Here is a 461,373-nt window from a genome sequence, read left to right on the forward strand (position 1 = left end):
AAACGAGAAGATCCGAAGCTTCATCACTTGAGTGTCACCAGGTATGCGGTTACGTCGTGAATATCTTTGTCGGTGTAGGTCGGAAGCAGGTTGCGGTGAGCCTCCAATGGATCATGCACCTCGACTTTGGTCTGCGGCGTCCGGCGGATGCTTTGCAGCGTGCCGTCCTGTAGCTTCACCGTCACCAGGAAGTCATCGACATGAATCGCTGTCCCCTCAACGGCCGGTTTGCCCGGTTCCTGCACCGTGGCGGTGATCACCGGAACAGGCACTCCGAAGTGGTTGCCGCGGATCCATGCCGATTGCAACGTCTTCGGGCTGGAGATCTTCTTGCCGATGCCCTTCATATCGCCCTCGGCAGAGTGGCAGCGGGTGCACTTTGCTTCAAAGTAATGCTGGCCGCTGGCAGCGTCGCCAACCAGGATATTTGGCGACCGCAGAGCATCCCCCGGTGCGCGTCCCTGGCTGCCGATCTCGCTTAGGATGCTGCGAACATAGGCTGCGACCGCAGCGACATCGTCCTTCTCCGTCAGGATGCGGTGATTTGTGAGTCCTGCCTTTTCACCACGGATAATAGGTTCAAGGGACTCACCGTGCATGTCCACAAGAGCGTCTTGAGAGCGAAGGATATTGGGTCCAACGTTCTCCTTACCGCGCAGGTCCGCGCTATGGCAGCTCTCACAGTGCTTTTCGTATAGCACCTTGCCTGCGGCGACGACCTGAGGAGGGTCGACCGGGCGCATAGGCGCTTCGTTGAACTTCGACGTCTCAATATGCTGCGCCACGCTGTACAGCGTGATCCCTGCAGGGATGAGCAGCAAGATCGCCGCAGCGATGCGGCGGGACGAACTACGGCTCCTGTTGCTTTCAGGCATGAAGAGGTCCTATGTGCGAGGTTAAAACGGTGCAAGGTTGAAGCGGTGCAGGCTGAAGCGGGCCGCTTCAGCCTTGCTGAGCCATGTACGTTTGTGATCAGCGTTTTGACAGATCGCGGATCCAGATGTCTTTGAACTGCATGTTACCTTCGCCGCCGGCATGCAGCTGCAGCGCGATACGGCCATCGGGAGCGCCGGGCTTAGGATCAGTGAAGTCCACCATAGGCACGCCGTTCAAACGTGACCGGTAGCGGTTGCCAACTACTTCCACCAGGTAATCGTTCCACTCGCCGTGGCGGACGACACCTTCATTCTCAGGCGCAGGCCAGACGACCCATCCGCGGCCATCTTCAGCGTAGACGCCGGCGGTGTGGTGCATCATGGTGCAGTCGATCTCAAACTGCATGCCCTGCGTGGTGTCGACAGAGTTAGGTTTGAAACCGGTATGGAAGAAGACTCCACTGTTACCATCGCCGACACACTTGAAGCGTAACGAAAGCTGGAAGTCTTTGTAGTCCTTATCGGTCTCCAGGTAACCGTAGGCTTTGGTCAGTCCCTTGCCGTGTAGCACACCATCGTCTTCCACCGTCCAGCTCTCAGCGCCGACGGGAACCCAGCCGGTGAGGTCTTTTCCATTGAAGAGCTGAATCCAGTCGTTGCCCGGAGTTTTGGGCTTGGCTTGCTGAGCATCCACACGCCCCATATGAGTGACCGTAAGAAGTGTCACTGCGGCGGTACAGGCAGCGCCTGCGAGGAAGAAGAGACGACGGGTAGGTACAAGGCGGGTAAGAAAAGACAAGCCTGCAGACTTCTTCTGGATCATTTCGCCGACGAACTCCTGCGCAAGTGAGATTGCCCCACATGATACTTGCTCAACGTATCGATAGAGAAGTCAATCGATTGCGGAAGACCGATTCGCTCATTTTTTCTGCGCGTTAGACGGGTAGAAACGTTTATATCGTCTCGAATCCTGTTGAGGATGCGCGACATCTAAGCGGAACGAGGGAGACAGATATGGCATCGATCGCGAAGACCTTCCGCCTGGGCGGAGACCTGGAAATTACCCGCCTGGGTTACGGCGCAATGCGTATTGTGGGCAAGGGCGTGTGGGGAGAGCCTGCAGACCGCGAGGCGATGAAGGCGGTGTTGCGCCGGGCGGTAGAGCTGGGCGTGAATTTTATCGATACGGCTGACAGCTATGGGCCCACCATCAGTGAAGAGCTTATCGGCCAGGCCCTGGCTCCGTATAAGCCGGGTGTCGTGATCGCGACCAAATCTGGGCTTGCCCGGACGGGACCGGATGTATGGGTACCGCTTGGACGCCCGGAGTACCTGATCCAGCAGGTTGAGCTGAGCCTGCGGCGCCTTAAGCTGCAGCAGATCGATCTGTGGCAGCTCCACCGTATCGATCCAAAGGTCCCGGTAGAGGAGTCGCTGGGCGCGGTCAAGAAGCTGCAGGAGCAGGGAAAGATCCGTCATGTTGGCTTGAGTGAGGTTTCGGTCGAGCAGATTAAGCAGGCGCGCAAGGTCATTGAGATCGTCAGTGTGCAGAATCTCTACAACATCGCCGACCGCAAGAGTGAAGCCGTGCTGGAGTATTGCCACAACGAAGGTCTGGCTTTTATTCCATGGTTCCCGGTGGCGGCAGGTAAGCTGACTCAGCCGGGAGGCAAGCTCGACGTTTTTGCACAGCGCCACGGCATTACGCTCTCGCAGCTTTCGATCGCATGGCTGCTGCACCGCTCACCAGTCATCCTGCCGATTCCCGGAACGAGCTCTGTCCAACATCTGGAAGAGAATATGAAAGCCGCAGACGTGCAACTGAGCGATGCGGAATGGCGTGAAGTAGAAGCCATTGCGGGGCAGCGATAAAATAAGAGGGTACTGACGAGAACAAAGGGCGCCGCTTTTGGACGGTGGCGCTTTTGTTTACGCGCCTGTAATGTTGGCGCCGCCTTACCTTCATGGAGACTTAAGCCGCAATCGTCACTTTGGTTTAAGAACGACCAAATACCGGGTAGTCTCTTCACTAAGACTATCCAGGCCGGAATGGATGCCACGACGAATGATGCGGAGAGTGTTTTCGCTGCTTCCTGCAGTACTGTTGTTTCTATTGTGTGTGGTCGCCAAAGCCCAGGCTCCTAACGAGAGTGGGGCGACCATCGATACCGGGGTCCCGCTTCGCATCCAGATCCGAAAGACCATACCGCTCGCTCGTGGAACTGTTGTCGAGGGCTTTCTGGTTGCGCCCGTCTATGTACGGGAAAGGCTGGTCTTACCCGAGGGAACCCGCGTTACCGGCACCGTCCAGGATTTCGCTCCTACTGCTTTCAAGATTCGCCTGCAGGCCAGGCTCGACGGAGATCTGACTCCTCTGCATGAGCCGATCGTGCATTTTCAGTCGCTCGACCTGGATGGCAGAGAGGTCGCGATCGATGCGGTGGCGACTGTTTCGACTGCACAGCCCATCCGGTTTACTACGGCGCAGAAGCGTCCGTCATTGATGAAACAGGCCAGTGGCTATGTTCGTGGACAGATCAACGACACGAAGGATGCCGTCTTTGGCCCGGGACGTTCCGACCGTGCCCTGCAGCTTCTGTTCAGCCAGTTGCCGTACCACCCGCAACGGATCTGGTCTGGAACCAGGTTTGTTGCGGACCTTAGCCGGCCCCTGATGATTCCCATGCCGGCTGCCGAATCGCCGGAACTGTCTTCGTCCGCGATTGGCCCGGAAGGAATTTCGGTGACAGCCAGGCTGTCTGAGCGGTTGAGCTCAGAGACGGCGAGGAAGGGTGACACGGTGCACGCTATTGTCACTGTGCCTGTCTTCGATGACGCAAAGCATCTCATCCTTGCGGAAGGAGACTCGCTGGATGGGACGGTACTGCAGTCAAAGCACTCGCGAAGCTTCGGCAGGAACGGGCAATTGCGTTTTGTCTTTCAAACATTGAAGCCGCTCAACCGGGAAGCAAAGCCCGTCTCGGCGGTTATTAGTGGAGTAGACGGCTCCAAGTCGGACAATCTTTCTATCGACAATGAGGGGGGCGTTAAGGCGTCGGCCGACAAGAATCGTTTTCTGGCACCCGCGCTGCTGGGGGTGCTGGCGGTCGCTGGACATGATCGCGACCGGGATGGAAATGGATTAGGAAGACAAACCGTTGCCGCGAATGGTTTCGGTGTTGTTGCCCGCATCGTCGCGCTGACCGTTAACGATCGCAATGTCGCTACCGGTTTCGGAGCGTACGCTTTTGCGAAGTCGATTTACTTCCGGTTTCTCTCCCAAGGACATCCGGTCGAGTTCCCCAAAAATACACAGGTGGAGCTGAAGGTGATCAGCCACCAATAGAGCATTTTCCCTGTAGGTGCAGAGTAGGGCTTCCGTATCATTCAGGGACGTCCTCATCTGTAGGGACATACCAGGGAACATCCTTCAAAAGAAAGAGACTCGGATAACGGGAGATCAGGTGGCTCAGCATGGCTTTTGCAATATGCCCACTATGCTCCACCTCTTTTTGCCACTCCACATTGGCTAGACCTTCATCGGAGGTTGCCGGCCAACGGGCTGTACGAATTGCGAGTACAAGGCTCGACGCAATCAAGAGTGCCGGACCAAGCTTTTGAGCGTCTACTTCTTTACGAATCCCTCCTACCCGTGCACTAGTGGAAGTCATGTGATCGAACCTCCAGTGACAGGTCGTTCAGTGTTCGTATCCGAGTAGCTTTGACGTGAATCACGCCATCCTGGTTTTGGAGCAGACCTTCGACAAGAATGAACTTGCTTCGCGTGACAATAAGACGTTCTCTCTCGAAGAGATCGGGTGTCACAATCACATTGGCGATACCGGTCTCATCTTCCATCGACAGAAAGACGAACCCATGTGCTGTGCCCGGGCGTTGGCGCGCAATGACGCAGCCTGCAGCCTTTACGAAATCTCCATGTCGGTAGTGCCTGAGTTCTTCGGCGGAAAGAATACTGCGACGATGGAGTTCCTGCCGCTGGCAAGCCATCGGATGCTGGCCGACCGTTAGGCCGGTGCCCGCATAATCTGCCACCAGCCTCTCTTCTGTTGTCATCTTGTTGAGCGGAGAGGAAGGATTTTCCTCTCGTAGCGCAGATACCTGCGAAAGCAGGGGACCTTCCGGCCGTCCCGCACGTTCTACTTGCCACAGAGCATCCCGCCTATGCTGCACCCCGTCAAGAACATTCAGCGCTCCCACACTCGAGAGAAGGGTCAGTTCTTTACGGTTGATTGTCGCCATGCGTGTCACAAAATCATCGATAGAACGAAATAAGCCGTGTCCTTCACGTTCTGTGACGAGCGCATCGGCTGTCTGCTTTCTGAATCCTTTTGCATACCCAAGTCCCAGGCGCAAGGACAAGGTCCCATCTTCTTCATGTTCAATGGTGCAGGCCCATTGCGATCGTTGAACGTCGATGTGTTTTACACGTAGTCCATGTCGTTGTGCGTCTTTCACCAGAACAGCCGGCATGTAAAAGCCCATCGGCTGGCAATTGAGGATGGCACAGGTAAACGCAGCCAGATATTTGACCTTGAAATAAGCAGATGCATACGCGATCAGAGCGAAGCTGGCCGCATGAGATTCGGGGAATCCATATAAGGCGAACGAGCTGATGTGTTGAACAATATCGTCTTGCGTCTTTGCGTCAATGCCATTAGCCGCCATGCCCGCCCGTAACCGGCCTTCGAGGTTCTTCATGCGTTCCCACGATCGCCGCATCCCGACAGCACGGCGTAACTCCTCGGCTTCAGCCCCCGTGAAGTTGGCGACGACCATGGCCATACGCAAAAGTTGTTCCTGAAAGAGTGGGACACCCAGTGTCCGCTTGAGCGTCGACTCCAGCAAGGGATGCGGATAGCTGACCGGTTCCTGCTTCTGCCGTCTCCTCATATACGGATGCATCATCTTTCCGACAATCGGTCCGGGGCGGATAATGGCAACCTGCACAACAAGGTCATAGAACTTCTCCGGATTGTTGCGGGGCAGTGATGCCATTTGTGCACGGCTTTCTACTTGAAACATTCCCACCGTGTCTGCACGCCGCAGCGTACGATACACCTCGTCATCTTCCGGAAGTTGTGCCAGATCCACCGGCTCGCCATAGTGTTCTGGAATCAGCTCGAGGCAGTCTTTCAAAACGGCCATCATGCCCAGCCCGAGCAGATCCACCTTGATAATGCCAAGATCGGCGCAGTCTTCCTTGTCCCATTGCACAACGGTTCGGCCAGGCATTGAGGCGCGTTCCAGCGGGACAACGTGATCCAGTTGTCCCTGGCAAATTACCATCCCACCCGAATGTTGCCCCAGGTGACGCGGCAAGTCCTGAATCCTCATACAGAGTTCCAGATATTTTGCGATCCGGGGATGACAGAGATCGAACCCCGCATTTCGGAAGGAATGCGCCATCGTGTCCGTGGGGCCCTTCCATTCAAAGTTCGCCACAATGGAAGAGAGCCGCTGAAGCGACTCCGCATCGAATCCCAACGCCTTTCCAACCTCGCGTGTGGCGGACTTACCGCGATACGTGATGACATTCGCTGTCATCGCTGCGCCAAGCTCGCCATATCGGCGATAGATATATTGAATCGCCTCTTCGCGCTTTTCCTCCGATGGCAGATCCAGATCGATGTCGGGCCACTCACCGCGGCTTTCGGAGAGAAACCGCTCAAAAAGCAGCTCCATGCCGACCGGGTCGATGGCTGTGATCTCAAGGGCATAGCAGACGGCGGAGTTCGCCGCGCTGCCGCGTCCCTGGATCAGAATGTCATTACGTTTACAGAACCGGATGATGTCCCAGACGATAAGAAAGTAGCCGGCGAAACCAAGCTTCGCAATAAGCTTCAATTCATGGTCTACCTGTTTCTTTGCCCGCTCCAATAGAGCGGCATTTCGCTTCGGACCATAACGACAGATCACTCCTTCGTCGACCCGCTTGCGAAGAAAGCTGTCCATTGTTTCACCTTCAGGAACCGGATAGCGAGGGAACTCATAGCCAAGGTCTGAAAGCTGGAAGGTCAAGCGCGAGGACAACTCAAGTGTGTTCTCGATTGCCCCCGGGATATCCCGGAACAAAGTCGACATCTGCTTCGCATCACGAATATAACGTTGGCTGTTGATGGAAAGCAGACGGCCTGCCCGGTCTAGTTCCGTATGGTTGCGAATCGCTGTAAACAGGTCCAGGATCTCCCGATCCTGTTTGGTCGCGTACCGTACTCCATTCGTCGCAAGAAGAGGAAGCTTCAGCGACTGCGCGATGCGAATGGCGGCCTGGTTACGCCACTCTTCCTCGCGTTCACCATGGCGTTGCAACTCTACGTAGACGTTCTTTTGCCCGAAGATGTGAATCAGTCTCTCGACGAGATCTCGGCCTGCTTCTTCTCCTCCTCGCTGTAAGGCTGAAGCCAGCGGTCCCTCATCCCCACCCGTAAGACATATAAGACCGGCGGCATGCTCTTCCAGATCCGATAGCGTAGCCATGCCTTCCTGTTTCTTCTTCTCACGCATTTTGAATCGTGTGATGAGCTGGCAGAGGTTCTGATAACCCTGGCGTGTCTCGCACAACAGAGGCAGACGCGCCGGCTCTGAACGATGCTGATGTGGCAGCCAGGTTGGGGGTGCGAGCCGCTGTCCGAAGGCGGCCGATGCGATCTCGGCTCCGACATGCGCATGGATATGGTTCTCGCTGGCGATCTTATGAAAGCGAGCCGATCCATAGAATCCGTTTCTATCGAGTAACGCTATTGCCGGCATATCTACTTCAAAGGCGCGCTTCGCCATTGCCTCCGGCGAAGATCCGCCTTCGAGGAAAGAAAATGCGCTTGCGGCATGGAGTTCTACATAACCGCTAGTCATAAAGCCCTACAAGAAGCCAGGATTTGTGAATAAGATCCTGGAGCACGCAGCCGTACAGCATTGATTCGTCATCGCCTCGTGCAATCAGATCCCATTGCTCCTGCCGCCAGGTCTGCTCATTCCACCATTCGCCGCCTGCAAGCCACGGCCCATAGGCATTCCGAACTGTATAGCGATGTCCTCGAAAGAAAAATCCTGATGGTCTTCCGGACTCGAGTGTGATGGTTAGTTGTTCCGGTGGGCATACGCGCCGAAGGCAGCCGTATGCCGTGCGGGAGATCTGCGTGGTGGCGTTGCCTGAGGGAATAACGAACGGCTCCATATGGAAACCGGGTGAAGTGTGCGTGTCATCGAGTACGGCGCGGCCGATGTTGTTATCGCCGACTAATGCCGTAATGCGCGCGAGCGTGACATCCAGCCGGCCGGGTTCAGGAAGCTGTGGAGAGAACAACCCAAGTTGGACTTTGCTGGTAGCTCCCGGCTCGGCGCGAAGACAGACTTTATCGATGGGAGCATTCGCAGGATGAGCTTCAAGATCGAGATGAAGCAGCTTCAACCACAGATGTTTATCGTTGGTAGGAATGCGAGGAGATACTGTGCGGCAGTGTGTTCTACCTCCTTCCAGATGAAGCTCAATCGTCACCGATGCGAGTGCGTAGACACGCATGGCGGCGCGGACGATGAGTTGTTCCAACATGATGGCTACACCGAAAAGCAGGGATTCAAGGTTGTCGAGTGGATAGTCCAGCTCCGCTGTTTCTTCAAGTACAAACGGGATATCGATAGGCTGGAAGAGATGAGGCAAGGTTCCGGTAGCCATCTGTTGCAGGCGTTTGCCATCCTGTCCCAGGCGGGCAATGAGATCTGTCTGGGGTAAGCCTGCCAACATGCCAAGCGTACGGATGCCCCATCGAGACAATGTCTCGGCATGCACTTCTGAGATGCCCAGGACGGATAAGGGAAGGGAAGCCAATGCCGCTGATTCTTGAGCGGTTGGGACGACAACGATAGCTGTCCTGGCAGGAAGCCCCTTTGCAAGCAGCATGCTCGTATGGAAGTTTCCGCTTACCGCCACCTGGGCAGAGATACCAAGCAATGCCACGCGCTGCCGCAAGGACCTGGCAAGAACTTCAGGCGGACCAAAGAGTGCTTCGGTTCCGGTGATGTCCAGGCAGCAGAGAAAGACATTCTCCTCTTCCTGTAGTTCAACGCGCGGAGAGTAGGTCCCTGCACACTCCAGAAGCGCGGTCTTCGACGCCGCTTCGGCAGATCTGGAACGGGACAGCATTGTTATGTTTCCGAAGGTATCCACTTCAACCTTCGTCATTCCTCGTTGCACACCCAACAACCGCGCTCTGGTGTTTAACGAGCACACCGTTTCGGCTGGCGGCTCGCCGTCCAGAACCACACACGGCTTCTCGCGCAGCTCCGGACGCAGACGTAGTAATGCCTGAGCAGAGAATTCCTTCACCAGCAGGCAGGCATACAACTCGCCGGAGTTCATTGTGCACCTGCCCATGAAGTTCGGCTCTGCCAGGAAGCCATACGAGCCGTTTGCGGTGGTTTGCGCATCGACACGACATTGTTTGCCGGTTGCGGGAAGCGTTGACGCAATACCTCGATGCGCGGCCGCATCCCGCTGAATACTGTGCGGGCTTCAAGGATCGGTTCGGCATCCAGCAAGCGCAGTTGCAGCTCCGATCCACTCTTCGCGCATGGATACTGGGTCAGCAACAGAATGCAGGCTTGCGTCTTTTCCGCAGCAACACGATAGCGATGCCACGTCGATAGCTCAATACGTGCCACGTATTGCGGCGCGATACCTGCGAGATCGAGAACAATGGCGCTGAAACCTCCAGTCTGCAAAAGCAGATCAGTGGTGCGAAGAGCGCGCTCAATCGCGTCGTAATGCCTGGCACGGCGCTTTCTATACGTGATGGGGTTTGCCGGCACAGATTCGCCTAGAGCCGAACGGTTTGTCTTTGCCTCAGTGATCTCCACAGGTTCGGGCAATGGAGCTTTTTCCGTGAAAAGCCCGGCCATTGCTTGGGAGAGTCCGCGGGCCTCGGTTCTTGGATGAGGACCAAATCCTCCACCATGCAGTCCTTTTTTCGGAGAGCCAGGGATGAAATACTTCGGCGGCAACGTTACAGACTTTGCGGTCTTCGTAGAGGTGTCTGCAACGTCAGCACAGCGGACCCATAGCAGGCGTCCTAAGTCCACTCCGATGGCAGCAGCAGAGGCAGGATGAAAGGCATTCGCCGAGTCGACCCAGGCGCACACCTTATTTGCCTCTGTCAACTGCGCAAGGAACGAGAGAGCCACTGAAGTTCGTCCGCTACATTCAGCTCCGACCAGTTCCGTCAAAGCTCCCAGGGGAAATCCTCCTCCCGACAACTCATCTAACTCAGCCAGGCCCGTGGGTATCTGGGGCCGGATAAGCCTGGGAGCCGGCGTCAAAGCAGAGGGAATCTTCCGTGCTAGAGCTGACTCAACCTGCAGTCGGATTGTGGAGGCGAGCGGCATAATGTTTCGCCTTATATTCGCCCTTGCCGGCTGTGGAAGGCAAGCGGAATAAATTCAGGAATGTGGCCGTGGTTGCTATCTATCTCAAAGCAAATAAGATGTTTATCAGGCAAGTTGAGACTGCAATTGTCGGCTTCAGAACTGACTTTGCAGTCGGTTTGATTTCGCAGCAGAAACAGACAAAGCCTAATACCTGGTAGAGAGGAAACATGCGCTCTGGTGGAAAGCCAACTCGAAGACCGACGAGATCATCCGGGATCGATCAACTGTCTATACAGCAAGCTAAAAAGAGACTTCTTCGGGACGCATCACGCCCGGAGGAGCAGCGCGACCGCGCGTTTCGGCTGATGATTCTTTCTATTCCGCCTGGCAAGGTCAGCACCTATGGCAGAGTCGCCGCGGCGGCTGGCTATCCACGCTACCATCGTGCCGTGGCTCGGCTTCTACGTACAGATCCGCCAGATGATCTGCCGTGGCATCGCGTGCTTGGCGCCGGAGGCGCAATCAAGCTGCATGGAGAAGCCGCACGGGAGCAGCGCTCGCGCCTAAAGCTGGAAGGCGTCCGCTTCCTCGGAGAGAAGGTGGATATGGAACGGCATGAACACACCTTCAAACCCTGGGAGGTCTACGAGTGAGCCTTCGGCATTCGCTCTAGATGTGGAGCCTCAGGAGGTTATTCCTGTTCAAGCCGGAGCGTGCAGCGGCGTTTTCATTGCGGAAAACGCCCATAGATGCGGAAGCCCTACTCTACACCTACAGGGAAAAACGCTCTAACCTATCCATTAGTAATTCTTTCTCTCTGCTGTTTTGTGTCATGTCGATTGCGCGCTGGATCTCTTCACGGGCCTCGGTGAATCTGCCCAGCTTGAGAAGCAGATCGCCACGAATACTTGGAAGCAGGTGATAGCCGGCTAACGCAGGTTCAGCAGAGAGTGTATCCAGTTCGGCCAGTCCGGCGGCTGGTCCTCGTTCCATCCCGACAGCCACCGCCCGATTCAGCGCCACAATTGGGGAGGGACTGATCTGGAGTAGCGCGTCATAGAGGAGGACGATCTGCTCCCAATTGGTTTCCTGGGGAGTGCGGGCGCGTGCATGACAGGCGGCGATCGCCGCCTGCAGCGCGTAGTTTCCGGCGCCACCTCCTAACTTCTTCGCTTGATCGAGTGCCGTTATTCCTCGTCTGATCTGCGCGTAGTCCCAGAGAGATCGATCTTGTTCCAGCAAGAGAATCGCTTGCCCATCCCGTCCTCTGCGCGCAGCGGTACGTGATGCCTGCAGTTCCATGAGCGCCAGAAGACCATGGACCTCAGACTCCCCGGGCAGAAGTTCCACGAGTATTCGCCCTAACCGTAATGCGTCGTCACAGAGTGCGACCCGCATCCATTCCTCGCCTGAGGTTGCCGTATATCCCTCATTGAAGATCAGGTAGACGACCGAAAGTACGGACTCAACTCTTCTGCGCAGCTCATCTCCACGCGGAGTCTCAAAGGGAACGTGGGCTTCGGAGAGAGTCCTCTTGGCGCGAAAGATCCGCTGGCCCAGGGTCTTTTCCGGCACCAGGAAAGCCCGGGCAATCTCGACTGTGGTGAGTCCGCAGATCAGCCGCAACGTAAGTGCGACTCGTCCTTCAATCGCGAGGACCGGATGGCAGGCAGTAAAGATGAGGCGCAGGACATCGTCGTCGATGACCTGGTCCAGGGCGATGTCCAATGCTTCGGATAGCCGTTGTTGTTGGAATTCAACTTCCCGAGCGATCTCTCCGTGTTTCTGGTCGAGCATTTGTCCGCGGCGTAAATAGTCGATGGCGCGCCGTTTGGCCGCCGTCATCAGCCATGCCGCCGGCTTTTCCGGGATACCTTCTTCCGGCCATTGCTCGAGAGCTGCGACAAGCGCGTCCTGCGCCAGCTCCTCTGCAAGGCCGACGTCGCGGGTGACGCGGGCAATCCCCGCGATAAGGCGGGTGGATTCGATCTTCCACACCGCCTCAATCGTCTGGTGGATGTTGCTCATGCTTTGACGGCCGAGGTCTTCGTCAGATTCTCGAAGCCTTCTGCAGCTTTCTGAACGTCCTCGGGAAAATCGCTCATCTCTTGAATCTGACGCACTTCAATGATCTCGTTGTTTCCCATCGGCGCGCGCCTGGCCCATTCAATCGCTTCCTCCCGCGACCGTACCTGAATGATCCAGTATCCCCCGATGACCTCTTTGGCCTCGGCGAAAGGTCCATCTGTAACCGTAGCTTTGCCGCCGGTGTAGGAAATACGTGCCCCGGTCGAAGGGGGCAGGAGTCCATCGAGCGCAAGCAGTACGCCAGCCTTCTGCAGACTCCTGTTGTACTCCATCATCTTGGCCACTGCTTCAGCGCTTGGGATTGTGCCTGGAGGCGCACTTTCATAGCCTTTGGGGATCACGATCATCATGAAACGCATAGCTTTTCTCCTGTTATCGATTCCAACCAAATTGGTCGTTCTATATCTAAACGTCGAACCGGGAGTGCCGATTTCTACTACGCAACAATAAAAATCCTGGTTCTTTTTGCGCGTCCGGCGTTCCCGGCTGCTGGACAGCGAGATCCCCCGTAAACGGCAAAAATACGGTTCCATTTTGGGTCCGCAACCAAAGTCTGACAGCCGGACCCGCCGTTGGCAGCACTGATTCGGGCTACGGTTTAAGTACCGGTGCGGACCACCAAAATCCGCACCCATCCAGCGGCTATTGCGATTTGCCTCGTTTAGGAATGTTCAGATGGGTAAGCCCTCATCTTCCCCCCATACGTCGTTCGGCCCCCCGCCTGTAGTGGATTACGCTGTCAGTGGCCTTGTCACGGTTGCGGCAAAAGTATTTTCATCGCTGTTCATGTCTCTGTTCTTCGTTATGAGGATTCCGGCGATGCTTTCTGCCCGGTTGCGGGGAGAGAAGCCCGAGCCTGCAAAGAGCGACAAGCGTCCTGAAGTCGTCTGTATTTCGCAGGAGCGCTTTCCCGGTTGGGTTGTCTACCAGTCAAAGGAAAGCTTCGCGGCGTCAAAGTACACCGAAAAACGTATCGCTGCAAAGATTTCCAGGTAGATCTCTACCGCACTGAATCTTTAGCGACGCGCAACGCTATTGCGCGCTGGATGATTGTAGGTCGCCAGAAATGTTCCCGACGCTGCTCGGACTACCGCATAAGATAGCCCCGCTACGGTCCGCTTTTGCCACTCTACGGTAGCTCCGTTGAGCGAGATGGCAGTCAGGTCACCGCTGGAGGAGTGGATCGGTAGCATTGCTTCGATGCCATTTCCGCCGATGCCCACGTCGATCGAAAAAGAAAGCTGATTATTCGACCATTTGATGTCCCGAAACCGGGAAGCATTCCGTCCGTCGAGCCATTTCAATAGCTGTGAGGCGGTAATGATCGGGACATGATGTTTTTGAGCCGACGCGATGATGGCGTCGGCGCCGGGAGACTTTACATCGTCGTTATGCATATTGGCGGTGAATACGCCGAAGTATTCCGAGCTTCCCAGGGCATTCGAGAGGAGCGTATCAATCGTGAAGGGATAGCTCTGTTTTGACTCGTCTGTCATCTGCGTCGGAGCCTGATAGACGTCGATCAAGCTCCCATCGCGCCGGGCAAAACGCATCGGTAACCCAGAGCCGGTAAATAATCCCGGTGTATCTTTGACCCATTTCGCGGGCCAGTAGTAGTAGTTCGTATCGAGCCGGATCTTGTGGTCGAACTCAACCTGCGGTTGCGTATCGTAATCGCCCCAGGCAATGCAATCGGTTCGGTTGCTGACAGGTGGCGGAACTCCGGGATACTTTATCGCAAAACCCGCGAGTTGCTGCGAGTAAAGCGCATCGGCAAATTCGCGATTTACCCGTCGTCTTTCAACGCCATCACTGTCTCGCGCCTCTTTTGCCGGCCAATCAGTGCACGCTGTGTAAACGTGCAATCCGATCTCAAACCCCTGTTTCACGAAGGCCGCGGCTTGTTCGGAAGAAATCGATCCGACAAAAATATGCGAGGTGCCACGGATGCATTCCCAGTTTTCGAGCGAACAGCCGCTTGGGCTTCTATCTTGATAGATACGGAAGCGGCCTGCAGTTCCTCCATGCCCATGATCGTCACCGGTCATAACGATAGCGGCCTTGAGGCCGCGCGGCAGATACCAGAAGTGCGGAAGAGGTTTTTTGCTCGAACTGAAGCTGATGATCAGGTTGGCCAATAGCCGTTGCTGGATGTCCGCTTGTGGAATCGCAATTGCATTCCGATCCACCCAATCTGGGTGGGGATCCTTTTCATTTGCTCCATAAAACAGATCATCTGAGCGTATCGGCGGGATTCCATCTCGTTCATTCCCCGACCACTCGGGATTGCCCTGGCGTGTATAGACAATGGACTTTGCCAGATCGTAGCTGAAGACGATGACCTTGCCGGCGCCAAACGTTACGGCGCTGACAGCAGGGAATTGAGTCGCGGTCTGGGCGTCCGTATGCAACGTGGCAAATGTGGTTGCGTTATCCGCGATCAACCGATCGGCATCGCCATGAAACTGAATCGCCTGCTGAATCATTCCGGCGCCCACCGGGGTCTTCGAGTTGATCCTCAGGTAACCGCCATGCTGAACTTGCCTGTCAGCTTCGGAAGTCGGCAGGCTGAATCCAAAACTCTGGGCCAGCTTGCGAGGGGGCCGCATTGCGATCACGGTTCCGCCACTCCGCACCCAGTCGACTATCATCCGGATTTTGCCATCATCGACAGGTATTTCACCGACAAGCACAAGGTCATGTCTCGCGAGTTCCTGGGCAGAAAGCTGCTCGATATCTTCAGCATCAAACTCATTCAACCCCTCATTGCGAAGGATCTCGGCATAGTACTGGCTGAAACCATTTGTCTTACTCGTGACAAGCAGAATAGGGCCACCGGGGCCTTGTGCCGGCGATTCGGCGGCCTCAATACCGATCGTGAATCGCCATTTCATGTCTTCCGCGAGCGGATGACTGTGTTGATCGAAGATGCCTTGCTGGCCTCCACGCAGTGTCACTTCGTATGTGGAACCCTGCTGCAGGGCGGACATAGGCTGGAGGACAGCCTCATGAGTGGCATCATCGTAAGCGACTGTCGCTGGAACCACCTTGCCCTGTTCATCTCGCAAGGTGAAGGTGGTTGGAATGATCGTTTCAGGCGACATTTCCTTGTTAAAGGTCAACGTGATTGGCGTCTTCGGCTCGACGCCTACTTCTCCGGCGTAAGGGCTGACAATGTCGACTCGTGGTCCGATGGAGAAACCGCGGAGCAGCGGCACGACCGAGCCAAAACATATCACTGAGAAAAGGATAGCTGCAGTAATTGCGAAGCTTCCCCTGATCTTGAGAGCAGAACTCACAGCCCACCTCGCCGTTCACGTTCCTAGCCAAGACAAAAATATGTGTTGCAGCTGGCGCACTAGTGTATGCAATCCGTAAGCCGAACCGCTAATGTTTCCATAAATTATTCATTTCGAATGGTTTATTGGCAATGAGGTGAAAAAACGAGTCCGGGCGTCATTGAGCATAGCAAGACAATGCATACCGTCGAGCCTGCAGGTGAATACGATAGTTGCCACTAGCCAGCAGGATGTATACGTCAAAATTCTGGACGGCTAATCAATCGTCAGTTCACGACTCGCCCATCTTTCATGTTCGAATGGTCGCGCAACCATCGAGTCGCGGCATTGACGTCTTCGTTGGAGAGCTATGGCTTTACTGCGTTGATAACCAGAGGAAGCCATGAAGAGGCAAAAGTAGCAGAGGCAGTTCGGAGAAGGCTTTCTCTGCGCTACCAGCCACGCCGCCTCAAGCTCCAATGCAGGGCTGGTGCTCTGTAATAAATCAGTGCCCGAAACGCGGTGAGACAAAGCGTGACTGCTGCGACTCCGACGAGCGGCTCCCAAAGCCGGTTTCGCCAGGAGTGGAAGTCCTGCGCACACAGAGTGGCCACGACTCCGAATATCGCGCTTGCGAAGCTCAGCGCAATCTTCTTCAGCGTACGACTGACATACGTTTCCACGTACAAGAGAATAGCGCAAGACTAGCAACGGTTGAATTCGGCTCGGGCAGGCGGGCACCTTGCCATCGTCTGACATGAATCACGACACGCTCATATGCTGGAGGAGGCTGGGTTCTGCATAGCCTTATTCAAGATCATGCTGGCTACTTCGCCAGGATGTTCTATTTCTTTGTCCCATCTCCTGGAGAGCAATGAGCGCCCGGAACGGCTGTTCGGATGGCGAGCACAAGGCTAGCGGCGACCACGAGGGACGAACCTAGCCACTCGAAGTCGATTTGCTTACGGGCTAGTTGCGTAAATTGTTGAAGGGAAGTATGGCGGAGAGACAGGGATTCGAACCCTGGATACCTTGCGGTATACACGCTTTCCAAGCGTGCGCCTTCAGCCACTCGGCCATCTCTCCGTTGCGGGGATGCAACATCTCTGAAGGTATCACATCCTGTGTCTCCTTACATCGGCGGCTGTGCCAGAACGCTCTCATAGAAGCGTTCATAAAGAGGAATGACGTTGGAGCTGCAGAACAGCTTCTGGGCGGTTTGCCTGGCCGCGTGGGACATCTCCGTCAGCTGGTCCTTATGAGTTAATAGATTGATTGCGGCGGCAGCCATGCCGTCCGTGTCTCCTACCGGGAAGAGCATGCCGGTGACGCCGTCGTCGATCAGTTCCGGCACGCCGCCGACGCGAGTCGCGATCGCCGGGACGCTACAGGCCATCGCTTCCAGGGCAGCCAGGCCGAAGGACTCCATCTCGGAGGGCATCAGCATCAGGTCAGCCAGGGACAGCAGATCTTCCACGCTGTTCTGCTTGCCGAGGAAGTGGATGCGGTTCTTGATACCGTAGCTGACAGCAAGCCGCTCGGCCTCACTGGTGTCGGGCCCATCGCCGATCAGCATCAGGCGAGCCGGTAGCTGCCTTGTGATCTTGGCGAAGGTGTGGACGACGTCGGTAGCCCGCTTCACCGGACGGAAGTTTGAGAGATGGACGAACAGAGCTTCGTCCGGAGCAGCATATTTCTGCCGGTCACGTTCGTAGACGTCGGGACGGCGCATATAGACATCGCAGTTGACGAAGTTGCGGATCACTTCGATATCGCGCGTGATCGAGAAGGCGCGTTCCGTCTCTTCTTTCAGATACTGCGAGATCGACGTAATGCCGTCAGATTGCTCGATGCCGAACTTGGTGATTGGCAGAAAGGAGTGATCCTGTCCAACGAGCGTGATATCGGTACCGTGCAGCGTCGTGATGAACGGCAACCTGATTCCGCGCGCAGCCAGCATCTGCCGCGCCAGCAGCGCACAGACCGAATGCGGAATGGCATAGTGCACATGCAACAGATCGAGCTGGTAGAACTCCGCTACCTCCGCCATACGCGTTGCCAGCGCCAGATCATACGGAGGGAACTGAAAGAGCGGATAGTTGGTGACTGGAACCTCGTGATAACGGATATTGGTCTCACGGTCGGTCAGGCGGAAGGGCTCCGCGTAGGTGATGAAATGAATCTCGTGTCCACGGGCGGCGAGTTCAATGCCAAGCTCCGTCGCGACGACGCCGCTGCCGCCGTAGGTGGGATAACAGGTAATGCCGATCTTCATGAACGACTCGTTTCCTTACTGGACGGCGATCTTGCCGAAGTGTGTGAGTTCGATGTCCGGGCGAAGGGTTTGGATGCGGGGAAGTATGGCCATAAGACCATGCAACTCTTCCTCGCGCGATGCCTGCAAGCGCGTGCGCTGCGAAGCAAGAATGCTGTCACGATAGCCGGGGTGACAGGCGATCTCCCAGACACCCGGCGGCATAGCCTTCATCCAGGCTTCGATCATGAGAGCATTCACCCTGCCCGTAGCCGCGACGCCAATGCAGCCATCAGGAGCGAAGATATGGTTCTGTTGGGTTTGCCTGCGAAAGCGGGAGAGGAAGCGTGCGCGCAGGCCGCGCACTTCAAGCGCCCGTAAGGCATCGGCTTGTGAGGCTTGCAGGCTCCACGGCTGTTCGAAAGAGTTTCGGACTCTATAGACGCCGCACACCTTCGCCGCCGCCAGTACCGGACGCAGGACAGAGGGAAACATGTGCGTGTGTTTGTGCGTGTCGACGTGGGTGACGGTGATGCCGGCGTCCTGCAGTCTGCGGATCTGGGCGGTCGCCTCGCGCTCGATCTCTTCCTCCCGCGCCTTGCCCGCAGCCAGGGCCCACACAAAGCTGCCGAGGGTCGGACGAAAGCTGCGGCCATCGGGACCAAGCAAGGAAGCAACCTCACCCGGCGGCAACATCGGCTGACCGTCTAGAAGAACAATGTGGCACCCCACGCCAAGGTTCGGGCGTTGCTTTGCGATGGAGACAGCCTCATCGAAAGCCACACCGCCGGCCATAAGGGTTGCGGAGGTCAATGCGCCGGCGTCATGCAGCTCGGCGACGGCACGGCAGATTCCAGGCGCCTGACCGAAGTCGTCGGCGTTGATGATCAGTTGCGGCATCAAGGCTGAGTGTAGCCGTTACTGCGGTGTCTTGCTGAGCCGCCGGTAGTAGTCCGCAACAGCATTCTGGTAGGCGGGCGCTGCTGACTTCGGTTTGGGACTGCGTACCTGCCCCTGATCGAGTGCTCCATCCTGACGTAACCGCAGCTCCAGCTTGTCGGCCTGTGCCAGAACCTCGGCGCTCATGTTCTCCACCATCTGCGGATTGCCCGGGAAGCGCCGTGGATCGAGGTTCTGCATCTGTCGCTGTAGATCTTCGATATCCTTCTTCGCCTGCGGATCGTTGCCCGCAGCCTGACGCAGGTTGTTGAGATCGCGAATGCCCTGCGAGATGATCTGCTGCATATCCGCCGGGTTATTTGGATTGCCGGGGTCACCAGCGCGGCGTGAGCGGTCGAACTGGTTATTGCCGGTATTCATATTGCCCCAAACGGTGCCATTGTCGTAGCCGCCACCGCGGTTTACGGTGTTACCCAGATCAGTGCTCAGACCACCACCTGCAGCTTCGGCTCGTCCACCGCCACCACTGTTGCCGGTCATCTGCTGTCCACCACCGCGCTGATTGCCGCCTTGCTGCCCTCCCGATTGTTGACCGTTTCCGGCCTGCTGCCCTTGTTGCCCTTGCCCCTGTTGTCCCTGTCCTGGCTGTCCTTGCCCGTTGCGGCTGCCGTTCTGACCGTTGGGTTGGCCATTTTGTCCCCGCTGCTGGTTATTACCGGGCTGTTGACCGTTGCCACGGTTGAGGGATTCGATACGGCTGCGGAAGCGGTCCAGCGCACTGAGAGCCGCTGTCTGATCGCCGGAGCTCTGGCGCTGCTGCCGGGCATCGTTCCCGCTGCCAATACCATTTGCGGCCTGGCGAACCTGCTGGTTCAGCTTGTCCATGCCGGCACGAATACCTTCTTCAGTACCGTTCGATTCAGGATTGATGCCGCGGCGCAGCCAATCGGCTGTGCGTTGGACACGGTTATCCAGGCCATCCTGATCGGCGGCATTGAGCGCATCGCGCAACTTACCGGAGACACCGGGCTGTGTCGGTGCAAGTTGGCGAGCTGTGCTGCGCAGATTGTTCTGCAGCCGTGAGAAGTCTTCAGAAAGCTTCTGGCGATCGTCAGCAATACGGTTCCGCGCAGTGGCGCGGTCAACCATCTCCTGCATTGTGGTTGCCGGGCCTTTCCGGTTCTGCTCGTCGACAAACTGACGGATGCGGTCAGCCTGGTTGCGTTCTTCTTTCGCGATGCGATCGGCCTCCTGCGAAAGGCCATCGAGTTTACCGCTGGCCTGCTGCTGTTGCGCGCCTCCCATAAGACCGGTTGCCTGGCGGAGAGACTCCGCGGCTCGACGTGCTGCCTCATTGGCCGCCTGCTGCGAGTTCGATTGACCAGCCTGTGGGCTGGCGGCACGCTTCATCTCATCATTGGCGCGGCGTAGACGGTCGAGCGCCTGCTGCACGCGGGGATCATCCCCACGTTGATTGCCGGGTTGGCTTCCTGAAGAGCCTGATGCCGAAGCAGACCGGGAGCCTGATTGCGATCCAGACTGGGAACCGGATTGAGAGGAACCCGATTGCGAACCGGACTGGCTTCCTTGCTGGCCAGACTGCTGCCCATTCTGCTGGCCCTGCTGTCCGTTCTGATTCTGGGCGAGCTGCTCCATCTGCTTCTGCAGTTGTTCGGCCTCGCGGCGCAGCATCTCCTGCTGCCAACGCTCCTGGAAGCTCTGTTGTGGATTATTGCGCTGCTGCTGTGCCAGCTCCTCCTGGCGCCGCGCCAGGGCATCGAGCTTCTGCAGCGCGTCGTCGATCTTCTTCTCTTTCTCTTCCTGCGGAGACCCGGTCTGCGCGCTCTCGTACTGGTTCTTTGCAGTATCGAGCTCGAGGTCGAGCAGCGTGGCCAGGTCGCGTCCCATGGACCCACCGCCACCACCGCCTCCTCCACCACGCTGGCCAAAGGCGACCTGGATCTGGCGGAAAGTAGCTTCCGCGCGCAGCAGATACTGCAACGCCTTCTGCTCATTGCCGATGGCATCCTTCCACTGCATCTGGCGCAGCTTATCGGTCGCGGGAATCATGGCCTTTGAAGCTTCCTGCATGTCCTTCTCAAAGGAGTTGAAGCTCTCATTCATTGCCGTCATATCGCGGCTGTCCAGGCGGCTGGAGAGCGCATCGACCTGCTGACGCAGTTTGCTCTGCACATCCGATAGAAACTTCGCCTGGTCCTCACCGGACTTCCGCGTGGCCGCCTTGTCGTTCTGCTGCTTCCACGTCTGCGCAATCAGCTCTTTCTCGCGGCGGGAGATCTCGCCCTGGTCCTGTCTTCCTCCACCGCCACCACCGCCTCCTCCTCCGCCGGCCTGCGATTGCGAGAACTCGCGCTCAAATGGATCGGCCTGGATAAAGCTGATCTCGGTCTTTGATTCAGCATGTCCGTCGCGGGCCGTAGCGTAGAGGCTGATGACGTCGCCCGGCTGCATCTTGAAGCTCTCAAGACTCAACATCTGCGAACCATCTGCCTGACGCAGCCCTGGAGCTTTCAACATCGGAACCGTCTGCTCTGCGCCGCCGTTAACGGAGTAGTGCAGCGCCATCGCATTCAAGCCAAACTCCGCCGAGCCTTTCACCTTCACCGTGACCTCTTCAATCGGACTGGCGCGGTAGTCGTTCGAAGGCTTCTCGATGGCAATGGTCGGGGGCTCAGCCTTGTTGGTTGCGACGAAGTAGTCCTCTGTCAGACGCACCGGCTGGCCTTGGTCGATACCGGCAATGTGATAAGCGCCGTCCTTCTGCATCTTCAGAGTGGTGGTGTAGGTATTGCCCTGGCCGCCACTGAGCTTCAGGGTCGTGCCGTCGTCCAGCGCGAGAAGCCCATCACGAAGTGGACGGTCCGTGTGGATTTCTAGCTCGGCTTCGGTGCCTTCAATCGCGCGCAGATCGCCGCCGTGATCGTCGACCTGCGGCTTCATGCCGGTCCATTTTGGATAGTTGTAGGTCACCTTGATGGCGGTGATCTGCGGCATATCTACGACACGCAGAGTGTAGTGAGTACTGGTCAATGGCCCCGCGCTGACGTAGTACTCCACGTTCTCAGGCAGGGCGGTGAAGAGGAACTGAAAACCGGGAGCTCCTTCCAGCGGTCTCATTGGCACAGGTTCCCAACGCCCTGCACTCTGATAGCGGGCAAAGAGCTGTACCTTGTCGGTCTGCACACCGGTGATCTGTGCGGTGACGAGCTGGTCGGTATTGCGGCGCAAGGCAGCGTTGCCTGGAGTTACGCGGATGTCATAGAGCGGTGGAACGTCTTTCTTCGGTCCAGTCCAGAGAAGCGAAGCGCCGTATCCGAGGTACCCAGGGCCTGCGACGATCATCCATAGCAGGATGCCGAGTGAAACCACCCCTCCAGCCATCAATGCGTAAAAGGTGCGCTGCGGCACCAGGTCGTGTGGACTGGCAGTTTCAGCGACGGCCAGCGTGTCTCCTGCAAGCAGTTCGAGGAATGGCCCTGACTGCGTCTCCTGCCGCTCCGAGAAGGTGAGCAAGCGGTCATCGAAGGCAGGGAAGGCGCGTTCCACCTGTTTCACACTGGCCGCGCGTGTGTGCCGGAGCAGCGGGATGACCAATGCGATGGTCGCGGCGAGGATGATCGCCAGCAACATGGCCAGACGTGTCAGGGTAAGGCTGCGCAACGGAAAGGCGTAGGCATTCAGGATCAGGACGGCGACGACAGTCACGATCAGTGCGGTGGCCGCAATGACGGCCGAACCGCGCAGGGTAGCTGCCAGCCGAAGCCGGCGTTCGACACTGTCGATGTAGGCGTTGAGCTGTTGTTGACGGCTCATGCTTCCTCCCTTTGCGTACCCAGGTACTGCCCGGCCACGATGGACTCCGCCAGAGCCACCAGGAAGAGGACGAGCATAGCGTACCACCATAAGCTGACGCGTACGGTGTCATTTTGCGCGGCGCCGGCGGTGCTGCCGCCATTGCCGTTGGCGCTGCCCGCCCAGAGCTGTTGCACATCGGGCGGAAGGATTTCGAGGTTACTCTCACGTGTGTCGGCATTTACGCCAATCAAGCCGTCGCGTCCGTTCGCAAACCGCACCTGGTAGAAGCCGGCAGAGCTAAGCCGCAGCGTCTGCGCGGTCGCCGCCTCGGCCAGGGTCAGCGGGCGGTGGCCGTCGGGCGCGATGACGTCCACGCTTGCTCCCGGGCCGCTTCCAGTCGTTACCGAGCGTAGAGGAACGAATTCGTCCACCAGCCGGGCTCCGCTTAGACGCTCCGTGCCGGAGAGATAGCGGGTCGCCAGATCGAGAAAGGGGACAAAGGCCGGCGAGAGCGGAAGATCGTTGGTCAGGTTATCGAAGCCCGAAGCCAGGACGAGGACATGTCCCTCGCCTAGCTGCTTGTCCATAAGCAACGGCGTCCCGTCCGTCAGCTTCGCGATGACGCGCATACCGTTTGTGTCGACATTGGCAGCGAACGAGAAGCGTGCGTCGTTCCAGCCGGTCGTCTCACGCAGTGCCGCGTGCGTGCGATCAAGATCGCCCACGCCCATGGGATCGCCTTCGCGGGTGTAGAGGTGCGGCTGCCCGGTACTAGCGCCAAGCAGAGGAAGCTTGCCCTGGCGGCCGGCATTTGTGCCAATGGCCATCAGCACGTTCCCGCCGCCCTGAACATACTTTTTCAGTGCATTCTCGAAGGCGATCGGCAGGGAAGGCACATCCGACAAAATGACGTAAGCGTACTTCGTCGGATCGGATTCTGTGACGGTATCGGAGCTCATCGGCTGCAACAGATAGGCTCCCTGGCTGGCTGCGGCGATAGCGGCACTCACATACAACGGTGAGCGTGTATCGTTCGCCGGACGGACCAGGAGGATATGCTCAGGATCACTGTGGCGCACGGCGAAGCGCCACTGATCATCCGACGGAAGTGCATCGCTACCTTCGATCGCTACAGCACAGCGGCTCAGGCCGTAGGGAACATCGAGACCAGTGAACTCAACAGTAGCCGTGCCATTCTCTGGGAGATTCACCGTCTTCGTGGTGATGGTCTTGCCGTCGATAACTAAGGAGACCTTCTTTACCGCGGCTTTACTGTTGTAGCCGGCAACAACCGCGCGAACGCGAGCGCCCTTCGTATCGGCTATCTGCGAAGGAGCGTCCACGCTCACCACGGTGAAGTTCTCTTCGGTGCGATTGGTAGTGGGATGCAGGATAAGTTTTGTACTCTCCGGCAGCACCATCTCGGCGAAGTTGCCGGGAACGCTGGACCGTTGCATATCGCTGAAGAGATGTAGATCGATGGGCGTATGGTTTGCCTCATCCAGCGCACGCACGCTGCGGCCAAGATCGCCGAAGTTGGAGCGCCCATCACCTGGCTGCAGTCCGTTGATCGCTGAGCGCAGCGTTTCATTATCTTCGATCGGTTGCGTCAATGCTTCGAGCTGGCCACCCAGAGCCATCACCTGCGCCTTCTGCCCCGGATGCCGTCCACTCAGGGTGTTGAGCGCCTGTTGTTTTGCTTCGGTAAAGCGCGTCTCGCTTCGCATGCTGAGCGAACGGTCGACGACCAGCAGCAGTAGGCGGTCATGCGCTTTGGAAGCTGGTCTGCGAATGAATGGCGAGGCGAAGGCCAACGCGAGCAGCAGTACAATCAGGGCGCGGAGTGAGAAGAGCAGCAGGTACTTCAGGCGCTGGTGCTTGGTGGAGCTCTGCGTGCCGCGTTCGAAGAACATCAGAGAGCTGAAGGGAAGCGGAATGGACTTGTGGCGGCGCAGCAGATGCACGTAGACCGGCAGGCCTATGGCAAGTGCTCCGGCAAGAAACCATGGCGCAAGGAATCCCATCAGGCGGCCACCGCCTTTCTCAGCGAGAGGTATGCCTGCAATGTGGCATCCAACGGCTGATCGGTAACCAGAAGGCGGTAATCCATACCCGCTGCGCGCGCACGTGCCTCAATGGCCGCAAGATGCGCCTGCAGCCGACGGCGATATTCATTCTTCGCGTAGTCGGGAATGACCTCCATCACCTGACCAGTCTCCATGTCTTCCAACACAGATGGCCCACGGAGCTCCGGTTTGATCTCTTTCGGATCGAGTACCTGGAAGAGTGTGACTTCGCTGCCGTGATAGCGGAGCGGTTCAATCGCTTCCACCATCTCTTCCGGATCTCCGAAGAAGTCGGAGAAGACCATCACCATGCCGCGCCGTCGCAGCAGTTCATGGGCGTAGCGCATCGGATTGGCAAAGTTCGTCCGTGCCGCAGGCTCCGCGCGATCCAGAGCCGCCAGCACGCGGTAGAGTTGCCCCTGTCGCGTCGAAGGTCTGACAGACTCTCGAATATCGTTATCAAAGACCACAATACCGGCCGCATCCCGCTGGTATTTGATGGCCATGTACATCAGCGCCGCAGCGGCATAGCGCGCGTAGTTCATCTTGTTGACGGCGTGCGAGGCGTACTTCATGGAGTTACTGGCGTCCAGAAGTACGGTCACCTGGCTGTTGGTCTCGCCACGGTAACGCTTCAGATAAGTGCGCTCAGTGCGTGCAAAAAGATTCCAGTCGATGTGGCGCGGATCCTCTCCCGGAGTGTAGGCGCGATACTCGGCAAACTCCTGGCTGAAGCCGAAGTCGGCAGACCGGTGCAGACCGGCGACAAAGCCGTCCACGACCGTACGCGCCAGCAATTCAAGATTGCCGATACTTGCCAGAATCGCGGGATCGAGGAATCGTTGCATCAGATTTCCTTCGGCGCTGGAAGATGGGCGATCAGACGACGCAGAATCTCATCGGTGTCAATGCGTTCGCTCTCAGCATGGAAGTTGAGCAGGATGCGGTGACGGAGCACCGGTATGGCCAGCGCCTTCAGATCGTCGTAGGTGACGTGGTAGCGCTTATGCGCCAGGGCTCGTGCTTTGGCCGCTAACACCAGGAACTGTGCCGCGCGGACACTGCCTCCGTAGTTGACGTACTTTTTCACAAAGTCAGGCGCGTTGTCGCTCTTGAAGCGAGTCGCTCGCACCAGGCTGACCGCCCACCTGGCCAGTGACTCCGCAATCGGTACCATGCGGACGAGCTGTTGCAGATCCAGAAGCTCGTCCGCCGAGGTGACGGCATCGATCGTTGGATTCAAGGTCGCGGTAGTCATGTCGACGACCTTCACTTCATCGTCGGCCGAGAGATAGTCCAGCACAGTATTGAAGAGGAAGCGGTCAAGCTGCGCTTCGGGTAGGGGATACGTGCCTTCCAGTTCAATCGGGTTCTGCGTAGCAAGCACAAAGAAGGGAGAAGGCAGCGGATAGACGTGCCCGCGTACCGTGCAGGATCGTTCCTGCATCGCTTCGAGCAACGCTGCCTGGGTCTTTGGCGGAGTGCGGTTGATCTCGTCAGCCAGCACGATGTTGCCGAAGATCGGCCCCGGGACAAAGGTCCAGGTACGATGCCCGCTCGCCGGATCCTCTTCGATAATGTCCGTTCCGGTAATGTCTGACGGCATGAGGTCCGGCGTGAATTGAATGCGTTTGAACGAGAGTCCCAGGGCTTCCGCTATGGCCCTCACTGTCAGAGTTTTCGCCGTGCCTGGCATACCGGTAAGAAGGCAGTGGCCACCGACAAAGAGGGCGGTGAGAATCTGGTCCAGAACCTCATCTTGTCCGACGATCAGCTTGCGGACCTGCGTCAGAATGCCATCGCGCACGGCGTGGAATCGCTGTATCCGCTGTTCGAGCTCTACTGCATCCAGGTTGTTGAGTGCGGTCTCCATCCAGTCCCTCGTCTTCAGTTGGTCTTTGGCTGCGCCGCTGCGCCGCCGTTGTGCAGTTGCAGTAATAATGTCTGTGCCGGACGATAGCCGGGTGCCGCTTCCAGAGCAGCAAGAACAGCCTCTTCCGCCTTGGCCCGGTCACCCTTCGCCATATATGCCTGGGCCAGGTTGTATTGCGCACCCGCGGTGTCGAGCGGATGCAGGGCGACAACGGCGCTATATTCCCGCACGGCTCCGTCGTAGTTCTTCAGCTCGAGAAAGAGCGTTCCAAGCCTGCGATGTAGCTCTTCGTCACCCGTGGGATAGACGTAGTTCAGGCGATCGAGCGTCGCGGCTGCCGCCACCTTATCTCCGGCCCCTTCTTCCAGCGTAGCCAGTTGTTTCAGCGTGGCAGGTTCGTGCCCACCCATCTTTTCGTACTCCACCAGAACTTTGGTGGCGGCCTGTTTGTTGCCGCCGGCTAGCTGAGCATCGGCAATCATCTGGTAAGCATTTGCATCGCCAATGTACTGGGGATAAAGAGCCTTCGCTTTCTCTCCATTTGCAAGAACGAAAGCATAGTCCTTCGACTTTGCATGTTGTGCAAGCTCGGTAAGCTGCTTGCGCCACGGATCGAAGTTCTTCACGACATCGCCCAACTGCTTGTCGAGCCAGGCCATGTAGTCCTTATCGAACTGCTCCGCAGAGATACCAAGGGTCGTCTGGATAACCTCCGGCGTAGGCGTCAGCTTCGCATAGGCGTGCACGATCTCAAGCAGCTTGCCTTCGCCCCAGCGCTCACCGATGTAGTCGCAGATGCTTCCGCCCTGGAAGTAGCTCACAATCACCTGCGCTGGGTACTGAGGGTAGATAAAGCCGCGATCCAGCTCTGCAACCGGCAGCAGCTTCTTATCGCGGATCGCGATCAGTATCTCCGGCGTCACGCGGTCACCCCACTCCGGTGAAGCCTGTGTCTCTTCATGAACAGCAAGTCCTTCTGTGAACCAGCGCGGTACACGATGATTCGTGGCGGAGAGGACGTACACATGACTAAGCTCGTGCCGAAGCGTACTGGCCCAGTGAAACTCACCAGGCTTGCGGCCGGATGGACTGTCCATGGCGACCACCTGACCAAAGGTCACACCCAGAGCTCCTAGCCCGGGCATTCCCATGGTCCTCACCGCAAAGTCTTCATGGTCCGGATAGACCTCGAGCTGCACCGGTCCCTTCAACTTCATCTGATACTTCTTCTCGTAGGCCGCCATGGCACGATGCAGCTCGGCAGAGAAGTAGGGTTGCAGCAGTTCTGCTTCCTTCTTGTTGAGCTTCAGAATGGTGGTGTCGTCGGTAAAGGTCTGGAAGTTCTTGTAGCTGTCCAGCAGCCGCAGACTGTTGACGGTGGCGGCATCGCGGTATCCGTTGTCGTAAGCAAGCTGCAGCTCCTTCTCCGGCTCATCCTGCTGGCCAAGCCTCATCAGGTTGATGCCGAGCTGCGCGTGCGCCGACCATAACCCAGGTTGAACCTCCACGGCTTTACGGTAGTAGGTCACGCCGTCGTTATAACGGCGATTCTGTACCAGGTGATAGCCGATGCGAGCGTATCCTTCGCCATACTTCGGGTTAATCGCGGTGATCTTTGCCAGCCATGCATCAGGGGGACGGTCGTTCAGCAAGTCGATGGCTGCATGGATCGCCATGGCGTCCAGGGCGTCAGGTGCGAGGGTTATGGCCTGATCGGCTTCTTTGCTCGCTGTATCAAAGTCGGAGTTTTCGAAGGCCATATCGGCCGCCAACTCACGGCTCTCCGCCGATTTAGGATCGAGCGTCAGTGCCTTCGCAATGTACTGTGGCGCGCGCCCGTCGAAGCCATCGGCGCTGACAAGTGCCAGCCCATAGAACGCAGGCGCGTAGTTTGGATCCTTGGCCAGGGCTTCGTTGAAAAGATTGACGGCTTCAGGGTTATTGAAGCGTTCATGGAAGAGAAGGCCCCAACGGACACGCACGGCTGCGCCGCTGCTTGGCGAGGCGACTGCCTCGCGGAACTCGGCGTTGGCCTGCTGGTAGTTCTCCAGACCCCAGAAGCCCTCGGCACGCAATGCAGGATCATTCGTATGCGTGAGCTGGGTATAACACGCCGTAGCATCTTTGCCGTGTTTCTCCAGACCACGACATTCCTGCCAAGTCGCAGCATGCGACGAAAGCGTGAGCGCGAGCGTAAGCAGGAGGTATCTCATTTCTCCATCTCCTGCTGAACCTTGGCCAGATCCAGCAAGGCAGCGGTGAGAGCTTGCTTGTACTCGCCGGGTTCCATGGCTGCTTTCTCATACTTCAACTGATCGATCTTGCGCTCCAGCTCTTCTTTCTTTGTCAGCAGTGCCTGATGTGCCGGATCGTTGGCAATGGCCGCATTGCCTCCATCCAGGCGCAGTACTGTGAGGGTTGAGAGCAGCGCACCCTCACGGGAACCTTGTGTGATGGTGCGGACCGCTTCTCCCTTGCCGGTATCTTCAAAGACGGGATGTTCTGTGGCCAGGCGTTTCTGCGAGCTGTAGAACTCTGCGGTCTTGCGATCCGCATAGACAAATGCCTCCATTGCGGAGACACTGCCGCTCTTATCGGTATCGGCGGCAGGGTCTTGCATTGCCTGCAGCCAATAGCGCGCAAAGGCGGTGGCATTTTTCTCTGTGCCGGTCTTGGTTGCCGTAATCACGGCACGGCCCTGACGTTGCAACGCAACGACGGATCCTCCGCTGGCGCTGGTCGTATTCACGACGAGCTGTCGCTTTACAGGGATCTTGTCGAGGAGAGTGGCGAGCTCTGTCGCCGAGAGGTCGGGACCGACGAGGTTGAACTTGTACTCTTCGCCATCGAACGATCCGTGACCGATAAGGATAAGTACCAGATCATCCTCGGGCTTCGCGTTGCGCGCCACATCATTCAGTACATCCGTTAACTTTGCCCGGGTTGCATCGTTGCCAGTCAACGTAACGACATGGGCAGCAGCTGCACCGTGGTAGACCTTGTCGAGATCTTTGGCGTTGGCAGTGAAGCGCTGTTCGTAGTCAGGCTCGCCGCCCAGGCCCGCAACCGTAATGTAGTAGACGGCGGCATGGCAGCGAAGGCTCGCAACTGCGAGCAGCAGGCCAAGAACCATGCGCTTCATACCACACCCCACTTTCTGCGTAGCAGCCACTGTGCGCTGACAAGCCCTAGCAGCAGGAGGTAGTTGATGGGCATATCCCAAAGAGGCTTGGTGTCACGAACTGAGATGCCGGCCTCAGAATAGGAGATGTCACGCGGCAGGGTGTTGAGCTCCGAGGGCCGCCAATAACGGCCTCCAGTGCTATTTGCTAAACGCTCCAGAAGTTCGCGGTTCTGCTCCGTGTGGAAGTTCTCCGCAACGCCATCCTTTCGTTCAAGCGTGACGATGTCAGAACCGAGAACCTCTCCCGCGCGCGATCCTGTAACCTCCATTGCGTAAGAGCCGGGTTTATCCGCGGTCCATTCCGTGCGGAAGCTTCCGGCCTCACCAGGAACAGCCGCCAGCTGCACCATGGACGACGTGCCGTCCGGGCCAACGATGCGGGCCATTACATCGGCATCGGGAGCTGGCTGATACTGCTTGTCACGCACGGTAGCAGAGAGAACGACGTGTCCCTCATCCAGCAGAGTCTGCACAGGAACGCTTGCCGTCACAGGTCCTGGCGACTCGGCCGCGACATAACGCAATAGCTGTCTCCAGAACTGATCGTGCGATCCGTCGCCCACCGGCATACTCATCTGCCAGCGCCACGTACCGGCGGTAGCCATCAACGCCGTACGTCCACGGCCATATGGCTGCGTGATGAGCATCGGCATCTTGCGGTGTGTATCACTCATCTCCAGAAGCACCGTAGCTCCTGGCTTGGGCGAGCCGGCATCCTGGTAGTCGGCGGTGTAGGGAAGCTTCTTCCATCGCGCAACATTGACCGCTGCGTCGTCGGCTAGACGTGTCACTGGAGACTCCGCGCCGACCTGGGTCAGCAGCGGATAGGCGGGGTCGCGATGGAAGGTCTCTTTCGTCTTCGGTAGAAAGGTGGGAATAAGGTCCGAAGCTCCAGAACTGTTCCAACCGCCATCCGCGAGAGAAAAGCGGCCGCCTAGAAAGAGCACTCCACCGCCGCGGCGATCGACAAACTCGCGCAGTAGCTCCTGTTGTGAGGGCGTGAAGTATCCGCTCTCAACCGAACCAATAATGATGCCAGAGTAGCCGAAGAGGTCCTCCGGCCGCGTTGGAAAGCCTTCCGCAAGCTCGCTCGGATCGCTGATGCCCTGGCGATAGATCTTGTTTTCCGTCGTCCGCAGCATGGAGACCATCTGCAACTGCGGATCATCCTCTGAGGCGCGGCGGATGAACTTAAACTCCCAACGCGGCTCACCTTCCACGAACAGAATCCTGCGTTTATCGCCGCTGACGTTCACCATGCGGCTGAGACTGTTGTTGATGACGTTTGGTTCGCCTGGCATCGGCGAAAGAGAAAACTCAAAGCTCTTCGCACCCGCATCGCCGGCATCGAAATAGAGCGTGTCGGTGCGCGTCTCACCATTCGCCGGCAAAACAATCTCATGCCCGGCGAGCGCCTTGCCGCTCTCGCGTACGGTCAACATCGCCTTCTGCCCTGAAAATCCGCGCTGATGAAACCGGACTGTCGCCACCATGCGCGACGATGCCAGGGCGCGGGCGGCGACGCTCACGCCTTCCATCTCCACATCGTGGTCGGCGGTCTCACTGCCGAAGCCGATGGTATGCACCGGAAGGTGCCGGTTACGAAGAGCATCGAGCGCAGCAATGTCGACACCGCCTCCGCCTTCGTCACTGCCGGAGGAATTCTCCGCACCGTCACTCATCAGCACAACTGCGCCGATCGGCAGGTCCTGTGTCTGAGTGAGGAACTGCCGCAAGCCGTCACTGAGGTGCGTGGATCGTCCGGCGGACTGCAGCTTATCCGGGCTGTCGACCTCGCCCACCGAAGCACCGATGTGATAGAGCCGGGTCTGAAAACGCTGCTTCAGGCCATCCAGAACGCCATTCTTCAGGGCGGTTACTGCAGCCTGTTCACGCCTCTGCTGATTGCCCGCGTCATTCTGCGCCATGCTGTGTGAGTCATCTACCAGAATGGCGATGATGTTCTGCTGGGAACGCAGCTCAGCAACGTTGAGTGCCGGCTCCCACAGCAGGAGCAGAAGTAACGTCAACATTGCGGCCTGCAAGACCCAGATCACGGCAGATCTCCATGACTTCAACTTCGGCGCCACTGTATTCCAGCGGAACCAGATCAACCCAGCCAGACCCAGGGCGCCCAGGACAATGGCGAGCACTAGTATCCAGCCTGGCCATGAGCTGAGCAGGATCAGGCGTCCGCGGGCGAAGGCCGTGTAGGGATACTTGAAGAAGAACTCGAACATGTGCCGCGAAGCCTGGTGTCCTGCCTATGGTTTTGTTGATCAATGCGTCATGCCATACACGATGTAATTCAGACCGACACGAAATGCTTGTGCGGCAAACTTTTCCGGGTATTCGGGGTCGTCAGCCCACTCCCATGCATCGCCCAGATGCATGTTGTGACAGATAGCAACCATGATGCGCCCTTTGTCGTCACGGATGGCGCGCCACTTCGGGGTGAAGCCATCTTTCTCATACGTTCTGTGAGTGCGGATGTAGATTTCGCCCGGAACCTGGATACGGTCGTCCATGTCATACAAAACATGGAAGATCTCGTCCCCGCTCTGCAGGTCTTCTACCGGGCGGTCTGGAAGGACCTGGCGCATGCCTTCCATGAAGTCCTCCCAGTCCTGGGTTCCGTGGAAGTCGTCGACCATCAGAAATCCACCTTTGTTGAGGTAGTCGCGCAGGCGCTTCGCCTCGGCATCGGAGAAGGTCCAGGCCTGCACCTGCACGGCGTAGACCCAGGGGTATTCGAAGATGGTGTCTGAATCCAGGTCGACGACCTGTTCGTAGGGACGGCCTTCGATACGCGTAAGACGCTTCATCGCTACCAGAAGCTGCCGATCAGCCTTCGGATAGTCGCGGGACCAGGCGGCGCGTCCCCATCCCCAGCCGTATCCGTTACCGCCGGCGCGGGAGGTATAGGCGAGGCGCGACCAGACGAACTCGGCCTTCTGAGCCTGGCGCTGTTCCGAGTCATCAAACCCGAAGTAGGCAGTCCGCTGGTAAGCCCGAACAACCGAGCAGCAGGCAAGGGCGACGGCGGCAACTGCGGTAGCGGCAAGCAGCTTCATCGTGCGACCTCCTGAGAAGGTACTCAGTCTACGTGCGTATAAGGCTTGCAGGATAGACGAAGCGACTCAAGGAGTTGTTTCCACGAAAGTTTCGTCTTTTTTCCATGTATTGCGTCTTACCGGTATGCCGGCAACTGCTTGCCTGAGAAATTCTTACCGTGAGACCATCACCTTCACGCGAGGCCCCAGGTGAAACGGCGAGATTTTTTACGTTCCGGCGCCATGGCGCTGGCTGCTCCCGGTCTGCGAGATACGGGCCTGTATGGCCTGTCCCAGATGGGGCAGATGGCAATGCCTCCCCAGGGACAACCGTCCGCCGTACCCATGGCAGGACCACCTGCCGATATTACCCTCCGTATTGAACCGGTGACTGTGGAACTCGCACCGGATCGCATTCTGTCGACGATTGGATATAACGGTACCTCTCCTGGGCCGATCCTTCGTATGAAGGAGGGCAAACCTGTCACGGTTGACGTCATCAATCGGACGGATACTCCCGAACTCGTCCACTGGCATGGCTTTCTGATCTCGCCGGAGACGGACGGTGTCGAGGAGCAGGGAGCTCGTCCCATTCCGCCGCAGGGAACGCGCCGCCTGCAATTTACGCCAGCCCTTGGCGGTTCGCGGTGGTACCACACCCACGCTATGGCTGAATCTGACTTGCATAAGGGCGCCTACACCGGGCAGTTCGGCTTCGTGTACGTCGATCCGGCATCGGGTGACCCGGGTCATTATGACCAGGAACACTTTCTTGCCCTCCGCGACTGGGAGCCGTTCTTCTCCTCGACCATGGAAGATGATGACGATGAAGACGGCAAGCCGGCGCTTCAACCGGAAAAGCCAACCCGCGACCTGCCAGGCTCGCCAGGGCTAGAGGTCAGTTCCATGACCTACTCCATTAATGACAAGTCGTTAGGAGCAGGCCACCCCATCCGGGTAAAACAAGGCGACCGGGTGCTCTTCCATCTCCTGAATGCCTCGGCGATCGAGAACCGGCGTATCGCCTTCGCTGGCCACAAATTCCGGATCATTGCGATGGATGGCAATCCCGTCCCCACGCCAGTGGAGGTGGATGCAATCTTCCTGGGAGCCGGGGAACGTGTCTGTGCTGTTGTGGAGATGAACAATCCGGGTGTGTGGATACTCGGCGCGACGAATGACATGATCCGCAACGCCGGCCTCGGCATCATCGTGGAGTACGCTAACCAGCACAAAAAGGCGGTCTGGGCCAAGCCAGGGCCTGCAAGCTGGGACTACACCATCTTTGGTAAGCCGGGAGCACCGGCACAGAAGCCGGACGCAGTGATCGACATGGTCTTCGAGAAGATGCCGTCAGGCATGGGAAAGTTCAATGCCTGGCTCATCAACGGCAAGCCATATCCACACGAGCGTGAGTTTGTTTTGGAGCAGGGCAAGCGCTACCGCCTCATCTATCGCAATCGCACCGATGATGCCCATCCAATGCACCTGCATCGTCATCAGACGGAACTCGTAGAGATCAACGGGAAATGGACCCACGGTCTGATCAAAGACACGGTGGTAGTGCCGTATTTTGGCCGCGCCTCCGTAGATTTTGTCGCCGATCAGCCGGGGCTGACTCTGTTCCACTGCCATATCCAGAACCATATGGATTACGGCTTCAAAGCTCTTTTCCGTTACGCCTAAGCTTTTGCAGGAATGCAACCAACTCACCCATGGAAGCCATCTTTGGCGTCCATGAGAGACGGAACGGAACGCAAAACTCCAGAAGGTTTACACCTCGTAGGGCGCCCCCCGGAAGCAGGTGTCAGTTCCAGCATCATGAAGACACTCGGCCTCGTGGTTCTCGTCATTCTGGTATCCATGGCGATCTGGTGGTTCTATCGCAACTAGGGTGTCAGTGATGACTGGTGTCAGTCATCGGATGACACGCCCGCAGGAGATGAACTCAGCGGTCTTCTCGTGAAGAGTAAAAGAAAACCTCCCGCAGTCTTTCTCCCGTCGTAGACGACCGTAAAGGAGGACGACATGCCAGAGAAAGCAACAACCGAACGGGCAAAGAACGATCTTCGTGAAGGAAAGTCTCCTTCAACCGCCGCTGGAGAATTTGTGCATGAGGAGATCGAGCATATTCGCGAAGGGAAACACGGTGCACGATCGCCGCAGCAGGCCATCGCCATCGGTCTCAGCAAAGCACGCAGAGCTGGAATTCCGCTTCCTCCTCCAGGAAAAGGACAAGCGAAGGAGAGCACCCGCAGATCCGCTGAGAGAGCGTACGAAAAAGGCCAGGAGGGAGCCGAACCGGCTTCTCCTAAACGATCTCGGACCAGGGAGCGGGTACTTCAGCGCGAATCGCACAGGTCCGTAACACGCGGAGCTCTCTCAAAGCAGGCAAAAACAGCTTCGAGCAAACGGACCTCAAAGAGCCGGCATGAGGCAGCGATGAAGGCTGTAGCTACAAAGGGTAAGGATGGCCTTCGTAGCGCAGCTCGCAAGGCTGCGCGGACTCGCAGCAAGAAGGGATAGCCCTAGTGTCGAGGCAGACGGACTGGCTCTAGTGTCCTAAGTCTAAAGTTGTCATCAAAAATGTTGTCATCCCGAACATTCGGGGTCCCCGGCGAACTTGTTCGCTGGGGTGATTCGTGAACGATCTGCTTTTTCAACGCTTCGGATGGCAAGGCTTCATAACTTATGTCGCGAACTTTAGATTCACCACGCTAGAAGGTCTCGGGGGGAAGTCCTGCGCACCAGCGTTTCCAGGCTGCGCGAAGTTTCTCCACGAGCACACCTGCAACTTGGTCATGTTGCCGCAACGCGCTATTCGCGAACATGGAAGGCAGTTCATGCCGTAATTGATTCAGTACGTGCAGGTTTTGCGTCCACGAGACGGCCTTCTGCACAAATTCATCCTGGTCGTGCGCAATGAACTCTGGAATACCTACATGAGATGCAATCGATGTCCCCACCCGGCCGGAGACGAGTTCGCTGCAGAGGGTAAGAGTCGGTATTCCCATGCACAGGGCATGGCTGGTGGTTGTGCTGCCGTTATATGGGAAGGTGTCAAGGCAGAGATCGGCCATCCTATACTGTTCCAGTTGTTCCAGCACAGATCGCGCATGCAGGAAGAGCAGGCGCTCCTGCGATATACCTTCAGCGATGAACCATGCCTTTACCGTCTCCGGAGGAGCCCCATTGGACATGGTTGCAAGGATCATCCGCGAACTCGGTACTGCCTTTAGGATCCTGGCCCACAATGCGATGTGAGGCTGGTTCAGCTTGTTGATACGTGCCAGGCAGCAGAAGTTGAAGTATCCGTTGGTCAGTGCGGGAAGTTCGTTTCGTTCAGGCGCTGGTTCATACGGTGCGAACGTCGTGGTAGCAGGTAGATAAAGAATTTTCTCGGAGAACTGCGACTGTTCGACGGAGGTGATCAGGTTCGCATCGCCAATAAAGTAGTCCATGGCGTCCAGCCCCGTCGTCGCTAGATAGCCAATCCAGCTCATCTGAAGCGGCGCGGGTTTGCGCGCGAAGGTCAGCATGCGATTGTCACCGCTATGACCGGAGAGGTCGAAGAGAACGTCGATAACGTCGGCGCGTATAGCGCGTGCAAGCGCCTCATCTGAGGCGGTAGCGGCTCCACGCCAGTAATCGAACAATTCCTTGTACTGCTCTGTAACTGGGTCGTACTGCCGGCTGACGTTGTAGGCATAGAGCTGCAGGTCTGTATGCTGCGTAAGCCGCTCGAGCGCAGGCATCAGGTAGCGGACAACCGGATGATTGCGCAGGTCGCCCGAGACAAAGCCTACCCGCAGAGTTCGGTCGGGCTCACGCGTGTTGAAATAGTTTCCCCATTGAGACTTCAACGGCGTTTCAAAACGTTCTGCGTAAATACGGTGTTCCGCCAGGATTGCAGCGGAAGTGCAGTTATCCCGTAGAGAAAGCGTGAACAGCAGATTGCTGTGCCCTTGGGCCAGATTGGGATCCAGCCGGATAGCATGGCGCAGCAGCATCTCTGTCTCGGCGACAAATCCATGGTGCCCCATCAGCTCTCCCAGGTTAACGAAGGGAGGGGCAAAGGTTGAGTCGAGTTCAATGGCTCGCCGGTAATAAGCCTCTGCCTCAGGATAGCGGTGTTGTTTGCTTAGAAGTTGTCCGTAGTTATTCAGCAGGCGTACTTCCTGCGGCATGACTCGAACGGCGAATTGATAGTGCGGCTCGGCTTCCTCCAACTGCTCGCGCATGTTAAGGATATTCGCCAGGTTTACATGCGTCAGGCCGTGATCAGGATCCATGGTCAATACAAAACGCAACCTGGTCTCTGCTGCCGTCAGGTTACCCATCTCAAGCAGTGTGACGCCCAGATTGTAAAAAGGCTCAATGGAGTCCTGATGCAACGCAATTGCCCGCTCGTAATGGCGGATCGCCTCGCCATGGCGGCTGGCGCCCTTCAATGCATTGCCATAATTGTTCTGATACTGCCAATCGTCATGTAGATTTACAGGCGCCTGCTGATAGAGCGCAATGGCTGTGTTCAGATCACCGCGGGTAGCAATGGTGGCGGCAAGGATCTTCCAGGCAAGAGGGTGCTGTGGGTCGCGCGCATTCAAATTGCGAGCCAGTGCTTCAGCCTCTGCTAAACGGCCTTGAACGAAATACTGTTCCAGCGCCAGCAGCTCCTGGGGGGAGATCGCGCCAAAGTTAATAAGCCCTTGGGAAGAACGGGGTTGTGCGCCGGCAAAAGCGGATTTCAAAAGGGGAGTCCTCCGTGGATTCGTGCCCATGGACTGCCCCACAGCATGGACAGGGAGAGTCAAGACTGTATGTAGCAATGCCATGGCCATCGCCGGGGCACACTTCGTTGGAAGGCTCTTATCTTGAACCGAAGGGTTCTCTAATCTTCAAGAGGCCATGCAAGCTATTGATTTATAGGCACATAATGCGGACATCCTCTACCCGTTGGACCCCATGGCTCGGTTGGGAGAAGCGGTCATGATTTCACTCGTAAATTTGTTTTTTCATGTATGGTTTTCGTGTTGATTCATCGGAGGAAATCTGTGAGGGAAGTACGACCGCTGCGCCAAATCATCCATATCCTGGGTCTTCTGTTTCTGATCCTTGCTTCGTGTCCCATGGCAGGGGCCGCTGAGGATGACCCGGAAAAGGGATCGCTGAATAAGCCGGACAGGCTGGAATGGTTTCGCGACCAGGGTTTCGGTCTCTTTATTCACTGGAGTGTCGACAGCCAACTTGGCGTGGTGATCAGCCACTCGCTGGTTGGGGCCTCGCCTGAGTACACGGATCGCTTTTTCAACGAGCTGCCGAAGACCTTTGACCCGGATCGTTTTCAACCGAAGGACTGGGCTCGCCTCGCGCATCTGGCAGGTATTCGCTACATGATGTTCACTACCAAACATCATTCGGGCTTCACGATGTTTGATAGCAAAACGACACCATTCGGTGTCATGCATACACCCTTTCATCGCGATATCACGCGAGAGGTCTTTGACGCCTTTCGTTCTGAGGGCATCTCGACCGGCGTTTACTTCTCTCCGGATGATTTCTGGTGGCTGCACCAGAACGGTAAGACCATCCGCCGTTCCGTGCCAGATGTGCAACCGAGGAATAACCCGGGACTGATGCAGTACGACCAGAGTCAGCTCAAAGAGCTGTTGACCAACTATGGCAAGGTCGACGAACTTTTTCTCGATGGTGAAGCCGCCGGCCTGCGGGATCTTGCATGGAAGCTCGATCCCAACATCATCGTGACGCGCGGCGCCATCAAAACTCCCGAACTGACTGTTCCTGGTATGCCGCTTCCTGGACCGTGGGAGACCTGCATGACGATGGGAACCGCCTGGCAGTATCAGCCTCAGAACGAACACTACAAATCAGGCGGAGAGCTGATTCGCCTGCTGGTACAGACACGCGCCAAAGGAGGCAACTTCCTGCTGAACGTCGGGCCGAAACCGAATGGTGAGCTTCCGATCGAAGAAGAGGAGCGTCTCCGTGAAATGGCTCTCTGGATGTTCGTGAACTCCGACGCGATCTATGCCGTGCGTCCCTGGGTCATTACCAACGAAGGCGATGTCTGGTTTACCAAAAAGAAAGACAACAGCGCGCTCTATGCCGTCGTTGAATCTAACACGCCATGGCCCCGTGCTACATGGAAGGAATTCACGCTTCATTCCGTTCGAGCGACCGACAAGACAGAGGTGAGTGTCCTCGGACAGAGTGACGAGGTCGTGGAGTATCACGCCGAAATTACTCCGAAATCGACATGGCATCAGGAGAAAGACGGACTCCATGTGCGAGTGCTGCAGGCACAACGGCTGCAGGATAATTTTCGCTGGCCAAATCCGGCCGTGATCAGAATTACAAACGTCGAGCCTGCTCTTAAGCCACCGCAGGTGCAGACAACCGGCTCAGTCGTGGGCACGTCGGGAGAAGAAACACTCGAAGGATCTGTCCTCGATATGGGTGACCAACCGTCTCTCGAAGTCACCTTCGAATATCGACCGGTCTCGGGAGAAGATGTGAATTCACGGACGGCTGCCTGGACCGCAACCCCGACGCAGACGATCTCCAAACCAGGAGCATTTACAGCAAACCTCAAGGGACTGGATCCCAAGGGCGCGTATGAGTTCCGTGCCGTGATTCATCACCCGCTGCTGCCGCTCTATGGCGCAGAGCTGAAGATGAAGCGATAGGCGAAAACGTAATAAAGCCTGCCCGGGAAGTTCTCCGGACAGGCTTTTTGCTTCAAAGCCGCATGTTCTTAGAACTGGAACTTGCCGGCGAATTGAAGAATACGCTGTGCATTTCCAAACGCTACGCTGCTGATGGTTCCAAAGGTTGGCTGAGTGGTAACCGTTGCTGCTGGTGTGCCAAGCACCGGATGGTTCAGGACATTGAAGGCTTCAGCATCGAGCTTGAAGGAGAGGTTCTCGTGAATGGGGAAGATTCGGTGGATCGAGGTGTCCAGTCCCCAGGATTCCTGCCCCTGAAGAAAGTTACGGGGAGCATTTCCAAGAGTTCCAATAGCGGGTGTTTTGAAGGCGCAGGGATTGAACCATTGCGCCCGTGTGCGGGTGGGACCTGCTGGCGGTGAGCACAATGGGTTGCTGTCGACCGGGCCAGGCTTATAAGGGTCACCGACAAGGTCGGCGCGTTCATAGGTGGCGCCATTCCCAGTATTGGCAATGTCGCCTGCAGCGGTAACGTTGAAGTTCTGTCCGGAGCGGGCGGAGATGATGGCATTCACCTGCCAGTTGCCAACGACGTAGTCGCCTATCGTGTTTCCGGTAGAGAACCGCTTGTTCTTCCCGAAGGGAAGCTCATAAACGACATTCGCGGCAAGAATCTGAGGGATGTTGAAACCTGCAGGTCCTCGGCTGCCGCGCGGATTGTATGGATCTTCCGGGACTCCATTTTCGACGCCGAAGTACCCGTCACTGCCCTCATTCAGGGTCTTGCTCCATGTATAGGCGACGGTGTATCCAAGTCCGTTGCTGAAGTGTCGCAGAAACGATGCCTGCAATGCATTGTAGGAAGCGTTTGCCCCCGAGTGATCCCACGACTTCTGCGGAACGGTGTAGGGAAACGGTTGGCCTGTGTTGGTTCCGCGTGCAGAGAAGGAGATGCAGGTTGAACAAGGAGTTCCGGTGTTGTAGTAACCGCCGATATCAAGGCGGTGTGACGAAGACCCAACGTAGTTGAGCGAGAAGACGGTGTGAGCTCCGAACTGCTGCTCAATACCGAAGTTGTACTGCTCAGAGTATGGATTCTCCCACTGCGGATCGACCATGTAGTTTACGTTCGACGAGCCGAAGGGAGTTGCCGCAGGAAGATTGCCGGAGTTGGCTGCAAACGGATCTTGAGCCGAGGTGTAGACAGTTCCAGGGGTATTGGTTCCGTTGATCTGCAGTGTGCCGGTATCGGGCCATGATCCCTGGTAGTTCTGGGTCATTTGAATGATGGCTGCCCAGTTGTCATAGGTCATACCAAAGCCTCCGCGGATAGACATCTTATCGTTGACGCGAAACGCGAAACCGATGCGGGGAGAGATATTGTCTTTGCTGCCGTGGAGAATCTTTCCTCCGGCAGCAACGCGGACGTGCGCGGGCAGCGTAGCGCTGGGAAGGCAGGGCGCATGCTTGCGGTCACTGCACAGCGGTGGCAGCTTCTGGATGATGTAGTCACCGGTATTGAAGTCGAAGTCTCCCGTTTCAGGCGAGCCTTGCAGACCGATGGACTCATCGGTGCCGAAGGCGGGAATGACGCTGCGGTCGTAACGAACACCAATGTTCAGCGTGAATGTGTGAGTGATCTTCCAACTGTCCTGGAGATAGATGTTGGCGATACCTCCAGGGCGCTCGGTAAGAAAGACGTTACGTTTGTTTTCAGAGTTCGGATAGTCGAGAAGGAAGTCCGCCAGACCAAAACCTGACTGGGCCGCAATCTGTGCCGAAGTGATGTTCACGGGCGATCCGGGGTTAGCTCCAGGCTTTCCCGGAGTATTGCCAAAGTTACCTGTGGAAGCTCCGGTAAAGGTAACCGTTCCCTGGCGTAGCTGTGCCGTGTAGTTGACTTGGTCCCATCCGCCGCCCGCTTGTAGCTGATGATTGCCCATGGTGTGCATCACACTGCCCAGCCATTCATGAATGCTGGAAAGGTTTTTGGAGGGGCTGTTGACCTCTCCACCAGAGAAGCCGTTGGTAACGGTCTGGGTTACAAGCAGAGTTGCACCGCCGACAAATGAGTTGCACATATCGCCTGAGCAGCCATAAGTCTTCCAGAGATTGCGATCATTGAATTGCGTGACAGTGGTGTTCCCGACATGTGTGCGACCGTATTGAACCTGCATGCTGGTCGCGGGGCTGAAGACATGCATCCAGCTTGCACCATACTGTTCAGCGGGAATATCTGTTGAAGTGAAGAGCGTGGGAAGCGTGCTGGGCGATTCCTGGTTCCACTGTATGCCGGAATAGCGGAAGAAGATGAAATCCTTGGTGCCGAGGTGTTGATCGATGCGACCTGTGTAGTTGTAGACCTTCTGGCGGGTCGGCTCGGTGATCTGATAGTTGTACTGAGTCGGAGCGATTCCCGGGATGACAATCGGCGTAGCGTTTCCGAAGACAGCCTTGACGAAGGCCAGCGAATAGCCGTTCATCTTTGCCGCGGGAATCTGGTTGCCCAGGAACGCCGGGCGATAGGGAACCGGTGCGTTGTTGCCAACAGTCGGATCGTAAAGTTGGCACGGGGATACCTGCGCTTGTGTATCGCTGGCGGAACAGGTTCCACCCTTGTTCACGCCGGTGGAGGCGCTGGAGAAATCGCCGTTGAGCTGTGCCTGCGTGGGAATCAGGATATTGGTCGATCCGGCCTTGGAGTAAAGCGTTCCTTCCATGCCAACCAGAAAGAACGTTTTATCGCGGCCGTCATAAAGCCATGGGATGCGAATAGGACCGCCGACCTGGCCTCCAAAGGTATTTAGGTGATACGACGGCGGAGCGGAGATGTAGGGTTTGGCATCAAAGCTGTTATTGCGGATGAACTCCCAGGCAGAACCATGAAGGCTGTTCGTTCCTGACTTCGTGACGATGTTCACCACGCCGCCAAGAGAACCGCCATAAACGGCATCGTTGTGAGAGTTGATCTTGAACTCCTGGATGGTGTCGATAATGGGCGGGACTGCATAGGTGTTGTACCAGGCTTGGTTATCGTTCATCCCGTCCACGAGATAGATAGTGGAGCGGTTTCCGGCTCCGTTGATGGATGGAAAGGAATAGCTCGTCGTTCCCACTGCGGTGACCGCGGTGTTGCTCGCGCTATTGTTTTGGCCGGTGCTGACGGGAGTTACTCCCGGTGTCAGTGTAAGAAGTTGCGTAAAGTTGCGGCCATTGAGCGGAAGGTTATTGACGGCTTTTTCGTCGATCACGGTGCCAAGCTGCGCGGTTGAACTCTCTACCTGCGCTCCGGTCGCCTCGACGGTAATGGTGTCGGTCACGCTTCCGGTTCGAAGCTCGGTATTGATGGTCACCGCCTGGGCGACACCTACGTCAAAAGCCGCCACCGTCTGCGTCTGAAACGATGCGGCGGTGAAGGTGAGGGTGTAGCGAGCGGGCGGAATCGCCGTGAAGACATAGGCGCCTGAATCGTTGGTCACACTCTCACGGAGAACGTTTGTCTCAACGTTCCTCAGAACGACTCGGGCGCCTGGCAATGACGCGCCGGTGGGGTCGGTGACGTTTCCGTTCACCGAGGAGGAAGAGCTTTGCGCCCTGGCAAGGGCGGCGCTGATGAGAAGGATGGCTCCGCAAAATGCTGCCAAAAGTCTCTTGCGGGGTGATGTGCGTCGGCTCAGTGCTGCAATGGCTTGCATAGGCATGCCTCGCTACCTGGGAATCGATCTGCTTTGAAGCGGGGCGAATCCTACAAAGCTGTTAAAAAGCCTGTCAAGGAAATTTTTTACTGATGGTGAAAAGTTTTCACTGATTAAAACGTTTGAATGGGAGAGAGACGCCACAAACGTGAAAGAGCCCGGCGGATAGCCGGGCTCTGAGACATCAGATATTTCCGCTACTTCTTACGCGCTATGACCTTCAGGTACTGGTTTTTCACCAGCGTGTGGATATCGGACTCAACAGCAACATTCGCGTCCGACCACAGTGTCACCAGGTCGCTATAAAGCGCTTCCTGTCCCGCTCCGTCCAGCTTGCTGAAAGCCACCTTGGTTGGACCAAAATAATTCCGGAAGAAGTCGACCGCGCCAGCCGGGCTTACCCGCATGTCGAAGTCGATGGGGACAAGTTCAGTCTCAATATCGGTGAAGTAAGGCTCCAGGCGTGACTTCACCGTAGCCTTATCGCCCCACATGACAGGCGGCAGAACTCCCGGAGGAGGTGGCACATGCTTTGTTGCGGTCCTGAACATCGCACCAGTAAAACCTTCGGGGTTCCAGTTGCCCATTGCCAACAGGCCACCAGGTTTCAGAACACGTGCCGATTCTAAGGCAACCAGCTCAGGCCGCGGAGCGAACATCGATCCGAACATCGTGGTCACCGCATCGAAGCTGGCGTCGGGATAGGGAAGCGCCTCGGCATCGCCTTCATCGAAGGCAATCGTCAGGTCTTCCGCGGCCGCACGTTCACGGGCCTGCTCTAGCAAATTGGTCGCGATATCAACGCCGGTAACCATACATCCGCGGCGCGCCAGGGGAATAGCCGTGTTGCCGGTGCCGCAGGCAACGTCAAGTACCTTACTGCCGGCAGGGATCGCGAGCCGGGAGATAAAGTCCTCTGCGCCGCCGGAAATGGTTTTGGCAACAAGACCAAAATCCCCGGCCATCCAGGTAGAGCGCATGGAAGCTTTGATTTGTTCAATGCTTGGGGCTGACATTGGTCACCTCGTACACGACATTGGGGCCGGCGAACTGGACGCAGCATTCCGGGAACAAGTTTCATGCAAGACGGAACGCCGGGTCGCAGCAGGGATGCTACCAGAAGAGAGAGGGAGGAGTCTCACATACAGAACCGCTATCGCGCGGTTACTCGGCCCTCGATGCTGAGGGAATCACGCCAACTCTAATTTCTTAGATTTATGGCGGGGACGACGGGGCTCGAACCCGCGACCTCTGCCGTGACAGGGCAGCGCTCTAACCAACTGAGCTACGTCCCCAGCTTGCTTCTACTGCAAGTTGGATGGGATTCAGACTTGAGCATCATGCAGGCGCAGACAGCTCTCATCCTAGTGGCCGGCTCTGGACTGGACTCCCACAGGAGGAACCGCCATCAACCAACGACAAGATTGAGTGTAACAGAAGATGGGCGGCTTGTGTCTATCTGATGGCAAAGATTCGAGATGGCTGTGGAAAGAAGGAGATAGCAGGCACACTCACGCTGCCGGAGCTACGCTTCCGAGCCATGCCGAGAGCAGCAGAATGGCCAGCATTAGCACCGCCTCCATCCGCAAGGTGGAGCTGAGCTGGTGCATGGTTTGGTCGGTGGGAGGCTGTTGGAGGATACGCCGGTTTGTCGCTCCAAGAGCGAGTGCTGCCAGAACGAACAACAGCTTGATGCCGAGCAATAACGCCCATCGCGTATGCAGGGCGCCCTGGATGTCGGCGTCGACTCCGAGCCAGGTGTTCCAGATGCCGCTCACGACAATGAACACGATCGCTGTCGCCGACTGCAGGGAGAGCCGCTCGCCGTTTGCATGTTGCAGCTGCGTCTCTCGAAGCGAAGGAAGAAGCCTGGCCGACACCATGACGCCGCCCGCCCACACACCTGTTGCGGCCAAATGAACCCACTGTGCCAGTTCGCGCAGGGAGTAATTTCCGTCAGACGCAGCGTGACCGGATGCTGATCGGAACAGGGAGAGCGCAAAGAGAGATGCTGCGATCAGCGTAAACCGTAACCGTCGAGGTGAGGGAATCAGTGCGGCCGCCGCAGTCGCTACTGCAGCAATGGCCTGTGGCAGTAGAATCCATCCGGCGTGGGTCGAGAGCACATCGCGGAACTGGGGCGTGAGTTCGGCGAAGCTGGCAGCCCCCGTCATACCGGCCGTTAATACAACCAGCTGTACCGGTTGTACGGCTGCCATCAGCAAGGCAGCCAGTCCGATTAACAGAAAGAGCTTCCTGTCATACACGGCAGGAAGCGTCTTCCAGGTAAATGCGGCGAGGGCCCCCAGACTAAGGCTGAAGGCCACATCGGCTATTCCGTTTGCCAGAACATGCAGCGCCAGCAGCTGTCCTTCAGAAAGCACGTCTACTTCACCGTGAACTTGTACTCACCTTGCATTTTATGTCCATCGGGAGCAACGGAAACCCAATGCACCAGGTAATCGCCAGGTGTCAGCTTGGGCACCTCAAGCGTGAGTGTCTTGGGATCTCCCGCAACGCCCGCCGACTTCTCTGTACCGACCGTCGCGCCCTTCTCGTCCGTCAGCGCTAGCGAGCTGAACTTTGCTTCGACAGGCTCCGAGAAAGTAACAACGACCTTCGCAGGAGCGGGACCCGCGGAGTCGGCTGCGGGCAGCATCACTTTAGGATGGGCATGGGCCATGGCCACTGGGACGCAGGCTGTTACCGTCATTGCGAGACCAAGAACACATGTTTTCAGATTCACGACTGATATCTCTCCCTTTTAGAGCATTTTCTCTGTTGCTGTGTATCCCGAAAATGGCGTACAGCGGCGTTTTTATTGCGGAAAACCCCATAGATGCGGAGTCCCTACACTAGACCTACAGGGACAACGCTCTAGCTGGCAAGCATAGTGAATTCGGCGATGTAGAGCTGGTTGCCCGCGCCGCGGAACTGCAGCCAGAGCTTATAGGTTCCGGCTTCCTTAATGGCGACGTGCAGCATAAGCTCTCCCGGAGATGAGGCGGAATCTGGCATCTCCGGTGTTGGTTTAGACATATCCATGTCGCCGTCCATCGCCATTGGATGAACATGAACGTAACTCAGATCCCTGTCACTCAGAAAGACCGCATGTGCCGGAACTCCGAGGTACGGATGAAGGTCCTTCGCCGGCTTACCGTCTTTCAGGATCTCGACGTCGATCATCTCCATCCGCCCGGCATGCAGCCGGACTGTGGAAAGGTCTACCTCGTACGGACCAACCTGGACTCCCATGCCCGTCGACGGAAGCTTGCGAGAGGCGGACGCAGTCTGGCCGATGGGCAGTTCAAACCGGAAGACCTGGTGATTCAGCTTATTGGGCTCTCCATCGGCGTACACGTGATAAAGCGCGGCACGCGGAAACTTCTGCGTGATCAGAAAGTGGCCGGTAGGTGAGAGCTGCGGATGAATGTGCAGAAAGGTCTTGAAGTCGTCGCTGACAAGAACGACATGAAGCTTCTGCGTCATCTCCACCTGATATTGCTTGATCGGCATCTGCGACTTCGGTGGTGTCATCCAGAAGTCGAGCTTCTGCTCAAGTGGGCTGCCTGCGGAGGTCGCTTTCAGATATCCGTCCGTCTGTGCGACTTCGCCCTGCAGGGCTGAAACGCCCTTCAGCGTCTCCGCTCGCGACGGAGCGGAACAGACTGCCAGACTAAGAAGAAATGCGACAACAGTGACTCTCATACAAACCCCGGAAAGGATGAATGGATCGGCGCTGCAATGTAAATCTGTTGCCCGGGCTGGGCGTTGTGAGCGAGGTACACGGCAGAACTTACCGTGATTTTGCTGTGACTATAGCGCAGAAACCATCTGCTTACAAATTGGCACCGCAACTCATCGAGTGATTGAAAAACCTACTCTCTTGATAGAAGAACTTTCCTTGACACGATTTCTCCTCTGACCATAGGCTTGCTTCATCAAGAGACAGCTCTGCTACTGCTATTTTTCCATGCCATCTTCCTTTCTCGCATGGCAGGCACAGGTGTAATTCGCCCGGGTTTTCAAGAAGAATTCCAGGCTTAGATAGCCGGATCAACCCTTTAGAAGTCCGTAGTTCCGTCGTACACGCTCCAGAACGATAACGATTTTCACTTGCGTCGCTGCGAGGCAGGCGCACTTCTATTTGCATTCAGGGAGTTTTCGAAGATCATGCGATCCAGGTTGATGGCTGTGTGTTTGATCGGTCTGCTGGTAGGACCGATAGCGTGCAACAAGAAAGAAACCAAGACGTCGTCGGCGACCGGCAAGCCAAAACTAGGAATCAATCCGAATGGCACTGGTAACGCTGGGCCCGATGAGAGCAAAGCGCCGCCCGAGTTGAAGAAGGTATTCGATTACATCGACGCTCATATCGACGAGCATGTCGAGAACCTGCAGAAATGGATTCAGCAGCCTTCCATCTCGAATTCCGGCGAAGGTATTCCGGAATCGGCTGAGATGGTGAAGGGCTTCTTCGATAAGCTCGGCTGCCAGACCACCCGCGTGATCGATGTAGGCATTACCGAGTACGGCTCTCCGGGAAACCCGGTCGTGTATGCCAAGTGCGACGAGGGCGCGCCGAAGACGGTTGCGATCTATTGGCAGTACGACACCATGCCGGTCACACAGCCCGACCTATGGGTTGCACCTCCGTTTGAAGGCCGCATTATTCCTGGGAAGGATGCCGGTCTGCCGAATATTCCGCGTGTCATGATCGGCCGCGGAGCCACCAACTCAAAGGGGCCTGAGATGGCTCAGCTGAACGCTCTGATGGCGTACAAGCAGGTCAACGGCAAGCTGCCCGTGAACCTGATCTTTATCGCCGAGGGTGATGAAGAGCGCATGGATATCGGTCTGCGCAAGTTCTTCCAGGATCACTCCGATCTGCTGAAGGAAGCGGATGCACTGTATGCCGGCGGCCCCTCCGAGGGCTGCGTCTATGTGGAGCTCACCACCAGCGGCACCAAGTGGGGCCGCGGCCCGACAGTCAGCGATGTGCACGGCGTGATGAAGCGTACAACCGACTCACCGGCATGGCGCCACATCCATATGCTGGCTTCGCTCACCTCGTTTGATGGCAACACGCCTCTGATCCAGGGCTTCTTTGACAACATGGAGAAGCCGACCCCGGCGCAGATGGACGAGCTCAAGAAGCGCGCCGCGAATACAAACCTGGAGCAGATGGCAAAGAACCAAGGCGTTGCCCGCTATATGTCTGACGATCCGGTCGAAGTTCTGAAGGATGGCCGCTTTGGCACCAGCTTCAACCTCGACGGTATCTGGGGCGGCAATATGTACGCCGGAGGCGCAGGCGCTATTCTGCCCAACAAGATCACCTCGAAGCATAACTTCCGTTATGTGCCGAAGATGAACGGCCCGGATCTGATCAAGAAGCTTCGCGCCCAGCTGGATAAGAATGGCTATAAGGACGTAGAGATCAAACTCATCGGCGATGTGCCTTGGTCGCGCGGATCGTCGTCGGACACCGATATCTCCAACGCGCATAAGAAGGCAGGCGAATTGCTCGGTGTCACCGCCGATCGCAATGGCCCGTTCATGATGGCATCGCACTACAACTTCCTCGGTGAAGACAAGCCCCTGGGTGTTTCGCAGGCGGAAGCGACCGGCGGCTACTGGCCCTCGTACCTCTTCGCCGATGGAGAGGTCGGCCAGAAGGTCGGCAGCATCTCCATTCCGATGGGTATGGGCGCTCGCGGTGGACAGGGGGGACGCGCTCACGCCGCCAACGAGTACTATGCGGTTGAAGGTTCCAAGTGGGATAACGGTATGGCTGGAGCCGAGAAACTGGTCGCGGCCAGTATGTACTACTACTCTCAGATCACGACGGTTCCACCGAAGCCGAAGACCTCCGCGGCCTCGAAGTAAGTCTCAACCAACGTAACGACCTCCAGCAGCGTCTTTCGTGGCGCTGCTGGAGGCCCATACACAGAAAGAGACATCGTCATGACCCCTGTGATTTCCGTTCGTAACCTGACGAAGACCTATCACGTCGGCGAGCATCAGGTCCATGCTTTGCGCTCGATCTCGCTGGATGTCTATCCGGGCGAGTTCGTTTCCGTGATTGGACCTTCCGGTTCCGGTAAGTCGACGCTGATGCATATCCTCGGTTGTCTCGATCAGCCGACCAGCGGGCAATACTTTCTCGATGGCCGAGATGTCTCCCGTCTGAGCGATGACGAGATCTCACTCGTCCGGAATAGGCAGATTGGTTTTGTCTTTCAGGGATTCAATCTGCTTACCCGGACCTCGGCTTTGGAAAACGTAGAGCTCCCGTTGCTGTATGGGACAGGGAATGTCTCCGCGGCAGAACGCCGGAAGCGAGCTATGGCCGCACTGGAATCTGTGGGGCTGGAATCGCGTTGGGACCACCATACTAATCAGCTTTCAGGCGGGCAGCAGCAGCGTGTCGCTATTGCGCGCGCGCTCCTCAATAATCCATCTATCCTGCTGGCCGATGAGCCCACCGGCAACCTCGACAGTAAAACATCGATCGAAGTGATGGAGATCTTCCAGTCGCTGCAGCGTGAGCGGGGCATCACCATCGTGCTTATCACTCACGAACTGGACGTAGCCGCCTACGGCTCTCGCATCATGACCTTTAAAGATGGCAACATTCTTTCAGACGTAGCGAATGACAGCCGGCGCCACGCCAGCGGAGAACTGGAGAACCTTCCGGTCCCTGTAGAAGGAGTGCTGTAGTGGTTTTCCCCAACGCGCTCGTGATTGCGTGGAAGGCGCTGCGCCGCAACCGGATGCAGACTGCCTTGACTATGTTGGGCATGACCATCGGTGTGGCCACTGTGCTGACGATGATCGCCCTTGGCAGCGGAGCACAAAAGGCAATTCAGGATCAGGTCAAGGCAGCCGGTATGAATATGCTGCTGGTCACCGCAGGGAACTACCAGGCCCAGCGGGAGCGGCCGCCGGATGATGCAATCGAGATGGGGCGTCTCCACAATCCAGAGACCGGAATGAAGCCACATCTTCAGTTTGCGATGTTCCATCCGGAAGACGATCCGTTTGCAGTGCACGACCATCCGACCTCGCGCCAGCGTCTTGGTGACTCCGAGGCAGGCCTGGGAGCGGCAGCAACGCTGACGCTCGATGACGCGGAAGCTGTCCGCAAGATCAAAGGCGTACAGTACGCGGTCGAGGGCGTCCACGAAAACGTGCATGTCTCCAGCGGCGATACGCGCTGGTTTACTCGCGTGCATGGCGATGGCAGTGCGCTACCGGAGATCCGCAGGTCCTGGAAGTTCACACATGGCGGATTCTTCAGCGCAAGGCAGCAGCGGAATAAGGAACAGGTGGTCGTTCTGGGGAGCATCGTCGCGGAGAAGCTCTTTGGAGATAAAAGTCCTGTCGGCGAAACAGTTACCTTGTGGAAGCAGCCGTTCAAGGTCGTAGGCGTGGTCACCAGCGCGAACTGGATGGTGACTCCTGAAGCTGGGGATGACCAGTTTGATGCGGTCTATATCCCGGTAACGACCATGCAAAGTCTGCTGAATCTCTCCAAGCTCAATGACATTACGGTGACGACCGAATCCACTGGAGATGTGACGCGCGTCGCCAAGACGATTACAACCGTATTGCGCTCGCGTCACGGCATCGATACCAGTCATCCCGACGACTTCACGGTGACCAGCCAGGCAAGTAAAGCTCTCCTCAAAGGCGGCCTTCGTCCGGACGTGGCGCAGGCTGTCACCGGAAATGTCGGTGGTCTGGAAAAGGTTACGCTTGATCAGCTTGGAAAAACGCTCGACAAGTCCAGTAAGACGATGACCGCCTTGCTGGCCAGCATCGCGACGGTGTCGTTGATTGTTGGCGGCATCGGCATCATGAACATCATGATGCTCTCGGTCACGGAGCGCACCCGCGAGATAGGCATTCGCCGTGCGGTCGGTGCACGTGAGAAGGAAGTATTGATGCAGTTTATCTATGAGTCAGTCACGCTCAGCGTCGTTGGTGGCCTGCTGGGCATTTTGATAGGAGTCGTTGCTGCCATCTCGATCTCGCACGTTGTGCAATGGTCAACCAGCATCTCACCGCTTTCGATTGTGCTGTCGTTCGGCATCTCCGCGGCTGTCGGCATCTTCTTCGGCTACTATCCCGCTCGGGAAGCATCGCGTGTCGCACCTTTGACGTCGTTGAGGTTTGAGTAATGGTAATCAGGAAAAGCTTCAAGATTGCGGTCAAGGCTCTCAAGACCAATAAGCTGCGTACCGGCCTTGCCATGTTGGGGATGACGATCGGTGTCGCCGCTGTGCTGACCATGTTCGCTCTTGGTACCGGAGCGCAGCAGTCTGTCTCCAAGGATGTAAAGTCCGCCGGCACGACCCTCATCAACGTACGTGCGGGCAACTTTACGCGCGGTGGAGAAGAGTCCAAAATCGCATCCGGCCTTGGTTCAGCGACAACGCTGATCGCTGACGACGCAGAGGCTATCCGCTCGCAGGTGCAGGGCGTCGGTTATGTCTCTCCCTTGACACGTATGCGAGGGTGGGTTGCCTACGGCAGCGACAAGACCTATACCCAGGTCTATGGCGTCGGCGTGGACTACGCCGAGATGTATGACTGGAACTTTGAAAAAGGGAAGTTCTTCAAGAAGGGCGCCGTGGATGATGCCGAGAATGTAGTTGTCATCGGCGCCACCTTGCGGGATAACCTCTTTGCCGATGCCAATCCCATTGGGGAAGAGATCGAGATCCACGGTGAAAAGTTCAAGGTGAAGGGAGTCTTCTCCACCAGCGACGAAGAGCAGTCGCAGATGGCCATCATTCCCTATACCAAGCTACAGAAGATGCTTGGCATCAACTATCTATCGAACATCATGGTGTCGGCGGAAGAGGCTGGCAAGGCTTCCGATGTCGCCAAAGATATCGTTCCCTTGCTGCGTTCGCGTCACAGGCTGGAATCGGCTCCCAAATCCTCAACCTCTGCCGGTCTGGGTCTGGGTGGGCTACAAGGCGCTGCGATGAGCGGAACGCCAGATGACTTCACCGTCAAGACACAGGCCTCGGAAGCCCTGACCAAGGGGCTGAATACCTCGGTCGCGGCCTTCATCCTCGCCAATATGCCGCAGATGGACCAGGTGAACATGCAGGAGATGTCCGGCACCCTGAACCGTGCCGGGCAGACAATGACAGCTCTGCTGGCGGCGATCGCTACCATCTCACTGATTGTCGGCGGCATCGGCATCATGAACATCATGCTCGTCTCGGTCACGGAACGGACACGCGAGATCGGGATTCGCCGCGCTGTCGGGGCGCGCTCCTACGACGTGCTGATGCAATTCCTCGTCGAAGCCATTACCCTTGGCCTGGCGGGGGGCATCCTTGGAATCATTCTTGGATTTCTTGCCTCGTTCACCATCACGCGAACGCTGCAGTGGGATGCCACGGTATCCTCAACTGCCGTTGCCCTGGCATTTGGCATCGCTGCAGCCACTGGCGTCTTCTTCGGCTTTTATCCGGCTCGCCGCGCCTCGAAACTGAATCCGATTGATGCCCTGCGCTTCGAGTAAGACGGCATGACAGACCTCTCCTCGCTCCGCAAGAGCACGGCCATTGCCTGGCGATCGCTGCAGCGCAATAAGCTGCAGACGATTCTTACGATGGTCGGCATGACGATCGGCGTAGCCACGGTGCTGACCATGATTGCCCTGGGCAGCGGAGCACAGGCTGCAATTCAGGATCAGGTTCGCGCCGCTGGCATGAACGTGATCGTCGTTAGCGCCGGAAACTACAAGATGCAGCAGCAGTGGACGAGCCAGGGCGAGGCTGAGGAACCGGCCGCCTACGTTCCAGGCCGTTATCGTGCCCGATTTCGCACGATGACGTGGCAGCCATCGTCTCCTGCCATGCTGATGAGGGTCTACCAGCCGGGGACGAATCCGCAACAGGATATCGCTCATGGTGGCGAGAACGCCGCAGGGCTCGGAGCTTCTGACAAGCTCAGCCTTTCCGATGCGGATGCAATCGCCGATCTGAGTGGTGTTCAGTTCGTTTCGCCTGGAGTTACAGAGAACGTAGTCGTCAAAGCCGGTGATGCTACCTGGTACACACACATCCATGGAGAAGGGAAGGATTTGCCTTCGATCCGGAGAGCATGGATCTTTCCGAAGGGACGGTTCTTCTCAAAGAGTGAGATCGCAAATGCTGCGAACGCTATCGTAGTTGGAAGTATGGTGGCGGAGAAGCTCTTCGGGAGCGTGAATCCAGTAGGTAAGGATGTCACGATCCGGGGCGGAAGTTTTCGTGTTGTCGGAGTCGTAGATAGCGGTAGCTGGATGGTGCCGGCAGCGGTCGGTGACGATCAGTTCGATGCCGTCTATATGCCGGTAACGACAGGGCAGAACCTGCTTGGTAAGCGGAGGCTCGACTCAATCACGGTATCCACGGTCTCTACCGGCGACGTCACACGGGTAACGAAAAACATTGCCACCCTCCTTCGGCAGCGTCATAGATTGGCGCACGAAGATCCGGATGACTTCATTGTCTCCAGCCAGGCTCGCAAATCGCTGGCGCGTGGAGGCATGCGAACCGATATCGCGCGTGCCATCACAGGAAATGTCACCAATCTCGACAAGGTGACGCTGGAACAGTTGGGGAAGACCCTCGATCGGGCCAGCCGTACCATGACGGCGCTGCTGGCAAGTATCGCTTCGGTTTCGTTGATCGTCGGCGGTATCGGCATCATGAACATCATGCTGCTCTCCGTGACCGAGCGCACCAAGGAGATCGGCATCCGGCGAGCAGTGGGCGCACGGTCGAATGAGGTAATGCTGCAGTTCCTGATGGAAGCGGTGACACTGAGTCTTACAGGAGGAGCACTCGGCATTCTGTTTGGAGTGCTGGCCTCTGGCTCCATTACCAGGGTGGTTGCGTGGTCGACCAGTATCTCCCCGCTCGCGATTCTGGTTTCGTTCGGCGTCTCCGCAGCCGTGGGTATCCTGTTCGGATACTACCCCGCGCGAGAAGCCTCACGCGTGACACCAATGACATCGCTTCGTTACGAGTAAGAGATCTCTAAGCTGCCGGGTGCCCGCCCTCGCAACGCTAGGGTGGGTAATGGATGCCGCAATCTTCCAACAAAGATTTGTCTCCAACAGGAAAACTCGCGGAGTTGAACCTCCGCGAGTTTTCCTGTTTTTCGTATCACTTTGCTGGTTTGGTCAGAGTCGGGTACTTGACGCCAAGTTGATCGAGGTAAGTGGGATACTTCGACGCATCGTAGTAGTACTTCTGCATCTCTGCCCGATACTTCTCCATCGTGGCCTTGTTCATAAAAGTTGCGGGCTTGTCCTCCGGCCGAACAAGAGACTTGTACTTTACCGTTTTGGTCTGGACGTTGATGAAGTAGTCTTTTGCCGCAGCTATAAGCTCAGGTTTGGTCATCAGGTCATAGAGAGTCATCGCCTGCACTTTGGCGCCGGCAACGACGCCTTTGTGTGCGATAGGCGTTGCCATAGCGATGGCGTTAGCCCAGTTATGTCCGGGAAGGCCGGGAATATTGGCTGGATACGAGAGAACGATGGTCGGCACGTTCCATGAGATATCACCGATATCGTCGGACGGGCCGCTTTCTGAACTCGCCGTGGGCGACGGTGGGCGCGGTGTACGTAGCTCGGTGTCCAGACCGCTCTCCTGAGCTCCGATTTCGTGCTGTAGCGCTTTCGCCAGTGCCTGGTCATCGGCAGACCATACCGGTAACCCGATCTGTGTCGCATTGGCATTCAGATCCTCGGCCATCGGTTTGTTGTAGTGTCCTGGCCATGCGGAGCCGAGGATGGTTTCGTCCCATGTGGTCTGCGTCATCAGGGCTGCGCCCTGGGCCATGCGGTCGCCATCTGACCAAAGGCCCTTGATGTGGTCATAGTCGAGCTCGCGGAAGTAATACCAGACAGCGGCCGACTGCGGAACGACATTAGGCTGGTCGCCGCCATTGGTGATGACGTAGTGCGAGCGCTGCTGAGGGCGGAGATGCTCACGGTGGAAGTTCCAGCCAGCATCCATAAGCTCAACAGCATCAAGGGCAGACTTGCCCCGCCATGGAGCGGCCGCCGCATGGGCTGACTCTCCATGGAAGTTGTACTGAAGTGAGATCAGTCCGGTCTGTCCGCCCTCACCCCAGCGAGCACCCAGGTTGGTGCCGACGTGAGCAAAGAGAACAGCGTCAACATCCTTAAAGTAGCCGTCACGGACGTAATAGGCTTTTGCGCCGAGAAGCTCTTCCGCAACCCCCGGCCAGATTTTGATGGTGCCGGAGAGGTGGTTCTTCTCCATCTGTTCCTTAACCGCAAGCGCCGCGAGGATGTTGAGCGGAACGCCGGAGTTATGGCCCTCACCGTGTCCTGGAGCTCCCGGAATCAGTGGTTCATGCCAGGCAACGCCGGGCTTCTGTGATGCCTGTGGGATGCAGTCAATATCGGAACCGAGAGCGATCACCGGCTTACCGGAACCCCAGCTTGCCATCCACGCCGTTGGAATACCGGCGATGCCGCGTTCGACTTTGAATCCATTCTTCTCAAGGATCTCGGTCAAGTACTTCGATGTCTCGAACTCCTGAAACCCAAGCTCGCCATAGGAGAAGACGGTATCGACCATCACCTGCGCCAACTTCGCCTTCTTATCGACATGTTGAGCAAGGGCTGTCTTCTCCGGGGTTAAAGAGTTCTGGCCGGGGCTGATGCCCGCGGCCAGAAAGGTAAGAATTGCCGGACTGCTAAGTTTGAACTTCACGTCTACGTTCTCCGTGTAGGGTGTGGTTGCGCGGCTAGTACAGGATACGCAGGCTGAACTGCAGATCGCGTGGTGTATATGCCTGAGTAAGGGCGCCGAATCCGGTTGCGCCAAACTGCAAGCCAGTTGTCAGCGGGTTGAAGAAGTTGGGATGATTCAACAGATTAAAGGACTCGGCACGGAACTGTCCTCTTAGATGCTCAAGGATCGGGAACTCTCGGGAGAGAGTCAGATCTAATTGGGTGAACTTCGGGCCTACGACAATATTACGGCCGGCATTTCCAAAGCGGGTTGTCGGCGCAAGGGAGAATGCTGCGGTGTTGAACCACTGCGCGACAGTCTTCGGACCTGCGTTCGGGTCCTGTCCTGCCACAATATTGGGACGATCAGCGTTCCCGAAAGAGCGGCTGTTGTTGGTGGAGCTGTTGGTGATGGTGAACGGACGTCCTGTCTGGAACTGGAAGATACCAGACACCTGCCATCCACCAGCAATCGCGCCGCTTACGCCGGAGTTGAGCCACTTCTTACCCTTGCCGAACGGGAGCTGAGCAACCGGACTGAAGACAAGGCGGTGAGCTACATTGAAGTCGGATACTGCGCGCTCGGCCCTCAGGTTGTAGATGTTCTGCGGTGCACCGGAAGAGGTGGATCCGGAACCGATGCCACCGCCGCCATCGATAGACTTACCCCATGTGTATGACAGGATGAACGTCACGCCGTTCGCATAGGACTGTTTCAGACTGTTCTGCCATGAGTGGAATTCAGAGTTGGAACGCGTGTCCTGGCTTGAGACCGTTGAGAAGTTCGCGAAAGGACGCATCGTCTGCGTCGTGGTCGCGCCTTGTGCCAGATTGTTTACGTTGATCTGGTTGAGGTTGATGCTGAGAGGAAGCTTGGTGCCCTTTGAGCCGAAGTAAGTGGTTTCAAAGACCATGCTCTTGGCAAATGACTGCTGGAGACCAAAGCTCCATTCGTTGATATACGGTGTCCGATAGTTCGCGTTTACTGAGAGCGGCGAGAGTGATGGGGAGCAGGATGTCTGCGTACCGGTGGCGCAGGAGGTAGCGGCTCCTGCGAACGGAGCGTCCAGCGAAATCGTATTAATCGAGCTGGCGGTGCTTGACGTCGAGGTCGAGGTTCCGATGATGCGATAAGGATACTGAGTACCAAAGTTCAGGAACTGGTTGTAGAGAAGCGGGGTGTTGTAAAAAGCCCCAAACGCTCCCTTGACGACGGTCTTGTCGCCAGAAAACGGCTGCCACGAAAAACCGAGTCGCGGTGCCCAGTTGTTCCAGTCGTAGTTATAGAGATGCTTGAAGGCGCCGTTACGTGAGTCCGTAAAGGTTTGACTGGCGATGTCGAAACGCGAGACTGTGCCATTCGGCGTATAGACCGGAGTATCCATCTCCCAGCGCAAACCGACATTGAGGGTGAGTTTCGGAGTAATGCGGTAGTCGTCCTGCACGAAGACATGGTTCCCAAAGAAGTTCAGGTAGACCACAGGTGCAGTCGTACCGATGGTAGACGTGTAGCTCAGACCGAGAAGAAGATCCGCCATGGAGTCTCCCACGGAACCAAGGTGGCTTCCGCCGTTCGCCGATACGATATTCGCATCATTGACAGAGAATGCACCACGACCGGACGAAGTGAGGAGGTTGATGGAGCGGGCCAGCAACAGATCGATACCTGCCTTGACCGTATGCTTGCCATGGGTCCAGCTGATGGCGTCTACGATCTGGTAGTGACTGTCCCAGCGGTTTTGGGGCAGGTTGGTGGCGCCGCCGATGGTGGCGAAACCGGAGATGGCGGTATTCGGAAGGCCGCTATTGTTCGCATAACCAGCCTGAGTGAAGTACGGTCCTCCCGGAAGTCCCGAATACGATGACCCAATCGCGGTGTTGTCTTCCTGAATACGAGGCTGCTGCAAACGTTGATAGCCTGCGCGGAACTCATTCAACAGGCTCGGTGTGAGTATGCGAGTGTAGGTCAGGTTGATCAGCGTTGAGATCTGGTTGGTGTAGCAGCCGAACTTCGGTACGACGTAAGAAGAGCAGAGCGAGTTGGATGGCTCGAAGGCTGGATCCTTGAAGATATTGAAGCTGCCGCTCAGTCCGTCCTTTTCCGTCAGCTTGTGATCCACACGGATGGTGTACTCATCCATGTTTTCGGAGCGGGTCTCCTGGAAGTTGTAGTTGTTGGTCGGATAGCTTCCTAGCGCAGTTGCGAGGGACGGCGTGGGAAAGCCCAGCTTTGCGATCGCCTGGCCTGCTGCGGCTCCTGTGGAGCCCCACTGACCGCGCTGCGTGCCCGAGAGCAATGTCGTCAGGTTATAGCAGCCGGTACCGCAATTTGCGGCGAGAGCTGTGCCGGTACGCGGGTTATACAGAGTCTTGCCGACGTTGAATACACCGTTCAACATGTCCGCGGTCGGTACCGTAGCGACGGCAGTCACCGCCTGGCGGATACGCTGGCCTTCATAACCAAAGAAGAAAAAGGTGTGATCCTTCCAGATGGGACCGCCAATGGTTCCGCCAAAGGTGTTCTGCTTGTACGACGGTTTCTTCGCGCCAGCCTGGGTAAAGTAGGGCTTCGCGTCGGTGATCTCATTCCGGATGAACTCATATGCCGATCCGTGGAAGGCATTGGTGCCGGACTTGGAGATGACGACGACCTGTCCACCGGCCATGCGGCCGTACTCCGCCGGATACACACCAGTAAGCAGGCGGAACTCCTGAATGGTTTCTACGGATGGACGGTAGGAGGGCTGCGCTACGCCCATGTCATTGTTGAAGATTCCGTTGAAGGTGAACTGATTCGAGATCTCAGAGGCGCCGGCGATGTTGATACCACCGCGGAAGCCGAGCGTCGAATTCTGTGCGGGCTGATAGGCAGCGGGCGAGAGCAGTGCTAGCGAATAGAACTGGCGGTTCGCCAGGGGCAGCTCTACGACCTGTTTGTTATCGACGAGGGTTCCGTTTGAGGAGCTTTGCGTCTGCAGCAGCGGTTCCGCGGCCTCTACGTTGACGGTGTCATTGACGCCGCCGACCGTGAGAGAGATGGGGAGTTCCGGGGTATCGCCGACGTTCAGCGTAAGCCCCGTCAGGGTCTTGGTGCTGAATCCGTTCATCGTCGTCGTGACTTCATAAGAACCGGGTTGAAGGTTCGTGACGGTGTAGAGTCCGTTTGGATCGGTGATAGTTGTACGGACGGCGCCGGTACCAGTATTTTTCACGGTCACGGTAGCGCCTGAGATCGTTGCGCCCTGAGAGTCTTCTACGTGTCCCGTCAGCGTCGCATTGACTGTCTGCGCCGACGCGGACTGCAGGAACGTAACTGCAAACAGCAACAACAACGACAGGGAGATAGAGATAGACGGGTAGCGTCTACGTCCAAGTGACGACATGCAATGCCTCCAGAATGTGTTAAACGTGCAGCAGAGTGGCTGTGGGATGGTTCGTTTTCTGGTTACGGACGACTCGTGCGACTACAGGAAAAGCCAGCAGTACTTCGCAGATACAGAAGTCAAACGACGAGAGACACTACGCCGGGTACGCCGAAAAGAGAAAAGAATGCGGCCAGATGCGCCTCGGCGTTCTTGCAAACAGCTATTTAGACTTTTCTGTAATGTCCCGGATGAACTATCTATAACAAAGGTTTACACAACCGTAAAATTCGACTTTCCTATCACGTGATAGCTAAATTCAAAAAATCCCGTAACCCCTTTTGGGTCATGCTGCTGTTAGGTCTGACATGGCAGAACAACGGCTGCCGGTCTGCCGGGCACAACACAGAACCGGCGGAACAGTACCTCAAACTTGCCGTCTCGCTCAGCGAACGAGATCCCGATTTTCTCGATTTCTATACGGGGCCCGAACCGTTGGCGCGGGCCGCGAAAACTCCCCTCCCATCACTGGAGCAGATCGAGCAGAATGCGAAGCACCTGCAGACACGGCTTCCCAACAGCGGGTTAGGCGCCGAGCGCATTGCTTTCCTGAATCAACAGCTCAACGCCATGAATCAGCGTGTACGCCAGCTACGCGGTGCGATAGCTGGATTCGATGAAGAGAGTCGGAATTATTTTGGAGTCGTAGCGCCTCCGGATACCGATGCCGCACAGAGGGCAAAGGTGCGATCCGAAATCGCGGTCCTGATCGGCCCCGGAGCGAAAGCATATAGCGCCTACGAGGCGGCGTTTGTCGTACCGGCGAAGCAGGTTCCAGTAGTCTTCGAGGCGGCTTTGAAGGTCTGCCGTGAACGGACACTGGCACGTATCCCGATGCCGGCAGGGGAGCATATTGACGTGACCTATGTTGTCAATAAGCCCTGGGCGGGCTTCAGCCGCTATCTGGGCAATGCCCATAGCCAGATTCAGGTCAATCTTGGATTTCCGCAGACGCTCGATCGACTGCTTGACCTTGCCTGCCATGAGGGGTATCCCGGCCATCATGTCTTCAACACGCTACGTGAAGAAGCTCTGGTGAAGCAGCGTCATCAACAGGAATGGGCGGTGCAGCCTACTTTTTCTCCACAATCGTTCGTCAGTGAAGCCGCAGCCAGCTATGCGCCCCAGATGGTGCTGGACGACGCAGCGCGGGTACAGATCGAGCGTGATGTTTTGTTTCCCATCGCCGGTCTGCCACAGCGCGACATCAAGCGCTACATCCGCGTCGAAGAGCTTATAGCGATGCTGCATACCGGTGAGCCGGAGATCGCTCGCGAATATCTGGACGGCCGTTTGGAATTTGCCCGCGCGCTGTCGCGATTGGAAGAAGAGTTGCTGATGGAGCATGGAGAGACCATGCTGACCTACCTGAACGAATACCGCAGTTATATGCTCACGTACACGGTCGGTCTGGACAGGGTAGCGAAGTACGTCAACGCCGCAGGTCCGGAGAATCGCTGGCAGCGCTATACCGCTCTTATGACCTCTTCCGTAACCAGTCTTCCTGAGTAAGTGCGCTTGACCGCAAGTGTGAAACGGCCTTAGAGTCTACCCAACCGGCACTCAACCTGGCCGACCTGCTTACCGAGGACAATCGAATATGTTTCTGAAGCGCACGCCGTTGTGTCTTTTGGCATCCCTTGTTGTCTTTACGGGATGCAGCAAGAAGAACTCCAGTACTCCAACTTCTGCGAGTAAGCCGAAGCTCGGTATCCGGGCTCAGGCTGATGAGACAGTTCGTCCCGATCTAAGCAAGACGCCGTCGGAACTGAAGAAGGTTTACGACTATATCGATGCCAACATCGATGATCACGTGCTCGACTTCCAGCACTGGATTCAGCAACCCTCGATCTCAAACTCGGGCGAAGGTATTCCTGAATCGGCCGAGATGGTCAAAGGTATGTTCGACAAACTGGGATGCCAGAGCACCCGCGTCTACGATGTCGGCATCACGGAATACGGATCACCGGGTAATCCGGTGGTCTACGCAAAATGCGATGAAGGCGCCCCCAAAACGCTGGTCATCTACTGGATGTACGACACGATGCCGGTGACGCAGCCGGACCTGTGGGTGGCTCCTCCGTTTGAAGGCCGCCTGGTCGACGGAAAGACTGCCGGTATCGATCCATCGTTCAAGAAGGTCTTGATCGGCCGCGGCGCGGTGAACTCCAAAGGGCCGCAGCTGGCGCAGCTTGAAGCCTTCATGTCGATGAAGAAGGTACTGGGCAAGCTCCCCGTCAACCTGATCTTCGTCGCGGAAGGCGATGAAGAGCGCATGGATATTGGCCTGCGTAAGTTCATGAAAGACCATCCGGATCTCTTCAAGGGCTCTGACGCGATGCTGCGCTTCGCCGGCCAGAGTGCGGGTGGAGGAGCCAACATCTCCGGGGGCTCAGAGGGGTGCGTCTATGTGGAACTGACGACCAGCGGAAAGAGCTGGGGCCGCGGACCGACTGTGTCTGACATCCACGGATCATACAAGCGCTCCGTCGACTCTCCGGCGTGGCGCCACATCAAGATGCTCGGGTCCTTGATCTCCGACGACGGCAACACGCCGAAGATCGACGGGTTCTTCGAGAACATGCAACCGCTCACCAACCAGGAGACCGATTTGCTAAAGGGCTCCGCCGGAAAGATGAATGTGAAGTCCGCCGCTGACAACCTCGGCGTGGCGAGGTTTATCTCCGACGATCCCTTCACGATTCAGAAGATGTCGCGCTACGGCACCAGCTTCAATCTCGATGGCATCTGGGGCGGCAATATGTATGCTGGCGGCGCCGGCGCGATCTTGCCGAACAAGATCACCTCGAAGCACAACTTCCGCTACATCCCGAACATGAAGGGAACCGATATCGTGAAGAAGCTTCGCGCGCAACTCGACAAGAACGGCTACAAAGATGTCGAGGTCAAGCTGATCGGTGATGTGCCCTGGGCGAAGATGAGCTACGACTCCGATATTGCCAAAGCCATTATGCAGACCTTCGATGAGTTCGGCATCAACTATCAGAAGCCCCTGGAGCAGGAGACCATCCTTGGCGGTTACTGGCCTGCCTACTTGTTTTCCAATCAGGAGGTCGGCGATCGCGTTGTCGATGTGAAGATGCCGATCGCGGCTGGTGGCGCTGGCATGGGAGGCCGCGCCCATGCCGCCAACGAGTACTACATCATCGAAGGCTCCGGAAAGGTCTATGGCCTTGCCGGTGCAGAGAAGTCGGTTGCCGCAACAATCTGGCACTTTGCCAATACGCCGAAAGGGAAGTGACGATGATCCCACGTTCAAAGATGATGTCTTTGAGCGTGGGATCATTCAATGGTTTGAGCCACGCATGGCTCAGGTGCCTTTGTGTGTATCGGTGTGCTACCGTAGCTCCCGAGGTTCCTCATGGGATTTGCACGCTCTCTGTTTTCGCTCACCGCAACCTTTATCCTTGGAGCATCAGCCTTCGCAGCAATCGGACCGCAGGTCAAAACGGCCAGTGGCGTTGTTGAAGGAGAACCAACAACAGACGGCAAGGTCATGTCCTACAAAGGCATTCCTTTTGCGGCTCCTCCGGTAGGGAAACTGCGTTGGGCGCCGCCTGCGCCTGTTGAGCCATGGACCGGTGTACGCTCCGCGCACGACTTCGGATATCACTGCGTGCAATCCGCCAGTTATGCAGACATGGCTTTTCACGATCCGGGTGCGTCGGAAGATTGCCTGACCCTCAATGTATGGACTCCCGCTGCCTCTGAGACCAGCAAGCTGCCGGTCATGGTGTGGATCTATGGTGGGGGCTTCTCGGGCGGCAGTACATCGGAACGCCGGCAGGACGGCCAGTATCTTGCCCATCGCAACGTCGTTGTTGTCTCCATGAACTACCGGCTCGGCATCTTCGGCTTCTTCGTGCATCCGGAACTGACGGCGGAGTCTCCGAATCATGCTTCAGGGAACTACGGTCTTCTGGACCAGGCATCAGCCATCCAGTGGGTGAAGCAGAATATCGCAGCGTTTGGTGGAGACCCCTCGAACATCACCATCTTTGGTGAATCGGCAGGCTCGATGTCTGTCAGCGCGCAGATGGCCTCACCACTCTCAAAAGATCTTATTCAGAAAGCAATCGGCGAGAGCGGAAGCGTGATGACCACCGGCACCTTCCCGATCGAGAGCCGTGAGCAACGGGAGAAGACGGACTCCGCCTTCGCACTTACGACCTATGGCACGGCGAAGCTTGCGGAACTGCGGCGTATTCCCACAGAAGACATCATTCGCCCCATCATGGCAACGAGGCCCGGACCTTCTTTCCGCCCGGTCGTCGATGGGTACTTCTTCCCGAAGCCTCCGGCGGAGATCTATGCCGCGGGAGAGCAAGCCCATATTCCACTGCTCGCAGGATGGAATGCGGATGAGGCTCGTGGAGGGGTGGTTGGTGGAAACAATCGCTTCAGCGCCGAAGGTTTCGCTGCACAGGCGAATCGTGAGTTCCCAACACAGTCTGCGGAGTTCCTGAAGCTCTACAGCACTGCAACTCCTGAAGACGCAGTGGCGTCTGCCTCCGACTACGCCGGCGACCGCTTCATCGCCTACTCGACTTGGAAATGGCTGGAAGCGCACACGACTACCGGAACGAAACCGGTCTATCGCTATAAGTTTGCTCTACCGAATCCGGGTGACCGTTACCACACGCCTGCGGTAGGCGCGTTTCACTCTGACGATATTGAGTATGTCTTCGGGACACTGGACTCCCGTCTGGAGGTTGTTGTGCGCCCCGAAGATCGCAAGCTCTCAGAGCAGATGCAGGACTACTGGACAAACTTTGCGCGCACCGGCGATCCCAATGGAGCAGGATTGCCAAAGTGGCCCGTATACGGCCCGAGCCAGTGGCAGGTGATGGTTCTGGATAAGAACTCAGCAGCGAAGGCCGATTCGCATCGTGACCGCTATCTGTTCCTCGATAACGTATGGAGTAAAGCGCAGCCTGCGGCCAGACCGCAATGATGGATGAAGGAATGTAAAGACGAGGCAGTCATCCACACAAATTTGCGATAAACTTATGGAGGAATGGGCGGATAGCTCAGTTGGTTAGAGCGCCTGCCTTACAAGCAGGATGTCGGGGGTTCGAGTCCCTCTCTGCCCACCATTCCCCAACAATCGATTGCAGCCAAGACGAAAGTCTTCCGTATTGAGGTGCGCTCCAGCTAAGATGCTGGGAACGTCACGTACGGACGACCCCAAGCTTGCAACGATTCCGCCTTACACGTCACCAGAGCGCTTCGAACAAAACACCGCGACAGATCAATCTGTCGCTGGTCTTCAATCTTGTCCGCACACGCCAACCCGTCTCCAGAGCCGAACTCTCGCGTCTCTCCGGTCTGCAGCGCAGTACGGTCTCGCTGATCGTAGAAGAACTGATCTCGGGTGGGTGGATCATTGAAGGCGAAGTCGGCCGCTTGCCTCGTGGGCGACGTCCAACCTTCCTTCAGGTGAATGACAAACGCGCTGTCCTGGCACTCGATATTCATCCGGCACAGACAACGCTCGGTATCGTCGATCTTGGCGGCCGGGTGATTTCGCAGAGCATTGTCCCACTCCCCGATGACTCCAAGCTGGCGATGAACGCCATCATCAAGGCCGTCAAACGCATGGTAGATACACATCCGGAACGCGCCCTGGACGGCATCGGCATCTGTGTCCCGGGCCGTGCTGACCTTGATCAGCAGAAGCTGATCTTTGCTCCGAACCTCCATTGGCCGGTGCTGGCTGTTAAGCAGCGCATCGAGCGAGCCACGGGGCTGCGCGTTGAGATGGACAATGTCGCTAACGCATGCGCTCTCTCCGAGGTCTGGTTTGGAGAAAGCGATGGGATGCACGATCTTGTCGTTGTGAACGTTGCAGAGGGAATCGGCACAGGCATCTTCGCCAACGGTCGGCTTCTCCGCGGTGAGGCTGGTATGGCCGGCGAGTTCGGTCATGTGCAGATGGAAGAGGGCGGACCGGCATGTGCCTGCGGTAGCCATGGCTGCTGGGAAGTCACCGCTTCTAACCGTGCAGCACTGCGCTATTACGAGCAGCAGGGAGGCGGCAGCCGTCTTGCTGCCTTCGATACCCTGTTGCATCTGGCGCAGATCGGAGAAGAGCACGCCGTTGCCGCCATCCAGACAATGGCCCGCTGCCTCGGCAGGGGGCTGCGCATGATAGCCTCAGGCCTTGCGCCAAGCGAGATCGTGATCGTTGGTGATATCACCACGGTCTGGCAACTGGTCTCACCGGTTATCGAAGAAGAGATGCGGCGGAATGCTTTCCACAGCGGTCCCAGGCTTCGTCCGGCATTCGAGGGAAGTCTGGCGCGTCTGCGTAGCGCCGTGGCTCTCGTAATGAATGACCGTGCGTTGTAGGGTATTTATTTGACGGTCACAGCCCCATCGACATCCACAACCAGCGTTCCCTGCTCAATCAGCATGGAGTGAATCTTCAAGCGCTCCAACGCCAGCATATATCCGGTTGAGGTGCCTGATTTTGTCAGCGCCTGGCGCAACAGATCGGCGGCATTGACCTTCATGTTCTGCGGCAACTTGCGGCTAAGAAAGGGAACCAGAAGAAAGCCCAACTCCTTTGAGGTGCTGAGCTGGTCGATGTGAGTATCGCGGAAGCCGATGGTCTCACCTTCGGCCTCCGGCAGCATGGATACATCGGCATCCGTCGTCAATCCCACACCGATACAAGCGCCGCGCAACCCAGCGCCAACGCGGGACCTTGTGTGGACGGTGACGATGATGCGGTCATCTTTGAAGCTGACGTGGGGTTTTTCAGCATAGACGTAGCAGGCTGAAGCAGCATCGCCGCGCAGATAGTAGCGGCCATCGGGTGTATTGAATAACTGTTGTTTTAGGGTGCGCTCCAATGCATCGGCTGAGATCTTCAGCTCAATGGCATGAGCGCTTACCGCCATTGCCAGCAGGAAGAGAACAACGATCCGTCGCTTCACTCTTCAAGACTATCGTGCCCAAACGCAGATCGGGAGAACCGAAGGCTCTCTCGATCGTAAATCTTCCGGAAACGGGTCTTATCTCGATCCGAGCGTCGACACTGTGTTATCAGAGGCTGTAGCCGGGGTCTCCTGATGTGGTCCGAGGCCCAGCTTGATCAACGCGCGAGAGTCCGGAACCAGCTTGGTCTGCCAGCCATTGTCAGATTGCAGCTTCTGCATTGCGGCTTCCGTTGAAGAATCCCAGTGGCCGCTCGGGTCGCCATTCAGGTAACCCGCCTTGATCAGGGCCTGTTGGATTTCGGCGGCCCGGTTGTCAGCAATGCCACGCTGGCCAGGCTTGAACGTGGTATGCCGTATCGTTCCCGGCTTGCTTGATTTCTTCTGGACATGTGGAGCCGTTGGACCCCGCCGTGAACGCATCATCGCGTGGGATGGGACAACGGTAACGACTGCAAGCGTAACGATAAATAAGACTTGGGAAATACGCATCATTCCAACACCTGCAACGCCTGGTATCAGGCGATTTTCCAATTCTGTCTGACCTTGATTTGCTTTCAAGGTTACTGACAAAGTAAACCCTCGGCAACAGAAAAAGAAGCGGCGCAAAGGGCGGATTTCCCGTTTTGCGCCGCTGTGTTCTGCGAGTGGATTGCAGGCTACGGCAGGGTACCGCCCACGTAATTGTTGCCGCCAGTCGGAGAGTTCGGCGTACGAACCAGGAAGGCCACATCATCGCCCGACTTCAGGCTCTTGATGGCTGCCTGGAAGCTGGCCATATCGGTTACCGGCTTGCGGTTAATCTCAACGATTATCTGTCCACGACCCAGTCCGATCTCGTCTGCAAACGATCCCGGCTTCAGGGCGGAAACGACAACTCCACCTTTGATGCCGAGCTTAGTTGCCAAGTTGTTCGGCAGAGCACTGACGGTCAGGCCCAGCTTATCGGCAGAGACATCAGAAGATTGAGCCTCTTGTGAGTCGTCCTGCCCATTGCCATTGAGATCGGCGAAGATCTTCGAGCGGTCGCCAATAGAAACCGTTGTCGAGGCGGCCTTCCCATCGCGCAGATAGCCCAGCTTGACTGTCGATCCCGGGCGGCGGGCTGCGATGTCGTTCACCAGGTCATCGCCGTCCTTGATCTTCCGGCCGTCGATCGACTCGATCACGTCACCCGGCTGCAGGCCGGCCTTCTCCGCCGGTCCGCCCTTGCTGACAGTGCTGACAATGACGCCAGAACCGTACATGCGGGCGACCGCCGAGGGGATGTTCGACTGGAAGCTGATTCCGATCGATCCACGGGTCACCTTATGTTCCGGTCCGATGAGCATGTTGTAGACATTGACCACGGTGTTCGCCGGCATGGCGAAGCCGACACCCTGGGAACCCATCGACTGCGTGTAGATCGCGGTATTGATGCCGACGACAGCGCCCGTCATATCCACCAGCGGACCACCGGAGTTACCCGGGTTGATGGCCGCATCGGTCTGAATGAAGCGCTGAAACTGATTTTGCGCAAAACCGCTCTGCGAGGGTTCGTTAATCTGACGGCCCTTTGCGGAGATGATACCGGCCGATACCGTCTGCGACAGACCGAACGGGCTGCCGATCGCCAGCACCCAGTCGCCGACCTGTGCGCCTTCGCTGTTTCCGAGCTTGATGGTCGGAAGGGGAGTCGTAGCGTCGATCTTGATGACCGCGATATCGGTGTCCTTATCCGTGCCAATCACCTTGGCCGGACGTCCCGGCTCGCTCTCCGAATCGGTCGATAGCTTGACGAAGATCTTGTCGGCTTTCTCCACCACGTGATTATTGGTGATGATGTAGCCCTTCGAATCGACGATAAAGCCGGAGCCCAGAGCTCTGCGCTCGCCGCCCGCGCCATCATCGTCATCGTCATCACCACCGCCAGGATTTCCGCCGAAGAACCGGTTAAAGAAGTCCTGCATATCCTGCTGATCCTGACTGCCATTACCGGTACCACGACGACGGCGTTGGGCAGCCTGCTTCGGCAGGCTCTCGGTGTTGATATTGACCACCGCGGGTCCAACCATCTTGGCAATCTTCGCAAAGCCATTGCCCACGCTCTGGGGCTCAGGAATACGCAGAGGCGTCGCGTCGGAGGACTCCTGAGCTTCTTTGCCATGAACCTTTGCGGTCAGAACCGAGCCGGCCACAATGCCGACCGACAGCGTTGCAAGCAACGCGAAGGTCGAAGTCAGACGACGGGCCTGAATCCGTTCCCACAGTGACATCTTTTTCTCCATGTAGTGTTGTTTCCCTCAAAAAAGCACGCGCGCGAAAGCCACCACGCAATACGCCAGTATATCGCCGAAAATGGGCATTTTTGGTGCCTCGCGCCATTCACAGGTTTAGACGCTGATTAACCCGAAAGGCGTTTTGTGCAATTCGAACGAGTGGTCTGGCCACGTTACCTGGCTGCATCCAGCAAAATCAACAAAACACGGCGCAACGCCAGCTCTCGCCCAGCGGGATCAAACCACTCACCGTGAGTATGGATTCCCCCGGCGATTCCACCGGCGCCTACCGCAATCGCCTCCCGCCCCAGGGCCAACGGGACGTTCGCGTCGGTCGAACCGATGCGGAGCTCCGTCCGCAGACGCAGGTGGCGGTCGACCGCGTGGATGGTCTCGAGCAGGGCGGCCTCTTTGGAAAGGGCTCCTGCAGGGCGGTCGCCGATGGTCGCCACCTGAAGGCTCAGTCTGCGGTCGCCGGCGTCGTCATTTGCTTCCAGAACAGCATCTTCAAGCGCCCGATGGACCTGGACCTCCAAAGAGATCAGTTGGTCGATATCGACAGAGCGCAGATCAATGAGGCAGCTCGCACGCTCAGGAACGGAGGTGACGGACATTCCGCCCTCAATACGCCCGATATTCCAGGTGGTGCGCGGCTGGCGCGGAAGTTCGATTCGCTCCATTGCAGCGATCGCCTTGCTCAGCACGACAATCGGGTTGGGAGCCCCTGCCTCTGTCCAGGAGTGCCCGCCCGGACCGGTAACGGTGGCCTGAAGTCTGCGGCTGCCGATGGCTCCGACGACCACATTCTCAGTCCCTGCTCCTTCCAGGCAGATGGTGGAGCGGATGCGTCCGGCATACTCAGAACGAAAGAAGAGGTGACGCATGCCGCGCAGATTTCCTTCCGCTTCCTCCCCGACATTGGCTGCAAACAGGATGGTGTGCCCCGGTATAAGCTGTGCTGCCTTCATGGCAGCGGCTACCGCCAGAAGGCCTGTGAGTCCGGCGACGTTGTCCGCAGCGCCCGGAGCATAGACCCGCCCCTCCTCCAGCCGCGGCTCCGGCAGCATTTCATCGGGAAAGATGGTATCCAGGTGAGCCGAAAGCATGGTGATCGGCCCATTCCGGACCTTTCCCGGGAGCTCTCCCAGGACATTTCCTTCGGCATCGATCTGAATCTGCTCCAGGCCAAGTTCGGCAAACCGGTCCCGGACCCACGCGGCCCGCTGCTCTTCCTTATAAGGAGGAGCAGGAATTCGCAGCATCTCCATCTGCCAGGCAAGCAGTCGCTGTTCCTGAAGATGCAGCCACTGAAAGGCGGCGTGGACGCCACGCAGACCTGCCAGTTCTGTAATCCTCTGGTTTGCGCGCATCAATATTGCACCTCAACCAGGAAGAGGCCTCTCGCTGGGGCCGTCGGTCCCGAGATCGATCGGTTGCGGGCTGCCAGAATCTCAGGCATCTGCGATGCTGACATCCGCCCGCACCCCATCTCAACGAAGGTGCCAACCAGGTTCCGGACCATGTGGTGCAGAAAGCCATTTCCGTTGACCCGGTAGATCAGGAGGTCGCCTTCACGCCTCCACTCCGAAGTGGAGATGGTTCGCACCATCGTCGGCGGAGTGGCGCCCTGGCGAACGGAGACATCCGGATCGTTCGCGGCAAACGAACTGAAGTCCATCTCACCAATTACGGTTGTGGCTGCCTGCTGCATCGGACCAATATCCAGCGGCCAGCGGCAGTCCCATACATATCGGGCGAGGAGGGGAGAGCAGATGCGCTCATGGCGTGTCCCGGCATCGCGCCGGACGAAGATGCGGTACTCATAGGTCTTACCGCACGCCGAATGTCGCGCGTGGAAATCTTGCGGCATGACCTCTGCCTGGGTCACTCGCACACTCGTGGGTAGAGCCCGGTTCAAAGCCCGCAGCAGGTTCTGTTGGGGAATGCCCGCTTCCAGATCGAAGGTCGCTACCTGACCCAGGGCGTGCACACCGGCATCGGTTCTACCGGAACCCTGCGGCAGAACCTCTTCTCCTGTGACCTTCCGGATGGCTTCGGAGAGCAGCCCCTGAACGGTCCGCAACCCCGGCTGTACCTGCCAGCCATGAAAGTCGCCGCCGTCGTAACTCAGGGTCAGCTTCCAGGTGTTCCGGGAAAAGGCCATCTTTGCACGGTAACATGCTGACGCATGTGTCACTTGCTATACTCGTCGCTATCCGCCAAAGGCCATGTCCGTCGCTTCCAACGAACTCCACGGAACCTACAGGAACCTGTTTACGTATCAGCCCCTGAACCAGTCGTGGAATGATTTCAATGATTTCGTAACCGGAAGCCACTCTGAAACATCTGTCACTTTGTATCCGTACAACACTTACACCGAGAAAAGGGAATAGCAGTACCACCCTCTCGCCAACCCGGAACTGCGACCCGAAAAACTAAGGCAGACCGGCGACCCTAAACGATCGCATTAGCTGGAGAGCGCAACGTGAATTTGAGACATCTGCAAGCCACAGCGAGCATTGCTTTGCTCCTGATGGGACCCGCAGCACAGTACGCTGCCGCACAGCAGCAGCAGACCGTCCCCGGAGGCGGAACGCCCGCGCAGGCACAGGCCAACGCCACTCTTCCGGCGGTACCGGAGCCGAAGCTTACGGAGCCCTTTAACCTGCGCGATACCGCCCGGGACTATTCCAAGCCCAAGAGCCACCTTTTCAAGCCCTGGGATCCTTATACCCCCATCAACGTCGGGGAGCCTCGTCTCGGCAACACGCCGCGGCTCGAGCAGCTTCTGCGCGATGGCAAAATGTACCTTTCTCTCTCCGATGCCGTCATGCTGGCGCTGGAGAATAACTATGACATCGCCATCTTCCGCCTGAATCTCGATATCGCGGACACGGATATTCTGCGCGCCCGCGCCGGCTCTACGTTGCGCGGCGTCTCTTCCGGTCTGGTATCGAATACGCTCGGCGGAACAACGACAACCATCACAGGGGGCGGCGGTCCTGGCGGTACCAGCACCGCGGCTGGAGCTGCCGGTGCAGGCGCCTCAGGCCTGGTGCTTACCACCAACGGCGCCGGTCCAACGCCGCAGGCGCTGGACCCGGTGCTGACCGGCACGCTGCAGTTTGAGCGCGCACGGACTCCACAGACGACCAACTTCATCACCGGAACGTTCTCGCTGAACCAAGCGACGGATAGCTACAACTTCGGCTACTCGCAAGGCTTCATCACGGGCACTCAGGCGACCATAAGCTTCAACAACTCACGCACCAGCAACAACAGTAGCCGTAGCGTATTCAGTCCACAGCTCCAGTCCACCTTCCAGCTCCGTCTGCAGCAGCACCTGTTGCAGGGCTTCGGACCGGGTGTGAATGGGCGGTTCATCGTGCAGGCGAAGAACAACCGTCGCATTGTGGACTCTGCGTTTCGCCAGCAGCTCATCTCGACCGTAACGCAGATTGAGAGCATCTACTGGGCTCTGGTTTCGGCGTATGAGGATGTGCAGGCAAAGACCCGTGCGCTTGATCAATCGACAAAGCTCGCATCCGATAATCGCAAGCAGCTTGAGATCGGCACCCTGGCTCCTCTCGATGTTGTGAACTCTGACTCTGCTGTTTCGACGGATAAGCAGGCTCTAATCACATCGCAGTCGAACCTTGAGTATCAGCAGTTGCTGATCAAGCAAGCCATCGCCCGCAATACCAATGATCCTCAGGTTGCCGCGGCTCCTGTGATTCCTACCGATCGCGTCAGTCTCGACCGTCTTCCGGAAGAGGATGTGCAGATTGAAGACCTGGTGAAGCAGGCCTACGTCAACAATCCGCAGATCGAACAGGCCATGCTGGCCATGAAAAATAACGAGATCTCGATCAAGGCACTGAAGAACGGTCTACTGCCGACGGTGGATGTCTTCGGGTTCTACGGAGCCGCTGCAATCGGCGGCGCGTGGAACCCGGTCTGCGCCGGTGGTGCGCAGACCGGATGCCAGGGCCTCGCGCAGCGTGGCTACGGCGGTACATTCTCGGATCTGTTCAACTCCACAAACCCAGATAAAGCTGTTGGCCTCTCGGTCAACATTCCGATCCGCAACCGGGTCGCCCAGGCTGACCAGGCGCGTTCCCAGATGGAACTTCGCCAGTCGCAAATGCGTCTGCAGCAGCTCTACACGCAGATTCGTATGCTGGTTACCAACGCGCAGTTCGCACTCACCAATGACCGTGCGGCGGTTGTGGCTGCCCAGGCTGCCCGTGACTTCCAGGCACAGTCGCTGGACTCCGAGGAGAAGAAGTACCGCCTCGGGGCTTCGACCACGGCTAACGTTCTCCAGCAGGAGCGTAACCTCGCTACTGCAGAGAACAGCCTGATCTCGTCGACGGCAGCCTATGCCCGTGACCGTGCCTCTCTCTATCAGTTGCTGGCGAATACGCTGGACCGTTACGGAATCTCGATTACGGATGCTGCGACCGGCACCATGAACCAGGCTCCGGTAATCCCCGGACTGACGGCTCCGAAGGCCCCGGAACCGCCCAAGCCGCTCACTCCGCAGTAGTCCATCAGCAGCGCATAACCAGAAGCCCAGCTTGACGGCTGGGCTTCTTCATTAAATAAGAGAGGGCCGCCCCGGCGCGAGGCGGCCCGCAGAGGGTTCAACATCCAAAGAGCGCTCCACGAATCTCCGTAATCAATCCCCAACAGGATTCGTAAGCGTTCCCAGTTGCATGGAAGCGTACGCCCGATCGTTGCAATGGTTGTCACACTCGTGTCACTTTCACCACGCCGAAAGACTTGCAAAGCGGAACAAGGATTTCGCAAACCAACTATCCTAGAATCGATGTCTCACGAGCCAAACGCCCTCGCCGCTGCCTCCTCCGCTTATCTTCGTTCCGCCATCAACCAGCCGGTTCGGTGGCATGAGTGGAGCCCCGCAGCCTTTGCGCTCGCTGTGGAACAAAACAAGCCGATCCTTCTCGACATCGGCGCGGTATGGTGCCACTGGTGCCATGTAATGGATCGTGAGTCGTATGAGAACGATCAGACTGCCGCGGTCATCAATGAGCACTACATCGCCATCAAGGTCGACCGGGATGAGCGTCCCGATGTGGATGCCCGCTACCAGGCGGCTATCTCTGCGATCAGCGGGCAGGGAGGCTGGCCATTAACCGCCTTCCTTACACCCGATGGCAGGCCCTTCTTTGGCGGCACCTACTTTCCTCCGCAGGATCAGTTCGGCAGGCCTGGATTTCAGCACGTTCTCCTCACCATGGCCTCCGCCTTCCAGCAGAAGCGCGATGAGGTAGACGACTCGGCCGCTTCGGTCATGGCGGCGATTGAGCACAATGAGACCTTCTCCGGGCGGTCCTCTCGCATTACACCGGAGCTGACTGCCAAGCTCACCTCCGCCATTACAGACATGTACGACCAGCGCTACGGCGGCTTTGGGTCCCAGCCAAAGTTTCCGCATTCGACCGCGATCGATCTACTACTGGACAGCGCGCTTCGTCCTGGCGCCGACGAGAAAATCGCCGCATCGGCGCTCGGTACGCTTAGCGCCATGTCAAGAGGCGGGATCTATGACCATCTCGCCGGCGGCTTCCATCGTTATTCGGTCGATGAGCAGTGGATCGTTCCGCACTTCGAGAAAATGCTCTACGATAACGCCGGCCTGCTGGCGAACTACGCCCATGCCTTCCAGAGTTTTGCGGAACCTGATGCTGCCCGTGTTGCGCGCGAGACCATCGTGTGGGTCGATACCTGGCTCTCTGACCGCGAACGTGGTGGTTTCTACGCCTCCCAGGATGCCGATATCAACCTGGATGACGACGGCGACTACTTTACCTGGACGCTGGACGAAGCCCGCTCTGTCCTCACCGCCGAAGAGCTGAAGGTCGCAGCTCCGTTCTACGACATTGGCGATGTGGGCGATATGCACCACAACCCGGCGAAAAACGTGCTCCATGTAAAGCATCTGTTGGGCCAAGTGGCGCAACGGGCGGGAGTGCCGCTGGAGCAGGCAACATCGCTCCTGCGTTCCGCAAAGCAGAAGTTATATGCAGCCCGGTTGCAGCGCCCAACGCCTTATATTGACCGGACAATCTATACCGGCTGGAACGGCATGATGATCTCGGCCTACATTGCGGCCGGCAGGGCGCTGGCGATTCCGGCGGTGACTGCCTTCGCGCTGAAATCACTGGATCGTATTCTGGCAGAGGCTTGGAATCCCGGAGTGGGACTGTCACATGTGGTCGCCTATGCTGACGGCACATCCGCGCCGAAGCCTGTTCCCTCGACCCTGGACGACTACGCCTTTCTGGCGACATCCTGCCTGGATGCATGGGAATGCAGCGGAAACCTGAAGTATTACCTTGGAGCAAAAAGCCTCGCGGAGTATGTCGTCGCGAACTTCTGGGACGTGACGGGGCTTGGGTTCTTTGATACACCACTCACTGACGAACCGGCGCTCGGGGCGCTTTCAGCCCAGCGGAAGCCGTTGCAGGATGCTCCGGCCCCGGCGGCAAACCCAACCGTGGCTTCGTTGCTGGTGCGGCTCGAAGAGCTCTCCGGGAAACAGGAGTACCGGGATATGGCCTTTGATACGTTGGAGACCTTCGGCGGTATTGTGGAGCACTTCGGCCTCTATGCCGCCAGCTATGGCTTGGCTCTTCAGCGCCTGGTCCAGCCGGCTGCGCAGGTAGTAATCCTGGGAGACGATGACGCCGCGAAAATGCTGGAGGCTGCGGCGCTGACCCGTTACTCCGTTTCCAAGAGCGTCATCCGCCTCTCGTACGCGCAGCTTTCCGCGCTCCCGGAGACTCTGGCAGAGACGATTCCCAACCTGCCCGGCATCGAGTCCGGGAAGAGCGTCGCGATTGTCTGTGCGGCTAAAACATGCCATCCGCCTGTTACTGATCCGGAGAGCCTTCTGGAGCTTTTGAACCGATCGCTACTGCCCGCCTCCCGGTAACACTGTCGTCGGCGCCGAGGGAAGCGTGGGGTCCTGCGCGTTGATGATGACGGTGCTGGAAGGAATACCGAGCCGGATCTGGTTCTTCTCGAAGCCAAGTAGAATTCGCCGCCGCAACTCGCGCAGCACGCCATCCTTCTGGTTGGCCCGCACCTTGGTATTTACCAGGTACATGACCTCATTGCCGTTAATCTTGTCCACTCCCAGGACCTTCGGATCTTCAATCGTCACCTGGGCGAAGGCGGTGTCTTTGCGGACTTCCATTGCCAGTTGGCCCAGCAATTCCACGACTCTGTCGGGATTTTCGCTGGCATCGACGCTTACGTGCAGCGAAGCGACGGAGTAGTCGCGCGACAGGTTCTGGACCGTCGTGATCTGTGAGTTGGGAATGATGTTTTGGGTTCCGTCGCCGTCACGCAGGATGGTGCAGCGCAAGCTCATATCTTCGACTGTTCCGGTAAGCCCAGCCATCTTAACTGAATCGCCGACATTGAACTGGTCTTCCATCAGGATGAAGATTCCGTTCAGCATGTCTTTGAAGATCGACTGCGCGCCGAAAGAGATGCCGAGTCCGACGACTCCGACAGACGCCAGCAGCGGCTTCAGGTCGATATCGAAGATCGGCAAAATCTGCAGCAGCACGTAGAAGCCTATGGCGGTGTACGCCGTAGTCCTCAGTACGGAGGACATGGTGCGCAACTGCGAGGCGCGTTGCGAGTTGCCCACCTGCCGGTCAGCCATGCGCCGCATACGTCTAACAAAGAAGAGGGTGATGCGCTGCAGGATGAAGCCGAAGATCAAAATGAACGCGACCTTCGGCAGATCGTGATGGACGAAATCACTTGCCTGCTCATGCCAGTTGCGTCCTATCTGCAGGGTACGAACTTCTTGCGGGGCGAAGATCGAAAGGTGCATCATAAGCTTCTATTTCATCACGGCGGTTTCGAAGGGGGTTCCCATGAAAGTCACGCGTATTCTGCTTCTCAGTCTGCTTATGACGGCCGCAGTGGCCCAGCAGGGCGGCAATACCGGTGGCTCGCGCGGAGCCCGGCCTGGGCCACCGACGACGATACCGGATGTCACGATGGGAGCGCCGGATGACCGCCCAGGCACCTTCGACGCGACCATGGAGAATCAGCGGGCCAAGATGCGTAACGAAGACCGGCAGAAACGGCTGGTGGAAGACACGCAGAAGCTGCTGACGCTGGCCAATCAGTTGAAGGAAGAGGTAGACAAGTCCAGCAAAGACACCATGTCGATCACCGTCATCAAGAAGGCTGAGGAGATCGAGAAGCTGGCTAAGTCGGTCAAGGAGCGGATGAAGGGGTAACAGCGCTCCCAAGTTGGCGACTAGGACACCGCGAGCAGGCAAGCAAAGAGATACATGATCGTAAACAGGAGTCCGCGGCGCATCAAAGTCCTTCGAAAACGGCGTATCGACCCTCAGGGGGAGTCATCGGCAATCGTAGGATTTGCAATAGGGGCAAAGGGTTACAATCGAGAAGCAGAATACGATGCCTCGCAACGCCGCAGCAGCTACGACCCCGAAGCAGGCCGCCGATTACGGTGGCCTGAGCGCCGAGCAACTCGTCGAGTTCTACCGGTATATGTATCTGTCGCGGCGCATTGACGACCGCGAAATTCTGCTGAAACGACAACAGAAAATCTTCTTCCAGATCTCCTGCGCCGGCCATGAGGCCCTGCAGGTCGCGGCCGGTTTTGCCCTGAAGCCCGGCTACGATTGGTTTGTGCCGTACTACCGCGACCGTGCCATCAGCCTGGTGCTGGGGCAGACCGCGGAGGATCAGCTCCTGCAGGCGGTCGGCGCTGCAACCGATCCCCAAAGTGGGGGACGGCAGATGCCCTCCCACTGGACCAGCAAAAAGCTCCATATCGTCAGCCCATCGTCCGCAACCGCGACCCAGTGCCTGCACGCGGTCGGCATAGCAGAGGCGGGGCGATACTTCAGCAATCATCCGGAAGCGGCAGCAAAGGTTGACGGAGACTACCGTCAGTTTAAGGATGTCGTTTTTTATAACGACGAGGTTGCTTATACCTCGATCGGCGAAGGTTCCACCTCGCAGGGCGAGTTCTGGGAGGCGCTGAATACAGCTTCGAATAACAAGCTTCCGGTGTTGTTTCTGGTGGAAGACAACGGCTACGCCATCTCCACGCCGGTCGAATGCAATACGCCGGGCGGAAATATCTCGCATCTGGTAGCGAACTTCCCGAACTTCTTCTTTGCAGAGATCGATGGCACCGACGCTGTTGCCAGCTATCGTGCTTTGGCTGAGGCTGTGGCCTGGTGCCGCAGCGGCAAAGGGCCGGCGCTGGTGCATGGCCATGTGATTCGGCCATATTCCCACTCACTCTCGGACGACGAACGTCTCTACCGTACCGCGGCGGAGCTCGAGGCCGACGCTCTTCGCGATCCCATCTCGAAGATGCAGGCATTCCTGATCCAGGAGGGGATTCTGGACCAGGAGGGTGTTGCTGCGCTGGAGAAGGTCGTCGACGAAGAGGTGCAGCGTGCGGCGGACGCCGCTCTGGCTGCTCCGCTGCCGTCGGGAGATTCGATCCTGGTCCACCAGTACTCCGAAGACCTGGATCCCAGATCTCCGGCCTTTGCCACGGAGCCACGGCAGACCGACGCTTCCGAACGAACCATGGCCGACCTGATCAATCTCTGCCTGCACGACGAGATGCGGCACGACGAACGCATTGTCGTCTTCGGCGAGGATGTGGCCGATGCCAGTCGCGAAGACGGGCTGCGGAGCGGAGAACTCAAGGGGAAGGGCGGAGTCTTCAAGCTGACTTACGGCCTGCAAAAGGCGTTTGGTGGCGACCGCTGCTTCAACTCTCCGCTCGCCGAGGCCAATATTGTCGGTCGAGGGATTGGAATGGCGGTCCGGGGCCTGAAGCCCGTGGTTGAGATCCAGTTCTTCGACTACATCTGGCCGGCGGTTCACCAGATGCGCAACGAGCTGAGCGTGATGCGCTGGCGCTCGAACGGCGCCTACTCTGCGCCGATGGTCATCCGCTGCCCGATCGGGGGATATCTGACTGGTGGTTCGATCTATCATTCCCAGTCGGGTGAGAGCATCTTTACCCATACTCCCGGGGTTCGCGTGGTGATGCCGTCCAACGCCCTCGACGCCAACGGCCTGTTGCGCACTGCCATCCGCTGCGATGACCCCGTGCTCTTTTTGGAGCATAAGCGGCTCTATCGCGAGGCCTATGGCCGCGCTTCCAATCCGGGGCCGGATTACATGGTTCCGTTCGGCAAGGCGAAGATCGTGAAGCCGGGCAAGCATCTTACCGTCGTCACCTACGGCGCTGTTGTGCCGCGTTCGCTCCAGGCCGTACAGAAGCTGGAGCGGGAGAAGGGAATCAGCGTTGAGGTAATCGACCTGCGCTCCCTGTCGCCCTACGACTGGGAGGCCATCGCCGAATCGGTCCGGAAGACCAACCGCGTCCTGGTCGCTCACGAGGACATGATCAGTTGGGGCTACGGCGCAGAGATCGCAGCCCGCATCGCTGACGAGCTCTTCCACGATCTGGATGCGCCTGTCCGCCGTGTGGCTGGAATGGATACCTTTGTCGCCTATCAGCCGGTGCTGGAAGACATCATCCTGCCCCAGCCGGAGAAGATTTACGCCGCGATGAAAGATCTGGTTGAGTTTTAGGCGAGCCTTAGTTATTTCGGTAAAAAGTCGTTTCAAACGGCAACTTGTGGGATAGATTGGGTTTCTTCCCCCACAGGTGCTGCCATGTTTCGCTCCGACTCTGCCTTCCGTACACTCTGTTCCGCCGCACTATGTGGCGTGTTGCTCTGCCAGCCTTTGCTGGCGGAGAGATCGGTTTCCAATAAAGCGAAAACTGCGGGCACTATCGCCGCGCAGGACCGCGCACGTTATGCCCTGAGCCGGTTTACCTTCGGCCCTCGTCCAGGCGAGATCGAAGCCGTGGAAAAAACCGGCCTGGATCGGTGGTTTGACCAGCAACTCCATCCGGAAAAACTGGATGACACAGCAATGCTGATTCGGCTGGACCAATATCCAGCCATGAAGCTGTCTACAGCGGAATTGATGCGGCGCTTTCCGAGTCCGCAGATGATTCGCGTCATGGATCGGACCGGCGCATCTCTCCCCAGCGATCCCATCGAACGGGCGATCTACCGCAGCCAGATCGAGCAGTACAGACTACGGACGGCAGCGCAAGAGAAGGGACAGAGTCCTGATGCGATGCAGCCGCAGAACGAGATGGCTGCAGGCGAAGACAATCCCAGCAAACGGGAAGCACGGCTGCAGGCTGCAGGCATTGCTCCTGGGCAGCCGCAGCGCCTGGTGAAGGAGCTTGTAGCTCTTTCGCCGCAGGAGCGCTTCCAGAAGATTCTCGCGATGAACACGAGTGATCTGATGGCGCTCCGCATCGCCGGCCCGCAGCGTCTTTCTTCACTGGTGGAGGGCATGACGCCAGAGCAGAAGGAGACACTGGCGGCACTTGGCGGAACGCCGCGGCTTGTCGGGGCAGAGCTGATGGAGCAACGGCTCATCCGTGAGATCTACTCGACCCATCAGGTCGAAGAGGTCATGACGAACTTCTGGATGAATCACTTCAATGTGTACGTCCGCAAGAACGCGCAGGAGCCGTACTACCTTCCGAGCTATGAGCGCGATGTGATTCGTCCACGCGCATTGGGGAACTTCGAGGACTTGCTGGTAGCCGTAGCTAGAAGTCCTGCCATGCTGGTCTATCTCGACAACTTCCAGAGCACTGGCCCCAACTCTGTCGCGGCTAGCCAGGGAGGCTTTCAGCGGACAGCGGCGCAACAAAACGCTCCGCGTGGGCTGAATGAAAACTACGCGCGAGAGCTGATGGAACTGCACACGCTGGGAGTGAATGGCGGATATACGCAGAAAGACGTCACCGAAGTAGCAAAGGTTTTTACTGGATGGACGCTCGATCCGGGCTTCCGGTCGAAACAGCTCCGCAGTGGTGTCTTCGGCCGGGGACGTGGGCAGCAGGCAGCGCAACAGGTCGGTATGAGCATCGCATCCGCCAATAGTTTTGCTTTTCTTGAACGCCGGCACGAGCCTGGCTCGAAGACCGTGATGGGTGTCACCATCAAGGAGAATGGAGAGAAAGAGGGGCTCGAGGTGCTGCACATGCTGGCAAACAGCCCGGCAACCGCACACTTCATCAGTCAGAAACTCGCGGAGCGCTTTGTCAGCGACCATCCGGATCCAGGATTGGTCGAGAAGATGGCAGCCAGCTTCACTCGCTCCCATGGAGAGATCAAGTCTGTACTGAAGACGATGTTCGATGCGCCTGAATTCTGGGCGAAATCGAACGAAGGCGCCAAATTCAAAACTCCGGAAGAGTTCCTGGTGAGCGCCGTTCGTGCAACCGGCGCCGAGGTAAGTAATCCGCTGCCTTTGGTTCAGGCCATGAACTCGCTTGGTATGCCGCTCTACGGAGCGCAGCCGCCAACGGGTTACAAGTGGGACCAGGAGACATGGTTGAACACCGCAGCCCTGGTCAACCGTATGAACTTTGGCATCCGGCTTGGGCACAGCCTGCCGGGGGTGGCTGTCGGCGATCCATCGGGAGAGCAGCAATCAGAAGAGGCGAAGGAACAGGCGCTGGAGAAGGCCCTCCTGGGGAGGGCGGCCGGTGAGGGGACGCGTAAGACAGTCCTTGCTCAGTTCCGCAATCCTGAGCTGCAGGCCCAGGCTGAAAAGAGTCTTGCCGCTACTGAGGAAGAGGCGCAGAACAACGGAATGGCGCCGGCGGGCGTGCCTTCGCGCCGCTCCCGTGCTGGAGCTACAGTCTCCATTCTGGATGACCAAACTGCGAATATGATTGGTCTCCTGATTGGATCGCCTGAGTTCCAGAGGAGATAGGAAGAATCTTCTGCCCGGCGAGAGAAATACTCCGGATACGGGTCAAAAACTAACGTAGAGAGGTTCTGGCGATGCGGATAACAAGGCGTGGATTCGTGAAGGGTGGCGCATTGGCGCTGGTCGGTACGTCGACGATCCCAAGTTTTTTGACGCGTTCTGTGATGGCAGAGGTTACAACCGCGTCGGCGAACAAGAAGAAGCTCGTCGTGCTCTTCCAGCGTGGCGCAGCGGATGGTTTGAATATCGTTGTGCCATATCGCGAGAAGAACTACTACACGATGCGTCCGTCGCTTGCTATCAAGCCGGAACAGATTCTGGATCTGGATGGCTTCTTCGGCCTGCATCCATCGATGGCGTCCTTCAAGCCGCTTTATGAGCAGGGACATCTCGCAATCGTGCATGCAACGGGATCGCCCGATATGACACGGTCTCACTTTGATGCTCAGGACTTCATGGAGAGCGGTACGCCAGGCCTGAAGGCCACGGCCGATGGTTGGCTGAATCGGGCATTGCAGGAGGAGAAGCTGCGTGAGGAATCTCCTTTCCGTGCTGTTGCTTTAGGCGGTCAGGTTCCGCGTACGCTGCAGGGCAAGCTGCCTGCAATCGCCATCAGTAATCTGCAGGACTTCTCCGTCGGTGGACGCGGTCCCAATCCATCTCCTATGTCGAATGCGTTTCAACAGATGTACGCCGACAGTGTCGACGCTGTACTGCATGGCACGGGGCAGGAGACCTTCGAAGCTGTTCGCATGTTGAAGTCGGCAGATCCGGCGCACTACACGCCTGCAAATGGAGCAGCATACCCAAATACACCCTTCGGTAACAGCATGAAGCAGATTGCACAGTTACTGAAGGCAAATCTCGGCGTCGAAGCAGCATTCGCGGATATCGGTGATTGGGACACGCATCAGAATCAGGGGAATGTGAATGGACGCCTTGCGAATCGTCTCAAAGAGTTTTCTGATTCGATTGCTGCCTTCTGGAAGGACATGGGCGACGATACCGAGAACATCACGCTGGTTACGATGTCTGAATTCGGGCGCACGGCGCGCCAGAATGGCACAGGCGGCACGGATCATGGTCACGGCAATGTAATGTTCGTTCTCGGCGGAAACGTAAAGGGCGGTAAGGTCTATGGCAGATGGCCCGGTCTTGAAAACGAGCAGTTGAATGAGGGCCGTGATCTGGCGGTGACCACGGACTTCCGTCGCGTTCTGGGTGAGGCAGCGTACAAAACGCTGGGAGCGAAAGATCTGAAGCTCGTTTTCCCAAATGCGAACGTGCAATCGCAACAGTTCTTAAACTTTTTGTGAGTCTTAGTCGTTAACTGGGATATCACATGTGTGTGAGACAACTTTTTCGGATCACAAGCGTCTGATGAAGTGTTGTCAATCAACACAGTCTGGGTTACCGACTACGACCTAGGCTTCCATAATCCGCACCATCACTCCCTCCCATTTGGGGCTCCCAGAGTATCGGGGGCCCTCACTTCTTAAGGACACAGTGATATGTCATGGAGAAGAGCGCTTCTGCTCACAGAACGTCTGAGTCTAATTAGTCCAGACCGATGCGATGATCCGTTGCCATAACGCCGGGACCATACGTAGCCAGCATCAGAGCAATCACAAGGCAGGAGAGAGCGTACTGCGAGCCTGCAAAGCCTTTGTGGATCGTCACCAGGCCAATCGCGAAGCCCATGTTGATTGCAGCGAGAATCGCCCAGAAACGAGTGAGAAGTCCAAGGATCAGGCACAGCCCGCCGACGAACTCCGTGATAGCTGAGACATAGCCAAGCCAATACGGCATGCCGAGCGAATGCACAAAGGCTGCGTGATGGTTCATGGCAGAGAGCGCAGGTGCTCCATGCGATGGAATCACCTTGCCCCATCCCCAATACATCAGGCCAATGCCCAGCGTGAGACGGAGCAGAAGAGCGGCGGTCGGTTGCAGGCCATCGAGCCATTTACTCATGTGGTTAGTTAACCTCTCTTTGCGTACACCTGTCAGTGTGAAAACAACAGAAGGGAACCCGGTTCGTTAGCATGGAGTGGAGAGGTTGTTTATGTCGCAGTGGGTCAGATTGTGTTCGATCAGGGAAGCGCCGGAGGAAGGCAAAGCGATGCAGGTGACGACAGCCAATGGCGTCGATGTCTGCTTGGCGAGGTTGGACGGCGAACTGCGCGCTCTGGACAACTGGTGCCCGCACCGGCGTGGCCCTCTGGGGGAAGGCTGGGTCGAAGGTGGAGCGATCGTGTGCCCGTGGCATGCCTGGGCCTTCGACCTGAAGACAGGCGTAGCTCATCCGCCCGAGCGGGCAAGCGTGGAAGCTCTCGCTCTAAAGACGGAAGGTGACGATCTGCTTGTTGATCTTGCGTGAATGCAACGCAGCTAGAACGTCGTTTCACCAGGAATAGCGGTTTTCCTCTGGAAAATGCAGGGTCCCGAGCATCTTCGGGCTCCATGCTTTTTAGGCGGGGGAAAAGCTGATAAAATCGATTGAATCCACTCCTTGGAGAGGCGATGCAAGCCATCCTGGCGCTCGAAGACGGGCGCATCTTTCGCGGCAAGGGCTTCGGCGCGAAGGCCGAATGCTACGGAGAGGTCGTTTTCAATACATCGCTGACCGGATATCAGGAGATCTTTACCGATCCCTCGTATGCCGGGCAGATCGTTGTCTTGACGAACCCGCAAATCGGGAACTACGGCACCACGCCCAGCGACGCAGAAGCGTCGCGTCCTTACATTGAGGGCCTGGTTGTTCGTGAGTTTTCTCCTATCAGTTCCAACTGGCGTTCCACGCAGGTCACCGATGAATACCTGGAACGCTATAACGTACCTGTCATCTCCGATATCGATACGCGCGCCGTGGTTCGCCATCTGCGCACCAACGGTGTCATGCGCGGCGTTGTCTCGACGCTGGAGACGGATCCGGACAAGCTCATTGCCAAAGCACGTGCCATCAAAAAGATGGATGGTACGGATCTGGCTTCAGTAGTCACGACCAAGTCTGTCTACGAGTTTGATGCCGACGATCCACGCAACCAGGCCGGCGATCCATTGCTGCCGCAGGCGCGCGATGCCAAAGGCGAGCTCCTGCACGTGGTGGCGTATGACTTCGGCATCAAGCAGAACATCCTGCGTATGCTCACGCGCGAAGGCTGTCGTGTGACGGTGGTTCCGGCGACTACACCTGCGGAAGAGGTGCTGGCGATGAATCCAGACGGTGTCTTCTTCTCGAATGGCCCCGGAGACCCGGAGCCGCTGAACTACGCCATCGAGAATGCGCAGAAGCTCAAGGGCAAGACGCCGATGTTCGGTATCTGCCTTGGGCACCAGATCTTCGGTCTGGCGCTGGGCGGCAAGACCTACAAGCTGAAGTTCGGTCATCATGGCGGCAATCATCCGATCATGAACAAAGAGACCAGCAAGGTCGAGATCACCGCGCAGAATCACAACTTCAATGTCGACCCGGCAAGTCTGCCCGCCGACGTTGCCGTAACTCACGTGAATCTGAACGACGATACGCTTGCCGGCCTGAAGCACAAGACCGATCCGATGTTCAGCGTGCAGTATCACCCGGAAGCAAGCCCCGGGCCGCACGACTCGCATTATCTCTTCCAGGACTTCCGCAAGATGATGGAGGAGTGGAAGAAGTGATTCGGAGCCTGACAAAGACGGCGGTGGTGTTCTTTCTAGCCTCCGCCGTTTTTGCAGGCGGAAAGTCGAGATCACTTTTCTGCGTTCCGGTCTCACCGGCAGCGCGGGGCTCCTGGGTCGCCAAAGCTGAACTGGCGCTGGATACGGGCCTCAAAACAGTTCACTACTACAGAGCTCGTGCAATCACCGGGGAGCAGGTGCTCGAGCTAACGAATAACCCCGAAGAAAAAGGCCGCTGCGAGAACGAACTGGATGCGGCCACACGTTGGTTGACAGCGCAGGCAGTGCCCTGCGCTGTCAAGCTGAGTTAGGAAGAGAGACGCAATGCCACGCAGGAATGACATCGCGAAGATTCTGGTGATCGGCTCAGGTCCGATCGTGATTGGCCAGTCGGCTGAGTTCGACTACTCCGGCACCCAGGCGTGCAAGGCCCTGAAGGCCGAGGGCTACGAGGTGGTGCTGGTGAATTCCAATCCAGCCTCCATCATGACGGACCCGGAGGTTGCCGACCGCACCTACATCGAACCACTGAGCTTCAACTATCTGGAAGAGATTCTGAGGTTGGAGAGCGAGCTGCTTGCCGAGAACGGCAAGGCAGGGAAGTTCGCTGTACTGCCGACCGTAGGCGGACAGACAGCCTTGAACCTCGCCGTCGATCTCGCTGATGCCGGCGTTCTGGATCGCTACAACGTCGAGCTGATCGGCGCCAAGCTAGATGCCATCAAGAAGGCCGAAGACCGTCTCCTGTTCAAGGATGCGATGAACAAGATCGGTCTGGACATGCCGCGTTCCGCGCTCGTCAACAACCTGCGGGACGGTCTCGAGTTCACCGCAAAAATTGGCTTCCCGGCAGTGATCCGCCCTTCGTTCACGCTCGGTGGCTCCGGCGGCGGTATTGCCTATAACCGCGAAGAGCTGATGGAGATTCTGTCCCGCGGTCTCGATCTTTCTCCTGTCCACGAGTGCCTTATCGAAGAGAGCGTTCTTGGATGGAAGGAATATGAGCTTGAGGTCGTGCGTGATCTCAAGGACAACTGCATTATCATCTGCTCCATCGAGAACTTTGATCCGATGGGTGTGCACACGGGCGACTCCATCACCGTTGCCCCTGCGCAGACGCTGACCGACCGCGAGTATCAGGTCATGCGTGATGCGGCCATCAAGGTTATCCGTGAGATCGGCGTCGAGACCGGCGGCAGCAACGTGCAGTTCGCGGTCAATCCGCAGAATGGCCGCATGACTGTCATCGAGATGAACCCACGCGTCTCGCGTTCGTCCGCCCTTGCTTCCAAGGCGACAGGCTTCCCGATTGCAAAGATCGCCGCACGCCTGGCGGTTGGCTACACCCTCGACGAGATCAAGAACGACATCACCAAAGCGACGCCTGCCTGCTTCGAGCCCACCATCGACTACGTCGTGGTGAAGTTCCCGAAGTGGCAGTTCGAGAAGTTCCCCGGTGCGGAAGAAGGTCTTGGACCGCAGATGAAGTCGGTCGGCGAGGTCATGGCCATCGGCCGTACTTTCAAAGAGGCCATGTTCAAAGCCGTCCGCTCGTTGGAGACAGGCAAGAAGGCCACCGCTACGGATATTGAACCGCGCCGCCTGACGCAGCGCCTGGTTACGCCTCACCCTGACCGCTTCAACTACATTCGCTATGCCTTCGAGAAGGGCATGAGCGTGCGCGAAGTCGCTCGCCTGACTGGCATGGATCCCTGGTTCCTCTACCAGGTCAAACAGGTGGTGGACGAGATCACCGCTGTGAGTCAGAAGCCGGCAGCAGAAATCACCGCGGACGAGTTGCGCACGGCGAAGCGCATGGGCATCTCCGACGAGCGCCTTGCCGCAGGCTGGGGGCTTGAGGGACGTGCCGGCGCGATCGAGGTGATGAACCTTCGCAAGAAGCTGGGCGTTACTCCGGTCTACAAGCTGGTGGATACCTGCGCCGCCGAGTTTGAGAGCTTTACGCCGTACTTCTACTCCTGCTTCGATGAGGAAGATGAAGCAACGCCGACGGCAAAGAAGAAGGTCATCATCCTTGGTTCCGGGCCGAACCGCATCGGGCAGGGCATTGAGTTCGACTACTGCTGCTGCCACGCTGCCTTTGCCTTGAAGGACGACGGTTACGAGACCATCATGGTGAACTGCAATCCTGAGACAGTTTCGACCGACTACGATACGGCAGATCGCCTCTACTTCGAGCCGTTGACCTACGAGGACGTCCTGGCTGTCTACGAACACGAGGCGGCAAACGGGGCTGAAGTAGGCATGATCGTTCAGTTTGGCGGTCAGACTCCGCTGAACCTGGCGCTGCCGCTGAAGGCTGCCGGCGTACCGATCATTGGTACTTCTCCCGAGTCCATCGATCTCGCCGAAGACCGCAAGCGCTTCGGTAAGCTGATCGAAGAGCTGGGAATTCCCCAGCCGCAAGGCGCGATGGCAACCTCGGTACAGGAGGCGCTCGAAGGCGCTAATCGCGTCGGTTATCCGGTGCTGGTGCGTCCCTCCTACGTTCTTGGTGGACGCGCCATGGTCATCGCTTACGACGACGATGCCATCGTGAAGTACATGAGTACTGCGATCGAGTACTCGCAGGAGCGCCCGGTTCTGATCGACCACTTCCTCGAAGACGCTACTGAAGTCGACGTCGACGCTCTCTGCGACGGCAAGGACGTGATCATCGCCGGCATCATGCAGCACATCGAAGAGGCCGGCATTCACTCCGGTGACTCCTCCTGCGTTCTGCCGGCGGTCGATATCGCTCCGGAGGTTCTGGACACGATCCGGGCTTACACGCGGAAGCTCGCTCTGTCACTGAACGTTGTTGGTCTGGTGAACATCCAGTTCGCGATCCAGTACGGCAAGGTCTACGTGATCGAGGTCAACCCGCGCGCTTCGCGTACAGTGCCGTATGTCTCCAAGGCGACCGGCATCCCGCTTGCGAAGATTGCGTCGCGCCTGATGATCGGCAAGACACTGAAGGAGCTGCTGCCCGAGCAGCTCGCCAGCGGCAAGGACCTTGGAACCGGAAGCCACTACTTCGTGAAGAGCCCGGTCTTCCCCTGGGGCAAGTTCCCGGGTGTAGACACGGTGCTTGGACCGGAGATGAAGTCCACAGGCGAAGTCATGGGTGTGGCCGACAACTTCGGCGAAGCATTCGCTAAGGCACAGCTCTCGGCCGGACAGGTGTTGCCGAAGAAGGGCAACGTCTTCCTGAGCGTAAACGATCACGATAAGTCCCAGGTGGTCGGCCTTGCACGTCAGTTCCGGGAGATGGGCTTCCACATTGTGGCAACCCATGGAACGGCCGATGTGCTGGAAGACGCCGGTCTGCAGGTAGAGCGCGTCTATAAGGTCAAGGAAGGCCGCCCCAATGTCGTGGACTACATCAAGGGTGATCGTATCCAGCTCATCGTGAACACGCCACGCGGGCAGGATACCTTCTTTGATGAAAAGGCGATCCGTCGCGCCGCAGTCCTGGCCCGTATCCCAACCATCACCACGATTGCCGCGGCACGTGCTGCGGCAGAGGGAATCGCTTCCCTCCAGGGTGGTTCGGTCAACGTCAACGCGCTGCAGGCGCTGCACGCAGAGCGCGAAGCCGTACAGGCATAACCCAACCTGACTTCATGAAAAAGGGGCGTGAGCACAAGCTCACGCCCCTTTTTTGTTTTGCAGAAAAATCAGGCCTCTTCTTTCGGAAGAGCGAAGCTCGCACCGATCGAGTAGGAGATCATCGATAGGGGGATCCAGCTACCGACGGCGAAGCCATATCCGCCCATCAGGCCGCTTGGGTTGGAGATATCGAAGAAGGTCCGGTAGAGCTTCTCCAGTGCTCCGCAGCCATCGCACAGACCAGGCCCGGTAGGAAGATCCAGAACATAGACGCACAGAATCGAAAACATCAGCAAGCCGGCGATCCAGATGTAGCGTGCGACTTCGTTCTTCGTCACCTTTGCGGTCGCAAAGCCGGTGATGATGGCGGCCAGAAAGATAACGGCTGTACAGAGCAGCTTCGGTTGAGTTGCATTTGGATCGGGCTTTGACAGCCCAAAAACACTGACCACCACAACAACCACAAGAAACGCCAGGAATGTATGCGTTGCGAACCAGAGGGCCTCAAACCCCAGGTCCGTCGCAGACTTCCCCCCTACATCTTCGATGTCCTCTGCCATGCCGCGAGCTTCCGTCTCCCGAAATGATCTATTTGGCTTCCATACACGGTACGACATTGAGGGAAGCGATGGAAATAGCCTTTCGTGGTATTGCTCTTGATGCCGTTAACCGGTACAAAGCGCATTAAAATAAAAGTCATGCTGCTCGATGGATTGCATATCCCTGCCACAACTCCGTTTTATTCCGATGGCCGTGTATACCTGCGTAAGCTGGAGCACAATGTAGCGCGCTATTCCATGACTCCTGCTGCCGGCATCGCGATTCTTGCCGGGCCGGGCGAAGCGGAGATGCTGGATGACACAGAGACCCGGGATGTGCTGGCTGCAGCCGTGGGCGCCGCTGCTCCCGAGAAAGTCCTTTGGGCTGGCGTTAGCCGCCCTGGTGTAGCTGCCACACTGGATCTGATCCATTACGCGGCAGGCCTTGGTTACGACGTGGCTCTGGTTCGCGTTCCTGCGGTTGAGGCGTCTGTGTACTTCAGGGCCGTCGCAGATGCCAGCGGGCTTCCTGTCGTAATCTTCGATCCAGAATCAGCACTCACCGCGGAAGAGGTTTCCCGGCTGTCGCTCCATGCCAGGATCTTAGGCATTGTGAGTGGAAGCAGCGATATCGCTGCGGTGATTGTTGCGTCGGCCAAAGCTCCACGTCGCGATGTCGTGGTCACTCCGGTATTCTCGGCCGTAACAGGGCGGATGCAGGCAACCAAGAGTACGGAAGCTGCAACCTTTGTGAGCGCCGGCAGCCTGGCGGATGGGGGCGCTGCCGTCGCGGTTGCTCCGCCGAAGCCGTCACTCAAGACACGCACGCGCAACGTAGGCTTCCAGGTCCTTTCCTCCTCAGATGCCGGCATGGTCGATGCACTGGCCGCAAGAGCGCAGGGACTATTAACGACCTTTACGGCCAGCGCGCCGCAGGCATGTCATGAGGTCTACGCCGCGTGGAAAGACGGCGACCCCAAACTGGCTGCCGAGAAACAGGCCCGCATTGCTGCGCCTGCTGCTGAGATTGTTGGGGGATTGGGAATCGCGGGTGTGAAGTATGCCGCGGAGCTGACTGGATATTACGGCGGTAAGCCGCGTCTGCCACGTCTGCCGCTCACCGCTGACCAGCGGGAAGAGGTAGAGCGCCGGATGTACGGAATCCGCAGCTAGCGGCTGGCCTTCAGTCCGTTCAGCTTTGCCTTGGCCTGGTTCGCCTCAGGCGTGCCAGGGTAACGGGCAATCAGCGCACGCAACTCGCGAGCTCCGGCAGCCTCCTGTCGTGTGGCGATCAATGCGTAGCCCTTATGCAGGTGAGAGAGAGCAGTCTTGTTGTTGCCTGGATACTGCTCCAGCACCTTGTCATAGAACTTGATCGCGGTAGGGAACTTCCCGGCGCGATAGTCGATCTCGCCCAGGTAGAAGTTCGCATTCCCAGCCAGGGCGTTATCCGGGTAATACTGGATAACCCGGCTGAACTCGGCTGACGCCAAAGCATACTTGGCTGCGACGTAGTCCCCATATGCGGTCTGGTAGAGATCAGCCACGGGTGGCGCTGCGTCGGCCACAGGCTGGGCGGCCGGAGTGTCCGTAGGCTGTGTCTGAGTCATTGGCGTTCCGGGGGCGGGCTTACCCTTCCGCGAAGGAACCACCGGCGCCGGAGGCGTGTATGGGGTCATATCGGGTGCCGGATTCGTTCCCGCAGGCGCCGCGGTATTTCCACCGGAAGGTACGCCGTTATCCAGCTTCGCATTGATGGACTGCTGCTGATTCTGGACATCCGTCAGCGACTTTTCCATGCGGCCGAGACGAGCCTTCAATTCATCCAGGGCGTCGTTCAGGGCCTGCACCTGGCTGTTGATCTGGTCAGATTTGCCGCTCTGGGCTTCGGCGCTGGCGGTCACCTGCTTGTGCAGTCCATCCACGGTGACAGACATACGGTTGACGGAGTCGGCTGTCTGCTGCACCAGGTCCCGCAGGACTCCCATGCGCTCGTCATTGGCCTGCTGCAGCCGTGCAACGGCGTCCTGCAACGCCTGTACCTGGGTCTGCAGTTGCACCATGTCTTTATTCACGGCGAAGGCTGGGGGGACGAAAAGAGAGCAGGTCAGCAGGGCTACAGGTGCAAGACGTGTAAGCTTCATGACGGTTTCCTCAAACGCTTTTGACGCGGAAAAGGCGCTTGCCGCGAGCAAGCGCCTCTCCGGGTTGTTGATCCAGTCTACGACGGCCAGCCTAGCGGTCCAGCGAGAACTGCGCACGGCGGTTCTGCTGCCAGCACGACTCGGTCTGCTCGGTGCAGAACTGCTTTTCCTTGCCGTAGCTGATGACGCGCATCCGCGATGGCGCAATACCGGCATTGACCAGCGCGGTCTTGGCGGCATTGGCGCGATTTTCGCCCAGGGCGAGGTTGTACTCAGCCGAACCACGCTCATCGCAGTAGCCGCCGATCACGACCTTGATCGCCGGGTGGGCGGCCAGGTAGCTGGCAGAAGTAGTGATGGAAGACTGCGCCTCGGTGCGGACATCGTAGCTGTCGTAGTCGAAGAAGATGTCCTGGACATTCCGCGCAAACTCGGCATCCGAACCCATATCCGCGTTGCCCGTGGGCGCGCTCGGGGTCTCCGGAACGCGTACGGTTACGCGGACGTTGGCCTCAGCCGAACCACTGTCGCCACGAGCAACCAGATGGAAGTTCGTGGAGCTCGACGGAGTTACGGTCTGGGTTCCGTTCACGTTGACCGCACCGATTCCGTCAATCGACACGGAGGTAGCGTTCGTTGTACGCCAGTTCAGCACGACCGACTGACCAAGATCGATGGCCAGCGGTTCAGCCGAAATGGTGGCTGTCGGAGCAGGCGTAGCCGGGACTTCCGGAGCGGTATAAGGTGGGGGGGCAGAAGCCTTCTTATGGCAGCCAGCAGCGCCGAAAGCCAGCGCGATCGCCAGGACAGTCATCTTGCGGAGTGCGGGTACGTTCATCGGAAATCTTTCCTCCTGCCTCGGCGCGTTCGAATCGGCCGGGTCCTACACTTTGTTTTGATTCAAAACTGTTGGTAAGTTGCTGCAAAGCAAATAGAAAAAACAGGTGCCAGCCGAGGTTACTTCCAACTCCAGTTTGGCATGTCATTACCGCCGTTTGTAGTCAGGCGGCGTTTCTGTGTTCCGTCAGCCAGCATGCTCCAGATTTCCATCTTGCCGCTGGCGGTACTGGCATAAACGATATGGCGTCCATCAGGCGACCACGACGGGAAGTCGCAGCGGCCGCTATCATGCGTCACTTGAACCCAGCGGTAGGAGCCGCCGGCGCCAGGTGCGACCTCCTGCACATAAATGTCCTGTCCTCCTGGAGCGCCAGGTCCGTATTTCCGGTTCCACGCAAAAGTAAGGAATTGCCCGTTCGGCGACCATGACGGAGAAGTCGCGTATCCGATGTCCGTCAGGCGAGTCACACCGGCTCCATCGGCGTCCATGATGTAGACCTGGGGTAGACCGCTGCGCCCACTGATCCAGGCGATCTGGGCATTTGTCCGGGGGTTCCACACCGGCGAGACATCTGGACCACGGAAGGAGGTCAGACGATGCGCTCCGTTACCATTGGCGTCCGTCTCCCAGATCTCCGGGTCACCGGTGCGTGAACTCGAGAAGGCGAGGCTATTGCCTGTTGAAGCCCAGGCGGGTGAAAGATTGGTTCCGCCAAAGCTGGGGAAGTTCACGACACGTCCCAGAACCAGCGAATACATCCGAATTCCCCAGCCATCTTTGCCAAGAGAGGAGAAGGCGATACGGGTGCCGTCAGGCGAGATGCGGGGCGACAGGGAAACCGTGCCCAGATGCGTGATCTGGTGCTGGTTTGAGCCGTCGTAATCCATCATCCAGATCTCTTTCGTTCCACCGGCCTGGTGAACGTAAACGATCTTGGTCTCCGCGATTCCGGGGATACCGCCGCCAAGACGGAAGATAATCTCGTCGGCGAAGCGGTGTGCGATCTGCCGGGCCGAGTCATCGGTGGCGTCTTCGCTGTACTGCTTGGCCAGGACCTGAGGATACTGGACGTTCTTGGTGTCAAAGAGCCATCCGTTGACGACCAGCTTGCCGGACTGCACGGTAGCCGAACCGAAGGCGACCATGGCGGCGCTGACCGGAGCGGGCGACCACTGCTGCACGTTCATCTCGCTGGGAGCTCCAGGCATCGCCTGGGGCATCAGACTCTTCGAGACTAGGTCGAAGATGCCGGCATTGGAGAGATCGGCATAGAAGACCGAATCGAAGGTGTGTTTCAGCGCAGCGGAATCGCCCGATCCCTGTTTGAAATCGGCGGCGGCGATGCGGATTTTATCGACGCCGGTGCTGGTCTCGGTCTTGAACCAGTCCTGGGCGTGGGCGGGGACCACCGTTGTGACGACTGCGGCCACGAACGCTAGAAGAACGTTGAACTTACGCGACGGACTTTGCATTCTCATCCTATGGTATGACGGAACTTAATCCGGTTTGATGCGGTAATCCTCAATGGGGCTGGTAATGAAAGGTGTACTCCACCGTAATGTGGTCGCCCGCGGGCAGGGGTCCGAAGCCGTCCACACGTTCCAGGGCGTGCAAAGCTGAGGCGTCGAGCGACGGTGAGCCCGAGCGTTGTCCCATGCGGACGTTGGTTGGGGTACCGTCCCGCAAGATATCGAAGATGATGGTGACGCTGCGTCCCACTGAGGTGACGGGATCAGCCTCTCGCGTGAACCAGTTCTGCGCTACAGTGCGGTTCACGACATTAACGTAATAGGCATAGCGGGCACCGAAAGCAGAATCCTGAACAGCAACGGACGCGGTTCCATTGGTCACCTGCATGGTCGACTGCTGAATCCGGATACCTGATGTCTCACCGGTTTGCGCCACATTTGGCTTTGGTGGCGGCATTGGTTGCGGATGTTTTGGAGGAGCAGGCGTGTCCTGCTGAGCGACCTTAGGCGGCTTTGGCGGCTGTTTCACCGGAATCGGAATCTCATCCGGCTTCGGCGGTGCAACAGTCTGCGGTGTAGGCTCTTTCGGCGCCGGACTAGGCGCGTCCGATGTCAGCACCTGATCTTTGTCGAAGCGCTGCGTCGAAGGCAGAGGAATCGCCGTGACCATCGTCGCCTGAATCGCTCCTGCCTGAGCCGTGGCCGCACCCCAGTTCGATCCGCGATGGACCAGGAAGCCCGCAGCGACGACGCCGCCAAGTACAAGAGCATGCACAATCACCGACCCGGCGAGATTACCGCCGAGTGCGTCTGGCTCTGTCCATGTGTGATCGTTCGGCATGGTCTACTTCTCGATCGGTTGGGTCACGATGCTGATGTTGGTAATCCCTGCCCGTTTCACGGCGTCCATCACCGAGGCGAAGGCGCCAAAGGGAACACGTTCGTCTGCGCGCAGGTAGATGATCTTCTTCGCAGGGTTAGCTGATCCGTTGCGAAGAAGTGTGGGAAGGTCGTTGATGTTAACCTGCTTGTCCTGCAGAAAGACGATCTGATCTTTGTTGATCGTTACGACCTGCCGCTCCTCAGTGACCTGGTTGACGGAGCGGGTCTTAGGCACAGCGACATCGATCCCAGACTGCAGTACCGGTGCGGTCAGCATGAAGATGAGCAGCAGCACCAGCACGACGTCAATCAACGGCGTCATGTTGATCTCTGCGAGGGAGGTTTGCGTTCTACCGCCGTTGGAGAAGGCCATATCGCTCTCTCCTTAGTACTGCCGCACCCGGCGCTCTTCCACCTGAGGAGCAGCGGGCTGAGACATGGCGGCGTTCTCGATCGCTGAGAGAAGCTCGCGTGCGAAATCATCCATGCGCGAACCGAACTCCCGCAGACGGGCAGTGAACTGGTTGTAGCCGATAACGGCCGGAATTGCGACGACCAGACCGGCAGCGGTCGTAATCAGAGCCTCAGAGATACCGGGCGCCACGGCGCGCAGTGTCGCCGCACCCTGAGTGCCAAGGCCGTGGAAGGCATCGATGATACCCATCACCGTTCCGAACAGACCAACGAAGGGGGCGATGGCAGCAATGGTTGCCAGCCATGTCAGCCGCGACTCCATGCGGGTCAGTGCCTCAGAAGAAGCGGTCTGTGCCGCACGCTCCAGGGCCACAGGGTTCCGCGGAAGTCCACGGCCGCCGGTCTGACGCTGGTACTCTTCGTTGATCTCGGTAAAGACAATAACGAGGGGCGAGGGCTTGAACTGTTCGGCTACCGTGGCAATCTCGCTAAGACGCTGAGATTTGCGAAAGGCGCGGACAAAGCGCTGAGACTGTGTCTGGGCGCGGCGGAAGCTAGACCATTTCGCGAGGATAATGGCCCAGGAAAAGACACTCGCGAAGGTCAGCAGCACCAGCACAGCCAAAGCGACCGGACCGGAGTTGTGGAGCATCTCGAGCAGCGCGGAACCGCCGGCTCCCGTGGGAGGAAGCGGTGCGGCCTGCTGATCGGCGGTCTCCTGCATGCGCAGGAGAAAAGAGGCTAGGAGATGTACGTGGGTCATCGTCATCACAAAATGCTTATTCTCAGTGTAAACGCGCAAATTGGGCAGAAGTTGGATGAGGTTCCCAGTTTGGTGCATGCGTTTGTTATGCTCAGGCTGCCATGCTGTTGGAATTACGAGCCGAAAACTATGCCGTAATGGACCACGCCGTGGCCGGATTCGGTCCCGGCCTGAATCTTCTGACCGGCGAAACCGGCGCCGGCAAGTCCATTCTGATTGATGCGCTTGCGCTGCTGATGGGCGGTAAAGCGTCCAGTGACGTCGTCCGTCACGGCGCCGACAAAGCAGTGGTGAGCTGTGTCTTTGAGACCACACCCGGAGCGGAAGTGCTTCTTGAGGAAAACGGAATCGACATCGAGTCCGACGAGATTCTGCTTCGCCGAGAGATTGCCCTGAACGGCAAAGGACGCGTCTGGGTGAATAACCAGCCCGCAACCGTCGCCGTACTGCGGCAGCTTGCACCGGAACTCGCCCTGATCCATGCCCAGAGCGACACGCTGGCAGCCTTTGACCAGGCGCAGCAACGCGGGCTTCTCGACCGCTATTTGGGAGAAGGCGGCTCCGTCTTTTCTGACGTAAGCGCTGCCTATGCGACCTGGAATGAGGCCAGCTCGCGCCTTCGCGAGCTGGAAGGAGACGAGCAGGACCGCTTGCGGTCGGCCGATCTCTGGAGCTTTCAGGCGAAGGAGATCGAGGAAGCCGGCCTCACCAGCCCCGACGAGGACACCGCTCTTGAGACCGAAAAACGTGTTCTGGCGAACTCCGAGAAGCTTTACTCCTGCGCCATGACCGCGCTCGATCTCCTGTATGAAGGAGAAGGAGCGGCCGCGTCGAAACTAGGAGCGGCGCTTCGCCAGGTTGAGGAACTCGCCCGGTTTGATAGCAGGTTCGCCGACTCGGCGCAGCAGCTCGCAGGCGCCAAGGCGTCTGTTGAAGATGTTGGAGCGCTGGTGCGCGACTACGCCGAAGGAATCAATGCCTCTCCCCAGCGCCTGGAGGAGATTGAGGATCGCCTGGCTCATCTCGATCGGCTGAAGCGTAAGTACGGCCGCACGCTGGCTGAAGTCATCGCACACGGGCAGGAAGTCACCCGCAAGCTGGGTGAGATCGAAAACCGGGACGAGCTCGTCAAGCAGGTCCGCAAGCAGTTGGAGGCGGCAGCCTTGGAGTATCGTCTCGTCGCGGGACGGCTGACGGCCGAACGCAAGAGCGCCGCTGCTCGCCTGGAGAAGGTTGCTGAGAAGCAGATCAACGATCTCGCCATGAAGGTCCGCTTCGAGGTAAAGGTCACCTGGGAAGAAGACGAGGGCGCGTGGACGGTGCACGGCTGGGACAATATCTCGTTCCTTATCGCGACCAACGTGGGGGCGCCTCTGGCTCCATTGACAGAGATCGCCTCCGGCGGCGAGATGTCGCGTGTCATGCTGGCGCTGAAGGTATCGGTCGAGGACGGTGTCAGCAAGCTGCGTAAGAAGACGCCGTTGCCGCGCACATTGATCTTTGACGAAATCGATATCGGCATCGGTGGACGAGCAGCCGAGGCCGTGGGACGCAAGCTCAAGCAGCTCAGCAAAGGCCAGCAGGTACTCTGCATTACGCACCTGCCTCAGATCGCGGCCTTCGCCGATACACACCTGGTGATTGAGAAGACGGTGAAGGCAGGCAAGACTCGCACCGGCGTACGGGAGACAAGCAGGGAAGAGCGCGTGGACGAGATTGCCCGCATGCTGAGTGGCGCCACCATTACCGATGCCAGCCGCAAGAATGCCGAGCAGATGATCGGCGAAGCCGAAGTTGCAGAATCTGTGTGAGGAGCGATAAAGGATCGATGCGAACGCTGAAGTGGATCGGGTTGGTGCTGCTGTTAGTTGCCGTCGTTATCCTTGGCGGGCTGGAGATCGCTCACTGGAGTTTGCCGAACTCCAATACGCAGCAGGCGAAGTTTGACGCCATTGTTGTGCTGGGCACGCCTTCGAAGGATGATGGAACCCCTTCACCGGAGCAGAGAGAACGAGTGCTTGAAGGTGTCAGGCAGTGGAAGGCAGGCATTGCTCCGGTCATCATTATGACTGGCGGGGCGGCACACAATCGCTTTGTTGAGGCCCACTCAATGGCTGTTTATGCCGAGCAGCAGGGCGTTCCGGAATCTGCCGTAATCGAAGAGGGCAAGGCACAGAATACGGTTCAGAATATCTATTACTCGAACGAGATCATGAAGCAGCATGGCTGGCACTCGGCGGAGGTGGTCAGCTCAAAGAGCCATCTGCCGCGCGCAGGCATGATCCTGTCGCATTTCCCGCTGGAATGGAAGACAGACGGCTCCGCTAAGCCGGCCGAGGACGGCTGGTGGCGTGAAGCTGTCTTTGAGTTCAATGAAGCGCAGTACTGCTGGACACTCCGCCGCAAGGGTTTCCCGAAGTCGAAGTTCCTGCCCCAGTAACTTCGCTCGGGCGATGGCTTTCCCAACTGCGTAGGATTCTGGTCGGGTAGAGAAGCCGATTTCTCCGCTTCGCTGCGAATTGACAAAGCAGAATAACCCATCCCAATGAAGTTGGCCTCGAACCAGGTTCGGTACCGCCTTTTCAACATCCTGCAGCCACTGCCAAAGCTCACTAGAATTAACCCATGGCAGCCGAGTTCACCCACCTTCACCTGCACACCGACTACTCGCTTCTGGACGGCGCATGTGACGTCGATAAACTAGCCTCTCACCTGGCGAAACTAGGCCAGAAGGCTGCCGCCATGACCGACCATGGCAACATCTACGGCGCGGTGCACTTCGCTGCCGCCATGGAGAAGAAGGGCATCAAGCCCATCATCGGCTGTGAGCTCTACCTGTCGAAGACTGCGGACCACCGCGAACTCGCTGACGGCTATAACCACTTCCTGGTGATCGCCGAAAACGAAGAAGGTTACCGAAATCTTGTTCGTCTTACCAGTGAAGCAGCCCTGCATGGCTTCTATCGGAAGCCGCGTGTCAGCAAGGAATTTCTGTCAAAGCACACCGAGGGCCTGATTGCCTTCTCCGGATGCCTCGCCGGTGAACTGAACCAGCACCTGATGGCAGGTAAGTACGATGAGGCCAAGCGCACAGCCGGCATGTTTGAGGAGATGTTCGGGAAGGGGAATTTCTTTCTTGAGATCCAGGATCACGGTCTCGAACCGGACAAACCCGTCTGCGAAGCGCTGTTCAAGCTCGAAAAAGAACTCAATATCCCGTTGATCGCTACCAACGATAGCCATTATGTGGCCGACGATGACAGCCGTGCCCACGAGATCCTGCTATGCGTCCAGACCGCCGGATCCATCAATGATCCCAATCGCTTTCGATTCGATACCAACGAGTTCTACATCAAGAGCGCCGAGGAGATGCACCGGCTCTTCAAGCATGCGCCCGAGGTCTGCACCAGGACGATGCAGTTTGTCGATCGCTGCAACGTGAAGCTCAACAAGGTCAAAAATCCCTTCCCGGAGTTCGTCGTGCCGGAAGGCGCGACCATTGACAGCTACTTCGAGCAGGTCTGTCGCGAGGGCTTCCAGAAGCGCAAGGAAACAGCCATCCGCCATCTGCAGGAGCGCGGCCTGCTGCGTAAGACCATCACGGAATACGAAGAGCGCCTGAACCGCGAGATCGACTGTATCAAGCAGATGAAGTTCCCCGGCTACTTCCTCATCGTGTGGGACTTCATCAAGTACGCCCGCGAGCGCGATATCCCTGTCGGTCCAGGCCGTGGATCCGCTGCCGGTTCACTGGTGGCGTACTGCATGGAGATCACGGACGTCGATCCGCTGCAGAACGAGCTGCTCTTCGAGCGCTTCCTGAATCCTGAGCGTATCTCCATGCCTGATATCGACATCGACTTCTGCATGAACCGCCGCGGCGAAGTCATCGAGCACGTCACGCGCAAATACGGACGCGATCAGGTAGCGCAGATCATCACCTTCAACACCATGGCCGCGAAGGCCGCGATCAAGGACGTCGGTCGCGCGATTGACATGCCATATGGCGAAGTCGATCGGGTCGCAAAGCTGATTCCGGCAACCATTGGCATCACCATTGAGCAGGCGCTCAAGGACTCACCTCCACTGGCGCAGGCTTATGAGGATCCGAAGATCCGTGAGTTGATCGATACAGCGATGAGGCTGGAAGGCCTGGTGCGCGGAGCCGGTGTACACGCCGCCGGTGTCGTGATCGCGCCGACCAAGCTTACCGAACTCGTTCCTGTTACACGCGCCAAGAACGACGATATCGTTACTGCCTACGACATGAAGGCCGTCGAGAAGATGGGTCTTCTCAAGATGGACTTCCTCGGTCTGACGACACTCACGGTTATCGACGACTGTCTGAAACTGATCAAGTCCAACCGGGGTGTTGATGTCGAGATGGCCAAGGTGCCGCTCGACGATGAGAAGACCTACGAACAGGTCTTTCACCGGGCACTGACCTCCGGCGTCTTCCAGTTTGAATCCGGCGGCATGCGCGACGTACTGCGCCGCTATAAGCCCACCTCCGTGGAAGACCTTACCGCTCTCAACGCGCTTTACCGTCCCGGTCCGATCCAGGGCGGCATGATCGATGACTTCATCGAGCGCAAGTGGGGACGCCGTGCTGTTGAATACACCTTCCCGGAGTTGGAACCCATCCTGAGAGAGACGCTTGGCGTCATCGTCTATCAGGAGCAGGTTATGCAGATCAGCTCTGCCATCGGCGGTTACTCGCTCGGCGGCGCTGACCTGTTGCGCCGCGCCATGGGTAAGAAAGACCCGGCTGAGATGGCCAAGCAGCGCAGCATCTTCATGACCGGCGCGGTAGAACGCAAGTTTAACAAGGACAAAGCCGGCCAGCTCTTTGACCTGATGGAGCAGTTCGCCGGTTACGGCTTCAATAAGTCGCACTCTGCCGCTTACGCTCTGCTGGCCTATCACACGGCTTATTTGAAGACCCACTATCCGGTGGAGTTCATGGCTGCGCTTCTGACCTCGGAAACGTCCAAACCAGAGAACGTGGTGAAGTACATCCAGGAGTGCCGCGAAATGGGAATCACGGTACTGCCGCCGGATGTGCAGATCTCCGCGGCGAACTTCACCCCGGTCGGCGACGCGATCCGCTTCGGCCTGGCTGCGATCAAGAACGTCGGCGGCAATGCGATCGAATCGATTCAGCAGGCCCGTACCGTGCTGCAGTCGGAAGGAAAGGCTGGCTTCGCGTCGATCTGGGAGTTCTGCGAGAAGGTCGACCTGCGGCTGATGAATAAGCGCGTGCTGGAGTCGTTGCTCAAAGCCGGCGCGATGGACAGCTTCGGTTCACGTGCCCGCGTGATGGCGGCGCTGGATAGGGCGATCGAGCGCGCACAGAAGTCTCAGCGCGATGCCGAGACAGGGCAGCATGGTCTCTTCGGCATCTTCGATGCAGAGCCTGACGTCGCGAAGAAGGCAGATGATGACCTGCCCAAGGTCCCCGACTGGGATGAACATACGCGCCTGCAGAATGAGAAAGAGGTGCTAGGCTTCTTCGTCTCCGGTCACCCGATGGACAAGTATCGCGAGAAGCTGCGCAACCTCAAGGTGGTGGACACAGCCACCGCCTGTGAGATGAAGCCGGAGCCCCAGGTCTTCCGCCGGGGCCAGGACAATAGCGCCAATGAGATTCAAATCGCCGGTGTCATTACCGGGCTGAAGGTGGCCAAGTCCAAGCGTTCCGGTGAGATGTATGCCTCCGCGGCGCTCGAAGACCAGACCGGAAAGATCGACATCATCGCCTTTCCCAAGGACTACGAGAAGCTGGCCGAGAAGCTGAAGATCGACGTTCCAGTGCTTATGCGTGGAACGCTACGTGGTGAAGAGGACTCAGCGCCAAAGCTCTCCGTCACCTCGATCCAGGCGCTGGAAGATGTGAAGATCAAGCTGCCGGCAGCGCTCCGCGTGAAGGTGCCTTTGCATCATCCGGATGCAGCATTGCTGGAGAAGCTACTTGCTCTCTTCCAGGGGACGCCCGGACCGGGAAAGGTGCTGCTCGACCTGGAGGAACCGGGGCAGTTCTGCGCCGTCCTGGAGCCACAGGGACTCTCCGTCGCCGCGGACAAGCTCTTCATCGACCAGGTCGAGGAGCTCGTAGGCCAGGGCGCCGTCCGCGTCATCGACTAAAAACAATCGGCATAAATGCCGGGATCCTGTTTCATATTGGGTGGGGTCTTTGCTTTCGAGGCTGGATGGCGGAAGGAGTCGAACCTCCGACCGAATGATTCGTAGTCATTCGCTCTATCCCGCTAAATTACCAGGCCCCGGCCGTATCGCTCTTCTTGTTCTTCGGCGGTGGCAGCATGTGAATCTCCGCGGGAGCATCGCGGTTTACCTGTAAGACACCACCGTTCTCGTGCAGTTCAGTGACATGCATGACCGTGCGACGCTTCCATTGGGGATCGCCTGGTTTTTCATCTTTGCCACTCTGGTGGGTGAAGTAGAAGAGCCATGCGCGGCCCGCAGCGTCGACCACAACATCCGGATGCTGCCCCTGCGCATCGTCCGTGGGCTTTGCTCCATGGCTTTGCAGCAGGTTCTCCGGCTGCCGCTCCCAGCTTGTCAGGTCACTGGAATGGAATACACCGAGACCATTCCAGGCATCCTGAATCAACCAGTACGTCCCTTTCCAACCAAAGACCACTGGTCCTTCTCCGCGTGTCTTTACGGCGATTCCTGCCGGGCTCCAGTGCTCCAGATCGGTGGAGTCGCTCATATAGATTTTGGAACCATCGCGCTCATTCTTGTACCAGAGACGCCACGCGCCATCCGGCTTGCGGAAGAGGCAGGCATCGATGACGCGATCCGATCCGAGCTCAAGCTTGCCAATCTCTTTCCAGTGGAGAAGATCGGTGCTGGTGAGGTGTTCGATATACCGGGGAGCATTCCAGTCGCTGAAGGTTCCGGGAACGACGGTAAGAAACATGTGATACGTGCCCTTTACCTGGATCACCTCAGGAGCCCACAACGTGTAATCGGGTTTCTCGGCGGGAATATCCGCCTCGGAGAGATACTTCCAGTGCGCTCCTCCATCGCGGGACTCCGCAATACCGATCCGCGTGCCGTGCACCCAGCGCACGCCGGTGCTGTCTTCGATATCGGCGCGCCGGTTGGTGTATAGCATCCACCATGCCTTGCGCTGCGTATTCCAGATCACGACCGGATCGGCGGCTCCATCATGGACCGGGTCGCGGTACAGAGGTACCGTCGCCGCAGGGGACTGCTGCGCCTTTGTATGGGGAGCGAGGAAGAGTTCCGGCAGTAGAAACAGGCAGCAGAGCAATCGCTTCATGGGGTGATACTTCACGGGTGCCGCCTTCTCCGTCAAGCTGTTAGTTTGTCTGCATGCCTCTCAAACGGATCGCCCTGCTCTCTCTGTTTGCTGTTGCATCATCCCTGCCGACTGCCGCCGCGCAAACCTCCGCGTTTCAGACGAAGCTTCGCACTCTGAGCGAGGAGTTCTGGACGTGGCGAGCCACGGAGCAGCCCTTCACCAACGACGACATTCCTCGCATCGAACGCGCGGAACCGTTTGTCGTTCATTGGGCGCCAGGCGATGTCACACAGTACAAGGCGAAGGTCGATGCGTTTGAGAAGCAGTGGCGCGCCCTTTCCGCAGCGGGGGAACCGGTTGCCGACCAGGTGGACTACCGCTTGCTTGGCTCCGCTATTGCACGGGTGCACTGGGAGTTGACGGTTTTCCCGATGTGGAAGGAGAACCCGTTCTTCTACGTCGATCAGAGCCTCGGTTCGGTCTATGCCGCGCTTCTGCCGAAGCCACCGATTACGCCGGCGCGCGAGGAGATCATTCTCTCCCGCATGGAGCGCATGCCCTACACGCTGGAGGAAGGGAAGAAGAACCTCACAGATATTCGCGCGCCTTACGTTCGAGCGACGATCTCTGAACTCAAAGATATCGAAGCTCAAATGCAGCAGGTTCACGATGGGCTGATGCCCGTCTTCTCCGATGCGAACAAACCGCGCTTCGAAAAGGCAGAGGCTGCCGCGGTAAAGGCGCTGATGGGGTATCGCGAGTGGGTGGGCACACGCGGGAAGTCTACATTGCCGGAGAAGACTGCGGTGGGGCGGGAAGGCTACATCTGGTTCCTCCGCAACGTGGCGCTGATGAAGTACACGCCGGAAGACCTGTTGCGCATGGGCCGCCAGGAGTGGGAGCGTTCCGTAAGCTTTGAAACTCTCGCGCGAGCCGCGAGTACGGGTGTCCCCGATGTCCCGTTCTATGGAACGACCGAACAGCAGATGGATGCGGAGAAAGCGAACGAACTCGCCATCCGGAAGTACATGGTCACGCACGGTGTCCTCTCCGATCCTGCCGAGGTCAGGCACTATTACTACCTTCCGATTCCTCCATACATCGCGGCACTCAGCTTCATGGGCGTGACCGACGATCTCACCGGACCGTCGCGGCTCGGGGAAGACGGCACCAGCTACAAGGGAACTCCGCGCACAACGACAAACTTCTGGGGCGCGATCACCGGACGGGATACTCGGCCGCTGACGTTGCACGAAGGTTCGCCGGGACACTACTTCCAGATGGCCTGGAGCTGGCATCACCCCGACCCGATCCGGCGGCACTATTACGACTCGGAGTCGAACGAGGGCATCGGCTTCTATGCCGAGGAGATGGCGCTGGAAGCCGGTCTCTTCGACGACTCGCCGCATATGAAGGAGGCCATCTACGGCATGATGCGCCTGCGGGCGCTGCGTGTGGAGGTCGACGTCAAGCTGGCCCTCGGAGAGTTCACACTGGAGCAGGCCGCCGACTATCTAACGAAGGTTGTCCCCATGGACCGCGGTACGGCGACCAGCGAGGCAGTCATGTTTGCCTCGACACCTGGACAAGCGATTACCTACCAGATCGGCAAGCTCGATATCCAGCGGCTGATGACCGATGCCCGCCAGAAGCAGGAAGAGAGCTTCAAGCTGCAGCGGTTCCATGACTTCATCTGGCTGAACGGCAATCTTCCGTTTTCGCTGATGCGGTGGGAGATGCTCGATGACTCCAGCGATGTACCTCCTGTTGCGCCGTCCTTTCTGGAGGCGAAACGAAACTCGCGGGCGATATAGGCAGTCCAACGAGTATGGCTACCGACCGCCAATTAGCGTACGCTCTGCTTCGCATCGCCTTCGGTGTCAATTTTGCGGGTCATGGATTCATTCGGATCCACTCCGGCGTCGCTGCCTTTGCTGCTAATACCGCACAGCGTCTTGCGAATGCTCCGTTGCCGCATGACCTGGTACTCGCTCTTGGTTACGTCATCCCATTCGCGGAGGCTGCCCTTGGATTGGCTTTGATCTTCGGCATCTTTACCCGCCTTGCTCTGATCTGCGGATCGCTCTTCATGATGATGCTCACCGCTGGTACTACCGCCAATCAGCAATGGGATGTGGCGAGCCAGCAGTTGCTGTATCTTCTCGTCTTTTTCATGTTGCTGCACTTCCGCAGCGATAACTGGCTTGCGCTCGACCAGCTTCGATACAATCGAACCTGATGGCAGATTTTGAGGCAGCAAAGCCCGCCGTGGCAGAGACGTCTGAAGCCTGGCGAAGGACTGAGATGGCGCGGCATCCCCAGCGCCCATACCCGATGGACTTTATCCAGGCACTCTTTACCGACTTCAGCGAGATCCACGGAGACCGTGCCTTTGGCGATGACCCCGCCATGGCAGCCGGTATGGCCCGTTTCCACGGGGAAGAGGTCATGGTCATCTGCAACTTGAAGGGCCGCACTCTGAAGGAGCGCATGTTGCGCAAGTTCGGCAGTCCGGACCCTGAGGGATACCGCAAGGCACTGCGCGCCATGAAACTGGCCGAGAAGTTCGGCCGTCCGGTCTTTACCTTTATCGACCTGGCCGGTGCAAATCCAGGCCTCGGCGCGGAAGAACGCGGACAGGCAGAGGCCATCGCCCGCAATCTGATCGAGATGGCGCGTCTGCGTGTGCCGATCTTAGCCACTATCACGGGTGAGGGAGGCTCCGGCGGGGCTCTCGCGCTGGCTGTGGCCGATCGGGTACTGATGCTCGAGAACGCCATGTACTCGGTGATCTCTCCCGAGGCTGGCGCATCCATCATGTGGAAGGATGCCGCCAAAAAACAGAAGGCGGCGGAGGCGCTGAAGTACACAGCAGAGGATGTGAAGCGGCTGGGTTGCGTGGATGAGATTGTTGCAGAGCCGGAGGGTGGCTCGCAGAACGATCCCGCCTATTCGGTCTCCCTTCTGAACGATCGTCTGGAGGCCAATCTTGGCCATCTCCGTACGCTCAGCGTCGACGACTTGCTGGCCCAGCGCTACAGCAAGTTCCGCAACATGGCCCAGTTCTTTGAGGTAGCCTCCTAAGCTCCGTTTGCCACGATGACTTTGCAGACCCAGGACCGTATACGTGGCTCGGGCGGGCTCTTTGGAGGCCAGACTCGGGGCAGTGCAGCCGTGCGCTTTGTCTTTGGCACCGTCTGGGTCTTTGCCTCCCAGATCATTGCCGTGATGGCGACGTCGAACATCGATACTTCGGCGCATGAACTGTTTTTCCGGACATTCTGGCTGGCCCTGCTTCTGCTCGGCTTCTGGGGAATGGGACGTGCTCTTGATGGGCAGGAAAGTCCTATCAAGTCCATGGGACTTATACGACGAGAAGGATTTGCTAAAGAGCTTGCCCTGGGAGTCGCTACAGGCTGGGGACTGATCACGGTTCTGGTGCTGCCGATCATGCTCTCCGGCAGGCTCGATCTCAGCTTCTGGTGGAGCGCCCGGTCCATCCTGCTCACGGTGAACAACCTGATCGTGCTCGCGGTCGCTGCCCTGGTTGAAGAGGTCGCCTTCCGCGGCTATGCTTTTCAACGACTTCGCGATGCCGTTGGACCAACGGTCGCTACCTTGTTGCTCGCAGCCGTCTTTGGCCTGGTTCATCTGAACAACCCGCACGGAGGCTGGCCGGCGGTCTTTGTCACCATGCTGGCGGGCATCATGCTATCGGTGGCATATCTGCAGACACGCAGCCTCTGGATGACTTGGGGACTGCACTTCGGCTGGAATGCCAGCATGGGGGTTCTCTTCGGTCTACCAGTGAGTGGTCTGGACTTCTCGAGCGTAGTGCAGGCTCGTCCCGGCCTTCCGGTCTGGTTGACGGGAGGTCTTTACGGTCCGGAAGCATCAGTGCTCGCGCCATTTGTCGTTCTGGCTGGCATCGCCGTTGTTGTGCGGGTAACCCGCGATCTCCATTGGAAATATGGGTTTGATCCGGTCGTTGCCGGCGGGTACCCGATGGCCGCTCCGCCTCCGCCGCAGCATGCTGCCATGGAGGCCGAAGCGGCTCAAAAACAAGCAGCGCTCATCCAGATCATGCCGGCTTCTGCACCCTTGCAGACGGCACCTCGGCCTACCGAACAATCAGATTTCCCATCTGGGGAAAAATGACAAAACCCTGACTTGCCAAGCCCCTCAGGGAAGGCGCAAGATGCTGGTAACTTGAGGTGATACCTCCATGGCATCGCGGGCTCAGTTTTGGGTGGTAGCAGCTTCGCTGGCCGCCCTCTGGCTGCCGGCGGCACGAGGGCAAGTTTTTGTTGTTGGCAAAAACACAGCCACCGACGGCATGGTCACCGAATTTCATCCCACAAGGGTCGAGCTGCCATCTCAGCCTCTGACAGAGCGAGGCAGGCGAGATTTGTTGCGCATGCTCGAAGCGGAACAGGGTTTCGCCCACCGGGCTTTGCCGATGGGTGGTCAGGGACTGACCCTGCAGGCCAATGGCACGCTCTCTCCAGACTCTGACGCTATCCGTGATGCTCTTTATAAGAAGGGCATCTCCGCACAGGCCGGAGACCGGGTCGTCGTGACGAATCTGCACTTCGAGAAAGATCGCCTCATCATCGATCTGGACGGCGGCCCCTTCAAGAAGCACCGCTGGCTCTCGCATGTGCAGTTTAACGACAACAACGTCGTCGCTCCGGAAGACCAGCCGACAGGCTCACGGGTCACGCTTGTCTTCGAAAAATTCATCCCTGACCTAACCTCTGCCGAGATCAAAAGCCTGCTTGAACCGGTCATCGACTTTGGTGTGAAGACCAGTGAAGAGGCTTACGCCAATACCTTGCCGGAGCCGCTGAAGCTCGCCGTCGCCGACCATCGCGTTCTGGTCGGTATGAATCACCGGATGGTGCTGGCGGCGCTGGGACAGCCGGTAATGAAGGTGAGAGAGAAGATCGATGACGCGAGCGGCAACAAGTACGAGGAGTGGATCTACGGCCGCACACCGCAGACGATTCGCTTTGTCCGCTTTGTCGGTGACCGCGTCGTGTTGATCAAGGTCGCGGAGTTGGGAAAGCCGATCGAGGTGCACGACAAGGACGAGATGGCCGGCTACATCAATCCGGATGCTGTTCGGACCGTTGCCCTGGGTGACGCCAAGCCGGATGAAGAGGGAAGCGGCAAACAGGCGCCTCCTCCTTCGCTGCGGCGTGAAGGAGAACAGCAGACTGCACCCGGCTCTCCGTCGCTGGTGCAGTTACCTCCGGACAAGAAGGATCAACAGGGCAAGCCTGAGCAACAGCTCCAGTCCAACTTGAGGTAAGATAGAAACGATCGCTCGCCCGAGCGGGTTCCTTTTCCAACGCACAATGCGGGATTGGGGCAGGATACAAGCAGATAGCGATTTCTCGTGTCTGCGATGGGGCGAACGATGAGACATTTTCTTCGTGGCCTGGCCCGAAGACGAAGGAGCTACCATGGCAAAGATTGCCAAGACTGCAGATCGTAAGAAGGTGATGGACACCTCCAAGAGCACGGATTGCCCGAAGTGCTCCAAGCCCACGCGCATCGTGAAGCGCGTCAAAGACCGTGAGCGCAACGTTCCCGGTGGCGTCTATATCTCCTGCTCTGCGTGCGACTTCTACGAGAAGCTCTAAGCAACGCTTGAGGTTTGAAACACAAACCCGGCTTTCTGCCGGGTTTTGTTGTTTAACGCTGCAGCGCCGGCAATGCGGAGTCAATCTCGTCCAGGATGGAACGGACCGCTGCAGCCGGATCAGGCGCTTGCGTGATCGGGCGGCCGACGACCAGCCTGCTTGCGCCGGAACGGATGGCTGATGCTGGTGTAACAACCCGCCGCTGATCTCCAACCTCTGAGGTGGCAGGGCGGATTCCTGGGACAATCAGCAGTGGTTCATCGCCGATGGTCTCGCGAAGCAACGCAATCTCTTCGCCTGAACAGACCAGACCATCCACACCGGCATCGATAGCCATCTTCCCCAGGAGAGCGACCTGCTCGGCCGGTGTACGGGTGACCCCAGTCGCCGCAAGTTGGCTGCGGTCCATGCTGGTGAGCACGGTAACTGCCAGCAGTTTGGGAGCGCCAGGAATCTTCGCCGCGGCATTCGCTGCGGCTTCAAGCATCTGGGGGCCGCCGGAGGCGTGCAGGGTCAACAGGCCGACACCCAAGCCGGAGACGGAACGAACGGCTCCTGCCACGGTATTGGGAATGTCATGGAGCTTCAGGTCGAGGAAGATGTTGAGCTTGCGCTGCAGGAGGGAATCAACGACAGAACGCCCTTCGGCGAGGTAGAGCTCCAGTCCGACCTTGACCCAGTAGATGAGGCCGTTAAGAGCCTCGACCGCCGGGAGCGCTGTGGACTGAGTGGGATAATCCAGCGCGAGGATGAGGCGGTCGAGGGACTGAATCTGTGGAGAGCTCATGCTCTCGATTTTAGCGGGAGGCCAGTAACAACGGCTGTACTGACGCTGTCTGGGCCACCAGAGCACGAACCTGGTCCGGATTGCTGCCGTTTACCGGATCAATGCGAACCTTGCCAAGGCCGGCTATCCCAAGTCTGCGGGCAGCGGCGTAGGAAAGGTCGACGATCCGATCCTCCAGCAGAGGACCCCGGTCGTTCACGCGAACAAAGATCGATTTCTTCGTTTTGAGGTTCGTAATGCGCGCCCAGCTTCCCAAGGGAAGCGTACGGTGGGCACAGGTCAGGCCGTGCATGTCGAAACTCTCGCCGTTGGCAGTTGTCTTTCCCTGGAACTCGGAACCATACCAGGAGGCTTTGCCAATCTGATACCAGGGCTTCTTGGAAGTCACCTTACGGGTCTTGCTGTCGTTCGGCGCCTTGTTGAGATCGCGAGGGAGATCCGTCGGAACGTCGGTCGGAGCGGCCGATGTAGCTGTTGCTGAAACACCCAAACCGAAGGCCACAACTCCTGTCAGCAAGCGTGGAATACGGTTCAGTAGCCGGGAAGAAAATTGTTCTTGCATACGTTCTGACTCCACTGTTATTTTCGAGTTTCCGGAAACGCTAAGTCAAACAAACCCAGATACTTACCTTCATTTATCGACTTGCCCCCAGGGCCTCGCCGTGATATAGAAAAACGGAGGTCGCAGGGGCTTCTGCGGTATTTCTGGGGCCCAATGCTACATTGCATCCTGAAAGAGGGATGCTTCCCGTACCAACTTCAGTTGGCTGGGGGCGACCTTTCCACAGATTTATTTCGCCTTTTACCGTGGGAGAAGCAACGCTGAAACCCTTCAAAAACCTTCTTGCGATCGCCGGGTACGACCCCTCATCCGGAGCGGGCATCACAGCAGACCTTGCCGTTTTTGCCGCCCATGGCTTCTTTGGAACAAGCGCCATCACCGCGTTGACCGTCCAGTCCACTACCGGAGTCGCGTCCGTTCATCCCGTCGAACAGACGCTCCTCGCCGACACGCTGCACGTTCTTGATGAGGATCTGCCACCCGCCGGCGTCAAGCTCGGTATGTTGGGCTCAGAGGCGGTCGTGGAGGTAGTCGCAGAGTATCTTCAGCGACTTACCTGTCCGGTAGTCCTGGATACGGTCCTTCGATCCAGCTCGGGCAAAGCCTTGCTGAGCCCGGAGGCCATGCCCGCGTTCCGAGGCCTTCTGCAGCAGGTCGACTGGGTAACGCCGAATGTCGATGAGCTATCGCTTCTAACCGGTATGCCGGTCGCTACGCCCCGGGAGATCGAGAGTGCCGCCCTTGCATTGGGACAACAGTACGGGGTCGGTGTCATTGCGACCGGCGGCCATCTGGACACGCCGGACGATTATGTTCTGCCGCCCGGCGACACGGCAGGGGATTGGCTTACCGGGGTGCATATCGCCACCCTCGCAACTCACGGCACCGGCTGCGCCTTCTCAAGCGCCTTCCTGTGTGGCCTGGTGAAAGGGCAACTACCAGTAGAAGCTGCCGGAGCGGCTAAGGAGTACGTCCGGCAGGGAATGCTGCGGGCCACGGCAATTGGACACGGGAAAGGGCCGCTGAACCTCCTGTGGCCGCTGACTGAGAAGCTATAGCAGGATTTAGGGTAGAACTTAGAGATATGCCGTTGCTGATTACGCTCAATGGAAAGAGCAAAGAGTTTCCGGATTTGAATGAGGGCGCGTCCGTTGGAGATTTAGTCAGCGCCTCAGGGCTCAAGGGGGATCGCGTCGCCGTGGAGCTCAATGAAGAGATCGTTTCGCGCCGCAGCTGGGAAGAAACCTTTCTGAAGAGCAATGACAAGGTCGAAATCGTCCACTTCGTGGGCGGCGGCGCCTCATAGACTAGAGCATTTTCCTGTTGCCGGGTATCCCGGGAGAAACGCCCATAGATGCACAAACCCTGCAATACACCCACAGGGAAAATGCTCTAGCCAATTCCCAGCTTCTGCCGAAGCTCCGCAATACTCTCATTCCGCTGCTGAAAGTGGCGTACGACTGTTCCGTAGGAGACGTCGCGAGAGACCCGCTGTTTGTCCGGGCAGACGATCGTGGCCCCATCCGCTGTGAAGCGGCGATAGGCGGCCTGTGTTTCCATGTTGGTGATGCCCGATTCCGCGATCTGATGGTTGAGGGCGAGTTGGTCATCCAGTTCCAGAATCACCTGATCGGCGAAGCGCTTCATAAATGCCAGGGTGGCTGTTGTGGGGTGGAAGACCATGAAACCACAGCAAAGGATGAATCCCTGCTTGCGGGCCACATCCATGGGGATGGAAAAGTCTTCCTGGGCAACAATGTCGGCCTGTGGCAGGGTGGCAAGCATTGTGTCCAGATCAGCAACCGCGACCGCATCGATATCCATTGAGTAGACTGCATGCCCGCGCTCGAGCAACGTCCTCAGAATCAACGAGCGCAGCACCCACAGCAGATGGCGGCTGTGAGGATTGATCTTGCCTTTGGTATCGAAGAGGAAGTAGGAGGAGATGTCGAGAACGCGGCAACATTCCAACCGCGAAGCTACCTCGACCGCTTTGCTGTCGAGAGCAATCACCAGAAAACGCTGGTCGACGTACTTCAGCGCCTGTTCCTTCCAGAGCTCGAACATCTCCAGATAGTGACCGCTGAGCGTAATAATCGTTACGCGGCTGCCGGATCCAAGCGCGAGCGCCTCGATCTGCCGATGAAGGGTATCGGAAACCGTCCCATCAAGGACCTGGGTAAGGTACCGGTGCATTGTCTCGGCGACTACGGTGGCGTGCCCCTGGTCGCGTTGGGCGATCTTTTGCAACAGGTCTCTCCCCAAAGACGGGTTGCCAAGCCGCATAGCCATTTCGGCGATCTCGAGATCGATCGCTGCGTCTTTGCCGAAGTCACGCTTCAGTAGCCGTTCAAAGAGCGCCTGGGATGTGCCGCTCTTCCTGGAGAGCAGAAGAGCATAGGAGAGCCTGCCGCGGTCGAAGGCAGCAAGCGACGGAAGCGGACCGGCGTAAACCAGGCTAGCCACCGTCATGGTCCACCACCCCATCCGGGCACACAGGCGGCTGCTTCCAAGAAATAGACGCGTCAACATGGGTGTTTTCTTTTCAGGCGGAGCGAGTCTTGAGAAAGCGGTTTCTGAGCCGTTGCTGAAGGATGTCTTTCAATTCACCGATCCCGAAGTAGGCGTAAGCGGCAGCGGCAAACAGCAGAACGGTAGCGAAGGAGAAGCCTACAACCGCCGGTAGCGACCAGTTGACTTCGAGCTTGGATGGGTAGAACGACAGGGCGAACGCGACGCTCATAAAGATGGCCAGCCGGGTAATCGGCTGCAGGCTGACCTTGTATTCGGCGGGGAAGATGTCTTCGTTGAAACGGACGACAGCGTAGGTCTGGATGATCTCCCAAATCAGCCAGCAGAGAATGAAGCCCGTAAGGCTGTACATCCTCATGATCGGGAGGGACACTCCCAACATAATGAGATAGCCGAGCACGCTGAAGACGGCGAAGCGCTCGTGTTTGTTCGAGGACGATTGGAACTGGGTCTTGTGTTCCTTGATTCCAAGCACCGCCGACACGATGGCCATCAGGAAACAGAGCTTGGGGTCGTACAGGTTCCGTTTGTGCAGCCAGACGGTAAAGAGGAATGGGCACATCAGGAAGCTTCCGATGGTGACGATCGGCGTCAGAAAGAGGACCACGCGCTCTGAGAGATCGTAGAGTTTATGCAGGGCATTCCAGTCACGCTTGCCGAAGAGCATGGTGATGTCTTGAGAGATGGTGGAGCTGGCAATCGAGAGGATCTGCCGAGCCATCTGGAAGACCACGCGCACCAGGGCGAAGACGGCCACTGCCGCCGGGCCAAGCGTGCGCTGGATAATGATGATGGGACCCTGCCAGGTAAGGAAGCCTGCCATGGCGATCAACAGAAAGTGGCCGCTGGGTTTGATGATCGCCCGGACATGCTCCATGCTTCCGTACCGCAGTGACGGCAGGAGGATGGGTGCATTCCGCCGCATATCGATCATCACCAGGATCAGGAAGATGAAGAAAGCACCCAGCTGCGCCCCGGCAACGGCCGGGAACGAACCGTGCATCTTCACGGTCAATGCAATACATAAGATGGAGAACAATCGCTGCGCACTGGCCCAGTAGTTTCCTCGGTGCAGCTGGCCCACGACCATGTAGCTGTTGGTCATCAGGCTGAACAGCATGTTCAGGGCGATCTGCAGGATTAGCAGGTATAGCGCCAGAGCGTTCTGGAACGGGTTTTCGATCTTCAGGTTCAGATACGACGAGATCGGCAGAACAAAGACGATCAGGCCGGCGATGGCAAAAAGTGTAAAGAACCCAACCAGCAGTCGCAGAGCCGCACCCTGGACATTCTTGGCGCCCTCGATGTCGCCGCTGTTGTACAGGATCGACATCTGGTTGTTGGAGTAGTTCTGGATACCGTAGTTGAGGGTGCCGAGGTAGCTGACGGCGGCGCTGAGCGCAATCCATTCGCCGTAGACCATGATGCCGTTGGAATAGGACCGGAGAAACAGCGGCGGCACGATGAGCTGCGAGATGATCGTGACACCTTGACCTAGAAAGTTCGTGAAGAGCGTCTTAAAGATTCGGCGCAGATTCATAGAAAGCGAGTGCTGTAAGGTCCTTTAGGCTGATGCTGGAAGAGGAAGGTCGAAAGAAGAACCGTATTTTCCGCATCCTAGCACAGCAATATTGCGGTTCTTTGTAAGCCACAGAAAAGAAAGACGATCTGGACAAGAGGGTGAAATAGAGGCAGGTTGAAGAACGCCACCGCCGACTCTACAGAATATGTGTTATCAGACGTAAAAAATGTAGGCGGCTATGGCAACGCTTACGTCTCCGACAATGCCGCTGCCTCATGGGCGTGCATGGCTGGCATCCTGAGAGTCACTCTGGTCCCCCTGCCTGGACGGCTGTTGGTCTCCATGGAGGCCGAATCGCCGTACAGTACCTCCAGACGTTCGCGGACGTTCTTCATGCCAATTCCGGTCCCTGGGCGAACCAGGCCGCTCACTGGTGACGGCGCGTTGTTCTCCGGAGCCATCCCGATGCCGTCGTCTTCCACTTCGATCAGGAGCTGCTCGCCATCCAGCTTGCTGCGAAGCGTGACCGTACCGCCGGTAATCCGAGGCTCCAGACCATGCTTGATGCTGTTCTCGATCAACGGCTGCAGAATCATGCTGGGTACGACGAGATGCTCCGTCTCCGGGCTGATCTCCTTTGCAACATGCAGCTTCTCGCCAAACCGGACGACTTCAATCCGGAGATAGTCGTCTGTAAACGCCAACTCCTCTGAGAATGGGACGAACGCTTCTCGGTCCTTCAGGAGGACCCGCAGGATATTCGCCAGCTTGACCACCATCTCCCGTGCCAGCTCCGGCTTGAACCGGACCAGCGAGGCGATGGAGTTCAAGGTATTAAAGAGAAAGTGCGGATTGATCTGCCGCTGCAGCGCGTCCAGGCGGGCTTCCAGAAGCAGGCGGGTCTGCTCCTCCAGCTTTCGCTCGATGCGGACCGCATTCCAGATCTTCAGCGGAATTCCCACGACTACGGGCGAACAGGCGCAAAGAGCTAGTTCTACAAGCCATTTATTCGAGTGAAGCGAGAAGAATCGCCTGGGAAATACTGTGGCTAAACCACTTGCACCCAACTCGAGAACCGCAATCAGAAGCAGCAAAAGCAGTTGCCGGTCCAGATGGGGTCGGCTGAGGTTTCGGCGGACCCAACGGTAGAGGCTGAGGTCGATAAGAGGTGTGAACGACCAGACGTCTTCCAGGCTGGTAAACGAGCGAAATCCTCCGGCAAAGCTCCCAACCAGCATATTCACCGGAAGCGCCAGGTATTCATGATGGAGCAAGGCAGGAATGGCCAGGAAGATGCCGCCAAGGGTCGCGGGGCCGGCGCCAAGGACAAGCCCCAGCAGAATTACGGCTTCGAAGCTGATATCGGCCGCTAGAAAATTGGGAACGATGCTTCGCAGCCAGACCCCCAGCATCAGGGGGGTGCAGATAAGCGCCAGCAGAATAAGGGTTTGCCGCCGGGTGCGATGGTGCGACAGCAACAGATCTTTGAAGAGGCTGGACCGTGAGAGCGAACTGGAGACCGCTGCAGCAACACCCAGCTTTACCAGGAGCGTGATCAGAATCAGCTTGGGGTCGGTGGGATGCATAGGTCTTCCTTACTTTAGAGCTTTTTCCCTGTTGCCGGGCATCCCCGAAGGGGCGTGCGGCGGTGTTTTCATCGCGGCGAACGCCCATAGATGAGGAAGCCCTGCATTACCTCCACAGGAAAACGCTCCAGCGGGCTTTTACGAGATGATGACAACTCCTCCGAAGCCAAAGCCACACCAAATTCATCTAAGTTAACGGAACTATAATCAACACAATGCCCTTTGAACGAGTTAGTAAAGTAGCTGAAGCCGATCTACCCACCCGTTGGGGCCAGTTTCGGATTCACGGTTTTGAGGGCGTAGTCGCCAATCCAGAGCCGTGCAACGAAGCTTTGCCCGTGCCTGCGAAACGGATTGAGGGTGTGGTTGCGCTGGTCCATGGCGATGTCTTCTCTGCCCCTCCCCTCGTGCGGGTGCACTCGCAGTGCCTGACTGGAGATGTCTTCCATTCCCTTCGTTGCGATTGCCGTCTCCAGCTGGAGTTGGCGATGAGCATGATCATCGAGGCGGGAGCCGGCATCCTGATCTATGAACAACAGGAAGGCCGCGGCATCGGTCTGATGGCCAAGTTGCGTGCCTATGCTCTGCAGGATCAGGGGCTGGATACGGTCGAAGCGAACGAGGAGCTGGGCTTCAAAGCAGATTGCCGCGACTTCGAGTTGCCGGCCGAGGCCCTGAAGCTACTTGGCATCACTTCCGTGAAGCTAATCACCAATAATCCGGAAAAAGTGGCTGCTCTGGAAGCTGGCGGAATCACAGTCGTTGAACGCATCTCGGCCGAAGTGGAACCCGAGGCGACCTTCGAAAAATACCTTCAGGTAAAGCGCGAGAAGATGGGGCATCTGCTTCCCAGCATCTAGGGGGGCTATCTGCGGCTGCTCTGTCTGCCCTGCCACCACCAACTGTGTCTTGAGATGCTAGACTTCCGTGGTTCCGGTAGACACACCTATGTTTTGGACTCCAACGCAGGGGTCTGTTTCGTGCGCGAAACCACGGGAGAAGTAGATTTTGAATCGCCAACTGCGATTCAGTCTTTCTGCCGAAGCCCAATGATGACCTTGGCGGTAGTAATCGCCTGCCCGACGTGACGTTGCGTGTGATCGGCGATGTGGACCAGCAGGCCACCCAGGGTCACGGGAAGTCTGTGGCGCCCGACGTAGCGAAGTTCTCCAAAGCCTGAAGTCATCGCGAGAACACGGTCACGAGATGTGGCTAGCGCACCTCCGAGCTCCGCGAAAATCTCTTCGGGAGTTCCCTGCGGATCTGCTTCAGAGCGAAGCAGGATCAGTTGTATTTCGGTCAGCGAACCACCTTCGGCGTAGGTCAGCAGGCGATCGAGCGACCGCGCGATGTGACGAAGCTGGAACGCGACCGAAGGCAGATGATGCGGCCGCGCGTGCAGCTCATCCTGAGAGAGGTCCTTAGACCACCGATAGAGATCTTCCTCTGCAAGATCAAGGGCGTGCAGCACCGCCCGGCGAATGGGTTCGATTTCGGTGCGGCTGCCGCGGAGCCAGGGTTCAACCATCACAGCCCCTTCCTTTGGCGGAACTCTTGCACGACTTCGGCAACATCCCGATGATTCCCGTCAATCTCGTGGTTCAGCGTTTGCATCTCTTCTGCGGATATCTTTCCAGCGAGCTGTTGCAGAGCTGCCGCGAGCCCCGGGTGACGCTGCAGTGCATCCTCGCGGACAAGCGGCACTGCTTCATAGGGAGGAAAGTAACGCTTATCATCCTGCAACACGACCAGGCCCAGCGCACGGATAGGCCCATCGGTCGAGTTGCCGGAGACGATATCCACCTGGTGGCTGGCGAGAGCGCGATATAGCAGACCGAGATCCATGACCCGCGGAGGACCATTGAAACGGAGCTGATAGGTCTGCTGCAGTCCTGGCAACCCATCCGGCCGCGATTCAAATTCGTAGCCGGTACCAAGCTTCCACTGTGGGGCAAACTCGGCGGCCTGGGAGAGCGTCTGTACGCCCAGACGAATGGCATCATCCTTCCGCAGCACCATGGCAAATGTGTCTTCGAAGCCTAGCGGCTGTGCGACGGTGACATGATGCTGTTTGGCATATATGGTTCGAATGGTAGCGAGCACGCGTGCTGGATCGCGGTCCAGCGGTTGTTTGAGCACAGCAGTCAATGCAGTCCCGGTGTACTCCGGATAAAGATCGATCCGTCCCTGTACCAGCGCCTGATGCGCGATGTAGCTGCCTGCAAGATAGAAACGGCGATCGACACGCTCGTGGGTGGTGCTTTCGATCTGCTGCGCCAGCAGCTCTCCAAGAATGACCTGCTCCGTAAAGTTCTTGCAACCAACCACGATGCGTGATGCGCGTGGAGGGGCACACGCTACAAGACCAAGCAGAGCCAACACCGGCAGCACAAGGAACCTGCGGCTCATGCGCGTTTCACCGTCAGCTTCTTTTCCGCGAATCCAAGTGCTGCATCCGCTAGTAACGCCAGCAGGGCTGCCGGGAGCGCCCCGGCGAGAACCAGGCTGTTATCCACCGAAGCAACGCCACGGAAGATCAGTTCGCCAAGACCGCCAGCGCCGATGGCTGCTGCAATGGTCGCGACACCGACGCAGGTCACGGTGGCGGTCCGCAGGCCTGCGAGGATGACTGACGCCGAGAGCGGCAGCTCCACCTTGAGGAGTCGCTGTCGAGCCGTCATACCGAGTGCGGTAGCAATGTCGGTCAGCGTCGGATCGATACTGCGAATTCCGGCATAGGTATTCCGAAGGATTGGCAGCAAGGCATATCCAGTGAGCGCCAGGATGGCCAGGCGAGCTGCATTTTCTCCAAGCCACGGCACCGGCAGAAGAAGACCGAACAGTGCGAGAGATGGCACGGTCTGCAGCACGTTGGCAAAGCCGATGATGGGTCTGGCCAGCTTCGGCCTGCGGGAGAGCACGATGCCAAGGGGCAGCCCGATAAGCGTCGCCAGCAGCATCGCAAACAATGTAAGCCACAAGTGCTCAAAGGTCAGCCGGGCCATCTCATACCCGTGGGCTCGGAGGAAACCGCTCATACCATCGGCTCCTCATGGTTGCGGTGATTGTGCCGGACAGCGCGGATGTACTGTCGTACATGGGGATCGCTGGAGGGCATCACTTTGTTTGAAGGAAGGTCCGCGACGACGCGCCCGCCTTCCAGGAAGATCACCCGCTGCGCTAGATAAAGAGCCTCTTCCAGGTCGTGCGTTACCAGCAGGACTGTTTTGTGGAGACGTTCGATCAACGACGCCATCATCTCCTGCATCTCCACCCGGGTCACGGGATCCAAAGCTCCGAAGGGCTCATCCATCAACAGAATTGGCGGATCGGCGGCCAGAGCCCGGGCGAGCCCTACACGCTGCCGCTGACCTCCGGAGAGCTGCCAGGGATAACGGCGGGCGAAGCTCGTTCCTTCGAGGCCCACCATGGGCAACAGTTCAGCGACACGCGTAGCGATCTGTGTCTTCGACTGACCCGCCATCTCTAGAGGAAGACCGACATTGCGCTCGATCGTCATATGCGGGAAGAGGCCGGTCTCCTGAATGACGTAGCCGATGCCGCGGCGGAGCGAGGTACAGTCCTGGGACGCGACAGGTTTCCCCATCACGCGCGCCTCTCCGGCGGTAGGACTCGCCATGGCATTCACCATGCGCAGAAGGGTGGTTTTGCCGCTGCCAGAGCGGCCAAGGAACGCAGTCGTGCTTCCCTGCTCCACGGCGAGATGAATGCCGCTCAAAATGGAACGGCCGCCGGAGAGTACGAGCGACAACGCATCGAACTCAACAGCGGCCATGGCCATAAAAGGGCCTCTCCTGAATGCCGGGAACTTCAGGCCTCTGCGGCAGGCGCAGAATCGTCGTTATTGCCGCTCTTCACGCGGACAACGGTGACCTTCGAGAACCCTTCCTTGAAGCTTGGCGGTCTCAGACGTTCAGCCATCTTCTTCATGACGTCGTCGGAAACGCTACGCTCACGTTTGCGATTGCGCTCCATGCAGATCTCGAGCGGCACATCGAAGTACACGGCATGCACCTCATAGCCGAAGCTCTTCGCCATCTTGATCCATTGGCGACGTTCATGCGCTGAGAGATTGGTGGCATCGACGTAATTCCATGGCATCTTGGCGATCAGCCGGGCCCGCAGCAGCGACCGCAGGGTGGAAAAGACCAGCCCTTGATAACGCTGCTCGGTGATGTCATCAAACAAAATACTGCGAAGCATATCGCTCGAAAGCGGGGTTACGCCACGGCGCTTGTACCAGGTGGTCTTCCCGCTTCCAGGAAGGCCGATGGTCAGCACCACATAGCCGCGTGGCTGTCGCGGAGATGCCGTCGAGGGTTCGTCAGGCTGAGATGCCGGCGACTCAGCAGGCTGAGTCTCGACTTCTACCTTTCCTTCGGCAACGGCTTCAGGGCCGGCCTCAAGCGCCTCTGCTACAGCTGAGACCTCGCTAGCCGCGACAACGTCGGGTGGAGGTTCAGCCGCAGCCTGTTGGGCAGCCGGTTCATCAGGATAAGCGGGACGCAACGGAGCCGGCTGGTCGGCAGGTAACTCCTGACCGATCTTGCCAGTGGACTCCGAATTGTTGGGCCCGCGGCGGGAACGTCTTCTCATCTTTTCGCGCATCCATTCGCGCATATGTTTCTGCTTGTAACACAGTGACTTGCCAGCCGCAAACTTCTCCCTCTCCAGAGGTATTCGGCTGGGTAATGGGAGGCCATAGTTTTGGCTAATGGTCAGTCCACCCACTATTTGCGGCGGCCTTTCCCATGCTGGTAGCATCGGTCTTTAGATGTGCGTTGCCGCCAACCAGCGGCCTCAAAAACGCGAAATGCTACCCGTTTCAACCTCTGAATTGGAATAAGGAGCCAACTGCATATGGCAGTGAAGGTAGGAATCAACGGCTTCGGCCGCATCGGCCGCAATGTCTTCCGCACCGCAATCAATAACCCTGAAATTGAGTTTGTCGCCGTTAACGACCTGACCAGCCCGGCGACGCTGGCACACCTGTTGAAGTACGACTCCATCCTGGGCAACCTGCCGAACGACATCTCGGCCGGTGCAGACTACATCCAGGTGGATGGCAAGAAGATCAAGGTTTATGCTGAGCGCGATCCTGCCAAGCTTCCCTGGGCCGAAGTAGGCGCCCAGATCGTCGTCGAGTCGACCGGCCACTTTACCGACGCCACCAAGGCAAAGGCTCACCTCGGCGAGACCGTCAAGAAGGTCATCATCTCCGCTCCTGCCACCAACGAGGACATCACGCTCGTGCTGGGTGTAAACCAGGAGAAGTACGATCCTGCCAAGCACAACGTCCTGTCCAACGCGTCGTGCACCACGAACTGCCTTGCTCCCGTGGTGAAGGTGCTGCATGAGAGCTTCGGCATCGTCAACGGCATCATGACGACGGTCCATAGCTACACCAACGACCAGGTGATCCTGGACTTCCCACACAAGGACCTGCGCCGCGCCCGCGCCGCTGCCATTAACCTGATCCCAAGCTCGACCGGCGCCGCCAAGGCCCTGAAGCTCGTGATCCCGGAGATGGCCGGCAAGCTGGACGGCTTCGCAATCCGAGTCCCAACCCCGAACGTCTCGGTTGTTGACCTGACCTTCGTCGCCGAAAAGCCGGTGACCATTGAAACCGTCAATGCAGCGATCAAGGCCGCTTCGGAAGGCCCGTTGAAGGGCATCCTCGGCTACACCACGGAAGAATTGGTCTCCTCTGACTTCAAGGGTGATAACCGCTCCTCGATCTTCGACTCGGCCCTGACCAAGGTCATTGGCAATACGGTGAAGATCATTAGCTGGTACGACAACGAGTGGGGCTACTCCTCACGCGTGAAGGACCTGATCCTCTTCCTCGAGCAGAAGGGGCTCTAACGCACGTGGCCCCGCTTGAGGTCATCCTGAAGCGATTCGAGACGCCGGACGAGATCCGAATCTTCGAAAAAGGCAGGTTTGAGGTGGTGCGGCTAGGTGGCATGTCCATCGGCCGCGCTACCTATGAACCAGGATGGAAGTGGAGCGAACACGTGGGTAAGCCCTCGGGTCAGACCAGTTGCCACGTAGAGCATGTCGGCATGGTGGTCTCCGGCCAGGCAACCGCAGCCATGGATGATGGCAATGTCATCGTCATGAAGCCGGGGGACCTCTTCTACATCGCTCCGGGACACGATAGCTGGGTAGTAGGCGAAGAGCCGTACGTATCGTTACACTTTCTTGGCGCCGATAATTACGCACAAAAACAGGAGCCGTAAGTGACACGCACGAATATTGCAGGCACTTCTCCCTATGAGCCGATCATCGGCTTCTCCCGCGCGGTCAAGGTCGGTGGGCACGTCCATGTCTCCGGTACCGGACCGGTAGGCGCTGACAAGGAAGACGTAGCCGCTCAGACCCGTAAGACCCTCGAAATTATTCAGACCGCCCTGGAGAAAGCAGGCGCCCGCCTGGAGCATGTGGTGCGCACCAGGATGTTCCTGACCCATACGGCGGATTGGGAAGAGGTGGGCCGCGTGCATGGCGAGTTCTTCGGCAGCATTCGGCCGGCGGCGACGATGGTGGTCGTCAAGGAACTGCTCAATCCCGACTGGCGTATCGAAATCGAAGCCGACGCATTCATCACAGACTAGTTTTCAGACAGGACACCAGACAGTATGGCCAAGCTCTCCATCCGCGATCTCGATTTGGACAACAAGCGTCTCTTCATCCGCGTGGACTTTAATGTTCCGCTGGCGGACGGAGGACACTCGATCACCGACGACACCCGTATCCGTGAGACCCTTCCCACGATCGAATATGCCATCCGCCACCATGCAAAGGTCATTCTGGCGGCGCATCTTGGCCGTCCCAAAGGCAAGGTAAATCCTGAGATGAGTCTGCGCCCGGTCGTCGACCGCTTGCGCCAGTTGCTGGATCATGCACTGGGTGAGCAGGTCAACGTTGCCTTCTCTCCGGATTGTGTTGGTGAAGTCGCAGAAGAGCTGACGCGTCAGCTTGAGAGCGGGCAGGTGCTCCTGCTCGAGAACCTGCGCTTCCATGCCGAAGAGGAGAAGAACGATCCCGCCTTCGCAAAGAAGCTGGCCAGGCTGGCCGACGTCTATGTGAATGACGCTTTTGGCGCTGCCCACCGCGCCCATGCCTCAACCGAGGGAATTACGCATTACGTACAGCAGTCCGCCGCGGGTCTCCTGATGGAGAAGGAGCTTAACTATCTCGGCAAGGCTCTGCACAACCCCGATAAGCCATTTGCGGCGATCATTGGAGGCGCCAAAGTCTCCGACAAGATTGACGTGATCGAAAGCTTACTCGATAAGGTCGACACCTTGTTGATCGGCGGAGGCATGGCCTACACCTTCCTCAATGCCAAGGGCCAGAAGACGGGTAAGAGCCTGGTGGAAGCCGATAAGATCGACGTCGCCAAGGCCGCCATGGACAAGGCAGCCGCCAAAGGGGTGAAACTCCTGCTGCCGGTCGATCATGTTCTGGCTGACAAGTTCGATGCCAAGGCGAAGACACAGATCTTCGACGGTGAGGGCGACTTCCCTGCCGACTGGATGGCGCTGGATATCGGTCCGAAATCGATTGAACTGTTCAAGCACGTCGTTACCGATGCACGCACGATCGTCTGGAATGGACCGATGGGAGTCTTCGAGATGCCGGCCTTCGCCAAGGGCACCATGGCGATTGCTCGCGCCGTAGCGGCGAATCACGACGCCACCAGCATCGTGGGCGGAGGCGACTCAGTAGCCGCGGTTCATGCGGCCGAGGTCACAGAAAGGATCACGCACGTCTCCACCGGCGGCGGAGCCAGCCTGGAGTTCCTCGAAGGCAAGAAGCTGCCTGGCGTGGAAGCGCTGACGAACAAATAGCCACGTAATGCGAATTCTGTTGATCGCGATCACCACAGCTATTTCAGCGGCGCTGGGTGGCTGTGTGGTCGCGCTCGGCACGCTGATTACGGGAGCAGTCCACTCCTACGAATCATCGAGGAATATCGCCGGAGTAACGGCGAGCGCGAACCCCGCTGCTGTCGTCGGAGGTACGCTCATCGGAGCATTGGCCGGCTATCTGCTAGCGCGTGCTTTCTTTTCTCGCGGGGAATAGTTCTCCTAGTTGGAAGCAATTCTGCATGAATAACGCTCAGCGACGCATTGGATTGCTGCTTGCTCACTCCGGGATGGTTCGGCAAAACCCATTCTCAGTTCGATAAAATGGTTGGCCATGCGTAAAAAACTGATCGCTGCCAACTGGAAGATGTACAAAACTCCTTCCGAAGCGCTGACCTTTGTCGAGGCCTTCCTGCCGCTCGTGGCTGGACATACCCGCGACGAGATCGTGCTCTTCCCTTCCATCACATCGCTTGCGACAGTTATCAACCGTGTCCGCGGCACCAATGTCGCGGCCGGCGCGCAAAGCATGCACTGGGCCAATGAGGGTGCTTATACTGGCCACACCTCGCCCGTCATGTTGACCACGCTTGGCGCGACTCACGTGCTCATCGGGCACTCCGAGAACCGTCAGTACGATAACGAAACCGACGAGCGCATCAACCTGAAGGTGAAAGCGGCGATCTCTCACGGTCTGATACCGCTGCTCTGCATCGGCGAGCAGCTCGATGAACGCGAGTCTGGCAAGACAGAAGATGTTCTCGCCAGCCAGTTGGCCGGAGCGCTTGCCGGCTTTCCGAAAGAGCATGCAGACAAGCTGGTTATCGCGTATGAGCCGGTATGGGCCATCGGCACAGGCCTGACCGCAACACCTGAGATCGCTGAAGAGACGCACGTCATCGTTCGCAACCACATGGCACAGCATCTGGGCGACGTTGCGAACGACATCCGCATTCTTTACGGTGGCTCCGTCAAACCGGAAAACTCGAAGTCGCTTCTCGAACAGCCCAATATTGATGGAGCCCTTGTCGGCGGCGCCAGCCTGAAGCCGGACTCCTTCGCTGCCATCGCGCAGTACTAAGTCGGAGCCTCCCATACACCGGTGAGCATTTCCCGGTGAATGGGGCTCAACAGAACTTCCCCTTCGACAGCCGGAAAACTGCCCCACAGAACGCGGCATCAGAGTTCGCGAGGGGGGCGGGCTTATGTCAAATACATCGGATGTACTGGTGGAACGGCTGATCGCCTGGGGCGTGGACACGATTTTCGGTCTTCCCGGCGATGGCATCAATGGAGTTTTCGAAGCGTTGCGGCAGCGGAAAGACCGCATCCGGTTTATCCATGTGCGGCACGAAGAATCGGCAGCCTTTGCCGCATGCGCCTATGCCAAGTTCACTGGCAGACTGGGCGTCTGCATCGCCACCTCCGGCCCAGGCGGAATTCATCTACTCAACGGTCTTTATGACGCCAAGATGGACCATGCCCCGGTCCTTGCGATCACGGGATTGCAGCACGCAGATTTGCTGGGAACCTTTGCTCAGCAGGACGTCGCGCTGGATAAGCTCTTTATCGATGTCTGCGAGTACAACGAGCGGGTCATGAACGGCGCGCATATCGAAGGCCTGACCGACCTTGCGATCCGAACGGCGCTGGCCAGACGAGGTGTCGCGCATCTCACCCTGCCGGTCGATGTCCAAACACAACCGGTCAGGCAAGGGCGGTCTGACCGGAATCCTCCGCATCACTCAACCGCAACACCAACCTTTGACGCACACCTTCCCTCCCAGGTCGACCTGCAGCATGCGGCCGACATTCTGAACCGCGGCAAGCGGATCGCTATCCTTGCCGGCCAGGGGGCACTGCATGCGACTGATGAACTCGAGCGTATGGCGGCAGTTCTGGGAGCTCCCATCATCAAATCGCTGCTCGGCAAGGCTGCGGTTCCGGATGATAGTCCTTACACCACAGGTGGCATTGGCTTGTTGGGAACGGAGCCGTCGCAGACCGCACTCGAAGACTGCGACACGCTGCTGATGGTGGGTACGTCCTTCCCCTACATTGAGTTCCTGCCGAAGCCTGGCGATGCAAAGTGCGTCCAGATCGACTGCGACCCGCAGCGCATCAGTCTGCGATATCCAGCCGACGTCGGCATCGTGGGAGACACCCGGGTATGTTTGAAGGCCCTGCTGCCGATGTTGAAGAAGCATGACGATCGCTTCCTGCGGAGCGCCCAGAAGGGTAAGCAGAAATGGGCAGAGCTGATCGAGAAGCAAGGAACCCATCTCGATAAACCGATGAAGCCGCAAGTCGTCGGCTGGGAACTGGGCAAGCGAATTCCCGCGAACGCGATTATTACCTCGGACTCAGGAACGATTACGACCTGGTGGGCGCGTTATGTCCCCGCTCTCCGCGGGCAGAAGCATAGCTGCAGCGGTAATCTCGCCAGCATGGCTTGCGGCCTTCCCTATGCAATCGCAGCCGCTGTCGCGTATCCGGATCGGCCGGTCTACTGCATCATCGGCGACGGCGGCCTGTCCATGCTGATGGGTGAACTGATCACCATCGCGGCGTACAAGCTGAATATCAAGATCATCGTCATCAAGAACAACACTCTCGGCCAGATCAAATGGGAACAGATGGTGTTTCTGGGTAACCCCGAGTACGCCTGTGATCTTTTCCCCGCTGACTTTGCCACTATTGCGCGAGGCTGCGGCATCCCCTCACGGACGATCGAGGACCCGGCACGCTGCGGCGCAGACCTGGAGCTGGCGCTGCAACGGCAAGGCGCTGCTTTGGTGGAAGCAGTGGTCGATCCCTTTACGCCGCCAATGCCGGCAAAGGTCAAGCCATCCCAGGCGGCCAAGCTGGCAGAGTCGCTGATGCGGGGAGAACCGAACCGCGGGAAGATCGCTCTGACAGCTGTCTCCGATGCAGTTCGCGAACTGGTCTAACCACCCACGCTGTCGCTCCCATCTACAGAAAGCAGGCTCACTCAGGGCCTGCTTTTTTGTTGCCAGAGACATGAGGCGGTGCATATGATTTCGCCTTCTGTAGATTTATGAATCGTCTCAAATATCTGCCGAAAACGGCTCCACATTTCTGAGATTTTCACGAAGGTCGAGGACGTATGCGTATGAAACGATCGAGCGTTACGCTGTTGGGCGGCGCATTGTTTCTCCTTTGCTCCGCCGGATGGGCGGTGAACTTCCTGACAGAGGGTGTCGATAACGGCCGGACAGGCTGGCTACAAGGCGACAAGTCGTTCACGCCACAGAACGTGAAGGGCATGAAGCTGCTTTGGAAGACCAAACTGGACAGCACGCCACGCGAGATGCACAACCTGTTCGCTCCTCTACTGCTGGAGAACGTGGAGACTCCTTCCGGGAAGAAGGAAGTCGCCGTCGTTGCCGGCGTGACGGACGATCTTTTCGGTCTGGATGGAAAGACCGGTGACCAGCTCTGGCATGTGCACTACGACACCACTTTCACGCCGGTTCCGGGCGCCCGTGGGGGAGGCACCTTGTGTCCGGGAGGACAGACTGCGGTTCCAGTGGCTACACCCGGAGATAAACCAGGCGACTATACCGTCTATGCGGTCAGCTGGGATGGACGCCTGCGCACCATCAACGCTGCCGACGGCAAGGACATCGTGCCTCCGGCAAAGTTCCTGCCTCCCAATGGCAAGCCCTATGCGCTGAATTTGTTGGACGGTGTGATCTATACAAGCGTCTCGCAGGGCTGTGGCGGGCTGACCTTCGCCAGTTACGCCTATAACCTGAAGACCAAAGTGACGAGCGTCTTCTATCCCAGCGGCGGTGGCCTGTGGGGACGTCGTGGCGTGGGGCTGAGCCCAGATGGCATCAGTTACATGGGCACGGGCGACGGAGAGTGGGATGTCGAGAATGGCCACCTTGGGAACGGCATCATCGGCGTCAAGCTGAACAAGAGCGAAGACCTGGAGCTGGTGGATTACTTCGCGCCCAAGAATGCGGACTGGATGTGGAAGCGCGACCTCGACGTCAACGTCAGTCCCGTAGCAATCGATTACAAGGGCAAGCATCTGCTCCTTGGCAGCAGTAAGGAGTGCCGCGTCTGGCTGCTCGACCGCGACAACTTTGGAGGCGACGATCACCGCCAGGTATTGGCCGATACTCCTCTGCTGTGCAACGTCGAAGCAAACTTTGCCGGCGAAGGTGTCTGGGGAGCACTGAGCACGTGGCAGGACGCTCAGGGTACGTGGTGGCTGGCGGTTCCCTTCTATGGTCCAGTTGCTCCTAAATTTCATGCGCCGGTGGAATACGGGCGGCCGAAACATGGCGGTATCGCGACTTTCAAGATCACAGAGAAGGACGGCAAGTGGTCGCTTGTGCCTGTATGGATGAGCGAGGATATGGATCTCGCCGAAGAGGCCATCATCGCGAACGGAGTCATGCTGGCATATGCCAGCGGCGAGGATGCGCGCCAGTCACTTCCCGATGCGGCCTGGAATGAACCCAAGATCACGACCTCAGGCTTCGGGCCCTTGCTTGGCTCGCCGGATCGCATCAAAGGATCGCGCCATGCAACGTTGTATGCGCTCGACGCAGCTACCGGAAAGGCGCTGTGGTCGAGCGGAGAGCAGATCTCGAATTGGAACCACTTTACCGGGATCTCGGCAGCGAATGGCCGCGTATACATCCCCACCTTTGATGGCAACCTGTACTGCTTTGGAGTGGCCCAATGAAGACCTGCAAACAGCTCTCCTGGATGATGAGTGTCCTGCTGACGGCCGGGGCCGCACAAGCCCAGATCGGCCGCGGAGGTCCGGAGTGGACGACTGGCGGCGCTGATGCGCAGCGTGATTCGTTTCTCAAGTACGACAGCTACATCAGCCCGGCATCGATGGCGAAACCGGGCTTTGTATTTTTGTGGAAGCAGAAGCTTAGCGCGGCAACGTCTGCCAGGCTGAGTCAGGCCGTGGTGATGCAGACCTTTATCGGATATCGCGGATTCAAACAGCTCGCGTTCATGTCTGCCGGAGGCAACAGTATCTATGCGCTCGACTACGATCTCGGCCGTCCTTATTGGGAGGTCAGCTTTCCCATTGTCGGCGGGGCCACCGCGTGTACAACGGCAGGTGTAAGCTCACCGGGACGCAACACGCCTTTAGCTCCAGGTGCTCCGGGACGCGGACTTGGGGGATCACGGCCGGCATATCACAGCTCGAAGGGCAAACCGGGCGAGGGATACCCTGCGGATGCTGTCGGCCCAGGCTTTGGAGCTCCGCCGCCTTCGACCTCGTCTCGTACAGGAACCAGCGCCGCCTCTGCCGCTCCGGCGATACCGGCGAGCATTATGGCGCCGGGTGGGGCCTTCGGAAGGCCTCTTCCGGTCTATTTCATCACCTCCGACGGTATGCTGCATGGCCTGGGGCAGTCGAATGGGAAGGAAGTCGAAAAACCGATCCCATTTCTTCCTGCAGGCAGCCGGGCATCCGATGTCGCTCTGGTAAACGGAGTGGTCTATGCGGCCTCTCTGCAGGGCTGCGCGGGAGCGAACCAGGTCTTTGCCCTCGATACAGAGAGCAAAGCCGTTCAAAGTTGGAAAGCAGATGGAGAGCTTCCAGCGGCGCCGGCGCTTTCATCCAAAGGCAAGCTGTATGTGACTGCAGGAAAGTCACTGGTACAACTGGAGCCGAAATCTCTGGAGGCGAAGGTGTTATCCACACAGACGTCGTCTTTCGTAACTGGAGCCATGCTCTTCAAGCTGAAGGATAAGGAGGTCGCTGCTGCCGGCACGACTGACAGCAAGATCGCCATATTCGATACAGCGACCGGCGACCTGCTGGGAATGGCAGACGTGCAAGGCAAGCCTACGGCGCTTGCCACCTACGACGATGCCGCCGGCGCACGCTGGTTGCTGGTGACGGACAAAGATGCCGCCAAAGGCACGGTGCAGGCGTTGAAGCTAACACTCGATGGCGACAAAATAAGCGTCTCCACGGGATGGAGCTCGCCGGACCTCGACGCACCGGCTCAGCCTGCAATCATCAACGGAGTGGTCTTTGCACTGTCGAAGGGAAAGGCTGGGAAGCCGGCCACGCTGTACGCCCTGGATGGAACGACAGGAAAGAAGCTGTGGGATAGCGGTACGTCGGTAGCGTCTTATGTCACAACCAGCGGCCTCTCTGCCAGCAATGGACAGGTGTACTTCGGCACAGCGGACAACACGCTATATGCCTTCGGCTTCCCACAGGAGCGGCAATAGGCACTTCAAATAAGGAAGGGCCGGCAATCGCCGGCCCGTTACTCGACATTGTCGCAGCTCAGGCGACGTGATTTTCGAGGGTTCCAATGCCATCAATCGTGATGCGGATTCCATCGCCCGATTCCAACGTGAAGTTGTCCGGTGGCACCACGCCCGTGCCCGTCATCAGGAACACACCGTCCGGGAAGCTGCACTCACGGAAGAGATACCCGGCAAGCTCTTTCAACTCACGTTTCATCTCCGCCATCGAGGTTTCTCCTGTGAAGAGGGCCTGTCCGCCACGGAGGATCGAGATCGAAATTCTGGTGGACTTCGCAATTGGCTCCGTCGCCAGCAGGATGCACGGTCCCAGAGCGCAGGCGCCGTCGTAGTTCTTCGCCTGCGGCAGATAGAGAGGGTTCTGACCTTCGATATCGCGTGAGCTCATATCGTTGCCGATGGTGTAGCCCGCAATCTCACCTTTGGGAGTCAGCAGCATGACGAGCTCCGGCTCTGGCACCGACCATGTGGCATCGCGGCGAATACGCACCGCACTGCCCGAACCAACAGCGCGCTTCCCTGCGGATTTGAAAAAGAGCTCCGGGCGCTCAGCATGGTAGACGCGATCGTAAAAGTCACCACCACCTGCATCCTTCGACTCCTCCATGCGCGCGCTGCGGCTGCGATAGTAGGTCACGCCAGAGGCCCAGACCTCCTGGCTCTCCACCGGAGCCAGCACCGTCAATCCATCGAGTGAAGCGCGCCCTCCACTCTGCGTAGCCGCCTTGGCACGCTGTTGCAATTCGGGGGAGGTTAGTAGTTCATCCCAGCTGGTTGCCGCTACTGAATAAAACGTCTGATCTACCTCAACGAAAGCCCCGGCCGACGTGCGATAAAGTCTCATTGCCTTCTCCTGTTATCCCTGCAGCTTTTGCAGGATTGCATCAACGTCATAGACACAGCCGCCCCACACACCACCGCTGGCCTGCACCAGTGCCGCCCACAGACGCGTGTCGGAAGGTAGACCTGGATGCTGTGCAAGATCAGGCCGGGGTGAGCGCGCCGCAAGCCGCCTTGCTCCCTCTTCCGGGGTGAAGCATTCGTCTCCTTCACCGATCAGGTTCACGGAGCCGTGAAGTTGTTTGCGATCGATCACGATCTCGATCGTGTCGCCGTCCCGCAACTTGCCAACCGGGCCGCCTGCAAGCGCCTCCGGAGATACGTGGCCGATGCATGCCCCCGTCGATACGCCGCTGAATCGTGCATCCGTAATCACGGCGACATGGCGGCAGTACTGCAGATTCTTGAGCGCTGAGGTGATCTGATAGATCTCCTGCATGCCCGCTCCTTTGGGGCCGCTACAGATCAACGCCATCACATCGCCTTCGCCGATGTTTCCCTGCTTGATGGCGGCTATCGCAGCTTCTTCTGTCAGGAAGACTCTCGCAGGACCTGTATGGCGATACACACCATCGGCATCGATCAACGCCGGATCGATCGAGGTGCTCTTGATCACGCTTCCATCCGGTGTGAGGTTGCCGGAGGGGAAACAGACAGTCGATGTGAGCCCGGTAGAACGTGCCCGGTCAGGCGACATGATCACGTCGTCGGCATCGACTCCATCCAGATCGCGCAGGCGCTGCTTCAGAATGCGCCTGCGATCGCTCTGTTCCCACCATTCCAGGTTTTCGCCAAGAGTTGTACCGCTCGCCGTCATCGCGGTGAGATCGAGCAGGCCGGCGTTCCGCAGCTGCAGCATCACCTCTGGGACACCACCTGCCAGAAAAACCTGAACCGTGGCGAAGTTTCTGGGGCCATTGGGTAAAGCATCAACCAGGCGAGGAACGCTGCGGTTCGTATGCGTCCAGTCCTCAACGGTTGGGCGGCGAAGCCCTGCGGAGTAGGCAACGGCCGGAATATGCAGCAGCAGGTTGGTGGATCCTCCAATCGCGGCATGAACTACCATTGCGTTGCGGATGGCAGCGTCAGTCAGCACATCGCGTGTGCCGATGCCGTGCGCCGTCATCCGCAGCATGGCCCGCGCGCTGCGTGTGGCGGCATCGAGCCAGATATCCTGACCCGAGGGAGCAAGCGCAGTGTGCGGCAGGCTGAGCCCCATCGCTTCGGCAACCGCCTGTGAGGTCGCGGCTGTACCGAGAAACTGGCATCCGCCTCCCGGTGAGGCACAGGCCCGACAACCCATCTCTGCGGCATACTCCAGCGTGATCTGATGCTGGGAATAGCGTGCCCCGATGGTCTGTACTTTGCCGGCGTCTTCGCCATTCTCGGGCAGAAGTGTGACTCCACCTGGAATCAGAACACTGGGATAGGTTCCAGAAGACGCGAGCGCCATCATCATTGCCGGCAGCCCCTTGTCGCAGGTAGCCACACCAAGCACACCACGACGTGTTGGCAATGAGCGCATCAGGCGGCGCAGCACGACGGCCGCATCGTTCCGATACGGCAGCGAATCCATCATGCCGTCGGTTCCCTGGGTCCTGCCATCGCAGGGGTCGGTGCATGCACCGGCAAAGGGCGTAGCGTGTAGGTTTCTTAGCTCACGGGCGGCCTCTGTCACCAGCAGGCCCACCTCCCAGTGGCCGGTATGAAAGCCAAGCGCAATGGGCGTCCCGTCCGCCGCGCGCACGCCGCCGTGCGTGCTCAGGATGAGATATTCAGGATCATTCAGCCGCCCGGGCTCCCAGCCCATGCCGGCATTCTGGGACAGGCCGAAGAGATTGCCCGATGGCTGCCGCACCAGCATTTCCGGCGTTATCGGCAGCGCTCCCTCAGGACCGCGCGAGTGCGTCTTCACTGCCTGAAGCAGCGACAGATCGCTGTTGAGAATCGTTTCTATCCCGATCGCTTCAGACATACAAACCGTGACACATGTGTGGAGTGCCGATAAAGTTCGACCCACAAAGAAATGTACAGCAAGCGGCCAGACTCTGGCGACCCCGGTGCTTGAATCACTCAAAGTATCTCAGTTTTGAAGGTGTTAGCCACCGCAGACAAGAAGATGACATTCGACCAACAATTTGGCGAATCCGCCACTTCATACTGATCTTCGACGCAACCCGCAATGAGTCTACCGATCGCCCAACTTGGATTTGAAACAGCCGCACCTCTTCAGGACGGTCATCTGGTACACGGCCCGGAGCTGCACATCCGCCGGCGTTTCAACTGTCTTGGCTTTGCCATCGATCTCACCACGAATCATCCTGAAGTGGAGAGAGCAGCCGCCGAAAGCTGGAGCTCGTCTGCTGCCATCTTTGCCGATGACCCGATTCATATTGCGGTGACCGTCGTAGAGAACGGAGATACCATCTGCCCTCCGGCGCCTGTCTTTCGCTCACTCGGACATGTCGGCATGCATATTGCAGACTCTTCCAATGTGCTGCTTTCAGATATGGAGACAGGCGATTCGCAGATCTGTATCTCGACAGCGGCGTTAACATCGCGTTCGTATCTGCGCTATTTTTTTCTGGAAGCTGCGGCTCTGACAATGATTTCGACACGCTACTGTGTTCCCATCCATGCAGCCTGCGTTTCTACGCAAGACCACGGAGTCCTGCTGTGCGGCGAATCCGCGGCGGGAAAATCCTCCTTCGCGTATGCCTGCGCCCGCTCCGGTTGGCGTTACACCTCCGACGATGCCTCCTATCTCCTGTTGCAGCAATCGCCTTCCACCATTGTCGGCAACTGCAATCAATTTCGTTTTCGTCCAGGTGCCCGTGAACTTTTTCCGGAACTGCGTCATTGTGAGATCACCCCGCGGGCAGCCGGAAAACCGTCGATGGAAGTGCCGGTAACGCAGCTCAAGGGCATCAGAACCCAGCCACGAACTTCGGTAGCCCTCCTTGTTTTTCTCGACCGGGTAGCTTACGGTCCTCCGGCGATTCTTCCCCTTCCCTCCGGCCACGCCCGTTCCTTTATCAGGCAGCACTGGTCCGGCATACGCGAACCGCAGCATACGGCAGTAGATCGGCTGTTACGGGAGGCGCCGGTTATCCGACTCACCTACAGCTTGTTCGCAGATGCCATCCATCACCTTGAGCAGTATCTGCATAGCCTGCGTTGAGCCGAAATGACTTAGTCCGGTCTCCCCCTTGTCACAAGATTGTCACTTTGCTACCTTTTTGGCGGACGTGGGGTTTTTCAGAGTGACAATTACCCCATGCTTCAGATGGGAACTCAAGAATTGACTCAGCCCCCCGTTGTGATGCCGACTCGCACGCATATCCTGGTTGTCGAAGATGATCCGCGTATGCAAAAGGTCCTCCACAGGACCTTCCGTGAGCTTGGATATAGCGTGACAGTCTGTGGTGATGGCAAGACGGGCCTCGACGCCTTCCACAGCATTCGGCCATCAGCCGTCATCCTGGACCTTGTCTTACCCAACATCACTGGACGAGATCTCTGCAAGACGATGAAGGCGGAACGCCCGGAGACACCGATCATCGTTGTCTCTGCCATCAATGAAGTCGCGGACAAGGTTCTTCTCCTGGAATTGGGTGCGGATGATTACGTCACCAAACCCTTCTCTCCAAGGGAGCTGACGGCCAGGCTACAGGTTGCGCTTCGCCGCCAGCAGAAGCCAAGTACAGTCACTACCTATACCTTTGGGGATTGCACCATTGATTTTGCTCGCATGACCGCTCACCGCGCGGGCCAGCCTGTCACACTGACAGCCCACGAATTCAAGCTTTTGAAGTACTTTGTCGAACATGCGGAACGTGTGCTCAGCCGCGAGGAGCTGCTGAACGAAGTGTGGGGGTACAATTCGTATCCAACGACGCGGACCGTCGACAATCAGCTTCTAAAACTTCGCCAGAAACTCGAAGTCAATTTTGCGGAGCCCCAACATTTTCAGACGGTCTACGGCGCAGGGTATAAATTCGTACCGTAGGTCTGAGATTGAAAATGTTAACGAAAGACACGCCAGGCATTCGTACCCGCGTCCTTCTGCTTGCCTCGCTGGTCCTCGTCATTGCGGGATCGACCTCCGCAAGTCTCCTCATTATTCGCGGCCGTCTCCAACAACACGCCCAGGCGGCATTTTCGGCTGATCTTTATCGCTCTGTCGACCTCTTCCAGAAGCTGCAAACGCAAAAGCTGCTCAGCCTGCGCAGAGCCAATGCGCTGATTGCCGATCTTCCCAGCCTGAAGGCGCTGATGACAACCCGGCATCAGCAGACAGTGGCCGATGGCTCAGTCCCGTTCTGGAAGGTGAGCGGCAATGACCTGTTCGCACTTGCGGACCGGGACGGCAACATTTTGGCCCTCAATACCCACCAGACCTCAGCACAACTGCTACCTGCTCTGCAGCAGAAATTTTCAGATCCATCGCAGCATCTTCTGCTTGCGGGTTCCGATCTTTACGAATACGCAACGACGCCGATCTACTTTGGCGATCAGGCGACAGGAACGCTTCTTGGCTACGTCATCAGCGGTTATGCAATCGACCACGAGCTTCTGCAGGATGTAGCCAGTAGCGCCGGCTCCGACGCCGCGGTCTTCCACGGCTCTCAGCTCATCGCCAGCAGCCTGCCGGATGCGCGAGCTACCAGAATCTCTGGCGCGCTGCAGACCATCATTGGAGCATCTGCTCCGGTTCCGGCGGTTCTGAACGGTGAACGCTATCTGGCGATCACGAAAGACTTCGATTCCAGCGAGAATGCACCGCTGCGGCTTGTCATGCTGAAGTCATTTGCGCAGACGGACGCCGCCGAAAAACAGATCAATCGTCTGGTGGCACTGGCGGGAGCCATTGCCCTCGCCGGTGGCACCATCTTGATGCTCCTGCTGTCGCGCATGCTTACCAGTCCCATTGAGCGACTCACCTCGGGTGTTCGTGCCTTCGGCACTGGAAATGACACCTATGCCTTACCCTCCAACGGGACACAGGAGGTCCGCTTTCTAAGCAAGACCTTTGCGCAGATGCGCGAGCAGATACAGACGACCAACTCCAAGCTACTGGAGGCTGAGCGACTGGCCACGATCGGCCGCATGGCTGCATCCATCTCCCATGACCTGAGACATTACCTTGCAGCCGTTTACGCCAACGCGGAGTTTCTGGCATCCCCGAATCTATCGGAGGCAGAGAGAAACGAGCTTTATGAAGAGATCCGGCTCGCTGTCCAGGGCACCACGGAGATGCTGGACTCGCTGCTCATCTTCGGCCGCACCGGCAATGCCCTGCTGCGAACAACGGCATCGGTGGAGGTGATTGCAGAACGTGCGATCACTCTGGTCAAATCGCACCCTGACTCTGATGGAGTCACCGTCACCTTTATCAATAACGCGACGGACACCACCGCGGCCGTGGATGGCCGCCAGATCGAACGCGCTCTATACAACCTGTTGCTCAATGCCTGCCAGTCAGCAAGGCAGAGCCCTACGACGCGCAGTGTCTCTCTTACGCTGACAGCGACTCCGCAAACCGTCACGGCTAGCATTGTCGACTCCGGCCCCGGCGTCCCGGCAAGCATCCGCGACAATCTCTTCGCACCTTTTGTGAGCGAAGGGCGTCAGAAGGGTACAGGCCTGGGACTTACCCTGGCATGGACCGTTGCGCGAGAACACGAGGGCGAGGTGCGACTTGTGGACGGACGTGCCGGTTCAACGACGTTCCTTTTTTCGATTTCTCGCACCCTGCACTCTGCCGACGGAGCCTCACCTGCACGGCATGGGGTATTGACCCTATGACGCGCGAAACCCTCAAACTGCTGAGCATGATCCTGGTTTTCGCGCTGCTGTCATCTACGAGCGGGGCGCAATCTCCTGCGCCTGGAAACCCTTCTCAAGCGCAGGAGACGCCGGAGCAAAAAATCACTCGTCTTTCAATGACCATCACGCAGGTACAGTCGCAGGTGGAGGAATATCAGAAGCAGCTTCAGGAGATGCAGCGACAGCTCGCGGAACTGAAGCAACAGCTTGCCGCATCAGGGGCTCCTGCAACTTCAGGCGGGACACCACCCTCTCAGCCTGCTGCAACGCCAACCCTCGAAGAGCGTGTTGACGCACTGGAATCTGCGGTCGCCACCCACGATTCGTTGAAGGTTGAGTCCGAATCGAAATATCCGGTCTCAGTCACCGGCCTGGTGCTCTTCAATACTTTTGTTAACACACACCGTGTCGACGTTCCGGCCACTCCGACCTACGCCCTGCGAGGTGGTGGAACCACTGGCTTTACCATGCGTCAGACGGTACTTGGCATCGATGCACGCGGGCCGCATCTCTTTGGCGCGACCAGCCGAGCTCAGATCCGGACAGACTTTTTTGGCTCCGCTACAAATTCCGAATACTCCGCGGGAGGTCTTATCCGTCTTCGCACCGCCCGGGCTTCCCTGGACTGGAAGAATACCGAGGCATTCTTCTCGTACGATCGGACGATACTTGTTCCCGATGCACCAACCTCTTTGGCCTCGGTAGCCGTTCCCGCGCTCTCGTGGTCTGGAAATCTGTGGACATGGAATCCGCAGGTTGGCGTTAGCCAGTCGATCCCTCTATCGCCGACGTCGAAGCTCACGCTACAGACGGCTTTTATCGACGTTGGTGATCCACTGCTGCCCTCGGCTACTAGCGGGTCGGCTTCTACACTGGCAGAGCGAAGCAGATGGCCGGGTGTTCAGTTCCGCGCCGGCAGCAGCTTTGGCCCGGCCGACCGCGAAACGCGGTTCGGACTTGGCGGTTACTTCAGCCCGCATCGCGCCGCCGATGGAAGTCGGTTCGATGCGTGGGCGGCTACGGCCGATCTCCATCTTCCTCTTGGGAAGTACCTTCTGCTTACCTCGAATGCCTACCGTGGGCAGGCATTGGGCGGACTTGGCGGTGGTGGCTATGCCGACTTCATCTATCGTGATTACGAAGGGGCCACTGCACTTCGGCCAATCGACGATGTCGGTGGGTGGGCTCAGCTTGCCATCAAGACCGGCCGTTTTGAAACCAACCTTGCCTATGGCCTCGATAACCCCTTCAGTAAGCAGATCCGCTCCCGGACGGCCAGTTCGTCGGCTCCCTCATATTCCGGGCTGACACGCAACAGCACAGTCATGCTGAATACGATCTACAGCCCGAATGCCTACCTGCAATTCTCACTCGAGTACAAACGGCTGCAATCAACTTTCCCAAGCCGCGACCGCTATGCAAGCGACGCAATTGGACTCTCAGGGGCTTATCGATTCTGATGACTATCGGCGCCATTCTTCGCAACATCGCAGCCGTCTGCCTTGTCGCATACACATTGCCCTCCGCTCAGGCATCAGAGGCAACCGCGCGGTTGCGCCTTACAGACGCAGCGTCAGCGAAACGACCGGCAAAGCTTCCTCCAGCCGTGCTTTGGCTCAAACCACTAAGCTTCACACCGCCTCCGTTCCCTGCCGGACCCAACCCGGTCATGCTTCAGAAGAACAAAACTTTCTCGCCTCATCTTGTAGTAGTTCCTGTAGGCGGGAACGTGACCTTCCCCAACGCAGACCCGTTCTTTCACAACGTCTTCTCGCTCTTCGATGGCAAGCGATTTGACCTGGGCCTCTACGAAGCGAACTCGAGCCGCTCGGTTAACTTCTCTCGCGAAGGTATCTCATACATCTTCTGCAATATCCATCCGGAGATGTCGGCAGTCGTTATCTCACTCAGCACGCCATACTATGGCATCGCCGATGCCGGCGGGCAGTTTCGTCTTATAGGACTCCCTGAAGGAGAGTATGAGATGCGTGTGTGGGTAGAAGGCGAACGCCAGCCGACACTCGACCGCTACACCAGGCGCGTCCACATCGCCGCGGAGAACGTCAACCTCGGCGATATTGCGATTGAACACCCTCAACCCACACAGCATCTGAACAAGTTCGGTCAGCCTTATGGCCCGTCAGATCATGAGATCTACTAGAGCATTTTTCCTGTAGGTGTAGCGCAGGGCTTGTGCATCTATGGGCGTTTCCTCAATGAAAACGCCGCTGCCCGCTCCTCCCGGGATACCCAGCAACAGGAAGAATGCTCTAATTCGTAGCCACGTCGGCAGAGTGGAAGCTTACGGATTGAAGAAGCGCAGCAAAGCCTCTTCATCCTTCTTGCTGAGCGATGCCCGCACCCGCATGTGCCTCACGATCGTTCCAGAGATTCGCGGCGAAAAACCCTGTGGCGCGTTGTGACAACGCGAGCAGTTCTGCTGAAAGACAAGTTCCCCTGCGCTGGGCGTACGCTTTGGTTTCGGCTTGGCGGGGGTGGCGGGCGGCTGCTGCTGCGCAAAGCACGGCAAAGCAATGGCAAGCAGGAAGGCCAGGATTCCATTTCGTCTGGTGTGCATTACTTCTTCCCCTTCCATGCCGGGAATAAAAACCGGTAAGTCATATTCGCCGCCCAGATGTTCTTGTCACCGGCAGTTGAAAATTGCCGTGAATAGCTTGCCCGCAACCGGACCTCGTGCGGAAGGTTGTAGGCGAGTCCGAAGTCTGCCAACCGCGTATTCACACCTGGCAGGCCATCCGAGGAATCGGGTTTATTGCGGAAGGTCTGCTGCATCCGAAAAGCCGGCTGAAAGCGGCCTACCCAACTGTTCTCTCCGCCCCAGAAGATTGGCCGCATTTCAGCTTCGAACCAGTATCCGGAGGAGTGTGCCCCATGCGCATACTCTGACCGGAACCGGACTCCGGTATTCGCAGGCTCCCACCAGAGATGAACTCCCTGAAAGTTGGCCTGTTGCCCCTGAAGCAGCCGGCCGTACGACGTACCAAGCTCCAACCGCTGCTTCGGAAGATAGACAGAGACACGCCCGCCCGAGGACCGCTGCGCGAGGAACTGTTCATTCCCGCTCCGGGCCGAGAAATACGCAGCGTAGTCGATGGAGAAAGAAGAGCGGGAGACTGCAGAGCCGCGCACCATGCCACCCGTGCCCGAGCTGGCCATGGTTCCAAGCGGAAGAATCAGCGGGCCATTTTGAAAATTGCCGATCCAGATGGGTGTCAGCCTCTCGTTATACGTACCAAACGGGGTTAGATAGCTGCCCGCTACAACCGTGAGATGAGGAGAAACAAGGAAGTCTCCCTGGAGATAGGTCAGCGCGGCATAGTGTGACGTGTCGTAGCCATGTCCATTCGCGGTGAACGACTCCAGAATAGTCGCCCTGGTTTCAACCAGCACATGATCGCCGAGAGGCACAGCGGCGAGCGGAGAGATGACCGGAAAGTAGCTGTTCTGGCCGCCATTCCGGCTGACGAACATGCCCCCGCCTCCCGAAATAATAGGCGTCGTCTGTGCCAGCAGCGCTATCCCGGGAAACAACGCCGACAGGACGAGATAACAAAGCACCCTATGGATGGGTATCCAACGCTTCACACTTTGCATGAGGCCGACGATACCGAGACACGTTCCCGAATGTGTCCCGGGTTCGTCGCCGCTTTGTCAAAGCATTGTCACCATGGCACCCAACATTTCCCTGACAATCACCTGACAGACACATGACAACACTGTTTTAGCGGCTAACTAGAGTCAACGAATCGAAGGATCCCCGTTGTGGATGATCTTTCACTGACGATCGTTGCAGGAGCCGATAGCCGATGAAATTTAAGTGGATCCTTCTTACTTCTTTCACACTGATGTCTGCGCTCTCATTCCGCCCGATTCACGCGGGCACTGAGCCGCACCGTATCGAAATTTCAGCAAAGCGCTTTGAGTTTTCTCCGTCAGAGATCACGGTCAAAAAGGGTGAACCGGTCGAACTCGTAATTCAAAGCAGTGATGTCACTCACGGGCTCCAGTTTGCCGACCTGGATCAGAAGGTCCAGATCAACAAAGGGACCCCCGCAACACTTTCATTTACTCCCGAAAAGGTCGGTGATTTCACCGGTCAGTGCTTCATCTTTTGTGGGACCGGCCACGGCCAGATGGCTCTTACGCTCCACGTCGTTGAGTAGGGTTCGACAAATGCAAGTTCCGCGCACGTCCGTACGACCACCGACCAGACGACATGACCGTCTGCGGCAGGCTGTAATGGATTTTTTTTGCTCCAACAGCATCGATCATCTGCAAGGCCTCAATCCCTCGGCGACGGAATGGTGTCGCCTGCTGCAATGGCTACACGTGAGCGGGCTTGCACTCTACTTTTTTGATCGCCTTACATCCCTGCAATTGTCAGACCGTCTGCCACCTGCCATTCACGAGGAACTGGAACAGGCATTTACGGACAATACCCTGCGCTCAAGGGCATTTCTCGAAGAGACTCTACGACTCAATCGCGCGTTCCAGGATGAGGGCGTTCTGTACGCCAACCTGAAGGGCATCACGTTGTGTCCTTTCTCGGTCCCTCGCATGGAGTTGCGCTCTCAGCTAGACCTCGACTTTCTCGTCGATCCCGCCTGTGCCGAACGCGCTCACGCAATCCTCGAACGATGCGGATATCGCCTGCACGCTGTAAGCGGCAAGAGTATGGAGTTCAAGACGCCTGGGCGTTCCAATCCCAGGCTAAGCGACCTCTACAAAGTTACGCCCCACCGGTCGGTCGAGTTGCACGTGGAGCCGGAAGGTTCGCCGCGCCTCCATCGAGTGGAGTGGATACGACGAGAAGGACTCTCCATGCCCTCGCTATCACCGGTCGATCACTATCTCAGTCAGGCGCTCCACCTGTTTAAACACATCCGCGGAGAATTTACACGGCTCTCCTGGTTTCTTGAATTCAGACATCATACGGAGGCACGTAAGGCAGATAGCATTTTCTGGAACGACTTCCTCTCACTCCTGCAGGACGATAAGAAGACGGCCCTTGGGTACGGCATTGCGGCGACAACCTCCCAGGAACTCCTGGACAGATTTGTTCCCTCGCACGTGTCTGCCGTCACCGAGCCCCTGCTCTCCATGGCAACACGGTACTGGATCACGCGCTACAGCCGCACTGCCCTGCTTACCGATTTTCCTGGAAGCAAGCTGTACCTGCTTCTTGAAGAAGAACTGACCAGGAAAGAAGCCTTCGCAGGGCGTTCGGTACAAGCAGCACTGCTTCCGCGCCGGCTTCCCCCAGGCATCAACTGCAAACCCGAACAGGATTCCCTGTCCGCCAAGCTGTATCGGTTGCGGCAGCAGGTTCCCTATGTCTTTTTTCGTCTTCGCTTTCATCTGGTTGAAGGAGCGCGTTACCTCATGGCGTCTATGCAATGGCGGCAGTTTCTTTCAGGGAGTGCGCAATGAAACGGCTCGTCCTTATCTGCTGCTGCATCTTAGGGCTATTCACGCGTCTGCCGGCACAGACACTCTCCTCTTCCGGCACGGACGACACACAGACAGCGCAGCAGGAGAGCACGCGTCCCCAATCTCTGACAGACACCAATACTCAGGAGGGCTCCGCCTCCTATCTCGAAGTAGTGCGGGTTCTACAGGACAATCCCGATGCGATGATCGAGGTCAAGACGGTCATTGCCGAATACCTGACGCAACAGGGCAATCCCACCCAGCCGGACTCGATCTCAGACCAGGCTCTCTATACGCGCCTGCAGACCAATGCGGAGCTCCGTAACAACGTCATCACCTTTCTTCGCTCCCGCGGCTATCTCTCCGATGCTGAAGCACCTGGCACGACCTCTCCCACCGACCCAGGTCAGCGCAGCCTGAGACCGTCCACCGACAGCATGACTGATAGTACAGATCTACTGTCCAGCAGCACTGCGTCACGAAAGATGCCGAAAGAAGCCGTTACACCAAAGGAGACTCGGGAGCGGCAAGAGGATCCGAGCACGCGTGAGCGAGTGCTTCATCGAGATACGCCGTATAACCTGGCATCGCTCCGCGACCTCTACACGCAGATTCCGCAACCCTCACGCTCACTCAAGCGCTTCGGTTCCGAGGTCTTTCTCCGTAGAAACAGCCAGAACGCACCGACTACGCCCGACATCGCAGCCGATGTGCCCCTTGGCCCAGAGTATGTGTTGGGAGTAGGAGATAGCCTGACCATCGCTCTCTGGGGCAGCGTTTCTCAAAACCTTCAACGTACCATCGATCGCGAAGGCAAAATTGTCCTGCCCGAAGCCGGTGCAATCGAAGTCGCTGGGATCTCCCTGGAGAAGGCAAAGCTTCTTGTGGCGGACCGGCTGCGGACACAGTTTCGCGACATTCAAGTCGAGCTCTCGGTCGCGCGTCCGCGGAACATCCGCATCTATGTCGTCGGTGATGTACAGCGGCCCGGAGCCTACGAGCTGACCTCCGTCTCCTCGCCACTCAGCGCACTCTATGCCGCCGGTGGCCCCACAGCAGTCGGGTCGCTGCGGATACTGCGGCACTATCGCGGCACCCGCCTTCTGGATGAAATCGACCTCTACGATTTCATGCTGCATGGCGTCCGCTCTGAGATCAGGATGCAGTCCGGCGACACGCTACTCGTTCCTCCCTCCGGACCCCAGGTCTGGATCGACGGAGCGATCAAACGTCCTGCCATCTACGAATTGAAAGGAAATACAGCAGTCTCCACTCTTGTAGAAGATGCCGGTGGGCCTGCCCCATCAGCGGAGACGGGGCAGATTCGAATTGAACGAATCACGCCCGATCATCAGCGGGAAACCGTCGCGTATGATCTGCGCACCTCGCAAGAGAAACCGGTCTATCTTCGGGATGGGGATCATCTCTTCGTTGGCAGTGTTCTTCCATACAGCAGCAAAGTCATCTACGCGGAGGGACATCTCGTTCGGCCGGGGCGCACGGCGTATCACGATGGCATGCGCATTACAGACGTCCTGCACAGTTATCAAGACCTGCTGCCGGAACCAGCGGACCGGGGCGAGATTGTGCGCCTCCAGGCTCCTGATCTGCGGCCAACGACAATCGAGTTCAGCGTCTCGGAGGCGCTTGCAGGCAACGTCGATCTCACCCTGCAGCCATTCGATACGATAAGGGTCTTTGGACGATATGAGGCCGATGCTCCCCGCGTAACCATCGCCGGAGAGGTGTTGCGTCCAGGTATCTATCCGCTCTCCGAAGGGATGACCGCGGCGGACCTGGTACGCACTGCGGGCGGCTTCAAGCGCGATGCCCTGCTGGAAGCTGCTGACCTTACCAGTTATCAGATCGCGAATGGGAACCGCGTCGTCAGTCAGCGTTCTTCGATCCCCATCGGAGCCGCGGTCGCAACGCGAAAGAGCTCCTCCGATGTTGTACTTCGTCCCGGAGATGTGCTGACCATCCATCAGATCGCCGGCTGGAACGATATCGCTGCCTCCATCACGGTGGAAGGTGAGGTCTCCTATCCGGGTTCTTACGGAATCCAACAGGGAGAACGGCTCAGCTCCATTCTGAAGAGAGCCGGAGGCTTCCGCGAGACAGCCTACCCAGCTGGAGCCATCCTCATTCGTGAAGAGGTTCGAGTCCTTGAAGAGAAGACTCGCCAGGAACTGATCCGTCAGATCGAGACAAGCTCTTCTGCTGCCCGGCTCGCACCTGCGGTCTCTGCCAACGATCAGTCTTCAACACTGCAGATTATTCAAGCGCAACAGGAGCAGGTGCTGAACCGGTTGAAGACCCAACCGGCGGTCGGCCGCCTTGTCATACACATATCCAGCGACATCGCCTCATGGGAAGGAACCCCGGCGGATATCGAGGTACGCGCGGGTGACGTCATCCGGATTCCGAAGCGGCCTGGCTTTGTGCTTGTGAATGGGCAGGTCTATAACGCCACAGCGATCACCTTTGCTGAAGGTAAATCCGCCGGGTGGTATCTCCGCCGCGCAGGCGGAGTCACCGAGGTTGCAAATGAGAAGCAAATTTTCATCATTCGCGCCAATGGCTCTGTCGTCGGACGCGACAGCGGCTTCCTGCCGCGCAGTGTGCTGTCTACCAAGCTCAACCCTGGCGATGTGGTCGTCGTCCCACAGAAGATCCTTGGGGCGTCTCTTTTCTGGAGAAATCTCCTGACAACGGCACAGCTGGCCTCCTCCATTGCGATCACCGCTGCTGTGGCAGGTGTGCTATGAGCGAGACTCCGGTCTGGGTTCACAACGGTGGGATCCTATGGCGGCATCGGCGGTTGCTGGTGCGTGTTTTTCTCATCGCCGCGGCCTGCTCTCTCACGCTGGCATTTGTGATCCCGAAGCGCTACTCATCTACGGCGATGATCATGCCGCCGGCGAATACAAACTCCAGCTCGGTCATGATCGCAGCTCTGGCGGGGCGGGCTCTCGGAGGCGGCTCCAACAATAGCTTCAGTAGTCTCGCCGGAAGCTTACTCGGCACAGGAAACACGACAGCACTGTACATCGACCTCATCAAGAGCGGCACGATCAGCGATCACCTCATTGAACGCTTCGAGCTCCAAAAGGTCTATGACAAACGTTATCGCATCGACACGGCCAAGAAGCTTGCGCGGCGCACTTCTGTCGCTGAGGACAAAAAGAGCGGTGTTATCACGATCACGGTAGAAGATAGTGACCGGGTTCGCGCTCGCGATCTGGCTCAGGGATACCTCGACGAACTGAACCTTCTTCTCACGCATACCGCGACCACTTCGGCACACCAGGAACGAGTCTTCATCGAGCGGCGGCTACAGACCGCACATACGGACTTAATCCGCGCGCAAAAGGAACTGAGCAACTTCTCAACCTCACATACAACCATCGATATCAAGGAGCAGACGCGAGCCATGGTTGATGCGATGGCGCGCGTCCAGGCGGAGCTGATCGCCGAACAGTCAAGTCTGAGTTCTCTTCGCCAGATCTATGGCGATCAGAACATCCGGGTCAAATCTGCCGAGTCGCGTATTGGAAGCCTTCAGCAAAGGCTAAATTCCATTGCCGGACCATCCAACTCCGGTGTGGACGTTCCAGTATCGAACGATCAGCCGTATCCTGCACTTCGCAGCCTGCCACAGCTGGCAGTTCCCTATGCCGAGCTGTATCGCAACCTTCGTATCCAGGAGACCTTATTCGAACTGCTTACGCAGCAGTACGAGCTATCGCGCATTGAAGAGGCTAAGGACGTTCCGGTCGTTAGTGTCATCGACACGCCTGGTATTGCAGAAAAGAAGTCATTCCCTCCCCGCACATTGCTCACTCTCGCTCTCACCGTGATGAGCCTTTTGATTACCGCGGCCTTTCTCCTCATTCGAGATCGCTGGGAACAAATACCGGCAGAGACACCACAGAAGATCTTCCTGCAACAGATAGCGGCCTCTGGAAACCGCGTCCTTCATCGAATCCCAGGAGTACGCAGATGAAACGGCATCTGGCCAATGCGGCGTACGGCGTCATCGACTATCTTGCGTTTCCATTGGGAATGCTGATTGTCGCGCCCGTCGTGCTGCATCACCTCGGAGCCGCGTCGTATGGCCTTTGGACCCTAGTTACCAGTGTTGTCACGATTGGCAGCGTTGCCGCTTCGGGCTTCGGTGATGCCAATATTCAGAGGGTGAGCCGCTGGCTTGAACAAGACGATCCCGTCGCCATCAGGCGCACCGTCCGCAACTCCTTGAGCATCCATCTCGTTCTTGGATGTCTGCTGGCAACCATTCTGCTTGCGTTTGCCAGTACAGCTGCAGCACGCTTCACGCTGGTTACACCTGAGTTGAACCACCAATGTTTCCTCAGCCTTTGCCTTGCGGCGCTGATCGTACTTGCAAGGGCGCTGGAAACAGTGTGCGTCAGCACACAGCGCGCCTTTCTGCGATACGCCGCCAGCATCCGAATCAGCCTGTGCGCCCGCGTTCTTACGCTCGTAGCCGCCGCATTTCTGAGTATCCTGCATGCGTCGATCGTCTCGATCGTAGCCGCAACGGCTCTCATCACCGCGGTAGCAACAGCATGGCAGTTTTATGAACTGGCGAAGCTAATGCACGTGCGCTGGATCGCTCCTGCATTTCATCCGGATGTACTCAGAGACCTCTTCAGGTTCGGAATCTATAGCTGGCTTCAAGCCGTATCGGCCGTCATCTTCGTCCAGATAGATCGCATCTTCCTGGGCATGCATCTCGGCATGCAGGCTGTCGCAGCGTATGCCCTGTGTCTTCAGCTATCGCAGCCTCTCTATGGAATCGCCGCCGCTGGTCTTCATTTTCTCTTCCCTCACTTCGCATCGGGCGCCGGCACCAGGCACGATCAAGGGAGACAGGTTCTCATTGCCACTCTTTGCAACGTCGTCCTGGTAACGATCGGAGCAGCAATTCTTGTGACGTTTGGGCGTCCGCTGTTGCGTATATGGGCTTCGAGCGCGATCGCGGAAGCCTCAGCCGGTGTCCTCCCGCTCGCCGTCATCAGCACAGCGTTTGCCGGCATGGGCGTCACGGCCACATATACCTTGCTCGCCCATGACCATTCCCGGACGGTAATGCTCTTCAACGTTATTGGCGGAGCCGTCTCTATCTGCCTGATGCCTTACCTGCTTTCGCGTTTTGGCATCGTCGGTCTTGCAGCCGCGAGGCTTCCTTATGGTGTCGCCAACCTGCTGCTCTATCTCCCGCTCTTCTCAGTGCTTACGGCACGTAACCTCCCGGTTGCTGCCTATGAGGAGGTGCGATGATGCCGGCCGAAACTCTTGCATATCCTGTCTCGCGCACATCCACGTATCTCTTTCCCGCGTCCGTCGGCTTCTACTTTGCGGCGCGGCTGGCTCTCTCGTACCTCTTCTTTCAGGCGGAACCGCGGACAGGCGCCATCGCAGGCCTTGCTCTGAATCTTGCCTTCCTTGTCGGCTCACTCTTCTATCTCTTCGGCGGCCATGCGCACACCGTGCCTGTCACGACGCCTTTCCGTTGGGCTCTCTGCTTTCTGACAGTCTCTCTGGTCAGCCTTAGCTGGAGCGTGACCGTCTCGATTCCGATTGCGGCGGGTTACTGGAGTGGCATGGCCGCCGATGTCGCCATCGTCTGGATGATCCTGCGTTACCAGCCGCTCACGGACGCCGGCGAGTCTCTCATGAGGGGCTACGTGTGGGGTGCATGTTTCATTGCGATCGTGACATGGTTTTCGCCTACCATGCAGGATCTGCGTCCCGGTGATGACGAGTACTTCAGCCCCAATGCCATCGGCTTCATCTGCGTCTTAGGCGTGTACTTCTCCCAATACCTCAACCGCGCGGCACGAGGCTGGAGATTTGCTCCTGTCTTTCTCTCTATTACTTTGATGCGAACTCTAAGCAAGAGCACCATTGTCGCTTTCTGCATCGCTCAGGCTTATCTCCTGCTGCGTGACCGTACCGTATCAGCCGCCACCCGCAGAACTGCGATCCTGGGCGCCATCGTCATCTTCGCTCTCTTCTGGCCCCTTATCAGCAGCTACTACGTCGTCTATACGAATGCAGGCAATCAGGCCGAAACGCTTACCGGACGCGTTGGAATATGGGGCTTCGTTCTCCTACGCGCTTTGGAGAGCCCATGGATCGGACACGGCTTCCACGGATTTCGGAACGTGATTCCGGCGTTTGGCGACTTCGAGGCATGGCACGCCCATAACGAAGTGATCCAGCAGTTTTATACCTACGGCGTTCTCGGCCTGGTTATGTTCGTCGGCGTCTACACCAGCTTCTACCGGCATATCCGCCGGGCAAGCTCTCAGGTACGGACACTGTTCCAAAGCCTGCTGTTCTTCATTCTGATCCGGGGCCTTGCCGATACCGATCGCTTCGAGCTCTCTCTGCCGATGTGGGCCATCCTGCTCATAAGCACTTTGGTCTATGTGCCTGCACTTCAGGACGGGGTGACAGCATGAATCTGCTACTCGCACTCGTCTCCGCCTCGGAATATATCTCCGGCATTCAGCGCCATGCCCTCGACCTCGCGCAGGGCCTTGCGCTTCATTCCGACATCGACTCTCTCCACGTTGTCGCCTCACCCTGGCAGGAGGAACTGCTTCGCGCTTATCTGCCGGCCTCTCCGCGATTGCAAATTCACTTTGCCAGGATCGGCATGTCACCGATCGAGAGAAACGTTTGGTACTACACGCAACTCCCTCGACTTGCGAAGACATTACGGGCAGACGTGGTCCATCTCGCATATCCGATGCCGGTCAGAAGATCGCGCGACCATGCGACGATCGTCACACTGCACGATCTCTATCCGATCGATTCGCCGCAAAATTTCACATGGCCTCATGTCCTGGTGAATCGTGCGGTCCTGACGCAGTGCCTTCACGCGGCGGACGCTATCGGGTGCGTCTCACACAGCACCCTGGATCGGCTGACGCAGTACAACTCCCGAATAGCAGCGGGCAAAGCGCGAGTCATTCACAATATTGTCGAACCGCACGACGCTGCCCAGCCGACGCCACGCTCAGGGCATCCATTCGTTCTGTGTATTGCACAACACCGCCACAATAAAAACATCCCGCTCGCACTTTCTGTATTTCACTCTCTCCTTTACCGGAATATCGTTTCCCCACTGACTCGATTCGTACTTGTCGGGATACAGGGACCGGAATCTACGGCCATTCGAGCGTGGATCAATACCCTTGGTCTTGTCGATCATGTCGACTTTTGCGCAGGCATCAGCGATGCAGAACTGAACGCTCTGTATACCAGCTGTGAGTGCGTGCTGGCTCCCTCCCTGACCGAGGGGTTTGGGCTGCCTGTCGTTGAAGCACTGCAGCGCGGCGCACGTGTCGTCTGTTCCGACATCCCTGCCTTTCGTGAGATGGCCGACGGCCTTTGCACCTTTGTGCGGCTGTCAAGCCATGGCAAGGAAGACTTTATCAACGCCGCGGCCGCGGCGCTGAAATTACCCAGGCCCGCACCATCCATCTTTCCTGAGCTCTCTGGTGAGACGATCGCCGCCAAATGGGTCAACCTCTACCAACAGGTAATCGCTGCCAAGGCGACGCGGTACCTGGCGACTCGTGGCGCCGATGTCGTTGAGAAAGGAACGCACCTCTCATGACTCACCAGAAAAAAGTAAATGTTCTTGGAGTTTCTATTGATCCCGCAAACATGGAACAGGCGGCAGGAGCGATTCGCCAGCTTCTGGATCAGGGACAGAAGGGCTTTATCTGCATGGTCGGCGTACACGGTGTGATGGAAGCGCAACGAGACCCCGATCTCGCGGCAATCTATGACGCAGCTACTCTGATGCTTCCCGATGGCATGCCCACTGTGTGGGTCGGTCATTGGCAAGGTTTTGGCGAGATGCGCAGGGTCACCGGCCCCGATCTCATGCTCGAGATCTTTCGCCGGCCTGAGTTTTCCGGTGTTCGGCACTACCTGTACGGCGGAAAATCCGGTATTGCCGAAGAACTGAAGCAAGCGCTTACACGGCGATTTCCTCATGCGCAGATCGTCGGGCACTATACCCCGCCCTTTCGCGATCTGAATGTGCAGGAATGGGAGTTCGTGCGTGCGGAAGTACAACAGCTCAAGCCCGACATCATCTGGGTCGGCATCAGTACGCCGCGGCAGGAGAAGTTTATGTATCACGCCCTCGCAGGACTCGATACGACCCTCATGTTCGGAGTCGGCGCAGCCTTTGACTATCACACCGGCCGCATCAAAGATGCCCCGGAATGGGTAAAGACGATAGGAATGCAGTGGCTGCATCGTCTTATCCAGGACCCAAGGCGACTGATGGCCAGATACCTTCGCAACAACCCCGCATTTGTCGGAAAGATCATCCTTCAACTCCTGAGAGGTACGTCTCCGGAGATACAGCGACCAACCATAGCTCAGCAGCCAGAGTACAAATTGGCAGTCAAGGCAGTGAAACATTCCAGACGATAATTGACTGGCATAAGAAAAAGGAGAGGCAGTCGGCCTCTCCTTTCTTTTTTGGGTTGACAGCTGCTTAGAACAGAATGCGAGCACCAAGCTGCATCTGCCGTGGAGGAAACGCCGAGGAGATGGTGCCGAAGTTGCTGTTGCTCGTGTTCAGGTTAAGGCCGTTGAAGTTCGTGCGGTTCAGAACGTTGAACATATCTACCTGAGCCTTCAGGCGGACGCGTTCGGTGATCGGAAACACCTTGGAGAGCGTAGAGTCAAGTTGAGCGAGGCCAGGTCCAACGACGCCACCGACTGGAGCGTTCCCGTAGTGATTGGCTTGGTTTTTAGCCGTTTGAACATAGGCTTTGGCGGAGTCATTGCAACCTTCCGGAGCGCTTTTCGGGGCACCGTTGTTGAGGTAACCGCAGATGCCGGCATGCTGGTTATAAACGCGCACTCCAGGAACGTAATCGGCACGGACAGTACCAAGCTGAATTGTCGAGGTCTGCTGGATGGTGTAGTAAGCTCCGCTCTGTAGCCGCGCTACCCCACTAAGCTGCCAGCCGCCTGCCGCTGTTCGCATCAGGAACGACCTTCCTTGCAACTCAGGGGCCTGAATGACGAAGCTAGCGACAAAGGCATGACGCCGGTCATTCGACAGTGGACCGTAGTTGTAGGCCAGATTCTGCCAATTCTCTAGCGTGATGTTGTTGCCGGCGGAGTCTCCAAGAGCCTTGGAGAAGGTATAGGCAAGCGTCGTCGTGACAATACCCTTACGCTTGGAAGCAAAGACCTGCAACGCGTTGTAGTTGTAATTGGAGTCGAAGCGATTGGAGCTTATCGAGTTAAAGCCCTTGTAGGGATTCAATGAGGCAATGGATATAGGCGCCGTCGCCGGAGGAGCTGGGTTTTGATTTGTGTACGCACTCATCACATCGGGAATGTTGATGTTGGGCTGCCGCAGTTGGTGGCGGGAGACGCTACCAACGTAATTGGCTTCAAAGAGAACCGCCCACGGAAGCTGACGCTGGATGCCCAGACTGTACTGCCATGTGTAAGGATTTTTGTTTTTGGGATCCACTGCATTGATCGTCGCCTGCAGACCAGTGTTGGACGCTGAAAGCGATGTCAGCGTAGCCAGGTTTCCGTTCGTAAACTGCGTGTTCTGCAGGAATGGAGCAAGATTGAGCTGGCTGAAGACCAGGTTGCCCTGCGGGCGGTAGAAGAACAGTCCTACTCCGCCACGAATCGAAGTTTTATCATTTGCCGCGTACGCGAAGCCAAAGCGAGGGCCAACGGCGCCGTTCATCTTATAGAAACCACGGGGCGCTCCCGCAGGAATCTGGGAGAAGAGCGCGGTGTTGACGTTCGGTACGCGCTTCTGCTGATCTGCAGGTACACCGTCTCCTACCCGAATAAGGCCGTTATAGGGATTGCCAACACCGGGATTCACAATGGATCCGCCTGGACTTACGGTAACCGCATTCGCCGGGTTGTACACCGCAGGATCGAAGTTCGTCATGTTGTTGCCCTGAGCATAGAAGGGCTGCAACCACTGGAAACGGACTCCATACTCCAGGCTCAGCCTGCGGGTCGCTCTCCACTGATCCTGGACAAACCACTCGATCTGGTTGAAGCGGAAGTGCCCGACCGGATCAGCACTCGCCTCTGAGTAGTTCTGAAAGTTCCCCAGGAATGCATCGGCAAGCGAGTAGCAGGTCGTGTTTGCGTTGGTTTGGCGGCAGTTGGTTGACGCAGCAGACGATGTAGCGTTCTGACTGAAACCTACGGTGCCGGTATAGTTTGAGCGGCCGTTCTGATCGACACGATCGCGAATATAGGCGAAACCGAACTTCATGTTGTGGTCGCCCTTCACGTAGGTGATAGTGTCCGCAACCTGAATATCAGTGGACGGCGAAAGGAGAGAAAAGTTTGGTCCCTGGAAGCCGGCGAAGTTGGAGATATTGATGATCGGAATTCCGTTCGGATACGGCCCAACTCCCGGATAGAGCTTTTGGTACTGGAAGCCGAAGGTCTCACGTTTCCAGTTGTTGCCGTACGGAGGAATACGCTGTGCGGCCCAGCTCGCATTTGCCTGTGCCTGATTGATCAGATTAGGACGGATAGTCCAGGTCTCACTCAGCAGATAGCTTTGTCCAGGCCGGTTACGCTGGGTAGGCGTAGTGTTGAGAATGCCGGTGTTTGAGAACGTGCCGTAAGGGTCTATCAGAGTGTTCTTGTCATGGATCCACCGGCCAAAGAGCGAATGACTCTGGTTGATGACGTAGTCAAAGCGAACGAGATCCTGATGAAAATCCAGAGGATTCGACGGGGCAAGCGTAAGGTTATTGGCCTGGAGCGAATCGCGATAGCTTAGGCCACCCGCGATGATCGTCTTGTATATACTGCCGATCGCTTTTCCATCCGTGCTCATCTGGCTGGCAATATTGTTGAACGGGATCGGGTTCGCCGTACCTGGATAGTACAACTGGCCATAGGTGTTGGTCGGCGCGGAGCATACACCAGCACCGTTAAACGAACCACCGGCGGATGTGCAAAGCGCCGAGAAATCACCGTTCAACATTGCCGTCGTCGGTACGTTGAAGGTGGTGGCCACAGCCTGTGCCCGCAGGCGCTTCCACTCCTCACCCACAAAGAAGAAGAGTTTGTTCTTGATGATCGGGCCGCCAATAAAGAATCCGAAGTCGTTATAGATCAACTGGGTCTTCTTCTTGGCGATATAGTTGGTCGCATCCAGATAGTTGTTCCTGGCAAATTCAAAGACACCGCCATGGAACGCGTTTGTACCGCTCTTCGTCACGATATTGAAGGTGGGTCCCTGGGTTCGCCCATATTCAGCCGAAGAGTTCGATGTGTTGATCTTTACCTCTCCAATGAAGTCAGGGCCGACGTTGTTCATCAGCGAACCATTGGAACCGGCTACCTGGTTGTAAGCTCCGTCTACAGTCAGATTGTTCGAGTCGGAACGGTTACCGTTAATGGTCTGATTGTTCGAAGCCAGAGAGGTCGTGACCGAGAAGATGTCCGGATTCGTGACCACAGCGCCCGGCACCAGCGTCAGCAATTGGGTGTAGTTCCGTCCGTTCAGAGCCAGGTTTTCTACCTGCTTTGAATCGATCACACGCGCCAGTTCACCTGAAGTGGTATTAAGCGCCTCAATTGCGCCTCCCTGAACCTCTACAACCTCCGTCGTGCCGCCAAGGGAAAGGCTGAAGTTCGAGGTCAGCTTTGCGTCCGCTGAGATGCTCATGCTGCTCTGCTGTACCGTCTTGAAGCCCTCATGGGAGACAGCGAGTGTATAGATGCCGATCGGGAGATTGGTAACAATGTAGCTGCCGTCCTGATCGCTCTGGATGGTGCGGGTATTTCCTGTGTTCTGTTCCGTAATTTTGATGGTTGCTCCCGGCAGGCTGGCGCCGCTCACATCGGTGACTGAGCCGCTGATCTGCCCGAAGCTGGTCTGTGCCTCCATGCGTCCGCTGGCTGAAAACACCAACAGAAGCAACACGCACGTGGCCATGCTGTATAGGAATTTCTGCATCTGTAACCTCCAAAGCCGCCGTTCTTCCCGGTCAGCCAAAATCACTGCGGTTTAACTTGAAGCACTCAAAATCTGTAGTTCTGAGGCCGCCCGAGATTTTGTTGCATCTTTGGAAGAATTGTCAAACGGTAAGAATGCAGGCCGCTTTAATCCAGAAAATGAATAAAAGCGTCCCTCACAGGAGTGAGGGACGCCAATCGTTTGTTTCCGGTTGGAAAGAAGTTACTCCGGTTTCACAGCCGGGTCTTCGGTATACGTCTTCACCACCAGGGGAACGCTCATCTTCTTCTCCATCTTTTCCGAGAAGAGCCCCTTGCGGTTGTACCCATCCTGTAGCTTGGGGATGTTGCGGGTAGACGAACGGAAATCCATCAGGACCCATGGCGTCACCCCTCGCATCTGTGGAATCTTTCGGATCATCGCGAACTGGTGCTGCAGCACGTTAACCTGCTGCTCTTCCGTCCAACGGTCATGGGGACCACCATGATTCCCGAACTTGGCCTCCGCCCCGAACTCAGACATGATGAAAGGCTTCTGTGGAAGTATCCAGGTCTTGCGGTCGGCATCTTCGGCAGTTCCCTCATACCAGCCGATGTATTGGTTCTGGCCGACGACATCCAGTGCATCCATCAGCGGATCCTCCTGCATGATGCGATCCTCACTCACCCTGGGACCGATCAGCGCTGACGTGATCAGGCGGGTTTGATCCTCATGCCGAGCCTCGTTGGCAAGCGCAGTGAGAAATCTGGTGCGGTCGGCATTATTGGGCGTTTCATTCGAAACCGACCAGAAGATGATCGCGGCCTTGTTCCGGTCGCGGCGGATCATCTCATGCAGCATCACAACGGCCTTGTCGTAGACCTCCTGCTTGCTGAACGAGATTCTCTGCCACAACGGAATCTCAGACCACACCATAAGCCCTTCACGATCTGCCTGCCGCACCATCCGTTCGTCATGCGGATAATGGGCAAGCCGCACAAAATTGGCGTGGATCTGGTGAAGCATGCTGAAGACGTTTTTTACATCTTCATCGGTGTTCGTACGTCCCCCGCGAATGGGGGCTTCCGCATGCATATTGGCGCCCTGCAGGGCGATCGCCTTGCCATTCAAGAGAATGCGCGTGCCGTCGACGCGGATGTCGCGAAAGCCGATGTCGTCAGTGAGTGCGTCAGTCCCTGCCTGCAGTTCGACCTTGTAAAGCTTCGGCGAACCAGGACTCCAGAGCTGCAGCCCGTTGACCTTCACCTCGAACATCGCTTTCCCATTGCCGTCTGTGACCGCTGTCGTTGAGGCATTGGCTTCAGGAATCCGAACGGTGACGCTTCTTCCCTCTCCTGCACCTTCCACATGAACATAACCGCTCACGGTGTTGGCATCGGCTGCGGAAAAGGACGCTCCACGCTTTAGATGAACGTCATAGTCGTCGATAAACTCCGACGGCACCGTAACCAGCGATACGTCCCGTGTGATGCCGCCGTAGTTGAACCAGTCATAGTTGACGCTGGGAATATCGTCCTGATGCCTTGTGGAATCCACGGCAATCACAACAAAATTATTACCGGGTTTAAGTAATGAAGTGGCATCGCAGTCGTAGGGCGTAAAGCCGCCTTCGTGATTGCAGAGACGTTTTCCATTGACCCATACAACCGAGCGGTAGTTTGCCGCGCCCACGTGGAAAAAGGTACGTGTAGCAGGCGTCGGCTGGAACTGGAAATCCCGCTGGAACCATACCACTCCTTCGAAATGAAAGAGCGTCGGGTCCTGCGTATTCCAATCACCAGGAATCTTCATTGTGGGCGCAGTGCTGAAGTCGTATTCGGAGTTATGTGGCCCGCTGCTGATGTTCGGATGGGTATTGAGTGCATACCCGTTATCGCGGATGTTGCCCTTCTCGTCATAAAGCTCTCGTGCCGGTGGCTGCTCAACCAGATAGTGCCAGGGCCCATTCAGAGAGATCGACTTTCTATGATCGACGCCTACCAGCAATGTCCGGAGCGGTGTCTGTGCCACGAGCATCGATCCAGTTGCAGAAACAGCGAACGCCATTACCAAGGCAAAGTGAGTCATCCTGCATGTCAGGTCTTTCATTCTTCTCCCTTTATTTAAGCGTTGCCCATCCCGACTTCAGATCGGGCAACAGGTCTTTGATGGTTTCGCGGCGGCAGTATCAGGGGAAACTCCAGCGGAGGAGAAGTCTACAGAGGTGCTACGAGATTTGTCTCCTTCAGCGCCGAAGCTATCTCAATCGAACCGCGAAGGAAACACACCGCTGGGCGCAAGTCACCCTACAACCAGGACATCATCAATAGGAACACTTCCGTAACATTTTTGTGATGACCCTGGTTCCGGCGATTTTCTACTACATTCCCTCCTCCAGCCGATAGACCGTACATGGATTTCTAAGAGGAAACGCCGATGCCAGACCTCACGATAAAACAAAAGCTCCTCAGCGCAGTAGGAGCATTGACTGTACTTTCTATCTCCCTTGCAGTTACCTCCATCTACCGCACCACAGCCTTCGGCAGCACGATTCACCATCTTGGCGTGGACGAAGGCAATCAATCCTATCTTGCGGGCTTGGCCGATGCGTCGGGTTCCGAAATGGTCGCTACCCAACGTGGTGTGATGGTAGAAGCCGCCACTGGAAACTGGGCAATGGCCGAAAAGCGAAAGACCCAGTTCACGGAACAGGAAACAATTCTCCGTAAGGCACTCAAAGATCTGCGTGCGGGCGGCGTGTCTGCGCGTGGAACGATCGCCATTAATAAGATCGAGGCCTCGCTCGAACGCCTGGATCCGATTTATGCCCGCTTTATCTCTGCCATCGACGCTCATGACGTTTCCCGTGCTACTGAAATCAATATGGGTGAACTGGGAGCGGCAATTCAGGATCTGGACGATCTCACCACCGAAACCATCGCCTTTGAGCGGGAGACCGTGGGAGAGGCGAACACCCTGGCGCAGAATGAGGTTTTATCTGCGATGCGTGTCTCATGGATTCTTCTGATCGTCGTTCTGGCTGTATCGTGCGTCATTGTCCGTATCGTCATCAACCTCGAACGTCAACTGCGGAAGAATGTAATTGAGCTCAACCAGGGTTCTGAGCAGATTGCGACGGCTGCCGAACAGATCGCTTCCAGCAGCCAGGTCCTGGCGCGCGAGAGCTCAAATCAGGCCGCGATGATTGAAGAGACATCTTCCTCTTCGGCGGAGATCTCGTCGATGGCCAAACGCAATGCAGATAACGCCCGCGTGACAACCGGGATTGTCGGCAACGCGGTGATGACCGCACAGCAGAGCAGAATCGCCGTAGATGAGTGCGTACAGTCGATCATGGCCATCGATGACAGCTCTGGCAAAATCGCCAAGATCATTGATGTTATCGACAAAATTTCCTTCCAGACCAACATCCTTGCCTTGAACGCCGCAGTGGAGGCTGCGCGTGCCGGCAATGCGGGGTCGGGCTTTGCTGTCGTCGCGGAAGAGGTGCGAAACCTCGCTCAGCGTTCTGCAGAAGCTGCTAAAGAGACCTCAGCGCTTATTGGAACCGCTCTGGCCAATGCCGCGGACGGTCGTGAGAAGATCCGGTCGGTGGTCTCATCGGAAGAACATCTAGAATCCGCCTTCGGAGAGATCAAGACCCTGGTCGAAAATATCGGCGGTAGCTCATCGGAACAGTTGGCGGGTGTCCAGCAGATTGCTCAAGCCATCTCCCGTATGGAGCAGACCACGCAAACCAGCGCGGCCAATGCGGAAGAATCAGCTGCAGCAGCTCAGCAACTTCACGCACAATCGGATGCCCTGCGGTTACTGGCTGCTCGCCTGGGACAGATGGTTGGCTTCGGACACGAAGTCAAGCAGCAGCGGCCCGTGGCTGTTCGTTCCATCGCCGCTCGTCCCGCCACCGCTCATATGATCTAACGATTCCCTTCTTCGCAAGAGATCGCTCACGCGCTGTCACATGCAACAGCTGAGCCACCCGATCATGGGTGGTTCGGAGTTTCCTCACGAACACCGTGGTCCGATGGTTACGATTTCGGAGGGACGTAGTGGAAGCGGATCAGGTAGATATTTTGTCCTTTACCGTGCTGGGCAACTTTAAGCAGGTCGATGATCCCCAGGAATCCTGACTGCCGTGCGAGCTGCGGGGTGATATCAGGCAAGCCGATGGGTTCAATCGAGTCGACCTCGATATGACCTTCTTCCATCCTGTAACGGCTGCCGGCAGTAACCCGTGGACCAATCCAGAAACGGATGGTCGTGGTAATTTCTCCAGTCCGAATTCGTTCTCGCAGGCGCCTGGTGAAGGTCATTGGCAAATCCAAGATAACGAGACCCAGCGTAAACCAATAAGATACTTAGAATCAATTAGATGAATGAACGAATCACCCTGCGGGCTCTATCCGTAGGCTGGGCCTGCAGGCACGCCCGAAAACGCGACCTATGGTAACCTTTTAACGATGAAGTTTGCCGGTCAGAACCGTGTATGTTGTTCCACCTGTATGGTGCACACACATCCGCGTGTCTTCTGGCTGAGCGCGATTCCTGAATAACCTGTTCGGTTTCAGTAATCGAGGTTGATCGTACCCACCACCAGAAGACCTGGTTGGTGGGTTTTGTTTTTTCAGCGAAAGAGAGAAGGTTAGACGTGAATGTTCCAGAGATTCAAGCCGAAGAGTTGAAGCAGCGCCTCGATCAGGGGGACAAGCTCTTCCTTTTAGATGTCCGCGACGAATACGAATATGAGATCTCCAACATCGGGGGCCACCTCATCCCTCTGCCCGAACTGGCGAAGCGCCTGGATGAGCTGAGCGCAGATGAAGAGATCGTCGCAGTGTGCAAGCATGGCCCGCGCGGTGTAAAAGCGGCAGAGTACCTCCGGCAGCATGGGTTCAAGAAAGTATCAAACCTGCGCGGTGGCATTCACGCCTGGTCTGATCGCGTGGACCGCAAGGTTCGCAAATACTAAAAGCCACGGTCCAGGTCTATCAGCTTTCTTTTTTATGCGTCGGCTGATAGGCTTCCGCTACAATCTGGTCGCACTCGACACCCTGTGCAAGGAGTCTTTCCCGTGGCAGACACAACGATCCGGACTTCGCTCGGCGAACAAGCAGCATATCAATTAGCCAACGTAACCAAGACCGCACCGATCTATGGCGCGGTAACACCAAGATGGTTGGTTCGCCTGCTGGACTGGAAGCCGCTGGAGTCTGGCATCTTCCGCCGCAACCGGGTTGTCGAAGAGAAGCCGATCGATGTGCTCTGCGGTCATGTTGACGAATCCGAAATTCCGGAAACCTACGCTGAGTACGAAGAGACGCCTCGCGAGTATCGGCTGAGCAGCATCAATGCTCTGGTCAACGTACAGACACGTACTAGCGATCTTTTCAGCACGCCCTACGACCAGGTGCGCGAACAGCTCCGCGTCACGATCGAAGGCGTAAAGGAGCGCCAAGAAAACGAGCTGCTGAACAATGCCGACTATGGCCTGCTGAATAACATCGTTGACTCTCAGAAAATCTCAACGCGCAAAGGCTCTCCCACCCCGGATGACCTTGATGAGCTTCTGACAAAGGTCTGGAAAGAGCCTTCCTTCTTCCTGACGCATCCCCGAGCGATTGCTGCCTTCGGCCGTGAGTGCACCCGGCGCGGCGTTCCCCCTCCGACCGTAACGCTGTTCGGTACGCCCTTTCTGACGTGGCGTGGTGTTCCCATCATTCCCACCGATAAGATCCGCGTATCCGGCAAGACGTCGAAGACCCAGATCCTGCTGGTTCGTTCAGGCGAACGCAAACAGGGCGTGGTTGGCCTCTTCCAGCCCGGACTTACCGGAGAGCAGAGTCCCGGACTTTCGGTACGGTTTACGGGAATCGATAAGCGCGGCCTGGCCTCTTATCTGATCTCACTTTATTGCGCAGCTTCGGTTCTGGCTGACGATGCGATCGCGTCTCTGGAGAACGTCGAGGTAGGCAACTACCATGAGTACAAGTGATCCGAAATCGCTGGTACTGAATGACGAGAGAGGCCTGGGCGAAGCCCCGGCTCTTCCTGATAGAGGATCGTTCCCAGCCGGAGTGCCGGACCCCGCTGTTCTTGCCCGCATGGCGAACGAGTTGTTCACGGCGCTTCCCTCGTCTCTCGAGGTACCGCAACACCCCTCAGCCATCGATCCACCGGCGAGCGTGCCGGTAACTGCGCCTGCCTTTCAACCCGAAGTTCAGTTGCCTTCGGACAAACACCTTCCGACTCTACCCGCCAGTATTGGCCCAGCACAGGTTGCTCCCGTCTCTGCTCCCTACCAGGCAGGACCTCCCGCCGTTCCCGGCGTCGTGGGCACGGCGACAGATGCCGGCTCGAGCGGTGGAGCAATTCCTCCTTCGCCGACGTTTTCGTTCCTGCAAGATGCTCGTCCCATCTTTAGCGACAGGCCAGCCTATGCTGCATCTCCGGAGCTTGGTTATTCGGCAAGCGTTCCGGCGACTCCGCAGGTAGCACCTCCATCTTCCAGTCCTCCTCAAGGGCGTATCGGCACGGTCGAAGACAGCCTGCCCAGAACGGCAATCGAGCCGCAATCGCCATCGATGAGCATGATCCCGATGCCGCCGCTGACGGAGTACGCGCCGGCCCCTCCCTTTTCGTTTCTCGAGGAGCTCCGGCCGCTGTTTTCGTATCCGCCGTCCATTCCGGGGCCGGCTCCCGCAGGAACGAGTTTGATCGAGGGGACTCCCTTCGATCTTCAGCTTCCCAATGATCTTCTCCGCGCGCAGGACATCAGCCAGCTTGCGGATCAGGATCTATTGCGTCGCTTCAATACGGCAAGACCGCTTGAGCCGGCCGATGCTGTCGTCCTGTATGAACCAGCGGGTATCGAACGGGATGTGCCCCGCGAGCTGGATCTTTCGAAGTATCCCTTCGATGCGGAAGCCATCAAGAGAGACTTCCCCATCCTGCGGGAACGCGTCAATGGCCGTCCGCTTGTCTGGCTGGACAACGCCGCTACAACCCAGAAGCCGCAGAGTGTCATCGACCGACTGAAGTACTTCTACGAACACGAGAACTCCAACGTGCACCGCGCCGCCCATGAGCTTGCAGCGCGAGCGACAGATGCCTATGAGTCAGCGCGGGAGAAAGTACGTCGCTTCGTCAATGCATCGTCGACGCAGGAGATCGTCTTTGTGCGCGGCGCCACCGAGGGCATCAACCTGATTGCCCAGAGCTGGGGCCGCCGCAATGTGCGTAAGGACGATGAGATTGTCATCACCTGGCTCGAACATCATGCCAACATCGTTCCATGGCAGATGCTCTGCTCCGAGACCGGAGCCAAACTTCGCGTTGCCCCCGTCGACGACAGCGGGCAGGTTCTTCTGGACGAGTATGAGAAGCTATTGGGTCCAAAGACCCGCATGGTTTCAATGACACAGGTCTCGAATGCTCTGGGTGTTGTTACTCCGGCGGAGAAGATGATCGAGATTGCCCATCGCTATGGAGCGAGGGTTCTGCTTGACGGCGCGCAATCTGTCTCGCACATGCGCGTCGATGTGCAGTCGCTCGACTGTGACTTCTTCGTCTTTTCAGGACATAAGGTCTTTGGCCCTACCGGAATCGGCGTCGTCTACGGCAAGCCCGAAGTCCTGGAAGGAATGCCGCCATGGCAGGGTGGCGGAAACATGATCCAGGACGTCACCTTCGAGAAGACGCGCTTCCATGCCCCGCCGCAGCGCTTCGAGGCAGGCACAGGCAATATTGCGGACGCTGTCGGCCTGGGTGCAGCCATCGATTATCTGGACCGGGTCGGAATGCCGAATGTCTCCCGTCACGAGCATGAACTGTTAGTGCAGGCCACCAAGGAGCTGTTGAAAGTCCCCGGCCTCCACATCATCGGTACTGCGAAGGAGAAGGCGGGAGTTCTGTCGTTTGTGCTGGACGGATTCCGGACCGAAGACGTGGGATCGTACCTCAATAAGAATGGGATTGCTGTCCGCTCCGGACATCATTGCGCCCAACCAATCCTGCGACGTTTCGGCCAGGAAAGCTCCGTTCGCGCATCGCTGGCGTTGTACAACACGCATGAGGACATCGATAAGCTGGTCACAGCGATCTGGGATCTGCGCCTCGGCCGCACGTCCATCGCTTGATTCTTTACGACGCCTATCTCCGAACCGTCGGCGCGTGCCACAAGTGCAGGCGCAGTTTTCTCATGAGCTCATCGTAGGGCTCTTCGCCCATCCAACGATGGGCGCCCTTCGTGGCGAGAACGATTTTGTTTTCGCTGCCTTCGGGACTCGCCACCAGCACGCGATCCTCAAAGCTTCGCCGAATGTATTCGATCGCAGCCTCACTCTCCGGCCCGCACAGGTTCACAACCAGCACACCGTCCTGGGTCAAGGCGCGGTGGCAATCGTTGTAGAACGTCTGTGAACAAAGCTGTGGCGACTGTCCGTAGATATCGAATCCATCAACAAGCAGCACCTCGATCCTTCCTGGTGCTCGAGCGACAACATAGTCCGCGCCGTCTTCATAAATGACACGGAATCGATGATCGTCCGGTGGAATATGGAACCGCTCTCTCAGGGCAATGACCTGCGGATCGATTTCGATGACGGTAATGTCCGCGGCAGGCATTTCGCGGTAACACCATTTCGGAATCGATCCTCCACCGAGCCCGATCATCACGATGTACGTCGGATTTCGATGGCAGAGCATGAAATCGATCATCGTGCGGGTGTACGGAAGCGCCAGGAAGACTGGGTCGTCTACGAGCATCTCACTCTGGATCTCACCAATCTGAAACTGCAGTGACACACGATTTCCATCGCGATGGACAATCGGCTCCATCCCGTCAGGTCTGCGACGTTGGCTCCGGAAAGCGTGATCGAGATAAGCACTATCCATTTTGTTGGCCTATGTTCCATTCAACTTCATCGAGAAGCCACAGGCAAACGCCGCATCCTGGAGGCATCTGATCAGATTCCTGGGACGAAGGCTTGACGGCGAGCCGGACGGGCGTTAGTCGAGCGCGCTGGGCTTCTTAGGTGCCGCTGCGAACGCGTCGTACGCGGTCCCCCTTTAGGAAGAGACCGGCACCTGACTTTACTTTTACCTTGAGTACTTAAGCGTAGCGGCTGGGGTTACTTCGAGGGGTTCCTGGTGAATTGTCCTATTGTGGCAGTTCCCGGAGAGGCGCTACTCTTCTGAACAGATCCCTTTATATAAGCCTGTTTATCCGATGCGTTCCGGACCAGCAAGTCAGTTTAAGTCTGCTCAACATGCAGCGCCACAAGGTGCTGCGCAGCCGGCATCCTCGTTAATCTCCCGACTCGAACGGGCCCTGCCTCTCCTCTTTTTGCTGCTTGCAACCGGGATGGCCCTGGTTTCGCATCATGTTTTACCGTCGTTTGCTGGTCTGCCCGCGATGCTCTTCATCGGTTCCGTGATCGGTACCGCCCTCTGCAGCAATACCCGATGGGTCATCGCTACCATTGCGATCGGGGCGGTAGCGCTGAATGTGGTCTTTCCCATTGCTTCTCGCAATCTGCCCGTTTCTCTTTTGCTGATTATTCGGACGACTGGGTTCACCCTGATCGCTGGTTCTCTTGCATACCTCGCCACAAAAGCGCGCATCTCTCTTATGGGAGACCACCGCACGGCAAAATCGATCGCGCAGGTTTTACGGGAACGGGAGAATGCATGGACGGTCACGGAGCTGTCCGCGTTATTTCAGATCCCCTACCGGGAGTTCTATGAACTTGTTGACCGGGGAGAACTCGAAGCATTCGGCCCGATCGGGGCTCTGCGCATCTGCCCGCGAGAGATCGAGCGTTGGTACCAATCGACTATCCGCAAAAGCGTGCCTGGTACCGCTCCAGAAATTCCTTAAGAGCTACCTTTGAAAAATGGAATCTGCGTGCGGCGAGAGGGAGAGGTTCCCTCTCGCCGTATATGTTAGTGCTCTAGAAGGTATAGCGAAGGCTGGCTTGCATCGATCGTTGGCCTGTCTTGCTGGTTACCCTTCCGAAGGTGCTGCTCGTGGGGTTTACATCGGGTGCGGATAGGTTTGGATGATTCGGGAAGTTGAAGGCCTCAAAGCGGAAGGTGAAGAACTGCTCCTTGTACGTGATGAAGCGCTTCTGCAGGCCCGCATTGAAGTTCTCGACTCCGGGAGCCCGCAGAATATTGCGATTGTGCTGCGAGGTGAACGTACCGGAAGCCGGCGCGACGAACGCCTTGGGATTGAACCAGAAGTTCTGGTCAGAGGTGCCCGCGGAGAACATACCGGCGGCGCCGCTACTCACGCCCGGAGCGGTGGAGTAGAACTGTGCCCCTCCGCCCGTGCCTACTCCGGCGATGTCGGTTGAAGTCGTCACCGATAGAGGAACTCCGGTCTGAAAGTTGTAGATCTGTGTGATCTGCCATCCACCCAGCACCTCGCGAGCAAGCGCGTTATGGCCATGGAACGGAATCTCCGCGATGGCGTTGATGGTTACAGCGTTCTTGATGTCGTAGTCTGCGGTGCCACACAAATACTTGGGGTCCCGTAGATTCGGCAGGAAGTTCTTCTGAAATGATCCGCAGTCAGTAGCATGGGCCAGTGTGTATGCTGCTCCGAAACTCAGCCCGTGCTGGAAGCGCCGATTCAGGTCAACCTGGAAGCCGCTGTAGGCAGAGCCTGATCCCTGCGTAACGACTGTGATCGGTCCGTAACCGGCGTATGGACGATAGGAGTTGATATTCAGTTTTGCCGCTGCGGCTGCCGTTACAGAGCCGACGGGCGCCTGGTTCAGGTTTGCCTGGAACTGGCCATGCAGACCACGGCGCCCCACATAGGCCACTCCAAGTACGGTGTTGAAGGGTAATTGCCGTTCGACCGACAGATTCCAGACATAAGCCTCAGGCTGCGGTGAACTGCGGTCAATGCGACCTGAGATATTGGGAAAGGAGCCTGTCGCACCGCCACCCGGGTTATCAACACTTCCTCCGCTGATACCTGCGTACTGCTGCAGCGGAGGCGCACCGCCCTCGAATACACCGTCGGACACACCCTGGCGGCTCATATATCGTCCAAAGCCGGCGCGAATGACGGTCTTTGAGTCGACGGCGTAAGCCAAGCCGAGACGCGGCTGGAAAGTGGTGTAGTGCACGTCAATGTAGCCGCGGGGCAGGTTGTGAAACAAACGATCTGCCGTGCCAGTGTTTGCAAGCGGCACGTGCTTCTTTGCGCTATCAGTAAAGCCAGAGCCGAAGAGCACTGTTCCATTCAGAGGATCGCCGCTTCCCGGAATAGGATTGCCTTTGCTGTCGATCTTCACGGCGTTCGCAGCGGAATAGAATGCCGGATCAAACGTGCCGATGTTGTTCCAAAGGCTGTAAAACGGCCGGACAATGGAATAACGCATGCCATAGTCAACGTGAAGCTTCGAGGTAAGTTTCCATGAGTCCTGGGCGAAGAACTCATACATATTTGCACGGTATGGAGTCTCGGCACGTGGACCCACTTCTGCATAGCTCTGAAAGATACCCAGCGCAGCATCGGCCGTATCCAGTCCGGTTCCAGCAGGGTTGGCGCTCGAAAATTCAAACTTTCCGTTTTGATTGTTCGTCTGTCCCGGAACACTGTTCTGTCCGGAGATCTGGTCATTATCGTTCTGCCCGGCACGCTCATACAGAGCGCCTGCACGGAGTGTGTGATTGCCGATGATGCGCGTGAAGGTGTCGGCATAATCGAACACCATTCCCTGCGAGTGAGAAGGATAGGCACTGCCATCCAGCGTGGTGATGGCGCTGCTGTCAAACTGAACCGTCGGAATCTTGTTGGGGAGATCCTTACCTGCCGGGAAGAGGAACGGATAGTTGATTCCGTACTTCGTACGATCGTAGAGACCGGTGCTTGTATCGATGGACAGACGATCTGCGCCATGTGCAGCCGTTACAAGGACCTCGTTGATGGTGTTTGCGTTCAAGGTGTGAACCCAGTCCAGCGAACCGGTCTGATTCGGGCGATTGAAGATACGAGGTACAAGATCGTACGTCGCTGAGAAGGGGTTGTTCTCGTAGTAGTAGAAGTGCGTCAGACGGAACCGGATGTAATCCTTCTCGGTGGGAATGATGTCGAGGTTGCCACTGTCAATCTGCTGCGTCTGCGGATGCTTGGCAATCTGCAGCAGATTCTGAGTACCGACAAGGAACCCTGGTGTCGGAACCGGAAACGCTGTCAGCAAGCCAACACCATTAGGACTGAGCCGCGCCTTAGGAATGATGTTTCCCGGAAAACACGCCGGACCGCCACTCTTGGCGTCGCAAACACCCGCCGCCTGGGGATCACGGATATGTGTCGCTACGGACGAGAAATCACCATTCCTGAAGGCTGGATTGGGAACCGTAACCGGTGAGGTATTCGTAGCCGGATAATGTACAAACGCCTCCGAGTAGAGGAAGAAGACCTTCCCCTTGGGCAGGAGATGCGGAATGTACGCGGGGCCATTCACGCTGAAGCCGAACTGGTTATAGGTGAAGGGAGCGACGTAGTTCGACTTCACACTCTGAGGCAAAGTCGGATCAAAATTAGCGGACGCATGATTCCGAACCCAGGTGTTGGCGTTCAATATGGGGTTCTGAAGATACTCGTAGAGGCTGCCGTGAAAACGATCCGTGCCGGCATGCGTGATGATACGAACCTGACCGCCAACAGAGCGGCCATATTCAGCCGGGTAGTTTGAGGCCAGTACCTGAACCTCCTGCACGTTTTCCAGATCGACGACGCCGACGGAGTCACCGCTAGCGCGGACACGAACTGCTACAGCGCCATCGTAGGTGACGAGGTTGTCGCGTTCACGAGCGCCGTTGATATTCAACCCACCGAGGCCGGTGCTGAACTGAAAGTTCGATACATTTCCGCTCGTGCTCGTGACGCCTGCTTTCAAGAGAGCAAGAGTGATCGGATTGCGACCGCTCAGAGGAAGCATCTCAGCCTGCTTGGCGGTAATAACCCGGCCCAGGACCGTGCTGTCGGTCTGGATGCTGTTCTCCTGCGCATTCACCTGCACTGTTTCGGTTGTAGCCGCATTCGGTAAGGTCAGGTTTGCTGTGGTCGCGACCGCCGGATCCAGATTGTTTCCGTGGCTTGTCACTGTTCCAAATGTTGCTGCCTGAACCTGAATCGTGTAACGCCCCGGAGAGAGGCTGGGAATAGTGTAGTAGCCTGACTCGTTTGTCCTCGTTCGATGTTCGACGCCAGTCGCTTCATCGGTGACAGTGACCATGGCCCCTCGAACCACCGCACCTGAGGGATCGGTAATCGTTCCCGAGATGCCCGAGAGATCAGATTGTGCAAACAGGTGTACGACAGAGAACAGAACTGCACACAACATCACCATTGTCATGCGGAGCGTCTTTCGCTTCTGTCGAAGACGGGCTGACCAGGGTTTCATCGCTTCCAGACCTCAAAGGAGATATTTCCCAGACGGATGCCTGATTGAACCGATACGTCCGATCAAACGGTGGGATTGCCTCGATGATCCCTGTGGCTCAGAGACGTCACAAGGGGGACAAAACCGTGTAAAGCCTTCCGATCGAGTGGCGACGATGCGAGGTCAGCATTTTGGTGTTCCATGTTTACGGGATTTTCATAGGAAACAATCGATTTTCACCCCCCTATCGAGCACGGAATGGCGACGTGTACGCTCACTTCCATCCACGTTTGGAGAGTACCGTTCGGTATGGCGTTAACCTTCGGTTCATTGAGGAGCGTTATGCTCGGTCATTGAAACGATTCTTTGACGATGCGCACGCTGCAGCCCCCTACGAATACCGCTGCGGACATAGCGATGCTCGGCTCGCGGAACCGGGTTGAAGTCGAAATCCAGACACACGACGACGATCCCCGCTGGCAGCTCGCATGCCGCATTGCTGCCAGTGGCAGCCTGGGACGATCCCGCCTGCTCTCTCGCTTCCTGCTCTTCATCGTGGACCGGCATATCCGGAATCGCACTGATGAGGTAACGGAACAGCAGATTGGCATCCTGGTGTTCGACCGGAAGGCAGGCTATGACTCAAACGAAGACAACATCGTTCGAAGCTACGCCCGCAATCTTCGTCGTCGTATCGACGACTACTATGCCAAAGAAGGCAAAGACGAGTCTTTGCGTTTAGATATACCCAGAGGAGGCTATCTTCCGTACTTCACGGATCGGTCTCTTCAGGAAGGAGAGCCTCAAGCGTTGGCGCCGGCTGAGGATACGGACCTACCAGCGGCTCTTCCCGAAGCAGAGCCTCTTCCGCAGGAAAATCTCCAGGTTTCACACGATCCTTCTGATGTTGCCAGCCAACCAGTCAGATCAAGTCTTTTATGGGTGCTCGGGACCGTAGCGGCCTTATGTCTCGGCTTGATCGTCGGTCTTGCTATTCCCAGGCGCCGCCCGCTATTTCCCGGAAAAGACAGCGTCACGACATCATCAGCAAGTGCGGAATCCGCCAGTTTCTGGCGTCAGGTCTTCCCTTCCAATGAGGAGACATACGTCGTCCCCTCTGACGATGGACTTGTCATCATGCAGCGCCTCACGGAGCGCCCGGTTCCGCTCGCAAGCTATATCAACGGCGACTATCGGAAACCGAAACAATCCAGTGATAACACCGCCGATGCCGAGCTTCTGAAGCTGGGCGCACGACGTTATACCAGCGTGGTCGACCTCGATTTCGTCTCACATCTGTCTCAATTAGAGGAAGTCAGCGCCGCCCGAATGGTGGTGCGATACGCTCGGGACCTGCGCATGGACGATCTTCGTACCGGAAACGCAGTACTCATCGGATCGATTGAGTCGAACCCGTGGATTCAGCTCTTCGCGTCACAGATGAACTTCCGGCAGGTCATCAATACTGATCCGTCGAAGCCTTCGGGGCTGCTCAATACACATCCTCAACCGGGAGAGCGCGAACTCTACGGCACTCCGGGAAAAGACCACACCTACGGTTTGATTGCCTTTATGCCCAACCTCACTTCGACCGGTCATGTACTCATCGTAGGTGGGCTCAATACAGCGGGCACACAGGCTGCAACAACATTTCTGCTCACACCTGCGCTTATGGCCTCGGCACTCGCGCAGGCGCGCGATGCGAACGGGCATCTCCACTCTTTTGAACTTCTCATCGAAGCGAATAGCTTTGCGGCGAATGCCTCCGCTCCGCAACTGGTAGCCGAACGAATCTATAAGAGCTAGGAAAGCCGACGGCTTCACTTCTCGGAAACCGCCGGCTCGAAGTACGTCCTACCTCTAGAAATTCGGATTGAAGTTGAAATACAGCGGATTCGTGAGCCCTACCATGGAGCCGCTGCCCTCGGTCGATTTCGGAACCTGCGGATACGGAGTCGAAGGCCCCTCTACTTCCACCCTGTAATAAGTCCTTTCAATCGCAGGGGGAGCATCTTCAAACCCGGCGGTGGCCGACTTTCCTGTGATCTGAATGTCTTTGTACTTGTTTCCATTCTTGATCACATGCACGGTATAGACGCCATCAGGCGCAGTGTTTCCGGTCAGGCGAACATTGAACTTCACCGTCTTGCCGGCAGCTTTGACGTTGTCTCCCATCATCATGTCCGGCTGCCCGTTACCGTCGGTGTCCGCATAAAACTCTACTCGCGGCGCATACGGGTTCGCACTGACAGAGACACGTCCACTGTTCAGCGCATCAATCACGCCCTGTGGTGTCTTATCTTTCACAAAGATCCAGGTCGTTGGTGTCCCGATGTAATTCCATGCAGCCTGTGGAGTGTTCTTCGTCGCCTGTTCCGGTGTCGGAGCGGCTCCATGATGCGCATCGCTACCGCCTCTTCCTGTCAGCTTGCGGCCGGACGACAGCATATCGTCCCAGATCATGATGGCATTGGCATTCTTCGGCCAGATGGATGAATTCCAGACCTCGATGGAATCGACCATGTCATAGGAGTATCCGAAATGGTCTTTGCCGCTGGGGTGGTTTGCAGAGAGGTGGATTCCAAGCTCCTTTTTTACCGCGCCGACAACGACGTCACGTTGATCGCGGACGTCATAGAAACGCTGGTGGTCGTACGGTACCGCTGAGATTGTGTTCCCGTGGCCTCGAGTCGTCGTCCACTCCGCGCAATAGAGCAGGATCAGTTTCTCAGACTTGAAATCAGGATCGGTCCAGGTATTGTGTGCCACGTCGCCCAGTACATGGTTATCGTGGTCTGTGATACAGGCATATCCCATCCCAACCGACTCCGAATAGGAGATGATCTTCGCCACCGAATTATTACTGGACTCCTTGCTGTGTGAAGAGTGGACGTGAAGGTCTCCCTTGAGCCAGGTGCCATCGGTCAGGCTGGCTGCTGGCGGCAGATTGTTGAGCTCAGTAGGCGCCCAGGGGTTCACATGAGAGGACTGCGGGAAGGACGCAGTCACCAGCGCAGGGGCCAGTAAGAGAGACAGGGTCAGACGGCGGACATACATGATGGGAATCCCTTCAGTAGGAAGTGTCTGCATTGTTGTTGTTCGACACAGCCGGCAGAAGGGGTATAGAAGTGGCCAAAGGCTACCGTACCCGGGATCAACATATAGAATGAGGAACTTAGAACGGCACCTCAGGGGAGAGTCTTGCGTTTTTACACGGGGCCATCCACTCTCGCAGTGGACACACGCATGTGAAAACTCAGTTACTTCTGCGTGGACGCAGCAACATGCCGCGGAATGCCCCAATAAACAAATGTTCCAAAGCGGGTAGATGTTATGACATCGATCGCTCCGTCATGATTCAGGTCGACAGCGAGTACGTCCGAGCCAACACCGCTGTGCGTATCGATCAACTCAGGAACCAGCTCTGCTCCACCGGCAGCCTTGGGGTTTCGGACGGTCTTATACCAGTACAGCACCGGAGCCCCTCTCGGGTCAGGATCGATATTTGTATCGAGGTGGGAGAAGTAGCGCTTCCCTGCGATAAAGTCCGGTATCCCATCGCCATCAACATCCGCATACGATGTGCCGTGCAGCTCCGAGAACGCTACTCCGCCGGCGTTTTTGGCAGACTGATCATTCATGACCATGTGCTCGGTAAAACTGATCTTGCCCGCGCTGTCCCGCTTCTGCTCGTACCAGGCGAGCCCCCAGCCATGCGCATTGAGTGAGGTCACAACATCGTTCTTTCCGTCACCGTTCACGTCATAGACTGCCATCACGCTGCCGCCCATCAGGCCTCGGCCGAACTGCGCGAAAGCGGCGGGATGATAGGTCCACGGACCTGAGTCAGCCCCGGCAGCCGGCTGCTCCCACCATCCGTAAGGGTTTAAGACATCGATCCGTCCGTCGCCATTGATGTCACCAACACCAATTCCATGAGCGACTCCATAACCGGCATCGGAGATGTCATGCACGATCCATTTCTCCGTAGGCTTGGCAGGATCGGGCTTAGCATAACGGACGTGTCCGGCTCCGCTGTAGACCAGCTCCGGCTTGCCATCTCCGTCGATATCTCGCAGTAACGCGATCTCGCTTTGCACCCCTGTGCCTACCGCATACTTCTGCCAGCGGCGGTGCTCACCCTTTGGGTTGATGTAGAGCTGTGCTCCAGGGCCGCCGCCAAAGTTTACGGTCAGAACATCGGGCCAGCCGTCTCCGTCGAAATCTGCGGCAAACTCCATCGTCGAATCGCTCGCAAACTCAGTCAAGGGATTGGAGGGGAATGCGTAGTAAATCTCCCGGGACTTCCGATAGTCCGGACCATAGTAGATGTACGGTCCGGAGACGACATCGAGCACACCATCTTTGTTGAAGTCCGCGGCGGCTGTTCCCCACGAGTAATAGAAGTCGCTCAGCCTCTGCTTTCGGAAGTGTGGACCGACCTTCTCCTCATCCCGCACCTTCACTGACATATCCATATAAGCGACGTTGCGAAACTGAACGGCACCCTTACCGCCGGCATACAAAGCTACAGGCCCATAGCCGCCGTCTTCGACCATCGCCCCCTGCTGGCGGCCATCATTGAGAAAAGATCGAACCGTATTGGCATCAAAGAAGATCTCCACCGAGTTCCACTCGTGAGGTCGAAGAGAGGTATCGGCAGGTTTAAGAGGAAGATCGACGCTGGGGCTCTGCGGCCGGGGCCGGTTGTCGCTCTGCAATTGAGAAGGAGAAGGGGGAGGAGTCAGCCGAGCCAGCACACCGCCGCGCGGCAGCTTCTCCTGCTTCACCATCTTTCCATTGGAGTCGATCGCCACCGCGTAGGTATTTAGCGTTGAATCATCGAGCGATACGTAGACACCTTTCATCCCGCCATCTGACGTCTTCTCCGCGCGCAATAACACTCCAGTCTCACAACTGTCTTCACAACGGAACTCCGTGTAGAAGCTGACGTCCTGGTACGAATTGTCCAGTACGAGCCAGCCTCCGCCGTTTCCTGCCGGCTTTCCCGTAATCGTGCCGGTATCAGCGCTCCAGCTCGCCTGACCTACTTTGTTCCAACCCTTAGCCGTCGGTCCCGTAAATCGCACATCGGGTGTGAAAGAAGGTCCAGACGCAAGCGCGCTCACCGCCGTCAACAATACGTTCAGCAAAACCGGACCTTTTCTCACCGCACACTCCTTGGGCATGCAACCTATTATTATTCACTTGCGTAATACGCAAGATATATTGCGATACGTGCGACCTAACTATAGGGTAGCGACCGCGGATCGTCAACGATGCTGCGTCCCTGGTAGCCCCTGCATCGGCAGCGTCTCCGCTTGCCATTCTCCGTTGTCGGAAGGGTCTATGCTGAAGGCGCGGATTCTAAGGCAGTCGCCAGAAGCGATATTTCCAGACTCACCTCTTTTTGGAAATTATCTTGACATTATTTTCGTATTTTCGAAACAATGCGCCTACCGGGGTCCTTGAGAATGTCCACCACAGCACCAGAGATGATTGGAGAATCGCCCGAAGCCCTGGTCATCCTGGCGGACGATCTCACCGGTGCAGCCGACGCAGCGGTCGCATTTACGCGAACCTGCTCCGACGTCAGAGTAGATATGAACGGGCTTGTCCCCCGCCCTGGCTCAGTGGTCGCCTGGAGCTCCGATACGCGAGATATGGAGCCGGCTCAACTCAAGGAGCGTATCCAGACTGTCTTACGTGACCTGCCCACATCCACGATCTTCTTTAAGAAGGTGGATTCTGTCTTTCGCGGGAATACCTTTGCAGAGATCCGTGAGGTTCTTTCTACAAGGGACTACGATCTAGCGGTTCTCGCCCCGGCGTATCCACAGATGGGCAGGCGGGTAGAAAAAGGGATCCTGCAAATCGATGACGTCACAGGCTCCCAGTCGCTGAACCTTGCCCAGGAGTTGCCCGAAACTTCTCTTCTGCTTGCAGGCCTCCCCTCGGATGAGATCGTGGCCCATTTCAAAACCGTTTTAGATCAAGGGCGGCGAGTTCTTTTATGTGACGCACACAAGCAGGAGCATCTGGAGACTGTGGCACGCGCGGCACAGTCGTTACAAATACGTGTCCTATGGATCGGTTCTGGAGGGCTCGCCCATGCCCTTGCCACAGCATCTTCCGCGGTCACGCCCCCGCTCCCAGTGCAACGAAGGCCCGCAGGGATCGCATGCTATTTCGTCGGCAGTGATCATCCCGTTACGCTCAGGCAAACAGCTCGGCTTGAGTCTGGTTGTAAGCCGGGCAGTTTCTTCCTCAAAAAGGTCCTTAGAGGTCATACTCGCGAGTCCGAGATTCAAAGCGCGTTGGCGGAAAACGGAAAACCTCCCATCGGAGCGCTTGTCATGACCGGTGGCGACACTGCCCGTCTTGTTTGCCATGTTCTCGGCATCTCGGCAATTCGCCTGCTTCGAGAGTTTGTGCCCGGCGTTCCCTTGGGAGTGGCAATCGGCGGAGCCTATGACGGCACTCCTCTTCTATTGAAGAGTGGCGGATTTGGGTCAGATAACCTGCTGTGCGACGTACAGGCGGAGTTTTCAAACCAGGAGGCATATTTTTGAGCATCGGAGCAATCCGCCCACGGCTTGCCATCACACTTGGAGATCCTGCCGGAGTGGGCGCGGAAGTTACGTTGAAAGCCTTGCAGGACAGCAAGATTACTTCCCTTGCGCACTTCGTCATTCTTGGCGATATGCCAGCGGTAAAAGTTGCGGAAGAGTGCACAGGCGTTCGTCTCACGGACCTTCCGGTTGAATTCCTCGACTGCGGCACGCTGCCTGCTTCCGAACGAGTGGAGCCTGGCGCCTTACGAGCGAAATACGGTGCGGCCGCGATGCGGTATGTCCACGACGCCACGCTGATGTGCCTTCGTGGCGAGGCGGATGCTATGGTGACTGCACCTCTCAATAAAGAAGCTGTTACCCTCAACGGCCTCCACTTTTCCGGACACACGGAATATATTGCCGAACTCTGCAACAACACAGACTCACGAATGTTGCTTGCGGGAGAAAAGCTTAGCGTCGTACATGTCTCGACTCATATCAGCTTGCGGGAAGCCACAAACCTCAGCACGCCGCGAATTACCCGCACCATTGAACTGGGATACGAGGCGATGCGCCTGCTTGGCAAGGCAAAGCCACGTATCGCGGTCTGTGGCCTGAATCCGCATGCCGGCGAGCATGGACTGTTTGGAAACGAGGATCAGGCATTTATCGCTCCCGCGGTGGCGGCATGTCAGGCACGGGGCTGGGACGTCGAAGGTCCGGTTGCACCAGACACCATCTTCTACCGGGCAGCTAGAGGGTCGCATGATCTTATCGTCGCGATGTATCACGATCAGGGGCATATTCCGATGAAGCTTCTCGACTTCGAGACCACCGTCAATATGTCGCTCGGCATCCCTATTATTCGTACCTCGGTCGACCACGGCACAGCCTTTGACATTGCCGGCAAAAACCTTGCAGGAGCGGCCAATATGAAGGCTGCTATCCGTATGGCAGCAACTATGGCACGTACACGCATACTGCAACCGCAAACGGTCTAACGCCCTTCTTGATATGCATACGATTGATCTCATCGTTCTCGCGCTTTACATCATCGGCCTGATCGGCATCGGCATCCGTTTTGCGCGCAAGCAGCACACGACCGATGACTATTTCGTCGCGGGTCGTTCCATACCCGGCTGGGCCATGGGGCTATCGTTACTCGCCACCATCATTACCAGTGTGACCTTTATCGCCTATCCGGGCTCTTCCTATGCCGGAGACTGGTCCCTGATGGTGCCCAATATCCTGTTCGTTGGCGTTCTGCTGCTTATCGGGTCCATCATTGTTCCCTTCTTTCGCCATGTCGTCCATATGAGCGCCTATGAGTACTTCGGCGCTCGCTTTGGCAGGCTTGTACGGCTGTACTCTTCAGCCGCATTTGCAGTGGGACATTTCTCGAAGATGGGCTTTGTGTTTTATCTTCTCGCGCTTACGCTCAGCAGGATGACAGGATGGTCGCTTACTACCATCATCCTGCTTACTGCTCTCATTACGATCTTCTATACACTGCTTGGCGGGGTAGAGGCCGTGGTTTGGGCTGATGTCGTACAGGGCTTTGTGCTTTGGGCGGGAATCCTTGTCTCCCTTGGCTTCCTGCTTTGGCTGCCACATCAAGGCCCCCACGCAGTACTGGCAGACGCCTGGAACCACGGAAAAATCAGCCTGGGAAGCACGGCACTTCGTTTCGACAAGCCGACGATCATCGTGCTGGTGATCTACGGTTTCTTTTTCTATCTGCAGAAGTACACGGCAGACCAGACCGTTGTGCAACGCTATCTCATCGCCAAAAGTGATCGCAGTGCGTTGCGAGGAATCGTTCTGGGAGCAGTCCTCTGCTTGCCGGTGTGGGCATCGTTCATGCTTATCGGCAGCCTGCTGTGGAGCTTCTATCGGCTGACCGGAGAGGCACTGCCTAAAAGCATTACCAAGGCGGACCAGATCTTTCCGCACTTTCTGGTCACGCATCTTCCTGCCGGCTTGTCAGGGTTGTTTATCGCCGCCCTGGTGGGTTCGGCAATGGCGATGCTCGCCTCTGATATGAACTGCCTCTCGGTCATCACCGTAGAAGATTTCTATCGATTTATCCGGCCCCATGCCAGAGATCGAGAGCTGCTGCGCGCGGGCCGGATCATTGTTATGTTGAGCGGATTGGCAGCAGCGGCCGTCGCACTCAAACTGGCCGCCAGCCAGGGCGGGGCTCTTCAGCTCTACTACACCATCACCGCCATCGTCGCAGGCGGACTGGCCGGACTGTTTCTACTGGCTTTTCTTGTGCCTCGAGCTACCCGAACAGGAGCCATCACCGGTTTGGTTGCCAGCCTTATCTTTACAACCTGGGGTGTCCTGACGGAAGGTGGCAAGATATTGGATCTTGGAAGATGGAACTTCACCTGGCATGACTACATGCTTGGCGCCATTGGCCACGTCATTGTGCTTGTCGTAGGTGTGTCGGCGAGTTATCTTCTGCCAGGTAAACCGGTTGCAACGAATCTCACATGGAGTGGATGGCGCAACCGCATTCACTCACAACAATCGGTACATGCCTTAGATGTAGTTTCTCCCACGGAGGAGTGCGGATGACTCGCCTTGACCAGAAAATCAATCAAACCGGTAGTAAGCCATTGCTGGGAGTTGCCCTCTACTCGTACGACCCCATCTTCCTCGAGATCGCGGCCCATATGGGATTCCAGGTCGTATGGATCGAGATGGAACATGCAGCTATCAGCTTCGCCGAAGCAGCCGATCTCTGCCGCATGGCCGCGGGTACAGGAATGCTGACAATGATCCGCATCCCCGACGCCCGTCGAGAAAGCGTTCTCAAAGCCGCGGAGTGCGGTCCCGACATGATCGACATCCCGATGGCGGATTCTCCGGAAGACGTCGCGGAGCTTGTCCGCTATGCGCGGTTTGCCCCCATCGGTGCGCGTGGTTTCTTTAGCGTCTCCCGCGCACTGAAGTATGGCATCGTCGACGACGTTCCTGAAGAGCAACAGAGACTTAACACCGAGCTCGCACTACTCGCTCAGATTGAAACCGTAGAAGCGGTTGCGCGCGTGGAAGAAATTGCTGCAATTCCAGGCGTTGAGATCTTCATCGGACCTGCAGACCTCGCAGCCAGCCTCGGCATTCCCGGTCAGACCGGACATCCTCGTCTCCTCGAAGCCGCGGAGCAGATTATCCGCGTTGCTCGCAAACATGACAAACGAGTGATCACGGCCTGCGGCACCGCCGATTTCGCGCACTGGGTCCGCCTCGGTGTAGATCTACTGTTCTGCACGAATAACGTTGTGGCGCTGAAAGCCGGAACACAACTTGCATTGAACGAAGCGAACAAAGCGATCGCCGCCGTAAACCATGAGCGTAACGAGGTGTCCACTTATTGAAATGCCGATGCGCATTCTTACCTCCCTACAGCCGCACCGCATTGTTTTTGGTTGTGGATGCCTGACCGATGCCCTGGAATATATCGCCTCTCTGCCAGAGGTACGAATACACCTGGTATCCTCTCCCTCCCAGCGGACGACGATCGCATCCATGCAACACATTCTGGACGAAAAGGGCTTCAACGTTACGGTGGACGATACCATCTCCGCCGAGCCGACGCAGGCGGCCTTCGCTAATGCCCTGAACAAGGCTAGGCAAGCCAACCCCACATGCATCGTCGGGCTTGGCGGAGGAAGCCCTCTGGACGTAGCAAAGTTATTGGCTGCGTTCCTGCACAACGATCAGGAGGTCGAGGATACGTTCGGAATCAACCTTCTCCAGGGACGTAACTGTCATCTGATATGCATTCCCACTACGGCAGGCACAGGCAGTGAGGTCAGCCCTAACGCGATTCTTCTCGATGAAACGGCACGTCTGAAAAAGGGTGTCATCAGTCCCTATCTCGTCCCCGACGCTACCTTCATTGACCCCGAACTTACGCGCTCGCTTCCGCCCCAGGTAACTGCCTTCACGGGCATGGACGCGCTGACACATTGCATCGAAGCGTATACCAACAGATTTGCGCATCCGCTTGTCGACCTGTACGCGCTCGAAGGTATCCGGCTCTGCGCGACCTTCCTCGCCCGGGCGGTGGCGAATGGCAATGACATCGAAGCTCGTGAAGGGATGGCCCGAGCCAGCCTCTACGGTGGCCTCTGCCTGGGTCCGGTCAACACTGCCGCCGTGCATGCCCTTGCTTATCCTCTGGGCGGTGAGTTCCATGTGCCGCACGGACTGTCGAATGCCGTTTTGTTACCCGCGGTCTTCCGCTTCAACTGCGAGGCCTCGCCAGATCGTCATGCCGCCGTCGCCCTTGCCCTTGGTGTGCAACAGCATGCGAGCGTATCTGAAACTGCCCAGGCGGGAGCAAAGGCTCTTGCTGCACTTTCGCGGTTGTGCGGGCTGGATTGCGATCTGCGGAGGTATGGCGTAGTAAGCGAAACAGTTCCCCGCATGGCTGAAATGGCGATGACCGTCACCAGATTGCTGCGCAATAATCCTCGCGAAGTGACACATGCAGACGCGGAAAAGCTTTATCGTGAGAGCCTGAATTTATAACTTGGCGGTTCCCGCCCGATACCTTCCCGGACAGGATCAATTGAAAATAAAAGATCTAAATCGAAAACACCAAGCTTAACCTACAATGATGCTCGGGAAGCATTTCAGAACGACCAGGGAAAACAATGAAAAAGGCCAAAGCACCTAGCGCCACGACTGCAAAGAAATCGGTACGTCGCCGTGTCCCGAAGTGGGCGCTACAGAGCAGCGACTCCGGCACTGGGGACGACGCCTACTATCTGCGATCAATTGGCCGGGCGCTTGACGTTCTAAATTGCTTTGACGGTCAGACCCCTCTCTCGTTGAAGGAAATCAGCGGCCGGACAAAGCAGCCCGAATCCAGCCTTTTCCGGGTTTTAAGGACGCTTGAGAGTCGCGAGTATCTCGTGCAGGATCGTGATGGGACATACCAGCTGGCGCCGCGCTTAATCTTTGGATGGTTGGTTCGTGCCGCCGATCACGTAAAGGAAGTTGCACGCCCTGAACTTGAGTGGCTGGCAAACCACTTCAACGAAACCGCAAGCCTCGCCTTTTTGTTCGACGATCGGATCCATGTACTCGATTGCCTGGAGACCTTTCACGAGATCCGTATGACAAACAAGAAAGGCCGCGTTCTGCCACCCCATTGTTCGGCGATGGGGAAGGTCATCACCGCCTTCCAGGAGAGGCCGGCTGCGGATCAGATGCTTGAAGTGTATGGACTAAACCCGCGCACAGAGCACACGATCATTGACAGAAAGCGTCTTTACGCCGAGTTTGAAGGGATACGAAAGACGGGCATTGGGTGCGATCGTGAAGAATCGATCCGCGGCGGAATCTGCTTTGCGGCCGCGATCCAGCCAAAAGATAAACCTGTCGTGGCGGCCATCAGCCTTTCCACACCCTCGATAAGAATGGACAAGGCTCGAGAGGCCGAGATTCAGTCCGCACTTCTGGAAGCTGCAAAGAAGATCGCCGCAAAGTTATAGGCTCGATTGCATCGGAGATTAGTCCCCCGAAATGCCCTCCTAAAGAGAGCGTTTCGGGGGACTCGATGTTTGCTTAGAAGACCAATCGAAGTGCTACCTGAATCGTCCGCGGTAAGTTGGCTTGTGATGTGATGGTGCCGAAGGCTGAACTCGTGGGCGTCAGATTCGGACCACTGAAGTTTGGGTGATTGAGGGCATTGAATGCATCGGCGCGAAGCTGAGCACTCAATCGCTCGGTGATCCGATTGGACTTGATCAGGCTCATATCAAACGCATTGATACCGTCCTGCCGTGCATGCGCTACCTGGGTTGGCAATGTACGAATATGCGTTCCCGTGACTGGCTGCGCGCTGCTCGTACGATTGAACTGATTTACGTCGAATGCCGCATTCACGTTGTGCGGGCTCACCTTCAGATCGTTAAGGCCTCCCGTGCCTGAGTAGATGATGTCGCTCCACGTGAGAGGAGCTCCCTGGGGCTGATAGGTGTAGATCCCACTAACATTCCATCCGCTGATGGCGTAATTGACCACTGGCACAGGTACGCGGTACGCCCGCTTCTCACCGAACGGCAACTCCCACGTCGTACTGACGACAAGATGCTGTGGGCGATCATCGGAGGAGATCCGTTTTTCCGGCATGATGTCCTGCGGGTTTAGATAACTGACACGTTCTAGCCGCTTGGACCACGAGTAGTTCACAAGATAGCGAACTCCATGTGACAAACGCTTCTCCACACGTGCTTCGAATTCATGGAAGATGGCGCTTCCCGCGGGCTCCGACGCCTGGGTCACACCCGTGAAGTGCGGATACGGGAGCAGAAGCTGCTGGCGCTGCACCGTATTTCCATTCAAGGTTGTGCCCGGAAGGAGTCCACGAAATGGATTCGAGACGTTCGCCTGCAGAAAGGAGATGACGTTGCTGTCGCGTGCTTGCCCGACATTGAGGTAACTCGCAGGGATAAAGTCGATGTTGCGGCTCACCCCAAGATGCACCGCGTGCGAACCTACATAGCCAAACTCGATCAACGTGGAACCAAACTGCTTCTGTACATCCAGATTCCAGCGTTCGTTGTAAGAAGGCAAAACCTGAGAGCGTGGGAAGCTGATTGTCTGCCCCAGATTGCTCGCGAGTCCTAAAGAAGAGCCGGGCGGCTGGAGGATACTTCCGCCAGGAAATGGATCAGAGAGCGTTGCCGAAGGACTGAGATACCCATTGCTTGTAACCAGCATCTGGGTCGTCTGGTTGAATCCAGTCGCGATCGGGTCGACACGTCCCACGCTGTCAAAGAAGATGCCGAAGCCGCCTCGAACGCTCATATCCTTCATTGGCGTATACGCAAAACCAAGGCGTGGAGAAAATCCCGTGGAGGGAGTGGTGTAAAAGTTGCGACGGTTGTCATCCGCATAGACCAAACCTCCAACCAGCTTTGGGAACGTGACTCCACTTACCGGGCTGGCAGCAAAATTTGCCTGAGCCGCAGCATTGATTGGGCTGGTGGCGCCTGTATCAAAACCCCTCACAGCCTCATTATGCTTCTCGGTCGTGGCCAGATCGCGCTCGTAGCGCAGCCCTAAATTCAATGTCAGGTTTGGGATCAGCTTCCAGTTGTCCTGAAAGAAAATCGCGTAGTATTTTGCCTGCGAGACCTGACGATCATTGACATCGATACTGCCTGCAGTTGGAAGCCCGAGTAGCATCGAAGCCAACTCCTGTCCCAGCACTCCGGCTGCCGAATTATTGAATGGACCATTCGTCCAACCTTGTCCGCCTTGTAACCCAAAGTTGAAACTGCCTTTCGGGTTGCCATAGCGGAAACTGGAAACCTTGTAGATGCGCCAGTCACCGCCGAAGTCCGTCGTATGCTTGCCAAAGGTACGGTTCATCAGGGAGAAGACCTGGAAGCTGTCGAACGGAATATAGTCACCTTTCGAATATCCGAAGTCGGTAAACTTCGTTCCTGCGGTGACAGGAATGGCCGGCACGGTTGCGGCGTTCGCCAGGTACTGCGGGAACCCTAACGAGGCGGGATCTACTGAAGCCAGCGGACGAGACTCAATATTCCTCGTCCAGTTCACTCGGTTCTCCCACACCGTTTTCGAGTTGAAGGTGTGCACATCGTCAACCGTCGATCCCCAGTTCGGCTGAATCAGAGTGCTACCGGTAGCCACGTTATTAAATGCGTTTCCGGAGGTGTGATACCTGTCGTTGTGGCGGAAGCCATACCAGATCTTGTTCTTTTGGGAGATCATGTAGTCGATGCGAGACATCTCACTGTCGAATCGGTCACGGTTGTCTCCGGCAAAGTAATAGTTATTAGTGCCGTCTGCATTCCCTGGAATATTGGGCGCAGGAAACAGGTTGACGAGCTTTACGCCCACCGGATTCAGCCGCGACGCTGGGATGACGTTGTTCGCAAAAACCGTGCGCGAGACCTGCGATCCGCTGACCTTGCCGGATGCTGGATCGAAGATCCGGTATTCGTTCTTCGGAGTGGTAAGCGGAAGCAGGGCTGAAAAGTCACCGTTCTTCTCCGCGGCGGTCGGAACCGTCACATACGTAGGGTTCGGCTGATTCTGCGTGATTCCCTCGAACGCAAAGAAGAGGAAGAGTTTGTTATGGCCATCGTAAAGATGAGGTATCACGATCGGCAGACCGATGGTCCCACCAAACTGGTTGAAATGAGTCACCGGTTTCGGCTGCTGCGGCGTAGTGTGCTTGGAAAACCATGGCGTGTCATTCAGGTAAGAATTCTGCAGGAACTCATATGCCGTACCGTGGATCTGATTGGTACCAGACTTCGTGACCTGATTCACCGTTCCACCCGAGGTGTGGCCATACGCAGCGTCCGCTTGAAAGGTTTCAACCTTCACCTCCTCCACAGCGTCCATCGGAGGGCTGAAAGCGATGGTTCCATCCGCACCGCCATCGGGCGTGCCATCCATCAACAACTCATTCTTCTTGGAAGCGCCTCCGCCCAGTGCGACGGACGATGGACCGGAGTTGTCGTAAGGATGATTGAATTGCGGATTGCCGGTGGAGATGGCGCCATAGGCAAGTTGCCCAAGGATCAAAGGAGTACGGCCATTCACCGGCATGTTCTCGATATCTTCTCGATTCAGGACCTGCCCGGTAGAAGCGACCGTTGTCTCAAGTAGAGGACTGTCTGCCTGGACCGAAATCGTCTCTGACGTCTCTCCGACTGTCATCACAACATCCGCGCTGAGGTGCTCATTTGCGGCTACAACGGCGTTGGTTTGGATGGTGCTTTTGAAGCCGGATGCGGTCACCGTAATCGTGTAGGTTCCGGGAGCGAGAGATGGCAAGGTGAACAATCCCTCGGCGTTCGATTTCGTCGTGTAGATCGCGCCAGTAGCGTTTTCGCGCGCTTCGACATTCGCTTGTGGAATAACGGCGCCGACAGGATCGGTTACGCGCCCCTCAACGGTACCGCGAGATATCTGCCCCTGAAGAAACTCAGCGGCCACCAGATACAACACCAGCACGCCTAAGATTCGCTGCGCTTTATTCATCTTGTTTCCCCTTCGGTGGAAGAGAATTCTGTGAGCGTTTTACATTTGTCAAGATTTTTGAAAATTAATCGCCATCACTATCGAATAAGCGGGGAGGTTTTGCGAGCTATCGACCAAGAGTCCCTTTATTTATTGACATTTTTCGAGGAATATCGATCTATTCGAATATGAAAATTATCGACCACAATCGTCGTCATTCCGCTATTTGGAATCGAGTACTAAAGAGCAACAGCACAGGCCGAGCCACAATGTTGGTGTCATCTATTCCCTGAGATTTTGGCGTGTGATTTGATTTTCAGGCCGTGACCGAGTCTATAGGTTCACAGTAGCGTCAAGACTCAAGCTCTGCGGGCGCGAGACTCGCCTTGGAGTTAATTTCCAATATCAGTCTTTATTTGCATTTTCTAGGGACACTCCGATACAGTCATCTCCGATTCCAGGAGACGACCGTGAACCCGCGACATATCAGGACGACCGTTCTTTTTCTATCCACAACACTCTCGTTGCCACTTATGGCGCAGAAGGATGGAACACTGGCGCGCATGCAGGGCGAAGCGCCAAAGCTGACGGCCGATGGCGTTCCTGCAACGGTAGCGGTTCAGCCTGGAACGTTCCGCATGGGCTCCGATGCTGCACCACTTGCACCCGCTGTCATCAAGAACTTCGGTGTCATGTCCACTCGCCCTAAGCACGGCGATTATGACGAATTACCGGCGCATAAGGTCCGCATCAGCAAGGGATTCCGCATCGGTGTAACGCAGGTCTCCCCGGAGGAATTTGCAAAGTTCGATCCTAAGTACAAAGCCCATGCAGCGACACCAGCATATGCCGCAGGTGTGAGTTGGGAACAGGCAATGGCTTATTGTGCCTGGCTCACAAAGAAGACCGGCAAACCGTGGCGTCTGCCTACTGAAGCCGAGTGGGAGTATGTCGCGCGCGCGGGTGGGGACAAGATCTTCGGCGACAGCGACAAGCCTCATGATGTCGACGAGGCGAACGCCTTCGGCGTTGAGAATCTGTCTGTGGGGCGTCCGGAGTGGACGCTCGACTGGTATGGTCCCTACCAGCCAGGCGATCAGGTCGACCCAACTGGGGCCGTCGGCAGCATGACCCGTGTGATTCGCGGCGGCGGCCTGGACTGGCGCCACACGGCGACGAAGACGTCACCTGATCTAAACGTGCCTGCAACTGCCCCCTACTTCGTGCGCCCCGCGAACCGCGCGAGCGCTCCCCCTTCATACGCATCCGAAACTGGCAATATCGGCTTCCGTGTCGTTCAAGGGCCCACGCCCACCACTCCGCACACTCCAGCACGGAATTTCTTCTTTCAGACAGCCGTAAAGCAGAAAGACCTGCTTGGCCGCCCTGCTCTCAGCCGTGCCATCGATACGCCGGATATGGCAAAGCCGATCTACCGCACGCATGAGATGTTTCCCAACCTGAACGGCAAGACCATGATGGGAACTGGGTGGAAGGCGGGTCTCGCGCAGGGGCTGGGAGTGGCGTATCACAACTCCGCCATCCAGGTGTTGCCGAACGGAGATCTGCTGGCGGCGTACTACAACTCTCCAGACTATGAAGACGACCCGGACCAGACCGTGATGACCATGCGCCGCCGGGCGGGGTCTCTCGAATGGGATATGCCCGAGCCATGGCCCTCGTTTGCAGATGCCGGACTTGCAGCTCCTGTGATCTGGAACGATCCAGCGCACCAATCGCAGCCGAATGGAAAGGTCTGGTTCTTCTGGGGATTTGCACGGCTTATCGGGGCACAACCCTTTGCATGGGCAATCTCCGTCGATAACGGCGCGACTTGGTCTGCAGCACACTTCCCTACTTTCCCGCAATCGATCGGGCGCTATGTGTCGCAACCTATTAACAGCATCGTGCGAGGGCCTGATGGAGCAATCTACATGCCTACCGATTCAACTGGCCGCGACTCCGACGGTAATGGATCGATCAGCGCAGTATGGAAGACCGCGGACGAAGGCAAGACCTGGTCCGATACCGGCGGGCGTACTGCCGGCCGCCACACCACCATCGTCTTTGCAAAAAATGGCGACTTGCTTGGAATCGGCGGCAAGAACTCCGAGATCGATGGCCGCATGCCAATGGCAACCTCACACGACTTTGGCAAGACCTGGACGAAGTCGAAGACACCATTTGATGAGTTGATGAGCGGCGAACGGCCCAGTGTCATTCGGCTAAAGAGCGGACGTCTTTTCTTCGTAGCGGACTACAATCCAAAGCCCGAGAAACACCTTCACAAGGATGGAGCATACGTCGCAATCTCAGACGATGACGCCAAGACCTGGACCATCAAGAGCCTTCCGCAAAACATCCTTACCGTGGGCTACACGACCGCGACACAAGATCCGGATGGAGTGATCCACATCGTCACCTCGAAGAATAAGGTCAACTACGAGATCGAGTTAAATGAGGCATGGATACTCGACCATTCTGCCAAAGAACTATCTGAAGAGCAGCCGGCATTAGCGAATGTGAAGAGCTACGTCGATCGCTATCCAACAGGCAAAACACGTGCGACGTGGAGCGCAGGACGCTCGGCTGATGGACGCACGCTGCTTGATGGCAAACAGGAGTTCTTCTATCCGAGTGGCAAGCTGATGTGGCGGGTTGACTTCAAAGCCGGCGAGAAAACTGGAGAAGAACGCTATCAGCGCGAAGATGGCACATTGATCTGGGTCAAGACCTATGCCGCCGACGGCACGTGGACATGGAATAACTACGATGTCAAAGGCAAATGCACCGCACGGTCGTTATGGCGCGGAAAGACTTTGGAGTCCTCGGATATCGAAGAAGGTCCGCAGGATAAGGTCCCTGGCCAGGACAAGCTCGCTGCACCGGAAGGACTGTAAACCTCTCATAGTGGAAAGGTGTGCCCGACGCCTCCCAAACGTAGGCTTCGAACGTCCGCCTGCACTTCTTCTGTTTGAGACTCGCTAGTTCTCGTTGGCTGTAGTGGGTGTGTGGAAAGACTCTGACGTATGACTGATGTCAGCATTGACTGAACCGGGCGGGAGCAGCGGGCTGAAGCCCGCGTCTCCCACGCTATTCGAGCCTTCATTCAACCAATTAATAACTCGATACTCTAAAGAACCTTCAGCCCTTCATCGACCGAGACGGCAAACTCAGTCATCGTCTTAGCGATGAAGTCCAGCATCTCGGTGGTGAGCCCGGGATAGACACCGATCCAGAAGACCTGGTTCATCACGAAGTCGGTATTGGCGAGGTCGCCAATCACGCGGTACTCGTAACCTTCATATGCGGGCTGACGAAGCAGGTTCCCTGCGAACAGAAGGCGCGTACCGATCTTCTGTGCTTCAAGTGCGCGGGTCAGCTGGTCGCGCGTAAATGGCGCACTGGTCTTCACGCCGATGGGAAAGCCGAACCAGCTGGGATCCGAGTTCTCGGTCGCCACCGGGAGCAGAAGGAACTCCTCGAGCGGCTTCAATGCGTTTCTCAAATAAGCGAAGTTCTCTTTTCGCTTTTCGATGAACTGCGGCAGCTTTTCGATCTGCGAGACGCCGAGGGCAGCCTGCATGTCGGTCGCCTTCAGGTTGTAGCCCACGTGCGAGTAGGTGTACTTGTGATCGTATCCGCAGGGCAGTGTGCCGAGCTGCCAATCAAACCGCTTCCCGCAGGTGTTGTCGACGCCAGGCTCACACCAGCAGTCGCGGCCCCAGTCGCGGAATGAATCGATCAGGACCTGCAGTGCGGGCTTGTCCGTCAGCACGGCTCCGCCCTCTCCCATGGTGATGTGGTGAGCAGGATAAAAGCTGACCGTGGCGATGTCCCCAAAGGTGCCCACCTTCCGGCCTTTGTATGTCGAGCCAAGCGCGTCGCAGCAGTCCTCTACAAGCCAGAGATTGTACTTTTTGCAGAACGCCGTGATCGCATCGAGATTGAAGACGTTGCCCAGCGTATGCGCGATCATGACGGCCTTCGTCTTCGGACTGTACGCCTCCTCCAGTCGCGTGACGTCGATCTCATAGGTAGGCAGAGTGACATCCAGGAAGACCGGTACGAGCCGGTTTTGCAGGATCGGGTTCACCGTCGTGGGAAATCCCGCGGCCACAGTGATTACTTCATCGCCGGGCTTCAACTGACGATCCCCCAGCTTGGGCGACGTCAGCGCGCTGAGCGCAACAAGATTGGCGGACGACCCTGAGTTAACCAGCGAGGCAGAGCGGACGCCGACAAAGCGCGCGAGCTTTCGCTCGAAGTCCTTCGCGAAGCGCCCTGTCGTAAACCATCCGTCCAACGCGGAGTCGACGACGGAGCAGATATCCTCCGGTCCGATCACCTTGCCGGAGACGGGTACGACTGATGTGCCTGGCGTAAACTTTCTGGCAGGAAAAGCCTCTGCGTGAAACTGTGCAGTCAATTCGAGGATTTGCTGGCGGATCGCTGCTGCTTTATCAGTCATCTGTAGAATTAGCATACACAGCAATTTTGTGAGTCGAAAGACGATTCGATCTCCAAGATGGCGATGAACACTTTCATCGCTTCCTGATTACGACCCACCCCGTATCATGGTTACATTTTGGCTTCTAAAGGATTGAAATGAAAGCTGTCATTCTTGCCGGTGGTCTTGGCACCCGTATCAGCGAAGAAACTTCTGTCCGCCCTAAACCGATGGTCGAAATTGGCGGCCTCCCTATTCTCTGGCACATCCTCAAAATCTACTCGGCGCATGGCATTAAAGATTTCATCATCTGCTGCGGCTACAAGGGCTATGTGATCAAGGAGTATTTCGCCAACTACTTCCTGCACACCTCTGACGTCACCTTCGATATGAAGGAAAACAAAATGACGGTGCATGATTCGGTAGCTGAACCTTGGCGTGTGACGCTCGTCGACACCGGAGACTCGACCGGGACAGCCGGACGGTTAAAGCGGGTTGCCCCGTACATCAAAGACGACGAAGCCTTCTGCATGACGTATGGCGATGGCGTCTCCGATGTGGACATCACAGCGCTGATTAATTTTCATCGCTCGCACGGAAAGAGTGCAACGCTGACCAGTGTGCAGCCCGTCGCTCGATTTGGAGGTCTGGGACTTAACGGAACACAGATTCACTCGTTTCACGAAAAACCAGCTGAAGAGGGCGGCTGGATCAACGGTGGATTCTTCGTCCTTTCACCAAAGGTACTGGACGATATCACCGATGACCGGCAGATGTTCGAGCGTGAGCCGATTGAAGCATTGGTCGCACGCCGGGAAGTCCATGCCTTCTCGCATCGCGGCTTCTGGCAGCCCATGGACACGCTCCGCGACAAGCAGTACCTGGAAGAGCTCTGGAACTCAGGCAATGCCCCATGGAGGGTCTGGTGATAGCAGCCGAGCACGCTCAGGCACAGACCTTCTCCTGGCAAGGTCGCAAGGTCTTTCTCACAGGGCACACGGGCTTCAAAGGCGGATGGCTGGCGCTGTGGCTCGCTCAGCTTGGCGCCACGGTTCGCGGCTATGCACTCGATCCCTGCACCGAGCCGAATCTCTTCACCGCTGCTCGTGTCGGCTCGGTGATCGAAGACATTCGCGGGGATATTCGCGACGCGGCCAAGCTCGAAGCCGCCATGCGGGAGTTCGCTCCGGAGGTGGTCTTTCATCTCGCGGCGCAGCCGTTAGTTCTTCATTCGTATGAAGACCCGATCGGCACCTATGAGACCAACGTCATCGGCACGGCGAAGGTTCTTGACAGCGTTCGGCGGACTCCGAGCGTTCGTGCTGTCGTCTCCGTTACGACAGACAAGTGCTATGAAAACAAAGAGTGGATCTGGCCATATCGCGAGACAGATCCGCTTGGAGGGTACGACCCCTATTCCAGCAGTAAGGCTTGTGCCGAGATCGTAAGCGCGGCGTACCGGCAGTCATACTTCCCTGTTGCGCAGCTTGGCAAAACTCATCAGGTGGCCGTTGCAACGGCGCGAGCCGGAAACGTGATTGGCGGTGGCGACTGGTCAAACGATCGCCTCCTCCCCGACCTTGTCCGCGGGTTTCTGTCGCAAAAGCCGGTTCTGATCAGACGGCCGCATGCAATCCGTCCATGGCAGCATGTTCTCGAACCGCTTCGCGGATATATTCAGCTCGCCGAACGGCTGCTCACTCATGATCCCAGATACGCCACCGCCTACAACTTCGGTCCCATCGAAGATGATGCCCGTCCCGTGGCGTGGATTGCGGAGCATATGTCGGCGTTCTGGGGAGACGGCGCCTCCTGGGTGATTGACGACGCGCCATCTCCGCACGAGGCCCACTACCTGAAGCTGGATGCCAGCCGCGCCCGCGCCGACCTTGACTGGGCTCCTGCGCTACGGCTCGATGCGGCACTGGAGTACCTGGTGCGCTGGTATAAAAACTGGGACTCGCAGGCCGACATGCACGCCTTCACCCTGGGCCAGATCGAAAGCTACAGTGCACTCTCCTCCGCCAAAGACATCGTCTAGAGAATCGGGGCGCGTCCTGCGCCCCCGATCTGTTGATCTCTTCAGAGCGAATCTCGTCATGGACGTCAAACCACCTCAAGGTACACGCTGAAACGTTGCCAGATCTGATTCAGAGGCTTGAGTTCAACAAACTCGCACTGCGTTCCTGCTGAGGTGAACTGAAGCGCCTTGCCGGGTACGGCTACAATCCAGTCTTCGAGTTTTGGGCCTTTATCCGCCAGTGTTGGGACCGTAATAGGCCTCCTGCACTAGCACTTTAGAATTCCAGACGTCCGCCAATTTGCAGGAAGCGTGGATTGTATTGCGAAGTCGCTTTGCCGAAATTGCTGCTGGAAAGCGTCGAAGAAATACCCCCAAGGGTCGGCCCGTTAACAACGTAGCGACTGCTTCCGAAGTAGAGACATGTGCAAACATGTCAATGTCAATTTCTATTTATGCCATTTAATTTTCAATTTACAAAAGACAAGGAGAATCCAAGAGCTATACGGAGCGGAGCTTTCGTCAGGCGGCACATTTTGAGCACTAGAGCACCTCAGCGCCCAACAATGGAAATAATCGCCATCAAACAGACGAGTTCGCCATCCAAAGAAATTCCTAAATTGTTGAGTGATTATGGCTCCGCAGGTAGGACTCGAACCTACAACCCTTCGGTTAACAGCCGAATGCTCTGCCATTGAGCTACTGCGGAGTATCAGCACGACCCTGCTGTTTCCAGCCGGTCAAGCGCCTTAGTAAGAATACGAAAATTGCTGTGGATTGGCAACTCCAACGGAATCAATTAGTACATCAGCACCGCGATACGGTACGTCGTAAATCCGCCGGCTCCATGGACGGGACACGCCCCAACCTCGGCGCTGTTGTATCTGCGCTGCCGCAGGCGAGCCTTGAGCTGTTCCGGCACGGCGCTCAGGTCGGTTGAGGTCCAGCGCATCACAAAGAGTGGGCGGCTTCCCTGCACAACGCCGGAGTCGACCGCACAGTTCGCCCGGGCCGCAGCACTGGCCGCGGCGTTCAGACGCAGCCCTCGCAGACTTTCGACGACAGCGTTCTCCTGCTGGGAGAGCGAAAGCGTGGGGACGTCACGGCTGAAATCTTCTACTGCATAGAGCGCTCCGCCCCGTGGCATGACAGCAATGGCCACCGACGTAACTCTTGGGTCCAGGATGTTCTCCCGGTGATGAGGTGAGTGCATCCAGCCGTCGTGGATCATCACCGCAGTGGAAGCCATGGCGACGTTCTCTGCAACGACGGAGACATGTGCTCCGGCAGAAGCGACACGCTCGGTGAGGTCTGCCTCTCCCTGGAACTGATGACTGATGGCTCCTGCCCGAACCATTTGCTGCGCGTGATAGCGAGCCGCGACATAAAGCTGACGATCCCACCGCAGTTGCGGCAGACCCGCTCGTGCCCTTTCGGCATTCAGAGCCTGAAAAAGATATCGCTCTGCAAGAGAACTCTGAGCTCGCAGATGAGGAGCCAGGAATGTCAACGCCAATACTGCTAATAAAAGACGAAACCGCATAGCTACCCAGTTCAACCCTGAAGGAACTGAAAAGTAGCTATGCGGCAACGCGGTAGAACCGTCCTAATTGAGAACGTTCTGTTCGATGGGTTGTTCCACCGGCGGTAAGGCGCTGCGGTATCTCGCAAGCAGACCGAAAAGTGCGGTGGCGCCCATGTAGCGCGGGAAGTAAAGCTTTGGCTTATCGAGAACACGGAACAGCCATCCCAGGAAGAGATGATCAGCCCACTCCGGAATATGAACCTGGTCTCCACTCAGGAAGGCGATCGCGGCGCCGATGCAATGGATACCTGGCACGTAGCTGAGACGATGGCGCAGATAGTGACCGAGCCGCTCCTGATTGCCGCCCCCGATCGTCACCACAATGTGAGCCGGACGCAACTCTTCCAGACGCTCGAGCAGTTCCCTGTCATCGATCACAGGGCCGTACATCGGAGCATTGTAAACATACTCATCCGGCACTTCAATGCCTTCGCTGAGCAGCCAGTTTCGATTCATATTCGCGCTCTTGTTACCGGCCATAATCCAGAAGGTCTGGCCGGGCTGGCGGACCTCAGGTTGGCGCAACAATAGACGTAAATATTTCAGGCCGGAAACACGGCGCAGGTTATCCCGCTCAAGCATATTCCAGACCAGAACCATGAAGGCGCTGTCTGTAATCACGAGATCGGCCGCCAGAAGGGCGTCTCGATATGCAGTATGAGTGCCGATGTCTTTCAGAGCTGGTGCAGCAGGAACTACCAACAGTCCACCATTCAGCATCCGCTGAACAGCTTCCTCTGCAGTGCCAGTGAAAAAAGGCACACCAAGAATAGTCTTCGTCATCGAATCGTTATGATCTCTCACGCGGTTCTCGACCAAAGCAAAATGTTGTTTCGTTTTTGGTACGGACCGGTCCTCGCCGGATGAACCGGTCTTTGCCGGATGGGGTTGTCTGATTCATTGTAACCCGACTTCAGCCCCGAGAGTCCTTCGTCCGACATAAGATACTTGTCGTCAGGTAACCTAAATCGATTACCATCTATCACATGCGGTCATCCCTGGGCATGGCGTGCGCCATTTTATTAACCATCTTTATACTGTCCGGGGTCTTTGCACCGCTTCTTGCTCCTTACGATCCACTGCAACTCAACCTGGATGCCAGACTGCAAGCGCCAGCAATACACCACTGGTTTGGGACAGATGAACTAGGCCGTGACATTTTGTCTCGTTGTATCTATGGTGCAAGAATCTCGCTATCCGTTGCCACGAGTGTTGTCATTCTTTCGTTATTCCTCGGGCTGCTGATTGGTTCCCTTGCCGGCTTTTATGGTGGATGGCTTGATACGGTTCTGAATGTCTACCTGATCAATGCCTTCATGGCCATTCCTGGAATTCTGCTGGCAATCGCCTTTGTCGCCTTCTCGGGCCCTGGGTTTCGCAACCTTGTAGCCGCACTCTCATTGACCATGTGGACCGGATTTGCCCGCCTGGTGCGAGCTCAGGTCGCTGCTGCCGCTCAAATGGAGTATGTCGAAGCGGCGCGTGCTCTCGGGGCGAGCGATCTCCGCATCATTGCGCGGCACATCCTGCCTAATGTATTGCAGCCGGTGCTGGTTCAGGCTGCTCTCGGCCTGGCTACCGCGGTGCTCGCCGAAGCGACATTGAGCTTTCTCGGCCTGGGCACGCCTCCACCCGCACCGAGCTGGGGCAACATGCTCAATGATGCACGGTCGCATCTCTTCGACTCGCCGCACATGGTCATCTTCCCTGCTCTTTCCGTAATGATCTGCGTGGTGGCGTTCAATTTCCTTGGCGATATCCTGCGCGATACCGCAGACCCGCGGCGCAAAGTCCGTCGTTCCGCTGTCCCACTCGAGGCCTAGGGCATGTTTCGCATCGGTGTTCTCTCCGACACACATGACCTTCTGCGTCCCGAGGTTCTACCCGCCTTGTCAGGCATGAAACATATTCTTCACGCAGGTGATATCGGTTCTCCGCAGATTCTGGATAATCTGCGTTCTATCGCTCCCGTCACGGCGATTCGGGGTAACACCGACACTCACGGCCCATGTGCATTGTTACCTGCCACAGAGATGATTGAGCTGGCCGGGCGTTTCTTCTATCTAGTGCATGACATCGCTCAGCTCGACATCAACCCTTCGGCGGCGGGCGTGGACTGTGTCATTTTCGGACACTCCCATAAACCGTCATTTGAAGAGCGGCATGGCGTTTTTTACCTCAACCCTGGCTCCTGCGGACCACGCCGTTTCAATCTTCCGATCACGCTCGCTCTGCTGGAGATCGATGCGGACCGGATCACGCATCGGCTCGTAGACCTCACGCACACCTAACGCATTTTCCCTGTTGCTGGGTATTCCGGAAGGGGCGTGCAGCGGCGTTTTCATTGCGGAAAACGCCCATAGATGCGGAAGCCCTACATTACGTCGACAGGGAAAATGCTCTAAGCGGAACGCATCCGCGGATTCACCAAACGATAGGTAAGGTCGGTGAGGAGATTGACCGCGACATACGTCACTCCAATCGCAAGAATGCACCCCTGAACCAACGGATAATCTCGGTTGGAGATTGCCGAGATCGTCAACCGTCCCAATCCCGGCCAACTGAAGATCGTCTCCGTAACGATGGCGCCTGCGAGCAGCGAACCGAACTGCAGGCCAACCACTGTCAGCACAGGTACCAGAGCATTGCGAAAGGCATGCCAGACCACCGTCTGCTCGGGAAGGCCCTTGGCTCGATCCGTACGCAGATAGTCCTTACCAAGCTCTTCGAGCACTGAGGTACGAACCATACGCGTCAGTGTCGCGGCCAGGCCACTCCCCAGCGTGATCGCGGGCAACACCAGGTGCGTTATCAACTGCCAACCTGTCCCTGCTCCCGACACAGGAAGCCATCCAAGCCAGATCGCGAAGACAAGGATCAGAACCGGTCCCAGGGCAAAGTTCGGTAGAGAGAGCCCGAACAGACTGGCAACACCAATCGTGCGATCCACCCTCGTCCCATTGCGATATGCCGACCAGATTCCCGCAGGCACGGAAAACAGAATGCCGATGAACATCGCCGCAGCAGTGAGCTCCAGGGTGTAGGGATAGCGTTGGCCAATCAGGGCCATCACCCCCTCGCGCAGGCGTACGCTGCGCCCGAGATCACCATGCGACACGCCCTTCAAAAACTGCCAGTATTGCGTTTGTAGCGGAAGGTCGAAGCCGTACGCATGCCGCAAGGTTGAGATGTCAGCGGCCGTTGCACCTTCACCGAGCATCTGCACAATCGGATCGCCGGGCACCAGGCGAATCAGCAGAAACACCACCGTCACAATCAGCCAGAGCACCGGCAGCGTTATCAGCAGCCGCTTAACGATATTGCCAGCCTTCACGATGCTCTCGCCTCAGCCGTGTCACGCTGTGCGACCGGTTCTACGCCGACACGATTGATCTTCTGCCGCGTCATCTCGAGTATCGTAAAGCGCCTGCCGTCGAACTCGACCGACTCCCCGACGTGAGGAATGTGCCCGAGCTGCGTTAACAGAAAGCCGGCCACAGTCTGCTCCCCTTCTTCGCGGGGCAGACTCCACCGCATCTGGGTCTCAAGGTCGCGCAGATTCACACTACCGTCCAGAATCCATCCGGCACCGCTCTCAAGCACAGCCCGATTGGCAACATCGAACTCGTCATCGAGCTCTCCTACAAGCTGCTCGATCGCATCCTCTACGGTGACCAGCCCGACTGTCGTACCAAACTCATCGACCACAATCGCGATCTGCCGTTTGCGCTGCTGCAGCTCTTCGATCAGGTCCGCTACCGGCTTTGTCTCCGGCACGACCAGCACGTCTTTCATGATCTGACCGAGCTTCAGCTGAATCTCTCCGCCGGCGTCGTATGGCCGCATGCGGCTACGGAAGTGCATCAGGCGCGATACATCCTTGGAATACACCACGCCGATAATGTGCTCTTTCCCGGCTTTGGGATCGAAGATCGGAATCCTTGAGTGCTGCTCTTCGATAATGCGTGCACTCGCCGCCTCAAGCGGCATATCCGCGGGAAGAGCGAAGATCTTGCCCCGCGGTGTCATGATGTCGCGCACCAGCACATGATTCAGCTCGATCGCGCGATGGATGACCTGCTCCTGCATTGGCGGCAATAAGCCCATACGCCGCGCACCGGTAGCAATCATCTTCAACTCTTCAGGAGAATGGACAGCACCCTCGCCACTCAATGGAGCCCGGAAGAGGGTCAGTACCAGTCGCGCCGAAGTGTTCATCACATTCACCGCAGGGCGAGTAATGCGCATGAAGACATCCATCGGGCCGGCCACTGCAAGCGCAATGCGCTCGGCGCGCTGCAGCGCGAGAGCCTTTGGTACAAGCTCACCAAGCAGGACCTCAAAATAAGTGATCAGAGCGAATGCGATCACAATCGCTCCGCCATGGGCGTAGATCAGGACGTGCGCCTCAAAGCCGGGAATGCGGTTTAGCCATGTTGCCTTCTCAAGCAGCATCAACAGAAACTCAGCGACGACCGGCTCTCCAAGCCAACCTAATGCCAGCGAAGCAAGAGTGACACCGAGCTGTACGGCCGGTAGAAAATCATCGATGGAGCGCTTCAAGGCGAGTGCCGTCTCAGCACCCGGACGGGCAAGAGCGATCAATTGCCGGAGCCGTGTCTCTCGCACACTCACCAGCGCGAACTCGGCGGCCACAAAAAAACTGTTCGCCAGAATCAACACGGCCACGGTGAAACCGCGGAAGAGTATCCACTCGATCATTCAGCCTGAGGATAGCACCGGCCACCATGCATCAGCAGCGTTGCATGATACGGAAGGCCTCCCTGTTTTGCCGGCTTTTTCCGCTCAGGCAGGAACCTGCGAAAGAACTTTAGTTCCTTTCGGTTAGCATGCCTTCGCAAATCTCCCGCGGATGCTATACTGACTTTCGGATTGACCGTCACCCTTAGAAGTGCCCAAGCGGAGGTGGCGAAATTGGCAGACGCACAAGCTTGAGGTGCTTGCGCCGCAAGGCATAGGGGTTCAAATCCCCTCCTCCGCACCAATCCAACACATCTCGGCGTTCGGTTTTACGAAACCGCAAGTTATGCCGTTCTGAGGTTCCCAGCAGCAATGATTTACCTGCTTGTTGTTCTTCACATTATCGTGTGCCTGTTCCTGATCGGCGTAGTCCTGCTGCAGCAGGGTAAGAGTGCTGACCTTGCAGGCGCCTTCGGCGGACAGGGCTCACAGACCGCCTTCGGCCCTCGCGGCGCAGCCAACCTGCTCACCCGTCTCACGACCTGGTCGGCCATCCTGTTCATGCTGACCTCGATCGGCCTCACCGTCCTGATGGCTCGTTCAAGCTCCAGCTCGGTCTTCTCTGGTGAGAAGGCTCCGGTTTCAGCTCCGGCTAAGAAGTAACTTCGTTTCTCTTGTCAGCGGCGCAGACCTAAGGTCTGCGCCGTTTGCTTTGAATGAGACAATCAGCGCATGGCGTTCGTTCGACTGGAGCATTTTTTCTGTAGGTGTAGTGCAGGGCTTGTTCATCTATGGGCGTTTTCCTCAATGAAAACACCGCTACACGCTCCTCTCGGGATACCCAGCAACAGGAAAAATGCTCTAGCCATTGCCCTGCTTCTGTTTGCTACCTCCTGTTTAGCTCAATCCTCTGAAGGTCCTTGGCTCTTCGTCGGCTTCAAAAACAACGGCCAGAACGGCGTCTACTACGCCGTCAGCGAAGACGGCTGGCATTGGAAGCTGATCAATGACGGCAGGCCTGTAATTGCTCCGGCGCAGGCAGGTGAATTGATGCGCGATCCCTTCCTACAGCGCGCTCCGAACGGCGGCTTCCGCATGGTGTGGACCTGGGCCTGGCGACAACCGGCAGTGGCTGGATACTCCGAGTCAAAGGACCTGCTGCATTGGACTCCCCACCGTCAGCTTGAAGTTATGGCTAATGAGCCAACGGCACTGAATGTCTGGGCTCCGGCACTTTATTGGGATGAAGCAAAACGCCACTGGCTGATCTTTTGGTCCAGCACCATTCCCGGCCGCTTCCCCCAATCGCAGTATGACAAGAACGGCCTGAACCACCGCATCTACGCCACCACAACCCGCGACTTTCGAACGTTCGCCCCAGCGACACTCTTCTTCGATCCCGGCTATAACGCGATCGACGCTACGTTGCTGCCCTCGGATGGAAACAAGGCAAATGGAAGCTACCGCCTGGTCTTCAAAGACGAACGTAAGGAGCCTGAAGGAAAGCACATCCGAATGGCCAGCGGAGCCTCGATGGAAGGGCCCTGGAACGACATAACGCAAGCTTTCACCGAACCCGGATCGGAGGGTCCGGCGGGCTTTACGATCGACCACGGATGGGCCGTCTACTATGACCACTACCAGTCGCCGGGCCAGCACTACGGCTCAACCTTCTCGCGCGACCTGGAGCACTGGCGTGATGGAAAAGACATGACGGAGTTCCCCGCCGGTTTGCGTCACGGATCGTTTCTGAAGATTACGCGGAAGGAACTGGCTCGGCTTCAGGCTTATCACGATGGAGGTGTGCAATGATTCGCGAGACTTTCCCTGTCGGCCTTCTGGGTTGCAATTGCACGATTCTCGGCGACAACGGCGAAGGGATTGTGGTCGATCCCGGTGATGACATTCCCAGGATCACCGCAGCCCTCACCCGCCATGGCTTGACCTGCAAGCAGATCATCGTCACTCATGCCCACATCGATCACATCGCCGCCGCCCAGACACTTAAGCGCCTGACCGGAGCTCCGGTCTATTACAACCAGCTCGACCTTCCACTGGTGAAGATCATGGACATTCAAGCGGGATGGCTCGGCATACCCACACCAGAGGTAGCTCCTCCGGACGCCGACGCCGGCAACGGAATGAAGGTACGCTTCGGCGCCACTGAGGGAGCCGTTCTCCATACTCCCGGCCATACCGAAGGAAGCCTGGTTCTTCATATCCCTGGGGAGAAGCTGCTTCTTGCTGGAGACACCCTCTTTGCCGGTTCCATTGGACGTACGGATCTCCCTGGTGGAGACTACCCGACCATCCTCCGCTCGATCCACGACGTCCTCTTGCCGCTTCCAGATGAAACACTCGTCATTCCTGGCCACGGAAAGGTCACAACCATAGGCGCCGAGCGCGAAGATAATCCTTTCCTTAAATAACTAAGAATCAGCGAGATAAAAGATATAGTGAATGCATCACTCGATGAGGATCGGCTTTGTTGTTAACTAAATAGATTCTCCATCAGGCCTACAATTCCCTGCTCAAACACCGGCGCGGCAGGCAGCAAACTCGCGACGAGCCATCCCTTCTCCGGCAAACCATAAAAGCTTCCTGGGTGGACCAGTACGCCTGCTTCCTTCAACAGGCGTATCGCGAGAGCGGTATCGTCTTCTACGGCTGGAATCCGCAACACCACCACCCATCCGGCCTCGACCGGCAAGCGCGACACTTCAGGAGTAGTTTCGAGCAACAAATCAAGCTGATTGAGGTTTCTCCGAACCCGTTGCCGGATCTGCGCCTGGATCATCTTTGCGCTCTTCAGCCAAACTGGCAGGGCCAGCTGCGTGGGGGTTCCGAGCGACAGAAAGGTGTCGGCTACCACCTCCAGGCGAGCAATGGCTTCACGTTGAAGCTCCGTGGGGCCTTGCACTGCCAGCCAGGCGGCCTTCATCTGCGGAAGGCCGGCGATCTTGCTCATACCACTCAAGACGAAGGTGAGGGCCGAGTGCTCTCCAGCAGTGAAGCTGGCGCCTAACCCTTCGATGGTGTAGTCGAGAAAGACCTCGTCAACAATCAACGCCAGGCCATGGCGGGCGCAAAGCTGCTGCAGCGCTGCCCGCTCAGCATCCCGAGCAAAGTGCCCGGTCGGATTGTTCGGGTGCACGAGCATCACCGCCTTCGTCCGCTCGCCGATATGCGCCTCAAGCGATGCCAGGTCGAGATGCCAGCCGTGATCGCAAAAAAGGGGATATGGCACCAGGTGAACGTTGTCTAAACCCGCCAGAAAATCAAAGAGCGGATAACTCGGCCGCGGAACCAGGACTTCGTCCCCGGGGTCGCACAACAGGCGGAACAGATAGCTGTAGGCTTCGCTTGTGCTGGTCGTCAGAATCAGGTTGTCAGCACTCACAGCCGCATCGTGCGCGGCATAGTAACCGGAGACGGCAGCACGAGCCGACAGGATACCGCGCGGATCTGGATCATAGCCCATCGCCTCGGCATGAATGAGCGCGTGCAGGATCGAAGTGGCATCGTAGTCGAATCCGCACTCCGTCGGATTCGAGAGCGTAAGATCCGCAGCAATACGGTCGCTACTCCGCGCCTGCCGCACAGCAGCGGCATAGGGTGATTCGGAGATGTCCCAGGCGGTCCTTCGCGAAAACATGCCTTTCATCCTAACCCCAACAAGAGCTTGGTACTCTGAACCAAATGGATTCCAATCACCCTTGCGCGATTCTTTTTGACTTTGGACAGGTCCTCTCGCTTACGCCCGACCTTGAGCAGTGGGAACGCATGAAGCGGGTTCTCGGACTTGATGAAATCGACTTCCAGGAAAGTTATTGGCAGTACCGCCATGCCTATGACCGCGGAGATTTGAATGCTGTCTCGTACTGGCATCGGATCGCCGAAGACTACAAGATCACACTCGGCGATACGGCACTGCAGGATCTGATCGATGCCGATGTTCGCATGTGGTCTCGGCTGAACCAGCCGATGGTGCAATGGCTGCACCGCCTTCAGCAGACTGGGGTAAGAACCGGTTTGTTGTCGAACATCGGCGATGCCATGGCTCATGGATTACGTGCAAAGTTCGCCTGGATGGGCGCATTCGCACACGCAATCTACTCCTTCGAACACAACCTGGCCAAGCCGGAGCACGCCATCTACCGCAAAGCGGCCGAAGGTCTTGGATGTTCCCCGGCGGGGATTCTCTTCATCGACGACAAGGCAGAGAACATTGAGGCAGCACGTGCGGTCGGCATGAAGGCCATTCAATACGACCTGAACAACCACACGGCATTTGAAGGCCAGATGGAAGCCGAGGGACTCGGGGATCTGCTTCGAAGGTAAGCGAGGCGCTGACGTTCGACTACTCGAACATCAGCGCTGCACCATAGAAGGCCGAAGCGGGATCTGTTCCACGATCTCCACGCCGAAGCCCTGCAGTGCCGGCGCGTGTGTCGGCCGATTCGTCAGCAGACGGATCTTGTGAATTCCCAGGTCGGAGAGAATCTGCCCACCCAAACCCGTCTGACGCAGTGTGCGCTGATGGCGCTCAGCGTACGGATCTCCGCCGGGCATGGCATTCGGTTCGCGTTGTGTGACGATCCGGGACGGAGAGACAGTGCTGTCGATACCGAAACCACGTGATCCATTGTGCAGATAGACCAGGGCGCCTGCACCAGCCTCGGCGATACGTTGCAGCGCATATTCCACTGAATGGGAACAGTCGGGGAGCATTGCGCCGAAGACATCTTCCACCAGGTTGTGCGAATGGACGCGCACCAATACCGGTTTATCCGGGCTTGCTACATCTCCAAGCACCAGGGCGACATGCGACTCCGTAGGATCTGTCTCGCTTTCGTAGGCGATCATCTGAAACTCGCCATGCTTCGTCGAAAGCACCGTCTCAGCAACACGGCGTACTGAGCGCTCATGCCGCAGACGATAGCGGATCAACTCGGCGACAGTCACCATCTTCAGGTTATGAAGTTTGCAGAACTCGACCAGGTCCGGAACCCGGGCCATGGTGCCGTCGTCGTTCATGATCTCGCAGATCACACCGGCCGGAATGAGGCCCGCCATCCGCGCCAGGTCTACGGACGCCTCAGTCTGTCCTGCGCGAACCAGAACCCCGCCTTTGCGCGCGCGCAGCGGAAAGACATGCCCGGGGCGTGCAAGATCCTGCGCCGTAGAGGCCGGATCGATTGCGACCTTGATCGTGTGCGAACGATCATGCGCCGAAATGCCCGTCGTTACTCCTTCACGCGCCTCGATGCTCTCCGTGAATGCGGTACCGAAACGAGAGGTGTTCTGCCGTGTCATTGGCAACAGACGCAGATAGTCGGCACGCTCCTCGGTCAACGTAAGGCAGACGAGGCCGCGGCCATACATCGCCATGAAGTTGATCGCCTCCGGCGTTACATATTCCGCGGCCAGAGTCAGATCGCCTTCGTTCTCACGATCTTCATCGTCGACAACCACAACCATACGGCCGGCTTTGATCTCGTCGATGGCGGTGGCAACGTCTGTGAATGGGCTTTCGGTCATAACTTACAGATTCAGCATAGCCGAGGACGTCGCAAACTGAGGCAGGACTGTGTCACAAATGACAAACAAAAGACGCCGCGCATGGGCGGCGTCTTTTGTGACTTTCAAACTGAGTCGTTACAACGTTGACTCGATTTCGAATCCCCACGCTTCCAACAGAGCCTCAGGGATGTACTTCGAATTCTTGTTACGGCGAGCCCACTCACGCAGACGCGTCGACCGGACGTACTGATCCGGGGTCAGCTTGAACTCTTTCACCACTTGCTCGAACGATGTCACCGTGGGTACTACCGGTCCGATAGGCTCCGGCTTACCCCAGTTAGGATTGCCACGACGCTTTGCCATGCAGTTTTTCGTGTCCTCGTTAAGTTGTTTCGTGCTGTGCTTGGTGCCCTTTGCGGACGACCGCCCCGATAAGTTCCAGCAGTAACTGGACTGTGCCCACAAAGTATTAGATTACCCTGATTTTCGACCAAAATCAAGTTGGCCCGGGACTCCGCGCCCTATAAACAGATGCGCCAAAGATCCACCTAAGTGATTCATTTATAAGGACAAAAAGTCCAGCAGTGGAAGACCGTTCCCCAAATCTTCCACCGCCCGATTTATGCGAAGATGAATGTTCGCTCTATGGCCCAACGCTCTTCCAGAGATCTTCGCTCTCTTCTTCGACAGACCTTCGGTTTTGATGACTTCCGGGAGGGTCAGGAGGAGGTTTGTCGGGCGGCGGTCGAGGGGCGCGACCTATTGCTGGTAATGCCGACCGGCTCGGGAAAGTCGCTGTGCTATCAGCTTCCCGCCTTGGCCCTGGAGGGCACGGCGCTGGTCATCAGTCCCCTGATCGCACTTATGGACGACCAGTCCTCGAAGCTGGAAGCGGCCGGGCTGGCAGTTGCGCGCATTCACTCCGGCCTCCCCCGCGAAGCCCAACGGCAGGCATGCCGCCAGTATCTCGACGGAGAGCTGAAGTTTTTGTTCGTCGCTCCCGAGCGGCTACGTGTACCAGGTTTCATGGAGATGCTGGCGAAGCGCCCTCCCGCTCTTGTCGCCATCGACGAAGCCCATTGCATCTCCCAATGGGGACACGACTTCCGTCCGGACTACAGACTTCTTGGGCAGTACGTTCAAGCACTACGGCCCGCTGTGGTTGTCGCACTAACCGCGACGGCGACGCTGCAGGTACAGGAAGATATCGTCGCTCAGCTTAGTCTGCAAAAGCCGGCACGTTTCATCCACGGCTTCCGGCGGGACAACCTCGCCATCGAGGTGGTAGAAACACCTAAGAACGAGCGATTCGCCACGACGCGGCGGCTTCTCGCCGATACAGCGCGACGCCCAGCGGTCGTCTATGCCTCCTCCAGAAGAGACGCCGAGGCTCTCGCGCAGGAGCTGGCCACTGACTTCCCTGCCGCCCCTTACCACGCAGGCCTTCCGCCCGAGTTACGCGAACAGACGCAGAGGAAGTTTCTGGCCGGCGAGTTGGAGATCGTCGTGGCCACCGTTGCCTTCGGCATGGGGGTCGACAAAGCCAACGTACGCACCGTCATCCATGTCGCTCTCCCCGGTTCCGTGGAGGCGTACTACCAGGAGATCGGGCGTGCAGGCCGCGATTGGAAGCCTAGCCGGTGCATCCTGCTGCACAGCTATGCTGACAAACGCACGCAGGACTTTTTGATGGAGAAGTCGTATCCGGCGGCAACCGAGCTGGATCGCATCTTCCGCAAACTGAACGATCAGCCGTCGGCGCTTGATCTGTTACGTGACGAATTGCGGATGGATGCCGAAGTCTTCTCTTCGGCAGTAGAAAAGCTGGTCGCTCATGGCGCCTGCCTGGTGGACTTTGAGGGCTTCGCTATTCGGGGACGCATTGACGGCTGGCGCAGGCTGTACGAACAGCAGCTCGCGCAGCGGAGGGCGCAGATCGATCGGATGATCGGTTATGCAGACTCACACCAGTGCCGCATGTCGGCTTTGATTGCTCACTTTGGAGACCTGGCAGATGCTCGCCGGATGTGCGGCAAGTGCGATTTCTGTTCTCCGGAGACGGCGATCGCAGTCCGCTACCGGAGTGCAACCGCCGGCGAAGAAGACGCCATGTGGAAGATCCTTCGGGCGTTGAAGCGCTCAAGTGGCAAATCCACGGGCAAGCTTCACAGCGAGGTATTTCCGGACGGGTCTCCTTCCCGCAATGAGATGGAGGATCTGCTGGGAGGTCTGGCGCGCTCAGGATGGGTCGCGCTTGAAAGCGCAACCTTTGAGAACGCCGAGGGGCGCACCATTCCCTACAAACGAGTCTCTATCACTCGCGATGCTGAGCTGCTGCCGGACGGAGACTCTCTTGGAGTGCTGATGACCGGCGAAGCGGCTCAGGCCTCTCCTCGAACCGTTACCCGCAAACGCAAATCCGCGGATGCTGAGGAGACGGTAGCGTTCAGTCCTGCACAGCTCGCGCTCGAGCAGCAGATCCGTGGTTGGAGAACCGAAGAAGCTCGCCGGTTGAAACAGCCGCCGTTCATGATCCTGGCCGACCGTACGCTACGCGCCATCGTGCTGAATCGACCGCGCACGATTGACGATCTGCTGCAGGTAGACGGCATTGGCCCCAGTAAGGCGCAGCGTTTCGGAGAGCAAATCTGCGCGCTGTGCGCCAGTTGATCGGAACCGGCAAATTGCCCCGTAAATCCCGCTCCAATCAGTCACATTCAACCAGGCAAACCTGCTAAGATATGAATTTCCCGGGCAACCATGACATGCATGTCCCGCTGCGGGCAATCCCGGGAGTGTCTCTCCCGGTTGCGGCAGTCGTCACCGGACCAACCATAAGGAGCTATACGATGTCACACCTGAATGGCAGCACTGGCGGCAACTCAAACGGCACGGGCTTGCGCCTGAAGACCGGCCTGGCCGAAATGCTGAAAGGTGGCGTCATTATGGACGTCATGAACGTGGAGCAGGCGCGCATCGCTGAAGAGGCAGGCGCAGTCTCCGTCATGGCGCTGGAGCGCGTGCCGGCGATGATTCGTGCTGAAGGCGGCGTTGCTCGTATGGCCAACCCGAAGCTGATCAAGGAGATCATGCAGACGGTATCCATTCCCGTCATGGCAAAGGCTCGCATCGGACACTTTGTCGAGGCCCAGGTCTTGGAGCAGCTCGGCGTCGACTTCATTGACGAGTCCGAAGTACTGACGCCCGCCGATGAGACCTATCACATCGACAAGCACGCCTTCAAAACGCCTTTCGTCTGCGGCGCACGCAACCTGGGTGAGGCACTGCGGCGCATCGCCGAGGGTGCCGCAATGATCCGCACCAAGGGAGAGCCTGGCACGGGTGACGTGGTTCACGCGGTACAGCACATGCGCACCATGACCCGCGAGATTCGCATCCTGACCGCCCTGCGTGAAGAGGAGCTCTACAACGAAGCCAAGCTGCACGGCGCGCCTTATGAGTTGGTGCGGATGGTGGCACAGGAAGGCAAACTGCCGGTTCCGAACTTCTCGGCAGGCGGCATCGCTACGCCCGCAGACGCTGCGCTGATGATGCAGCTCGGTGCTGAGACCGTCTTTGTCGGCTCCGGCATCTTCATGAAGGAGCGTGCGACTCCACTGGATATCGAGAACGATCCCAAGGAACGTGCGGAGGCTGTCTCCCGTGCCAAGGCGATCGTGCTCGCGGCAACGCACTTCAACGATCCGAAGATCGTGGCCGAAGCCAGCGAACTCATCACCGGCACAATGAAGGGACTTGCCGCTGCGGCAATCGAAGAAGCCCAGCTCATGCAGACACGCGGTTGGTAAACCAACCGCAGTAATTGTTCTAACTAAACAGCGAAGTGGACATCTCCGCTTCGCTGTTTTTTCATAGGAACTAATGACCTCTGAACATCTGACTATCGGCGTTCTCGCCGTGCAGGGTGCGTTTGAAGCACATGCCCAGGTTCTTCGCTCGCTTGGTGTAAATGCACCTCTCGTCCGCCTGCCTGAGGATCTGGCTTCGCTGGACGGCCTGATTCTGCCCGGCGGAGAGTCCACGACGTTTCTGAAACATCTGGAGCGGAACGGCTTCTTCGACGCCCTCGGGACCTTCGTCCGGCACAGGCCGTCATTCGGCACATGCGCCGGAACTATTCTGCTGGCCAAGGATGTACGCAACCCGGTGCAAAAATCCCTGGCGGTGCTGGATGCCACGGTAGAACGCAACGCCTACGGCCGGCAGATCGATTCCACCATCCAGGAGACGGAGACAACCCTCCCTGGCGGCCCGATGGAGATGGTCTATATCCGTGCTCCCCGTATCGCCTCCGTCGGCGATGGCGTGGAAGTGCTGGCGCGGAGGAACGGCGATCCAGTCCTGGTACGTGAAGGCCGTATCCTGGCTGCCACCTTCCATCCGGAGCTCTCCGCTGACCGACGCGTGCATGAGCTTTTCGTTGAGATGGTGCGGCAGGACAAGCTGGCCCATTCTGCAACTGAAGCTCACGCCGGCTGAAGAAACACCTGCGCTTAAACTCTGAAACGGGAGTACTCTTGTTGTAACGAAGGGGCTCCCTGTGCCTGCGATCCTTACACCGAACGAAGCCGAACGCAAACGTCGTCCAGATGACGGTGACAGCGGTTCAGGACGTCGGCCCCCGGTTGATCGTAAGCCAACCGGGGGAGGTGGAGATGGCGATAACTGGGAAAACCGCCCGGCAGGAAGCCGCGGTCCCCGGGAGACGCTCACCCGCTATCGTATGGGCATCTTCTTTGCCCTGGCAGGCGATCTGATGTTCTTCGCCGTCATCGTCTGCGCCTTCTTTGTACGGCAGACCAGCGGGCACTTCGATGCCCATAATGACTACATCGTGGACTGGGCCCCGATCGCGATTCCCCACATCCTCTGGTACAACAGCGCCGCACTCCTGTTAAGTTCGATCACGATGGAAATCGCTCGGCGGCATATGTTCCGCGAGATCGACGTCATGGAGGAGTGGCTGGGCCTGGGCAAGCCAAGTTCCACACGGGCAATGCCCTGGCTGGTCGCTACCCTGGTCTTCGGCCTGGCATTTGTGAGCGGGCAATTGGTGGCGTGGCAGCAGTTGAGCCGGGCACACCACAGCTTCAACTCAAACCCTTCCAGTAAGTTCTTCTACCTGATCACCGGTATCCACGGCGCTCACCTCGTGTTCGGGATTCTTGCGTTGACCGCAGCGCTGATCGGCCTCTACGCGATCAAGAAACTCCAGGCCCGGCAAATCGCGGTGGACTGCACGGCCTGGTACTGGCACTCAATGGGTGTCTTCTGGGCCTTCCTCTTCGGCCTGTTGGTCTTCGCCCAGTAAGCTTCCCCAAAAGCCGAAAGCTCCTATTCCTTTCCGCGTTTCTTTAACTCAATGTTCAGGCGTTTGATCTTCTGGTTGAGCGTGCTCAGCGGAATCTTGAAGAACGCTGCGGCCTCGGTCTGATTCCAGTTGCAACGCTCCAGCCGGTCGCCAATAATGCGGCGCTCGATCTCTTCCATTATGTCGGCCAGGCTTGCCGACGGCGCATGTTCCATCAACGCTGCCGAATAGGTGTTGCCGGTCAACTGAGGCGGCAGCTGGTCCGGTGTGATCTGCGATCCAGTCGACAGAACGACACCGCGCTCCATCGCGTTTTCCAGCTCACGGATATTTCCCGGCCAGCTATGGTCCATGACCAGCCGCATAGCGTCAGGAGAGAGCGTGCGCTCCGGCAGGCCATTCTCCTCTGAGAAACGTTTGAGGAAGTGCTGTGCCAGCAGCGGAATATCTTCACGTCGATTGCGCAACGGCGGCAGTTCTACAGAAATGACATTCAGGCGATAGAAGAGATCCTCACGGAAACGTCCCTCTCTCACTGCCTGCTGCAGATCGACATTGGTCGCAGCAAGGATGCGCACATCGACCGAGATCTCCTGCGTTCCGCCGAGTTGCATGAACTTACGTTCCTGTAAGGCACGCAACACCTTGGCCTGGGTTTCAAGAGGCATGGTGCCAATCTCATCCAGGAAGAGCGTGCCTTCATGAGCAACCTCAAAGAGTCCCTTCTTCGTAGCGACTGCCGAGGTAAAAGCTCCTTTCATATGGCCGAATAGCGTTGATTCCAGCAGGTCCGCAGGGACAGCGCCCACATTCACCGGGACAAAGGGTTTGTCCTTCCGCGGCGAGTTTGCATGAATTGCTTTGGCAATCAGCTCCTTGCCCGTGCCACTCTCTCCATAAATCAGGACAGTCGAACGCGAAGCGGCCACTTGCGCCACCAGATCGAGCAGCTTGAGCATTACATCGCTCTTGCCCACGATATTCGTGAACTGATAGCGCTGCTTGAGAGTTCGGCGCAGTTGCAGTACTTCCTGCTCAGCGCGGCGTTTGCCAATTGCAGACCGAATGTCAGCCAGCAGCTTTTCGTTGTCCCAGGGCTTCTGGACAAAGTTTTCCGCTCCGAGGCGAATCGCCTCGACAACGTTCGCGACCGCGCCGTATGCGGTAATCATGATGACCGGAAGCTGAGGATGAGACGCCTTGATTCTAGGCAGCAGATCCATGCCGCTTTCGCCTGGTAGAGACAGATCCAGAAGCAGGAGATCGAACTCCTCGCGGGCCAACAGGTCCAGACCGGAGTTTCCCTCCTCGGCCATGGTGACCGTAAACCCCTCCAACGTTAGAAGGGTCTCCAGCGAGTCGCGGATGGCAGCTTCATCGTCAATGATCAGAATGCGTCCGCTGCCGGCAGGCAGCATAAAGCCCGCGTCCGGCGGGTTTACCGTTAATGCTTCAGGCATGAATCGTTCGTCCGCTGGCCTCGTTGCCTAGCCGTGTCACATCAGCCAAGGCAGGAAATTCTAGGATGAAGACGGTACCGACGCCAGGCTCACTCTCGACGTCGATCTTGCCATTGTGCTCCTGCATGATGCCGTAAGTTACGGAGAGGCCGAGGCCGGTTCCCTTCCGCTGGCCCACAGCAGGCTGGAGCTTGGTGGTAAAGAATGGGTCGTAGATCTTGTGCAGGTGTGACGGCTCAATTCCGCTGCCGTTATCTCCGATACGCAGCACAACATTGTTCCCGACAGCCTCAGTCTGCACACGCAGGTAGCCCTCGGCGCGATTGAACATTGCATCCTTGGCGTTCATCATCAGATTCAATGCCACCTGTTGGAGCTTGCCCTGATTCCCGCGGATGAGAGGAAGATTTGGAGCCAGCTCAACATCCAGCTTGATGCGCGAGGTCTTCATCTGGTGCTCAAGGAGCGCCAGCGTGTCACGTATCACGAGATTGATGTCCAGATGCGTGAACTCCGTGGTACTGGTGCGTGAGAAGTTGAGAAGGCCATTCGCGATCTCTGAGGCGCGGAAGGTCTGCTGCGTGATCTTCTCCAGGATCGGAGACAGACGAGGATCGGCGCCGGCATGTTTGGTCAGCATCTGCGCATACGAAGAGATCACAGCTAATGGCGTGTTCACCTCGTGTGCGATGCCGGCCGCCAGCAAGCCAATGGAAGAGAGCTTCTCGGCCTGGGCAAGCTGGCCTTCCATGTTGACGCGATCGGTGATGTCATCCACCAGCACGATGCGGCCGACAGGGACGAAATCACGCGTCAGCAAGGGTGCAATCGCGATATTGGCGGTACGGACTTCCCCAGACGGCGTCGGCAGACGGAACTTGTACAACGTATGCGTTGTAGCTTCCGTCTTGAGCCGTTCGAATTCGCCGAGGAACTCCGGAGAAAAGACCTCGTTCAATGGCCGCCGAAGCGCGGCGGCACGCGGTGTCGCGTACATCACCTCCATCTCGGCGTTCCAGCTCTCGATACGGTCTTCCAGATCGACCGCAAAGATACCGATATGGATGGACTCAACGATGTTCTCGTTGAACTCCTTCAGCCGCTCAAACTCGGTGACCTGGCGTTGCAGCCGGGTGTAGAGCTGCGCATTCTGAATCGCAATGCCGATATATCCCGCCAGCGATTCAAGTACCTCGATATCTTCCGACGACAGAAAGTCGCCACGCGAAGTACGCCCAAGCCCAATCACAGCGATGGTCCGTTGTGCTCCCGTTCCGGGCTCACCCACCGTACAGGCAAGGTAATAGTTCAGATCGAGCGCGGCGGCGGTTGCCTGCTGCTCTTCTGTAAGGTGCATCGCATGTTGCGGCGTCTCCAGAAAGAGATGCCGTGCCTGCCCGTAAAAGTGCAGGAAGCTAAGGTCGTTCACCGGCACATCATTCAGGCCGTGCGATGCAGCCAGATGCAACGGAGCTCCAGGCTCGCTTGAGGTAAAGAGGGCAACGCGCGTGACCAGCAGCGTCTGTTGCAGACGCTCAACGATCGAGCGAGTCAGCAGGTTGATATCGGTCTGGGAAGACAGGCTGCGGCCGAAATCGACCAGCGTGCTGCGATAGTCGAAGCGGCGACGATCAAAGAGTTTGTCGACGCGGGCCTGAATGGTGTTCTTCAACGGATCGAAGATCAGCGAAGTAACGACGATTGCCGCCACCAGGCCCCAGGCGCGCAGGCTGGGAAGCCGCGTATGCACCAACTCCGCCGCAACAGCGATCACTGCGAAATAAAGACCAACCAGACCTGCGGTAGCGAGCGTATAGGTGACACCGCGCTTGAAGATCAGATCAACGTCCATCAGGCGATAACGGACAATCGCCCATGAGAACGTTAGCGGCAGAAAGACCAGAGACAGGCCAGAGAGCTTCGCAACGATCGGCCAGATGTCCCAGTCCGCCATGTACGGAATGGTGTAAAGCAGCGTGAACGGGATAACGGCGATCAGGGCTCCACGCGAGAGCCACTTGAGCTGTTGCCGTTCCAACCCCGACCGCGCCCGGCGATAGCGGGTGTAGAAAACAATCGCTGCCGTAACGTAGAACGCTGACAGATAGCCGATAGCAATCTGATCCAGCCGATGGTGGAGCTGTTCCGTCGCAGACCATGTGGTGAAGGCAATAATCTGCAGCGCCGCAACCACAAAACCTGGAATATAAAGGGCGGCGGAGAGAATACGCCGCGGCAGGCTGTTGGAGATGCGACCGAAGCTTACGGCAAAGTGCAGGAAAAGTGCGGGCTGGAGCGCCTGCGCCAATAGATTCGCGTAAAAGATCGTCCAATCCAGATTGTTCAGCTCGCCCGTGTACTTGAAGTCGTACAAGACAAAACTGGCCAGACAGAAGAGATAAAAGTGCATCGATCCAGGCGCGGTCCAGCGCCGGAAAAGTACATAAAGACCAATGCCGAGGTACACCAGGCCGATCAACCGCATGCCCTGGTTGATCGATCGGTCTGTAGGCTCAAAGATTACCTGAACGTCGAAATGAGCCTTCGCGTTCCGTACGATGGAATAGGTTCCCCGCGACCAGACGCCATGGCGCCAGATCTGCCGATTCAGGGTTGCGACCCGTGGAGTGGGATGCTCATCAACGGCGATCAGCACATCTCCCGGACGAATGCCGGCTCGTTGCGCTGGAGAATTAGCAGGAACCCGCTCTGCCTTCAGTCCACCCTGGATCTCCATCCAGGACACACCGTCGGTCGGCAGCTCGAAGTGGATCTCCCGCAGAAAGTTCACGACGCCAAGCGCACAGGCCGCAGCCGTCAACAGGGCAAGCGCAATTGCCGTGATGCGGACTTGAAAGGCCTTTGGCATCAGAGTTCCATTGAGACTATCAACATCATTCTTGCACGTTAAAGACCAAATTTTTACACCCATGAATAACGCCAAGTTCTTGAAAAAGATACGGTCATCCATTCCAAACGTCATAGGCGACTACAAAATATGGAATAAGTAGTCTTGCTGGCCTTTTTGACAGCACAACTTCCTTGCTAGTAAGCAGGCATCCCTCCGGAATCCTGGACGCATCCCAGCGTGTGAATCGGGGGCAAATGAATCTTTTGGAATGGATGACATCTGCTCTCCCGGAGCCGGCTGCCGAGCCGGGGCAGAGAGAGGTGTCCCCCGGTTGCACCATGCGTTATCTGGAGGCGGGCAGCGGCTATCCGGTCGTCCTGCTGCATGGACTACTCGGAGCTGCGGACGTCTGGCACCGGAACCTTTCTATCCTCGCCAGGGAATATCGCGTCATTGCTGTCGACCAGCTAACCTGCGAACGTCATGGCTGGGTGAATGAGCAGAATGCCGATATTGCGACTTCGGCCGAAAGGTTGTTACAGCTCTTCAATAGCCTTGGAATCGAGCGCGGCCATCTCATCGGGCACTCCTATGGAGGCTCCGTCGCCGTTGTCTTTGCCGCGAAATATCCGGAACGGGTCGCATCGCTGATTTTGCTGGCGCCTCCGACCACCGCCGCAACCAGTCTTTTGCCCGTCGTTGAGTTCTGGAGCACTGCACTGGGCCGTTGGTTCGGACACCGGGTCACCGATCTTCCGCGCCGCCTGCAGGAATTGGCGCTCCTCCGGATGTACGGCGACCCGGATCACGCTGACGAAAAGACCCTCGACCTCTACCTGCGTGCCTTGCGGCGCCCTGGTGCAGTGACGCATATTCTCTCGATCATTCAACTCTGGCACCACAATATGAATGTCGTCGATGATGCACTGGCCGCTTTGCCGGAACATCGCGTCCTGCTGCTCTGGGGTGACAGAGACCGTACGGCGCCAGTACACCTTTCGGAGAAACTGTTGCGGCGCCTCCCCAAGGCGGAACTGCAAGTGATCACCGGAGCCGGCCACCTGGTCTTTGACGAAGCGCCGCATGAAGCCAATCTGCTGTTTGCCGACTGGTTGCGTCGCAACACAGTTCCCCATCGTGTAGCCGCCCATAAATCTGACGTTGCTTAGAGAGTTCGCGGCTTTGATCTGCTAGACGGTCAATCCCTGGACGGACTCTGCCAGCCACGAGATCATCGTTTCGCGCATCTGATCGAGCTTCGATCCCGGCGAACCGGCGGTACCCGCGAAAAAGTGATCTCCGCCGCCAATCCACACCAGCCGCTTCGGTTCGGGGAGCTGCGCTACCACCTGCTCGACCTCGGCGACCGGACCGTACGGGTCGTGATCCCCCGAAAGAAACAGCCGCGGCTTCGAACACGCCGAGAGGAAGTCATAGTGGTAGCGTCGCCCCTCGGCTTCAATGGGAAGTCCGAGAGCGACCATCGCCGGAACGCGCTGGTCGGTGCAGCAAACCCTCATCCCTACGTTCGAACCGAAGGAAAACCCGGCGAAAAGGATCCGCCTGCCGAAACGCATATCCAGCCACTGCAGCGCTTGAAGCACATCATCCTGCTCCCCGATCCCCTGGTCGTGACTGCCTTCGCTCAGGCCAGTACCGCGAAAGTTGAACCGCAGCACCGGAAGGCCGAAGTGACTGAACGCCTTCATCGCCTGGTAGACAACCTTGTTATGCATGGTGCCACCCCCGAGAGGGTGGGGGTGCGTCACCAGGGCAGCATAGGGAGCGTCTTCTTTCCCTGTGTTCAGAATCGCTTCCAGGCGTCCCGCCGGACCGCGGAGGTCATCCACTGCTTCAATCTTCGAGGCAAAGCTCACAGACCCATCATAACGGCCTGCCTGTACGCTTCAGTTATGCTGGGGAGAGCATGGCGATCGATCCCATCCAACTGACACGGCAACTCGTCGATATCGAATCGACTACTTATTTTGAAGGCCCCGCAGGTCATTTCCTGGCGGACTATCTTGGCAAACTGGGCTACGAGATTGAAACTACCCGGGTGGAGCAGACCGAGCTTGCAGGAACACCCGCCGGTGAGTCCGAGCGATTCAATGTCTATGCCTGCGCTCCCGGCGTGACACCTGAGATTGTTTTTTCCACCCACATGGACACCGTGCCACCGTTCTTCCCTTCTTCTGAGGACGAAGAGAACGTCTATGGTCGTGGCGCCTGCGACGCCAAAGGCATCATCGCCTGCCAGATTGCGGCTGCCGAGGTTCTTCGTGCTGAAGGGTGTAAGGTGGGTTTGCTGTTCGTTGTCGGAGAAGAGCGGGACTCCGCTGGCGCCAAGGCCGCGAATAAGGACCCCAAGGGGTCGCGTTTCCTCATCAATGGCGAACCGACAGACAACTACCTGGCCACCGCCACCAAAGGCGCCCTGCGAATCGAGCTCCGCGCCAAGGGAAAGATGGCGCACTCCGCCTATCCGGAGCTCGGCGACTCGGCCATCGAGAAGCTGCTGGACGTACTCGACGACATCCGTGCGTTGGAGCTCCCAGTTGAGCCCGAGATCGGGCCGGCGACGCTGAACGTTGGTCTTATCTCCGGCGGGCGTGCTCCGAATGTCATCCCCGATGCCGCAGAGGCACATATCCTTGTCCGTCTTGTCGGTCCGGCAGAAGAGGTACAGGAGCTGGTCGATAAGGCCGTGAATGACCGCTGCGATGCGAAGTACACGCTGCATCTCCCTTTCGTAAAGATGCGGAAGCTGCAGACAGAGCTGCCGACCAAAGTGGTCAAGTATGCCACGGACATTCCGCAGCTCACCAATTGGGGCGAGCCGTTCCTTCTTGGTCCCGGATCGATTCACGTAGCGCATACACCCAATGAAAAGATCTCGAAGAAAGAGCTGCTGGAGTGCGTGCAGCTTTATGTGAAGCTGACGCGGCAGTTGCTGGCCTGATCAAGATTCATCAATTCCTCTCGAAGCCGGCCACAAGCCGGCTTCATTCTCTTTTAACCGGCATCCATGACGCTATGCTGTATGCGAGTCCGTCTAAAGCATTTTTCCTGTTGCTGGGTATCCCGGAAGGGTTGTGCAGCGGCGTTTTCATTGCGGAAAACGCTCACAGATGCGGAATCCCTACGCTACACCTACAGGAAAAATGCTCTTAGCCTTCTTCTGTTGATCGCGACACTGCCGGTGTCATCAGAGACCATCCTCGTCCACGCCCACCGTGGCGGCCGGGCTGCTCGTCCTGAAAACACGCTGCCCGCGTTTCAATACGCCATCGATACAGGCGCCGATGCGCTCGAGCTCGACCTGGCAGTCACGAAAGATAACGTCCTGGTCGTCTCGCATTCTCCATACCTGGTGCAGCCTGAAGGTACGGATGCCTTTATGAAGGCAGTCCTCGCCAACGAGCGCGTCTGCAGTGGACCTGCGCTTCCTCCGGGCACGCTGATCCACTCACTGACACTGGCGGAAATCAGGCAGTACGACTGCGGCGCAAAGACACTGGCAGCCTTCCCCCAACAAAGAGCCGTGCCTAACACGCACATTCCGACCTTCGAGGAGGTTCTGGATCTAGCGCCAAAGGGAACCTTCGATTTCAATGTCGAGACCAAGATCTCTCCGGCACGTCCGGAGCTCACACCTTCACCTGAGGTCTTCGCGAAGATGATCGATGAGGCTGTGCGCAAGCATCAACTGCAATCGCGCGTCATCCTGCAGAGCTTCGATTTCCGGACGCTACACGCGATGAAGAAGATTGATCCGCAGATTCGCCTCTCCGCTCTCTTCGGTCAGGCAAAGTACGACGGCTTCATGGGGATTACCGACAAAGACAAAAGCTTTGCGCATATTGCTGCTGTCTCTGGCGCGAACATTCTGAGCCCAGACGAAAGCCTCGCTACCACGGATGAGGTCGCCGCGGCTCACAAGGCAGGCTTGCAGGTGATTCCTTATACGGCAAATACCATCGAAGGCTGGAAGATACTCAGCGAGGCCCATGTGGATGGAATCATCACGGATGATCCAGCAGGTCTGCTGCAGTGGCTTCGTTCGCAGAAGCCGGCATTACATCGCTAGGCTTTTTGCAGAATCTATTTTTGTTTGTCATTCCGTGGCGCGGCGGAGAAATCTGCTTTCCGCCTTTGAATATTGAATGAGGAAAGCAGATTCCTGCGGAATGACATACAAGAACGTTATGGCTGAATCACAATCTTCATCGAATCCGGCTGCGGATTCGACGCCAGATGAATTCCCTGCACTGCCTCTTCGAGCGTAAAGCGGTGTGAGATCAACTGCGTCAGATCGAAGCCGTTCTTGTAGCCGTCCAACACAAGCTGCGCGCCCTCGTCCTGAATCGCAACAGAGGCGGAGTAGGAACCCATCAGCGTCTTTTCATCCATGCAAACGGCGGCAGGGTCGAAGATCGCTTCTCCGTGCTGTGTAGACGCGAAGAGCATCACGCGGCCACCGGGCCGGGTCGCTTCCATTGCCAGAGGGATCAGCTTATCGCTGCCAACAGCTACAAGTGTGACGTCGGCTCCACGGCCCTCAGTAGCATTCCGCGCGGCAGCAACGACATCCCCTCTCGCATCGATCGGGTGCTTCAAACCGAACTTTGCGGCGACGGCATGGCGTTCAGGAAACATATCGCTCGTCAATACGGTAGCGCCGGTACGTGCGGCCAGCGCCGCAAGCAGCACGCCGATCGAACCCTGTCCGATCACGAGCACAGTCTCATCAGGCTGAAGTTCCAGAAGCTTGATCGCCTTGAAGCAGGTGTTCACAGGCTCAATGAAGGCTGCCTGTTCAAACGGCACACCCTCGGGAATCTTCACCAGGCCGCGTTTCACGATCCAGTCCATGACACGGATATACTCCGCGAATCCTCCGCCTGAGGGCGCAAAGCCGGCGGTCGTTCCCACCTTCTTGTAAGTCTCACACTGCGCAAAGGTCTGCTTGCGGCAGTAATAACACTCGCCGCACGGGATATGATGAAAGGCCATAACGCGATCACCGACCGCGAAGCCTTCTACACCCTCACCAACCTTGACGACAGTGCCGCTCATCTCATGCCCGAAGACACGGGGCGCCGAGTGGGATCCGGTATGGATCTTCTTCAGATCCGTGCCACAGATGCCACAGGTATGGATCTTGACGAGAACTTCTCCCGGACCGATCTCGGGGACGGGTACGGTTTCAATGCGTACATCATCAATGCCGCGGTAAACGGCTGCCCGCATGGTTGCGGGGACTTCCAACGAACTCATAGATTCAGGTCCTTCTTTACGGCAAGGGCCAGATTCTCCGCGGCCAGCCTTGCATTCTTTCCAAAACGTGTGAGAGCCGCCCAATACCACGGACGCACCATCACACTGGCGACAAAAGGCGCCGTAGCGAATTTTCCATCCTTGGTGATGTAGGGATTCATATCCGGCAGCTCTTCATTCGCGCCGTCTGAGACCGCCTTGATGCAACGGAACTTGCAACCTCTAGCAAAGGCAAGAGCAGCGATGGTAGCAGCCTCCATATCCACGAGGGCTGCGTTGGAATAAGCCAGCGCCAGACGATACTTCTCTCCACGGTCAGCAACCTTGTCGGCCGAGATCAGCAACATCGTGCCGTCAAGATGTAATGGATAGTGCTCCTCCGCTTCGCTGTCGACGATCTGCGAAGGATAGTGCACGGACCCAACAGGCAGGCGCGGATCGATCGAGCCCGCCCAGCCGATCGACAATACTGTCGTTGGATTACAAATGGTTGTCAGATGGTCAAACGCGCGCCGGGCAGCCTCCGATCCCATTCCAGCGCACACGGCATAGATACTGCGGGATGGATGCTTCCACGCATTCACGCCGTTTACTGCTTCCATCTGCTGCCAGCCGGCAACCAGGGGCTTTAGTTCTCCAGGTAGCGCCGCAACGATACCGAAGCATTCTTCCATCAGGCCCGCTTCCCTTCATATACGGGAGCATATCCATGCTCCACGAACCAGTCGATAGCCGAACGTAGCGCCTTGTACACCGGAAGCACCTTGAATCCCAGGTCTCGCTCTGCCTTGGCCGAGGATGCGAACATCTTCTTCTTGCCCATACGCACAGCCTCCAAAGTAGCGCGCGGTTCTTTCCCGCGCAATTTGCCGGTAAACGTCTCGTCGAAGAAGGCGAAGATCATGGCGACCGTATGGGGTACCCGCATTGAGGGGGAAGGTAGCCCGGTGATCGCCGACATGCGGTCAAGAATCTGTTTCAGCGTTAGATTCTCTCCTCCGAGAATATACCGTTCTCCCGCTCGGCCAGTATTAAGTGCGGCAAGATGCATACGGGCGACCTCCGCAACATCCACCAGGTTCAGGCCGGTATCAACATATGCCGGAAACTTGCGGTTGAGAAAGTCCACGATAATACGGCCAGTTGGAGTTGGCTTAACATCGCGGGCGCCGATCGGCGTCGTCGGATTCAGGATCATTACACGCTGGCCCATCTTGGCCGCTGCAATCGCCTCCTGTTCCGCAAGGAACTTCGATCTTTTGTAATGGCCCACCATGTCTGCCAGCGAGACAGGTGTATTCTCATCGACGATTGTGCCATCGGTCTTAAAGCCCATGGTGGCAACACTCGATGTGTAGATAAAGTTGGGCACGCTTTCCTCACGGGCAATACGCAACAATTCACGCGTACCCGTGACATTGGCCCGATACATATCGTCCGGGTCGCGGACCCATAGACGATAGTCCGCAGCCACATGAACAACGGCATCACACCCGCTGATCGCGGCCCGAAGCTCTTCGGGCCGCCGCAGATCTCCGGCGATCACATCCGCGGGGATACCTTCGAGCTGTGCATTATTTGTGCCGCGCGTCAGAAGACGCAACCGTGCGCCATGGTCGGCATACAGGCGCGCAACGTGGTTACCGACAAACCCTGTCGCTCCGGTGAGAAAGACTTTCATAACCTCACACAAAGACGATGCGGGTAAATGTAACCCACATCCGGTAAGTAGCTAGAGCGTTTTCCCTGGTGCTGGGTATCCCGAAGGAGGCGTACAGCGGCGTTTTCATTGCGGAAACGCCCATAGATGAGGACGCCCTACATGACACCCAAAGGGAAAATGCTCTAGTCCAGCTTCTCCGCTTCAATTCCAATATTCGTTTCGCCCGCGGCCTTTTTTTCCCAGTACTTCTTGACCCAGGCTTCGAAGGACTTGCCGGCGGCAGCGTCGCGGCCGGTAAATGCGAGAGCTGCGATATCGCCGTAAGCCACGTTGACCTTTGCGCGGTCTCCCTTGGCCGGAATGATGCGGATAAAGGAGTCACGCAGCGATGTACCGGAGCGGCGGTCGAAGATATACCCCTCGAGGATGACGCCGTCCTTCTTCGTGATCGTCACATCTCCGCGATAGTCGAAGGCCTTTTCCAGCGATTCCCGCACTTCTTCGTCGGAGGCAAGAGCCGGAATCCAGCCCTCGAGATTCTCCCGCTCACGACCGGCGACAACCTCGAGCTCATCAGCCGAATGCTCTTTCAACTGATCGATCTTTCCCGCTTCCTGCTGCACTGTCGACATAGGCTTAGTCTCCTGAGACCAGTTCGCCGGTTTGCGCGGCGGGTGTCGTAGCGATCTGAACCAATGGTCCGCGATGTTCCGGCTGCCACTCATCCAGCAGTTTCTGCGCTCCTGCATCGGAGTACAGTGCGTTCATATAGGCCTTGGCCGTACGGATGAAACCACGCAGCGATCCGAAGCCATAGTTCACCGCCGAAGCCTCGTGCCCCGAATGCACCATGCAGTTGGCGCAACGCGGATTGCCGCTCTTTGCGCCGTAGTTGGCCCACTCGGTGGCTTCGATCAGTTCCTTGAAGGAATCGGCGTAACCGTCTTGCAGCAGATAGCAGGGCTTCTGCCAACCGAAGATGTTGTAGGTCGGCATTCCCCAAGGGGTGCACTCGAAGTTAATCTGTCCCATCAGGAACTCGAGGAAGAGCGGGTGCGAGTTGAACTGCCACTCCTTCTTGCGGTTCGACAGGATGGCGCGGAACATGCGGCGCGACTTTGCCTTACCCAGGAAGTGGCTCTGATCCGGCGCCTTATCGTAGGTGTAACCCGGCGAGACCATCATGCTCTCGACACCGGCGCGTGTGAGCTCATCAAAGTGAGCCCGCACCGAATTCGGATCGGCGCCATCGAAGAGAGTCGTATTCGTCGTGACACGGAAGCCACGCTTCACCGCTTCACGAACACCTTCCATCGCCTGGTCATGGCCACCTTCGCGGCAGACGGCGAAGTCATGGTGCTCCTTCTGACCATCGACGTGCACCGAGAAGGAAAGATATTTACTTGGCGTGAAGAGATGGAGCTTTTCCTTCAGCAGCAGCGCGTTGGTGCACATGTAGACGTACTTCTTGCGCGCTACCAGTCCTGCAACAATCTCCGGCATCTGCGGATGCAGCAAAGGCTCGCCGCCCGGGATGGAGACCATCGGCACGCCGCACTCTTCCACGGCAGCAAAGCACTGCTCAGGTGTCAGATCCGTCTTGAGGATGTGAGCCGGGTACTGAATCTTTCCGCAACCAGCACAGGCGAGGTTGCAGCGGAACAATGGCTCCAGCATCAGCACCAGCGGATACCGCTTGTTGCCTTTGATCTTCTGCTTCAGGACATAACTTGCGACCGTCAGCATCTGTGAGATTGGCACTGCCATCGGCTCACACTCCTTAGGTAAAAACTTTGGTTATTCCAGCGCACCGGAGACTTCCGTCTCGCGCGCCTTGATATAAGTCGTCAATGCCAGCAGCGGGAAGTACTGCTTGTACAGGTGATATCCCAGGTAAAAGACGCGCGGGAAACCCGTTCCGGTGTAATAACTTTCACCGTTGCGGCCCGGCACCAGCTCATCCCAGCTTCCGTCCTCGTGCTGGTGATCGATCAACCAGCGCACACCTTTGGCAACAGAATCTGAACGGACATCTCCGCCGGCAAGCAGTGCCAGCAGCGCCCACGCCGTCTGTGACGGCGTGCTTGAACCGAGGCCGCGCTGCAATGGATCGTCATACGTTCCACAGCTCTCGCCCCAGCCGCCATCTGGATTCTGCACCATGCGCACCCATTCGGTGGCCTGCAGGACACAGGGCTCATGGCTCCACATGCCCATCGACTGCAATCCCCGCAGAACCAGGAACGTGCCGTAGAGATAGTTCACACCCCAACGGCCAAACCAGCTTCCGTCGCTCTCCTGCTCCGAGAGGATGAACTGTACGGCCTTTTCGACGCGCTTGTCAGAACGGTTGTAGCCATACAGCGCCAGCATCTCCAGCATGCGGCCGGTAATATCTACCGTCGGCGGATCGAGCATGGCGTTATGGTCAGCGAACGGAATCTGCTCGAAGATAGTCTTCGTATTGTCCTTATCGAAGGCAGCCCATCCACCGTTCTTGCACTGCATCGCCCAGATCCAGTTCAGCGCGCGTTCGCACACTTCGTATTGGTAGCGCTCGCGCGGGTTCTCGACGCACTTCAGGGCGAGCAACACCTGGCCGGTATCGTCCACATCCGGATAGAACTCATTATTGAACTCGAAGTACCAGCCGCCCGGTTCGACATTGCGAACCTTCTCGGCCCAGTCACCCTTGTGACGAACTTCCTTGCTCAGGATCCAGTCCGCCGCCTGAATCATGCGCGGATCGTCCTTAGCAACGCCAGCTTCGCCCAAAGCATAGATCGCCTGTGCGGTATCCCACACCGGTGGAAAGCACGGCTGCATGCGGAACGTCGGCGTGGGATAGTCCTGCGTTCCCTCCGGACAGTCGATGCCGAGCTTCTCAAACTCGTCGACCGCGCGGATCAGGACAGGATCATCCATCGAATATCCAAGGCAGCGCAGCGCGACAATGGCATTCAACATCGCCGGGTAGATCGCGCCAAGACCGTCGGACTTCTCAAAGCGCTCCAGCATCCACTTCTCTGCCTTCTTGATCGCCATGCTGCGAAGTGGACGAATATGAACACGCTCTGCCCAGTGCGCGACACGATCGCACAGCAGGAAGAAATTCCGCCAGCTTACCGGCCGCTTCTTGTCCCAACGCAGATGAAGATTCGCTCTGTCGCGACCGCCAACGAATAGCTCGTCGATCTCTTCTTCGGGTGCAAGCTTCTTGAACGGCTTCTTCGCATAGATGATCGACAGCGGCACCAGAATGCCGCGTGACCAGGACGAGATCTCATAGATATTGAAGTAAAACCAGTTGGGAAAGAGGATGATCTCCGGCGGAATCGCCGGCACGGCATCGTAATCGTAGGCACCCAGCGCGCAGAGATAGAGCTTGGTGAAGGTGTTGCACTCCACCACGCCACCGAGTGAGAGCACACTCTCGCGTGCCTTCACCATCAGCGGATGGTCAGCCTTCCAGCCCATCAGCTTCAACGCCAGATAGGCCTTCACACCATAGTTCACATTCGATGGTCCGCCAGGATAGAGACTCCATCCACCATCGGCGTTCTGATGACGCAGAATCTCGTTGACGGCGCGCTGCATCTTCGCCCGGTCACCCGTGCCAAGCAGGGTATGCACGAAGATGTAGTCCGCTTCGAGCATCACGTCGGCTTCCAACTCACCGCACCAGTAACCATCCTGATGCTGCTGGCCGAAGAGCCAATCTACCGCCCGTTTAATGCCCGAGGAGACTTTGTCCAGTTCGAGGTCCATTCGCCCGAAGCGAGGCTGCGTGCCTGCTTGAGACGATGCCGTCGATTTACTCGCGTCGATTGCCATGCGTTCGGAAACCTCAGTTTTTAGACGCACCCTGCTTAGGCGCCTACGGTCACTGCGCCCGGAGCTGGCTTGATAGCCTGCACGATCTCCGGAGGAAGACCGAAACGCACATTCTCCGGCATGACTTCCACTTCATCTACCGAACCGAAACCCTTGGTCTGGAGGTACTCAATGACCTCCTGCACCAATACTTCAGGAGCCGAAGCACCTGCAGTCACTGCCACATTGTCAACGTCATTCAGCCACTGCGGCTGAATATCCTCAGCCTTATCGATCAGGTAGCTGTTCGTACCCAGATTCTGCGAGACCTCAACCAGCCGGTTTGAATTCGAGCTGTTCTTCGAGCCCACTACCAGTACCAGATCCGCACCATGCGCCACATTCTTGACCGCAGTCTGACGGTTCTCTGTGGCATAGCAGATGTCCTGTGCATGCGGTCCAACAATGTTCGGGAACTTCTTCTTCAGCGCCTCGATCATGTCCCGCGCCTCATCCAGAGAGAGCGTGGTCTGGGTCAAATAAGCAACCTTGTCAGGATCGGGAACCACGAGGTTGTTCACCTCTTCCACCGTGGAAACGACCTGCGTGACCTCGGGCGCTTCACCCTGTGTACCTTCCACCTCTTCGTGCTCGCGATGCCCCACCAGCACCAGCGAGTACCCCTGCTTGGCAAACTTGATCGCCTCGACGTGAACCTTGGTGACCAACGGACAGGTCGCATCAATCACCTTCAGACCACGTTCCTTGGCAACCGCACGCACTGCCGGCGATACACCATGCGCCGAGAAGATCACACGCGCACCCGAGGGAACCTCATCAAGCTCATTGACAAAGATCGCACCCTTCTTCGCCAGGTCGCTGACGACATAGCGATTGTGAACGATCTCCTTACGGACATAGATCGGCGCACCAAAGGTATCCAGCGCGATCTTCACAATATCGACAGCGCGCACAACGCCGGCGCAAAAGCCACGGGGCTTAAGCAACAGAACGCGCTTTGTGGCCTCAGCCTGGTTGGAGAGGTTGTTGACTCGGGGTTCAGATGCAGTGGTGGTCACAGTAGTGAGTATACCGTTAACACCCCTCCCGTCATGCAGAAATGAACCTCAAACGGTGCATTTCAGGACACCTCCAAGGTAAGTCCTTGTAGCCTGATTCAAAATGGTTTACCTCATTACCGCGCGTAGAAAAGCCTTGATCAACGGTAATGCTGAAACCTCCGGCCCGGAAGGCACAAGCGCTGAGATCACAGCGACCGAATCTGCACCCGCATCCAGTACCTCCTGTGCTCTCTCAGGCGAGATTCCTCCAATCGCGACGATGGGCTTCCTGGTCAGCTTGCGCACTTGCCGCAGCAGCTCCAAACCGGTCACCGGGTCCGGATTCTGCTTCGTGGCCGTGGCATAAATCGGTCCAATCGCCAGGTAGTCCGCTTCGGTCGCCACTGCCGCCTCGAACTGGCCAAGCGTGTGCGTCGACACACCGATGAGCTTTCCCGCGCCTACGATACGGCGGGCATCGTCCGGATGAAGATCGGTTTGTCCGACATGCACGCCGTCACACTCTCCAATCCTCGCCAGATCAGGCCGATCATTCAGCAACAACCTTACCCCTGGGACAGCCGACCGGATTCGCTGCAGATTCGCAAGAAGCGTCTGTGGCGACGCGACCTTGTCGCGATACTGCAGTAACGAAACTCCAGCCAATGCCAGCTCGCCGGAAAATTGTTCGATCGAGATCTGCCGCGCGGCCAATACACCGGCGTCGAGAATGGGATAGAGCCGAGGAATCTGCATGATGGTTACCGCGCCGATGCCAGGATGCGGCGTGCATCGTCCAGGCCAGCCTGTCCTCCGGTCAGTCCAATCTGCCAGTCGGTACCTGGAACCACGCACAGATACAAAGCCCAGGGCTGTGCGGAGTTTTCACGCACACAAAGAAAGCTCAGACCGTGCGCGCGAATTGTCTCTGGAGAGAAACGCCCTTCTTCCACACCTCGGCCATAGGTTGCAAGGATCTGCCTTTGGAAGGCCTCAGCCTGCTGCTCATTGCGAATCCCGCCGACGGCATGATCAATGTTCAACTGTACGGCATGCGACAGGCGGAAGATCTCTCCACGATCAGGATTGGTACTGCGCCACAGCAGGGGCAGACGAAAGCTATGACCGTTGAAGCTGGCGTAGTTGCCGTGGCGCACATGCCACCACAGAGCCATGACGGGATCTCCCACTGTCCCCCGACTCAGGACTAAGAAGTACAACAGCGGGAAAGGAACGATCCATATAGGGATAGAACGAAACAGGCCGCGCAGAGTCCATCGATGATGGTCTGACGGCCTGAGTGCGTCTTCCATGATCTCTATTCGGCCTTCGCCTTCTCCCGTTCAAAGAAGCGTTCCATGAACTTCGTGTCGAAATTTCCGGCGCGGAACTCTTCATCCTCAAAGATCTTTTTGTGCAGCGGAATTGTCGTATAAATGCCCTGCACAATGAATTGGTCGAGCGCCCGCTGCATCTTATTCATCGCTTCTTCGCGATCCTTGCCATGAACAATCAGCTTGCCGATCAACGAGTCGTAATACGGCGGCACGACTCCTTCCGCATATTGCGCTGTGTCGACCCGGACACCATTGCCGCCCGGCAGATTGAAGGCCGTAATCTTGCCCGCCGAAGGAGTGAACTTCTCCGGGTGTTCCGCATTGATACGGCACTCGATCGCGTGCCCATTGATGACAATGGGCTGAGGAACGATCTCCGACAACTTCTCTCCGGCGGCAATGCGCAGCTGCGCCTTCACCAGGTCGATACCGGTGATCATCTCCGTCACCGGATGCTCCACCTGGATGCGGGTATTCATCTCGATGAAGTAGATCTTCCCGTCTTCATCCATCAGGAATTCGATGGTGCCCGCATTCCAGTAGCCGATGTCCTTAAGCGACTTGCGGATTACCTTGCCCATCTCTTCGCGCTGTTGCTGCGTGATTTTGAGCGAAGGGGCCTCTTCGATCAGCTTCTGATGGCGCCTCTGGATCGAGCACTCGCGTTCGTTGAGAGAAAGAACATTCCCATGTTCGTCGGCCAGCACCTGGAACTCAATGTGACGAGGCCGCTCGATGAACTTCTCCATGTACAGATCACCGTTTCCAAAGGCATTCAGCGCCTCCGTCGATGCCTGGTTATAGAGGTCCGGAAGTTCCTGCGGAGCACGGCAGATACGCATTCCGCGTCCGCCGCCGCCGGCAACAGCTTTCAAAATGACGGGATAGCCAACCGACTTCGCCCATTTCAGAGCTTCATCCACGCTGCCAATTACACCGTCTGATCCGGGAAGAATCGGCACCTTTGCCTTCTTCATCGTCTGGCGAGCGGTGGACTTCTCACCCATCATGCGCGTCACCTCGGGCGGCGGCCCGATGAACTTGATGTTCGACGCGCGGCATACCTCGGCAAAGTTGGCATTCTCCGAAAGCAGACCATAGCCAGGATGAATGGCATCCACATCGGCAATCTCCGCAGCAGAGATCACCGCCGGAACATTCAGATAACTCTCGGCCGAACGAGGCGGTCCGATGCAGATAGCTTCATCGGCAAAACGGACATGCAGTGAGTTGCGGTCCGCTGTCGAATAGACCGCGACAGTACGAATGCCCATTTCCTTGCAGGCATTGATCACTCGAAGCGCGATTTCGCCGCGATTGGCGATAAGGACTTTGCGAAACATCTTCTTCCAGTCTTGTTACCAGGGGTAGGTCGAACAGCGTCTCAACGTGGCTTCACGGCAAAAAGCGGCTGGCCATACTCCACCGGCTGGCCGTTGTTAGCAATGCGACGTACAACCTCTCCCGCGACATCAGATTCAATCTCGTTCATCAGCTTCATGGCCTCCACGATGCATAGCACCTGACCGACCTCAACCTGATCGCCAACTTTGACAAACGGAGCCGCGCCCGGCGCCGAAGACTCATAGAAGGTGCCGACGATTGGGGATTTCACCTCATGAACATTCTCAGCCGGCGCTTGTGCCTCGGCCGCGGGTGCAGAGACCGGCGCCGCGGCCACCAAGGGCGCAGGTGCAATCGTCTGCTGCGGAATCAATGTGGCGAGTTGTGTATAGTCGATAGCCGCCGGAACCGGAGGGCCGGTGAATTTGATGCGGACCTTGAGGTCGCCCCGCTCAAGATCGAATTCGGCAATCTTGTTGTCTTTCAGAAACTCTACGAGTTCGCGAAGGTCCTTCAGTTCATTTGCTTCCATGCTTTATCTCTTCTTCCGGATTCGCTGGCGCCGCGGAACCGACCGCAGGCCCAGTCCTTGTTATAACTCGATCCAGGCTTTCGGCGACGGCGTTATGATCTCGCAGCCGTTGCGGTTAATGACGACGGTATCTTCGATGCGGATTCCGAAGCGGCCGGGAAGGTAGACACCGGGTTCAATCGTAACGACCATGCCCTCGGCGAGTGGCTGCTTCTGGTTGGCGGCAATCCTTGGTCCCTCGTGAATCTCCAGGCCAACACCGTGACCTGTGGAGTGCGTAAAATATCGTGCCAGCCCCGCACGCTTCAGAACACTGCGGGCTGCTTCATCAACATCGCCGCAAGTAACTCCATCCTTTGCGGCTGCCACTGCCGATTCCTGCGCTTCCAGGACTGCGGCATAGGCTCTTTCCTCTTCAGCGGTTGCACGGCCCATATGCACCGTGCGTGTCATGTCCGAACAATACCCGTTGAGAATAACACCGAAGTCCAGTGTGATGAACCCTTTGCGGGGAATGCGGGAGGAACTTGCGCGTCCGTGCGGAAGTGCAGATCGGGCGCCCGAAGCGACAATCGTCTCAAACGACATAGCCTCCGCCCCTAACAGGCGCGCCTGATGCTCCAGCTCCGCCGCGACAGCTACTTCCGTAATTCCCGGCTCAAGAAAGCCGAGAATATGGTCAAACAGCCTCGCGCCCAGTGCGGCAGCTTGCCGCATGCGGCGGATCTCTGCTGCATCCTTGATCTCCCGCTGTGCTGCAACCAGCGGAGACTCCAGCGGCTGAAAGAAACCGCGGCGCAATCGTCCACTCACTGCCTTGCGAAGATGTCCCAACAGCGCGATGGTCGTATGCGTCCCGTCAATACCGCAGCTAGTTAGCTGTTGCTGCTCCAGCCACGCGGCAGCCATTGTCTGCGCAGACTTTTTCTTTGCAATCACAACGCGAGCGCTCTCAACCTCTTCCCTCGCCTGAACGGTATAACGGCCATCCGTGAATAGAACGGCTTTGCGTGGAGTGATCGCCAATGCAGCATTGGATCCTGTAAAGCCAGTCAAATAATGGACATCGGGTAGATGGGTCAGCAGCAATGCCTGCACGTTCTGTGCGGCCATGGCTTTTCGGATCGTACGGATTCTTACCTGCATCCGTTCTATTTTATGTTCCGAATCCCCCTCCGGGCCAACGACGACGATATCATCAAACTATGCCTGATCCCTCGTGGATGACACGACGTAAAGTTCTTCAACTGGGAGTGGCAGGCGTAGCCGGGATGGCTTTGTACTCCGGCGAGCTTGCACGGCACGAACTGGAAGTCGTCCAGCTTACCGTCAAACTGGCAAACCTACCGGACGCCTTTCACGGCTTCCGCATCGCACAGATCAGCGATCTTCATTTTCACGAATACACGGAAACATTTTTTCTTCGCTCCGTATTGCGCCGTGTTAATGCGCTTCGTCCAGATGCTGTCTTATTGACCGGGGACTTCATCAGTAACGCGCGCGATCGCACCTACCCAATCGCACAGGCTCATGTCTGCGGCGACATCCTGAAGATGCTGGAGTGCCCCATCCGATATGGAGTCCTTGGAAATCATGACTCCGCCATGGGAGAAACAGAGATCCACCATGCTCTCGTCTCCAATGGAACACCGATTCTCTTGAACAAGAGTGTTCCCATTGAGCGAGGCGGCAGCCGCATCTGGGTTGGAGGACTGCGCGATACGCTTGCCTCCTATCCGGAACCGGAACAGGCGATCCCGTCTAAAATTCGTAACCCTAAGGAGCCGGTCCTTCTGATGATTCACGAGCCGGATTACATCGACGAGTTGATGAAGTACCCGTCGAGTCAGTCCGTAGGCCTGGTGCTCTCAGGCCACTCCCATGGAGGTCAGGTACGGCTGCCGTTCCTTCCCCCGCTCAAAGCGGTTCTGCCGCCGGGTGGGAAAAAATATATTGAGGGTCTCTTCCGCGTAGGCAATACGCAGCTCTACGTCAATCGTGGCATCGGAACCACGGAGGTTCCCTTCCGGCTCAACTGCCCGCCGGAGATCACGGTGTTGACACTGGAGCAGGGCTAGAGCATTTTTCCTGTTCTGGTTGTCCCGGAAGGAACGTGCGGCGGAGTTTTCAATGCGGAAAACGGCTATGGATGCGGAAACCCTGCGGAGAAAAATGCGCTAACGCGCGCGACGGACAGGCTTCTTTTGCGTGGGCTTTGCCTTTGCCGGAGCTGATGGCTTGCGGACCCCCGACTGCTCATCCATCCAGGCATCGAGCAGCGAGCGCTTGAAGCGCCACCGGTTCCCCAGCTTGAAAGCCGGAACAAATCCCTCGGAAGCATAACGGTAGAGAGTATCGCCACTGATGCCGAGATAGTCGGCAGCCTGGCGAATATCCATCACCTCTCGAAGCGCGATCTGGGCAGCGGATGGCATTGATCACATCTGCGGGCAGACTTCCCCGGCTCTCTGTTTTTACCCCGTTTTTTCCCGAAGTACAAGCAATTTCTGAGGTTTACGGAGGGGTTAACATCCGTTTCGTCAACCTTTCGCTGTAGCCAGTGACGGAACGCGCGCCTGTGCTGGATTAACAAACGGCCGCCACCACAGATTCTGCGTCGGTTCGCCTTGAAATGCCGTCGGTACACCAGGCGCCGGTATCCAAAGATCGACGCCTTTCTCCGGAGCGATGCTCAGCAGCCGCTCGATCGGTTGACGCCACTCATGCAAGGCAAGGTCGAAGAGTCCCCAGTGGATAGGAAACATCACCCGGCCGCGAAGCGCTACATGAGCCTCCACGGCACGGTCTGGTCCAAGATGGATCGACTCCCACAGTGGATTCGAAGCCCCGATCTCGAGCATCGTCAGGTCGAATGGGCCATACGTCTCGCCAATCTCTGCAAATCCCGGCCACTGCCCTGAATCTGCCCCGAAATAAAGATTGTGATGATCGTTCCGCAGCACAAACGATGCCCACAGCGTTCCGAAGCGGTTGAACAGGCTGCGGCCAGAGAAGTGGCGCGAGGGCAAGGAGAGGATCTCCAGCGTTGCTCCATTCCGTCCGCTGGTCAGCGAGAGCCGGTCACACCAGTCCATCTCATCGATGCGTTCCGCGGAAACGCCGAACCGGCGGAGGTACTTCCCTACGCCTAGCGACGTCACCCAGCGGACGTTGCGATCGGCAAGAGCCCGAACGGCGGTCTCATCCAGATGGTCGTAGTGGTCGTGTGAGATCAGAACGGCATCCAGTGGCGGCAACTCGTGCAAAGCGATCGTCGGCGGAAAGAAACGTTGCGGGCCGGCGAACTGCACCGGAGAAGCACGCAGCGACCATACGGGATCAACCAGCAGACGAAATCCGTCAACCTCCAGCAGCAACGACGAGTGTCCGAACCAGGTAATTCTCACCGGAGAGCCATTGGATGCCTCAAACCAGCGGGCGTCAGTACGGAAGTGGGGTAACTGGGGAGCCGGTTCACGTTTCCGGCGGCCGAACAGGAACTCCGGCAGCATGCGGAACATTTCGCTCGCACTGGTAAAGTGGGTCGGGACGGGGTTAAGAAATTTGCCGTTTTGGCGCCGGGCCGGTTTGAGGTAACTCACACAAAATTCGATGCCCTGCAACGCTCCCCGACGCAGGAAAAAAGGAGACGAAGTAATGAAAAAGGCTTACTGGGTGGTTTCTTACCAGGCCATTCACGATCCGGCGGCACTTGCCGCCTATGCACCTCTCGCCGTGGCGGCTATCGCGGCAGGTGGCGGGGCAGCCCTGGTACGTGGCCTGCCCCATGAAGTTGACGGCCGCGGCATCAAGGAACGGACGGTTGTCGTAGAGTTTCCCAGCCTGCAGGCTGCGGTCGATACCCATCACAGCGACGCATACAAGCAGGCACTAGCGGCTCTGGGCAACGGTGTCGATCGCGATTTTCGTATCGTTGAAGGCGTCTAGCCCCAACAAACGCCCTAGTCCCATCCACCATCCAACAGGTTGGTGACATGGGCAACGGCTTTCGTGAGTTTGGCCTGGCGAGGCTGCCGGGCCTTCTCCGGATCGTCTTCCGTGGCAAAGATGTATTCAATGCGCTCTACGCGGTAAGGTCCCGCCCCTGCCTCAAGTCCATCGCCGGGTAGAAGAACGACGTCCCCCGGTTTCGGTACGGTGTGGAGCTGCTCCAGCGGAACCAGGTTCACGAAGTCACCGGTATCAAGCACGAACTCGAGACAGTCCTGACTGAAGATCAGCTCCCGTCGGTTTGCCTCAGCAATTCTGCGGGCCTTTACAGCCTGCAGATAGGTGGCAACCACGGTGGGAAGACCAAGGACAAAACCAACGATACACAGCCAATCGGAAAAAGTACTGAGTGACATGAAAAACAAAGCCGCTGCTCCTGTGAAGCTGGCGGAAGACTCGCCTTTCTCATAGCTTACTGCGATATCATCGCCTCTAACTATGCCCTCGCCGGAGACAACGCGCCCTGTAGAACACACCCACGAATTCGAGGGTGACTACCGGCCGTCGAACACGGCGTCGCCGACGACGCCCCGAGTCCATATCGAGCCCCTGCAGATCGACTTCCTCACGCAACTGGCGGATGCCCTGAACAATACCCTCGACCTGCAGACCACCATGCAGCGGGTGGCAGATCTGGTGCGCGCCGTCATCGATTACAGGATCTTTGCCATCCTGCTCATCAACGACCGCACGCAGGACTTCTGGATGCGGTTCCAGATCGGCCACTCCCCCGAGTCGGAACGGATGCGCGTCAAGATCGGCAAAGGTGTTATCGGCAGGGCTGCTGAGCTGCGGCGCGCCGTGCTGGTGGAAGACGTCTCCAAGAAGGACTACTACATCCCGGCAAACCCGGACGTTAAGTCGGAGCTCGCGATTCCGCTCATCAGCAAAAACAAGGTGATTGGCGTACTCGACATCGAATCGACGCAGGTCGCCTACTTTACGCAAGAACACCAGCGGCTGCTCGAACTCGTCGCCTCCCGCATTGCCATCGCAATCGAAAACGCCCGGCTCTACACACGAGTCGCTCGCCAGGCGCAGACGCTCACTGTTCTTGGCGAGATCTCGCGCGAGTTGACCAGCATTCTGGATCTTGACGACCTGCTGGAACGGGTTGGGCAACTGATGAAGCGGGTGGTGGACTTCCAGATGTTCAGCATTCTGCTCTGGAACTCCCGGTCAAAGCACTTTGAGCATCGCTTCTCGACCCGTTTTGGCGAGCGAGTCCAACGCCAGCACATCGTCGAGCCCGGCCAGGGCATCATCGGCACGGCGGCCAAGGAACGTGTTCCTATCCTGGTTCCGGATGTGCGTAAGGATTCCCGTTACGTCAACTACCACCCCGAGACCCGCTCTGAGCTTGCAGTACCGCTGGTCTATAAAGACCAGATCATCGGCGTAATCGATGTCGAACATACGCGGGCGAACTACTACAACGAAGATCATCAGCGCACGCTCACCACTCTGGCCGGCCAGGTCGCGATTGCCATCGAGAATGCGCGGCTCTATGAGCGCATTCTTGAAGAAGAACAGCGCATGGAGCGCGACCTCGCCATGGCTCGGCAGGTGCAGCTCCGCCTGTTGCCGAGCGCACCGCCATCACACCCGCACGCAGACTTCTTCGCAAAGTTCCTGCCCGCGCGCTCCATCGGCGGCGACATGTATGACTTTCTGGACTACGGCTCTGGACGGACGTTGATCGTCATGGGAGATGTCTCTGGAAAGGCCGCGCCCGCAGCTCTCTATGCCGCGCTGGTCTCAGGAATTCTGCGCTCTCTCGGAGCACAGCAGCTCTCGCCCGGCCACCTTCTGGCGACCCTCAACGACCAGTTACAGGAACGCAAGCTGGATGCACAATACGTCACCATGCTGATCGCTCTCTGGGACGATAACGAACAGACGCTGAGCATCGCGAACGCAGGCTCCGTCCAGCCCGTCTTCGTCACCGGTGGCGAGGTTCGCACCATCCAGGCAGAGGGTTTTCCCCTGGGCCTGTTCCCACATGCTGTCTATGAAGAACTGACGCTTTCCACCCAGCCGGGCGATCAGATCGTCTTTTTCTCCGACGGTATTACGGACGCCGAGAACTCCTCACATGAGATGTTCGGTAACGAACGCCTGGTCGAGGTGCTGCGAAAGCTGAAGAATCCAACAGCTCAGGTTACCGGTGAAGCCCTCCTAAAGGGTGTCGGACATTTCCAATCCCAGACCGAGCACTTCGATGACGAAACGGTCGTTGTGCTTCATGTCCGTTGAACTTTCCACGCCTCCCCTCACGGTACAATCAAAGGCAAACGTTCAACGGAAGTGGAAGCTCAGAACCGGGTGCGAAGTGTCCGCACGTTAGCCGTCAGAGTCTCCACAAGATTTCCCTCCGCGGCATAACGATGACCGCTCATGGCTATCCGGAAGAAATTTCAAGATGCAGACGATTAGTACGACTCAGACGATCCGCCCCGCGAAGAACCTGCACGGTTCTTTTCGCGTTCCAGGCGACAAGTCCATCTCTCACCGCTACGCCATGCTGGCCGGACTGGCTAAAGGCACATCGCGGTTATACAACTTCTCTACCGGCGCCGACCCGCACTCCACACTCGGCTGCATGGTCACGCTGGGCGCGAAGGTCAACACCCAGAGTGACGGCACTATCGAAGTAACCGGTGTAGGCGGCGCCTTTGAACGGCCAGTGGGTCAGCTCGATTGCGGCAACTCGGGTTCTACCATGCGCATGCTTTCCGGGCTAATCGCCTCGCATCCGCATGTCTTTACCCTCATTGGCGACGAGTCCTTGTCCCGCCGGCCGATGGAACGCATTCGCAAACCGCTTTCGCAGATGGGCGCCCGCATTGATCTCACCGAAGGCCATGCTCCTGTCACCATCTTCGGCACACCACTCAAGGCAATCGATTTTGCAACACCGATCCCGAGCGCGCAGGTAAAGACTGCAATTCTCTTTGCCGGCTTGCAGGCCGAAGGTGTGACTTCGATCTCTGAATCTGTCCGGACCCGCGATCACTCCGAGCATGCGCTGCGCGCCTTTGGCGCCGAACTCAACCGCACCGCGGACAAGATCACCATCGCCGGCGGACAGACGTTGACGGGAATTGATGTGGCTGTACCGGGCGATATCTCGTCGGCAGCCTTCTTCCTGTGTGCGGCTCTGCTCTTCCCCGACTCCAACCTGGTCTTCGACGGCCTGGGAATGAATCCCACCCGTGCGGCTCTGCTCGACGTTCTTACAGGCATCGGCTTGAAGGTCAAGGTGTTGAACCTTGAAGAGAAGCACGGCGAGATGGTGGGCACCATCCAGGTGAACCGCGTTCAGGACGGCCTGAAGGGCGCTGACATCAGCGGTGCTCTTACGGCGCAGTTGATCGACGAGCTCCCGGTGATTGCCGCCATCGCTCCTTACACGCAGGAAGGCATCCGCATCCGCGATGCCCAGGAGCTTCGCGTCAAAGAGAGCGATCGCATCGCTCTTGTAGCCAAGAACCTCAAAGCGATGGGAGCCGAGTTCGAAGAGTTCGAAGATGGGCTTCACATCCCCGGCAATCAGAAACTCCACGGAGCTCGTATCGAGACCGGCCACGATCACCGTATCGCAATGGCCTTCTCCGTCGCTGCTCTGCGTGCCGAAGGCGAGACCATCATCCAGAACGCAGAGGTCGCCAGCGTCAGCTTCCCTGAGTTCTACACGCTTCTGGACACGTTGGCCGAGCGCTAGAGCATTTTCCCTGTGGGTATAGTCTAGAGCTTCCACACCATAGGGGCGTTTTCCGCAATGAAAACGCGGCTGCACGCCACTTCCGGGATACCCGGCAACAGGGAAACGCTCTAAAGGAAAGGCGCCGAACGAACTCATGCGTGTCATTCAGACAGTCTTCGGCGTCTTTCACCACTTCGATCTTGCAACCGAACTCCAGAAACGAGGCCACCTGGAGAAGGTCTACTCCACCTGGCCATGGGCCCGGCTGAAACGCGAGGGGCTGCCGAAAGAGCGCGTTGAAAGCTTTCCCTGGATCCACATGCCGGCCTACTTCTATGGGCGGTCTAAGCTCCACCGGGCTCCACTGGCGCAGCAACTTCAACTTCTAAATGCAGCGCTCTTTGACCGCTGGACCATGCGCCGCCTGCGCGCCCTCCAAAGCCATGGCACAAAGGTCGACGCTCTCATCGCCATCTCCGGATCTGGAACCAGAACCGGCCGCCTGCTGCAACAGACCGGCGGCGTCTTCATCTGTGACCGCGGATCATCACACCACCGCTATCAACGCAATATCGTCGCCGAAGAAGATCGCATTTGGGGTGTCGAACGGGAGTCGACGTCGGACCTTCGTGTCACAGCCATTGAAGAAGAACAGTACGAGCTCGCAGACGCCATCAGCGTACCTTCCAGTTTTGCCGTGCGTTCCTTTGTCGAGATGGGCGTTCCCCGGGAGAAGCTCCGACTTATTCCATACGGTGTTCGGTTGGAGCGCTTTCGCCCTGTAGCCGACCCTCCCACTGACTCCTTCGACGTTCTCTTCGCCGGCTCCGTCAGCCTTCGCAAAGGAGTTCCCTACCTCCTGCAGGCCTTCGCGCAACTCAAGCATCCCAATAAACGTCTTCGCATTGCCGGAGCTGTTGACCACGCGGTCAAACCGGTTTTTGACCGGCTGCCGAATGCCTCTGTGGAATGGCTGGGAGCAGTTCCTCAGAACGATCTCATCACACTGATGTCGAAGAGCCACGTGCTCGTCCTTCCCAGCATTGAGGAAGGTCTGGCTCTGGTGCAGGCGCAGGCAATGGCATGTGGATGCCCGGTGATTGCCTCACACAATACGGGGAGTGAAGATCTTTATACCGACGGTGTTGAAGGCTTCATCGTTCCGATTCGCGATGCCGCCTCTCTTGCCGACCGCATGCAACGGATAGCCGACGATCCGGGCATGCACCAGCGCATGCGTGAGGCTTCCCTCAACCGGGTACGTCACCTTGGCGGTTGGTCAGAGTATGGGGCGAAATGGGAAAAAACCCTACAGGACCTGCTCGCCGCGAAACCTTAGAGCATTTCTCCTGTAGGTGTAGTGCAGGGCTTGTGTATCTATGGGCGCTTTCCTCAATGAAAACGCTGCTGCACGCTCCTCACGGGATACCCAGCAACAGGAGAAATGCTCTAGGCATTACATCTTGTAGCGACCCATCTCGTCATCGTTCAGGCCTTCCAGCCATTGACGCATCTGTTCTGCGGTTACATTCTGTGCGTCGGCAGTCGATAGACGGGCGTTCTTCAAGACCTCACGATGGACATAGATTGGAGCATCCGCACGCAACGCCAGAGCCAGGGCATCCGACGGCCGGGCATCGATGGTCACAACTTCTCCATCCTGACGCATCCAGATGACGGCGTAGAAGGTATCGTCCTTCAGCTCCTGCACTACGATCTTGTCCACCTGGGCGTTCAGACCGCGGATCGTATCCCGCAGAAGGTCGTGAGTCATCGGCCGCGGAGTTGCTGTCTTCTCAATCTCCAGGGCGATGGCGTTCGCTTCGAAGATACCAACCCATATCGGTAGGACCGTATCGCCTGCGACATCCTTCAGCACAACGATCGGCATGTTCGTGACGGGGTCCATCATCAGGCCGCGGATCTTCATCTCGATCTCCAGCGGCGTGTCGTCGTGTTGCAGTCCGGGAAAGTTCATTGCAGCACCACCAGACCGACAGGCTGGGCCTGCTTCAGCACCGCTGCCGGAACCTCTGCGTCGCCGGCCTGTTCGCCCACCAGGCTGTTCGGCAACGACTTCGTCACTCTTACCGGGACATAACTGCCGATCTGAGGCAATACCGGTTGTGCAGTGGTGAAGTTCAATGTCTTGTTCTGCGAGGTCCGTCCGATGATCTGGCCGCGCTGCTGGTTAAAGCCCTCGACCATGACCTCGATCACTTTACCCTCGTGCCGGGTATAGAGGGCACGTTGAATCTCCCGCTGGCGATCAAGCAGAACCTGCAGCCGCTGGCTCTTCACCTCTTCGGAGACCGTCTCCGACATAGAGACCGCCGGTGTATTTGGCCGTGGCGAATACTTGAAGGCGAAGACACTGTCATAGCCCACCTCACCGCAGAGAGTGACTGTCTCTTCGAAATCGGCATCGGTCTCTCCTGGAAAACCTACGATGATATCGGTGGTCATGGAGATGTCCCGTTTCGCGGACTTGATCCAGGAGATACGCTCCAGATACCACTCGCGGGTGTACTCGCGCTGCATCGCCTTCAGTACGGCCGACGATCCGCTCTGCACCGGCAGATGGATGTGGTCACACAACGTAGGCACGGCATCGATTGCGTCGACGATCTGCTTCGTGAAGTGTCGCGGATGCGACGTTGTGAACCGCACGCGGCGGATTCCTGGAACCTCTCCAACTGCAGCCAGAATCTCGGCGAAATTCATTTTGCCGATAGGGTCACTGAAGGAGTTCACATTCTGGCCGAGCAGCTGAATATCGGTAAAGCCGGCGTCTGCCATACGCCGCGCTTCAGTCAATACCGACTCCGACGTGCGACTACGCTCCTTGCCTCGGGTATACGGCACTACGCAGTAAGAGCAGAACTTGTCGCACCCCTCGGTGATAGTGATGTAGCCGCGGTGGGGGTTGGACCTCGCGGTGAACTCAGTATCAAAAGTCTCATCCGTCTGTCGGTCGTCAAGACCGGTAATGCGGTTCTCGCCTGCTTCCAGACGGCGGAGCATCTCCGGGAGGTTCCGGTAGGAAGCTGAACCGCTCACCAGCGAAACGAACGGGGCCTTCTCGAAGATCTTTTCGCCTTCCTGCTGCGCCACACAGCCCAGCACGCCAAAGCGCTTGCCCTCACCCTGCAGCCGCTTGTACTCGTTCAAGCGATGAAAGACCTTCTGCTCCGCCTTATCGCGAATGGAGCAGGTGTTGTACAGAACCAGGTCAGCAGAATCCTCGTCGGTTACCTGGGTATAGCCCTCATGCTGCAGCGTGCCGATGACCTTTTCCGAGTCATGGGCATTCATCTGGCAGCCGAAGGTTTCGATATAAAACGTCTTTGCCACGCTTGAAAGTATACCGCCGGTCGCACCTCGCTCCGGCATGTTGAATCATTCGATTGTCAGGACTTTGGTAGCGCCAACGGGGATCGAACCCGTACTCTTCGCCTTGAGAGGGCGACGTGTTAACCAATTACACCATGGCGCCGTTAGGGGCAGGGCGGTGATGACTCACGCCCACTCAGATCAGTATAACAGTGAAGAAGTTGTTGTGCGTGGGTCAGATACCGAGTTTCTTCACTTCGTCGTTGTAGTACTTGCGGTACAGGATGTCCCACTCCTGGGTACCTTCGAGGATGATCTTCCGCTGCGAGGTAATCTTTTGCCGCGCCGCCTGGTCGATCTTGGTCTCCTCGAGCAGCAGCTTCTCCAGCGCCTTACGAGCCTCCTGACGGATCGTGTTCCGGTCCTCCAGAAACTCTGCTTCGTCGATCTCGGCCAGAGTATCCGCCACCACGTGAGCCAGTTTGTTGAGCTTGTCGCGCGAGATTCTCACAGCACCGCCTTGTATTTGCGCACAAGCTCGTTCTTTACCTTCTTGAACATCTCCGGGTAGCTCGCGCCTGTCTTGCGCATATCGTCCTGGAAGGTTTCCAGAATGACGCGGACCTCGTCGTTGATCCGGTCTTCGAGCGAGAGCTCGTCGAGCAGACCTTGATTCACACGCTCATTCAGAACGCCGGGCTTACCGGTGCGCAGCATCTTCGCGTCGATAAGGTGCTGCACCGTCTGCTTGGCCAGGTAGGTGACGTAGTCCTTGGAAAAAATCATCTCTCTTCGAAGTCATTTATATCATGCAGTTAAGGTCGCTTTCGCGGCCCTCAAAAGATATCCGGGGACAGCGTCTCCCCGGGTTACGGTCGATGCGGGCAGCTGGGGGTGTTCAGGCAGCTCTCTGCCAACCGTAGACGCTCCACCGGCCGTCCATGCACCAGATGTTCGTTAACGATCTCCTGCACGTCCTCCAATTTCACAAAGCCGTACCAAACAGCCTCCGGATAGACGACCATCACAGGGCCATGCTCGCACTGATCCAGGCAGCCGGCCTCGTTGGCCCGGACCGTGTTCTTCAAGCCGGCAGCTTTTACAGCATCCTTCAGGGCGTCTTTCAGCTGGCGGCCACCGCGGGGTCGGCAGCTCGGACGGACAGCGCCCTCCAGACGCTCATTGCCGCAAACAAAAACGTGACGTTCAAACTTTGCCATGCTCTCAGCGTATTCCAGTGCGTACAGTCATGCTTTTTTGAGACAATACCGTTTGTTGCAATGCAGACGGATAACCTGATCTCCCTGAAAGACGACATGATTGCCTTCATCGCGGGCCACGGTATGCACCGCATGAATGCTTATGTCCATGAAGACATCCCCACGGTTGTCTTCGAAGAAGAGCACGCTGATTCCTGGAAAGACTTTGTCGAACACGCCAAAGCCGCCGGGGTTAGCTTCCTGACGATGAGCGAAGTCACGCTGGAAAAGCGTGATATCGAGATCCTCATCGAGCAGCTTCGCGCCCGCGAATTTCCGGACTCTGACGACACGCCGGATATCGATGACGCGCAGTACCTGGTGAACTATGTCGGGAAGACCGGCTACCTGCAGCTCGGCTTCGCCTACAACGGCATCATGTTCATCTATGAGACCTCGACCGAATGGTACGACCGCTTTCAGCAGTTGATGGAGAGCGTCTCGGACTTCGACTCGATTATCGTGGACGACCCCGACGCAGACGAATAGAGCATTTTCCTGCAGGTGTAGTGCAGAGCTTATGCATCTATGGGCGTTTTCCTCGATGAAAACGCCGCTGTACGTTCCTCCCGGGATACCCAGCAACAGGAAAAATGTTCTAGTGGCCGCCGAACCGCTCTATCGCTGGACAAGCCCCGAGGTCTCCTTCGAAGAAGCCGAGGCCTTCGCCCGTGAACTGCGCCTTCCGCAGGTCATTGCCGAGCTTCTGCTCAACCGTGGCTTCGACACGCCGGAAAAGGTCGATCTTTTCCTCAATCCCGAGATCGGCCACCTGCACTCCCCTTCGGCCATGCTGGGTATGGCAGCCGCAGTGGAACGTATTCGGCAAGCCATCGCACGCCGCGAACCTGTCCTGATCTACGGGGACTACGACGTCGACGGCACCGTGGCCACTGTGCTGCTTAAGACAGCCATTGACCGCATCGCCGGCGGCGAATCCATCGTCCGCTACCATATCCCGCACCGCATCCGTGAAGGCTACGGGATGCAGGCGGGGGTTCTGGCCGATGCAGCGGCGATGGGTGTCCGCCTGGTCATCTCCGTCGACACAGGCATCCGCGCCTTCGCCGCAGCAGAAGAGGCACAGGCTCTCGGGCTCGACCTGATCGTCACTGACCACCATCTTCCGGATGAGATCGGCGGCCTGCCTCCGGCACTTGCCGTCATCAACCCCAATCAGCCCAACTGCCCTTACCCGAACAAAGATCTCTGCGGCGCTGGTGTCGCCTTCAAACTGGCCCAGGCTCTCCTGGAGATCTCCGATATCCCCGCCGAAACCGTAGGAACCAAGCTACTGCCCAGCTTCCTGAAGTTGTTAGCGATTGCCACCGTAGCAGATGCCGTCGCCCTCACCGGCGAGAACCGAGTCATCGTCGCCATCGGCCTCCGCGAGCTGGTTAAGCCCGTCCAGCCGGGTCTCCGTTGCCTGATGGAGCTGGCTCAACTTACTGGCCGGCAGCCACTGACGGCAACCTCGGTCGCCTTCCGTCTGGCGCCTCGTATCAACGCCGCCGGAAGGATGGATATTGCCTCGGATGTCGTCGAGATGTTCCTCACGAGGTCTCCCGAACGGGGCCGCGAAATCGCCGAGAAATTGCACCGGCTGAATGAAGATCGCCGCGCGACCGAACAGGCTGCGCTCGACGAGATCGAGACGCTGCTCGCCGCCGACACATCTCTTGCCGAAGCAGGCGCCGTCGTCCTCGACGGACACGGTTGGCACCGCGGCGTTATCGGAATCCTGGCCTCGCGCGTGGTCGAGCGCACCCACCGTCCCGCCCTTGTATTGGCACACGAAGGCGGCGAAGCATACGGCTCCGGACGCTCCGTCCCTGGCTTCCATCTGCTGGATGCATTGACCGCAGTCCATTCCGTCGCTCCGATCTTCACTCGGTTTGGCGGGCATGCGCATGCCGTCGGGTTCTCTCTTCCCTCTGACAGGGTGCCCGAATTGCGAATGAGCCTAGGCATTTATGCCCGCTCCGCGATGTCTACGGAGACCCTGCTTCCGGAGCTGCACTGCGACGCTTCCCTGCCTCTGGAGCGCATTACGCCCGCACTTGTGGAGCAGCTCCATCGTTTTGAACCCTTTGGGCACTCCAATCCGGAACCGATCTTCTGTTCCGGCTCCGTCCGTATTCTGGAAATACGTGTTCTCAAGGACAAACACCTTCGTCTGCGGCTGGAGCAAGGCAGCGCAACCATCGCCTGCCTGGCATGGTCCCGGAGAATTCACTGGCCCTCGCGTCTCCAGGAACTTGGTGTGGGACTGGGTGCGATGATCGACGCGGCCTTTCGCATTCGCGTGAATGCGAACCCGGACTTCGGAAATGCAATTGAACTGGAGTTGTGCGATCTACGCCCAGCTCATACGGCGGGATAACTTTTTGTGCCGCAAACCCTTCCACCTGCGTCAGATATACTGACGCTTCGTCGCCCTATGGCTCAGAAAGCTACCAGTCCTGCTCGCACTTTCGTTTTCGCTTTGCTCGGCCTGGCCGCCATCGTTGCGGTCGGCTTTGGTTTGCGCTCCCTGTTCCGCAGCAATGTCGATGTCCACGCTGCCTCCGTTACCTATGAGAATCTGACCAGCACCACCCCAACCAACGGCAAAGTTCAGCCCGTGGAGCCCTTTGACGCGCATGCTCCGATGGCGGGAACGGTCGATCGGATTTACGTCGGAGCCGGCGAAAAGGTAAAGACCGGCCAGCTGCTCATTCACATGAACGATGCTGAGGCTTTAGGACGGCTGGCAACCGCACAGTCCGCGTTGGCCGGAGCCCAGGCCACTATCCACGATATGGAGAGCGGCGGCTCGACCGACGAGCGTATCGGCATTGCCTCCGACCTGGAGAAGGCTCGCCTGCAGGAACAGCAGGCTCAGCGTGACCTCACGGCACTGCAGCAGCTTCAGCAGAAAGGAGCTGCTTCTGGAAGCGAAGTTCTCGCCGCTCAGCAGCGGCTTGAAAATGCGAAATCCTCTCGCATCGCGCTGGAACAGCGCTCATCTCCGGCTTCTCGTTACAGTAATCAGGACCGCACCCGCGTTAAGGCACAGGCAGCCGATGCCTCGGCTTATGTCGCTTCTGCGCGCAAACTCTATGACCAGCTGAATGTCCGGGCTCCGTTCGATGGAACGATCTACTCGCTCCCGATCCAGGAGTCGGACTTTGTTCCCGCGGGAGAGACACTTCTCTCGATGGCGAACCTCGATCGCATCCAGATTACGGCCTATTTTGACGAGCCCGATGTGGGGAAACTGGCTGTCAACCAGGCGGTGAGCATCGTCTGGGAAGCCAAGCCTGGAAAGGTGTGGCACGGACATGTCGAGACGGTGCCGACGACCATCATCAACTACGGCACCCGTAACGTCGGTGAGTGCATTATCAGTGTCGATGATGCGCATGGAGACCTTCTGCCGAATACCAATGTCACGGTTACGGTCACCATCCTGCAACACCCACATGTGCTGGCAGTTCCCCGAGAGGCGCTCCACACCCAAGGCTCGCAGAGTTACGTCTTCCGTATTGTGAACGGCAAGCTGATCCGAACCCCCGTTCAGGTAGGCGCCGCCGTAACCCCGACACGCATCGAAATCGCGGGCGGTCTTTCCGTCAATGACAAAGTCGCCGTCAATTCCGTTGATAACAGCGAACTGACAGACGGCCTGCCGGTCGACGTCGTTCAATAAGGCAGTTGATTATGCAGCACCAGAAGTTGCTTTTGCTCGTCCCACTCCTCTTCTCGTCGCTTTCCATGCGGGCCATGGATGTGCGCGAAGCGCGGTCTGCTCTTATGGCCGGCCGCGTAGACGAGGTGGCTGCCGCGCTCGAGCCTGCGGTTAAGTCCAACCCGAAAGATGCCCTATCTCATCATCTTCTGTGCCGTGCGTACTATGCCCAGGAGCTTCCAGATCGCGCTGTGCCCCATTGCGAAGCAGCTGTCGCCAACGACTCCGGCAATGCGATCTACTACCTCTGGCTGGGACGTGCGTACGGCTTGAAAGCTGACAAGTCAGGGCCGTTTACGGGCTTCAGCATGGCAAAGCGCAGTGTAGCTTCATTTGAGCGCGCTTTTCAGCTCGCGCCCACTAATCTGGATGCCATTAACGATCTGGGTGAGTTCTATGCACGAGCACCATCCATTGTTGGTGGAGGCACCGATAAAGCACGGCAGCTCGCCGAACGTATTCAGCCACTTTCTGCAGCGAAATATCACCGCATCCTCTCTCTGGTCGCCGAAAAAGAGAAAGACTACGGAGCGGCCGAACAAGAGCTGAAAAAAGAGGTCGAGATCAAACATACCGCGGAAAACCTGATGGACCTGGTGGCCTTCTACGACCGCCGGAAACGCGTTGATGATGCCGTCTCCGTTATCCGCGACCTGATCAACACCGATCGTCCCCGTTCCGCCCCCAGCTTCGACGCGGCAACATTCCTGACCGAACAACATCGTGATCCTGCATTGGCAGAAAGGCTGCTCAAGGAGTACCTTGCCTCTCCAGCAAGATCCGACCAGGCTCCCGTGTTTCGTGCACATGTGCTACTCGGAAAGATTTTGGACGACCGGGGCGACAAAGAAGGTGCAAAGGCCGAATACCAGGCTGCATTGGCTTTGGCTAGGGACTATCCTCTTGCCCGCCACGCGCTTGGAATGTAACGGAAGACGTGACGCAGCTCACAAGTCGAACCGAGTGGCCACGGGGCTAGAATAAATCGTGGCCTCTACCGCACTTCATCTCGCGCCATCTCGGCTTACGGCTACTCATGTAAAACGTCTTGCCTGGCTCACGCTGGCATGGAATATCCTCGTTGTGCTTTGGGGAGCGATCGTGCGCGCAACCGGCTCCGGAGCCGGTTGTGGGAATCACTGGCCACTCTGTAATGGAGAGGTCATTCCGCATACGCCTCGTATCGATACGATCATCGAGTTTACCCATCGCATGATGTCGGGAGGCGCGGTCTTCCTTACGCTCGCACTTCTGCTTGCGATCTTTGCGACGTCGGAACGTCTGCAGCCTGCGCGTAAGGCGATCGTCGCGGCAACCGTGTTGTTATTCAATGAGGCGATTCTTGGCGCCCTGCTGGTGAAACTCGGCTACGTCACCGGCAACCGTTCCGTCGGACGAGTCGTTCTTCTTTCGATCCATCTGTCGAATACCCTGCTACTGCTTGGGGCATATACCTTGACGGTATACTTCCTCGAGCGTCCCTGGCGTTTCACGATCTCTCGCCGCAATCTCTGGTTGAGCGCCATCGGCCTGGTCAGCACGCTCATCGTCGGTGTAAGCGGATCGCTCGCAGCCCTCGGCGATACCCTCTTCCCGGCTTCGTCGCTGCGAGCAGCCTTCGTCCAGGATTTCGCAAGTAACTCGCCCATGTTGCTGCGCCTGCGCAGCGTACACCCGCTCAGTGCCTTTCTGGCGACCGTATTTGTCACCTGGCTGCTGAAACGATCCTGGGGATCGCCGCTGGCTAACTTTGTTCTCGGCCTGCTTGCCTTCCAGATTGCACTTGGCTTTGCCGACCTGCTGCTGTTGGCGCCAACCTGGATGCAGGTACTGCACCTGCTCGGAGCCGATCTCTACTGGGTAGCTCTTCTCTGGCTCTCCGCGCAACAAACATTCCCAATCACAAAGGAACTTCATGCGTAAGCTGCTGCTCCTCCTGCTGCTGTGCGTCACAGCCGCTGTATCTGCACAATCGGTCCCCATGGACGGCCTGGCCCACGTCGCCATACGCGTCAAAGATGTCCCCGCCTCCCGCGCCTTCTACGAGAAGATCGGTTTCCTTGAAGCCTTTACCCTCGACAACAAGGGCGTTCTGGACCGTTCCTTCATCAAGATCAACGACGACCAATTCATCGAGCTCTACCCGCAGACCGAGAAACAGCCGCAGATCGGTTTCCTGCACCTCTGCTTCTATGGCAGCGATCTCGAATCGCTGCATAAGCAGTACGAACGTGAGGACCTGAAGCCGCATGACCTCAAGAAAGCCGGCGCCGGTAATCTGTTGTTCACCATGGAAGGCCCCGAAAAACAGAACATCGAGTACACCCAGTACATGCCTGGCTCACTTCATTCCAATGATCACGGCAAGCATCTGGGAAATCCTGTCGGTCCAAAGCTGATCAGTGTCTCCCTGGCAATGAAGGATGTCCCCCCTGCCCGCGCTTATTACTCCGAAAAGCTACACTTCCCGATTACGAAGTCAGGCAGCTTCGCCATCCCCGGCACCTCTGGCGAGACCGTCGTGATTGAGGACGATCAGATTGGAGCCCGCATGCGAGTTGCCTTCCAGGTAAAGAGTCTCAAGGAGGCTGCGGCAGATCTAACGAAGCGTGGCGTTCCCTTCACGCGTGCGAAAAACGCGCTTTCGACAACGGACCCGGATGGGAATATCGTGGAATTCCGCGAACACGGCAGCTAGAGCATTTTCCCTGTAGGTGTAGAGTAGGGTTTCCGCGTCTATGGGCGTTTTCCGCGATGAAAACGCCACTGCACACCACTTCGCGGACACCCAGCAACAGGGGAAATGCTCTAGAGCAACCAGGGCTATTTGGTATTCGGATCGCCGTCAACTTTGTTGACGGCTTTCTTTGTGCCTGATTTGGTCTTCTGGTAAGCCTTTTTCGTGCCCTTCTTGGTGGCGTCCCATCCTTCTTCTGTCTTCTCACCCACCGCGTGAGCCGACTTCGTGGTTCCCTTCTTGATGCCGCTGCCGGTGTCCTTGGCAGCCTGTTTCGTCTCATGACCGGCATCTTTCATGTCCTGTTTCGCCGTCTGAGCACCCAGGAAAGCGGCAGGTAATGTGGCAATGAGACATGCCGCCAGAAAACGGGTAGTACGATTCATAGGAAACTCTCCTGCCTAGAAACAGATGAGAGTTTTTTATCTTTGGTTAGCTAGAGCATTTTTCCTGTTGCTGGGTGTCCCGAAAGAGGAGTGCAGCGGCGTTTTCATTGCGGAAAACGCCCATAGATACCGAAACCCTACACTACTCCTACAGGAAAATTGCTCCATGGGATACGGGACATCTGAGATTTATCACACCGTATCAAAGCTGCTGATAGGCTGATACTTCTTATGCCACGTAGAACGAACCCGGCGCCTGAACCTCACCGATTCTTCAATCGCGACGAAAGCTGGCTTCGCTTTAACTGGCGCGTACTGGAAGAAGCGCAGGACGAGCGCAATCCATTGCTGGAGCGCGTCAAGTTCCTCGCCATTACAGCAAGCAATCTCGATGAGTTTGTCGAAATTCGAGTCGCCGGCGTACTACAGCGTCTGGAAGATGGATACGTCACCCCGCAGGCTGAGGCAGATGACGGGATGAGCGAGCAGCAGCGCCTCGAAGAGCTCAACCGTCTGATGCATGCCTTCGTCTGCGACCAGTACCGTTGCTGGAATGACCAGCTCCTGCCTGCCTTGCTGAACGTAGGTGTCCGGGTTCTGGAGTGGAGCGAACTGGACGATGCAGCCCGGGAGTATGCCGAACAGTACTACAACGATGAAGTTGATCCTCTTCTGACTCCGGTCACCATCGACCCGGCACATCCCTTCCCGCGAGTCCTGAACAAGGCACTCTGCATCGCATTGCTTCTTCGGCGTAAGCGCAAAGGAGCGGCTGCCGCTGCACCGATTCTGGGTGTAATTACGGTTCCCCGGTCGTTGCCTCGCTTCGTCAAGCTGCCGTGCACCAGTGGATGCACCGAGTTCATCTTTCTTCATGACCTGATCGAAGCGCAGGCGGAACGTCTCTTCCGCGGCTACGAGGTTCTGGCGAAGACCGCGTTTCGGGTAACCCGGAATTCAAACCTTTATCTCCAGGAAGAAGAGACACGCTCACTCCTGGAGAGCGTCCGCAGCGAACTGCACAATCGCCGCAAAGGCGATGCTGTCCGCCTGGAAGTAAGCGAAGGCGCGGACCCCGAGATCGTCGAACGTCTGCGTGCCAACTTCGAACTGGATACGTGGCAGGTCTTCAAGACCGAAGGGCCGGTAAACCTTTCCCGGCTGATGAATCTCTACTCAGGCGTCGACAAGGATACGTTGAAGTATCCGCCCTTCCATGGCCGCGAGTACCGCCTCGACCGGAAGTCTATAGATCTGTGGGATGAGCTGCGCACCCGAGACATCATGCTGCATCATCCTTTCGACAGCTATAGCGTCGTCGAGGAATTCATCGAAGCCGCGGCTGCCGATCCTGCTGTGGTGAGCATGAAGCAGACGCTCTATCGCACCAGCGCGGACTCACCGATGTTTGCCGCACTGGTCGATGCGGCGCAGCAGAAAGACGTTACGGTCGTCGTAGAGTTGATGGCCCGATTTGACGAGGCCTCGAATATCCGCTGGGCCCGCACCCTGGAAGACGCGGGCGTACAGGTCTTCCACGGCATCTTTGGCCTGAAGACTCACTGCAAGCTCGCCCTGATGATTCGCCGTGATCCAGACGGTGTGATGCGCCGCTATGCCCATCTGGGCACAGGTAATTACAACCCGATCACCGCCCGCTTCTATACCGATATCAGCCTGCTGACCGCGAATCCCGAGATCACGCATGCCGTCCATGCGGTCTTCAATTATCTGACCGCCGAAGCAGAAGGAGAGCTCTATCGCCCTCTGATGATGGCCCCGCTCACACTCGTTGACGATCTTGAAAAGCTGATCGACCGCGAGATCGAGCACGCTAAAGCAGGCAAACCGGCGCATCTGATTGCCAAGATGAACGGCCTTATCGATCGTCGCCTGATCGAAGCCATGTATCGCGCCAGCCAGGCGGGAGTGGAGATCGACCTGATTATCCGGGGTATGTGCGCTCTACGCCCAGGTGTACCAGGCATCAGCGACCATATCCGCGTGCGTTCGATCGTGGGCCGCTTCCTCGAACACAGCCGCATCTTCTGGTTCCTGAACGACGGCGCGGATGAGGCGTACTGCGGCAGCGCCGACTGGATGCCCCGCAATCTCTACGACCGCTGCGAAGCCGTCTTCCCCATCTACGACCAGCAGTTATTGGTTCGCTTACGGGAAGACATCCTCGGCAGCTATCTGCGCGATGAGGCGAAAGCAAGACTACTCACCCCAGATGGCCATTACGTACGTCCAGCGCGGGTAGATAAGCCATTCGATGCCCAGGCATATCTGATGCAGCAGACCGAGGGTGTTGCACCTCAAGGTGTTGCACCTCAGGGTGTTGCACCTCAAATAGCACAGGCTGGGGTAACGAAACCCCAGCCTGCTACGAAGACTCGCCGAACAAAGAAGAACTAGTTCACGGTCAGGGCAACCGACGCTGTCTGTGTAGTTGATCCGCTGGTGCCAGATACCGTCACTGTATAAGTACCGGTAGGAGTTCCGGGCTTGCTGCTCGATGAACCGCCGCCACAGCCGCCCGCTACTCCGGCTATCGCCAGCAATAACGCCACGCCCAGCAGAGATGCGAACCGACGCCGGCGCGGGACTGTCAAAAGCAGCAGGCCCGCAACGGTGACGCCGCTAAACACGGCAGGTCGCCACTCAGAGAAAACTCCTGTTCGGGCAGAGCTATGCACCGTCGTGATCGTCAAAGTCGAGGTCGTTCCGGGGTTTACGGACGATGGCGAGAGTGTGCAACCCACACCTGTCGGCGATCCGGAAATACTGCATGACAGCGCGACCGAAGAAGTGAACCCGCTAGCCGCTGCGACCGAGATAGTGGAAGTAGCGGAACTGCCGGCGGAGACGGTAACACTGGTGGGTGATGCGCTCAAACTAAAAGGCGCGAGTGTTATTGTCGTGGCCGTGGAGGTCGAAGACGAATAGTTACCATCGCCGTTGTATTGAGCCGTGATCGAGTTTGCTCCTGTGCTCAACTGGCTGCCATTCAGCGTGTAGGTCGCAGTCGCATAATTTTGCCCTGTGGTCGTGGAATACGTACCCTTCACGGCGACCGTAGCAAGCACCGAACTACCATTCAGAATACTTACTGTTCCAGTCTGAAAATCGCCGTAGCTCTGAGTCGGCACGTTGATGGTTAATGTTGTTGATTGCCCTGGTATCAGCCCGGTTGAGGACGCAGAAACGGTCGTACTCGTTGGTGCCTTGGTCACGGTAAAGGCGCTCGTGCCCGATGTGCTAGCGGTGAAACTCGCATCACCGCTGTAGGTTCCATTAAAGCTATATGCAGCGGGAACCAAGGTAGTCGTCTGGATTTCCGCAACGCCGTCACTGTTGAGAGTGTAGGAGCTAGGAACATAAGTAGCGCCATTGTTCCGCACAGTGATGGTACCCGTCGGTATGCCACAGGGGGGCGTTGATGGGCAGTTAGCCCCTGCAACCGTGAACTTAATCAGCGCAAGATACTGGCCGTAGAAGATGCTCGATGCCGTTCCGACGGTCCCATTGCTCGGGTTGTAAAACAGCGTCTGCGCAGTGGTCTTGCTGTTCTCGGGCGTAACCGTCATTGTGACGGCATTGGAGTCCGATGCGGCATGGGTTGCATCGCCACCGTAATGCGCCTTCACTGAATACGTCCCGCCCGGGAAGTTATTGAAGGTGCCGGAATAGCTGCCGCCGTTCAACGTGCCGCTTCCTACAGAGCCATTCGTAGTGGCGCCATTGATCGTGACATCGCCAGTCGGCGTGCCGGATCCCGAGCTCACGGACACACTGGCTGTTACAGATGTTCCATGTGTGATGCTCGTCGGAGACAACGATAGTGTCGTACTGGTCGAGTTGTAGGTCACAGTCGACCAGTTGTTCGCAAGATTGGTGGCATTCACCGACCCTAGCCCGGTCGTCAGATCGTAGCCCACTGTAGAGCTGAAACCGGAAAGTATGCCATAGCTATCCGCGCTGTTATTGACCGTGCAGTTCGGTGATCCCTTTACACATGGCACGCTATTGGTTCCGGCGATGATGTCGTTGAAGGTACAGGCAGCGTTGGGAGTTCCACTTGCGCTGCAGGCCATGCCCGCTGTGGTTTGTTTATTGAACAGGGCGTACAGATTGTAGTTGGCATTGCCGAGACGGCCACCGCCATTTTTCTGCGCAACCAGGGCCATAATGCCGGCCATCGCAGGAGAACCAACGGACGTGCCTCCCACACCGATCAGATCGTTATAAGGCGAGGAGATATTGCATCCCTTACCATCCGTGAGCTGATCCGCCTGGCAGACGATATAGAACGCTCTCGAGAAACCATTCGACGCGAACAGAGAGACATCCGGAAGATCGCGAACACTGTCGGCGGGTACGCCAGTTCCCTTCTGCCATGCTGGCTTGGGATACCCGCCCCCGGACGAGCATGTAGAGAGCGTATTTCCTGAAGGAGCTATACAGTTGCTTCGTCCGCCACCACCGCCGGTTGTCGTCAGCAATCCCTTCGATTGCGCTGTCGAGTTGTTGCACACAGCTTCTGGAGAGAATCCAAGATAGGTGGTTGATTGCGAGAGCTGTTCGTTCGTGCAGGTGTTATTCCAGGTTGTCTCTGGAATATAGGCCGAAACGGAAGCCTTTGTCGTGGAGTTGTTGCTGCTGCCGAATTTCCCGTTATCACCGTAAAGTGTCTGAAAATCAGTGCCACCGATCGCAGTGTTGTATGGCGTCGATGCAATTGCGTTGACGGTCAGACCATAGCTGGCATAGCTCTTGTTCTGATCGCAGGTTCCCGAGCCGGCGTCTCCAGCTGCGACCAGAACCGTAATTCCCTGCGCCGCTGCCTGCTGCCATAGCGCACGATAAAAGCTGTTTCCGCTGGTACCGGCAGCAAACTCGCAAACGCCCCAGCTCTCGCTAATGATGGGCGCCAGGTTGTTGTCGATAATGTACTGCGCCGAAAGATCAATACCGGCAGTAGTCTCCGTCCCCATGGATGAGACGTAGTCGATTGTTGCATTAGGCGCCGCGGCGCCAGACCATTGCACATCGATGTTGCCTTCGATCTCGTCGTCCTGGGTGCCAGGATTGGGTCCGTTATAGATGATGTTGAGATACTGTGTCCCGGTCGGTCCCGAAGTATTTCCGAGGGGCAGGCCAAACAAGTTGCGGAAGTTTACGAAATCCTGCGGGTTCAGATCCGATTCGCCTACGATGGCGATCGTCTGACCAGCGCCATTCACTGATGCGTTCCAGAGAGGATTCAGGTTGTAGAGCGTTGCAAAATCATGAGGCGTCACGCCGAGGTAGTTGGCGCCATTCGACGAAAGCACGTATTGGGGCGTACCACCCACCTGTTGCAGCTTTCCTGTCTGCGAATCACGCCGGTAGATACCGTACTTCTCGGCGAACGTTTTCCGCGGAAAATTGTTCAGCGAGCTGAATCCAGAGACCAGTGGCGCAAGAGCGGCTGGGATCAGAGGGTCGGTAATGTTTGCTGTGCGGGACTTCCCAAGGTACGAGAACTGGTGCATCGAGACGCCAAAAGCCTGTCGCATGGCTCCGGCGGAACCGGAGAACTCCACGGTCGTTCTGCCTTTGTTCACCGAAACATTGTTGAACCCGTGTGCCGTCAGCCAGCTCGTCAACGTCGCGATGTCCGTATCAGAAGCGCCGAACCTGGCCCCGAACTCCTCCGGCGTAAGCCACTTGTGAAAGTTCGGAGAGTTCTTGTCCTGCTGCTCATCGACCAACTGCTTCAGTGCAGTCTCCTGCTCGTCACTACGCCGCAGTGTCATCAGAATGCGATTCAACGCCAGGTCATCTGCCAGCGGCCCTTGATCGCTAGCCACACGGACCAGCGGGTGCACACTTCCGTGCAATTCAACGCGACGGCTGTCATTCACCGGCTGGGTCACCAGAGGTTTGGCTTGATTCGTAAGTTGCGCCGAGACAGAAATGGAAACAAGGGCCAGAATAGCTGCTGCAAAACGGGGGAGCTTCAACATAAGAGCCTTTATGGCCAGGTACAGTACAGGCATGCACCGTGGGGGATTCTAAAGATGCCATGATTCTCAGGCGGCCCGGTCACGATGTCAAATTCCAGCATCCAGTACAAGTGATCGTTTTTAGGTGATTAAAAGACGAGGGGCGGTCGAAGCCGCCCTTCGTCTTGCTGTACAACTTTCGCTAGTTCACAACAAACGTCACCGTCGACGTATGGGATGTGGCAGTGGAACTGGTCGAGCTGCTTGTAGCCGTCACCGTAATGGTATAGGTCCCGGTTGAGGTTTTGGTAACACTGCTGCTTGAGCCCGAAGAGCTGCTACCGCAGCCGGAGAGTCCCGTCATCAGGACTGTACTGAAGCCTATCAATAGGAGAATTGGGAGCCGCCGCCTGCGCGGCAGTAGCATGCACAGCAAGCCCGCCAGAACAACAGCTCCGCCGGCAGCCGCCTTCTCCCCTCGACGTAGCGCGGCTTGTTGAGTTGCCAGTTGCGTCATGCCGCTGCCAACCTTGGCGCTCGACTGATACGCATACAGCGTCAAAGCAGTCGTTGCTGTACCTCCGCTCGCCAGCGTGACCGGAGAGACTGAGAAGGTATATTGCGCTGCCAGGCTTGTGCTGCTGGATGCACTGAAGCTGATCGATCCGACAAAACCATTCACCGAGGCGACGGTGAATGTAATCGGCGAGGCCGTGCCTCCAGAGCTCACCGTGGCTGTTGCAGTCGAGGGCGACAGAGTGAAGTCAGCAGTGCTGGCCGCCACTACATCGATGGTCGCCGATCCCAGAGAGCTTCCGTAGGTCGTATCACCGGAATAGGATGCTGTAATCGTGTGATTACCGGAAGATAAGGACGTTGTGGAGACAGTTCCTGTTGCTGTGCCGGAACTCAAGGTCAACGTAGAACCTGTCGCCGTTCCATCCACCAGCAACTGCACGGTTCCGGTCGGAGTTGTCGTTACACCTGATGTGCCCGATGCCACAGCTACGACGACGGAAACCGAGTTGCCCGCCGTCACGTTTGTCGGCGAAGCTGTAACAGTCGTCGTAGAGATTGCTGAACCACCGGACGAGAGCGGCGTTACCGCGGACCAGTCGTTGACAAAGTTGGCGACATCCAGTGAGCCCCATCCCGTGGCCAGATCGTATCCCGTAGTAGCGCTGTAGCCAATGCTGGTTGTACCCGAAGGGCAGTCGGTGGTTCCACTCGTGCAAGGTTGCTTGTTGTCGCCCACCGTCACATCGTGGAACGCCGAACTGTAGTAGGTGCTGTTGGCAAGCGCATAGATGGTGGGATTCGCATTGCCGATACGTGATCCCGTCTTTTGCTCAACCAGTGCGAGAACACCGGCAAAGATCGGAGTCGAGACAGAGGTGCCGCCCACAACTGCCAGAGTGTCATCCGAGGCACGGTATCCGTTGGTGCAGTATGTGGTCATACAGATGAGATATCCGTCGTGACCCGACGCTGCATTGAAAGCAATATCCGGAACATCACGGACATAATCCGCAGGCACACCGGTGCCAGTCTGCCAGGCAGGCTTAGCAAAGTAGTCACTCTTTCCGCCACCACTGCCTGCCAATGCGCTCCCGGAAGTGGTTTCGTTCCATGCCGCCTCCGGAATATAGCTGAGCGCTGACCCCTGATTGCTTCCATTTGAACCGCTCCAATATGTCGTGGCTCCGGTTGCGCTTCCCTCATTGAACATCGTTCCGCCCAGAGCTGTTACATAGGGGGAAGAAGCCGGGAAATCTACGGCTAGTCCATTCTGCGCCGATGTCACTGTGGTGGAGCCGCTGCTGTAGTCGCAATCGGTAGCACCGGAGTCACCGGTGGGGCCGACAATCGTTTGGCCCTGGGCATTTGCCTGGCGGAAAAGTGCGTTGTAAGTAGTCAGATTGCTCTGCCCCCATCCGGATTCGCAAAGACCATAGCTGATGGTGATGATGGGCGCGAGATTATTGTTGATCGCCTGGGTCAGCGAAGTGTCCACGACATCCTTGGAATAGACGTAAAGGATCGATGCTGACGGGGCCGCTGCACCAGACCACTCCACATCCAGCATTGCCTCAGCTAGGTCGGTATTCACCGTTCCAGGCGTCGTGCCATAAAGCTTCAGCGTAGGAGCATTGGTAGAAAGCCCCGATACACTGCGAAAGGTCGCCACCTGCGACAGGCTGATCTCTGTCTGCCCCATCACTGCAATCGTGACACCTGATCCGGTCGTGCCACCGGAAACCAGTGACTTCATGTCATAGATCGTGTAAAGGTCGCCCGGCGCAAGAAAGTGACTTCCCGACTTATCTGAGGTGAAGCGAGGGCTCACATGCGGTTTCAGTTTGAAATTATTGAGCCCCGTGATTCCTGTAACAACCGACTGCAGTGTCGCCGGAAGGACCGGCTCCGAGATGTTCGCAAAGTTTGTTTCACTGCCCGACTGGACAGAATGAATCGAAGTCTGGAAGGCCTTCTCAACAGCCGAGACGGGACCACTAAAGGTAATAAAGTTTTTGCTTCGCGCCACCTCCGTCACAGTTAAGCCCTTACTGGCCAGCCAGGCCGTTGCCTGGTCAAGGTCAGCCTGCGCCATGCCGAACTGCGCCCCATACTCTTCCGGAGTGAGCCACTGGTGATAACGAGAAGAATTTGGATTCTGCTGATCCTGTAACAACTGCGTCAACGCCGCCTCCTGTGCAGCGCTCATGCTGAAACGGAGTGTAAGTTGCTCCAGCTGCTGACTTCCCGGCAGTTCACCAAGGTCAGACGCTCCACGAACACGCGGCGATACATTTCCGGACATCGGGGCACGCTGCGCGTCGTCAATCGCATTAATACGGCGGGATGGTTGTACGGCAAACAAGGTCGATGCCTGCAGCACGACCAGCATTGCAATGGAGAGAGCCAAGGCACGTGCGGGGAAGATACGAAGTCGTCGCATACAAAGGTCCAGTCACCCCCCTTTTACGGCCACGACAGACGCAGCGAGAACGCACCGTACGTGCGACCGGGAACAACGGGGGTCGCACGTACAGACGAGAACTTTCTGGAAAGGTTTCGGAGAGACGACGAAATCGCTTACATCTACTGCACGGTTACCTGATAGCTGTAGTTGTGACGAACTGGGCTTCCGCCGTCAGTTCCTGAGACGGTAATCGTCAACAACTGGGTTCCGAAGGGAGTGCCGTTGTTGGCAGATCCGCCACTGCTACTATCGGTGCCGTTCTGCACGATTCCAGAAGCACAGCCTCCTGCCGTTATCGTGACCAGAACTGCAAGAATCGCAATCAGCAGGCTGACGCGGCGGCGCGGCGGCACCATGAACCACATGATCGCCGCAACCACAGTTCCGCCAGCAGGGAGATGCCATGGAATGTCATGCCTCTCCAAAGCGGCAGTATTCGCAGTCGTCTTAATCGTGAGTGTGCTGGTGCCGCTGCTGCCAAGCGATGTCGGAGAGAAGGCGCATGTCATCTGCGCCGCAGCCGGAGGCGTGCAGCCCAACGTAATCGTCCCGGCGAATCCGCCCGAGCTTGTCACCGTTGCAGCAACCTGCGCCGACTTGCCCTGCGTAATGTTCAGGGATGTCGGATTAAGGGTGACGGTAAAGTCGCTGATTGTGACTGCCAGAGTGTTGGACGTTGCACTCTTGTAGTTGGTATCACCGGCATAGATCGCATAAAGGCTGTGCGAACCAGGCAGAAGACCTGTGCTCGACACGCTCGCCACCGACTGCGTGGTTCCGTTCGCCGTCAGTGTAGCTGTCCCCAGGGTCACCACGGTGGAACCGACCGTGTCATAGAAGGTTACGGTGCCCGTTGGTGGAGACAGCGTTGTCGAACCGCCACTGGCAGTCGCCGTAAATACGATATTCGTTCCGTTTACAGCCGTCGTGCTACTGGCCGACAGCACGAGAGTGGAGGCCACCTTGGCCGTCACAACACCAATCGCGGTTGAAGTGCTGCCATTCCAGTTCGTATCTCCGGAATACACCGCGGTGATGGAATGTGTTCCAGCTCCGGTCAATGTCACTGTTGCTGTAGCTGAACCAGCAACAAGCGGAGCTGTACCGACGGTCTTCGTCCCATCCAGGAAGGTTACGGTGCCGGTGTAGACGTAGGTTCCCGTCGCATTACCCGCATTCGCAACCGTGGCTGTCAGGGTAACGGAATCGCCGGCATTCGCAGAACTGCTGCTCGAGGTAACCGTCGTGGTGGTATTTCCCTTAGTCGCCGTATACGACAACGTTAGAGGAGAGTTCGTACAAACAAAGGTATTAACCGACGGACAGGAGATCACGACCGAATACTTCCCGGGAGGAGGAATCGTGATCGTGATGTTTCCCGTTCCCGATGTCACTGTTCCGGTGTAGGTCTGCCCGTTCACTACAGCCTGAACGGTTCCATTGGCAGTCCCTGTCGTAACCGCCACGGTCACCGTGATAGTAGCGGTATTCCCATACGCACCTGGCGAAGGTGAGATCGATGCCGACAGCGTTCCGGTAGAAGGTGAGATCGTGACAGTGATAGTGCTGCTGCTCGATGCCGCGAAGGTGGAGTCGCCGCTGTAGGTCGCGGTGATCACATGCTGGCCGATCGTTAACGTCGAGTTCGAAATATTGACAGTTCCATCGGTGCCGATCGTGCCGGATCCAATCACTCCATCCTTCGACGACGTCAGTGTAACTGTCCCCGTCGGCGTGCTGGTGGAAGTCGTCGAGGATTTGACCGTCGACGTAAAGGTGATGTTCACACCGCCATTCACGGCATAGCTGGAGGCCACAAGCGATGTGGTTGTTGCCGTTGTTCCTGTCGTCGCCTGCACGCTGATCGCAGAAGACGTGGAAGCCGCATAGGTTCCATTGCCGGAGTAGACCGCCGTAATGCTATGCGCTGTGCCTGCAGTCAGAGTCGTGGTGTAGGTCGCAGCACCACTCGTGACAGTACTGCTTCCCATCGACGTTCCGTTGTCGCGGAAGTCGACCGTGCCTGTAGGTGTGGCGGTTGCTTGTGGATGAACCCGGCCAACACTCTGGCTACTGGTGGAGGTTACCGTCGCCGTAAAGGTTACGGATTTACCCGCGACCGCTGGACTTGGATTCGATGTCAGAGCAACCGTGCTGGAGGTGCTTCCGGCCGGGGTCGACAGCGATCCGGAGGTGCTGGTGTTATAGACCGTATCCCCGGAATAGACCGCCGTTATGACGTGTACGCTGCCGGCAGCCAGCGTCGTAGCAAAGGTTGCGCTTCCATTCGACAGCGTGGCCGATCCAATGATTGTCCCGTTGTCTTTGAAATCAACCGAGCCAGTCGGGACGGTTGTGACGGAACTGCTGCCGGAAGTAACTGTAGCGGTAAAGGTCGTAGCCGCCCCCGTGACTGGAGGATTCGGCGACGAACTCAACGTGGTCACGCTAGCAGTTCTGGTGGCTCCCGGAGTAATCGAAAGTGTGTAGGGTGTGGGGCAGGTAAAGTTGCTGTCACCGCTGGTGCATGAGATCAGCACCGTAAAAGTATTCTTCTCACTTACGGGATATGTGATTGTTGCCGTCGACTTCGTTGTTCCGCTTCCCGCGGCCGCCAGCGTCGCTGGGTATGCCTTGGTATCGGTCGTTCCCTGCCCCTGAGCGCTGACCGTTCCCGTGGGATTGTCCACTCCCGAAGTACCCGTCACCGACACCACGATGCTGGCATTGGAGCCATAGCTCGCGTTTCCGTTCAAAATCGCCGAAACACTGGCAGACTCCGGTTGAATGGAAATCGTTGCCGGAGCAGGAGAACTGGACGCCGCATAGGTGCCATCGCCACTGTAATCGGCCTTGAAGCTATAGCTGCCGCCGGCGAGTTGCTTGGTGCTGTACGTTGCCTTACCGGACGAGTCCAGCGCGACGGTTCCCAGCGTTCCAGTCACGATGCTGGAGAAGGTTACGGTACCAGTCGGAGTCGCCCCTCCGATCGCCGAGGCCACCGTTGCAGTCAGAGTGAAGGTCTGCCCATGCGTCGGAGCGAAGTTGCTGGAGGTGATCGACGTATTTGAGGTTGATGTGCCCAGAGGCCACCGCTTCAGAATCTCTTCCGGGTTAACGGTTCCCAGCCCTGTCAGCGCCGTCCACGTCCCCGTGGTGACACCAGTCGGTTGCGTATAGACGCCTGGAATCGCCGCCAGTTGGTAGAGCGTGGCATTGATGTTCCCAAGCCTTCCGCCGCTGCGAGCGATCAACTCATTTACCGTCGCGCTGAAATCTCCCGTAGAGATGAAATCCGGAACAGCACGACGCCCATCGGCAGGCAGACCTTCTACGACCTGCCAGGAAGGTCTGGTTTCCGTACCCGTGATGGCATCGCTCAGCGCGGCCGGCACAATAACTGTCATCCCTGCATAATCACCTGAAGAGTTCCCAAGCACTGTGATGCCTTGAGCATTGGCCTGCTGCAGCAGGAGATCCCAATCTGCCTGCCCTGCGGGAAGACTGTTTACGACAAGCACAGCGGCGGAATTCGCATCGACTGACGCTTCCGCGATTGCCAGCGGAGAACCGTTCAGATCGTCCAGTCCCGTTACCGCCCTGATGCTCTGCGGAGCGTCCCCAGGCAGCGAGAGCTCTCCCCGCTCCATCACATGCAGGCTGCCATCAATCTCGGTCTGGCGAAGGTCAGCGCTGAAGGCCTGCTGGGCGAAGGCCACCGTCGATGCTGCCTGTAAGAGCGTATGCGCGGCATTGGCTGAGGTGACGTGTATTCCTTGTGCTTCAAGCCAGGTCGTCGCCGCACCTATTTCCGCATCCGTCGCGCCGAAACGAGCGGCAAACTCTTGCGGAGTCAGCCAATGATGGTAGTTTGTGGAACCCTTGGTTGTAAGGTCCGTCAAATACTGTGACAACGCGTTCTGCCGGCTATCGTCTATCTGCAGCGCAATGGAGATGTGTCGCAACGGCGAGGAGGCTGGAGCGGCATCCAGAACGACTGCTCCTGCAGGCAGCGATGTGGTGACGGATGGCAACACCCGGCGCGTTTGCTGTGCCATGGCAACCGACAAAAGAGTACATGCCAGCGTGCAGACCACCGCACCCCAGCGCAGAAACGCCTGAATTTTCACCACCATAGGGATCGCATTGATTCTCGCCGTTGCAGACCGGAAAGGCAATAACACTTCCAGGCCAATGAAAGTTACCTGCCGATAACTAAAGTTGCAGGGCGTGGTACGCTGTCGGCGTGTCACGTTATTTGGAAGAGTCGCTCGCCCAGCTGAAGAGATTTGAAAACGCTATCCCGTGGATGTATCTGGACACCGTGGGCAAAGTCATGGTTGGCGCAGGTTTGATGCTGCCAACAACGCAAAGTGCGACCGCGCTTCCCTTTCAATTTAATGGCCGCCCCGCCGATGATCAGGAGATCATCGTCGACTTCCGCCGGGTCTCCTCCATGGTGAAGGGAAAAGCTGCCGGTTTTTACCGCAGCCCGATGTCCGTCCTGCTTACACCGGCGGAGATCGATGTCCAGCTCCGTGCGGCTGTCACCCATCTCGACCGGGATCTGAGAAAAGAGATTCCCATCTGGGACGCCCTTCCTGCATCCGCGAAGGTGGCCCTGCTCGATATGGCGTACAACCTCGGAATGACTGGTCTGCTACAGGCTTATCCAAAGCTGTTGCATGCCATCGTAGCCGGCGACTGGAAGACGGCCGCAGCTGAGTGCCACCGCAGCGGCCCTGCTCCCGCGCGCAATGAATGGACACGACAACAATTTCTTGCCTATATTGCGGCTCCTTCCATTACTGCCGAAGCGGAGTTGAGGCGCGATGCCAAGCCACCGGCGATCCTACCGATCGAACCTGCACATCCCGCCATCAGCCCTCGGCCCACGACGACCGCGGTTTCTAACAAAAGCACCCAATCAAAGAAGAGCGCCGTCAAAACCTCGGCCAGGAAGCGGGTTGCTTTGGGCGCGAAGCCCTCCGCTGGAAAGCCGGCAAAGAAGGCAGTGAAATCCGCGCCTAAAAATCAGGCACCCGCCACGGCCAAAAAATCCCCGCGGAAATCCTCTTCCCGCGGCAACTAACTTTCGTATCCCGCTGTCCGTCCCACGCTCATATCTAATATGGTTGCAATATCGAGAGTTGTTGGAGGTTCCATGTTTCATCGCATGAAGGCTGCGCTTGTGGCCGTTGTTCTTCTGGCGGGCTTCGCCCCGGCGCAGGACCTGGCCAGCTTTGAGAAGCGCACTACGGTCAAAGTGCTTCCCAATGGGCTGACCTTGATCGTCTGTGAGCGTCCCGAGGCCCCGGTTTTCAGCTTCTATACGTTGGTGGATGCTGGTTCGGCCAACGATCCTGACGGCGCGTCTGGCCTGGCGCACATGTTCGAGCACATGGCCTTCAAAGGCACCAACGAAATCGGCACGACCAATTACACCGCCGAAAAAGCCGCTCTCGAAAAGGTTGAGCAGGCGTATGCCGCCTACAACCTGGAACAGCGCAAGCTGGTCGGACAGGACCCCGCCAAACTCTCTCAGCTGAAAGCGGTCTTCGATGCAGCAGCCAAGGACGCACAGCAGTACGTCATTCCGAACCAGTTTTCTGAGATCGCTGAGAAGAATGGCGCCGTCGGCCTGAACGCCTCCACCTCTGAAGACAAGACTGACTACTTCTGGTCGATGCCGTCCAACCGGCTAGAGCTTTGGGCCTATCTCGAAAGTGGCCGGATCGCCGAACCTGTCCTGCGTGAGTTCTACAAGGAACGCGATGTTGTCCAGGAAGAGCGTCGCATGCGCATCGACTCTGCCCCTATTGGACGCATGGTGGAGCAGTTCCTTGCCGCCGCATACACTGCCCATCCCTATGGCCGCAGCGGCGTTGGCTGGGAGAGCGAGATCAGCCAGGTAACGGCTACCGAGGCAGAGAACTTCCATAAGAAGTACTACGTTCCGGCAAACATCGTTGTAGCCGTCGTCGGCGATGTAAAAGCCGCCGACACCATGCCGGTACTGGAAAAGTACTTCGGCCGTATCCCCGCCGGTCCGAAGCCGCCGGAGATGACGACTGTCGAACCGAAGCAGTTTGCAGAGCGCACCGTAACCATTCGCGAGGCCACGCAGCCGTTCTATCTCGAGGGCTATCACCGCCCCGATTACCGCGATAAAGACGATGCGGTATATGACGCCATCACCGACCTGTTCTCCAACGGTCGTACCGCCCGCCTGTATCGTTCGCTGGTACGCGATCAAAAGATCGCCGCTGCGGCCGCAGGGTTCAGCGGTTTCCCGGGTGAGAAATATCCTGGGCTCTTTGCTGTCTATGCGGTTCCGGTGCCGGGAAAAACTCCAGCCCAGCTCCGCGATGCGATTCATAAGGAACTCGATCGTCTGAAGAACGAAGATGTCTCGGACGCTGAACTCGCCATGTTCAAGACCCGTGCCCGTGCCGACCTGCTGCGCGGCCTGGCAAGCAACCAGGGACTGGCGCAACAGCTCGCCGACTACCAGACACGTTACGGTGACTGGCGCCAGCTATTCCGCCAGCTCGAGGCCTACGACAAAGTGAGCAAAGCTGATATCCGCCGTATTGCCAACCAACTCTTCGTGGATTCAAACCGTACCAGCACAACCATCGAATTTGTTCGCCCCACACCTGCAGTGGTTTCCAAGGGAGGTGCACAGTGAAAAAGAATCTTGTCTGCCTCGCCCTTGCCTCTGCTCTGATTGTTCCGGCATTCCATGCACAAACGACCGAACCATGGACGAAGATCCCGACGCCTCCGTTGCATGAGTTCAAACCGGTCCAGCCCAAGCGGATCGACCTGAAGAACGGTGTTGTGATCTTCCTGCAGGAAGACCATGAACTGCCGTTCATCGACGGCACGATCAACATCCGTGGCGGTTCCCGCGAAGAGCCGGCAAACAAAGCCGGCATGCTCGATATGTACGGTGATGTATGGCGTACCAGTGGCACTGCGGCCATGGATGGCGACGCCATGGATGATGCACTGGAAGCTAAAGCTGCCAAGATCGAGACCAGCGCCGACATCGATTCCACGGCACTCACATGGAGCAGCCTGAAGACGGACTTCGATACGGTCTTTCCCCAGACGATAGACCTCCTCCTGCACCCGTCTTTCAAGCCGGAGAAGCTCGAGCTCGCACAACAACAAATGGCTACGGGTATCGCTCGCCGCAACGACGATGCCGGCGGCATTCTTGCCCGCGAAGTCGGCAAGGTTGTCTATGGCGCTGCCAGCCCCTACGCTCGCCAACCTGAGTTCTCCACTGTCCTCGGGGTTACTGCCGACGACCTCAAGCAGTGGCACGATAAAACAGTGGTCGGCAGCAATCTGCTCGTCTCCGTCATCGGTGACTTCGATTCCGCCACGATGGAGAAGAAGCTGCGTGACACCTTCGAGAAGCTTCCTAAGGGAGAACCGTTCAAGTCCCTCAAGGGAGACTTCCCTGGCCCGAAGCCGGGCGTTTACTTCGTCAACAAAGACGACGTAAACCAATCCAACATTTCAATTGCCGGCCTTGGAACCATGCGGAACAACCCGGATCTCTATGCACTGAGCGTCATGAATGAGATCTTCTCCGGGGGGTTCGGATCGCGCCTGACGCAGTCTGTCCGTACAAAGCTGGGGCTGGCCTACGCGGTCGGCGGAGGTTATGGCGCGACCTATGACCATCCGGGTATCTTCCGCGTGCAGGCGGGCACGAAGAGCGCCAGCACGGTTGCCGCAACAAAGGCGATGCTGGAGGAGATCAACCGGCTCAAATCCGTTCCACCGACGGAAACGGAACTGCGCAATGCCAGAGAGCAACTGCTGAACTCGTTTATCTTCCGTTACGACTCGCGTGCGAAGGTACTCAGCGAGCAGGTGATGCTGGCTTTCTATGGGTATCCGGCAGATTTTCTGGAGAAGTACAAGGCAGGCATTGAAAAAGTGACTGCGGCCGATGTCTCACGGGTCGCTGCGAAGTACATCGACACGTCGAAGTTGGCCATCGTTGTGGTTGGCAACAGCGGTGACCTTGGCTCCTCGCTCAAGGATCTGGGACCGGTGACGGATGTAGATATCACCATCCCGCCTCCTCCAGCCGGAATGGGCAACTAGGACACTCCCGAACCCCATCGAACCCCGCCTGCACCTTCCGGGCGGGGTTTCGAGAGCATTTTCCCTGTTGCTGGGTAGCCCGGAAGGCGTGTGCAGCGGCGTTTTCATTGCGGAAAACGCCCATAGATGCGAAAGTCCTGCACTACACCTACAGGGAAAATGCTCCAGCATTTACCAGACCCGGTACTATTCCCCCATGAGCTCTCCGACATTCGCGGTCACCATCATGGCCGCCGGTAAAGGCACGCGCCTCAAGTCCAAACGCCCCAAGGTCCTGCATGAGATCGGCGGCAAACCCCTGCTGCTGCATGTCATCGCCGCCGCGAAGCAGGTCGTCCAGGCTGGTGACATCTACGTCATCGTCGGTCACGAAGCAGCTCGCGTGAAGGCCGCCGTCTCCACGGAGGCGACGCACTTTGTGTTGCAGGCCGAACAGCGCGGTACTGGTCATGCGCTGCAGGAGGTGAAGGCATTCTTTACAGCCTCCGCAATCACACCGCCTGACCATCTTCTGGTACTCTCCGGCGACGTCCCGCTCATCCGCCCGGAGACCATCGCGGCCATCCGCGACTTCCATCTCAGCGAAGGCGCCTCGATGACTATCCTGACGGCTACCCCGTCCGATCCGACAGGCTACGGCCGTATCTTTCGCAGGTCTCCGGAGTCCTCAGAGGTCGTCGCGATTGTCGAGCAGAAAGATCTCAAACCGGATCAGCGCTCCATCCGCGAGATTAACTCAGGCATCTACGCTTTCCGCACAGCCTCTCTCTTCGAGCAGCTTGACTCTCTCACGGCAAATAACGCGCAGGGTGAGCTCTACCTTACGGACGTTGCCAAGCTTCTGGTGAAGGCTGGTGAGAGGGTTGTTGCGATCGAAGCAAACGGCGGAGTAGATGAGGTTCTTGGAGCCAATACCATCGCCGAGATCATGCATCTCGACGCCGCGATGCGCCTGGACACGGCCCGTCGATTGATGGCTCAGGGAGTCACGATCTTCCGTCCGGAGACCTGCATCATCGACGCCGACGTTACGGTAGCTGCGGACACGGTGATCGAACCGTTCGTGCAATTGCTCGGCAAGACGGCTGTCGGTGCTGACTGCCGCATACGCTCCTACTCTGTCATTCAGGACTCGACGATCGGCGAAGGCGTGACCATCCGCAACGGTTGCATTCTCGACCATGCTCATATCGCCAACGGAGCCATCCTTGGCCCCTATGCTCATCTGCGTCCGGAGAGTTATATCGGCGAGAGCGCCCACGTAGGCAACTTCGTCGAAACCAAGACGGTGCGTCTCGGCAAAGGCTCCAAGGCTAACCATCTCACTTACCTTGGCGACGCAGTCATCGGAACCGGAACCAACATCGGCGCGGGCGTCATTACCTGCAACTACGACGGTGTCAATAAACACCAGACCACGATTGGGGATAACGTCTTTGTCGGTTCGGACTCCGCGCTGGTCGCTCCCGTCGTTCTTGGCAACGGCTCTCTCATCGCAGCAGGATCTGTCGTCACGCAGGACGTTCCAGAAGACGCACTGGCCATCGCACGGGGTCGTCAGGAGACCAAGCCTGGGTGGGCCTCTTCGCGGAGAGAGCGTCTTCGTAAGAGCTAGTTGCTGGTTGCTAGTTGGGTGTGTCGAGAAATTTAGTACCCCATGAATGGGGATATTCGGTTCTCGGCGAGCTCGGTTCGCTGGGATGGACCATTCGAGCGAAGCTCGAACCGGTGGGAGCCGTGGGCTTTTAGCCCACGGTCTATCGGATCCAATGTAGAAATGAGCTTTAGCCCTGGGCCTTTTTCTACCGGACAAGAAAAACCCAGGGCTAAAGCCCATCTACTTTTGTGCTTCGACCAGCGGGCTGAAGCCCGCTGCTCCCACCAATTTCAGACATACTTTGAGTCTCGTGGATCAAATTGTCGATAGCCTAGCTGGTTAGGCGCCTCACTTGGCAGCGCTCACAGAACTCGTTCGTTGACCAGAGCCGTAAATCGCCCGATACATCTCACGGTTGCGCAAAATGGCCTGCACGTATTCGCGCGTCTCCGTATACGGGATCGATTCCACAAACTCCGCCATATCGCGGTAGTCGTTGGTCGACATCCACTGACGCACCGGTGTATCGCCGGCGTTATAAGCCGCCAGCGCGTACTCCACCTGCCCCCCGAAGCGATCGATCGTCTGTCGCAGATAGATCGTGCCAAGCCGCAGGCTCGTCGCGGGCTGCAACAGATCATTGGTGGAGAACTTGCCAATACCATCTCGCTTCGCCAACGATTTGCCGACGGATGGCAGCATCTGCATCAGGCCGTATGCATTCGCACGCGATACCGCTCCCGGGTTGAACTCCGACTCCTGGCGAATCAGCGACGCAACCAGATATGGGTCAAGGCTGTTACGCGAAGCGCTCGCCGTCAGTTCGTTCCAGTACGGTGTCGGGAACAGCAGCTTCCAATACATTTGCGGAACATCGTCGACGCTGTACGCAAAATAAGAGGCGCCGCTCCGCTTCATCGCCTGCAACGCACGCACATACTCACCGTAAGAGGTATAGATCTCGGCCTGCGCCAATGTTCCCCACGTTGAGCTGGTCGGGCTTGCCTGGATCTCCGGCGCGATGTACTCGTTCAATCCGGCATTGGCCAGCAGACGGGCCTTGATGAGATGGGTATCGTTCTCCGGCAGTGTGTCGATCAGTTCCGGCACATCTGGCGCACGCACCGAAGCCAGGGGCGCCGCAGGAGTTACGACCGGTTGTTTCCCCAGGATGTCCAGCCGCTGGCGCGCCAGCAGGGCGTAGTAGTAGTTCGGGAAGCTGTCAGAAAGCGTCCGGTAGTAATTCGCCGCCTGGGAAAGGTTATGCTCCTGCTCCTCGTAGACGCGGCCTCTCCAGTAGAGCGCCGACGGCGTCTCGATTCCCGTTGGATAGCGTTGAATCTGCTCATCCATCAAGCGAGCAGCCTCAGAGTAGTTTCGTGTGCGATAGCTCAACCAGCCGGCGCGCCAGTGAGACGAAGGACCATAGGTACTACGAGGAAACATACTGACAAGCTGGCTGTAGTAGCCTGCCGCCGTCCCGTACTCATGTTTGAGCAGATACATGTTCCCTGCCGAGTAAAGCGACTCTTCCGTCCATCGGCTGCGCGGATAACGCTGGGTCAACTGCGTCACCAGACTGCTATGCTGCCCACGGTCATCAGAGCTCCGTGCCAGCTCTGCGAGAAGATACAGTTTCAATGCAGCCGAATCATCGTCCGTCTGCGGCAGGCTCTCTGCCTCACGCTTTGAAAGCCGCTTCAGCTTCAGGTCACACACAGCCGCATAGATATCCAGAGCATCACGGTCGCCAGGGCTGAGCGTCGCATCGTGCTGAATGCTGTGGTACTCATCCGCTGCTTCGGAATATCGCTTGGCGTTGTACAACTGGTCGGCATGCACTTTGTGCTCGGTTGCCGTCAACGGAGTTCCCATCGCCTGCAACTGGACTCGAGCCTGCGTGGCCTCATAGCTGAGAGGAAGCAGCGTGTAGATGCTGCGATACATCGCCGCAGCCTGATTGGTATTCCCGGCAAGCTGCCATGCTTTCGCTTGAGCGAAACGGAAGTCCGCATGCGAGGCCTGCGCTGTTCCAGTCAGCGAACTCAGCACACGCAAGGCTCCCTGCGGATCGTTCTGCTGCAGATATCCATTCGCCAGAATGACCGGAGCATTCGGCACGAAGATTGATTCCGGGTGACGCTGGGCAAAGTTCTCCAGCAAGGCGTAGGCATCCGTTCCCCGGCCTCCCTGGAGAGCCGCCTGCGCGCCAAGGTAGTCTGCGTAGTCATCCAGGGCCTCTCCGCGCTGCGCTGCCTGGCGGAAGGCGTTGTAGGCGTCAGAAAAACGCTTATCCAGCATGTAGGCATGGCCCATCGCCAGCCATGCCGCCGCAGAAGCCTCTCCATTGTGGCTGTTCGCATATGCCTGCACACCGGCATAGGCTATAGGCGACCGGGTTGCCGTCAGTTGCTGCGCCATCGGGCGGAGCTGTGACGACGCTACGAATGCGCTGGTCAGCTTGCGCGATCGCGCTGTTGGAGGGGAGCTGATGACCTTTTTCTTCCGTCCCCTGGCCGTCGACTTCCCGGGGACCCTTTTTGTCCCCTTACCGGCGCCGGCTTTGGCGGGCGCCTTTGCGGCAGGATTCTTCGTTGCTGCTTTCTTCGTCTGGGCATAGACCGCCCCAGAGATCAGCAGCAGGAAACAAAACGGCAGAAAAGCAGCTATACGGCGGAACTTCATCGTCTTCTTTGCAGAGTATGATGCGTCACGGTGCGGATTTTCCTCTTAGAGCAATTTTCCGCATCTTCGGCGATACCCTTTTCTGTAGGACAGCTCTACGGGCCCGTTGGTTTAGTATGGGTCTATCAGATATTTGCCCGGACGGAAGAACGCCCGGCAACTCACTGTTTTTTAGAAAGCTTGCACCGGAATGCCGACCCCGACCATCCAATCCCCAGCAGTGGAAGAACATCCGGACGTTGCGCTGGTTGCGCGCGCCCGGGAAGGAGATACGGCAGCTTTTGAGCAGTTAGTCCGGCAGTACGACCGGCAGATCTTCCGGGTAGCACAGCACATCACCCAGAACCGCGAGGATGCGGAAGACATTGTGCAAGACGTCTTCCTCAAAGCCTACGAAAAGCTCGACCAGTTCCAGGGAAATTCGAAGTTTTCCACCTGGCTGGTACGCATCGCGGTGAATGAAAGCCTGATGCGGCTCCGCAAGCGGAAGACCAGCAGGACAGTTTCCATGGACGAAGATGTCCAGACGGAAGAGGGCGCAATTCCCCGCGACTTTGCCGACTGGAGCCCGAATCCCGAGCAGATTTACGGGCAGTCCGAACTAGGAGATATCCTGCGCAAGACGATTCAGGGCCTGCCGCCCGGTTTTAGAACAGTGTTTACGTTGCGCGATATCGAAAATCTTTCGACGGAAGAGACGGCTGAAGCTCTGGGACTCAGTGTTCCTGCAGTGAAAAGCAGGCTTCTACGCGCTCGGCTGCAGCTACGTGAGCGTCTAAGCCGGTATCTGAAACAGCCGGAAGGAGTTAAGCCGTGACCTGCACAGAGTTTCTGGCCAGAATGACCGACTACTTTGATGGCACCATCGCCAAAGAGCTGGAAGCCGAAGTTCGACAACACATGTGCGAGTGCAGCCACTGCGAGGTGGTCGTCAATACGACCCGCCAGACGATCGAGATCTATCGCGATACCGACGTATACGAACTTTCCACCGATACCCGCGAACGTCTGATTGCGAACATTATGAGCAAGTGCCGCGGCAAAGGTTGCGCGTAAGTACCGAACCAGACACACCGCTTCCCACCTTTTTGTCATTTACTTCCGGCTTCCCTGCGGCCTATCCTCGACGGGTACTTCTCTCATCACTTCTCCCGTCAGGGGATTTATCTGCCATGAGTTCACCCAATCGCAGGGTCAACGACCCCACTTTGACGCGTCAGCGCGGCATTCTCAGCCATCCCGGAACCCTTCTGGTAGCCGGCGTGGCAATCCTGTTTACGGCTTATATCTTCAACGTCGGCGGCCTGCAGACCTGGGCCAACTCTACATTCGACAACTTCAACCAGGGTGCACAATCCCATAACGACTCCGTCGTAAATATGACGGTGACCTTTGCTCCTGTTGCCGCAGGTCTCGTCATTCTGCTCATCGCCTACTGGATTCTTCGCAGCCTGGGCCGGGGAGTCCGCAAGATGGCGAAAGAGAACCGCCTCTCTTCCCGTGGCTCTCAGACGATCAACGACTTCTGCGAGCTGGCGGCCAAAGCCTCTATCAGCCGCAAGGTGGCTTCGCACACCTATCGTTTTCTAACACCCTATTACCACCACGACGTTCGTTCCCGGCTCGAGGATCGGCTGCGCGACGATCTGCACATGACCGAGACAAAGGTCCGCGATGCCGTCGCCAACCTGCTTCATCGCTGCGACCGCAAGAAGGACCTCGATGCTCCCATTGATACAGTGGTCACGGTTCTCGACCTGATGCGCTATGTCGAGAAGGCGCCCGCACACTTCCTCACTCATTCCGCGGTCAAGCGTCTCCGGGGAGAACAGAAAGGTCCTGAGATCGTTCGCACGGCAGCCGTGGGAGAGACCAGAATGGTCAAGCCTCTGCATAAGCGCTCCGGAATGCTGGCTGCAGTCAAAAGCCTCTCCGGCATACGTAAAGCCGCCGCGGTGCAGAAGCCGGTAGAGCCCCGCGATCCCGTTGCCCGTCCTGTGAATCCTCCGGTCGAGATCGCCGCCGGACGTCAGGTAAAACGCGACATCACCGTTCCGCGCGGGAACTAGAGCGACGTTCAATAAAAAGAGGGCAGCCTAAAGGCTGCCCCTTTTTTATTAACGTCTTTCCGGCTTATCGTACGACCTGCTGGAACAGGGACGAAGACAACAGGCTTGCGAACTGGCTGTCCGAGGAAGCGTAAGCGACGGTGATGGTTCCGCTGCTGGAGCTGATCGTCGTGTGATCGAGCGCCTGCTTCTCGTCGGTCGAGCCCGAGTTCTGCTTGTACATGGAGACGGCCTTCATCAGGGAAGCGATCGTCGCGGCCGTTACCGTATCAGAGGTCACTACCGACATATCGAATTTCACACCATTGGCAAAATCCATGGTGTAACGCGAGCTCTTCATGCGGTTGCGTACGGTGTCATAGTCAGCCAGTTGCGAAGCATCGCCCATGACGCTCTTCATCATCGTCTGGGTTCCCTTCTGGTCCAGAAGGCTCCAAACCGCCTTGTCATCGACGTTCGGCATCTCAGAGGCCAGATCGCCATTCAGGAAGTTGGGAATATTGCCATCGCGCGCCTCCATTGATGTGCGCACGGCGTTCTTATCGCCGAAGACCATCGTCGTCTGATTCAGCCAGACGACGCTCATGCCCTGAGCTCCCATGGGATAGATCGCGTTATTCCGCAGCATGGTGGGCTTGATCTTGTTCTTGGTGAAATAGGCCAGAATGTCTCGGGTACGGAACTGGCCCTGGGCGATACCGATAATGTTGGTCGAACTTCCCTCACCTGTGCGATAGGCCACGAAGGCGAGATTGTCGGCGTCCTGATCAACCTTCAGGCCTGAGCTCTTCAACGCCGATTCCAGCCGTTTCAGCTCCGGAGGGAGAACCCTATCCTTGAGCGCCATGGCTGCCGAGGAGTTCTGCATCGCGCGATAGTCCACGGTAATAATCTGCTGCACGTCGCGCGGAATTGCGGACTTGGCGTCCGAGGACAACTGCGCAGCCGGAGCAGCCGCTGCTGCAGCAGCCAGCACTATTGCCATGAGGGTTTGCTTCATTGTTCTGTGGTTCCTTCTATCTTGGGGGTTCTGCCGCCAGATCGCTGGTTACAGTGATTCTCTCTCATCTTCAGACGGATGCAACCCGCCCTCGGTTACCCTTACGGCCATTTGAGGGGATGCTTTAGCCGCCGTTCCAGGACCTTCATCTCCGGGTCAAACCCCGGAACCTGATTTATCCAGGCCGCAGACGGATCATACGCCTGTTCCGGAATCAGACCAATCAGCTCGCCATCGGCGATGCTTGAACCGTGGCGGGCCGCAAGCTGCCGGGCGCGCTCATGCACCTCGGCCACCGGCGTGCGCTGGAAGTCCGTAATGTTCATACTAATCTGCGCCCGGCCCTGCGCCAATACGCCCATGGCCTTGATACCGTACATGCCGCCGCCGGAGGCGCGGATCTCCTTGGCGATGGCTCGGGCAATCGCCACATCCGGATCATGCAGATAGATGTTGTATGCGATCAGGAACTTACGCGCACCCACGGCGGAAGCGCCGGCGGTTGCGTGCAGCTCCGGCCCACCAATGTCCGGACGGCTCGCCGCATCCTTGCGGACTGCGTCGCGCAGCCCTTCGAACTGGCCGCGCCGTACATCCTCCAGGTTCACACGGTCCGGACGAGCCGCGGCTGCCTCGTAGAAATACACGGGAATCCCATACCGCAACCAGATCTGCTGGCCGGCCTGACGGGCAAGCATGGCGCACTGCGGAAGAGCGTAGTTCGCCACCGGGACAAACGGAATTACGTCTGCGGCGCCAATGCGGGGATGGACACCTTCCTGTCGGGTCAGGTCAATCAGCTCTGCCGCTTTCCCTGCCGCACGGATGGCCGCCTCCGCCACCGCCTCGGGGGCTCCGGCGATGGTTACCACGGAGCGGTTATGGTCATTGTCCAGCGAATAGTCCAGCAGGCTGACGCCCTCCACCTTCATGGCGGAGACAATCGCCCGCACCTTCTCCGGGCTCACACCCTCTGAGAAGTTTGGAACGCATTCAATGATGGGGCTTCCTACTTCCACCATGTGTATCCCACGTTGAACTGCAGCGTCACATTTACTCCAGGATTCCGATCGCCCATTGACGCATTGGAGATATGAACCGCATTGGCGCCGAAATCGATAGAACGCCTCGGCTTCACAAAATAATGCATGCCCACGCCAGCCTGCGGCGTGAAATTCCAAACCGAAGTCTCAGAGGTAGGCCCAGCATTCGCCAGGTTGATGACCGTTGCCGAACCGTACGGAGGATACTTATGGTTCGTCCAGATCAGACCGCCCGCTCCCTGAACCCAGGGCATAATCCGCCGATGGTTCGTCATGTTCCAGCGAAAGATTACCGGCGTCAACGACACACCGTGATATGTTCCGCCCACCGTATACGGAGGCGAGCACACCGTCAGCGACGAGTTGCACTTCACACGCTGGAACTTCGGCACATTCGACTGCCAGTATGGAAACAGCTCTGCTGCAAACTCGAACTGTCCTTTGAAGAAACTGGAGCCGAGTTCCGGCGTCAGCACCTTACCGACATGAACGCCGGCCATGATGAACTTATAGCCGCTGCGATTGTCCGTAACACCTACTCCTCCCTGAACCAGAGGACCGTACTCCCAGCCCGGATGACTGGCAACTTCACGTACCGGAGATTGTATGGCGGTCTGTGCCACCGCCGGCATAGCCAGAGCGGCACTCATCAACGAACTCACGATCCATTTCTTCACTTACGCTTCCCTCTCCGTACAGAAGAAAGCCGCCGAATCTGCCGGCGGCTCTCCACTCATATTCCTGCAGTGTGAATCAGCCGGCCACCTCGGCCATTTCCATATCGAAGTTGGAGTACACATTCTGCGTATCGTCCAGATCTTCGAGCGTCTCCAGCAGACGATTCATCGCAGCCGCCTGCGGGCCTTCGAGTTTCTGATAGGTCGAAGGAATCATCGTTACTTCGGCAAGCTCAGGAGTGATGCCGGCGCCCTTCACAGCCGTCAGAACCGCTTCGAAGTCTTTCGGAGCAGTCAACACTTCCCAGCTATCGCCATCACCGGAGAGATCATCCGCTCCAGCATCGAGAACGATCTCGGTCAGCTTGTCCTCGCCCACCGCATCCTTCGCCACCACGATCAGGCCCTTCTTCGAGAACATGTAGCCCACCGAACCGGACTCGCCCAGGTTGCCGTTGTTCTTGGAAAAGGCGTGACGAATTTCGCTCACCGCGCGATTGCGGTTGTCGGTCAGCACTTCGACGATAACTGCGACGCCACCGGGGCCATAGCCCTCAAAGGTGATCTCTTCATAGGTCGCACCTTCGAGCTCGCCGGTACCGCGCTGGATGGCGCGCTTGATGTTATCCGCCGGCATATTCTCAGCCTTAGCTGCAGCAACTGCTGTACGCAGGCGAGGATTGCCGTCTACATCACCGCCGCCCTGTTTCGCAGCGATCTGGATTTCCTTGATCAGGCGCGTAAAGATCTTGCCGCGCTTGGCGTCCAGAGCGCCCTTCTTATGCTTGATTGTCGCCCATTTGGAGTGACCGGACATTGCAGTTCCCTACCAGTTCCGTGTGAAATCTTTGCCTTCAGGCACCCATCGATTCTACCACTTGGCGGCGGCTTCTCCGCGCTCCCCAACGCTACACCGCTGGTTCATCGAGAAGGCTTTCCAGATTCAATGGCCGTGTATACATCTGGAGCTCGCCGGACTCAGACCGCGGCCATCGTTCCTGTGGACGGTCCCAATAGAGCTCCACTCCGTTCTGATCCGGATCGCGCAGATAGAGCGCCTCGGAGACACCGTGATCGGCAACGCCCTCCAGTGGAATCTTCGCTGCCATCAGCCTCCGCAGGGCATCTGCGAGATGTGCGCGCGTCGGATACAGGATTGCCGTGTGATACAGCCCCGTTGTTCCAGGTGCGGGAGGTGTTCCTCCACGGCTCTCCCACGTATTCAGTCCGATGTGATGGTGGTATCCGCCGGCCGAGAGAAAGGCCGCCTGGTCCCCCAGTCGGGTAGTGATCTCAAAACCGAGCACTCCGTGATAAAACGCGAGTGCCCGGTCGAGATCGGATACCTTCAGATGCACGTGCCCGATACGGGCTCCTGCAGCGATCGCTGAAGTCTGTGACATACAGATTTTTGATGACCTTGAGGCTAACTACGGTTCATAATCGTCCGCTCGTAGACCTTCACATACTCCTTTGCAGGCCCGTCCCAACTGAAGTCCTGCCGCATTCCCCGTTGCATCATCGCGGTCCACGTTGGCTTGTCCTGAAACGCCTTGAGCGCCCGCCTGATGGCATCGAGCATTGCCCAGGCAGAGTATCCCCCAAATTTAAAACCATTCCCACTACCATCCGCCTGCTCATCAATGGTGTCCTGCAACCCTCCCGTCGCACGCACGACCGGGACAGTACCGTACTTCAAGGAATAGATCTGGTTCAGGCCACAGGGCTCATACCTGGAGGGCATCAGGAATATGTCGGCACCAGCCTCAATCTTGTGCGCCAACACGTTGTTGTAAGCAACACGTACCCGCATCTTCTGCGGATAACGCTCTGCAAGCTCTGTGAGCAGATGTTCATAGTAGGCCTCTCCCGTACCCAGCGCGACGAGAGCGACGTTCTCTTTCATCAGATCTTCCGCAGCCTGAGCGATAAAATCGAACCCCTTCTGCGTTGCAAAGCGTGACACGATTCCGATGACAGCGGTGTCGTCATGCACGCCATCGAAACCGAAGGCGTGCAGCAGATCGCGTCGGCACTCCTTCTTCCCTGCCAGATCCTCGGGCGTGTAGTGGTCGGCGATCAGAGGGTCGGTCGCAGGATCCCACTGCTCATAATCCACGCCATTCAGAATTCCCACCAGGTCGCCGGAGCGGCGTCTCAACGTATCTTCCAGGCCGCTTCCGAATTCGGCCGTCTGAATCTCCTGGGCATACGTCGGACTCACGGTAGTAATCGCGTCAGCGTAGACGATGCCACCCTTCAGGAAGTTCAGATTGTCATACTGCTCCAGCTTATCCATCGTGAACATGTCCCACGGAAGCAGCAGGTGCGGCGTCGTCTGCGGCGGAAACCAGCCCTGATAACCGGCATTGTGGATGGTGAGGATAGTCGGAACTTTGCGGAAGACGGGATCGAAGAAATAGGTCGAGCGCAGATAGACCGCGATCATTGAGGCCTGCCAGTCATGCACATGGAAGACGTCAGGCACACCTAATATCTTTGTCGCTTCAATCACTGCACGGCTGAAGAGTCCGAAGCGTTCTGCGTTATCTGGATAGTCACCGCTTGGCGTCGCGTAAAAGCTCTCGCGGTCGAACAACTCCGGGCAATCAATGAAGTAATACTGCACGCCTTCCGTCTTGCCGCCGTCGAGCACCCGTATGAAGCGGTTGTAGTACTCAAACGGAATCGTGATGCTTGGCACCAGCACACCGGCATGCGGCGCCAGCTTGGCAACCTGGCGGTAAAACGGCAGAAAGACATCAACCTTGTGCCCAAGCCGGACCAGCGCCTGCGGCAGAGCACCTACAACATCAGCCAGACCGCCTGTTTTCGCCCATGGTGTGCACTCTGACGCCGCAAAGACAATATGCATCGTTCGTTCTTCTCTCCCGAAGCAGCTAGTCTATATCTCACGGCCGCTTCTCCCTAACTGAGATGCACCTACAACACTGCCGGACGCTTTGAACTCACCATGCCGAAACACAAACCGAAACTTGGGCAGAACTTTCTCGTTGATGAATCTGCCCGCCACCGCATTGCAGATGCCCTTGGCGACATCGGCCACCGCACCGTCCTTGAGATTGGTCCGGGCAAGGGTGCGATTACCGATATCCTCGCCGGACGCGCAGGCAGGCTGATTGCGATTGAGCTCGATAATGAACTCGCTCAAGTGCTCGCTTCCCGCTATGCAGTCAGAGAGCACATCCGAGTTGTCCATCAGGACATCCTCGATACCGATCTCACCTCGCTCATCCCAGCGGTAGAGAAAGCAGACGTAGTCGGCAATCTTCCCTACTACATCACGTCGGATATCCTGCTGCATCTCTTCGCCGCATCTGCACATCTTGGCCGGGCGGTGGTGATGATGCAACGAGAGGTCGCCGAACGTGTTGCAGCCACCCCTGGCAACCGCGACTATGGTCTGCTTTCGGCAACATCCCAGCTCTACTGCCGCGTCGAAAATCTCTTCACCTTGCCTCCCGGCGCGTTCTCTCCTCCACCGGAGGTCTATTCGACCGTACTTCGCTTTACCTTTGCGCCCCGATTCCATGAACTTGGTATTAACGACGCCTCCGCCTTCGACCGTTTCTTGAAGCAGTCGTTTGCTCAAAAGCGCAAGACGCTCAGCAACAACTTGCGAAGCGCGGGCTATGAGATGCGACAGCTCACGGCAGCCTGGCCTGCCTCAATTCCGCCACAGGCACGGGCAGAGGCTCTCTCCCTGGAGCAGATGGCCGAACTCTACCGCGCACTGCTCGAATCTATTTAGGCGAACGCGAGGGCTGCGATGCCGGAGGTGACGAAGGAGCAGGCCGGGACGGAGCCGGTGAGGGAGCCGGTGAAGGCGCCGGAGGTGGTGCGCTCTGCCGTGGCTGCGGTGCAGGCTGGGACTGGCGCCAACTCGCCGGCGGCTCAGGACGTTGCACCGGTTGCGGACGCGGTTGCTGCTGCACCGGAGGCTGATTGATGTGTCCCGGCGCCGGACGGCTCTCCACCGGACGTTCCGGATTTCCGACATTAGCTCCCGGGGCAGGACGTGTCACGGGCTGCGCGGGCTGCTGCGGTGACTGCCCCCTCGATCCTTGATTTACCGTCCCCTGATTTACTGTGGGGCTTACACTTCTCCATCCTCCCGGCACCACCGGTGGCACCGGCTGGGCCTGAATCGGAGTAGGCGTTGGCCCATTATCCTGGAGTGCTGACGGACGCGTTGGCCGTCCGCTGTCGTCTCTTGGAGCACGCACTGTCCCCATCACCGGCTGCCGATTACGCATGGGGAAATCCTTCTGCAGCGACGAACCTACCGCAGAGCCTCCGCGCGGCGTGTAAGGACCGCCAACGGGGCGGAGCGGGTCAATCTGCTTTCCGGCAAACATCACCGGCCGCGGGTCGCGTCGCCCGATCGGATGCACTTGAATCGGTCCACGCCGCACCGGAACGATCGGATGCACACCACCCGGTCCAATCGGACCAGGAATCGGCCGGCGGATCGGCTGCCACACGCGCGGCGGATTGATGACATTGACCGTCCATACGGAACCGCCGCCATAGCCCCAGCCCCAACGGCGGCAGCCGCCGGCAGGCATCCAGCCCCAGCCAAAACTGTCCCAATAGGACCACGAGCCGCAATAGAACGGAGTCCATCCCCAACCATAGCCTGAGACCCAGATATACCCGTATCTCGGGTACCAGACCCAGTTCCCATAGCCGTAGGGATCCCAACTCATATCGACAGCCATCGGAGGCTGCCAGACACGACCGTATCCAGGCAGGTCGTACCAGTTGCCGTTGGCGTCGAGATCGCTCCAGCCATAGCCACTGTCCTGGGCGTAATCGTTCCGGGCTTCGGTACGTTGCGCCGCTTCGCTTGCAGCCGCCTGGGCGCGCTCCTCATTCCAGTTGTCCCAACTGTCCTGACGTACGGACTTCGACAGGAAATACCGTCCACTGTCGGCAGCATCCGGCTCAAACTGCTCGCCGGCACGGACATTCGCGCTGTAGCCGCCCTCGCGCTCCACGTGCAGGCTGCCTTGCATCACGGCTACCTCTACGGGAGCCTGATCCAGGCTGACACGAAAGGAACTATTTTCGACCGGAGTCAGCGAAGCCGCACCAGCCTTGAGGAAGTACCCGTTCTGGTCGGCAATCCGAAGCTCGAAGTACGCCATCCCCTGGTCGAGCGATAGCTGGGTCAGATATCTCCCCTGATCCGTATTCATGCGAACCAGGGTGAGAGCGCTCTGAGGTGTCAGGCGCGCTATGCTGCCATCTTCAAACTCAATCTCAGCCTGGCCGTCATCGGCTGTGACAATGCGCTGACCTTCAATCAATGGCAGGTTCGCCTGGGCCTCACCAATCTGTGTGTTATCGCCGTACAGCACCTGCACGTTGCCCTGTACAAAGCTCAGACGGGCGGCGCGCATTCCAGGAGCGGGAGCCGATTGCTGACCAGCGAGCCCGATGACTCCACAAACGACCACGAATAGCGCCACCAGAATTCCGCGTATTACTCTGAACCGGTTCATAGGGCCCCCATTCTCTCACTTGTATTAACGCATGTGCATAAGAAAGGTTCTTGCCTTGTTCCGGTCCTGTGATCACGAAAGCGCCCAGCGCATTGCGCTGTTTCAGATCGTTCGCAGAAAAGAGCTACTTCCCGTTATTCAGCAGCGCCTCGGCTTTGGTGCGCACCCGATCCATCAACGACACATCCTCGATGATCTTCCGTAAGGTCGGCTCGATATTCTGGATCTCGAGCGCCCACCCGGTCTTTACCGAATTACCAAGAGAGGTTATCTCGGCATCCAGACCAAGACGATCGAAGCGGTGCAGATATGCAAGGCGTTGACCGGTCTCCATGGTGAGAGCGATTCCCTGGAAGATGGAAGTCACCTTCTGAATCTCTTTGTCGTCGGAGTAGTTGTAGCTGCAGCTTCCGGTGTCGGAAGATCCGGTCCAGGTAAGGGCCTTCTTGCCGGTCTGCGCCATATTTTTAAGGTGCGTCTCACACTGCACTTTGCGGAAACCGTCGGTAGCCTTCGCCTCCGCCCAGATATGCTCAAGATTCTGCGGGCTTACAGCGATCGGCGCTTCCGTATCGATACCCTGCTGGTTACGCGCGCGATAGACCCCTTTTCCGTCTTCTCCGAGAGTGATTTCGTAGTGGGTGGTCTGTACCTGCGGCCGATCAAACGTAAAGGTGACGGTCGGCGGCGTCGGTGATGCCAATGCTGCCGGAGAGACCTGGAACACAAAAGCAAGTAGGAAGAGCGTAGTAACGTGCGTCATCGTACTCCTGCCAGCGAGATCGCCGACTCTGTCTGCAAAGTATGAATATGAGTGATAGCGATTGCCAGCGCATCTGCGGCGTCGGCCGTCTCGAACTGGTTCTCAATCTCCAGAAGCCGCGCCACCATGAACTGTACCTGTTCTTTCTTGGCCAGGCCATAGCCAACTACCGAGCTTTTGATCTTCAGGGGGGCATATTCGGCAACCTGCAGGTTACAGGTAGCGGCAGCCAGCAGCGCCACACCTCGCACCTGCCCAAGCTTCAGGGCCGACTTCGCGTTTGCCGAGAAAAACACGTCTTCGATCGCTACAACATCCGGAGCGTAGGCGGTCAATAATCCAGCCAACTCCGTATAAACCTGATGAAGACGGACCGGCGTACGATCCTTTTTGTTCAGCTTGATCGAACCCGCGGCTACCGGAACCAGCCGAGGAGTGCGCGCCCTTTCATCGGCCTCAACGATTCCCCAGCCGGTGAACTCGGTGCCGCAGTCGATTCCGAAGACACGCATGGTGGCAGTCTACCTGCGGGAGATGCGCCGGCATAGTGCCAAACCGCGCTCCCTAAGAGTGTTCATCACGACTTCCGCAAAACTTCTCCTCGAGGCTTCCGCCTAGCGGGAGATCCCCTCCAGTGGAGAGCTGGCCGTGGCGTAAAGCTTCCTGGGCATACGTCCCGCCAAGTATGCCTGCCGGCCGGCGAGCACCGCGTGCTGCATCGCCTCCGCCATCAGAATGGGGTCGTTTGCCTGGGCGATCGCCGTATTCATCAGCACGGCGTCAAAGCCCATCTCCAAGGCGATCGCAGCGTCGGAAGCAGTGCCGACGCCGGCGTCCACGATTAGAGGAACTTCGGTGATCATCTCGCGCAGGATGCGCAGGTTCGCGACATTCTGAAGTCCAAGGCCAGAGCCGATCGGAGCGCCCAAAGGCATCACCGCAGCTGCGCCCGCGTCAATAAGTCTCTTCGCAAATACAATGTCATCAGAGGTATACGGGAGAACCGTAAAGCCCTCCTTGACGAGAACCTGAGTTGCTAACAGCGTTCCTTGTACATCCGGATAGAGGGTTCTCTGGTCTCCGATGACCTCGATTTTCACCCAGTCGGAGAGTCCTACTTCGCGGCCGAGACGGGCAGCGCGGATGGCCTCTTCGCCGGTGTAGCAACCGGCGGTATTGGGAAGCAGGAAGTAACGCTGCGGATCGATAAAGTCGAGCAGGCTCTCCTTGGACCGGTCGAGATTCACCCGGCGCACGGCCACCGTCACCATCTCGGCTCCCGAAGCCTCAATGGCACGCTGGGTCTCAGGGCCGTCTTTGTACTTCCCTGTACCAACAATGAGTCGCGACTGAAAGGCCTTTCCGGCGATAACAAGGGGTTCCATAGGGCTATTTTAGGACCTTTCGAAAGAAGCAGTGTGTCGCGATACCGTTTCGCATTTTCGGCTTAAACGCGCATGGCCTGCGGCGTGCCGGCAGGCCATGAATAGCGCGGTGAACTGTTGAGATTGACCTGAGGCGTACCCACCCATCGGGGGCCTCGGCAGGAGCTACGAGTCTTGCCAGGTCTAAGGCGGGTCGCCTTAAGCCTCAGTCACCTCACGTGCATTGATACAACTGTGTGAGTCACATTTCATAGGCTGGATCATCCTCCTTTCCCGTGTACTTCTAACGTAAGACCTTGCCCGCATAGAGTCAAATGCGTACATCCTGCCAAATCAAAACCTGCATCGGAGATTTTTGAACGAATGAAGGAGAAATAATGAAGGCAGCGACGATTGTAGGTATCCTCTTGATTCTGCTTGGCATTGTGGGCTTCGCCATGGGAGGGTTCAGCTTCAAAGAACACAAGAAAGACGTCGATCTGGGGCCGGTTCAGATTAGCCATGAAGAGAAACATGGCGTCACCATTCCGCCCGTCCTGAGCGGTATTGCGCTGATTGGAGGCATCGGTCTGGTTGTCGTCGGCGCCAGGAGCAGAGCAGCCTAGCTATTTCAAATACGAACGTAACAGGGTCCATCAGGTCTTCGGCTGGTTCCGGCAAGAGTAGTCCCTGCGCCTCTCCACCTTCGGAGAGGTGGTGGCGGATGTGGTCTTCCATCACCTCAGCCATCAGGCCATTGACACCGCCGCGAACCTCTGCCAGCAACATCAAAACGTCGGCACACTCCTCTTGGTTCGTTAGCGCGCTCTATTGCATCGAGCTGGCCACGCAGACGGCGAACGCGATTGAGCAATTTGATGGCTTCCCGATCCGTAGTCGACATTTAATGTGTTCTTTATACCCTACTAGGGTATCCTATACAGACCATCGAACTTGCACATCTCAGAGGAAAGGAGGAATGCTCCCATGACGCAAAAGACTCGCATGTTGTTACAGCCGAAGACTGCGCAGCTCCGAAAGCCGATCGTGCAGCGCTGGATTGAGACCGCCGATGAACGCTGCCCGCTGGCGGGAATGTGGACAGCGCTGACCGTCGATCAGCAGGAAACTACGGTCGAAGACGACTTGCCCTGGCGCATCCTCCCGATGACTCTTCGAGGATGCGCCATATCCCCTCCCTGTATCACTTAGCAAGCTGTAACCATCTCTCAGGAACGAAATTCATGCGCATGACTCTCTCGTTTTTGCTTGCGGGTGCTTTTGTGTGAGCTTCGCCCCGTGCCCAGAGCACGCAGGACGATACGTCCAGGACCCTGTCGTCGTCCGCTTGGATTTCTCTTAGGCGACGGAAATCTTACCTATGGGCGGGAGAACCTTCTGGAGACGTACTACCCTGGCGAGCGTGGCTCGTGGCCTATCGATGACGCTCGGCTTGCAATACATCACGAGTCCAGGCTACAACCGCGACCGTCCAGGCTACAACCGCGACCGCGGACCGGTCCTCGTGCCCAGCGTCAGGACGCACGTGGAATTTTAGAACTCTTGATTCTCATGTTCTCGGCGGCTCAGGTATAGCCCCAGGTAGGTCACGATAACTCCGAGGCCGGAAAAAAGCAGTGCCAAAAACCATCGCGGCGTTCCTGCCTCGATCTGAGCATTGGTGGGGTCATCCGGGCGATACGCGATCGCGACGGTCTGTCCCCGGCGCAGCCCGGGCAGTGCTTTCGCGGAGGTGATCTCGTACTGCCGGCTCTGTTTGGTGTTGAAGAGGAAACGGGGATGATCGTTTTCGACCGTCAGGATCACGGCCTGTGTATGCTCCGCGTGCAGCAGGAACCAGCCTTCCGCGAGTCCGAGCCCTACTCCGATCAGCGTAAGAATTGACCCCAGGGCCAAGGCGGTCACACGAAACAGACGTTGCATATGTCTTTCAGTGTATGGCGATCGCGCAGTGCATAAGCTTTCGCACGGGCCTCTGACGAGTCGACCTATACTGCGGGGGTGGAACTCTCGTCGCTGGTGCTGATCGGTTCGTTTGTATTAGGGCTGCTACTGGGTAGCTTTCTGAATGTATGTATCTCGCGGCTGCCATTGGGTGAATCGGTCATTGGCGGACGGTCCATGTGCCGAAGCTGCGGCAAGACAGTCCGCTGGTACGACAACATTCCACTGTTGAGCTGGGTCATTTTGCGGGCGCGATGCCGTGATTGCAAAGCGGCGATCTCCTGGCGGTATCCGGCGGTGGAACTTGCCACCGCGCTCTGGTTTCTCCGCTCCGGCTCGATCCTGTGGCGCGACTGGAACTTTACCTGCGACTTCTGCAACCAGTACCAGATCCAGACGAACCGCGTCATCCTGGACCTCGCCGTGCTGGCTGCCGGATATCTTTTGATTGGTCTGATGGTTATGGACTGGCAGACACACACGCTGCCGGACAGCTTCACCCTCACCGGAATCATCCTCGGCTTTGCCCTGACCTGCGTCCATGCTATGTACCTGGCGCCGGGTGAAGGAGAGCTTCATCTGCACCGCCAGGTGAAGCTGAATTCGGCGGGCGCCGGACGAAGCACAGGAGACCTGTTCATCACCGGACCGGAGGCGGTCGTCCTTGGCCGGGTAGTGGCTATCGCCGGCGCCATGCTGTTACTGCTGATCTTCCACTGGGCCTACAAAGCGCTGCGGAAACGCGAAGGCATGGGCATGGGTGACGTGAAGTTGCTGGGAATGATTGCCGCCTTTTTCGGCTGGTGGCCCGCAGTTCTGGCGCTTTTTATCGGAACAGTTACGGCGACCGTTTTTGCCGTCATTCAAATGGCACGGGGACGAGCCGACCGTCTGACCGAACTGCCCTATGGCAGTTTCCTTGCAATAGGAGGTCTGATCACGGCCATGGCAGGACCGATGCTGATCGAGTGGTACGCCGGCCTATTGCGATAGCGCACACTGCATTTGCGAATTCGGACGCACACGGTCTTAATTCAATCGTGTTGCATCTGGGTTACGGTATCGGCCCGTTTCCTTGACACTGGCTTCAAACGGAACTTAACCTTGAGGGGACAGCCGACAGACGAACGATGCAAATTCCTTATATTTGGAACTATCTTCCGCTGGCCCTTCAAATCCTTGCAGCCCTTGCACTTGCGGGCGGCATGGTGACGGCCAGCTACATCCTTGGGAAGCATCGCCGTACCAAGGTCAAGCTCTCAACCTATGAGTGCGGTATGGAGCCCGTCGGCGATGCGCGTGGCCGGTTCACCGTTCGGTTCTACATGGTGGCCATGCTGTTCATCCTGTTCGACGTGGAAGCGGTCTTCATGTTGCCCTGGGCCGTTATCTACAAACACCTTCCAACACTGACCGGTTCCCGCTTCTTCGGTTTCAACGAGATGCTGGTCTATATCGGCTTCGTCGCCGTGGGTCTGTTCTACGTCTGGAAGAAGGGCATCCTCGACTGGGCTGCCGATAAGGGAGACCTCTAGTGCCTGCAACAACCCTGGAAAAGGCGGAAGTCCTGGAGCAGATGGCGGCTAATCCAGCCGTTGCCGCGCTCTCTTCCCTGTTGATCGATGCCCGGTTCGCGTTGAACGAGCTGACGATCACGGTTCCGAAGGATCAGATCGTTGCTGCCGTCAAAGCGGTTCAGGCTGCCGGCTACAACTTTATGGAAGACGTGACCTGCGTGGACTGGTACCCCAGCGAACCTCGCTTCCACGTCACGTATCACATCCTTTCGCACTCGTTGAAAGAGCGTGTCCGTCTGATTGCGCCGGTGGGATCTGAAGATCTGTCGATTGATTCCATCACCGACGTCTGGCCCTCGGCTAACTTTTACGAGCGCGAGGTCTTTGATCTCTTCGGCGTACACTTTGGCGGACACCCGAACCTGCGCCGCATCATGATGCCGGATGACTGGAAGGGTCACCCGCTGCGTAAGGACTATCCGGTGGAGGGTTACCGCTAATGCCGACCTCAGTTGAAGACCTCATCAATCCGGGCGTTGACGACGTAATCGCCGACTCCAAGCTGCATGGCAACATCGATCCGGCACAGGACCAGACAATGGTCCTGAACATGGGTCCGCAGCACCCTTCCACTCACGGCGTACTGCGCGTGGTGCTGGAGGTTGACGGCGAGAGTGTTGTCGCCCTGGCGCCCGATATCGGCTATCTGCACACCGGCATCGAGAAGACCTGCGAGGCGAAGTTCTATCAGCAGGTTGTGCCGCTGACCGACCGCATCGACTACCTCTGCCCGATGACCAACAATCTGACCTACTGCCTGGCGGTTGAGAAGCTGCTGCAGTTGGAGATTCCGGAGCGGGCACAGTATCTGCGCGTGCTGCTGAATGAGCTGACCCGTCTGAACAGCCACCTGGTATGGCTGGGAACGCACGCCATGGATATCGGCGCGCTGACGGTCTTCCTCTACTGCTTCCGCGAGCGCGAAGAGATTCTGCGCATCTTCGAGATGGTGGCCGGTCAGCGCATGATGACCAGCTACTTCCGCATTGGCGGTCTCAGCATGGAACCGCCGATCGACTTCTACGATCGCGTGCGGAACTTCCTGAAGATCATGCCGGAGAAGATCGCCGAATACGAGAATCTGCTCACCGGGAATCCGATCTGGATGGGACGCCTGAAGAACGTCGGCCACCTCTCGGCGGCCGATGCCATCGCTCTTGGCGTAACCGGGCCGCCGCTGCGCGCCTCGGGTGTGGACTGGGATCTACGCCGCGACATGCCCTACTCGGGCTATGAGAAGTTCAAGTTCGAGGTTCCGGTCTCGCAGGTCGGCGACGTGTGGGCTCGTTATGAAGTCCGCATGAAGGAGATGTACGAGTCGGTGAAGATCGCCACCCAGGCCCTTGAGGGCTTGCCGGAGGGCCGCATCACCGCCGATGCCCCGAAGATCGTCCTTCCGGATCGCGAACAGATGAAGACCCAGATGGAGAGTCTGATCCATCACTTCAAGATCGTGACCGAAGGCTTTGCGGTGCCTGCAGGCCAGGTCTACCAGGGTGTTGAGTCGCCGCGTGGTGAGATGGGCTACTTTGTGGTGTCGGACGGAACGGCGAAGCCTTTCCGTGTGCATATGCGCAATCCTTCGTTCGCTACGCTGCAGGCGCTGGAGACGATGTGTAAGGGAAGACTTCTGGCCGATGTTGTCGCCGTGATTGGATCGATCGACATCGTGCTTGGAGAGATTGACAGGTAGGTGTACGCGATGGATGCGCGGCTCCATACCGAACTTTGGACCTCATGGGCGTCGTTGTTGCGCACCTATTGCGCCGCCCATGGGCTGAACAGCAAGCATCACGCCGTGGTTGAAGTCGGCCCGGAGGTGATTCTGGTGCGTGTCAATGATCGCTGGCTTCGCTTCACCGCCAGCGACATGGAACGCGACGATTGCGGCAAGCTTCACTTTGCTCTGCAGGAAGATGGCACAGTGCAGTACGCCGATGTAACGGAAGAGATGGACCACGCGGCAGAACGGCTTGCGCGGGAGATGTTCGCGGTATCCTAGGGTTTGCCCCGAAGTGGTAGAACCTCAAGCGGTTTTTCGCCGCTGACGTTAACGGCATGGCCAAAGCCCTGCCCTGACGATAAGACGTGACCGGCGGATAGCCGTGATCACAAAACTGAATTTCTGCTGGTTCCTGGAGTGTATGAGCGCTGTCACCAACACGATCTTTTCGCCTGAGCTGGCCGCCCGCTTTGACAAGCTGGTGACGCTGTATCCGGTCAAGCGTTCGGCGCTGATCCCCATGCTGTTGTACGCACAGGACGAGGTCGGCTACGTCTCCGACGCCGTCGTGCATGAGATCGCGCAGCGTCTGGATCTGTTCGAGCTGGACGTGCGCAATGTTCTCAGCTACTACTCCATGCTGCGCACCAAGCCGGCCGGCAAGTACAACGTACAGGTCTGTACCAACATCAGCTGCATGCTGCGTGGCGGGTACGAGATTCTGGATCACTGCAAGGCCAAACTGGGCATCGGCCACAAGGAAGTCACTCCCGACAAGCTCTTCTCTCTGGAAGAGGTGGAGTGCATCGGAGCCTGCTGCTGGGCTCCCGCCATGCAGGTGAACTATGACTTTCACGAGGACCTGACTCCCGCGAAGGTCGACCAGATTCTGGATGATTACGCTGCCGGTCGTGGAAAGGACGTGAAGTAATGCCTACCCTTGTCTCCCACCCGGATGAAGTAAAGATCATCTCCCGCCGTTTCGGCGCCGGCGCTGCCGACATCGATAAGTACCTGGAGATGGATGGCTATAAGGCGGTCCAGATGGCGATTGAAAAAGGCGCCGAATGGGTCATCAATGAGATGAAGGCCAGCGGACTTCGTGGCCGCGGCGGCGCGGGCTTCCCCACCGGCCTGAAGTGGAGCTTCGTACCGAAGCAGAGTGAGAAGCCCAAGTACGTTCTGGTAAACGGCGACGAGTCCGAACCCGGTACCTGCAAAGATCACGTCATCTTCCTGCACGATCCCCACTCCGTTATTGAAGGCACCATGATCGCGGGCCTCGCCATCGGCGCGAAGATGGGTTTCATCTATCTGCGCGGCGAGTACCGCTACCTGTTGAAGGTCGTGGAGAAGGCTGTCGCCGATGCCTACGCCAAGGGCTTCCTCGGTAAGAACATCTTCGGCAAGGAAGGCGTGGACTTCGATATCGTCACGCAGACCGGCGCGGGCGCCTATGAAGTGGGCGAAGAGTCGGCCCTGATGGAATCGCTCGAAGGCAAGCGCGGCGTACCGCGCATCAAGCCTCCGTTCCCTGCTGTCGTGGGTCTCTACGGCGGACCGACCGTCATCAACAACGCTGAGACCATCGCCAGCGCGCCTCACATCCTGCTGATGGGCGGCGAGCCCTACGCAAAGGTTGGCTCTGAGCGGAATGGTGGAACGCGTCTTTTCGGTATCAGCGGCCACGTCGAGCGTCCTGGCGTTTACGAACTGCCGATGGGCTACAACTTGAAAAAGGCTATCTACGAGGTTGCGGGTGGCGTCAAGGGTGGACGCAAGCTGAAGGCCGTGGTTCCTGGCGGTTCGAGCTGCCCGGTGTTAAAGGCGGATGAGCTCGATGTCGGTCTTGACTTTGACCAGATGGGCAAAGCCGGCACCATGCTTGGCTCGGGCGGCATTGTTGTTCTGGACGAGACGGTTTCGATGGTTGAGTTCGCGCTCCGGACCATCAAGTTCTACCAGCACGAGAGCTGCGGCTGGTGCATCCCCTGCCGTGAAGGTACGGACTGGCTGAAGAAGACGCTGACGCGCTTCTACAACGGCTACGGCAACAAGAAGGACATCGCAAATATTCAGTATCTGGCAGAGAACATGATGGGCCGCACCTTCTGCCCGCTGGGCGATGCGGCCGCCATGCCAACGCTTGGATTCATCAAGAAGTTCCGCGAAGAGTTTGAAGAGTATCTCGAGGGTCATCGCACCGAGAAGGCCCTTATCACCACCGAAGAACTGATCGGCGCAGCGCACCACTAGAGGACTGAAGGAATGCCAGACGTAAATTTCATTGTCGACGGCAAACAGCTCACCGCTCCGGCGGGAACGCTGCTGATCGATGCCTGCAAGGCTGCAGGCATCGAGATTCCTGCCTTCTGCTACTACCCGGGTCTCTCGCTGCAGGCGGCCTGCCGCATGTGCGTGGTTCGCGTTGAGAAGATGCCGAAGCTGCAGACGGCGTGCACCACACCCGTAGCCGAGGGCATGGTAGTGCAGACCGAAACACCTGAGATCGCTCAGGCCCGCAAGGCGACCATCCAGCTCCTGCTTGGCAATCACCCGCTCGATTGCCCGGTATGTGATGCCGGCGGCGAGTGCGAACTGCAGGACATGACCTTCAAGTACGGTGCGGCCGATAGCTTCTATACCGAGCCGAAGAACCACCGCGAAGAGCAGAAGTGGTCGCCTGCCGTGTACTTCGACCGCCCACGCTGCATCCTCTGCTATCGCTGCGTACGTATGTGCGGCGAGGGTATGGATGTCTTCGCTCTGGGTATCCAGAACCGCGGCTCCTCTGCCGTGATCGCTCCGAATATCCCCGCAAGCGAATCCGCTACCGGCATGCAGCAACTCGACTGCGAAGAGTGCGGCATGTGTATCGATGCCTGCCCGGTCGGCGCACTGACTTCGGACTCGTATCGCTATAAGACCCGCCCGTGGGAGATGAATCACGTCGGCACCGTCTGCACGCACTGCGGCGACGGCTGCAAGACAACGCTCGGTGTTCGTCGCTCGTCGGATGGTATGGAGATCGTTCGCGGCGATAACCGTGACCGCTCCGGCATCAACAACGACTTCCTCTGCGCCAAGGGCCGCTTCGCCTTCGACTTCGCCAATCACGAAGAGCGTCTGACACAGCCGCTGGTTCGCCAGGCAGACGGCAAGCTGAAGCCCGTCTCATGGGAAGAAGCACTGACGGTTGTCGGCAAGAAGTTCAAGGAAGTACGCGACAGCAAGGGCGGCCATTCGCTCGGTGTCATCGGATCGAACCGCATCACCAACGAAGAGGCATACCTGCTGCAGAAGTTCGCTCGCAGTGTGCTCGGCACCGCCAATATCGATCATCACCGCACCGCCGACTACACCACCTTCGCCCGCGCTCTGAGCAGCACGAGTGGCAAGACGGCGTCGCAGCGTGACACCACCACGGCCAAGGCTGTACTTCTGATCGGCGGCGATCCCACCAACCAGAATCCGCTGACGGCTTGGAATCTGCGTACCGATGTTCGCCTGAACAAGGCTCGCATCTACGTTGCGAATCACGCTCCGATCAAGCTTCGCCGTCAGGCCAAGGCCTTCCTGCAGGTAACCGATCTCGGCTACGGCTCCTTGGCTGCTTATCTGAATGGCGACGACGCGGCGGCACAGGCAGCAGTGGCCGACGTCAACGCGCTTGCAGCCTTCCGCGATGCCGTGAAGGGCGAAGAGAACCTCCTGGTCCTGATCGGCAACGAGCTACGCGGTACCGATCTCGAGAAGCTGGTACAGTTTGCTCTCTCGCTGCCAAACGCGAAGGTTGCTCTGCTGTCCGATTACGTCAACTCGCGCGGCGCCGCCGACATGGGCCTGCTGCCTGACCTTCTACCGGGTTACATCCCGTGGATGCAGCCGAAGGAGTTTGCCGCCGAATACGGCGATCACTTCCCGGCAGCCAAGGGCCTGGACCTGCTGCAGCAGTTCGATGCGGCAGCGACCGGTGAGCTCGGAGCTCTCTACGTCGTTGGAGCGAACCCTGTCGCCCGCTACTCCGTCGATCCGGCAACGTTGAAGAACACCTTCCTGGTGGTCCAGGATATGTACCTGACCGAGACAGCCGTTCTTGCCGATGTGGTTCTGCCGGCGGCAAACCTTTATGAGAAGTCGGGCTCGGTGACCAACAGCTACGGTGACCTGCAGCTCGTCCGCAAAGCCGCGGACAAGGCCGGCGTTCGTTCGGACTTCGAGATCATCGTGCGCATCGCCGACAAGATGGATCACAAGGTTCAATCGTTGGTTCCCTTCGGCAACGGCCTGCGCGCCGACTTCGGACAGACCCGCGGAGCCCAGTCGGGTGAGGCGGATCGTCATGCAGTCTGGCTCTCGGCTAACAATATGGAGCCGAAGCTCTCGCCGTTCGATCCTTTCGCCATCCTGGACGAGATTCACCGTCTGGTGCCGGGTTACGGCGGCCTGCTTCGCCTGCAGTTGCTCAGCGGCAATGATCAGCATGTCGAGCCGATCGTCAACAAGAATGAGCTGATTCAGATCGATGGCGATGCCAATCGCCGTGACCTGGTGCTGCCGGCCAATGACACTCTGTTTACCTCCGGCACGCTTGGCCGTTACTCGGAGAAACTCATCCAGCTTCACGGCAAGTACAGCCAGGAAGCTACACCCACGGCTGCGGACTAAGAGAGACGAAACCAAGTGCACTTGTCAGACTTTCAACTCTTCGTACTAATCACGATCATCAAGATCGCCGTGGTGCTGGTGATCACGCTGACGGCAGTGGCCTATACCGTGCTGCTGGAACGCAAGGTGATCGGCCGCATTCAGAATCGCTGGGGACCCTCGCGCGTAGGCCCGTTCGGCCTGCTGCAGCCGCTGGCTGACGGTATCAAGCTCTTCCTGAAAGAAGACCTGATGCCGATGTCGGTGGAGCGTCCGCTTTTCGTCGCCGCACCCGTCATCGCACTGGCCTGCGCTCTGGTCTCGGTTGCCGTGGTTCCCTTCGGTCAAACCTTCAAGATCCAGGGCGTCGATATCTTCCAGGTATCGAACGTCAACATCGGCCTGCTGGTGATCCTGGGCATCACCTCGATCGGCGTCTACGGCATTGCACTGTCGGGTTGGTCTTCGAACAACAAGTACTCGCTGATGGGTTCGCTGCGCGCTACGTCCCAGGTCATCAGCTACGAACTGGCTCTAGGCTTGTCTCTGGTAGGTGTGGTGCTGCGTGCGGGATCGCTGAATCTGCGCGACATCGTCAACTCACAGGTTGGTCACGGCTTCCTGTCGTGGAACTTTTTCGGCGGTCTGCAGTTTGTCGGCTTCTTCATCTACATCATGGCCGCATACGCTGAGACCAACCGCGCTCCGTTCGATCTTCCTGAAGCCGAGTCTGAGCTGGTCGCCGGCTATCACACCGAGTATTCGTCGATGAAGTTCGCAATGTTCTTCATGGCCGAATACGCCAACATGCTGACCGTCTCCTGCGTTGCGACGCTGCTCTTCTTCGGCGGCGCATCGAGCCCGTTTGAAGGCTGGCTGCCGGCCTTCGGTCCGGTCTGGCTGCAGTCTATCCTGCCGATCTTCTGGTTTGTCGCAAAGGTATTCAGTTTCCTGTTCCTGTACATCTGGGTGCGTGCTACGCTGCCGCGCTTCCGTTACGACCAGCTGATGAGCTTCGGCTGGAAGTTTCTGCTGCCTCTGGCGATGGCGAACATTCTGGCCACCAGCCTGATCATGGCGCTGAGAAGTTAGGTTGATCTCCGCGGTTGGTATGAGCCGGTAACCCGCGCGGCTCGGTGAATGAGTTAGTCGATACGATCATGCATCTTGCACTCTTCTTTATCTTCGGCGGACTAGCGGTACTATTCGCGCTGAACCTTCTGCTGCAGCGTCACCCGATCAATTCGGCGCTGTCGCTGGTGGTGGTGATGATGTCGCTGGCGGTGCTGTACTGGTCGCTGGGAGCGGAATTCCTGGCCGCGGCGCAGATCATCGTCTACTCCGGCGCGGTAATGGTGCTGTTTGTCTTTGTCATCATGCTTCTTAACGCCGGGGAAGAAGAGCACACGCGAGGCTCGAAGATTGCCGCTATAGCCGGCCTTCCCGGAGCGGCCGCCATCTTCTGCCTGCTGAGCTTTGTCTTCCTGAGTGAAGGCCATAAGCTTGGCCTCTCGCACCTGGGCGGCTCGCTGGACGAAGCAACCTCCAATATCTCTCAGATCAGTTCGCTTCTCTTTACCGACCTTCTGCTTCCCTTCGAAGTGACGTCGATTCTGATTCTGGTGGCGATTCTCGGCGCAGTTGTGCTCGCAAAGAAGGAGCGGTAATGGTACCGATCAGTTACTATCTCGTGCTTGCGGCCATCCTGTTCTCACTAGGCATTGCCGCTTACCTGGTAAAGCGCAATGTCATCACGATCTTTATCTCGATTGAGCTGATGCTCAATGCGGTCAACCTGACCTTTATCGCGTTTGCGCATCAGTGGAACAAGCTGAACGGTCAGATCTTTGTCTTCTTCGTGATGGTAGTCGCCGCGGCTGAAGCTGCGGTGGGCCTGGCCATTATCATCGCCCTCTTCCGGTCGCGGCAGACGCTGAACGTCGACCAGGTCAACCTACTGAAAGGCTAACGGACCAGACCATGGAATTTAGCTATCTCTGGTGGATCCCGCTACTGCCCTTCGCCGGCTTCCTAATCAATGGCCTGGTGGGCCGGAAGTTTCCGCGCACTGTCGTAGCGGCGATTGCCCTGCTGTTTACTGCCGTCCCCTTTGCCCTGGTACTGAAGCTGGCCTCGACAATGTTTGCCAGAGGTGGACCGGAGCAGATCTCGCTGGTCGGTGCTCCCTGGATCTCGGTCTCGGGCTTCACGGTCAACTTCGCCTTCAACGTCGATCACCTCACACTGCTGATGCTGCTGATCGTCACAGGCGTAGGCTTCCTGATTCACCTCTACGCCACCAGCTACATGGCGCATGAGGAAGGCTACTGGCGTTTCTTTGCCTACCTGAACCTCTTCATGTTCTTCATGCTGGTTCTGGTACTGGCAGCCAACTTCCTTCTGCTCTTCGTCGGATGGGAAGGCGTAGGTCTGGCTTCGTACTTGCTGATCGGCTTCTACTTCAAGAAGGACTCGGCAGCAAACGCAGGCAAGAAGGCGTTCATCGTCAATCGCATCGGCGATTTCGGCTTCCTGCTGGCGATGTTTCTGATCATTGCCCAGTTCCACACGCTGAACTTCACCGAAGTCTTCGGACAGATTGCGGCGCATCCGGAGTGGCAGGGCGGCATGATGACGGCTATCGCTCTGCTGCTGGTACTGGGCGCTACCGGTAAGTCGGCGCAGATTCCGCTGTATGTCTGGCTGCCGGACGCCATGGAAGGCCCGACGCCGGTCTCAGCGCTGATCCACGCTGCAACGATGGTGACCGCCGGTATCTACATGGTGGCCCGGTCGAACGTACTCTTTGCTCACTCGCCCACAGCCCTCTCTGTCGTCGCAGTGATCGGTGCTCTTACCGCGATCTTCGCGGCCTCGATCGGCCTGGTGCAGAACGATATCAAGCGTGTCCTGGCCTACTCAACGGTCTCGCAGCTCGGCTACATGTTCCTGGCCTGCGGCGTTGCAGCCTATACCGGCGCTATCTTCCACCTGATGACTCACGCCTTCTTCAAAGCTCTGCTGTTCCTCGCTGCCGGCTCGGTGATTCACGCCATCGGTGGAGAGCAGGATATGCGCGCCATGGGCGGCCTGCGGAAGAAGATTCCCGTCACCTTCTGGACCATGACGGTTGGTGTCTTCGCGATCGCTGGATTCCCCGGACTCGCCGGATTCTTCTCGAAGGACGAAATCCTGTACCAGACCTTTGCATCAGGGAATAAGGTTCTTTGGGTGATTGGCCTGATCACCGCCGGTATGACCTCGTTTTACATGTTTCGCCTGTGGTTCAAAACCTTCTTCGGTGAGTTCCATGAACCGGCGCAGGATGCCCACCATGGTGATGATCATGGTCATGCACACGGAGTGCATGAGTCTCCGGCGATCATGACGATTCCGCTGGCGATTCTGGCTGTACTTTCCATCATCGGTGGATGGGTTGGTATTCCCGCGGCGATGAAGGGGAGTATGGAGATCGAGCACTTCCTCTCACCAGTCTTTGGTGAACCAGCCGCAGCTCCAGTAGCGAATCATGGGCTCGAACTAGGACTTGCCTCACTCTCAGTTCTGGCTTTTGCAATCGGCTTGGGACTTGCCTACATCTTCTACTACAAGAAGCCTGGCACCCTGGGCGCCTTCGCTGAGAAGAACCGCACCCTCTACAACGTTCTCGCCAACAAGTTCTACATCGACGAGATCTACAACGGCCTGATTGTTATTCCGACTCTCGTGTTTACCCGACTGTTCCTTGCAGGATTCATCGATAAGGGTGTCGTGGACGGCACGGGAGCGACCCTCGGTCTTACCGCCAGGGGCGGCGGCTACCTGGCACGTAAGATCCAGTCGGGCAACATTCGTTCCTATGCAGGCTGGCTGGCCTTAGGCGCCGCCGTTCTGCTGATCGCCATGACCTTCGGTCTCAAAGCCTTTGGAGCAACGCACTAATGACCATAGACAGCTCCATCCTTTCGCTGATCGTCTTCTTCCCTACCGTTGGGGCGATTCTGCTTGCGCTGCTGCCGGCCAATCCCACGTTGCAGAAGTGGGGAGCACTGGTGGTCACGCTGCTGACCTTCCTGTTCACGCTGCATCTGCCGGCACACTATCAGTACGGCCTCGCCGGCTATCAGTTTGAAGTGAACGTTCCGTGGATTGCCTCGCCGGCGATCCGCTATCACCTGGGCGTCGACGGCCTGTCCATGTGGCTGGTGGTGCTTTCCGGCTTCCTGGCTCCGCTGGGTGTTCTGATCAGCTGGCGCGCTATCGACCGGCGCGAGAAGCTCTTCTACACGCTCTTCCTGCTGCAGCAGACGGCAATGATCGGTGTCTTCGTCGCACTCGATCTCTTCCTCTACTATGGCTTCTGGGAGTGGTCGCTGGTTCCGATGACGATTCTCATCGCCACCTTCGGACGCACGGATAAGCGCGCGAAGGCTGCCCTGAAGTACTTCCTCTACGCCTTCATTCCTTCGGCGATTCTGCTGGTCGGTATGCTGTGGGTCTATGCGCAGACCGGCACCTTCGATCTGCCTATGCTGCAGCAGATGGCCGCGTCGCACAGCATTTCCTCGAACCAGTCGGCTCTGTGGCTGGCCTCGCTGGCCTTCCTGGTTGCCTTCGCCGTCAAGGTTCCGGTCTTCCCGCTGCACGGATGGCTTTCGGACGCGATCTTCGAAGCTCCAACCGCAGCCGTGATGGTGCTGGCCGGTAAGCTCGGTCTCTACTCGATCCTGCGCTTCAGCTTTGGCATCTTCCCGGAGCAGTCGCGTCAGATCGCGCCGCTGATGATCGCACTGGGCGCAATCGGTATCGCCTACGGCGCTCTGGTCGCTCTCGTCCAGAATGACCTGAAGCGGCTGGCAGCTTATTCAACCCTAGGCCACCTGAGCTTCATTACCCTGGGCATCTTCAGCTTCACGGTTGCCGGTATCGATGGTGGCGTCTACCAGATCATCAACCACGGAATCTCCGGCGGCGCGCTCTTCATGCTGCTGGGTGCGCTGTATGAGCGCTACGGCACCTACGATATGCGCGAGCTCGGCGGTGTGGCACAGAAGCTGCCGTGGATGGTGACACTGTTTGTCATCACCGCGCTCTCAAATATTGGCCTGCCCGGCCTGAATGGTTTCGTGGGTGAGTTCCTGACACTGTCAGGCTCGCTGCAGACCATCTATATCGCTCACCCCATGGTCTGGACCACGATTGCCACCACCGGCGTGATCTTCGGTGCGGGCTATATGCTCTGGGCCATTCAGCGAGTCTTCTACGGTGGCATGGGACGTCGTCCGGATGAAGTCTCAGGATGGGATCTGGATGCGCGTGAACAGATCGCTCTCTGGCCGATGGCCATTCTCTTCGTGGTGATGGGTGTTGCCTCGCCGTACTGGATGCGGGCAATCGATAGCTTCGGCGCGAGCACTACAAATCGACCGGCCGTCGTGGATCTACGAGTTGTCGATCCACACTCCTCCATAGATCTCCCGGGAACTCCGGTAAGCAGCACCCAGGGAGGTGCGCACTAATGTCTTCTGCCCTGCTTTCGATCCTCCCCGAAGTGGTTCTGACCGTAACCGGCGTGTTGATCATGCTGGCCGATCCCTTCTTCGCGCCAACGGCGTCCAAGAAGGCTCTTGGCTGGCTGGCGGTGCTGGGAACGCTGGGAGCCGCCGGTGCGACACTGCTGCAACTGCGTACTCACCAGACTCTGGTCACCTTCTCCGGGTCGATCCAGATGGATACCTTCTCCGTCTTCTTCCATCTGCTGATTGCGTCGATCGTTCTGCTGACACTTCTTGTCTCACTCGACTACTTCAAACCGGGAGTTACCTCGCACTCAGGCGAGTACTTTGCGCTCGTGCTCTTCGGCTCCGTTGGCATGATGCTGATGACCTGCTCGGTTGAGCTGCTGATGGTCTTCATCGGCCTCGAGATCTCGTCGATCTCCACCTACATCCTTGCTGGCTATCGTAAGGGACAGGCCACCGCCTCCGAGTCCTCGCTCAAGTACTTCCTTCTGGGATCCTTTGCGACAGCCTTCTTCCTGTATGGCATCGCCCTCGCCTTCGGCGCGACCGGTACGACTTCGCTGACCGGTATCGCTTCTGGGCTCAGCATCACCGCTTTCCCGGCGATGGCCTTCCTGGCCCTGGCCATGATGCTGGTCGGCCTGGGCTTCAAGGTCTCGGCTGCCCCCTTCCACGTGTGGACTCCGGATGTCTACCAGGGCGCACCTGCTCCGGTCGTCGGACTGATGTCGACTGCCCCAAAAGCAGCTGTCTTCGCAGTACTCCTGCGTGTCACCGCCACGACCTACAGCTCTGAGCTACTGCATGCCCGCTGGGTACTGCTTATCGGCATCATCGCTGTGCTTTCGATGACCATCGGCAATCTCGGCGCTCTGCTGCAGAAGGACGCCAAGCGCATGCTGGCTTACTCATCGATCGCGCACGCCGGTTACCTGATGGTGGCTTATACGGCGCTGCCGGCAGATAGCATCGCTGCGGCCGCGTTCTACACCGCAGGCTATGCGGCAATGAATGTCGGAGCCTTCGCCGTCATCAGCCAGCTTGGCGGCTATGACGAGCCTCTCCGGACCATCGACGACTACCGCGGCCTGGCGCAGAAGCATCCGGTGCTGGCTGCAGCTCTTGCGTTCTTCCTGCTCTCGCTGGTCGGCATTCCCTTCACCGGCGGCTTCTTCGGCAAGTTCTACGTCTTCAACGCCGCCATCGGCGCCGGACACGTATGGCTGGCCATACTTGGCCTGCTGAATTCGGGCATCGCCTGCTTCTACTACCTCCGGCTGCTGACGGCCCTGTACAGCCGCAGGCTCGGTGAGGAGGCCGGCGAGTTCGAGGGCAGCTCTCCGGCAGCCGCTATCGCTATCGCCGGCGCGGTGCTCGCGACGCTGCTCCTGGGCGTCCTGCCCGGCAAGGTTCTGGGACTGGCACAGCGCGGAGCGACGGTGCAAGTATCGCGCAACCACTAAGACTCTTCGAAAGAACAGAACGCCGGTGACCAATGGTCACTGGCGTTTTTGTTTGTCCACTCACACTCTGGGTGCCCCTCGATAAGGAAGAAGACTGTGTCAAGGGGTAAAAAGAGCGTACGTCATTATTCGATGCGAGGGCACCGTTTGAGAGTCCAGAGGCAAGGGGTTAGAGGACCGGTGTCTTCTGGGGTAACTCAACGCTGCATCACATCTCTGTGGGGCCTAGCCCCACCAACCATCGATTCGACCGTATACAACAGGCCATGATGCTTCTATGCGGACATCCAGCCTGTGCTGGATGCGAAAGCGCTCACTCAACGTCACGACCATGGATGGCCAGGGGCACCCCCGAGCTGCTCTCGATATGGGCGATCTCTGGATAGCGTTTGTTCAGCCTGAGCATCCAGTAGAGTCGCACTGCTAACCTCCTTGCTGCCGCCACCTTGGCCACTGCTTTCGGCTTGTGGTGGCAGCGAGCCTGATACTGCTTTCGAAATCCCTCATCCAGCCGGCAGGCCGTCTGTGCTGCTTCCACCAGCAACTGGCGCATGAACCGGTTACCCTGCTTGCTGATGGCTCCCAGTTTCCGCTTGCCGCCCGAGGTGTATTCGCTGGGGATCAGGCCCAGATAGCTGGCGACCTTCCCGCTGTACTCGAACCGGCTCACATCGCCGATCGTCAGTACGAAGGCCATCGCCGTGATCGGGCCGACTCCCGGCTGGCTCATCAACAGCTCCGCCTTCGCATCCTCCCTGGCCGCTTGTACGACTGCCTCATCCAGCTCCTTGACCTGCCGGTCCAGACCCTTCATCAGTTCCAACAGATCCTCCCGTCGACGAGCACTCCAGCCCTCCAGGGGAAGCTTTTCCAACTCAGCCCTCCCCCGAACGCTCCACAGCCGCGACTGCTTCTGTACGCCACGGTTCATCGCCAGGTGCTGCAGCCCGTTCTTCACCCGGGTCCGGATCTCCACCAGCTTGTGTCGGTGGATCAGCAGCTGACGAAGATCCCGCTGCTTGGCTGAAGGCGTCCACAACCGCGGAAACCGGTCCTCCACCAGCAGCTTCAGGATATGGTCCGCATCCCGGCGGTCCGTCTTCTGCTTCCGTACATAGCTGGCTCGGATCTTCGCCGCATCTCCGACCCACACCGTGTGACCCAGACTGCTTAGAAGATCAATAAACCACTGCGCGTTGCCGCACGACTCGATCCCTACAAGCGCTCCTGGAGACAACGACCGGTAGAACCGCTCCGCCTCCCCATCACCGTTGACTAGCTTCGCTTCCCGGTACTCGCCAGTCTCCTGATCTAAAAATGAAACCTGCTGCCACTGCGGATGGAAATCACAACCTACAATCTGCATAAGAAGGCTTCTCCTGATCTTCCCGATAGGTCAGTCCTCTAACCCTTACCTATCTCGATCTTCGCTGAAGCCTTCTTCCTTATCCCATCAATATCTCGGCTCTGCCGAGATGTGGGATCATCGCGCTCTGCGCGATCCGTCTTCTACGAACGGTTCAAACTTGCCAAGCCTTATTTCGATATCTAGCTATCTAGATCTGTCATCCTGAGCGTAGCGAAGGACCTGCTTGTTAGCCAATCGCAATTGCGGTAGTCAGACTTCGAATACGGATCGAGCTTACGCTCGATACACCCACATAAGCTTCGCGTATGTGGGGCACCCACACATAGTGTGGGCGCTCAAAGCAAACGAAAGCCCTCGCCGAAGCGAGGGCTTTTTATGTTCATGTACTGCGAATCGCTTACTGAACCTTCAGGAAGATGATAACGAAGGTGAACAGGGCCAGGGACTCGATGAAGGCCAGGCCGAGGATCAGGAAGGTGAAGATGCCGGGGCGGGCACCAGGATTGCGGGCCAGCGCTTCGGCGGCAGAGGCAGTGGCCTTGCCCTGAGCCAGACCGCAGAGACCGGCGGCGAGGGCCATGCCCAGGCCGGCGGCGATGTAGAACAGGCCGCTCTTGCCGCCTTCGGCGGTTTGAGCGAACGCGGCAGGCGCCAGCAGAAGAGCGGCGGCCGTCATGAACAGATACTGAAGCTTACGCATTGGAGTTACTCCGTGCTTCCGGAATTCCGCCATCAGTGGGTGGTTGAGGTTCACCGTGCTGACCCCCTCACGCTCATAGCGGTGCTGCTCCGCATGCGATGGAAGCCGGTACCGCATGCGTCAAACTTGTCGTTCAGCCGGGGTCTAGTGCTCGTGCGAGACCGCGAGGCTGACATAAATCGTGGCCAGCAGCATGAAGACGTATGCCTGAATCACGGCAACGCCAAGGTGCAGGCCGAGGAAGACCAGCGGAATACCAATAGGCACCAGCGAGAAGAAGGCCATGGTCAGCAGGTCACCGGCGAACATGTTTGCGTACAAACGGACGGTGAGCGAGAGCACACGGGCGAGATGCGAAATCACCTCGATGAGGAACATCAAGGGTGCCAGCCACCAGACCGGCCCCAGGAACTGCTTGATGTATCCGAATCCATTCGCTTTGATGCCGTACCAGTGATAGTAGAAGAAGGTCAGAATCGCCAAACCCAGCGGCACGACCTTGTCAGCGGTCGGCGACTCGAGCCCTGGAACCAGCCCCATCAGATTCGAGAGCAGGATGAAGAGGAAGATGGCGGTCAGGTAGCCAGTGAACTTCTCATAGCCGTGGCCGATAATGCTCTCACCTTGTCCGGAGACGAACTCATGGGTCATCTCCGCCAGGTGCTGCGCTCCACCGGGAGTTTCCACGCTGAGCGTCAGGCGTACAGCGACAAAGTAGAGCAGCAGGATCAGCGCCACCAGAATCTCCATCGCAAACGCATTGGAGATCGGCGCGGCGGGATATTTCGGCGTGACGCCCACAGAATGCAGGATTCCGTTCGCCAGACCGCCAAAATGTGAATTCAGAATCTCGGTAAACAGCAACTGGTGAGGCATATCTTGGGGCAAATAACCTGTCTGAAGGACTTCCTAGACGGTCCAGACGCGGGCCAACCTGGCCCCCTCGAACGCCAGGGCGAAAACGCCCAGCCCGAGGCCGGCCGCCAGCGCGTAAACCGAACCATCCAGAAACTTAAGGCTAACATACAGAGCCACTAAAGTAAGCCCCAGGCGCATGAAAAAGCCCGCCAGAACCAAACCGAGTGACCGCCCTTTCTTCACGGTTTCACTGGCATCCATGCGGGCCATCACAGCCGTCATGAGGCGGAGCCACTCCCACAGGCCACTGGTGCTGATCACCGCGCCGACCAGCAGCAGAATGGCAGACCGCCATCCCCACTTCAGCCACACGCCCGCAGCACCCACTAGAGCCAGGATGGTAGCAAGCTTCATGGAGCGCAGGATCAGGCGGCGAAAGTCGTCGTCGGTATAACTGGCAGCGTCCGGCAGGTTCAATTGTTCCTCTTCATATAACGCGAAGCGACGGTGTAGATCTGGATGAAACCGCCGGCTGCACCCACCAGGATGCCTACGACCCCAATCCAGTGCGTCCCCAGCTTGGTGTCGATCCAATGGCCGAGCAGCCAGCCCACCAAACACCCGATCGGCAGCGCAAAAGCCAACTGGATAAAGGACTCAGCCTTAACCAGGTCGCCAAGGACGCCTTTTGGCTTGCCGGGAGTGCGATTTTCCTCGCTCATTGCGTGTCCTATTACACCACCACGGAAAAAATTCCGCACGGAAGCGCAACTTTCCCTTTACGGATTGGTCCTTGCGACTGTTGGCAGCACGGATCTGGCACGTTCTGCCAATGTTCCCAACCAGCAGTCCTCCCCCAGGGGACCGCATCCTCGCATGCGGTCCCCTTTGCTGTCCTAACGGAGACATTTTTCCTCGAAAAATTGGCGGATATACTTGAGTTTTCAAGTCCTTTTGAGAAGCGAGTATTTCTTTTGTTCGAATCAGAGTTTGAAGAAAAGCTGTATGGCGAGCGCATCGAGACGCTGAAGAAGATCGGCGAGCTCGGCCAGCCCCTGTATCCCAACACCTATCCGGTGACGCTGACCATCCCGGAGGCCCGAGCGAAGTTCAGCACGCTGTCCGCTGAAGATCTGGACGCGCAGAAGCCGCCTGTCGCCATAGCGGGACGCATCATGGCCATTCGCCTGCAGGGAAAGACCGGCTTTGCGGCGCTGCAGCAGAACGGCGAGCGCCTGCAGATCTACGTCCGCAAGGACGCGGTCAGCGAAGAACAGTTCGCGCTCTACAAGCTTCTTGATCTCGGCGATCACATCGGTGTGCAGGGTTACATCTTCCGCACCCGCACTGGCGAACTCACCATTCACGTCGAGTCGCTCAGTTTCCTGACCAAGGCTCTGCTGCCGCTCCCTGACAAGTTCTCCGGCCTGGCAGATATCGAGACCCGCTATCGCCGCCGCTACCTCGACCTCTTCACCGATACGGGAGACTTCGAGGAGATTTCTCCAGTTGAAGAAGGCGGCGCTCTTCAGCAAGGTCAGCGCCTGCGCGCCCCCTCACGTGAGGTCTTCTTCAAGCGCGCCAAGATACTGCGCGCCATTCGCAACTACTTCGACTCGCGTGGGTACATCGAGGTGGAGACCCCAATGATGCAGTCCATCGCGGGCGGCGCGGCGGCACGTCCGTTCCAGACGCATCACAATGCGCTCGACCTGGACCTCTATCTCCGCATCGCTCCGGAGCTCTATCTCAAGCGCCTTGTCGTCGGCGGCGTCGATCGCGTCTACGAGATCAATCGCAACTTCCGCAACGAAGGCATCAGCACCCAGCACAATCCCGAGTTCACGATGCTGGAGTTCTACCAGGCCTACGCGAACTACTGGGACCTGATGCAGATCACCGAAGAGCTGGTCACCTATGTCGCCAACGAGGTGAACGGAACCACCGTCGCACGCTTCCCGCTCCCTAAGGGCAAGCGTGCAGGACAGATGGTGGAGGTAGACCTCGCCAAGTGGCGGCGTCTATCAATGCGTGAGGCGATCATCACCTTCTGGCCTGAGGCCGCAGGCACGAAGCCATCGATGGACGCCTTTGGTTCGCACGACACCGTTGCCGGTCTCGTGCAGCAACTCCGCTCGGCCGGTATCGATCTTCCCTACGATGCGAAGGAGCCGCTCGGCAGAACCATTGCAACTGTCTTCGAGACCATTGCCGAAGAGCATCTGGTCGAGCCCACGATCATCTACGACTTCCCTCTCGCGGTATCGCCGCTCAGCAAAGTGAAGCCCGATGAACCGGAGTGGGTAGAGCGATTCGAGTTCTACATCGGCGGCTTCGAAGTCGGTAATGCCTTCAGCGAGCTGAACGACCCCGAAGACCAGCGCCGCCGCTTCGAGATGCAGCTTGAGGAGAAGGCTCGCGGCGATGAAGAAGCTCACGCCATGGACGAAGACTATGTCCGCGCCCTGGCCTATGGTCTGCCTCCGACCGGCGGTGAAGGCATCGGCATCGATCGCCTGACCATGCTTCTGACCGGCTCGCGCTCGATCCGTGATGTCATCCTCTTCCCGTTGCTTCGTCCGCAACAGAAACAGGCGGAGAAGCAGGAGCATGGGGAGTCTGCGGAATAACCTTCATTTCTTCGTTCTCTGCATTGAGCCCGGTTTCGACTGGGCTCAATGCTTTTACGCACGATTCAAATCGTTCTTTCGATCGATCGTTGGCCAACACGGCTTCCTTCCAACTATCCTTAAGCGTGTGAATATCCTTTTTGTCGGCGATATCTTCGGCTCGGCCGGTCGCCGTATTGTTACCGAACATCTGCCTCACGTCCTTGAGACACACACCGTCGACCTCCTGATCGTGAATGGTGAAAACGCCGCCGGAGGCTTCGGCATTACTCCCGCCCTCGCCGAAGACATCTTCGACATGGGCGCCCATGTCATCACCACGGGCAACCACTTCTGGGACAAAAAAGAGATCCTCGAGTACGTCGCCTCCGTCCCGTCCTACTCGCATGACCGCGCGCGGCGGATCATCCGTCCCGCGAACTTCTCGCCCGCAACGCCAGGGTTCGGCGTCTACGAAGGCACACTTCCTGACGGCCAGACCTATGCCGTCATCAACCTGCAGGGGCGGGTCTTCATGCAGCAGAACGACGATCCTTTCCGCAAAGCCGACACGCTGCTTCGCGACATTAAAGCGAAGGTCATTTTTGTTGACTTCCATGCCGAAGCAACCAGCGAAAAGGTCGCCATGGGCTGGTATCTGGACGGCCGGGTGACAGCCATTCTGGGCACACATACGCATATCCCAACGGCCGATGAGCGCATCCTTCCGGGCGGTACGGCCTATCAGACAGACGTGGGCATGTCCGGCCCCTACGATTCCGTGATCGGAGTCCAGACAGAGCTTGTCCTGAACCGTTTCCTCACCGGCGCACCGGGGAAGTTTGAGGCGGCCAAGGGCAATCCCAAGATGTGCGCCACCCTGATCCGTTGCGACGGAGCGACGGGCCGGGCCAACGGCATCCAACGCATCATGCTGGGGGAGTAGGAGCATTTCCCTGTAGGTCTAGAGTAGGGCTACCGCATCTATGGGCGTTTTCCGCAATGAAAACGCCGCTGCACTTCTTTTTCGGGCTACCCAGCAACAGGGAAACTGCTCTAAACAACTCGCATCGCACCGGCATCAGAAAGAATCTAAACGGTTGACGCTCACCTGTACGATGGAACACAGGTCACATAAGGGTTCTGAAGGATTCTCAGTTTTGAGGCTTGTACGCTCTGTCATTTGCTTTCCTGTTGTTCTGGCTGCCGCCCTGGCAGCTCCGGCGGCGCACGCCCAGATCTCATTCAGCTCCGCCATCGACCTCGCCCTTCGCAATAGCCCTAAGGTCAAGATGGCCGAGGCCGATGTCGCCAAATCGACAGCGGTACTCTCCGAATCAAGGGATGTCTTTATTCCGTCGCTCAGCGCGGGCTCAGGTCTCGGCTACTCCTACGGCTTCCCTGTCGGCCAGCCGACGCTCTATAGCTTCACAGTGCAATCGTTGGTCTTCGACCAGTCGCAAAAGAACTACATCCGGGCTGCGCGGATGGGGCTTGAAGCTGCCAATTACGCCCTCGCGGATGCACGTCAGGCGGTCGCAGAAGACACCGCACTCACCTATCTTGCCCTTGATCACGATCTGCAACGCCTGGACGGATTGCAGCAGCAGCTGGCCTCCGCTTCCCGGCTGACGGAGATTACCCAGGCCAGGCTCGATGCAAACCAGGACAGCAGGATCGACTTCACCAAATCCCGCCTTACCGCAGCTCAGGTACGGCTCGCACGTCTGCATACCGAAAGCGATACGAACTTTCAGCGGCAGCATCTGGCGAATCTGACCGGACTTCCGCCAGAAGGCCTGAGTACGATTCACGACAGCATTCCACAGCCGCCTGCTCCGGTTGCGGAGACACCGGCGGTGACCAATATTCCCGCAATCCAGGCCGCATACGCCAGCGCGCAGTCGAAGTTCCAGGTGGCCTTCGGTGACTCGCGCAAGATGTATCGTCCGCAGATTGCGTTCGCGGCCCAGTACAACCGCTATGCGGAGTTCAACAACTATCAGGACTACTACCGGAACTTCCAGAGAAATAACTTCTCCTTCGGTATTCAGTTGAACTGGCCCATCTTCAATGCCAATCTCCGCGCCAAAGCGAGAGAGTCCGTCGCGGACGCCGTGCGAGCGCAATACGACGCAGACCGCGTCAAGAAAGAGTTTCTGGAGGGCCGTGCGAAGGCCGTAAACGCGCTGCCGGAACTCGCCGTACGCACCGAGATTGCCACGCTGGACCGGGACCTGGCGCAACAGCAACTGGAAGCGGTGCAGATTCAGCTCAACCAGGGTTCGGGAAATCCGAACGCTCCGCAGCCAACTCCGAAAGATGAGCAGAACGCACGCATTCAGGAGCGCCAGAAATTTCTGGATCTACTGGATGCTGACCTCGCGCTTCGTCAGACGCAGATCAGCGCCTTGCGCGTTACCGGTCAACTGGAACAGTGGTTAAAGAGCTCTGTCCGGCTGGACAATACGCTGCCGCAAGCTCCGTCAGCGGCAACCTCAAAGCCCTGATTCGCACTCTTACCAGGAATGCGTAAGGTATTTCCGCTCATCATCCTGCTATTGGTAGGAGGGGTGATCTACGGTGTGTATCACGACCGCCGTCTGGATGCTCGTCTGAACCAGGTCTTTCCGCAGGAACCGGAATCCATCGTCAAGGAAGCCATGGGCACTCCGAGCGCGATTAGCAGCCCTTGTTCTGCCTATGGAACGACCGTCACCCTTGGCGACTGCGACCATGTCCTGGTCTATCGCTCCTTCTTCTATTCCCTGCATCCGAAGTTCTGGCTCGTATTTGTGGACGCTAAGGGGCTGACCACGGCCACCTCCCGGCAAAACCTTCCTTAAAAGCGTTTTCCCTGTGGGTGTAATGTGGGCGTTCCGCATCTATGGGCGTTTTCCGCAAGAAAACGCCGCTGCGCGCCCTTCCGGGATCCCCAGCAACAGGGAAAATACTTTAAATAGCGGTACCTGCATAGGTTCCATTCGGAGCTTCTGAGACGCCCTGCCCCGGTTCCGGGGAAGTTTCCCCAGGCCCGAATGGTAAAATCAGGGGTACTACCATGCCGCTGAAAACGCTGTTTCTTAACCCGCCTTCGTTTGAGAATTTTGACGGCGGAGCCAGCTCCCGCTGGCCCGCTACCCGCGAAATCGAGTCGTACTGGTATCCCGTGTGGCTTGCGTATCCGGCTGGAATGCTTGAGGGTTCGCGTCTGCTGGATGCCCCTCCGCACCACATCTCCGCAGACGAGACGATCGAGATCGCCAAGGGTTACGAGTTCCTGGTGCTGTTCACCTCGACCGTAGGCTGGGCCGGCGACCACGCATTGGCACAGGCCATCAAGAACGCCAACCCCAGCATTAAGATCGCCTTCGTCGGACCGCCGGTCACCACTGACCCGGATCGCGCCCTGAACGAGTGCTCGGTGATCGACTTTGTCTGCCGCCGCGAGTTTGACTTCTCTGTCGTCGAGTTTGCGCAGGGCAAGCCGTTGCACGAGATCCTCGGCATCAGTTATCGCAATGCCGACGGCACCATTCAGCATAATCCTGACCGTCCACAGGTCGAGAACCTCGACCAGATGCCCTGGGCGACTCAGATCTACAAGCGCGATATGGACGTGACGAAGTACAACGTCCCCTTCCTGCTGCATCCCTACATCGCGCTCTACTCCACCCGCGGATGCCCGGCGCAGTGCACCTACTGCCTGTGGCCGCAGACCCTCTCCGGCCATGCCTGGCGTAAGCGCTCGACCGACGACGTCGCCGCCGAGATGAAGTGGGCCAAGGAGAACTTCCCCGACGTCAAGGAGTTCTTCTTCGACGACGATACCTTCAATATTCAGAAGGCGCGCACCATCGAGCTGTGCGGCAAGCTGAAGCCGCTCGGCATCACATGGTCCTGCACTTCGCGCGTGACCACCGACCGCGACACGCTGAAGGCCATGAAAGAAGCCGGCTGCCGCCTGCTGATCGTGGGCTTCGAATCCGGCGATCCGCAGATCCTGAAGAACATCAAGAAGGGCGCTACCGTCGAGCGCGCCCGCGACTTCGTGAAGGACTGCCACGATCTCGGCCTGGTCATCCACGCCGACTTCATCCTCGGCCTTCCGGGCGAGACCAAGGAGTCGATCCGTAACACGATCAACTTCGCCAAGACGCTGGACTGCGAAACCATCCAGGTCTCCATCGCACACGCCTACCCCGGCACCGAGTTCTACGACTACGCCAAGAAGAACGGCTTCATCACCAACGAGGTTATGTCGGACGATAGCGGCCACCAGATGGCGCACATCGAGTACCCCGGTCTGCCGACCGAGTACGTCCTCGAGATGGTGCACCGCTTCTATGACGAGTACTACTTCCGTCCGAAGGCGGCTTTCCGCGTGATCTGGAAGGCGATCGTCAACCGCGACGTTCCTCGTCTGTACCAGGAGGCCAAGGCCTTCCTGAAGCTGCGTTCGCAGCGCAACAAGGTCGTGAAACAGAAGAAGGCGGAGAATGCGATGAAGCAGCAGGAATCCGTCAGCATGAACGCGTAGTACCAATACAGGCTGTACAACATGAGGCGGGGCTTTGGCCCCGCCTCATGCTTGCCGAAGAAAGATGAACGGATGAGCTCCACGCATCACACACTGACTCCGCAACGCTGGCTGATCCTGATGTGCGTCATGGTCGGAGCGGCGGTCGGCGATTTCCTGCTGGCGCGAGGGATGCAGCAGGTCGGCGCCGTCGATCTGCATCACCTGGGAACGCTGTTTACCGCAATCGGCAATCCCTGGGTCATCTGCGGCATTCTGGTCCTGCTGGGCTTCATGGCATGCAACATCACAGCGCTGAGCTGGGCAGACGTCAGCTTTGTCTATCCGGCAACAGCCTTCGGCAACGTAATCATTGCTCTGCTCTCAAAGTTTTTTCTGCACGAAGATATCTCCAAGTCGCGCTGGCTGGGGATCTCGCTGATCGTTGTCGGTGTCGGATTTGTGGCGCAGGGCCCCTCAAGGACAGAACATGCCGAGGAGACACCATGATCCATCCTCAGGCAACATCTTTGAAGGTCTGCGGATGCTCTTCCTCTTGTTGTCCTTCGCCGCCGTTCTGAAGAAACTCTTCGACTGCGCTCCGGGGTGCTTCAGCGTCCCGCAGCAGAATGGAGCTCGGCTTGCTAAATAGCACGGATAGCTGCTGTAAGGTAAGAAATGGAGTGACCATTGCGCCCTCACCTCTTCGGCAGCCTCAATAGGCTGCTGACATAGCCTCTGACGACCCTGGAGTGTCCTCTGGTTTTCTCGCTGCTTTCAATTCCTTCCATCTCCGCCGGATCCCACTATCTCCGCCAGCGTGTGACCGCGCATCTTCCAGCTGTCTCACTGCACGCATGGGTGACGATATGGACCGTGGTCGTCTTTGCTACGGCTGGTGACATCCTCATCGCTGGCGCTATGCGCCGGTTGGGGGATCTCGATGAGATTCGCGCAAAATCGGGCCTCGGCGGAGCGATTAAAGCAGTTGTCACTAGTCCGTTTCTGGTGGCCGGCATCGGCTGTATGGCGGTCAGCTTCTTCGCCCTTCTCTATGCGCTCTCAGTTGCCGATCTTTCGCTGATTGCTCCGGCAACCGCCTCTCTTACCTATATCGCGACCTCGGTTTCAGCCCGCATCTTCCTGAAAGAACAGGTAGATAAGCGCCGCTGGATTGCCGCATTGTTTGTCGGGGCCGGTGTTCTTCTATTGGAACGATAGGTAACCAACTTGGGGCAGTCGCTCTGTTACTCTGTATCTAAGATCTCTTTCAAAACCAAAATCATAAAAAATCTAGTAGCATCATGCTTTCGTTGTGATTCTACGGGCTTAAGGTAGATAAGATGTCGTTGGTCAATGCTGAGAAGTGCGATGGCGAACAGGTGGGCATTGATCGTACGCAGATCGCTGTCATTATTCCTACCTGTAATGCGGAAAAAAACTGGGACCGCCTTATCTTTGGTTTGCACCTTCAAAAACTTCTGCCGCATCAGATCACGATCGTCGATTCTTCCTCTGAAGACCGTACCTGTGAATTAGCTCTTCGTGAGGGCTTCCAGCTTATTCGAATCGATAGAGCGAATTTCAACCACGGCGGCACACGCCAGATGGCTCTCCACCATGTTCACTGGGCATCTTTGGTTGTGTATATGACTCAAGATGCAGTGCTCGCAAATGAAGAAGCTATCGATCAACTGATAGCGCCGTTCTTGGATCCAAAGATTGGATTGTCATACGGCCGCCAATTGCCGCGACCAGGTGCAGGGCCGTTTGAAGCCCACGCTCGTTTGTTCAATTACCCAGGCGTCAGTCAGGTAAGAACTTTTGAAAGCCGCAGGCAGTTCGGCATCAAAGCAGCCTTTTCCTCGAATAGCTTTGCTGCTTATCGCGTAGAAGCCCTCCAGTCAGTAGGCGGCTTTCCCAGCGACGTCATCATCGCGGAAGATTCTGTCGTCGCCGCTAAGATGCTTATGTCTGGATGGAAGACGGTATACCAGGCTGATGCTCAGGTATATCATTCGCACTCCTACAGTCCGATTGAGGAGTTCCGACGCTACTTTGACATAGGCGTGTGCCATCACCGCGAAAGCTGGATGCGTGAGACTTTCGGTAAAGCAGACGGAGAAGGTCTACGGTTTCTACGCTCAGAGATTTCGTACCTATGGCCAAACAGATTCTATTTGTTACCAGAAGTCTTCGTGCGATCGACAGCCAAGATACTTGGATACAAACTCGGGCTCATGGAGGAGAAGCTCCCTTCGAGTCTGTCCCGTAAGCTATCGTTCTTTCCTGATTTCTGGAAAGATCCTGTCCGTTCTAAATCCTCCATGAGAAGACATGCGTCTTCCTGAACGCATAGGGTACGGGGATGAACCATTCCAAATGGCCTGCATGAATTTCGTTCACGCTTCGACAGGCTCCTCATGTTCGACCAGATGCCCGCTAACCGCCGCTCCGGCGCTATGAGGCAATGTGCGGACATCCAGCAGGCTTATTAACCCCAGCGCTGCTACGACGTAGAAGGCCCACCGGAAATCGATAACCTGTGGAGTTCCGCCGTGGCGACCATGCAGGACCGCTGATCCGCGAAGCAGAAGCACACCGAAGGCGACTCCACCTCCAACGGTCATCTGCTGTACGGTACTGGCAAAGGCAGAACCGGTACTCATCTTCTCCTTCGGCAGGTCCGCATAGCCCATCGTCGTTAGGGACGTGAGCTGCATACTGCGACCAAGACCGCTCAGGAAGAGCACGATAAGCACCAGCCAGTGCGGTGTCCAGGGTTGGAGCAGACCGCACCACAGCAATGTTCCTGCGGTGAGCACGCCGTTCCAGAGCAACACCGTGCGGAAACCGAAGCGTCGGAGCAAGGGCGTCGTTACCGGCTTCATCGCCAGGTTTCCGGCAAAGACAGCCAGAGTCAGTGAACCGGACTGAAAGGCATTGAGACCGAAGCCAAGCTGGAACATCAGCGGCAGCAGGAACGGAGCCATGAAGATGGCGACGCGGAAGGCCGATCCTCCCCACATAACGGCGGAGAAGGTGCGGATTCGCAGAACCTCAAGATCGAAGAGAGGATTCGGGACGCGGCGAAGATGCCGGCGTGAAAGGACAACGCATGCCGCCGAGACCACAAAGAGGATACCCCCAAATCTCCAGTTCGCAGGCTCGCGCCCGATAAGCTCCATCGCATAGACGAGTGAGAAGCAAGTTCCTCCAACCAGCAGGAACCCGAGAAAGTCGAACACGGGAGGGCGTTCCTCGTGGGTGTTTTTGACGAGGACCCAGTTTGCGATCAGGCAGCCGATGCCAATCGGCACGTTCAGAAGGAAGATCCAGCGCCACGACCAGTGGTCGACGATAAAGCCGCCAAGTGGAGGTCCAAGAATCGGAGCAACCAGCGCGGGCCAGATCGTCCAAGCGATGGCCATCATGATCTGATCCTTCGGGGTGACACGAACTACCATCAGCCGCCCAACCGGAACCATCATGGCGCCGCCAATCCCCTGCAGGACACGCGCCAGGGTGAACTCCCAGAGATTCTGGCTGATGCCACAGAGCACCGATGCCAGCGTAAAAACAACGATCGCGGAACCAAAGACAGTGCGTGCGCCCCAGCGGTCCGCCACCCAGCCACTGATGGGAATAAAAACGGCCACCGCCAACAGATAGGCAGTCATGCCGACGTTCACATCGACAGCAGCGACATGGAACGCCTGACCGATCTTCGGCAGACCGGTGGCAATAATCGTGCCGTCCAGATTTTCCATGAATAATGCACCAGCCACAAGCAGCGCCACCATGAGTGAGCGCTGCGAGCCGGTCGAAAACTCTTCCATGCGTCTTATTCTCGCAGGACAGAGCTTTTTCCCTGAAGGTGTTGAATAAGCTTCCGCATCTATGGGTGTTTTCCGCAATGAAAACGCCGTTGCGCGCCAATTCCAGGCTACCCAGCAACAGGGAAAATGCTCTAGCGCTATGCGGATCACGGTGTCTCGGTATCGCCTTACCGGCCAGTTCGTTAAGCTGGTTCTATGCTGCGCATTCCGTATGACGAACTTGTCCGCACTCTCGTTCTGGCTCTTCGCAACCTCGGTTTTACGCCGGCGCGTGCCCAGGAGTGCGCCAATCTCTTTGCCGAAACTACCCGCGATGGCGTCTACACGCACGGAATCGCTCGCTTCCCTCGCTTTGCGAAGCTGATTGAGAATGGCGCTGTCCGTCCTGAGGCCTCTCCGACCCCGGTCTCCGGCTTCGGCGCACTGGAGCGCTGGGATGGCAACTACGGCCCGGGCAATCTGAATGCGTGGCACACAATGGGACGGGCGATTGCGCTGGCCCATCAGCATGGAATCGGATGTGTGACGATCGGTTACACCAATCACTGGATGCGCGCCGGAACCTATGGCCTGCAGGCCGCCGAGAGTGGCATGATCGGCATCTGCTTCACGAACACCATGCCGAACATGGCCCCCTGGGGAGGCAACAAATCTGTGCTCGGAAACAATCCGCTGGTGATTGCAGTTCCCCGTGCGAATGGGGCTCACTTCCTCATCGACTTCGCCATGTCACAGTTCTCCTATGGCGCTCTAGACGGCTACGCGGCGCGCGGCGAACGGCTTCCCGTTCCCGGCGGCTTCGACAAGGACGGCAACCTCACCAGCGATCCTAAGGCGATCCTCGAATCGCACCACCCTCTTCCCATCGGCTACTGGAAGGGGTCAGCCTTTTCGATGATGCTGGACGTGGTCGCAGCGACGCTCTCCTTTGGACAGGCCACGCACCAGGTATCCCCCGATCCGCTGCGTGAGTCTGGTGTCTCCCAGGTCTTTCTGGCAATCAATCCCGCAGCACTTGGGCCGGTGTCCACCATAGGCGACGAGATCATCGCTTCGTTGCATACCGAGCCAAAGGCTAAAGTTCGCTATCCCGGCGAGCGGCTGCCGGCTACCCGGGCCGAAAACATGGAGAAAGGCATTCCGGTTGACGAGGACATCTGGGAGGAAACCCGTAAACTCGCCGGCCTCGCTTAGGACCAATGGAAGTCGCCTTTTTGATTTGTCATCTCGGAGTGACCGCAGGGAGCGGAGAAATCTGCTTCTCTACTGTGACTTTCGATCGTCGCATATTCGCTTTTCTTTCTCCTGCTATTCTTAGTGGATGGACTTTCAGCTCTCCACCACCTACAAGCCACAGGGAGACCAGCCGCGCGCCATCACCGAGCTCATGACCGGTCTGCACGACGGTGAAAAGCACCAGGTGTTGCTCGGTGTGACGGGGTCGGGTAAGACCTTCACCATGGCGAAGGTCATCGAGCAGTCTGACCGTCCCGCGCTTGTGCTCGCGCACAACAAGACATTGGCCGCGCAGCTTTATCACGAGTTCAAACAGTTCTTCCCGAATAACGCGGTGGAATACTTCGTCAGCTACTACGACTATTACCAGCCTGAGGCCTACATTCCTTCGGGCGACCTGTACATCGAAAAAGAAGCCACCATCAATGAGGAGCTCGATAAGCTGCGGCTCTCAGCGACACGCTCTCTCTTTGAGCGCCGCGACTGCATTATCGTCTCGTCCGTGAGCTGTATCTACGGTCTGGGCTCGCCGGAAGCGTACTACGGCATGCTGCTACTGCTTGAAAAAGGTCAGCAGATCCGCCGCGAAGATATCACCAGGCGATTGGTTGAGATCCTGTACGAGCGCAACGAGCACGACTTCCGCCGCGGTACCTTCCGTGTCCGCGGAGACGTCATTGAGGTCTATCCAACCTACGACGAAAACGCCTACCGGATTGAGCTCTTCGGCGATGAGGTTGAATCTCTATCACAGATCGATCCTCTCTTCGGCACAGTCAAGCAGCGCTATTCTCGGCTACCGATCTATCCGAAGTCGCACTACGTAGTGCAGCCGGAGAAGAAGAAGTCGGCCATGGACTCCATCCTCGAAGAGCTCGCCGAGTGGGAGGCGCAGCTTGAAAAAGAGGGCCGCATGGTAGAAGCGCAGCGCATCCACCAGCGCACCCGCTTCGATCTGGAGATGATCAAGTCCGTCGGCTACTGCCACGGCATTGAGAACTACTCGCGCCACTTTTCCGGACGTCTTCCGGGTGAGCCTCCGCCGACGCTTTTGGACTACTTCCCGAAGGACTTCCTGATCTTCATCGACGAGTCGCATGTCACGGTGCCGCAGTTGCACGGCATGTGGCACGGCGACCGTTCCCGGAAACAGAATCTGGTGGACTACGGTTTCCGCCTGCCGTCGGCACGCGACAACCGGCCGCTACGCTTCGAGGAGTTTGAATCGCGCACCGGGCAGATCATCTATGTGTCGGCGACTCCCGGACCATACGAACTGACAAAGGCAGAAGGCGTGGTTGTCGAACAGATCATCCGTCCCACCGGCCTCATCGATCCTGAAGTCGAGATTCGGCCGGTCAAAGGACAGATCGACGACCTGCTGGGTGAGATTCGCGATCGGGCAGCAAGAAACCAGCGTGTCCTGGTCACAACCCTGACGAAACGTATGGCCGAAGATCTCGCCGGGTACTACACCGAAGTCGGTGTCCGTTGCCGCTATATGCATTCGGAGATCGAGACGCTGGAACGGGTAAAGCTGTTGCGCGATCTGCGCAAAGGCGAGTACGACGTGCTGATCGGCATCAACCTTCTGCGCGAAGGTCTGGATCTGCCTGAGGTCTCCCTGGTGGCCATTCTGGACGCCGATAAGGAAGGATTTCTGCGTTCTCAGGGTTCTCTCATCCAGACTATTGGACGTGCGGCACGTCACCTGGAAGGCCGGGCAATCCTGTATGCCGACAAAATGACGGACTCCATGCAGCGAGCGATCGACGAGACCAGCCGCCGCCGTGAAGCACAGATGGCTTACAACAAGGAACACGGCATCACACCGAGAACTGTCGTTCGCGCGATCGATGATTCGCTGGCGGTCGTGCTGGAAGCTGATTATGCGGACCTGACGGCAGAGGCGGAAGGAATGCCGGAGTTCGGGACGCAGCAGGAACTGGACAGCTATATCGCGAAGCTCGAAACCGAGATGCGCGAGGCAGCCAAACAGTTCGAGTTTGAGAAGGCAGCAAAGCTGCGCGATACGATCAAGGAGCTTCGGACGAAGGAGTTTCTGTTCAGCTAGATGTATCGACAAATTCGAAAGCAGTAGACTCTCGTTGCCCCATTCTTCGCAGTTTTATCGCGAAGGGTGGGGTATCGCGCTTCGCGCGACCTCTTTCTGGAGCTCTAACGTTAATTTCAGAAAAGATTGATACGAGGGCTCAGGAAAATAAAGGCCGGGCCCATGTCCCCGAGGGACACGGGGCATCCAGTGCCTGCTAAGGCTGAATATCATGCGGCTACAGCTTTATTCTGAAGTGAACGTGTTCCCTCGTATCCAGGTCGGTACCGTTGCACTCATTAATGCTCTTCCGGGAGCACCCAGTTATCTATTCCATAATCCCCTCGAGACCCTCACGGCCTCTACGGTGAAGGAATTGGAAGACCTGTTGCAGCGGATCGATAGCGCCACGGCGGAAGGCCTGTATGCTGCCGGCTTTATCGCTTACGAAGCCGGCTATGCTCTCGAGCCATCATTACGGCGACTTCTGCATACGGAGCAGCCATTGGCATGGTTTGGCATCTACAACGATCGGGAGAGCTTCAGCTACCAACCAGAGCCGTCGCAGATCGCGATCGAAGATCCCGACATCACCATGTCGGCATCGACCTTTGCAGACAAGGTCTCGCGCATCAAGCAGCACATCGAGCACGGTGACACCTATCAGCTCAATCTGACGACGAAGCTTCAGTGGAACTACACTGCTCCTCCGGAAGCATTTCTCCATCACATCCTTGCCGTACAGCCGGTTGAGTTTGGCGCCCTACTGAATCCTGGTTCGAGACAAGTCCTCTCGGCTTCGCCGGAGTTGTTTTTCCGCCGTGAAGGAAGCCGCATCACGACGCGCCCGATGAAAGGCACCGTGCAGCGCGGCCGCAATCTTGAAGAAGATCGCGAGAAGATGGCCTGGCTGGCGAATGACGAAAAGAACCGCGCGGAAAATCTGATGATCGTTGACCTGTTGCGCAACGATCTCGGACGTATCTGCGCCACCGGCTCTGTTCATGTCGACAAGCTCTTCGAAGTCGAACGTTACTCGACACTGCACCAGATGACCTCAACCATCCATGGCGAACTGCGCCCCGGAGTCAGCTATGCCGAGATCTTCCGGGCGCTCTTCCCTTCCGGTTCAATCGTCGGCGCTCCGAAGATCAAGACTATGGAACTGATTCACACTCTGGAAGAAGGGCCGCGTGGCGCCTATACAGGGTGCATCGGTTTTATCTCACCCGACGGCGAAGCATGTTTTTCTGTTGCAATCCGCACCATCACGCTGGAAGGCGATCACGCGGAGATGGGGATTGGCGCGGGAATCACGTATGACTCCGACGCCACGGCAGAATACGAAGAGACGCGGCTCAAGGGAGCCTTCCTGCAGCAGGATGCACAACCCTTCCAGTTGATCGAGACCATGCTGTGGGATGGCAACCATCTTCACTTGCTCGAGGAACACCTTGCTCGTCTGCTGCAATCAGCCGCCTACTTCGACTTTGCCTGCGATACCGATGTGCTGAGGCATGCTCTCCAACAAAAGGTCCAGGTTCTTTCAGGCACACATCGCGTCAGGCTGCTCTGTGATCGAGGAGGCGTCTTCACTATTGAATCTGCTCCGATTCAGCTTGAAGATCTACCGCTGCGGGTAATACTCTCCAAAATCCGGACGCGCTCGGGAGATCTCTTTCTTCAGCACAAGACCACCCGTCGCAAGCTCTACGACGAGCAACTTCGTCTCGCGCGCGAGCGGGGCTTCGATGAGGTTCTTTTTCTCAACGAAGATGGCAACATTAGCGAAGGAGCGATCACGAACTTCTTTGTCGAACGCGATGGAAAGCTGTTTACGCCTCCGTTGACAGACGGAGTACTGCCAGGTGTGCTGCGCGCCCATCTCCATCCTGAGGAACGCTCCCTGAAGCTGGAAGACCTGTCACCAATGGATCGTCTGTACCTCGGGAATTCTGTCCGCGGGATGCTTCCCATCGGGTACCTGGAGCGGTAACCCTGCACTGTTTACAGGGTTTTCATGAAAGCTTCACCTGCCCGCATTGCAATGCACTACATGCTTGAGCATGGACGTCGTGTGCTCGCCATCCGAACTGACCATCGTAATCCCTGCCAAGAATGAGGCCGCCTACCTGCCGCGCCTGCTGGATTCCTTGTCCAGGCAGGATTTACCGGCAATGCGCTCCGTACCGATCTTTGTTGCGGACGCGGGCTCGACGGATGGAACCGTCGAATTGGCCATGAAATTTGCCGACCGGCTCAATGTGGCGGTCATTCCCGGAGGACTTCCCTCTGTCGGTCGAAACGCCGGCGCACGGGTGGCCTCGACGCCCTATCTTCTCTTCCTTGACGCCGATATCGAGCTGGACGATGACACGCTGATCCGTCGCGCCGTCCGTCTGCTGCGCCGCAGAAGACTTCATTGCCTGACGACCTCGATCCGCTGCATGAGCCGCAATCCGTTCGACCACGCGCTCTACCTGGCAAATAACCTGATGCAGCGCATCGGCTCGTTCACCAAGCCATTCGGGACGGGGATGTTCCTGCTGTTCGATGCCGCCGCGTTCAATCGCCTGGGAGGCTTCGATGAATCGGCACTCTTTGCCGAGGATTATCACCTCACCCGGCAGATCTCTCCACGGCGGTTCGGCATTCTGCGCGGCCATATCCTCACATCGAACCGGCGCTTCCTACGCACTGGCCGGCTGCGCATGGTCTTCCTCTTCTTCCGCACCATGCTGAACACCTGGAACGACTCCTACTTCGCAAACGACCATCGCTACTGGGAGACGCCGAGCGAAGCTGAGTAGCAGTAGGGAATCTACAAACTTAGGACTAAAGAAGAAGGGCGGCCATCGGGCCGCCCTTCCTGTTGGATTGGGATTTGGTTAGAAGATTAGCTTTGCAGCGAGCTGAAGCTGACGTGCCGGATACGCCGCAGTAATCTGACCGAAGGTAGAGTTGCTCCAGTTGGTATCGGGCGTCTGGTAGTTGGCGTGGTTGAAGAGGTTGAAGGCTTCCGCACGGAAGTCGAACGAGCTGCCTTCACGCCACAGAGCAAATGCCTTGTGCATACCGAGGTCCAACTGGTAGAAGGAAGGACCTCGAACGCCGTTGCGCGTACTGTTACCGAACGGATTCGGATTTGAGGCAGATGCAGGATTGCTGAATGCGGTGGACGTCAGATAATTGAAGGCTCCACCCGAAACCTTCGTCTTGTTCGAAAGGACAGGGTTGACACCCGCAACCTTATTCGGGCGGTAGTTGACAAGACCACTGACGGTATAGCTCGAGTTGACGCTATAGATGACGTTCATCGGCAAACCGGAAGTCATCGTGTTGATCGCAGTCGCCTGCCATCCACCTAATGCACTCTTGGTCCATCCGCCTTTCTTGAAGAAAGGAAGGTCGTACACGACGCTGGTCGTATTGTTGAGCGGTTGATCGTAGCTCGATGGACCATAGTCACCACGTGAGTTGGCGTAGTTAACACGGGAAGTATCGTTGCTCGATGTTTCCAGGTGACCTGACGCCAAATCGAAGCCACGGCTCCAGGTAAACGAATTCAGCAGGTAGAGACCAGAACCGTAACGCTTCTCAAACTTCAACTGTAGTGCGTTATAGTTCGTGGTTCCACCGCCATAGGCGACTTCAATGGTATTGAAGTTTGAAACCGGGCGGCGGGCCTGCAGGCTCGGAACAGTTCCGGCAGCTTCCGCAGCCGTTACCTGACGGGCCTGATTATAGTCAGCCAGCAGCATGATGTGAACGCCGTGGTTGCCGACATACGACAGATCGATCAGCATATCTTTGCCGAACTGGCGCTGAATACCAGCGTGATAGCTCTCAACATAGCCAGTCTTGTTGTTCTTGGGGATATAACGAGACTGAACCTTGATCGGATCGAATGCCGCCGGCAGAACCAGGCTGGTAGAGTACCCCATCTGGGTTGGACGGAAGCACTTGGTCTGATCCTGTGTATCGTTCTGGCAGAGGTTCGCGCCATAGGTTGGAGCCGCGCTGGTGCCACCGATCGGAGTCTGATCGATGCTGGCGTTGACGATGTACGGTCCGTTGTATACAAGCAGGTTTTCGCCGCCTGCGCGATTGAACTGCGTATAGCTGATACCGAAGCCACCACGAATTACCGTCTTCTCATCAGCGCTATAGCTGAGTCCGAGACGAGGTCCGAGATTAGTCTTCGGCGTGTTGACCAGACCGCGATTGTAGATCGACCCCGAAGAAGCCTGGATCAGGCTGTTGGAGGACGGATCAAAGTTTGCGAGGTGGTTATCCTTCTCATACTGCGGCGTCACCAGCTCATAACGGAGACCGGCATTGACAGTCAGCTTCGAGGTGACTTTCACGTCGTCCTGCACGTACATGAAGTTCATCTTCTGACGCAGACCGACGATGCGGAAGTTGTTCAACTGATAGTTGTTGCGAGCGCCAAAGATGAAGTCGGCCAAGTTGTGCAGATTCGAACTGGTAACGGTCTTGCCCGTCGTATCCGTCGCACCTGCTGCACTGAACTTGCCATTGTAGGTGTCCTGTCCGTAGCTCGGGTTGAAGTCATTAATATCGGTTGCGATCGACTGGAACTCGTAGCCGAACTTCAAGCTGTGAAGTCCGCGCAGCCACGTGTAGTTGACCTTCGGGTTGACGACGAACGGGTTTTGGAACTGCGGGTTGCTGGTCTGGGCACCGAGTTGAGTGAAACCCGTAATGACCTGACCATTCAACGGGCGAACAACCTGAGGATCAGTCGGGACTCCGTTGGTGATGCCAGCTTCAGCAAGCAGGCTGCTCTCACCGACGCCGATCGGAGACTTGCCACCTTCGTTCCAACCGATGCCGACGCGGGCATCCAGAATCTGCTTTGCGGTGACCGTGTAGGTTACACCAGCGGCAACCTGACGGTTGAAAAGGTGAACGTTTCCATTAGAGTTGCCACCAGCGCGGCCAGTGATTGCCGGAGGATCAAAAATCGAGCCCCGGTGCTCACTGTAGCGCGCGAAGAGAACCGTCTTTGCGGTGGGAATATAGTCGAGACGAATATCACCCTTGTCATCCTGGATGAATCCACGAGGAAGAGTGGCCATATTGTTGGAGGGAAGGCTTCCGACAGAAGCTGCCGCAACGGTGGGAAGCGCAGCAAAAACCTTGGATGCAAGCGGACTAAAAGCCGAGGTTGGAATGACGCCGTTGGTATATTTCGTACCATTCAACGGATTCACCAGGCCCACGCCGATTTGACCTGCACGCTGCTCCATCGTGGGAACGGTTGCAGTGGTGTAGATCTTGGAAACCTGGCGCATGCCTTCGTAGTCACCGAAGAAGAAGAACTTGTCCTTCAGAATCGGTCCACCGAAAGTGCCGCCAAACTGGTTACGTATCAGAACCGGCTTCACATTGCCTGCGGGTCTGAAAGGTCCGATCGCATTCAGATTCGTATTGCGGTTGTACTCCCAGGCGCGGCCATGGAAGCTGTTCGTGCCACGGCGAACACTGGCATTGATCACGGCACCCGAAGCGCGTCCGTACTCAGCGGAGTAGTTGTTCGTTTCTACACGGAACTCACCGACAGCGTCCGGTGAAGGAGGAATGTTTTCATTTGCGAAGCCCTGGTTGGAGGTGCCGTAGGAGTTGTTGTCGAGACCGTCGAGCAGGAAGTTATTGAAGGCACTACGCTGGCCGTTAACGTTATAGCTGGCCTCGCGGCCGCTGGTGCTCTGGTTTTCGAGAAGGGACTTACGAACGCCAGGAACCAGAAGAGCCAGGTCGGCGTAGCTGCGGCCATTCAGAGGAAGATTTTCGATTTCATGTTCCGCGATCACCTGGCCACGCGAACTGGTTTCGGTTTCGAGCAGGGTGGCAGCCGCTGATACGTTGACGGTTTCCGAGGTTGAACCGGTTTTGAGGCTGACGTCGATACGTTGGCGGGCGTTAACTGTGACTCGGAAGCCATCAGTCTGTGTGCGATCGAAGCCTGTAGCTTCGGCAGCGATCTGATAACTGCCTACGGGAACACTGACAAACTCGTATCTGCCATCGCTGTCAGTTTTCGTGGTTTGAACAACTCCAGTAGCCTGATTGGTGAGCGTTACCGCACTTCCGGCGACTGCGGCTCCGGTGCCATCATGGACGTAGCCGAGTACAGATGCGTTTTCAAATTGCGCCCAACCAACAACTGGACTGAGCATCACGAGGCCAACAACGAGAAGCAGGTAGAAGCACATCAACCGCGCGGATTGAATCCGTCTGCGCATGGGAAAACACTCCTTTTTGTGTTTCTATTAGCGTCACCGTTTACGGTTTCAGTCCGGTTGCTGGCATATGAACGCCACGTGAAAACGCTAAAAGTTCCCAAGAATCCACGGCATAATTCCGTCGGCTGGAAGGTCGGGCTCAAGGTTTACACGCTCCGTAATCGATGACGCAGCCAACAACCCGCTGCGGACAGCGCCCTCCATCGTAGAGGGCCAACCTGTCTTCGTCCAGTCCCCTGCAAGAAAAATTCCTGGGCGGCCGCTCTCCCCCTGGGCAGGGCGATAGCGGTCCAGCCCGGGCAGCACCGAGAAGGTGGCCCGAGCCTCTTTCAGCACCCCGGTCTTGAGCAACCGGGCCGTTTTTGCCTTCGGGAAAAACAGGGCTAACTCATTGATTGCGCTCTGGATAATCTCATCCCGCTCCTGCTTGAGCTGGCGGTGCGAAGCGCTGATCACCAATTCTGTGTAGCTGCCACGCGAGGCGTCATATCCCCGGATCCGGGACTTATGGAAGATCCATTCGATCGTGGTATCGAGCAGGACAGCGTGGTCCAGGTCCGTGATCTCGTTCTCCCACCAGAGATGGACCGTCGTAATGGGCGCATGAACGAAGTGCGTAATCGTTGACGTAAGCTCCGGAAGCAACTTGACCGCCTGTTCGAAGGGGAGTGCAACGATCACCTGTCTGGCCTGAAAGACACCGGCCGTGGTTTGCAACGTGAAGCCGGTCGCGGAATCCCCGGAGATGTTCTCAACGCTCGCGCGAAGTACGAATTCGGCCCCCTGCTCCTCCGCCGCCCGTGCTACCTCGCCATAGAAGTCGCTCAGCGGCATCATGGGAATACCGAGTCGGCCGGCAGTGGAAGCCTTCAGAAAGGACTCATGGAAGACCTGTCCGGCATACTTCAGCGAACAGTTCTCGAAACGGTCGTTCAGCGCACCGATGATGACCGGGGCCCAGAAGTGCTTAATAGCCCGCTCCGTCTGCCCCGTACGCTTCAGCCAGCTCGCAAAGCTCTCCGTATCGTCCGTTGGATACCCTCGTAAGAACTGGAGCAGTCCCCGCACGATGGCCGCCTTATCGGCAAAGCCGAGCATTGGCGCCTTCAGAAAGCTCAGGCTGTTGTGCCCGGGCGCGGGCAGACCGCTGGGACCAATGCGGCTGGCTCGCCCGCCTGGCTCCAGGAAGGTCAGGTCGTCATACCAGCGGATTTTGTCTGCCAGGCCTGCCGCCTTGCAGAGAGCGACAAGGTTCGTACAGCAACCGAGCATGACATGCTGACAGTCAATGACCTCGTTCAGAGCGGGATGCTCGTAGGAGTACGCCCGGCCACCGATGTAAGGACGGCGCTCCAGCACCTGCACGGCAATTCCCTGCTTTGCGAGCGCGTGCGCAGCCGTCAGGCCGGCGAGTCCTCCACCGACAATGATGACGTCTTTCATCGCGCAGCCACCCGGTTCCACAGGGTCATCACCATCCCCTGACCCAGCACCCGAAGCTTCGTTGCCGTAGGCACGGAGACACGCTCGGAGAAGACGTCGAACTCCATGCTCTCGATACGTTCCAGCAACATGCGATAGATCTTTGCCAGCACCCACATCGCCGCCCTGCTGTCACGATCAAGCATCGGGATCAGATGGTCCGAAGCGAGATACATCGCCTTTGCCTTGGCCGCAAGACTCTGCAGCACAGGACGCAGACGCTGTGGATCGTCCTGAACAACGTCGGCAGGTGCGAGTCCCGCTGCCTGCAGCTCATCCAGAGGAAGATAGATGCGGCCACGCTCGCCATCTTCTTTCACATCGCGCAAGATATTCGTGACCTGGAAGGCCAGGCCGGTCTCTTCCGCAAGTTTCTCAGCCTCCGCCCCGCGATACCCAAAGATGCGGATGCATACCAGCCCGACAACGCTGGCGACGAGGTAGCAGTAGTCGTACAACGCTTCGATCGACTCGTAAACCTCGTACGGCTCGCCGTCGATCTCAAGAATACGTACGCCAGGCTTAGTCTCCTGAATGTCCAGAGTAGTGCCCTGCACCAGCTTCTCCAGCAGATGGTCGGGAATCTGAAAGCGGCGCTGGGCATCATTCAAAGCAACAAAGATCGCATCGTCCGTCGGTGCGCCGGCACGGGCATGACGCCAGTCATCAAGCCAGTGAGCCATCTGCTGTCGGCGCTCCGGAATGCTCAGGCTCTCATCGTCCGCCAGGTCGTCTGCCTTGCGCATGAACGCATACACCGCGCACATGGCGTTGGACTTGTGCGGCGGTAGCGCGACGAAGGAATAGTAGAAGTTCTTAGCCTCACGCTTTGCGATGGCCCGGCACTGCGTATAGGCCTGCTCTACAGAGATACTCACGCGACCATCTTCTCCACAAATGCGCGGCCCAACAGCTTTACTTTGGCTGCCTTGGTCACCACCGGGCGCCGTGTGAGCGTGTCATATCCCTGAGCCTCAATTGCATTCAGGATGCTCTCTCCACCGCGGCGGAAAAGTCGCAAGGTCACGGCAAGTTGCTTCTCCACACCACGCTCGAGGGCTGCTCCCTCGTTAAACATCGCGCGTGTCTCAGCGACAAGGCCACGCATCATCTCGCGGAACTGCGGTGTGATGAGGCGGGCTGCAATCTGCTCTTCCGTCACGCCGAAACGCGCCATCCAGTCCTGCGGCAGGTAGACACGTCCACGATCCCAGTCTTCGCCGACATCCTGCCAGAAGTTCGCCAACTGCAGTGCAGTACAGATCTTGTCCGAGAGCAGATTCAGAGATTCGTCGTGATAACCGCAGGTATGCAGGATCATGCGGCCGACGGGGTTGGCGGAGTACACCGAGTACTCCTCCAGTTCAGCGATCGAGGCATGTCGTGTCTTGGTCTGATCTGCCTTAAAGGCCGCCAGAAGATCCAGGAATGGCTGCATGGGAATCTTCCGCTCGCGTATGGTCTCGGTCAGCGCAACAAAGATGGGGTGCTTCGTCCGCTCGGGAGCCTCGTAGCATTCGCGCAGCAGTACGCCCCACTCTTCGAGCAGACGCATGCCGATCTCCGGCGTGGCAACCTCATCGCCAAGATCGTCCGAGGCGCGGCAATAGGAGTACAGCGCCTCGAAGTCAGTCTTGAACTCCTTGGGCAGGAACCACGTCACGACGTGAAAGTTCTCATAGTGGCTGGTCGCCAGGTTATGGCACCACGCACGTGCTTCTTCCACCGTTGGGCGCGCTGCGGGCATGACGTACTGGGCTGGAGCGCCTTCTAACATGACACTCCTTCTGGAAAGACGGCCGTCTTGATGTCTTTCACTCCCTCAGCAGAACGCACCATCATCTTGCGGAAGATCTCCGGAACGTCCGCCAGACCGGCGCGGCCCGTAATGTATTCGCCACACTTGAAACGTCCACTCTTGATCAGTTCGAAGGCAGTCCGCGACGTGGCCGGAGTGTGATGGAAACTCGCCTTCAGCGTGATGTCGCCATAGTGCAGGCGGTTCGTGTCGAGCTGTACCTTTGTTCCGCTGGGAGGACCACCAAAGAAGTTGACGGTGCCGCCCTTGCGAACCATATCGACGGCCCACTCCCAGGCCATCGGCGTCGCTACCGCTTCAATGGCTATATCCACGCCACGGTTTCCCGGTGTCAGCTTGCGGACCTCTGCGATGGCGTCGACCCCGTCAGCAATCTGGACAACGTGCCGCGCTCCGAAGACCTTCGCGGTTTCGATCTGATCGTCGCGTTTGACGACGGCGATCACTTCAACGCCGGCAATGTCCGCCGCATGCATAAACATCAGACCAATGGGACCGGCGCCGATCACCACCATGGAGTCGCCCAGCTTTGCATGTGACTCTTCCAGCCCGCGGATCACACAGGCCAGAGGCTCAGTCAACGCGGCGTACTCAAACGGCACATTCTCCGGAACCGGAAGCGTATTCTTCGCAACGATGCGAGCCGGAATGCGGATGTACTCCGCATAGGCTCCGTTGTTGAAGAGGAGGTCCTCGCAGAGGTTCTGCTGCCCCTTCATGCACCAGTAACACTGGTCGCACGGAGCCGAGTTCAAAGCCACGACCCGGTCGCCGATCTTGAACTTCGCGCCCTCTCCAGCCTCCACTACGGTTCCGGCAAGCTCGTGCCCGAACGGGATAGGCGGCTTCAGCATCATGGCATGGTAGCCACGACGATAGACCTTAAGGTCCGTACCGCAGGTTAAGGCAGCTCCAACACGAACAACAATCTCTTCCGGGCCAGCCTTGGGGCGGTCTACCGTTTCGAGACGCAAATCTTCCTTGCCGTACAGCACGGCGGCCTGCATGGTGTCAGCCATCTCCTTATTTTCTCATCCTGCACCCAAGGGTGTGTCACTCTATGCACAATCCCTTAAGCCAAATCACATCGACCTGCATCTAAACGACAGCAGCAGTACGAGATAATTCCAGCAAGAGCATGCCAATTCCGCTACCGTCTCCCACTGCGTGGGTCAAATCCAAACTCCTGGCGCTCCAGGAGTACTCTCTGCTGGCCGGACGTGCCTTCCGCTCGCTGTTGACGCCGCCTATTTACTGGGGAGACATCTTCCAGCAGATGGACCTGATCGGTGTTGGCTCCTTACCGATTGTTGTCTTGACCGGCTTCTTCACGGGTTGCGTGCTGGCTCTGCAGGCGGCGACAGCCTTGCAAGAGTTCGGTGCGGTAAGTAAGACGGGCAACCTCGTCGCTCTTTCCATGGTGAAGGAACTCGGCCCTGTGCTGACCGGACTGATGGTTTCTGGACGTAACGCCTCCGGCATGGCCTCCGAACTTGGCTCCATGCGTGTGACGGAACAGATCGACGCCATGCGCGCGCTGGGCGTGGATCCGGTACGCAAGCTGGTTGCTCCGCGCATCCTGGCGACAGTCTTCATGCTCTTCTGGCTCTCTATCCTGTCCATGTGCATGGGTATCATGGGAGGCGGGCTGGTAGCAGTCTTCCTTCTGGGCCTTGATGGACACGCCTACTTCACTTCGACCTACTCGGCTCTGGTATGGGCCGACCTTTGGCAAGGGCTCACGAAACCGGTTTTCTTCGGCTTCATCATCTCGTCGATCGGCTGCTACTTCGGCATGCAGACAAAAGGCGGCACCCAGGGTGTGGGCCGATCCACGACCGAGGCCGTAGTAGCCTCCTCCATTTTGATCATCGTTTCGGACTTCATTCTGACCCGATTCCTGATCGGGATACTGGGGCGGTAGATGCCATCCAAAGAACAGACCGCGCTCAAGCACGGGCTGCCCTCAGACGCTCCAGTCGTTGCGTTTGACGACGTATCCATTGGCTTTGAAGGCAACGAGGTGCTACGCAACGTCTCCTTTACCGTCATGCCCGGCGAGACCCGCATTCTTCTTGGCCCGGCGGGCGGCGGTAAATCCGTTCTGCTGAAGCTGGTGGATGGGCTTCTCAAACCGGACTCGGGACGTATCTTTGTCCTTGGAGAAGAGATCACCTCGATGCGGGAGCGGGAACTCTTCCAATTGCGCCGCCGCATCGGTATGGTCTTTCAGGAATCGGCCCTGTTCGACTCCATCAATGTCGAAGACAACGTCGCCTACCGCCTCAACGAGGAAGGCGTTGCCCCGGAAGAGGCTCATCGCCGCGTCGTGGAAGCACTGGAGTTCGTCGAGTTGGGTCACGCTATCGAGAAGTTTCCCTCTGAGCTCTCCGGTGGAATGCGCCGCCGGGTCTCGATCGCCCGCGCCATCATTACCGGACCCAACCTGATTCTCTACGATTCGCCTACCGGCGGCCTCGACCCGATCACTTCAACAACCATCATTGCCCTGGTGGCGAAGCAGCGCGATGTCTCCCAAACGACATCGTTGCTCATCACGCATCGGCTGCAGGACGCCTTTACCCTGGCCACGCATTATTACGACCAGAAGGAACAGCGGCTGGAACCCCTGCCCGCAGGGGAGCTCGAAGAGAATACAAAGTTCCTCATCCTGAATGAGGGACGGGTCGTCTTCGACGGCACCACACTTGAACTCACGCATTCGGAAGCCCCATGGATCAGGGAGTATCTCGCTTAGGCAAGGTCGTTCTCCTTGGCGGCTCCGGCCAGATCGGCCAGACCCTGGCCCGTTACTTTCACGGCCGAGGGGTAGAGGTCATCAGTGTCTCGCGTACGCCACATCCTGCGCCCTGGACAACAGTAGCCTGGGACGGTAAGACCGTTGGGCGATGGACCAAATGCTTTGAAGGGGCAGACGCAGTTATCAATCTTGCCGGTTCAAGCATCAATACCCGCTTCACTCGTGAACACCGTTCTCTGATCCTTGATAGCCGCCTCGATGCGACCAAGGCAACGGCTGCGGCCATTCGCTCCCGCAAACGGCCGCCACGCGTATGGCTTAACGCTTCCGCTGTCGATATCTACCCCCACACACTTGCTCCCACTCCCGAGACCACCATCAGCGGATATCAAGACACAGGAGCGATGGACAGCACCACTCCCGAGTCATGGCGGTTCCTTTCCGAAGTAGTGTGGCAGTGGGAAGAAGCCTTTCGAATGGAACAGGTACCGGGCACCCGCAAGGTGGCGTTGCGCACCACGCTGATGCTCTCTCCGGACCAGGGCGGCGTCTTTCGGCTGCTGTCGACACTGGCGCGATTCGGTCTCGGCGGGCCGCAGGGGTCCGGAAAGCAATTCGTATCGTGGATACACCACACCGACTACGCCCGGGCCGTGGAGTTCCTGATCGAACGAGAGGACATCGCAGGTCCTGTGAATATCACCAGTCCGCAGCCGCTGTCGAATCGCGAGTTTATGCGCTTGCTGCGGCAAGCTGTTCGCATGCCCATCGGCCTGCCTGCGCCCGCCTTCGGAATCCAACTCAGTTCCCTTCTATTACGGACGGAACCGGTGCTGGTCCTGAAGTCGCGATGCAGCGTCCCGACGGTGTTACAGCAACACGGATTCACATGGAGCTTTCCGGACTGGCCATCAGCTGTGCAGGATCTGGTATTGGGGCATTGAATGATTACAGAAGCGAATGATTGAATAACGTTTGAGCTTCGTGGGCAGCTCAAAACGCTTGTCATCCTGGAACGCTCGGGATCCCCAGCGAACTTGTTTGCTGGGGTGATTAGCGAAGGACCTGCTTTTCGGTCAACAGATATCGGCAGAAAAGCGGATTTCTCCGCTCCCTTTGGTCGCTGCGAAATGACAAACAAAAAGGCGGTTCAAGCTGCACTCGAACCGCCTCATGCATGAAGCACTCGTTCCGGCTGCGTTAACCGCCCACGGCTACACGGCGATGGAAAAGCTCAAGCGCCATCCCGTAACCCCAGCGTGCAAGAGCGGGATCATAGCGAGGCCCCTCGTCCCGAAGGAAGGCATGCGCCCCATTCACTTCGTGCCAGGTAAAGTTCAGGTTCAGCTCATCCAGGCGCGCAAGAATCTTTCTCCGGCCTTCGAGTGGAACGTGGGGATCCTGCCGTCCCCAGATCATCAAGAGCTCGCCTTTGATCTCAGACGCACGTGCCAGAGAATCATCTCCGCTTACGCTCAGCGATCCCTTATGAATATCGGTTCCGTAGAAACAGACGGTTGCCAGCACGTCCGGATTCATCGCCGCGCGAAACGCAAGGTGACCGCCAATGCAGATGCCCATGACGCCAAGCCGTCCGGTACAGTCCGGACGCTGCTTCAGATGGTCTAGCACCGCACGCGCATCTCCGTCATAGCCTGCCAGCGTCTTCGTAGTCTTCAGTGCATTGCCTCGATCGCTTCCCGCCTGGTCATAACCCAGCACCGTCCCTGCGCTCTCAAACTCGTGATAGATCTCCGGAATAGCGACGATATACCCATGTCCGGCAATCATGGCTGCGGTACGGCGAATGGGACCTGTTACCTGGAAGATCTCCGTGTAGAAGAGAACGCCAGGATACTTGCCCTCTCCGGCCGGACGGAAGATATGTACCCGCATCGGACCGGTGGGCGTGGAGAGTTCTACATGTTCGTTTTCCAGAATCGTCATGCACACCACTATAGAAGAGAAAAAGTTCAGCTCGATCCGAGGGTGTGTCATCAAACTCCAGCCGTCAGCGCTACACTGATGGTGCAATGGCTGCGAGCATGTATATCGTCGTGGAAGGAGAGGACCCCGGCTACGACATCTTTGTGAATGGGCGGGCCCTGGCCCGTCACGAGGATGCCATCGAAAAGCTGGCGCTCCGCCTGAATGTAAAGCCCCTGATCGAGTTCTTCTCAGCCGACGAGAACTCCATGGCGCTGTTGATTGAAGAGGGCGCCGGCAATCCCGAGCTTCTGAGACGTATGCCTCCACCCCAATGGTATGCACCGGCGGACGGCTTGCTGACCGTGCAGACGCTGCTTGATGACCTGCGCAAAGAACCGCAGCTTCTTGGCTCTGAGACGTCGATCGTGATCGCTGAACTGGAAGAGTACGAGACCGTACTGCTGAAAGCAGCCGTGCGCGGCCACCGCTGGCATCTTGCTGTCAGTTGGCGCTGATGCGGCAGATCTCGGCGCTTCTGCTGCTGTGCTTCCTCTGGGGCATGGAGTGGCTGCGTGAGCTCCTGGTACTACCCGCTACGCCATCTACATTACGTGCAGCAATCACCTGTACTCTCGCTGCGCTTCTGTATGCTCTTTTTCCTCCGGAACGCTGCAGCAGCCGACGCGGCATCCTCTCTGCGTTGGGACTTTTTGCGGTTCCCTTGCTGCTACAGCAAGCCGCCCATCTCTCCGGTTACACCAGTGCCGCACTCTGGACTCTCACGCCCGTCCTGATCGTGGTTGTATGCGGGGCACGATCTACCGGTCTGCGGCAGGAGATGTTAATCGCCGCCCTGGCCGGTGTCGCTGGAACATTACTCATCCTTCCATTCCAAGTCCCTGCGTCTCCCTCCGAGGGACTTCACTGGCTGCTCCTTCTTACCGGCATTACCAGCGCAGCCGTCGCTTCAGTCCTGGCGCCGGCTGCAGCGGGCTTCAGAACTACCGGCCTGTTGAGCGCTGCCGTCATTCTTTGGATCGCAACCATCGCACGGGGACCAATCTCCCTTTCGCTGCCTGAGTTGCTTTGGATCGCCTGTATCGATCTGCCGGCGCTGTTCCTGCTTCTCTGGCTACTGCCGCAGGTACGTCCGGAGGCGTTGGGCACACGCTATCTTTTGCCCATGGCCATCACGATCCTGACCAGTTGGGTCGCTCTTCACCAACAAATGACGGTCCGCTTTGCCGGCGGGGTTCTTCTTCTGCTGACGTCTTCCGCAGGCCTCATCTTGCTCTCACGACGCATGGCTTAAAACGAAACCGGACTGCCGTAGCAGTCCGGTTTCGTTTCGTTATGCCTTAGGCAGGGCGATTGCCGCCACCCTGCTGTCCGCCACCCTGTCCACCGGGACGGCGTCCGCCGCGACGGCGACGACGGCCACGGCCACCATCACGCTTTGGCTGTCCCTGTCCGCCACCCTGAACGAAGCCTCCGGGAACATCAGAGCGGTTGAAGTTCTCATCACCGCCCTCGTTCTCGCCTTCTCCATCGAAGTCATCGTCGCCTTCCTCATCATCCTCTTCGAAATCGTCGCCACCCTCGATAGTGATGGTGGGTGCATTCGACGGCTGACGCTCGGGACGCGGAGCACGTGGGCCACGGTCGCTCTTGCCACCTTCCTGCGCGCTCTTACCACCTTCCTGCGGCGCAGCGACCGGAGGCAGACCGAGCTTCTCACGCTGTTCGCGAAGAACAGCCTTGCGGGAGAGCTTGATGCGGTTGCCTTCAATGCCCAGGACCTTGACCAGGACCTGATCGCCTTCACGCAGCTCGTCTTTCACGTCCTTCACACGGTGCTCTGCGATCTCGGAGACGTGCAGCAGGCCATCGGTGCCGGGGAAGATCTCGACGAACGCGCCGAACTCCGCCAGACGGACGACCTTGCCCAGATAGGTCTTGCCAACCTCGGGCACAGCAGTAAGGTCGCTGATCATCTGGATCGCGCGCTCCAGTCCATCGGCGTCCGAGGAGGCTACATTGACGCGGCCGGAATCGTCGACGTCGATCTTCACTCCCGTTGCATCGATGATGCCGCGGATCACCTTGCCGCCCGGTCCGATCAGATCGCGGATCTTGTCGGTCGGAATCTGCATGGTGTGGATACGCGGAGCGTAAGCCGAAGGCTTCTCGCTCGGAGCAGCAATAACGGCGTCCATCTTGTCCAGCAGGAAGAGACGAGCGACGCGTGCCTGCTCCAGGGCCTCACGCATGATCTGCGCGGTGATGCCCATGATCTTGATGTCCATCTGGAGAGCGGTGATACCGTTGCGGGTACCAGCCACCTTGAAGTCCATGTCACCGTAGTGGTCTTCCGCACCAGCGATATCGGTCAGCACGGCGTACTTATCGCCTTCCTTCACCAGACCCATCGCGATACCCGCGACAGCGGCCTTCAGCTTGATGCCGGCGTGCATCAGCGCGAGAGATGCACCGCAGACCGTTGCCATGGAGGACGAACCATTCGACTCCAGGATGTCCGAGACGACACGCAGCACATAGGGCGACTCGGCCTCGGAAGGCAGAACCGCTTCGATGGCGCGCGACGCCAGGGCTCCGTGACCGATCTCGCGGCGGCCAACGCCCGACATACGGCCCACTTCGCCGACCGAAAACGGCGGGAAGTTGTAGTGGAGCATGAAGGTCTTCTTCTGCTCGCCGGTGTAGGTCTCGAGGCGCTGCGCATCGTCGCCGGTACCGAGAGTGGCCGTCACCAGCGCCTGCGTCTCACCACGGGTGAACAACGCTGAACCGTGGGTACGGGGAAGAACGCCAACCTCGATGTCGATCTGGCGGATCTGGTCGAAGGCACGGCGATCAGGACGGATACGCTCATCGAGCACCTGCTCGCGGAAGGTGTTTTCGCGCAGCAGCTCGTAGTACTTCGAAAGCTTCTTCGGAGCATCGGGCTCATCAGCCGGCAGAGCGGCCTTCAGCTCGTCCTTGATCTCCTTGACCTTGGCATAGCTGTCGATCTTCGCGTACTTCTGCGTGTCGAGTGCATCCTTCAGGCGGTCTCCCACCCTGGACTTCAGCTCGTTGTAATAGGCCTCGTCCTTCTCGACGGCGGCAACAGCGCGCTTGGTCTTGCCGGCCTTCTGCACGAGTTCCTCGATCACTGCAACGATCTTCTTGATCTCGCCATGACCGAACTCAATCGCGTCGACAACCTTATCCTCGGCAACTTCCTTGGCTCCGGACTCGATCATCACAATGCCGTCCTTGGTACCGACAACCATGATGTTGAGAAGGCTCTTTTCCTTCTCTTCATAGGTCGGGTTGACGACAAACTGGTCGTCGATCAGACCGACGCGGACTGCGCCGACCGGACCGGAAAACGGGATGTCCGACAGCGCCAGGGCGCAGGATGCAGCATTGATGGCGACGACGTCAGGATCGTTTTCCTTGTCCGCGGAATAAACGAATCCGACGACCTGCGTCTCATTGCGGAAGCCCTCCGGGAACAGCGGGCGAATCGGACGATCGATCTGCCGTGCGGTCAGAATCTCCTTCTCCGAAGGGCGTCCCTCACGCTTGATGAAGCCGCCGGGGATACGTCCGCCGGCATACGTAAACTCGCGATACTCCACGGTAAGCGGGAAGAAATCGATACCTTCCTTAGGCTCCGGGCTGGCAACAGCCGTGCCGAGGACTACGGTATCGCCGCTGGTCGTCAGCGCAGCGCCAGAGGCCTGCTTCGCGATCCGTCCCGTCTCAAATGTAATCCGCTTGCCACCGGCAAGCTCAACAGTCACTTCCTGTTTCATCTAGTGTTCTCTCTTTCTTTCTCTTCTGTCTTCGTCTCGAAACCTGGTGTTGTGCGTCTGTCAGACACACGAATGCAAAGACATGGCGGACCTCAGGCACAGGCCATGCAATGCGAAAAACTTGGGTTGGGGGTGCCCTGACAGAGGCGCGCCTGGCTGTTCAGCTACCATCGCGCCTGTCATTACCGCGCGCTCCGGAGGGGCGGAAAAGCATAAACGGCTGCTGAAGCCCGCATAGCGGACCCCGCAGCCGTATATGGAAACTTCGTGCGCGTGGGCATAGTTACTCGTGCCGCGTAAAGCTCAACCGGAAGCAGATGTTGAATCCGCTTACTTACGGATGCCCAGCTTGCCGATCACTTCGCGGTAGCGGTCAGAGTCGTTCTTCTTGAGGTAGTCCAGCAGGCGACGGCGCTTGCTGACCAGCATCAGCAGGCCGCGACGGGAGCCATGGTCCTTCTTATGGGTCTTGAAGTGCTCCGTCAGCTCGCCGATCCGCTCGCTCAGAATCGCAATCTGGACCTCGGGGCTACCAGTATCCGAATCATGCGTGCGGAATTTGGTGATAATTTCTGTCTTCTTGGCAGGTGCTAACACGGGATTACGTTGCTCCTCTACTTCTCTTCTCTTAAATTCACTCGTCTAGTGTCCTGTGTAGGATACCATTTTTGTCACCTTTAGCCTACAGACCTGGCCCTTTAGCCTACAGACCTGTCTTTGACGGCGTCGAACGCGTTTCCATGGCTGCTCTTGCCGCATAAAACGCCTCCTTCGGGCGAAGGTTCTGGTCGAAGAGCAGCGGACGGGTCTGGTCGTCACGTCCATTTTCATACCGCAACCAGCTCTGGCCGTCATCGACACCCCAGAACAGGACCGCCGTGACAGCCCGCTCTTCCAGCGCCATCGCCAGAAAACGGCTGTAGGTCTGGGCGACCTCCACATCCTGCCTCCCAGGAGTCCGGTCCACCTCCCGATCATTGACGTCCATCTCACTCAGGAAGATCTGGAGCCCCATCTCACGCACCCGCTCCATAAATCGCTGCAGACCCGGACCATAGCTGTACATCGGCCGGGCTGAAATATGGCACTGAATCCCGACCGCATCGAGAGGCACACGTCTCGCCTTCAGCCGCCGCAATAAGAGCAACACCGCACTGCGCTTCTGCTCCGCGTCGTAAGTCTCGCTCTCGATGCCGTAGTCGTTATAACTCAGAAGCGCCGCAGGATCTGCCGCACGTGCCGCCTGAAAAGCCACTTCGATATAGTCCGGCCCCACCATTCGAAGCCAGAACGAGTTCCGCAGGCCATCCGGGCGATTGTCCTTTACCTCGACGGCCTCATTCACAACGTCCCAGGAGTGCATTCTCCCCGCATATCGGCCTGTAACTGTCTGAATGTGTTCGGTCAATTGCCGGCGGGCCTCCTGCGCGGAATCGATCGCCTCGACCCACGACGGCAGCGCCCGGTGCCAGCACAGCGTATGCCCGCGCAGACGAATCCGGTTCTGCTCCGCAAAGGTAAGCAATGCATCCGCCTGCTCGAACGAATATTGTCCAAGTGCAGGCCGCAGTGCGCCCCACTTCATCGCATTTTCAGGAACAATCAGGCTGGCCTGCTCACGCACTACGGCTACATAGTGCGGGTCCTGCAACAGTTTCGGATCCACGGCGAACCCTGTCAAAAGACGATGCTCTGCTGCGACAGAGCGCAGAGACCACTGTCCTGAAATCTCGCGGGTGGGAGCCTGTTTCGGAGCCGGAGCAGACGTCTTCTTCCCGCAACCGATCAATGGAGCAAGACCTGCGCCCGCGGCGGAGAGAAGACCATACCGCAACAGCTCGCGGCGAGGCAGATTCATTCCCCGCCCCGTTTCCCCGCCAGATCGCGAATTTCACCGGTCCAGCGCAAAAAACGCATCAGTTGCCCACGCTCCCGCCAGGCAAACCGGAAGAAATCCGATGCCGTAATCTGCTCTGCCTTCAACCCGGAATAGGTTTCAAGACGCCAGCGCAGGTAAGGAGAGTTCCACGGCCTCAGCCTGTGGCCCTTCGTCGCATTCCAAAGAAACAGCAGCCCACCAAACATTCCGCTGTCAGTATAGGGCGTGGGCGTGCCATCACCCTATGAGAGGAAGTCGAAGAGATTGGATTTGCCCAGGGACGCAATCACACTCAGCAATGCCTTCTGCTGGGTTTGGGTATTGCTGAGATCTGTAGCAACCTGGGCCGGATCGGCACTCAACAGCTCTGTCTGGGAAATCGTAATCTCCGACTTACGCTGGCTGGCCGTATCGCTGGCGCTCTGAACGGCAGACAGCGAGTTCTCAAAAGCTGCGCGCTGCGCCGTAACTGTATTCAATGCCGCCCCAAGCTTGCCTGTCGCCGTCGTATCCCCGGAGGTCGCGCCGGCAATAGCATCGTCCAGAGCGCTGAGAGCCTGCGAGAAGATGTTCGATCCCGGCACATTGGTGGCGATCTTCTGCCCTGTCGGAGTGGTTACGTACTGGATCGAGCTGTCTCCGGAATAGGTTCCATTCGAAGCAAATGCGGGAGCGTCAGTAGCGCTGCCGGCAAAGAGATATTGCCCCTGGAAAGAGCTGTTCGCCATGGAAAGGACCGTGGACTTGATGTTCTGCAGCTGCTGCGCCACGGTGGCTTTCGCGTCGGCATTCAGCGTTCCGTTGTTTGCCTGCGTCGACAGCGAAATCGCCTGGGTCAACTGCTGCACCACTGTGCTCAAGGCGCTGTCGGCTGTCTGCATGCGGCCGGTGAGACCGGTCGCCGTATTGATAAACGTGTCGTTGAGGGCAAGCTCTGACTGCATGCGGGCTGCACTGCTGACGGCGACAGAGTCATCCGACAACTGATTCACGCGCGATCCGCTCGAGAGCTGCTGCGTCAAACGCTGTTCTGTTGCTGAAATCGCGTTCAGCGAACCGGTAAGGCCAGTGATGAAATTGGGATCGATACGCATGTCATGCCGTCCTTAGGAGACCGTCGTGTCCTGTCCGAGGTTGATCGCTTCCGCCATCAATTTGTCCGCAACCGCGAAGATACGCGCATTGGCTTGATAAGCCCTCTGGTACATCGTCAGATTGGCCGCCTCTTCGTCCAGCGACACTCCGGAGACCGCATCGCGCTGTGACTGGATCTGCGTCAGCGTCGCATTCTGAGCGGTATTGTCCGTGGAGGCGGCGCTTGCCTGCGCACCGATCTCGGACAACATTGCTGCAAGAAAGTCTCCGCCGGTCTCTCCATTGGTGTTCTTTGCATCCTTTAGCGCAGCCAACGCAGAGGCGTTTCCACTGCCTCCTGAACCTTCTCCCGAAGCCGCAGCAGCAATCCCTGATGGACTGGTCATCACGACCTTGATATTTGCCGCAAATCCTGTAGCGCTCGACGGTGACGAAAAGATCGGTCCGCCGCCGCTGCCGTTTGCATCCACACCCGCAGCATTCTGGGTATTGACGGCATTCGCTACGCTCGTAGCGAACTGGTCCAGCGCGGTACGGGCGGTTGCCAAAGCTCCGTCGCGTACGGCTACCATTCCGCCGATCTGTCCACCGGTAAGACCAGAGGTCGAGGAAGTATCGAATGCATACGAAGATGCGCCGCCGACAAGAACTGCACCGTTACTCGCGGTCACGGTTACAGCAGCGTTGTCCGTATTGGGGGTGACGGAAACGCCGAGATAATTGGAGAGCTGGGTGATAGCCTGCTGCCGCTGCTCACTAATTGAGCCGTCAGTATCTCTGCCTTCAAGGATCTGCTGGTTCAGACCGGCGATCGTCTTACTCAGGCTATTAATGTTTGTAGCAATGCCGCCGATCTGAGTATTGATCCCAGAGATCTGCTGGTCCAGTTGGCTCGCTGCTGAGTTCATCGCCGAAGCGAACGATCCGGCCGCGGATAATACCGCCTGGCGTGTCGCAGTATCCGAAGGATTGGCCTCAAGACTGGCAAACGAGGTCCATAAGCCATCCAAAGCGCTTCCGAGCGCGGTGCTTCCGCTGCTGTTGACCGGAAAGACATTCTGGAGATCGTTCAGTGCTGACAGCTTGGAGCTGGCCGCCTGCGCCACCTGGGTCTGGTTCGCCAGGCGCTGCTCCACGATGGGGTCGCGCTGCTGGGTCACGCTGACGTTGACAGCGGAGACCGATACGGAATCCTGAAAGGCCACTACGCGTCGGGTATAACCAGCGGTGTTCTGGTTAGCCACATTCTGCGCGGTTACATTGAGCGCCTTCTGCGTCGAATCCAACGCCGAGCCGGCTAGCGACATCAATGAAGCCAGGCTTCCGATAGACATGAGTCTCCTATTTGAGCATCGACGAGATCAGCTTGTCAGCTACCGCGGTCGATGGCACGTTATAGCTGCCGTCGGCAATCGCCTTCTGCAGCGCGGCGACTTTCTCCATGCGCGTATCGTCGCCATTGACAGCCTGGGCGAGTGCTCCCGCCGCGGGGCTAAGGGTTGTCTGATCCTGCTGGATGCTCTTGGCTTCTGTTGCGGACGCGGCCTTGGCGCTCCGTGCCACGCCACTCGTCTTCTCAATACCGAGGCCATTTACCAGGCTGCCGAGATTTCCAATGCCACTCGTTTCGTTTGCCATACAACACTCCTTGACGGGCTTATCGGCCGGTTGCGGCCAGACTTGAGCTCGTAACAGAATCTTTTTCGCGTTGTTCGACAGCCGCTACCATTCTTGAACCAAATCCAAGGCCACCCCGGCTTGCCATCGCTGTCGCCAGCGCTTCAGTCCCGTAGGACTTCAGGGCATCGCCAAACTGACCCTCTCCGTCTTCCTCGTTCCGCAGCGGCTTCAAAAGCTCGTTCATCAGCATACCTTCAAACTGCTTCGCTGCGTTTTCGAGTTTTTGTTGCCGTATTGCGGTTGCATCGCCCAGGGACGGGCCTACCGAGGTCACCATCATCACAGCACCTCAATCTCAGCTTCTAACGCTCCTGCCGCCTTCATTGCCTGCAGAATCGAGATCACGTCACGAGCTGTAGCCCCGATCGCCTGCAGATCCTTCACCAGTTCTTCCACCGTCGCGCCCTGCTTGAGCTCGATGCGGTTGACCGGCTTATCCTTTGCATCTACCTTGGTTTGCTGCACCACCTGCGTTGTTCCCTGCGCGAACGCGTTTGGCTGGCTGACCTCGAACTCTGAGACCACATTGACGCTCAGACCGCCGTGCAGGATCGAAACCGGCTGCAGCACCACCTGGCCGCCAATTACGACTGTTCCAGTACGTTCGTTAACAATGACCCGGGCACTTGGCGCCAGAGCCACTTCCACGGCCTCCACGCGGGCCAGAAGTTGTGGAATATCCTCTCCGGGACCGACTTGGAGCTCGATGCGGCGGCTGTCCATCGCTCGTGCCGCCGAGCGTCCAAGTGCCTTATTCACCGCAGTCGCCATCGATTCCGCACTGCGAAAATCAGCATCATTCAACAGCAGAGAGAAGGTCTGACGACCGGCAAGTTCGAGCGGAACTCCCCGTTCCACCATGGCTCCGGTCGGAATTCTGGCCGTCGTCGGATGATTGGTCTGCTTGGTATTGCCATTCGCGCTGACGGAATATCCGCCGAGCGCCAGCGACCCCTGCGCCTGTGCGTAGATACGGCCATCCGCGCCGTACAACGGAGTCATCAGCAACATCCCACCATCAAGACTCTTAGCGTCGCCCGCAGCCGCCACCGTCACGTCGATACGGGTTCCGGGCCGGGCGAAGGGCGGCAGCGACGCCGAGACGAAAACCGCGGCCAGGTTCTGCACGCGGATTCCGTTCGACGGCACGCTCACACCCATGCGGGAGAGCGTCGCAGCCAAAGTCTGCATCGGAAACCCCGTCTGCTGACTGTCTCCAGTCCCCTGGAGACCCACGACAATGCCATACCCAACAAGCTGGTTTTCGCGAATCCCCTCAATGGTCGCAATGTCCTTCACATGCGCCAGGCGGGCGTCGGCGCCGAACATAACGCCGGTGATCAGCAAAAGCAGCAAAACGACGAAAGCGCGCATTAGAAGATCACCGCTTTCTGCAACAACCGGACCAGCACATTAGGACGGCGGGTGTAGTCGGTCACGATGCCTTTCCCGCGCACCTGCAACTCAAGGCTGGAAATGGCGGTCGACAGTACCTGATTCTGCTGCGAGATATCTTCCGGACGAACCAGGCCGCGCAGCACAATCGTCTGCGTCTGCTGGCTGAACTCGACCTGGCGTGCTGCTTCGATCACGAGCATACCGTTCGGGAGCACCTCGACGACTTGCCCACCGAATGTCGTCAGTAAGCTGGAGTTGTTGGCGCTGCTTCCCTGCCCACTCAACCCGGCCGCCGAATTCTGGCCGATCAGATTTTGGGCTGCGGAACTTACGCTCAACTTGCTGAACAGCGACGTAATCTGCGAGCTCGCATTCGAGGTCCGCGCCCCCTTCACGGTGCCATCGGTGCTTGCGACCACGCTCTCCTGAACCACCACCTGGATCAAATCATGTGGGAACCGGGCGCGCATATCGCTGCCCATCCGCGCCATCCGGCCGTTCTCGGTCCAGATGGAGCCAGGCGAGGTCTGCGAACCGGCGTCCTCAGCATGAACGCGGGCCAGATAAGAATCCAGCGAGCTGGCCGCGACATCCTGCTTTTTGGACTTCCCCTGTGCCATGGAGATCTCCACTCCCAGCAACAGAAGCACCAGCATCACTAACGCGATATATTTCCACTCATTCTTCATCGCATTCATCGCAGTTCGACCTCGCCTTTTCCTTTGATCACCGCCTGGACTCTACGTTCGGAGCCCTCACTGCCAAATACCGCCATCGAAACCGGAATGACATCTCCCACCATGCCGCTGCGGTCCGCGATGCCCGCCATCTGCATACGGCTTGAGGTCGAGTTTGATCTCACAAAAACCCGTTCCCCTGCGCGGACTGCCAGTTCTAGCGACGCCACCTTGGTGACAGGCGTCTGCGCTTTTACATCTACCGGCGCCGGCAACATGTAGGCCGGCCATTCCGGGTGCGAGCAAGACCGCACCACGGCCCAGCTTCCACGCCCAACCAGATCGTGCTTCACGGCCTCCACGCGGTATCCGCCACTCTCCCCCAGCTCTACTGGAGCAGCAGCCACTCCTACGACGGCAAGCTCCGGCGTGCGTGCGCACTTTGCCTGCCCGAGTACTGTTCCAGTTGCTAGACCTACCACCAGAAGAATCCGCATTAGCGCACCAGGTTATTGATTTGGCCGTACATATCGTCGGCGGTCTTAACCACCTTGGAGTTACTCTCATAAGCCCGCTGGGCCATGATCATCTGCACAAACTCCTCAACCGCGTCTACGTTCGAGTTCTCGAGATAACCCTGTTGCAGCGTGCCGACGCCAGTCGTTCCACCTGGCGTATCTGTAATCGCGGTTCCCGATGAGGTGCTGGGCAGAAACAGGTTGCCGCCGATCGAGTTCAGGCCTCCCGGGTTCGCAAAAGTAGCAAGCTGAAGCGTGCCGAGCTGCGAGCTCTGTGTCTGTCCTGGAATCGTTGCCGACACCACGCCGTACTGTGAGATCTGAACGTTCGTTGCATTCGAAGGAATCGTGATCTGCGGCGTAAGAAGATCGCCGTTCGCCGTGACCATCTGTCCCTGATTGTTCAGATGGAAGCTGCCGGCACGCGTGTAAGCGATAGCGCCATCTGGGCGGGTGACCTGGAAGAAGCCCTGTCCCTGGATAGCAAGATCGAGGTTGTTGCCGGTCTGGTTGAAGTCGCCCTGGGTCATGATGACCTCGGTCGCAACCGGCTTGGTTCCGAGACCGATCTGCAGGCCGGCCTGGGTCGTCTGCGTGCTCTGCGCACTGCCAGGAGTAACGACGTTCTGATAGATCATGTCTTCGAACTGAAGACGCCGGCGGCGGAATCCTGCCGTCGCTGAGTTAGCCAGATTGTTGGCAACCGTATCCAGATTCATCTGCTGCGCGCTCATGCCGCTGGCTGCCGTGTATAACGCCCGTATCATCGCTTTACTCCTATATCCGTCCCAGGTCTTCGCCTGCCGTCTTGTCGAAGCTGTTGAAGATGCTCAAAGCCTTCTGCATCATTTCTGTTTGCCGCTGCGTCAGGATGAGCTCCATGGTGCCGTGAATGGCGTCTTCATTCGAGCCTTCGAGAGCACCCTGGCGCACAACTGCAGTTCCAGTCTGCGGTGTTGCGCCATCGGCTGCCGCAAAGAGATTGGTTCCCTGATTGGTGAGCTGCCCCGGACCAAAGTCAAAGACTCCGATCTGGCCGACGATGGCGCTGCCCTCAGGCCCGCTCACTGAAATCATGCCGTTCTCAGCAATATGAACCTGTCCGCTCGGCAGAGTGATCGGCGCTCCGCTCTGATTGAGAACCGCATCGCCATGCTGCGTTACCAGAGTCCCGTTTTCGCTGCGTTGAAATCCACCGTCGCGCGTATAGCGAGTTCCCTGTGCCGTTTTAATACCGAAATAGCCGTTGCCCTGCAGCGCCAGATCCAATGGATTGCCGGTCGTCTCAATCTGCCCCTGCGCCGTATCCAGGCGATTCCCGCCAAGCAGGTTGTAATTGTTCACTGCCCGACCCACCTGGGAGGCATCCGGCTGACCTTGAGTATCCGCGGCATCCATAAGAGAGCGGAAATAGTCCCGCTGCGCCCGGAATCCATGCGCTCCCACATTCGCGAGATTGTTCGCCGCCGTATCCAGGGCCTGGGTACGCGACTGAAGCGCCGAATAGATGGCATAGATCCCGCTGCTCATACTCTCAAGATGTGCACGCAGCGTGCCGATAAAAACAAATCGGGCTTAGAAAGCACTAAGCACGCTTTCTAAGCCCGGTCTTATCTTTGCCTTTCGGCTTCTTTACTTCTATTAAGGATAGATTCTCCAGACACAATCGAGAACATCCTCCGCCGATTCACCGGGAATGCATGAAACGGCGTGCCCTTCGAGCCACAAACGCATCCAGTACAACCGTCCTACACGCACCAGCCGTGACGCGACCGGCTGCTGCTTCTCAATGACCGAAACCATCGCCTTGACGAGACTGTCCTGATCCTCGACTGTTTCTTCGTTGGTGGTGATCCCTTTGCACTCCGTCAGCCGCTTGCGTGCGGCCTGATACTGCGATGACGGCAACAGCCCGCTGTGTACATGAAGATCCGTCATCTGCTCCAGCGCCAGTGCAGCCGCTGGATTCAGCTCCGCATCGAACGCCAGGTAAAGAGCCTTGCCGCCAGCTACACGCACCGGCAACATGCCACTCTCTTCCAGAACGGCCTGCGGTGCAAGACGCGCCATCCGCTCCGGAGAAAAACCTTCCAGGGTCAGCATGGGGCAATTCCACTGTGCGCCCATCGCGCGTGTGATCTGCCCTTCACTCAGATTTGCGGCTTCCATCAGGCAGTCGCCGATGCGGCCATGTCCACGCTGCCGCTGGCGCTGCAGTGCCTGCTGCAGTTGTACAGGCGTAATAATTCCCTGAGCCATCAGCACCAGGCCCAATGGAATACGGTGGTTGTGCGGACTGAATTCATCGCCTGCGATGCTTGACCCGATCTCGCGGCGGACCGACTGGGTTACCAGTTGAGAAAGGCAGTTGCGGCTGCACGCCCACTGACCTTCAAAGTACGGACGTGTACGGTTTTTCCAGCGCTGCAACCACCCGCCAGTGCACTGCAGATTCCCGCAGAGCACGGTCTCGGTGACATTCGAGGGGATAGACTTACCGCCGATAGACGGCGTTTGCAACATGACACTGTCTTTTACTGAATCGATGTAGGCCATTCCACGCTCTCCTTGCGTGTTTGTTCCGGAGCGACCTCCGTAACCTCGAAGGCGTAATTACCGTTCACGATCACAATCTCGCCCCGTGCCACAACCCGTCCGCTCACGACCAGTTCGACCATCTCGTCGATCTGGCGGTCGAGCCTCAGTCCAGCACCCGATTGCAGGCGAACGGCATCGCCAAGTGTCAATTCCCGCGATCCAAGCCGAAGTACGGCATCGAACCGAAGCCCTTCCAGCAGCTCAGGCATCGTTATTTCGCCCTCGCACTGCGACGCTTCGACTCGTCTCCGTTCTTGGCATTCGCCAGGTCCGCCAGCTTGGCGCGCAGCTTCAACACCGCCGAGGAGTGAATCTGAGAGACACGCGATTCAACAACACCGAGCGTCAAACCGATCTCTTTCATCGTCAGCTCCTCGTGGTAGTACAGCGTCAACACCAGACGTTCTTTCTCGGGAAGATCTTCAATCGCATCGGCCAAACGCTGCCGCAGTTCACCTTTCAGCGCCCGGAACAACGGCCCGTCTTCGTCAGGGCTGGCGACATAGGCCAGTTCCTCATCTCCGGACTCTTCGTTCTTCTCGACATGCAGGCTGCCGATCTCAAGCCCCTTCAGCTCGCCAAGCAGCATCTGGTAGTCATTAAGACTCATGCCTAGCTCTGCGGCAATCTCCTGCTCCGCCGGTGAGCGGCCGAGTGCCTGCGTCAGCTTGCGGATTGCCTCTTCGACGCTACGGCCTTTGCGGCGCAGCTCGCGGGGGCTCCAGTCCAGAGTCCGCAGTGAGTCAAGAATCGCACCACGAATGCGGAACTGCGCATAGCTCTTGAACTGCACCCGTTTGCCATGATCGAACTTATCGTAGGCATCCATCAGGCCGATCACGCCGGCCGATACCAAATCTTCCAGATCCACATGCTGCGGCAACCGTTCATGGATACGCCGCGCGATGTAGCGAACCGTCGGCAGATGATCGATAAGCACCTGCTCACGGCTCGGTATCAGTTGGCTGCCATCCATGCTGGCAACCAGGGCGCGCGCAGCTTTACTGGCATCCTCAGCAAGCAGTGCCGACCCCAGCCCCACTTCGCTTCCGTAATCCTTCATTCCAAGCCTCGCCATTTCTGCTCCTTACCCTATTTGACCCACGCTCTGCACCCTTACCTCCGCCGGTATTTCGACTGGTGAAAGTACCGTCACCCTCGGAAGTATCGGTTCAAGCCAGCGACGTACGTGGTAACGTGCCGGCGATGGACATAAGAGCACGGGAAGTGCCGAAGTTGAGCCCGTTGCTGTTAATCGCTTCACAGACTCCACCAGCTTCCTGAGGAAATCTCCCTGTCCAACTACCATCTGTCCCTCACTACTGCGTGCCCTGGGATCGAAGGTTCCAATGATTTCGTCCTCGAGGGACCGCTCAAGTGTTAAAACCTTCAAAGCTCCATCCGTATCGAGCAACGGATGCACCAGGCCACGGCCCAGTGCCTGACGCACACTCTCCACCAGATGGACCGTGTTCTTGGAGTGCGCCGCAGCCTCCACCAGGACCTCCAGAATGCTGCCTAGATCGCGAACCGAGACCTGCTCACGCAGCAGTTGCTGCAGCACTTTCTGGACCTCGCCAAGAGTCATTAATTTCGGCACAAGTTCTTCCACCAGCTTGGGATGGCTCTCGGTCAAACCATCCATCAGGCGCTTCACTTCGCCACGGCTCAGCAGCTCATGAGCGTGACGGCGAATCAGCTCGCCAAGGTGGGTTCCGATGACCGTCGTCTGATCGACCACCGAACAGCCCGCGGCCAGAGCGCGCTCCTGCAGCGAAGGATCGATCCACTTCGCGTTGACGCCGAACGCCGGTTCTTTGGTCTCAATTCCCGGTAGCGCCTTGGCGCGTCCCTCGCGATCAGGACCGGCGGTAACGGCCAGCAGGCAATTCCCTTCCGTCTGCCAGCGACCGATCTCAATGCCACGCAGGCTGATGACGTATTCGCGTGGACGAAGCCGGAGGTTATCCGTGATGTGAACGGAAGGCACGACGAAGCCAAGTTCCGTGGCCAAGTGCCGCCGCAACGCGCGCACGCGATTCAGCATCTGGCCTCCGTTCGACGCATCGACAAACGGGATCAACTGGAAGCCGATCTCAAGCGTCAGCTCATCGACTTTCAACAGCGACGCCAAGTCATCCTGTTGCGATGCAGCAGCCGCGCCCGCCTTCTGTTCCACCAGCTCCTCGACAACCTCCGGAGCATCCGCGGGCAGGCTCTTCGCCACCATACCGACGGCAAACGCCATGAAGATAAAGGCCAGCTTCGGCAGTCCAGGGATCAGAGCCATTGCCGCCAGAACACCACAGGCGATCCAAAGCGTCTTCCGCTTGGTGAACAACTGCGATCCCAGCTCGGCATCCAAAGCACCTGACGAGGAGGCACGCGTCAGCACCATGCCGCCGGCAACACTGACCAACAGCGACGGGATCATGGTGACCAGGCCATCGCCTACTGTCAGGATGGTGTAGGTCTTGACCGCCGTCATCAGATCCACACCCTGCTGCAGCGTTCCGATCAACAGACCGGCAATGATATTGATCGCCGTGATAAGGATGGTCGCCATAGAGTCGCGCTGATTGAAGCGCGCGGCGCCGTCCATCGCGCCATAGAACTCAGCCTCGCGAGCGATAGCCTCTCTGCGTTTGCGAGCACCCTGCTCGTCGATCAGGCCGGCGTTCATGTCGGCATCGATCGCCATCTGCTTACCCGGCAAGGCATCGAGAGTGAAACGGGCCGTAACCTCAGCAGTACGAACCGCGCCGTGGCTTACCACCAGGAACTGGATAGCGATCAAAGCCAGGAACAGGACGAAGCCGACGATGTAGTTGCCGCCAACGACGAACTGTCCAAAGGCCTCGATGACGTTTCCGGCGGCTCCCGTACCTTCGTGGCCATGCAGCAGAATCCGGCGGCTGGAGGCCAGGTTCAGCGACAAGCGAAACAGAGTCAGCAACAGCAGGAGCGTCGGAAAGACCGAGAAGTCCACCGCGCGTCTCACCTGTACAGCCGTCAGGAACACGATGATGCTGGCCGTAATTGAGACCGCCAGCAACAGATCCAGCAACAAGCCGGGCAGCGGCACCAACATGACGAAGATCATGCTGATAGCGCCTAGCGGCAGCAATACGCCATTCCACTTTTTCAGGTTCACATTCCACCTCCGGCAAGGCCGCCGGCTTCACGCATCCGCTTCTCCCGTGCCTGTTGCTCAAGCTTGGTGCGGTACAGATATGCCAGGATGCCGGCTACTGCCGAATACAACTCAAACGGAATCGACTGCCCAACTTCGACCATCTTGTACAAACTCCGTGCCAACGGTTTGTTCTCCATAATCGGAACCCCTGCCCAGCGCGCCTGTTCGCGAATCTCAAGCGCGTGCAGGTTCTTACCCTTTGCCAAAACTTTGGGAGCGGACATCGTCTCAAAGCTGAACTCCAGCGCTACCGCGTAGTGCGTCGGGTTGGTAATCACCACGCTGGCGCGGCTAATATCCGCCTTCTCTCTGCGCTTGCGCATCTGCCGCTGGAGTTGACGAATCTTTCCCTTAATCTGGGGATTACCCATCGCCTCTTTCACTTCTTCGCGGACTTCCTGCTTGCTCATCTTGAGGCGCTTGTTCCACTGCACCCACTCCATGGCATAGTCCACGCCGGCCCACATCACCATAACCAGGGCTGTGATCATCGCAAGGTGGTAGGCAGAGGCAAGGGTTTCCGTCAGGCGGTTGAGGCTCATCACCGGCATCCCGGCGATCAGACTGCGAATGGTTCCAACTGCGATGCCGATCACAATGGCAGCAGGGATCAGGCTCTTAGCCAGGCGCAAGATGGAGCGAGTCCCAAAGAGCTGCTTAACGTTTTCCGCCGGATTCAGCCGGGTCCACTTGGGCTGCAGCGCTTCCACACGGATCTGGGTGCCGCCGCCCTGCAGGATGCCTCCCGTGAGAGCTCCCATTAGTGCACAGCTCATTACCACGACCGCGGGCCATAGCACAGGAAGTGCGACATGCCAGATGGCATGGCGAAACATCGCCTCGTCCCAGCTTTCGCTGGTCATCGAGAGCACGTCAGAGTATGCCCCGCGCCAGCTCTGCAATACCTTCGGAGCAACTGCTCCTATCGCAGCCAGACCGGCGAGCATGGCAAGAGAACTCAGCAACTCGCGCGAGCGGACGACGTCGCCTTTTTCGCGGGCCTTCCGCTTACGTTGCGGTGTTGCCTGTTCTGTTTTCTGCTCGCTCACCCTCGCACCAGCCTCTCAGCGGCATTCAACAGGTTGGTGAAGTTGTGCTCAATCCAGAGAGGCCAAATTCCGAGCGATGCGATCAGCACACCATAGCTCACCAGCGTTTTCACGGGAACATTCACCGCCATGACAGGAAGCTGCGGAGAGATACGAGCGATCAAGCCCACAACGACCTCAACCATCAGGGCCGCGCACATCACGGGAGCTGCAAGCTGAAGACCGCCCAGTAGAACACCGGCGGTCATATGCGCCAGCTCGATGCCGCTATTGGCGTGCATCGCGGCCTGACCTACAGGAATGGCGGCAAACGTCCGCATAAACGCGGCCAGCATTGTGCGCTCGAGACCACAGGCCAGCAGCACGAGGATTCCAATCCATCCCAGAAACTGGCCCAGGACCGGAGTCTCAATCTGCGAGTTCGGATCCATCAGGTTTACGAGCGAGAAACTAAAATCGATTCCCAGCAACTGACCGGCGAAGGACAGCGCTTCGTTCATCAACGACAGAGCAAATCCGAAGACCAGGCCAACCGAAAGCTCACCCAACACGGAGGAGGCACTGATTGCCGGTGTTGGTCCCAGCTCCATCACCACCGGAGTAAGCAGGAACGCGATCGCAAAAACAAAGCCTGCTTTGATGCGCATGGGAATTGCCTTCGACGAAAACACCGGAGCAAAAAGCATCAGGCTGCTGAGACGGATCGACACCAGCAGTCCGGTCGCGAGCAGACGTTCCCAGGTCGGCGGCAAATTTGCGAAATCGATCGGCATGTTTCTTTATCCAAGAAAGCGGTGAAAGTCGCGCCACAACGTCACGGTGAAGGTCATCACACGGTGCAGGAACCAGGGCAACGTCACCATGGCTGCTCCCAGGACGACAAACAAGCGAGGCACGGTCGTCAGCGTCTGTTCCTGCAGGCTGGTAAGGGTCTGCAGCAAGCTCAGACCGACGGAGATCAGACATCCGCAGATCAGCAGCGGCGCGCTGAGAATCAGGGCCTCACGCAGCAGCATTCGTCCGAGTTCAGCAACTTGGTTGGGTTCCACGATTGTTCCTCACGAAAAACTTTTCAGCAGCGAGCCGGTCAGCAGGTTCCAGCCATCGACCATCACAAAGAGCAGAATCTTCAGCGGAGTTGAGATCACGACAGGCGGAAGCTGCATCATGCCGATAGAGGTCGTCACGCTTGCCACCACCAGGTCAATCAGAAGAAACGGAAGAAACAGAATCGCGCCGATCTGAAAACCAGCCTTGAGCTCGCTAAGGATGTACGCCGGAACGACAACCTGCATTGGGAGCTGTGCGCGGGTCTGAGGGCGGTCCGCCATGCCGGCAGAGGCAAACAGCGCCAGGTCCTTCTCGCGAGCGTATTTCAGCATGAAAACCTTGACCGGTTCAGAGCCTTTGGCAATCGCTTCTTCACCGCTGATCTGTCCCGCCCTAAAGGGAGCCACTGCCTGCTGGTCCACCTGGAGCAGGACTGGCTGCATCAAGAACCAGGTCATCATGAGACCGAGTCCCATCAATACCTGGTTCGACGGAGCTGTCTGTGTCCCGAGCGCCTGGCGCAGAAAGTGAAAGACAACCAGCAGCCGCACCAACGGCGTCATCGACAGCAGAATCGCCGGCAGCAGGCTCAGCAGAGTAAGGCCGATGACGATCGACCAGGAGGTGCTGGGTTCGTTCTCGAGGCGGTGGTTGATGGAATCTTCGCGCTTGCCCGTATTCTGGTTCGACTTTGACGGAGCCGTCGGCGCCGTAGGGGCAGTTGCGCCCGCCGCCCGACGTGCCGCTTCCGTGACAAAGGCCAGCGCCATCCGCTGCTCTGCGACAGCGGGGCTCTCCGCCACCGTTGCAGCCGGCTGCACATGGGCTGCGCTCCGTTTTTCAGCCTGCATGGAAGCGCCTGACAACAGTACGGCGACCAGCAGGACAGGACGAACCAGCATCTACTCAGCCTTCCTTACCGGCATCATGGCCTGAACGCCGTGCTCGCTGCTTCCAACCAGGAACTGCTGACCTTCACACTCCACCAGCGCAAGTTGCTGCTTGTTGCCGAGCGAGACTTGTTCGAGGACACGCAGGCGCTTCTGCTCACGAGGACGTGTGGCACGTCCCTTCCAGGAACGCAGGATCCAGTGGGCCAGGCCCGCCGGTTCCGGACGACGCATCTCGGCTAGCGGAACGATCGTTCTCTGCACGATCGCCAGTTCCGGCTTTACCACTTCGGCTTTGACCATTGCTACGCTGCGACGCATCTCTGTCTCCTTACCGCTGGACCAGGAATTCTGTGAAGAAGATGTCAACCACCTTCAAGCTGGGTTCACGCACAGTAAGCACGGCCTTGATCTCTTTCTTGACCTGCTCTTTGCCCTCAGGCTGCAGCAGTTCTTCTGAGCTCTTGCGACCCAGGACGTCGATCAACGCGTCCCGCACCGCGACATCTTGCTGGCCGCCGGCCTTGGGCTTCTTCTCCCCGCCCTCTTCCTTCTTCGCGTCACCGGGCTTTTCCTCGTCGGCAACGCGCAGGGTGATCGCGGCACGCAAATAAGCGCGCCCGCCCACATCGGTCAGGTTGACTACCATCGGTTCCAGAACCTGGTCCTTGGTCTTCTGGGGCTCGGTTTTGACGACCTCAACAATCTTTGTGCCGCCACCGCCGAGCTTCCCGGTCTTCCCCATCCACCAGACCAATCCGCCGGCCGCTCCCACGGCTCCAATAACCGCAACAAAGGCGACAATCGCCAGTTGCACTATGCCCACTTTGGCCACCGGCGCTGCGGGCGTCATCTCTGCTGTCTCTGCTTTAGCCATATGTCCCACTTAAATGCACCTGCCGTGCCATTCAGGCACGGCAGGTATTAGTGAGGACTCAGGAAGGCCCCAGGCCCCTACAACTAACGGATCATATTGATTGCAGACTGGGTTAGCGTGTCGTAAGCCGTAACGGTCTTGGAGTTTGCCTCGAAGGCGCGCTGGGCAACGATCAGGCGGGAAAACTCGCCGGCAATATCAACATTGGACTGTTCCAATGAATTTCCCAGCACTGTGCCGCGACCGCCCGCACCGGCGACGCCGATGGATGGCAGACCGGATGCCTGGCTGGAGATAAAGGAGTTGTTGCCAATCCGGGTCAAACCCTGGGTATCGCTGACCGTGGCGATCGCCAACTGGCCGACCACGCTGCTACGGCCGTTGCTGTACTTGGCCGAGATAATGCCGTTGGAATCGATGGAGAAGTTCTGGTAGGTACCGCTAGCATAACCGTCCTGGCTGGTGGACGCAGTAGCGGAGGCGGAGCTGGAGCTTGCGATTACACCGTTGCCGGCACTGTCATAGAGGTTCCAGTTGAAGCTGAGGTCCGCGGCGCTGTTGGTAAGTCCCGGGAAGGTAATGCCAGTGACATTGCCTGACGGGCCGGTCAGCTTACCGGTGGAGTTGAAAGTGAGCGTCCCAGTGTTGTTGGAAGGCGTACCTGTGATATCGCCGGACGGAAGTTCAATGTCGTAGTCCCAGGTTGTATTGCTGGTCTTCGTGAACTTGACGCTCGCCAAATGGGTGTTTCCGAGGGAGTCATACACACTCACCGAGCTGGCGAAGGTTGTTCCAGTGGCCGCCGAAGAATCCAGATTAGCCTTCAGTGTGACATTTTTCGTGGTACTGGCCGCCTGGTTGGAGCCGATCGGAAGCTGGATCGGAGCCAGAGCGCCGCCGGTACCGACTGTAACGCCGTCAGTGCTCTGGAAGCCCATCACGCTTGCGCCATCCAGGGTCGTCAGATAGCCATCCTTGGCAAGCTGGAAGTCGCCGGCGCGCGTAATCTGCTGCTGGCCATGGTCCTGGATCACGAAGAAGCCATCACCGTTCAGCGCCATATCGGTCGCATTATTCGTTGTCGTCAGACCGCCCTGCGAGAAGTCACCCACCGTACCGGAAACGCGGGTACCGAGTCCGGACTGCAGCGCATTGCCCGAACCAGACTCGCCGAGCTGCTGGTAGAAGAGGTCTTCGAACTCGGTTGTAGCGCCCTTGAAGGCAACCGTGTTCAGGTTCGCAAGATTGTTGCCGATCGTATTGAGCGCCACGGTATTTGCCTTAAGGCCCGTCAACGCAATTGAAAATGCACCCATCGTAATTCTCCTATCCTTTGTCCGTATTGCTGGAAATCTTTATCAGTTGCTGCTGGAACTTGAATCTGTCGAGCTGGTGCCCGATGTCAGCGAGGTAATGCCCTGATTGATCGAGATCAACTGCTGCAGGCTGTTTACACTCACGAGTTGCTGCAGGTACGCGCTCGGATCGGTCGGCTGCGTGGGATCCTGGTTCTTCATCTCGGCCACCAACAGCGTCATAAAGTCACTCGCGGTGATATTGTTGCCACCACTGCTGCTACTGCTTGTTGAATTGCTCGTACTCGATGTCGAAGCCATCGGGCTTGCTTCGTTCGCATTTACCTGCATTTCCGTCTCTCCTTAATCCGGCTTATACCCGGACACTCAACAGCCCTAAACCGCGTGATGAGGTCGACAAGGAAGGAGAAGCTCCTACCTGCCGCCACACCAGCTTTTTCTGCTCTGCCCCCGCATCGGTGCCGGAAGACTGCTGCCCACGGTCCTGTTGCGCTCTCCCGCCCAGGTCCATGTTCATGGCAGCGCTCTCCTGCATCCGGACCACCTGGACTCTGTCCACCGGCACCGTCTGCTGGCTCAGAAAACTTGTCATATGTGGTGCTTCAGCCTTCAGCACCTCGTGCGAAACCTCACTGCTCGCCATCACCACAGCCTGCACGGTGTTGTCGCTGCCCTTCTCGGCGCGCACATGCATCACACCATGCGTCTCATCCGCAATCGCAACTTCAATCTGGCGATGTCCGGCGGCTACCCATTGCGCGCCGCTCTCCTGCGCATTCGATCCTGCAGCCGCATCGAGGCGCGCGAATGGATCGTGAGAAGCTGACTGCGGCGGCTTCGAAGCATTGGCCAGATCCTGAAGATTGTTGAAGCCCGTCTCCACTTTCAGGGCAGAAACCGTATGCAGTTTGTTATCCACGGTGTGGACCGCAGGAGAATGCGCTACCTGCGGAGCAGCCGCTTCGGGAGCAGAAGTATTTTTCTCCGCAGGAGCGGAAACATCCTGCAAGGTCTTCGTTACTCCTGCCTCATCCTTCGCAGACTTTTCATCTTTTGCAGTGGCCGTTTTTTGTCGTTCTGCCACCTGAACTGGACGTCCGAACTTACCTGCAACCGCTTTAGTTGTTACCGTCTTTACCGCGACAACCGACTGAAGCGGACCCTCGACGCTATCTCCCTGCTCCTGCTTCTGCACAGTTGGAGCCGCGGAGGTCATCGGCATGGCATTGACGGCTGCATCGCTCTGGATAATCTGCTGCTGGGGAGCAACATTGTTTCCGGTCTCCCTGTGTGAGATCTTTCCAGAGACAGAACCCTTGCTACTGCCACGTACAGTGGAATGGGACTCAGAAGAAGACAGTGCATCTTTGCCAACCTTGGTCGGCTCGCCCCCGGCTAACTCCGCCGGCATCGCAGGAACGATAACGGCAGCAACAAGGCTCCCATCCTGACCATTGTCCTGAGCATCGTTCTTTTCGTCAGAGGACGATGGCACCTGCGGTACATCTTCTTTTGTATCGGTTGAAATCTGGCCCTTCGGGCTGTCTGCTTTTACCAGTGCGGCCGTCTGCGACACATCGCTTCCAGACCCAATGTCGATAGCGCGAACGATGGGCTGGTAGGCATATTGATGTCCGCGCGGCATGACGAGCGGAAGCGTTCCCGTACCCGCCTTCGACTCCTGTGTCTGCGACGGAACTTGTGGCTGGGGTACGGTTTCCCGTGTTGAAGTAGCTTGCTGGTCCGGAGTCGCCTGTACTGCCGTATTCGCTTGAGCCGGTATCTCTGATTGCGCGGGCGCATCCTTGGTCACAGGCGCAGGCTGTACCGGAATCGGTGGCGCAGAAGCATTTGGCTTCACGGCCACTGCGACGGCAGGTTCCGTATCGGAAGTCTTCCCCTTATCGCTGTCTGATACAGGCGAGGCATTCTCTGATTGTGAAACTGGCTCTGCGTCTGATTCGTGCGGAGCCTGCGGCAACAGCTTAGTGTCAGCGGGCTGCGATCTATCCTGAGCCACTGGGACTGGCAATTCCTGCGCAGCCATCGTCCCCACCGCATTCTTCGGATCAGCTTGTGGCGCTTCAACATCGGGGATGCTTCCCATCGGCTGCGGGACCACATCACTTACGGCAGAAGCACCTTGTGGTGCAGTAACTGTCTGTGAAGTAGTCGGCGCGGACGCTGCTGATGTCTCGGCTGAATGCGGCACCGTTTCCACGGCGGAAGTAGTCTGCTGCAGAGATCCGCGAGAAAGATCGGGGGCTTTGTCGAATGTTCCAGCAAGCAACGTCTGCGTCGCAGGAATCTTAGTCTTGCCATCAGCCAGGACCGTCGCATCCGTCGCTGTCTGTGTTCCGGTTCCCGCTGCTGCTTCAAACATGCCGGCAAACAGCGAGTCTCCTGTGCCCGACAGATTGTCGCTAATCCCTGTCGAGTGCACGTCAGACGATATTGCCGTTCCTCGCGCGAGCGAGGGTCCGATCGTCGCTGCTGCCATGTCCATCATGCCCTGGATATGTGCAGTTCACGTTCCAAAACAACAGCGCTTTATATTAGTGTCTCTTTAGCAATCTTTTTCTTTGCCGCATGCTGCTTGATGAGAAAGAATTCATCCGCAGCCTTCTGTGCACGAAGATCTTCTTCAGCGGCCCGAGTTCTCATCGCTTCCCGATAGAGCGACTTCATCTGTTCGAGCTTCTGTTGTTGAACGAGCATTGCCTCTTGCGCCACGCGAATGCGCTCATTCGCACGGACAAGGTCTTCGTTAAGCTGTCTCTCTTTTTGATCAGTGAACGCTGACTCCGACGACGACAGAATCCATTGCTCGGAGTCGCCGACACTTAGCGCATCCTGCGCATTCTTCTTCAGGACATCTCGTCGTGACTGGATTGTTCGAATGTTCTGTTCGATCTGTTGCCTGCGCATAAATGCCTGTTGCAGGACACCCTCTGCCTTTTCAGCTTCAGTCTCCGCAACACGCAGTAAAAGTGCAGCCCGCGCCAGCTCCATGGCTTAGCTCCCCAAACCGAGAGAGAATAATGCACGCAATACAGCGTCCCGATCGACCTGTTCATTTGCAGTCTGTTGCAGGAACCGCTGCAGCACCGGCCGCATCCGCACTGCCTCATCGAGTTCCGCATCGTTACCGGTCTGATAAGCGCCAATACGGATCAGGTCTTCTGACTTTGCATAGGCCGACAGCAGGCGGCGTACATGATTCGCGATACGCAGATGCTCAGGTGTTGTTACTGCCGGCATCAAACGGCTCACTGAGTCCACGACGTTCACCGGCGGATACCATCCCGCTCCGGCCATCTGCCGCGAAAGCACGATATGTCCATCGACGATGGAGCGGACAGAATCCACAATCGGATCCTGCTGATCGTCACCCTCCATCAGAACCGTATAGAACGCTGTAATGCTGCCCGTCTGAAAGTTTCCAGCCCGTTCCAGCAGCCGTGCTGTCTTGGCAAATACCGAAGGTGTATACCCCTTGCTCGCGGGCGGCTCACCGGCAGCGAGTCCAATCTCGCGCGCCGCCATGGCGAAACGAGTTACCGAATCCAGAACCAGCAATACATTCTTGCCCTGGGCTGCGAAGTACTCTGCCACTGATGTTGCAGACATCGCCACACGCATACGCATCAGCGGAGACTGGTCGCTGGTCGCCACCATAACGACGCTACGCTTGCGTCCTTCTTCGCCGATGGCGTCCTCAAGAAACTCGCCTACCTCTCGTCCGCGTTCGCCAACGAGACCGACAACCGTAAGATCCGCCGATGTATTGCGGGTCATCATGCCGATCAGCGTGCTCTTACCGACACCCGATCCGCCAAAGATACCGATACGCTGTCCACGGCCTACCGAAAGAACTCCATCGATGACGCGCAGTCCCGTACCAAGGGGTTCACGAATCGGCTTCCGCTCCATTGGACCTGGAGGGTTCACATCCAATGGCCACCGTTCGATCACATCGAGCGGCGGACCGCCATCGATCGGTTGGCCGCCCGCGTCGAAGACGCGGCCAAGCATCTGCTCACTTACAGAAAGCGAGGGTCTGCGACGCATCGCAAACACCTTTGCACCGAAACGAACGCCGGCAACCGCATCTACCGGACTCAGCAGCGTGCGGCTGCCGCGAATGCCTACAACCTCGGCCTCAAGCCGGTTGCCGTCAGCGACGATTTCGCAACACTCACCTACGGAACAAGGAGGTCCGTCTGCCTCAATCAGTTGGCCTTCCGCTTCAGCAACACGTCCGCTCCATCGCCAAGAAGGCGTCGAAGACAGCCGTGCGTGAAAGCGTTGCAACCTCATGAGGGACGCTTTCCGAGCAGTTCGCAGAAGCTGGTCTCAATCTCAGAAAGCTGCGCTTCCACTCCCAGGTCCACAGAGCCACACTTTGTATACAGCTCACAGGACCCCGGCTGCATTACACCATCCCCTTCGACCTGAACGTCCTCGCCTTGCAGAATATCTGTCCATGCTGCAACATCGGCGCGAGGCACGCGAAGACGGACTTCATCCTCGCTGGTCATCTGTTCCACCGCCACACGCACTACGCCACGCAGCATGAGAGGATCAAGCTTCGCTTCACGATTCAGAATGCGCCGCGCCAAAGCGAGGGCAAGCTTTACGACCTCCGCTTCAGCATCGGCAAAATAACGTTTGCGCTCTGCTTCAAATGCTTCTATGGCATCACTGATCTCGCGGCGAGCTTCGGCGCGCTGCTCCTCTGCCTCTTCTTCCATTGCTGCGCGCGCCTGTTTTGCGCCCTGCTCGCGCGCCAGAGAAACGTCTGCGATACGTTGCTGCTCTGCCTGGAAAAGCGCCGCGCGAAGGCTTTCCAATTCAGCAGTTAGATCCTCTTCTGCTTCGGCGGCCTGGACCTCACGTCCAAGGCGTCCATGCGACCGGAACCGTAGCGGGCCTACAGAGTGATCACGCCCCGTAGACTCAAGCGGAAAGGTCATTATCAGTCTCCATTCTCAGCATCAGCTTCCCTTCTGCTTCAAGCCGCCGTGCCAGAGCTAACAGTTCCTGCTGGGCCTGAGCGACATCGCGCGAGCGGACAGGCCCCATCACTTCCATATCCTCGCGAAGCATTTCTGCAGCGCGCGTGCTCATCGCCTGGAACAGGTGCGCACGTAGAGATTCCTTGGCGCCCTTCATCGCGGTCGACAGAATCTTCTTGTCTGCCGCCCCGACGATCTCGCGAATGCCGGCCTGCGGTACCGTCAGCAAGTCGTCGAAGGTGAACATCAGGTTGCGGATACCAAGAGCGATCTCCGGCTGATTTTGCTCGATGTCTTCGAGAATTTTCTTGCTTAGCATCTGATCCACGCGATTCAGCATCTCGGCCACGGCCTTGAAACCTGCGTAGGAATGTTTCTTGTTCTGTCCGATCGACTCCGAACGGCGATACAGTTGCAGCGCAACTTTCTGCGCCATCTCCGGGGAGAACTGGCGCATCTCTGCAAGCCTCTTCACCACCTCTGTCCGCAGCTCCTCACTCAGGGCGATCAGAACGAGTGCGGCGCGGCCAGCTTCCAGGTGAGCCAGGACCAGTGCGACTGTCTGGGGATGCTCGCCCTCGAGGAACTTCGCCAACTGCCGTGGATCAATCTTCTGCAACATGGTGAGGTCGCTCATGGAGCGCTCACGCAGGCGCCACACTTCGTTCAACAGCTCTTCTGCGCGATTCTCTCCAAAGGCCTTCTGCAGCAGGCGACGGGCATAGTCAACACCGCCACGCGTAGCGAACTTCTGCGTCTCCTGCAGGGCATAGTACTCACCGATCACGTTGGCCAGTTCTTCCCTGGGAACCGTGCCGAGACGCATGATCTCTTCCGTCACGCGCTGGACGTCTGTTTCAGACAGATACTGAAACATCTCCTTTGCGAGGTCGTCACCTATCGCGACCATGAAGACCGCCGCTTTGCGCAGGCCTGCTGCACGGGTCATCGGCGAATTATTCTGAGAAGCCATTTTTCGTCACCAAGAAAGGGTTGCGTTACTCGTCCATGTCCGTAGCAATCCAGTGCTCAAGCAGGCGCGTGCTCTGCTTGGGTTCTGTACGGATTTGCTTCTTAACCTGTTCGAAGATCATCTGCTCTTCACTGTTCTCTGTTTTCAGACCGTTCGAGGCACCCAGTACCGGCGTATCCGGAGAGCCTTCCGTCAGGAGAGACGCTGGTTCCGTGATCGGTAGGACACCTGCTGCCGCGCCTGCACCTGCGGCAGCAAGAGCGGGAGTCTGCTGCGCCATTAATGCAGGGGGCTCAGGTTCCTGCATCAGCGCCGCAGTCTGCTTGACCATCGGACGCAGGACGAACATCACCAGCAGCAGCCCCATCGCTACCACGCCCGCGGTGCGAACCACACCTGGGGTGCGTATCAGTTCTTGCGTTTGCTCCGTGACACGCTGCAGTGGAGTCAAGGGAACTTCCGCGCTGTTTGTCTGGAAGCTGATGTTCTCCAGCACAAGCTGATCTCCGCGTTTGGGATCAAATCCCGTGGATGCCTGTGCGAGTTGTTCCAGGCGACGCATCTCTTCACTGCTGCGGGCATGCCAGACGGTATGCATGTCCTTACCTGCGCCTTCCAGTTGCGGACGATCGTTTACCAGAACAGCAACAGTAAGCCGCTTCAACCGGCCCGGGCCTTCCTGCATGTGGCTCAGGTGCCGGGTCACTGCATAGTTGGCACTCTCTTCACGAGCGTTGTTGCTCGTCCCGCTGCCACCCTGCGGATATACAGGCAGATTGCCGTTCTGCATCAGAGGAGGAACATTGCCCTGGCCATTCGCCTGCTGGTTAGCCGCACCATTGGCTCCGGCGGCCGCTGGTCCGCCCGCGGCATTGCTCTGTGTTCCCGGAACTCCCGCCGCGACCCTCTGGGAACCTTGCACCTGCTCGGTCCGTTGCATGCTGACGGTCGCCGAGAGTGCCGGATCATAGACCTCATCGGTTTTTTCTTCCGTGCCCTGCTCGTACTCCGCATGAACTGTAGCGTGTACATTATCCCGCCCAGCCACCGGCTCCAGCATGGAGATGAGTTGCTGCTCCATCTGGTGAACAGCGTCAGTCTGCTGCGCCGACTGTGTCGGCGCGCTCATATTGACATGACCATCCGCATCCACCAGGTTCACCTGATCCGGCTGCAGATTCTCCACTGCGCCGGCTACCAGATTGCGAATCGATTCGGCCTCGCCCTGAGCCATGGTCGAACGGCGGAGCTTCAGCACTACCGTTGCCTTAGCCGGATGATCCTCTGCACTGAATAGACCCTGCTTGGCCATGGCCAGGTGGACACGCGCAGAACGCACGGAGCCAAGAGTGCCAATCGTATGTTCCAACTCACCTTCAAGAGCACGCTGATAGTTGACCTTCTCATCGAACTCGGAACCAACCCAGTTCGGTTTATCGAAGATCTCAAAGCCCATGCGTCCGCTCTGCGGCATCCCTTTGCTGGCCACTTCCATACGTGCCTTGTCCAGCAACTCTTCAGGCACAAGCACTTCGCTGCCGTCGGACGAGATCTTGGCATTAATTCCTGCCGCGCTCAGTTCCTGGCTGACAGCCTGCACATCCTTTGGATCAAGCCCACTGAAAAGCATCTTCCATTCTGTGCGGGAGCCGTACCAGCTGAGAGCAGCAACTACAGCAAGCACAATTGCAGATGCCAGCATCAAACGCGAGCGCTGCGCCTTCGGTAAAGCATTCCAACGGCCCCCGACATTGCTCACCAGACGCTGCCAGGGAGCGGCGCCATCGCTGAGACCGGGGGTAGAACCTGTTTTCTGTAATTCAGTCTTCTGATCTGGCATTGTTATGTCTTAGAACTGCATCTGCATCATCTGCTGGTATGCAGCTACGGCTTTATTCCGTACCTGCAGAGCTAACTCGAAGGCCATGTCCGCTTTCTGGGTTGCAATCATCGCCTCGTGAATTTCGACACCGCTACCGTCCATCAAACCCTTTACAGCCGTCTGCGCCTGCTTGTCCAACGCAGTGGCATCATGCAGCGCACCCGCCAGAACATTGGCAAAAGGAGATTCCGCCTGCTCGGTCGAAGCTGGTGGCGTGACCACATTGCCGATTCCGGGAATTGTTCCTGTTAGCCGAATCGCGTCCATATCTGTCTCTTACTTCAAGATGTCCAGCGAGCTGGTGATCATGCTTTTCTCTGCCTGTACCGCCGATGCATTCATTCCGTAGCTGCGCTGCGCACTCATCAGTTCCACCATCTCGGTCAGCGGATCGATATCGGGATAGGCAACATATCCATTCGCATCGGCGTCCGGATGTCCCGGATCAAAGCGCATAATCGGCGCTTTGGCATCATCCTGCACTCCGGCAACTTCCACGCCTCCGGTCGCATTTGAGCTCACAGAGCCGCCATGCATTCCGAGATGCGACATAAAGGCAGCGCCGAACGTGCCATCCTGGCCGGCGGTCTGGAAGACCACCTGCTGCCTGCGGTACGGTCCTCCATCGGCGGTGCGGGTCGTCTCCGCATTGGCCATATTGCTGGCCGTTACTTCGGCGCGAACTCTCTCGGCCTGCAGCGCGGATGCGCTGACATCCATCACACCAAACAGATTCATGCCTTACCGTCCGCTTTGATCGCGTCCATGACGCGCGAATATTCCCGCTTCAGCAGTTCCACGCCGGTACGGAAAGCGAGCTGTGACTTTGCCAACTGCATGCCCTCGCGCTCAAGGGAGACATTGTTGCCGTCCGGCCGGGCCACCAGGCCATCAACATCCTGCGTGCCCGGAGTAAATGTGCCGCTTGCGGTGCCCTCCATGGCGTGCCGCATCTCATCTTCGAAACTGAAACCCTGAGTCCGGTAGCCGGGAGTGTCAGCATTGGCCATATTGCTGGCCGTTAGCTTCATCTGGGAGCTGGCCAGGTCCAGATACCGCGTCAACGCATCACTGATCGCACTGGTCTGCATCAGACATCCTCTCCCTCAAGCGTTTGAACTTATCGCCGATAGAGAGTGCAGGTTTGGCTCCATTCTTCAGGCAGACATCTAAGAAGCCTCTCAGCCTCAATCATTAGAGCGAAACAAGAAACCGGGCTTTCGCCCGGTCTTGGAAGGAAGTGCGCTCATAAGATTGACGTCTGGAACAGATGACAATGCCCTATGCCCGTTTGCGACGGAGGATCACTTCCGTCATTCCAATCTCCGGACGGTCTTCCGCCAGAATGGCCGCTCGCTCCAAAACGTGCCCTAATTCGCGGACATTTCCGGGCCAGTCGTATCCCTGGAAGGTCTCCAGGGCCGCCTGGGAGAGGCGTTTCTGCGGCATCGTTTCGCCAAGCTTATTGAGGATATGTGTCGCCAGCAGCGGGATGTCCTCTGCCCGCTCGCGCAATGCCGGAATGACCACAGGAAAAACTGCCAGCCGATGGTAGAGGTCCAGCCGGAAGGTCCGCTCCTGGCTCAGCCGTTCCAGATCGCGGTGGGTTGCAGCGATCACACGCACATCTACCCGAACGGTCTCGTTGTCGCCTACCCGCTGCAGTTCCCCGTTCTCCAGAAAGCGCAACATCTTGGCCTGCAATGGCAGCGGCATCTCACCAATTTCGTCCAGAAACAACGTGCCGCCATTCGCTGCCTCAATGCGGCCGGTGCGTGACTGCACTGCGCCGGTAAAGGCACCGCGGGTATGCCCGAACAGTTCGGCTTCCAACAGCGCCTCCGGAATGGCGGCGCAGTTCAAGGTCACAAATGGCTTCTGGGAGCGAGGGCTGAGCCGGTGGATCGCCCTTGAAACCACCTCTTTACCTGTCCCCGTCTCTCCTTCAATCAGGACGGTCGTATCGCGGGGCGCAACCAGACGAACCATGCGAGCCAGCTCGCGCATGCCCGAGCTATTACCGATCATTCCCGGCAACAAGGCCGCATCCACAGGAAGCTCAGAGGGAACAATCACGGGGACGGGCGCCGCAGGCTCTCGCTCGGGGACTACGGCCGCCGGTGCCGGCGTCTCCACCATATCTTCCTCTGCTGCCCGTAGGACATGCAGCAACTCATGCCGCCGTGGGCTTCTCGGTCCGTCTCCCACCGGTGCACCATCGGCACGCAGAATATCGACCGATGGAAATGCCTGACGTACCCAAGCGATAAATCCATCCACTTCCAGGTCCGGCAACCAGTTGTCGACAATAAGAGCTTCCGGAATATGCTGCTCCATGCTCGCCATCGCCTCTGCGCCGCCGGAAGCGGCCTCCACCTGCCAACGCAGGCCCTCAAGCGACGTAACCCATCGAAAACGCCGGTCTCCGTCTGCGCTGACAACAACGGCATGGCGAACGGATACCGATCCGTTCGCCACCCTAGTTTCAAATGGCATTATTTAAGGTCCCCTGGCCCGTCTTGCATCGCTTCTCGAAGCTGCTGCCGCATCCGCATTGCGATGCCATTCAAGCGTTCGCATTCCGTCAGACTGTCGGCTATGGCGCGACGCATGCCTTCCTCGTCGCCCTCCATCTCTGCCAACTCTAGACGGCACTGCAACGCCGTCAGCGGTTGGCACAGGTCATGCAGCATCACACTCAGTTCCTGCACCTGTTCACGATCCATAATTGTCACGCGTGTCGCAATATCCGTGTTGTACTACCGGCGGCTACGCTCTGTGAACCTGATTTTTCCGGAAGGCCACCGAGGAATGACATATTCCGTAACCGATAACCCTCGCCGCGAACCGTTTCAATCAACGCAGCGCCATCCGATACCCCTTGCACGGTCAGCTTCCGGCGCAGGTAGTTGATGTATACGTCCACAACATTGGTCCCAGTATGGGACGTTGTCCGCCAAACACCCTTCAGAAGCTGTGCACGGGAAACGGCCTTCCCCTTATGGAGCAGGAGGTACTCGAGCAGGGCATATTCCTTTGAGGTCAGCTCTACTTCCACGTCGGCCACGCGCACCTGACGGAGCATACGGTTCACTTCCAGGACACCGTACTTCAGAAGCTGATCGGGTACGTGCTTCTTCCGGCGCATCACAGCACGGCAGCGCGCTGTTAACTCATGGAAGCTGAATGGTTTGAGCAGATAATCGTCGGCTCCGAGATCCAGACAGCGCACCCGCTCTTCGACCTGAGTCCGCCCGGTCAGTACAAGTACGGAAGTGTGGGGCATCCTGCGGTGTACTTCCTCAAGCAGTTGAGCTCCATCCATTTTGGGCAAACTCAGATCCAGAACGACAAGCTCCGGATTCTCTTCCATTGCGTGATGGAGCGCGGCTTCTCCATCCTGTAACCACTCGACTTGATGACCTTCTTTTTCAAGTCCCCTCTTCAAGAGCATTCCAAGGGCTTTATCGTCTTCCACCAGCAGAATTCCCATTTGTTTCTCCAATTCACTGACTAACCTAGCGAAAAGCTAAAAGTTCCGACTCTTGCGTTCGTTCACGTCTTTGCAGATAAGACTTATGTACCTACCTTGATTCGTGCACAGGGGTAACCGCAAGCCTGCGTTACCAGGACTTTTTTGCCGCAGCCCCAAAACGGGAATCTAAAGAGGAATTTAGCGAGTTACTTCCTAACGTCTTCTCTGTTGCGATTCGCTTTTTATTCGCTAAAATGTCAGACATGGCAATTACCCGGCGGCAAAAGGACGTTCTCGACTTCCTCACCTCATTCACGCAGCGTTGCGGATATTCCCCTTCGTATGAGGAGATCGCCAGCGGCCTCGGCGTCAATTCGCTTGCCACCGTTCACAAGCACATCACGAACCTACAGAACAAAGGTTTGTTGCAGCGTGCACACAATCGCAGCCGTTCGATCGACGTTCTACCGGCACGTTCTTCCAAGAAAGGTACCGATCGCCTTCCACTGTTAGGCCGCATTGCCGCTGGACGGCCGGTGGAAGCAGTCGAGACGGCTGAAACCATCTCGCTCAGCGATATTCTTGGCAACCGGGAGGTCTTCGCTCTCGAGGTCCGTGGCGATTCCATGCGGGACGAACATATCGTCTCCGGCGACTATGTTCTGGTTGAGCGTACCCGCACCGCCCGGGAGGGCGAAATTGTCGTCGCTTTGGTGGACGGTACTGATGCCACCCTAAAGCGGTTTTACAGGGAAGGCAGCATGATTCGCCTACAACCTTCAAACTCCGAGATGGCGCCGATCTTCGCCCCGGCGGCCGCGGTAACGATCCAGGGTAAGGTCCTGGGCGTGCTACGAAAGTACTAGAGCATTTTTCCTGTTGCTGGGTATCCCGGGAGGAGCGTGCAGCGGCGTTTTCATTGCGGAAAACGAAAACGCCCGTAGATGCGGAAACCCTACACTACGCCTACAGGAAAAATGCTCTAACCCACCAGGCCGCCTAAGGGCGTGTCCTCTGTTACCTAACTTTCAGGGAACCAATCTCCTATTTCGCGCGTACTCCCTTCCGTAACCACCCCACCGGAGGATCAGGAGTATCATGGCCGCACCCCGCAAATCCAAGCGCAAACTGTATATCTGGGGCGGCATTGCCGTCGTCGTTCTGGCCGCGGGCCTTACGTTTGCCATCAAGGCCTCCGGCTCCAGTTCGAAGATTGATGCTTCCCAGTTGTCGAAGGTGGAACGCGGCGACATCGCTCGCTCTGTAGTTGCCACCGGTAAGGTTCAGCCCATCGTCAAAGTCGAGGTCAAATCCAAGGCCTCCGGCATCGTCACTAAGCTTTTTGCCGATATCAACCAGCCGGTCAAGATCGGCCAGCCTCTTGCCCAGCTCGACCAGCAGGAACTTCTCGATCAGGTTGCCGCCCAGAAGGCGCAACTGACCGCCGCAGAATCCAACGCTCGGGCCGCCGCCGCCGCAATCGAGTTCGACAAAGTGAATGCCCAGGCTCCTGATCTGCCCAACTTCAAAAACACTTACGAACGCGCTTTTGCGATGTCCAAGCAAGGAGTTGTCAGCCAGCAGGCGCTGGATGATGCGCAGCAGAAGTACGCTGCCGCCGCCAATGCGCGCGATAAAGCTCTTGCCCAGATCACCGTTGACACCGCCAAATTGCACCAGGCGGAGGCACAGGTTGCGCAGGCTCAGGCATCGCTCAAACAGCTTGAAGAGCAGCTCAGCTACACCAACATCGTCTCTCCGATCGACGGCATGATCCTCTCCCGGGATGTAGAGCTCGGCAATGCCGTCAGCTCCATTCTTGTGATGGGATCCACCGCCACCCTGGTCATGACCCTGGGCGATACAACCCAGGTCTACGTACAGGGCAAGGTCGATGAGAGCGATATCGGCAAGGTTTACCTGGGTCAGCCTGCTCGCATCCGCGTGGAAAGCTTCAAGGACAAAGTCTTCAACGGCAAGGTCACCAAGATCGCTCCGTTGGGTGTCGAGAAGGACAACGTTACGACCTTCGAAGTACGGGTATCGATCGACAATCCCGGCGGCGAGTTGAAGGCCAATATGACCGCAAACGCCGAGGTCATCCTCGAAGAGCACAAGAATGTGCTCACCGTTCCGGAGCAGGCTGTTATCTACGATAAGCAGCGTAACGCCAGCATCGAGATCCCGGACTCCAAGGCAGAGAAGGGCCGCCGGAAAGTCCCCGTAAAAGTAGGCATCTCCAACGGCACAAGGACCGAGCTTCTGAGCGGTCTCAACCAGAACGACCAGGTCATTCTGCAGCAGTAAACTGCGTTTTATCGTGAAACCATAGAGGGAACAACCATGAAGATCCTTCGTACTCTACTTACCGCAACCGCACTCGCAGCCGTCGCCGTACTCGCCACGGCTGAGGACTTTTCCCGTACCCTCACTGTCTCCGGGTCGACCAATGTCAGCGTCTCCACTGGTTCCGGATACGTCAAGGTTGTTCCCGGCTCGAATTCGGAGGTTCGGATCGTCGGCCACGTTCGCGCCGGCTCCGGAGGATGGTTTGCCGGTAATGCCGACGAGCGCATCCGCCAGATTGTCGCCAACCCGCCCATTGTTCAGTCGGGTTCCAGCGTTACGATCGGTCAGACTCAAGGCAATAACGATCTTTACCGTAATATCGTCATCGACTACGACATCAACGTTCCGACCGCGACAAATCTCCGGGCCAACTCCGGTTCCGGTTCCGTCATGATCGGCGGAATCATGGGAGCAGTTACCGCCAATACCGGTTCCGGTGACGTTCAAGTCTCAAATATTGGCTCAGATGCGAAGCTGGAAACCGGCTCAGGATCGATCCGCGCCGACGGAATTCATGGTTCAGCGACGCTTCAGACGGGCTCTGGTGACATTGAGCTTCGCCAGTCGGCCGCCGGCGACGTGCGTGCCCAAACGGGATCCGGCTCCCTCCGGATCCACGGTTTCAACGGAGGTCTGCGGGCTGGAACCGGATCTGGAGATATCGAAATTGACGGTACGCCGTCTTCCGACTGGAAACTCGAGACCGGATCAGGCTCGGTTCGGCTTACCGTGGGGAACGCCAAGTTTTCCCTTAACGCATCTACCGGATCCGGAACGGTGCGCGTAGCGCAGCCCATCCTGATGCAGGGTACGCTCAATCGCCACCATGTCCTTGGCGCCGTCAACGGCGGCGGACCTGTAATCAAAGCTGAGACCGGATCAGGAGACATCGAAATTCGCTAACAGGTTTAACTTCCTTACCGCGGCGGAGAGTGCAGACTCCGCCGCTCTTTTTTTAAGCCAGGCTAGAGCATTTTTCCTGTAGGTGTGTGCAGGACTTGTGCACCTATGGGCGTTTTTCGCAATGAAAACGCCGCTGCACTCCCCTTCCGGAATACCCAGCAACAGGAAAAATGCTCTAGGACGCCCTAGGCTTGCGCTGCACCTTCCATGCCTTGCACACTCTAGAGAGAATGGCTCTACCACCCCCCTCCCAGCTTCGTCTCCTCGTCTTCGATCTCGACGGAACCCTGATCGACTCCCGGCAGGATCTCACCAATTCCGTCAATGCAATGCTGAGTCACCTGGGGAAGCCGGCTCTGCCAGACGCTGTCATTACCACCTATATCGGCGACGGAGCATCCATGCTGGTACGCCGCGCGCTCGGCGACCCGGAGGGGGATCTACACGACGAAGAGTATGTCCAACAGGCCCTGACCTTCTTCCTGGACTACTATCGGGTACACAAGCTCGATTTCACCCTCGTCTACGACGGTGTGCTCCAATCACTTGAAGCCATCCGTATAGCTCATCCTCATCTGAAGATGGCCATACTTACGAACAAACCCGTCAATCCGTCCCGTGAAATTAGCCGTGCTTTGGGCCTGGAGCCATTTTTCTTCGAAAACTATGGAGGCAACAGCTTTCATACCAAGAAACCCGATCCATTGGGACTTGAGACACTCATGCATGAAGCTGCCGCCACACCCGGCCAAACCGTGATGATAGGGGACTCGGCCGTAGACATCCTTACTGCACAGAATGCCGGAGCATGGTCGATTGGGTGCACCTTTGGTCTGTCAGCCGACACACTGAAAACCGTAGCTCCCACCTGCCTCTGTAATTCGCCAAAACAGTGGGCATCTATCTTGGGACCGGCGTAAAAATCTCTGTTCTTCGTTCAAACTTCCATATAACCTAAATGAGACACTGAGTGAGATAATAGACGTTTATTTGTGATGCAGCTTATTGATACCCCTCTCAAAGACGTCAAGCGCGTCCTTCCCAAGGTCTTCGAAGACACGCGGGGCTGGTTCGCAGAAACATATTCACAGCGGACCTTCGCTCACGCGGGGTTGCCAAACAAGTTTGTCCAGGACAATCAGTCTTTCTCCCGGAAAGGTGTACTGCGCGGTCTCCACTATCAGCTCGGCAAACCGCAGGGCAAGCTCGTGCGCGCTCTTACGGGTCACATTTGGGACGTTGCCGTCGACCTTCGCCGCGACTCCCCTGACTTCGGTAAATGGGCCAGCTTCCACCTCAGCGAAGACCGCGTTGAATACCTCTGGATTCCCGAAGGCTTTGCCCATGGCTTCCTCGTGCTTTCAGAAAGCGCCCACATCCTTTACAAAACAACCGACTTCTATCTCCCCGCGGGAGAACGTTGCATCCGCTGGGATGACGCGACGCTGGCGATTGACTGGCCTCTCGATGAAGTAGACACCGTTTTGGTCTCCCCAAAGGACGAACATGGCATGAGCTTTCTACAGGCCGAACTCCCGCCCGTAGGGGAACCTGTACATCACTAAAGCATTTCCCTAGGTGTAGAGTAGGGCTTCCACATCGATGGGCGTTTTCCGCAATGAAAACGCCGCTGCACGCCCCTCCCGGAATACCCAGCAACAGGGAAATGCTCTAGAAATGGAAACATACCGGAAGACGGATTCTTTACAAGAACCCGTCTTCCGGTATGTTTTTAGATTTCCAGCATCGCTGCTCGCAGCGAGTCCTGCCAGGCCGGCATGGTAAATCCCAGCATCCGCTGTAACAGTTCACAATTTAAGCGAGAGTTGGTTGGCCTTCTGGCGGGCGTTGGATATTCCTCGGTTCTGATTGGTGTGAGCTTCGCCCAGGACTGCACTGGCTCCTTCTCCTGGGCCAGCGTCAGGAAGGCCCGCGCGAAATCAAACCATGTGGTCTCTCCGGCGTCACTGGCGTGGTAGATGCCGCCTAAGCGCCGAGCTTCGGCGAGGCAATCTCCCGCTGCTTCACAACGACGAATGGCGTGCATCGTAAGACGGGCGAGATCGCGCGCCCATGTGGGAGCTCCGTGCTGGTCAGCCACAATACGCAGCTCTTCTCTCTCCCGGGCAAACCGCAGGATAGTACGGACAAAATTTTTACCGGTGGAGTTGTAGACCCAACTCGTCCGGAAGATGAAATGCGCAGCTCCAGTTGCCGCAAGTGCACGTTCGCCTGCCAGTTTGCTGGCTCCGTAGACGCTCAACGGCCCCGTTGGATCCGTCTCGACATAGGCCGTGTTCCCTACCCCGGCAAAGACGTAGTCCGTCGAAAAGTGGATCACCACGGCATCGAGAGCAGCAGCCTCTTCTCCTAGAACCTGCGGCAACTCAGCATTGAGCCGAAATGCCATCTCCGGCTCCTGTTCTGCCTTATCCACGGCCGTATAGGCCGCCGGATTGATAATCCAGCGAGGCCGCAAGGAGCGAATATATCGCCTCACGGCATCCAGATCGCTCAGATCGAGCTCTGCTCGCCGCGGCGTGGCCATCGTTCCAAGCGGATTCAACATCGGCTCAAGCTCACTGCCGACTTGCCCGCTGGCTCCGGTTAAAAAAAACGGCCCCATCAGAAGATCCGTTCTTTCAGGATGCGATGAAGATAGTTGGCATAGCTGCTCTTACCGATCCTCTTCGCCAAGGCCCCGAGCTCTTCGCTGGAAATCCATCTCTTGCGGAATGCGATCTCTTCGGGACACGCTACCTTCAGGCCCTGCCGATGCTCGATGGCATGAATAAATGTCCCCGCCTCAAGCAAGGAATCGTGCGTTCCGGTATCAAGCCAGGCTGTCCCACGACCAAGGTTCTGTACCGCAAGCTCTCCACGTTCCAGGTACCACCGATTCACGTCTGTGATTTCCAGCTCACCGCGTTCCGAAGGCTTAATGGATTCGGCAACTCGAACGATCTGAGAGTCGTAAAAATAAACTCCCGTAACGGCATACGACGACTTTGGTTCCTTAGGCTTCTCTTCGAGAGAGATCGCATTTCCGGCGGCGTCAAACTCCACCACGCCATAGCGCTCTGGGTCAGAAACCCTGTATGCGAATACGGTTGCGCCATTCGTTTTCTGCGAGGCTGCCTGTAGTTTTTTGGGCAACTCGTGGCCGAAAAAGATGTTGTCACCAAGTACCAGGCAGCAGCCCTCACCGGCCAGAAAATCTCTTCCAATCAGAAAGGCCTGTGCCAAGCCATCAGGACTCTCCTGCACCGCATATTGAAACGACAGTCCCCATTGGCTGCCGTCTCCCAACAGTTGCTCAAATCGCGGCGTATCCTGCGGCGTCGAAATGATAAGAATTTCGCGGATATCAGATAACATCAGCACGGACAGCGGGTAGTAAATCATCGGCTTGTCGTACACAGGCAACAATTGTTTTGACACCGCCTGCGTCACCGGATACAGCCGCGTACCAGAACCTCCGGCCAGAATGATTCCTTTCATCTACAACTCCGCCTTCCGAAACCCATAGTTCTTTTCAATCCACTGCTTATAGACACCACTCGTGACGTTTTCGGTCCACGTTTTGTTAGCCAGATACCACTCCACCGTCTTCCGAAGACCCGTCTCAAAACTCTCAGCCGGTTTCCACCCCAGCTCCCGCTCGACTTTTCTGGCGTCAATGGCATACCGTCTGTCGTGCCCTGGGCGATCCGTCACAAAACGGATGAGCTGCCGATGAGGCCGGAAGGCAGATTTCGGCACGAGTTCGTCCAACAGTTCGCATAGGAACGTCACGACTTCCAGATTCGTTCGCTGGTTGCAGCCTCCGATGTTGTACGTCTCGCCCACTGTTCCATTTGCCAGAACCGTCCGAATAGCTGAGCAATGGTCCTTTACGTACAGCCAGTCCCGAACCTGCAAGCCATCACCATACACCGGCAGAGGTTTCCCCTCCAATGCGTGGGTAATCATCAGCGGAATCAGCTTTTCCGGGAAGTGATATGGCCCATAGTTATTGGAACAGTTGGTCATCAACGTCGGGAGACCGTAGGTGTGATGCCACGCTCTGACGAGGTGGTCACTCGCAGCCTTGCTCGCCGCATAGGGGGAGTTTGGCGCGTATGGCGTTTCTTCGTGGAAAGCCGGATCCTCCGTCTTCAGTGTCCCGAAAACTTCATCGGTAGACACATGATGGAATCGGAAGTTCTCTTTTTCCTCCCCTTCCAGGGTCCGGTAGAAGGCCAAAGCACCTCGTAACAGTTGGAAGGTCCCGTCGATATTGGTCTTTAGAAAAGCCTCCGGCCCGAGGATAGAGCGGTCAACATGGCTCTCGGCGGCGAAATGGACAATTGCCTGCGGGCGGTGACGCTCCAGCAGGTCGGCTACCAATTCCCCGTCACAGATATCCCCGTGGACGAAGGTATAGCGGGGATTGTTTTCCAGAGACGCCAGGGTTAGCGGGTTTCCGGCATACGTCAGCTTATCGAGATTGATGACAGGTGACGACTCCGTCTCAATCCAGTCCAGTACAAAATTGCTTCCTATAAAACCGGCGCCGCCGGTCACCAGAATCGGTTTGATTTCTGTCATGCTTAGTGCTTTTGGCCCTCTTCCTCAGCAGCCTGCCCGGCAAGCCACTTCCTCAATAATCTTTGGATTATCTCTAATATTCTACCTTCCCGGAGAGGGCGCATCACTTCCGTAACGGCCATCCACAACACACATCTGTCGCATCCAAGCAACTTAGGACTAGAATGGTTCCGCCTGTATCGATACCCTTATGCCAGCGCTCATGACCGAACCCCTTGCAGCTCCCGCCGCCAAATCCACAGAACGTGAGCAGTTCGACCTGCAGGCACTCGTCACGGAGCGGCCGAACGAAGCATCTGAAGGCTTTGACACTAAAAGTGCGCTTGAGATTGCCCGGATCATTAATCACGAGGATGCAAAGGTCCACCTGGCAGTCAAAAAAGCGCTTCCTGAGATCGCTCTGGTGATCGACCAGGTCGCCCGCGCCCTGCGCGATGGCGGCCGGCTAATCTACGTCGGCGCCGGCTCTTCGGGACGTATCGCTTCACTGGACTCCCAGGAGTGCCCCGCCACCTTCTCAACCCAGCCCCAGCAGATCCAGTATCTGATGTGCGGCGGCCCGAAGGCTCTTGCCTCTGCCGCTGACGTCAATGAAGATTCCCCGGAGATGGGTCAGCGCGACATTGCCAAGCGCCGCCCCACCAGAAAAGACATTGTGATTGGCGTCTCGGCCTCCGGCCACACGCCCTATGTCGTCGGCGCGGTAGACTATGCCCGCCAGCGGGGTGCCAGGACTGCTGCAGTGGTATGTAATCCCAATAGCCGTCTTGCCGAGGTCTCCGATATCTGTATCGTTGCCGACGTAGGCCCTGAGGTCATCTCCGGGTCGACCCGCATGAAAGCGGGCACAGCCCAGAAGATGATCCTGAATATGATCACTACAGGCGCGATGACTCGCCTTGGCTACGTGTACGAGAACCTGATGGTGAACGTCCACATGAAGAATGCCAAGCTCGTCGAGCGCGGTATCAACGTGTTGCAGCGGGTCACCGGCGTCGACCGTGAAACCGCCATCCGCGCCATCAAGTCCGCCGGCAAATCCATCCCCATCGCTGTCGTTATGCTGAAGGCTGGTGTCGACAAGATGGAGGCGGTTCGCCGCCTTTCCAAGTCGGATGGCAATGTCCGCCTGGCGATTGAAGACTCCCGCCTTGAACTGTAGGTTTTGATTTCAAAGGACGACGTCAGACTAGCCTCAATGAAGAATCCCGCTCTTCGCGGTCAACGCATTCGTGTTACCCTCTCGCTCGCCGCAACGCTGAGCGCGGTTCTGATCTGCCTTCTGGAGCACCATTTCACCCTCTCGCCATTCCATCCGGAGACCTACCCCGCGATGCTCCCGCACAAATGCGGCAAGCTGTTTCTCGTTTGCCTTTCCTGGTTCAGCATTGAGCTATTCCGTATCGCAAAGATGTTTGCTACCAGAGCATTTCATCACGCTGATATCTAGAGCATTTTCCTGTTGTTGGGTATCCCGGAAGGGTGCGCATAACACCTACAGGAAAAATGCTCTAAGCCCTGAACCAGCCGAAGCACTCCCTTCCACAACGTAACTCCGTAGAATCAAAGAGGCGTTTACTGATTCGTTAAGGTATCTCGTTGGCTCATGGACAAGTTTGTTATTCGCGGCGGTAATCCGCTCCTCGGCACCATCAAAGTCTCCGGAGCCAAGAACTCCGCTCTCCCCTGCATGGCCGCCGCCATCCTTACCGAGGATGAGATCATCCTCGAAAATATCCCCCAGGTTCGCGATATCGAAACCGAGCGGAAGCTGCTGGAGTCCATGGGCGCCAGCGTAGAGCTCGGGTATGGCCGGGCTCAGCACCGCACCAGCATCCAGTGTGCAAATCTCTCCGATCCGGTCGCCAAGTACGAGATCGTTAAGACCATGCGCGCCAGCTCACTGGTGCTCGGCCCACTCATTGCCCGGACCGGTATGGCGCGTGTCGCTATGCCCGGAGGATGCGCCATTGGCGGCCGCCCTATCGACCTTCATCTGGCCGCACTGGAGAAGATGGGCGCCACCATCACTTACGATCACGGCTATATTGAGGCCCGTACGCAACGCCTGAAGGGCGCACATATCGTCTTCGACAAGATCACGGTTACGGGTACCGAGGACATCCTGATGGCCGCTGTTATGGCCGAAGGCGAGACCATACTCGAAAACTGTGCCCGCGAGCCGGAAGTCACCGATCTGGCAGCACTGCTCACGGCCATGGGCGCCCAGATTGAAGGCGCAGGATCATCCACCATCAAAGTAAAGGGTGTCGACAAGCTCCACGGAGCTCGTCACCGCATCAATCCTGACCGCATCGAAGCCGGTACCTTCCTGATTGCCGGCGCCATCACCGGTGGCGACCTGAACGTTGACTCCTGCAACCCGGAGCATCTTGGCGCTGTCATCGGCAAGCTGGAGTCCGCCGGAGCACGCATTGATGTAGGCCGCGAGAGCGTTCGAGTCCGCAGTGAAGGTCACCTGAAGCCAGTCGACATCTCGACGGAAGAGTACCCGGGATTCCCGACCGATATGCAGGCGCAGTACATGGCGCTTGCAACGCAGTGCGATGGCACCAGCATCGTTACCGAAAACATCTTCGAGAACCGCTTCATGCACGTTCAGGAACTGAATCGCATGGGCGCCAATATCCGCACCGAGGGACGTGTGGCTACCATCGTGGGCAAGACTCCGATGCAGGCCGCAGCCGTCATGTGCTCTGACCTGCGTGCTTCAGCTTCTCTGGTGCTTGCGGCTCTGGTTGCAGACGGAGAGACGATTCTGGACCGCGTCTATCACATGGACCGCGGCTACGAACGCATTGAAGAAAAGCTTCGCGGTGTCGGCGCCCAGATTCGTCGCATGGGCGACGTCTTCGGCAAGCGCTAACGTCTCACCAGGGTGTACCTGCTGAATTAATCACAGAACTGGGTATCCCACGCATTGCACCGCAATGCGTGGGATATTCGATAGAACCTAGTTACCCGCCGGCGATCGCTCCTATCACCAGCAGCGCTTCTTTGCCGTTCACGATCTCTGCCGGCAATACGGCATCCATGCCGATATGAGACCAGTCCTCCTCGCAGACAAAGAAGCGGAGCCATGCTCTCCTTTGCTTCGTCTCGTGTTCGCGGATAGTGCCTTCCAACGCGGGGTAATCGCGCTCCAGCACCTCCAGAACGGCAGCGATGGTCACTGGAGCAGTATCCACCGCTACTGTCACTTCATGGCCGACACCTGCGAGCCTGCAGAGATGGGCCGGCAGTTCTACCCGCACCTTTGCACTCACGGCAGCGTCTGGACCTCCACGGAAAGCACCGCAGGCAGATCCCGCACAATTGCCTGCCAGTTCTCGCCACCATCGGGAGACGCGTATACCTGTCCTCCGGTTGTGCCGAAGTAAATGCCGCACTCCTCCATGCGGTCGACCGACATGGCATCGCGCAGAACGTTCACGTAGCAGTCCTTCTGCGGAAGCCCCCGGCTCAACGGCTCCCACTCATTCCCTCCGGTCTTGCTGCGGAAAACTCTCAACTGTCCTTCCATGGGGAAATGCTCGGAGTCGCTCTTGATGGGCACCACGAAGATCGTCTCAGGCTCGTGCGCATGCACGTCGATCACGAACCCAAAATCTGTCGGCAGGTTGCCGCTTACTTTTGACCAGTTCTCTCCGGCGTCATCGGTCCGCATCACATCCCAGTGCTTCTGCATAAACAGGGTCTTTGGCTTGGATGGATGCATGGCAATGTGATGCACGCAGTGGCCGACCTCAGCCGTTGGATTAGGGATGTACTTCGAGTGGAGTCCTTTGTTGATAGGCTTCCAACTGCCGCCGCCATCATCGGTACGAAACGCGCCTGCTGCCGAGATCGCAATGAACATCCGCTGCTCGTCGGTGGGATCGATCACAATCGAATGCAGGCACATGCCGCCGGCGCCCGGCTGCCAGTCTTTGCCTGTGCCATGCTTCCGGAGCCCCGGCAATTCATTCCATGTACCGCCGCCATCGGTGGTCTTGAACATGGCGGCATCTTCTACCCCTGCGAAGACTGTATCCGCGCAGCTCAGAGAAGGCTCGAGATGCCAGACACGCTTAAACTCCCATGGATGCGGCGTACCGTCGTACCACTGGTGTGTCCCGGCTTCTCCCTCATAGAGAAACTTATTGCCGACAACATTCCAGGTCTTCCCACCGTCGTCGGAACGTTGCAGCACCTGACCAGACCAGCCCGAGCTCTGTGACGCCCAGATGCGGTTAGGATCTACCGGCGAGCCCTTCATGTGATAGATCTCCCAGCCGGCGAAGAACGGGCCTTCCACGGTCCAGTCCTGACGCTTCCCGTCTGAAGTCAGCACAAAACCGCCTTTTCGTGTTCCGACCAGTAGACGTACTGTGCTCATGCTCTTAATCCTCCGGGCAGGAGGGTATCAGGATTGGGCTGTTCGCGGAAACCGTGCTCGCTATCTACTGAAAATCTCGTGCGTCGCAAAAAAGATTGGCAGAAACGAAAAAGCGCGCCCGAAGGCGCGCTTTCGTTGTTGCAAGTCCTATTGCTTAGGCAGCGTTCTCGCCACCTTCAGCCTGCTGCTGCTCCTCAAGCTGCTTCTGCAGCTCTTCGCGCTTCTTGGCCTTGGCAGCTTCGCGCTTCTCGCGCTTCTCGCCGAGCTCAGCCTCAGCACCCAACAGCTCGATGAACGCCTTCTCGCCACCGTCTCCCTTGCGGAAGCCGGTCTTGGTGATGCGGAGATAGCCGCCATTGCGATCGCCGTAGCGCGGAGCCACGGTGGCGAACAGGCGGTCAACAGCCTGAGGCGTCTGCAGGAAGGCAGCAGCCTGGCGGCGGGCATGCACGTCACCGCGCTTGCCCAGCGTGATCATCTTCTCAACGAGGGGGCGGACAGCCTTGGCCTTGATGGCCGTGGTCTCTACGCGATCCTCAAGAATCACGGACGTCGTCAGGTTCCGCAGCAGGGCGCGGCGGTGGCTGGTGTTGCGTCCGAGTTTGAATCCTCCATTACGGTGGCGCATATCAATTCTCTCTCTTCGAAGTTGTCAGTTCTCAGTTGCCGATGCTCTGACAACCTCGGAAATCTGGGTGTTACCGGACGCTTTCCGCCAGTTGCCCTGTAGAAGAGCACCTGGCGGGTAATCGTCTTAGAAGTTCTCAGTCTCGCTGCCCGGCAGCGAGAAGTCGTCGTCGTCCTCATCGTCGAACGAGCCATAGCTCGCAGCGAGCGTGGCAGCCGGAAGCACGGAGGTCGGTCCGGGAACGGGGTTGCCGTTCTCGTCGATCTTCATACCCAGCGAGAGGCCCATCTGAGCGAGAATCTCCTTGATCTCGTTCAGCGACTTGCGGCCGAAGTTCTTGGTCTTCAGCATCTCGGCTTCCGTCTTCTGGATCAGTTCGCCGATGGTCTGGATACCCGCGTTCTTCAGGCAGTTGTAGCTACGGACGGAGAGCTCAAGCTCTTCGACCGAGCGGTTCAGATTCTCGTTACGGATAGCAGGGCCGTCCGCGCTGCCGTCCAGACCGGTCTCCAGCTCTTCCTCAAAGTTGATGAAGATGGTCAGGTGGTCCTTCAGCAGCTTGGCAGCCAGGCCTACGGCGTCAGCCGGAAGCACGGTGCCGTTGGTCCAGACTTCGAGAGTCAGGCGGTCGTAGTCGGTGATCTGACCCAGACGAGCCGCGTCCACCGAGTAGTTCACCTTGCGGACCGGGGAGTGAATCGAGTCAACCGGGATAAAGCCAAGACCGAGATCGGAATCGAAGTTCTTGTCAGCAGAGACATAGCCACGGCCACGCTTCAGACGCATCTCCATGTCGAGCTTTCCGCCCTCGGAGACCGTCGCGATGTAGACATCCTTGTCCAGGATCTCGACGTCGCCATCCGCTTCGATCATGCCGGAGGTAACAACGCCCGGCTGGTCCACATGCAGGTACAGAGCCTTCGGTCCATCACCGTTGAGCTTGAACGGGATCTGCTTCAGGTTCAGGATGATGTCCGTCGCGTCCTCAACCACACCAGTGATCGATTGGAACTCGTGCAGCACGCCCTCAATGCGAACAGCGGTCACAGCCGCACCCTCGATCGACGAGAGCAGCGTGCGGCGCAGTGCATTGCCAATGGTCGTACCGAAGCCACGCTCAAAAGGCTGCGCGCTGAACTTTCCGTACTTCTCTGTCAGTGTCTCGCTGTCAACAGCAAGACGCTTAGGCTTTTGGAAACCTCTCCAAAGCATGTATCTATCCTTTCTTCCGGCTACCGTCCGCGAAGCATTCTGCGGTCCAGGCGGGTGTTACACGGTTGAGTATTCAGTTGTGGGGTCAGTCAAAGGGCTACGCGGCTATGCCGCGCAGCCCTTCAACCATTACTTCGAGTAAAGTTCGACGATCAGCTGTTCGTTGACCGGGATCTGGATATCCTCGCGCTTCGGCAGAGCAATCACCTTGCCCGAGAAGTTGTCGCGGTTGATCTCCAGCCACGCGGCCTGAGTCTGACCGGAGGCAAAATCCTTAGCAGTCTCGAGCAGAACCAGCTTCTTGGCGTTCTCGCGGATCTCAACCACATCGCCCACCTTTACCTGGTAGGAGGGGATGTTCACCTTGCGGCCGTTGACGGTCACATGGCCGTGACGAACGACCTGGCGGGCCTGACGACGGGAGATCGCGAAGCCGAGGCGGTAAGCCACGTTGTCCAGACGGGTCTCGAGCTGCTGCAGCAACAGGTCGCCGGTAACGCCGGTCTTACGGCTGGCCTTCTCGTAGTACTCACGGAACTGGCCTTCGAGCGTGAAGTAGATACGCTTTGCCTTCTGCTTTTCGCGGAGCTGCAGACCGTAGCCAACGATCTTGGCCTTACGGTCACGGCCGTGCTGGCCGGGGGCAAAGTTACGCTTCTCGATCGGGCACTTGTCGGAGAAGCACTTGGGTCCTTTGAGGAAGAGTTTCATTCCGTCGCGGCGGCAAAGGCGGCAAACGGGTCCAGTGTAACGAGCCATTTCTATCAGTCTCCTAAGACTTCAGGTGTCGATCGCTTTACACGCTGCTCGAGCGCTTCAATCGCGATCCGTAAACAAGGTTGTACGGTGCCGGACCTTCTGGATCCGGCACCGCAGAAGTTATACGCGGCGGCGCTTCGGCGGACGGCAGCCGTTGTGCGGAATCGGCGTGACGTCACGGATGCTGCGGACCTCGAGGCCAGCGGCAGCCAGTGCACGTACGGCAGACTCGCGACCCGAACCGGGGCCGGCGACGCGAACATCGACCGAGCGGAGACCATGATCGCGAGCCATGTTGGCGGCGTTCACAGCGGCCTGCTGCGCGGCAAACGGGGTTCCCTTACGCGAACCACGGAAGCCCAGCGAGCCCGAGCTCTTCCAGCTAAGCGTGTTGCCCTGCTGGTCGGTAATGGTGACGATGGTGTTGTTGAACGAAGCCTGAATGTGGACCAGACCATACGGCACATTCTTGCGTTCGCGCTTCTTGAACTTCTTATTCTTACCGGCTTTGCCGGCTGCGCTCTGCTGTTTTGCCATGGCTTACTTGGTCGCTTTCTTCTTGCCGGCAACCGTGCCCTTGCGGGGGCCCTTACGGGTGCGAGCGTTGGTGTGGGTACGCTGACCGCGAACCGGCAGGTTGCGGCGGTGGCGGATACCACGGTAGGACTGGATTTCCATCAGACGCTTGATGTTCAGCGAAACTTCCTTGCGGAGATCGCCTTCGACCGGGGAGCCCTGCTCAATGGTCTGACGGATGCGGTTCAGCTCGTCTTCGCTCAGATCCTTCAGCTTGCGGAACGGATCGATGTCCGCAGCCTTCAGGATGGTCAGCGAGCGAGAGTCACCGATGCCGAAGATGTAGGTAAGCGAGATCCGCACCTGTTTGTTCGGTGGAAGATCTACGCCAGCAATACGTGCCATCTGGTTTCCTTCTCTTGGTTGCTTCCGGACGACTTCGTCCTCAGAAGCGGTTAGGGCAGCTTGTTCCCGGGGTTCATCGCACGCCTTGACTTCGGCGAACTCGCCCCATACATGGGAGTGCTACAGGTTGATTGCCTTGCGGCAGACGCTCTGGGCTTAGCCCTGGCGCTGCTTGTGCTTGGCGTTTTCGCAGATCACGCGCACCACACCACGGCGGTGAACGATCTTGCACTTGTCGCAAATCTTCTTAACTGATGCACGAACCTTCATTACTTCCCTCAGTTCTGTTTCTCAGCCACCGTTCCCGGCAACTGTCTTCTGCTACTTGTACCGGTAAACAATGCGCCCGCGGGTCAGATCGTACGGGCTCAGTTCCACCGCTACGCGGTCGCCTGGGAGGATGCGGATGAAGTTCTTGCGCATGCGACCCGAGACGTGGGCCAGCACCTGGTGCTTATTCTCCAGCTCGACCTTGAACATGGCATTCGGCAGCGTCTCAAGGACCACTGCCATTACTTCAATCGCGTCTTCCTTCGACAAACCGTCTCCTTTGCAACTACTGTCAGAGCCTAACTCTGACCTGCCTGGGCTCTACAAGCCCCAAAACCTTCTTACCGCGTTAGCACCAGGGGGCCATTTTCTGTGATGGCTACCGTGTGCTCAAAATGCGCGCTCAGGCTGCCGTCGACGGTTACTGCGGTCCAACCGTCTTTCAGCACCTTCACTTCATGGGTCCCGGCGTTGATCATCGGTTCAATCGCCAGAACCATTCCGGCCCGCAGCCTGGTTCCCTTGCCGCGCTTGCCGTAGTTCGGAACCTGCGGCTCTTCGTGCATGTTTCTGCCGATGCCGTGTCCCACAAAATCCCGTACGACGCCGTATCCCGACGCCTCACACATCTCCTGCACAGCAGCGCCGATATCGCCCAGCGTTGCCCCGACCTGAGCCTCCTGGATTGCCTGCTCCAGAGAAGCCTTGGTCACATCCAACAGCTTCCGGGCGGCCGGCGAAAGCTTCCCTACCGGGTAGGTCTCAGCCGCATCGGAGTAATACCCTTCGAGGATCACGCCGCAGTCGACGCTGACGATATCGCCATCCTTCAGCACCGTCTTTGCAGACGGCATTCCGTGCACGACTTCCTCGTTCACCGACGTACACAGGCACCACGGATAATCGTGGTACCCCTTGAAGGCTGGCTTAGCGCCGAGCTCGGCGATCTTCGCTTCCGCCACACGCTCCAGATCCATCGTGGTAGCGCCCGGCTTCACCGCCTGACGGATCGCTTCATGTACCTGGCGAAGGATAATCCCCGCCTGCCGCATCTTTTCGATCTCCTGCGGCGTTTTGATCATGATGGCCATTGTCGATCCGCTTACTGCCCTTCGTTCCCTCTTAGCCGCATCAACGCAGCCACAATCTTTTCAGTAACCACCTCAACTGGATGATCACCGTCTACTGCTTCAAATCGTCCGAGAGCGCGGTAGTGCTCGATCACCGGTGCCGTCTGCGCGTCAAACACCCGCATGCGTTCGGCGAACTTCTCTTCCGTGTCGTCTGCCCGCTGTTCGAGAGCCGCACCTTCCTTATCGCACTTCCCTTCCACCTTCGGTGGATTGAAATGAACGTTATAGATGGTTTGACATACCGGGCAAGTCCTTCTGCCCGTAATGCGGCCCAGTAGTTGAGTATACCCAACTTCGATACTCACGGCAACGACGGGGAGCCCCGAGGGGTTCGTTCCCAGGTGCCCATCCAGCCATTCCGCCTGGGGCAGGGTCCGTGGGAAACCGTCCAGCAAATACCCCCGCGCGGTGTCCGGCTGTTCCAGCCGCTCGGCCACCATCTGGTTGACCAGGTCATCCGGCACCAGATGGCCGGCGGAGACGAGCTTCTGGAACTCTTTCCCCACCTCCGAACCACCCTTAATGTTGGCTCGGATAATGTCGCCGGTTGAAATCTGGGGAACACCCCAGGCCTGCATCAGAATTTGGGCCTGGGTTCCCTTACCGACTCCTGGCGCACCTAACAGCAGAACCGGCCCGGAGATGAACTCCGGCTGTCCCGGAGAGGTTACGCATTCCATCCCGTTACCAGCTCCGGCGTCCGCGGATGCGGCCACTCTTCGGCGTAAAGCCGTCGTAGTGACGCATGATCAATTGCGACTCGATCTGGTTCACCGTGTCCATCGCCACACCCACCACGATCAGCAGCGAGGTTCCACCGAAGTAGAACTGTACGCCCATACCGTTAGTGACCCAGGTCGGCAGCTTATCGAACAGGGTACCAACCAGCCACAGGTGATTCAGGTGGATACCTGAAATCAGGAACTGCGGAATGATGGTGATGATGATCAGATATAGCGCGCCGACCAGCGTAATACGGGTCAGGATGTCATTCAGATAGTCGCTTGTGCGGCGACCCGGACGGATACCGGGAATAAAACCACCGTACTTCCGCATGTTGTCAGCGATGTCATCCGGACGGAAGACGATCGAGATGTAGAAGTAGGCAAAGAAGATAATCGCCGCGAAGAACAGGATCTCGTACCACGGTTCGCCCGGCTTCAGACCTTCGGTCAGAATACGCAGGAACTTGGTGTTCTGCACCCACGCGGCATTCGCGAAGAGCAACGGAGCCGAAAGGATCGAGCTGGCGAAGATGACCGGCATTACGCCGCCGGAGTTTACCTTCAGCGGCAGGTGAGTCGACTGTCCGCCCATCAGACGGCGTCCTACAATACGCTTCGCATACTGCACCGGGATGCGACGCTCAGAGCGCTCAACCCAGACAATAAACGCGACCACAGCGATCATACCGGCGACAAGGATCAACAGTGCGATCGGAGTGAAGGCTCCCCAGGCACGGGTCGTTGCCTTCTCCCACAGATCCTGGATACCGCGCGGCAGGCCGACAACGATACCCGTAAAGATCAGCAGCGACATGCCGTTGCCGATACCGCGATCGGTAATCTGCTCGCCCAGCCACATGATGAAGGCAGTCCCGGTAGTCAGCGTCAACACCGCCATCGCGATAAACGACCACTTGCCGATGGTCACCATCGGAGCTCCGGTCTGCGTGCTGGTCAGTGTCAGGCCGATAAAGAACGACTGCACGATCGCCAGCAGAACCGTGAGGTAGCGGGTCCACTGTGTGATCTTGCGACGGCCGATTTCACCTTCCTTCTGCAGTTTGGCCAACGGCTCATAAATAACCGTCAGCAACTGGAAGATGATGGAGGCGGTGATATACGGCATGATGCCCAGCGCAAAGATCGTCAGCTTGCGCAGGTTGCCGCCGGAAAACAGGTCAACCAGACCCAGCGCGGAACCCGAATTCTGCTGGAAGTACTGCTGCAGCAGATCGGCATTGATACCCGGCGTCGGGATATGTGCACCCAGGCGATAGACCGCCAACAGGCCAAGCGTAAACAGAACACGCTTGCGCAGGTCGGGGATACGGAAGATGTTGAGGAACTTATCCAGCATCTGAGAGTGAGGCCTCGAGAACTTCGGGTGAAACGAAGAGAACAAGGCCCGGCGCCATGGCCGGGCCCCTAACCATTAGCCGAGAACGACAGCCTTACCGCCGGCCTTCTCAATCTTCTCCTGAGCAGCCTTGGAGAACTTATGAGCATGCACGGTAACAGCAGTGGTGATCTCGCCATTTGCCAGAACCTTCACCAGCGCGTTCTTCTTCGCCACACCCAGAGCCTGCAGCTTCTCGATCGTCAGCTCGCTCTCGTTCAGAGAAGCGATCGTGTCCAGACCCAGAACCGTGTACTCGGTACGGAAGATGTTGGTGAAGCCGCGCTTCGGAAGACGACGGTGCAGCGGCATCTGGCCGCCCTCAAAACCGCGCATCGTGCGCGAGCCAGAGCGCGAACCCTGGCCCTTGTGGCCACGGGTCGAGGTCTTACCCATACCCGAGCCCATACCGCGGCCGATACGCTTCTTGTTGCTGTTGGCGCCCTTCGGCGCACGGAGGTTCGAAAGATTCTTTGCCATTATTTCCTCGCTCAACGCCGGTGAAGAGTGTTCCCTCCTCCCGACTCGCATATGTTTGTGGGCGATGTACTGATTCTACATCGCCCATGGTTTGCGCGTGAAACGCGCTTTAGTCTGAACTACTCTTCGACGATACGGACCAGGTGCGGAATCGCCTTCACCATGCCGCGGATCGAGGGGGTGTCCTCACGCTCCACGATCTGGTTCAGGCGCGTAAAGCCCAGGCCCTTAACCACCAGCTTGTGCTTCACCGGCGTGGCGATCTTGGAACGGTAGTACTGGATCTTGATGGTCTTTGCCATAATTTAGAGCTCCTCAACAGCCTTGCCACGAAGGGCGGCCACTTCCTGCTTGTCACGCAGCTGCGTCAGGGCAGCAAACGTCGCCTTGATCACGTTGTGCGGATTGGCGGTACCGAGCGACTTGGTCAGGACATTCTGCACACCGGCCGAGGTCATAACCGCACGCACCGCGCCACCGGCGATAACGCCCGTACCTTCGGGAGCCGGCTTCAGCAGCACCTGGCCCGAACCGAAACGGCCCAGCACCTGGTGAGGAATCGTCGTCTCGGTCAGGTTCACCTTTACGAGGTTCTTCTTAGCCGACTCGATTCCCTTACGGATCGCCTGCGGAACTTCCTTCGCCTTGCCCGAGCCGAAGCCAACCACGCCCTCGGCGGGATCGCCCACAACCACCAGCGCGGCGAAGGACATGTTCTTACCACCCTTGACGACCTTGGTCACGCGGTTGATCGCGACGACCTGGTCCTTCAGGTTCAGCTTATTGGCATCAATCTTCTTCTTCAGAGTTGCCATTGTTTTCCTTCAATTCCTTCCGGGCACATGAGCCCTAAATCGTTTAGAACTCGAGTCCCGCTTCACGAGCGGCATCGGCAAGGGCCTTGATGCGTCCGTGATAGAGGTAACCACCACGGTCGAAGACCACCTTCTTGACGCCCTTCTCCTGGGCGCGCTCGGCGATCAGCTTGCCGACTGCCTTGGCCGCCTCAATATTGCCGCCGGTCTTCTTCGCATCGCCCTTCTTGGCTACAGTCGATGCCGAAGCGATCGTCACACCATTGGAATCGTCAATGAGCTGGGTGTAGATGTGGTCCAGCGAGCGGTACACGTTCAGGCGCGGACGCTCGGTCGTACCCGAAAGCTTCTCACGGATACGGGTGTGGACCCGCTGGCGGATTACATTGCGCTGTCTCTGTTGAATCATCGTCTCTCTCCTAATAGCGGAGGCGCCCTGCGCCCCCGTTCGGTTTACTTAGCGCCGGTCTTACCGACCTTCTTCTTCAGCTTCTCGCCCGAGTAACGGACGCCCTTGTTCTTGTACGGATCCGGCTTACGCAGAGAGCGCATATCCGCCGCTACCTGACCAACCTTCTGCCGGTCGATACCGGTGACCGTCAGGTGCGTCTGCTTCGGATCGATAGTCACGTCGATGCCCGTAGGCAACGGGAACTCGATCGGATGCGAGTACCCCAGCGTGAACACCACTACTCCCTTGCCTTTCATCTCAGCGCGGTAACCGATGCCGACAATGTCCAGCTCCTTCGTCCAGCCCTTGGTGACGCCCTCAACGGCGTTGAACACCAGAGCGCGCGCCAGACCGTGAATGGCAGCCTGGGAATCGTTCTCCCGCTCGGCCAGAAGGTGACCGTCCTTCTCCACCAGCTTGATGCCGGTCGGGAGAAGCGCATTGACCGTTCCCTTGGGGCCGGTCACTTCGACAACATTGCCGTTCACCTTATACTTCACGCTCGAGGCGAGAGCGATCGGCTTCTTTCCAATACGTGACATTGACTCAATCCTTTATTGGCTTGCGAGTCCCTAGTGGCTCAACACCACTCGTTCCACTGCAGCCGGGCAGCTCATCACTACCGCTTTCCTTACCTCCGGTGCAACGCACCGGCCTGAAGCTTCAACTCAGGCACGACCGGCGCGAAGCGCCCTCCCGCCGTGCGCGCAGCACTACCAGACGTTGCAGAGGAGTTCGCCGCCGACGCCTTCCTTGCGCGCCTGGCGACCGGTCATCAGACCCTTCGGGGTGGTGATGATCGAGATCCCCAAACCTCCCTGAACACGGCGGATCTCGTCGCGGCCGACATACACGCGGCAACCGGGACGGGACACGCGCTCCAGGTTCTGGATAGCAGCCTCATTATTCGCGCCGTACTTCAGATACACACGCAGAACAGTTCTGCCCTCTTCGTCAGAGGTCTTGTAGTTGGCGATGTAGCCTTCTTCCTTCAGAATGCGGGCAATCTCTGCCTTCAGCTTTGAAGCGGGAACATCCAGCTTCTGGTGGCGAGCGCGGATCGCATTGCGGATACGTGTCAGGAAGTCTGCTACCGGATCAGTCAGGTTCATCGTTTCTCCTTCATCCCCCGTTCGCTCCCGGTCTTCATACCAGGAGAACCAGCGGAGATGTTATAGCGGCTGCGGCTGTAGCGCCGACCGCCGAATTTCGTTACGCGCTCATAAGAGCGCAGTCAGTACGCCGGCGTTACCAGCTCGACTTGACGACGCCTGGGATCTCACCCTTCAGCGCCAGAGCACGGAAGCACAGACGGCAGATGCCGAATTTGCGCAGGAACGCACGCGGGCGTCCGCACAGCTTGCAGCGGTTGTGCTTGCGGCACTTGAACTTGGGCTTACGAGCGTCTTTTACAGCCTTTGCAGTCGTTGACATAGTCTTTTCCTAATCCCTTCCTTAGTTGCCCTGGCGGAAGGGCATGCCGAAGTGCTTGAGCAGCGTACGCGCGCCGTGGTCATCCTGGGCTGTGGTCACGATGGTGACGTTCATACCCTTCAGACGCTCCACCTTGGAGTAGTCGATCTCCGGGAAGATCAACTGGTCACGCAGACCGAGCGTGTAGTTGCCGCGGCCGTCAAAGCTCTTCGGCGAAACACCCTTGAAGTCACGGACACGGGGCAGCGCGATGGTGATCAGACGATCAAGGAACTCGTACATCGAGTCGCCACGCAGAGTGACCATCGCACCGATTGCCTGGCCCTCGCGGACCTTGAAGGCTGCGATCGACTTCTTCGCCTTGGTCAGCACCGGCTTCTGACCGGTGATCTGCGCCAGATCAGAGACCAGGGGATCCATGATCTTCGAGTTCTGGGTAGCCTCACCCAGACCCATGTTGATGACAATCTTTTCGAGCTTCGGCACGGCCATCACATTCGTGATCCCGAGGTCCTTCTGAACCGCCGACTTCAGCTCTTTCGTGTACTTCTCTTTCAGGCGTGCTGCCATTGTGCTCTTCTCTTTCTCACGGTCCCGGAGTGGACTCTTTTTAGAGTCCGTATACCGTTGCGTGGGGTGATCCTAAACTCAGTTATCGTTCTTACTTCTTCTTTGAAGCCAGGGTCTCGCCGGTCGTTTTGGCGAAGCGCTCGCGCTTACCATCAACTACGCGGAAACCAACTCGAGTCGGGTTGCCCTGACCATCCAGCAACATCACGTTGCTGATGTGGATAGGAGCTTCCTGCTCGGCGATACCGCCCTTGATGTTGCGCTGCGGATTGGGGCGAACGTGCTTCTTCACCAGGCCCACGCCCTCAACCAGGACGCGATTGTTCTCGGAGATGACCCGCAGAACGCGGCCCTTCTTGCCCTTGCTCTTACCGGCGATCACGATCACCGTATCGTTGCGCTGAATATTCGGCATTGCTTGCTCCTTGTCCCCATGCGCATACCGCGCATGACAGGCCTCGGCGATGTACTGCGCCGGTCAGTCTTATTGAAAGTTTGTTTTGACGGGAAACGTCGGGCGGCTTGCCTGCCCCAAGTTTTTCCGAAAGCCCCGGTCGCATCTGGGTCCCCTTACAGGGCCAGTGGTCACCAAGACCAAACCTAAGAAGAATACCTTAAACCAACAGAAAAGTCATTGGCTGGTTCAGAAGCGGCGTGCTCCGAACCAGCCAGGATATTGCTTAGATGACCTCAGGGGCCAGCGAGACGATCTTCAGGAACTTCTTCTCGCGCAGCTCACGAGCGACGGGACCGAAGACGCGGGTACCCACCGGCTCGCCGGCATCGTTGATCACAACGGCCGCGTTCTGGTCAAAGCGGATGTAGGTGCCATCCTTGCGGCGCGACTCCTTACGCATCCGCACGATCACGCACTTTACAACCTTGCCCTTCTTCACCGTGCCATCCGGAGCGGCTTCCTTCACCGCTGCGGTGACCACGTCGCCAAGGCCGGCCTTCTTCCCCAGACCGCCGCCCAGCGGCAGAATCATCTGCAGGCGGCGTGCGCCGGAGTTATCGGCCACATCAAGAATCGTTCTCATTTGAACGGACATCTTCGTTCTCCTCAGTCAGCCTGCTGGCTATTCCGCCGCAGGCTCTCGTCGTTCGGGCCGGAATTACTCAGCCGCAGCTTCCTTGACATCCGGCAACTGGGCCAGGGCCGAGCGGCGGACTATCTCTTCCAGCGCCCAGCGCTTCAGCTTGCTGGTGGGACGGGTCTCGCGGATGCGGACCACATCGCCCACGCGGGCCGAATTCTGCTCGTCGTGCGCGTAGAACTTCTTGTTGGACTTCACAACGCGCTTGTACTTCGGGTGAGCCTTACGCATCTCGACCGAAACTACAATGGTCTTCTGCATCTTGGTCGAAACTACCTGGCCGACCTTCTCATTGCGGCGCGTCGCCTGCTCGTTCTGCTGTACTTGGGTCTCTGCCATGGGTTAGTCCTTCTTCGCTGCTTTCTTGGTTGCCTTCTTGGCCGCCTTCTTCGCCTTCACCGGCTCGGCCGAAGCCTCGACCGCAGCGGCTCCGCGGACGCCCAGCTGGCGCTCACGCGAGATCGTCTTCAGGCGGGCGACATCCTTCTTCAGCCCGCGCAGCTTCTTTACGCCCTCGTTGTTGCCCAGCGAGCGCTGAAACTTCAGACGGAACAGCTGTTCGGAGGCCTTGTCGGCCTCGGTCTTCAGCTCCGTATCGCTCAGATTACGAATCTTGTTCAGTTCCATAACTCTTCTCTCTTATCCCGTCGCCTGCCCGTATTACTTGGCGGCAACAACCTTCACGTCGTGGCGCTGCACAAACGTCGTCTTCAACGGCAGCTTATTGGACGCCAGGCGCATCGCCTCTTTCGCGATTTCGGGAGCAACACCCTCCATCTCGAACAGGATCTTGCCCGGACGAACAACCGCAACCCAGTGATCCAGAGCACCCTTACCGGAACCCATACGGACTTCGGCAGGCTTCTTGGTGATCGGCTTATCCGGGAACAGACGCAGCCACACCTTGCCGCCGCGCTTGATGAAACGCGTCATCGCGATACGGCTGGCTTCGATCTGGCGGTCAGTAATGTAACCGCACTCCATCACCTTCAAACCGTAATCTCCGAAGCTCAGCGTCGAGCCGCGCCACGCCTTGCCGCGCATCTTGCCCTTCTGCTGTTTCCGGAACTTAACTTTCTTTGGCATCAACATAGTGAAACCCTCTTCGCTCTTAGCTGCCGGCTACTTCGCCTTTCACCGGCAATACTTGATTCGTCAAATCATCCAACTGGCTGCCGGATTTCTCCGGCAGCCCATAACCTTGCTTTAGAACACGCCCGAGGTCGTGACCTGGTCGCGGCGCTTCTTCTGCTCGTAGATATCACCACGGTAGATCCACGTCTTCACGCCGATCACGCCGTACGTCGTACGAGCTTCGGCGAAGCCGTAGTCGATATCGGCGCGCAGCGTGTGCAGCGGCAGGCGGCCCTGCAGATACCACTCGGAACGCGCGATTTCGTTACCGTTCAGACGGCCGGAAACACGCACCTTGATTCCCTTGCAGCCGAAGCGCAGCGCCGAGTCGACGCTCTTACGCATTGCGCGACGGAAGCTGACGCGCTTCTCGAGCTGCAGTGCGATGTTCTCGGCAACCAGCTGGGCATCCAGTTCAGGCTTGTTGACCTCGAGGATGTCGATGAACACCTCGCGGTTGGTGCGCTTCTGGATATCGGCCTTCAGCTTGTCGATCTCCGCGCCCTTGCGTCCGATGATGATGCCCGGACGAGCCGTGCGGATGATCAGCCGCAGCTTGTTGCCGGGGCGCTCTACTTCCACCGAGCTCACGCCGGCGGCCTTCAGCTTCTCGCGGAGCTCCGCCTTCAGCTTGACGTCCTCGACCAGCAGCTTGTCATAATCGCGCTCCACGAACCAGCGCGACTTCCACGGCTTGTTTACGCCGAGGCGAAATCCGTAAGGATGGACTTTCTGTCCCATAAGCTATCCCTTCACTCCATCCGCGCCGGTCCATCTATTCGGCCGGTCGCGTTCAAATCTAACTAAACCTGCGTTACTTGGCAGCCTTCTTCGCTGCCGCCTTCTTCGCCGGAGCCTTCTTGGCTGCCGTCTTCTTTGCAGCCTTCTTCGGAGCCGCCGCCTTCACCTCAGCCGCGCCAGCGCCTGCAGCCGCACCGGCCTGCTGCTTCTCTGCAACGGTGATGATGATGTGCGCAAGCCGGCGCTGGTAGCGATACGCACGGCCCATCGGAGCCGGACGGATACGCTTCATACGCGGACCTTCGTTCGCGACAGCCTGCTTCACATACAGGTTGTCTACATCCAGGTCGAGGCCCTGCTCCTGTGCCAGGTAATTTGCGTTCTGCACCGCCGAACGCAGCACCTTCTCCACCAGCGGAGCGATGCGCTTCTTGGTGAACATCACGGTGGTCAACGCCGCCTCAACACGCTTGCCCTTGATCAGATCCAGCACCAGCTTGGCCTTCTGCGGGCTGGTCCGCTGGAACTTCGCTTCTGCGCGAAACTCGCGGGTCTGTTCTGCTGCCTGTGCCATAACTCTTCTCTCTTATCTCTTCAGGGGCGCCTGGCGCTCCCCGACTTTTCTTTACTTCTTCGCCGCCGACTCGGTCTTAGCCGCGTGTCCCTTGAAGGTGCGCGTAGCTGCAAACTCACCCAGCTTGTGGCCAACCATGTTCTCGGTCACGTAGACCGGGATGAACTTCTTGCCGTTGTGAACAGCAAGGGTGTGACCAATGAACTCCGGGTAGATGGTCGAGCGGCGCGACCAGGTGCGGATGACCTTCTTGTCATTCGCCTGGTTCATCGCTTCAACCTTCGTCATCAGGTGGGCGTCGATAAACGGGCCCTTCTTCATCGAACGTGCCATATCTCTTATCCCTCGACTTTACTTGGTCCGGCGGTTCACGATGAAGGCATCGGTCCGCTTGTTGTTACGGGTCTTGTAGCCACGGGTCGGCTGGCCCCACGGTGTCACAGGGTGGCGTCCTCCAGAGGTCTTACCCTCACCACCACCGTGCGGGTGATCGACAGGGTTCATCGAGACACCACGGTTGGTGGGACGGATACCGCGCCAGCGGTTCGCACCCGCCTTACCGATGGAGATGTTCTCGTGGTCGGTGTTGCCGACTTGGCCAACGGTTGCCATGCACTCAACCAGCACCTTGCGGGTCTCGCCGGAAGGCAGCTTCAGCAGAGCGTAGTCACCTTCCTTGGCGACGAGCTGTGCGCTCGATCCGGCAGAGCGCACCATCTGCGCGCCCTTGCCAGGGCGAAGCTCAACATTGTGCACCGTGGTACCGGCGGGAATGTTCTTGAGCGGGAGAGCGTTGCCGATCAGGATGTCGGCCTCGGGGCCGCTCATCACCTTCTGGCCAACCTTCAGGCCAAGCGGCTGAATGATGTAGCGCTTCTCACCGTCAGCATAGCTGATCAGCGCGATACGCGAGCTGCGGTTCGGATCATACTCGATCGTCGCCACGGTGCCCGGGATACCGTACTTGTCGCGCTTGAAGTCGATGACACGAATCTTCTTCTTGTGACCGCCGCCGATGTGGCGCACGCTCAACATACCCGTGTTGTTACGGCCACCGGTACGCTTCTTCGTCGAGAGAAGCGGCTTGTGCGGCTCGTTGGTCGTGATGTCGTCGTTCACCAGCTTCGTCTGGAAGCGCAGTGTCGGCGTAATCGGTCGAAATGTCTTGATCGGCATTGTCTCTGTTTCCTTGCCTGAGGCCAGCCGCATATTGTTTTCGCGGCTGGCGTCTTGAATCGTTCGGTTCACTCTTCCCTGTTGGGCTTACAGCCTTACAGGTTGTCGATATAATCCGGCATCTTCTCGCCGGCCTTCAGCTTCACGTACGCCTTCTTCCAGTCAGGGCGATAGCCGACAAAACGTCCGCGGCGGCGCTCCTTACCCGTAACATTGCTCGTACGTACAGTGGCAACCTTCACCTTGAAGAGAGCCTCAACAGCCTGCTTCACTTCGGTCTTGGTCGCCTCGGGAGCCACTTCAAATACCAGCGTCCCCTCGGTCTCCTTCACGCCCATGCCCTTCTCGGTAATCAGAGGGCGGCGAATCGTCGTATACAGGGTCGGCATTTATGCGACCTCCTTCACAGCGGGCTTGCGCTTGGATACGGACTTCTTCAGCGTCTCCTGCAGCGCCTCCAGGGCGTCCTTGGAGAAGACTGCATGCTCGTAGCGCAGCAGATCGTAGGGATGAACCTCGGAGCTGAGCACCAGCTCAACGCCATCCAGATTGCGGGAACCGAGGAACAGGTTGTCCGTCAGCTTCTTGCCCGACTCGACCAGCAGCGCCGTCTTCTTGGCATCCAGCTTGTCCAGAGCCTGGCGATAGAGCTTGGTCTTGGGCTCCTTCACCTCAAGGGTGTCAACCACCGTCAGCTTGCCGTCGGCCAGCTTGGCCGCAAGAGCCGAACGCAGAGCGCCCATCAGCTTCTTCTTCGGGAACTGGTACTCATAGCTGCGCGGCTGCGGTCCGTGAACCGTGCCACCGTGACGCCAGATCGGCGAACGAACCGAACCCACACGGGCGCGGCCGGTACCCTTCTGCTTCCACAGCTTCTTGCCTGAGCCCGAAACGAGCTTCTTGTTCTTCGTAGCAGCCGTTCCCTGGCGCAGCGCCGCACGGTAGTGCTTCACTGCCTCCCACAGGAGGGCCTCGTTCACCTCTGCGCCGAAGACCTCATCAGCAAGCTGAAACTCGCCGACCTGATCTCCGCTCAGATTCACAACCTTGATGTTTGCCATCTTCTTTTCCTTTTGGCTCCGTTCCATTGCGGAGACCGTAACTTACTGTCTGTTTTCATCCCGCAGTCAGGCCTATAGCCCCGCAGCCGATGGATCTACCGTCCAGGTGAAGCACACGAAGTGCCTCACCTGGACGATCAAGCTTTACTTCTTCTTACCAGCCGAAGCCTTCTTCGAAGCCTTCAGCGGGTCAACCGTACCCGAACCACCGAATCCACGACGCTCACGCGGCGGATGCTTGGCCTTCGAGATCAGCACATAACCATCACGCGGTCCTGGAACGGCACCCTCAACCATCAGAAGGTTCTCTTCGATGTCGATGCCGCGGATACGCAGGTTACGAACCGTGACCTGATCCACACCGTAGTGACCCGGCATACGCTGCCCCGGGAAGACACGGCTGGGGAACGACGAAGCGCCGATCGAACCCTGGATCTGGAACATGTGACCGTGCGACTTGGGGCCGCCGCCGAAACGGTGACGACGAACGACGCCGGCGAAACCGCGGCCCTTCGAAGTGCCGATCACATCCACAAACTTCTCGTCGGCGAAGATGTCGACCATGATGCGGTCGCCAGCCTTCACACCGTTTGTTCCCTCGCCCTCAGCTGCGGGAGTGGAGGCCTCGAGGCCAACCTCCTTCACGAACTTCACGGGAGGAACATTGCTCTTGGCAAAGTGGCCGGTCATCGGCTTGTTCACCTTGCTCGCCTTCACGAACTCAACCAGGCCGATCTGGGCGGCTTCATAGCCGTCCTTCGCCAGGCTCTTGAGCTGCGTGATTACACAGGGGCCAGCCTTCAGCACGGTGATCGGGTGAACTTCACCCTTATCGTCGAACACCTGCGTCATGCCGATCTTCTTGCCCAGAATTCCAGTTACTGCCATCTTCTTCTCTCCTCATCATGCGTCGGCTATCTTCCCGAAGCACTGTAGGTTTGCACTGCAAACTTTAGGTTTTCACTACAAAACTTTTACTTGGTAACGGTCTTGATCTCGACGTCCACACCGGCCGGAAGATCAAGCTTCATCAACGCGTCCACCGTCTGCTGCGTCGGCTCCAGAATGTCGATCAGACGCTTGTGCGTACGGATCTCGAAAGCTTCGCGCGACTTCTTGTCGACGTGGGGCGAACGCAGAACGCAGTACTTGTTCTTCAGCGTGGGAAGGGGAATCGGTCCCGCAACCTGTGCGCCGGTACGCTTTGCCGTCTCAACGATTTCGCCCGTCGACGTGTCAAGCACGCGGTAGTCATAAGCCTTCAGACGAATCCGGATTCTCTGTTGTCCTGCCATCTTCTTCTCTTTTCCTGCTGCAAAGATCGGGTTGAGGTGTGGCTGGCGCTGGTTCCACCAGCCACCCTAATTTGCTTGTTTTCGCGGACAGCTTCCACCATCCGCTGTGGTCTTACTTGACGATCTCAGCGATGGCGCCTGCACCGACGGTGCGGCCACCCTCACGGATCGCGAAGCGGAGACCCTTCTCCATGGCTACCGGCGTGTGCAGCGTTACTTCCAGGCTGACGTTATCGCCAGGCATCACCATCTCGCGGCCCTCAGGCAGCTTGACCGTGCCCGTCACGTCGGTCGTACGGAAGTAGAACTGAGGACGGTAGTTGGAGAAGAACGGCGTATGACGGCCACCCTCTTCCTTCGACAGGACATACACCTCGCCCTTGAACACCGTGTGCGGGGTGATCGACGCAGTCTTGGCCAGCACCATGCCACGCTCCACGTCTTCCTTCGCTACACCGCGCAGCAGAAGACCGGCGTTATCGCCCGCCAGACCCTCGTCCAGCTGCTTCTTAAACATCTCCACGCCGGTGACAACAGTCTTGCGGGTGTCGCGGAAACCAACGATCTCCACTTCCTCGCCTACCTTCACCTTGCCACGCTCGATACGGCCGGTAACCACCGTTCCACGGCCGGAGATCGAGAAGATGTCTTCGATCGGCATCAGGAACGAAAGGTCAACCAGACGGTCAGGCTGCGGTACGTTGTCGTCCACGGCCTGCATCAGCTCGTCGATCTTGGCTTCCCACTGTGCTTCGCCGTTCAGCGCGCCCAGAGCCGAGCCACGGATCACAGGAACGTCATCGCCCGGGAACTCGTACTTCGACAGAAGCTCACGCACTTCCATCTCCACCAGGTCGATCAGCTCAGGATCCTCAACCGCATCGCACTTGTTCAGAAATACAACGATGTACGGTACGCCTACCTGGCGAGCCAGCAGAACGTGCTCCTTGGTCTGCGGCATCGGACCGTCGGTCGCTGCCACCACCAGGATCGCGCCGTCCATCTGCGCCGCGCCCGTGATCATGTTCTTGATGTAGTCGGCGTGGCCGGGGCAGTCCACGTGCGCATAGTGACGGTTCGCCGTCTCATATTCCACGTGCGACGTCGAGATCGTAATACCACGCTCACGCTCCTCAGGAGCGTTGTCGATCGTGTCAAACGAACGGAACGCGTTCTTCGGATTGTGCTTCGACAGGACCTTCGTAATCGCTGCCGTCAGCGTCGTCTTACCGTGATCGATATGCCCAATCGTTCCCACGTTTACGTGCGGCTTCGACCGGTCAAATTTTTCCTTCGCCATCTTCTTCTCCGTCCTTAGCTTCTAAGAATTCTTGAGTCCGTCTTTGACTTCAGGCTTACTGCTTGCCCTGTACCTTGGCGATAATCTCTTCCGATACCGAGCGCGGAGCCTCTTCATAGTGTGCAAACTGCATCGAGAAGTTGCCGCGTCCCTGTGTCGATCCACGCAGGTTGTTCGAGTAAGCGAACATGGTCGACAGCGGAACCGTCGCCTTGATCACCTGCTGGCCGCCCTGCATCTCCATGCCCTCGATACGTCCGCGGCGGGAGTTCAGGTCGCCGATCACGGTACCCATGTAATCCTCGGGCACCGTCACTTCGACAGCCATCATCGGCTCCAGAAGTACCGGCTTTGCCTTCTTGGCGGCTTCCTTGAACGCCATGGAACCGGCGATCTTGAAGGCCATTTCGTTCGAGTCGACGTCGTGGTAGCTACCGTCGTAGAGCGAGACCTTGATGTCGACCATCTCGAAGCCGGCAAGCACACCACCCTGCAGCGCTTCCTGGATTCCCTGGTCGATCGGCTTGATGTACTCCTTCGGAATCACGCCGCCCTTGATGTCGTTCGAGAACTCATAGCCCTTACCAGGCTCATTCGGCTCGATACGGATCTTGGCGTGGCCGTAGTTACCCGAACCACCGGTCTGACGGATGTACTTACCTTCCGCCTCAGCCTGCTGACGGATCGTTTCACGATACGCAACCTGCGGCTTACCGACGTTCGCTTCGACCTTGTACTCACGCATCATGCGGTCGACGATGATCTCGAGGTGCAGTTCGCCCATACCCGAGATGATGGTCTGACCGGAATCAGGATCGGTGTGCACCTTGAAGGTGGGATCTTCCTGCGCCAGCTTCGCCAGCGCCATGCCCATTTTCTCCTGGTCGCTCTTGGTCTTCGGCTCTACCGCGACCGAGATAACCGGATCCGGGAAGTCGATGGACTCGAGAACGATCGGGCTCTTCTCTGTGCAGATGGTGTCGCCGGTGACGAGATTCTTCAGACCCACGGCGGCGCAGATATCGCCAGCCAGGATCTCTGTAATCTCTTCACGCTTGTTGGCGTGCATCTTCAGCAGACGGCCGATACGCTCGGTCTTGCCGGTACGCGGATTCAGCACCGTGTCGCCGGCCTTCAGAGCGCCCGAGTAGACACGGATGAAGATCAACTGGCCGACAAACGGATCGGTCATGATCTTGAAGCCCAGCGCAGCCAGCGGCTCGTTGTCATCTGACTTACGGGCCAGCTTTTTTTCCGGGTTGTCAGGGTCGATACCCTCAATCGGAGGAACGTCGAGCGGGCTCGGCAGGTAGTCCACCACAGCATCGAGCAGCGTTTGCACGCCCTTGTTCTTGAAGGAGGAACCCATCAGAACCGGGAAGATATGCATGCCGATCGTTGCCTTACGGATGGCAGCCTTCAGCTCGTCAGCCGATGGATCCTGACCTTCCAGGAACTTCTCCAGAAGCGCATCATCGCTCTCGGCAACAGACTCAATCAGCTGATTGCGGAAAGCAATCGCCTTCTCCTTCAGGTTCTCGGGAATCTCTTCGACCGAGTACTTGGCGCCCATGGTCTCGTCATGCCACAGAATGGCGCGCATCTCGACCAGGTCAACCACCCCCTTGAAGTTAGCCTCAGCACCAACGGCAATCTGCAGCATCACGGCCTTGGCGCCCAGACGGTCCTTGATGGTCTGAGTTGCATGCTCAGCGTCGCCGCCGTTCTTGTCCATCTTGTTGATGAAGCAGATACGCGGAACGCGGTACTTGGTAGCCTGACGCCACACCGTCTCCGACTGGGGCTGCACACCGGCAACAGCATCAAAGCAGGCTACCGCGCCGTCCAGCACGCGCAGCGAACGCTCCACCTCAGCCGTAAAGTCCACGTGGCCCGGGGTATCGATGATATTGATGCGGTACTTATTCCAGAAGCAGGTCGTCGCAGCCGAGGTAATCGTGATGCCGCGCTCCTGCTCCTGCTCCATCCAGTCCATGGTCGCAGTGCCTTCGTGCACCTCACCGATGCGATGGTTCACACCCGTATAAAACAGGATGCGCTCCGTCGTTGTCGTTTTACCGGCGTCGATGTGGGCCATGATGCCGATGTTGCGGCATTTGTCCAGCGAAATCGTGCGTGCCACTTTAGTTCTTCTCTTCTGCGAGCTTTCGCTCGCGGTTGCTTCCTAGTTGACTCCGGCGCATTGCTGCACCGGTACGACTCTTACTTCTTGACTGCGGCGGGTATTACCCGCCGCAGACGAAAACTACCAGCGATAATGAGCGAAGGCCTTGTTCGCCTCAGCCATGCGATGAACATCTTCCTTCTTCTTCATCGCGGCGCCGCGACCATTAGCCGCATCCAGCAGCTCGGCGGTCAGCTTATCGACCATGCCCTTTTCGCCACGCGAACGGCTATAGGTCACCAGCCAGCGGATTGCGAGCGAAGTACGACGCTCCGGGTTCACTTCGATCGGCACCTGATAGTTGGCGCCGCCCACACGGCGGCTCTTCACTTCCAGCAGGGGCTTCACGTTCTCCACGGCCTTCTTGAACAGCTTGATCGCCTCATCGCCACCCTTGGCCTCGAGGTTCTTCATGCTCTCGTAGAAGATGTTCTGGGCAGTCGACTTCTTGCCGCCCCACATCATGCTGTTCACGAACTTCGTTACCAGGGTGGAGCTGTACACCGGATCCGGAGCAACTTCCCGCTTCGAGATATGACCTTTACGTGGCATTCCTTCTCTTCCTCTTCTTCCCCTGGAGCCGTCAACATCTCAAGCAACCAGGCTTTTGCTTCAGGCCGCATCCGCGACCCTCGGCAGCTAATACTCAACGACTACTTGGCGGCAGCCTTCGGACGCTTGGCGCCGTACTTCGAACGGCTCTGCTTACGGTTGGCAACGCCAACCGAATCCAGCGTGCCGCGCACGACGTGGTAACGAACACCCGGCAGATCCTTCACACGGCCACCGCGGATCAGCACAATCGAGTGCTCCTGCAGGTTGTGGCCAATGCCCGGGATATACGTCGTCACTTCGATTCCGTTCGTAAGGCGGACACGTGCCACCTTACGCAGAGCCGAGTTCGGCTTCTTGGGGGTCTGGGTGTACACACGGGTGCAGACTCCGCGACGCTGGGGCGAACCCTGCAATGCGGGGCTGGCCGTCTTGTAGCGGGGCGCCGTGCGGCCCTTCTTCACGAGCTGATGAAACGTAGGCACTCTAAAACTCCTTGCAAATCGCTTCCAAACTACTTACCGGCAAGCCCGGAGCCCGCAATAAGCCCCAGAACCGCCGTCCAACCTAAACCTTGCGCACTCGCGCAAAATCTCCAGACACCGTTTCCAGGCACCTGGACGAAGCCCACAGCTTCGAATTCCCTTTTACCCACGGCCCATCCGCAGCCACGGGGCACCACCAAACCAACCAAGCGAATAACAGTCGACGGTGGCCAGGTCTCTCCGCCCACAAACACACCTTGAGATTTTCACTCAAAGCAGCCTGCAGACCAGCCCGACTCCGTTTCGCTGTTCCGGCCCACATAGCCCATCCCGGGAGGAGGGTGTCGCAGGCTCGATCGAGGGGTTCGCATCCGTCAAGGCCATTGGCCTCCACATTGCGATATCTCTATTCTATCCGGAATTTCGCACAGGGTTTTCCACCGGTTATCCCCAGTGATCCCTCCCGCACAGAGCTTTTTCTGCCCTACCCGCCGCCAGGAGCTCACTTCTGCCCACACGCGGACGAGTTCCGGAAATACGCGGAACCTCCAAACAATACCAAGAAGTATAAAAAGAGTCAATTTTTGGGCCAGAGCGTGCCATCACGCAGTCTTCAGTGGGCGTGAAAGAGCCTGTGGTTGACGTCCGGCCAGAACTCCTTAATCAGGTCGCTCACGCCATCCAGGGCGACTGAGGTCACCCAGCGCTGGCCGGTCTTGGTCCAGGTCCGTTCTCTTCCCGGGTAATACAGGGTGGCGACTCCCGCGGCGGCGCCATTACCGACAACTTCTCCAAAGTTAAAGCTGCGGTGGTCACTATCCGTACGCGTCACCACCAGCCGGGAGAGCGAATACCCTGTACGCTTGATCAGCCCGCCATGGCCCATGGTGTAGTAACGCGGGTCCTGCCGCGCAATCGTCGGAACCACAGCCTCTGACATCAGGTTGCCGCCCACATTATCGGCAAAGCTGTGCCAGTAGTAGCGACCGTATCCTGCGGCGCCCTGGCGAAACTCCGGGTAGGAGTTCTGCGCCATCCCAACCCCAGCCATAATGCCGACATAGGCGAACGCCGAATAGTCAAAGCTGTCCTGCGTCATCAGCTTGAACTTTTCCTTCGGCGAGAGCGGCGGCAACACCTGATCCGCCGATACCGAGCGGAAGTTGGGCAGGACGCCGAGAATCCGCTTGGTCTGCTGGCCGTCCTCGGGATGCACCTTTGCCTGTTGCTGCGGTTGGGGAGAGTCCGGAAGAGACGACGAAACCGGTACTGCTTCTGCATGCACTACGGGCGAAAGGGCTATACCGCCGGCAAGCAAAAGTGATCCTGCAAATCGGGTACAACATGCCAGAGTGGTTTTCAAAAAAGAGTTCCTCTTTCTCAAGAGACGCTTGGGGCGCCAAAGTGATTCTCCTCCATGAGTCGGAATGTGTATGAAACATTCCACGCGAAGGTTCCGAGCCACTATTCTGAGACGTATGCGTACGATCGCCGCCGCCATCCTTTTTTCCGCCGCACTTCTGCCGGCGCAGCAGAGCTCTCGTATTCCGGAACTGCTTGCGGACCTCGCCCGGGTCCGGACACCTTCGGCTTCCATCCTCTCTCCCGACGGCAACTATGTTGCATGGGTGGCGCCTGGCGCGGCCGGAGATCAGTTACACCTCTCGGCCTCCAATAGTGGAGGAGAAGACCGCATTCTCTCGCCCGGAGGCAATGAACTAAAGCCCGCCTGCGCCAGCAAGAGTCCTACCTGGGGTCCGGACTCGAAGACGCTTGCCTTTCTCTCGAATTGTTCGACGGATGGGAAACGCCAGAGACAGTGGGAGCTCTTTCTCTGGACTGCGGCCGACAATCGCTTCCAGCAACTCACCACATTAAAGGGTGCACTCACCAAACCGGCGTTCTCTCCTGACGGACACTCCGTCGCCTTTCTTTTTGTCGAAAACGCCACGCGCAGCGCGGGAGCTACCTCAGCCATGAAGCCGCCAGCCGGCGTGATCGGCGAAGATGGCATCGAAATTCAGCGGGTTGAAAAGGTCGACCTTGCCGACCGCAGCCTGCAGTATGCCATCACGCCCGCCAATCTGCATGTCTATGAGTTCTCCTGGTCTGCCGATTCGCAGAACATCGCCTTTATTGCGGCCAATCCTCCAGGGGAAAACAACTGGTGGGTCGCCAAGCTCTATAACCAGTCGCTGAAGAGGACCGGGGAAGCCTGCAACGGGATGGGATGCAGCGTCGGCTTCGCTTCGCCTTCGGTCATCGTCGACTCCCAAAAGGCCACGGGGTCGCTCCACGGGCTCCAGATCGCTGTTCCCCGCTTCTCGCCCGATGGTAAGACAATCGCCTTTATCGGAGGCCTGATGTCCGATGAGGGCTCCAACGGCGGCGACATCTATCTTGTTCCCACCGTCGGCGGAGATCCCCGAAACATCACGGAGGGCCGTAAATCAACTCCCTCCTGGCTTGACTGGGCTGACAACACCCACCTCGTCGTGAGCGAACATCAGCGCGGCCAGGCCCATCTGGCCGTCCTCTCCACCTCCGGCTCCGACATGCCGATCTATCACCTCACGCTGCCGGAGTCGATCGGTTCCGGCCAGTCGGCCATGTCGGTCTCTGTCTCCATCCCGAGCAAGAAGATGGCGCTCATTCGCCAGTCTTTGAATATGGCGCCCGAGGTCTGGGCAGGCGAGATGAAGAACCTGAAGCAGATCTCGCACCTCAATGACACATTGAAGCCGCTGAACGGCAAGGCCGAGTCCATCGAGTGGAAGAATGAGAATTTCGATGTACAGGGCTGGCTGACCCTGCCTGCCAACTACGATCCGGGTAAGAAGTACCCCCTTATTGTCTCGGTCCACGGCGGCCCCTCCTCCGAGATCACTTCCCGATACGGTGGCGAGCCGGCGCTCTTCTCGGCCCTGGGCTACTTTGTCTTCCAACCCAATCCGCGCGGTTCCTATGGCCAGGGAGAGTCATTCACCCAAGCCAACCGCAAGGATTTCGGATATGGCGATCTGCGCGACATCCTCGCGGGCCTCGATGCCGTCGAAAAGCGATTTCCCGTCGACACGGATCGAGTCGGCGTTATGGGCTGGAGCTACGGCGGCTTTATGACCATGTTCTCCATCACCCAGACCAATCGTTTCAAGGCGGCAGTCTCCGGGGCCGGCATCTCCAACTGGCAGAGCTACTACGGCGAAAACTCCATCGACCAGTGGATGATTCCTTTTTTTGGATCGTCGGTCTATGACGATCCGGCAGTGTATGCCAAATCTTCGGCGATCAACTACATCAAGAGTGTGAAGACTCCGACTCTGATCATCGTGGGAGACTCCGACGGCGAGTGCCCCATGCCGCAGTCGTTTGAGATGTGGCACGCACTGCGCGACCTTGGAGTGACCACACAGCTCATCGTCTACCCCGGGGAAGGTCATCATTTTGCCGATGCGGGACACAACACCGACCGGCTGGAGCGGACTCTGCGCTGGTTTGAAGAAAAGATGCCTGCAAAAACTGATTCGAGCAGCGCAATGCAATAGCGAGCAGGCTCAAGATCGACACACGGGTGTGAAGGATTGCGGCGAATGACTCGTGGTGGCAATGTTTTCAAGAAGAAGACCTGCTGCTTACCATTTGCCGCTCTACCCGTCACCTTTTACACTGAAGCTTAGGAATTCCAAGCAATGGCGGTATGGACCGTTCGGCGCAGATTCCTGCCGAACGGGGAGGTTGAATGCGGCGGTTTGTTCTTCTTGCTTTTCTGGTGATGTTCTTTATTCCTGTCAGCGTCTCGATCACGGGATGCTCGCGCAATAAGAGCAGTGCCGTCTACTGCAACGGCGGCGATTCCGGTATGTTGACCGGCCAGATCACCACCATTAACCTTGAACCCCGCCTGACCGGCGTTTCTTTGTCCAGTGGACAGATGGGCAGTGTTGGCACTGCCAGTGCCACTGACTGCAAAGGCAACAGCGTCAGCGTCAGCAACTTCACGTACGCCAGCTCGGATACGACCCACACGCTGGTCGATGTGAATCCGTCCACCGGACGCCTTTGCGCCGGTAGCTGGAACCGTAATAACGCCGGCGGCATTGCAGATTACACCTATTGCAACACCACCGGCCTCAGTGGAACCGCGACTGTTACTGCCAGCGCCGGTGGCGCCACCAGCAATACGGTCACTGTTTACGTTCATCCCATCATCGGCAGTGTCGCCCTGACGGGAGCATCGCAGGCGGATTGCGTATCCCAAGGGAAAGCCATCACCCTTGCGGCTGATGCATTCGACACATCCGGCAATTCAATCAGCTCGAGCATCGTCGGTAAATTTACTTTTGCGGCGCAGACCTCCGGTATCGTCACCATCGATGAGAATGGTGTGGCTACGGCGGCTCAGCCTGGATCGACTCTCATCACGGCCAGCATCTCGAATGCGACGTCAACGGCGGGCTACTTCTCCACGTGCCCCCCGACCAGCATCGCTCTGAACATCCCTGGCAGCAGCTCCACCAGCGTCAGCGTAAACCCGAACACGACGCAGCCCATTACGGCAACAGTGCTCGACAAGAACAACACCACCTTGACGAACCTGACGCTGACCTACGTCTCCACGACACCTCGCACCATTCCGGCGGCCACCGGTTCCGTGACCCCAACCTTCCCCGGCGCTGCGGCAATTACTGCTTTCTGCTTGCCGCCGACGTGTAATCCATCCCCGACGGACCGTGTGGGCCTCTTCGGCAATGGAAAACCGGTCGCTTCAAATAACATCAACGTCACAACAACCGGCCTGAGCAGCAACTATCTTTACCTGGCCAGCACGCAGTCGCAGTACGTCACGCAGATCGACATGACGACCGGTAACCTGGGCGCGACTCTCCGTCTGCCCTATGTGCCGAACTCGATGCAGCTCTCGACCGATGGCGCGGCCCTGTACCTGGGTACCAGCAACGAGATCATTACGCTGAATGCGACTTCGAACGCCATCACCAAGGAAGACACCTCTATCTCCGGCCGAGTGATCTCGGTCTCGCCGGACTCAGGTACGGTTGTCATCACCGACCCAAGCCGTAAGCTCATCTATCTGTACACTTCGGCCGGTGTCGTCAGCTCCACCTATGGCGGGGTAGCGACCCGCGCTGCCTGGTCGACGGACAGCACGACCGTGTACATCACGACGGCGGATAACCAGCTCATCACCTACTCCACGCCTGCCGGCTGGCATGTTATCGACAACTCCGGTCTGACGGCCGTAAACGATGTTGCTGTTACCGTACCGTCGGTCGGTGCTTACTTCGCCGGCACGACAGCCACTGTCGGCCACACGTACTGCCACAAGACCACCTACTCCGGCACCTCCGTAAGCTCCATCGAGTACTTCCCCATCGCGGGAGGCACTGCAAGCACGGTTGCAGCTCCTCTGGATCGTATCGCCGCAACCAATGATGGCGCACATATCCTTGGCGCACGGATGCTCTCCGGCGTCCCCCAGATCACCGATATCGGCGTCTCTATGCCGATCGGAGGCTCGACGCAAGGAGGAGCCTGCCCCACGGCTAGTGGCGCTGTTCCCAACTTCATACAGAACAGCCTGAACACCTATGCCACGACGGCTAGCGGAACGGCGGTTACCAGCATCGTTCCGGCCTCAAACTCAACAGTGGCCTTTGTGACCTACTCGGCCGGCACGACCGGGTCACCTGTCATTCCGGCTTACTTCCCTTCGACCAACACGGTCTCCAACATTGCCCTGGCCACGACCTCCGGCAAGTCCGTACCGACCGCACCGGTAAGCGGTGTGTTCAGTGCGGATGACGCAACCTTCTTCGTCAGCACGGCCGGTGACAACCAGGTGCACCTCATCACCAAGGGAACGACAAGCTACAGCGATACTCGCCAGCTAGATCCCAAGCTTCCGGCCTTCAGCGGCAGCGGATACTCTGTGCCTGACCTGATCGCTGCCAAGCCGCGTACCTTCCAATAACCAGGAGCATGCCCAAAGAGAAACGCCCGGAACCTTCCGGGCGTTTCTTATTTGCAATTGATTTCCAAGCCGCTGAGCTGCTTCTTTACTGCAGCCGTTTCTCCAGAACCTCTTTTGCGATTGCGTCCAGCACTCCGTTCAGGAAGTTGATGCTCTCCGGGGCCGAGTACTTGCGTCCGATCTCGAGTGCCTCGTTGATGATGATCGGCGCGGGCGTTGCGCGAAAGGCTAACAGCTCGCCGGTAGCCATCCGCAGGAGATTACGGTCGACGACGGCCATGCGTTCCAGCTTCCAGCGCGCTGAATGACCCTCGATCAGCTTGTCGATCTCGTCCTGCCGTTCCGTGGCAACGCGAAAGAGATCTTCGGCGAATCCGCGGGCCTCCTCATCGACTTCCTTCTCTTCCCGTGAGCTCCAGAAGACCTTGCGGACCTGTTCCGGCGTCTGCTTTCCCAGGTCGCTCTGGTAAAGCATCTGCATCGCCATCTCGCGGCCTTTACGACGTGTTCCTGCTGCCATCAGGCACCCACCTTCTTACGGATCGACGCCATTTCAATGGCAGCAATCGCTGCTTCAAATCCCTTATTGCCCGCCTTGACGCCGGCACGGTCCAGCGCCTGCTCCAGAGTCTCGCAGGTCAGCACGCCGAAAGCGTGCGGAATCCCGGTCTCCTGCTGGCTCTGGCCGATTCCACGCGCCACCTCGTTGTAGATAGCCTCGTAGTGCGCGGTCTCGCCGCGCAGCAGCAGCCCCAGCGTAATGATGCCGTCAAAACGCTTCTGCTCCGCGAGCGTACGTGCCGCCGAGGGAATCTCCCAGCAGCCCGGCACGCGAACGATCTCGATATCGCCGCGGCTAACGCCGCTGCGCAGCAGCCCATCGAGGGAGCCCTGCAGCAGGCGATCGGTAATGACCGCATTCCAGCGAGCGACCACGATGGCGAACTTCATCCCGGTGGCAATCAGATCGCCTTCAATCGCAACCGGCTTGCCCTTCACCGGGTCGTCCCACTCCCAGAAACCGATCGTCATACCGCCGACCGGTTCTGCGGTGAACAGGCGCGACTTCCAGGGCTGCAGAGCAATCTCAGTCGGCGCGGGCGCTTCATTTGCCGCGGCCCAGGCCTTCACGGCCTCGTAGACGCCATCAAGCTGGGTTACTTCAACCAGCAGTGGCGGCACTTTGGGCTCCCTACCGGTCACAAACTCGATATTCCCCAGCGGCGCACGGAACGGAGCACCCTTGCCTCCGTCCAGCTCCCAGCCTTTGCCGGGCTCGAATCCAAGCGCCTCAAACAGGCTCGTCAACCGCTCAAAATCCTTGGCGGAAGGCACGCTCCGCACCAGCGTCAAACCCTTGATCATAAGGCTCTATTGTACGGCCTTGCTATTCTAGATACTGTGTTGAAGCCCTTCGTCGCCCTTCTTGCCGTTTCCCTCTCCCTGCCTCTCCTCAACGGCTGCCGCAGTAGTGCCTCGGCTGCCAGTCTGGGCATGGGCAGCACCCTCAACCGTCAGCAGATGGAAGAGATCCGTGTTGAGCTCGACCGCGAGATTCCTCCTCCTACCAAGAACCGCTACCTCACCATTCAGGATCTCTCCAACTGGGAGAACCCGGCGATCACCGTGCAGGAGAACATGGTCTCGCTTCATGTCCTGATGGCGGACGCAAACCCATCTGAATACGGCAAGGGCACGATGATCCGGCCGGTAGCCGCACGTAAGCAGGAGCTCACCATCCGCGTTGCCGATCTTCCCGCGGCGCTCAATGCCATTCCTCGCGATGCCTGGCCTTATGGCCGCGTCATCGCCATCGAGGAGGCACATGACGCCCCGCTCGCCGTGCGGCCGACCATCCGCCGCAATATGGAAAAAGCCATGCAGACACTCAACGATCTTGGTATCGTGATCAACGAGTGGAATACACCGGGCAGCTCATCCCGCTGACAACCATGACCAATCGATCTGCTCCGCCCTCTTCGGTGATTCCAGTCCTTCGTTACCCGGACATCGTGGCAGTAGCAGCTTGGCTGAAAACGGCGTTTGGATTTCGCGAACGTCTGCGCATCGGAGGGAACCATCGCATCCAGATGCATGCATCAGGTGGTCATCTCGTCCTGCATCAAGCGGACATCGAGCCTTCGAGAAGCGTCTCCATCATGATCCGAACCGACCGGATCGATGAACTCTTTGAAACTGCCGTCTCGCACGGAGCTGTTGCACTACAAGCTCCTCAGACCCACATGTTCGGCGAACGCCAATGCACCTTGCAGGATCCCTTCGGCCAGGTCTGGAACTTTACCCAGACGGTTGAAGATGTCGATCCGGCAAGTTGGGGTGGTGAGGCAATCGAGCTCTAAGCTTGCACCGCCGGGCGTGCACCCTGTACCCTCACCCTGAACCCTGTACCCATGCCTGCGACTATTCATACGACCGCCCTGGCCGTCTTCTGCGCCTTCTTCGTCCTTGTTACGCTCGCTGGATTTTGGGCTGCCCGTTGGCGGCGTCCGGATGGCGGCATTCATTCGCTGGAAGAGTGGGGCCTGGCCGGCCGCAGCTTCGGCACATGGATCACCTGGTTCCTCATCGGTGGCGATCTCTATACCGCCTATACCGTCATCGCCGTTCCTTCGGCGCTCTACGGTGGTGGCGCCATGGCCTTCTTCGCCGTGCCTTACGCCATCATCGCCTATCCGTACATGATGATGGTCTTGCCCAGGTTGTGGGCCGTCAGCCATCGCCATGGCTATGTCACCTTCGCAGACTTCGTCAGCGGGCGCTTTGGAAACCGCGCGTTGACGATTGCCATTGGCGTTACCGGCATTCTGGCGCTGATGCCATACATCGCGCTGCAGCTCGTCGGCATGCAGGCGGTGATCGCCGCGATGGGCGTACATGGCGAATGGCCACTGGTAGCGGCGTTCATCATCCTGGCCGCCTACACTTACTCCTCGGGCCTGCGTGCGCCTGCTGTCATCGCCATTGTGAAAGACATCATGCTGTATGTGATGGTCTTTACCGCCATTATTGTTCTTCCGCTCAAGCTCGGCGGTTATGGACACATCTTCTCCACAGCCGCGGCTGCACTTGCAACCCATAAACCGGCAGGCTCTCTGCTGTTGAAGCCGCCGCAATACCTTGCCTACTCTTCGCTGGCAATCGGATCGGCCATTGCGCTGATGCTTTACCCACACACTGCCACTGGTGTGCTTTCAGCGAAGAGCGCCAACGTCGTGCGCCGTAATGCCGCGCTGCTGCCGGCATACAGCTTCCTTCTCGGGCTGATCGCGCTGCTTGGCTATGTCGCGCTGACCGCGGGCATTGCACCGAAGACCGCCGCCGGCACGCTGGATAGCAGCGCCGTTGTCCCGACGCTCTTTATTTCGATGTTTCCTGGCTGGTTCTCAGGCTTCTGCCTCGCTGCCATCGGCATCGGCGCCCTCGTACCTGCAGCTATCATGTCGATCGCTGCCGCCAATCTCTTTACCCGTAATCTGCTGGCGGAGGTCATTGGCCGTCATCTGACTCCTGCCCAGGAGTCCAATACTGCCAAGATCGTCTCTCTGGTCATCAAGTTCGGAGCGCTGATCTTTGTGCTTCTGGCTTCCTCTTCGTACGCGATCGAGATGCAGTTGCTTGGCGGTATCTGGATCGGACAGATCTTCCCTGCCGTGGTGCTCGGCTGCTTCACCCGCAAGCTGCATCCATGGGCTCTCTTCTCGGGCTGGGGCGCTGGCATGATTACCGGCACATGGATGGCATGGTCTCTGCAGCTCAAGAGCTCTGCGTATCCTTTGCACCTCTTTGGACAGACGTATACGATCTACGCCGCAATTCCGGCGCTGCTGGTGAACCTTGCTCTTGCCCTGGCCCTTACTCCGCTGTTCAACACGCTGGGGTTATGCAAGGGTACCGATCAGACGCAGCCGGAAGACTACATCGCGTAGGAGACTGCTTTCCAGGCCGCTGAAAACGGCTGACACCAATCGCTGCGGAATGACGAACGACGAAGTCGTCTCGCTTCGCTCGATACCCCACCCTTTCGCCGCTGGCGAAAGAATGGGGCAACGAATGTATGGTTTCACTGAATATCTAGACTAGATTCTCGCGTCTAGTACCCGGCGTCGCCCACTATGTTTTCCAGGGGTTCTCGGTTGAGATAGCGTTCCATCTGCTTGCCGATGAAGCCGAATGCACGCTCCATGAAGTTCGGTGTCAGGCCGGCGATATGCGGGGTAATCAGGCAATTGGGAGCGCTCCATAGAGGGTGCCCTTCGGGCAGAGGCTCGGGATCGGTTACATCCAGCGCGGCGCGGATCTTCCCTTCTGCCAGCACGGCCGTCAGGTCTTCAGTCACCACAATCGGTCCGCGGGCGGCATTTACCAGCAGTGCCCCCTCTCGTAACCGTTCCAAACGTTCCCGTCCGAACATCCCCTGAGTCTCCGCAGTGAGCGGTAGCAGCAAGACCACCACATCCGCCTGCGGCAGCAGAGCATCCAGATCACCGATCGCGTGGACTTCGACCGGCTCCTTCCGCGCTGAACGAGCGACACGGAGCACGTTCTTCACACCAAATACCTTCAACTTTTCTTCGGTTGCAGCTCCGATCGATCCATAGCCGACGATCAATACTGTCCGGCCCCAAAGTTCTTCGCTGAGCACGCGATAGCGTCCGCGTGTATGGGTCTGCTCAGTTACGAAGGGGTTCCGCAGCTTCCAATCGCCGACCCACTTCCTCTCTTCCTGAGCCTTGGCGTACACCGGTAGCCACTTCATTGAGGCCAGAATGGCCGTCATCACCCACTCGCTGGTCGAAACATCATGGATGCCGCGTCCATCGCACAAGATTATGCCATCGCGCCTCCAGGGCAGGACCCAATCGACTCCGGCCATGGCGGACTGCATCACCTTCACGCCCTGCACAAACGGCATCTGGCCCTCGGCTTCGACGCGATTGAAGGGGAGTACCCAGAATTCGACCTCGACCGCCTCCCGTAGGTCCTTCGGAAGCCTTACCAGCTCGATACCATTCCGCGGAAAGAACTCAAGCAACTCCTCCGGAAGATCCGCCTGCACCCCGACACGCACCATTTGCGATTCCCTCTCCCTCTAAACACCCAATAACACACCCTAAACCTTGCACCTTATATCAAATTCCCGTATTCTTAATCCTCGTAGGGAATGTGGCGCGTGAGTAGCCGCAGCCTCTCCCCAAATCCCCGACAACCGGGTTGAAAGAAAAGGTTTATCGATGGCGAATCACGTCTCCTCTCTCAAGCGCGCACGTCAGACGGAGCGCAAGACTGCGGTCAACCGCGCTAACAAATCCAAGCTGCGTGGTTCGCTCCGCGAGCTTCGCGAGTCCCTCGTCGCCGGCGACGCGACTGCAGCAGCTGAGCAGTTCAAGGCCACCGTTTCGGTGCTCGACAAGTCCGTCCAGAAGGGTGTACTGCACAAGAACACCGCTTCCCGTTACAAGAGCCGTCTGGCTGCCCGCCTGAAGAATGCGGCCACCGCGACTCCCGTGGCTGCTACCGCCGCCAAGGCTAAGCCGGCGAAGAAGGCTGCCAAGAAGGCCTAAGCTATTTCGATCTCTCTGCAAGCCCGCTCTTCGGAGCGGGCTTTTGCATTTCCCTATCTATCCCCGTCGCCGCCGGTCAGATGGATCCGCGCCCTTCCTGGCCGAGGAGCTGCGGACAAGGCGTGCTGGAGCTCCTTTTTTTCCTGCGCCGTCGGCTGCGGCAGGTTGAAGATCTCAATCGTCCGCCCCTCTGCGACTGCCAGGCGCGAGCCATCGGGTGACAGGTCGAAGTTCAGGCCTGCCTGCTGCGGAGGAACCGCAAGAATCTTCGCCAGTGGACGTCCGCTGCTGGTCTGGTAGACCTGAATCTCCTGCCCCTGCACCGTCTCAGGCGTATTGGAGCTGGGACCGCTTCCCATGATGCTCAGAAGGCGGCTATAAGCAAAACGTCCGGCTTTGTCGGCAGTTTTCAGGGCCGCCGAATTCGAGTCCCCAGCCAGCACCATCACCCACAAAGCTTTCCCCTCCAGGTTGAATGCGCCGATCTCGGAGTGCGCTACATCGCCGCGGCAACCTACGCCAATAAATTCGAAGCCGCTGACAAACGCCGTCAGCGGAGGGCAGCTGGTCTCAAGACCCGCCAGGTCCACCGCCTGCTCTCCACCATACGGCTTCCATTCAAACCCCCAGTGCTGGCTATCCTCCCGCACCATATCCAGCAAGCCGGCGGAGAGCATGGGAACCGAAGCGGCGCCCGCAAAGTCCGCATCTCCTCGAACCTGGTAGGCAATCGCCCCATCCTTTTCCACCTGCTCCGCAAAGATGGCCTTCGTCTTCAAGCGTTGTTTCAACTTGCCTGGATCACCCTTCAGCGGATCAGGCTGCTCCTGCATCTCGATCTGGAGGAAGGTCCCGTCTGGACTGACACCGATTCCTTTGAAGGCTCCTTCTGCAATCAGGAGCTCATTGTCCACGAATGGTCTGTCCGCCTTCAGCGCTTCAAGAGGGGAGAAGGTCGAAAGCCGTCCGCGAATTCGTAGCAGAAACTGACCCCGCCCCAGCCGCCAGAGATATCGCCATCCATCGTGTAGACGCCACTTCGTCTCACCGACAACCGTCCCCGAAGGGAGCTCAATGAGCTGTGCCTTCACCATCCGGTCTTCATCGCTCTCCGGATCATCGACGATACGCGGCAGCAGTTCCTTGACCGGGGAGGTCACCAGCAGATGCCGCTCGTCGACAAAGTCGATGGTCTGGTACACGGTGCGATCCAGAAGGAATCTGGCCTGCGGCAGTATCAAACCCAGGTCGATGCGGAGGTCCGCTTTTTGCGTCTTTGGGACCTGTAGCTGGTTGGGCGACGTCTTCTGCGGTCTTGGCGGCTGCAATGGAATCTGGGTCTGCGCAAACAGAGCAGTGTGCACACAGAGCACGACTAGAGCATTTTTCCTGTTGATGGGTATCCCGGAAGAGGCGTGCAACGGCGTTTTCATTGCGGAAAACGCCCATAGATACCGAATCCCTACACTACACCTACGGGAAAAATGCTCCATTCCCGAGATCGCATTGGCCCATCGTATCTGCATCGTTTCGTGTGACTCCCACTCTTTCATAACGACGCTCTCAACCGCCACTCCCCTCAGGTGTGCGACATTGAAGAGATGGCCCCTTCACGCAACCGAGCATCAGGATTTCTGGCCTGCGCCGCCGCAGGCACCTTCTGGGGCATGGGTTTTTACTTTGGCAAGATCGCCCTGGCCGAGATGGCAGTAGGGCACATGGTCTTCTACCGCTTCCTGTTCGCCACCCTGGCCATGCTTCCCGTCGTGCTGACACGGCGGCCGGGACTCTCGCGCCCCGAATGGGGCATATTGCTTCTCGGCACCTTTCTCGGGATTCCTCTGCAATTCCTCCTGCAGTTCAAGGGACTCTCTCTCACGACCGTTTCCCATGCCGCGCTGATGGTGGGCACGATGCCGGTCATTCTGGCCGTTGGGGCTACTCTCTTTGCGCACGAGCGTCTTGACTGGGTCGGCTGGTCTTCCCTGGCCGTCTCCACCACAGGTGCGGCACTCATCGCTACTGGAGGACGCCACAGCCACGCTGCAGGCGATCCCACACTTGCCGGCGACATGCTGGTGGTTCTATCACTGCTGATCGCTCTTTTCTGGGTTCTGTGTAACAAACGACTCATGGGAAGTCATTCCGCACTGGTGGTCACCGCCTACAGCCTGTTGAGCGGCATGCTGATGCTCTGCCTGATTGTGCCCGCCATGTATGGGTTGCCTCCGGTGCATGGCGTCTCTTTGAAAGCCTGGCTCGCTCTCGCCGCCAGCGGCCTTTTGTGTACGGCTGCCTCCACCTTTCTGTGGAACTATGGCATCGCCCATGTTCCTGCATCACAAGCCGGCGTCTTTCTCAACATGGAGCCGCTCATGGGCTCCATCCTCGGCGTTACTCTTTTGAGAGAGACACTAGGACCTACCGGCATCACAGGCGGCATGCTGATCCTCATCGCCGCCATCACCCTTACCACCAAGTCCAGGGCTCGCGTCAAAGAGCCGGACTGCATCCCCACCTAGAGAGTTCGCTTGCAGCAATCACCACGCCTCATCGCCATCGATATTGACGGCACCCTGCTCCCCCCGGAGGGCAAAGTCACGCAACGCACCATCGATGCGTTGCTGCGTGCCCAGGAAGCCGGCATTCATATCGCCATTGCCACCGGCCGGCGGCACTGCTACGCGCTGCGCGTGCTGCGTGAGATCGGCCTGGCGCCCCACAATACCCTTATCTCTTCGAACGGAGCCGTGCTGCGCAATTTCAACCACGAGTTGCTGCATCGCTCCACGCTTGCCCGTGATACGTCCATCTGGCTCGCACAGCATCTCGCCGACTTCCGCAACACGCTGGTTCTCACCTTCGACCTTGTCGGCCCCGACGGCGAAGATGCCCGCGGCGCCCTCGTAGTTGAGCACCTCGATCACCTGCACCAGTCCATCAGTCGCTGGATGGTCGCCAACGAACCTTATATCTCCCACGTCAACCCAATCGAAGATGCTCTCACCGGCGATTCGCCAATTCAGGCAATGCTCTGCGGCACTATCGATCACATGCAGCAAGCGGAAGCTCACCTGCTCGCGCATGAGCATGTTTACTCCGCCAATCACGATGCCCACGAACGGCTGCACACGGCTCGTGTCGCCATCCATCGTACGGAGTATCCCGAGCGTGATCTCTGTATCGTCGACATTCTTCCCGCAGGCTGCTCCAAAGGCATTGCTCTGGAGCGACTCGCCCGCAGCCTGAATCTTCCCATGGGGCAGACACTCGCTGTCGGAGATAACTGGAACGATCTTTCGATGCTGCAGACCGCCGGGAGCGCCGCTCTGATGTCCAACGCTCCACCGGAGCTACTCGCTCTTGCGCGCCGGCACGGATGGCGCATTCTGCCATCACATGCGGAGGACGGCGTCGCACATCTTCTGGAAGATCTGCTCGGTACGGCAAAATAGAGTATGGACACGAATGCTCTCGCCCTCCCAGCCGGAAACTTCAAAGCCTACCTTTTTGACATGGACGGCACTATCGCCGATACCATGCCGCTGCATTTCGTCTCCTGGACGCAGGCCGTGGAAGAGGCCGGCGGCACTTTCCCGGAAGACCTTTTTTATGCCTGGGGCGGCGTTCCCCTCATCGGGGTGGTGGAGAATCTGAATCGGCATTTCGGCTATAAGCTCGACCCGGCCGCGGTTGCCCATCGCAAGGAAGACCTGTATCTCAGCATGCTGGACCAGGTCACTCCCGTAGCCTCGGTGCTCGAACATGTCCATGCGCAGTATGGCAAAATCCCGTTCGCCATCGTCTCAGGATCTCCGCGCGATTCCATTCGCCGTACGCTCACCACGCTTAATCTGCTGAGCTACTTCCCTGTCATCGTGGGTGCTGAAGACTACAAGCAAGGCAAACCCAATCCCGAACCCTTCCTGACCGCCGCCGCGCGGCTAAACGTCGAGCCGGTAGATTGCCTCGTCTTCGAGGACGCCGATGCCGGTATCCGTGCCGCCGAGGCTGCCGGAATGCAATGGGTCCACGTCCCGAGCTAGCGCATTTTGCTGGGTATCCCGGAAGAGAAGTGCAGCGGCGTTTTCATTGCGGAAAACGCCCATAGATGTGGAAGCCCGACATTGCACCTACAGGGAAAAGGCTCTACCGTCCCACCCTGCAATTCTGAACCTGTTCAAAAATTTGCGACCATAGTGTTCCTTGGCCGCATCTATTAAACTGAACGCGTTCAGTAAGACGCGCCGAAAGGAGAACCAAACCATGTATCTCGTCGGTTGCTATATCGCCTATCTGCTGCTCAGCCTTGTCACTGTCGTCTGGGTCGCACGGACCCTTCATAAGAATGGCCGCGTCTTTCTGCTCGACGCTTTTCACGGCAACACCGGGTTGGCCGATTCTGTGAATCATCTCCTCGTCGTGGGCTTCTATCTCATCAACATCGGCTATGTGACGCTGGCTCTTCGCGAGGGCAATCCGGTCACAAATATGCAGCAGGCCATTGAGTTGATCAGCACCAAGATCGGAACCGTTCTGCTGATTCTGGGTCTGATGCACTTCTTCAACATCTTTCTCTTCAACCGCGCACGCAAGGCGGCACGCCATCCCAAGACACCCGCGGAACAGGCATACTACACTCAACGCTTTGCGCCCCAGCAGGCAGAACCGCAGACCAACACACAATGACCACCAAGACGCAGAAATCCGAAGAGACGCGGGCGCTGATCCTCTCCACGGCGCTCGCTCTCTTTCGCGAGCAAGGCTTTGAAAAAACCACCATGCGCGAGATCGCCGCTGAAGCCGGCGTCGCCCTGGGAGCAACGTATTACTACTTCGCCTCCAAAGATGCGCTTGTTCTTGCCTTCTATGCTCAATCGCAGGCGGAGCTTGAGCCGCTGCTCTCCGAGGTGCTTACTCGCAAGCATAAAAACCTTCAGGCACGCCTGCATGCTCTCATCACGACCAAGCTCGAATACTTCCGGCCGAACCGTTCTCTGCTCTCAGCCCTGGCGGCCCATACCAACCCCGGCCACTCGCTCTCTCCCTTCAGCGAAGACTCTCGGGCTATCCGGGAGCGCGATGTTCAAACCTTCCAACAGGCGCTCGATGTCGATAAGGTGAAATACCCGGCCGACCTGGCGCCCCACCTCCCGGCCGTGCTTTGGATCTACCAGATGGGCATCATCCTTTACTGGGTCTACGATCCGAGTCCCGCGCAGCGGCGCACTTTCAAACTCCTGGACAAGTCGTTGCCGATTGTCACGAGGCTCATTCAGATCTCTACGCTTCCGCTGATGAAGCCGCTCCGCAAACTCACGGTTGAGTTGCTTGAAACTATCTATGGCCCTGACTAGAGCGTCGTGAACGCCCTAGCAACCCCGCACACGGTTCTCCCCTCTCATCTCCCCCAGGAGATGGATTATGTCGCATAGACCCAACCTTGTCCGAGGGCTTCTGATTGGCGCCACTGCCGGTATTGCCGCAACCCTCGTCATGGATCAGTTTCAGAAATTTGCGGACGCCGGACAGAAAGCAGTCGAAAAGCAAAAGAAGCTTGCGGAAGGCGAGTCGGAGTGGGCGATTGCGCATGAACACCGGTGGCGGAACTGCCTTCGGCACACTTCTCTTCCTGGGTGCGGATGAGATCGTAGTACCTGCCTTCAAGCTATCTCCACCGCCCAACATGACTCCAGTAGGCTCACACCTGCAACACTGGGCTGCTCACGTTGTTTTTATGGAGGAACCCTGGAGCTGGCACGCAATCTGCTCCGCCACATCGCATGAAGCACAATGGAAGGTATGGCACAGGATCTCGCTGGTACCTTCCTCTCTTTTTCAGAACGCCGCATGGGACTTGCGGTAAAGAACATTCACGACTGCATCGCCCGGCTCACTGACGATCAGCTTTGGCAGCGCGGCGGCGACCATGAAAACTCCGTTGCCAATCTCCTGCTGCACTTGGCCGGGAACATCCGCCAGTGGATTATGCATGGCGTCGCGGGACATCCTGACATTCGTCAGCGCGACGAAGAGTTTTCCCTTACGGTTCGTCTGCCGCGTGAGGCCGTACTGCGCATCTTCGACACAACACTGGAGGAAGCGCGCAGCATCATCGCCACTCTGCCGCACGATGATCTGATGACGATCACCGACCCGCAGCCGGGCGCCAGCTGGGGAGCCGTCACCAAGTTAGAAGCCATCTACCTGGTCGTCGGCCATCTGCAGCAGCACACCGGTCAGATCATTCTGCTTACCAAACAGATGACCGCCACGGATCTGGACCTTACGATGCCAAGAAGGCGCTAAAAAGCGCGGTGGAACTGTTGAATAGTTGAATGGTCGCTTCGCGTTCAGAACTGAGCGAACGCGGCTTCACTATTCAACCATTCAACTATTCCAACTATTCAACTTCTCTACGTGCTGTATAACCATCACGCGCGATGATGGAGTACTTGAGCTGCTTACCCTTTTCATCGATCATCTTCAGTGGCTGGCCCTCGTTATCGACCAGAGTCACCTTGATCTTGCGATAGCTGCCGTCCTGGTTGGGGTTAGAGGGCTTATAGCTCAACACGTACTGGTTGCGGATGGAATCGTTGATCGACGCGAAGATATCCGGCAATGCTCCCTGGAACTGTGGGAAGAACGACAGGCCGCCTGTCATCGAGGCAAAGGTCTTCATCTGATTGTCGGCCTGCAGGTAGTCCAGCCGCTGGATGCCGCCCATACCGGGCTCAGCCATCGTACGCACTAGCTGGCCGGTGCCGATGGCGAAGATAGTGACATTCGGCGTGGCCTTGATCTTCTTCAGAATGGTGTCGAGGTTGATCTTGGAGAAGGTATCGCGTCCGCTGCCCACCAGGACGATGTACTTACGGCCTTCGATACGGCTCACGCGGTCCAGCGTCTCATACAGCGCGTCAAATAGATTCGTGTCGCTGAACCCCGGAATCGTCAGGGTCTGCAGCGCCTGCAGGGTCATCATTTTGTCTTTGGTGAAGTCAGTCAGGATGCGGGTGCGGAGGTCGTAGGTGATGACGGCAATATAGTCATCCTCTTTCAAGGAGCGGAAGAAGGCCGCAGCCGTATTCTGCATGTCCTGGATGAAGTACCAGTTGTTCGCGGCGAACTCCAGCAGCATCACCGCCGTGATCGGAGCCTTCATCGTCCGTAGATCGCTCACCGGCTGCGGTACACCGTCCTCGGTCACACGGAAGTTGCCCACCTTCAGCCCAGGGACAAACTGCCGGTTCTTATCGAGCAGTACGCTTACATCCACGGTCACCACCGGCACATTGACGCGGATGACCGGAAGATCCAATCCCTTTGGATTCTTGATCTTCTCCTCGGCGGGAGCTGGGGGCGGAGGCGCCTTGTCGTCTTTCGGCTGCTTCTTTTTCAGCACAATGCCGTCATTCTGCTGCACCGGGCCGCTGTCATCTCCTGTGGGCGCCGGCGTCGTCGGCTGCTGTTGCGCCACAACTGTACCTGCAGACAAAACAATTCCCAGAAATGCAGCAACTGCCAAACGGATGAGATCTCGCATGTTCATCGATATCGACTCTACTCCACTCGCCGCTCAAAGGTGTACCGAGGGCAGACGGAGTATCCCATCCGTGTAGACGAGCTTTAAACGGAAATGTTCTGCGAGCGGCAGGTGCAATCGATGCAGCCATGCTCGGAGCAGGCGCCACAAGTCCTGGTCAACTGCTTCCGCAGCGCTGCCCTTGCCCGATGAGCCCTAACGGCGGCATTTCCGGCCGAGATTCCCTGTTCTGCCGCAAACTGCTGCAATGGCCTCTCCCCAAGATCGACGGATTTCAATAGACCAGCGTAATTCGCTGGGAGCTGATCCAGCACTTTGCTAAGGCACGCACAGATTTCATTTCGAAGCTCGGGAGCTGGAACCACCTCGGCTTCCATCTCTTTCCCCCAGGCCGAAAGCGCCTTGCTCTCCGTCGTCTTACGACGGTACTGGTCGATGACGGCATTGCGAAGGATTCGGTAAAACCATGCCACCACAGACTCTTCGTCCTGCGGCGTCCCTTCGGACTTCAGGGCGCGCAGGTAGGCGCCCTGAAGCAGGTCCTCGGCAAGCTCCTGGTCCTGGACGCGGCGACGCACAAACCCCAGGAATTGCTGCCTATGCGACAAAAGCGTATTCAGATTTGTCTCAGTCATCACAAATATTGGATTATTACCGCGGAGGAAGGAACCACCCCCCCGCGGTTCGGTTCGGCTCTAACGGCGGCTGGCGCAGTTGCAAATCGGGCAGGTGCAGCTGCTTCCGCAGGGGCAATTGTCACATTTCAGACGCATTGGACTCTCCTTTCGACCGGGGCCATCCCGGTTTCTGTCCGTAAAGACGCAGAGGACCGTTACCGATTACACTTCGTCGTCAAGTTACCTGTGACACTTCTTCGCTAACTGGCCGAAAAACGATCCGTCGAATCTCGTACACTGCTCTTTAAGTTAAACCGATGTTTCGTGCCGCTCTCGCTTTCGTCCTGGTCACCCTCCCGCTGACCTCAATTAGCCAATCAGCGGGCACGGCTCCGCCTACGACCACGAGTTTCTATCCGCTCGGAGATGTTCACCGCGGCCAGCATGCCACCGCATGGACGGTTTTCGAGGGGATCACGCCTGAACCGATGGATGTTGAGATCCTCGGCCTGCTCCGCAACGCCATCGGGCCGGGACAGGACATGATCCTGGCACGGCTGCATGGTGCAAAGCCGGAGTACACCGGCGTAGTTGCCGGTATGTCCGGATCTCCGGTGTATATCGACGGCAAGCTCCTCGGTGCACTCAGCTACCGGATCGGCCAGTTCAGTAAGGAACCCATCGCCGGCATCACGCCCATTGAGCAGATGCTGCAGGTACGCAACTCGGCTCTACCTGTGATTCCTGCCACACCGGCTACCACCTCAGGAGCCCCGGATCCTACGCTCCGGCCAACATCCACCTCAGGTGAGATTGTCCCGATGGAGACCTCACTCGTCTTTACCGGCTTCTCGCAGGACACTGTCGCGCTTTTCCAGGATCGCTTCACCTCGCTAGGCCTGCACCCCGTAGCGGGCATCGGTTCGGCGTCGCCTGGAGAGAAACAGCCGGAGCCGATCGTGCCCGGCTCGGCCGTTTCAGCCGTGCTTGTCGATGGCGATCTCTCCATCGCCGGCACATGCACGGTCACGTATGTCGACCCGAAGCAGTTGCTCGCCTGTGGTCATCCGATCACGCAATACGGCAACATCTCCATGCCGATGACGAAGGCCCAGGTGCTGGCCACGCTTTCGTCGCCCCTGAACTCCTTCAAGATCGTGAATACGACGGAGACCGTTGGCGCCTTCACCCAGGATCGCGCTTCGGCTATCCTCGGTCAGTTCGGTCAGACCGCGGAGATGATCCCGGTCACAGTTGCAGTTAATGGCGGCAAGCCGATGCACTTCCGGGTCCTCAACAACCGGGAGCTCACTCCTCAGGCTCTGCTGGCCTCGGTATATCAGGCAATCCACGGAACCAATACCTACGCGTCGGAGCTCTCCTATCGGGTGGGTGGAACGATGAGCCTCGCCGGTTATCCGCCGGTAAGCTTCTCGACTGTCGCCGCGCAGACGGAACTTGCTCCCGCTGCGATTGTTGCGGCTCTCGCCGTCAATGATCGCTTCCAGCCCATCTACAACTCTCCGGCCGAGCAGCCAACGATCACCGGTCTGAACCTGAGAGTAGAGACGCTTCCCGGTCGCCGTACAGCCCAGCTCGAAGCGGCCCGCCTCAGCGTCGTCGAGGCCTCCCCTGGCGATGAGATTACCGTCGAGACGACGGTCACTCCCTATCAGAGCGCCGCGAGAATCATTCGTATCCCGGTAAAGCTACCCTCCACGCTCGACCCCGGTCCAGTGCGCATCCTGGTCTCAGATGGAGCGACTCTCGACCGTCTGCTTGCCCAGCAACTTCCCTCGTCACTCCCCCTGCGCGACACCATCGCGCAGCTCAATGAGCGGCATCCAAACGACCGGGTATACGTGACCGTGCTGGACCACGCAGCTCAGGCGGTCATCAATGCGCAGGCGCTACCCCAGGTCCCACTCTCCATCGCCAACATCTACCAGCCGCTTCAGGACTCGCGGCGTATGAACCTCAACGGAGAAAGCCTGCGCGAAGCCGGCTCAGCCCCCACCGATAACGCCCTGACCGGTTCCCAGGTTCTGACTTTGAATATCCGCTAAATGAAGCTAAAGATTCTATCTCTCCTGCAAATTGCTACTGTAACTACACTTAGCGCTCAAGGAACACGTCAGTGGACTCAGTCCCGCTATGACGAATTCGAACGTGGCAAACCGAGCGGGGTGGCCATACGCTCTGACGGCAGCCTGTTGCCGGCGCCGTCCACTCGCCTGGTCTTTACCAGTGATGGCAATTACCTTTGGACCGCGGCGGTAGATGCAGCCGGCAATACGTATCTGGGAAGTGGAGCTCTTTCTGGCGGAACCGCGGCCGTCCTAAAAGTAGATGGTCAAGGAAAATCCGAAAAGATATTCGAAACAAAAGAGATGGCTATCCAGGCGGTGCGCATCGCCGCAAATGGAAAGCTCTATGCCGCGACATCTCCGGACGGCAAGATCTATCGGATTGATGGCCCCGGCCAGTCGTCGGTGGTCCTCGATACGGCCACTCTTCCCGAGAAACCCAAGTACCTGTGGGATATCGCTCTGTCCTCGAAAGGCGACATTTACGTTGCGACCGGAGCTCCGGCAGCCGTCTATAAGCTGACTGCCGGTGGGAAACCCGAGCTCCTGCTCAAGTCCGGCGACCAGCATATTCGCTGCCTGCTGCTCGGCCCTGACGGAACACTCTATGCGGGCTCTGATGGCGCGGGCGTGATCTACCGCATCAAGCCGGGCGAGAAGCCATTTGCAATTTATGACGCACCGCGGCATGAGATTACGGCCCTGGCACTCGGGCCCGACGGCATGCTCTATGCGGCAGGCGTCGGCGACAAGCGCAGCCCCAACCTTCCTCCCCTGCCCGTCCAGGGAAATCAAGCCGTCTCGGTCACCATTCTTCCCGGCTCGGCTAACGCCGCATCCTCGAACACCCTGATCCCCGAGGGATCAGAGATCTACCAGATCGCTCCGGACGGAACGCCACGCCGGCTGCTGACGCTGCGCGAAGATGTGATCTACGCCCTCACGATGCGCAGCGGCCAGCTGCTCATCGCCACCGGCAATCGCGGCCGCATCTACTCCACGGACCCTGCGGTTCCCGGCGTCTTCACAGATGTCGCCCACCTGGACGCCTCTCAGGGAATGGCTTTCACTCCGACGGCAACGGGAGTCTACATCGCCACCAGCAACTCGGGCCGGCTGTTCCGCCTGGAAGACAAGCCAGCAACGAGTAACACCTATCTTTCCGATGTCTTTGACGCCGGTGTCTTTTCGCAGTGGGGCCGGATCGAGCTGCGGGGCTCCCAAGCGGCAGAACTCTACCTCCGCTCCGGGAATGTCGAGAACCCTGAAATCAACTGGACCGACTGGATAAGGGTCACTCCAAATACCAAACCTTCCGCATTAACGAATGCTCGCTATACCCAATGGAAGGCGGTACTTAGCCCCGATTCAAGAATCGACTCCGTCACATTGAACTACCTTCCAAAAAACCTGGCTCCAATGGTCGATGATCTGGTCGTGCAGGCAGGAGCGCGCATGAATCCGCAACCTGCGGGCCAAGGCCAGACGGTACAGATCACCTTCCCGCGCGCGAGTGTGAATCCTGGTTTCGTCATTCCTCAGGACCCGAACCCTCCCTTGATCGCGCAGAAGGACAAGAACTCGATTACAGCTCGCTGGGCCGCCCATGACGATAACGGCGACGATCTGATGTATTCGATCTATTACCGGGGAGACAACGAGACGGCCTGGCGATTGTTGAAAGACCAGGTCAACGAGAAGTACTACTCATGGGATGCAGCGCAGCTTCCGGACGGAGGCTATACGCTGCGGGTGGTTGCATCTGATGCGCCCAGCCACAATCCCGGAGAGACGCTCGCGGGAGAACGGGTCAGTGAACGTTTCGAGGTCGACACCACGCCTCCTGTTCCAGGCCAGTTGACTGCAACGATGGCGAATAACCAGATTCACGCCTTACTGGAAGCAACCGACGCCACTTCAGCTATTGATCATGCCGAGTATTCGCTCGATGCGGGACCGTGGCAGTATCTGGAACCTGCGGGCAAACTGTCGGACTCACCTACGGAGCACTACGACTTTACCCTGCCAATAACCGGATCAGCGGCTGAACACACCCTGGCGGTGCGGATCTACGACCGGTTTGAAAACGTAGCGACCGCGAAGACGGTTATTCGGTCCGCCGGTCGATAAGGTGAGCGCCTCGGCGCTCACCTACGGCGATTGCACTGGCCGTCCAGACTCGTTCGCCGGAGATGACAAAGAGGAAGTCTGTGCCTTCATTGATTCCGGTGCGCACGATGGCGCCCGGCTCCAGCCCGACGATCTCCTGGGCGCTGACTTTGAAAGGGAGGGTTTCGAGGGCCCCCTCAATATTCATGTTGGAAAGGCGCGTACGTAGAATCTGCCGTGTTGCTGGATTCTGCACCCTCTTACTGTCCTGCCGCACCAGTTCGCGCAGCACCGTTTCGCTGACCGCGGTCGCTAGAGCGATCTGCATCACACCGCTCATGTTGCCGATGTGCATCCGGTAGGTGACGCAGAGCATGTCTTCTGTACGGGGAAAAAGTCTGCCCAGGGTAGCGGGAAGAATGCGCTGGCCATACTCGCTGCGCAAACCGCACTGCGCCCAGAGCTGATTCAACTCTCCACAGAGGCGAGTCATCAGAATGTCCATGATCGCCACATCAATATCGGTCAGCTCGCGGGGCTCTTCAATCTCGTCCGAGTCCACCCCTCCAAGTCCGAGATGAATCACGGGGGCAATCAGCTTCAGCTCCATTGAAATGATGGCTGCGCCTTCCACGGGGGAGAAATGGCAGAACGAAAAATAGGTGTGGTCGACATCGATGTTTTCGAGCAGGGTCGTAAAGACCTGGCGCTCGGCCCCCATCATGCTGATCTGGACATTGGCTCCCAACCAGGCGGAGAGACTCAGGCTGAACGTTCGTGAAAACGCCTGGTTCAGCTCCTGAAGGGCCTGCATCTGCGCCTTCGTGATCGTCTTCCGGGTTGCCAGGTTAAGTGTTGTTGGGGAGTTTGTCGTGCCCATGCCCATATCGATACACATGAAGGGCCATGTCTGGGCCGGGAAGTTGAGAGATCTCTTATTAAGGACGCCTAAGACCTGAATCGGCGGAATGGCACCGCACATGCTCCGCTACCGGTATGGAAAGCGTAATCGAGACCGAACACCCCGGCTCCCCCGAACTTGGAGCAAGCGAGCAGAACCCGGCTCCGGAAGAGTGGACTTCCCTGGCGCACCTGTCAGTGCCACTCTCGGTCTCGATCCCTCTCCCTCATATCTCCCTTGGGGGGTTGATGGCACTGGCTCCAGGTCAGGTCCTTGTGAGCCACTGGCCCACCAACCACGATGTTCCCCTGAGTGCCGGCGAGGTATTTGTGGCGATGGTCGACTTTGAACGGGTGGGAGATCAGCTTGGTGTTCGTCTTTCCGGTTTCCAGATGAAAGCGCAGACGACATGAGCGAAAAATTCCATGACCTGCGCCTGCCGTTGACCCTATGCTTCGGCACGCGAAACATGCCGTTGGGAGAGGTGCTGGAACTCACCCAGGGCGATGTATTTTCTCTGGAAAGGACGCTCGACGAACCTGTCCGCATCCTTGCCGGAGGAAAAGAGATCGCAAAAGCAGAGGTCGTGGCGGTGGACGGCAATTACGCCGTCCGCATCCTGTCCACTACTACTGCATCAGAGACTCTTCAGACGAGCGCGAACGAATAACCTGGTCCACGGCATACGGCGCGCGATGCTGCGTCGAATGGAAGTGGCGCACCTGCAGTTCGCCCAGCAGACCGATACCGATCATCTGAATACCGGCCAGGACGAGCACACCGGCGAATCCCATCGCCGGTCCATGTGCGGCCATGATGTGCTGGTGCAGAAAAAGCTTAAGCACGGCGAGCCAGAGCGCAATGGCTCCCCCGGTGACAAACCCCGCCAGACCGATACGGCCGAAGAAATGCAGCGGCCGGGTCATGTACTTCAACAGGAAGCGGATCGTCAGCAGATCGAAGAAAACGCGGATCGTGCGTGAGATGCCGTAGTGACTCTTGCCATGCTCGCGATTGCTGATCTTAATCGGCAACTCACAGATGCTGGCTCCATACCAGCTTGCAAGTGCGGGGATAAAGCGGTGCATCTCCCCATAGAGCGGGATGGACTGAATCAACTCGCGGCGGTACGCCTTGAAGGTTGTGCCGAAATCGTGGATCTCTACACCGCTGAGGCGCGCCATCGCCCAGTTGGCGATACGTGACGGAATCTGCCGCATGACGACATTGTCGAGGCGGCGGGCGCGCCATCCGCTGACCACGTCGTATCCCTCCTCCAGCTTGGCGAGGAAGAGCGGAATCTCCGCGGGATCATGCTGCAGATCCCCGTCCATGGAGAGGATAAAGTCTCCCTGGGAATGATCGAACCCGGCAGCCAGCGCCGAGGTCTGGCCGAAGTTGCGTCGCAGCTTGATCACGACGACGCGGCTATCGACTGCGGCCACCTCACGCAGCAAACGGTAAGTGCGGTCGCGCGAACCATCGTCCACGAAGACAAGCTCAAAGCTGTCACCGACCTGCTCCATCACCGCTTTCAGACGGTCATACAGCGCGGTGACACTCTCTTCTTCATTGTGAAACGGCACGACGACGGAGTATTTAGGCACGATTGTTAGTTTACGCCTTTGGGGCCGCCTTTGCTGGAATCTGAGCGTTTCATCAAGCGCAGATTTTCCCGTGCCCTTTGTCTTCCGTCATTCCAGCAGCCGGCTAGAGCGTTTTCCCTGTTACTGGGTATCCCGTGAGAGGGCGTGCAGCGGCGTTTTCATTGCGGAAAAACGCCCATAGATGCGGGAGCCCTACTCTTACACCTACAGGGAAAATGCTCTACGATTCTCTCCTCGCGCCACTCTCCCTGGTCTGAAGAAAATCCGCTCCTCCGCCACAAGTTGACGACGCGCCCTGGCATAAGTCCCAGAAAAGAGGTCCTCAAGTAGGTTCCACCCCGTGGACAAAGGCCACCTGCCCTCTGGCATCATGGAGACAGATATCCTATGGCTCGCAAATTTATCGCCGCCGCGGTCGCAATTCTTCTTCTGTGGTTTGGCTACGTCGGCTATACCAACTGGCGCAAATCCCATTCCATGGCGAACGGCGAAATTACTTCTGTCAACGACGGAAATACCCAGACAGCGACTCCTGCCGCAAGCGAGCCTGAAAAACCGAAGACGCCGACGACAACCTTTGCCGCCCCTTCCTCCTCGACTCAGCCGATCGTGATTCAGCCATCAGCGCCTCTGACGGACTCTCAGCAGCCTAATGCTGTAAATGGCGCCCGTTTTGCCGGCTCCGGCAAATACCAGGTCTACCGTCAAGGCAATATCACGTACCGGATCGACACGGAGACAGGCCAGGAGTGCATCCTGCTTGCCACCAACGAAGAGTGGAAGAAACCGCAGGTCTACCAGCGCGGCTGCAAGACGAAATAAGAGCTACTCTGCCAGCTCGAAAGCCAGCAATACATTTCCCCGTTGCGGTCCGCCGAAAAGATCGGCTGATCCTGAGGTAACAAAAAGCATTCCCCCGACAACTACAGGACCCGAGGCCCCTCCCATACCTCCGCCTTTTGCTTCGACCTGATTGACCGTATCGAAGACACGGTTGGTGTCATAGCTCCAGAGCGACTGCCCCGTGGCGGCTGAGTAGGCGTGCAAGGCGCCGCTCGACGATCCGGAAAAGACGATACCGGGAATGACTGTAGCCGGTGCCTGTGCTCCAAGCGGAGGATCTGCCCGCCATATGACCTCCCCCGTGGCCAGCTTGACGGCGGCCATGCCGAACTTACCTCCGCCGCGAGTAACCGGGAAATAAGCATGCTCCCTGTCGGCGGCCGAGCCCCATTGCATGCCGCCGCCACCGTTCTCAAAGCTCGCGGTAAGCTGCCTGTTCCAGACAAGCTCTCCTTGTTTTTCAGGATCGAGGGCCCAGGCATTGCCATCCTTCTGCCCGACGACAATCAAAGGACGTCCGTCCGGGAGTGTGCGCAATATAGGCGAGTTACCGAAGTCCACATCAGGCCCAAGCGAATCGGGGCATGTCTCGGAGCGCTGCGTCAGCGATACATTCGGCCGATACTTTCCCGGGCAGTCGCGCACATAGTGATCGTTCGCCAGCATCTGGTGAGCCCAAAGCCGCTTTCCGGTACGCATATCGAATGCCAGGATCGCATCTGTCTCGTGCGCCGCAGGCTCGGTATATCCATTGCCCGTGGCGACGTAGATGGCATTGCGTTTCAAATCGAGCGTCGGTGACGACCACAAACCCGCGCCGGCAGGCGCCCAGAGCTGCGTACCGATCGATGTCTTCCGAACGGGATGCGGCTCATCCTGAATCGTGTAGCTCTTCCAGATTAGTTTTCCGGTTGTAGCTTGATAGGCAGCGAGCGATCCGCGAAAAGTGCAGCAGGGATAGTTGGCATTTCCTCCTCCAGACTCTTCTAGAGAAGAAATCGGGACAAAGAGCGTTCCGCGGTAAAGCACCGGAGCACCGGTAATACGGGCCAACGGATGCGTGTCGGTGCGCATTATCCATAGCTTCCGCCCGGAAAGTGCATCGACAGCATAGATATTCCCTTTGATGTCACCGAAGTAGGCAACCTCTTTCGCACCAGTTCCCTTCCCGGGTCCGATGACGATCGCTGTACGCACACCGGCGTTCGCGCGGAAGGACCAGAAGACACATCCACTCTTCGCGGCAATGGCGTATACGTACCCTGTATCAGAACTCACGAAGACCCGTCCGCCAACTACCGTCGGCTGCGTATATGCGGAGTTGCCATTCGGAAATCCGAATGCCCACTTGAGCTTCAATCTCGCAACATTCTGTGGGCTGATGGAAGTCTTCTGCTGATAGCGTGCATTCGTCCCATCCGCCCCCCATCCATTCCACTCAGTGGATGAAGAATCCTTCGCGGCGGTCGATACTTTGCACCGGTTCGGCATCTGAGTCGCGTCGCCGGCGGGAGAAGAAGCGAAAGGCCGCCCGGCTACATACACCGCCATGACACGCTTCTGAATCTCTGTGAGGTCAGCGGCATATTGCGTCATGGAGCCTTCGCTGATGCTTTTGAAGATATCTTCCGCGGTGAACCGGTTCAATTCATAACGGTCTGGAATGCCAGCGCGATGTGAATCATGACACCCGGCGCAACGCGCCGAAAATACATAGATTCCCAAGTTCGTCCCCTGAGGATGGATCAGATCATTCGCCGCATTCGGTGCAGCGGGACTCAATTGCGCAAGCGACACGACAGCGGTGAGCAGCATGGAAGCTGCCGGGGCGGCGAACGATGCGGTCTTCATTTCGCTCAGCATACGTTGCAGCTGCAACACGATCTATTCGATTTAATCGATCAACATAACGAAAAGCAGAATGAATGCCGAGGCTGTCTGCATGTGCGCAACAATCGAATTCCTTGCTGATACTGATCGGGATTTTGTCGCGATAAGAAAATGATTCTGCGGGGCTTATCCAGCAGAGCGAAAGTGTTTGTCTCATTAGCCAGCTTCGGTCTACGATGGCCGCACACCGGCTTGATTTCAGGACAACAATCTCATATCGAACGTTAGGAGCCTTGCTTCATGAAACGTCGTCATCGTGCCGTACTCTCTCTTGGCGTTGCAGCCCTCTCCTTTGCCTGCACCTCGCTGCTGACAGCCCAGGACCCCGATGGCGGCGGTGGACGAGGTCGTCCGCTGCCGGCATATCGTCCTAGCGTTCCCGCGATCCATGGCCTGGTCGCCGCCGGGCATCCGCTCGCAGCCATGGCCGGGCTGCAGATGTTATTGAAGGGCGGCAATGCATTTGACGCTGCGATCGCAGTGGGCACAACACTCAACATGATGGAACCGCAGATGAACTCGATTGCGGGTAACGGCTTCATGACGATCTATGAGAAGAAATCCGGGAAGATTCTCTCGCTGGCTATGGCCGCAGGAGCACCGCTTGCGCTGAGAGCCGAAGAGATGACTCCTGAGACGTTGGACTGGGGCGTGAAAGCAGGTTTGCCACCTGGGAATATCGGCGGCTATCTCGTACAGTTCCAGAAATACGGAACCATGAGTCTAAAAGATGTACTGGCGCCTGCGATTGACTATGCCGAACATGGATATCCGATGGACCGCACACTAGCAGCGGCGATTGCAGGTGCGCAGAAGCGGCTGATGCAGGCTCCAACTACGGCAAAGCTATTCTTTCCCGGCGGAAAGACACCGAAGGCCGGAGATACTTTCAAAAACCCCGATCTCGCCAATACCCTGAAAAAGCTGGTGGAAGCCGAACAAGCAGCATTGAAGAAAGGTAAGTCCCGCCAGGATGCTATCCAGGCCGCGTACGACCGTTTCTACAAGGGCGATATCGCTGAGGAGTTCGAACGTTTCTTCAAGGAGAACGGCGGCCTGATCACCAAAGTCGACATGGCTGCAGTCAAGCCGGAGTGGTCTGAACCTTTACACATCACCTATCGAGGCTACGACGTTTACAGCAATCCATCTTCGAGCCGTGGGGGCTTCGAGTTGGAGATGGCGCTTAACCTTGTAGAACCTTATGATCTGGCGAAGATGGGCAACATGAGCCCGGAAGCGTTGAACCTTGAAATGGAAGCAATCAAGGTCTCCAAGGCGGATATCTACCACTACGTTGCCGACACCCGAACGACAAAGGTCCCGGTCGGGCAGCTTCTCTCCAAGGAGTTCGCGGTAGAACGAGGCAAGCTGATCCAACCGGGTAAGGCCATCACCTACCCTTCGTGGGGTGAATTATCGAAAGGCACAGCCACTGCCCAGGCGGCTCTGGAGCGCCCGAAAGGCCCACTCTTTCACGATGACTATGAGATCGAGCGGGACACGACGAGCTTCTCGATTGTCGATCCCTTCGGCAACGCCATCGCCTGCACACCGACCATCGGCGGCGGATTCGGCAACGGTGTGGTTGTCGGAAATACCGGTCTGCTGTTGAACAATGGCATGCGCCTTGGCTCAACCTCGCCCTATCCCGACAATGTGAACTATGTGAAGCCGGGTCAGCGGCCCCTCCTCAACAACTCTCCCGTGATTGTGTTGAAAGACGGCAAGCCAGCGTTTGTCTATGGCACACCCGGGGGAGAGACTATCGGTCAAACCGAGTTCGAGATGCTGGTGAATCTCATCGACTTCAAGCTACCTGTGCAACAGGCAGTTGAAAACCCGCGCTTCGCCGTAGACGCCAAACCCAACTTCTATAAGCCGGACTCTGAGATATCGATCACGATCGAGAACCGTGTCCCTGCCAAAACCACAGAAGCACTGAAGGCCATGGGATACATCCTCAAGCCCGGAGGCGACTTCACAGCGGCTGTCGGCGGCATGCAGGCCATTGCCATCGATCCTGTTACTGGACAGATGACTGCCGGCGCAGATCCCCGGCGCACCGGCTATGCCGTCGGTTGGTAGATCCGTAGGACGGTAAAGGGGCCGCTCCGAAGAGCGGCCCTTTTGGTATTTCTATCCCTAATATCGGAACCGAGTACCCCACTGTAACTGCCGCGGATCGAGTGCGGCTGTTGGAATCATGTACGAGCTGGAATTCATAGAGGAGTTTGGCGAGTAACGGGTTGGATGGTTTGCCAGATTGAAGCCCTCGAAGAAACCTTCCAGAACCATGCGGTCACCAAGGTGAAACACCTTGGTAATACGAGCGTCCCAAGTTAACGTCGCATCCGGTACAAGGTCGGAACGAGCAATGGTCCGCGTGGCTCCGGCCAGAGAGCAGGTAGCCGTAGCGTAGTACAGAAACGCGCAGGGTCTGGTGCGATAGGCGTTGATGATGCCCAACTGGCCGTCGATGTCCCCTCGTCCCACGTACTGCGACAATCCGCGGGGTCTGTCGTTTGTGGCCTGTCCGTCGCCATCAAGGTCATATCCCGCGGAGGTCGCATAAGGGCTTCCCGAAAGGCCGCGGAAGATCGTGCTCATTTTAAATCCATGAAAAAACTCCTTCGACGCCGCCGAGATACTGAGGTTGTTGGGAGTATCCGTCGGGTTATAGGAGTAGTTCTGTGGCGTACGCTGCGTTCCGACGTACTGCGAATAGTAGGTCGTGGAATTGATCATCGAGCGAGAGTATGCATACGAAACCACGAGTGTTTCCAAGTACTTTGGACGTGTACGGTACTGCAGCTCCAAAGCATCGTAACGAGATGAGCCATCGTTGAAGACCGAACCGAACTGGCTAAACCTCGATACCGGCCGTGATGCCAGGCTCGTTCCCGACGGCAGTGTCGTCGATGTATTTGGAAGCTTGATCACCCCTGTTGCCGGCAGGTTGAGATCGTGAGTTGCAATCTCACGTGCCGTACGGTCATGAACAAACGTCACGTTGAGCGATGACTTGTTATCGATCTGCCAACCGACACCGACGGTGTAGCTCATGGTGTATGGCAGCGCAAAATTATTTGCGAGCGTATTCGCTGCGCGTGCGCCACCAGTGTTCACATAGTCATCCAGTGACTTTCCATTCAGGACCGCAGGAATGTTCGGGTAGTTCTTCAACTGGTTCGGGTCTGTAATATTGACGGCAGCGCCGAGCGTCTGCGTCTGGTCCTGCAACCCCCAGTAAGGCCGCATACGGGTCTGATAGATCCCGAAGCCACCTTTGACGATCAACTTGCCCCGCCCATCCACGTTGTACGCGAAACCGAAGCGTGGCTGCATGCCACCGACAAAGTCACTCCCGCGATCGGAGCTGATGAAGCTGTTGATACCGGCGAAGAATGAATTGTTCAGCAGGCCGGTATAGAACTTATTGTTTCTCAGGTTTGTATTGAAGTCGTACCGAAATCCGAGATTGAGCGTCAGGCGAGGTGTGGCCTTGAAATCGTCCTGAATGAATGCCGAATACTGCAGTTGGCGGTAGTAATAGTTCCCGTTTGATTGCTGAACAAATAGGGTTGGCCAGGTCGCCGAGTTGTTGATGTCAAATGGAGCATCTGTGGTGAAGGTGAACTGGCCGTGCTCATAGTAGTGGGACTGATAGGTGCTGTAGACCTTGGTTGCTTCACCCCCTATCTTGATATCGTTCTTCGCTCCGGAGAGAAAAAGTGTGTCGCCGATCGTGTGATTCGTACGTGGAAAGTACTGCGGGAGTGTCGGATTCTGGCCAAAGGAATAGCTTGGGCGCACGACCTCTGTGTCGTAGTTCGACGGAGTTGTGAAGAGGTTGTGCGACAGATAGTAGTACCGCGCCGTGTTTACGATCTTCGGGCTGATAACGTAGTCGTCTTCAAAGACCAGGCTGTGAGCGATGCTGTTGTCCGTTGTATTGTTTGCCGAGTTTACCGGACCTCCGCTCGGAAGGTACTGGTGGTCATAGGCATATCGTGCGTATGCTGAGTGGCTTGCACTGAAGGTGTGATCGACCTTTGTATCGCCAATGCTCTCCCACTGGGTGAAAGGAAAGTTCCCATTCTGCTGCGCCGCAAATGAATTGGAGCCAGGCAAAGCCGTAATCTGGGCGGAACCGATACGAAGGTACTCAAAGCTGCCGAAGAAGTGCGTTCCGCTGAGCTTCGGGACCGGACCGCCCGTCGTCGCTCCAGTGCGCAACAGGGTGTACGGAGGCTTGGTCGTAGCCATCGCGTTGGTTGCGTTCAGATTGGCATTACGGCCGAAATAATACATCGTTCCGTTGTATTTGCTACCGCCTGACAGCGTGACAACATTCACAACAGCGTTCAGTGCGTGACCGTACTGGGCATCAAACTGATGCTGATAAACCTTGAATTCCTGAATCGCGTCCTGAGAGATGTTGATGATCGGCGTTCCCCAGGTTGAGTCGTCGAGGGGTGTACCGTCAATGATGGTGGTATAGCCATTGCGCTGATCGGCATTTCCGCCAAACTTTGATACAGCAAACTTCTGCGTGATGCTCATGGCGCCGATCGGAGCAACCCCGGGCATGGTCTGTGCCACCGCGAGGAAACTTCGATTGAGGACGGGAAGCACTGCGAGCTGACGGTTGTCGACGACAGCGGACGGCTGTGATTTTGTCGTTTCGATCAACGTGTCTGCGCCGCCGGCCTCCACCGATACAACTTCGGAAGTACCCGCTGTTCCCAACTCCATGTCAGCGGTAAGTTCGGACCCGACTAGCAGCTCAACGGTCTTTTTGCTATTGCCGAATCCCTTTGCCTGAACGGCGATGCTGTACTGCGCCGGTGGCAGATTCACGGCCCGGTACTCTCCCTGCGATCCACTCTCCAGAATGCGCGCCTCGCCCGTAGCGAGATTCGTGATCGTAACCGAAGCTCCAGCGATCACGGCGCCCGTCGTATCTTTTACGCTGCCGGAGAGATTTGCTCCCACCTGCGCGTGGCCGCAGATAGCTCCTGCGATGCAAATCATGAATATGACCATTGTGCGAGCGACTTGGTGTCGCAGCAAACCTGGGGAAAACCGGAGCAATTGCGGCATGGGACCTCCTGAATGAGCAAAAATTGGGACCCCTCGGAGCATCTACTCCGGTCCCTGTGTTTTGGACATGGCCTGGCTGAACGGCGCCGAGGGATACGGCGAGCGTCAAATCGCACTAACTGACACTGCAACGACGTGATGCGAACAGCAGCACTTCAGGCTCGGTTGCCAGATAGATCAACTTGGAATGATTCGAGCTGCCACAGCGAAAGAGGATGCTGCGCTTCGTCTTACGAGCAACAGAGACACAGAAACATGGGGACCGCGCCTTCGACTGCCGACTCTTGTTTCATGGATGACTGGATCGTAACCCCGATTGCGGTGAAGGTCTAATCGAAAGTTTTTTCCGATCCATAGTCATATTTTGTTGATATGTCGATCCACTAATCAAGCATGGCTATAGTCCTTACAAAAATTTCGATTAGACGAGCCGAGCCGTTCTATTTATGGTTTGCACACACGCACGTTTCCCATCTGTGATGCGAAGACTCCTCGCGCACCTGAGTACTCTTTGTACGCACACTTACTGTCACCGTCTTGAAGACCAGTAACCGTGGGTATCGCCCACGAGGAGAGAACGACGCACATGTGTTCCATCGATGCCAGGAGAATCGCCACAACAGCCGGGCTGATTCTCGCCTCCGTATTTGCCGGCGCTCAGAACGTGAACTGGCCCTACTACGGCGGAGATCAGGGAGGCATGAAGTTTTCCGCCCTGACCCAGGTCACCAAACAGAACGTCAGCCAGCTGAAACTTGCATGGGAGTGGAAGACAGACGAGAAAGACCTCAAGGAATTCGCTACGAAACCTGGTGTCTTCGAAGCCACTCCACTCGTCGTGGATGGAACCATGTATCTGGTGACACCGTACAACCGGGTCGTAGCCCTGGATCCAGTTACAGGGAAGGAAAAGTGGAGTTACGACCCTGAGGCCTACAAGGACGGCCAGCCCCCCAATGGAACAGGATTCGTCCATCGCGGCATCGCGCTGCGCAAGGACTCAGCTACAGGAACGTATACCGTTTATCTGAATACGCGCTCAACGCTGCTGGCGCTTAACGCTGCGACCGGCAAGTTGATTCCCACCTTCGGCAAAGACGGCAAGGTTAATCTGCTCGAAGGCCTGCGCTGGCAGGTTGATCCCAAGCGTTATACCAACACTTCTCCACCGGTGGTCTATAAGAATCTGGTCATCGTCGGCAATGGCGTTGGCGATCGCTTGATGTACAAGCAGGATCCTCCGGGTGACGTGCGCGCGTACGACGCTATCACCGGGAAACAGATCTGGTCGTTCCACACTGTGCCGTGGACCGGCGAATACGGCGCCGACACCTGGAAAGAAAACTCCAACGAATACACCGGACACACCAACGTGTGGGCCCCAATGACGCTCGATGAGAAGCGTGGTCTTCTCTACATGCCTGTCAGCACGCCAAGCAACGATTTCTATGGCGCTCGCAGAAAGGGTATGGGCTTGTTTGCGGACTCACTCGTATGCCTGGATGCCGCCACCGGCAAACGCAAGTGGCACTATCAGCTTGTCCATCACGGCCTGTGGGACTATGACCCGCCCTCTCCGCCAAGTCTGATCACCATCAAGATGGCCGGCAAAACCATTAATGCCGTGACTCAACCCACCAAGCAGGGTTATCTCTACACCTTTGACCGCGTCACCGGAAAACCGGTATGGCCGATTGTGGAGACCCCCGTTGAGCAGTCGACCATCAAGGGAGAAGAATCCTGGCCAACCCAGCCAATTCCTACGCTTCCTGAGCCAATCGCGCCTCAGGGAGTTTCCCTTGACGATGCGTTTGATCTCAGTCCGGAGCTGCACGCCGAAGCTATCGAGCGCCTGAAGACTTTGAAGCTGGGCCCTCTGTTCACTCCTCCCTCGTATCAGGGAAGCATGATGCGCCCCGGCATTCTTGGTGGAGCCAACTGGGGTGGCGCAGCCTTCGATCCGCAAACCGGCATGCTGTACATCAAGGTCAACAACATGGCCGCGGTGGCCAAACTGGGCATCTTCGATCACACTGGACCGCGCGCCAAAGAGGTTGACTCCGACTATGTCACCGAGGGCCGGACAAACGGTCTGTTTCACGATGGCCTGCCGATTGTGAAAGGGCCGTACGGTCTGGTCACTGCGATCAATATGAATACCGGCAAGAAAGTGTGGCAGGTCCCCTTTGGAGATGATGCCGAGATGCGAGCCAATCCGGCACTGAAGGGCCTGAAACTTCCAGACAAGCTCGGCGCCGTGGGAACGATGGGGGCGATTGTCACAAAGACCGGTTTGCTCTTCGTCGGCGGTGGCGATGCCGCTTTCCACGCCCTTGACGTTGTGGATGGGAAAGATCTTTGGACCTTCGGCACGAAGGTTCGCACCGGGGGTACGCCGATGACCTACATGATTGGCGGCAAACAATACATCGCCATTGCGGTTGGCTCCGGAGACAGCGCGAGTCTGATGGTTTTCACGCTTTAGCCAACATCCGATGAAGGAGTGACCGATGCATTTGATATTTAGCAGACTGGCCATCACCGTTGCGGTACTCGCACTAGGTGCATCCGCCGTGCTCGCCCAGGCCCCAAAGAAAGTGGCGCTGGTCGGTGGCATGCTCATTACAGGACGTGAGGAACAGCCTCTCCATCACGCCGCGGTTCTGATTGAAGGAAATCGCATCGTCGCTGTAGGCCCCATGGACCAGGTAAAAATCCCTGCGGATGCAACGGTAATCGACACGTCCAATAAGACGATGCTTCCCGGCCTGATCGACACACATGTACACGTGGTACTCGTGGGTCACGGCGACTATCCTCGCTACTTCAAGTGGCTCGACGATCACAAGCAGGAGTATCCGCTCAGCCGCATCATGGATATCTCCGCAAAGCAGCTGCTGATGGCGGGTGTCACCAGTGGCGTCGATCTCGGCTCGCCATTGCAGGAGGTGCTGGACCTCCGCACACGCATCAATAAGGGAATGCCCGGACCACGCCTTCAGGTGAGCGGCCCGTGGCTAACAAGGCATGTTGCCATCTTCCCTGCAAACTATCAGATCGACGTGAAAAGCCCGGAGATGGCTGCGTCAGAGGTGGAACGGCTTGCAAACGCCGGTGTTGATGTCATCAAGGCGCATTCCGGCCTTACCCGTGAAGATTACTTCGCCATCGTACAGGCAGCACACAAGCACAACATTAAGGTGCATGCGCATATCTATGACGAGGAGTCTGTTCGCAATGCCTTCGATGCCGGTGTGGACGTATTACAGCATGTCGGTTCGGCGGGCCTGCCGGAGTATTCCAAGCAACTGCAGTACGACCTTGCCCGTTCGGGCCGTCCTGTGGTCCCGACCGTCTATCACCGGGCCTGGCTCTATCCGGACACGATCGACTTCCCTGAGCGTCTTGATGATCCGGAGTTCAAGGAGGAGCTCGGGGAACCGCTGTACTCCGAGGTAATGGACTCCTTCAAGAACTTTGCCTCCCTCGGTTACTTCCAGCGTGTCGACCGCGAACAGTTCTTCGGCGACAAATCCATCCGGCAGTGGATCGACGGCGGAGAGGTCGTCAGCATGGGCACCGACAACGGAACACCCGCCAACTTTCATAAGGATGCCCTCTGGCGTGAGATGAAGGTCTTTGTCGACCACGGCATGTCGCCGATGCGGGTCATCATCGATGCGACTCGCGTCAATGCCCGCAATGTCATGGGGATTCGTGACCTAGGCACTGTGGAGCCCGGCAAGCTCGCGGACGTGATTGCCGTTGACGGCAATCCCCTTGCCGATATCTCCGTTCTGGGGCGCGTCGATGTCGTCGTCAAAGACGGTGTCATTTACAAGGGCGCCCCCGCTCCTGCGACCAAAAAGAAATAAATCGGGCACAATCGCACCCTAAGGCGTGTCATCAGGTGCCGGCCTCCGGCACCTGTTTTTTTCCAAACGGCGAATTATAGGTTGACGACTCCAATGAAATCTGCGATTTTTCAGATAATTCCACGTACGCAGCCAGTTCCAGGCCAACCAATACAAGCAAGTCACGAGGGTAGGATGGACTTCCGCATCCGGCAGTTGGAGTATTATCTCGTTCTGGCAGAACACCTGAATTTCGGTAAAGCAGCGCGTGCCCTGAACATCGCGCAGCCTACACTCTCATTCCAGATCAAGTCGTTGGAAACCTCGCTCGGCGTCAGCTTGTTTGATCGCACGCAGCGCCGTGTGCAACTAACCCCGGAGGGCGTGCGCCTGCAGGCCCACGCGAAAGCGATCCTGGAAGAAGCACGGCGAGCTCTGATCGATATGGAAGAGAAGCCCCGTGAGCACCTGACAATCGCCTGCGGTCCGGTAGGTCAGCACACCGTCCTTCCAGATGTGCTGCGCGAACTTCGGCTGCGCGGTACCGGACTCGATCTCGAGGTTCTAATGCTGTCGCCGGAGGCTATGAAGATGGCCGCAGTCAACGGAACCGTCGATGCACTTCTGATGACGCCTGACTGGCAATTACGCGGTATGGAGTTCACTCCGTTGCGCGCCGAGAAGCTCTCCGCGGTACTTCCTGAGCAACATCCCGCAGTGGAGCGCGGCTCCATTTCACTCGAAGAGTTTGCGAAAAGCCCGATCTTCATTGCATCTGCAAAAGACTGCCACAAGCATCGCGGATTCGTGACAGGACTGCTGGAACAACATGGCCTGACCGCCACTCTCGTCGAAGCCCCTCTGGAAACCGGAATTCGCTACGCCATGGTTGCAGCCGGCAGAGGTGTGGGACTGGCTGCGGGATCGATGGCCCGTGCCAATTTCCCAGGAATCCGGGTTATCCCCTTCGATCGTGCCATCCACAACATGGTGCTTGGGCTTGTCTGGCAGAAAGGGAATGCTTCTCATGCCCTTGAGATCTTTCGTGAAGTAGTCGAGGACGTGGTCAGCACTCAGAATGCTGCATTGATCCCCTTCCCGCCTGCACCGGTCGAAGCAACGCGGGCCGAACAGGAGATGCGGCCCGCTTAGCAGGTGGCGCAATCGTCTGATCCGGCAGGAAGAAGAGGGAGACAAAACTGACGGCACACGCCCCCAGGAGATAGATCGCCGGAGATCGCGGATTACCGGTCAATTGGACCAGCCCAGAGTAGATTGCAGGCGCGAACCCTCCGAATGCCAGCACAGCTACGTTATAGCTGGTCGCCACACCCACGCTTCGAACCTGCGTGGGAAAGATTCTGGCGATAATATAACTCTGCGGTGCGCTATAGATAGCGCCCAGCACCGTCAGGATGCTGCAGCCCACCAGCATGCGAGTCACCGATGGCTGGCGGGTCACCAGCACGATGGCCGGCCACACCGCGATCGTCAATAACAGCAGCGCCACGATCATGATCTTCCGGCTGTTCTCCGGCGTGGAAATACGCGCAACCACCGGCACCACAATCATGTTGATGATCGATGTGATGTACATCAGAACGAATGGCGACCATTCAGGCAGGCCGAGAGTTTGACTGACAAACGCCGGCAAATAGACGCGGAAGTAGATATTCGCCGTCAGCGCTGCGATGGTTGCCGCTGAAAGCAAGATCAGAGACCGGTAGTGATACATCAACCGGGCCGTCGAGACCTTCGCTCGTTCCACACTTAGAAATTCGTAGCTTTCATCCAGACGTTTGCGAATGTACACGCCGATTGGAGCCAATAGCAGGGGCATAGCCAGCATGCCGCGCCATCCCCAGCTTGCCCGATGGACCGGCGCAAGATTCGTAAAGATCACTCCCGCCGTCGCGGCCACAATGCCACCCAGGCCTTGACTGGCCAACTGCAGGCTTGCGAAGAGAGGTTTACGGTGAACCGGTCCCTGCTCCATTAGATACGCGGTAGCAGTACCCAGTTCGCCACCCAGGGCAAAGCCCTGCATAATACGCGCAACCAGCACAAGCAAAGGGGCCCAGATACCAATCGTGGCGTATGACGGTGTAGCGATCATCACCACGGTTCCGGCCAGTGTGATCTCCAGGGACAACAGGAGCGCCGCCCGTCGCCCTTTGCGGTCGCCATATGCTCCAATCACAATTCCACCAATTGGCCTGACTAGATAAGAGATGCCAAACATGCCAAACGTCAGCAGCATCGATACGGCGGGATCGTTGTGAGGAAAGAAGATAGGAGATAGCGTCACCGCAACGAACGCGTAGACCGTCACACTGTAGAACTCAAGTGCGTTACCGAAACACGCTGCAAACACGACGCGGACAGGCAGGGGTTTACGAGAAACACCGGGGTCAGGGCGCGAGGAATGCATCTCGTCTCCGATCGTAGAAACAGGTTTTCCAGGGTGGCCAGCGAACGCTCGTGTGGCGCTAGTGTAGCGCACTTTGCGCTGATCGCCTGATAACACGCCCTAAAGCTTTGAACTCAGCGGAAATGGATTGTCTGGCCACGAAATCGGCTGCCAACCACTGGAACCCGCGACAGCCGCATGCAATAGAGCGCTTCCGGTTCCTGCGGCGCCAAATGAATAACCCGTTTCCCACGTGTCGAACGGCGCAGGAACATGGCTGTAGCTGTCATACCAACGGCTGCGATGACCGTAGAAGTCCATCATCTGGATAGTCTGCCGCCCGATACGATCCACCGCTTCCTTGTATCGTGTATCCCGTGTCACCTTCCCCATACCTAGAAGGAATTCTATTACGCCGGCCTTGCCCGAGTGCTGGCAAAGCACATTCTCTTCCGGCGCCATCGTCGTCAATGGGCGCTGCAATGCGCTCAGAATGCCGTCAGCCAGCTTCTCCGACATCTGGAAGAAAGCGTTATCGGCAGTAACTTTGTGCAGCTGATAAAACAGGCGCGCGGTACCGGCTGCTCCCTGGCTGAAGCCAATTTGAAACGTGGTCGACTGCGCAGGAAGACAGTACGGAATCAGAACGCCTTCCTTCTGCCGGCAGGCAACGCGTTCAATACGAAGCGCGCCTTCGCGTGCTGCCTGCAGATAGTCAGCCTGTTCGGTATCCTCATACGCCCGAGCCAGCGTGTAGGCAATGCCTGCGGCGCCGTACTCAAAGTTGGGGACATACGTTCCATCCGTTTGCTGGATGCGGCGGGATGGAAGTTCACTCAGGTGGACGCCGTTACCCGAATCTTGCAAAGCGACTAATCTGTCGGCCCCTTGTGCTGCTACATGACGGTAGCCGGAGTCATCCAGAGTCTGCGCGGCATACAGCAGATAGAGGATTACACTGCTGTCGCCCGCGATGCTCGATGTCTCTGACCAGCTAACACCGTCACTGTCGCGGACGGCTGACTCGCTCAGATAAGCGGTGATGGCCTCTGCCGCGTGTTTAATCGATGTCTCCTGGCTGATGCGCCAGGTTTCCGTCAGCGCAAACCCTACACCGGACAGGCCGTCGTAGAACGAGTGCCGCGTTCCGGGAGTCACCTCCGGAGCCCGCAGCATCTGTGGCCAGGTAGCGGAGAGAAAGCGAGCGCCACTTACCGCGTCTTCGAGGTAAGTGGCGTCTCCGGTAGCTGTATACATTTCAAGAAGGAAGAGGAGAATTCCCGCGCTTCCCCGGCGGATGTTTCTGCTCTGCGCCGCAGAGAGCTCGCGGCTGGGATGAATCGGCTCGGGCAGCCAATACTTCCCCTGCGATGTCCTCATCTCTCCGGCACGGATCCATCGTGCGGCTTCCATGGCGCCGTGCAACAAATCGTTGCGCGTATCTGCAGACGACATCTTCGCCGGAACCGCCAGCGCAGACAACGAGCAGCCCGCAACCGCGGAAGCAACTGCGCCCTTGAGAAACGAACGCCTCGATCGATCCTGCTGCAGCAGATGTAACCGGTACACGGTTCTCTCCTTGCCTGCTACTTCCTTACTCGGCTTGCCCGTTTATTCCTTTACGACCTGTCCGCGAATTTCGCCACCTGGATTCGCAGCGGTATGGACATTAAAGTACCATTTACCATCCAGCAGGTCTTTCGCTTGTTCCTGCGATAACGTCGCTGTACCTTCCAATGGACTCTCAATCGGGTTTACCTTGACGGGAACCTGCGGCTTTGCATTGGCGTCCTCGGCTGCCGGTCCGTGAAAGTGTGCTGCGGTGACCGGTCCGGTCAGGCCCTTGAAGGTCACACGGTATTTCAGCTCGCCTGTGTCCGTATCCAGGGTGGCTGTCAGCGTGCCTGTACCGGCGACATCTTTGGCCGGCACTTCATGGGAACCTGCCAGATCAGCTTTCAGTGATATCTGCGCTGCGAAAGCGCTCAACGATCCAAGGGACAAAACGGCGGCTGCTATGACGAAACGCATCGGAGTACGACTCTGTAGAAAAGACATACGATTTTCCTCTCAAACAACAAACAAGTTAGAGGGCCGGAACGGCCGGCGTGATGCTTCCAGGCAGCGTTGCGCACGGCATCGCTCAAGAAATAAAAATTCAAAATGTCAGGAAAAGGTGCCGCCTAACCAACGCGCGTGCTCAACCTGCCGGAAGCCAAAGAGGCCTAGCGGGAGCAACAACAACGCCGATTGGTGCGACGCATCATGATCGTGATAGTAGAGTCCAGACTGCTCCACGTCAAGCCTACGAATCTGCCTCGGCATAAAGGGCGGAGTTCGAACGAAGTAGGTTGTGTTTTCTCCTGGTCTCGAACTTTGGTTAGACCTTAGATCGCCGCCTGACACAACGTTGGTCATGCCTTTTCAAATCGGAGAAGGGTCGTCGCATATCCAGTACGACTCCTCGCCGGTGACTGCTTTGCCCCGATAAATTCAAGTATTTAGAAAAGCTTTCTTTTCTATGCGTTTCATCAAAGGAAAAAATCCAATAGAGGGACAAAATTTCCATTGACCCTCGTCCATTCAGCCCCCTATAGTTCCCTCCGAATTTTGGCAGCGATCAATCATGTCTCCCAAATTGGTCTGACCAGAATATCGCGAAGGAGCTTTGTATGACTTTTGGCCAACGACGTAAGATAACGCGTGTTTTTGCGTTCCTTCTTCTCTTCGTGACTGCACTCACACTCCCCGCACAGACCGGCGGTACCGCCAGTCTACAGGGAGCGATTACCGATCCCACAGGCGCCGCCATCTCCGGCGCTAGTGTCACGCTCACGAACAACGACACGAAAGTCGCGCGTAACACCACTACAGACTCAGAGGGTCGTTACTCGCTGCCCAACATCCCGCCGGGACCCTATACCCTGAGCGTCTCAGCAACTTCCTTCAAGGGCTACTCGCAGACAGGCCTCGTCCTCGAGGTCGGAAGCAGCATCACCATCAATCCCACGCTCAGCGTCGGTACATCGACCGAGACGGTTGAAGTAGCCGCTTCCGGAGTTGCGGTCGAAACCGAATCGGCAACTTACAAACAGGTCATCGATCAGAAGCGCATCACCGAATTGCCTTTGAATGGACGCCAGCCAACCTCTCTGATATTGCTTGCCGGAGGATCTGTCAATGCAAACAACGGCGACATGGTGGGCTCCAAGAACTACATCACTTCGGTGGTTATTTCGGTGGCCGGCTCCCAGGGAAACTACAATAATTTTCTGCTCGATGGCGGCGGACACACCGACAACTTCACCAACGTAAATCTTCCTTTCCCCTTCCCCGATGCGCTACGCGAATTCTCGGTAGAATCCAACTCGCTTCCAGCACGCAACGGCCTGCATCCGGGAGCCCTGGTCAATGCCGTTACAAACTCCGGCTCAAATCAGTGGCACGGGTCGGTCTTCGAGTTCATCCGCAATAACATCATCAACTCCACGAACTTCTTTTCCGGTGGCACGAAAGACACGCTCAAGCGTAACCAGTTCGGCGGCACCTTCGGCGGAAGAATCCTTACCGACAAGGCCTTCTTCTTCTTTGGCTACCAAGGAACCCGCAACCGCCAGGTAAACACCGGAACAACCTCCTGTATCCCGACCGACGCAATGTTGAGCGGTGACTTCAGCCAGATGCCCTCACCCAGTCAGAGCAGCAGAAATTGCCGTCGTGCCATTGCGGATGGCGGATACCTGTACGATCCGGCAACTAAAAACCCGATCTCCACGACTCCAGGCACGACAAACTATCTGAAGATCCCGACCAGCAGCCTGAATCAGCAGGCTCTCAACCTGGTGAAGTATCTTCCATCCGGCCTGCGGGGAGCAGACGGCCTGGTCAATGTCGCTCTGCCGGCGAACTATACGGAAGACCAGTACATTGGTCGCGTGGACTATACCTTCAATAGCAACCACCAGATCTTCGGACGCTACTATCTGACCAACTACAAGCAGCCAAACTACTATTCACCCACCAATATCCTGCTGACGACAACCGCCGGCAACGATCAGCGCGTCCAGTCATTCACCCTGGGCGACACGCTCACGCTGACGCCGCACCTGGTCAATAGCTTCCATGGAACCTACTCACGCCGGCGCAACAATCGCGGACCGACATCCGGCGGTATCAACGCAACCACGCTTGGTGTGAACTTCTACAACTACGTCCCGGTGGACCTACGCCTGTCCGTCACGAACTTCTTCTCGGCCGGGTGTGGAACTTGCTCTCCCGGATACTTTAATGTGAATACCGAGACCTTCGGTGATGACATCGACTGGGTCAAAGGAAGGCATCAGCTTGCGCTTGGCGGCGAATACATCCGCACAGGAGATAACACCAACGTAGGTTATCTGCAGAATGGCAACTGGAGCTTCAACGGCAATGTCAGTGGAGGAAAGTTCTACCCTCTTCCCGCTGCCCAGACCAGCTCCGGCGAACCCATCATTGACTTTCTCACCGGGCACATGAACACCTTCGGTCAAAGCCGAGCGCAACAGACAACCTATCGTCAGAACATCATCAGCGGTTACGGGCAAGACACCTATCACATGACGCCGAAGCTCACCGTCAGCCTGGGCCTGCGCTGGGAACCGATGATCTATCAAACCGATAAGTTCGGACGCGGCTCAGTCTTTGACATGGCGGCATTTCAGGCCGGCACCCACAGCATTGTCTTTCCGAATGCGCCAGCCGGTGTCTTCTACTACGGAGATCCTGGAATACCCAAGAAGTTCACCAACAATCGCTGGAACAACTTCTCGCCCCGCGTTTCACTCGCCTATGATCTGTCCGGCACCGGCAAGACTGTCTTCCGCGCCGGCGGAGCCATCATGTACGATTCGCCGAACCTGTATACGTCACAGCGTCTCACCTCGAATCCTCCCTATACGGACGAGATCGATCTGACTGGCGATACACTCTTCGCGAATCCATGGTCCGGATATCCCGGCGGTAGTCCCTTCCCAGGAGTCTTTCCTCCGGATAAGACCGCAATCTTTCCGACCAGCACGCTCTACATCGTGATGCAGCGGAATGTTCACACACCAACCGTGAATCAGTGGACGGCCTCCGTGCAGCAGGATCTTGGCCATGGCTGGATGGCTTCCATCAGCTATCTAGGCAACAAGAACACGCACCTTTGGCTTGGTCACGCATTCAACCCGGCGATCTATATTCAAGGTAATTCAAATGGCAGCTCGGGATGCGGAACACTAACCCCAAGCACTGGCCTGCCTGGCGCAGGCAAGCCCTGCTCCTCCACGGCCAATCAAAACAACCGCACTGTGCTGTCTTTGATCAATCAGACCCAGGGGCAAAACTTTACTCCGACGGCTGTACTCATCTCCGACGGCTTTGATTCCAGCTATCACGGCGTCATTGCTGCAATTCAGCACCGCATGTCCAATAACTTCAGCCTTCTTACCAACTACACCTGGTCGCACTGCCTCTCCGCCGGTGACGCACCCGGTGACGTTGCAGGCGTCTTCAACCAGAATCCCTTCAACCCGCGCGCCGACCGTGGCGCCTGCGGCTTCGATGTACGTCACATCTTCAATACTTCGATCGTGGCATCGTCACACTTTGCTTCGCTTCACGGCATTGCAGGGGCGTTGGCGAATGACTGGCAGCTTGCACCAATTATTCGCATTCTGAGCGGCACGCCATTCAATGTGACCTCCGGCGTTGATAATTCTCTTTCTGGACAAGGGCTTGACCGTCCGAACCCAGTGGCCGGAGTATCCCCATATCGCGGAACGAAGATTACCCCTGCCTCTCGCGGCTATCTGAATCCGGCAGCCTTCACTCAGAATGCCACCGGTACCTTCGGAACACTGGAGCGCAATGCCGTTCGGGGACCGAAGTACTACAACGTCGATGCCTCTCTGACACGTGTCTTCCCTGTTCATGAGCGGCTCAACTTCCAACTCCGCTTCGAAGCATTCAATATGTTCAACCATCCCTACTTCGGTCCTACCCCATTCAATAACTCGCCCTTTACGCTCACCCTGAGTTCGGGAACCTTCGGCAACGCTAATGCTGCCGCCGATCCTCGCGTCTTCCAGGCTGCGGCAAAGTTCACCTTCTAAACGTCACTGCTAACCAGAAAGGGCCACCGCGATGCGGTGGCCCTTTCGTTTGTTATGCGAGGCGAACTTCCGCGGCTTTAGGAGCTGCGCCGCTGGATGAACGGGTAAGAAATATCTCTTCGTCACTTAAAAGGAAAACTCCCGGAACATCGATGCTTGACGTCCCGGGAGAACAGGAAGTTAGTTAGAAGAGGACTCTTCCGCCAACCTGGATGACGCGGTTGCTGAAGCTGCCACCTTGAATTGCAGAGTTGATCTGTCCGAAGGTAGCAGAATTCACTGTTGTTGAGGTTGGTGCCGGCAGGTTGGTCAGATTGAAGACGTTGGTCGACTCTCCGCGTAGCTGGAAGGTCAACCGCTCATAGATATGGAAGTCCCGGAAGAGCGAAGCATCGATGCTGCGGCGACCGGGGGCATCGACTGCGAACTGGCGAACGGTTCCATCCGATCCAGCAGGTCCTGCGCCTTGCTGCGGGCAGGCAGCGTTACCGGCGAGCACGCCGTTGAACTGGCAGAACTGAGCTGCGCTGATCCAGTTTTTGACCATGGCGCTACGTGAACCGCCGTTGTCCGTCACCTGTGCCCGGCTCACGCCCGGCACAAGATTCGGACGATCATTGGTCACGCCGTCGCCATTGTTGTCGGTGCCCGTGGTTATGTTGAATGGAAGACCGCTCTGCAGCCTCACGATTGAGGTAATCGTCCATCCATTCGCGAGGAAGCGAGCCGTACGGTTTTGGAAGTTGGCGTTTGGCTTCCACACGACCGAGAATGCGACGACGTGCCTCTGGTCAAAGCTCGAGCGCTGCCGATCGAGCCAGCGGTTGTTGTTATCCTCGGGCTGGGTATCTGCGCTGTTGCCGGTGTTGCCGCTGGTATCGAGGTTCTCGCTCTGCAGCGACTTCGACCATACCCAGAAACCCTGCGCGCTGAAGCCGTGCGCCATACGCTTCTGCAGCATGACCTGCAGGCCATGGTAGGCGGAGCTCTCCGATGATTGAATCTGGGAGATGGTCGAGAGGACCGGGTTCGATGCGGAGGCGGATGCAGTCGCCGCATAGGATTTTGCGTTGTAGGGGCGCCGGTTGTTGACGGTGCCACTGGCGTTTGCGTATGAGCAGGCGAGCGTGGTGTCGGTGCACGAAGTTCCCGATGCCCCCGCCGACGTCAGATTGAACTGGGGATAATTGAGGTCCCATTGATTCGGGAGCTTACGTCCTAAAGAGGCAACATAGCTGCTCCCGAACATAAATCCGTTCGTAAGCTGTTGCTCGAATCCGATGTTCATCTGATAGATCTCGGGCCAACGGAAGTTGGGATCCATGGGGATGATGGCTGCCGGCGTCACGACGTACTTCGGATTCTTCGGATCGTAGATAAAGGGATAGGGAGAACGGCCCACACCGCCGGCGATACATGCCGGATCGGCGTTGCAGAAGTCCTTGGGGTCGGTGGTGTATGGATCCGATACGTGAATCACGTTGCTGAACGTGGGTCGTCCGGAGAACGGCTGACCATTGGATGGATAGTTGAAGAGATTGCCTCCAATGGAGCCATAGAAGATACCAGCGGCCGCATGAATCACAGTGCGTCCGTTCGGGTAAGGGGTCCATGCCATACCGATGCGGGGGGAGACGTGATTCCACCGGGTGGAAACACCGCTACGCGGGACACCCGGATCGCCGGGCAGCAGCACTCCTTTTAAGTTGCCGGGAGCGACGGTCGACTGCACTCCTGGAACAAAGTTCATCGTCATGTTCTGGGTGTTGGTCGGCGCAGTCTGAATGTCGTAACGGATACCCAGGTTGAGGGTCAGGTTCGAGAGGATGCGCCAGTCATCCTGGAAGAACATCCCATAGTTGAAGTAGTTCGCGTTGGCGTAGACCGGCACGTCCTGTCCCATCGTGTTCGGACTGCCGAAGAAGAAGTCGGTAATTGCTGCGGAGGAACGGTTCGCCGTATTGGTGTGCGCGGTAAATCCAAAGACGCCGTAGTTGTTGAGCGTGGTCTGTTGTGCGTCGTTTTCGCGTCCGGCCTCGCCTCCGAAGTAGAGGGTGTGCTTTCCGTGGGTCGAACTTACTACGTCACGAAGGGCGTAGATGTTGCTGCCGGTAACCGGTCCGGTGATGGCGTTTCCTGCTTGAAACCAGCCGGTGACCGCCAGCTGAGGACGGGAGCAGCCCGCCTGCGCCGGGACGCCGCAGATCTCGCCGTTGGGCATCTGTTCGGCAAACTTGGAACCGTAGTTCGCGAGACTTTCCGAAGGACTGGGCACACGGCCGCCGATCAGGCGCGTGTAGTTAAGGCTGATCTGGTTAACCGTGCTGCTGTTGATGGTCCATGTGTGAGCGATGTTGGCCTGATGCTGGTAAAACTTGTAGTTGTGCACGACCCAGCCGAGAATATTGTTTCCGGAGGGATTGACGATGTAGTCGCCCGTCTGGTGGAAGTAAGCCAGGGTGAGCCGCTGCATGGGCGTCATCTGGTAGTCACCCTTGTAGAGCTGTTCGTCGGTCTTCTGACTGTAAGGGCTGTACGTCTGCTGGGAGTAGTTTCCATTTCCTGCAGAGGGTTGAATGAGGCCTGCCTTGATGATGCCGGCGATTGCGGGATCAAAGGTAGAGGGATTGCAGATGTTGCCGGCGCACCACGCGTTGGCTTTATTGGCAATGTAGGGATTGCAGGCCCAGAATCTTGTTGTTGACTGTGCTGCGACGGTGCACTTTTGGTTATCCGGCGGCGCGGCTCCGGTAGGAATGTTCTCGGTAAAATTGCCCTGCATCATGGCAGCGCTTGGAACGCCTGCGGGATTGAGGACGTTGGCTGAGATAAACCGGAAACCGGCGTATGAACCGAAGAAGAACAGCTTGTCGCGCTTGATAGGGCCACCAACCGTGAAGCCGAAGCGGTGCTGATTGTAGGGAGTCTTCTGTGTGCCGTTACGGAGGGTGGCGTTGAAGTTACGCTCGCGGTAGAACTCAAAGGCCGAGCCGTGGAACTGATTGGTTCCAGACTTAGTGATAACGGATACGACACCGGCAGAGTTGCGGCCGTACTGCGCGGAGAAGTTATTGGTGTCGATGCGGAACTCGCGGATGGCGTCAGGATTGGGTAGTGGGTTACCGGTGTTGCGGATACCGTTCATATTGGATCCGCCGTCGAGGTAGTAGGCGACCTGCCCAACGCCCGAGTCACTGGAACCGTTGATTTTGACGTGCTGTTCCGGTGAGCCAAGGGGATTGATAACGCCACCGTTGGCTCCGCTTCCGGCTTGATTGTTGTTTTGGACGCCGGGAGTGAGATCAAGCAGGGTGTATACGTTGCGGTCCACGAGCGGAAGGTTGTCGATCTCAACGTTACTGATGGTACGGCCAAGCGTGGAGTTGTTGGCGTTGATCAGGGGAACATCGGCGGTGACTTCAACGGTCTCGCCCGTGGTTCCGACCTCCAACTGAAGATCCAGGTCGGCGTTCTGGAGGACCGAGAGCGTGACGCCGGAGCGATCAAGGGTCTTGAAGCCGGTGGCGCTCACCGAGATCTTGTAGGGTCCGACGGGAAGGAACTCTTCGCGATAGGAGCCGTCGTTCTTGGTCTTCGCGGAGCGAACATAGTTCGTGTCTGTCTGCGTCAATGTAATAGATGCGTTGGGCACGACTGCGCCGGTGGAGTCGGTAATTGTGCCTGATAGAGTCGCCGTACTGAGTTGCGCCATGGCACTGGACGAGAGTCCAAGTGCGAGCGCAAGTGGCGCCAGATGCCAGCCTCGAGAGAATAAGGCCTTGAACATGGTGTTACCTCCGAAGTCAAACGATTGTCTTGAACTTCCGGCCAAAGCGGCCAGAGGCTTAATTTTTGGAATCGCCGAAAGTTAGTTCGTAGAACGAACAATTGTCAATCGATACTTCACATGGAAAGTCACGAAAGTGTCATTTCTGGAACCAATGGATGGAAGTGGGAACGCGCTGGCTGCCGTGGATGTGCTCAAGACTGACGGGACCACTGTAACTGCACCGCCGATGCTCAGCGCGCGATATGGTCATGGCGCAGTTCTATTGCAGGATGGCCGTGTTTTCGTGGCGGGAGGATACACCAAGGGCGGGGCCGTCTTGAACAACGCGGAGCTTTTCGATCCCGATACGAATACCTGGGCGTCCGTACCGTATCCAATGGTTGAACCGAGGGCGCAGTTTACGTTGTCCCTGTCGGTTGAAGCTGGAAACCACGCCCGGAGTCCCGATTGAATTGCCGGCAGCATCGCACGCCTAATAAAAGAGTTACTGTTGGTTCGCTTTGACGTTGTCTAAATACGCATTCCGTGCCCGACGTAACTGTCGAATCTGCGTCTCTACCAAAGGCTGGGCTGAACCCAGTTGATGGGCGATCAGCGCCACCTGAGCAAGGTGTTCCACTGTTTCCATTTTCATGAATGCGTCGAGAAGAGTTTTGCCTGAACTTACGGCACCATGGTTTGCCAGGAGGATCGCATCATGTTCTGGAATGTAGGGCCACAGGCTGGATGCGACTTCGTCTGTTCCTGTCGTCGCATACGGTGCGAGAGGAACGGTACCGACGGTCATAATCGCTTCTTGACACAAAACCTCCTCTAGCGCGCGGCCAGAGCACGCAAAGGCTGTTGCAATCGGAGGATGCGAATGGATTACTGCATCCACATCCTGGCGCTGCGCATAGATTGCAAGGTGCATCCCAATTTCGCTTGTAACCCTCCTTGTTCCAGAAAGTAGCCTTCCCTGAAGATCAACGATGACAACATCAGTTGTTCTCATAAGAGCTTTGCTCACACCAGTGGGGGTCGCGAGCAAGCGTTCATGGTCCAGACGAACGGAAAGGTTTCCCGAAGTACCGGGAGCAAATCCAAGACGTGAAATCCATTTACTGAATCTAACGAGTTCTCGCCGTAACTTCACTTCATTGCTACTTTCTTTGTGCTCCAATGTTTCTCCTTGGACCCAGCTAGCTTTGTAGAATATTGAACGGCGCAGGCGTGGGATTCGCTGCAGTTTTCCTGAAAAAGATACTCCGAAGGCTACGCCAGCGCTTGCCAAATCTGTCCGAGGCCATGAACAAATGGCCAGCTGTCAATCCTCCAGCCACCTTATAGTGACCTACAGCAGCCAGGCCCATCGAAGCGATGCATCCGCATTGAGAGCAGTCGGGATTTCCACCAAACTGGCAAGGAGTGATTTGCGTTTTGAGATCAGCGGAGATCGTCTCTGTTGTGCGCGCGAAAATGCATTCGGCGGGATTAGAGGGGGGTGTCGCAATCTCATCGATGACAATATTGTGCATGTCGAGCTTCGGGAAGAGCGTCCGAAGACGGCGCAATTCCTCTATGACAGCGATGCGTTGCGAAGGTGAGAGAATTTCTGGGTCGGTGGCTCCGTACTGCGGCGTGAAGAGGCTGAACCATATCTTCGCAATGGCTGGATTTTCGCTCCAATAGCGCAGAAACTCTTCCAGATAACCAGCACGGGAAGCAATCTGAGACGTAATCGTGGAATGGATCGTGACCTTCGCACCTTGAATGTTTTTGAGGATACGCTCATAGGTAGCTGGTTTACGGCGTTCATCGTGTTCCGGTTGTAAACCATCGATAGAAACTACCACGTTCAGCCTCTTGTATTTACGCCACTCCGTCGGGATGACACGAAAAGCGCTTGTAACAATCTGGGTATGAATACCACGAGCTTCGATCTGTGGGATTAAGGTTTCGAGTTCACGATAGCGAACCAATGGATCTCCGCCTACGAGGGACAGGTGCAGAGGTTTGCGTTCGTCAAGAATCGCGAGAATGCGGTTTACCAACTCATCCCCTTTGAAGTCGGAGAGTTGACGCAGCGAAGTTTCACTGCCGAGATGGGCCGCATCGAACGCATAACAACCCGGGCAACGCAGCGGGCACTCTTTGGTGATTTCGATGGATAAGGACGGTGCGCGTCCGGACAGGATTCTCGTCCAAGCATGCAGTATTTCGGACTTTTTCATCTTCTCTCCTGTTCTGTTCGATGCATTTCTTTGGTCAAGCCAAAACCAGAGAGGAACGGGGTCCGGGTTGCGGCTTTCTACCCAGCCGTTACCAGCTACACCGCTGCCGATAGGCTGACGCGGCACACAATTGTCCTGCCCAGCTCCTACGTAGCCAAAAGTATAGTCATTCAGACTCAATCAAATGAGGACTATACAAAATCGTAGCCATGCTACGGGATTGACAAACAAATGCGACGCCGACTACCAGGTGTAGAAGGCCTCAACCGACGGCGCTCCAGTCTTTCCGTCGATTACGCTGGTCTTCAATACGACCTCGATGTTCTTCCGCCCAAGGCCATCTCCGATCTGTTGCTTAAGCCATTCCAGATAATCGGGGTTGCTGACGAACTCCGTCGCAGCCTCTGTACCGTTTCGTCCCAGACCCGCTAGCACCACAACAATATTTCCTGTAGTTTGATTGCGGAAACGCGCGACCAGGGCATAGTCATCGGCACTCGAGTAGGAACGGGTACGGTCACGCTCCCAGTGCTTTGAGAGGTCCTGTTTGTCCAGAATGATTCCTTCCGGCTCCGTGCTGAAGTGATAGCGCAGATCGGAGAGCAGGCGGATGCTCCAGTCATTGTTGTATCCCCCCAGCAGAACCACCGGCCGGTCCCTCAACTCGGTCAACGGCAACGCAACCGACGACTGCACCTCGTACCGGACACCCTCACGCTGCAACAGACCGCCGAGCTGCCCAATCGACGTCGCAATCTGCATCGAGACGAACGGATACTGAATATCCTTGCCTGCGGTGGCGACTCCCGATGCTCTCTCGGGAGCGAAAACCACACCTCCGGGACAGAGCAAAGTGCTGCGCCCCTCGCTTGCCACCGGACGCCAGAACTGATCGACCACATCTACCCGATGCGGCCGGAATCGCCATACACTGACCGCTACTGTTGCAAGCAGCAACAGACTGACGCCCGCGATCCAGCTACGACGTCGTTGGCTGGAAGAAGACGATGCAGGTACCGCGTCCAGTCCCGGAAGCACCTCCACTGGAAGAGCCATAGCTAGCTCCTCCTTTAATACAGGAGTGCCGGCCGGCTCCTCTTCCGCAAGAAGGAACTCCGGCGTATACGAGCCTGTCGGCAGGACGATCTGCAAGCGTCCGTCCGAATGGTCACGGTAATAGAGCGAGAGCCGCTTACGAACTTCACCGGCTGTAAAGCGGACGATCGTATCCGCGTTGGTATCGTAATCCGCCGGACGTTGGAAGACCTCAATGCCAAGCGTCCGTTCTTTGAGGTCTCCCCGTCCGTTCAGAGAACTCTCCACCACATACCGCAGCAACGCCGGATACCGCTTGCTGTTGCAGAAGTGAGGGCTGGCGAGAATCGACTCCATCTCCCGCAGAACGGTCTCTCGATCCTGCGCGGTGACCGGCTGCCAAGCCGCCCAATCTGTCTTTGTGATGCTCATATTCCGGGGCAGAGTTCATCATACGGCAATCGCAGACGGCCCGTCCCGACGTTTGAAACAAGCTGCAACAATATATTCATCTCATTCCATATAAAGCACTTACCAACCAACCCCTGGATACAAACCGTGAGTCACTTGCAAGTCGTTCTCACGGAAAACGATGGTGGGCGCTGCTTTGCCCATACACCCTGACAAGAGGTGAGGAGGCGGGCTCCGCTGCGTGGCGGAGGGCTCTGGCACATGCACAGGTTCAAACGCCAGGCCGCTTTAGGAGGTATATATGAAGATGTTCGGCAGACTGCTGCTGCTTTTCCTGCTTGTCGCAGGGATCGCTCAGGCACAGCTCACCACGGCGACGATCGTCGGCAATATCCAGGACACATCCGGCGCGGTTATCCCCGGCGCCCAGGTCACAGCGACCAACCAGGAAACACAATTCACCCGTCAGGTCACATCCGGCTCCGACGGAGCCTACCGTCTGGACTTCCTTCCCGTCGGCACCTATTCCCTGAAAGTTGAGGCTGCCGGCTTCCAGAGCAAGCAGCAGCAAGGGATCGTGCTGACGCTGAATGCCGAGGTCCATTTCGATGCCAGCCTGAATATCGGCGAGGCGACTCAGACCGTCGACGTTTCGTCCAACGAGCTTCCTCTGGTTGAGACCTCGAACGCGACCCTGGGCCGCACGGTCACCAACCAGGAAGTCGACAACCTGCCGATCGTCAACCGGAACGTCTATGACCTGCTCACCCTCACCCCGGGTGTCCAGTCAAGCTCCAACGTCAATACCCTGGGGTACCCGCAGCAGGTGGTCTACATGAACGGCGGAACCGATAACTTCGTCGGCTCTGTCAGCTACTACCTTGATGGCGGACTGAACATGACCTTCATCCGCAATACCGGCAACGTGCTGCCCAACCCGGATGCTCTGCGCGAGTTCAACGTCCAGACCAACAACTACAACGCCCTGTACGGCCGTATGTCGTCGGGTCTGGTCAACGTTGTGACGAAGAGCGGTACCAACAAAATCCATGGATCGATCTTCGAGTTCCACCGCGAGACCAACTTCGCCGCTGCTCCAGCCTTCAGCGCTCCTGGTCCGAAGGCTCCGCTGCACCGCAACCAGTTCGGAGCAACGCTGGGTGGCCCTATCTGGAAGGACAAGACCTTCTTCTTCGGCTCCTACGCCGGCCTTCGCCAGATCACGTCGAGCACCTACAATAGCGCCCTTGTCCCCACTGCTGCGCAGCGTGCCGGTGACTTCAGCGCAAACCTGCCCACGAGTGGTACGCCATCCAGCTGCCCCAGCAACACCTCCAGCGTTGTCTTCGTCGTCTGCGATCCTGTCACGCGCACGCCTCGCGCGGGCAACAAGCTGGCATCCAGCCAACTTGATCCCACGGTGCAGCGGCTCCTCGCCCGCATTCCCCTTCCCAACGCGACCGGTATCGACACTGCCTCGGGCCGTACGACCTATCGCTGGCAGGGCATCATTCCGAGCACGTTGAATACGGACGAGTTCCTGATCAAGGTTGATCATCAGATCGGCACTCATCGCCTGCAGGGGATGTACTTCAACACCGCCGGCAATCAGCAGCAGAGTCCCGGCGGCAATATCGACTGGTCACGCCAGAACTTCGTCTATCGTCAGCAAAACGGCAACCTTTCCGATACCTGGACACCGTCGGCGAATGTCGTCAACCAGATCTGGCTGAACTACACGCGTATGATCGGCGGCCGTATCAATACACCGCAACTGTCGTTGGCTGACTTCGGCTCCAGCTTCGGCATCCAGGGCGCGTCCATGCTGCCACAGCTCACCGTTAGCGGATACTTCACCGCGGCCCAGGCCATCAGCGGCCCTGTCACCGGCACCAACTTCTACTCTCTGCGTGATGTCGTCAGCATCACCCGCGGCAAACACACCTTTTCCTTCGGTGCTGAGACCTCGCTCAACAAGGATCTGCAGTACACCTATCTGAACAACTACGGTGTCTTCGCTTTCCAGCGCGCCACCGCTCGTACCAACGCGGAGATCTCCGACTTCATCGCTGGTCTTCCGGCCACGATGAACCAGGACTCCCCTGTTCAGGCCGCCGATAATTCCTGGTTCAGCGGTATCTTCGCCCAGGACGACTATCGCCTCTTCCGCAACCTGACCATCAACCTGGGTCTTCGTTGGGATGTACAGACATCGCCGACCGACCCGAAGGATCGTCAGTCGACCTTCATCGCCGGACAGAAGTCGACGGTCTATCCCACGGCACCGACCGGCCTGCTGGTCGTCGGTGATAAGGGAGTCGATCGTGGCATCGTCGCGACGCGCTGGCACCACGTCTCGCCTCGCGTGGGTTTTGCCTGGGATCCCTTCGGTAACGGCCGCACGGCTGTTCGCGGAGCCTTCGGACTCTTCTTCGGCTCTGTCTCCGGCAACGAGTGGAACGGCGTCTCGAACTTCCAGCCCTTTGCTGTCCGCAATCGTTATAGCTTCATCAAGTCGATGACGGATATCTACGGCGATGCTCGCTCCTTCCCCAATGGCAATCCGTATCCCTATGTCTATGATCCGAAGAACCCGCGTCCGTTTATCTCCCCGGCACAGGTTCAGGGCATCGATCTGGATTACCAATGGCCGTATGTCTATCAGACCAACTTCTCCGTCCAGCAGCAGGTGACGAACTCGATCGCTGTGTCCGTCAGCTATGTCGGCTCGTTCAGCCATGACGTCCCCTTTGCTCCGGATATCAACTACCCGATCTACGCCACTGCCACCAGTCCGGTGAATGGCGTGACGACGAGTACGACCAGCAACTATGATTCACGACGTCCCATCCAGGGAGGTCTTGGCATCATCAATCTCATCCAGTCAAAGCAGCGGGCCAACTATCACGGCCTGCAGATCACGGGCGAGAAGCGCCTGAGCCATCAGTTCTCGGTCAAGGCGTTCTATACCTGGTCGAAGACACTGTCGAGCGCCTCAGTGAACAACAGCGGCGCTGTGATCGGCACCGCGCAGGACTTCAACCGTATGCAGGATGAATACGGCAGCAGCGATACCGATCTGCGTCACCAGGCGAATATCGCGGCTATCTGGAAGCCCGCTTTCTTCACCAGCTCACCACGTTATGTGCGTGAGGTCGTAAACGGGTGGACGATCTCCGGCATTGCACAACTCAACGCCGGCACACCGTTCAGCGTAACCACCGGAGTGGATAACAACTTCGATGGCTACACGTCCGACCGCGCCAATCTTTCCGGCAACGCCGCCGTTGGCATCACCAGCGGACGCTCTCGCGCCGACAAGATCAACGCGTACTTCAATCCCGCGGCCTTCTGCTCGTACACCGGCAGCACGGCTAGCTGCCCAGCGGGCGTCGGACCGGGTGGACTGGACGGTACAACCCGCCGCAACAATTACTTCGGCCCTGGAAACCGTGTCATCAATGCGGCGATCTTCCGCGACTTCGGTGTCTATGAAGCGGTGAAGTTCCAGCTTCGCGCTGAGGTCAATAACGTCTTCAACCTCGTCAATCTTAGTAATCCGACGACCTCGCTCAACTCCGGCAACTTCGGTAAGATCACCGGAGCCTACGGCGTGCCTCGTCAGATCCAGATTGGCGGACGAATCCTCTTCTAACCACAGGAGCAAATTACGTGCGAGACGCAATCATGGAAGTGTCCCGCCGTGCCTTCTGCACCGGCGCTACGGCGGCAGCTCTACTTGAGCTGCCGCCGGCCCGGCTTTGGGCACAGCATAACGCTGCCGGCTATGACCTGGTGGCCAGCACCGACCGTCAGCGCATCATGACGGCCGCCCGCAACTACCTTGCTCTGAAACCCGCCACAGTCACGTCCTTTCCTTCTGACAGAAGCCCTGGCGGGCCGCATGACTTCTTCTCAGAAGCCGACTACTTCTGGCCGAACCCGGCCGATCCCAATGGCCCGTACATCAACCGTGACGGCCAGAGCAATCCGAACAACTTCAACGGCCATCGCAAAGCGATGATCGCGCTCTCGCTCCAGGTGCCGGCGCTCACGGCCGCATGGCTGCTCACGCGCGATCGGCGCTACGCCGAACACGCCGCCAGCCATCTGCGCGCATGGTTCGTCACCCCCGATACGCGGATGAATACAAACCTCGAGTATTCGCAGGGTGTCCACGGTGTGACTACCGGCCGCAACTTCGGCATTATCGACACGCTGCACCTGGTTGAGGTCGCGCGGGCCGCGTCGCATATTGCCCCCGCCGTCATGAGCTCTGCGGATCAGCAAGCGCTGCGTGCGTGGTTCCGCGATTACCTGCACTGGCTGAAGACCAGTGAAAAAGGAATCGCCGAAAAGAAGACCCTGAACAACCACGCGGTCTGCTGGGCGCTGCAGGCCGCAGAGTTCGCTCGTCTGATCGACGATCAGCAGACCCGCCAGGAAGTCGCCGAACAATACAAGACAGTCTTCATGCCCGACCAACTCGGCAAGGATGGCAGCTTCCCGAAGGAACTGGCGCGGACCAAACCGTATAGCTACTCCATCTTCAACTTCGATGTGGCTGCGATGCTCTGCCAGTCACTGCGTGACAGCAGTGAAAACCTCTACGAGTTCAAGCTGGCTGACGGCCGGGGAATCTGCAAGGCAGGGGAGTTCCTCTATCCCTACCTCAAAGACAAGTCCTCCTGGCCGTACAAGAAAGACGTCGAGCACTTCGATTCCCTGCCCGTCCGCTCCCCGGGACTTCTCTTCACCGGCCTGGAATGCAATCAGCAGCAGTACATCGCTCTCTGGAAGACCATGAATCCTGACCCGTCTGATGCTGAGATCATCCGCAACTATCCCGTACGGCAACCGCTGCTCTGGTTTCCGTCGCAACAGCGTAAAAAAGCCTGACACGGCAAAAAAGAACGAATGACAATTACGCGACGCTCCTTTCTCGCAGGCGCTGCCTGCCTCGGAGTCATGAAGACTCCTCTGTTGGCCTCTGCACTGCAGGACACCCACTCGCAACCATCAACCGCTCAGCGTCTGACCGACGGCTGGGAGTTTTATCGCGGCCCGCTCGATCCGAAGTTTCAGGTATGGCATAGCGAAGAGCTGGTTACCTGGCAGAAGGTTGCGCTTCCCCACTGCTTCAATGCCTATGATGGTTGCGATCCTGATACCCCCGCCTATCGTGGGCAAGGCTGGTATCGTAGAAAACTCGCCATCGATAACCCTTATCCCCAGGGGCGGACGCTTCTGCATGTTGAAGGCGCCGGTCAAAGTTCCGCGGTCTATATAGGCACGGAGCGCGCCGGCGAACACGTCGGCGGCTATGACGAGTTCATGGTCGATATCACCGACGCCTGTGGGCGCCAGAAAGACAGCAAGGCAGTCCCGATCGCGATTCTTTGTGATAACGGACGCGATCTAGATCGCATGCCTTCTGACCTGAGCGACTTCACGCTCTATGGCGGTCTCTACCGCAATGTCTCTCTCGTATACGTGCCGGCGCTCTCACTCGAGGCTGTCCATACCGCAGTGGCATTCGAGCCCGGCAAAGCAGCGCAAGTCACGGTGACGGCCCGTTTGTATGCACCGCAGCCGGTCTCCGGCACGTTCGATATCAAGCTCGCTATCGTCGATCCGGCCGGTAAGACTGTTCATCAGCAGTCGCTGCAACGCACTTCCTGGAATGGCGAGGTTGAGCTGGCATCCTTCGAGCTACCATCTCCGCAAGTCTGGGCACCGGAGACACCTAACCTTTACCGCTGTGACGTCACCCTGCAGTCTCCTTCGGGAACTGCATCCGCCTCGCATCGCTTCGGAGTTCGTCATACACGCTTTGAAGAACATGGTCCTTTCTACCTGAATGGCGAGCGTCTGCTGCTGCGTGGAACGCAACGGCATGAAGACCACGCCGGCTACGCTGCGGCAACTCCGGAGTCAGTCCTACGTAAAGAGTTCGAGCTGATCAAGGGAATGGGAGCAAACTTCATCCGGCTGGCGCACTATCAACAGTCCCGGCTCGTTCTCGAGCTCTGTGACGAACTCGGCATCCTGGTCTGGGAAGAGGTCCCCTGGTGCCGCAGCGGCATCACCAGTCCTCTGTTCCGCCAGCGCGGTCTTGATCTGATGCGGATCATGATCGACCAGCATCGCAACCACCCCTCTGTGTTGCTCTGGGGATTGGGGAATGAAGATGACTGGCCGAGCGAACCCGGCGGAGAAGACCATGCTCAGATTCGCGCGTACATGACCGAGCTTCGTGACCTCGCGCACAAGCAGGATCCATCACGTCTTACCTCCTTCCGGCGCTGCGATTTCGCGAAAGATATTCCCGACGTCTACTCGCCGTCGATCTGGGCCGGATGGTACAGCGGCAGCTACGTCGAATATCGCGAGGCGCTGGAGAAGGCGCGTACTGCGACTCCCTTCTTCTTCCACGCCGAGTGGGGCGCAGACAGCCATGCAGGCCGCCATGCTGAAGATCCCGATCCCATGCTGGCGCACATCCTTACCGGCCGCGGCACCGCCGAGAAGGGCTTCGATTACAAGCTCACCGGCGGAGCTCCACGCATGTCGCGCGATGGCGAGTGGAGCGAAACCTACGCCTGCGATCTCTTCGACTGGTACCTGCAGACGCAGGAGTCTCTTCCCTGGCTCACAGGCACGGCACAGTGGGTCTTCAAGGATTTCACGACGCCTCTGCGCGTCGATAACCCGGTTCCTCGTGTCAACCAGAAGGGTGTCACCACCCGCGACCTCACGCCCAAGGAAGGCTATTACGTCTTCCAGTCGTACTGGACGAAAGAGCCGATGGTCCGCATCTATGGACATAATTGGCCGGTACGCTGGGGCAAGGCAGGACAGCAACGCATGGTACGCATCTACTCAAACTGTGCCGAGGTCGAGCTTTGGCTTAATGGCAAGTCAGTAGGCGTCAAAAAGCGTACAGCGGGAGATTTTCCCTGCAGCGGGCTAAGTTGGGACCTTTCCTTCCGCGAAGGTGAAAACGAGCTTCGCGCTGTCGGCAAGAGCGGCTCATCCCAAGCCAGCGACTCTGTCCGCTTCCAATATCAGACCGCAACATGGTCAAAGCCTGCGAAACTGACGCTGCGCACCGTACAAAGCGCGCCCGACCACGTGACCATCGAAGCCCGCATGCTGGACGCAACCGGAGTTCCCTGTCTCGACTCTCGTACCGTCGTTCGTTTTTCACTTGCCGGTAATGGTGCCCTGATTGATAACCTTGGAACGCCCAACGGATCGCGTGTCGTGCAGCTCTATAACGGCCGCGCAGAGATCAGTTTGCGGCGTACCGGTCCGGTCGTCGCCTCAGTTCATGCCGAAGGTATTGAATCCGCATTCCTCACATTGGAGAACACACATTGATGCATCTCAATAAAGCCGCTGCGGCCCTGCTTGCAGCGACACTCTGCACCTCGCTGGCTGCGCAGGAGAAGCCCATGACCGGCCCTGCGATCTCCGCCGCTGCGGGCGATACCATTCCTGATGCCGGATCTCTGGCAACGGATCTTTCCGGCGCGGTAACGCGGCCCGCGATTCTGAAGGCGATGCGCAAGGTTGCTGACTGGCAACTCTCCTACTCGGAGAACAAGTACAACCAGGACTGGACCTACGGTCCGCTCTACCTTGGCCTGCTCGCCACCACCGACATCACTGGTGATGCCAAATATCACGACCGCCTGGTAAAGCTTTTCGATCAGTTCCAGTGGAAGCTCTGGGCTAACCGCCAGTTCCATGCCGACGATGAAGTGATCGCACAATCGTACGAGTTGCTCTACCAGGAGCACGCTGATCCGAAGCGCATCGCCGATGCCCGCGCTACCTTCGATCGTCTGCTGCAGCGGCCTGCCGACCCGGCAAAGGATCTCTGGTGGTGGTGCGACGCTCTCTTCATGGCTCCGCCTGCCCTGGCTCGTATGTCTGCCATCACCGGAGACCATCGTTACATCGACAAGATGAACCAGGAGTGGAAGCTCACCGAAGAGCACCTCTACGATCGCGAGGAACGTCTCTTCTTCCGCGACGGCACCTTCCTGAACAAAAAGGAAGCCAACGGCAAGAAGCTCTTCTGGAGCCGTGGAAATGGCTGGGTGCTCGCCGGAACCGCCAACGTACTGAAGGCGCTGCCGAAGAATGATCCTTCCCGCGCGCAGTACGTGAAGCTCTTCCAGGAGATGGCGGAGCGTATCGCCGGTCTGCAGCAGCCCAGCGGCCTTTGGCGCACCGGTCTGCTGGACCAGACAGCCTATGAACAGGACGAGATCTCCGGCTCCGGCTTCTTCACCTATGCCATGACCTGGGGCATCAATGAAGGCATTCTTCCCCGCGCCAAGTACGCTCCTGTGGTCGAGCGCGCCTGGGCCGCGATGGTGAAGCATGTCTTCGAGAGCGGCCGCCTGGGCGCCATTCAGCCGATCGGTGCGGCTCCCGGACAATTCACTGCGACCTCCAGCTATGTCTACGGCGTAGGTGCCTTCCTTCTCGCCGGCTCCGAGCTGGTGCGGTATGCACCGGCAGCCAAAACACATGCTGTGCTCCAGATCAACAACCCCACCAGCGACGCTCGTCGTGATGAAGTGCTTGATCTCCCGCTCACGGAGGTCAAGCGTCATATTGCGATCGATCCGGCGAAGCTTGTCGCACGCGACCGTCTCACTGGCAAGCGCCTCCTCACCCAGGTCTATGCCTCTCTTCCTGGCGGCGCGCCAGATCGCTTTCTGATCCTCGAGGACGTTGCACCTGGAACCGCCACCAGCATCGACCTCTCTGTAGAAGAGGACGCTCCAGCAATGGCGTCCAGGGTCACAGCGCGTGACGTTCCCGAGCGCATGGACGACTTCGTGTGGGAGAACAACCTGGTCGCTCACCGCGTCTACGGCCCCGCGTTGCAGGCGACCGGTGAGATCACCTCTGGCATCGACGTCTGGTCCAAGCGCGTACCGAACTTTGTCAGCACCGCCTGGTATGCCCGCGATAAGGAAGCCCAGCGCACCCACAACCCCGCCCTCTCCTATCACCACGACAACGGCGACGGTCTCGACTCCTACGAGGTTGGCCCCGCACGCGGGTGCGGCGGCACTGGTATCTGGGTCGATGGCAAGCTGGCGAACTCGAAGAACTTCACGCATTCGAAGATTCTGGCCACGGGTCCCATCCGCGTCGACTTCATCCTTGAGTACGCCCCCTGGCAGGCGGGCACTAAGACCGTCAGCGAGAGCAAGCGGGTTACGCTCGACGCCGGCACGCGCCTGAACCATATGCGCTCGACCTTTACCTTCGACGGCGGAGGAACCATCACCGCAGCCGCAGGCCTGGGAACGCATAAGGACACCGAGATCAAGCAGCTTCCTGAAATCGCTGCACTCTCGGTGTGGGATACACCGCAGACCGCTTCGGCCGGACGCTTCGCTACCGGCATCATTCTTGCCGGCAAGCAGCCCTATCGCTACGAGAATGTGCCCATGCAGGGCAAAACACCCGGCGATGCTCTTCTGCTCTTTACGGCCCGTTCCGGCGTTGCTATCGACTACTACGCGGGCTCCGGCTGGTCACAGGACGATATGCCTGACTTCGCTACCTGGAACAGCTATCTCGCGGCACAGTCGAAGCGGCTGCAGGCTCCTGTGAAGGTGAGCTGGCTGGCACGCTAAGATTCCGCAACGTAAATAGAAACGGCCCGCGAGATACTCGCGGGCCATTTCTATTTACGTTGCTCGTAGAAGCCACACTGCTTAGATGCGCGGCTCCCATCCCTTCTCGTACTCGCGCTTGCGCATCTTCGTTGCTTCTGCGTCGTCGACGAAGGCGCCGGTCTTGGTGTCGAGCTTCAACTCGCGGTTGAGCTCCCACGCGATGTTCGACATCAGCAGGATCGCGACCGAGGTGCTGGCATCCCAGATCGGCGAATTCAGCTTGGCTCCGGTTCGGATACCGTCGATGAGGTTGGCAAAGTGGAGGTCCGTCATCGAGTCGCGTCCGACCAGGTCGGCACTCGATGTCTTCTTGTCCTTGGGAATCTTGTACTCGTTCACAAGCTTGCCCTTCAGGTCATGCACCTCATAACCATCGCGGTCCAGGATGACGGTCCCTTCCGTCCCGTGAATGGCCGAGCCACGATCGCGGTTATAGAGAGGCATCCCGTTTGTGCTCATGTTCTCCCAGGAGATCATCTTGTCGTCGTACTCGAAGCTGGTCACCAGGGTGTCGTAGAACTGCCAGTCGTCCTTGAAATGGTAGCGTCCACCGGATGCAGTGATACGCTCCGGCCATACGGTCTGCAGCGCCCAGCGGCAGACGTCCACTTCGTGCGTACCGTTATTCAGGGTTTCGCCGGTGCCATAGATACGCAGCCAGTGCCAGTTGTAAGGATGAACGTTGTCCATATACTGCTGGCGCGGAGCCGGTCCCTGCCACAGATCCCAGTCCAGGGTCGCCGGCACCGGGACCACCTTACCCGTCCCCATCGTCTTACGTGTATTGCAGTACCAGGCCTTGGCGTAATACGCGCGTCCGATGAGGCCATTGTGAATCTTGTCGATGATCTCGATCGAGTGCGGCGATGAACGCTGCTGGTTGCCCATCTGTACCTGCTTGCCCATCTTCTTCTGCGCGGCAACCAGGAGCTCGACCTCATGAGGATTGTGGCTACAGGGTTTTTCGACGTAGACGTGCTTGTCGGCCTGCATGCCCAGGATGGCTATCGGCGTATGCCAGTGGTCTGGCGTTGCGATGGTGATCGCGTCTACGTCTTTCGATTCCAGCAGCTTGCGGAAGTCTTTATCCGCCTTAGGAGCCGCTCCCATCGACTTCTCGGTCTCTCCGGCGAACTTCTGCAGGATCACCGAGTCCACGTCTGCCACGTGGGTAATGGCCGCGTTTGCCTTGTTGGTGGTCAGCGCCGACAGGTGGGCATAGGCGCGGCTGTTCAGACCGATCACACCAAAGTTCACCCGCTCGTTTGCACCGATCACGCGAGCATAGCTTTTTGCGGTGGAGCTCACCGCAACGCCCGCGGCGGCTGTTGTGACTAATTTTGAAAATTCACGACGTGTCAGCATAACTTTCTCCTGCGCTAGGCGCTATATCCCATCTCGTTCAAGGTCTTGCGCATAAACGCAAAGCTCTTCAGCACACCCGGGAGCGGATTGTCGCCGTTGATCTCGTACTCCAGATCCACATCACCCTGGTACTTCATTGCAATCAGGGTCTCGAAGATCTTGCGTACCGGCATGACGCCGTCACCGACATCGCACTGGCTCTCCTTCTTCTTGCCATCGGCTAGATCCTTCATATGAATGCAAAGGAGTCTCGAACCGACCTCACGCAAGGTTGCGGGGATATCGTCACCGGCACGCATGGCGTGACCCACGTCAACGCAGCAGCCGACACGCTTGTCCATCTTGCCGATCAGCTTCAGGATGTCGTGCGGCGATGGCCACTCCTTATCCTCAGGACCATGGTTGTGAATGGCGAGGCTGATGTCGTACTTCTTCACGAAGCTCTCCACACGTTCCAGAGCGGCATGGGACGGCGAACCGATAATGAGCTTGATACCGGCGGACTTTACATACTCGAACTTCTGCCGGATATCTTCATCCTCATCCTTCGGGAAGTAGATCGTGCCCGCGCCCGTAAGCTTGAGGCCTGCCGCACGATATGCCTCCGCCTGTTTGGCAGCGGCGCCCTCCGGCGTCATGGGAAGGTGAACGTCCTTCAGGTTCAGATACGGCGTCTTGATCTGCTTCATAAAGCCGATCAACTCTTCCGGCTTGAACTTACGGAAGGTATAGCTTGCAATTCCCAACTTCAGAGGGGCGGGGCCTGCTGCCATTGCCATTCCCGGAGCCATGAGACCCGCGGCCGCCAGACTGCCCATCTTCAAAACATCGCGACGTGTCGACTTCATTCTTATCCTT

Annotated in this window: 400 protein-coding genes, 6 tRNA genes and 1 pseudogene (1 of these 407 running past the window's edge); 181 read left to right on the forward strand and 226 right to left on the reverse strand. The window is 57.6% G+C overall.

Annotated features, from left to right (window positions below; all coding sequences use genetic code 11):
- The 3 genes from FTW19_RS14410 to FTW19_RS14420 form a co-directional block, all read right to left on the reverse strand.
- On the reverse strand, positions 1-24 hold the start of the coding sequence (locus tag FTW19_RS14410) for an acido-empty-quinoprotein group A (RefSeq protein WP_147648282.1). The gene continues 1,644 nt to the left of window position 1, outside the view; the window shows 24 of its 1,668 coding nt (coding positions 1-24); it begins with the start codon at positions 22-24; its stop codon lies beyond the left edge, outside the window.
- Positions 24-875, reverse strand: coding sequence for a c-type cytochrome (locus FTW19_RS14415; RefSeq protein ID WP_147648283.1), 852 nt, complete (start codon positions 873-875; stop codon positions 24-26). Before FTW19_RS14415 ends, FTW19_RS14410 begins: the two co-directional genes overlap by 1 nt.
- A gap of 97 nt (positions 876-972) precedes the next feature.
- Positions 973-1,698: a 3-keto-disaccharide hydrolase gene (locus FTW19_RS14420; RefSeq protein WP_147648284.1), complete on the reverse strand. Its 726-nt coding sequence runs from the start codon at positions 1,696-1,698 to the stop codon at positions 973-975.
- A 191-nt stretch (positions 1,699-1,889) separates the two neighbouring features.
- Between FTW19_RS14420 and FTW19_RS14425 the strand changes: the two genes are divergently transcribed.
- Positions 1,890-2,747: an aldo/keto reductase gene (locus FTW19_RS14425; RefSeq protein WP_147648285.1), complete on the forward strand. Its 858-nt coding sequence runs from the start codon at positions 1,890-1,892 to the stop codon at positions 2,745-2,747.
- A 193-nt stretch (positions 2,748-2,940) separates the two neighbouring features.
- The gene (locus tag FTW19_RS14430) at positions 2,941-4,221 is read left to right on the forward strand and encodes a hypothetical protein (protein ID WP_147648286.1); all 1,281 of its coding nucleotides are present in this window, start codon (positions 2,941-2,943) and stop codon (positions 4,219-4,221) included.
- A gap of 37 nt (positions 4,222-4,258) precedes the next feature.
- On the opposite strand, the gene FTW19_RS14435 is transcribed toward FTW19_RS14430, so the two are convergent.
- From FTW19_RS14435 to FTW19_RS14450, 4 genes are read right to left on the reverse strand one after another with little or no spacing between them, the layout of a single operon-like run.
- Positions 4,259-4,546, reverse strand: a complete 288-nt coding sequence (locus FTW19_RS14435) for a hypothetical protein (protein WP_147648287.1) — start codon at positions 4,544-4,546, stop codon at positions 4,259-4,261.
- Positions 4,533-7,748 carry a DNA polymerase III subunit alpha gene (locus FTW19_RS14440; RefSeq protein WP_147648288.1) on the reverse strand — a complete coding sequence of 1,072 codons (3,216 nt, stop codon included), beginning with the start codon at positions 7,746-7,748 and terminating at the stop codon, positions 4,533-4,535. The genes FTW19_RS14435 and FTW19_RS14440 overlap by 14 nt, the downstream gene beginning before the upstream one ends.
- Positions 7,741-9,267 (reverse strand): DNA polymerase Y family protein, encoded by a 1,527-nt coding sequence (locus FTW19_RS14445; protein WP_246153307.1) that lies wholly within the window; start codon positions 9,265-9,267, stop codon positions 7,741-7,743. The genes FTW19_RS14440 and FTW19_RS14445 overlap by 8 nt, the downstream gene beginning before the upstream one ends.
- Positions 9,249-10,274, reverse strand: coding sequence for a recombinase RecA (locus FTW19_RS14450; protein ID WP_147648289.1), 1,026 nt, complete (start codon positions 10,272-10,274; stop codon positions 9,249-9,251). The genes FTW19_RS14445 and FTW19_RS14450 overlap by 19 nt, the downstream gene beginning before the upstream one ends.
- A gap of 347 nt (positions 10,275-10,621) precedes the next feature.
- Between FTW19_RS14450 and FTW19_RS14455 the strand changes: the two genes are divergently transcribed.
- Positions 10,622-10,909 carry an MGMT family protein gene (locus FTW19_RS14455; protein ID WP_246153308.1) on the forward strand — a complete coding sequence of 96 codons (288 nt, stop codon included), beginning with the start codon at positions 10,622-10,624 and terminating at the stop codon, positions 10,907-10,909.
- A gap of 118 nt (positions 10,910-11,027) precedes the next feature.
- Here FTW19_RS14455 and FTW19_RS14460 read toward each other — a convergent pair whose 3' ends face one another.
- Positions 11,028-12,284 carry an RNA polymerase sigma factor gene (locus tag FTW19_RS14460; protein ID WP_147648291.1) on the reverse strand — a complete coding sequence of 419 codons (1,257 nt, stop codon included), beginning with the start codon at positions 12,282-12,284 and terminating at the stop codon, positions 11,028-11,030.
- Positions 12,281-12,703 (reverse strand): YciI family protein, encoded by a 423-nt coding sequence (locus FTW19_RS14465; protein WP_147648292.1) that lies wholly within the window; start codon positions 12,701-12,703, stop codon positions 12,281-12,283. Before FTW19_RS14465 ends, FTW19_RS14460 begins: the two co-directional genes overlap by 4 nt.
- A gap of 316 nt (positions 12,704-13,019) precedes the next feature.
- On the opposite strand from FTW19_RS14465, the gene FTW19_RS14470 reads away from it, so the two are divergent.
- Positions 13,020-13,340 carry a hypothetical protein gene (locus tag FTW19_RS14470; RefSeq protein ID WP_147648293.1) on the forward strand — a complete coding sequence of 107 codons (321 nt, stop codon included), beginning with the start codon at positions 13,020-13,022 and terminating at the stop codon, positions 13,338-13,340.
- A 20-nt stretch (positions 13,341-13,360) separates the two neighbouring features.
- Here FTW19_RS14470 and FTW19_RS14475 read toward each other — a convergent pair whose 3' ends face one another.
- From FTW19_RS14475 to FTW19_RS14530, 12 genes are all read right to left on the reverse strand, one after another.
- Entirely contained in the window at positions 13,361-15,562 is a 2,202-nt protein-coding gene (locus FTW19_RS14475; RefSeq protein WP_187142989.1) for an Ig-like domain-containing protein, read from the reverse strand.
- A 1,058-nt stretch (positions 15,563-16,620) separates the two neighbouring features.
- Positions 16,621-16,708, reverse strand: a tRNA-Ser gene (locus FTW19_RS14480).
- A 46-nt stretch (positions 16,709-16,754) separates the two neighbouring features.
- Positions 16,755-17,897 carry an N-acetyl-alpha-D-glucosaminyl L-malate synthase BshA gene (gene bshA / locus FTW19_RS14485; protein WP_147648295.1) on the reverse strand — a complete coding sequence of 381 codons (1,143 nt, stop codon included), beginning with the start codon at positions 17,895-17,897 and terminating at the stop codon, positions 16,755-16,757.
- Positions 17,898-17,912: 15 nt separating this feature from the next.
- On the reverse strand, positions 17,913-18,776 hold the full coding sequence (locus FTW19_RS14490) for a ChbG/HpnK family deacetylase (protein WP_246153309.1): 864 nt from the start codon (positions 18,774-18,776) through the stop codon (positions 17,913-17,915).
- Between the two features lie 18 nt (positions 18,777-18,794).
- Positions 18,795-22,610 (reverse strand): DUF4175 family protein, encoded by a 3,816-nt coding sequence (locus tag FTW19_RS14495; protein ID WP_147648297.1) that lies wholly within the window; start codon positions 22,608-22,610, stop codon positions 18,795-18,797.
- Positions 22,607-24,616, reverse strand: a complete 2,010-nt coding sequence (locus FTW19_RS14500) for a vWA domain-containing protein (RefSeq protein ID WP_147648298.1) — start codon at positions 24,614-24,616, stop codon at positions 22,607-22,609. The genes FTW19_RS14495 and FTW19_RS14500 overlap by 4 nt, the downstream gene beginning before the upstream one ends.
- A complete protein-coding gene (locus tag FTW19_RS14505) occupies positions 24,616-25,506 on the reverse strand; it encodes a DUF58 domain-containing protein (protein ID WP_147648299.1) in 891 nt (296 codons plus the stop codon). The genes FTW19_RS14500 and FTW19_RS14505 overlap by 1 nt, the downstream gene beginning before the upstream one ends.
- Positions 25,506-26,531, reverse strand: coding sequence for an AAA family ATPase (locus FTW19_RS14510; RefSeq protein WP_147648300.1), 1,026 nt, complete (start codon positions 26,529-26,531; stop codon positions 25,506-25,508). The genes FTW19_RS14505 and FTW19_RS14510 overlap by 1 nt, the downstream gene beginning before the upstream one ends.
- 14 nt (positions 26,532-26,545) lie before the next feature.
- Complete coding sequence (locus FTW19_RS14515) at positions 26,546-28,744, reverse strand: tetratricopeptide repeat protein (RefSeq protein ID WP_147648301.1); 2,199 nt, start codon at positions 28,742-28,744, stop codon at positions 26,546-26,548.
- Positions 28,741-29,673, reverse strand: a complete 933-nt coding sequence (locus tag FTW19_RS14520) for a hypothetical protein (RefSeq protein WP_147648302.1) — start codon at positions 29,671-29,673, stop codon at positions 28,741-28,743. The genes FTW19_RS14515 and FTW19_RS14520 overlap by 4 nt, the downstream gene beginning before the upstream one ends.
- Positions 29,670-31,955 (reverse strand): hypothetical protein, encoded by a 2,286-nt coding sequence (locus tag FTW19_RS14525; RefSeq protein WP_147648303.1) that lies wholly within the window; start codon positions 31,953-31,955, stop codon positions 29,670-29,672. The genes FTW19_RS14520 and FTW19_RS14525 overlap by 4 nt, the downstream gene beginning before the upstream one ends.
- 39 nt (positions 31,956-31,994) lie before the next feature.
- Positions 31,995-32,789, reverse strand: a complete 795-nt coding sequence (locus FTW19_RS14530) for a DUF4159 domain-containing protein (protein ID WP_147648304.1) — start codon at positions 32,787-32,789, stop codon at positions 31,995-31,997.
- A gap of 189 nt (positions 32,790-32,978) precedes the next feature.
- Between FTW19_RS14530 and FTW19_RS14535 the strand changes: the two genes are divergently transcribed.
- Together FTW19_RS14535 and FTW19_RS14540 are read left to right on the forward strand one after the other, a co-directional pair.
- A complete protein-coding gene (locus FTW19_RS14535; RefSeq protein WP_147648305.1) occupies positions 32,979-34,454 on the forward strand; it encodes a multicopper oxidase family protein in 1,476 nt (491 codons plus the stop codon).
- A 342-nt stretch (positions 34,455-34,796) separates the two neighbouring features.
- Positions 34,797-35,294, forward strand: coding sequence for a hypothetical protein (locus FTW19_RS14540; protein ID WP_147648306.1), 498 nt, complete (start codon positions 34,797-34,799; stop codon positions 35,292-35,294).
- Between the two features lie 191 nt (positions 35,295-35,485).
- Here FTW19_RS14540 and FTW19_RS14545 read toward each other — a convergent pair whose 3' ends face one another.
- Complete coding sequence (locus FTW19_RS14545; RefSeq protein ID WP_187142990.1) at positions 35,486-37,519, reverse strand: tetratricopeptide repeat protein; 2,034 nt, start codon at positions 37,517-37,519, stop codon at positions 35,486-35,488.
- Positions 37,520-37,822: 303 nt separating this feature from the next.
- Between FTW19_RS14545 and FTW19_RS14550 the strand changes: the two genes are divergently transcribed.
- Entirely contained in the window at positions 37,823-39,475 is a 1,653-nt protein-coding gene (locus FTW19_RS14550) for an alpha-L-fucosidase (RefSeq protein ID WP_246153310.1), read from the forward strand.
- A 68-nt stretch (positions 39,476-39,543) separates the two neighbouring features.
- Here the strand turns inward: FTW19_RS14550 and FTW19_RS14555 are convergent, their stop codons facing one another.
- From FTW19_RS14555 to FTW19_RS14580, 6 genes are all read right to left on the reverse strand, one after another.
- Positions 39,544-43,098 carry a TonB-dependent receptor gene (locus FTW19_RS14555; RefSeq protein WP_187142991.1) on the reverse strand — a complete coding sequence of 1,185 codons (3,555 nt, stop codon included), beginning with the start codon at positions 43,096-43,098 and terminating at the stop codon, positions 39,544-39,546.
- Positions 43,099-43,346: 248 nt separating this feature from the next.
- A complete protein-coding gene (locus FTW19_RS14560; protein ID WP_246153311.1) occupies positions 43,347-44,129 on the reverse strand; it encodes a class I SAM-dependent methyltransferase in 783 nt (260 codons plus the stop codon).
- 238 nt (positions 44,130-44,367) lie between these two features.
- Positions 44,368-44,444, reverse strand: a tRNA-Asp gene (locus tag FTW19_RS14565).
- A gap of 216 nt (positions 44,445-44,660) precedes the next feature.
- Positions 44,661-45,533 (reverse strand): CopD family protein, encoded by an 873-nt coding sequence (locus FTW19_RS14570; RefSeq protein WP_147648311.1) that lies wholly within the window; start codon positions 45,531-45,533, stop codon positions 44,661-44,663.
- A gap of 2 nt (positions 45,534-45,535) precedes the next feature.
- Positions 45,536-45,895: a copper resistance protein CopC gene (locus FTW19_RS14575; protein ID WP_147648312.1), complete on the reverse strand. Its 360-nt coding sequence runs from the start codon at positions 45,893-45,895 to the stop codon at positions 45,536-45,538.
- 131 nt (positions 45,896-46,026) lie between these two features.
- Positions 46,027-46,857, reverse strand: a complete 831-nt coding sequence (locus FTW19_RS14580; protein WP_147648313.1) for a hypothetical protein — start codon at positions 46,855-46,857, stop codon at positions 46,027-46,029.
- Positions 46,858-47,322: 465 nt separating this feature from the next.
- Here FTW19_RS14580 and FTW19_RS14585 point away from each other — a divergent pair, with 465 nt between their 5' ends.
- The 5 genes from FTW19_RS14585 to FTW19_RS14605 all read left to right on the forward strand — a co-directional run bounded on the left by FTW19_RS14585 (position 47,323) and on the right by FTW19_RS14605 (position 54,193).
- The gene (locus FTW19_RS14585) at positions 47,323-49,038 is read left to right on the forward strand and encodes a M20/M25/M40 family metallo-hydrolase (RefSeq protein WP_147648314.1); all 1,716 of its coding nucleotides are present in this window, start codon (positions 47,323-47,325) and stop codon (positions 49,036-49,038) included.
- Between the two features lie 78 nt (positions 49,039-49,116).
- A complete protein-coding gene (locus tag FTW19_RS14590; protein ID WP_281292301.1) occupies positions 49,117-49,872 on the forward strand; it encodes an ABC transporter ATP-binding protein in 756 nt (251 codons plus the stop codon).
- Positions 49,872-51,335 (forward strand): ABC transporter permease, encoded by a 1,464-nt coding sequence (locus FTW19_RS14595; RefSeq protein ID WP_147648315.1) that lies wholly within the window; start codon positions 49,872-49,874, stop codon positions 51,333-51,335. Before FTW19_RS14590 ends, FTW19_RS14595 begins: the two co-directional genes overlap by 1 nt.
- The gene (locus FTW19_RS26035; RefSeq protein WP_147648316.1) at positions 51,335-52,696 is read left to right on the forward strand and encodes an ABC transporter permease; all 1,362 of its coding nucleotides are present in this window, start codon (positions 51,335-51,337) and stop codon (positions 52,694-52,696) included. Before FTW19_RS14595 ends, FTW19_RS26035 begins: the two co-directional genes overlap by 1 nt.
- A 6-nt stretch (positions 52,697-52,702) precedes the next feature.
- The gene (locus tag FTW19_RS14605) at positions 52,703-54,193 is read left to right on the forward strand and encodes an ABC transporter permease (protein ID WP_147648317.1); all 1,491 of its coding nucleotides are present in this window, start codon (positions 52,703-52,705) and stop codon (positions 54,191-54,193) included.
- Positions 54,194-54,329: 136 nt separating this feature from the next.
- On the opposite strand, the gene FTW19_RS14610 is transcribed toward FTW19_RS14605, so the two are convergent.
- Both FTW19_RS14610 and FTW19_RS14615 read right to left on the reverse strand, forming a co-directional pair.
- Positions 54,330-55,913 (reverse strand): amidohydrolase, encoded by a 1,584-nt coding sequence (locus FTW19_RS14610; protein ID WP_222705461.1) that lies wholly within the window; start codon positions 55,911-55,913, stop codon positions 54,330-54,332.
- 34 nt (positions 55,914-55,947) lie between these two features.
- Positions 55,948-59,316, reverse strand: coding sequence for a TonB-dependent receptor (locus FTW19_RS14615; RefSeq protein WP_147648318.1), 3,369 nt, complete (start codon positions 59,314-59,316; stop codon positions 55,948-55,950).
- Positions 59,317-59,643: 327 nt separating this feature from the next.
- Between FTW19_RS14615 and FTW19_RS14620 the strand changes: the two genes are divergently transcribed.
- The 5 genes from FTW19_RS14620 (at position 59,644) to FTW19_RS14640 (ending at position 65,727) form a co-directional block, all read left to right on the forward strand.
- The gene (locus FTW19_RS14620; protein ID WP_147648319.1) at positions 59,644-60,867 is read left to right on the forward strand and encodes a hypothetical protein; all 1,224 of its coding nucleotides are present in this window, start codon (positions 59,644-59,646) and stop codon (positions 60,865-60,867) included.
- Positions 60,868-60,955: 88 nt separating this feature from the next.
- A complete protein-coding gene (locus FTW19_RS14625; RefSeq protein WP_147648320.1) occupies positions 60,956-62,617 on the forward strand; it encodes a M20/M25/M40 family metallo-hydrolase in 1,662 nt (553 codons plus the stop codon).
- A 120-nt stretch (positions 62,618-62,737) separates the two neighbouring features.
- A complete protein-coding gene (locus tag FTW19_RS14630; RefSeq protein ID WP_147648321.1) occupies positions 62,738-64,330 on the forward strand; it encodes a carboxylesterase/lipase family protein in 1,593 nt (530 codons plus the stop codon).
- A 65-nt stretch (positions 64,331-64,395) separates the two neighbouring features.
- Positions 64,396-64,472: transfer RNA gene (locus FTW19_RS14635), tRNA-Val, on the forward strand.
- Between the two features lie 97 nt (positions 64,473-64,569).
- The gene (locus FTW19_RS14640; RefSeq protein ID WP_147648322.1) at positions 64,570-65,727 is read left to right on the forward strand and encodes an ROK family protein; all 1,158 of its coding nucleotides are present in this window, start codon (positions 64,570-64,572) and stop codon (positions 65,725-65,727) included.
- A 5-nt stretch (positions 65,728-65,732) separates the two neighbouring features.
- Here FTW19_RS14640 and FTW19_RS14645 read toward each other — a convergent pair whose 3' ends face one another.
- The 5 genes from FTW19_RS14645 to truA form a co-directional block, all read right to left on the reverse strand.
- Positions 65,733-66,317 (reverse strand): hypothetical protein, encoded by a 585-nt coding sequence (locus tag FTW19_RS14645; protein WP_246153312.1) that lies wholly within the window; start codon positions 66,315-66,317, stop codon positions 65,733-65,735.
- A gap of 78 nt (positions 66,318-66,395) precedes the next feature.
- Entirely contained in the window at positions 66,396-66,812 is a 417-nt protein-coding gene (locus tag FTW19_RS14650; protein ID WP_246153313.1) for a peptidoglycan-binding domain-containing protein, read from the reverse strand.
- Positions 66,813-66,976: 164 nt separating this feature from the next.
- Positions 66,977-68,572: a trypsin-like peptidase domain-containing protein gene (locus FTW19_RS14655; RefSeq protein ID WP_246153314.1), complete on the reverse strand. Its 1,596-nt coding sequence runs from the start codon at positions 68,570-68,572 to the stop codon at positions 66,977-66,979.
- A gap of 176 nt (positions 68,573-68,748) precedes the next feature.
- Positions 68,749-69,945, reverse strand: coding sequence for a M20/M25/M40 family metallo-hydrolase (locus FTW19_RS14660; RefSeq protein WP_147648324.1), 1,197 nt, complete (start codon positions 69,943-69,945; stop codon positions 68,749-68,751).
- Complete coding sequence (gene truA, locus FTW19_RS14665) at positions 69,945-70,739, reverse strand: tRNA pseudouridine(38-40) synthase TruA (RefSeq protein WP_147648325.1); 795 nt, start codon at positions 70,737-70,739, stop codon at positions 69,945-69,947. Before truA ends, FTW19_RS14660 begins: the two co-directional genes overlap by 1 nt.
- Before the next feature lie 321 nt (positions 70,740-71,060).
- Here truA and FTW19_RS14670 point away from each other — a divergent pair, with 321 nt between their 5' ends.
- On the forward strand, positions 71,061-73,124 hold the full coding sequence (locus FTW19_RS14670) for a TolC family protein (RefSeq protein ID WP_246153315.1): 2,064 nt from the start codon (positions 71,061-71,063) through the stop codon (positions 73,122-73,124).
- Positions 73,125-73,406: 282 nt separating this feature from the next.
- Positions 73,407-75,536: a thioredoxin domain-containing protein gene (locus FTW19_RS14675; protein WP_147648326.1), complete on the forward strand. Its 2,130-nt coding sequence runs from the start codon at positions 73,407-73,409 to the stop codon at positions 75,534-75,536.
- Here FTW19_RS14675 and FTW19_RS14680 read toward each other — a convergent pair.
- Entirely contained in the window at positions 75,516-76,454 is a 939-nt protein-coding gene (locus tag FTW19_RS14680; protein ID WP_246153316.1) for a mechanosensitive ion channel family protein, read from the reverse strand. The two genes, FTW19_RS14675 and FTW19_RS14680, sit on opposite strands and share 21 nt — an antisense overlap.
- Positions 76,455-76,494: 40 nt before the next feature.
- Between FTW19_RS14680 and FTW19_RS14685 the strand changes: the two genes are divergently transcribed.
- The 4 genes from FTW19_RS14685 to FTW19_RS14700 all read left to right on the forward strand — a co-directional run bounded on the left by FTW19_RS14685 (position 76,495) and on the right by FTW19_RS14700 (position 82,755).
- Positions 76,495-76,866, forward strand: coding sequence for a hypothetical protein (locus FTW19_RS14685; protein WP_147648327.1), 372 nt, complete (start codon positions 76,495-76,497; stop codon positions 76,864-76,866).
- Positions 76,867-77,050: 184 nt separating this feature from the next.
- On the forward strand, positions 77,051-79,222 hold the full coding sequence (locus FTW19_RS14690; protein WP_147648328.1) for an alpha-ketoacid dehydrogenase subunit alpha/beta: 2,172 nt from the start codon (positions 77,051-77,053) through the stop codon (positions 79,220-79,222).
- A gap of 84 nt (positions 79,223-79,306) precedes the next feature.
- Complete coding sequence (locus FTW19_RS14695) at positions 79,307-81,442, forward strand: DUF1800 domain-containing protein (protein WP_147648329.1); 2,136 nt, start codon at positions 79,307-79,309, stop codon at positions 81,440-81,442.
- Between the two features lie 71 nt (positions 81,443-81,513).
- Positions 81,514-82,755, forward strand: a complete 1,242-nt coding sequence (locus tag FTW19_RS14700) for a DUF1501 domain-containing protein (protein WP_147648330.1) — start codon at positions 81,514-81,516, stop codon at positions 82,753-82,755.
- A gap of 241 nt (positions 82,756-82,996) precedes the next feature.
- Here the strand turns inward: FTW19_RS14700 and FTW19_RS14705 are convergent, their stop codons facing one another.
- On the reverse strand, positions 82,997-83,413 hold the full coding sequence (locus FTW19_RS14705; RefSeq protein ID WP_147648331.1) for a DoxX family protein: 417 nt from the start codon (positions 83,411-83,413) through the stop codon (positions 82,997-82,999).
- A gap of 91 nt (positions 83,414-83,504) precedes the next feature.
- Between FTW19_RS14705 and FTW19_RS14710 the strand changes: the two genes are divergently transcribed.
- The 4 genes from FTW19_RS14710 to carB all read left to right on the forward strand — a co-directional run bounded on the left by FTW19_RS14710 (position 83,505) and on the right by carB (position 88,711).
- A complete protein-coding gene (locus FTW19_RS14710; protein WP_147648332.1) occupies positions 83,505-83,819 on the forward strand; it encodes a Rieske (2Fe-2S) protein in 315 nt (104 codons plus the stop codon).
- Between the two features lie 143 nt (positions 83,820-83,962).
- Complete coding sequence (gene carA / locus FTW19_RS14715) at positions 83,963-85,099, forward strand: glutamine-hydrolyzing carbamoyl-phosphate synthase small subunit (RefSeq protein WP_147648333.1); 1,137 nt, start codon at positions 83,963-83,965, stop codon at positions 85,097-85,099.
- Complete coding sequence (locus FTW19_RS14720) at positions 85,096-85,410, forward strand: hypothetical protein (protein WP_147648334.1); 315 nt, start codon at positions 85,096-85,098, stop codon at positions 85,408-85,410. Before carA ends, FTW19_RS14720 begins: the two co-directional genes overlap by 4 nt.
- A 13-nt stretch (positions 85,411-85,423) precedes the next feature.
- On the forward strand, positions 85,424-88,711 hold the full coding sequence (gene carB, locus FTW19_RS14725) for a carbamoyl-phosphate synthase large subunit (RefSeq protein WP_147648335.1): 3,288 nt from the start codon (positions 85,424-85,426) through the stop codon (positions 88,709-88,711).
- Between the two features lie 68 nt (positions 88,712-88,779).
- Here carB and FTW19_RS14730 read toward each other — a convergent pair whose 3' ends face one another.
- Positions 88,780-89,271, reverse strand: coding sequence for a hypothetical protein (locus FTW19_RS14730; protein ID WP_147648336.1), 492 nt, complete (start codon positions 89,269-89,271; stop codon positions 88,780-88,782).
- Between the two features lie 84 nt (positions 89,272-89,355).
- Between FTW19_RS14730 and FTW19_RS14735 the strand changes: the two genes are divergently transcribed.
- Positions 89,356-90,423, forward strand: coding sequence for a dihydrodipicolinate synthase family protein (locus FTW19_RS14735; protein WP_246153317.1), 1,068 nt, complete (start codon positions 89,356-89,358; stop codon positions 90,421-90,423).
- Here the strand turns inward: FTW19_RS14735 and FTW19_RS14740 are convergent.
- From FTW19_RS14740 to FTW19_RS14765, 6 genes are all read right to left on the reverse strand, one after another.
- Positions 90,420-91,394, reverse strand: a complete 975-nt coding sequence (locus FTW19_RS14740; protein WP_147648337.1) for a tetratricopeptide repeat protein — start codon at positions 91,392-91,394, stop codon at positions 90,420-90,422. The genes FTW19_RS14735 and FTW19_RS14740 overlap by 4 nt on opposite strands.
- Before the next feature lie 91 nt (positions 91,395-91,485).
- Positions 91,486-92,232, reverse strand: a complete 747-nt coding sequence (pal, locus tag FTW19_RS14745; RefSeq protein WP_147648338.1) for a peptidoglycan-associated lipoprotein Pal — start codon at positions 92,230-92,232, stop codon at positions 91,486-91,488.
- 119 nt (positions 92,233-92,351) lie between these two features.
- Positions 92,352-93,707 carry a Tol-Pal system beta propeller repeat protein TolB gene (gene tolB, locus FTW19_RS14750; protein ID WP_147648339.1) on the reverse strand — a complete coding sequence of 452 codons (1,356 nt, stop codon included), beginning with the start codon at positions 93,705-93,707 and terminating at the stop codon, positions 92,352-92,354.
- Between the two features lie 49 nt (positions 93,708-93,756).
- A complete protein-coding gene (locus FTW19_RS14755) occupies positions 93,757-94,545 on the reverse strand; it encodes a TonB family protein (RefSeq protein ID WP_147648340.1) in 789 nt (262 codons plus the stop codon).
- Positions 94,546-94,548: 3 nt separating this feature from the next.
- Complete coding sequence (locus FTW19_RS14760; protein WP_147648341.1) at positions 94,549-94,959, reverse strand: ExbD/TolR family protein; 411 nt, start codon at positions 94,957-94,959, stop codon at positions 94,549-94,551.
- Positions 94,960-94,971: 12 nt separating this feature from the next.
- The gene (locus FTW19_RS14765) at positions 94,972-95,763 is read right to left on the reverse strand and encodes a MotA/TolQ/ExbB proton channel family protein (protein ID WP_432445175.1); all 792 of its coding nucleotides are present in this window, start codon (positions 95,761-95,763) and stop codon (positions 94,972-94,974) included.
- A gap of 101 nt (positions 95,764-95,864) precedes the next feature.
- Here FTW19_RS14765 and recN point away from each other — a divergent pair, with 101 nt between their 5' ends.
- From recN to dnaE, 3 genes are all read left to right on the forward strand, one after another.
- Complete coding sequence (gene recN / locus FTW19_RS14770; protein ID WP_147648342.1) at positions 95,865-97,574, forward strand: DNA repair protein RecN; 1,710 nt, start codon at positions 95,865-95,867, stop codon at positions 97,572-97,574.
- 17 nt (positions 97,575-97,591) lie between these two features.
- Positions 97,592-98,203, forward strand: coding sequence for a YdcF family protein (locus FTW19_RS14775; protein WP_147648343.1), 612 nt, complete (start codon positions 97,592-97,594; stop codon positions 98,201-98,203).
- Between the two features lie 185 nt (positions 98,204-98,388).
- The gene (dnaE, locus tag FTW19_RS14780) at positions 98,389-101,907 is read left to right on the forward strand and encodes a DNA polymerase III subunit alpha (RefSeq protein WP_147648344.1); all 3,519 of its coding nucleotides are present in this window, start codon (positions 98,389-98,391) and stop codon (positions 101,905-101,907) included.
- A 127-nt stretch (positions 101,908-102,034) separates the two neighbouring features.
- Here dnaE and FTW19_RS14785 read toward each other — a convergent pair whose 3' ends face one another.
- Positions 102,035-103,072 (reverse strand): family 43 glycosylhydrolase, encoded by a 1,038-nt coding sequence (locus FTW19_RS14785; protein ID WP_147648345.1) that lies wholly within the window; start codon positions 103,070-103,072, stop codon positions 102,035-102,037.
- Between the two features lie 53 nt (positions 103,073-103,125).
- On the opposite strand from FTW19_RS14785, the gene FTW19_RS14790 reads away from it, so the two are divergent.
- The 6 genes from FTW19_RS14790 (at position 103,126) to FTW19_RS14815 (ending at position 108,702) form a co-directional block, all read left to right on the forward strand.
- Positions 103,126-104,868, forward strand: a complete 1,743-nt coding sequence (locus tag FTW19_RS14790; RefSeq protein WP_147648346.1) for a DUF885 family protein — start codon at positions 103,126-103,128, stop codon at positions 104,866-104,868.
- Between the two features lie 14 nt (positions 104,869-104,882).
- A complete protein-coding gene (locus FTW19_RS14795; protein ID WP_147648347.1) occupies positions 104,883-105,293 on the forward strand; it encodes a DoxX family protein in 411 nt (136 codons plus the stop codon).
- Positions 105,293-106,138 (forward strand): acetyl-CoA carboxylase carboxyltransferase subunit alpha, encoded by an 846-nt coding sequence (locus tag FTW19_RS14800; protein WP_147648348.1) that lies wholly within the window; start codon positions 105,293-105,295, stop codon positions 106,136-106,138. The genes FTW19_RS14795 and FTW19_RS14800 overlap by 1 nt, the downstream gene beginning before the upstream one ends.
- Positions 106,139-106,153: 15 nt before the next feature.
- Positions 106,154-107,212, forward strand: coding sequence for a CPBP family intramembrane glutamic endopeptidase (locus tag FTW19_RS14805; protein ID WP_147648349.1), 1,059 nt, complete (start codon positions 106,154-106,156; stop codon positions 107,210-107,212).
- Between the two features lie 67 nt (positions 107,213-107,279).
- Positions 107,280-108,368 (forward strand): DUF2845 domain-containing protein, encoded by a 1,089-nt coding sequence (locus FTW19_RS14810; protein WP_147648350.1) that lies wholly within the window; start codon positions 107,280-107,282, stop codon positions 108,366-108,368.
- 154 nt (positions 108,369-108,522) lie between these two features.
- Positions 108,523-108,702 carry a hypothetical protein gene (locus tag FTW19_RS14815; protein WP_147648351.1) on the forward strand — a complete coding sequence of 60 codons (180 nt, stop codon included), beginning with the start codon at positions 108,523-108,525 and terminating at the stop codon, positions 108,700-108,702.
- 52 nt (positions 108,703-108,754) lie between these two features.
- Here the strand turns inward: FTW19_RS14815 and pyrF are convergent, their stop codons facing one another.
- Positions 108,755-109,489: an orotidine-5'-phosphate decarboxylase gene (gene pyrF, locus FTW19_RS14820; protein WP_147648352.1), complete on the reverse strand. Its 735-nt coding sequence runs from the start codon at positions 109,487-109,489 to the stop codon at positions 108,755-108,757.
- Between the two features lie 10 nt (positions 109,490-109,499).
- Positions 109,500-110,051, reverse strand: coding sequence for a septal ring lytic transglycosylase RlpA family protein (locus FTW19_RS26290; protein ID WP_147648353.1), 552 nt, complete (start codon positions 110,049-110,051; stop codon positions 109,500-109,502).
- 245 nt (positions 110,052-110,296) lie between these two features.
- Between FTW19_RS26290 and thiD the strand changes: the two genes are divergently transcribed.
- On the forward strand, positions 110,297-111,109 hold the full coding sequence (gene thiD, locus FTW19_RS14830) for a bifunctional hydroxymethylpyrimidine kinase/phosphomethylpyrimidine kinase (RefSeq protein ID WP_246153318.1): 813 nt from the start codon (positions 110,297-110,299) through the stop codon (positions 111,107-111,109).
- A 26-nt stretch (positions 111,110-111,135) separates the two neighbouring features.
- A complete protein-coding gene (thiS, locus tag FTW19_RS14835; protein WP_187142992.1) occupies positions 111,136-111,357 on the forward strand; it encodes a sulfur carrier protein ThiS in 222 nt (73 codons plus the stop codon).
- Between the two features lie 86 nt (positions 111,358-111,443).
- Here the strand turns inward: thiS and FTW19_RS14840 are convergent, their stop codons facing one another.
- The 3 genes from FTW19_RS14840 to FTW19_RS14850 all read right to left on the reverse strand — a co-directional run bounded on the left by FTW19_RS14840 (position 111,444) and on the right by FTW19_RS14850 (position 115,691).
- Positions 111,444-112,583: a putative nucleotide-diphospho-sugar transferase gene (locus FTW19_RS14840; RefSeq protein WP_147648355.1), complete on the reverse strand. Its 1,140-nt coding sequence runs from the start codon at positions 112,581-112,583 to the stop codon at positions 111,444-111,446.
- A gap of 13 nt (positions 112,584-112,596) precedes the next feature.
- The gene (locus tag FTW19_RS14845; protein WP_147648356.1) at positions 112,597-114,123 is read right to left on the reverse strand and encodes a lipopolysaccharide biosynthesis protein; all 1,527 of its coding nucleotides are present in this window, start codon (positions 114,121-114,123) and stop codon (positions 112,597-112,599) included.
- Between the two features lie 230 nt (positions 114,124-114,353).
- A complete protein-coding gene (locus tag FTW19_RS14850; protein ID WP_147648357.1) occupies positions 114,354-115,691 on the reverse strand; it encodes a sensor histidine kinase in 1,338 nt (445 codons plus the stop codon).
- A gap of 215 nt (positions 115,692-115,906) precedes the next feature.
- Between FTW19_RS14850 and ribA the strand changes: the two genes are divergently transcribed.
- Positions 115,907-116,551: a GTP cyclohydrolase II gene (ribA, locus tag FTW19_RS14855; RefSeq protein ID WP_147648358.1), complete on the forward strand. Its 645-nt coding sequence runs from the start codon at positions 115,907-115,909 to the stop codon at positions 116,549-116,551.
- A 167-nt stretch (positions 116,552-116,718) separates the two neighbouring features.
- On the opposite strand, the gene FTW19_RS14860 is transcribed toward ribA, so the two are convergent.
- Genes FTW19_RS14860 through FTW19_RS14880 form a run of 5 tightly spaced genes read right to left on the reverse strand, consistent with a single transcriptional unit; the run spans position 116,719 to position 120,308 of the window.
- A complete protein-coding gene (locus FTW19_RS14860) occupies positions 116,719-117,219 on the reverse strand; it encodes a DinB family protein (protein ID WP_147648359.1) in 501 nt (166 codons plus the stop codon).
- On the reverse strand, positions 117,219-118,100 hold the full coding sequence (locus FTW19_RS14865) for a glycine betaine ABC transporter substrate-binding protein (RefSeq protein WP_147648360.1): 882 nt from the start codon (positions 118,098-118,100) through the stop codon (positions 117,219-117,221). The genes FTW19_RS14860 and FTW19_RS14865 overlap by 1 nt, the downstream gene beginning before the upstream one ends.
- The gene (locus FTW19_RS14870; protein ID WP_147648361.1) at positions 118,097-118,729 is read right to left on the reverse strand and encodes an ABC transporter permease; all 633 of its coding nucleotides are present in this window, start codon (positions 118,727-118,729) and stop codon (positions 118,097-118,099) included. The genes FTW19_RS14865 and FTW19_RS14870 overlap by 4 nt, the downstream gene beginning before the upstream one ends.
- Positions 118,726-119,493, reverse strand: a complete 768-nt coding sequence (locus tag FTW19_RS14875) for an ATP-binding cassette domain-containing protein (RefSeq protein WP_147648362.1) — start codon at positions 119,491-119,493, stop codon at positions 118,726-118,728. The genes FTW19_RS14870 and FTW19_RS14875 overlap by 4 nt, the downstream gene beginning before the upstream one ends.
- 29 nt (positions 119,494-119,522) lie before the next feature.
- Complete coding sequence (locus FTW19_RS14880) at positions 119,523-120,308, reverse strand: ATP-binding protein (RefSeq protein WP_147648363.1); 786 nt, start codon at positions 120,306-120,308, stop codon at positions 119,523-119,525.
- Positions 120,309-120,572: 264 nt separating this feature from the next.
- On the opposite strand from FTW19_RS14880, the gene gap reads away from it, so the two are divergent.
- From gap to FTW19_RS14925, 9 genes are all read left to right on the forward strand, one after another.
- A complete protein-coding gene (gene gap, locus FTW19_RS14885; protein ID WP_147648364.1) occupies positions 120,573-121,577 on the forward strand; it encodes a type I glyceraldehyde-3-phosphate dehydrogenase in 1,005 nt (334 codons plus the stop codon).
- Positions 121,578-121,582: 5 nt separating this feature from the next.
- Positions 121,583-121,954 (forward strand): cupin domain-containing protein, encoded by a 372-nt coding sequence (locus FTW19_RS14890; protein WP_147648365.1) that lies wholly within the window; start codon positions 121,583-121,585, stop codon positions 121,952-121,954.
- The gene (locus FTW19_RS14895) at positions 121,955-122,329 is read left to right on the forward strand and encodes a RidA family protein (RefSeq protein ID WP_147648366.1); all 375 of its coding nucleotides are present in this window, start codon (positions 121,955-121,957) and stop codon (positions 122,327-122,329) included. It abuts the gene before it with no gap.
- Between the two features lie 24 nt (positions 122,330-122,353).
- Positions 122,354-123,568, forward strand: coding sequence for a phosphoglycerate kinase (locus tag FTW19_RS14900; protein ID WP_147648367.1), 1,215 nt, complete (start codon positions 122,354-122,356; stop codon positions 123,566-123,568).
- A 7-nt stretch (positions 123,569-123,575) separates the two neighbouring features.
- Positions 123,576-123,803: a hypothetical protein gene (locus FTW19_RS14905; RefSeq protein ID WP_147648368.1), complete on the forward strand. Its 228-nt coding sequence runs from the start codon at positions 123,576-123,578 to the stop codon at positions 123,801-123,803.
- Between the two features lie 117 nt (positions 123,804-123,920).
- Entirely contained in the window at positions 123,921-124,667 is a 747-nt protein-coding gene (gene tpiA / locus FTW19_RS14910; protein ID WP_147648369.1) for a triose-phosphate isomerase, read from the forward strand.
- Positions 124,668-124,791: 124 nt separating this feature from the next.
- Positions 124,792-126,537: a thiamine pyrophosphate-dependent enzyme gene (locus tag FTW19_RS14915; RefSeq protein ID WP_147648370.1), complete on the forward strand. Its 1,746-nt coding sequence runs from the start codon at positions 124,792-124,794 to the stop codon at positions 126,535-126,537.
- A gap of 182 nt (positions 126,538-126,719) precedes the next feature.
- On the forward strand, positions 126,720-128,309 hold the full coding sequence (locus FTW19_RS14920; RefSeq protein ID WP_222705462.1) for a PQQ-binding-like beta-propeller repeat protein: 1,590 nt from the start codon (positions 126,720-126,722) through the stop codon (positions 128,307-128,309).
- A complete protein-coding gene (locus tag FTW19_RS14925; protein ID WP_147648371.1) occupies positions 128,306-129,832 on the forward strand; it encodes a PQQ-binding-like beta-propeller repeat protein in 1,527 nt (508 codons plus the stop codon). The genes FTW19_RS14920 and FTW19_RS14925 overlap by 4 nt, the downstream gene beginning before the upstream one ends.
- A 58-nt stretch (positions 129,833-129,890) precedes the next feature.
- On the opposite strand, the gene FTW19_RS14930 is transcribed toward FTW19_RS14925, so the two are convergent.
- Together FTW19_RS14930 and FTW19_RS14935 are read right to left on the reverse strand one after the other, a co-directional pair.
- Positions 129,891-130,715: a fumarylacetoacetate hydrolase family protein gene (locus tag FTW19_RS14930; RefSeq protein ID WP_147648372.1), complete on the reverse strand. Its 825-nt coding sequence runs from the start codon at positions 130,713-130,715 to the stop codon at positions 129,891-129,893.
- A gap of 12 nt (positions 130,716-130,727) precedes the next feature.
- Entirely contained in the window at positions 130,728-132,686 is a 1,959-nt protein-coding gene (locus tag FTW19_RS14935) for a YjhG/YagF family D-xylonate dehydratase (protein WP_147648373.1), read from the reverse strand.
- A gap of 207 nt (positions 132,687-132,893) precedes the next feature.
- On the opposite strand from FTW19_RS14935, the gene FTW19_RS14940 reads away from it, so the two are divergent.
- From FTW19_RS14940 to FTW19_RS26165, 5 genes are all read left to right on the forward strand, one after another.
- Complete coding sequence (locus FTW19_RS14940) at positions 132,894-133,892, forward strand: aldolase (protein ID WP_147648374.1); 999 nt, start codon at positions 132,894-132,896, stop codon at positions 133,890-133,892.
- 141 nt (positions 133,893-134,033) lie between these two features.
- Positions 134,034-134,720 carry a response regulator transcription factor gene (locus FTW19_RS14945; RefSeq protein WP_281292458.1) on the forward strand — a complete coding sequence of 229 codons (687 nt, stop codon included), beginning with the start codon at positions 134,034-134,036 and terminating at the stop codon, positions 134,718-134,720.
- A 14-nt stretch (positions 134,721-134,734) separates the two neighbouring features.
- On the forward strand, positions 134,735-136,519 hold the full coding sequence (locus FTW19_RS14950; RefSeq protein ID WP_147648376.1) for a HAMP domain-containing sensor histidine kinase: 1,785 nt from the start codon (positions 134,735-134,737) through the stop codon (positions 136,517-136,519).
- Positions 136,516-138,000, forward strand: a complete 1,485-nt coding sequence (locus FTW19_RS14955; RefSeq protein WP_246153320.1) for a SlyX family protein — start codon at positions 136,516-136,518, stop codon at positions 137,998-138,000. The genes FTW19_RS14950 and FTW19_RS14955 overlap by 4 nt, the downstream gene beginning before the upstream one ends.
- Positions 138,000-138,701 carry a cupredoxin domain-containing protein gene (locus FTW19_RS26165; protein WP_246153321.1) on the forward strand — a complete coding sequence of 234 codons (702 nt, stop codon included), beginning with the start codon at positions 138,000-138,002 and terminating at the stop codon, positions 138,699-138,701. The genes FTW19_RS14955 and FTW19_RS26165 overlap by 1 nt, the downstream gene beginning before the upstream one ends.
- A gap of 141 nt (positions 138,702-138,842) precedes the next feature.
- Here the strand turns inward: FTW19_RS26165 and FTW19_RS14965 are convergent, their stop codons facing one another.
- Positions 138,843-139,118, reverse strand: a complete 276-nt coding sequence (locus tag FTW19_RS14965; protein ID WP_147648377.1) for a hypothetical protein — start codon at positions 139,116-139,118, stop codon at positions 138,843-138,845.
- On the reverse strand, positions 139,118-140,032 hold the full coding sequence (locus FTW19_RS14970) for a hypothetical protein (protein ID WP_246153322.1): 915 nt from the start codon (positions 140,030-140,032) through the stop codon (positions 139,118-139,120). The genes FTW19_RS14965 and FTW19_RS14970 overlap by 1 nt, the downstream gene beginning before the upstream one ends.
- A gap of 335 nt (positions 140,033-140,367) precedes the next feature.
- Between FTW19_RS14970 and FTW19_RS14975 the strand changes: the two genes are divergently transcribed.
- The 8 genes from FTW19_RS14975 (at position 140,368) to FTW19_RS15010 (ending at position 150,478) form a co-directional block, all read left to right on the forward strand.
- Entirely contained in the window at positions 140,368-140,724 is a 357-nt protein-coding gene (locus tag FTW19_RS14975) for a cupredoxin domain-containing protein (RefSeq protein ID WP_147648378.1), read from the forward strand.
- A gap of 76 nt (positions 140,725-140,800) precedes the next feature.
- A complete protein-coding gene (locus tag FTW19_RS14980; protein WP_187142993.1) occupies positions 140,801-141,991 on the forward strand; it encodes a nucleotidyltransferase domain-containing protein in 1,191 nt (396 codons plus the stop codon).
- Positions 141,988-144,759: an SLBB domain-containing protein gene (locus FTW19_RS14985; protein WP_246153323.1), complete on the forward strand. Its 2,772-nt coding sequence runs from the start codon at positions 141,988-141,990 to the stop codon at positions 144,757-144,759. Before FTW19_RS14980 ends, FTW19_RS14985 begins: the two co-directional genes overlap by 4 nt.
- Positions 144,756-145,997 carry a GumC family protein gene (locus FTW19_RS14990; protein ID WP_147648381.1) on the forward strand — a complete coding sequence of 414 codons (1,242 nt, stop codon included), beginning with the start codon at positions 144,756-144,758 and terminating at the stop codon, positions 145,995-145,997. The genes FTW19_RS14985 and FTW19_RS14990 overlap by 4 nt, the downstream gene beginning before the upstream one ends.
- Positions 145,994-147,295 carry an oligosaccharide flippase family protein gene (locus FTW19_RS14995; protein WP_147648382.1) on the forward strand — a complete coding sequence of 434 codons (1,302 nt, stop codon included), beginning with the start codon at positions 145,994-145,996 and terminating at the stop codon, positions 147,293-147,295. Before FTW19_RS14990 ends, FTW19_RS14995 begins: the two co-directional genes overlap by 4 nt.
- Positions 147,292-148,482, forward strand: coding sequence for an O-antigen ligase family protein (locus FTW19_RS15000; RefSeq protein ID WP_147648383.1), 1,191 nt, complete (start codon positions 147,292-147,294; stop codon positions 148,480-148,482). Before FTW19_RS14995 ends, FTW19_RS15000 begins: the two co-directional genes overlap by 4 nt.
- Positions 148,479-149,645, forward strand: a complete 1,167-nt coding sequence (locus FTW19_RS15005; RefSeq protein ID WP_147648384.1) for a glycosyltransferase — start codon at positions 148,479-148,481, stop codon at positions 149,643-149,645. Before FTW19_RS15000 ends, FTW19_RS15005 begins: the two co-directional genes overlap by 4 nt.
- A complete protein-coding gene (locus tag FTW19_RS15010; RefSeq protein ID WP_147648385.1) occupies positions 149,642-150,478 on the forward strand; it encodes a WecB/TagA/CpsF family glycosyltransferase in 837 nt (278 codons plus the stop codon). Before FTW19_RS15005 ends, FTW19_RS15010 begins: the two co-directional genes overlap by 4 nt.
- 64 nt (positions 150,479-150,542) lie before the next feature.
- Here the strand turns inward: FTW19_RS15010 and FTW19_RS15015 are convergent, their stop codons facing one another.
- Both FTW19_RS15015 and FTW19_RS15020 read right to left on the reverse strand, forming a co-directional pair.
- A complete protein-coding gene (locus tag FTW19_RS15015; RefSeq protein ID WP_147648386.1) occupies positions 150,543-154,019 on the reverse strand; it encodes a TonB-dependent receptor in 3,477 nt (1,158 codons plus the stop codon).
- A 222-nt stretch (positions 154,020-154,241) separates the two neighbouring features.
- Positions 154,242-156,107 carry a glycoside hydrolase family 2 protein gene (locus FTW19_RS15020; RefSeq protein WP_147648387.1) on the reverse strand — a complete coding sequence of 622 codons (1,866 nt, stop codon included), beginning with the start codon at positions 156,105-156,107 and terminating at the stop codon, positions 154,242-154,244.
- A 327-nt stretch (positions 156,108-156,434) separates the two neighbouring features.
- Here FTW19_RS15020 and FTW19_RS26295 point away from each other — a divergent pair, with 327 nt between their 5' ends.
- Complete coding sequence (locus FTW19_RS26295; protein WP_147648388.1) at positions 156,435-157,940, forward strand: methyl-accepting chemotaxis protein; 1,506 nt, start codon at positions 156,435-156,437, stop codon at positions 157,938-157,940.
- Between the two features lie 107 nt (positions 157,941-158,047).
- On the opposite strand, the gene FTW19_RS15030 is transcribed toward FTW19_RS26295, so the two are convergent.
- Complete coding sequence (locus FTW19_RS15030) at positions 158,048-158,332, reverse strand: ASCH domain-containing protein (RefSeq protein WP_147648389.1); 285 nt, start codon at positions 158,330-158,332, stop codon at positions 158,048-158,050.
- A gap of 335 nt (positions 158,333-158,667) precedes the next feature.
- On the opposite strand from FTW19_RS15030, the gene FTW19_RS15035 reads away from it, so the two are divergent.
- From FTW19_RS15035 to FTW19_RS15045, 3 genes are all read left to right on the forward strand, one after another.
- Positions 158,668-158,988 carry a rhodanese-like domain-containing protein gene (locus FTW19_RS15035; protein WP_222705463.1) on the forward strand — a complete coding sequence of 107 codons (321 nt, stop codon included), beginning with the start codon at positions 158,668-158,670 and terminating at the stop codon, positions 158,986-158,988.
- A gap of 102 nt (positions 158,989-159,090) precedes the next feature.
- A complete protein-coding gene (locus FTW19_RS15040; protein WP_147648390.1) occupies positions 159,091-160,011 on the forward strand; it encodes a family 2A encapsulin nanocompartment shell protein in 921 nt (306 codons plus the stop codon).
- On the forward strand, positions 159,998-162,154 hold the full coding sequence (locus FTW19_RS15045; protein WP_147648391.1) for a family 2A encapsulin nanocompartment cargo protein cysteine desulfurase: 2,157 nt from the start codon (positions 159,998-160,000) through the stop codon (positions 162,152-162,154). Before FTW19_RS15040 ends, FTW19_RS15045 begins: the two co-directional genes overlap by 14 nt.
- A 13-nt stretch (positions 162,155-162,167) precedes the next feature.
- On the opposite strand, the gene FTW19_RS15050 is transcribed toward FTW19_RS15045, so the two are convergent.
- Positions 162,168-162,821: a fused MFS/spermidine synthase gene (locus FTW19_RS15050; RefSeq protein WP_187142994.1), complete on the reverse strand. Its 654-nt coding sequence runs from the start codon at positions 162,819-162,821 to the stop codon at positions 162,168-162,170.
- Between the two features lie 424 nt (positions 162,822-163,245).
- Here FTW19_RS15050 and FTW19_RS15055 point away from each other — a divergent pair, with 424 nt between their 5' ends.
- Complete coding sequence (locus FTW19_RS15055) at positions 163,246-163,896, forward strand: helix-turn-helix domain-containing protein (protein WP_147648393.1); 651 nt, start codon at positions 163,246-163,248, stop codon at positions 163,894-163,896.
- Positions 163,897-163,969: 73 nt separating this feature from the next.
- Here the strand turns inward: FTW19_RS15055 and FTW19_RS15060 are convergent, their stop codons facing one another.
- Complete coding sequence (locus FTW19_RS15060; RefSeq protein ID WP_147648394.1) at positions 163,970-167,443, reverse strand: TonB-dependent receptor; 3,474 nt, start codon at positions 167,441-167,443, stop codon at positions 163,970-163,972.
- A gap of 351 nt (positions 167,444-167,794) precedes the next feature.
- Between FTW19_RS15060 and FTW19_RS15065 the strand changes: the two genes are divergently transcribed.
- Positions 167,795-169,228, forward strand: coding sequence for a cytochrome c biogenesis protein ResB (locus FTW19_RS15065; protein ID WP_147648395.1), 1,434 nt, complete (start codon positions 167,795-167,797; stop codon positions 169,226-169,228).
- A gap of 54 nt (positions 169,229-169,282) precedes the next feature.
- On the opposite strand, the gene FTW19_RS15070 is transcribed toward FTW19_RS15065, so the two are convergent.
- Positions 169,283-170,512 carry a CehA/McbA family metallohydrolase gene (locus FTW19_RS15070; RefSeq protein WP_246153324.1) on the reverse strand — a complete coding sequence of 410 codons (1,230 nt, stop codon included), beginning with the start codon at positions 170,510-170,512 and terminating at the stop codon, positions 169,283-169,285.
- Positions 170,513-170,682: 170 nt separating this feature from the next.
- Entirely contained in the window at positions 170,683-172,593 is a 1,911-nt protein-coding gene (locus tag FTW19_RS15075) for an FG-GAP-like repeat-containing protein (RefSeq protein ID WP_187142995.1), read from the reverse strand.
- Between the two features lie 303 nt (positions 172,594-172,896).
- Here FTW19_RS15075 and FTW19_RS15080 point away from each other — a divergent pair, with 303 nt between their 5' ends.
- The 6 genes from FTW19_RS15080 to FTW19_RS15105 all read left to right on the forward strand — a co-directional run bounded on the left by FTW19_RS15080 (position 172,897) and on the right by FTW19_RS15105 (position 179,489).
- Positions 172,897-173,994, forward strand: a complete 1,098-nt coding sequence (locus tag FTW19_RS15080; protein ID WP_187142996.1) for a four-carbon acid sugar kinase family protein — start codon at positions 172,897-172,899, stop codon at positions 173,992-173,994.
- Positions 173,991-174,977 carry a 4-hydroxythreonine-4-phosphate dehydrogenase PdxA gene (gene pdxA, locus FTW19_RS15085; protein WP_246153325.1) on the forward strand — a complete coding sequence of 329 codons (987 nt, stop codon included), beginning with the start codon at positions 173,991-173,993 and terminating at the stop codon, positions 174,975-174,977. The genes FTW19_RS15080 and pdxA overlap by 4 nt, the downstream gene beginning before the upstream one ends.
- Positions 174,978-174,990: 13 nt before the next feature.
- A complete protein-coding gene (locus FTW19_RS15090) occupies positions 174,991-176,559 on the forward strand; it encodes a sodium:solute symporter (RefSeq protein ID WP_147648398.1) in 1,569 nt (522 codons plus the stop codon).
- Complete coding sequence (locus FTW19_RS15095; protein WP_187142997.1) at positions 176,556-177,362, forward strand: HpcH/HpaI aldolase family protein; 807 nt, start codon at positions 176,556-176,558, stop codon at positions 177,360-177,362. The genes FTW19_RS15090 and FTW19_RS15095 overlap by 4 nt, the downstream gene beginning before the upstream one ends.
- Positions 177,363-177,369: 7 nt before the next feature.
- Positions 177,370-178,521, forward strand: coding sequence for an iron-containing alcohol dehydrogenase (locus FTW19_RS15100; protein ID WP_147648400.1), 1,152 nt, complete (start codon positions 177,370-177,372; stop codon positions 178,519-178,521).
- 125 nt (positions 178,522-178,646) lie between these two features.
- Entirely contained in the window at positions 178,647-179,489 is an 843-nt protein-coding gene (locus tag FTW19_RS15105; protein ID WP_147648401.1) for an IclR family transcriptional regulator, read from the forward strand.
- 73 nt (positions 179,490-179,562) lie between these two features.
- Here the strand turns inward: FTW19_RS15105 and FTW19_RS15110 are convergent, their stop codons facing one another.
- Positions 179,563-183,021 carry a TonB-dependent receptor domain-containing protein gene (locus FTW19_RS15110; protein ID WP_147648402.1) on the reverse strand — a complete coding sequence of 1,153 codons (3,459 nt, stop codon included), beginning with the start codon at positions 183,019-183,021 and terminating at the stop codon, positions 179,563-179,565.
- Positions 183,022-183,470: 449 nt separating this feature from the next.
- On the opposite strand from FTW19_RS15110, the gene FTW19_RS15115 reads away from it, so the two are divergent.
- A complete protein-coding gene (locus tag FTW19_RS15115; protein ID WP_147648403.1) occupies positions 183,471-185,900 on the forward strand; it encodes an SUMF1/EgtB/PvdO family nonheme iron enzyme in 2,430 nt (809 codons plus the stop codon).
- 233 nt (positions 185,901-186,133) lie between these two features.
- Here the strand turns inward: FTW19_RS15115 and rfbH are convergent, their stop codons facing one another.
- Positions 186,134-187,471, reverse strand: coding sequence for a lipopolysaccharide biosynthesis protein RfbH (gene rfbH, locus FTW19_RS15120; protein ID WP_147647140.1), 1,338 nt, complete (start codon positions 187,469-187,471; stop codon positions 186,134-186,136).
- Between the two features lie 137 nt (positions 187,472-187,608).
- Between rfbH and rfbF the strand changes: the two genes are divergently transcribed.
- The gene (rfbF, locus tag FTW19_RS15125; protein ID WP_147647139.1) at positions 187,609-188,379 is read left to right on the forward strand and encodes a glucose-1-phosphate cytidylyltransferase; all 771 of its coding nucleotides are present in this window, start codon (positions 187,609-187,611) and stop codon (positions 188,377-188,379) included.
- Entirely contained in the window at positions 188,376-189,491 is a 1,116-nt protein-coding gene (gene rfbG / locus FTW19_RS15130) for a CDP-glucose 4,6-dehydratase (protein WP_348641820.1), read from the forward strand. The genes rfbF and rfbG overlap by 4 nt, the downstream gene beginning before the upstream one ends.
- A 613-nt stretch (positions 189,492-190,104) precedes the next feature.
- Here rfbG and FTW19_RS15135 read toward each other — a convergent pair.
- The 3 genes from FTW19_RS15135 to FTW19_RS15145 all read right to left on the reverse strand — a co-directional run bounded on the left by FTW19_RS15135 (position 190,105) and on the right by FTW19_RS15145 (position 191,838).
- Positions 190,105-190,179: transfer RNA gene (locus FTW19_RS15135), tRNA-Asn, on the reverse strand.
- A 90-nt stretch (positions 190,180-190,269) separates the two neighbouring features.
- Positions 190,270-190,986: a CAP domain-containing protein gene (locus tag FTW19_RS15140; RefSeq protein WP_187142998.1), complete on the reverse strand. Its 717-nt coding sequence runs from the start codon at positions 190,984-190,986 to the stop codon at positions 190,270-190,272.
- Between the two features lie 90 nt (positions 190,987-191,076).
- Entirely contained in the window at positions 191,077-191,838 is a 762-nt protein-coding gene (locus FTW19_RS15145; RefSeq protein ID WP_147648405.1) for a WecB/TagA/CpsF family glycosyltransferase, read from the reverse strand.
- Between the two features lie 203 nt (positions 191,839-192,041).
- On the opposite strand from FTW19_RS15145, the pseudogene FTW19_RS26355 reads away from it, so the two are divergent.
- The 3 genes and pseudogenes from FTW19_RS26355 to FTW19_RS15155 form a co-directional block, all read left to right on the forward strand.
- A pseudogene (locus FTW19_RS26355) lies at positions 192,042-192,158 on the forward strand (ABC transporter permease); the annotation flags it as partial.
- Positions 192,159-192,215: 57 nt separating this feature from the next.
- A complete protein-coding gene (locus FTW19_RS15150) occupies positions 192,216-192,878 on the forward strand; it encodes an ABC transporter permease (RefSeq protein ID WP_348641858.1) in 663 nt (220 codons plus the stop codon).
- Between the two features lie 3 nt (positions 192,879-192,881).
- Positions 192,882-193,346, forward strand: coding sequence for a metallophosphoesterase family protein (locus FTW19_RS15155; protein WP_147648407.1), 465 nt, complete (start codon positions 192,882-192,884; stop codon positions 193,344-193,346).
- 110 nt (positions 193,347-193,456) lie between these two features.
- Here FTW19_RS15155 and FTW19_RS15160 read toward each other — a convergent pair whose 3' ends face one another.
- Positions 193,457-194,392 carry an ABC transporter permease gene (locus tag FTW19_RS15160; protein WP_432445176.1) on the reverse strand — a complete coding sequence of 312 codons (936 nt, stop codon included), beginning with the start codon at positions 194,390-194,392 and terminating at the stop codon, positions 193,457-193,459.
- On the reverse strand, positions 194,386-195,777 hold the full coding sequence (locus FTW19_RS15165) for a hemolysin family protein (RefSeq protein WP_147648409.1): 1,392 nt from the start codon (positions 195,775-195,777) through the stop codon (positions 194,386-194,388). Before FTW19_RS15165 ends, FTW19_RS15160 begins: the two co-directional genes overlap by 7 nt.
- A 198-nt stretch (positions 195,778-195,975) precedes the next feature.
- On the opposite strand from FTW19_RS15165, the gene FTW19_RS15170 reads away from it, so the two are divergent.
- From FTW19_RS15170 to FTW19_RS15185, 4 genes are all read left to right on the forward strand, one after another.
- Positions 195,976-196,060, forward strand: a tRNA-Leu gene (locus FTW19_RS15170).
- A gap of 68 nt (positions 196,061-196,128) precedes the next feature.
- Positions 196,129-196,419 (forward strand): preprotein translocase subunit SecG, encoded by a 291-nt coding sequence (gene secG, locus FTW19_RS15175; protein ID WP_147648410.1) that lies wholly within the window; start codon positions 196,129-196,131, stop codon positions 196,417-196,419.
- Between the two features lie 144 nt (positions 196,420-196,563).
- On the forward strand, positions 196,564-197,568 hold the full coding sequence (locus FTW19_RS15180; protein WP_147648411.1) for a glycoside hydrolase family 43 protein: 1,005 nt from the start codon (positions 196,564-196,566) through the stop codon (positions 197,566-197,568).
- Complete coding sequence (locus tag FTW19_RS15185; protein ID WP_147648412.1) at positions 197,565-198,185, forward strand: MBL fold metallo-hydrolase; 621 nt, start codon at positions 197,565-197,567, stop codon at positions 198,183-198,185. Before FTW19_RS15180 ends, FTW19_RS15185 begins: the two co-directional genes overlap by 4 nt.
- A 62-nt stretch (positions 198,186-198,247) precedes the next feature.
- Here FTW19_RS15185 and FTW19_RS15190 read toward each other — a convergent pair whose 3' ends face one another.
- Entirely contained in the window at positions 198,248-199,411 is a 1,164-nt protein-coding gene (locus FTW19_RS15190) for a pyridoxal phosphate-dependent aminotransferase (RefSeq protein ID WP_246153326.1), read from the reverse strand.
- Between the two features lie 128 nt (positions 199,412-199,539).
- Here FTW19_RS15190 and FTW19_RS15195 point away from each other — a divergent pair, with 128 nt between their 5' ends.
- On the forward strand, positions 199,540-200,097 hold the full coding sequence (locus FTW19_RS15195) for an HAD-IA family hydrolase (RefSeq protein WP_246153327.1): 558 nt from the start codon (positions 199,540-199,542) through the stop codon (positions 200,095-200,097).
- Positions 200,098-200,127: 30 nt separating this feature from the next.
- Here the strand turns inward: FTW19_RS15195 and ribB are convergent, their stop codons facing one another.
- Entirely contained in the window at positions 200,128-201,297 is a 1,170-nt protein-coding gene (gene ribB / locus FTW19_RS15200; RefSeq protein WP_147648415.1) for a 3,4-dihydroxy-2-butanone-4-phosphate synthase, read from the reverse strand.
- A gap of 117 nt (positions 201,298-201,414) precedes the next feature.
- A complete protein-coding gene (locus tag FTW19_RS15205) occupies positions 201,415-201,642 on the reverse strand; it encodes a hypothetical protein (RefSeq protein ID WP_020710367.1) in 228 nt (75 codons plus the stop codon).
- A gap of 282 nt (positions 201,643-201,924) precedes the next feature.
- Here FTW19_RS15205 and FTW19_RS15210 point away from each other — a divergent pair, with 282 nt between their 5' ends.
- The 4 genes from FTW19_RS15210 to FTW19_RS15225 all read left to right on the forward strand — a co-directional run bounded on the left by FTW19_RS15210 (position 201,925) and on the right by FTW19_RS15225 (position 206,611).
- Positions 201,925-203,949 carry a RecQ family ATP-dependent DNA helicase gene (locus FTW19_RS15210; protein WP_147648416.1) on the forward strand — a complete coding sequence of 675 codons (2,025 nt, stop codon included), beginning with the start codon at positions 201,925-201,927 and terminating at the stop codon, positions 203,947-203,949.
- Between the two features lie 179 nt (positions 203,950-204,128).
- On the forward strand, positions 204,129-205,088 hold the full coding sequence (gene pdxS, locus FTW19_RS15215) for a pyridoxal 5'-phosphate synthase lyase subunit PdxS (protein ID WP_147648417.1): 960 nt from the start codon (positions 204,129-204,131) through the stop codon (positions 205,086-205,088).
- Between the two features lie 73 nt (positions 205,089-205,161).
- Positions 205,162-205,779, forward strand: a complete 618-nt coding sequence (gene pdxT, locus FTW19_RS15220; protein ID WP_147648418.1) for a pyridoxal 5'-phosphate synthase glutaminase subunit PdxT — start codon at positions 205,162-205,164, stop codon at positions 205,777-205,779.
- A gap of 61 nt (positions 205,780-205,840) precedes the next feature.
- Positions 205,841-206,611 carry a cytochrome c oxidase subunit 3 gene (locus FTW19_RS15225; RefSeq protein ID WP_147648419.1) on the forward strand — a complete coding sequence of 257 codons (771 nt, stop codon included), beginning with the start codon at positions 205,841-205,843 and terminating at the stop codon, positions 206,609-206,611.
- 23 nt (positions 206,612-206,634) lie between these two features.
- Here the strand turns inward: FTW19_RS15225 and FTW19_RS15230 are convergent, their stop codons facing one another.
- Together FTW19_RS15230 and FTW19_RS15235 are read right to left on the reverse strand one after the other, a co-directional pair.
- Positions 206,635-208,071: a sigma-54-dependent transcriptional regulator gene (locus FTW19_RS15230; RefSeq protein WP_147648420.1), complete on the reverse strand. Its 1,437-nt coding sequence runs from the start codon at positions 208,069-208,071 to the stop codon at positions 206,635-206,637.
- Entirely contained in the window at positions 208,064-210,940 is a 2,877-nt protein-coding gene (locus FTW19_RS15235; RefSeq protein WP_147648421.1) for an ATP-binding protein, read from the reverse strand. Before FTW19_RS15235 ends, FTW19_RS15230 begins: the two co-directional genes overlap by 8 nt.
- Positions 210,941-211,194: 254 nt before the next feature.
- Between FTW19_RS15235 and FTW19_RS15240 the strand changes: the two genes are divergently transcribed.
- Positions 211,195-212,091, forward strand: coding sequence for an alpha/beta fold hydrolase (locus FTW19_RS15240; protein ID WP_187142999.1), 897 nt, complete (start codon positions 211,195-211,197; stop codon positions 212,089-212,091).
- A 21-nt stretch (positions 212,092-212,112) separates the two neighbouring features.
- Here the strand turns inward: FTW19_RS15240 and FTW19_RS15245 are convergent, their stop codons facing one another.
- Entirely contained in the window at positions 212,113-212,799 is a 687-nt protein-coding gene (locus FTW19_RS15245; RefSeq protein WP_147648423.1) for an alpha/beta hydrolase, read from the reverse strand.
- Positions 212,800-212,849: 50 nt separating this feature from the next.
- Between FTW19_RS15245 and FTW19_RS15250 the strand changes: the two genes are divergently transcribed.
- Both FTW19_RS15250 and FTW19_RS15255 read left to right on the forward strand, forming a co-directional pair.
- Positions 212,850-213,884, forward strand: coding sequence for a M20/M25/M40 family metallo-hydrolase (locus FTW19_RS15250; protein ID WP_147648424.1), 1,035 nt, complete (start codon positions 212,850-212,852; stop codon positions 213,882-213,884).
- A 150-nt stretch (positions 213,885-214,034) separates the two neighbouring features.
- On the forward strand, positions 214,035-215,012 hold the full coding sequence (locus FTW19_RS15255; RefSeq protein ID WP_246153328.1) for a glycerophosphodiester phosphodiesterase family protein: 978 nt from the start codon (positions 214,035-214,037) through the stop codon (positions 215,010-215,012).
- A 116-nt stretch (positions 215,013-215,128) separates the two neighbouring features.
- Here the strand turns inward: FTW19_RS15255 and FTW19_RS15260 are convergent, their stop codons facing one another.
- The 12 genes from FTW19_RS15260 to FTW19_RS15315 all read right to left on the reverse strand — a co-directional run bounded on the left by FTW19_RS15260 (position 215,129) and on the right by FTW19_RS15315 (position 227,098).
- Complete coding sequence (locus FTW19_RS15260; RefSeq protein WP_147648426.1) at positions 215,129-216,202, reverse strand: zinc-dependent dehydrogenase; 1,074 nt, start codon at positions 216,200-216,202, stop codon at positions 215,129-215,131.
- On the reverse strand, positions 216,199-216,876 hold the full coding sequence (locus FTW19_RS15265; RefSeq protein WP_147648427.1) for a nucleoside phosphorylase: 678 nt from the start codon (positions 216,874-216,876) through the stop codon (positions 216,199-216,201). Before FTW19_RS15265 ends, FTW19_RS15260 begins: the two co-directional genes overlap by 4 nt.
- Complete coding sequence (gene hpnA, locus FTW19_RS15270; protein WP_147648428.1) at positions 216,876-217,883, reverse strand: hopanoid-associated sugar epimerase; 1,008 nt, start codon at positions 217,881-217,883, stop codon at positions 216,876-216,878. The genes FTW19_RS15265 and hpnA overlap by 1 nt, the downstream gene beginning before the upstream one ends.
- Positions 217,884-218,047: 164 nt before the next feature.
- Positions 218,048-218,497, reverse strand: coding sequence for a hypothetical protein (locus FTW19_RS15275; RefSeq protein ID WP_147648429.1), 450 nt, complete (start codon positions 218,495-218,497; stop codon positions 218,048-218,050).
- A gap of 4 nt (positions 218,498-218,501) precedes the next feature.
- A complete protein-coding gene (gene hpnH, locus FTW19_RS15280; protein WP_147648430.1) occupies positions 218,502-219,632 on the reverse strand; it encodes an adenosyl-hopene transferase HpnH in 1,131 nt (376 codons plus the stop codon).
- Between the two features lie 30 nt (positions 219,633-219,662).
- Positions 219,663-221,699 (reverse strand): squalene--hopene cyclase, encoded by a 2,037-nt coding sequence (gene shc / locus FTW19_RS15285; protein WP_147648431.1) that lies wholly within the window; start codon positions 221,697-221,699, stop codon positions 219,663-219,665.
- A gap of 35 nt (positions 221,700-221,734) precedes the next feature.
- Positions 221,735-222,757 carry a 4-hydroxy-3-methylbut-2-enyl diphosphate reductase gene (locus FTW19_RS15290; protein ID WP_147648432.1) on the reverse strand — a complete coding sequence of 341 codons (1,023 nt, stop codon included), beginning with the start codon at positions 222,755-222,757 and terminating at the stop codon, positions 221,735-221,737.
- A gap of 108 nt (positions 222,758-222,865) precedes the next feature.
- Positions 222,866-223,495: a thiamine phosphate synthase gene (gene thiE / locus FTW19_RS15295; RefSeq protein ID WP_147648433.1), complete on the reverse strand. Its 630-nt coding sequence runs from the start codon at positions 223,493-223,495 to the stop codon at positions 222,866-222,868.
- Between the two features lie 5 nt (positions 223,496-223,500).
- Complete coding sequence (locus FTW19_RS15300) at positions 223,501-223,914, reverse strand: hypothetical protein (protein WP_147648434.1); 414 nt, start codon at positions 223,912-223,914, stop codon at positions 223,501-223,503.
- Between the two features lie 143 nt (positions 223,915-224,057).
- A complete protein-coding gene (gene accC / locus FTW19_RS15305; protein ID WP_147648435.1) occupies positions 224,058-225,419 on the reverse strand; it encodes an acetyl-CoA carboxylase biotin carboxylase subunit in 1,362 nt (453 codons plus the stop codon).
- A 41-nt stretch (positions 225,420-225,460) separates the two neighbouring features.
- On the reverse strand, positions 225,461-225,952 hold the full coding sequence (gene accB / locus FTW19_RS15310; RefSeq protein WP_147648436.1) for an acetyl-CoA carboxylase biotin carboxyl carrier protein: 492 nt from the start codon (positions 225,950-225,952) through the stop codon (positions 225,461-225,463).
- A 60-nt stretch (positions 225,953-226,012) separates the two neighbouring features.
- A complete protein-coding gene (locus FTW19_RS15315) occupies positions 226,013-227,098 on the reverse strand; it encodes a M24 family metallopeptidase (RefSeq protein ID WP_147648437.1) in 1,086 nt (361 codons plus the stop codon).
- 77 nt (positions 227,099-227,175) lie between these two features.
- Here FTW19_RS15315 and FTW19_RS15320 point away from each other — a divergent pair, with 77 nt between their 5' ends.
- Positions 227,176-228,030 carry a metallophosphoesterase gene (locus FTW19_RS15320; RefSeq protein ID WP_187143000.1) on the forward strand — a complete coding sequence of 285 codons (855 nt, stop codon included), beginning with the start codon at positions 227,176-227,178 and terminating at the stop codon, positions 228,028-228,030.
- A gap of 99 nt (positions 228,031-228,129) precedes the next feature.
- Here the strand turns inward: FTW19_RS15320 and FTW19_RS15325 are convergent, their stop codons facing one another.
- Positions 228,130-228,387 (reverse strand): helix-turn-helix domain-containing protein, encoded by a 258-nt coding sequence (locus FTW19_RS15325; protein WP_147648439.1) that lies wholly within the window; start codon positions 228,385-228,387, stop codon positions 228,130-228,132.
- A 105-nt stretch (positions 228,388-228,492) separates the two neighbouring features.
- Entirely contained in the window at positions 228,493-229,554 is a 1,062-nt protein-coding gene (locus FTW19_RS15330) for an MBL fold metallo-hydrolase (protein WP_147648440.1), read from the reverse strand.
- Between the two features lie 55 nt (positions 229,555-229,609).
- Here FTW19_RS15330 and FTW19_RS15335 point away from each other — a divergent pair, with 55 nt between their 5' ends.
- A complete protein-coding gene (locus tag FTW19_RS15335) occupies positions 229,610-229,900 on the forward strand; it encodes a DUF1330 domain-containing protein (protein WP_147648441.1) in 291 nt (96 codons plus the stop codon).
- A 14-nt stretch (positions 229,901-229,914) separates the two neighbouring features.
- On the opposite strand, the gene FTW19_RS15340 is transcribed toward FTW19_RS15335, so the two are convergent.
- The gene (locus tag FTW19_RS15340; RefSeq protein WP_147648442.1) at positions 229,915-230,319 is read right to left on the reverse strand and encodes a hypothetical protein; all 405 of its coding nucleotides are present in this window, start codon (positions 230,317-230,319) and stop codon (positions 229,915-229,917) included.
- A gap of 82 nt (positions 230,320-230,401) precedes the next feature.
- On the opposite strand from FTW19_RS15340, the gene FTW19_RS15345 reads away from it, so the two are divergent.
- From FTW19_RS15345 to FTW19_RS15355, 3 genes are all read left to right on the forward strand, one after another.
- The gene (locus FTW19_RS15345) at positions 230,402-232,219 is read left to right on the forward strand and encodes a GAF domain-containing protein (protein ID WP_147648443.1); all 1,818 of its coding nucleotides are present in this window, start codon (positions 230,402-230,404) and stop codon (positions 232,217-232,219) included.
- Positions 232,220-232,385: 166 nt separating this feature from the next.
- On the forward strand, positions 232,386-233,687 hold the full coding sequence (aroA, locus tag FTW19_RS15350; RefSeq protein WP_147648444.1) for a 3-phosphoshikimate 1-carboxyvinyltransferase: 1,302 nt from the start codon (positions 232,386-232,388) through the stop codon (positions 233,685-233,687).
- 136 nt (positions 233,688-233,823) lie between these two features.
- Complete coding sequence (locus FTW19_RS15355; RefSeq protein WP_147648445.1) at positions 233,824-235,008, forward strand: glycosyltransferase family 4 protein; 1,185 nt, start codon at positions 233,824-233,826, stop codon at positions 235,006-235,008.
- A gap of 117 nt (positions 235,009-235,125) precedes the next feature.
- Here FTW19_RS15355 and FTW19_RS15360 read toward each other — a convergent pair whose 3' ends face one another.
- From FTW19_RS15360 to FTW19_RS15385, 6 genes are all read right to left on the reverse strand, one after another.
- Complete coding sequence (locus tag FTW19_RS15360) at positions 235,126-235,647, reverse strand: bifunctional nuclease family protein (protein WP_222705464.1); 522 nt, start codon at positions 235,645-235,647, stop codon at positions 235,126-235,128.
- Positions 235,644-237,062, reverse strand: a complete 1,419-nt coding sequence (miaB, locus tag FTW19_RS15365) for a tRNA (N6-isopentenyl adenosine(37)-C2)-methylthiotransferase MiaB (protein ID WP_147648446.1) — start codon at positions 237,060-237,062, stop codon at positions 235,644-235,646. Before miaB ends, FTW19_RS15360 begins: the two co-directional genes overlap by 4 nt.
- A 26-nt stretch (positions 237,063-237,088) precedes the next feature.
- Positions 237,089-237,165 (reverse strand) — tRNA-Glu (locus FTW19_RS15370).
- A 72-nt stretch (positions 237,166-237,237) separates the two neighbouring features.
- Positions 237,238-237,513, reverse strand: a complete 276-nt coding sequence (locus FTW19_RS26300) for a DUF507 family protein (RefSeq protein ID WP_147648447.1) — start codon at positions 237,511-237,513, stop codon at positions 237,238-237,240.
- Positions 237,510-237,788, reverse strand: coding sequence for a DUF507 family protein (locus tag FTW19_RS26305; protein ID WP_147648448.1), 279 nt, complete (start codon positions 237,786-237,788; stop codon positions 237,510-237,512). Before FTW19_RS26305 ends, FTW19_RS26300 begins: the two co-directional genes overlap by 4 nt.
- A gap of 83 nt (positions 237,789-237,871) precedes the next feature.
- Positions 237,872-238,222 carry a (2Fe-2S) ferredoxin domain-containing protein gene (locus FTW19_RS15385; protein ID WP_147648449.1) on the reverse strand — a complete coding sequence of 117 codons (351 nt, stop codon included), beginning with the start codon at positions 238,220-238,222 and terminating at the stop codon, positions 237,872-237,874.
- Positions 238,223-238,282: 60 nt separating this feature from the next.
- Here FTW19_RS15385 and FTW19_RS15390 point away from each other — a divergent pair, with 60 nt between their 5' ends.
- The 6 genes from FTW19_RS15390 to FTW19_RS15415 all read left to right on the forward strand — a co-directional run bounded on the left by FTW19_RS15390 (position 238,283) and on the right by FTW19_RS15415 (position 244,689).
- The gene (locus FTW19_RS15390) at positions 238,283-238,750 is read left to right on the forward strand and encodes a hypothetical protein (protein WP_147648450.1); all 468 of its coding nucleotides are present in this window, start codon (positions 238,283-238,285) and stop codon (positions 238,748-238,750) included.
- A 112-nt stretch (positions 238,751-238,862) separates the two neighbouring features.
- Entirely contained in the window at positions 238,863-240,644 is a 1,782-nt protein-coding gene (recJ, locus tag FTW19_RS15395; RefSeq protein WP_246153330.1) for a single-stranded-DNA-specific exonuclease RecJ, read from the forward strand.
- 57 nt (positions 240,645-240,701) lie between these two features.
- The gene (locus tag FTW19_RS15400) at positions 240,702-241,952 is read left to right on the forward strand and encodes an efflux RND transporter periplasmic adaptor subunit (RefSeq protein WP_147648452.1); all 1,251 of its coding nucleotides are present in this window, start codon (positions 240,702-240,704) and stop codon (positions 241,950-241,952) included.
- A 74-nt stretch (positions 241,953-242,026) separates the two neighbouring features.
- Positions 242,027-242,920 (forward strand): tetratricopeptide repeat protein, encoded by an 894-nt coding sequence (locus tag FTW19_RS15405; protein WP_348641859.1) that lies wholly within the window; start codon positions 242,027-242,029, stop codon positions 242,918-242,920.
- 58 nt (positions 242,921-242,978) lie between these two features.
- Complete coding sequence (locus FTW19_RS15410) at positions 242,979-243,914, forward strand: COX15/CtaA family protein (RefSeq protein WP_147648454.1); 936 nt, start codon at positions 242,979-242,981, stop codon at positions 243,912-243,914.
- A complete protein-coding gene (locus FTW19_RS15415; protein WP_147648455.1) occupies positions 243,907-244,689 on the forward strand; it encodes a VOC family protein in 783 nt (260 codons plus the stop codon). Before FTW19_RS15410 ends, FTW19_RS15415 begins: the two co-directional genes overlap by 8 nt.
- A 125-nt stretch (positions 244,690-244,814) precedes the next feature.
- On the opposite strand, the gene FTW19_RS15420 is transcribed toward FTW19_RS15415, so the two are convergent.
- Complete coding sequence (locus tag FTW19_RS15420; protein ID WP_147648456.1) at positions 244,815-245,114, reverse strand: hypothetical protein; 300 nt, start codon at positions 245,112-245,114, stop codon at positions 244,815-244,817.
- Positions 245,115-245,345: 231 nt separating this feature from the next.
- Here FTW19_RS15420 and ppk1 point away from each other — a divergent pair, with 231 nt between their 5' ends.
- Positions 245,346-247,532 (forward strand): polyphosphate kinase 1, encoded by a 2,187-nt coding sequence (gene ppk1 / locus FTW19_RS15425; RefSeq protein ID WP_147648457.1) that lies wholly within the window; start codon positions 245,346-245,348, stop codon positions 247,530-247,532.
- Here the strand turns inward: ppk1 and FTW19_RS15430 are convergent.
- From FTW19_RS15430 to FTW19_RS15440, 3 genes are all read right to left on the reverse strand, one after another.
- On the reverse strand, positions 247,529-251,125 hold the full coding sequence (locus FTW19_RS15430) for an Ig-like domain repeat protein (protein ID WP_187143001.1): 3,597 nt from the start codon (positions 251,123-251,125) through the stop codon (positions 247,529-247,531). The two genes, ppk1 and FTW19_RS15430, sit on opposite strands and share 4 nt — an antisense overlap.
- A 181-nt stretch (positions 251,126-251,306) precedes the next feature.
- The gene (locus FTW19_RS15435; RefSeq protein ID WP_147648459.1) at positions 251,307-254,063 is read right to left on the reverse strand and encodes a protease pro-enzyme activation domain-containing protein; all 2,757 of its coding nucleotides are present in this window, start codon (positions 254,061-254,063) and stop codon (positions 251,307-251,309) included.
- 143 nt (positions 254,064-254,206) lie between these two features.
- Positions 254,207-258,223, reverse strand: coding sequence for an Ig-like domain repeat protein (locus FTW19_RS15440; protein WP_147648460.1), 4,017 nt, complete (start codon positions 258,221-258,223; stop codon positions 254,207-254,209).
- A gap of 110 nt (positions 258,224-258,333) precedes the next feature.
- Here FTW19_RS15440 and FTW19_RS15445 point away from each other — a divergent pair, with 110 nt between their 5' ends.
- The 4 genes from FTW19_RS15445 (at position 258,334) to glmU (ending at position 263,832) form a co-directional block, all read left to right on the forward strand.
- Positions 258,334-259,179, forward strand: coding sequence for a hypothetical protein (locus FTW19_RS15445; RefSeq protein ID WP_147648461.1), 846 nt, complete (start codon positions 258,334-258,336; stop codon positions 259,177-259,179).
- A gap of 72 nt (positions 259,180-259,251) precedes the next feature.
- Positions 259,252-260,778 (forward strand): M16 family metallopeptidase, encoded by a 1,527-nt coding sequence (locus FTW19_RS15450; RefSeq protein WP_246153331.1) that lies wholly within the window; start codon positions 259,252-259,254, stop codon positions 260,776-260,778.
- Positions 260,775-262,217, forward strand: a complete 1,443-nt coding sequence (locus FTW19_RS15455; protein WP_147648462.1) for a M16 family metallopeptidase — start codon at positions 260,775-260,777, stop codon at positions 262,215-262,217. The genes FTW19_RS15450 and FTW19_RS15455 overlap by 4 nt, the downstream gene beginning before the upstream one ends.
- Positions 262,218-262,413: 196 nt before the next feature.
- Positions 262,414-263,832 (forward strand): bifunctional UDP-N-acetylglucosamine diphosphorylase/glucosamine-1-phosphate N-acetyltransferase GlmU, encoded by a 1,419-nt coding sequence (glmU, locus tag FTW19_RS15460; protein WP_147648463.1) that lies wholly within the window; start codon positions 262,414-262,416, stop codon positions 263,830-263,832.
- Positions 263,833-264,162: 330 nt separating this feature from the next.
- Here glmU and FTW19_RS15465 read toward each other — a convergent pair whose 3' ends face one another.
- Positions 264,163-266,499, reverse strand: a complete 2,337-nt coding sequence (locus FTW19_RS15465) for a transglycosylase SLT domain-containing protein (protein ID WP_147648464.1) — start codon at positions 266,497-266,499, stop codon at positions 264,163-264,165.
- A 190-nt stretch (positions 266,500-266,689) separates the two neighbouring features.
- Between FTW19_RS15465 and FTW19_RS15470 the strand changes: the two genes are divergently transcribed.
- The 3 genes from FTW19_RS15470 to FTW19_RS15480 all read left to right on the forward strand — a co-directional run bounded on the left by FTW19_RS15470 (position 266,690) and on the right by FTW19_RS15480 (position 268,568).
- Complete coding sequence (locus FTW19_RS15470; protein ID WP_147648465.1) at positions 266,690-267,316, forward strand: sigma-70 family RNA polymerase sigma factor; 627 nt, start codon at positions 266,690-266,692, stop codon at positions 267,314-267,316.
- Positions 267,313-267,555 (forward strand): anti-sigma factor family protein, encoded by a 243-nt coding sequence (locus FTW19_RS15475; protein WP_147648466.1) that lies wholly within the window; start codon positions 267,313-267,315, stop codon positions 267,553-267,555. Before FTW19_RS15470 ends, FTW19_RS15475 begins: the two co-directional genes overlap by 4 nt.
- A gap of 116 nt (positions 267,556-267,671) precedes the next feature.
- Positions 267,672-268,568, forward strand: a complete 897-nt coding sequence (locus tag FTW19_RS15480) for a hypothetical protein (protein WP_147648467.1) — start codon at positions 267,672-267,674, stop codon at positions 268,566-268,568.
- 64 nt (positions 268,569-268,632) lie between these two features.
- On the opposite strand, the gene FTW19_RS15485 is transcribed toward FTW19_RS15480, so the two are convergent.
- The 6 genes from FTW19_RS15485 to glgA form a co-directional block, all read right to left on the reverse strand.
- Entirely contained in the window at positions 268,633-269,568 is a 936-nt protein-coding gene (locus FTW19_RS15485; RefSeq protein ID WP_246153332.1) for a hypothetical protein, read from the reverse strand.
- A gap of 101 nt (positions 269,569-269,669) precedes the next feature.
- Positions 269,670-270,590, reverse strand: a complete 921-nt coding sequence (ftcD, locus tag FTW19_RS15490) for a glutamate formimidoyltransferase (protein ID WP_147648468.1) — start codon at positions 270,588-270,590, stop codon at positions 269,670-269,672.
- Complete coding sequence (locus FTW19_RS15495; protein WP_246153333.1) at positions 270,578-271,288, reverse strand: acyloxyacyl hydrolase; 711 nt, start codon at positions 271,286-271,288, stop codon at positions 270,578-270,580. Before FTW19_RS15495 ends, ftcD begins: the two co-directional genes overlap by 13 nt.
- Positions 271,289-271,364: 76 nt before the next feature.
- Positions 271,365-272,105 (reverse strand): YebC/PmpR family DNA-binding transcriptional regulator, encoded by a 741-nt coding sequence (locus FTW19_RS15500; RefSeq protein ID WP_147648469.1) that lies wholly within the window; start codon positions 272,103-272,105, stop codon positions 271,365-271,367.
- Between the two features lie 91 nt (positions 272,106-272,196).
- A complete protein-coding gene (locus FTW19_RS15505; protein ID WP_147648470.1) occupies positions 272,197-272,691 on the reverse strand; it encodes a VOC family protein in 495 nt (164 codons plus the stop codon).
- Positions 272,692-272,714: 23 nt separating this feature from the next.
- A complete protein-coding gene (gene glgA, locus FTW19_RS15510; protein ID WP_147648471.1) occupies positions 272,715-274,163 on the reverse strand; it encodes a glycogen synthase GlgA in 1,449 nt (482 codons plus the stop codon).
- Between the two features lie 99 nt (positions 274,164-274,262).
- Here glgA and rsmA point away from each other — a divergent pair, with 99 nt between their 5' ends.
- Complete coding sequence (gene rsmA, locus FTW19_RS15515) at positions 274,263-275,060, forward strand: 16S rRNA (adenine(1518)-N(6)/adenine(1519)-N(6))-dimethyltransferase RsmA (protein ID WP_147648472.1); 798 nt, start codon at positions 274,263-274,265, stop codon at positions 275,058-275,060.
- Here the strand turns inward: rsmA and FTW19_RS15520 are convergent.
- From FTW19_RS15520 to FTW19_RS15535, 4 genes are all read right to left on the reverse strand, one after another.
- Complete coding sequence (locus tag FTW19_RS15520) at positions 275,053-276,816, reverse strand: FecR family protein (protein ID WP_147648473.1); 1,764 nt, start codon at positions 276,814-276,816, stop codon at positions 275,053-275,055. The two genes, rsmA and FTW19_RS15520, sit on opposite strands and share 8 nt — an antisense overlap.
- 124 nt (positions 276,817-276,940) lie before the next feature.
- Positions 276,941-277,579 carry a hypothetical protein gene (locus FTW19_RS15525; protein WP_147648474.1) on the reverse strand — a complete coding sequence of 213 codons (639 nt, stop codon included), beginning with the start codon at positions 277,577-277,579 and terminating at the stop codon, positions 276,941-276,943.
- Positions 277,576-278,091 (reverse strand): crossover junction endodeoxyribonuclease RuvC, encoded by a 516-nt coding sequence (gene ruvC / locus FTW19_RS15530; RefSeq protein WP_147648475.1) that lies wholly within the window; start codon positions 278,089-278,091, stop codon positions 277,576-277,578. The genes FTW19_RS15525 and ruvC overlap by 4 nt, the downstream gene beginning before the upstream one ends.
- A 102-nt stretch (positions 278,092-278,193) precedes the next feature.
- Positions 278,194-278,964, reverse strand: coding sequence for a thiazole synthase (locus FTW19_RS15535; protein ID WP_147648476.1), 771 nt, complete (start codon positions 278,962-278,964; stop codon positions 278,194-278,196).
- A gap of 377 nt (positions 278,965-279,341) precedes the next feature.
- Here FTW19_RS15535 and FTW19_RS15540 point away from each other — a divergent pair, with 377 nt between their 5' ends.
- Entirely contained in the window at positions 279,342-279,569 is a 228-nt protein-coding gene (locus FTW19_RS15540; RefSeq protein WP_147648477.1) for a DUF3185 domain-containing protein, read from the forward strand.
- Here FTW19_RS15540 and FTW19_RS26460 read toward each other — a convergent pair.
- Positions 279,484-279,732 (reverse strand): hypothetical protein, encoded by a 249-nt coding sequence (locus FTW19_RS26460; protein ID WP_432445160.1) that lies wholly within the window; start codon positions 279,730-279,732, stop codon positions 279,484-279,486. The two genes, FTW19_RS15540 and FTW19_RS26460, sit on opposite strands and share 86 nt — an antisense overlap.
- A 198-nt stretch (positions 279,733-279,930) precedes the next feature.
- On the opposite strand from FTW19_RS26460, the gene FTW19_RS15550 reads away from it, so the two are divergent.
- Positions 279,931-280,155: a hypothetical protein gene (locus tag FTW19_RS15550; RefSeq protein WP_147648478.1), complete on the forward strand. Its 225-nt coding sequence runs from the start codon at positions 279,931-279,933 to the stop codon at positions 280,153-280,155.
- Between the two features lie 342 nt (positions 280,156-280,497).
- On the opposite strand, the gene FTW19_RS15560 is transcribed toward FTW19_RS15550, so the two are convergent.
- Positions 280,498-280,887, reverse strand: coding sequence for a DUF3592 domain-containing protein (locus FTW19_RS15560; protein WP_147648480.1), 390 nt, complete (start codon positions 280,885-280,887; stop codon positions 280,498-280,500).
- A 78-nt stretch (positions 280,888-280,965) separates the two neighbouring features.
- Here FTW19_RS15560 and FTW19_RS15565 point away from each other — a divergent pair, with 78 nt between their 5' ends.
- The 14 genes from FTW19_RS15565 (at position 280,966) to FTW19_RS15630 (ending at position 295,840) form a co-directional block, all read left to right on the forward strand.
- Positions 280,966-281,901, forward strand: a complete 936-nt coding sequence (locus tag FTW19_RS15565; protein WP_147648481.1) for a prepilin peptidase — start codon at positions 280,966-280,968, stop codon at positions 281,899-281,901.
- A 137-nt stretch (positions 281,902-282,038) separates the two neighbouring features.
- Entirely contained in the window at positions 282,039-282,443 is a 405-nt protein-coding gene (locus FTW19_RS15570; protein WP_147648482.1) for an NADH-quinone oxidoreductase subunit A, read from the forward strand.
- Complete coding sequence (locus FTW19_RS15575; RefSeq protein WP_432445161.1) at positions 282,443-282,925, forward strand: NADH-quinone oxidoreductase subunit C; 483 nt, start codon at positions 282,443-282,445, stop codon at positions 282,923-282,925. Before FTW19_RS15570 ends, FTW19_RS15575 begins: the two co-directional genes overlap by 1 nt.
- A complete protein-coding gene (gene nuoD / locus FTW19_RS15580) occupies positions 282,925-284,178 on the forward strand; it encodes an NADH dehydrogenase (quinone) subunit D (RefSeq protein ID WP_147648483.1) in 1,254 nt (417 codons plus the stop codon). The genes FTW19_RS15575 and nuoD overlap by 1 nt, the downstream gene beginning before the upstream one ends.
- A 9-nt stretch (positions 284,179-284,187) precedes the next feature.
- Positions 284,188-284,487, forward strand: coding sequence for a transcriptional regulator (locus FTW19_RS15585; protein ID WP_147648484.1), 300 nt, complete (start codon positions 284,188-284,190; stop codon positions 284,485-284,487).
- Positions 284,488-284,629: 142 nt separating this feature from the next.
- Complete coding sequence (gene nuoE, locus FTW19_RS15590; RefSeq protein ID WP_147648485.1) at positions 284,630-285,139, forward strand: complex I 24 kDa subunit family protein; 510 nt, start codon at positions 284,630-284,632, stop codon at positions 285,137-285,139.
- The gene (nuoF, locus tag FTW19_RS15595) at positions 285,139-286,464 is read left to right on the forward strand and encodes an NADH-quinone oxidoreductase subunit NuoF (protein ID WP_147648486.1); all 1,326 of its coding nucleotides are present in this window, start codon (positions 285,139-285,141) and stop codon (positions 286,462-286,464) included. The genes nuoE and nuoF overlap by 1 nt, the downstream gene beginning before the upstream one ends.
- Before the next feature lie 12 nt (positions 286,465-286,476).
- The gene (locus FTW19_RS15600) at positions 286,477-288,876 is read left to right on the forward strand and encodes a molybdopterin-dependent oxidoreductase (protein WP_147648487.1); all 2,400 of its coding nucleotides are present in this window, start codon (positions 286,477-286,479) and stop codon (positions 288,874-288,876) included.
- Positions 288,877-288,897: 21 nt separating this feature from the next.
- On the forward strand, positions 288,898-289,947 hold the full coding sequence (nuoH, locus tag FTW19_RS15605) for an NADH-quinone oxidoreductase subunit NuoH (protein ID WP_147648488.1): 1,050 nt from the start codon (positions 288,898-288,900) through the stop codon (positions 289,945-289,947).
- 68 nt (positions 289,948-290,015) lie between these two features.
- Complete coding sequence (locus FTW19_RS15610) at positions 290,016-290,522, forward strand: NADH-quinone oxidoreductase subunit J family protein (RefSeq protein ID WP_147648489.1); 507 nt, start codon at positions 290,016-290,018, stop codon at positions 290,520-290,522.
- Positions 290,522-290,824, forward strand: coding sequence for an NADH-quinone oxidoreductase subunit NuoK (gene nuoK / locus FTW19_RS15615; RefSeq protein ID WP_147648490.1), 303 nt, complete (start codon positions 290,522-290,524; stop codon positions 290,822-290,824). The genes FTW19_RS15610 and nuoK overlap by 1 nt, the downstream gene beginning before the upstream one ends.
- 11 nt (positions 290,825-290,835) lie before the next feature.
- On the forward strand, positions 290,836-292,797 hold the full coding sequence (gene nuoL, locus FTW19_RS15620) for an NADH-quinone oxidoreductase subunit L (RefSeq protein ID WP_147648491.1): 1,962 nt from the start codon (positions 290,836-290,838) through the stop codon (positions 292,795-292,797).
- Positions 292,797-294,374, forward strand: a complete 1,578-nt coding sequence (locus tag FTW19_RS15625; RefSeq protein ID WP_147648492.1) for a complex I subunit 4 family protein — start codon at positions 292,797-292,799, stop codon at positions 294,372-294,374. The genes nuoL and FTW19_RS15625 overlap by 1 nt, the downstream gene beginning before the upstream one ends.
- Entirely contained in the window at positions 294,374-295,840 is a 1,467-nt protein-coding gene (locus FTW19_RS15630) for an NADH-quinone oxidoreductase subunit N (protein WP_147648493.1), read from the forward strand. Before FTW19_RS15625 ends, FTW19_RS15630 begins: the two co-directional genes overlap by 1 nt.
- Before the next feature lie 313 nt (positions 295,841-296,153).
- Here FTW19_RS15630 and FTW19_RS15635 read toward each other — a convergent pair whose 3' ends face one another.
- From FTW19_RS15635 to FTW19_RS15655, 5 genes are all read right to left on the reverse strand, one after another.
- The gene (locus FTW19_RS15635; protein ID WP_147647179.1) at positions 296,154-297,206 is read right to left on the reverse strand and encodes an IS110 family transposase; all 1,053 of its coding nucleotides are present in this window, start codon (positions 297,204-297,206) and stop codon (positions 296,154-296,156) included.
- Positions 297,207-297,606: 400 nt separating this feature from the next.
- Entirely contained in the window at positions 297,607-298,026 is a 420-nt protein-coding gene (locus FTW19_RS15640; protein WP_348641821.1) for an ATP synthase F0 subunit C, read from the reverse strand.
- A 27-nt stretch (positions 298,027-298,053) separates the two neighbouring features.
- The gene (atpB, locus tag FTW19_RS15645) at positions 298,054-298,785 is read right to left on the reverse strand and encodes a F0F1 ATP synthase subunit A (protein WP_147648494.1); all 732 of its coding nucleotides are present in this window, start codon (positions 298,783-298,785) and stop codon (positions 298,054-298,056) included.
- Positions 298,786-298,818: 33 nt separating this feature from the next.
- The gene (locus FTW19_RS15650) at positions 298,819-299,244 is read right to left on the reverse strand and encodes an ATP synthase subunit I (protein WP_246153334.1); all 426 of its coding nucleotides are present in this window, start codon (positions 299,242-299,244) and stop codon (positions 298,819-298,821) included.
- Positions 299,241-299,489, reverse strand: a complete 249-nt coding sequence (locus FTW19_RS15655) for an AtpZ/AtpI family protein (RefSeq protein WP_147648495.1) — start codon at positions 299,487-299,489, stop codon at positions 299,241-299,243. The genes FTW19_RS15650 and FTW19_RS15655 overlap by 4 nt, the downstream gene beginning before the upstream one ends.
- Before the next feature lie 252 nt (positions 299,490-299,741).
- Between FTW19_RS15655 and lysS the strand changes: the two genes are divergently transcribed.
- The 6 genes from lysS to FTW19_RS15685 all read left to right on the forward strand — a co-directional run bounded on the left by lysS (position 299,742) and on the right by FTW19_RS15685 (position 306,405).
- On the forward strand, positions 299,742-301,397 hold the full coding sequence (lysS, locus tag FTW19_RS15660) for a lysine--tRNA ligase (protein WP_147648496.1): 1,656 nt from the start codon (positions 299,742-299,744) through the stop codon (positions 301,395-301,397).
- A 127-nt stretch (positions 301,398-301,524) separates the two neighbouring features.
- Positions 301,525-302,322 (forward strand): TIGR00282 family metallophosphoesterase, encoded by a 798-nt coding sequence (locus tag FTW19_RS15665; protein WP_147648497.1) that lies wholly within the window; start codon positions 301,525-301,527, stop codon positions 302,320-302,322.
- A gap of 214 nt (positions 302,323-302,536) precedes the next feature.
- Complete coding sequence (locus FTW19_RS15670) at positions 302,537-303,886, forward strand: TolC family protein (protein WP_187143002.1); 1,350 nt, start codon at positions 302,537-302,539, stop codon at positions 303,884-303,886.
- Positions 303,887-303,904: 18 nt separating this feature from the next.
- Positions 303,905-304,222, forward strand: coding sequence for a hypothetical protein (locus FTW19_RS15675; protein ID WP_147648499.1), 318 nt, complete (start codon positions 303,905-303,907; stop codon positions 304,220-304,222).
- A gap of 215 nt (positions 304,223-304,437) precedes the next feature.
- Complete coding sequence (gene hpnJ, locus FTW19_RS15680) at positions 304,438-305,916, forward strand: hopanoid biosynthesis associated radical SAM protein HpnJ (RefSeq protein ID WP_147648500.1); 1,479 nt, start codon at positions 304,438-304,440, stop codon at positions 305,914-305,916.
- Between the two features lie 72 nt (positions 305,917-305,988).
- Entirely contained in the window at positions 305,989-306,405 is a 417-nt protein-coding gene (locus tag FTW19_RS15685; RefSeq protein ID WP_147648501.1) for an EamA family transporter, read from the forward strand.
- A gap of 7 nt (positions 306,406-306,412) precedes the next feature.
- Here the strand turns inward: FTW19_RS15685 and FTW19_RS25835 are convergent, their stop codons facing one another.
- Complete coding sequence (locus FTW19_RS25835) at positions 306,413-306,586, reverse strand: hypothetical protein (RefSeq protein WP_187143003.1); 174 nt, start codon at positions 306,584-306,586, stop codon at positions 306,413-306,415.
- A 170-nt stretch (positions 306,587-306,756) separates the two neighbouring features.
- On the opposite strand from FTW19_RS25835, the gene FTW19_RS15690 reads away from it, so the two are divergent.
- Both FTW19_RS15690 and FTW19_RS15695 read left to right on the forward strand, forming a co-directional pair.
- A complete protein-coding gene (locus FTW19_RS15690; RefSeq protein WP_246153335.1) occupies positions 306,757-307,116 on the forward strand; it encodes an EamA family transporter in 360 nt (119 codons plus the stop codon).
- Positions 307,117-307,238: 122 nt separating this feature from the next.
- The gene (locus tag FTW19_RS15695; RefSeq protein ID WP_147648503.1) at positions 307,239-308,246 is read left to right on the forward strand and encodes a glycosyltransferase; all 1,008 of its coding nucleotides are present in this window, start codon (positions 307,239-307,241) and stop codon (positions 308,244-308,246) included.
- A gap of 51 nt (positions 308,247-308,297) precedes the next feature.
- Here FTW19_RS15695 and FTW19_RS15700 read toward each other — a convergent pair whose 3' ends face one another.
- Positions 308,298-309,734, reverse strand: coding sequence for an MDR family MFS transporter (locus FTW19_RS15700; protein ID WP_222705465.1), 1,437 nt, complete (start codon positions 309,732-309,734; stop codon positions 308,298-308,300).
- Positions 309,735-309,929: 195 nt separating this feature from the next.
- Here FTW19_RS15700 and yiaK point away from each other — a divergent pair, with 195 nt between their 5' ends.
- From yiaK to FTW19_RS15720, 4 genes are all read left to right on the forward strand, one after another.
- Entirely contained in the window at positions 309,930-310,928 is a 999-nt protein-coding gene (yiaK, locus tag FTW19_RS15705; protein ID WP_147648504.1) for a 3-dehydro-L-gulonate 2-dehydrogenase, read from the forward strand.
- A gap of 127 nt (positions 310,929-311,055) precedes the next feature.
- A complete protein-coding gene (gene uvrB / locus FTW19_RS15710) occupies positions 311,056-313,044 on the forward strand; it encodes an excinuclease ABC subunit UvrB (protein WP_147648505.1) in 1,989 nt (662 codons plus the stop codon).
- Positions 313,045-313,285: 241 nt separating this feature from the next.
- Positions 313,286-315,019 carry an aminodeoxychorismate synthase component I gene (gene pabB / locus FTW19_RS15715; protein WP_187143004.1) on the forward strand — a complete coding sequence of 578 codons (1,734 nt, stop codon included), beginning with the start codon at positions 313,286-313,288 and terminating at the stop codon, positions 315,017-315,019.
- A gap of 70 nt (positions 315,020-315,089) precedes the next feature.
- On the forward strand, positions 315,090-315,833 hold the full coding sequence (locus FTW19_RS15720; RefSeq protein WP_147648507.1) for a glycosyltransferase: 744 nt from the start codon (positions 315,090-315,092) through the stop codon (positions 315,831-315,833).
- A gap of 78 nt (positions 315,834-315,911) precedes the next feature.
- Here FTW19_RS15720 and FTW19_RS15725 read toward each other — a convergent pair whose 3' ends face one another.
- From FTW19_RS15725 to FTW19_RS15745, 5 genes are all read right to left on the reverse strand, one after another.
- On the reverse strand, positions 315,912-319,292 hold the full coding sequence (locus FTW19_RS15725) for a TonB-dependent receptor (protein ID WP_246153336.1): 3,381 nt from the start codon (positions 319,290-319,292) through the stop codon (positions 315,912-315,914).
- Between the two features lie 87 nt (positions 319,293-319,379).
- Positions 319,380-320,735, reverse strand: a complete 1,356-nt coding sequence (gene hpnE, locus FTW19_RS15730) for a hydroxysqualene dehydroxylase HpnE (protein ID WP_147648508.1) — start codon at positions 320,733-320,735, stop codon at positions 319,380-319,382.
- A complete protein-coding gene (locus FTW19_RS15735; protein ID WP_246153337.1) occupies positions 320,732-321,652 on the reverse strand; it encodes a phytoene/squalene synthase family protein in 921 nt (306 codons plus the stop codon). Before FTW19_RS15735 ends, hpnE begins: the two co-directional genes overlap by 4 nt.
- Positions 321,649-322,551 (reverse strand): squalene synthase HpnC, encoded by a 903-nt coding sequence (gene hpnC / locus FTW19_RS15740; RefSeq protein ID WP_147648509.1) that lies wholly within the window; start codon positions 322,549-322,551, stop codon positions 321,649-321,651. Before hpnC ends, FTW19_RS15735 begins: the two co-directional genes overlap by 4 nt.
- Positions 322,545-323,612, reverse strand: a complete 1,068-nt coding sequence (locus FTW19_RS15745; protein WP_246153338.1) for an alcohol dehydrogenase catalytic domain-containing protein — start codon at positions 323,610-323,612, stop codon at positions 322,545-322,547. Before FTW19_RS15745 ends, hpnC begins: the two co-directional genes overlap by 7 nt.
- 125 nt (positions 323,613-323,737) lie before the next feature.
- Here FTW19_RS15745 and FTW19_RS15750 point away from each other — a divergent pair, with 125 nt between their 5' ends.
- The 3 genes from FTW19_RS15750 to FTW19_RS15760 are packed head-to-tail and all read left to right on the forward strand — an operon-like array spanning position 323,738 to position 326,298.
- Entirely contained in the window at positions 323,738-324,517 is a 780-nt protein-coding gene (locus FTW19_RS15750) for an MlaE family ABC transporter permease (protein ID WP_147650676.1), read from the forward strand.
- On the forward strand, positions 324,518-325,351 hold the full coding sequence (locus tag FTW19_RS15755; protein WP_147648510.1) for an ABC transporter ATP-binding protein: 834 nt from the start codon (positions 324,518-324,520) through the stop codon (positions 325,349-325,351).
- Complete coding sequence (locus FTW19_RS15760; RefSeq protein ID WP_147648511.1) at positions 325,327-326,298, forward strand: TIGR01777 family oxidoreductase; 972 nt, start codon at positions 325,327-325,329, stop codon at positions 326,296-326,298. The genes FTW19_RS15755 and FTW19_RS15760 overlap by 25 nt, the downstream gene beginning before the upstream one ends.
- A gap of 256 nt (positions 326,299-326,554) precedes the next feature.
- Here FTW19_RS15760 and FTW19_RS15765 read toward each other — a convergent pair whose 3' ends face one another.
- Positions 326,555-327,352 carry a dienelactone hydrolase family protein gene (locus FTW19_RS15765; RefSeq protein ID WP_246153339.1) on the reverse strand — a complete coding sequence of 266 codons (798 nt, stop codon included), beginning with the start codon at positions 327,350-327,352 and terminating at the stop codon, positions 326,555-326,557.
- Positions 327,353-327,387: 35 nt separating this feature from the next.
- On the opposite strand from FTW19_RS15765, the gene FTW19_RS15770 reads away from it, so the two are divergent.
- Positions 327,388-327,798 carry a hypothetical protein gene (locus FTW19_RS15770; RefSeq protein WP_147648512.1) on the forward strand — a complete coding sequence of 137 codons (411 nt, stop codon included), beginning with the start codon at positions 327,388-327,390 and terminating at the stop codon, positions 327,796-327,798.
- Positions 327,798-328,595 (forward strand): hypothetical protein, encoded by a 798-nt coding sequence (locus FTW19_RS15775; RefSeq protein WP_147648513.1) that lies wholly within the window; start codon positions 327,798-327,800, stop codon positions 328,593-328,595. Before FTW19_RS15770 ends, FTW19_RS15775 begins: the two co-directional genes overlap by 1 nt.
- Positions 328,596-328,641: 46 nt before the next feature.
- On the opposite strand, the gene pnp is transcribed toward FTW19_RS15775, so the two are convergent.
- The 36 genes from pnp to FTW19_RS15960 all read right to left on the reverse strand — a co-directional run bounded on the left by pnp (position 328,642) and on the right by FTW19_RS15960 (position 360,696).
- Positions 328,642-331,107: a polyribonucleotide nucleotidyltransferase gene (gene pnp / locus FTW19_RS15780; RefSeq protein ID WP_147648514.1), complete on the reverse strand. Its 2,466-nt coding sequence runs from the start codon at positions 331,105-331,107 to the stop codon at positions 328,642-328,644.
- Positions 331,108-331,437: 330 nt separating this feature from the next.
- Positions 331,438-331,704, reverse strand: coding sequence for a 30S ribosomal protein S15 (rpsO, locus tag FTW19_RS15785; RefSeq protein ID WP_147648515.1), 267 nt, complete (start codon positions 331,702-331,704; stop codon positions 331,438-331,440).
- Positions 331,705-331,810: 106 nt separating this feature from the next.
- The gene (locus FTW19_RS15790; protein ID WP_147648516.1) at positions 331,811-332,965 is read right to left on the reverse strand and encodes an endo-1,4-beta-xylanase; all 1,155 of its coding nucleotides are present in this window, start codon (positions 332,963-332,965) and stop codon (positions 331,811-331,813) included.
- Between the two features lie 263 nt (positions 332,966-333,228).
- A complete protein-coding gene (locus FTW19_RS15800; RefSeq protein ID WP_147648518.1) occupies positions 333,229-334,080 on the reverse strand; it encodes a flagellar hook-associated protein 3 in 852 nt (283 codons plus the stop codon).
- 12 nt (positions 334,081-334,092) lie between these two features.
- On the reverse strand, positions 334,093-335,415 hold the full coding sequence (flgK, locus tag FTW19_RS15805; RefSeq protein WP_147648519.1) for a flagellar hook-associated protein FlgK: 1,323 nt from the start codon (positions 335,413-335,415) through the stop codon (positions 334,093-334,095).
- A 7-nt stretch (positions 335,416-335,422) separates the two neighbouring features.
- Positions 335,423-335,719 carry a flagellar biosynthesis anti-sigma factor FlgM gene (flgM, locus tag FTW19_RS15810; RefSeq protein ID WP_147648520.1) on the reverse strand — a complete coding sequence of 99 codons (297 nt, stop codon included), beginning with the start codon at positions 335,717-335,719 and terminating at the stop codon, positions 335,423-335,425.
- 19 nt (positions 335,720-335,738) lie between these two features.
- Positions 335,739-336,041, reverse strand: a complete 303-nt coding sequence (locus tag FTW19_RS15815) for a hypothetical protein (RefSeq protein ID WP_147648521.1) — start codon at positions 336,039-336,041, stop codon at positions 335,739-335,741.
- Positions 336,041-337,090: a flagellar basal body P-ring protein FlgI gene (locus FTW19_RS15820; protein WP_246153759.1), complete on the reverse strand. Its 1,050-nt coding sequence runs from the start codon at positions 337,088-337,090 to the stop codon at positions 336,041-336,043. The genes FTW19_RS15815 and FTW19_RS15820 overlap by 1 nt, the downstream gene beginning before the upstream one ends.
- A 44-nt stretch (positions 337,091-337,134) precedes the next feature.
- Positions 337,135-337,857 carry a flagellar basal body L-ring protein FlgH gene (locus FTW19_RS15825; RefSeq protein ID WP_147648523.1) on the reverse strand — a complete coding sequence of 241 codons (723 nt, stop codon included), beginning with the start codon at positions 337,855-337,857 and terminating at the stop codon, positions 337,135-337,137.
- Entirely contained in the window at positions 337,854-338,333 is a 480-nt protein-coding gene (locus FTW19_RS15830) for a flagella basal body P-ring formation protein FlgA (RefSeq protein WP_147648524.1), read from the reverse strand. The genes FTW19_RS15825 and FTW19_RS15830 overlap by 4 nt, the downstream gene beginning before the upstream one ends.
- Positions 338,333-339,121 carry a flagellar basal-body rod protein FlgG gene (gene flgG, locus FTW19_RS15835; protein ID WP_147648525.1) on the reverse strand — a complete coding sequence of 263 codons (789 nt, stop codon included), beginning with the start codon at positions 339,119-339,121 and terminating at the stop codon, positions 338,333-338,335. The genes FTW19_RS15830 and flgG overlap by 1 nt, the downstream gene beginning before the upstream one ends.
- A gap of 10 nt (positions 339,122-339,131) precedes the next feature.
- Entirely contained in the window at positions 339,132-339,884 is a 753-nt protein-coding gene (locus FTW19_RS15840) for a flagellar hook-basal body protein (RefSeq protein WP_147648526.1), read from the reverse strand.
- A gap of 111 nt (positions 339,885-339,995) precedes the next feature.
- A complete protein-coding gene (locus FTW19_RS15845) occupies positions 339,996-340,910 on the reverse strand; it encodes a hypothetical protein (protein WP_147648527.1) in 915 nt (304 codons plus the stop codon).
- Entirely contained in the window at positions 340,889-341,161 is a 273-nt protein-coding gene (locus FTW19_RS15850; RefSeq protein ID WP_147648528.1) for a FliM/FliN family flagellar motor switch protein, read from the reverse strand. The genes FTW19_RS15845 and FTW19_RS15850 overlap by 22 nt, the downstream gene beginning before the upstream one ends.
- A gap of 2 nt (positions 341,162-341,163) precedes the next feature.
- Entirely contained in the window at positions 341,164-342,030 is an 867-nt protein-coding gene (locus FTW19_RS15855; protein WP_147648529.1) for a sigma-70 family RNA polymerase sigma factor, read from the reverse strand.
- A gap of 9 nt (positions 342,031-342,039) precedes the next feature.
- Positions 342,040-344,055: a flagellar biosynthesis protein FlhA gene (locus FTW19_RS15860; RefSeq protein WP_246153760.1), complete on the reverse strand. Its 2,016-nt coding sequence runs from the start codon at positions 344,053-344,055 to the stop codon at positions 342,040-342,042.
- Positions 344,056-344,102: 47 nt separating this feature from the next.
- The gene (locus FTW19_RS15865) at positions 344,103-345,197 is read right to left on the reverse strand and encodes an EscU/YscU/HrcU family type III secretion system export apparatus switch protein (protein WP_147648531.1); all 1,095 of its coding nucleotides are present in this window, start codon (positions 345,195-345,197) and stop codon (positions 344,103-344,105) included.
- The gene (locus FTW19_RS15870; RefSeq protein WP_147648532.1) at positions 345,194-345,970 is read right to left on the reverse strand and encodes a flagellar biosynthetic protein FliR; all 777 of its coding nucleotides are present in this window, start codon (positions 345,968-345,970) and stop codon (positions 345,194-345,196) included. The genes FTW19_RS15865 and FTW19_RS15870 overlap by 4 nt, the downstream gene beginning before the upstream one ends.
- 6 nt (positions 345,971-345,976) lie before the next feature.
- Entirely contained in the window at positions 345,977-346,246 is a 270-nt protein-coding gene (locus tag FTW19_RS15875; protein WP_147648533.1) for a flagellar biosynthetic protein FliQ, read from the reverse strand.
- Positions 346,247-346,255: 9 nt separating this feature from the next.
- Positions 346,256-347,149, reverse strand: coding sequence for a flagellar type III secretion system pore protein FliP (gene fliP / locus FTW19_RS15880; protein WP_246153340.1), 894 nt, complete (start codon positions 347,147-347,149; stop codon positions 346,256-346,258).
- Positions 347,150-347,458 (reverse strand): flagellar biosynthetic protein FliO, encoded by a 309-nt coding sequence (locus tag FTW19_RS15885; RefSeq protein ID WP_147648534.1) that lies wholly within the window; start codon positions 347,456-347,458, stop codon positions 347,150-347,152.
- Between the two features lie 10 nt (positions 347,459-347,468).
- A complete protein-coding gene (locus FTW19_RS15890; protein WP_147648535.1) occupies positions 347,469-348,014 on the reverse strand; it encodes a flagellar basal body-associated FliL family protein in 546 nt (181 codons plus the stop codon).
- A gap of 83 nt (positions 348,015-348,097) precedes the next feature.
- Complete coding sequence (locus tag FTW19_RS15895; protein ID WP_147648536.1) at positions 348,098-349,330, reverse strand: flagellar hook protein FlgE; 1,233 nt, start codon at positions 349,328-349,330, stop codon at positions 348,098-348,100.
- Between the two features lie 42 nt (positions 349,331-349,372).
- Positions 349,373-349,660, reverse strand: a complete 288-nt coding sequence (locus FTW19_RS15900) for a flagellar hook capping FlgD N-terminal domain-containing protein (RefSeq protein ID WP_147648537.1) — start codon at positions 349,658-349,660, stop codon at positions 349,373-349,375.
- A gap of 22 nt (positions 349,661-349,682) precedes the next feature.
- On the reverse strand, positions 349,683-351,830 hold the full coding sequence (locus FTW19_RS15905) for a hypothetical protein (protein ID WP_147648538.1): 2,148 nt from the start codon (positions 351,828-351,830) through the stop codon (positions 349,683-349,685).
- Between the two features lie 50 nt (positions 351,831-351,880).
- Complete coding sequence (locus tag FTW19_RS15910) at positions 351,881-352,342, reverse strand: flagellar FliJ family protein (RefSeq protein ID WP_147648539.1); 462 nt, start codon at positions 352,340-352,342, stop codon at positions 351,881-351,883.
- Between the two features lie 3 nt (positions 352,343-352,345).
- On the reverse strand, positions 352,346-353,650 hold the full coding sequence (locus FTW19_RS15915; RefSeq protein WP_147648540.1) for a FliI/YscN family ATPase: 1,305 nt from the start codon (positions 353,648-353,650) through the stop codon (positions 352,346-352,348).
- On the reverse strand, positions 353,647-354,306 hold the full coding sequence (locus FTW19_RS15920; protein ID WP_147648541.1) for a FliH/SctL family protein: 660 nt from the start codon (positions 354,304-354,306) through the stop codon (positions 353,647-353,649). The genes FTW19_RS15915 and FTW19_RS15920 overlap by 4 nt, the downstream gene beginning before the upstream one ends.
- On the reverse strand, positions 354,290-355,297 hold the full coding sequence (fliG, locus tag FTW19_RS15925) for a flagellar motor switch protein FliG (protein WP_147648542.1): 1,008 nt from the start codon (positions 355,295-355,297) through the stop codon (positions 354,290-354,292). Before fliG ends, FTW19_RS15920 begins: the two co-directional genes overlap by 17 nt.
- A 49-nt stretch (positions 355,298-355,346) precedes the next feature.
- Positions 355,347-357,161, reverse strand: coding sequence for a flagellar basal-body MS-ring/collar protein FliF (gene fliF / locus FTW19_RS15930; protein WP_147648543.1), 1,815 nt, complete (start codon positions 357,159-357,161; stop codon positions 355,347-355,349).
- A 9-nt stretch (positions 357,162-357,170) separates the two neighbouring features.
- Positions 357,171-357,470 (reverse strand): flagellar hook-basal body complex protein FliE, encoded by a 300-nt coding sequence (fliE, locus tag FTW19_RS15935; protein WP_147648544.1) that lies wholly within the window; start codon positions 357,468-357,470, stop codon positions 357,171-357,173.
- Positions 357,471-357,479: 9 nt separating this feature from the next.
- Positions 357,480-357,941 (reverse strand): flagellar basal body rod protein FlgC, encoded by a 462-nt coding sequence (flgC, locus tag FTW19_RS15940; RefSeq protein WP_147648545.1) that lies wholly within the window; start codon positions 357,939-357,941, stop codon positions 357,480-357,482.
- Entirely contained in the window at positions 357,938-358,294 is a 357-nt protein-coding gene (gene flgB, locus FTW19_RS15945) for a flagellar basal body rod protein FlgB (RefSeq protein ID WP_246153341.1), read from the reverse strand. The genes flgC and flgB overlap by 4 nt, the downstream gene beginning before the upstream one ends.
- Before the next feature lie 190 nt (positions 358,295-358,484).
- Positions 358,485-359,699, reverse strand: coding sequence for a sigma-54-dependent transcriptional regulator (locus FTW19_RS15950; RefSeq protein ID WP_147648547.1), 1,215 nt, complete (start codon positions 359,697-359,699; stop codon positions 358,485-358,487).
- Positions 359,699-359,929, reverse strand: a complete 231-nt coding sequence (locus FTW19_RS15955) for a HAMP domain-containing histidine kinase (RefSeq protein WP_147648548.1) — start codon at positions 359,927-359,929, stop codon at positions 359,699-359,701. The genes FTW19_RS15950 and FTW19_RS15955 overlap by 1 nt, the downstream gene beginning before the upstream one ends.
- A gap of 5 nt (positions 359,930-359,934) precedes the next feature.
- A complete protein-coding gene (locus FTW19_RS15960; protein ID WP_147648549.1) occupies positions 359,935-360,696 on the reverse strand; it encodes a response regulator transcription factor in 762 nt (253 codons plus the stop codon).
- A 245-nt stretch (positions 360,697-360,941) separates the two neighbouring features.
- Between FTW19_RS15960 and lexA the strand changes: the two genes are divergently transcribed.
- The 5 genes from lexA (at position 360,942) to rfbC (ending at position 365,495) form a co-directional block, all read left to right on the forward strand.
- Positions 360,942-361,544 carry a transcriptional repressor LexA gene (gene lexA / locus FTW19_RS15965; RefSeq protein WP_147648550.1) on the forward strand — a complete coding sequence of 201 codons (603 nt, stop codon included), beginning with the start codon at positions 360,942-360,944 and terminating at the stop codon, positions 361,542-361,544.
- Positions 361,545-361,776: 232 nt separating this feature from the next.
- Complete coding sequence (locus FTW19_RS15970) at positions 361,777-362,985, forward strand: efflux RND transporter periplasmic adaptor subunit (protein ID WP_147648551.1); 1,209 nt, start codon at positions 361,777-361,779, stop codon at positions 362,983-362,985.
- A gap of 36 nt (positions 362,986-363,021) precedes the next feature.
- A complete protein-coding gene (locus FTW19_RS15975; protein WP_147648552.1) occupies positions 363,022-363,930 on the forward strand; it encodes a DUF4097 family beta strand repeat-containing protein in 909 nt (302 codons plus the stop codon).
- 230 nt (positions 363,931-364,160) lie between these two features.
- Positions 364,161-364,850: an HAD family hydrolase gene (locus FTW19_RS15980; protein ID WP_147648553.1), complete on the forward strand. Its 690-nt coding sequence runs from the start codon at positions 364,161-364,163 to the stop codon at positions 364,848-364,850.
- Between the two features lie 75 nt (positions 364,851-364,925).
- Positions 364,926-365,495 carry a dTDP-4-dehydrorhamnose 3,5-epimerase gene (gene rfbC / locus FTW19_RS15985; protein ID WP_147648554.1) on the forward strand — a complete coding sequence of 190 codons (570 nt, stop codon included), beginning with the start codon at positions 364,926-364,928 and terminating at the stop codon, positions 365,493-365,495.
- 167 nt (positions 365,496-365,662) lie between these two features.
- Here the strand turns inward: rfbC and rfbD are convergent, their stop codons facing one another.
- Genes rfbD through rfbB form a run of 3 tightly spaced genes read right to left on the reverse strand, consistent with a single transcriptional unit; the run spans position 365,663 to position 368,520 of the window.
- Positions 365,663-366,556: a dTDP-4-dehydrorhamnose reductase gene (rfbD, locus tag FTW19_RS15990; RefSeq protein WP_147648555.1), complete on the reverse strand. Its 894-nt coding sequence runs from the start codon at positions 366,554-366,556 to the stop codon at positions 365,663-365,665.
- The gene (rfbA, locus tag FTW19_RS15995) at positions 366,556-367,431 is read right to left on the reverse strand and encodes a glucose-1-phosphate thymidylyltransferase RfbA (RefSeq protein ID WP_147648556.1); all 876 of its coding nucleotides are present in this window, start codon (positions 367,429-367,431) and stop codon (positions 366,556-366,558) included. The genes rfbD and rfbA overlap by 1 nt, the downstream gene beginning before the upstream one ends.
- Positions 367,432-368,520: a dTDP-glucose 4,6-dehydratase gene (gene rfbB / locus FTW19_RS16000; RefSeq protein WP_147648557.1), complete on the reverse strand. Its 1,089-nt coding sequence runs from the start codon at positions 368,518-368,520 to the stop codon at positions 367,432-367,434. It lies immediately after the preceding gene.
- Positions 368,521-368,722: 202 nt separating this feature from the next.
- Here rfbB and murQ point away from each other — a divergent pair, with 202 nt between their 5' ends.
- The 3 genes from murQ (at position 368,723) to murA (ending at position 371,407) form a co-directional block, all read left to right on the forward strand.
- On the forward strand, positions 368,723-369,682 hold the full coding sequence (gene murQ, locus FTW19_RS16005) for an N-acetylmuramic acid 6-phosphate etherase (RefSeq protein WP_147648558.1): 960 nt from the start codon (positions 368,723-368,725) through the stop codon (positions 369,680-369,682).
- Positions 369,683-369,718: 36 nt separating this feature from the next.
- Positions 369,719-369,970: a hypothetical protein gene (locus tag FTW19_RS16010; RefSeq protein ID WP_147648559.1), complete on the forward strand. Its 252-nt coding sequence runs from the start codon at positions 369,719-369,721 to the stop codon at positions 369,968-369,970.
- A 156-nt stretch (positions 369,971-370,126) separates the two neighbouring features.
- Entirely contained in the window at positions 370,127-371,407 is a 1,281-nt protein-coding gene (murA, locus tag FTW19_RS16015) for a UDP-N-acetylglucosamine 1-carboxyvinyltransferase (protein ID WP_147648560.1), read from the forward strand.
- A 91-nt stretch (positions 371,408-371,498) separates the two neighbouring features.
- Here murA and FTW19_RS16020 read toward each other — a convergent pair whose 3' ends face one another.
- The 38 genes from FTW19_RS16020 to FTW19_RS16205 all read right to left on the reverse strand — a co-directional run bounded on the left by FTW19_RS16020 (position 371,499) and on the right by FTW19_RS16205 (position 396,676).
- A complete protein-coding gene (locus tag FTW19_RS16020) occupies positions 371,499-371,807 on the reverse strand; it encodes a MoaD/ThiS family protein (protein WP_246153342.1) in 309 nt (102 codons plus the stop codon).
- Positions 371,804-372,919 (reverse strand): WD40/YVTN/BNR-like repeat-containing protein, encoded by a 1,116-nt coding sequence (locus FTW19_RS16025; protein WP_147648561.1) that lies wholly within the window; start codon positions 372,917-372,919, stop codon positions 371,804-371,806. Before FTW19_RS16025 ends, FTW19_RS16020 begins: the two co-directional genes overlap by 4 nt.
- A 154-nt stretch (positions 372,920-373,073) precedes the next feature.
- Positions 373,074-373,547, reverse strand: a complete 474-nt coding sequence (gene rplQ / locus FTW19_RS16030) for a 50S ribosomal protein L17 (RefSeq protein WP_147648562.1) — start codon at positions 373,545-373,547, stop codon at positions 373,074-373,076.
- A 126-nt stretch (positions 373,548-373,673) separates the two neighbouring features.
- Positions 373,674-374,759 carry a DNA-directed RNA polymerase subunit alpha gene (locus FTW19_RS16035; protein WP_147648563.1) on the reverse strand — a complete coding sequence of 362 codons (1,086 nt, stop codon included), beginning with the start codon at positions 374,757-374,759 and terminating at the stop codon, positions 373,674-373,676.
- Between the two features lie 129 nt (positions 374,760-374,888).
- Entirely contained in the window at positions 374,889-375,518 is a 630-nt protein-coding gene (rpsD, locus tag FTW19_RS16040; protein ID WP_147648564.1) for a 30S ribosomal protein S4, read from the reverse strand.
- A 120-nt stretch (positions 375,519-375,638) separates the two neighbouring features.
- Positions 375,639-376,055, reverse strand: a complete 417-nt coding sequence (gene rpsK, locus FTW19_RS16045) for a 30S ribosomal protein S11 (RefSeq protein ID WP_147648565.1) — start codon at positions 376,053-376,055, stop codon at positions 375,639-375,641.
- Between the two features lie 3 nt (positions 376,056-376,058).
- Positions 376,059-376,439, reverse strand: coding sequence for a 30S ribosomal protein S13 (gene rpsM / locus FTW19_RS16050; protein ID WP_147648566.1), 381 nt, complete (start codon positions 376,437-376,439; stop codon positions 376,059-376,061).
- A 156-nt stretch (positions 376,440-376,595) separates the two neighbouring features.
- Complete coding sequence (rpmJ, locus tag FTW19_RS16055; protein WP_013569699.1) at positions 376,596-376,709, reverse strand: 50S ribosomal protein L36; 114 nt, start codon at positions 376,707-376,709, stop codon at positions 376,596-376,598.
- 51 nt (positions 376,710-376,760) lie between these two features.
- Positions 376,761-376,979, reverse strand: coding sequence for a translation initiation factor IF-1 (gene infA / locus FTW19_RS16060; protein ID WP_147648567.1), 219 nt, complete (start codon positions 376,977-376,979; stop codon positions 376,761-376,763).
- Between the two features lie 71 nt (positions 376,980-377,050).
- Positions 377,051-377,800, reverse strand: coding sequence for a type I methionyl aminopeptidase (gene map, locus FTW19_RS16065; RefSeq protein WP_147648568.1), 750 nt, complete (start codon positions 377,798-377,800; stop codon positions 377,051-377,053).
- 11 nt (positions 377,801-377,811) lie between these two features.
- Positions 377,812-378,522, reverse strand: a complete 711-nt coding sequence (locus FTW19_RS16070) for an adenylate kinase (RefSeq protein ID WP_147648569.1) — start codon at positions 378,520-378,522, stop codon at positions 377,812-377,814.
- Positions 378,523-378,526: 4 nt separating this feature from the next.
- Positions 378,527-379,924, reverse strand: coding sequence for a preprotein translocase subunit SecY (gene secY / locus FTW19_RS16075; protein ID WP_147648570.1), 1,398 nt, complete (start codon positions 379,922-379,924; stop codon positions 378,527-378,529).
- Positions 379,925-379,999: 75 nt separating this feature from the next.
- Entirely contained in the window at positions 380,000-380,443 is a 444-nt protein-coding gene (gene rplO, locus FTW19_RS16080) for a 50S ribosomal protein L15 (protein ID WP_147648571.1), read from the reverse strand.
- Between the two features lie 119 nt (positions 380,444-380,562).
- Positions 380,563-380,745 (reverse strand): 50S ribosomal protein L30, encoded by a 183-nt coding sequence (gene rpmD, locus FTW19_RS16085; protein ID WP_147648572.1) that lies wholly within the window; start codon positions 380,743-380,745, stop codon positions 380,563-380,565.
- Positions 380,746-380,748: 3 nt separating this feature from the next.
- Complete coding sequence (rpsE, locus tag FTW19_RS16090; RefSeq protein ID WP_147648573.1) at positions 380,749-381,258, reverse strand: 30S ribosomal protein S5; 510 nt, start codon at positions 381,256-381,258, stop codon at positions 380,749-380,751.
- A gap of 43 nt (positions 381,259-381,301) precedes the next feature.
- Positions 381,302-381,667 (reverse strand): 50S ribosomal protein L18, encoded by a 366-nt coding sequence (gene rplR / locus FTW19_RS16095; protein WP_147648574.1) that lies wholly within the window; start codon positions 381,665-381,667, stop codon positions 381,302-381,304.
- A 44-nt stretch (positions 381,668-381,711) separates the two neighbouring features.
- Positions 381,712-382,251 (reverse strand): 50S ribosomal protein L6, encoded by a 540-nt coding sequence (gene rplF, locus FTW19_RS16100; RefSeq protein ID WP_147648575.1) that lies wholly within the window; start codon positions 382,249-382,251, stop codon positions 381,712-381,714.
- 171 nt (positions 382,252-382,422) lie between these two features.
- Positions 382,423-382,821, reverse strand: coding sequence for a 30S ribosomal protein S8 (gene rpsH, locus FTW19_RS16105; protein ID WP_147648576.1), 399 nt, complete (start codon positions 382,819-382,821; stop codon positions 382,423-382,425).
- A gap of 136 nt (positions 382,822-382,957) precedes the next feature.
- A complete protein-coding gene (locus tag FTW19_RS16110) occupies positions 382,958-383,143 on the reverse strand; it encodes a type Z 30S ribosomal protein S14 (RefSeq protein ID WP_147648577.1) in 186 nt (61 codons plus the stop codon).
- A 21-nt stretch (positions 383,144-383,164) separates the two neighbouring features.
- Entirely contained in the window at positions 383,165-383,713 is a 549-nt protein-coding gene (gene rplE / locus FTW19_RS16115; RefSeq protein WP_147648578.1) for a 50S ribosomal protein L5, read from the reverse strand.
- Positions 383,714-383,804: 91 nt separating this feature from the next.
- The gene (rplX, locus tag FTW19_RS16120) at positions 383,805-384,128 is read right to left on the reverse strand and encodes a 50S ribosomal protein L24 (protein ID WP_147648579.1); all 324 of its coding nucleotides are present in this window, start codon (positions 384,126-384,128) and stop codon (positions 383,805-383,807) included.
- 265 nt (positions 384,129-384,393) lie between these two features.
- On the reverse strand, positions 384,394-384,765 hold the full coding sequence (gene rplN, locus FTW19_RS16125; RefSeq protein WP_147648580.1) for a 50S ribosomal protein L14: 372 nt from the start codon (positions 384,763-384,765) through the stop codon (positions 384,394-384,396).
- Positions 384,766-384,828: 63 nt separating this feature from the next.
- Positions 384,829-385,149 (reverse strand): 30S ribosomal protein S17, encoded by a 321-nt coding sequence (gene rpsQ, locus FTW19_RS16130; protein WP_147648581.1) that lies wholly within the window; start codon positions 385,147-385,149, stop codon positions 384,829-384,831.
- A 3-nt stretch (positions 385,150-385,152) separates the two neighbouring features.
- Complete coding sequence (gene rpmC / locus FTW19_RS16135; protein WP_147648582.1) at positions 385,153-385,437, reverse strand: 50S ribosomal protein L29; 285 nt, start codon at positions 385,435-385,437, stop codon at positions 385,153-385,155.
- A 33-nt stretch (positions 385,438-385,470) separates the two neighbouring features.
- Positions 385,471-385,902: a 50S ribosomal protein L16 gene (rplP, locus tag FTW19_RS16140; protein WP_147648583.1), complete on the reverse strand. Its 432-nt coding sequence runs from the start codon at positions 385,900-385,902 to the stop codon at positions 385,471-385,473.
- Between the two features lie 114 nt (positions 385,903-386,016).
- Positions 386,017-386,685, reverse strand: a complete 669-nt coding sequence (gene rpsC / locus FTW19_RS16145; RefSeq protein WP_147648584.1) for a 30S ribosomal protein S3 — start codon at positions 386,683-386,685, stop codon at positions 386,017-386,019.
- A gap of 73 nt (positions 386,686-386,758) precedes the next feature.
- Positions 386,759-387,259: a 50S ribosomal protein L22 gene (gene rplV / locus FTW19_RS16150; protein WP_147648585.1), complete on the reverse strand. Its 501-nt coding sequence runs from the start codon at positions 387,257-387,259 to the stop codon at positions 386,759-386,761.
- 51 nt (positions 387,260-387,310) lie between these two features.
- The gene (rpsS, locus tag FTW19_RS16155) at positions 387,311-387,592 is read right to left on the reverse strand and encodes a 30S ribosomal protein S19 (protein WP_147648586.1); all 282 of its coding nucleotides are present in this window, start codon (positions 387,590-387,592) and stop codon (positions 387,311-387,313) included.
- Positions 387,593-387,610: 18 nt separating this feature from the next.
- Complete coding sequence (gene rplB / locus FTW19_RS16160; protein WP_147648587.1) at positions 387,611-388,435, reverse strand: 50S ribosomal protein L2; 825 nt, start codon at positions 388,433-388,435, stop codon at positions 387,611-387,613.
- A gap of 95 nt (positions 388,436-388,530) precedes the next feature.
- Positions 388,531-388,824 (reverse strand): 50S ribosomal protein L23, encoded by a 294-nt coding sequence (locus tag FTW19_RS16165; RefSeq protein WP_147648588.1) that lies wholly within the window; start codon positions 388,822-388,824, stop codon positions 388,531-388,533.
- Positions 388,825-389,496, reverse strand: a complete 672-nt coding sequence (gene rplD / locus FTW19_RS16170) for a 50S ribosomal protein L4 (protein ID WP_147648589.1) — start codon at positions 389,494-389,496, stop codon at positions 388,825-388,827.
- A 144-nt stretch (positions 389,497-389,640) separates the two neighbouring features.
- On the reverse strand, positions 389,641-390,384 hold the full coding sequence (gene rplC / locus FTW19_RS16175) for a 50S ribosomal protein L3 (protein ID WP_147648590.1): 744 nt from the start codon (positions 390,382-390,384) through the stop codon (positions 389,641-389,643).
- 86 nt (positions 390,385-390,470) lie between these two features.
- Complete coding sequence (gene rpsJ, locus FTW19_RS16180) at positions 390,471-390,791, reverse strand: 30S ribosomal protein S10 (protein ID WP_147648591.1); 321 nt, start codon at positions 390,789-390,791, stop codon at positions 390,471-390,473.
- A 112-nt stretch (positions 390,792-390,903) separates the two neighbouring features.
- Complete coding sequence (gene tuf, locus FTW19_RS16185; RefSeq protein WP_147648592.1) at positions 390,904-392,091, reverse strand: elongation factor Tu; 1,188 nt, start codon at positions 392,089-392,091, stop codon at positions 390,904-390,906.
- Between the two features lie 55 nt (positions 392,092-392,146).
- Positions 392,147-394,234, reverse strand: coding sequence for an elongation factor G (fusA, locus tag FTW19_RS16190; RefSeq protein ID WP_147648593.1), 2,088 nt, complete (start codon positions 394,232-394,234; stop codon positions 392,147-392,149).
- Between the two features lie 123 nt (positions 394,235-394,357).
- Positions 394,358-394,828 (reverse strand): 30S ribosomal protein S7, encoded by a 471-nt coding sequence (gene rpsG / locus FTW19_RS16195; protein ID WP_147648594.1) that lies wholly within the window; start codon positions 394,826-394,828, stop codon positions 394,358-394,360.
- 101 nt (positions 394,829-394,929) lie between these two features.
- Positions 394,930-395,313, reverse strand: a complete 384-nt coding sequence (rpsL, locus tag FTW19_RS16200; RefSeq protein ID WP_147648595.1) for a 30S ribosomal protein S12 — start codon at positions 395,311-395,313, stop codon at positions 394,930-394,932.
- 613 nt (positions 395,314-395,926) lie between these two features.
- A complete protein-coding gene (locus FTW19_RS16205) occupies positions 395,927-396,676 on the reverse strand; it encodes a hypothetical protein (protein ID WP_147648596.1) in 750 nt (249 codons plus the stop codon).
- A gap of 115 nt (positions 396,677-396,791) precedes the next feature.
- On the opposite strand from FTW19_RS16205, the gene FTW19_RS16210 reads away from it, so the two are divergent.
- A complete protein-coding gene (locus tag FTW19_RS16210) occupies positions 396,792-398,858 on the forward strand; it encodes a S9 family peptidase (RefSeq protein WP_147648597.1) in 2,067 nt (688 codons plus the stop codon).
- A 194-nt stretch (positions 398,859-399,052) separates the two neighbouring features.
- Positions 399,053-401,302, forward strand: coding sequence for a hypothetical protein (locus FTW19_RS16215; protein ID WP_147648598.1), 2,250 nt, complete (start codon positions 399,053-399,055; stop codon positions 401,300-401,302).
- Between the two features lie 85 nt (positions 401,303-401,387).
- On the opposite strand, the gene nusB is transcribed toward FTW19_RS16215, so the two are convergent.
- Positions 401,388-401,822, reverse strand: a complete 435-nt coding sequence (gene nusB / locus FTW19_RS16220) for a transcription antitermination factor NusB (RefSeq protein ID WP_147648599.1) — start codon at positions 401,820-401,822, stop codon at positions 401,388-401,390.
- A complete protein-coding gene (gene ribH, locus FTW19_RS26310; protein ID WP_147648600.1) occupies positions 401,822-402,667 on the reverse strand; it encodes a 6,7-dimethyl-8-ribityllumazine synthase in 846 nt (281 codons plus the stop codon). The genes nusB and ribH overlap by 1 nt, the downstream gene beginning before the upstream one ends.
- Before the next feature lie 36 nt (positions 402,668-402,703).
- Between ribH and FTW19_RS16230 the strand changes: the two genes are divergently transcribed.
- From FTW19_RS16230 to mctP, 3 genes are read left to right on the forward strand one after another with little or no spacing between them, the layout of a single operon-like run.
- The gene (locus tag FTW19_RS16230; protein WP_246153343.1) at positions 402,704-403,249 is read left to right on the forward strand and encodes a hypothetical protein; all 546 of its coding nucleotides are present in this window, start codon (positions 402,704-402,706) and stop codon (positions 403,247-403,249) included.
- Between the two features lie 5 nt (positions 403,250-403,254).
- A complete protein-coding gene (locus FTW19_RS16235; RefSeq protein WP_147648602.1) occupies positions 403,255-403,662 on the forward strand; it encodes a VOC family protein in 408 nt (135 codons plus the stop codon).
- Between the two features lie 51 nt (positions 403,663-403,713).
- On the forward strand, positions 403,714-405,249 hold the full coding sequence (gene mctP / locus FTW19_RS16240; protein WP_147648603.1) for a monocarboxylate uptake permease MctP: 1,536 nt from the start codon (positions 403,714-403,716) through the stop codon (positions 405,247-405,249).
- 164 nt (positions 405,250-405,413) lie between these two features.
- On the opposite strand, the gene FTW19_RS16245 is transcribed toward mctP, so the two are convergent.
- The gene (locus FTW19_RS16245; RefSeq protein WP_147648604.1) at positions 405,414-406,394 is read right to left on the reverse strand and encodes an NAD(P)-dependent oxidoreductase; all 981 of its coding nucleotides are present in this window, start codon (positions 406,392-406,394) and stop codon (positions 405,414-405,416) included.
- Positions 406,395-406,554: 160 nt separating this feature from the next.
- Here FTW19_RS16245 and rpsT point away from each other — a divergent pair, with 160 nt between their 5' ends.
- The gene (gene rpsT, locus FTW19_RS16250) at positions 406,555-406,884 is read left to right on the forward strand and encodes a 30S ribosomal protein S20 (protein ID WP_147648605.1); all 330 of its coding nucleotides are present in this window, start codon (positions 406,555-406,557) and stop codon (positions 406,882-406,884) included.
- A gap of 53 nt (positions 406,885-406,937) precedes the next feature.
- Here the strand turns inward: rpsT and FTW19_RS16255 are convergent, their stop codons facing one another.
- Positions 406,938-408,257, reverse strand: coding sequence for a hypothetical protein (locus FTW19_RS16255; RefSeq protein ID WP_147648606.1), 1,320 nt, complete (start codon positions 408,255-408,257; stop codon positions 406,938-406,940).
- Between the two features lie 228 nt (positions 408,258-408,485).
- On the opposite strand from FTW19_RS16255, the gene FTW19_RS16260 reads away from it, so the two are divergent.
- The 7 genes from FTW19_RS16260 (at position 408,486) to FTW19_RS16290 (ending at position 413,193) form a co-directional block, all read left to right on the forward strand.
- Complete coding sequence (locus FTW19_RS16260) at positions 408,486-409,406, forward strand: DMT family transporter (protein WP_147648607.1); 921 nt, start codon at positions 408,486-408,488, stop codon at positions 409,404-409,406.
- A gap of 9 nt (positions 409,407-409,415) precedes the next feature.
- A complete protein-coding gene (locus FTW19_RS16265; RefSeq protein WP_147648608.1) occupies positions 409,416-410,339 on the forward strand; it encodes an HAD-IIB family hydrolase in 924 nt (307 codons plus the stop codon).
- Positions 410,340-410,342: 3 nt separating this feature from the next.
- A complete protein-coding gene (locus FTW19_RS16270) occupies positions 410,343-410,930 on the forward strand; it encodes an HAD family hydrolase (protein WP_147648609.1) in 588 nt (195 codons plus the stop codon).
- A gap of 220 nt (positions 410,931-411,150) precedes the next feature.
- Positions 411,151-411,573 (forward strand): hypothetical protein, encoded by a 423-nt coding sequence (locus tag FTW19_RS16275; RefSeq protein WP_187143005.1) that lies wholly within the window; start codon positions 411,151-411,153, stop codon positions 411,571-411,573.
- Positions 411,570-412,241: a TetR/AcrR family transcriptional regulator gene (locus FTW19_RS16280; protein WP_147648610.1), complete on the forward strand. Its 672-nt coding sequence runs from the start codon at positions 411,570-411,572 to the stop codon at positions 412,239-412,241. The genes FTW19_RS16275 and FTW19_RS16280 overlap by 4 nt, the downstream gene beginning before the upstream one ends.
- Positions 412,242-412,308: 67 nt before the next feature.
- Positions 412,309-412,530: a hypothetical protein gene (locus FTW19_RS16285; protein WP_147648611.1), complete on the forward strand. Its 222-nt coding sequence runs from the start codon at positions 412,309-412,311 to the stop codon at positions 412,528-412,530.
- A gap of 156 nt (positions 412,531-412,686) precedes the next feature.
- Positions 412,687-413,193: a DinB family protein gene (locus FTW19_RS16290; RefSeq protein WP_187143006.1), complete on the forward strand. Its 507-nt coding sequence runs from the start codon at positions 412,687-412,689 to the stop codon at positions 413,191-413,193.
- A gap of 94 nt (positions 413,194-413,287) precedes the next feature.
- Here the strand turns inward: FTW19_RS16290 and FTW19_RS16295 are convergent, their stop codons facing one another.
- Together FTW19_RS16295 and FTW19_RS16300 are read right to left on the reverse strand one after the other, a co-directional pair.
- On the reverse strand, positions 413,288-414,439 hold the full coding sequence (locus FTW19_RS16295; protein ID WP_246153344.1) for a VWA domain-containing protein: 1,152 nt from the start codon (positions 414,437-414,439) through the stop codon (positions 413,288-413,290).
- A gap of 77 nt (positions 414,440-414,516) precedes the next feature.
- Positions 414,517-415,068, reverse strand: coding sequence for an RNA polymerase sigma factor (locus FTW19_RS16300; RefSeq protein ID WP_147648613.1), 552 nt, complete (start codon positions 415,066-415,068; stop codon positions 414,517-414,519).
- Positions 415,069-415,367: 299 nt separating this feature from the next.
- Here FTW19_RS16300 and FTW19_RS16305 point away from each other — a divergent pair, with 299 nt between their 5' ends.
- Both FTW19_RS16305 and FTW19_RS16310 read left to right on the forward strand, forming a co-directional pair.
- Positions 415,368-417,116 carry a SpoIVB peptidase S55 domain-containing protein gene (locus tag FTW19_RS16305; protein WP_147648614.1) on the forward strand — a complete coding sequence of 583 codons (1,749 nt, stop codon included), beginning with the start codon at positions 415,368-415,370 and terminating at the stop codon, positions 417,114-417,116.
- Entirely contained in the window at positions 417,117-419,267 is a 2,151-nt protein-coding gene (locus tag FTW19_RS16310) for a WD40 repeat domain-containing protein (protein WP_147648615.1), read from the forward strand.
- Here the strand turns inward: FTW19_RS16310 and FTW19_RS16315 are convergent.
- The gene (locus FTW19_RS16315) at positions 419,245-420,228 is read right to left on the reverse strand and encodes a hypothetical protein (RefSeq protein ID WP_147648616.1); all 984 of its coding nucleotides are present in this window, start codon (positions 420,226-420,228) and stop codon (positions 419,245-419,247) included. The two genes, FTW19_RS16310 and FTW19_RS16315, sit on opposite strands and share 23 nt — an antisense overlap.
- A gap of 14 nt (positions 420,229-420,242) precedes the next feature.
- Here FTW19_RS16315 and FTW19_RS16320 point away from each other — a divergent pair, with 14 nt between their 5' ends.
- Entirely contained in the window at positions 420,243-420,560 is a 318-nt protein-coding gene (locus FTW19_RS16320; protein WP_147648617.1) for a FliM/FliN family flagellar motor C-terminal domain-containing protein, read from the forward strand.
- Entirely contained in the window at positions 420,557-420,817 is a 261-nt protein-coding gene (locus FTW19_RS16325) for a FliM/FliN family flagellar motor switch protein (protein ID WP_147648618.1), read from the forward strand. Before FTW19_RS16320 ends, FTW19_RS16325 begins: the two co-directional genes overlap by 4 nt.
- On the opposite strand, the gene FTW19_RS16330 is transcribed toward FTW19_RS16325, so the two are convergent.
- A complete protein-coding gene (locus tag FTW19_RS16330) occupies positions 420,777-421,754 on the reverse strand; it encodes a glycosyltransferase family 2 protein (protein ID WP_147648619.1) in 978 nt (325 codons plus the stop codon). The two genes, FTW19_RS16325 and FTW19_RS16330, sit on opposite strands and share 41 nt — an antisense overlap.
- Positions 421,755-422,141: 387 nt before the next feature.
- Between FTW19_RS16330 and FTW19_RS16335 the strand changes: the two genes are divergently transcribed.
- Positions 422,142-422,576 (forward strand): hypothetical protein, encoded by a 435-nt coding sequence (locus FTW19_RS16335; RefSeq protein ID WP_147648620.1) that lies wholly within the window; start codon positions 422,142-422,144, stop codon positions 422,574-422,576.
- A gap of 3 nt (positions 422,577-422,579) precedes the next feature.
- On the opposite strand, the gene FTW19_RS16340 is transcribed toward FTW19_RS16335, so the two are convergent.
- On the reverse strand, positions 422,580-424,460 hold the full coding sequence (locus tag FTW19_RS16340) for a PQQ-binding-like beta-propeller repeat protein (protein WP_147648621.1): 1,881 nt from the start codon (positions 424,458-424,460) through the stop codon (positions 422,580-422,582).
- 267 nt (positions 424,461-424,727) lie between these two features.
- On the opposite strand from FTW19_RS16340, the gene ggt reads away from it, so the two are divergent.
- Positions 424,728-426,575, forward strand: a complete 1,848-nt coding sequence (gene ggt, locus FTW19_RS16345) for a gamma-glutamyltransferase (RefSeq protein ID WP_147648622.1) — start codon at positions 424,728-424,730, stop codon at positions 426,573-426,575.
- A 57-nt stretch (positions 426,576-426,632) separates the two neighbouring features.
- On the opposite strand, the gene FTW19_RS16350 is transcribed toward ggt, so the two are convergent.
- Positions 426,633-429,524, reverse strand: a complete 2,892-nt coding sequence (locus tag FTW19_RS16350) for a TonB-dependent receptor (RefSeq protein WP_187143007.1) — start codon at positions 429,522-429,524, stop codon at positions 426,633-426,635.
- A 655-nt stretch (positions 429,525-430,179) separates the two neighbouring features.
- On the opposite strand from FTW19_RS16350, the gene FTW19_RS16355 reads away from it, so the two are divergent.
- The 3 genes from FTW19_RS16355 (at position 430,180) to FTW19_RS16365 (ending at position 434,599) form a co-directional block, all read left to right on the forward strand.
- Positions 430,180-432,078 carry a pyrroloquinoline quinone-dependent dehydrogenase gene (locus FTW19_RS16355; RefSeq protein WP_147648624.1) on the forward strand — a complete coding sequence of 633 codons (1,899 nt, stop codon included), beginning with the start codon at positions 430,180-430,182 and terminating at the stop codon, positions 432,076-432,078.
- Positions 432,079-432,103: 25 nt separating this feature from the next.
- Positions 432,104-433,468, forward strand: a complete 1,365-nt coding sequence (locus FTW19_RS16360) for an amidohydrolase family protein (RefSeq protein WP_147648625.1) — start codon at positions 432,104-432,106, stop codon at positions 433,466-433,468.
- A 174-nt stretch (positions 433,469-433,642) separates the two neighbouring features.
- A complete protein-coding gene (locus FTW19_RS16365; protein ID WP_187143008.1) occupies positions 433,643-434,599 on the forward strand; it encodes a LysR family transcriptional regulator in 957 nt (318 codons plus the stop codon).
- On the opposite strand, the gene FTW19_RS16370 is transcribed toward FTW19_RS16365, so the two are convergent.
- The 3 genes from FTW19_RS16370 to FTW19_RS16380 form a co-directional block, all read right to left on the reverse strand.
- On the reverse strand, positions 434,514-435,878 hold the full coding sequence (locus tag FTW19_RS16370) for an MFS transporter (protein ID WP_147648627.1): 1,365 nt from the start codon (positions 435,876-435,878) through the stop codon (positions 434,514-434,516). The genes FTW19_RS16365 and FTW19_RS16370 overlap by 86 nt on opposite strands.
- 99 nt (positions 435,879-435,977) lie before the next feature.
- Positions 435,978-437,426, reverse strand: coding sequence for a lanthionine synthetase LanC family protein (locus FTW19_RS16375; protein ID WP_147648628.1), 1,449 nt, complete (start codon positions 437,424-437,426; stop codon positions 435,978-435,980).
- A 42-nt stretch (positions 437,427-437,468) separates the two neighbouring features.
- On the reverse strand, positions 437,469-437,915 hold the full coding sequence (locus FTW19_RS16380; protein ID WP_246153345.1) for a CHRD domain-containing protein: 447 nt from the start codon (positions 437,913-437,915) through the stop codon (positions 437,469-437,471).
- A 614-nt stretch (positions 437,916-438,529) separates the two neighbouring features.
- Between FTW19_RS16380 and FTW19_RS16385 the strand changes: the two genes are divergently transcribed.
- Positions 438,530-441,991 (forward strand): TonB-dependent receptor, encoded by a 3,462-nt coding sequence (locus tag FTW19_RS16385; RefSeq protein ID WP_147648629.1) that lies wholly within the window; start codon positions 438,530-438,532, stop codon positions 441,989-441,991.
- 184 nt (positions 441,992-442,175) lie between these two features.
- Here the strand turns inward: FTW19_RS16385 and FTW19_RS16390 are convergent, their stop codons facing one another.
- Positions 442,176-445,778: a carboxypeptidase regulatory-like domain-containing protein gene (locus FTW19_RS16390; protein ID WP_246153346.1), complete on the reverse strand. Its 3,603-nt coding sequence runs from the start codon at positions 445,776-445,778 to the stop codon at positions 442,176-442,178.
- Between the two features lie 136 nt (positions 445,779-445,914).
- On the opposite strand from FTW19_RS16390, the gene FTW19_RS16395 reads away from it, so the two are divergent.
- The gene (locus FTW19_RS16395) at positions 445,915-446,232 is read left to right on the forward strand and encodes a kelch repeat-containing protein (protein ID WP_222705466.1); all 318 of its coding nucleotides are present in this window, start codon (positions 445,915-445,917) and stop codon (positions 446,230-446,232) included.
- A gap of 33 nt (positions 446,233-446,265) precedes the next feature.
- On the opposite strand, the gene FTW19_RS16400 is transcribed toward FTW19_RS16395, so the two are convergent.
- From FTW19_RS16400 to FTW19_RS16410, 3 genes are all read right to left on the reverse strand, one after another.
- Positions 446,266-446,943 (reverse strand): class II aldolase/adducin family protein, encoded by a 678-nt coding sequence (locus tag FTW19_RS16400; RefSeq protein ID WP_147648630.1) that lies wholly within the window; start codon positions 446,941-446,943, stop codon positions 446,266-446,268.
- A gap of 19 nt (positions 446,944-446,962) precedes the next feature.
- Positions 446,963-448,120, reverse strand: a complete 1,158-nt coding sequence (locus tag FTW19_RS16405) for a radical SAM protein (RefSeq protein WP_348641822.1) — start codon at positions 448,118-448,120, stop codon at positions 446,963-446,965.
- Positions 448,121-448,237: 117 nt separating this feature from the next.
- Positions 448,238-449,461 (reverse strand): hypothetical protein, encoded by a 1,224-nt coding sequence (locus FTW19_RS16410; RefSeq protein ID WP_147648631.1) that lies wholly within the window; start codon positions 449,459-449,461, stop codon positions 448,238-448,240.
- Positions 449,462-449,741: 280 nt separating this feature from the next.
- On the opposite strand from FTW19_RS16410, the gene FTW19_RS16415 reads away from it, so the two are divergent.
- Genes FTW19_RS16415 through FTW19_RS25840 form a run of 4 tightly spaced genes read left to right on the forward strand, consistent with a single transcriptional unit; the run spans position 449,742 to position 459,108 of the window.
- Positions 449,742-453,095 carry a carboxypeptidase regulatory-like domain-containing protein gene (locus FTW19_RS16415; protein ID WP_147648632.1) on the forward strand — a complete coding sequence of 1,118 codons (3,354 nt, stop codon included), beginning with the start codon at positions 449,742-449,744 and terminating at the stop codon, positions 453,093-453,095.
- A gap of 17 nt (positions 453,096-453,112) precedes the next feature.
- The gene (locus FTW19_RS16420) at positions 453,113-454,339 is read left to right on the forward strand and encodes an alginate lyase family protein (RefSeq protein WP_246153347.1); all 1,227 of its coding nucleotides are present in this window, start codon (positions 453,113-453,115) and stop codon (positions 454,337-454,339) included.
- Between the two features lie 18 nt (positions 454,340-454,357).
- Positions 454,358-456,823 carry a glycoside hydrolase family 2 TIM barrel-domain containing protein gene (locus tag FTW19_RS16425; RefSeq protein ID WP_147648633.1) on the forward strand — a complete coding sequence of 822 codons (2,466 nt, stop codon included), beginning with the start codon at positions 454,358-454,360 and terminating at the stop codon, positions 456,821-456,823.
- Complete coding sequence (locus FTW19_RS25840) at positions 456,823-459,108, forward strand: glycoside hydrolase family 88 protein (RefSeq protein WP_187143009.1); 2,286 nt, start codon at positions 456,823-456,825, stop codon at positions 459,106-459,108. Before FTW19_RS16425 ends, FTW19_RS25840 begins: the two co-directional genes overlap by 1 nt.
- A gap of 81 nt (positions 459,109-459,189) precedes the next feature.
- Here the strand turns inward: FTW19_RS25840 and FTW19_RS16435 are convergent, their stop codons facing one another.
- Together FTW19_RS16435 and FTW19_RS16440 are read right to left on the reverse strand one after the other, a co-directional pair.
- On the reverse strand, positions 459,190-460,515 hold the full coding sequence (locus FTW19_RS16435) for a Gfo/Idh/MocA family protein (RefSeq protein WP_147648634.1): 1,326 nt from the start codon (positions 460,513-460,515) through the stop codon (positions 459,190-459,192).
- Positions 460,516-460,529: 14 nt separating this feature from the next.
- The gene (locus tag FTW19_RS16440) at positions 460,530-461,363 is read right to left on the reverse strand and encodes a sugar phosphate isomerase/epimerase family protein (protein ID WP_147648635.1); all 834 of its coding nucleotides are present in this window, start codon (positions 461,361-461,363) and stop codon (positions 460,530-460,532) included.
- Positions 461,364-461,373: the final 10 nt, after the last annotated feature.

It is taken from the genome of Terriglobus albidus, from assembly GCF_008000815.1.
Lineage (GTDB): Bacteria > Acidobacteriota > Terriglobia > Terriglobales > Acidobacteriaceae > Terriglobus > Terriglobus albidus_A.

What these genes read in the sequence shown, in the direction of transcription:
- FTW19_RS14415 (WP_147648283.1), bottom strand. Translation starts at nt 875, where the DNA reads ATGCCTGAAAGCAACAGGAGCCGTAGTTCGTCCCGCCGCATCGCTGCG.
- FTW19_RS14420 (WP_147648284.1), bottom strand. Translation starts at nt 1,698, where the DNA reads ATGATCCAGAAGAAGTCTGCAGGCTTGTCTTTTCTTACCCGCCTTGTA.
- FTW19_RS14425 (WP_147648285.1), top strand. Translation starts at nt 1,890, where the DNA reads ATGGCATCGATCGCGAAGACCTTCCGCCTGGGCGGAGACCTGGAAATT.
- FTW19_RS14430 (WP_147648286.1), top strand. Translation starts at nt 2,941, where the DNA reads ATGATGCGGAGAGTGTTTTCGCTGCTTCCTGCAGTACTGTTGTTTCTA.
- FTW19_RS14435 (WP_147648287.1), bottom strand. Translation starts at nt 4,546, where the DNA reads ATGACTTCCACTAGTGCACGGGTAGGAGGGATTCGTAAAGAAGTAGAC.
- FTW19_RS14440 (WP_147648288.1), bottom strand. Translation starts at nt 7,748, where the DNA reads ATGACTAGCGGTTATGTAGAACTCCATGCCGCAAGCGCATTTTCTTTC.
- FTW19_RS14445 (WP_246153307.1), bottom strand. Translation starts at nt 9,267, where the DNA reads ATGGGCAGGTGCACAATGAACTCCGGCGAGTTGTATGCCTGCCTGCTG.
- FTW19_RS14450 (WP_147648289.1), bottom strand. Translation starts at nt 10,274, where the DNA reads ATGCCGCTCGCCTCCACAATCCGACTGCAGGTTGAGTCAGCTCTAGCA.
- FTW19_RS14455 (WP_246153308.1), top strand. Translation starts at nt 10,622, where the DNA reads ATGATTCTTTCTATTCCGCCTGGCAAGGTCAGCACCTATGGCAGAGTC.
- FTW19_RS14460 (WP_147648291.1), bottom strand. Translation starts at nt 12,284, where the DNA reads ATGAGCAACATCCACCAGACGATTGAGGCGGTGTGGAAGATCGAATCC.
- FTW19_RS14465 (WP_147648292.1), bottom strand. Translation starts at nt 12,703, where the DNA reads ATGCGTTTCATGATGATCGTGATCCCCAAAGGCTATGAAAGTGCGCCT.
- FTW19_RS14470 (WP_147648293.1), top strand. Translation starts at nt 13,020, where the DNA reads ATGGGTAAGCCCTCATCTTCCCCCCATACGTCGTTCGGCCCCCCGCCT.
- bshA (WP_147648295.1), bottom strand. Translation starts at nt 17,897, where the DNA reads ATGAAGATCGGCATTACCTGTTATCCCACCTACGGCGGCAGCGGCGTC.
- FTW19_RS14490 (WP_246153309.1), bottom strand. Translation starts at nt 18,776, where the DNA reads ATGCCGCAACTGATCATCAACGCCGACGACTTCGGTCAGGCGCCTGGA.
- FTW19_RS14495 (WP_147648297.1), bottom strand. Translation starts at nt 22,610, where the DNA reads ATGAGCCGTCAACAACAGCTCAACGCCTACATCGACAGTGTCGAACGC.
- FTW19_RS14500 (WP_147648298.1), bottom strand. Translation starts at nt 24,616, where the DNA reads ATGGGATTCCTTGCGCCATGGTTTCTTGCCGGAGCACTTGCCATAGGC.
- FTW19_RS14505 (WP_147648299.1), bottom strand. Translation starts at nt 25,506, where the DNA reads ATGCAACGATTCCTCGATCCCGCGATTCTGGCAAGTATCGGCAATCTT.
- FTW19_RS14510 (WP_147648300.1), bottom strand. Translation starts at nt 26,531, where the DNA reads ATGGAGACCGCACTCAACAACCTGGATGCAGTAGAGCTCGAACAGCGG.
- FTW19_RS14515 (WP_147648301.1), bottom strand. Translation starts at nt 28,744, where the DNA reads ATGAGATACCTCCTGCTTACGCTCGCGCTCACGCTTTCGTCGCATGCT.
- FTW19_RS14520 (WP_147648302.1), bottom strand. Translation starts at nt 29,673, where the DNA reads ATGAAGCGCATGGTTCTTGGCCTGCTGCTCGCAGTTGCGAGCCTTCGC.
- FTW19_RS14525 (WP_147648303.1), bottom strand. Translation starts at nt 31,955, where the DNA reads ATGTTCGAGTTCTTCTTCAAGTATCCCTACACGGCCTTCGCCCGCGGA.
- FTW19_RS14530 (WP_147648304.1), bottom strand. Translation starts at nt 32,789, where the DNA reads ATGAAGCTGCTTGCCGCTACCGCAGTTGCCGCCGTCGCCCTTGCCTGC.
- FTW19_RS14540 (WP_147648306.1), top strand. Translation starts at nt 34,797, where the DNA reads ATGCCAGAGAAAGCAACAACCGAACGGGCAAAGAACGATCTTCGTGAA.
- FTW19_RS14560 (WP_246153311.1), bottom strand. Translation starts at nt 44,129, where the DNA reads ATGCGCTCTACCTGGATGGCCGGGGATTTTGGTCTTGTTGCCAAAACC.
- FTW19_RS14580 (WP_147648313.1), bottom strand. Translation starts at nt 46,857, where the DNA reads ATGAGAGTCACTGTTGTCGCATTTCTTCTTAGTCTGGCAGTCTGTTCC.
- FTW19_RS14585 (WP_147648314.1), top strand. Translation starts at nt 47,323, where the DNA reads ATGCGATCCAGGTTGATGGCTGTGTGTTTGATCGGTCTGCTGGTAGGA.
- FTW19_RS14590 (WP_281292301.1), top strand. Translation starts at nt 49,117, where the DNA reads ATGACCCCTGTGATTTCCGTTCGTAACCTGACGAAGACCTATCACGTC.
- FTW19_RS26035 (WP_147648316.1), top strand. Translation starts at nt 51,335, where the DNA reads ATGGTAATCAGGAAAAGCTTCAAGATTGCGGTCAAGGCTCTCAAGACC.
- FTW19_RS14605 (WP_147648317.1), top strand. Translation starts at nt 52,703, where the DNA reads ATGACAGACCTCTCCTCGCTCCGCAAGAGCACGGCCATTGCCTGGCGA.
- FTW19_RS14615 (WP_147648318.1), bottom strand. Translation starts at nt 59,316, where the DNA reads ATGTCGTCACTTGGACGTAGACGCTACCCGTCTATCTCTATCTCCCTG.
- FTW19_RS14620 (WP_147648319.1), top strand. Translation starts at nt 59,644, where the DNA reads ATGCTGCTGTTAGGTCTGACATGGCAGAACAACGGCTGCCGGTCTGCC.
- FTW19_RS14625 (WP_147648320.1), top strand. Translation starts at nt 60,956, where the DNA reads ATGTTTCTGAAGCGCACGCCGTTGTGTCTTTTGGCATCCCTTGTTGTC.
- FTW19_RS14630 (WP_147648321.1), top strand. Translation starts at nt 62,738, where the DNA reads ATGGGATTTGCACGCTCTCTGTTTTCGCTCACCGCAACCTTTATCCTT.
- FTW19_RS14650 (WP_246153313.1), bottom strand. Translation starts at nt 66,812, where the DNA reads ATGATGCGTATTTCCCAAGTCTTATTTATCGTTACGCTTGCAGTCGTT.
- FTW19_RS14655 (WP_246153314.1), bottom strand. Translation starts at nt 68,572, where the DNA reads ATGTCACTGTGGGAACGGATTCAGGCCCGTCGTCTGACTTCGACCTTC.
- FTW19_RS14660 (WP_147648324.1), bottom strand. Translation starts at nt 69,945, where the DNA reads ATGCGCGCAAACCAGAGGATTACAGAACTGGCAGGTCTGCGTGGCGTC.
- truA (WP_147648325.1), bottom strand. Translation starts at nt 70,739, where the DNA reads ATGGCCTTTTCCCGGAACACCTGGAAGCTGACCCTGAGTTACGACGGC.
- FTW19_RS14675 (WP_147648326.1), top strand. Translation starts at nt 73,407, where the DNA reads ATGTCTCACGAGCCAAACGCCCTCGCCGCTGCCTCCTCCGCTTATCTT.
- FTW19_RS14680 (WP_246153316.1), bottom strand. Translation starts at nt 76,454, where the DNA reads ATGATGCACCTTTCGATCTTCGCCCCGCAAGAAGTTCGTACCCTGCAG.
- FTW19_RS14685 (WP_147648327.1), top strand. Translation starts at nt 76,495, where the DNA reads ATGAAAGTCACGCGTATTCTGCTTCTCAGTCTGCTTATGACGGCCGCA.
- FTW19_RS14690 (WP_147648328.1), top strand. Translation starts at nt 77,051, where the DNA reads ATGCCTCGCAACGCCGCAGCAGCTACGACCCCGAAGCAGGCCGCCGAT.
- FTW19_RS14695 (WP_147648329.1), top strand. Translation starts at nt 79,307, where the DNA reads ATGTTTCGCTCCGACTCTGCCTTCCGTACACTCTGTTCCGCCGCACTA.
- FTW19_RS14700 (WP_147648330.1), top strand. Translation starts at nt 81,514, where the DNA reads ATGCGGATAACAAGGCGTGGATTCGTGAAGGGTGGCGCATTGGCGCTG.
- FTW19_RS14705 (WP_147648331.1), bottom strand. Translation starts at nt 83,413, where the DNA reads ATGAGTAAATGGCTCGATGGCCTGCAACCGACCGCCGCTCTTCTGCTC.
- FTW19_RS14710 (WP_147648332.1), top strand. Translation starts at nt 83,505, where the DNA reads ATGTCGCAGTGGGTCAGATTGTGTTCGATCAGGGAAGCGCCGGAGGAA.
- carA (WP_147648333.1), top strand. Translation starts at nt 83,963, where the DNA reads ATGCAAGCCATCCTGGCGCTCGAAGACGGGCGCATCTTTCGCGGCAAG.
- carB (WP_147648335.1), top strand. Translation starts at nt 85,424, where the DNA reads ATGCCACGCAGGAATGACATCGCGAAGATTCTGGTGATCGGCTCAGGT.
- FTW19_RS14730 (WP_147648336.1), bottom strand. Translation starts at nt 89,271, where the DNA reads ATGGCAGAGGACATCGAAGATGTAGGGGGGAAGTCTGCGACGGACCTG.
- FTW19_RS14740 (WP_147648337.1), bottom strand. Translation starts at nt 91,394, where the DNA reads ATGAAGCTTACACGTCTTGCACCTGTAGCCCTGCTGACCTGCTCTCTT.
- pal (WP_147648338.1), bottom strand. Translation starts at nt 92,232, where the DNA reads ATGAACGTACCCGCACTCCGCAAGATGACTGTCCTGGCGATCGCGCTG.
- tolB (WP_147648339.1), bottom strand. Translation starts at nt 93,707, where the DNA reads ATGCAAAGTCCGTCGCGTAAGTTCAACGTTCTTCTAGCGTTCGTGGCC.
- FTW19_RS14755 (WP_147648340.1), bottom strand. Translation starts at nt 94,545, where the DNA reads ATGCCGAACGATCACACATGGACAGAGCCAGACGCACTCGGCGGTAAT.
- FTW19_RS14760 (WP_147648341.1), bottom strand. Translation starts at nt 94,959, where the DNA reads ATGGCCTTCTCCAACGGCGGTAGAACGCAAACCTCCCTCGCAGAGATC.
- FTW19_RS14765 (WP_432445175.1), bottom strand. Translation starts at nt 95,763, where the DNA reads ATGACCCACGTACATCTCCTAGCCTCTTTTCTCCTGCGCATGCAGGAG.
- recN (WP_147648342.1), top strand. Translation starts at nt 95,865, where the DNA reads ATGCTGTTGGAATTACGAGCCGAAAACTATGCCGTAATGGACCACGCC.
- FTW19_RS14775 (WP_147648343.1), top strand. Translation starts at nt 97,592, where the DNA reads ATGCGAACGCTGAAGTGGATCGGGTTGGTGCTGCTGTTAGTTGCCGTC.
- dnaE (WP_147648344.1), top strand. Translation starts at nt 98,389, where the DNA reads ATGGCAGCCGAGTTCACCCACCTTCACCTGCACACCGACTACTCGCTT.
- FTW19_RS14785 (WP_147648345.1), bottom strand. Translation starts at nt 103,072, where the DNA reads ATGAAGCGATTGCTCTGCTGCCTGTTTCTACTGCCGGAACTCTTCCTC.
- FTW19_RS14790 (WP_147648346.1), top strand. Translation starts at nt 103,126, where the DNA reads ATGCCTCTCAAACGGATCGCCCTGCTCTCTCTGTTTGCTGTTGCATCA.
- FTW19_RS14795 (WP_147648347.1), top strand. Translation starts at nt 104,883, where the DNA reads ATGGCTACCGACCGCCAATTAGCGTACGCTCTGCTTCGCATCGCCTTC.
- FTW19_RS14800 (WP_147648348.1), top strand. Translation starts at nt 105,293, where the DNA reads ATGGCAGATTTTGAGGCAGCAAAGCCCGCCGTGGCAGAGACGTCTGAA.
- FTW19_RS14805 (WP_147648349.1), top strand. Translation starts at nt 106,154, where the DNA reads ATGACTTTGCAGACCCAGGACCGTATACGTGGCTCGGGCGGGCTCTTT.
- FTW19_RS14810 (WP_147648350.1), top strand. Translation starts at nt 107,280, where the DNA reads ATGGCATCGCGGGCTCAGTTTTGGGTGGTAGCAGCTTCGCTGGCCGCC.
- FTW19_RS14815 (WP_147648351.1), top strand. Translation starts at nt 108,523, where the DNA reads ATGGCAAAGATTGCCAAGACTGCAGATCGTAAGAAGGTGATGGACACC.
- pyrF (WP_147648352.1), bottom strand. Translation starts at nt 109,489, where the DNA reads ATGAGCTCTCCACAGATTCAGTCCCTCGACCGCCTCATCCTCGCGCTG.
- FTW19_RS26290 (WP_147648353.1), bottom strand. Translation starts at nt 110,051, where the DNA reads ATGCAAGAACAATTTTCTTCCCGGCTACTGAACCGTATTCCACGCTTG.
- thiS (WP_187142992.1), top strand. Translation starts at nt 111,136, where the DNA reads ATGCCGTTGCTGATTACGCTCAATGGAAAGAGCAAAGAGTTTCCGGAT.
- FTW19_RS14840 (WP_147648355.1), bottom strand. Translation starts at nt 112,583, where the DNA reads ATGTTGACGCGTCTATTTCTTGGAAGCAGCCGCCTGTGTGCCCGGATG.
- FTW19_RS14845 (WP_147648356.1), bottom strand. Translation starts at nt 114,123, where the DNA reads ATGAATCTGCGCCGAATCTTTAAGACGCTCTTCACGAACTTTCTAGGT.
- FTW19_RS14850 (WP_147648357.1), bottom strand. Translation starts at nt 115,691, where the DNA reads ATGCATCCCACCGACCCCAAGCTGATTCTGATCACGCTCCTGGTAAAG.
- ribA (WP_147648358.1), top strand. Translation starts at nt 115,907, where the DNA reads ATGCCCTTTGAACGAGTTAGTAAAGTAGCTGAAGCCGATCTACCCACC.
- FTW19_RS14860 (WP_147648359.1), bottom strand. Translation starts at nt 117,219, where the DNA reads ATGGTTGAACCCTGGCTCCGCGGCAGCCGCACCGAAATCGAACCCATT.
- FTW19_RS14865 (WP_147648360.1), bottom strand. Translation starts at nt 118,100, where the DNA reads ATGAGCCGCAGGTTCCTTGTGCTGCCGGTGTTGGCTCTGCTTGGTCTT.
- FTW19_RS14870 (WP_147648361.1), bottom strand. Translation starts at nt 118,729, where the DNA reads ATGAGCGGTTTCCTCCGAGCCCACGGGTATGAGATGGCCCGGCTGACC.
- FTW19_RS14875 (WP_147648362.1), bottom strand. Translation starts at nt 119,493, where the DNA reads ATGGCCATGGCCGCTGTTGAGTTCGATGCGTTGTCGCTCGTACTCTCC.
- FTW19_RS14880 (WP_147648363.1), bottom strand. Translation starts at nt 120,308, where the DNA reads ATGAGAAGACGTTCCCGCCGCGGGCCCAACAATTCGGAGTCCACTGGC.
- gap (WP_147648364.1), top strand. Translation starts at nt 120,573, where the DNA reads ATGGCAGTGAAGGTAGGAATCAACGGCTTCGGCCGCATCGGCCGCAAT.
- FTW19_RS14900 (WP_147648367.1), top strand. Translation starts at nt 122,354, where the DNA reads ATGGCCAAGCTCTCCATCCGCGATCTCGATTTGGACAACAAGCGTCTC.
- FTW19_RS14905 (WP_147648368.1), top strand. Translation starts at nt 123,576, where the DNA reads ATGCGAATTCTGTTGATCGCGATCACCACAGCTATTTCAGCGGCGCTG.
- tpiA (WP_147648369.1), top strand. Translation starts at nt 123,921, where the DNA reads ATGCGTAAAAAACTGATCGCTGCCAACTGGAAGATGTACAAAACTCCT.
- FTW19_RS14915 (WP_147648370.1), top strand. Translation starts at nt 124,792, where the DNA reads ATGTCAAATACATCGGATGTACTGGTGGAACGGCTGATCGCCTGGGGC.
- FTW19_RS14920 (WP_222705462.1), top strand. Translation starts at nt 126,720, where the DNA reads ATGAAACGATCGAGCGTTACGCTGTTGGGCGGCGCATTGTTTCTCCTT.
- FTW19_RS14925 (WP_147648371.1), top strand. Translation starts at nt 128,306, where the DNA reads ATGAAGACCTGCAAACAGCTCTCCTGGATGATGAGTGTCCTGCTGACG.
- FTW19_RS14930 (WP_147648372.1), bottom strand. Translation starts at nt 130,715, where the DNA reads ATGAGACTTTATCGCACGTCGGCCGGGGCTTTCGTTGAGGTAGATCAG.
- FTW19_RS14935 (WP_147648373.1), bottom strand. Translation starts at nt 132,686, where the DNA reads ATGTCTGAAGCGATCGGGATAGAAACGATTCTCAACAGCGATCTGTCG.
- FTW19_RS14940 (WP_147648374.1), top strand. Translation starts at nt 132,894, where the DNA reads ATGAGTCTACCGATCGCCCAACTTGGATTTGAAACAGCCGCACCTCTT.
- FTW19_RS14945 (WP_281292458.1), top strand. Translation starts at nt 134,034, where the DNA reads ATGCCGACTCGCACGCATATCCTGGTTGTCGAAGATGATCCGCGTATG.
- FTW19_RS14950 (WP_147648376.1), top strand. Translation starts at nt 134,735, where the DNA reads ATGTTAACGAAAGACACGCCAGGCATTCGTACCCGCGTCCTTCTGCTT.
- FTW19_RS14955 (WP_246153320.1), top strand. Translation starts at nt 136,516, where the DNA reads ATGACGCGCGAAACCCTCAAACTGCTGAGCATGATCCTGGTTTTCGCG.
- FTW19_RS26165 (WP_246153321.1), top strand. Translation starts at nt 138,000, where the DNA reads ATGACTATCGGCGCCATTCTTCGCAACATCGCAGCCGTCTGCCTTGTC.
- FTW19_RS14965 (WP_147648377.1), bottom strand. Translation starts at nt 139,118, where the DNA reads ATGCACACCAGACGAAATGGAATCCTGGCCTTCCTGCTTGCCATTGCT.
- FTW19_RS14970 (WP_246153322.1), bottom strand. Translation starts at nt 140,032, where the DNA reads ATGTTCGTCAGCCGGAATGGCGGCCAGAACAGCTACTTTCCGGTCATC.
- FTW19_RS14975 (WP_147648378.1), top strand. Translation starts at nt 140,368, where the DNA reads ATGAAATTTAAGTGGATCCTTCTTACTTCTTTCACACTGATGTCTGCG.
- FTW19_RS14980 (WP_187142993.1), top strand. Translation starts at nt 140,801, where the DNA reads ATGGATTTTTTTTGCTCCAACAGCATCGATCATCTGCAAGGCCTCAAT.
- FTW19_RS14985 (WP_246153323.1), top strand. Translation starts at nt 141,988, where the DNA reads ATGAAACGGCTCGTCCTTATCTGCTGCTGCATCTTAGGGCTATTCACG.
- FTW19_RS14990 (WP_147648381.1), top strand. Translation starts at nt 144,756, where the DNA reads ATGAGCGAGACTCCGGTCTGGGTTCACAACGGTGGGATCCTATGGCGG.
- FTW19_RS14995 (WP_147648382.1), top strand. Translation starts at nt 145,994, where the DNA reads ATGAAACGGCATCTGGCCAATGCGGCGTACGGCGTCATCGACTATCTT.
- FTW19_RS15000 (WP_147648383.1), top strand. Translation starts at nt 147,292, where the DNA reads ATGATGCCGGCCGAAACTCTTGCATATCCTGTCTCGCGCACATCCACG.
- FTW19_RS15005 (WP_147648384.1), top strand. Translation starts at nt 148,479, where the DNA reads ATGAATCTGCTACTCGCACTCGTCTCCGCCTCGGAATATATCTCCGGC.
- FTW19_RS15010 (WP_147648385.1), top strand. Translation starts at nt 149,642, where the DNA reads ATGACTCACCAGAAAAAAGTAAATGTTCTTGGAGTTTCTATTGATCCC.
- FTW19_RS15015 (WP_147648386.1), bottom strand. Translation starts at nt 154,019, where the DNA reads ATGCAGAAATTCCTATACAGCATGGCCACGTGCGTGTTGCTTCTGTTG.
- FTW19_RS15020 (WP_147648387.1), bottom strand. Translation starts at nt 156,107, where the DNA reads ATGAAAGACCTGACATGCAGGATGACTCACTTTGCCTTGGTAATGGCG.
- FTW19_RS26295 (WP_147648388.1), top strand. Translation starts at nt 156,435, where the DNA reads ATGCCAGACCTCACGATAAAACAAAAGCTCCTCAGCGCAGTAGGAGCA.
- FTW19_RS15030 (WP_147648389.1), bottom strand. Translation starts at nt 158,332, where the DNA reads ATGACCTTCACCAGGCGCCTGCGAGAACGAATTCGGACTGGAGAAATT.
- FTW19_RS15045 (WP_147648391.1), top strand. Translation starts at nt 159,998, where the DNA reads ATGAGTACAAGTGATCCGAAATCGCTGGTACTGAATGACGAGAGAGGC.
- FTW19_RS15055 (WP_147648393.1), top strand. Translation starts at nt 163,246, where the DNA reads ATGCGTTCCGGACCAGCAAGTCAGTTTAAGTCTGCTCAACATGCAGCG.
- FTW19_RS15060 (WP_147648394.1), bottom strand. Translation starts at nt 167,443, where the DNA reads ATGAAACCCTGGTCAGCCCGTCTTCGACAGAAGCGAAAGACGCTCCGC.
- FTW19_RS15065 (WP_147648395.1), top strand. Translation starts at nt 167,795, where the DNA reads ATGCGCACGCTGCAGCCCCCTACGAATACCGCTGCGGACATAGCGATG.
- FTW19_RS15070 (WP_246153324.1), bottom strand. Translation starts at nt 170,512, where the DNA reads ATGCAGACACTTCCTACTGAAGGGATTCCCATCATGTATGTCCGCCGT.
- FTW19_RS15080 (WP_187142996.1), top strand. Translation starts at nt 172,897, where the DNA reads ATGTCCACCACAGCACCAGAGATGATTGGAGAATCGCCCGAAGCCCTG.
- FTW19_RS15090 (WP_147648398.1), top strand. Translation starts at nt 174,991, where the DNA reads ATGCATACGATTGATCTCATCGTTCTCGCGCTTTACATCATCGGCCTG.
- FTW19_RS15095 (WP_187142997.1), top strand. Translation starts at nt 176,556, where the DNA reads ATGACTCGCCTTGACCAGAAAATCAATCAAACCGGTAGTAAGCCATTG.
- FTW19_RS15100 (WP_147648400.1), top strand. Translation starts at nt 177,370, where the DNA reads ATGCGCATTCTTACCTCCCTACAGCCGCACCGCATTGTTTTTGGTTGT.
- FTW19_RS15105 (WP_147648401.1), top strand. Translation starts at nt 178,647, where the DNA reads ATGAAAAAGGCCAAAGCACCTAGCGCCACGACTGCAAAGAAATCGGTA.
- FTW19_RS15110 (WP_147648402.1), bottom strand. Translation starts at nt 183,021, where the DNA reads ATGAATAAAGCGCAGCGAATCTTAGGCGTGCTGGTGTTGTATCTGGTG.
- rfbH (WP_147647140.1), bottom strand. Translation starts at nt 187,471, where the DNA reads ATGACTGATAAAGCAGCAGCGATCCGCCAGCAAATCCTCGAATTGACT.
- rfbF (WP_147647139.1), top strand. Translation starts at nt 187,609, where the DNA reads ATGAAAGCTGTCATTCTTGCCGGTGGTCTTGGCACCCGTATCAGCGAA.
- FTW19_RS15145 (WP_147648405.1), bottom strand. Translation starts at nt 191,838, where the DNA reads ATGACGAAGACTATTCTTGGTGTGCCTTTTTTCACTGGCACTGCAGAG.
- FTW19_RS15155 (WP_147648407.1), top strand. Translation starts at nt 192,882, where the DNA reads ATGTTTCGCATCGGTGTTCTCTCCGACACACATGACCTTCTGCGTCCC.
- FTW19_RS15165 (WP_147648409.1), bottom strand. Translation starts at nt 195,777, where the DNA reads ATGATCGAGTGGATACTCTTCCGCGGTTTCACCGTGGCCGTGTTGATT.
- secG (WP_147648410.1), top strand. Translation starts at nt 196,129, where the DNA reads ATGATTTACCTGCTTGTTGTTCTTCACATTATCGTGTGCCTGTTCCTG.
- FTW19_RS15180 (WP_147648411.1), top strand. Translation starts at nt 196,564, where the DNA reads ATGAAAACACCGCTACACGCTCCTCTCGGGATACCCAGCAACAGGAAA.
- FTW19_RS15185 (WP_147648412.1), top strand. Translation starts at nt 197,565, where the DNA reads ATGATTCGCGAGACTTTCCCTGTCGGCCTTCTGGGTTGCAATTGCACG.
- FTW19_RS15190 (WP_246153326.1), bottom strand. Translation starts at nt 199,411, where the DNA reads ATGTTTTCGCGAAGGACCGCCTGGGACATCTCCGAATCACCCTATGCC.
- FTW19_RS15195 (WP_246153327.1), top strand. Translation starts at nt 199,540, where the DNA reads ATGAAGCGGGTTCTCGGACTTGATGAAATCGACTTCCAGGAAAGTTAT.
- ribB (WP_147648415.1), bottom strand. Translation starts at nt 201,297, where the DNA reads ATGACCGAAAGCCCATTCACAGACGTTGCCACCGCCATCGACGAGATC.
- FTW19_RS15205 (WP_020710367.1), bottom strand. Translation starts at nt 201,642, where the DNA reads ATGGCAAAGCGTCGTGGCAATCCTAACTGGGGTAAGCCGGAGCCTATC.
- FTW19_RS15210 (WP_147648416.1), top strand. Translation starts at nt 201,925, where the DNA reads ATGGCCCAACGCTCTTCCAGAGATCTTCGCTCTCTTCTTCGACAGACC.
- pdxS (WP_147648417.1), top strand. Translation starts at nt 204,129, where the DNA reads ATGTCACACCTGAATGGCAGCACTGGCGGCAACTCAAACGGCACGGGC.
- pdxT (WP_147648418.1), top strand. Translation starts at nt 205,162, where the DNA reads ATGACCTCTGAACATCTGACTATCGGCGTTCTCGCCGTGCAGGGTGCG.
- FTW19_RS15230 (WP_147648420.1), bottom strand. Translation starts at nt 208,071, where the DNA reads ATGCCTGAAGCATTAACGGTAAACCCGCCGGACGCGGGCTTTATGCTG.
- FTW19_RS15235 (WP_147648421.1), bottom strand. Translation starts at nt 210,940, where the DNA reads ATGCCAAAGGCCTTTCAAGTCCGCATCACGGCAATTGCGCTTGCCCTG.
- FTW19_RS15240 (WP_187142999.1), top strand. Translation starts at nt 211,195, where the DNA reads ATGACATCTGCTCTCCCGGAGCCGGCTGCCGAGCCGGGGCAGAGAGAG.
- FTW19_RS15250 (WP_147648424.1), top strand. Translation starts at nt 212,850, where the DNA reads ATGGCGATCGATCCCATCCAACTGACACGGCAACTCGTCGATATCGAA.
- FTW19_RS15260 (WP_147648426.1), bottom strand. Translation starts at nt 216,202, where the DNA reads ATGAGTTCGTTGGAAGTCCCCGCAACCATGCGGGCAGCCGTTTACCGC.
- FTW19_RS15265 (WP_147648427.1), bottom strand. Translation starts at nt 216,876, where the DNA reads ATGGAAGAATGCTTCGGTATCGTTGCGGCGCTACCTGGAGAACTAAAG.
- hpnA (WP_147648428.1), bottom strand. Translation starts at nt 217,883, where the DNA reads ATGAAAGTCTTTCTCACCGGAGCGACAGGGTTTGTCGGTAACCACGTT.
- FTW19_RS15275 (WP_147648429.1), bottom strand. Translation starts at nt 218,497, where the DNA reads ATGTCGACAGTGCAGCAGGAAGCGGGAAAGATCGATCAGTTGAAAGAG.
- hpnH (WP_147648430.1), bottom strand. Translation starts at nt 219,632, where the DNA reads ATGGCAGTGCCAATCTCACAGATGCTGACGGTCGCAAGTTATGTCCTG.
- shc (WP_147648431.1), bottom strand. Translation starts at nt 221,699, where the DNA reads ATGGCAATCGACGCGAGTAAATCGACGGCATCGTCTCAAGCAGGCACG.
- thiE (WP_147648433.1), bottom strand. Translation starts at nt 223,495, where the DNA reads ATGCAGATTCCTCGGCTCTATCCCATTCTCGACGCCGGTGTATTGGCC.
- FTW19_RS15300 (WP_147648434.1), bottom strand. Translation starts at nt 223,914, where the DNA reads ATGGCTCTGTGGTGGCATGTGCGCCACGGCAACTACGCCAGCTTCAAC.
- accC (WP_147648435.1), bottom strand. Translation starts at nt 225,419, where the DNA reads ATGTTTCGCAAAGTCCTTATCGCCAATCGCGGCGAAATCGCGCTTCGA.
- accB (WP_147648436.1), bottom strand. Translation starts at nt 225,952, where the DNA reads ATGGAAGCAAATGAACTGAAGGACCTTCGCGAACTCGTAGAGTTTCTG.
- FTW19_RS15315 (WP_147648437.1), bottom strand. Translation starts at nt 227,098, where the DNA reads ATGCAGGTAAGAATCCGTACGATCCGAAAAGCCATGGCCGCACAGAAC.
- FTW19_RS15320 (WP_187143000.1), top strand. Translation starts at nt 227,176, where the DNA reads ATGACACGACGTAAAGTTCTTCAACTGGGAGTGGCAGGCGTAGCCGGG.
- FTW19_RS15325 (WP_147648439.1), bottom strand. Translation starts at nt 228,387, where the DNA reads ATGCCATCCGCTGCCCAGATCGCGCTTCGAGAGGTGATGGATATTCGC.
- FTW19_RS15335 (WP_147648441.1), top strand. Translation starts at nt 229,610, where the DNA reads ATGAAAAAGGCTTACTGGGTGGTTTCTTACCAGGCCATTCACGATCCG.
- FTW19_RS15340 (WP_147648442.1), bottom strand. Translation starts at nt 230,319, where the DNA reads ATGTCACTCAGTACTTTTTCCGATTGGCTGTGTATCGTTGGTTTTGTC.
- FTW19_RS15345 (WP_147648443.1), top strand. Translation starts at nt 230,402, where the DNA reads ATGCCCTCGCCGGAGACAACGCGCCCTGTAGAACACACCCACGAATTC.
- aroA (WP_147648444.1), top strand. Translation starts at nt 232,386, where the DNA reads ATGCAGACGATTAGTACGACTCAGACGATCCGCCCCGCGAAGAACCTG.
- FTW19_RS15355 (WP_147648445.1), top strand. Translation starts at nt 233,824, where the DNA reads ATGCGTGTCATTCAGACAGTCTTCGGCGTCTTTCACCACTTCGATCTT.
- FTW19_RS15360 (WP_222705464.1), bottom strand. Translation starts at nt 235,647, where the DNA reads ATGAACTTTCCCGGACTGCAACACGACGACACGCCGCTGGAGATCGAG.
- miaB (WP_147648446.1), bottom strand. Translation starts at nt 237,062, where the DNA reads ATGCCGGAGCGAGGTGCGACCGGCGGTATACTTTCAAGCGTGGCAAAG.
- FTW19_RS26305 (WP_147648448.1), bottom strand. Translation starts at nt 237,788, where the DNA reads ATGATTTTTTCCAAGGACTACGTCACCTACCTGGCCAAGCAGACGGTG.
- FTW19_RS15385 (WP_147648449.1), bottom strand. Translation starts at nt 238,222, where the DNA reads ATGGCAAAGTTTGAACGTCACGTTTTTGTTTGCGGCAATGAGCGTCTG.
- FTW19_RS15390 (WP_147648450.1), top strand. Translation starts at nt 238,283, where the DNA reads ATGCAGACGGATAACCTGATCTCCCTGAAAGACGACATGATTGCCTTC.
- FTW19_RS15400 (WP_147648452.1), top strand. Translation starts at nt 240,702, where the DNA reads ATGGCTCAGAAAGCTACCAGTCCTGCTCGCACTTTCGTTTTCGCTTTG.
- FTW19_RS15405 (WP_348641859.1), top strand. Translation starts at nt 242,027, where the DNA reads ATGGATGTGCGCGAAGCGCGGTCTGCTCTTATGGCCGGCCGCGTAGAC.
- FTW19_RS15415 (WP_147648455.1), top strand. Translation starts at nt 243,907, where the DNA reads ATGCGTAAGCTGCTGCTCCTCCTGCTGCTGTGCGTCACAGCCGCTGTA.
- FTW19_RS15420 (WP_147648456.1), bottom strand. Translation starts at nt 245,114, where the DNA reads ATGAATCGTACTACCCGTTTTCTGGCGGCATGTCTCATTGCCACATTA.
- ppk1 (WP_147648457.1), top strand. Translation starts at nt 245,346, where the DNA reads ATGCCACGTAGAACGAACCCGGCGCCTGAACCTCACCGATTCTTCAAT.
- FTW19_RS15430 (WP_187143001.1), bottom strand. Translation starts at nt 251,125, where the DNA reads ATGTTGAAGCTCCCCCGTTTTGCAGCAGCTATTCTGGCCCTTGTTTCC.
- FTW19_RS15435 (WP_147648459.1), bottom strand. Translation starts at nt 254,063, where the DNA reads ATGCGACGACTTCGTATCTTCCCCGCACGTGCCTTGGCTCTCTCCATT.
- FTW19_RS15440 (WP_147648460.1), bottom strand. Translation starts at nt 258,223, where the DNA reads ATGGTGGTGAAAATTCAGGCGTTTCTGCGCTGGGGTGCGGTGGTCTGC.
- FTW19_RS15450 (WP_246153331.1), top strand. Translation starts at nt 259,252, where the DNA reads ATGTTTCATCGCATGAAGGCTGCGCTTGTGGCCGTTGTTCTTCTGGCG.
- glmU (WP_147648463.1), top strand. Translation starts at nt 262,414, where the DNA reads ATGAGCTCTCCGACATTCGCGGTCACCATCATGGCCGCCGGTAAAGGC.
- FTW19_RS15465 (WP_147648464.1), bottom strand. Translation starts at nt 266,499, where the DNA reads ATGAAGTTCCGCCGTATAGCTGCTTTTCTGCCGTTTTGTTTCCTGCTG.
- FTW19_RS15470 (WP_147648465.1), top strand. Translation starts at nt 266,690, where the DNA reads ATGCCGACCCCGACCATCCAATCCCCAGCAGTGGAAGAACATCCGGAC.
- FTW19_RS15480 (WP_147648467.1), top strand. Translation starts at nt 267,672, where the DNA reads ATGAGTTCACCCAATCGCAGGGTCAACGACCCCACTTTGACGCGTCAG.
- FTW19_RS15485 (WP_246153332.1), bottom strand. Translation starts at nt 269,568, where the DNA reads ATGAAGCAAACCCTCATGGCAATAGTGCTGGCTGCTGCAGCAGCGGCT.
- ftcD (WP_147648468.1), bottom strand. Translation starts at nt 270,590, where the DNA reads ATGGTGGAAGTAGGAAGCCCCATCATTGAATGCGTTCCAAACTTCTCA.
- FTW19_RS15500 (WP_147648469.1), bottom strand. Translation starts at nt 272,105, where the DNA reads ATGTCCGGTCACTCCAAATGGGCGACAATCAAGCATAAGAAGGGCGCT.
- FTW19_RS15505 (WP_147648470.1), bottom strand. Translation starts at nt 272,691, where the DNA reads ATGTCACAGACTTCAGCGATCGCTGCAGGAGCCCGTATCGGGCACGTG.
- glgA (WP_147648471.1), bottom strand. Translation starts at nt 274,163, where the DNA reads ATGCATATTGTCTTTGCGGCGTCAGAGTGCACACCATGGGCGAAAACA.
- rsmA (WP_147648472.1), top strand. Translation starts at nt 274,263, where the DNA reads ATGCCGAAACACAAACCGAAACTTGGGCAGAACTTTCTCGTTGATGAA.
- FTW19_RS15520 (WP_147648473.1), bottom strand. Translation starts at nt 276,816, where the DNA reads ATGAACCGGTTCAGAGTAATACGCGGAATTCTGGTGGCGCTATTCGTG.
- FTW19_RS15525 (WP_147648474.1), bottom strand. Translation starts at nt 277,579, where the DNA reads ATGACGCACGTTACTACGCTCTTCCTACTTGCTTTTGTGTTCCAGGTC.
- ruvC (WP_147648475.1), bottom strand. Translation starts at nt 278,091, where the DNA reads ATGCGTGTCTTCGGAATCGACTGCGGCACCGAGTTCACCGGCTGGGGA.
- FTW19_RS15535 (WP_147648476.1), bottom strand. Translation starts at nt 278,964, where the DNA reads ATGGAACCCCTTGTTATCGCCGGAAAGGCCTTTCAGTCGCGACTCATT.
- FTW19_RS15540 (WP_147648477.1), top strand. Translation starts at nt 279,342, where the DNA reads ATGAAGGCAGCGACGATTGTAGGTATCCTCTTGATTCTGCTTGGCATT.
- FTW19_RS26460 (WP_432445160.1), bottom strand. Translation starts at nt 279,732, where the DNA reads ATGTTGCTGGCAGAGGTTCGCGGCGGTGTCAATGGCCTGATGGCTGAG.
- FTW19_RS15550 (WP_147648478.1), top strand. Translation starts at nt 279,931, where the DNA reads ATGACGCAAAAGACTCGCATGTTGTTACAGCCGAAGACTGCGCAGCTC.
- FTW19_RS15560 (WP_147648480.1), bottom strand. Translation starts at nt 280,887, where the DNA reads ATGCAACGTCTGTTTCGTGTGACCGCCTTGGCCCTGGGGTCAATTCTT.
- FTW19_RS15570 (WP_147648482.1), top strand. Translation starts at nt 282,039, where the DNA reads ATGCAAATTCCTTATATTTGGAACTATCTTCCGCTGGCCCTTCAAATC.
- nuoD (WP_147648483.1), top strand. Translation starts at nt 282,925, where the DNA reads ATGCCGACCTCAGTTGAAGACCTCATCAATCCGGGCGTTGACGACGTA.
- FTW19_RS15585 (WP_147648484.1), top strand. Translation starts at nt 284,188, where the DNA reads ATGGATGCGCGGCTCCATACCGAACTTTGGACCTCATGGGCGTCGTTG.
- nuoE (WP_147648485.1), top strand. Translation starts at nt 284,630, where the DNA reads ATGAGCGCTGTCACCAACACGATCTTTTCGCCTGAGCTGGCCGCCCGC.
- nuoF (WP_147648486.1), top strand. Translation starts at nt 285,139, where the DNA reads ATGCCTACCCTTGTCTCCCACCCGGATGAAGTAAAGATCATCTCCCGC.
- FTW19_RS15600 (WP_147648487.1), top strand. Translation starts at nt 286,477, where the DNA reads ATGCCAGACGTAAATTTCATTGTCGACGGCAAACAGCTCACCGCTCCG.
- FTW19_RS15610 (WP_147648489.1), top strand. Translation starts at nt 290,016, where the DNA reads ATGCATCTTGCACTCTTCTTTATCTTCGGCGGACTAGCGGTACTATTC.
- nuoK (WP_147648490.1), top strand. Translation starts at nt 290,522, where the DNA reads ATGGTACCGATCAGTTACTATCTCGTGCTTGCGGCCATCCTGTTCTCA.
- nuoL (WP_147648491.1), top strand. Translation starts at nt 290,836, where the DNA reads ATGGAATTTAGCTATCTCTGGTGGATCCCGCTACTGCCCTTCGCCGGC.
- FTW19_RS15625 (WP_147648492.1), top strand. Translation starts at nt 292,797, where the DNA reads ATGACCATAGACAGCTCCATCCTTTCGCTGATCGTCTTCTTCCCTACC.
- FTW19_RS15630 (WP_147648493.1), top strand. Translation starts at nt 294,374, where the DNA reads ATGTCTTCTGCCCTGCTTTCGATCCTCCCCGAAGTGGTTCTGACCGTA.
- FTW19_RS15635 (WP_147647179.1), bottom strand. Translation starts at nt 297,206, where the DNA reads ATGCAGATTGTAGGTTGTGATTTCCATCCGCAGTGGCAGCAGGTTTCA.
- FTW19_RS15640 (WP_348641821.1), bottom strand. Translation starts at nt 298,026, where the DNA reads ATGCGGTACCGGCTTCCATCGCATGCGGAGCAGCACCGCTATGAGCGT.
- atpB (WP_147648494.1), bottom strand. Translation starts at nt 298,785, where the DNA reads ATGCCTCACCAGTTGCTGTTTACCGAGATTCTGAATTCACATTTTGGC.
- FTW19_RS15655 (WP_147648495.1), bottom strand. Translation starts at nt 299,489, where the DNA reads ATGAGCGAGGAAAATCGCACTCCCGGCAAGCCAAAAGGCGTCCTTGGC.
- FTW19_RS15675 (WP_147648499.1), top strand. Translation starts at nt 303,905, where the DNA reads ATGCGTAAGGTATTTCCGCTCATCATCCTGCTATTGGTAGGAGGGGTG.
- hpnJ (WP_147648500.1), top strand. Translation starts at nt 304,438, where the DNA reads ATGCCGCTGAAAACGCTGTTTCTTAACCCGCCTTCGTTTGAGAATTTT.
- FTW19_RS15685 (WP_147648501.1), top strand. Translation starts at nt 305,989, where the DNA reads ATGAGCTCCACGCATCACACACTGACTCCGCAACGCTGGCTGATCCTG.
- FTW19_RS25835 (WP_187143003.1), bottom strand. Translation starts at nt 306,586, where the DNA reads ATGGTCACTCCATTTCTTACCTTACAGCAGCTATCCGTGCTATTTAGC.
- FTW19_RS15695 (WP_147648503.1), top strand. Translation starts at nt 307,239, where the DNA reads ATGTCGTTGGTCAATGCTGAGAAGTGCGATGGCGAACAGGTGGGCATT.
- FTW19_RS15700 (WP_222705465.1), bottom strand. Translation starts at nt 309,734, where the DNA reads ATGGAAGAGTTTTCGACCGGCTCGCAGCGCTCACTCATGGTGGCGCTG.
- yiaK (WP_147648504.1), top strand. Translation starts at nt 309,930, where the DNA reads ATGCTGCGCATTCCGTATGACGAACTTGTCCGCACTCTCGTTCTGGCT.
- uvrB (WP_147648505.1), top strand. Translation starts at nt 311,056, where the DNA reads ATGGACTTTCAGCTCTCCACCACCTACAAGCCACAGGGAGACCAGCCG.
- FTW19_RS15720 (WP_147648507.1), top strand. Translation starts at nt 315,090, where the DNA reads ATGGACGTCGTGTGCTCGCCATCCGAACTGACCATCGTAATCCCTGCC.
- FTW19_RS15725 (WP_246153336.1), bottom strand. Translation starts at nt 319,292, where the DNA reads ATGCGCAGACGGATTCAATCCGCGCGGTTGATGTGCTTCTACCTGCTT.
- hpnE (WP_147648508.1), bottom strand. Translation starts at nt 320,735, where the DNA reads ATGAAAGACGTCATCATTGTCGGTGGAGGACTCGCCGGCCTGACGGCT.
- hpnC (WP_147648509.1), bottom strand. Translation starts at nt 322,551, where the DNA reads ATGTTAGAAGGCGCTCCAGCCCAGTACGTCATGCCCGCAGCGCGCCCA.
- FTW19_RS15745 (WP_246153338.1), bottom strand. Translation starts at nt 323,612, where the DNA reads ATGGCTGACACCATGCAGGCCGCCGTGCTGTACGGCAAGGAAGATTTG.
- FTW19_RS15755 (WP_147648510.1), top strand. Translation starts at nt 324,518, where the DNA reads ATGCCATCCAAAGAACAGACCGCGCTCAAGCACGGGCTGCCCTCAGAC.
- FTW19_RS15760 (WP_147648511.1), top strand. Translation starts at nt 325,327, where the DNA reads ATGGATCAGGGAGTATCTCGCTTAGGCAAGGTCGTTCTCCTTGGCGGC.
- FTW19_RS15765 (WP_246153339.1), bottom strand. Translation starts at nt 327,352, where the DNA reads ATGACACACCCTCGGATCGAGCTGAACTTTTTCTCTTCTATAGTGGTG.
- FTW19_RS15770 (WP_147648512.1), top strand. Translation starts at nt 327,388, where the DNA reads ATGGCTGCGAGCATGTATATCGTCGTGGAAGGAGAGGACCCCGGCTAC.
- FTW19_RS15775 (WP_147648513.1), top strand. Translation starts at nt 327,798, where the DNA reads ATGCGGCAGATCTCGGCGCTTCTGCTGCTGTGCTTCCTCTGGGGCATG.
- pnp (WP_147648514.1), bottom strand. Translation starts at nt 331,107, where the DNA reads ATGAAACAGGAAGTGACTGTTGAGCTTGCCGGTGGCAAGCGGATTACA.
- FTW19_RS15790 (WP_147648516.1), bottom strand. Translation starts at nt 332,965, where the DNA reads ATGAATCTGCCTCGCCGCGAGCTGTTGCGGTATGGTCTTCTCTCCGCC.
- FTW19_RS15800 (WP_147648518.1), bottom strand. Translation starts at nt 334,080, where the DNA reads ATGCGTATCGATCCCAATTTCATCACTGGCCTTACCGGTTCGCTGAAC.
- flgK (WP_147648519.1), bottom strand. Translation starts at nt 335,415, where the DNA reads ATGTCTATCGGAAGCCTGGCTTCATTGATGTCGCTAGCCGGCTCGGCG.
- flgM (WP_147648520.1), bottom strand. Translation starts at nt 335,719, where the DNA reads ATGGCAAACGAAACGAGTGGCATTGGAAATCTCGGCAGCCTGGTAAAT.
- FTW19_RS15815 (WP_147648521.1), bottom strand. Translation starts at nt 336,041, where the DNA reads ATGATGGTGACCTCGGTAGGCCCGTCCCTGGGCGATGCAACCGCAATA.
- FTW19_RS15820 (WP_246153759.1), bottom strand. Translation starts at nt 337,090, where the DNA reads ATGTTCGGCGCCGACGCCCGCCTGGCGCATGTGAAGGACATTGCGACC.
- FTW19_RS15825 (WP_147648523.1), bottom strand. Translation starts at nt 337,857, where the DNA reads ATGAATGCGATGAAGAATGAGTGGAAATATATCGCGTTAGTGATGCTG.
- FTW19_RS15830 (WP_147648524.1), bottom strand. Translation starts at nt 338,333, where the DNA reads ATGCGGATTCTTCTGGTGGTAGGTCTAGCAACTGGAACAGTACTCGGG.
- flgG (WP_147648525.1), bottom strand. Translation starts at nt 339,121, where the DNA reads ATGATACGGGCGTTATACACGGCAGCCAGCGGCATGAGCGCGCAGCAG.
- FTW19_RS15840 (WP_147648526.1), bottom strand. Translation starts at nt 339,884, where the DNA reads ATGAGCAGCGGGATCTATGCCATCTATTCGGCGCTTCAGTCGCGTACC.
- FTW19_RS15845 (WP_147648527.1), bottom strand. Translation starts at nt 340,910, where the DNA reads ATGGCCTACATCGATTCAGTAAAAGACAGTGTCATGTTGCAAACGCCG.
- FTW19_RS15850 (WP_147648528.1), bottom strand. Translation starts at nt 341,161, where the DNA reads ATGCCTGAGCTGCTGGAAGGGCTTCGGTTCGATGCCGTACTTCGGCTT.
- FTW19_RS15855 (WP_147648529.1), bottom strand. Translation starts at nt 342,030, where the DNA reads ATGGCGAGGCTTGGAATGAAGGATTACGGAAGCGAAGTGGGGCTGGGG.
- FTW19_RS15860 (WP_246153760.1), bottom strand. Translation starts at nt 344,055, where the DNA reads ATGATCTTCGTCATGTTGGTGCCGCTGCCCGGCTTGTTGCTGGATCTG.
- FTW19_RS15870 (WP_147648532.1), bottom strand. Translation starts at nt 345,970, where the DNA reads ATGCCGATCGATTTCGCAAATTTGCCGCCGACCTGGGAACGTCTGCTC.
- fliP (WP_246153340.1), bottom strand. Translation starts at nt 347,149, where the DNA reads ATGCTGGTTCGTCCTGTCCTGCTGGTCGCCGTACTGTTGTCAGGCGCT.
- FTW19_RS15885 (WP_147648534.1), bottom strand. Translation starts at nt 347,458, where the DNA reads ATGCGTCGCAGCGTAGCAATGGTCAAAGCCGAAGTGGTAAAGCCGGAA.
- FTW19_RS15890 (WP_147648535.1), bottom strand. Translation starts at nt 348,014, where the DNA reads ATGGCTAAAGCAGAGACAGCAGAGATGACGCCCGCAGCGCCGGTGGCC.
- FTW19_RS15895 (WP_147648536.1), bottom strand. Translation starts at nt 349,330, where the DNA reads ATGGGTGCATTTTCAATTGCGTTGACGGGCCTTAAGGCAAATACCGTG.
- FTW19_RS15900 (WP_147648537.1), bottom strand. Translation starts at nt 349,660, where the DNA reads ATGCAGGTAAATGCGAACGAAGCAAGCCCGATGGCTTCGACATCGAGT.
- FTW19_RS15905 (WP_147648538.1), bottom strand. Translation starts at nt 351,830, where the DNA reads ATGGCAGCAGCGACGATCGGACCCTCGCTCGCGCGAGGAACGGCAATA.
- FTW19_RS15910 (WP_147648539.1), bottom strand. Translation starts at nt 352,342, where the DNA reads ATGGAGCTGGCGCGGGCTGCACTTTTACTGCGTGTTGCGGAGACTGAA.
- FTW19_RS15915 (WP_147648540.1), bottom strand. Translation starts at nt 353,650, where the DNA reads ATGAGGTTGCAACGCTTTCACGCACGGCTGTCTTCGACGCCTTCTTGG.
- FTW19_RS15920 (WP_147648541.1), bottom strand. Translation starts at nt 354,306, where the DNA reads ATGACCTTTCCGCTTGAGTCTACGGGGCGTGATCACTCTGTAGGCCCG.
- fliG (WP_147648542.1), bottom strand. Translation starts at nt 355,297, where the DNA reads ATGACCCGTGCAGCAGGCCTGCGCAAAGCGGCGGTCTTCATGGTCGCG.
- fliF (WP_147648543.1), bottom strand. Translation starts at nt 357,161, where the DNA reads ATGCCAGATCAGAAGACTGAATTACAGAAAACAGGTTCTACCCCCGGT.
- fliE (WP_147648544.1), bottom strand. Translation starts at nt 357,470, where the DNA reads ATGGACGCGATTCGGCTAACAGGAACAATTCCCGGAATCGGCAATGTG.
- flgC (WP_147648545.1), bottom strand. Translation starts at nt 357,941, where the DNA reads ATGAATCTGTTTGGTGTGATGGATGTCAGCGCATCCGCGCTGCAGGCC.
- flgB (WP_246153341.1), bottom strand. Translation starts at nt 358,294, where the DNA reads ATGCAGACCAGTGCGATCAGTGATGCGTTGACGCGGTATCTGGACCTG.
- FTW19_RS15950 (WP_147648547.1), bottom strand. Translation starts at nt 359,699, where the DNA reads ATGCCATTTGAAACTAGGGTGGCGAACGGATCGGTATCCGTTCGCCAT.
- FTW19_RS15955 (WP_147648548.1), bottom strand. Translation starts at nt 359,929, where the DNA reads ATGGATCGTGAACAGGTGCAGGAACTGAGTGTGATGCTGCATGACCTG.
- FTW19_RS15960 (WP_147648549.1), bottom strand. Translation starts at nt 360,696, where the DNA reads ATGGGAATTCTGCTGGTGGAAGACGATAAAGCCCTTGGAATGCTCTTG.
- lexA (WP_147648550.1), top strand. Translation starts at nt 360,942, where the DNA reads ATGGCAATTACCCGGCGGCAAAAGGACGTTCTCGACTTCCTCACCTCA.
- FTW19_RS15970 (WP_147648551.1), top strand. Translation starts at nt 361,777, where the DNA reads ATGGCCGCACCCCGCAAATCCAAGCGCAAACTGTATATCTGGGGCGGC.
- FTW19_RS15975 (WP_147648552.1), top strand. Translation starts at nt 363,022, where the DNA reads ATGAAGATCCTTCGTACTCTACTTACCGCAACCGCACTCGCAGCCGTC.
- FTW19_RS15980 (WP_147648553.1), top strand. Translation starts at nt 364,161, where the DNA reads ATGGCTCTACCACCCCCCTCCCAGCTTCGTCTCCTCGTCTTCGATCTC.
- rfbC (WP_147648554.1), top strand. Translation starts at nt 364,926, where the DNA reads ATGCAGCTTATTGATACCCCTCTCAAAGACGTCAAGCGCGTCCTTCCC.
- rfbD (WP_147648555.1), bottom strand. Translation starts at nt 366,556, where the DNA reads ATGGGGCCGTTTTTTTTAACCGGAGCCAGCGGGCAAGTCGGCAGTGAG.
- rfbA (WP_147648556.1), bottom strand. Translation starts at nt 367,431, where the DNA reads ATGAAAGGAATCATTCTGGCCGGAGGTTCTGGTACGCGGCTGTATCCG.
- rfbB (WP_147648557.1), bottom strand. Translation starts at nt 368,520, where the DNA reads ATGACAGAAATCAAACCGATTCTGGTGACCGGCGGCGCCGGTTTTATA.
- murQ (WP_147648558.1), top strand. Translation starts at nt 368,723, where the DNA reads ATGACCGAACCCCTTGCAGCTCCCGCCGCCAAATCCACAGAACGTGAG.
- FTW19_RS16010 (WP_147648559.1), top strand. Translation starts at nt 369,719, where the DNA reads ATGAAGAATCCCGCTCTTCGCGGTCAACGCATTCGTGTTACCCTCTCG.
- murA (WP_147648560.1), top strand. Translation starts at nt 370,127, where the DNA reads ATGGACAAGTTTGTTATTCGCGGCGGTAATCCGCTCCTCGGCACCATC.
- FTW19_RS16025 (WP_147648561.1), bottom strand. Translation starts at nt 372,919, where the DNA reads ATGAGCACAGTACGTCTACTGGTCGGAACACGAAAAGGCGGTTTTGTG.
- rplQ (WP_147648562.1), bottom strand. Translation starts at nt 373,547, where the DNA reads ATGCGCCACCGTAATGGAGGATTCAAACTCGGACGCAACACCAGCCAC.
- FTW19_RS16035 (WP_147648563.1), bottom strand. Translation starts at nt 374,759, where the DNA reads ATGCTTTGGAGAGGTTTCCAAAAGCCTAAGCGTCTTGCTGTTGACAGC.
- rpsD (WP_147648564.1), bottom strand. Translation starts at nt 375,518, where the DNA reads ATGGCTCGTTACACTGGACCCGTTTGCCGCCTTTGCCGCCGCGACGGA.
- rpsK (WP_147648565.1), bottom strand. Translation starts at nt 376,055, where the DNA reads ATGGCAAAACAGCAGAGCGCAGCCGGCAAAGCCGGTAAGAATAAGAAG.
- rpsM (WP_147648566.1), bottom strand. Translation starts at nt 376,439, where the DNA reads ATGGCACGTATTGCTGGCGTAGATCTTCCACCGAACAAACAGGTGCGG.
- rpmJ (WP_013569699.1), bottom strand. Translation starts at nt 376,709, where the DNA reads ATGAAGGTTCGTGCATCAGTTAAGAAGATTTGCGACAAGTGCAAGATC.
- map (WP_147648568.1), bottom strand. Translation starts at nt 377,800, where the DNA reads ATGGCCATCATGATCAAAACGCCGCAGGAGATCGAAAAGATGCGGCAG.
- FTW19_RS16070 (WP_147648569.1), bottom strand. Translation starts at nt 378,522, where the DNA reads ATGGAATGCGTAACCTCTCCGGGACAGCCGGAGTTCATCTCCGGGCCG.
- secY (WP_147648570.1), bottom strand. Translation starts at nt 379,924, where the DNA reads ATGCTGGATAAGTTCCTCAACATCTTCCGTATCCCCGACCTGCGCAAG.
- rplO (WP_147648571.1), bottom strand. Translation starts at nt 380,443, where the DNA reads ATGGCAAAGAATCTTTCGAACCTCCGTGCGCCGAAGGGCGCCAACAGC.
- rpmD (WP_147648572.1), bottom strand. Translation starts at nt 380,745, where the DNA reads ATGGCAAAGACCATCAAGATCCAGTACTACCGTTCCAAGATCGCCACG.
- rpsE (WP_147648573.1), bottom strand. Translation starts at nt 381,258, where the DNA reads ATGGCAACTCTGAAGAAGAAGATTGATGCCAATAAGCTGAACCTGAAG.
- rplR (WP_147648574.1), bottom strand. Translation starts at nt 381,667, where the DNA reads ATGATTCAACAGAGACAGCGCAATGTAATCCGCCAGCGGGTCCACACC.
- rplF (WP_147648575.1), bottom strand. Translation starts at nt 382,251, where the DNA reads ATGTCACGTATTGGAAAGAAGCCGATCGCTCTCGCCTCGAGCGTGAAG.
- rpsH (WP_147648576.1), bottom strand. Translation starts at nt 382,821, where the DNA reads ATGAACCTGACTGATCCGGTAGCAGACTTCCTGACACGTATCCGCAAT.
- FTW19_RS16110 (WP_147648577.1), bottom strand. Translation starts at nt 383,143, where the DNA reads ATGTCAACGACTGCAAAGGCTGTAAAAGACGCTCGTAAGCCCAAGTTC.
- rplE (WP_147648578.1), bottom strand. Translation starts at nt 383,713, where the DNA reads ATGGCAGCACGCCTGAAAGAGAAGTACACGAAAGAGCTGAAGTCGGCG.
- rplX (WP_147648579.1), bottom strand. Translation starts at nt 384,128, where the DNA reads ATGCCGAATATTCAGCGCAACGATACGGTGATCGTGATCGCCGGTAAG.
- rplN (WP_147648580.1), bottom strand. Translation starts at nt 384,765, where the DNA reads ATGTCCGTTCAAATGAGAACGATTCTTGATGTGGCCGATAACTCCGGC.
- rpsQ (WP_147648581.1), bottom strand. Translation starts at nt 385,149, where the DNA reads ATGGCAGAGACCCAAGTACAGCAGAACGAGCAGGCGACGCGCCGCAAT.
- rpmC (WP_147648582.1), bottom strand. Translation starts at nt 385,437, where the DNA reads ATGGAACTGAACAAGATTCGTAATCTGAGCGATACGGAGCTGAAGACC.
- rplP (WP_147648583.1), bottom strand. Translation starts at nt 385,902, where the DNA reads ATGTTGATGCCAAAGAAAGTTAAGTTCCGGAAACAGCAGAAGGGCAAG.
- rpsC (WP_147648584.1), bottom strand. Translation starts at nt 386,685, where the DNA reads ATGGGACAGAAAGTCCATCCTTACGGATTTCGCCTCGGCGTAAACAAG.
- rplV (WP_147648585.1), bottom strand. Translation starts at nt 387,259, where the DNA reads ATGGCACAGGCAGCAGAACAGACCCGCGAGTTTCGCGCAGAAGCGAAG.
- rpsS (WP_147648586.1), bottom strand. Translation starts at nt 387,592, where the DNA reads ATGGCACGTTCGATGAAGAAGGGCCCGTTTATCGACGCCCACCTGATG.
- rplB (WP_147648587.1), bottom strand. Translation starts at nt 388,435, where the DNA reads ATGCCGATCAAGACATTTCGACCGATTACGCCGACACTGCGCTTCCAG.
- FTW19_RS16165 (WP_147648588.1), bottom strand. Translation starts at nt 388,824, where the DNA reads ATGCCGACCCTGTATACGACGATTCGCCGCCCTCTGATTACCGAGAAG.
- rplD (WP_147648589.1), bottom strand. Translation starts at nt 389,496, where the DNA reads ATGGCAAACATCAAGGTTGTGAATCTGAGCGGAGATCAGGTCGGCGAG.
- rplC (WP_147648590.1), bottom strand. Translation starts at nt 390,384, where the DNA reads ATGGCAGTAACTGGAATTCTGGGCAAGAAGATCGGCATGACGCAGGTG.
- rpsJ (WP_147648591.1), bottom strand. Translation starts at nt 390,791, where the DNA reads ATGGCAGGACAACAGAGAATCCGGATTCGTCTGAAGGCTTATGACTAC.
- tuf (WP_147648592.1), bottom strand. Translation starts at nt 392,091, where the DNA reads ATGGCGAAGGAAAAATTTGACCGGTCGAAGCCGCACGTAAACGTGGGA.
- rpsG (WP_147648594.1), bottom strand. Translation starts at nt 394,828, where the DNA reads ATGCCACGTAAAGGTCATATCTCGAAGCGGGAAGTTGCTCCGGATCCG.
- FTW19_RS16210 (WP_147648597.1), top strand. Translation starts at nt 396,792, where the DNA reads ATGCGTACGATCGCCGCCGCCATCCTTTTTTCCGCCGCACTTCTGCCG.
- FTW19_RS16215 (WP_147648598.1), top strand. Translation starts at nt 399,053, where the DNA reads ATGCGGCGGTTTGTTCTTCTTGCTTTTCTGGTGATGTTCTTTATTCCT.
- nusB (WP_147648599.1), bottom strand. Translation starts at nt 401,822, where the DNA reads ATGGCAGCAGGAACACGTCGTAAAGGCCGCGAGATGGCGATGCAGATG.
- ribH (WP_147648600.1), bottom strand. Translation starts at nt 402,667, where the DNA reads ATGATCAAGGGTTTGACGCTGGTGCGGAGCGTGCCTTCCGCCAAGGAT.
- FTW19_RS16235 (WP_147648602.1), top strand. Translation starts at nt 403,255, where the DNA reads ATGACCAATCGATCTGCTCCGCCCTCTTCGGTGATTCCAGTCCTTCGT.
- mctP (WP_147648603.1), top strand. Translation starts at nt 403,714, where the DNA reads ATGCCTGCGACTATTCATACGACCGCCCTGGCCGTCTTCTGCGCCTTC.
- FTW19_RS16245 (WP_147648604.1), bottom strand. Translation starts at nt 406,394, where the DNA reads ATGGTGCGTGTCGGGGTGCAGGCGGATCTTCCGGAGGAGTTGCTTGAG.
- rpsT (WP_147648605.1), top strand. Translation starts at nt 406,555, where the DNA reads ATGGCGAATCACGTCTCCTCTCTCAAGCGCGCACGTCAGACGGAGCGC.
- FTW19_RS16260 (WP_147648607.1), top strand. Translation starts at nt 408,486, where the DNA reads ATGGCCCCTTCACGCAACCGAGCATCAGGATTTCTGGCCTGCGCCGCC.
- FTW19_RS16270 (WP_147648609.1), top strand. Translation starts at nt 410,343, where the DNA reads ATGGACACGAATGCTCTCGCCCTCCCAGCCGGAAACTTCAAAGCCTAC.
- FTW19_RS16275 (WP_187143005.1), top strand. Translation starts at nt 411,151, where the DNA reads ATGTATCTCGTCGGTTGCTATATCGCCTATCTGCTGCTCAGCCTTGTC.
- FTW19_RS16280 (WP_147648610.1), top strand. Translation starts at nt 411,570, where the DNA reads ATGACCACCAAGACGCAGAAATCCGAAGAGACGCGGGCGCTGATCCTC.
- FTW19_RS16285 (WP_147648611.1), top strand. Translation starts at nt 412,309, where the DNA reads ATGTCGCATAGACCCAACCTTGTCCGAGGGCTTCTGATTGGCGCCACT.
- FTW19_RS16290 (WP_187143006.1), top strand. Translation starts at nt 412,687, where the DNA reads ATGGCACAGGATCTCGCTGGTACCTTCCTCTCTTTTTCAGAACGCCGC.
- FTW19_RS16295 (WP_246153344.1), bottom strand. Translation starts at nt 414,439, where the DNA reads ATGAACATGCGAGATCTCATCCGTTTGGCAGTTGCTGCATTTCTGGGA.
- FTW19_RS16300 (WP_147648613.1), bottom strand. Translation starts at nt 415,068, where the DNA reads ATGACTGAGACAAATCTGAATACGCTTTTGTCGCATAGGCAGCAATTC.
- FTW19_RS16305 (WP_147648614.1), top strand. Translation starts at nt 415,368, where the DNA reads ATGTTTCGTGCCGCTCTCGCTTTCGTCCTGGTCACCCTCCCGCTGACC.
- FTW19_RS16310 (WP_147648615.1), top strand. Translation starts at nt 417,117, where the DNA reads ATGAAGCTAAAGATTCTATCTCTCCTGCAAATTGCTACTGTAACTACA.
- FTW19_RS16315 (WP_147648616.1), bottom strand. Translation starts at nt 420,228, where the DNA reads ATGTGCGGTGCCATTCCGCCGATTCAGGTCTTAGGCGTCCTTAATAAG.
- FTW19_RS16320 (WP_147648617.1), top strand. Translation starts at nt 420,243, where the DNA reads ATGGAAAGCGTAATCGAGACCGAACACCCCGGCTCCCCCGAACTTGGA.
- FTW19_RS16325 (WP_147648618.1), top strand. Translation starts at nt 420,557, where the DNA reads ATGAGCGAAAAATTCCATGACCTGCGCCTGCCGTTGACCCTATGCTTC.
- FTW19_RS16335 (WP_147648620.1), top strand. Translation starts at nt 422,142, where the DNA reads ATGGCTCGCAAATTTATCGCCGCCGCGGTCGCAATTCTTCTTCTGTGG.
- FTW19_RS16340 (WP_147648621.1), bottom strand. Translation starts at nt 424,460, where the DNA reads ATGCTGAGCGAAATGAAGACCGCATCGTTCGCCGCCCCGGCAGCTTCC.
- ggt (WP_147648622.1), top strand. Translation starts at nt 424,728, where the DNA reads ATGAAACGTCGTCATCGTGCCGTACTCTCTCTTGGCGTTGCAGCCCTC.
- FTW19_RS16350 (WP_187143007.1), bottom strand. Translation starts at nt 429,524, where the DNA reads ATGATTTGCATCGCAGGAGCTATCTGCGGCCACGCGCAGGTGGGAGCA.
- FTW19_RS16355 (WP_147648624.1), top strand. Translation starts at nt 430,180, where the DNA reads ATGTGTTCCATCGATGCCAGGAGAATCGCCACAACAGCCGGGCTGATT.
- FTW19_RS16360 (WP_147648625.1), top strand. Translation starts at nt 432,104, where the DNA reads ATGCATTTGATATTTAGCAGACTGGCCATCACCGTTGCGGTACTCGCA.
- FTW19_RS16365 (WP_187143008.1), top strand. Translation starts at nt 433,643, where the DNA reads ATGGACTTCCGCATCCGGCAGTTGGAGTATTATCTCGTTCTGGCAGAA.
- FTW19_RS16370 (WP_147648627.1), bottom strand. Translation starts at nt 435,878, where the DNA reads ATGCATTCCTCGCGCCCTGACCCCGGTGTTTCTCGTAAACCCCTGCCT.
- FTW19_RS16380 (WP_246153345.1), bottom strand. Translation starts at nt 437,915, where the DNA reads ATGTCTTTTCTACAGAGTCGTACTCCGATGCGTTTCGTCATAGCAGCC.
- FTW19_RS16385 (WP_147648629.1), top strand. Translation starts at nt 438,530, where the DNA reads ATGACTTTTGGCCAACGACGTAAGATAACGCGTGTTTTTGCGTTCCTT.
- FTW19_RS16390 (WP_246153346.1), bottom strand. Translation starts at nt 445,778, where the DNA reads ATGTTCAAGGCCTTATTCTCTCGAGGCTGGCATCTGGCGCCACTTGCG.
- FTW19_RS16410 (WP_147648631.1), bottom strand. Translation starts at nt 449,461, where the DNA reads ATGAGCATCACAAAGACAGATTGGGCGGCTTGGCAGCCGGTCACCGCG.
- FTW19_RS16415 (WP_147648632.1), top strand. Translation starts at nt 449,742, where the DNA reads ATGAAGATGTTCGGCAGACTGCTGCTGCTTTTCCTGCTTGTCGCAGGG.
- FTW19_RS16425 (WP_147648633.1), top strand. Translation starts at nt 454,358, where the DNA reads ATGACAATTACGCGACGCTCCTTTCTCGCAGGCGCTGCCTGCCTCGGA.
- FTW19_RS25840 (WP_187143009.1), top strand. Translation starts at nt 456,823, where the DNA reads ATGCATCTCAATAAAGCCGCTGCGGCCCTGCTTGCAGCGACACTCTGC.
- FTW19_RS16435 (WP_147648634.1), bottom strand. Translation starts at nt 460,515, where the DNA reads ATGCTGACACGTCGTGAATTTTCAAAATTAGTCACAACAGCCGCCGCG.
- FTW19_RS16440 (WP_147648635.1), bottom strand. Translation starts at nt 461,363, where the DNA reads ATGAAGTCGACACGTCGCGATGTTTTGAAGATGGGCAGTCTGGCGGCC.